The following is a 450,289-nucleotide window of genomic DNA, read 5'->3' as shown; positions in this document are numbered from 1 at the left end:
GGCTGAGGCGGACCGTTCCCCGCGCGGGGTGTCCCGGCCCGCCGGACGGCATTGGAGCGGCCCGACGGCGGGGCGATGCCGTACTCCTCCAGCTTGGCCTTGCCGGCCTCGGTCATCCAGTCCGTGGTCCACGCCGGGGAGAGGACCAGGTCCACGTCCACGCTCGGGTAGCCCTCGGCCGCGAATGCCGTCTTAAGGTCATCGCGGATTGCGTCCATCGCCGGGCAGCCGGAGTAGGTGGGCGTGATGGTGACCCGGACGGCCGGTGCCGTCCCGGCGTCGTCCGCTGCTGCTGTCCCTGCCGTGGCGGTCAGCAGTTCGACGTTGCGGAGGATCCCGAGGTCCGCGACCGTCAGGACGGGGATCTCCGGATCGCAGACCGTGGCGGCGACGTCCCAGGCCTTCTGCTCGGGCGTCTTCACGCTGGTGTTCACGTCAGCCATGGTTACCAGCTGGCCCCGGGGTACTCGCGGGCGAGCACCTGCATTTCGGCGAGGAGGTAGCCGAGGTGTTCGGAGTGGTGGCCGCTATGATCTCCGAGTGCGCGTGCTGTGAAACCTGGCGCACCAGGGTCTTCCGGTATGCCGGGGGCATCCAGTCCCGGGGCTCGATCCGGGAGTCATCCGCCATGACCTTGTCGAAGTAGGCCTGGCCCTCGGCATCACGCCGGGCCGCATCTTCGAGGCTCTGTTCGTGCCGTGCCGGCGTTGGCTCTGCGGGCACTGACTGCAGGGTCTGCGATGCCATGGTTGCTTCTATGCATTTCCGATAAATAATTACCGACCGTTCGTTCAGGATATGCGGAAGGTGTGAGATGCGTCAAGCACCGCGCCGCGTGGAGCGCACCGAAATCCACCGGCCTGATCCGCCAATGGCGGTTCACCCCGGCCGGTTGGCCCCTGCGTGTTAAGTTGAACGATTAGGGATCACCCCGATCTGCCCGCCACCCGGAAAGAGCCTCACCGTGGAATCGCCTACACCCATCCGGATCCTCACCGTCTGTACGGGCAACATCTGCCGCTCCCCCGTGGCTGAACGCCTGCTCCAGGCCGGACTGGACCAGGTGCTGCCGGGAGCCTTCCAGGTCCGGAGCGCCGGCACCCGGGCCATGGTGGGCGATCCCATCCAGCCCCTGTCCGCGGATATCGTCCATCTCTACGGTGGCACCGCCGAGGGATTTGCCGCCCGCCAGCTGACCCCAAAGATCCTGCGCGAGGCGGACGTTGTCCTGACCATGACGTCGAAGCACCGCGGTGAAGTGATGCAAATGGATGCGTCGCTGCTGAGGCGGACCTTCACCATCCGGCAGTTCGCCCGCATGTTGGAAGTCCTCGAAAAACGGGACGACAGCCCCGCACCGGCCGCCGACATGGCTGCAATGTGGCGGGAGCTGCCCGCCCGGGCGGCCTCCGTCCGGCACCTGGCAATGGCCGAGGACGCGTCCGACAACGACGTGGTGGATCCCTACGGCCGCGGCCCGGAAAGGTATCAGCAGATGGAGGATGAGCTCGCGCCGGCTATCCTCACCATCCTGCGCTTCGCCCGCCGCCGCAGCTGAGGCTGGGGCCCTTGTACCTATGTGCCGCACGGGCCGGCGGTGATAGCGTCCCCCATGGGAGAACCGCCGGATCCGGCTGAAGAAGCTGCGCAGCCAACGCCAGCGCCCGGGGACAAGCGCCGCCGTCGGACCCTGCTGACAGCGTTGGTGGCCGGCCTGCTGGTCCTGGCAATTGCAGCCGCAGCGTACGTCCTGAGCCGCCCACGGGCCGAGCCCGCAGCTCCCGCGGAGGCCTCCGCCCCCGCGCCAGCCACTACGTCGGCAGAGACGCCCGCTGCCACGCCGACCCCGACGCCGGAACCACCCGCCGTCGCCCTCAACATCCTGCTGGTGGGCAGCGACAGCCGCGTGAACGCGCGGGCCGAGGCAGCCGCCGGCCATGTCTCCGACCAGCGCGGGGACGCCCTCGTCTTCGTCCACCTCCCGGCGGACCGCCAGAGCGTGTACGGCATCTCCATCATGCGCGACCTGTGGGTGGACATCCCCGGACACGGCACGGCGAAGGTCAACGCCGGGCTCGAACTCGGCGGCCTGCCCCTCATGACGCAGACCGTTGAGGCAGTGCTCAACCAGCACATCGACCACACGGTCATGCTGGACTTCCAGGGGTTTGCCGCGATGACCGATGCCCTCGGCGGCGTCGACGTCGATGTGAAGCAGCCGTTCACCACCACGGTGGATGAAATAGAGCACTTTCCGGCGGGGGTGAACAGGCTCAACGGGGCGCGGGCGCTGGCGTTTGTCCGGGAGCGCCAGGCCTTCCCCGACGGCGACTACCAGAGGGTCCGCAACCAGCAGACTTTCCTGAAGGCTGTGCTGGCCAAAATGGCGAACGAAGGCGGCCTGGCCGACCGCGACACCGTCCGGAAGCTGGTCGCGACCGTACTTCCGCACATCACGGTGGACGCCGGGTTCACGCCGGAGACACTGGAACGCCTCGTCTTCAGCCTCCGGACGGGGACCTCTACGCCTACGCCGTGGACAACGCAGGCGACGAGCGCTTCACCCTGCGCATCAAGAACCTCCGCAGCGCGGAACTTCTCCCGGACGTGATCGAGAACGTCTTCTACGGCATTTCCTTCTCCCCCGACGGCACCCGGACCTTCTACACAGTGGTGGACGATTCCTGGCGGCCCTACCAGGTGAAGTCCCACGTGCTGGGCACGCCCGTCAGCGAGGACGAGGTCATCTACCAGGAGGACGACGTCGCCATGTGGCTGGGCTTCGAGCTCTCCGCCGACAGGCGCCACCTCGTGCTGAGCATCGTGATTTCCCGCGACGAGCACACCCTGTACGAGGCCGAGCCGTTCCTTTTCCGGCAACCCCTCTGGCGTACTCCGCCAGCAGGTCCGGGGCGGCGGCTACGTCGCGGAGCCGGATGGCGCCGTCGTCGGGCACCAGCGGGTCCCGGCTGACATCGGCGGCGAGCAGGGACACGGTCCCGAGCCCGCAGGCGTACGGCAGTTCCGGCAGGGCGGCCGCGAGCGCCAGCCCCGCGCGGATCCCCACCGACGTGTCCAGGGCCGAACTGACGACGGCGGGGAGCCCGGCCAGCGCCACGATGTCCAGGGCGCGGCGCACTCCCCCGAGCGGCGCCACCTTCACCACGATCAGGTCCGCGGCGCCGGCCCGCGCCACCTTGAGCGGGTCGTCCTCCTTGCGGACACTCTCGTCCGCGGCGATGAGCAGGAAATCCCGGCCGCCAGCAGCCGGCGCCGGACTTCGGCGAGGCCGGCGATGTCCGGCACCGGCTGTTCGGCATACTCCAGCCCGACGGCGGAGAGCCGGGTCAGCGCCTCGACGGCCGCCGGGACATCCCAGCCGCCGTTCGCGTCCACCCGGATGGCGGCCTCCGGCAGCGCTTCCCGGACCGCGGCGACCCGGGACACGTCATCCGCCAGGCTTTGGCCGGGCTCGGCGACCTTGACCTTGACGGCGTCCACCCGGCCGAACCGGGCCAGGATGTCCGGCACCGCGTCGGCCGTGACCGCGGGGACGGTGGCGTTGACCGGGATGCTGCTCCGCAGCGGCTCGGGGAATCCCTGCCAGCCGGCCTCGATGGCGGAGGCGAGCCAGCGGGAAGCTTCCGGATCGGCGTATTCGGGGAAGGGGCAGAATTCCCCCCAGCCCAGCGGCCCGCGCAGGAGCAGGGCCTCGCGCTGCAGGATGCCGCGGAATTTCACCCGCATCGGCAGGCTCACCACATGGGCACCGGCCAGGAGTTCGTCCAGCACGGGGAACTGCGCCGCTAGCGAGGGCGCGCGATTCATGGAGAGATTCGGAGACGGCGGGTCCGCGTTGCTGAGCATCTTTTCACTCTACCGGCGGCTCACTGCGGCGGCTCACGAGCGAGCCCCCGTGCCTTGAGCGGGCCGGCGTTGACTGGGGGTGAGCCACCTACTTTTCAGGAGACTCGTCTCGGCCGGCCCGCTCAAGGAGCACCATCCCGGCGGAGAATCCCTCCGGTAAGCACGATTCTAGAAACCGGCCGCCGACGCGGCACGAGTAGGGCCTACCTGTCTTATCGTGGGGCGCTACGCCTGCCCCGGGTGCCGCAGTTCCCAGACATCGGCCGACGCCCCATGCGGCAATTCGAGCTGCCACACCTCACCGGCTTCAGGGTAGGCGCGCAGGGTCGTGGGCACTGAACCGTGGCGGTAGGCCTCCATGATCGAAGCGTCGATGAAGATCCGGAGCTCATCGCCGCCGGCCACTGCCTCGGTGAACACGGTCCGCTGCCGCCGGGTCGAGCTGAGGACGAGCCTGATCCGCCCCTCACCCCCGGTCACGTGGGCCTCGGCGTGCGGGGGCAGGGTCAGGGTTCCGGCGGCGCCCGTGTGTTGTTGGGCGCCGCGGTAGGCCCGGAGTTCCGCTGCCGGTTCGACGGCGAGCGCCCCGCCGTGCGCGGAGAGCTGCCGCGGAAACGTCAGGACTCCGGCCCAGCCGGCGTCGTCGGTCTGCTCCGGACTGCGGCCCCGCCGGTCCTCGCTGCCCGTCGATTCCGGGGACCAGCCCCAGAGCAGGGTCCGCTCCGGCAGCGGCAGGATCTGCGGTGCATAGAAATCGCGGCCAAGATCGGCCTTCCCGCCCGTTTCCGGGGCGAAGACCGGCAGCCCGGCTAGCCCCGGGACGAGCGCACCGAGGAGATAGCCGACGCCGTTGGGGTGCTCGTGGTGGTCCGTGGAAAGCCACAGCGAGGCCATCAGCAGCCAGGTTTCCGCCCCGGACGAGTCCGGGACGCTGACCAGTTGCGGACACTCCCAGATCTCCGCAGGAAGGTGCCGGGCAGCCAGCGGATCATCCGAGCTGAACCAGATCCCTTCATATTTCCAGCTGCGGAGATCGTCCACGCTGTAGAGCAGGACGGCCGCCCGTCCCGATGCCAGCCCGGCACCCTGGAGCGCGAAGCGCCGGCCCTGGAAGCGGAAGATGAACGGATCACGCACAGCTGTGATCCGGGGGTCCGGGGGTATCCCCGCTGCCACGTGCCCGTCCTGTGTCCACGTGGTCAGGCCATCGGAGCCCCGCGCCAGGACGACGCGGGAGTTGCCGCCCTCAGACTCGACGCCGGAGTAGGCAGCGGTGGGGACTCCGCCGTCGTCGGTCACCACCCCCGTCCAGCAGCCGAGCGCGTCCGGCCCACCGGGCTGGGGCCGGAGCGCGACCGGTTCCTCCTGCCAGCGGACCAGATCCGCGGAGCTCAGGTGCCCCCAGCAGATGCCGTGATGCCGAGCCGAGTCCGGGTTGTATTGGAAGAACACGTGGTAGCGGCCGTCGACGTAGCTCAGGCCGTTCGGATCGTTGATCCAGCCTTTCCCCGGCCTGGCATGAAAGCGCGGGAAGGCAGGATCCGGATGATTCGGCACGGTGTCCATGGCCACACACTACCCGCGCGCGGGATGACAGGTCACGGCCGTGCCGGGCGGAATCATTGCGGTGAAATGTCCTCGGATGCCGCCTCGACACAGCCTGCCCTCAGGCGGCTCGCAGAGTTTTATGGGAACCTGATGACGATGAGTTTTCGCCAGGGACATACGAGCAAACACCCGGCTGAGGGGTACCCGCAGCCGGGTTTGACCCGTGCCTCGTCACACCCCGGCAAGGGCCTGGGTAAGGGCCTGGGGCCGATGTTTCTGCTGGCCACCCTGGCCTGCCTGGCCGCACTCGCCGTCACATATTACTTCTTCGTCCGCACCACCACGGGACAGTTCATCGACGAATCGGCGCTGGTCGAGGCCGTCGAGATCCATGGCACCGCGGGTAATGCCGCCAATAAGCTTCTTGACTGGCTGCCGGCCCTGTCCGTGCTGATCGCCACGGTCGTCATCCTGTTTGTCACCGTCCTGCGGCGGCGCTGGGCCGCGGCCGGGATCGCCATGGCAGCCTGCCTGGGCGCGAACGTGGCCACCCAGATCCTCAAGGACCTCGTGCCGGTCCGGCCGTACCGCGGAATCGAGACATTGGAACTGAACTCCCTGCCGTCGGGCCACACCACGCTGGCGGCGTCCGCCGCAGCCGCCGTGTTTCTGGTGGTCTCGCCGCGCTGGCGTCCGCTGGCAGGCTTCCTGGGCGGCAGCTTCGCCGTCGCCACCGGCCTGTCCACCCTCATCAACCAGTGGCACCGCCCCTCCGACGTCGTAGCCGCCTTCCTCGTGGTGGCGGCGTTTATGCTCCCGGCCGGCTGGCTGATCATCCGCACCGGACCGCGCTGGAATGTCTGGACCGGCTACGGGGAACACTGGGCGGCCTCGCGCCTCTGGCTCGCGCTTCCCGTGCTGGCAGTACTCGGCTCGGCCGTGCTGGCCAGCTACTCGCTGCTGCAGATCGCGCCGGGCACGGGACAGGAAAGCAACACGAGCAACTACTTCTGGGCCGGGACCTCACTGATAGTGATCGCCGGGTACCTCGCGACGGTTGCCGGTGTGTGGCTGTTCGGCCACGCCGCGCGACGGCGGGGCGCGCCGCAGCGCTGAGGGGCACCGCGGGGCGGCGCGCTCCGAACTCGCCCGCCCCGAAGCCATGATGTTCCGGGGCCGGCGGTTCGCAGCATCAGCGGGGTATAACGGATGCCCACGCGGTTGAAGCAATCGGAGTCCGAAATTACTTAGGAAATTGCCGCGCAAACATCCACTTTCGGACCGGTCGACTTCACAGCCAGGACATTGAAAGTTGCGAGCGAATCCAGCGTGAGGACCAACCTGCCGGTGTACTGCGTGATAGCGGGACCACCCACGTCGCTGGCAAAGAAGACGGCCCCGTTATGGCCCGTAAACGTTGCGGTCACGGTTCCATCCGGATTTGGGACGTACCGCGCAACCGACCCGGCAGTATTGACCGTGTAGCTCTTCTTGGTGCCGACGTTGGTGTAAGTGAGAAGAACGCCTTTACCCACCGTGAAGATGCTGCCATTCCTAAGTTCGACCTTGGTGATCTTTCCACCCGTGCCGGTGACTGTGACCGGGAAACCGCAGCCTTCCGTCGTCGTGAAGGTGAAATTCTGAAGCTCAGGCGGGCGGCTGACAGCTGCGCCCGCGGGCGCAGCGGCGAGAAGCAGGGCTGCTGTTGCGACAAGGGGCGTGAACCAGCGGGACTGATTTCCGAACATGAACATCTCCTAATTTTTTTGCGTCGAAACGCATCACCCATCCGGGCGGAGACCATGCGCTGCAAATAGTCACGGGCGAACCCTGACGGCGGCACTCGTGCCGCCCCGCGTAGGGCCGGCCTGGATGCGCCGGCGCAGGGATCGACCTTACTAAGCTCACGTGGCTTTCGCCCGAGTAGTCGATACCTGTAATCGCGGCTGTTCCTCGGTACGCAGCAGCGTCCGAGGAACTTCACGACCCTCACTTTGCCCGACCTTGCCGCTGAATTGGGTGCCTTCACCCCGCTCTTCGCGCAGCTACGTGCCCGGTCCCTCACGCCCTGCCGCAAACAAGTCCGGAGATCTGCCCTCAGTAGTTCCGCCGGTGCCTGAGGCGGGGGATGGTGACGGCGAAAACGGCCGCGGCAGCGAAGCCGAGCACGCCGGTGGCGCCCTCTCCCGCCCCGAGCGAGGCCACGGCCGTCACTCCCGAGAGCAGCACGGGCCCGCCGGTGGCGCCGGCGTCGGCCATGAACCGCCAGATGCCGAGGAACTGGCCGCGGCCGTTGTCGGGCGAGAAATCGGCGCCCAGGGTCATGTTCAGGCCGGAGCTGATGCCGTTGCCGAAGCCGATCAGGAGCGCCGCGAGCAGCAGTCCCACAAAGCCGGTGCTGAGCGGGATCAGCAGCATCGCCGTCCCCATGATCAGCGTGGAGGGGACCGCGACCCACTGCCTGCCCTTGCGGTCCATCAGCTTACCGGCAGGGTAGAAGACCAGCATGTCGATGGCACCGGAGAGCCCGTAGATGAGCGACGCCTGGGTTGCATCCATCCCCAGGTGTTCGGCCCAGAGCGGCCATCGCCACGACGCCGGCCCAGTAGGCGCCGGTGATGCCGGCGAACTGCATCACCGCGGCGCCGATGAACGGGCCGATGAAGATGCCGATCCGGTTGACGCCGCCGAGGGTGGACAGGGCCTGGGCCCTGAGGATCACCGGCACCGCCTCGGTCAGGTACTTCTGCCGCGCCAGGCTGAAGACGCTGGCGGCCATCCCGACGACGAGCATCGCCACGGCGAGCAGCCAGAGCCCCTCGGGCACCTGTGCGGAGAGGGCCGCCCCGGCCAGCGCGATGGCACTGGCGGCGGCCGCACCGACGATCGCCCAGCGTTCGCCGAACTTCAGTGTGATGAGCGAGGCCGGGAGGTTGAAGAACCAGGATCCGAGCCCGATCAGCGTGACGACCAGCGCGGCTACGGCCACCGAGGCGCCCAGGTCCCGGGCGGACAGCGCCACGACCGGAAGGATTGCGCCTTCACCGATGCTGAAAAGCAGGGCCGGGCCGAACGCGGGAACGGCGATGCTGCGGAGGCTGAACGGTGCGGGGCGTGTAGTGGTCATCCCCTTCATCCTAGGGGCCGAACAAAACGCGGCTGCCCCGGGCACCCGCCCGACTAAGGCACGGCCTAGACGTACCCGTCCACGATGGCGGCGGCGATTTCCCGGTAGGCGCGCCGTGTTTCCGGGCGGAGCACATCCAGGGTGACCAGGTCACCATCGGCCACACCGCGGTCGTGCGGGACGGCAATCAGCTGGCGGCAGATCCCGGACAGGTGGTCTTCGATCGCGTCCTTGTCCACCCGGGAGGAAACCTCGTCCTTGTCCGTGATGACGACGACGGCGTTGCGGGCCAGTTCCTCGTAGCCGTGGCTGGCCAGCCAGTGCAGGGTGCTGCGGGCCCGCTTGGCGCCGCTGACCGCGTAGCCGGCCGCGATGATCAGGTTGTCCGCGGACTGCAGGATGCCGCTCATGGCGTTGTGTGTGACGCCGGTGCCACAGTCGGTGAGGGCCACCGAGTAGTAGCCGGAGATGAGTTTGCGGATCCGCAGGTACTCTTCGGCCGTCAGGGAGTCCGAGACCTCGGGATCCTGCTCTCCGGCGATCAGGTGCAGCCGGCCGGCATGGTGCATATACCGGGCCAGGGCGGTAAGGGAATCGACGGACTCGATGTTCTGCAGCAGGTCCGTGATGGTGCGGGGACTCTGCTGCTGGTAAATGCCCTCGCCGAGGGCGCGCTCCACAAGGTCGCCGGAGTCCGGGTTGGCGTCGATCGCGCACGGCGGGTCCCCGCGGAATTCCGCCAAGGTCAGGCCGACGCCGACGGTGGTGGAGGTCTTGCCGATGCCGCCCTTGAGGCTCAGGACGCCGGTGTTGTAGCTGCCCTGGAGCTGGCGGGAGATGCGCCGCGCGAGCTCGTCTTCTTCGCGCTGCCGTGCGCTCGGGCCGAGATTGAGGCCGCCCCCGGTCATCTTGTAGAGGGCGCCGCGGAAGCCGCCTACAGGCTTCGGCTTCTGCTCGCGGACGAAGAGGCCGGGCGAGCTGATGAAGTCCGGAACCGGAGCCGAGGCCAGGGCCGCTGCCCGGCTGGCCGTGCGGGTGGAACGGGGCGGCTGGGCCGGGACGCTGGGCGCCGTCTCCGGGGCAGCCGGCAAGGCCGACCGCCGGGAGGGTGCTGCGCCGGCGTCGGAGTCCGGAACCTCGGTGGCGTCCGGGGACAGCGGATCTCCGGCGGGAACCACCGGTGCCGTGGGGACCTGGCGGATCACCGGTGTCGATCCGGTGGCGGGCTCCGAATTGCGTTCGTCGGCTGCTTCGGCGGCCTCGGCCCATGAACTGCGGCGCTTCGGTTCGGCACGGTCGGCGGCTTCGGCGGGGCTGGTGCGAGGATTGATGACCGGCATGGTTCCTGTCCAGGCAGCTTCGTCACCGTCGGCACGACGCAGGTCGCGCCGACGGCGGGTTTCAGGCTGCCCTGAGTTGTCAGTAGTGGCAGCTGAATTGTCTTCCACCGAATCGGGCATCGTTGATTTCTCCCAGGACTCACAGCGGGGCATGCTGCGGCGCTTGTTTGACGTCGTTCAAAGGGCAAGTCTAGGCGCAGTCGTGAGCACCCTTATCATTCGGGGAAAATGAGGGCTTCAGTGGTGCGCCCGGGTCTCCTGCAGGCGCCTGATGAACCATCGTGACTGCTCAGGGCCGTAGGGAAGGACCGGGATGGCCTTGGTGGCGTCGTCGGGGGTTTCCCGCGTGGCCTGGATGGCCTGGCGCACCGCGGTGCCCATGGTGTTGGCCATGGTCTTGACGAACTGGTCGCTGCAGGGTTCCCCATGGCCGGGAACCAGGAAGTCATAGCGGTGACGCAGCGCGGACACGTGCCGGAGGGCGTCCGCCCATTCCTCGGGGTACGAGTCTTCAAAAGAGGGGTGCGAGCCCTGTTCCACGAGGTCACCGGCGTAGAGCGTGGTGGCTGTTCCGACGAGGAGGTCCCCGTCGGTGTGGCCGCGGCCCAGGTAGAACAGCGTGACGGTCTGGCCGCCAAGGTCCACCAGGACCGGCTGGTCCTTCACGATCGCGTTCGGAACCACGAGTTCGACGTTGCTGCCTTCGCCGGCAGCCATTTCCGGCTCCTCGGCTGCGACGGCGCGGCGCTGGCTGTCCCCGTTCTCTTCGATCTCCGCAGCGCAGCTCTCGTGCGCCCAGAACTCCGTCACGCCGTCGTCAGCGAAGACAGCGTTGCCGAAGAAGTGGTCATAGTGCGCGTGCGTGTTGACGACGACCAGCGGCAGCCCGGTCTTGGTCCGCACTGCCTCCAGGATCTCGCGTCCCTGCCGGGGCCCGCCGCCGGTGTCGATCACCATGGCGCGTTCGGTGCCGACCACCAGGCCGGTGTTGAGCAGGGAACCTTGGGTTGTCAGGACGTAGTTGTCCGGACCTACCTCGAGCCATCGTGACATTGAATCTCCGTATTCCGGCACTGTTCCGGCGCCGCTGGTGCGATGTTCTGCCCTCGATTGTACCCATGCCCGGCTGACAATTCCCGGAGGGCATACCCGCCTTTGGGAACCCAACGGGAAGCCATCGCCTGGGGCAGCGCCGCCGTGTAGCCTGTGGCTACTTCAGTTGTTCCGCCACTTGCTCCATCGAACGATCGGAGGTTGCTCCCGATGGAATCCGGCACGTCACTGGAGCGGATGGTGTTCTTCAGCGACGCCGTCTTTGCGATCGCGCTGACGCTACTGGCACTGGACCTGAAGCTGCCTGCCGGCATTCCGGCGGAGCAGCTGGACGATGCCCTGGTCGCTGCGCTGCCGCAACTGCTCGCGTATGCGCTGTCATTCCTCATCATCGCCAGGACCTGGATGTCACACCATTCCGACTTCGCACGGATCCGCCGTTTCAATGTGAACCTGGGCCGGCTGAATCTGGCCCTCTTGTTCTTCATCGCCATGCTGCCCGGTCCGACGTCTGTGCTCAGCCAATACGGGGATGACCCCACGCCCTGGCCGAGTGTTCTGTACGCCGCCAACATCGCCGCGGTCTACCTGACCATGGCGGCCATCTGGGGGTACGCCAAACATGCAGACCTGATGGAGCGGGAAATGGCACCCGACGGCCACCGGAAGGTATTCAGCATTCGGCTGGCCGGGGCGCTGGTCTTCCTGCTCTCGATTCCGGCGGCGTTTGTCCTCAACGCCTACACACCGTTCCTGTGGCTACTGCTCGTGCCGGCGTCATGGGCGGCCCGCCGGTTTTCGGCACCCGCTGAACGCCGGGCCGACCGAAACTGACCCCGGCCGTCTCCGTCGGTTCCCGTGGCCGGCAGAACAACCGTGTATACACCCCGGCGACCGTTGGGATGCTCGCGGTCGCTCGTTCGCAGGTGCTGGCGGGCGTACCGTGACGGCTACTTCCAGCCAGTGATGTCACTACGAATCTCCGCCGGGTTACCGGATACCACCACGTTCGCGGGGACATCGCGGCTTACAACAGACCCGGCACCGATCACCGCGTTATCGCCAATCGTGACGCCTTTGAGGATGATCGCTCCTGTACCGATCAGGACGTGGTTGCCAATCTTGATCGGCTTTGTCGGATTGCTGGTGCGGCCGTCCGCATAGGTGAGCGTGTGGAAGTCGGTGTCGAGGATCTGGACGAGCCAAGAGAACTCACAGTAGTCGCCTATGGTCAGCCCGGACCTGACGTTGATCCGGGACCGTGCGCCGATCTTGGTTCGGGACCCGACAGACATCAAAGCCGGCGCTTCGGGGGTTCCAATAACTGCGACGTGTGTCCCCTTGCCAATCACAAAACCGGAGCCCGCATGAATACTGCCATCCTTGACGGTGATCTTCGTCCCTCTGTCCACTCGGGCTCTTGGCATCCCAAGTGAGGCTGCGCGGGCACGGTTTTCAGCGGAACGAAGCTTCCCCCAGATATTCATGGCCCCATCATAGGGCCATCTCCGACCACCGCAGGCCTCCTCCGGCAGCCGCGCCGGACCCGTCACATATCCGCCAGGACAGACCCCGGATTTTCGATCGCATCGGCGACGTAGCGCAGGAAGCCGCCGGCCGTTCCACCGTCGCAGACACGGTGGTCGAAGGTGAGGGTCAGTTCGGTGACCTTGCGGACCGCGAGTTCGCCGCTGACAACCCAGGGCTTGTCGATGATCCGTCCGACGCCGAGAATTCCCACCTCGGGGTGGTTGATGATCGCGGCGGAACCGTCCACGCCAAACACGCCGTAGTTGTTCAGTGTGAACGTGCCGCTGCCCAGCTCCGCCGGGGTCGCCTTGCCTTCGCGGACGACGGCGGTAAGCCGGCGGATCTCGGCGTCGAGTTCGCGGGCGCTGAGCTTGTCCGCGTTGCGCACGGAGGGCACCATGAGGCCGCGGTCGGTCTGCGCCGCGAAGCCGAGGTTGACGCCGTCGAAGGCCACAATCTCCTGCATCGCGCCGCCCGTGGTGTCCTCGGTGGTGACGATGCGGGTGTTGAGTTCAGGGAACTTCTTCAGCCCTGCGGTGACGAATCGCGCGATGAAAGCAAGCAAACCGGGGGTGTTGTGCGGGTCCGCATTCTTCAGGGCGGCCCGCATCTCCACGAGCGCCGTGGCGTCCACATCGACCCACACCGTGGCTTCCGGGATCTCGGAACGGCTGCGCGCCATGTTCGCCGCAACGGCCTTCCGCACACCGCGCACGGCAGTGCGCCCGGAAATGCCCAGGCCAGTGCGTGCGTCTGTGTCGGACGCCGCGACAGCCTCAACCACGGGGCGCTCAGCCACTGTGGACGGCCTGATGACAGCCTCGACATCGCGCCGCATAATGAGCCCGCTGGCCCCCGACCCGTGGAGTCCCCCCAAATCAACCCCATGATCGCGTGCCATCCGGCGAACCAGCGGAGATATAACAGCCCCCAACTTCCCGGGCACCCGGGTCCGCATCAGCAGCAGGTCATCGGCAGCCTTCTCCGCCACAGAAATCTGGCTCGCGGCACCCGAAGTCTCGACGGGCTCGACCGCCGAAGACTTCCGTGGCCGCGTCCGCCGGGCAACCCCATGCCCGCCCGGAGTCCCGTACCCAATCAGGACATTCCCGGACCCGGCCTTCTCCTCCTCGCGGTAAGTTTCTGCGGCAACCACGGCAGGTGACTCAACCGCGGACTCAGTCGCTGCAGGCAATGCCGCCCCGGGAGTGGCATCGGGCCTGTCGGAGCCGGCAGCATCGTCCGCAGGACGAATGCTGTCCGGCGAAGGGGCGGGGGCGGCATTGCCTGTGGCGGCGCCACCGGCGGCAGCAGTCACACCTGGACCAGCCACACCGATAGGAGTCACCGAGATCAGCGGCTTGCCGACGTCGAGCGTCTGGCCGGGTTCGCCGTGCAGCACGGCGACAGTGCCGGCGTACGGGGAGGGCACCTCCACCAGGGACTTGGCCGTCTCCACCTCGGCGATCGGCTGGTCCACGCGGATCTCGTCGCCCACAGCCACGAGCCAGTGCACGAGTTCGGCTTCGGTGAGTCCTTCGCCGAGGTCCGGGAGGAGGAATACTTTCGTTTCGCTCATGGTCAGTCTTCCCACTGGAGGTCGTCAACGGCGTCGAGGATGCGGTCCACGCCGGGCAGGTAGTAGTGCTCAAGTTTCGGCGCCGGGTACGGCACATCGAAGCCGGTGACCCGGCGGATCGGCGCGGCGAGGTGATGGAAACAGCGTTCCTGGACCCGGGCCACGATCTCGGAGGCCACGGAGGCAAAGCCGTGCGCCTCGGCGATAACCACGGCGCGGCCGGTCTTGCGGACCGAGGCGCAGACCGTCTCGTCATCGAAGGGCACGATCGAGCGGACGTCGATCACTTCGAGCGAGCGGCCTTCCTCGGCGGCCGCAGCGGCGGCGGCGAGCGCCGTCGGGACGGAGGGGCCGTAGGCGATCAGCGTCGCGTCGGTTCCCGGGCGGGCGACGGCGGCACGGCCCTCGGAGGAGGTTCCGCGCTCGGTGTTCGCCGTGTGCTCGGCACGCAGCGCCTCCAGGTCCACCTGGTCCTTGGACCAGTAGAGCTTCTTGGGCTCCATGAACATCACTGGGTCGTCGGAGTCGATGGCTTCGCGGAGCATCCGGTAGCCGTCCGCCACAGTGGCCGGGGTGAAGACCTTCAACCCGGCGGTGTGCGCGTAGTACGCCTCGGAGGAGTCGCAGTGGTGCTCCACTCCCCCGATGCCGCCGGCGTACGGGACGCGGATGACCATGGGCAGCTTCACGGCACCCTTGGTGCGGTTGTGCATCTTGGCGACGTGGCTGACGATCTGCTCGAACGCCGGGTAGGCGAAGGCGTCGAACTGCATCTCGATGACCGGGCGCATGCCGTTCATCGCCATGCCCACGGCCATGCCCACGATCCCGGATTCGGCCAGCGGCGTGTCGAAGCAGCGGCTCGTGCCGAAGGTCTTGGTGAGCCCGTCCGTGATGCGGAAGACGCCGCCGAGCATGCCGACATCCTCGCCGAAGACCAGGACCGAGGGGTCCGCGTGCATCGCGTCGGCCATCGCGGTGTTCAGTGCCTTGGCGAGGGTGATGGTCTGCGGGCCGGTCTGCTCTGTTTTCTGCTCGGACGCAGCCGCGGCCTTGGCGGCCGCTCGCGCGGTGGCGGAGCTGACGTTGCCGTTCGCCTCGGACGAGGTGGTGACTGTGGGGCTCATTTCGCGGCCTCTTCCCGGGCGAGCTCGTCGGCGAGCAGGGCGGATTGTTCCGTCAGCTGCGGGGTGGGGGTGGAGAAGACGTACTTGAAGAGGTCCAGCGGCTCCACCGGGACGTCCTCACCAAGGCCTTCGCGCAGCTGCGCGGCAACCGCTTCGGCCTTTTCGGCGATCCGGGCAGTGCCGCCGTCGTCGAGCAGTCCGCGCTCCGTCAGGTAGCTCTTCATCCGGCTCAGCGGGTCCTTGGCCACCCACTGCGCGACCTCGCTGTCCTGGCGGTAGCGGGTGGCGTCGTCGGCGTTGGTGTGGGCCTGCATCCGGTACGTGTGGGCCTCGACGAGCAACGGCCCGGAACCATCGCGGGCCAGTTTGACGGCGCGGCCCAGCACGGCGAGCAGGGCCACGATGTCATTGCCGTCCACGCGTTCCCCGGCCATGCCATAGCCTACGGCCTTGTGGGCCAGCGACGGTGCGACCGACTGGTGCGCCAGCGGGACCGAGATCGCGTACTGGTTGTTCTGGACAAAGAAGACGACCGGCAGGTGGAAGACCGCGGCGAAGTTCAGCGCCTCGTGGAAGTCACCCTCGCTCGTGGCGCCGTCGCCACACATGGCCAGGACAACGGTGTCCTCCCCGCGCAGCTTGGCGGCATGGGCCACCCCGACGCCGTGGAGCAGCTGCGTGGTCAGCGGCGTGCACTGGATCCCGACCTTATGCCTGGCGGGATCGTAGCCGCCGTGCCAGTCGCCGCGGAACAGCGTCATGGTCTGGACGGGGTCTACGCCGCGGGCCATCACGGCCACCGAGTCGCGGTAGGTGGGGAACATCCAGTCGCCGTCGGAGAGGCAGAGGGCAGCGGCAACCTGGCAGGCCTCCTGGCCGTGGCTGGAGGGGTAGACGGCCATCCGGCCCTGGCGGACGAGGGCGGAGTTCTGGTCATTGACGCGGCGCCCGACGACGAGCTGCTCGTAGGCGGTCATCAGTTCGTCATCGCCGGGGAGGCTGTACTCGTGGCCGGCCTGGGCGCCCTGCTCGGTGTGGAGGTTCAGGGTGCCGTCAGGGCCGACCATCTGGATCTGGTGGCGGGCGGGCAGCATGTAGTCCTCGGCTGTGATGCCGAACTTGCGCACGGCCTCGCTGGCGGCGTCTTCAGCTGGCGGGTGCTGTGCAGTGTGGTCTGCGGAGATCGTCATTGGTCCGTCCTTCTGTAGCCACTATTCACTCCCAGTATGCTGGCGGACACTGTTTCGTATCCACCTCTACGGAAAATCGTGGAGAAGTCCCAAAATTTGGCCTAATCTGGAAGACGAATCGTAAGTGTGAGCTGGATTACCGGCAGGGGTTGTAGACGAATGGCAGAGGCCGAGGCGGACCAGGCAGCGGTGCCGCTGGATGACGTGGACCGGAATATCATTGCCGAGCTGACCCGGGACGGCAGGATGTCCGTGACCCAGGTGGCGGAGAACGTCCACATCTCGCGCGCCCACGCCTACACGAGGATTGCCCGGCTGACCGGCGAAGGGGTCCTGACCAAGTTCACGGCACTCGTGGACCCCATCAAGGCCGGCCTGAAGTCATCGGCCTACGTGACCCTCAAGGTCCGCCAGCATTCCTGGCGGGAGCTGCGGGAACTGCTGCGCGCCATCCCTGAGGTGCACCACATCGCATTGGTGGGCGGGGACTTCGATGTGATCCTGCTGGTGCGCGCCGTGGACAATGTCGATCTGCGGCGCGTCATCTTCGACCAGCTCCAGTCGATGCCCGGGGTGCTCGACACCCAGACCTTCCTGGTGTTTGAAGACGTGGATACGCGGTAGCCCTTGTACGGGCACCGGCAGCTGCCTCAGCCGGCGGGTGCTTCAGCTGACGAAGGCCTTCATCCACGACCGCAGCTCCTCGCCGAACTCCACCCGTTCCGCGGCGATCGAAAGGACCGCCTTGAGGTAGCTCAGTTTGTCGCCCGTGTCGTAGCGGCGGCCCGTGAAGACCACACCGTAGACGCCGCCGCCCTCGGAGCCGGAGACGGCGAGGGTCTGCAGCGCGTCGGTGAGCTGGATTTCGCCGCCGCGGCCGGGCTGCGTTTCCGCCAGGACATCGAAGACCGCGGGGTGGAGAACGTACCGGCCGATCACGGCCAGGTTCGAGGGCGCATCCGCGATGTCCGGCTTCTCGACCAGGCCGTTGACCCTCACGTGGTCCTCGCCCGGAACGGCTGACACGTCGGCGCAGCCGTAGGCGCTGATTTCGCCCGGGCACACTTCGATCAGTGCGACCACGGAACCGCCGGTCCTGGCCTGCACCGCAATCAGGGTGCTCAGGAGTTCATCGCGCTCGTCAATCAGGTCGTCGCCCAGCAGGACTGCGAAGGGCTCGTCGCCCACATGCTGGCGGGCGCACAGCACCGCATGGCCCAGGCCTTTCGGGTCCCCCTGGCGGACGTAGTGGAGCGGGCCCAGGCTGGAGGCGTGCTGGACCGCGGCAAGCCGGTCAAGATCGCCCTTGAGCTCCAGAGCGCGTTCCAGGCTGGGTTCCCGGTCGAAGTGGTCCTCGAGGGCACGTTTCTGGCGCCCCGTGATCAACAGCAGATCGGTCAACCCCGCCCGGACGGCTTCCTCCACGACGTACTGGATGGCCGGCCGGTCCACGACGGGCAGCATTTCCTTGGGCATCGCCTTGGTGGCGGGGAGGAAGCGTGTCCCGCGTCCGGCGGCAGGAATGACAGCCTTTGTTACCGGTTTCCCCGAAGTCATAACCGAACCCTATAAGCGGCTTTTCAAATTGAGAATGGCTTTGACAAAAGACAGGTACAGAGACAACTCGGTCTCCAGCAGCGCGGTCGTCTCGGTATTCAGCCCTTGAAAACCGGCGGCCGCTTCTCCTGGAAGGCGCGGAAACCCTCGGCGTAATCCTCGCTCCTGCACAGGCGCGCCTGCTCGGCGTTCTCCTGTTCCATGGCCTCCCACAGGCCCAGGCGCTGGTCCCGGATATGAGCCACGAGGTCCTTGCTGGCGTTGAACGCCCCGGTTGCGCCGGCGGCCACGGTGGCCACGATGGCACGGGTGTTCTCCAGCAGAGCGGCCGCCGGCATGGCCCGGCTGAACATCCCCTGCGCGACGGCATCCGCGCCGCTCATGAGCTCGGCGGTGTAGATCAGGTCCAGGGTCCGGTGCATGCCGAGGCGTTCGGTGAAGTACCAGTGGCCGCCGGAATCCAGCGTGGCGCCGAGTTTTGCGAACGGCGAACCGAACTTTGCGTTCTCCGCCACATAGACCACATCGGTGGCCAGCAGCAGCCCGAGCCCCACGCCGAGGCAGGCGCCGTGCGCCGCCGCGAAGGTTGGGGCGGGGAAGGCGCTCATCTTCTTCAGCAGCGGCTGGACGAGGCCGCCAAGGTACGCCTGCGCGTCGTCGCTTTCCGGGGTGACCCCGGCGATATCCCGGCCCGCGCAGAAGGCGCGCCCCTCGCCGCGGAGCAGCAGCGCCCGCACCTCGCCGCGCGCGGCGGCGGCAGCGGCGTCGTCGTATGCCTGTGACAAATCCCTGAGGGCCTGCTCGTCCAGCGAGTTGAGCTTGTGGGGGGCGTCAAGGACGATCTCGGCGATGCCGTCGGCGATGGAGAGGGAAATCATGGGGCTCCTCGTTGGAGTGGGTCTCGTTGGAGTGGGTACAGGGTGGTGAGACAGCTCAGACGTCGAAGTCGACGGTGACTTCCGGCGTCGTCGGGTGGGACTGGCAGGTCAGCACGTAGCCCTTGTCCAGTTCATCCTGTTCCAGCGCGTAGTTCTCGTCCATCGTGACGGAACCGGTGACCAGCTTCGCACGGCACGTTCCGCAGACGCCGCCGGCACAGGCGAAGGGCACATCCGGCCGGACCCGCAGGGCCGCGTTGAGGATCGATTCGCGCGCGTGCGTGGGGCTGGCAACCTCGCCCTGCAGCCCGTCCAGCTTGAACGTGATCTTGTAGGTCTCCTTGGATTCGTCCGCGATCACGGGACGGCCGATGTTGCCCTCCGGGCGGTCCGGCTTGCCCGAGGTGAACAGCTCGAAGCGGACATGTTCGGGCTTGACGCCGCGCGCCGCCAGCGTGTCGCGGCACAGCTGCACGAGCTCGAAGGGCCCGCACAGGAACCATTCGTCGACGTCGTCAGCGTGGATGGCGGTGCCCAGCAGGGCCTGCAGCTTCTCGGCGTCGATCCGGCCGCTGAGCAGCGGCGCGATCCGCTGCTCGCGGGAGAGCACGTGGTGCAGCGCGAGCCGGGACGGGTACTTGTCCTTGAGGTCCGCGAGTTCCTCGAGGAACATGACGTCCATGGCGGCCTTGTTGGCGTAGACCAGGTCGAAGCGGGTTTCAGGGTGCGCGGCGAGCAGGGTGCGGGCGATGGCGATCACGGGGGTGATGCCGGAACCGGCGGCGATGGCCACGAAGGAGCCGGGCTCCCCCGCCATATCCTGCGGGTGGTTCATCGAGTTCATCACATTCTGCTCGACCGGCTTGCCGTCGCGGCCGTGCTTGGAGACGAAGGCGCCCATCGGGCTCATGACGTCCAGCGCGTCGCCGGCCTTGAGTTCGGCGTTGGCCCAGGTGGAGAACAGGCCGCCCAGGTCCTTCTTGATGGCGACACGGATCTCGCTGCTGCCGTCCGCGAAGCTGCGCGGTTCGGCGCAGATGGAGTAGCTGCGGCGGATCTCGTGCGGCTCACCGCCCTCGTCCGGCAGGGTGGCGCGCAGGGCCACGTACTGGCCCGGGAGGTAGTCGAACTGCCCGGCCAGCTCCGCCGGAACCCCGAAGGTGACCTCGATGGCGTCCTCGGTGAGCCGGCGGACTTCCGCCACCGTCAGGGTGTGGAAGGACGCACGACGGCGGCCGGTGGCGGCGGCCGATTCGGCTGCGGTCTGGCGGACAACAGTCATGGGAGCACCTGTTCCTTACAAAACTTTGAAGTAGTCGAACGGTTCCTTGCAGTCCTGGCAGACATACAGCGCCTTGCAGGACGTGGAACCGAAGCGGGTGAGTTCCTTGGTGTTCAACGATGAACACTGCGGACATTTGACGGCCAGGGACAGCCGGACCGGACCGGCGTGCCGGACTGCTTTTCCATCAACAGCTGTCTGGCCGGAGGGCGGGGCGATGCCGTACTCCTGCAGCTTGGCCTTGCCGGCCTCGCTCATCCAGTCCGTGGTCCACGCCGGCGAGAGCACCAACTCGACATGGACGATCGGGTAGCCTTCGCGGGCGAACTCCGTCTGGAGGTCATCGCGGATGGCGTCCATGGCGGGGCAGCCGGAGTAGGTCGGCGTGATGGTGACCTGGACGGCTGGGACCACTCCGCCGTCGTCGAACAATTTGACGTCGCGCAGGATCCCCAGGTCCGCGATGGTGAGGACCGGGATTTCCGGATCGCAGACGGTGGCGGCGAGGTCCCAGGCTTTTTGCTCCGGGGATCTCTGACCGGCGGTGCGTTCGCTGGCGGCAGCAGCGGTGGGGTGGCTGACGTACATGGTTACCAGCTGGCTCCGGGGTACTCGCGGGCGAGCACCTGCATTTCGGCGAGAAGATAGCCCAGGTGCTCGGAGTGCAGTCCACGGCGGCCGCCGCCGGGCGCGGGCTGGACCTGCGGGATCTCCAGTTCCGCTTCGGCGAGGATCTCCCCGGTCAGGCGGTCGAAGTCGGCCCGCAGGCTGGAGGGCTCGACGGCGGCACCGGACCCGCTGAGGCGGCCGGTGAGCTCGTCATCGCGGAACAGTTCGTCCACATACGGCCAGATGACCTTGAAGGCGCGGATCATCTTCTGCCGGGATTCGTCCGTTCCGAGGGCCAGGCGCAGGACCCACTGGGCGCTGTGGTCGCGGTGGTAGTCAACTTCCTTGACGGCCTTGGCGGCAATGCCGGCCAGGGTGGGGTCGGTGGACTCTGCCAGCCGGCGGTACAGCTCGAACTGGTAGTAGCTGACCACGAACTGCCGGGCGATGGTGACAGCGAAGTCGCCGTTGGGGAGCTCGAAGATCTGGACCGAACGGAATTCGGGTTCACGGCGGAAGTAGGCGAGGTCGTCCTCGCTCCTGCCGGAAAAGCCGCCGGCGTAGCTGAGGAAGGAGCGGGCGTGGCCCAGCTGGTCCAGGGCGATGTTGCCCAGGGCGACGTCTTCCTCGAGCTCCGGTGCGCGGGAGATCCAGTGGCCCAGGCGCTGAGCCAGGATCAGGGCGTCATCGCCCAGGCGCAGGGCAAACTCGGCGACGTCTTCGCTCGGCTTCGCGGTGCCGCGGCTGGCGGCCAGCGCGATGTCTTCGGGACGGAGGGCATTGCCCGGCGTGATACGGGTGGCGCTGGCTGCGCCGTCCCCGCCGGCGCCGGCCACGCCGACGGAAATGTCCCCGTGCCCGCCTTCGTGTGCCTCGGTTTCAGGTGTTGTGCTCACAGGTGCTTCACGCCCTCACTCTTGGTGTAGTACGTGGCGTGGCGGTAGTCCTTGCCCTGGGGCGACTCGAAAAACGAGCCCTTGGCATCGGGATCGCTTGCGGCGATGGCGTCCGCCGGGACCACCCAGATGGACACGCCTTCGTTGCGCCGGGTGTAGAGGTCACGGGCGTTACGAAGGGCCATGGCGGCATCCGGGGCGTGCAGGGATCCGGCGTGGACGTGGGAGAGACCGCGGCTGGAGCGGACGAAAACCTCCCAGATCGGCCAGACGTTTCCTGCCGGAGATTCAGGGGTGTCGTTGCTTGTCATGCTGCGGATTCCTTCTCGGCTTGCTTGCGGCTCTGTTTTGCGGCGTAGGCCGCCGCGGCTTCGCGCACCCAGGCGCCGTTCTCGTGTGCTTCGCGGCGCCGTTCCAGGCGCTGGGTGTTGCAGGGGCCGCGGCCGGCCAGGACTTCGTGGAATTCGTCCCAGTCCAGGGGACCGTGCTCCCATTTCCGGGTTTCCTCGTTGAAGCGGATGTCCTTGTCCGGCAGCGTGAGTTCCAGGACCTTGACCTGCTCCATCATCATGCCGACGAACCGGTTGCGCAGTTCGTCGTTGCCGAAGCGTTTGATGTTCCAGGCCATCGACTGCTTGGAGTTGGGTGAGTCATCGTCCGGCGGGCCGAACATCATCAGGGCCGGCGCGTACCAGCGGTTCACCGCGTCCTGGGCCATCTGCTTCTGTTCGGGGGTGCCGTGGGAAAGTTCCAGCAGGATCTCGAAGCCCTGCCGCTGGTGGAAGGATTCCTCCTTGCAGACCCGGACCATGGCCCGGCCGTAGGGGCCGAAGGAGGCCCGGCAGAGCGGCACCTGGTTGGCGATCGCGGCGCCGTCGACCATCCAGCCGATGGCACCCATGTCCGCCCAGGTCCGTGCGGGGTAATTGAAGATTGAGGAGTACTTGGCCTTGCCGTCCATCAGGTCCTGCATCATCGCATCGCGCGGCTGGCCGAGGGTCTCGGCCGCGGAATACAGGTACAGGCCGTGGCCGGCCTCGTCCTGGACCTTGGCCATGAGGATGGCCTTGCGCTTGAGGCTCGGGGCGCGCGAGATCCAGTTGGCCTCCGGCTGCATGCCGATGATCTCCGAATGGGCGTGCTGCGAGATCTGCCGCAGCAGGGTCTTGCGGTAAGCCGGCGGCATCCAGTCGCGGGGTTCGATGCGGGAATCCTCCGCCATGACTTTGTCGAAGTAGGCCTGGCCGTCAGCGTCACGCCGGGCCGCATCTTCGGGGCTCTGTTCGTGCCGTGCCGGCGATGGCTCGGCGGGCACTGACTGCAGGGTCTGCGATGCCATGGTTGCTCCTATACGTTTTCCGATAAATAATTACCGACCGTTCGTTCAGAATATGCGGAAGTCGTCAGATGCGTCAAGCACCCGTGCGCCGGCGGTGGCGGGTCACCGGGGCGTGCTACCCGCCGCCACGGCCAGTCCGGACACCCGCCGCCACAGCCAATCCGGACAGCTTTAGCGCTGCCTGTCCCCGTTTGGGCCGCCCCGGTGGTAACGTCCGCGCATGGGTACGTCGCCGGAACCAGCAGGAGCAGCCGCGGGATCAGCCGCAGCACCGGGCGGAAAGAACCGCCGTCGGACAATCGTCGTCGCGATCGTGGCCGCCCTGCTGCTGCTCGCCCTGGCAGCCGCGGCGTATGTCCTGAGCCGGCCGCGGAGCGAGACGTCCGCTCCCGCGGACACCGCAGGCCCGGCACCGGCCGCCGCGCCGGCGTCGTCACCGGCGCCCAGCCCAGCTCCCACTCCCACTCCGGAACCTCCCGCCGTCGCCCTGAACATTCTGCTCGTGGGCAGCGACAGCCGGGTGAACGCCCGCGCGGAGGCCGCCGCCGGGGCCGCCTCCGACCAGCGCGGCGACGCCCTCGTGTTCATCCACCTCCCGGCGGACCGGCAGAGCATCTATGGCATCTCCATCATGCGCGACCTATGGGTGGACATCCCCGGGCGCGGCGCTGCGAAGGTCAACGCCGGACTTGAACTGGGCGGCCTGCCACTGATGACGCAGACGGTGGAGTCCTTGCTCGGCCAGCACATCGATCACACGGTGATGCTGGACTTCCAGGGGTTCGCTGCGCTGACCGATGCCCTCGGCGGGGTCGATGTGGACGTGAAGCAGTCCTTCACGTCCACGGTGGACGATGTGGTGTATTTTCCGGCGGGGGTGAACAAGCTCAGCGGCACCCAGGCGCTGTCGTTTGTCCGGGAGCGCCATGCCTTCCCCGATGGCGACTACCAACGGGTCCGGAACCAGCAGACCTTCCTGAAGGCCGTACTGGCCAAAATGGCGGGCGAAGGCGGCCTCGCGGACCGCGATACCGTCCGGCAGCTCGTCAAAACGGTGCTGCCGCATGTCACGCTGGACCCAAGCTTCACCCTGGAGTCGTTGGAGAACCTCGCCTACAGCCTCCGAAGCACGGCCCCCGGGCGCGGGGTGTTCTTCACGCTTCCGACGGCAGGCACCGGCACCAGCCGGGACGGCCAGTCGATCGTCCTGCAGGACCCCGCCGCGACCGCCGCGGTCTCCGCCGCGCTGACCGGTCAGAGCCTGGCTGACTACGTGGCGGCCAACAATCTGCAGAACGGAAACTGAACCACGCGAGCGGTAGATTGGGTCAATGACCCAGATTCCTGCGCAGCCCTCCCTGCAGCCACCCGTTGCCAAGAAGGTTCCGGCCCTCCGCACCCACCACGGCGACTCCTTCGAGGACAGCTACGAGTGGCTGCGCGACAAGGAATCGGCCGACGTCGTGGAACTCCTCAAGGCCGAAAACGCCTACCAGGAAGCGGTGACGGCCCACCAGGAGCCGCTGCGCGAGGCCATCTTCCAGGAGATCAAGGGCCGCACCCAGGAGACGGACCTCTCCGTACCCAACCGCAAGGACGGCTGGTGGTACTACACCCGCTCGATGGAGGGGAAGGAATACGGCATCCACTGCCGCGTCAAGGCCGTGGATACCGGGGACCCCGTGGCGGACTGGACTCCCCCGGCGGTGGAGGCCGGCGTCGAACTTCCCGGCGAGGAGATCCTGCTGGACGGCAACATCGAGGCCGAAGGCAAGCCGTTCTTCGCCGTGGGCGGCGCCGCCGTGACCGTGGACGGGAACCTGTACGCCTATGCCGTGGACAACGCCGGCGACGAACGATTCACCCTGCGCATCAAGGACCTCCGGACCGGCGAACTCCTGCCTGACGTGATCGAAAACGTCTTCTACGGGATCGGCTTCTCCCCCGACGGCACCCGGATCTTCTACACCGTGGTGGACGATGCCTGGCGGCCCTACCAGGTGAAGTCCCATCTGCTGGGCGCCCCCGTCACCGGGGATGAGGTGATCTACCAGGAGGACGACGTCGCCATGTGGCTGGGCTTCGAGCTCTCCGCCGACCGGCGCCACCTCGTGCTGAGCATCGGCTGCTCGGAGTTCAGCGAGACCCGGCTGCTGCGTTTCGACGCGCCCGACGCCGGCCTGCGCACCGTGATCTCCCGGGACGAGCGGATCCTCTACGAGGCCGAGCCGTTCCTGCTGGCCGGCCCCGAGGGTGACAAGACCGAGCGGATCCTGCTGAGCCACAACAAGGACGCCATCAACTCCATGGTCTCGATCGTGGACCCGGCGGAGCTCGCCAAGCCGCCCGCCGAGCAGCACTGGACCACCGTCGTCGCGCATTCCGACGAGGTGCGCGTCAACGGCGCCGGCGTCACCTCGACGCACCTGGTAGTCTCCGTCCGCAAGGACACGATCGAGCGCGTGCACGTCCTGCCCCTGGCCGGCCTCGGCACCCCGGAGCAGGGCGCCCCCGTGGAACCCGCCTTCGACGAGGAGCTGTACACGGCCGGCGTCGCCGGCTCCGACTACGAGGCCCCCGTGATCCGGATGGGCTACACCTCCTACTTCACCCCGTCGCGGGTCTACGACTTCGTGCTGCCCACAGCGGAGAGGCCTGCCGGTGAACTGCTGCTGCGCAAGGAAAGCCCGGTCCTGGGTGGCTACTCGCCGTCCGACTATGTGGCCACCAGGGAATGGGCCGTGGCCGCGGACGGGACCCGGATCCCGCTCTCCGTGCTGCGCCACGCCTCCGTTGCGCGTGACGCGACGGCGGCCGGGCTCGTGTACGGCTACGGGTCCTATGAGCTGAGCATGGATCCGGGTTTCGGCATCCCCCGGCTCTCCCTGCTGGACCGGGGCATAGTGTTCGTGATCGCCCACATCCGCGGCGGCGGGGAACTCGGCCGGCACTGGTACGACAACGGCAAGAAGCTGCAGAAGAAGAACACCTTCACCGATTTCATCGCCGCCACTGACTGGCTTGCCGGCTCCGGCTGGGTTGATCCGGCGCGGATCGCCGCCATGGGTGGCTCCGCCGGTGGCCTGCTGGTGGGCGCCGTCGCCAACATCGCACCGGAAAAGTATGCCGCGATCGTGGCCGCCGTCCCGTTCGTGGACGCCCTGACCACCATCCTGGACCCGGAGCTGCCCCTCTCCGCGCTGGAATGGGAGGAATGGGGTAACCCCATCACGGACCCGGATGTGTACGCCTACATGAAGTCCTACACGCCGTATGAAAACGTCCGCGAGGTGGCCTACCCCAGGATCGCCGCCGTGACGAGCTTCAACGACACCCGGGTGCTCTACGTGGAGCCCGCGAAATGGGTGCAGCGCCTGCGCGAACTGAACACCGGCAGCGAGCCGATCGTGATGAAGATCGAGATGGAAGGCGGCCATGGCGGCGCCTCCGGACGCTACGTGCAGTGGAAGGAACGCGCCTGGGACTACGCCTTCGTAGCCGATTCCCTGGGCGCCACCGAGCTGCTGCCGGGAGCCGGGCTGAAGTAGCAGGGCGGGGCTGCGGGGCGCGCCGTTTGCCAGAGATGGCCGGAATGATGACTTTCATTCCGGCCATCTCCGTCATTTCGTTGAGTCCTTTGCCGGCTGCCGGGACTTCCATTCGTCATTGAGGATGGCGTAGACGACCTCCGTCGCCCACTGGTCCTTGTAGTGCCATTTGTCCACCTGCCGCGATTCCAGCCGCATGCCCAGCCGTTCACACAGCGCTGCCGAGTCGGTGTTGAGCGCATCGAGCTTGGCGTCGATCCGGTGGAAGCCCAGGTCCTCGAAGCCGAGCCGCAGCAGCGCGCCGGCCGCTTCCGTGGCGATGCCCCTTCCCCGCGCCTCCGGCGCCAGGCTCCAGCCGATCTCGGCCTGCCCGCGGCCGGGCAGCCATTTGAGCACCACCTCACCGAGCAGCAGTCCGGGGGCGTCCACGGTCTCGATGGCCAGGCAGATCCAGTCGCCCTCCTGCTCGAAGACGAAGTTGGCGTACTTGCCCACGGACTCCATGGACTTGGTGTAGCTCTTCGCCTCCCCAGGCAGGAACCGGGCGGTTTCGGGCAGCGAGTGGCAGGCGTGGTACGCGTCCAGGTCGGTGGCCTCAAAGCGGCGCAGCACGAGCCGTCCGGTGCGGATGGGCAGGTTCAGTTCCGTCATGGCCTAACCCGACACCCCGACGACGGCGGCGGTCGCCTCCGCGATGGCGCGTTCCTCGTCTGTAGGCACCACAAGCACCGGAAGGGCCGAGGCGGCGTCATGGCCGTGGACCACGGGTTTGACGAAGCCGATGCGGCCGGCATGCCGGTGCAGGGTGTCCGCCAGGCCCAGCGAGATCAGCGATTTGCCGGAACCCGGAGTGGTCGCGCTGACGTAGATTCCTTTGGCCATGGCCCGCCCTTTGCTGTGAAGTGGTGCTGCTCCGCTCCCAGCCTACTTTCTCTTGCCGACAAGCCTGCGTCCGGCCTCGATTGCGGTATCCGGCAGCAGCCTAATCCCGCGGCCGCTCTTGACAGCGGCCCCCCAAATGGGATTACCTAATGAACATTCGGTAAATAAAGCTGGAGGCAATGACGCATGGCTGAACTGACGATTTCCGGTGGCACCCACCCCATCCTGAAAGGCGACTACGCCTCGGAATGGATGGGCATCGAAGTAGTGGCGCTGGACGATGGACACGCCACGGTCCGGATGACGCTCCGGCAGGAAATGCTCAACGGCTTCGGCATGGCCCACGGCGGAATGATCTTCGCCTTCGGCGACACCGCCTTCGCACTGGCCTGCAACCCGGCCAACCCGAAGCCTGGCGCAGCCGGGATCGACACAGACACCATCACCGTTGCAGCCGGCGTCGACATCAACTTCCTGAAGCCGGCCTTCCGCGGACAGGTACTGACCGCCGTAGCCAACCGCCGCGCCAGCACCGGGCGCAGCGGCCTGTACGACATCCAGATCTACGCCGCAGACCCCGGCGCCACCCCGGTTTCGGCGGCATCCCCTGCCGGCACGGCCCTCCCGGCCACGCGACCGGGCGAACTCCCCACCGACACCGCCACCGATGCCCCTTCGTGGGAACTCATCGCCGAGTTCCGCGGCCGCAGCCGCACCATCTCCAAGAAATAGAAACAGGGAAACCCAGATGACCCAAGAAACCGTCGCCGCCACCAGTGATGCCGTCCTGGACCGCGAAGAAACCATCTCCCGCGACGAGCTCGAGGCGCTCCAGCTCAGCCGCCTGCAGCACACCGTGGCCTACGCCTACGACCGCGTTCCGCTGTACAAGCGCAAGTTCGACGAGGCCGGCATCCACCCCACGGATCTCCGCGAGCTCGCCGACCTCGGCAAATTCCCCTTCACCACCAAGGAAGACCTCCGCCTGGAGTACCCCTTCGGCATGTTCGCCGTGCCGCAGCACGAGGTGGCCCGGATCCACGCCAGCTCCGGCACCACCGGCCGCGCCACCGTAGTGGGCTACACCAAGAAGGACCTCGCCGACTGGGCCAAACTCGTGGCACGCTCGCTGCGCGCCTCCGGCGTCCGTCCGGGGATGAAGGTCCACAACGCCTACGGCTACGGCCTGTTCACCGGCGGCCTGGGCGCCCACGCCGGCGCCGAGGCGCTGGGCTGCACGGTGATCCCCATCTCCGGCGGCCAGACCGAACGCCAGATCACGCTCATCCAGGATTTCAAGCCCGACGCCATCCTGGCCACCCCCACCTACCTGCTGACCATCGCCGACGCCATGGTGAAGCAGGGGATTGACCCGGCCTCCACCTCGCTCAAGTACGCCGTGCTGGGTGCCGAGCCGTGGACCGAGGAAATGCGGCACGAGCTCGAAGTGACCATGAACCTCAAGGCCTGCGACATCTACGGGCTTTCCGAGGTCATGGGCCCGGGTGTGGCCGGCGAGGCCGTCGAGACCCAGGACGGCAGCCACATCTGGGAGGACCACTTCCGCCCCGAAATCGTCGACGCATTCGACCCGTCCAAGGTTCTGGGCGACGGTGAACACGGCGAGCTGGTCTTCACCTCGCTGACCAAGGAAGCGCTGCCGATCATCCGGTACCGCACCAAGGACCTCACGCGCCTGCTGCCCGGCACGGCCCGCCCCGCGCACCGTCGCATGGGCAGGATCACCGGCCGCAGCGACGACATGATCATCCTGCGCGGCGTTAACCTGTTCCCTTCGCAGATCGAGGAAATCGCGCTGCGCATCCCGGAGTTGAGCCCGCACTTCCAGCTCGAACTCACCCGCCCCGAGGGCACGCGCATGGATCAGCTGACCGTCAAGATCGAGCGGCGCGACGCCGTCACGGTCGAGGGCGCGGCCGCCGCCGCCAAGGTCCTGCAGCAGCAGATCAAGATCCACGTCGGCTCCTCCTGCACCGTCGACGTCGTCGAACCCGGCTCCCTCGAGAGGTCCAACGGCAAACTCCGCCGGATCTACGACCTGCGCCCCAAGGCCTGAGCTACTACCGATCGTGAGAAACTAGCGAGTATGCCCAGCACAGTAACCACCACCAAGCGCGGCCGCCCCGGATATGACCAGCAGTCGGTGCTGGTGATCGCCGTCGAGGTCTTCAACCGACACGGCTACGACGCCACCTCCATGGGAATCCTCGCCGAGAATCTGGGCATCTCCAAGTCCGCGATCTACCACCACGTGCCGTCCAAGGGCGAGCTGCTGAAGCTGGCGCTGGACCATGCCCTGGGCGGCCTTGAATCAATCCTCGACCAGCCCGCGGCCACGTCCGGTTCCGCCGATGCCCGGCTGGAGTTTGTGGTCCGCCAGACCGTCTCCGTGCTGGTGGAGCGGCTGCCCTTCGTGACGCTGCTGCTGCGCCTGCGCGGAAACACGGAGATCGAGCGCAACGCGCTGGAACGGCGCCGTACCTTCGACCACAAGGTCGCAGCGCTGATTTCCGAGGCCCGGGACGAGGGCTTGCTCCGCCAGGACATCGATCCCCGCACCGTCACGCGCCTGCTGTTCGGCACCATCAACTCGATCGTCGAATGGTACAAGCCCGGCGGCACGCTGTCCCCGGAAAAGCTGGCCGACGACGTCATCACCATGGCGTTCCACGGCCTCCACGTCCCGCAGTAGCCTCCGGCGCTCCCCACTTCCCTCAGAATCCCATTGACGGGACCTGGCGCCGGGGCCACGCTGTGAGGATGGCCACCAGACTATCCACGGTGCTCTTGGGCACCTTCCCCCAGCTGCGGTACGAACCCACAGCCAAAAGGATCCGTGCGAGCCTCGGCGGGATCCCAGTTGTCGATACCCTGCGGGCCTATCTGATCTGGGAACCGCGACGGATCACCCCGATCTTTGCGGTGCCGGAGGAAGAGCTGCTGGCGGACCTCGCCGCGCCGGGGCAGCCGCAAGCCGACGTCCCCGAGTTCGGGCATAAGTTCATGCTGGACGCACCTCCCGTCCTGGATCCGCGCACGGGCTTCGGCAGGCACACCTCTGAAGGTGAGGAGCTCGACGTCGTCACGGCCACCAGGACCGCGCCCCGGGCCGCGTTCCGCCCCGAGGACCCGGACCTGGCCGGCTATGTGGTGCTGGATTTCGGCGCTTTCGCGTGGCTCGAGGACGACGAGGAGATCATCGGCCACCCACGTGATCCGTTCCACCGCGTGGACATCCGCGCGTCGTCCGTGGATGTGGAAGTAGCGCTCGACGGCGTGACGCTGGCCAGCACAAACGGCGCGCAGTTGCTCTACGAGACGATGCTCCCGGTGCGGTACTACATTCCGCCGGCGGACGTGCGGCTGGAGCTGCTGGAGGAGAGCCCGAAGCGGACCGTGTGCCCTTACAAGGGTCAGGCCAGTTACTGGAGCTACCCGGATTCCGGGCAGGGCAGGAACCTCGCGTGGAGCTATGACCGGCGGTATCGCGATGCCGCCCAGATCCACGGCCTGATTAGTTTCTTCAATGAGCGGGTGGACTTGACTGTCGACGGTGTGCTCCAGCCCCGGCCCGTGACGCCCTGGTCCCGCCCGGACGGTCCGGGGGCACTTTGACGGCCGCGGCAGGCGTTTCGCTGACGAATACCGGCGTGTCCGCGTCAATGTGCCCCCGCCCGGCCGGACACAGAAGAGCGCCCCGGCTCGAGCCGGGACGCTTTGTCCGCCGGTGCTGAGCGTTCAGATCTCCGTGTCAGAGCTGGTAGTCAGCCTGCGAGGTGATGTTCTCGTGAACGCAGAGGATGTTGTGCTCCGAGTCCATGAACCAGGCGCACTTCTCCGAATCCGTTGTACAAATGTGGTTCTCGGTCTTGAGATCCGGGAGGTCGTAGTCCTGGAACTGGACTCCCTTCGATTCCATCTCCTGGACCGTCTTCTCGATCCCGTCGACCTCGAAACTCAGGGTCGTGTGCTCGGAATGCTTTCCGTCCCTGACAGGCATGAGCTGCAGCATCGGGCCGCCCTCGCTGCCGAATAGTTCACTTCCGTCGTCCGCCACTCCACGGTGCGGGAGACCCAGCGTGTCGGCATAGAAATGCCGGGCGCGCTCTGCATCATCGACTGGCAGGACTGTTGTGGCTTTGTTCAGTACTAGGGTCATTTCGCCACCTCCTACGTTGAAAATTTTACGCCGGAGCAGGGTAGAAAGAGCCTGTCAATATACGCGCTGAGGTGAGACTTCGCGCCCATGCTCGCGGGGCAAAGTCAAAGGGCGCGAAGTCTCACCTCGGCGGCAGCGCACGGAGTGGTTATTTCTCTACGAGGGTGAGGACGTCGTAGCTCGCCACGATCTCGTCGTCCTGGTTCGTCAGGACGGCGTCCCAGGCTACCTCGCCATACTCGTCGGTCTCGCGCGGGGTGATCTTCTTGGCCGTCAGCGTGACCCGGATGGAGTCACCGGCGGCGACGGGGGTGATGAAGCGCAGGTTCTCCAGGCCGTAGTTGGCCAGGACGGGGCCCGGTGCGGGCTCCACGAAGAGTCCGGCACCCCAGGCCAGCAGCAGGTAGCCGTGCGCCACGATGCCCGGGAAGAACGGGTTGGCCGCGGCGGCCTCCTGGTTGGTGTGGGCGTAGAAAGTGTCGCCGGTGGAATTGGCGAACTTCGTGATCTCGTCCAAGGACACCTCGCGCAGCCCGGAGCGGATGGCGTCGCCGATGTGCAGGGTGCCCAGGGACTTCCGGAACGGGTGCTGGCCTTCGGTGTCCAGGGTGAAGTTCCGGTCCGCGCCGGTGTGCCAGACTCCGGTGACGGCGGTCAGCATGTTGGGCGAGCCCTGGATGGCGGTGCGCTGCATGTGGTGCATGACCGAGCGGATGCCGCCGAGCTCCTCGCCGCCGCCGGCACGGCCGGGACCGCCGTGGACCAGGTGCGGGACCGGGGAGCCGTGCCCGGTGGAGCTGCGGGCGTCCTCGCGGTTGAGCATCAGCACGCGGCCGTGGTGGGCGGCAATGCCGGTGACGAGTTCGCGGGCAACCTCGGGGTCGTTGGTGCAGACCGAGGCGACCAGCGAGCCGCCGCCGCGGGCGGCGAGGCGGACGGCGTCGGCCAGGTCCGCGTAGCCGATCACCGAGGACACCGGGCCGAAGGCCTCAAGCGAGTGGACCTCCTCGGCTTCCGGATCGGCCCAACTCAGCAGCACGGGGGACATGAAGGCGCCGCCGTCGACGACGCCAATGCTTCCGTCGGCGCTGGTGACCTTCGGCGAATCGAGCGTGCCGTACGCCAGCTCGCCGCCGGCGTCGAGCATGGCCTGGACGGCCGCGCGGACATCGGCGAGCTGCTCACGGGAGGCCAGGGCACCCATGGTGACGCCCTCGGCGCGGGGGTCGCCCAGCACCACGCGTTCCCGGATCCGCTCCCCCACGGCGGCAACGACGTCGGACACCAGTTCCTGCGGCACGATCGCGCGGCGGATGGAGGTGCACTTCTGGCCGGCCTTGGCGGTCATCTCGGTGACGAGGGACTTGATGAAGGCGTCGAATTCCGGCGTGCCCTTGACTGCGTCCGGGCCCAGGATCGCGGCGTTCAGGGAATCGGTTTCCGAGGTGAAGCGGACCCCGCCCTTGACCACATTGACGTGGGACTTGAGCGTGTTCGCCGTGGAGGCGGAGCCGGTGAAGGCCACGAGGTCGCGGTAGTCGAGGTGGTCCAGCAGGGTGCGGACGGAGCCGGAAATCAGCTGCAGCGAGCCCTTGGGCAGGATGCCGGATTCGTCGATCGCCTTGACCACGGCCGCGGCCACATAGCCGGTGGGCGTGGCAGGCTTGACGATGGTCGGCACGCCGGCGATGAAGGCCGGGGCGAGCTTCTCGAGCATTCCCCAGACCGGGAAGTTGAAGGCGTTGATCTGTACGGCGACGCCCGGAATGCGCGTGTAGATGTGTTCACCGGCGAACGAGCCGTCTTTGGACAGCACCTCCATGGGACCGTCCACCACCACCTGGGAGTTCGGCAGTTCGCGGCGGCCCTTGGAGCCGAAGGTGAAGAGCACGCCGATGCCGCCGTCGATGTCGATCATCGAGTCGGTCTTGGTGGCGCCGGTCTGGGCCGAGAGCGCGTAGAACTCGTCGCGGCGGCCGTTGAGGTACTGCGCCAGCTCCTTGAGCTTGAGCGCGCGCTGGTGGAAGGTCAGTTTGCCCAGTTCCGCCTGCCCGGTGGTGCGTCCGTAGTCGACGACGGCGGCGAGGTCCAGCCCTTCGGTGCTGACCCTGGCCAGGAGTTCGCCCGTGCTGGCGTCCAGGACGGGCGCCGCCCCGGCTGCGGAGCCGGCGTCGGGGGTCCACCAGGAGTCCCTGATGAAGCTGGGAACGATCCCCACAGTGTCTACTGTGGATTCCGGGGCAGTTGCAGTGATGGTCATCGTTGACGGGTCCTTCCAACGCGGGGCAAGATCAACACGGCCAGAGCATTACTGACCGTCCGTTCGGTAATATGTCTACAGTACATGAATGAGGCCTGCCGCACACTAGCTGCGGCGGCACAGACCGGCCTGAACCATCCGGCCACAGAGGAGAAGCCATGACGCCCGAGCCGCGGAATGCCGAGCTTTGGAAAATCACGCTCGGCGAACTGGACGAGAAGATGGGCGTGAAAATCGTCGAGGAATCCGTCGAGCGGGTTGTCGCGACGATGCCGGTGGAAGGAAACCGGCAGTCCTTCGGCCTCTTGCACGGCGGGGCGTCGCTGGCCGTCGGCGAGGCGGTGGGCTCCTGGGCAGCCGTCATTCACGCCAGCACGCTCGGGAAGACGGCGGTGGGCGTGGACGTCTCGGCGACGCACCACAAGTCGGCCCGCGAGGGGCTCATCACCATCACGGCCACGCCCATCCATCTCGGCGGGACGGTGACCACACACGAGGTCCTGATCACCAACGAGGCCGGCCAGCGGCTATGCACCCTGCGGATTACCAACCTTCTGCTGGACCGCAAGGCCTGACAGCGTTTACCCGCCGGGGTTGACCCGCCGGGGTTTACCCGCCGGGGTTGACCCGCCGGGCAAGCGCCGTTTGCCCTTACCCCTGCAGCGCCGCGATTGTCCGCCGGCGCCGGCCGAGCAGGAGGAGCACCCCGCCCAGCAGGAGCGAACCGGCCGCCAAGCCGGCCGTCGGCAGGATCGAACCCGCGCCAGTGTTGGCCAGCTGACCGGAGGTGCCCGGAGTTCCGGCCGGAAGAACCGCGGCCGGACCCGGAGCGACAGAAGCTCCCCCAGCGGGAGCCGCGGGTGCCTCTGGAGCACTGATGATGAAGGTCCTCACGAGCGGGTCAGACGCCACGCCGTCGACCGCCTGGCTGGCGGAAAGGGTGTGGGCGCCGGGAGCCAGGTCCGCCGGGAACGGCACGCTCCAGCGTCCGCCGCCGGCAGTGGCGGCGCCCGCCGGTGCTCCGTCGATCGTGACGCTTACCTCGGAGCCGTCCAGGCCCGTCCCGGAGATGGTCGCGGGAAGCGACTCCTGTTCGAACTGCGCGCCCTCACGGACCGTGGAGACCGCTGGTGCCGGCGGGGCGACGGTGAAGCTTCGCGTGGCGGAGGGGCTGTCCACGTGCCGGGGGGACGTCTGCACCGCCGTCACCATGAGCCGGCCGTAGACCGGTTTCCCGGTCAGCCTGATGCTCCACCGGCCGTCCGGCAACACTGTGCCCATGCCGGTGGCGTCACCGGAAAGCTGGACTGTCAGCCCGGGCGTACCGGTCCCGTCAACGCGGTCCACACCGTTCAGGGCAGCCGCTTCTGCGGGACTGGTGATAGCGGGCGCGTCCAGGTCCGAGACGCTGATCGAGAGGGATGCCGCGCCTGACCGGCTGAACCCGTTCACTGTCTCCGCAGAAAACCGCAGCGCCCCGGTGGACGATGGCGCCGGGAACGACCAGTTCCCGGCGGCGTCTACCGGGACCTCAATCGGCGGACCAGCGGCCTTGCCTGCGATCGTGATGCGGACTTTCGAATTGGCGGCCACGGCAGAGGCGGGTGCCGCCGGAACGTGACCGGTGACGGGCTGCCCTGCCGTGACCGTCTGGTCCGACGGCGCCACCAGCTCAGGCTTGTTGAGGAAGACCTGGAGCTGCACGCCGCCGGGAATGTGGGAGAGGGAGTCCTCCAGCGTCGTGGCAATGGCAAAGTTTTCGGTGGCTCCGGCACCGTCGCCCGCGGAGTGGGTCCCGACCGCAAAGTTGCCGCTGATCCAGGGTCCGCCCGAGTCTCCGCCGCTGGACTGGACGTCTTTGGACAGGAAGCCCCGGAAGGCCCGCAGGTCGGCGGGATCAGGGGTGGTGCCCCCGACGACGTAGATGCCAAGCTCCTGCACCGTGCCACAGGACCAACCGGTGGTCCGTCCGGAGCGGCACACCTGCTGGCCCTGGAAAGGCGAGACCGTTCCGATGATCTTGACAGCCGTGGGGCCCGGGTCGACGGCGGCGCCGGGAGCCCAGACCGTCGCGGCCGGCTGGACATGGACGCCCTTCCGGAGGGACTCAACTACGGCAATGTCGGTCCCGACATTGCCCGGCTTGTTCTCATCCCCGGTGATCCACGAGCTCTGGGCGCCGCCGAACTGGCTGAAACCGAAAGTGCCGAGCGCCGCGTAGGGAGGAGCCGGCGCCGTCGTTCCGGACGCCGGTGCCGAGCTCCGGGGCTCGATGCCCGCGGTCTTGGCCCTGCCGTCTTCAGCGCAGTGACCCGCCGTCAGCACCACCGGGTCGCCGGCAGGACTGAACGCCCCGAAGCCCGCAGAACAGATGGCGTTCCGCTCGGTGACGTACCCCTGCCCGCCGAACACGTCCTCCTCCGTGGCAATGGGTGAGCCTTGTTCCAGGGCAACGTTCGCGTAGCGGGCAACGAAGGCGGCCGGAGAGACCTTGCCGGGTGCCGTGGCGGTCGGTGCCATCTGGCTGCCGGGTACGCCGGCCAGGATGGCTCCGGCCGACAGGCCGGTTTCGGCCGCGTTGGCCCCCCCGGTGCGGATGACGAAGCGGCCGTCGGTGTAGGCAACGGCCTGCAACCCGGTGGTCCCGACTTCGCGGACAAAAGCCTGGAAGAGCTGCTCTGTGCTCGACGCCACCAGCTCAGCGGCTGTGGCAGCCACGGGCACCACCGCTCCGGCCGCGGGCGTTTCCGAAGGTGCCGGGGTAGGTGCCGGGGTAGATGCCGGGACGGCCGCGGGGGCCACCAGGACGAAGTTTGCCGGACCGGCATGGTTCAGCTCGTCCACCCGGGACTGCAGCTCGGCGCCGGCGCCTTCAACCACGATGCTGCCCTTGCTCAGCCTGGTCGACACGTAGCCGGGGAGCGTCCGCAAGGTGGGCAAGGCGTCGGCAGCGCGCCTGGCCTGTTCGCCTGCGGCATTGAATTCGCCAAGCGTCATGCCTAGATCCCGCCGGACGGCCTGCGCGAGGCCGGCATCGCTGGGGGCCGGCGCGCTGGGGGCGGACGCCGTCGTCGCGGGTTCCGCTTCGGCGTCGGCGAGCGCCGGTACGGCGTAGAACGAGCCGGCGAGGGCGAGGGCGGCAGCTGACACTGCCCGCAGTACCAGCTGAATCTTCGGAGTCTTCACCCGGCTACCTTATCTGTCTACATCTGCGCATTTTCGCCAGGATGGCCGCGACCTCCCGGCGCGTCACACCGTTGCCGCGCAGGAACTCCTCCGTTTTCAGGGCGCGGACGAACTGCAACAGGCTTTCACCACGCACTCCGAGCAGCGGTCCCAGCACCTCTTCGGGCAGGTACCGCTCGTGCGGATGAGGCGTTGCCGACCGCCGGTGGTGCTCATTGATCCCCCGCATCGAGCGCTGATAGCCCCGCACAATTGCTTCCTCGCTGTCTCCGGCGAGGTCCTGGAGCATGGCGGCGATCATCCCGCTGCGGTCCCGCCCGGCCGAGCAGTGGATCACGACGCCGCCGTGCGCCGCCGCAACTTCCTGGAACACCCGCACCAGTTTGGCGGGGAAAATCCGGGCATTGTCGGCGTACGAGGCGGGATTGTTCAGGTACGGACCGCAGAGCTGCCGGAATTCGCTGTTGTCAGGGTCTTCCGTGGGAGCCAGCACGACGTCGAACGCCGCGAGCGCCGCGGCACCCACCAGGGGATCTGTTTCCCGGCGCATCCTCTCGTCCTCGTTCCGGAGGTCAATGACCGTACGGATGCCGGATTCGTAGGCCTGCTGCCAGCCCGCTTCGGTGAGCCATTCCCGGCGCCCCATCCGGAAGACGACGCCGCCAATGTGCCAGGCGTTGACCGCTCCGTCCCAGTGCACTGCCCCGCCCGTCCCAACTGCTGCGGGCATCCGCGCCGCTCGAGGCTGCATGATGTCGCCGGCTTGGCCGCCGGGCCCGGCAGGAATCGTCACTTCGAAAGCTAACCACAAGACCAAAAGGCGCACCACCATGGGGTGAGCCCACGGTCACGAAACCTGCGAAAGTAGGGACCATTGACCCGGGGACGGCTGGACCCCCACGGGTAGGGTGACACCGAGCCCGGCCTTCGCCGGGCTCATTTTTCAAGCGGAGCCCGCCGCCGGCACTAACGCGGCGTCTCCGGCACGGCCATTGAACCTGCTCTCTACGCGCCACTAAGGGGAACACCATGGGAACTCTGAAACTCCGACGCCGTCGCGCAGCACTGGCTGCCGGCCTCGCCACTCTGGCTATCGGTGCGGGCCTCGCTGCGGCGCCGGCCCACGCTGCGCCCCGCCGAAGCGCGATCGCGTACGTTGCGCTCGGCGACTCTTATGCCGCGGGCCAGGGAGCTGAGCACTACACGGATACAACCGCTCCTGCGTGCTTCGTGAGCAAGAAGGGATACCCGGTCCTGGGCGACCGAACTCCGGACGTGGAGCTCGTTGCCAACCTGGCTTGCAGCGGGAAGACGACCCAGGACGTCATCGACTTGCAATTGCCCCGTCTGACGCCGACGGCCAAACTTCTGACGATTACGGCCGGTGGCAACGATCTCAATGTCGGCGCCGTGGTGGTCGCGTGCGGGGGCGGTCTCCAAAGCCCGGGCTGTGGTCCCGCGCTTCAGACGGCTCAGGCGAACCTCGCCCTGATCCCGGAACGGGTCGGCACCCTCATCCTGGCCGCCCACGCCGTTGCTCCTGAGGCAAAGATTGTTGTGACGGGCTATCCGCACCTGTTCGAACCCAGCATCGACGCCCTACCGGCCACGGCCAACACCTTCGTGGACGCCCTCAACGCGTCGATAGCCGGCGCGGCAGCAGCGACATCGAGGCTAGGAGTCAACACTCAGTATGTGGATGTGACTCCGGCCTTCGCCGGACACGGTCTCGGCTCAAAAGAGCCGTGGATCAATTTGGACCTGAGCGATGGGCTGACCCCCGACGACTACCACCCCAACGCCAAAGGTTACCGCTCCGGCTACTTCGAATCGCTGGAAGCTGCGGGCGTCTACACCGCGCCCTAGCGTCGCTTGGCGAGCCGGAACTCCAGCGCGTTGCGGACCATCGGCCATTCGTGTTCCAGGATGGAAAACACCACGGTGTCCCGGAGTGCTCCGTCGGCCGAGCGGCTGTGGCTGCGCAGCACACCGTCCTGTTTGGCGCCGAGCCGTGCGATGGCCTCGCGGGACTGGTGGTTGAGCCAGTGCGTCCGGAACTCGACGGCCGGGCAGCCGAGCGTCTCGAAGGCGTGCGCCAGCAGCAGCAGTTTGGAGTCCGGGTTGCTGCCGCTGCCGTGCGAGGACGCGGCGTTCCAGGTGGAGCCGATCTCCACCCGGGGCGTTTCGGCGTCGATGTTCATGTAGGTGGTCATGCCGATCACCTTGCCCGGTCCGCCCGTGGCGGGTTCAATCAGCCTCGTCGTGAACGGCAGCATGGAGCCGCGTTCCTGGAGAGCCAGGCGCCGGCTGATCTCCGCCGCCATCCCGTCCGGGGAGGGCACTCCGGTGTACCAGAGTTTCCACAGCTGACCGTCCCGGATCGCGTCCACCAGTCCATCGTGGTGGTCCTGGCTCAGCGGTTCGAGGACGACGTACCGGCCGGTGAGGGTGATCGGTTCAAGGGCGGGTCCGTGGAGGGAAGTCACCGGATCATCCTAAAGGCGGCTGTGATGAACAGGTCAGTCGGCCCAGTCGAAGAAGCCTTTGCCGGTCTTGCGGCCCAGCTCGCCGCGCGCCACTTTGTCGCGCAGGATCTGCGGCGGCGCAAACCGCTCGCCGAGGGTGGAGGCAAGGTATTCGGCGATGCCCAGGCGGACGTCCAGGCCCACGATGTCGGTGGTCCGCAGCGGGCCGGTGGGGTGCTTGTAACCGAGCACCATGGCGTTGTCGATGTCCTCTGCCGAGGCCACCCCCTCTTCCACCATGCGCATCGCCTCCAGGGCGATCGCGACGCCAAGCCGTGAGGACGCGAAGCCCGGCGCGTCATTGACGACGACGGCGGTCTTGCCGAGCGCCTCGACCCAGCCGCGCGCGGCCCGGGCCAGCGGCCCGGAGGTGTGCTCGCCGAGCACCACCTCGATCAGCGATGACGCGGGCACCGGGTTGAAGAAATGCAGGCCCAGGAAGTTCTGCGGCCGCTTCAGCTCGCGGGCCAGGCCGTTGACCGAGAGAGACGAAGTGTTGGAGGCGAGGTACGCATCGGCGGCCAGGCGCTCCTCGATCCCGCGAAGCGAGGAAACCTTGAGGTCCCAGTCTTCGGGCACGGCCTCGATGACCAGCTGGCGGTCCTTGAAGTCGTCGTAGTCCACCGTCACGGAGAGACGGGAGACCATCTCGTCCAGGTTGCCGTCCGTGGCGCCGCGCTCGATGCTCTTGGCTGCTGCCGATTCCACCCGCTCGCGGGCAGCCTCGGCCGATTCCTCGTCGCGCTCGACCACGAGGACGTTGGCCCCGTTGATCAGGAAAGCGTGGGCGATGCCGGCCCCCATGCGGCCGCCGCCGAGGACGCCGACGGTGGCGGGAAGGTTATCGGCGGGAAGGTTCGCGGGAACGTTCGCGGGGAGTGCGGGGCTGCTCATGTCTACTTCTTCCGGTCTGACGTCGTGGCTGGCGTCGTGGAGGGCTTCGTGTCCGACGTCATATCGGACTTCTTGGCTGACTTTTTATCCAGGAAAGCCTGCATCCGGTCGAACTTGGCCTGGGATTCGAAGAGGATGCCCTGGGCCAGCTGGTCGATCAGGGGGTGCGACTCGGCCGGGGCGTGGAACACGGACTTGGTGATCCGTACCGCGAGGGGATCCTGCCGGGCGATCCTGTCGGCGAGGGCGTGGGCTGCGTCCATCAACGCGGGCGCTTCATGGATCTCGGTGATGAGGTTGACGGCGAGGGCCCGCTCGGCGCGCAGCACAACGCCGGCGAGCAGGATCTCCTTGGCCACGGCCTCCCCCACGAGCTCCTTCAAGCGCCAGCTGGCGCCGGCCGCGGCGAGGATGCCGAGTCCAGTCTCCGGGTTCCCGATCCGCACGCCGGGCGTGCCGATCCGGAAGTCCGCGGCATAGGCCAGTTCGGCGCCGCCGCCCAGGCAGAAGCCGTCCAGGGCCGCGATGACAGGCAGCGGGAGCTTGGCGATCCGCACGAAGATGGTGGAGTTGATGCCCTGCAGCGCGTCGTCCCGCCGGCGCTCGCGCAGCTGTCCGATGTCCGCCCCGGACGCAAAGACGCCCTCCGTGCCGGCGATGATGAGCACCTTGGGAGTCTGCTCCAGGGCTGCGCAAACCTGGTGGAGTTCGTCGACCATCTGCTGGTCGATGGCGTTGCGGACCTCGGGGCGGTTGAGCAGCACCACCAGCCGGTCCTCGCGCTCCTCGATCTTCAACGTGCTGAAGTCGTCCGGGTCGAGCCCCGTGCGGGCGGCCGCCACTAGACGCGCTCCAGCAGCATCGCGGTGCCCTGGCCGACGCCGATGCACATGGTGGCGAGGCCGATCCTGGCGTCTTCGCGTTCCATCCGGCCGAGCAGGGTGATGGCGAGCCGCGAGCCGGACGAACCCAGCGGGTGTCCCAGGGAGATTGCGCCGCCGTCGCGGTTCACAGTCTCCGGGTCCAGGCCGAGCCGGCGCATGCTGGCGAGTGACTGGGTGGCGAATGCCTCATTGAGTTCGACGGCGCCGAGGTCACCGACACTGAGCCCGGTCCGGGCCAGCACCTTCTGCGTGGCGGGGACGGGGCCGATGCCCATGATCTCGGGCTCGCAGCCGGCGGAGGCGCCGTCGACGATGCGGGCCCGCGGCGTCAGGCCGAGCTTCCTGATCGCCGCTTCGGAGGCCACGATGATGGCGGAGGCGCCGTCATTGAGGGTGGAGGAGTTGCCTGCGGTGACGATCGAGCCGCCGGCGACGACGGGGCGGAGACCGGCGAGCACGTCCATGGTGGTGCCGGCGCGGGGGCCTTCGTCGGTGTCCACGACGGTCTCGCCCTTGCGGGACTTGACGGTCACGGGGACGATTTCCGCGGCGAAGCGGCCCGCGGCGATGGCGGCGAGGGAGCGTTCGTGGGAGCGGACGGCGAACGCGTCTGCGTCCTCGCGGGAGATGCCGTCCACGCGGCCGACTTCCTCGGCCGTTTCCGGCATGGAGAACGTCATTTTGCCGTCCCGGGAAAGCCCGCCCTTCTTGAACAGCGGGTTGACGAAGCGCCAGCCGATGGAGGTGTCGAAGATTTCGCCCGGCTTCGCGAAGGCGGTCCGGGGCTTCTCCTGCACCCAGGGGGCGCGGCTCATGGACTCGACGCCGCCGGCGATCACGATGTCCGCGGCGCCGGACTTGATCATCTGGCTGGCCATGATGATGGCGCTCAGGCCGGAGGCACAGAGCCGGTTTACCGTGATGCCGGGAATGTGCAGGGGCAGTCCGGCCAGGATGGTGGCCATCCGGGCCACGTTGCGGTTTTCCTCGCCGGCGCCGTTGGCGTTGCCGAGGATCACCTCGTCGATGCTGTCCGGGTCGACGCCGGCACGGACCACCGCTTCGCGGACCACCAGGGCGGCCAGGTCATCGGGGCGGACGGCGGAAAGGGCGCCGCCGTAACGGCCGACGGGAGTCCGGGCACCGCCTACGAGAAATGCCTGCGGTCCTGCAACTGCTGATGCCATGGGTACACCCTTCACGCGATAAACGTCTCTGTCATCGAAAATCTGCCATCGAAATCTGTCATCAAAACGAACTGTCTGCGGCGGCAATCAGCGTCGACCGGCTCAGCGCCAATTTACCGACCGTTCGTTCTATAAAGATTACACGGCACGGCAAGGGGGTCAACCAGACCCCCGCAGGGTTACACGACGACGACGCCGAGGTGGCTGGCCAGCAGCGGGGCCAGCAGGGTGAGCTGGTAGTCGTCGATCACGAGGCCGGCGAGACTGCCCAGCCCGCTGAGGATGCGGAAGTCCGTGCCGCGGAGGTCGAAGTCCCTAAGCTTTGCGCCGCTCACGTCGAGAGTGCCGATGGTGCAGTTCTTGAGCACCACCCGGGTTGCTGTGGCGGATCCGAGGTCCAGTTCGCCGATGATGCAGTCGCTGATCTGCACGTCGGTCAGTTTGGAGCCGCGCAGGTTCAGGTAGTCGAGCTTGCCGCCGTCGATCCGCACCGACTGCCAGCCGCTTTCATAGAGTTCGGCGGAACCCCAGCGGGGGTTGCCGATCTCGACGTCGCGCAGGCTGCTCCTGGCCGCCGTGAACACGGGGGCGTACAGCTCCGAGAGGATGCAGTCGCGGAACGTGGCACCGCGCAGCTGTGTCTCATTGAAGGAGACGCCGGCAAACTCGCATTCGGCAAAGTCCGTTCCGCTGAGTTCCAGCCCGTCGGCGACCGCGCGGCTGTACCGGACGCCGTCGTACCGCTCCCCGCGCTGGAAGTCCGGGGACGGGTCGTCCCGCAGCTCTTCCAGCCGGACCGGCGTGAGCCGCGGGGCCGTGACCTTGGGCGCCTTGGCGGCGGTGCCGGATGCCCTGGAAGCAGCCGCCATCAGAGCGACTCGGCTTTGGCCGCGATTTCCGCCAGGTCCTTGGCGAGGGCTTTGCGGGTGATGCGCATTCCGATCGCGCCGAAGACGGCCATCATGACCTTGCTGAGCCGCGTCGGCTGGACCACCTCGGCGCCGAACGTCAGGGTGAGGTCCGTTCCGCCGTCACGATCGGCCAGCACGAAACGGGTGGTGTAGTCGGCACCGCCCTGCAGCGCCTTGACCGTGGTGCTGCCGGCAGCACCCCCGGCAGTGCTGGGCGAGGGAGGCTCGCTTTGGGACACCCACATTTCCACTGTTTCCGCGCGCCGCATCATGGTGCGGGTTTCCTTCCAGCGGGTGCCTTCGGCGTAGGGCCCCTCGGTGAGCATCTGGATCGAATCAATGCTGGACAGCGTTGCGGCCGATCCAGGGATGTCCGAAATGACCGCCCACACCTTGTCCGCCGGGGCATTGATGTGCTGGGTAAGGCTGGTTTTGTGGTCCATGGCTTTGAGCCTAGCCGGAAGCTCGGACCTTGAAACCCCCTGAAACCCCTTGAATTAGTAAGCATGCTTTGTGTTATGGTGAAACAACGTTGAATTTCAACCGGAAACGAAAGGTGGTTCGCACCATGGGTATCGGAGACAAGATTCAGAACGAAGCAGAGCACCTCGGCGGCAAGGCCAAGGAAGCTACTGGAAACGCCACTGACAACGACCAGTTGCGCGCCGAGGGCCAGAAGGACCAGGTCGTCGCCGACGCGAAGAAGGTCGGCGAAAACGTCAAGGACGCCTTCAAGAAGGATTGATTTTCGAGAACCGCGGCGTCGGACTTTCCTTTGGGGGAGGTCCGACGCCGCTTTTTTGTGCCCGGGGGTTGCGATTCGCCACAGATGGCCACTATCCCACCCGGATAGCGGCCATCTTCGTCACTTCGGGGTGAACCCGGCACATCCATGGCCTCCCCAGTGACCCGCAATGGCTCCAAGGCAATGATTCGCCACAGATGGCCGCTATCCCGACCGGTTAGCGACCATCTTCGTCACTTGGATGCGGCGTTGGCGCGACCACGGCCCTTGAGGCATGACGCGGCGGCGACTCCGGCCCATGGGTGCTCACCGCGGCGACGGCTTAAGCGAGCGGCGGCGGCCACCTTGCGAAGGTGACCGCCGCCGTCGTCGTGTCTGCTTAGTTTTTTGGAACTAGCTGAAGAGCTCGCTCTTGGGCTCGTTGTTCTTGACCTTCTGCCAGCCAAACCACAGCAGCAGGGCGAAGAACGGGATGGTGGCCAGCGTCCACAGTCCAAGGTGGAACACCTCGCCGGTCTTGCTGGTCATCGTGTCGAAGCCGATCAGTACGGTGATGGCCAGCAGTGCGATCAGGCCGGCCCAGCTGGTCCACGGCGAACCCGGCATCGGCAGGCTGGAGACCTGGCCCTTCTGGTGGCGCAGCGCGATCTGGCTGGCGAAGATGGCGCCCCAGGTGAAGATGACGCCGATGGAGGCCGTGTTGAGCGCGAGGTCGAAGGCGTGCGAGCCGCCCAGCCAGATGTTGAGCATGATGCCCACGAGGTAGAACGCGGCGATGGCGAGGATCGCCATGTACGGCACGTGGCGTGAGGACATCTTCGTGAGCCACTGCGGGGCGTGGCCGTTGTTGGCCATGGTGCGGAAGACGCGGCCGATCGAATAGAGGCCGGAGTTGCAAGAGGAGAGCGCGGCGGTGATGAACGATCATGTTCATCACGTCGCCCACCCAGCCAAGACCCATCTGGCCGAACACGGTGACGAACGGCGACACGCCGGCCTTGTACTGGTCCGACGGCAGCAGCATGGCCAGCAGCAGGACGGAACCGACGTAGAACACCACGATGCGGAGGACGACGGCGCGGATCGCCTTGGGCACTTCACGCTTGGGATTCTGCATCTCGCCAGCGGTGATGCCGACCAGTTCGATGCCGTTGTAGGCGAAGATGACGGCGTTCAGGACGAGGACCATCACGAGGGCACCCTTGGGGAACATGCCGCCCTCGTCGTGGAACAGGTTCGCCACGGAGGCGTGGCCGTTGCCCACCTGGGCGTTCGTGACCACCATGAAGGTGCCGACGGTGAGGAAGATCAAGATGGCGCCGACCTTGAGGCAGGACGCCCAGAATTCAAACTCGCCGAACGCCTTGACGCTGAGCAGGTTCACGGCGACCAGCAGCGCGAGCGCGGCAATGGCGGACGCTTCGACCGGCACGTTGGGGAAGAAGAACTGGAAGTACAGGCCGATTGCGATCAGTTCCGCGATCCCGGTCATGCCCCAGTTGATGAAGTACATCCAGCCGGAAATGAAGGCGCCCTTCTTGCCGAACATTTCGCCCGCGTAGCTGACGAAGGAGCCCGAGGTCTGGCGGTACATGATGAGCTCGCCCAGCGCCCGCATCAGCAGGTACGCGATGACGCCGGCGATGGCGTAGGAGAAGATCAGCGCCGGGCCGGTCGAGGCCAGACGTCCGCCGGCTCCCATGAAGAGGCCGACGCCGATGGCGCCGCCCATGGAAATCATGGTGACGTGGCGGCCGCTCAGGGTCTTCTTGTAGCCCTCGGCGCTGAGGGTCGAGTCGACGGCGGTGGATTGCTCCGGCGCGCTCTTGAGTTCTGTGGGGGTAAGTGATGGCACAGCGGTTCCTTGTAGGTCGGGGTGTTGCCGGGACAGGACCGTGGATTCGGGTACATTCGGGTTTTGCCCCGGTGGGGCAGGAATGTGTACCGAACCTCACAAGGTCAAAGCTTCGCGCGGCTCATCCATCGTACTAGAATTCAGGGCTTGACCGTGACGCGGGCAACACCAGACGGGTGCCATCCCTAATTAATGACGCCCAATCGGCAGAATGGCCGAATAATATTCAACTATGACCCCGAATATCCCGGCGTTTCCGTCAGCTACGCCAGGGCTCCGTCCCGCATGGCATACCGGAGCCAGGTGCCGGCGCCGTGCCCGGTGCGGTTCCCGCTGCTGTTTACACTGGCGCAAGTGCTGAACCACTCCCCCAGCGCGCGGTCGTGGCTGACCATGACCAGTGTCCCTGCGAAGTCCGAAAGTGCCGCTTCAAGCTGTTCCACCAGCACGGGCGCCAGGTGGTTGGTGGGCTCATCCACGAGCATTGTCCCGAACCCGCCCAACAGGAGCCGGGCGAGCGCAAGCCTGCGTTGTTGTCCTGCGGAAAGGCTTCCCACCGGGACGTGGAATTCGGTGGTCCGGAAGAGCCCCAGGCGCAGCAGCGCCTCCGCGTGCTCATCGATGTTGCCGCCCAGGCCCGAGGCAAAAGCGGGCAAAAGACGCAACCCCGGGCGCTGCGGAAGCTCCAACTCCTGCTGCAGGTAACCGATCCGGCCGTGCGTCACCACGGTGCCCTTGGCGGGTTCCAGCGTGCCCGCGAGGACAGAGAGCAGCGTGGACTTGCCTGCGCCATTGGGACCCGTGATGAGGACCTTCTGGCCCGCCTCCACCCGGAAGTCCGTTGGTTCCAGGCGGCCGGGCACCGTCACTCCCTTCGCTTCAAGAGCGGGTCCCGCCGCAACGTCCGCCCGCAGATCCGTCGCCAGCCGCAGGGGCACCGGCGGACGGTCAATGGGGTTTTCCTCCAGCCTGCGCAGACGCTCCTGGGCATTGCGAACCTTGCTGGTGGCCGCCTTTTGCCACGTGCCGGCCTTGAAGTCGAACCCCATTTTGTCGCCGTCGCGTTTGCGGGCGTAGCCCATCTTCCCCGCGACCGTGTCCGCCTGGAGCCGTTCGGCAGCCATCGCGTCCTGCCACCCGTGGTACTGCTGCGCCCAGCGCTGGCGTTCAGCAGCCTTCTCCCTCAGGTACCCTTCGTAGCCGTTGCCATACCGGTTGACCGTCCGGCGTTCGGCGTCCACTTCAATCACGGTTGAGGCCACTTTGCGCAACAGCACGCGGTCGTGGGAGACCACCACCACGGTTCCGCGGTGCGCCGCCAGCCGCGCCTCCAGCCAGGCCGTGCCGCTGGCGTCAAGGTGGTTGGTGGGTTCGTCCAGGAGGAGGATGTCCGCGGGATCGGCGAGTACGCAGGCCAGTGCCACGCGTTCCTGTTCCCCGCCGGAAAGCGAACCCAGTGTCCGCATCCGGTCCAGCCCGCCCAGGCCAAGCCGGTCCAGCGCCGCCTCCACCCTGGATTCCGCGGCGTAGCCTTCCCTGAGCTGGTACTGCGTCTGCAGGTTTCCGTAGCGCTCCAGTTCGTCCGCTTCCGCGCCGGCAAGCCCGTCCTCCAGACGGTCCAGCTCGGCCTCCAGTGCGCGGAGCGATTCCAGTGCGGCGTCGATCGCGTTGCTGACGGTGAACTGATCAGGCAGGCCGTGGGTCTGGGCAAGGTAGCCCACGCGGCCGTGGCTGACGGCGGTGCCCTCGTCCGGGGCCTCGAGCCCGGCCAAAATCCGGAGCAGCGTGGATTTGCCCGCCCCGTTTTCGCCGACGATCGCCACATGTTCGCCGGCTGTGATGGCAATTTCGACGCCGGCAAACAGCTGGCGGTCCCCGTAACCATGGGATACGCCCGAAAGGCGGAGATGTTCGCTCAAGGAGTCCTCGCAAGTAGGTGCCCAGCCTGCCCGGCGGCGGCTTGCGTCGTCAAGTTCACCGCCGCCGGCCAATACTGACGTGCGTGCCGCCGTCGGCACGTGCCGCCGTCAGTTGGCGGCTCAGGCGGCGAGCACAACCGCCTTCTTGCGCCACGGGTTCGGACCGTGATTTCGGCGCACTGAAAAGAAAATTTAGGCGTCCCGAATATTGTACTTGACCGTGCCACACTTCCTCGGCGCTAGGCTGGTGGCATGGGCAATGCTCTCCGCACACCACCGGCTCCACGGCCGGATCTTTATCGCGCCTCCCGGCTCGATCTCAGCACCGCCGGACTCTACGTGGCCGCGGTCGCATTCTTCACCGCGGCCGGCGATGTGTTGGCGCCGCTGCTGCTGCAGATCTCGCCGAACCCGGCCGTTGCGTCCTTTTCGGTGAACCTGATCTTCTACGGGACCACCGGCGTCCTGGCCCTGGCTGCGGTGCGCCGCGTCGCCGCGCGCGATCTCCGCGTCCTGGCCACGAGGCCGTGGTTCACGCTCCTCATGGTCCCGCTGGCGGTGGTGGTCATGATGATCCTGACCGCGTTCCTGGTCGTTATGAGCGGGCCGGTGCAGACATCGGCGAACCAGGCCGGACTGCAGGCGCTCATGCAGCAGGTCCCGGTCTGGCTGATGGTGCCTCTGCTGGTGGTCGTAGGCCCCTTCGTGGAGGAGTACATCTTCCGCCACCTGCTGATCGGCAAGCTGAGCCGTCGGGTCAACATCTGGCTCTGCTGCGCCCTGTCCGTGGTGCTGTTTGCGGCCCTGCACATCGTCGGCCAGGAAGACCTGACCCTGCCCGTGCTGATGCCCTACCTCGCGATGGGCGCCGTCCTGGTGTTCGTCTACGTCTGGACCGGCAAGAACGTGATGTTCTCCTATTTCGTGCATGCCGCGAAGAACCTGCTGGCCGTCTTCTTCATCTATGCCATCCCGCCCGAGGTCCTTGAGCAGCTGCAGCAGATGCAGGGCTGATAGCCAGGGAGGAGGCCGGGAATTCCACCGGGACCTACCGGCGGGGGCGCCGACGTCGTAGGTTCTTTCCATGACACTGAACATCCAGATCGCCGTCGACTGCGCGAATCCGCATGAGCTTGCCGATTGGTGGGCCAAGACCCTCGACTGGGCCGTGGAGCCGCAGGACGAGGGTTTCATCCGCTCCATGGTCGAGCAGGGCTTCGCGACGGAGGCGGACACCATGACCCACCACGGCAGGCTCGTGTGGGGTGCCGGGGCAGCCATCCGCCCGCCCGAAGAACTCGACGCCAAGTCGCCCGCCCGCCGCATTCTGTTCCAGACGGTCCCGGAAGAAAAAACCGTCAAGAACCGGATCCATTGGGACGTGAGGCTCGCGGGCGCGGACAAGGACGAGGTGCGCAGGGCCCTCGAAGCGCGCGGCGCCACGTTCCTCTGGACCGCCAGCCAGGGACCGCATTCCTGGCACACCATGGCCGACCCGGAAGGCAACGAGTTCTGCATCAGCTGAGCCGATTACTAGACTCGGACTGTGAGCAACGAAATCCCCGCCAAGGTATCCGACGTCTTTGACCCCACCCGGTGGCGCACCGTGTCCGGTTTCGACGACTTCCAGGACATGACCTACCACCGGCAGGTGGAGCGATCCGCGGACGGCACCGTGGTCCGGGACCTGCCCACCGTCCGCATTGCCTTCAACCGGCCCGAGGTCCGCAACGCGTTCCGCCCCGGCACCGTGGATGAGCTCTACCGCGCCATGGACCACGCCCGGATGACCCCGGATGTGGCCACGGTGCTGCTCACCGGCAACGGCCCTTCCGAAAAGGACGGCGGCCACTCCTTCTGCTCCGGCGGGGACCAGCGGATCCGCGGCCGCGACGGGTACCGGTATGCAGGGGGCGAGACGCAGGAAACCATCGACCCGGCCCGCGCCGGCCGGCTCCACATCCTCGAAGTCCAGCGGCTCATGCGAACGATGCCCAAGGTGGTGATCGCCGTCGTCAACGGCTGGGCGGCCGGCGGCGGGCACTCGCTGCACGTCGTTTCGGACCTCACCATCGCGTCCCGCCAGCACGGCAAGTTCAAGCAGACCGACGCCACCGTGGGCAGCTTCGACGCCGGCTACGGCTCCGCGCTGCTGGCCCGCCAGGTCGGCCAGAAAGCCGCCCGGGAGATCTTCTTCCTGGCCCGCGAATACTCGGCCGAGGACATGGTCCGGCTGGGAGCGGTCAACGAGGCCGTGGACCATGAACGCCTTGAGGAGGTTGCCCTGGAGTACGCCGCAGACATCGCCCGGCAGTCCCCGCAGGCCATCCGGATGCTCAAGTTCGCCTTCAACCTCGCCGACGACGGACTGGCCGGCCAGCAGGTCTTTGCCGGCGAGGCCACCCGGCTGGCCTACATGACCGACGAGGCCGTGGAGGGCAAGGAGGCCTTCCTGGAGAAGCGCGACCCGGACTGGTCCAAATTCCCGTACTACTTCTAAGGCGCCCCGTGACTTCCGCAGTTGTGAAGATCGAACCTGCCCTCGCGGCGCTGGCCGCTGCCCTCCGCGGCGAGGGACCCGCCGTCGAACTGTCCGTCGGCCCCGACGGTGCCCCGGCAGTTGAGCGGGTCGAAACGCCCGGGATCGAGGACGCCGCAGTCGTGGTGCGCACCTCCGGCTCCACCGGCACGCCCAAGGCGACGGTGCTGACGGTGGACGCGCTGGCCGCGTCCTCGATGGCCACGGCCGTGGCGCTCCAGGGCGAAGGCCAGTGGCTGCTGGCGCTTCCGGTGCAGTACGTGGCCGGCCTCCAGGTGCTGGTCCGCTCGCTCTTCGCCGGGACCCGGCCATGGGTGATGGACCTCGGCGGCCGGTTCACGCCCGAGGCCTTCACCGCCGCCGCGCTCGAACTGACGGACAAGATGCGGTTCACCTCGCTCGTCCCCACCCAGCTGCAGCGGCTGCTGGACTCCCCCTCGGCCGAGACCCTCGCGGTGCTCCGGCGCTTCAACGGGATCCTGCTGGGGGGCGCGCCGGCGTCGCCGGAGCTGCTCGCAGCGGCGCGCCAGGCCGGCGTCCGCGTGGTGACGACCTACGGCTCTGCCGAAACCAGCGGCGGCTGCGTGTACGACGGGGTGCCGCTCGACGGCGTCGAGGTCAGGCTGGCCGACGACGGCCGTATCCTGCTCGGCGGCGCCACCATCGCCGCGGGCTATTTGGATGCCCCGGAACTCACCGCGGAAACCTTCGTGGAGCACGACGGCGTCCGCTGGTACCGCACCAACGACCTCGGCGAGCTGGACGAGGCCGGGAGGCTCACCGTCCTGGGCCGGGCCGACGACGTCATCATCACCGGCGGCGTAAAGGTATCCGCCGCGCATGTGCAGGCGGAGCTGGAGCAGCTCGACGGCGTGCTGGCCGCTTTCGTCGCCGGCGTTCCCTCCGCCGAGTGGGGACAGGCCCTTGCCGCCTACGTGGCAGTGGCCGACAGCTCCCCGGAAGCCATCGCGGCCTTCACCGCAAGTGCCGCCTGGGCGCCGGTCCTGGGCCAGCTGGCCCCGAAGACCGTGCTGGCCGCCGGCGAACTGCTGATGCTGCCGAACGGGAAACCGGACCGGCTGGGCATGACTGTTCGGCTCAACGAGCTGCATCAGGGAAAATAGATGAGCCGGGCACTCCCGGCTTCGCCAAACCAACTCGAGGTACTGAACGTGGCAACAGCCGCTCAATGGATCCAAGGCGCCCGTCTGCGCACCCTGCCGGCCGCGATCGCGCCCGTGCTGATCGGCACCGCGGCCGCGTACGAGATGGACGGTTTCCGCCCGCTCAACGCCGTCCTGGCCACGCTGGTGGCCCTGCTGCTGCAGATCGGCGTGAACTACGCCAACGATTATTCGGACGGCATCCGCGGCACCGACGAGGACCGCGTCGGCCCGCTGCGGCTGGTCGGCTCCGGCGCCGCAAAGCCCGAGCAGGTCAAGTACACTGCCTTCGCCGCGTTCGGGCTGGCCATGGTGTTCGGGCTGACGCTGGTCATCATCACACAGAGCTGGTGGCTGATCCTGGTGGGTCTCGGCTGCGTCCTCGCGGCGTGGGGCTACACGGGAGGCAAGAACCCCTACGGCTACCTCGGCCTCGGCGACGTGTTCGTCTTTGTGTTCTTCGGGCTCGTGGCCACGCTCGGCACCGCCTATACGCAGGCCGGCCAGCTGAGCCTCGCCGCCATCATCGGCGCGATCGGCACGGGACTCATTGCCTGCGCCCTGCTCATGGCCAACAATGTCCGCGATATCCCGACGGACCGGAAAGCCGGGAAGAAGACCCTGGCGGTCCGGCTCGGGGACAAGCACGCCCGGGAAAGCTACGTACTGATGCTCGCCGTCGCGATCCTGCTCGTGATTGTGCTGGCGCCGACCCGGCCCTGGATGCTCACTGTGCTGCTGCTGATCCCGGCCTGCCTGATGCCGTCCTGGCTGATGATCGCCGGCCGCAGGCGCAAGAGCCTGATTCCGGTGCTCAAGCAGACCGGGCTGATCAACCTCGGCTACGCCGTGCTGTTCTCGCTGGGGCTGGTGCTGAGCCGCGGATTCTAGCGGCCCTCAGGCAGCTCGGGGCAGACAGCGGCCGGCAGTGCCTGCTTGAGGGACTCCTTGGTCTAAGAGTCCTTAGGCCGGCTGGCTTTGTGGACGGTGATGTCCGGGTGCTCATCGACGAGGCGGTCCTCGGCGTCGGCGTCGGCGACTTCACCTGCGCTGCGCAGCGGCTTCGCCTTGCCCGAGAACCGCTGGTGGAGCGTTGCTGCCGCCGCGTCGCGCTGCTTCTGGAAGAACAGGTAGCTGATGGCGAAAGCCATCATGCCGGCGCAGAGGACGGCCAGCAGCCATCCGAGCTGCAGGTAGACAAACAACGCGAACAATGGCGCGAACAACGCGAGCCGGATCAGGGAGTATTTCAGGAAAGCCACACTTCAAGTTTAGCCGTCCGGCCGTGGGCGCATCCCATCGGCGTACCCGGCGTCGCCGCTGCCTCCCGGCGGAGGCAGCGGCGACGCCGGAGACTCCCCCGGAGGCTAGACTGATTACATGCTCCGTGTAGTGGTCGCCGTCGCCGTTCTCGTCGTGTTTGTCTACGGACTCGTCGACGTGATCCGCACTGATGCCCGCCAGACCAGGGGCATTTCCAAGCCGGCGTGGATCGTCGTGCAGATTGTCCTGCCCGTGATCGGTGCCATCCTGTGGTTCCTGATCGGCCGCCCGCGCGGCACCGGCCCGGCTCCCGTTACGTACAGCCACCCCATCGCCCCGGACGACGATCCGGACTTCCTGCGCAACCTTGAGATCCGCCGCCGCAACCAGGCCGAGTCGGACCGGCTCAAGAAGCTCAAGGACGAGCTGGATGCCAAGGGGCGCAAGCTCGACGGCGGCGACAGTAGCCCCGGTGAGGGCCAAGGCTCCGAATCCGGCGAGACGCACGGCTCCGGCGACGCCGGCACACAGGGCACCGACGAGGTCAAATAGCACCTTCTGGCCCTCCCGGCAGGCATTCCCTTCCCCGGCACCCACGCCCGGCTGCGTCCGATCTGGGGCCGGGCCCTTCCCATTCGCCACCGACGGCCGCAATACCAGCCTCATAGCGGCCATCTCCGTCACATGGCCACCACTCAACCACGCCGGTGCATTGCTGCTCACTAGTCCGACTCCTCCCCCACACCCTGCCTGTCCTGTGGATAACCCCCGGCACCTCTACGAGTGGGCGCAGAATGCTCGTATGCGCCACCCCAGCGAGCTTCCCCCGCATCTTCGAAACCATCCCTTCACCGTGGCCGAGGCCCGCAATGCCGGGCTGGGCCGCCGACGGACCCGGGCTCGGGATCTCGTCAGCCCCTGTTACGGAGTGCGTGCCACGGCCGCCACCCCGTACAGTTTGCTGGAACGCGTGCATGCCCTCACTGCTGTGACCAGCGCAGTCGTGAGCCATCTGTCTGCGGCAGTGCTGTGGGGCTTCCCCCTGCCGCAGGCCTTGGAGAACCTGACTGTCGTCCATCTGACGAGTCGGCCGGGCCAGCGGGCTGTGCGGCGTAGGAACGTCGTGGGCCACGAGCACTCACTTGAACCGGAGGAGATCGTGGCTGGCGTCAGGGTGAGCTGCACCTCTCCACTGCGGACGTGGTTCGACCTGGCCGGCATGATGAGCCTCGATGACTTGGTGATTGCAGGGGACTTCCTGCTGCGGCGGAGGAACCCACTGACCACTATCGATGCACTGGACGCATTCCTCGCCGGGAAGCAGGGCAGGACGGGCTACCGGCGCGCTTTGCGGGCCAGGACCCTGATTCGCGCTGACACGGACTCCCCCAAAGAGACCGAACTCCGGCTGCTTCTGGTCCGCTATGGTTTGCCCGAACCTGGGATTAACGTCCCGATGTTCGACGAGACCGGCAGTTGGATCCAGGACCCGGACCTTTCCTATGAGCAAGAAAAGATAGCGATCCAGTACGACGGCGGTCATCACGCCAGTCCGGCCCAGCGTCGCAGCGATATCTTCCGGGATGAGAACGCCAGGGATGCAGGGTGGCGCGTCGTCGTACTGACCCAGTGGGATTTGACCCCGATTGCCCCTGGGATGGACCCGACTGCAGTGACCCGGGTGCGGGCGGCGCTGACCGAGCGCGGCTGGACCCCTGCCTCTGGCCTGAGGCCGAGGCGAAATCGCGGTGCTCGCGACGCCCGGCACTCATCTGACACGCCAAGCAGGGTTCCTTAGCGGCCTTCTGTGGCGAATCGCGAGGCTTCAGGGTGCAAGCGAACCAGGGTGCGGGCGAACCCGGCCGCCGGCGCTGACCGATGTTACCGAGCCCGGCTGGACCCCTGCCCCTGGCCTGAGGCCGAGGCGAAATCGCGGTGCTCGCGACGCCCGGCACCCATCTGACACGAATGGCCGCTAAGCGGGGTTCCTTAGCGGCCTTCTGCGGCGAATCGATGGAGTGCATGCTGGCGGGATGTAACCAAAGCATCCTTGGCCGAACCCCACCACACCCGACCAAAGAACACGTCCCGCCCGGCACCCATCTGACACGAATGGCCGCCAAGCAGGGTTCCTTAGCGGCCTTCTGTGGCGAATCGCGGAGCTGCGGCCCGGGACAGCCGCCTGCGCAACGGAGGTCTACAGCCCCGAGTAGGAGTGCAGGCCGTTGAAGAACTGGTTCACAATCGTGAAGTTGAAGACCACGCAGAGGTAGCCGACAATCGACAGCCAGGCGGCACGGGTTCCGGTCCAGCCGCGCGTGGCGCGGGCGTGCAGGTAGCCGGCGTAGACCACCCAGATCACGAACGTCCAGACTTCCTTGGTGTCCCAGCCCCAGAAGCGGCCCCAGGCCTTCTCGGCCCAGATGGCACCGAACATGAGCGTGAAGGTCCAGCCGACGAAAGCGATGGCGTTGATCCGATAGGACAGGTTCTCCAGGCTGAGCGCGGACGGAACCAGACGCATGAAGCCCAGCTTGTCCGCGCCGCCGGCTGCGACAGTCTTCTGCCGGTGTGCCTGGACCAGCTGCAGCGCGGACATCGCGAAGGTCAGGGTGAAGAGCGCTGAGGAGATCACCGCGATGGAAACATGGATGATCAGCCAGTAGCTCTGCAATGCGGGAACAAGGTGGCCGACGGGCGTCCAGAAGGCCACGGCGGCCGCAACCAGCATGATGATTGCCAGGCCGATCACGAACGTGCCCAGGAAGCGGAGGTCGCGCCGGATCAGTACCAGCAGGAAGACCGCCACGGCCACGAATGCGCCGGTGGTCAGGAATTCGTACATATTCCCCCACGGCACCCGGCCTGCACCAAGTGCCCGCGTGATGACGCCGGCCGCGTGGATCGCCGCGCCAAGCACGGTCACGGCGACGGCGACCCGGGCCGGGACGCGGCGCTCGGTCGCGTAGCGCATACCGCCGTCGGCCGTGTGGCCGATCCCGGCGCTGTTCCCGGGCACGGCCCGCGAGAGGGACGACGACGGGCGCTCGGAACGGCCGACAGGCCCGGCCACGTCCGAATCGGCGCGGTCAACAGCGCCCGAAGCCGCCCCTACGCCGGCACCTACCGGAACACGGGCTGCCTCAGGGCTGGTGGCACCCGAGAGCTCGGCAGCCTTGAGGTCCACGGCGCGCAATACCTTGCTGCTCTTGGCCAGGTCCCAGGCGAAGGCGATGAACGCCACCGTGTAGGTGCCCGCCGCGAGGAGCATGAACAGCTCGCTGTACTGGCCCATGGTTTCGTTGATGGGGAACATTACTGATCCTTCTTTGACTCAGGCGAGCCGGCCGATGACGGGATGAAGTCTGTTGCGAGATGGTCCGGGGAGGCCTGCTCTCGGCTGGCACCGGGCACGTCCGCATCCGCCCGGTCATTATCCGTCTTTCCGCTGGGAGCTGACTGGGAACCCGTTGCCGAACCGGCGCCGGACGCCCCGGTGCCCGGATCGAGCAACTCCCATTCGTCCGCCAGCAGCGCCCGGATCCTGGCGGCTTCGCCGGCGAGCCGGTGGTCCTCGCCGCGGGCCAGGAGTCCGTATTCGACCATCGTGCGGCCGTCCGCGTGAGTTCCGGTCCGCACCCAGACGCGGCGGCGGTTCACGTAGAGCGAGGTGACCAGGCCGGCGACCGCCAAAAGCGCGAAGATCAGGGCGTAGAGCTGGCCCGGGTTGTGGTGGATGTCCACGCCGACGTAGCGCTTCACGCCATCGAAGCTGATGGATCCCTTGCCATCCGGCAGGGTTTGGGTGGTTCCCGGCGTCAGGACGATGCCCTTGGTGTCCAGATTCCGGGCGTTGAGCGGCGTCAGTTTCTTGACGTCGAGCTCGAAGACGTTCTGCGGGGCGCCGTCGTTCAGGCCGAGGTCGCCGAAGTACGAGTTCAGGGTCAGCTGCGGGTTGATCAGCTCCGGATCGCCGCTGAAGGACACGCCCTGGTCGGTGACGAAGGCCGTGGGGAGGAAGAAGCCGGCAAAGGCAAGCTGTTCCGGCTTGGCGTCGGGGACCTTGATGACCACCGAAGAGTAGTAGTTGTCGCCCTGGAGCTTGGCGACCACCGGGCCCTGCATGGCGACGTTGCCGGCGGCGTCGCGGATGGTGACGATTGGGGCGTAGCCGTTGCCGGTGAGATACATGCTGGTGCCGCCAAGGGTGAGGGGATCATTGACCTTGAGCACCTCCTTCTTGGCGGGCGCGTCCGGGGATTCCTTCGTGGTCACGTCGGCCTTGAAGTCGATGGGCTGGCCAAACTTACCCTTCGATTCGCGGTCGAAGGTGATCTGGAACTTGTCCAGCTGGACCGAATACGGCTCCAGCCGGCTGCTCTGGAAGTTGGTGCCCGGGGTGAACTGGTCGTAGCCGACCAGCGTGTTCACGAAAGTGTCCCCTTCCACCAGGATCCGCTGCCCGCTGTACCCGAAGAGGCCGCCGATCGCGACGGAGACCAGCACGCCGATCAGCGAGGTGTGGAAGAGGAGGTTGCCGACTTCACGCAGGAAGCCCCGCTCCGCCCCCAGCGACGGCCGCGCGCCGTCGCGGTCCCGGACATCGACGCGGTAGCCGCGCTTCTTCAGCAGTTCGGCCGCCTCGGTGATGGCGCGCGACGCCGGGATCCCGGCGTCGGCGGGGATCACGAGAGTGCCGTACTCCGGCAGCCGGGAGAGCCGGGCAGGCGTGCGCGGCGGCTGGGAGCGCATGGCCTTGTAATGCGCAATGGCCCGGGGAACGACGCAGCCGATCAGGGAGATGAACAGCAGGATGTAGATCGCGGAGAACCAGGCCGAGGAGTACACGTCATACAGCTGCAGCGTGTCCAGGAGCTTGCCGTAGTCCGGGTGGTCCTTGATGTACTGCGTGACGATTGACGGGTTGGCGGGCCGCTGCGGGAACAGCGAGCCGGGCACCGCCGCGACCGCGAGCATCAACAGGAGGAACAAGGCCGTGCGCATGCTGGTCAGCTGGGTCCAGGCCCAGCGGAGCATGCCCAGCGGGCCGAGCACCGGAAGAACAGCTTCCGCCTTTGCGGTGGATACAGCATCCGCGGTGGGCTTGGCAGCCGGAACGGGCTTGCCGTCCGGCATGGTGCCGGGGGCCGGGGACTTCTTGTCTACGTTCACTCGCTCGCTCATCAGATCGGCAATTTCACATCGGTTTGGAACCAGTACTGCAACCCGGAGACCCAGGTCCCCCACACTCCGCTGGCCATCAGCAGCCCCAGCACAATCAGGATGCCGCCGCCGGTGCGCTGGATCGCGAGCCGGTGTTTGCGGAAGAAGGACATCACGCCGATGCCGCGGCGCACGGCCAGGGCGATCAGCAGGAACGGAATGCCCAGGCCAAGGCTATACACGAAGGCCAGGAAGGCGCCCTTGGCCGCGGAGGATCCGCCGGAGAGGCTCAGGAGCTGGACCGCGGAATAGGTGGGCCCAATGCACGGCGCCCAGCCAAGGCCGAAGGTGATACCCAGCAACGGCGCACCCCACAGACCGGCCGGCGGCCTGGCATGGATTTTGGCATCGCGCTGGAGCCAGCCGAAGCCGCCCATGAACACGACGCCCATGATGATCACCAGCACGCCGAGCAGCTGAGTGATCCATTTGTTCTCCGAACCGGTGATCAGTGTCCCCAGCTGCCCGAATGCCCCGCCGAGCAGCACGAATATCACCGAGAAGCCCAGGACGAAGAGCCCGATGCCGGCCAGCATGCGGCCGCGCTTCTGCTTCTGGAGGTCGACGCCGGTCAGCCCGGTGACGTAGCCCAGATAGCCCGGGACGAGCGGCAGCACGCAGGGCGAGAGGAACGAGACGAATCCGGCCAGCAGCGCCACCGGGATGGCCAGCAGGAGCGAACCATTCAGGATGGCTTCGGCGAAGGGGCTGTTCACGGTGGGGCCGTCCGCTACTCGGCCACGGCAGCGGCAATGAGGGACTTGAGGGTCCCCCTCTGGATTTCGCCGAGGACACGGGAAGCTACCCGGCCCTGCTTGTCCAGCACCAGCGTGGTGGGGACGGCTCCCGGCGGCACGAGTCCGGACACGGCCAAAAGCACGGCGCCGTCCTTGTCGTTGAAGCTCGGGTAGGTGAGGTTGAACGTCTTGTCGAACGCATCCGCGGTGGCCTTCTCGTCACGGAGGTTTACACCATAGAACTGCACACCCTGGTCCTTGAACTCCTGGTGCAGGGCCTCCAGCGAGGGCGCTTCCACCCGGCACGGGGCGCAGGCGGCGAACCAGAAGTTGAGCACGGTGACTTTGCCCTGGAAGTCCTCCGGCGCGACGGCCGTGCCGTCAAAGAGCGTCCCCTTGAAACCGACCGGGGTCTTCCGGTCCGCGACGGCGAACTCCGTCACCGAACCGTCACCGGCCACGTAGTTCTTGTTGTCGCCGGCCTTGGCCTGCTTCGCCAAGGCATCTTCCTGGGCGCAGCCGGAGAGCCCCAGCACGACGGCGAGCGCCGCACCGCCTGCTGTCAGGACGCTGCGGCGAGAGAGTGGTCCGTTCCGGTCGCTCATGCTCAGGCTCCCGGGGTGCTGGACGCACCGGGCAGGAGGGCGGCTGCGGGCTCGCTGTACTCAACGCGCACAAGGCTGCCGGCGTCGTCGAACACCAGCGACGTGACCGAGGTAAGGGTGCATTCCCGCTTGCGTGGGTCGTGCCAGAGGGGCCTGTCTTCGGCGCTGAGCCGGGTGGCCCAGATGGGCAGCTGATGGCTGACAAGGATGGCTTCGGCGCCGTCGCCGCCGAGTTCGATGGCCCGCAACCGTGCGTCCTGGACGGCGGCGATGACCCGGGCGGCCTGGTCCTTGTACGGCTCGCCCCAGGAGGGCCGGAACGGGTTGCGCAGCATCGGCCAGTGCTTCGGCTTCAGGATTTCCGCCTTGCTGACGTGGAGCCCCTCGAAGTAGTTGGCGGCCTCGATGATCCGCGCATCGGTGGTGATCTCGAGGCTGAGCGCCTCGGAGATGGGCTGTGCCGTCTCCTGCGCGCGGATCAGCGGAGAGGCTGCCAGATGGACTATGTTCGCCCCCTGCGCGGACCGCTCCCTGAAGTGCTCCGCCAGCGTCCGGGCCATCTCCCGGCCGAGCTCGGAGAGGTGGAACTCCGGCAGCCTGCCGTACAGGATGCCGTCGGGATTGTTGACCTCGCCGTGGCGGAGCAAATGAACAGTGGCTTGGGGCATGTGTACCAGTTTCTCAAAGGGCAGGGGCAATGACGAAATCTTCTACAAGAAGTAGAACTCAAGTGTTGTGAAAAATGTTCCCCAGGGTTGGAATAAAAGATGCAAATGCATGTTTATACTGGGTGAAGCAGTTAGTTGAGACTTCAACAAATGAGGTTCAAGTGACGATCAGACTTAGTGCACCACCCACCCGACTCAAGGAGAACACCATGGCACTTCCCGCCAACATCACCACCGGCACCTGGACCCTCGACAACTCGCACAGCGAGATTGCCTTCACCGTCCGCCACGCGGGCATCAGCAAGGTCCGCGGCCAGTTCAAGGACGCCGAAGCCACCCTGGACCTCGCCGAGAACGTCGCCGACTCCAAGGTGAATGCCACCATCAAGACGGCGAGCTTCGACTCCGGCGACGTCAACCGCGACGGCCACGTCCGCGGCGAAGACTTCTTCGACGTCGAGAAGTTCCCGGAAATCTCCTTCGTCTCCAACAACATCGTCCCCAAGGGTGACGCCTACGAACTCCAGGGCGAACTCACCATCAAGGGTGTTACCCGCCCGGTGGCCCTTGAGACCGAGTTCAACGGCGTAGCTGTCGACCCGTTCGGCCTGACCCGCGCCGGCCTGTCCGCCGAGACCACCATCAGCCGCAAGGACTTCGGTCTGACCTGGAACGCAGTGCTGGACGCCGGCGGCGTGCTGGTCAGCGACAAGGTTGCCGTCAACCTCGAACTGGCTTTCATCGCCCCCGCAGCATAGTCAACGCCTGCAGCAGCACCCCGCTTCATCCCTGGGATGGGGCGGGGTGCTGTGCTTAAGCCGGGCGATGCCCCGGCGCCGGCTTCCGCCAGCGCTTTGGCGGACCCGCCCAGCCGAGTTCCGGCATGGTCCGCAACGGGCTGAAATTCCCTAGATTACGGCTGATTCGCGGTCTACAGTGAGAGCCATGAGCAACCCCGATGAGGTACCCCCGCCGCAGCAGCCGGGTGCCCAGCCTCCGCCGCCCAGCAATGTTCCGCCGACCGGTTCCGAACCACCCCTGGCCAGCCCGCCGGCCGCGCAGGGCTACCAGCCGCCGCAGGCGTACCAGCCGCCGGGTCAGCAGGGCTACCAGCCGCCGCAGGCGTACCAGCCACCGCAGGCGTACCCGCCGCCGGGGCTGCAGCCCTACCAGCCGCCGCAGCAGCCTGCGTCCCCTGGAGGTTTCCGCTTCGAGATGCCCACCGACAGGCCCCGGAACTTCAACGATGTCATGCCCCGGGGCGGCTTCTCCAGCATGTTCAGCGTCACGGGAATGCCGACCGAGTTGAAGGTGTCCTACTGGGTCTGGCTGATCGGAGGCCTCCTTGGCCTGCTGGGAGGCGTTGTCGGCCTGTTCGGGTCCTTCGTCCTTCTGGCCGTCGTTCCAGGCATTGGCATTGTGGTGCTTCTACTGGTGCTGGTGGCACTCGCGCTGGCCGCCGCCCAGATCATCCTGGCCATGAAGATGAAGGAAGGCCGGGAATGGGCCCGCTTCGCCCTCACCATCGTTGCCGGAGTGTCCCTGCTGCTGGCCATCATCAGCGCCAGCGCCGCGGACGGCCGGAACGGCAGCAGTTGGCCGGGCTTCATCATCAGCCTCGCGGCCACCGTATTGATGTGGCTGCCCAATTCACAGGCCTGGTTCGAGTCACTGCGAGGCCGCGTCTGACCCGCCGTCCGGCAAGAGCACGCAGCGGGAGGCCGCGGCGGCGTGCCCGCCCCGCCGCGGCCTCCCAGCGGCCGGAGTCCGCCGTCGAAACGGGGCTGAGAATACCTCTCCGGAATGATCCGCACGGCGGCCCGCCCGCTGTACGGTTGAACTAGACCATGCTGGGGGCAGGGCAGGATTACTGGTCCCGGTAGCCGATCCAGTTCGACACACAAAGGACCGACCATGAGTATTCCTCCAGTCCCGCCGTCAAACCCGGACGGCCCCGCCCCGGGCGATCAGCCGGCCCCCGGCTACGGCCAGAACGAGCCGCAGTACGGCCAGCAGGCACCCCCGGCGCCGCAGTACGGCCAGCAGGCACCCCCGGCCCCGCAGTACGGCCAGAACGAGCCGGAATACGGCCAGCAGGCCCCCGCGGCGCCGCAGTACGGCCAGCAGGCCCCCGGCTACGGGGCCCCGCAATACGGCCAGCAGGCCCCCGGCTACGGGGCACCGCAGTACGGCCAGTCCCCCTATGCCCAGTACCCCGCCGGCCAGCAGCAGGCGCCCGGCGGTGTGCCCAAGCTCGTCAACACCGCCTTCTGGCTGATCGTCGCCTCCGGAGCGGTGTGGCTGCTCTCGCTCCTGCTGGCCATCTTCACGCTGGACACCCCGGCGGTGCGGAACATGTTCGAAGAGCAGATGGCGGCAGGCGGCGCCCAGGTCAACTTCAGCGAGATCAAGCCCATCCTCGTCGGCACCATTGTGGTCTTCGCCGTGATCAGTGCCGGCCTCTATGCCCTCGTTGCCTTCAACGTCCGCAAGGGTAAGAACTGGGCGCGCATCCTGGGCACGGTCCTCGCCGCACTCTCGATTGTCAGCCTCTTCCCGCTGAGCATCGGCACCCTGGCAGTGCTTGCCGGCATTGCGGCAATCGTGATGCTGTATCTGCCGGCGACGTCCCCTTACTTCCGAAAGCACCAGCCTTTCGCAAATCCCTACGGGCAGCCTGGCAACCCGTTCGGTAAATAGTCCGCAAGGCACCAGCGCCCAGGGCACGGGAACCGGAAAGATTGGCTGAAACTAGACAGCATCTTCCGGATCCTGCGCCCTTTGTGCATGGTAGGCGAGGATCTGGAGCTCGGTTGCCATGTCCACCTTGCGGAGGTTGACTCCGGGCGGAACCTGCAGCATCACCGGGGCAAAACTGAGGATGCTCCGCACGCCGGCGGCAATGACACGGTCGCACACGCTCTGCGCCACCGCGGCCGGAAGAGCCAGGACCACCATATTGGCGCCCGTCCGCTGCAGGACCGGCTCGAGGTCTGCCGCGTCGCTGACCCGCAGCCAACCCACCTCGCTGCCCACCACCATCTGGTCGGCATCGAAAATCGCCACAATGTCGAATCCGCGGGATTCAAAGCCGCCGTACCGGGCAAGGGCCTTGCCCAGGTTGCCGGCCCCGACGATCGCGACCTTCCAGTCGTGCGTCAGTCCCAGGGCGGCGGCAATATTCCGGTTCAGGTATTGAACCTCGTAGCCCACGCCGCGCGTCCCGTAGGACCCCACGTAGGACAGGTCCTTGCGGAGGGTCGACGGACTGACGCCGGACGCCTCGGCCAGGGACTCGGAGGAGACGCGGTCCACTCCATCGGCCAGCAACGTCGTGAGGGCGCGCAGATAGATCGTCAGCCGTGCCACGGCCGCGGGCGGAATCTGCTTGGCGGCAGTCCCGGCTCCCCCGGGCACAGCCTCGGGGGATGAATCCAGCGAAGTCACTATCTGCTCCATTGCGTCGCGTTGTGGTTCCCACTCTAAAGCCCCCGCAGTTCAGCCAACAAAGCAGTCGCGTCTCAGGGCTGCGTGTCCAGCACCCGCCGCAGGGTCCGGGCCAGGCGGACTTCATCGATCTTCCAGAAGTCGCGCTGGACGCCGTCGACCAGCACCACGGGGATCTCCTCCGCGAAGCGCTCACGCAACGCCGCATCGTCATCCACCGATTGCTCCGTCCAGCCGATCCCCAGGGCGGCGGTGACGCGCCCGACGGCGGCGCGCGCCTCGGCGCAGAGGTGGCAGTCAGCTTTGGTGATCAGAACGACATCGGGGAGGGGCGCAGGCTTGGGCATGGTTCCACGGTAGCCCGGCCGGCCGGCCTGCGTCGAAGCGCGGCCCTTACTGCCCCGTCCTCGATCCGCGCGACGGGAGCCCGCCGCGGCATTGACTAGACTCGATGCATGCCTGAGGAGAAGTACGTCGCTGTGGCCACGCAGCCTGTTGCATCATCGCAGCACGGCGAAGCCGCCTTTTTCGACGTCGACAACACCCTCATGAAGGGCGCCAGCCTGTTCCATGTGGCCCGCAAGATGCACCAGCGCGGGGCCTTCACCATCCCGCAGGCGGCCGGGTTCGCCTGGAAGCAGCTCATGTTCGTGCTGCGCGGCGAAAACATGGACGACGTGCACGCCGTCCGCGACTCTGCCCTAACGCTGGCGTCCGGTTTCACGGTCGAAGACGTCGAGGCGCTCGGCGAAGAAGTCTACGACGAAATGATCGAATCCCGGATCTGGCCGGGAGCCAAGGCCCTGGCCGAACAGCACCTCAGGGTGGGCCGCCGGGTCTGGCTCGTGACAGCGACACCGATCGAGGTCGCCACAGTGATCGCCTCCCGGCTGGGACTCACGGGAGCCCTTGGCACTGTCGGCGAGATTCTGGATGGCTCGTACACCGGCCGGCTGGTGGGCGATATCCTGCATGGCCCGGCCAAGGCCGTGGCCGTCCTCGAGATCGCCCGGGCCGAAGGCCTGGACCTCAACCGGTGCTGGGCTTACAGCGATTCGCACAATGACATTCCGCTGCTGAGCATGGTGGGGCACCCCGTGGCCATCAACCCTGACTCCCGGCTGCGCCGCCATGCCCGCGAGCACAACTGGCCGGTCTACGATTTCCGCTCCGGACGACGGGCCGCCACACTGGGCCTCAAGGCTGCCACGGTCGGAGGGGCGATCTACGGCCTCTGGCGGGGCTTCTCCCGCTTCCGCGGCCCCACGCGCTGACCACGCTCTTTCCCAACTGCGCCCTCAACTGCGCCGCTCTGGCGCTGCCTATCCCATCCGGCGCTACGGATCCGGTCGGCGGCGGTGTGGATCCCGGCCGCCTGCGCCCGGATCTGGCCGCGTGCGCCCGGATCTGGCCGCGTGCGCCCGGATTCGCAGCGAAAAACGCAAAAGAAAATGCCCGCCGCCTGGAAGGCAACGGGCATCTCACGCAGTCGAAGTATTGCTACTTCTTATTGCGGCGCTGGTGGCGCGTCTTGCGAAGCAGTTTGCGGTGCTTCTTCTTGGCCATACGCTTGCGACGCTTCTTAATAACTGAACCCACGAAAGTTCCTTACCGGCTAGATGTAGTACCTGCCTGTTGGGAAGGGTCCGCGGGCTAAGCAGCAGACTGTACAACTGACAGGTTCTTACAATGACGTAAAACGTTCCTTAACAGGGTACCGCCTATCCGGGGCACACCACGACCGCAGCCCCGGTACAGCGCCCGCGGCCGGGTATTCGATTCAATAAGACTCAGGCGGTTTCCGTATGTCCGTCGACCACGGCACCCTTGAGGTACTTTTCGACGGCGTTTTCCGGCACCCGATACGAGCGGCCGAAACGGACAGCGGGCATCTCGCCGGAGTGAACGAGACGATACACGGTCATTTTCGACACTCGCATTAGTTCCGCGACTTCGGCCACGGTCAAGAAGCGTGCGTTGGAGAAGTTTGCCTCCGGAGACATCTCTATTCCTTTTACTCAAGCGAACGGCAGCCCATCTGAATGACATGGCGGTGTGCCGATGCTGAGCCATCTAACAACCATGTGTTAGTAACTCTAGGTGCTCGTGGTGCCAATGTGAAAGGTTTCGCAGGAAACCCTACGGACTTTCCGCAGGATAACGGCAAAGATTGCAGGGCCCTACCCCTTCGTGCGACGTATCCGGGCCGACGCAGCCAGCTGCCCGAGGACCGATACCGTCACGTCCCAGTCCATGCAGGCATCCGTGACACTCTGGCCGTAGACCAGTCCGTCACTCCCTGCCGCATGCGCCGCGACGTCGAGGTTCTGCGCCCCTCCGACGAGGAAGCTCTCCAGCATGACGCCGGCAATGGCCCCTGCCGACGGTCCCGCGTTCTCCAGCTGGGAACCGATCTCCAGAGCCACCTCGGCCTGGCGGTGGTGGTTCTTGCCGCTGTTGGCGTGGCTCGCGTCCACGATCAGTCGCGGATTCAACAGCCGCGCGGCAAGCGTGGCGGAGGCGGCCTCGACGTCGGCGGCGGAGTAGTTGGGGCCCTTGCGTCCACCACGAAGGATGATGTGGGCGTCGGGATTGCCGGCGGTGGAGACGAGCGCGGCCCGGCCCTCGCCGTCGATCCCGAGGAATGCCTGGGCCGCACCGGCGGCGCTGCACGCGTCCAGGGCGACCTGGAGGTCGCCGTCGGTCCCGTTCTTGAAGCCGATCGGCATGGACAGCCCGGAGGCGAGCTGCCGGTGGATCTGGCTTTCCGTGGTGCGCGCCCCGATGGCTCCCCAGGAGACGAGGTCCGCCATGTACTGGGGGCTGATCGGCTCGAGGAATTCGGTGGCGGTGGGCAGGCCGAGGGCCGTGACCTGCTGCAGGAACCGGCGGGCCGCACGCAGCCCGGCGGCGATGTCGTGGCTGCCGTCGAGCCGGGGATCGTTGATCAGGCCCTTCCAGCCCACCGTGGTGCGGGGCTTCTCGAAGTACGTGCGCATCACGATCAGCAGGTCTTCCCGGTGCTTCTCGGCCTGGCTGACCAGCCGGCGGGCGTACTCCAGCCCGGCCCTGGGGTCGTGGATGGAGCAGGGTCCGACGATCACCAGCAGGCGGTCATCGACGCCGTCCATGATGGCCCGGACCTCGTCCCGGCCGCGGCCGACGACGTCGGCGGTGCGGGTGTCCAGCGGCAGTTCAGCCATCACGGCCTGCGGGGAGGGCAGCGGGGTGAACTCGCTGACGCGGAGATTGGAGGTGGACTGCTGGGATTCGTGGGCTGCTTCGATGCTCATGTTCGGGTCCTGTTCCGGGGTGCGGAGCGGGCCCTGATCAGAACCCGCCGAGAAATGGCGAAGGGCAGAGAATGATCTCTGCCCTGTTGGCTCTGAAGGAAGGTTGGACGTGTCAGTTAGACGCGGGCCCCTCCAGAGCCAACGAAAAATACGCATACCAACGGTTTGTCATAACCCCGACCATAGCCGTGGAGTTGCCTCCGCGGCAAAATCCGGCACGTAACATTCAATCGCAGCCTGCGGGATCAGCCGGCGGAGCCCAGCCCGGCCTCCGCGTAGTAGCCCTCGATGTGGTCCGCCACCAGCTGCGCGGCGCGGCCGCCGTCGTGGTTGGTGATGGCCGAAAGAATGTCCCGATGTTCCGCACGGAGCCGGGCCGCGGTGGCGTTCCAGTCCGGAAGGTTGCCGGTGAGCCGGCCGGCATAGTCCTGGATGGCTTCGCGGAGGGAACCCATCATGGCGCTGACCACAGCGTTTCCCGCGGCATCCGCCAACGCCAGATGGAAACGGACGTCCAGGGAGAGGAACGCCTCGGTGTCGGCGCAGGTGTCCATCTGTTCCAGCAGCCGTGCCGCCTCGACGAGCGCGGGCGACTCCGGCCGGGCCCGGGAAGCGGCCCAGGATTCCAGCAGCACCCGCGTCTCCACGATGTCGTTTACGGGCAGGTGCGAGGTGGCCACGTGCAGGCGGAGCGCGGAGCCGAGGGCCGCGGTCGGGTCGGCGATGACCACGGTCCCCGCGTCCGGTCCGGAACCTACGCCGGCGCGGAGCACGCCCATGGCCTCAAGGACCCGGATGGCCTCGCGGACGGAGGTGCGGGAGACCTTGAGCTGCTCTGCAAGCGAGCGCTCGGCCGGAAGCCGTCCACCCAGGGCAAGCTGACCATTGGAGAGCTGCCCCTCGATCCATTGCACGACAAGCTGGTGGGTGCGCATGGGCCAATCGTACTTGATGTGGTTGGACCACACGCCTAGACTGTGGTTGGACCACACCCCGGTGACGTTTCGCCGGGGAACCGAACCATCCAGGAACACGAGACCTGCCCGGAGGCAGCAATGACGCAGACGATCGAGCCCGGCAACCCCGAGGCGCCCCGCACGCCGGCAGGCACCAGGCCGTCCAGCCGCACCGCCGGTGGGGCCGGGACCATTCCGGCGGCACTGAAGCGACGCGTTCCGAAGTACTCGGACCTCGCTCCGCTGATGCAGTTCAAGAAGCCCGAATTCAGCCGCGCTGCGAAGCTCCGTCGCGCCAGCACCATCTGGGATCTGCGTGACATGGCCAAGCGCCGCACGCCGCAGGCCCCGTTCGACTACACCGACGGTGCCGCCGAAGCCGAAATCACGCTGCGCCGGGCGCGCCAGGCGTTCCTGGACATCGAGTTCCGGCCCGGCATCCTGCGGGATGTCTCGAGCGTCGACCTCGGCACCGAGATCCTGGGCCGGCCGTCCAGGCTGCCGGTGGGGATCGCGCCCACGGGCTTTACCCGGATGATGCAGTCCGAGGGCGAGTACGCCGGTTCCCGGGCCGCCGCGGCGGCCGGCATCCCGTACACGCTCTCCACGATGGGTACGGCGTCCATCGAGGACGTCGCCGCCGCCGCACCCGACGGCCGGAACTGGTTCCAGCTCTACCTGTGGACGGACCGGGACCGTTCCCTTGAACTTATCGAACGCGCCGCCAAGGCCGGCAACGACACACTCATGGTCACCGTGGACACCGCCGTCGCCGGCGCCCGCCTCCGCGATGTCCGCAACGGCATGACCATCCCGCCCGCGCTCACCATCAAGACCGTGCTGGATGCGTCCTACCGCCCGGCGTGGTGGTTCAACTTCCTTACCCACGAGCCGCTGACGTTCGCGTCGCTCTCGCGCTACACCGGGACCGTGGCGGACCTCATCAACTCCATGTTCGATCCGACGCTCACCTTCGACGACCTCGACTGGCTGCGTGAAACGTGGAAGGGCAAGCTGGTGGTCAAGGGTATCCAGACCGTGGACGACGCCCGCAAGGTGGTGGACCACGGTGCGGACGGCATCATCCTGTCCAACCACGGCGGACGCCAGCTGGACCGCGCCCCGATCCCGTTCCACCTGCTGCCCGAGGTTTCCGCCGCGTTCAAGGCGGACAACAGCGACGCCGCCATCATCCTGGACACCGGCATCATGAGCGGCGCGGACATCATCGCCGCCCTGGCCCTCGGCGCGGACTTCACGCTGATCGGCCGGGCCTACCTGTACGGGCTCATGGCCGGCGGCCGGGCCGGCGTGGACCGGGCGATCCAGATCCTGGAGACGGACATGCTCCGCACCATGGCCCTGCTGGGCGTCAGCCGGATCTCAGAGCTGAACCCGGACCACGTCCGGCTGCTCGGCAAGTAGCCCGCTGACCCCGTTCCGAAAAGCCCACCCGAGGGTTACTTCTTCCGGCCGAATTTTGGCAGGTTGGCCAGCAGGTCGGCGGCCTTCGTCGCTGCGCGGCCGACGGTGCGACCGATCTGTTGCGGCATTCTGTCCTCGCCAGCCGGGCCGACGGGGAGAACAACGGCCGGACTCAGCGGGCTGTCGGCGGTGCGGCCGGCCAGGGCGGCGGCGACCGGCTGCGGCGCAGCAGTGACAGCAACTGTCGCGGCCGCGGCAGCAGCCAGGCTGTCCGGGCCGGGCTGGGGCCGGACCTCGGGGACCCTCACCGGTGCCGCCTCAGGCGTTGCCGTGGTGCCGACGTCGAACGTCTCCAGCCAACTGGCGATGCCGGCCAGGGGTTTGGAGTTCAGGGCGTAGTACCGCTTCTGGCCCTGGGCGCGCATGCTTACGAGATCCGCTTCGCGGAGAACTTTGAGATGTTTGGAAATGGTGGGCTGGCTTGCCGCAAGCTCCTGGACCAGTTCCCCCACTGCCTTGTCCCCCTTGCGGAGGGCCATCAGAATGTCACGCCGGGTTGCCTCGGCAATGACGGCAAATACGTCGTCTGTCACCATGCCCTCCACACTAGCGACATATACGCCGGATGGCATCCACTATTTCCGCGGCCCGCTGCCGGGAGCGTGCCGGACCCGTCAGTCGAACCAGGGGTCCAGCCCGTAGAGCGGAAACACTTCCTTGCGGGTCGCCATCACGGTGCGGTCCACTTCGTCGTTAGGGTCGAAGCCGACCTCCCAGGAGCGCCACCACAGGTCGACGTCGTCCCCCATGGACTCGGGCGGTTCCACGCCGTACTTCGCCCCGTATTTCTCCCGCACGTAGCGGCGCCAGTCCTCCGGGACCGGGGTGCGGAGCGGGATGGGCCTGCCGGCCGCGATCGCGATCAGGTGGCTCCAGGACCGCGGGACCACGCTGATGACGTTGTAGCCGCCGCCGCCGGTGGAGATCCATCGGTTGTCGCAGTACCGTGCCGCGAGATTACCGACGGCGGTGGCCGCCTCGCGCTGGCCGTCCACGCTGATGTTCAGGTGGGTCAGCGGATCCAGCCGGTGCGAGTCGCAGCCGTGCTGGCTGACGATCACCTCCGGCTCAAAGGCGCCGACCAGTTGGGGCACCACCGCATGGAAGGCGCGGAGCCAGCCGGCGTCGCCGGTGCCGGCCGGGAGCGCAACGTTCACGGCGCTGCCCTGGGCGTTCGGTCCGCCGATCTCGTTGGCGAAGCCGGTGCCCGGGAAGAGTGTCAGTCCGGTCTCGTGCAGGGAAATGGTCAGGACCCGGGGATCGTCCCAGAAGATGCTTTGCGTGCCGTCGCCGTGGTGGGCGTCGACGTCGATGTATGCGACCCGCTGTACGCCGCCGTCGAGCAGCCGCTGGATGGCGAGGGCGGCGTCGTTGTAGATGCAGAAGCCGCTCGCCCGCTCGCGCGAGGCGTGGTGCATGCCCCCGCCGAAGTTCACCGCGCGGACCGCACTGCCGTCCAGGATCGCGGCGGCGGCCAGGAGGGAGCCACCGGCCAGCCGGGCGCTGGCCTCGTGCATGCCGGCAAACGCAGGGTCGTCCTCGGTGCCGAGTCCGCGCTGCACGTCTTGAGTTTCGGGATCCGCGCTGACGCGCCTGACGGCGGCGACGAAGCCGGGGCTGTGGACTGTGGTGAGCTCCTCGTCGGACGCCACCTCCGGTGCAGCGACGGTGACGTGGCCCAGCTCCAGCAGCCCGAGGCTGCCGGCCAGCCGCGCCGTGAGCTCCATCCGCTCCGGCGCCATCGGGTGGCTGTGGCCGAAATTGTAGGCGGTCATGTCCGGGTCCCACACCACGGTCGTCGGCAATGCGGTCGGGGCGAGTCCGGGCAGGTATGTCATCAATCACAGGCTACCGGAGCGTGGTGGCCCCACTCCCCGTCATTGCGCGGGGTTTAGTGGTTTACTACTGAGGGAAGCAGTTTCAACCGAGGAAAAGCCACACATGACGCAAAGCCAGTCGAGGTCCACGAGCCCGGCCAGCTGGCACCCCGGAACTCCGGAGCGGGACGGCCTGTGGATCTTCACCCGCGTGCGCGACTTCATCGACAACATCGCGAACACGTCGCCGGCCCGCCTCGCGCTGACAACGTTCGCCGTGGTGATCCTGATTTTCACCGCGCTGCTCTCACTCCCGGTGTCCTCCGCCACGGGCGAGCCCACGCCGCTGCACCAGGCCCTGTTCACCGCGGCGTCCGCCGTCTGCGTCACCGGGCTGACCGTGGTCTCCACGGCCGCGCACTGGTCCTTCTTCGGCCAGCTCGTCATTCTCATCGGCATTTTCGTGGGCGGCCTGGGAATCCTTACCCTGGCGTCGCTGCTCTCGCTCATGGTCAGCAAGAGACTCGGAGTCCGCGGCAAGCTGATCGCCCAGGAGGCCATGAACGCCGGTCGGCTCGGCGAGGTGGGTACCCTGCTCCGGATCGTCATCACCACCTCCGTCGTCATCGAGGGAGCCCTCGCGGTACTCCTGGTCCCCCGGTTCCTGACCCTGGGTGACCCGTTTTGGCAGTCCGTCTGGCACGGCATTTTCTACGCGATTTCGGCGTTCAACAATGCCGGCTTCACCCCTCACTCTGACGGTATCGTCCCCTATGAGACCGACCTGTGGATCCTCATCCCGCTCATGACCGGCGTCTTCCTCGGCAGCCTTGGCTTCCCCGTGGTCATGGTCCTCCAGCAGAACGGCCTGAACTGGAAGAAGTGGAACCTGCACACCAAGCTCACCATCCAGGTCTCCTTCATCCTCCTCGCCGCAGGCACCGTGCTCTGGGGGCTGATGGAGTGGGAAAACATGCGGACCATCGGCGGCATGAGCCTCGGAGACAAGATCACGCACTCGCTCTTTGCCTCCGTGATGACCCGCTCGGGAGGCTTCAACCTGGTGGACCAGAACCACATGGATTCCACCACAATGCTGCTGACCGATGCCCTGATGTTTGCCGGCGGCGGTTCGGCATCTACGGCCGGCGGTATCAAGGTGACCACGATCGCCGTAATGTTCCTGGCGATCGTTGCGGAGGCACGCGGCGATTCGGACGTGAAGATCTACGGACGCACCATCCCGGAGGGGACCATGCGGGTGGCCATCTCGGTCATCGTCGCCGGCGCCACCCTGGTCTCCGTCTCGGCGTTCCTGCTCCTGCAGATCAGCGGCGCGTCCTTGGACCGTGTGCTGTTTGAAACCATTTCCGCTTTCGCCACCGTCGGGCTGAGCACCAACCTCAGTGCCGAGCTGCCGCCCTCGGGCGTTTACGTCCTCGCCGCCCTGATGTTCGCCGGACGCGTCGGGACCGTCACCCTTGCCGCGGCGCTGGCCCTGCGCCAGCGCAGCCAGCTGTACCACTACCCGGAAGAGAGACCGATCATTGGCTAATTCCTCAGGCGCCGTCAACCGGCCCGCCCACAACGCACCCGTGCTGGTGATCGGGCTGGGCCGCTTCGGCGCATCCACCGCCGAGCAGCTGGTCAAGCAGGGCCGCGAAGTGCTCGCCATTGAACGCGACCGGAACCTGGTGCAGAAGTGGGCCAGCGTCCTGACCCACGTCGTCGAGGCCGATGCCACCAACATCGACGCGCTCCGCCAGCTCGGCGCCCAGGAGTTCAGTTCCGCCGTCTGTGGCGTGGGCACTTCGATCGAGTCCTCCGTGCTGATCACGGTCAACCTCGTGGACCTCGGGATCGAGCACCTCTGGGTCAAGGCGATCACCCCTTCGCACGGCAAGATCCTGACCCGGATCGGCGCCAACCACGTCATCTACCCGGAGGCTGACGCCGGTGTCCGCGCCGCACACCTGGTCTCCGGGCGCATGCTGGACTTCATCGAGTTCGACGACGACTTCGCGATCGTGAAAATGTACCCGCCGCGCGAAACCGTGGGCTTCACCCTGGACGAATCCAAGGTCCGCTCCAAGTACGGCGTCACCATTGTGGGCGTGAAGTCCCCGGGCGAGGACTTCACCTACGCGCGGCCGGAGACGAAGGTCTCCTCCCGGGACATGCTCATTGTTTCGGGCCACGTGGACCTGCTGGAGCGGTTCGCGGCGAGGCCGTAAGGCTGCGGCCCGGGGCTAGGCGAGCTGCTTCGTGATCTCCGCTGCGCGGGCGGCAGCGGCCCGGGCGCCGTCGGCAATAATCGCGGGAAGGCCGCGTTCGTCAAAGGTGGCAATGGCGCGTTCGGTGGTGCCGTTGGGGCTCGAGACTGCCTTGCGGAGCGCCGTCGGATCCGCGCCCGGCTCGGCCAGCATGGCGCCGGCCCCTGCGACGGTTTCACGAGCGATCAGCAGCGACAGTTCAGGGTCAAGTCCCAGTTCCACGCCGGCGGCGGCCATGGCCTCGGCCAGGTAGAACGCGTAGGCCGGGCCTGAGCCGCTGATCGCCGACAGCGCATCGACCTGGTCTTCGGGGATTTCGACGACGGTGCCGGCGGCGGCCAGGAGGTCCTTGGCCAGCTGGAGCTGCGCGGCGGAGCAGTTGGTGCCCGGCGACACGGAGACGACGCCGCGGCCCAGCTTCGCCGGGGTGTTGGGCATGGACCGGATCACGGGCTGGCCGGCCGGCAGGGCCGCTTCCAGCTGCTCGAGCGACACGGCGGCGGCGACGCTGATGACGATCGTGTCCGGTCCCAGCGAATCGCCGATCTCGCGGGCCAGATCAGCGATGCCCACGGGCTTAACACCCAGGATCACGACGTCGGAGCCGGTGGCCGCCTGTTTGTTGTTCTCCGGCTCTTCCTCGCCGGCGATGGCCGTGATGCCGTGGTGCCGTTCGGCAAGTTCGGCGGCCCGCACGGCGCGGCGGACCGTGGCGACGATGTCCGCCGGGTCGGTGCCGCCGGCGATCAGGCCGCCCATGATTGCCTCGTTCATTGACCCACAGCCCAGGAATGCGATTCGGTTGCTCATGCCCCCATCATTGCAGTCCGGCCCGATTCACAGCCAGCTCACATCCGCGGCGCAGCGTTCTCACAAACTGCGGGACTACCTTGGTAAGTACCTCATTGAGGGTGCGAGTGATACGGCAACCATGCGGATGGTTGCCCGGCACCGGTGGTTTGCAGCGGGTTTCCCCCATTTTCCCGCAGCGAACAGCCGGTGCCTTTGCCGTTAAACCGCACTTCGGCCGCGGCCCCCGGCTGGCGCCTCTCCCGGCGCCTCTCCGGGACGGACGCCAGCGAAATCAGCCTGCCAGCCAATGCACAGGTAAATCTGCTGAAACACCCAAGCTCGGCGTATAGCTTGGACAGTACCTCCTCAACCAAGGTGCGAGTGATGATAGTAGCGCCGGGCGGCCGCAGAAGAGATCCCCTAATTCCTTCTGCGGAGCCGCCCGGCGCTTACTCGTTTAACCCCGGAGGTTCCGCTCCGAGGCCCCGCAGCCGGCCCTCCAGAAATATCCGGTCCGTGACGTTCCCGGCCAGCTCCAGCGCAGAGCTGTAGGCCGCGGCGGCTTCGCCGAACTGGCGCAGCCGTACCAGGAAGTCGGCGCGGACGGCGTGGAAAAGGTAGTAGTTCTCCAGCCCAAGCCCGTCGACCAGCCGCAGCGCCTGTTCCGGCCCGTCCAGTTCGCCTACTGCGACGGCCCGGTTGAGAGCCACGACAGGTCCGGGCGCGACGTCGAGCAGCTGATCGTAGAGCCGCAGGATCTGCCCCCAGTCCGTCGCGGCGGCGTCGGCGGCGTCGCTGTGGACCGCGTTGATCGCCGCCTGCAGCTGGTACGCCCCGGGCTGGTTACGCCGCAGGCATTGCCGCACCAGCTCCTGGCCCTCGGCGATAAGCCTGCCGTCCCACAGCCGCCGGTCCTGGTCCGCCAACAGCACCAGGCCGCCCTCGGCGTCCCGACGCGAGGGGTCCAGCCTGGCCGCGCGCCGTGATTCGGTCAGCAGCATCAGGGCCAGCAGGCCCTTCACTTCGGCTTCGTCCGGCATCAGTGCGGCCAGCAGACGGCACAGCCTGATTGCCTCCCGGCACAGCTCCGATCGGATCGGACCGGCGCCGGAGCTGGGGCTGTAGCCTTCGTTGAAGATGAGGTAGATGACGGCGAGCACCGATTGCAGCCGCCCCGGCAGCTCAGCTCCTTGCGGCACCCGGTAGGGGATCCTCGCGTCCCGGATTTTCGCTTTGGCCCGGACCAGTCGCTGGGCCATGGTGGCCTCCGGAACCATGAAGGCGCTGGCGATCTCCGCCGTCGTCAGTCCGCCCAGAAGCCGCAGCGTCAGTGCCACCCGGACTGCCGAGTTGAGTGCCGGGTGGCAGCAGGTGAAAATCAGCCGCAGCCTGTCATCGGGCACCGCACCCTCCCCTGCCAATCCGTCCAGCAGCTGGTCTTCGGGCGAAGCTACCTCGGCGTCGCCCGTCCGGGCCGCCTGCAGCAGCGCAGCCCGGGCCTGCCGGCTGTCCCGGCTGGCTTCCCGCCGCAGCCGGTCGATGGCCCGGTTCCGGGCCGTCGCGATGATCCAGCCGGCCGGGCTTGGCGGCATACCCCCGGAGGGCCACCGCTGGACCGCGGCCGTGAAGGCGTCCTGGACAGCATCCTCAGCAATGTCGAGACTCCCGAAGATGCCGGTCAGGACCGCCACTGCCCGTCCGTACTCCTGCCGGAAGACCCGGGCGATGTCCACCCCCGGGGAGCGGATGTCCTCTCCGGCCGTTTCCGCGGGCTGACTGGCATCAACCATCTTGTGGGCCGCCTAATGTTGGATGGGCCGCACTTCGATGGGCAGGGTGGTGGCCCGGGCGAGCTTTCCAGCCCAGCCGAGCGCCGCGTCGAGGTCCGGTGCGTCGATGACGGTGAACCCGCCTAGGTGCTCTTTCCCCTCGGCGAACGGGCCGTCCGTGATCAGCACCTCGGTGCCCTGCCGCCGTACGACCGTGGCTGTGTCGGTGGGATGGAGCCCGGCCGCGAACACCCACACTCCCGCGGCCTTCATCTCGCGGTTCAGGACCTCAAGATCCGCCATGATAGGCGCCAGGATTTCCGGGTCCGGGGCCGGGCCGACGGGCTGATAAATGCTGAGCAGGTACTGTGCCATTGTGGTGTCCTCCTTGACGATCCGGCCGGCTCCGTACCGGCCCCTCACCTACTAAACGAATGGCGTGCGTCCGGATCGACACCGTCCCGTATCAGGATTCGACGTCGTCGCTCACCGGACGTCCGCGGCGCGAGAGTCCAGAGTCCGGACGTCCGCGGACGGGGTTTCCGGGGACTGCCGCTCGGCGGACAGTGCCAGGCCCACATGCGGCGCGGGCTCCAGCGGCCGGTCGAAGACCAGCTGGTCCAGGCGCCGGAGAATGAGTCCTTCACGCAGTGCCCAGGGGCAGATTTCCATGCTCGGGAACTCGAACAACTCGAGGGCGGCTTCCGCCACGAGTGCCCCTGCCAGCAGCTGGGGTGCCCGGGCTTCAGAGACACCGGGGAGGTGCAGCCGGTCCTCCACCTCCATGGCCGAGATGCGCTGCGCCCAGAGTCCCAGGTCCGTGGCGAACAGTTCCCGCTTGACGTACGGGCCGGCGGCGCTGGGCGCGGCCCCGGCGATGCGGGCCAGCGAGCGGAAGGTCTTGGAGGTACCAGCCACGAGGTTGGCCTTGCCCAGCCTCTCGAAGTTCCGTACCACCGGCTTGAGCGTGGCCCGGATATAACGGCGAAGTTCCTTGACGCTCTTGGCCGAGGGCGGGTCCTCGTGCAGCCAGTCCCGGGTCAGCCGGCTTGCTCCGAGCGGGACGGACATCGCGAGTTCGGGGAGTTCATCCTGCCCATACGCCATCTCGAACGAGCCGCCGCCGATATCAAGGTCCAGGATGGGTCCGGCGCCCCAGCCGTACCAGCGGCGGACCGCGAAGAACGTCATCGACGCTTCCTCGCTGCCGGTCAGTTCCTGGAGCGTCACGGTGGTCTCATGCTTAACGCGGGCCAGTACGGCCGGCCCGTTGGTGGCCTCGCGGATCGCCGAGGTGCAGAAGGCCAGGAGGTCGTCGGCTTTGTGCTTGGCCGCGAATTCCCACGCTTCGAGGACAAACTCGATCAGCTCATGCTGGCCGGCGTCGTTGATGTTGCCTTCGCCGTCGAGGAACTGGACGAGGGACAGCGGGCGCTTATGCGAGGCGAACGGCACCGGGCGTGCGCCCGGATGCGCGTCGACCAGCAGGAGGTGGACGGTATTTGAGCCGATATCGAGGACGCCTAGACGCATGCTGCCATTATTCCCCCGGTGAGGCGGCTGGCCTAACCGCCATCAGGCCCGCTCGCCGTCCTGTCCGGGAGCATCTCCCGCGTCTTCGGCGGGCTTGAAGTCGCGGCGGATGTTAGCCACGCCTTCCTTATCGATTTCGAAACCGAAGGCGGCACCGGGGTTGATGACCATGCCGAGTTCGTCCCCAAGGTTGCCGAGGACCGCGGCGCCCTGCGTACCGAGCACGTTGGGAGCTGCCGCGAGGTACTGCTCGGCGACCCTGCTCGGGTGCGAAAACACAGCCAGGACGGGCTGTCCGGCGGAGTTCGCGAGCACGAGCGGTTCGACCTGGGCATCGGGGTTTTCGAGCGCGTCGGAGCTGACGACGTAGACCTCGTTGTTGAGGAAGGCGAGGATGACGTCCACCGGGTTCGCGTCAGGCTGCTCACCCCGGGCGAGCTCCTCCTCGAGTTCGTTCAGCGGCTGGAGGTCCAGGTGATCGGGCTGTTCAGTCATGTTCCTACTCGATCACGTTGGGCCCGGCACCGCAAACGCGAATTCGCCGGTCCGCTGCGGGTTCGCCGGAAACTCCCTTCCGGCGAACCCGCGCGCTTCCGGCGAATTCGGTGTGGCGCTGGCCTACTTCTTGGCCGTGGCCTTGCGGGCGGGGGCCTTGCGGGCCGTCGTCGTGCGCTTAACCGGCCCCTTGGCGCGCTTCTCGGCGAGGAGTTCGACGGCGCGTTCCCTCGTCAGTTCCTCCAGCGAAGTGGTGCGCGGCACGGTGATGTTGGTGACGCCGTCGGTGATGTACGGGCCGAAGCGGCCTTCCTTCACCACGATGTTCTTCTCCGAGACCGGGTCCGGGCCGAACTCCGCCAGCGGAGGGACGGCGGCGCGGGCCCCGCGCTGCTTCGGCTGCGAGTAGATCTCCAGTGCCTGTTCCAGCGTGATCGTGAAGATTTCCTCTTCCGAACCGATGGACCGGGAGTCCGTGCCCTTCTTCAGGTACGGGCCGAAGCGGCCGTTCTGGACCGTGATCGGGTTGCCGTCGGCGTCCTGGCCGAGCACCCGGGGCAGGCTCATGAGCTGCAGTGCCTCGTCCAGGGTGACTGTGTCGACACCCATCGAAGCAAACAAGGACCCGGTGCGCGGTTTGGCCTTGACGGGCTTCTTCGGCGGCTTCGGCTTGCCGTTCTTGTAGTACTCCACCGGCTGGTTGGCGAGCTGGTCCTCGGTCATCTCGGGGATGACCTCGGTGACGTAGGCGCCGTAGCGGCCGTTCTTGGCGACGACGGTGTGCCCGGTGTGCGGGTCCGTTCCGAGTACCCGCTCCTCGGGGGCAGCGGTCTCCATCAGCTCGATCGCCTTGGCAGCCGTGAGTTCGTCCGGGGCCAGGTCCTCGGGGACGTTGGCGCGGGCAGCTTCAACGAGCTCACCTGTCTCGGGATCCACGGTGGCGATGGAGCTCTCCAGGTACGGCCCGAACTTGCCTACGCGCAGGGTGATGCTGTCCGTGATGGGAATGGAGTTGATGTCCCGGGCATCGATTTCGCCGAGGTTGTTCACGATGCTCAGCAGGCCGGGTTCGGAGTCTTCACCGAAGTAGAAGTGCTTGAGCCAGGCGGGCCCCCCTGCCTGGCCGTTGGCGATCTTGTCCAGATCGGCTTCCATGTCCGCTGTGAACTCGTAGTCCACGTAGTCCTTGAAGTGCTGCTCGAGGAGCCGTACCACGGAGAACGCGATCCAGCTGGGGACCAGGGCGGAGCCCTGCTTCCGGACGTAGCCGCGGTCCTGGATCGTGGAGATGGTGGAGGCGTAGGTCGACGGGCGTCCGATGCCCTTCTTCTCCAGCTCAGCGGTCAGCGAGGCTTCCGTGTAGCGCGGCGGCGGGGAGGTCTCGTGTCCGACGGCGACAATCTCCGAGGCGGTGAGCGCATCATCCTTGGCCACGTTCGGCAGCCGGCGCGCTTCCTCGGACTCGTCGTCGACGCGGCTTTCGTCCTTGCCTTCTTCGTAGGCGGCGAGGAAGCCGGGGAAGGTGATGACGGTGCCCGACGCCGAGAATTCTGCGTCGCGGCCGCTGGCCGCGCCGCCTACAGTCACCGCGCCGAGGCGGATCGTGGCGGTGGAGCCCTTGGCGTCGGCCATCTGCGAGGCGACGGTGCGCTTCCAGATCAGCTCGTAGAGCCGGAATTCGTCGCCGGAGAGCTGCTTGGCGACCTGGGCCGGGGTGCGGAAGGAGTCGCCGGCGGGGCGGATGGCCTCGTGGGCTTCCTGCGCGTTGGCCGCCTTGCCGCTGTAGACCCGCGGCGACTGCGGAATGTACTCGGGGCCGTACAGCTCGGAGGCCTGGCGCCGTGCGGCCGTGACGGCCTCGTTGCTCAGCGCGGACGAGTCCGTACGCATATAGGTGATGTAGCCGTTTTCGTAGAGGCGCTGGGCCACCTGCATGGTGCTCTTCGAGGAGAAGCGCAGCTTGCGGCCGGCCTCCTGCTGCAGCGTGGAGGTGGTGAACGGCGCGGCCGGACGGCGGGTGTACGGCTTGGTGTCGACGGAGCGGACGCGGAAGTCGGCGGACTGCAGGCCTTCCGCCAGCGAGGTGGCGAGCTCCTCGTTGAGGTGCACGGCGTTGCGCGAGGTGAGCTCGCCGTCGTCGTTGAAATCGCGGCCGCTGGCCACCTTGGCGCCGTCGACGGCGGCGAGTTTGGCCTTGAACGAGGAAGCAGCACCGGAACCGGCGCCGAACTGGCCCGTCAGGTCCCAGTAGGAGGCGGACTTGAAGGCCATCCGCTCACGCTCGCGGTCCACCACCATGCGGGTCACCACCGACTGCACCCGGCCGGCGGAGAGTCCGCGGGCCACCTTGCGCCACAGCACCGGGGAAATCTCGTAGCCGTAGAGGCGGTCCAGCACCCGGCGGGTTTCCTGAGCGTCCACGAGGTCCTGGTCCACGTCGCGCAGGTTGTCCATGGCGCGGTGGATGGCTTCCTTGGTGATTTCACCGAAGGTCATCCGGTAGACCGGGACCTTGGGCTTGAGCACTTCCAGCAGGTGCCACGCGATGGCCTCGCCCTCGCGGTCCCCATCGGTTGCGAGATAGAGAGCGTCAGCGTCTTTGAGCTGCGCCTTGAGCTCGGCGACCTTTTTCTTCTTGTCCGGGGACACCACGTAATAGGGTTTGAAGTCGTTTTCAATGTCGACGGCGAACTTGCCCAGCGGGGTCTTCTTCAGGTCCGCGGGGAGCTCCGAGGGCTGCGGGAGGTCGCGGATGTGACCGATGGAGGCCTCAACGATGAAGCCCTCGCCGAGGTACTTGGCGATGGTCTTGCTCTTGGCGGGAGACTCCACAATCACGAGTTTCTTGCCGGTTTTGGCCTTGCTTGGCACGGTGCTCCTACAGAAAAAGGTTGCTCGGGCAGATGCGCCCATACCCGCCTAGTTCACCATATTTTGCGGATTCCCGCGCATTCAGGTGGAAAACTCAGGTCTCCCGCCACGACTTCCGGGCGTAATGCAGCAACGGTCCGTGGCCGCCGGGCGGCCGGCTCAAGGGGCCTGGATCAGGGCCCTGCGCCGGGCTTTGTCAGGTGCGGGCCCAGTCAGGTGCCGGCCACCGGGGCCGGCGCGGCCGGCGCCCTGCCGCGGTCATCCGGAATCATGGACCACATAGTGGCCATTCGTTCCGCCTCCTCCGGCACATGGTCGGGGTCCTCGAGCTCATAGCCGTGCAGGAGGTCGAAGAGTTTCTCCGTCAGCTCGGTCCGCTGGGCCGGCGTCAAGTACAGCAGGTTGCTGGCCAGCACCACGGAGGAATCCGCGGGTTCGCCGCGCTGGCGCCGCTCCTCCCGGGTCTTGGCAAAGGCATTGACGCGGCGGCGGAAGGCGTCCAGCTCAAGGTCCAGCACGGCGAATTCCGGGCTCGCCACTCCCCCGCCGGAGTTGATGGTGAAATCGGTCCCCGCGGCTTTCCAGCGGCGTTCCCGGGCATCGCCGGCGGTGGCTGCCGGAACCACTATTCCCCACTTCTGCAAGGCGCGCAGGTGGTAGCTCATGGCGCTCGGCGTGAGGCCGGTCTGCGCGGCGAGTTCGGTGGCAGTCCGGCTCACCTGGGTGGAGTACAGCTCGGAAATGACCTCCAGCCGGGCGGCGTGGGCCAGTGCCCGGATCGCCTTAGGATCAGTGATTTCCACCTTTTTTTCCGGACGCTGCCGGCGTTTGGCGGCTGGCGGATCCGGCGACTCCGCCATTGGGGTTTTTGCATTCACGGAACCAGTCTATCGAGCACCGCTACACTATGAAAGAAATGCTTGACACATTATGCCGCTAAGGGGCTGCCGCAGCAGCCCCTGCGGCACCGGCGGCCGCCGCCGCGGTCGTTGCGGCGCCGGCCGCCGCCGAAGAGTCAGGCGGGCAGCAGGAAGCCGTCGCGGACCAGGTTCCCCGCGTCGCTGAGCAGCCCGCCGCGGAAGGCCTCTGCGTCGAAGCCGTCGTGTCCACCCAGCAGCGACTCGAGGGCACCGACAATCTGCCCGACGGACAGGTCGCCGTCACACGCTGAGACAAGGCCGGCCAGCTCGGTGCTCAGCAGGTTGGTGCGGCGCAGGCCGGCACCCTGGCGCAGCAGGATGACGCCGGGGTGTTCGGCGCCGGGGCGCTGGTGCCGTTCCTCGGTGACGTCTTCGGCGACCAGGAGGTGCGCGTCTGCCAGCTCGTGGGCGGCCAGCCAGTCGGCGCGTTCGACGGCTGCGCCCAGATATGGTCCGACGGGCTGTTCGATCGGGTACGTGATCTCCTCGAAGCGGGAGATCACCGGTTTGGAGCCTTCCGCCGGACGGCGCAGCCAGATCATCCCGAACCCGATGGCCTTGACGCTCCGGGAGGCAAAGTCATCCAGGTACGCCGCATAGGAGTCCTGGTAGAGCCGCCGCTCGCGGGCCTCGGAGGCGTCCTGCAGCCAGGTCTCGGCGTACTGTTCGGGCCCCACCTGTTCGCGCTGGATGAACCACACATCGGCGTCCGGGCTGGCCCAACTCTGCGGCCGGCCGGCCCAGGGCGTCCCCGCGGGGATCTCCCAGTTGCCCAGGAGCTGGGCTGTTCCGCCGGGTGCGAGAACCGAGGGCAGCGCCCGGACGAGCGAGGCGACGATGTCGTCGCCGGGGAGGCCGCCGTCGCGGTAGGTGAACTGGTCCGCGGCGGCCTCCCCGGTGCTGCGGGGCGTGATGACGAACGGCGGGTTGGAGACCACGAGCTCGAATTTGTCGCCGGCGACCGGTTCGAGCAGCGAACCCAGCCGCAGGCTCACCCGGCTGTGAAGCTCCGCCGGGACCAGGTGCAGAGCCTCGGCGTTAAGCAGCAGATTAAAGCGGGTGAAGGCCAGGGCGCGTTCGGAAATGTCGGTGGCGGTCACGTGATCCGCGTGGTGCAGCAGGTGGAAGGTCTGGATGCCGCAGCCCGTGCCGAGATCCAGGGCCCGGGCCACATGCCGGCGGGCCGTGACCTGCACCAGCGTGGTGGAGGCTTGGCCGATCCCCAGCACGTGGTCGTGGCGGAGCACGCCGGGGCGCTGGTGGGCTGCGAGGTCGCTGGCGACCCAGAGGTCCGCCCCGCCGCCGCTGCCATCGGTGTCAGTCGCGGCTGCGCCGCCCCACCCATAGGGCCTAAGATCCGCCTTCGCCTGGACCAGGCCCCCTGCGGACGGCTCCACGAGGCCCAGCTCCAGCAGGCCTTCCGCGCGGGTGCCGGGCAGGGCGGCGTCGAGCGTCTCCGCCCGCTGCGGCTCGGCCAGCAGCCACAGGCGTACGACGGCGGCAAGCGCCGCCGTCGTCGGCTCCCCGCGAGCGGCACGCTCGGTGACGATGAGCGCGGGGATGAGCTGGTCCCGGCTCAGGGCGGAATGCGCGGCCTCGCCGAGCAGATCCGCTACTCCGTCGACGGTGTAGCCGATGGTCCGCAAGTCAGAGGCAAGCGCCCCGAGCAGTCCGGGAAGGTCGCTGCGGGGAGCGTCGGGGGTGTTGCCGGCAGTGAAATGCGTTGAGTCAGTCACCGGACAAGTTTAGTCGCGCCGCGCACGCCTTCCGGCTAGAGGTGCTTCCCCGCGTAGATCCGCAGGGCGTCGCGGACGAAGGCCGCCCCGGCCTCGCCGCCGTAGTTCGCTGCGAAGCGGGGATCCGCCACGTACATCTCGCCGAGGCCGGCCACGTAGCCCTTGAGGTCGCTGTTACTGCCTGTGGCGGGAGCCGCCGCGGGTGTCCCCGGAATGCCGGCGAGCCACTCCACCTGGCGCCGGGCCAGGTCCTGGGCCTCCGGGCTGTCCGCCGCGACGCCCGTCTCCGCCGCCGAGGTCCAGTCGCTCCCCAACTGGTTCGAACGCCGCTTCCACGCGTCCTTCTCGGCCGTGCCCATGCCGCGCCACCAGGCGTCGGACGTGGCATACGCTTCCTGGCCCCAGCGCTCCTCCACCTCCCCCTTGTACTGGGTGTGGTCAAAGCCGTCGAACATCTGTTCTGCCATGATCTCTCCTCCTTCTTTCACTGCTTCAATGGTTTGCTGGACCGAGGCGATCTGCCGGGCCAGCCTGTCCTGTTCCTGCCGGAGCCACTCCAGGTGGCGGCCCAGGGCCCTTTCCGCATCCGCCTCGTGGCCGATAACCTCGGCGACCGCAGCCAGCCCGAGTCCGAGCTCGCGCAGGAGCAGGATGCGCTGCAGCCGCACGAGGGCGCCGCGATCGTAGTACCGGTAGCCGTTGCCGCCGGTGCGGCTGGGCTTGAGCAGCCCGACGTCGTCGTAGTGGCGCAGCGTCCGGCTCGTGGTGCCAGCGAGCTTCGCGATCTGTTGCACGGACCAGTCCATGTGGCGGCCCTCCTCCCGGATCTTTTCAACCTGTGACCCGACTCTAAAGCTTGACGTTACGTCAAGGTCAAGGGGGTACGGCCGGCGGCCGGAACGGCGGCCCTACGGCGACGGTGCTCCCGGGGGACGTCGTTCCTCCCCGTGCAGAAACGGCCCCGGGAGGAACCGGCCCCCGGCAGCGGCCCGTCGTACCATGGAGACATGCAAATACAGTAGCGATTTATCAGCCCTCGGCCGCTTTCCGGCCGCACGGGCTACGTGACGCGCGCATAACAGCAGCCGCCGGGGTCCGTCCGGCGCAGTGGCTGAGGGTGAGTTCCCGCTTCCAGCCCTGACCCTAAGGACCCCATCATGAAGAAATACCTGACCACTGCCGAGTTGCATTCCGCCCTGGAACTCCGCGACCTCAGCGATCCCGCCGCCGGCCCCCACGCCCTGCAGCTGCTGCTGGACGAGGTGACGGGAGGCCTCGAGCGGCTCTGGCATGTTGAGACCTCGACGCACCGGCTCAGCCCCTCGTCGCGACGGCCGACAACTACGACCGGCTGGGCTACTCCCCCGACGACGTGACGAGGGACTCGCGCTACTCGCGGCACGTGAGCCCCACGGTGATGCTGCGCAGCCATACTTCCGCCGGCATGCCGGCACTGCTGGACTCGCTTCGCGGCGAACTCGGCCACTACGACCGGCTGCACGTCCTGCCCGGGCTGGTGTACCGGCGGGACTCGATCGACCGCACCCATGTGGGCGCCCCGCACCAGGTGGACCTCTGGCGGCTCAAGGCGCGCGGCCTCCTCGGTCCGGCCGAACTGCACAGGATGATGGCCGCCCTGGTGGAGGCCGTGCTGCCGCCCTCCCGGTACCCGGACGTGCAGTGGCGGGCCACCCCGGCGAACCACAGCTACACGGACGGCGGCCAGCAGCTGGATGTGCTCCTCACCCAGCCTGACGGCAGCCGGGAGTGGCTGGAGCTGGCCGAGTGCGGACTCGTGGGGTCGCGGATCCTGCGCGGCTCCGGGCTGAACCCCGGACGCTGGGCCGGGCTCGCCCTTGGCCTGGGGCTGGACCGCGCGGTGATGTTGCGCAAGGGCATCACCGACATCCGGCTCCTGCGCTCGGCTAACCCCGACGTCCGGGCGCAGATGCTGGATCTGCACCCTTACCGCCCGGTCTCTGCCCTGCCCGAGGTCCGGCGCGATCTTTCCCTCGTCCTCGGAACAGCGCAAGACGCCGACATCGAGCTGCTGGGCGACCTGGCCCGCACCGCCCTCGGAACGGAGGCCGAGGTGCTCGCCGCCCTGGAGATCAAGGCGGTGACACCGGCGGACAAGCTGCCGGCCGCGGCGGTCGAACGCCTTCGGATGGCGCCGGAGCAGGTGAACGTGCTCCTCCGCCTGGTGCTGCAGCCGCTGGACCGGACGCTGACGGATGAGGAGGCGAACCGCCTGCGCGACAGGGTGTACCTCGCATTGCACCGGGGGGAAGTGCTCGAACTGATTGCGGGCTAGGGCAGGCAGCGGCGTCCCCGGAGAAACGGCGGACGCCCCTGCGCCGGGCCCGAGCCAGCGTCCGCACGCGGTAAGTTGGAGGAATGCCTTTCCGTACCGTCCGGCTCCCCGGCTACCCGATGCTGCGGCGGCGATTCGCCGGCGCGGCCGCCGGCGCCGCCGTCGTACTCGCCGCCTCAGCATGCTCACCCGCAGGTTCCATCGAATCCGCCGATGTACCGGCGTGGAAAGCCACCGCCCTGCCCTCGGCCAGCGGGATAGTTCTGGAGGACGCGGGCAAGATCCTCGACCGGAATCCGATCGTCAAGACCGCCACAGGAGTCCCGGCCGGCAGCTACACCCTGACCGTCAGCTGCGACGGCGGAGGCAAGGCCTTCTTCGATGTCTCCCTGGACGGACACCACCTCACCGAGGCGGGTGCGGCGTGCAACGGCAGCAGGGAGACGGCGCGGATCAAGGTGCAGGCGGCAGGTACTGTGCAGATCAGGACGGCCAGCGTGGACGCCCCGCTGATCTATGCCTACCAGCTGACGCGCGCCGCGTAGCAGCCTTGCGCTCCCGGCCCCAGCCGCAGGCTCAGGGGCCTGCCTGCAACCGGGAACCCACGCGGCGTTTCTCTTGACTAGGCCGTTCGACTCTGGCCAATTCGTTCCGCCGCCCCTAGAGTCAGGGCATGCCTGTGCCGGGAACTGTGCGGGGAAAAAGGATGCCGCGGTCGCGTACCACGGCATCCGCCGTCGTGGTCTCCCTTGCGCTGCTTGGGGGGGTGCTGAGCGGCTGTGCCTACGAGTATGACGACGGCCTGTCAAATGATGACGCGGCTTTGCCCTCCGCGCCGGCCTTCACGGATGCTGCGCTGCCTCAGGATCCCGGCCTGAACCAGCCCGTGTCCGGGGCGGAACTTGATGCCTGGGTCAGGCAAGTGCTGCCCGATGCCGAGGGCCAGGTCTTCCATTCGGGCTACGGAACGCTGGAAACCGACGAAGAGCGGAAAGAGACCACCACCCAGCTGCCGAAGGGCACCTACGCGCTGACCCTCGCCTGCCGGAGTACCCGCCGCGTGTCCTTTTCCATCGACAATGGAGAGAACGAACTGGTGGACCTGAGCCTCCGGTGCGGGACCTCGAGGGTAAACGTGGTGTATCTGGCCGCGGACGCGGTGCTAGACGTGAAGGTGGACGCGAATGCGCCGGCGAACTTTGCGTACCGCGTCAGCCGCATCTGAGCACAGCCTGAACCGACGATGACCCCGGGGGCGACGCCTCAGGCGGCGCAGCCTTCGGGGCAGCGAAGCGTCTCCGGGCTGGCGGCGCAGCCAGCGCAGTACAGGGTGAGGGTGCGGCACGCCGGGTTCGAGCAGTTCTCGAATTTGCTGGTCGGGGCCGAGCAGCGTACGCACTCGCCGATCGTTTTTGCGTCCTCGCTGAATTCGACGTGCATGCGCTTGTCGAACACGTAGAGCGAACCTTCCCAGAGGCCCTGGTCCCGGAATGTCTCGCCGTAGCGGACGATCCCGCCGTCGAGCTGGTAGACCTCTTTGAAGCCGCGGTTCACCATCAGGCTGGAGAGCACTTCGCACCGGACGCCGCCGGTGCAGTAGGTGACGACCGGCTTGTCCTTGAGCGCGTCGTATTTTCCGGAGTCGAGTTCCTTGATGAAGTCGTGGGTGGTGGCGACGTCGGGGACGATCGCGTCCTTGAACTTGCCGATCTGGGCCTCGAAGCCGTTGCGGCCGTCGAAGAACACGACCTCGTCGCCTGCGGCTTTCTTGGCCTCCACAAGCTCGTGGAGTTCGGCGGGCTGGAGGTGCGTGCCGCCGCCTACGACGCCGCTGGCGTCCACCTTGAGCTCGCCGGGCGCACCGAAGGACACGATCTCGTCCCGCACCCTGACGCTCAGCCGCGGGAAGTCTGCGGCGCCGCCGTCGGACCATTTCACGTCGATGCCGTGGAAGCCCTGGTATTCGCGGGTGGTCTTCACATACTGCTTGACCGCCGGCAGCTCGCCGCCGACCGTCGCATTGATGCCGTCCTTGGAGATGATGATGCGGCCCGTCAGCCCGAGTTTCTCGCACAGGGCGCGCTGCCAGAGCCGGACGGCGTCCGGGTCCGGCAGAGGGGTAAAGCCGTAAAAGAGCACAATTCGGTTCAAAGCCACGTGTTAAAGCGTACTGGAGGGGCCGAACGGCGGGGACACGCGGTGCCTTCCGGTGGCGGGCGGGGCTGGCCGGCGGGCCCGGCGTCGCGGCGGGGCTGGCCCGCGGTCCGGTCACAATTTCGTACGCAAGGAGGGTTCCCGGGCCCGGCCACTGTTGCTTGTGGCGGGGCTGGAATACGCTCATCTCATGAGTCTGGACGCCATGGTTGAAGACACCACCCACCTGCTGGAAATCTGGGTGGCCGGCTGGGCCGGTTGTCGCGAGTATGAGACGCGCAGGGAGGGCCGGTTCCCGGCGGCCTTGCGTGCGGACACAACCCGCGAGTGGGAGTATTTCGCCCACGATCCCTCGGACTCGGAGTTCGCGCAGCTGGCCGCCAGGACGGCCGAAGTCCCGGCCCGGATCCTCACCATCTTCACCAATGACGTGGCTCGCTACACCGCGTTGGCGCCGACCCGCGGGCTCAACGTCACGTCGGCTTCCCAGACGATGATGATCGTGGACATGGAGACCCAGGACTCCGAGGACCCCTGGCTTTCCGACGACGACCTCAAGCTTGCGACCTCCCAGACCGGCCGGGTCCACCATGCCGTGGTCCGTGCCGGAGACGAAATTGCCGCCAGCGGGCGCGTCTTCGTCGTGGACCGCACGGCGATCTTCGACAAGATCGTCACCGAGCCGGGCTATCAGCGGCGCGGGCTGGGCAGCTTCATCATGAAAGCCCTGGCCGCCCAGGCATTCGAGCACGACGTCGAAACCGGGCTGCTGCTGGCCTCGCTGGACGGCCAGAAACTGTACTCCCACCTCGGCTGGAGCACCGTCTGCAATGTGCTGATGCTCTCGGCCTCGGACGAGGGCACGGACCTGTCGGTGGGCTGAATCCACCCCTGAGGCCGGGCCCGGGTGATTTGAGCCCGGGTGAAAGAATGGACGAGTGAACCCACATGAGTCCCTGATTCCGTTGCTGGGCCGAGGTCCGGACCCGGAGCAGCTCCGCCATGTGCGCACCATCCCCGCCCGCCAGGCTGTCAGCGCACCGTGGCCGGAGTGGGCCCACCCCGAGCTCGTGACCGCCTACGGCTCCCTCGGCATCCACGAGCCGTACCGCCACCAGGTCCAGGCCGCCGAGCTGGCCCACGCCGGCGAGCACGTCGTGATCGCCACGGGAACTGCCTCCGGCAAGTCGCTGGCCTATCAGCTGCCGGCGCTCGACGCCATCCACCGGTCCGAGCTGCGCGTCCTCGCCGATCCGGGCAAGATCCACGACGACGGCGCCGTCACGCTCTACCTCTCCCCTACCAAGGCCCTGGCGGCCGACCAGCTGGCCGCCATCCGGGCACTGAAACTCCCCACCGTGCGGGCCGAAACCTACGACGGTGATACCGATCCGGCGTCGCGGCGCTGGATCCGGGACCACGCGAACTTCATCCTGGCCAATCCGGACATGCTGCACTTCGGGATCCTGCCCAACCACGCCTGGTGGGCCCGGTTCTTCCGCCGGCTGCGCTACGTGATCGTGGACGAGGCCCACAGCTACCGCGGTGTTTTCGGATCCCATGTGGCCAACCTGATGCGCCGGCTGCGCCGCATCTGCGCCTACTACAGCCCGGGCGGCTCACATCCGGGCCCCGTGTTCATCGCCGCTTCCGCCACCGCGTCGGAGCCGGGGACATCCTTCGGCCGGCTCATCGGTGCACCGGTCCGCGCGGTGTCCGAGGACTCCTCGCCGCATGGCTCCACCACCGTCGCGTTCTGGGAGCCGGCCCTGACCGAGCTCCGCGGCGAGAATGGCGCCAAGGAGCGCCGGACGGCGGTGGCGGAAACCGCGGACCTGCTGGCCAACCTGGTGTCCTCCCGGATCCGGACCATTGCGTTCATCAAGTCACGGCGCGGCGCCGAGACGATTGCGTCCATCACCAAGCGGCTCCTGGACGAGGTGGATCCCAGCCTGCCGCAGCGGGTCGCCGCCTACCGCTCGGGCTACCTCCCGGAGGAGCGGCGGGCCCTGGAGAAATCCCTGCGGTCCGGCGAACTTTTGGGAGTCTCCAGCACCTCTGCGCTGGAACTCGGCATCGACATCTCCGGGCTCGACGCGGTGCTCGTCGCCGGCTGGCCAGGCACCCGCGCGTCGTTGTTCCAGCAGATCGGCCGGGCCGGGCGCGCCGGTCAGGATGCCATCGCCGCCTTCGTGGCGAGCGACGACCCGCTGGATACCTACCTCGTGAATCATCCCGAGGCGATCTTCGACGTGTCGGTCGAAGCGACGGTCTTCGACCCCTCCAATCCCTATGTGTTGGGCCCGCACCTGTGCGCCGCCGCCGCCGAACTGCCGCTGGGCTATGCCGAAGTGGAGCTGTTTGGCGGCACCGCGGAAAAGCTGCTGGACCGGCTCGTGTCCCAGGGCTACCTGCGCAAACGTCCCGCCGGCTGGTTCTGGACCCACCCGCAGAGTGCGGCGGCAATGGTGAACCTGCGGGCCGACGGCGGCGGTCCGGTGAGCATCGTGGACGCCGACACCGGCTCCCTGCTGGGGACCATGGATTCGCCGCAGACGCACTACCAGGCCCACACCGGAGCCGTGTACGTCCACCAGGGCGACAGCTACGTGGTCGAGGACTTGAACGAGGACGATCACTGCGTGGTGGTGCGCCGGGCGAACCCGGACTACTACACCACCGCCCGGGACGTGACCCAGATCGAGGTGCTGGAGACGCAGCGCACCACCCAATGGGGCGACGTCGCGGTGCATTTCGGCGACGTGAAAGTGACAACGCAGGTGGTCTCCTTCCAGCGCAAGGCACTGATTTCGAATGAAATCCTCGGTGAAGAACCGCTTCAGCTGGGCGCCCGGGACCTGTTCACCAAAGCTGTCTGGTTTGTCATGGACAATCTGTCACTGACCGGTGCGGGACTGATCGAGGCGCAGTTCCCCGGGGCCCTGCATGCCGCCGAACACGCCGCGATCGGCCTGCTGCCACTGGTTGCCTCCAGCGACCGCTGGGACATCGGCGGGGTGTCGACTGCCATCCATGCAGACACCGGAGTGCCCACGATCTTCGTGTACGACGGGCACCCGGGCGGCGCGGGCTTCGCCGAACGTGGCTACGACAAGGCCAGGGTGTGGCTGTCCGCCACCCGCGACGCCATCAAGGCCTGCGAATGCGAGTCCGGCTGCCCGTCCTGCGTACAGTCGCCCAAATGCGGCAACAAGAACAACCCCCTGGAGAAGGACGCCGCCGTCACGCTCATCGATGTGCTGTTGAAGGACGCCACCGAGCGGATGGACGCCGGTCCGGTTGGTGGCCTGCACCCTGGCGACGGGCCGGCAGGCGACGGACGAGTGCCTAACGGCCGGCTGGGCGTCTCGGACCGGTCAGCGGCTCCGCTCCAGGCCTGACTCCGGCCCGTGGCAGGCCCTCCCCAAGGCGGCCCTGCCCGGCGGCGGCACGGTGGCCACCCGGCGGCCACACGGCGGCGGCACGGTGGCCACCCGGCCAAAGCGTGGACATGTCCGGTGCTGGCGCTGGCAGGTCAGCTGGTCTCGGCTACGGCCCGGTTCCTGGCGGTGGTGGACCGGCGCGGGCCAGCCCGGTGGCCGCCCCGAACACCGTGCCGGCGTTGAGCTCCGTCCGGACTTGAACCGTTTCGCCGGTCCCCTCCGAACAGCTGAGGACCCTTGCGTTGTTGCGCCGTGCGACCTCCGAAGCCACGGTGCACGGTTCGCCGGCAGTGATTCCCCGGACCGCATCCGCGGCTGCCAGCGCCGCGAGGTCGGCGGCAGCAGCGGCCCGGGACGCCATCACGGCCGACTGTGCAAGGAACAGGATCAAGACGATTGCCGTGATGAGGACCATCCCCAGTCCCAGGGCCAGGACCGTTCCTGAGCCGCGTTCCGGCTCATGCACCGGCACGGGGGCCGCGGGGCCAGTCCGGGGCGGCCTCACGCGTTCAGCCTCAGGGGCTGGTGACGATGGGCCGCGCCGACCCTGGCGAGGGCCGAGGCCGGGGACGACTCGCTCCGCGCCCAGGAGCGTGCGGAGAGAGTCCACGGGACAAGTGAACCGACGGAGCCGGGCACCCGGCCGGAAACCGTAACGCTGAGCCACCCGCCGTCGGACGTCACGGCTGACCCTGCTGACTCGCCGGCGAGCCGGCGGACGATTCCGTCGACGGCGGCAGCTCCTTCGCCCCGTGCCAAGGCCCGCGCACCTGCCCGGGCGGCTTCCTCGAAGCGGAGCTGTGTCACTCCTGCAGCTGATCCCGCCAGCAGCAGGGCCAGCAAGAGCATCACAGCGGGCAAGGCAACAGCAAATTCGGCCGTCACGGCGCCGTGACAGGAGCCTGCGCGCTGATCTCGCCGTTCCTGGAAGCGGCCGTTTGCCGGTGGCGAAGCAGCTCCCCGGGATCCCCGCGACTTCGCCCGGACGACTCGCTCGTGTGCCCCGTCGGCGACGGTACTTCCGGACTTCATGGCAACGCCAGGGCGGTGCGGATGAGGTTGAGCAAGAACCCCCGGACCTCGTCACTGCGCATGATGAAGACGAGTACCCCCGCAAATCCCACGGCGGCCAGCGTGGCGATGGCGTACTCGGCCGTGGCCATCCCGGCCTCGGAGCCGCGAAGCCTCGTGCGGACCGGGATGGCGGTACGGGCACCGGGATAGATCTCCAGCACCTGCGCAGTGCCAGCCTCTGCCGGGACTCGGCGGTTTTCGGCGGGCGCGTCTCGATGGATCGACATGTGTTTTCCTTTCACGGGTTCCGGCGGAATTGCCGGCTGCTTCGACTCTCCCGGCTCAGTGACATGCCGGTAAGTAGCGAGGCAGCCCAAGTGGAAAACGACGCAATCCGGCCGGATGTCGAGGAGCACTCAGGAATAGTCAGCCGCGGCGGCGCTCGAAGGCCGGTGGCCGGTGGCCGGGCTCCCTTCATGACAGACATGATGAAGGCCTCTTAGCCGTTGGTGGTGCGCAACAGGCTAAGAGACCTTCAATCATCCAGAGGGTTACGTATGTCCCGGCTCAAGGCACTACTGGAGGAAGTACCCTGCGATGTCCGCGATGAGCTGGGAGCTGCCCGAGGAGCGGTTGAACAGCGACACCCGGCCGTCGGAGCCTACCGGGACAGCGACCAGGTTCGGAATGGTCTGGCCGGTGTTGAAGTTCAGGTTGGACGCATTGGGACGCGCCGTACCGGAAGCAAACGCGGTGACGAAACCGAAGGACTTGGGCGAGGTGACGGTCAGGTTGAAGACGACGGCGGACACGTTGGCGGGGATGCCGTTGGCTCCGGAGACCCGGAAGGAAACGGCGGAGTCCGCGCCGACGGCGGAGCCGGTCCTGGTGTCCAGTGCCCGGGTGGGTCCGATGGCTTTGAAGGCACCCGATGCGGTCGGTGTGCCGGGGAGGTAGTAGCCGGCGACGTCGGCGATGAGCTGGGTTGTCCCGGCGGAGCGGTTGAACACGGTGACCTTCCCGTCGGCCCCGACCGGGACCGTGACCAGGTTAGGCACGTTTTGGCCGGTGTTGAAGTTCAGGTTGGACGCGTTGGGCCGCGCCGTGCCTGAGGCGTAGGCGGTGACGAATCCGAAGGACTTCGGCTCGGTCACTGTGAGGTTGAAGACCACCGCTGCCACCGAGGCGGGGATCCCGTTGACGCCCGCGACCTGGAAGGACAACGGCGTGTCGGCGGCCACGGCTGAGGCATTCCTGGTGTCCAGGATCCGGGAGGGCGCGAGCGACTTGAAGGCGCCCGGGGTGGCCGGGGTGCCCGGGGCGTAGTAGCCGGTGACGTCCGCTATCAGGTGGGAACTGCCGGAGGAGCGGTTGAAGAGCGTGACCTTCCCGTCGGCCCCCACCGGGACCGTGACCAGGTTCGGCAGGGTCTGGCCGGCGTTGAAGTTCAGGTTGGACGCGTTCGGGCGGGGGGAACCGGAGGCATAGGCGGTGGCGAAGCCTGCGGCCTTGGGCGAGGTGACCGTCAGGTTGAACACGACGGATGCCACCTTGGCCGGGATTCCGTTGACTCCCGCGACCTGGAAGGACACGGCGGAATCCGCACCGACCGGGGACCCGGTCCGGGTGTCAAGCAGCCGGGTGGGCGTGATCGGAGCAAACGTACCGGGAAGGCCGGCTCCGTTTGCCGAAGCCTTGATGATCACGTCGTCGATGTAGACGTCCCCCGCTTGCCTCCGGTGTTCGGCGCCCAACTGCACTGCGGACAGCGTGTCGACGTCGATCTTGACCTGGTTGCTGGACAAGACCGACTTGTTATCAAACGAGATCTCCACCGTTGTGGACGCGCCGTTGGCTATGGCATGCATTGTCAGGTGATGCCAGCTGTTCAGTGCGACGCTGGGCACCAGCCGGGTATAGGTGAGTTTCCCGGTCGGCGATGCGACGCGCAGCCACAGTGCGCCGAGGCCGTTGTTGGCGCGAAAGACGTCGAGGACCCTCGTACCGTTGTTGAAAAACCGGAAGTAGGGAACGTTGTTGGTGTCGACGCCCTTGGCGGTGACGTTAAACCAGCCGTCGGCGTAGACGTCCTTGCTGCCGGCGGGCAGGGGGGCGGAAAAGTTGGCCAGGGAGCCCGGCGTGTTGGTCACGTGCAGGAGGGCGGCGCACCGTCCGGAATGTTTGTTTTTCTCGGAGATCGTGGCCGTGCCTGTCCCGGCGATATTGGGGGCGTTGAAGCCTGACGCTGAGATTGTTTTTTCCTCGAAACTGGTCGCAACGACTGTTGTGCCGGGAAAGTTGTTGGTGGGTGCCGGTGTGGCCGGGGCGCACGTGACGGCGGCTTGGGCCGGCGCCGCCCCGACGGCCACTCCGGCCAACACCAACAGATTTAGTGCCGCAATAATGCCAGCCCTTCGCAGTCGAATCATTGATCTGCCCCCCTGCCTCGAATTCAAACTCCCGAATATTTTTTTCCAGACGTACCGAGATAGCGGACGCCCTTGGCGGGTAAATATCGGTGGGCCACACACGAGGGCGCTCGTACTGCGATGCCTACCGCACGATATCGGCGGCGACTTGAGAAAACCTTGGAAAGGGATCGCCGTGGGCCGTTGCCGCCGGGCTACTCCATTCACCCCGTCGACTCACGCCGTCGACGGACCGGTTTGGATCAGCCGGGGAGCAGCGCCAGCAGCACCGGGACGACGCCGAGACACACAAAGGCCGGCAGGGAACAAAGGCCCAGCGGGACCACAAGCTTCACGCCAAGGGCGGCCGCGGCTTTCTCTGCGGTCCTGAAGCGGTCGCGGCGGATCCGGGCCGCCTGGGCATAGAGGATGGCAGAAGATGGCGCCCCGGTGAGGGCGGCGAACCCCAAGGCGTCGCGCAGGGCCAACAGCTGGGGCGACCGGTTGCGTGAACTGCGCCAGGCTGTGTCCCAGTCGGCGCCGATAGCCAGCGCGGACACAACCGGGCGAAGCGGGACGCTGAAATCCTGGGCGGCCAGGGCCGCCACGAGCTCCAAGGAGCGGCCAAGACCGGCGCCCGCGTCCAGCATCGCGCCGATCAGTTCGAGCATCATGGCCGTGTCACCAAGGCCCGCGGCGCCGGACGTTCCTTCGTCGCCGTGGGCCTTCCCGGCAAGTCCGGTATGGCCGGCTACCAGCCGTCCGGGCTCGAGCCGACTGAGTCTTCGCCTGGCCTGTGAGCGGTGGGCAAACGACACCCACGCAGCGCCCGCCAGAAGGGCCGTAACCGCCATGCCGGCGAGCCCTGCACTCACCGTGTTTCCCCCGCCGCCGACCTGACGAGCCTGGCCGACCAGATCCGTCCCGCGGCTGTGAGGGCAACACCCACCGCCAGGGCCGCCAGACCTAGCGGCGCCCCCAGCAGGATGTCTATCGGGTCCACGCCCAGCAGCATGCCAAGACCCAGACCCAGGACCGGCAACCAGCTGAGCAATCGAACTGTTGCCCGGGGACCAGCCAGCGCAGTCTGCCGGGCGGCTTCCGCATCCTCCTCGGCTTCAAGCTGGGCGGCGAAGCGGGTCAGAATGTCGGCCAACGGGCAGCCGCTGACCTCGGCCACGTCGAAGCACGCGGCCAATTCGATCCAGTTGGCGCGCTCCCGGCCGGCGTCATCCTTTCCGAATCCCGGACCGGCACGGGCGCGTCTGCCAGTGGCGGCGCTTCGGATGGCCTCGCCCACGGGGGCCCCGCACCTCGCTGCGGCGCGGGCTGCAGCCAGACTGGCCAGCGAGTCCGGGGCAAGCGCTGCGTCCCGGGGTGGGCCATCGGACATGGACCGGCCCGGCAGAGCGTCCCCGCCGTAGAGGTGCCACAGCTCATCCCACAGCCGCGAGGGGGTACGGCCCCCTCTGAGCAGGGCAGCCAGCTGCTGGACAAGGACGGTCATCGGCACTGAAGCCGCACCGCGGGGATTCCGTCCTGCCCGGCGCAGGCCACGGCGTGCCTGGCCGCGGTGCGCGCGGGAATCGGCCGGCTCCGGCGCAGTTTGCCGTGGCGGCGCGGCGAGCTGCCGGCGGAACCGCCGGCCGGGGCCACCAGGGGGCGCAAGGGCCAACCAAACGGCGAGAGCCAGCACGCCGATCAGGGCGGAAGTCACACCGGAACCCTGCCCAGGCCGGGATCCAGGCCGAGCCGGTCCGCCAGCCGCGGCCAGGCCGGGCCGTACCGTACGCCGCCGTCAACGACGTCGAGTGCAACGGTGACCGCCAGGGCTCTTTCGTGCTCCTCCAGAAGGCCGACGCACGCCACGAACCGCCTGTTCCCCGCCCGTCCCACATGGACGACGGCGTCGAGCGCGCTTGCCACCTGCAGGCGCACGGCATCCTGGCCCATACCGGCCAGGGCCCCCAGTGCCGTCAGCCGTGCAGGAACGGCGGCCGCGGTGTTCGCGTGGATGGTTCCGCCGCCTCCTGTGTGGCCGGTATTCATGGCTGTGAGCAGTTCCCGGACCTCGGCACCCCGGCACTCACCCACGACCAGCCGGTCCGGCCGCATCCTCAACGCCTGGCGGACCAGCTCACCGAGATCCACGACACCGCTTCCCTCGAGGTTTCCATGCCGGGATTCCAGCGACACCACGTGCGGGTGGACAGGGTTGAGCTCCGAGGCGTCTTCAATGAGGACGAGCCGCTCAGCCGGATGGCACAGGCCGAGCAGCGTCGCGAGCAGCGTGGTCTTTCCTGAGCCTGTTGCGCCGCTGATCAGAAAGCCCAACCGCCGGTCGATGATGCGTTCCAGCACCGTCTGGACGAGGGGTCCGAACATGCCGTTCCGCCGCAACTCCAGCATGGTGAAGACCTTGTCCCGCCGGATTCTCACGCTGAGGAGTGTTCCCGTCGTGGAGATCGGCGGCAGGACTGCGTGGACCCGGTAGCCGCCGTCGAGCCTGACGTCCACGCACGGAGACCCGTCATCAAGTCGCCGGCCGCCCGCCGCCACGAGCCGTGCGGCAAGTGCGCGGATTTGCGGCTCGCCGGAAAAGACGACCGGCGCCTTCTCCAGGCCGTTGCCTCGGTCCAGCCAGACCGCATCCGGGCCGTTGACGAAGACGTCCGTCACGGCGGGATCCCTCACCAGCGCCTGCAACGGGCCCAGCCCGCTCAGCTCCGCGCTGATGCTTTCCACGGCGGCCAGGGCACCCGCGGTGCCAAGCAGCCGCCCGGTCGCCTGCACAGCGGCGGCCACCCGGGAAGGAGTCACCGGGCCGGTCTCGGACATGACGGACTCCCGGACGGACTCCAACAGTCGTGCGTCGACGGCGCTGTGTGCCTGCTGACGTTGTCCGTGTGAGCGCAGGGCGCTGTTCGTGTCCGGCGGCCCGGGAGCCGCATGCGCACTCATCCGGGGTCTCCGCCGCTGAGGTCAAGAAGTGTCGCGGCGAACCGGCGGACGCTGCGTTGCTGGCCGACTTCCAGCAGACGCCCTCGTTCCGTGGCGGAGGCGACCCCCCTGACCTCGGGCAGAATCCCGTGCAGCGGAAGCCCCACGGATTCGGCGATATGGAACTCGTCCAGCGCGGCCCCGGGCGTACCCCGGACCACGAGGGAGGTTTCCACCGGGGGCAGTTCCTGCAGCAGCCGCGCGGTTGCGACGGCCGCACGCAGCTGGGCGGGGGCGAGGACCACAAGCCGGTCACACTCCCAGGCGAAAGCCCGAAGCACCTCGCGACCGCGGCCAATGTCCAGAACCACCAGCTCATAGCCGCGCCGGGCCGCGTCCAGGACCCCGGACACCGAGCCGGCATCGACCCCGACAGCCCGCTCCCGGCGGCCGGGCCAAGACAAAAACGAGAAGCCGCCAGCCACCGGCAAGGCCTCAGCGAGCTGGTAAGGATCGATGCTGCCGCTGGCCCCCGCGAGGTCCGGCCAGCGAAGCCCGTCGGAGTCCTCGGCGGCGAGCGCCAGTTCCATGCCGCCACCCCAGGGGTCCCCGTCCACCAAGAGGACGCGGGCCCCGTGCCGGGCAGCGGCCTGGGCAAGCCAGATTGCCGCCGTCGTTGCTCCGGCCCCGCCGCAGCCGCCGACGACGCCGAGGACCAGCCCTCCGGCCTCGGGCGAGCGGGAGCGGCTGAGGTATTCGGCCAGCCAGGATGAGGCGTCTGGGAGGACGGCAACCCGTTCGGCCCCGATGACAGCGGCGAGCTGCCACAGGCTGTCCCCGTCCCCGCTCAGGCCAACGAGCACGGCCGGTGCCCGCCTCCGTAGCGGCAGGTCCAGGATGTCGCTGCCGACCAGCACCGCTGCCGCAGTGTCCCAGAACGGAGCTGCTTCCTGCACGTCCCGCACCGTCCGCAACCGGCCCCCGGCTGCTGCCACTATGCGTTCCACCTCACTGCGCAGCACCTCGATTCCGGTGACCAGCAGCGTCTCCGCGGACTCGTCCGGCAGCCACTGCTCTGGCCCCTCTGCGGGATCCGGGAAGGAATCGGGTAACTGGTGCCTGCTCATACCGTCACTCTGCCCTCCTGTCGGAGGGCCCGTAGCCGGTGCCCCGCGCTATGTGGACAAGCAGCCCCGCACCACAGGGCAGAATTGATCCTATGTATCTGCTGCTCGCCGCCCACGCTGACGGCGCAGCCCTCCAGGAACTCACCGCCGCCGGCGCCCCGCACCCGGCCACCCCCGAACCGAGGGTGATCAGCGCCGCCGAACTGGCCGGCGTCGTGCTCCGGCTTGAGAAGCAGCGACCGCGCTGGATCTGGCACCGCACACAGGACTGGTACCCCTCCCTGCTGGCCGCCGGGGTGGAGCTGGAACGCTGCTACGACCTCACGCTCTGCGGCGCGATCCTGGCCCACTCGGAATTCACCGCACATACTTCCTATGCCAGGAACGCGGAGAAGCTGACCCAGGACGATGACCTGCAGCAGCCGCCGCGAGCCCTCCAGCCGCCTCCTCCGCCGGCCGACCAGGGCGCACTGTTTGACGATCCAGGACTTCACCGGACGCCGCGGCACACCCCCGGGGACCTCCGCGTAGAGTATGCCGCGCAGCAGGATGCGCTCAGCCAGGCCGGGGCGGCAAACCAGCCCGACAACCGCAGGCAGCGCCTCCAGCTCCTTCTGGCGGCTGAGTCCGCGGGGGCCATGATCGCCGCGGAAATGCAGCACACCGGCGTCCCCTGGCGGGAGGAGCTGCATGAGCAGATCCTCGCGGGCCACCTCGGGCCGCGTCCTCCGCATGGCCACCGCCCAGCCAAACTCGAGGCCCTCACCACGGCGCTGCGCCAGCTGCTGCATTCGCCTGCGCTCAACCCGGATTCACCGCAGGAGCTCATGCGGGCCCTGCACCGGAACGGGATCGAGGTGAAGACGACCCGCCAGTGGGAGCTGAAGGAATCCACGCACCCGGCGATCGAGCCGCTCCTGGAGTACAAGAAACTGTCCCGGCTCCATGCAGCCAACGGCTGGGCCTGGCTCGATGCCTGGGTCAAGGACGGCCGTTTCCAGCCGGAGTACGTTGTCGGCGGGGTGGTCTCGGGACGCTGGGCCTCCCGCGGCGGCGGCGCGCTGCAGATCCCGCGGCAGATCCGAGGCGCCGTGCATGCCGATCCGGGCCACAAGCTGATCGTCGCAGACGCCTCCCAGCTCGAACCGCGGGTGCTCGTGGCACTCGCCCAGGACTCAAAGATGGCCGAGGCCGCGCGGGACAAGGACCTCTACGCCGGCATCGCGGCGCAGGGGTTCGGCGGCGACCGGGCCCAGGCCAAGGTGGCGCTCCTGGGCGCCATCTACGGAGCCACGACGGGCGAGTCAGGCCGCCTCATGCCGCAGCTTGCCCGCACCTACCCCCGCGCGGTCGGCTTCGTGGAACAAGCGGCCCGTGAGGGCGAAGCCGGGAAGACCGTCACCTCCCGGCTGGGCCGCAGCAGCCCGCCGCCGTCGGAGGGATGGCTGCGGAGCCAGCAGTCCGCCACTGCCGAAGAACAGCGCCGGGCCGATTCGGCGGCCCGTTCGCGCGGGCGGTTCACCCGGAACTTCGTCGTGCAGGGCTCCGCCGCGGACTGGGCGGCCTGCTGGCTGGCCGAATTACGACGGCGGCTCCGGGCTATGCGCGCGGTCGGCGGCCCGGCCGGGGAACTGGTGTTCTTCCTGCATGACGAAGTCATGGTCCACTGCCCGGAGGAAGCCGTAGGGGATTGCATCCTGGCGATCGAAGAAGCCGCGACTGCCGCCAAGGAGTTGCTCTTCGGCCGGATCCCGGTGGAATTCCCGGTGAGCGTGGCCGTCGTGGACTCGTATGACAAGGCCAAATAGCAGAGCCTCTGACTCCCCGGGTAACGTACCCGCCGGTAGCTTTGTGCATGGTCCGGACCCCGGCTACGCTCGAAAATGGCGGCATCCATTTTGAGTGTTCCGCCGGCTGGTGCAACGAGGCATGGATTTGGGGAGGCAGCAGATTGGCTGGCATTTTTGAGATCGCCGAAGCTGGAGAGAAAGAGTACTTCTTCAAATTGACCGCACCGGATGGAACGGTTGTCGCCGTTTCGCCAATGTTCAACTCCATCAAGGGCGCGGCGGCAGGCATCACAGCCGTGCGCGAGAACGCCGCCACCGGACTGGTGGTCGACAAGTCCCGGAAGTCGCCGTCATGCGGGAAGGCCGCAGCCAGGCCGGCAACGCGCTCACAGCGCTAAAAAAGGCACCACGCTAGAGGGACAGTTCCGGCCTTCTCAGGCGTCGATCCCGTAGAGCCGTGAGCGGTCCCAGGGAACCGCCCACCCCAGCTGCTCGAACAGCTGGTTGAGGATCATCCCGGTGAAGCCCCACACCACCACGCCATTGACGGTGAACGCGGGGCTTTGGAAGGTCTGGCCGGCACGGCTGACGGTCGCCATCACCCGGTTGTCCGGGTCAAGCAGGTCCCGGACGGGCACCCGGAAGACCTGGGAGGACTCGCCGTAGTCCACCACCCGCACGGGTGATTGACGGGCCCACCAGCCCAGGACGGGTGTCACCAGGAAGTTACCGCGGGGCAGTGACAGCTCCGGCATGACGCCGAGTACCTCGACACCGTCGGGATCCAGCCCCGTTTCCTCCTCCGCCTCGCGCAGGGCGGCGTCGATCACGGATTCGCCGGGGTCGATGCCGCCGCCGGGAAAGGCGACTTGTCCGGGATGGTCGTCCAGAGTCTGGGCACGCTGCAGCAGCAGGACGTCCAGATCTGCCGGAGCCAGCAGCTTGACGGAGGCTGCGGGGACATGATCGAGGGCACCGAACAGCATGAGCACGGCGGCCCTGCGGATGCGCTCCCCCGGTGCCACGGTGAGTTCGCGCCAGCGCGGGTCCGGTGCAGGCGCCGTGCCCGCCTCAACCGCCGCCACCAGATCGATGAGGTCCTGGCGTGCGGTCACCGGGGCTTCCTCTGGGATTCCATCCTGATTTCCGCAGCCCGGTGCGTCTCGGCAAGGAGCTTCGCCAGCAGCTCTTCCTGCCCCGGCGCCAGCTCGTACTTCAGCAGCTTCTTCGCCTTCTCCGGGTCGGTCTCGCCCATCCCGTAGCTGGGGCACCAGTTGGCCACCGGGCAGGCCCCGCAGGCCGGCTTGCGCGAATGGCAGACCCTCCGCCCGTGGAACACCACCCGGTGCGAGAGCATGGTCCAATCCTTGGGCTCGAACAGTTCGGCGACGTCGGACTCGATCAGCACCGGATCATCGGACTCCGTCCAGCCGAAGCGCCGGGCCAGCCGGCCGAAATGAGTGTCCACTGTGATCCCTGGAATGCCGAACGCGTTCCCCAGGACAACGTTGGCGGTCTTGCGGCCGACGCCGGGCAGCGTCACCAGATCCTCCAGCCGTCCCGGCACCTCGCCGTCGTACTCGTCCACCAGCCGGTGGCACAGGGCCAGCAGGTTCCGGGCCTTCGCGCGGAAGAACCCGGTGGGTCTGATGATGGCTTCCAGTTCGGCGGGATCCGCCTCGGACATGCTCCGCGCGTCGGGGTAGCGGGCGAACAGCAGCTGCGTGATCTGGTTGACCAGCACGTCCGTCGTCTGCGCCGAAAGCACGGTGGCCACTACGAGCTCGAACGGATTGCGGAAATCCAGTTCAGCGTGCGCGTACGGGTACTGTTCAGCCAGCGCACGGTTGATCCGTCGCGCACGCCGCTTGAGTCCCAGCAAGGATTCGCCGGCCGCCGTCGGGCGTGCCGCCTTCGGGCTGGCAGGGGCGGGGCTGGCAGGCCTGGCACTGCCGGGCTGTGAAGCCTCGGAATCGTTGGCCACCGGCGTCGGGCTAGCCGCGCTCGATATTGCTGAGGTCGCGCAGCACGCCCACCCGGCCATCGGTGTGCTGGACCAGGAACTCGTGGCCCCGGTCCTCGAGGGCAAGGACCCAGCCGCCGGGTTCAATCACGAACGACGGTGCACCGGTGTGTTCATCGACGGCGGTGCGCGGCTGGGCGACGGCGAACCAGAATGCCTCGTGGACGGGCTGGGCCTGTCGCTGCTCGGGCCGGCTCGCCGGATCGACAGTGGCCCCGATCGGTTCCTGCGAGCGCACCTGCGGATTGACAGTGGTGGGAGCGCCGGTACCGGCACTCACCGGCACGTCCGCTGCGCGTGTTTCTTCGGCCTCCGCGGCCGCTGCTGAATTCGCGGCAGGCGGCACGACGCCGGAAGCCTGCGTCTGCTCAGCAGCGGACGGGGCGGACGGTACCACGCCGGAGACCTGGGTTGCCGGGGCACTGTAAGCCGGGGCGGGGGCCGAACCGGGGGCAGCAGCTGCCTGGCCGGCAGCGGCCTGGGCGACGGCAGCCGGGGGCGCGGCCGGGCCGGCCGACGGCGTGGCGGCGGCCGGGGAGGCGGCGGCCGGGGAGGCGGCGGCCGAGCCTGGAACGGCGTCGTTTGAAGCGGGGCCGCGGGCCTCGTAGCCGCGCGCGGCGGCGTCCGGGGCTGCTGCCTGGCCGCGAGGTTTCATGCGCTTGGCCCAGCCTGCGACCGCGCCCGTCGCGCTTTCCTTGGGCTCCTTGTGCTCCTTGGCTTCCTTGGGCTCCTTTGCTTCCTTGGGTGTCTTCGGGGCGCGGGGTTGGCGGACCGGGACCGCGGCTTGGCGTGCCACCACGTGCGCCGGGGCCTCGTCGCGGTCCAGGAAGTCACCGGCGAAATACGGGACCAGGCGGGCGAGGACGGTGGCGGCAAAGAGTCCCAGTGCACCGACGAGGGCCAGCAGCATGCTCGGGACGTAGGCGCCCGCTACGGCAAGGAAGAAGAAGGCGACGGCGAAGGACGCCACCACGGAGGCGAACTGGTCCACGGACAAGGACCCGATCCAGATCCGGGTTCCGGGGCTGACACGGCGCGCCACAAACAGTGCACTCACGATCAGCGGCAGCAGGATCCCGAGGCCCAGGAAGAAAAGACTCCCCAGGTTCCACAGGTTGTAGCTGACGGCGAACATCGGAATCAGCGAGGCGATGAAGAGAACCAACGTGGAGCCGAAAACAGTGAGATCCCGGATGGTGAAAGGTCCGAGAACGGCCGCGTTCTTCTTGCCGGTTTTGCCGTTCGCCTTGTCCACCGTGAAGCGGGGCGCATCTTCGAAGCCGGCCGTACGGGCCGGACCGCCGTTGGCCCTGTCCTGGGAAGGCGCGTGGAGCTGCCCGTTAGCTTGCTCGTTCATTCTGTTCTCCTTAGCATGGCGTCACCCTGGACGGTGCCGCCGAACGGCAGGCTGACACCAGACCGCGCGCGGTCCTGTCGCCTCCATCGGATGTCACAACTCCATCTCAGCCTAGCCAAGTGCTTGTCCGATCACTAGCTGACAAGCCGTGGGTGGGAGCGGCAAAATCAGCGTCGTTCTTCGGGTCTGCCGGCGCCCGCGGCTGTGCCCAGCACCCCGCTGTAGCTGACCGGGTCGTTCCAAGTCCCGGCCGGCACGGCGAGACGGCGGGTTCCTGCCGTCTGGGCTTTGCTGGTGCAGCGCCGCCTACGCCCCCGTGTTGGGGCAGAAACAGCCGCTCGGCGCTTAACAAACACCGCTCGCGGCTCACATTGTGACGGGGCGCACCATCTGCCGTACCCAAGTATTAGTGTTTACTGCGGAACAGCTCTTTGCGGTAGGCCCGTGATCGGCCGCTGCCCGGCGTCGCGTTTGCGGCCCCGGAGCGGGGGAGGTCCGGACGCCCCGCGCAGCACGGATCGATGAATGATGAGGTTCACCATGTCCCAGCAGATACCCGGCGCCACGACCACCCACGTCCCCGGCACCACGTCTTCCGCCACCGCGAACCACCAGGGCGACGCGTTCGAAAACCTGTCGCATGAGGACCGCAGGTTCGCCCCCTCGGAAGACTTCGTGGCGAACGCCGTGGTCACCGCCGCCGACTACGCGGAAGCCGACGCCGACCGCCCGGCCTTCTGGGCAAAGCAGGCCCGCGAGCTGTTGAGCTGGAGCAAGGACTTCACGCAGACGCTGGACTGGTCCACGCCGCCGTTCGCCAAATGGTTCGTCGGCGGCGAGATCAACGCCGCGTACAACGCCCTGGACCGCCATGTGGAGAACGGCCTCGGAGAGAGGGTCGCGATCTATTTCGAGGGCGAACCGGGCGACACCCGCACGTATACCTATGCCCAGCTCACGGAAGAAGTCAAGAAGGCCGCCAACGCCTTCGAGTCCCTCGGAGTCGCCAAGGGTGACCGGGTCGCGGTCTACCTCCCCATGATTCCCGAGGCCGTCATCACGCTGCTGGCCTGCGCCCGGATCGGCGCCATCCACTCGGTCGTCTTTGGCGGCTTCTCCGCCGAAGCGCTCCGCTCCCGGATCGACGACGCCGAGGCCAAGCTCGTGGTCACCGCCGACGGCACCTACCGCCGCGGCAAGCCCAGCGCGCTGAAGCCCGCCGTCGATGAGGCCTTGTCCCACGAGGGAAATGCTGCCGGCCACACCGTCCAGAACGTCGTGGTGGTCAAGCGCAACGGCCAGCACGTGGACTGGCATGAGGGCCGTGACCACTGGTGGGCGGACACGGTGGAGGTGGCCTCCCCCGAGCACACCGCCGTCGGGCACGACTCCGAGCACCCGCTGTTCATTCTCTACACGTCCGGCACCACCGGTAAGCCCAAGGGCATCCTGCACACCACCGGCGGTTACCTCACCCAGGGCGCCTACACGCACAAGGCGGTCTTCGACCTGCACCCGGAGACGGACGTCTACTGGTGCACCGCCGACGTCGGCTGGATCACCGGGCACTCCTATGTCGCCTATGCCCCGCTCATCAACGGAGCCACCCAGGTCATGTACGAGGGCACCCCGGACTTCCCACATCAGGGCCGCTGGTGGGAGATTGTCGAGAAGTACAAGGTGTCCATCCTGTACACCGCTCCGACCGCCATCCGCACCTTCATGAAGTGGGGCAAGGAGATCCCGGCCAGGTCCGACCTCTCCTCGATCCGCGTCCTGGGCTCGGTCGGCGAACCCATCAACCCGGAAGCCTGGATGTGGTACCGCGAGGTCATCGGAGCCAACGCGGGCAAGAACGGCGAACGGAAAGAAACCCCGGCCCCGATCGTGGACACCTGGTGGCAGACCGAAACCGGGGCGCAGATGATCGCACCGCTTCCCGGTGTGACGGCCACGAAGCCCGGCTCGGCCCAGGTCCCGCTCCCCGGCATCGCCGTGGACGTCGTGGACGAGGCCGGCGAGTCCGTGCCCAACGGCTCCGGCGGCTACCTCGTGATCCGCGAACCGTGGCCGGCCATGCTGCGCGGCATCTGGGGCGACCCGGAGCGGTTCAAGGAGACCTACTGGTCCCGCTTCGAGAGCATCTACTTCGCCGGCGACGGCGCCAAGAAGGACGAGGACGGCGACATCTGGCTGCTCGGCCGGGTGGATGATGTGATGAACATTTCCGGCCACCGGCTCTCCACCGCTGAGATCGAGTCCGCGCTCGTCAGCCACCCCGCGGTGGCGGAGGCCGCCGTCGTGGGCGCTGCGGATGAGACCACCGGCCAGGCCGTCGTCGCGTTCGTGATCCTGCGCGGGGATGCCGTGGACACCGGCGATGCGATCGTCCAGGAGCTCCGCAACCACGTGGGCAAGGAAATCGGCCCGATTGCCAAGCCCAAGACCATCCTCGTGGTGCCGGAACTGCCCAAGACCCGCTCCGGCAAGATCATGCGCCGCCTGCTCAAGGACGTCGCGGAAGGCCGCGAGGTCGGCGATGCGAGCACCCTGGCGGACAACACGGTCATGACCCAGATCGCAAGCTCGCTGCGGAAGTAAGTACGCGGTTCGGCGGCGCCGCCCACTTCAGGTGGTCGGCGCCGCTGTCCCTACCGGTTAGCGGGCATCGACCAGAACGGCTTCGAAGCTCGAGGCGTCAGGGGTGCTGAACTTCGCGTTGACCAGGGCCAGGGTGTCACCGAAGAGGGCCGCCGTCGTCGGGACGTCGAAATGCTTGCTGGTGATGACCTGCCGCACCGCACCGGAGTCGAGACCGTGGTTGAGGCGGATGCGGCTGACCTGGTTGCTGAAGTTCTGCACCGCCCACAGCGTGTTGTCCCGGACGATAATGCCGTCCACGTTGGGAACGCTCACGCCCGTGATGGATGCGCTCGCCCCGGTTTCCGGATCCACCGTGTACAGGACGCCGCGGGCGGAGTGGGCGACGATCAGCGCGTGTCCGTCCCGGACCGAGGCGATGCCGTTGAGGTTGAACCCCTTTTCAAGTTCCCCAGCCGGTCCCTTCAGAGCCAGGGTCTGCGAAGCGCCCGGGTCGCCATGGCGGTTGACCGGCACGAAGTACAGCTCGCCGGCCTGTGAATTAGTGAACCAGGCTCCGTCCTCGGTGAGGGTGACGTCGTTGATGAAGCTCGCGCCGGCTGCGGCCAGCTGGTAGGTGGCTTCGGTCTTCTTCGTCTCAATGTTGTAGACGTAGGCCTGGCCGGTGGCGCCTCCGGCGACGAAGAGGAGGTCGTTGTGCTCATCGACCTTCATGCCGAGGGCCGCCCGGCCTGCGGGGGCGGTGAGGAAAAGTTTCGCTTTCCCTCTGCCGATGTCGCCGCGGTAGATGTTCCCGTTGAGCCGGTCACCGGCGAAGAACGTGGTGCCCTCCCCGGCGGCGATGCCTTCGGCTCCGGTGGCACCGGGAAGGGTGATCACGGCGCGGCGGTCCCCGGCGTCGGCCCGGGAGGCCGCGGCCGTGGGCGCTGGGACGAAGACGGCCGCCAAGGCAAGCAGCCCCGCCGCTGCGCGGCGGATGGAAATTCGTGGATGAATCTTGCGCATGATGACGCTCCCAGATCGGGCTTTCCGCGCGAGCTGGCCGGTACGGGAGCTCCGCACGATGGTCCTCTTAGTCTAGGCAGGGCCGCCCGTGCGAGCCAGAGCCGGGAGGAATCCGGGGCGCTCTGCGATACATTGGCAGGCATGAGTGAAGCCACCCCCGCCGGTGCCGGCCGCGGCACTGTCCTGGTCCTCAACGGACCCAATCTGAACCTGCTCGGCACTCGGGAACCCGAGAAATACGGCACGGCCACGCTGGCCGACGTCGAACAGCTCGCCAAGGACGCCGGGGAGGCGCACGGCCTGGACGTCGAGTGCTTCCAGTCCAACCACGAGGGTGCCCTCGTGGATGCCATCCACGCTGCCCGTGGCAGGGCGATCGGCATCGTCATCAACGCCGGCGCCTACACGCACACCTCGGTTGCAATCCGGGACGCCATCTCGGCGGTGCAGCTGCCCGCCGTCGAAGTCCACATCACAAACGTCCACGCCCGGGAGGAGTTCCGGCACCATTCGTACCTCTCGGATGTCAGCAAGGCCGTGATTGCCGGGGCCGGGATCCTTGGCTACCGCTTCGCTGTGGAATACCTCGCCGGGCTGCACGCCGGCCAGGACTGAGCATGTCCCCCGAGGAACCCGCGCCGGCGCCGGGGGCATCTGCGTTCGGGGAGTCAGCAACCGCGGAGTGGTACCGCCACTTCGGCACCGTCGACGCTCCCGGCAACTCCGACTGCTACGCCGAGTGGGCCGTGGGCATCGCGGACGATGCCGAGCTGATCCGGCGCATCGATCTGTGGCCGCACACCAAGCGCCAGCCGCTGCTCCTGCTTGCGGCGGCCCGGTTTGTCGGCGCGCGGATCAGCCCGTACCGGGAGTTCCGGAGTTTCCTCGACACGCACTGGCACGAGATCTCCCGGATGGTGCTCGCCCGTGCCACCCAGACCAATGAGGCAGGGCGCTGCGCCACACTGCTGCCCTCGCTGGCCGGGATCGCCGCCGCCGAGGGGCGCCCGCTGGCCCTCATCGAGGTGGGCGCCTCTGCCGGGCTCGCACTGTTCCCGGACCGCTACGGCTATGAGTTCCGGGCCGCCGGCAGCGGCACGCACGAGGGCACCGGCGCGGTGACCCGGCTTTCCCCGGCAGGGGCGCAGGGGGCTTTCCCGGTCCTGCATTGCGCAACCACCGGCCCGGTGCCGCTGCCGCAGGAGCTCCCCCGGGTCGTGTGGCGCGCCGGCATCGACCTCAATCCGCTCGACGTCCGCAACCCCGACGACGTCGCCTGGCTGGAGGCGCTCGTCTGGCCGGAGCAGGACTTCCGCCGCGAACGGCTGCGGCAGGCGATCACCGTCGCACGGGCGGACCCGCCGCTGCTGGTGGCGGGGGACCTCAACGAACAGCTCCTGTCGCTCGCCGGGCAGGCGCCGTCGGACGCCGCCCTCGTGGTGTTCCACAGCGCGGTCATGGCCTATCTGGACGCCGCGGGCCGGGACCGGTTCCGCCGCACCGTGGCCGGCCTGGCCAGGGAGCGGTGCTGCCATTGGCTGTCCAACGAGGGCCACACGGTGATCATCCAGGCGGACGGCTCCAGCGTGGTGCCGGAAATGGACGACGGCCGGCTTCAGGGCCGGTTCCTGCTGCTGCACAACGGAGTTCCCGTGGCCATCGCCGGCCCGCACGGCCAGAGCCTGGAATGGCTGCAGCCGGCGGCTACTTCCTGATGCACTGCCCCGCTGAGACGGGGCTGTCGAGCCCGGGCGCCTGAGCGGCGACCGGGCCCAGATCGGTCATCGTGATCGCGAACCCGAGCGAGGATTCCGTCGTGGCCTTGGCGAAGACCACGCCGGCGACCTGCCCGTCAGTGCTCAGCAAGGGACCACCGGAATTGCCCGGCTGCACGTCTCCGGCCAGGCGGTAAACGTCTTCAGGGGCCGGATTGTTGCCGTAGATGTCGGGGACGAGCACGGTGGCGATGTCCTGCACCGTCGCCGGCTTGGACTGGAACGGTCCGCCGTGCGGATAGCCGGCAAATGCCGCCGGGCTGCCGGCGGGAAGGCCGGAACTGAGCGGCAGCGGCGCGGTGCGCAACCCGTCCACGGCCAGGACGGCGAGGTCGTGCTGGCTGTCAAAGTACACGACGCGTCCGGGCAAGGCGCCCCCGCCCGGGATTTCGACCACCGGCTCCGGAACACCAGCCACCACGTGGGCGTTCGTGACTACCCGGCCCGGTGAGACCACAAAGCCGGTTCCCGTCTGGTTCTGTCCGCACTGGTAGGCGGTTCCGGCGATCTTCAGAACGGAGGCCGCGGCCCGGTTCAGCGCGGGCGTGTCCGTACTGGCGTCGGGGACGGCCACGGGCTGGCCCTGGCCGATGCCCTCGAACAGGGTCGGGATTCCCTCGCCGATCACGGCGGACCGCAACTGGGCCATCGACGTCTTGAGCGGCGTGGGCGTCATGCCGTCGATGAACCGGATCACCTTGGACTCGGCGAGCTGCTGGGACACGAAAGGGACACCGAGCGCGCCGATACTGAAGGCGAGCATGGACAGGACCAGGGCGGACACCACCACATTCACGCCGCCGCCGGCCACCCGGTCAACGGTCCGGAGCGGGCTGATCCTCACGACGCTGCGGATTCTCCGCCCGATTGCGGTGCCGAGCCCGTGGCCAAGAACGATCAGCAGTACGGCAGTGGCGATGATCGCCGTCAGCCGCCAGCCGCTGTCTTCCACCAGACCGCTGACAATCGGGACGGACACGAACGCGGCCACCGCCCCCGCGGCAAACCCTGCGATGCCGCCGACTGTCACCAGGAAGCCGTTGCGCAGGCCATGGATCAGGTAGGACAGCAGCATCAGAATCAACACAAGGTCCAAGATGGTCAAGCCGAACACCGATGCTCCTTAGGCAGGTAAGCCCCAATTCTACCGACGGTGGCTGACAGTTTGCCGTGCGCCCCGGCACACCCGATGCGCACCTCGGCTCCGTTTGGCGCGTTTCGGTGCCAACTACGTCACAGAGACGCCAAAATTCTGAAACAATGGCTGAAGCGCCCCAGCCGACACAGTTAGTCAGGAGATTTCATGGACATCGAGGTATTGCGCCGTGCACCCCTTTTCGCCACGCTCGACGACGAGGCGTTCCGTCTGTTGACGGACGAGCTCACCGAGGTGGATCTCTCACGCGGAGCCTCGGTATTCCGGGAGGGCGACCAGGGTGACCAGCTGTACTTCATCGTGTCCGGCAAGGTGAAGCTCGGCCGTACATCCCCTGACGGCCGCGAGTCGCTGCTCGCCATCCTCGGCCCGGGCGAGCTGTTCGGCGAAATGGCGCTGTTCGATCCGAGCCCCCGCACCGCCACGGCTACGGCTGTTTCGGAAACGCGGCTGGCCGGGCTGAAGAACGAGAGCCTCAACGCCCTGCTGCGTACGCGCCCGGAAGTTTCCGCACAGCTGCTGCAGGCGCTGGCCCGCCGCCTGCGCCGCACCAACGATTCGCTGTCCGACCTCGTGTTCTCCGACGTCCCCGGCCGTGTGGCCAAGGCCCTGCTGGACCTCGCCGACCGCTTCGGCCGCCCCGCGACCGACGGCGTCCTGGTGGCCCACGAGCTGACCCAGGAAGAACTGGCCCAGCTGGTCGGCGCATCGCGCGAGACAGTCAACAAGGCACTCGCCGAGTTCGTCCAGCGCGGCTGGCTGCGCCTCGAAGCCCGCGCCGTCGTCATCCTCGACATGCAGCGCCTCCGCCAGCGCTCCCGCTGACAGTATTCAGCGCAAAACGAAGGCCGGCCCGTCAGAACGGAGCCGGCCTTCGGCGTTTAAGCCCACCCCGTGGGACATGCCCAGTCCCGGCGACCGGGTCGGCGGGACGCGCCCAGTCCTGGCGGCGAGGAGTGGACATAATGCCATTATGTCCACCGGGCTGGGGAAGGGCAGCGCATGTCCCTCGGACGGCTGGATGAGCGGAGGGCATGTCCAGTGGTGCGGTCGAAGATGGGGCATGCCCGCGGGCCCGGTCCCGGCTGAGGGCACAGAGCCGGTCACCGTGTGGCAAGGAGCCTGGTCAGCGTTCCCGTTGCGGCTCGCCGGCGACGGTCTTCGCGGCCTCCACCTCGAGCATGAGCCGGCCGTCTTCTTCCTCGACGAGCTTGGGCTGGTATACGTGGGCCTTGCGCTTGTAGCTCAGGTACGCGATGCAGCCGTTGGCGGCGGCCATTTTCTCGAGCATGATCTCGGAGCCGGGCACCAGGAGCTGACCCAGGGGCAGCCCGACGGTGTTCTCCTGGCCCACCTCGTCGCCGAGCACCGTCGTGTCCCGCTCGTTGATGGCTTTGCGGACGCAGACCCACCGGCCCCACACGCCCTTGCTGGCCAGCAGTGAGGGCCGCTGGTTCACGGGCACGGTGGCGGCGAAGTAGCGGGTGTTGAACCGGCGGTGGGCGAAATCGGGGCTGAGCCAGTTGACCAGCGGCTTCAGCAGGTCGGTCCGCACCGAGAGCCCGCGCTTGGCGAGCACGTCGGTAAAGGACTTCTCCTGATCGGCCACGGCTTCGCGCGCGCGCATCCAGTCGGCGGTGGAGGTCGCCTCCACCGTGCTGGACAGGTCCGGCCCGGCCAGCAGGATGCCGGCCTCCTCGAACAGCTCACGGATGGCACCCACCACGTGGCGGCGCGCCAGCCCGACGTCGGCCGTCCCCATCTGCTCGGCCCAATGCTGGGGCGAGGGGCCCAGCCAGCCGACGGCGTCGTCGTCGGACGCGTCCAGTGAGCCTCCCGGGAAGGCCAGCACGCCCAGCGGCGAAGATCCCGGCCGGTAACCCAGCCAGGTCTCCAGGCCGGTCGGCGAATCCCGCAGGAGGACCACGGAGGACGCGAAGCGGGCGGCGCGGGGCGTCCTTTCGCCGTGTTCAATCCAGCTGCGGGCCGCCCCCTCAAGATCCGGGGGAAGAACGAACAGGCGTCGGGCTAACTGAGGCAAGGGAAGTGACCGGCCCTCTAGGCGAATTCGGCGATCAGTTCGACTTCAACGGGAGAGTCGAGCGGCAGGACAGAAACGCCGACGGCCGAACGTGCGTGCTGGCCGGCGTCCCCGAGGACCTTGCCCAGCAGCTCGGAGGCACCGTTGATGACGCCGGGCTGGCCGGTGAAGGACGGATCGGACGAGACGAAGCCGACGACCTTGACGATCCGCGTGATGCGGTCGAGGTCTCCGATGACGCTCTTCACCGCAGCCAGCGCGTTCACGGCACACACGGCCGCGTAGTCCTTCGCCGCTTCCGGGGAAACGGTGGGCTCGTCCGAGGTACCCTCCGTGCCGGCGGAGACCTTGCCGGTGGCCTCGAGCTTGCCGTTGATGAACGGCAGCTGGCCGGAGGTATAGACGTGGTTGCCGGAAATGACGGCCGGGACATAGGCGGCCACCGGGGCGGCGACCTCCGGCAGGGTCAGGCCGAGCTCGGCCAGCCGTTGCTCGACGGCGGACGACGCGCCCGTGTTTGCGGTGTTGCTGTCCGTGTTTTCGGGGCGTTCCGGGGTCGCCGGAGTGGCCGCTGCTGGCGTGCTCATGGCTACTGCTTCTCCCTCTTCAGGTAGGCAACCAGGCCGTTTCCGTCAGGTCCCGGAACAACCTGGACAAGCTCCCAGCCGTCCTCGCCCCACTGGTCCAGGATCTGCTTTGTAGCGTGGATAATGAGCGGAATCGTGGCGTACTCCCATTTGGTCATGAGCTAAAGCCTAGTCCTTGCGGCTAAAGTGGAAAACATGGCGACTGGTAAGAACCCTTTATTCGACTCGGCCACCACCCTCGGAAAGATCCTTCTTTTCCTGGGCGTGAGCGCCCTTTGTGGCGTCCTGGTGGCGGGGCTGCTGGTCCCGGCGGCTGCTGTTTCCGGCAGTGCCGCCAGCGGGTCGATCAAATTCTTTGACACTCTTCCGGCCGAGCTCAAGGTGGACCCGCCCAGCCAGGCGACCACCATCCTGGCCTCGGACGGCAGCGTGATCGCCAACCTCTACGCCGAAAACCGCACCCGCGTGTCGCTGGACCAGATGTCCCCGTACATCAAGGACGCGGTCATCGCGATCGAGGACAGCCGCTTCTACGAGCACGGCGGCGTGGACACCACCGGCATTTTGCGCGCTCTCGTCAGCACCGCCCGCGGCAACAAACAGGGCGCCTCGACCATCACGCAGCAGTACGTCAACAACGTCATCAACTCCTCCCTCGAGGCCGAGGGCAAGAGCGACGAGGTCCTCCTCAACGGCGTGAACAAGGGCGTCGGGGACAAGCTCCGGGAGATGAAGCTCGCCATCGCATTGGAGAAGAAGTTCACCAAGGAACAGATCCTTGAGGGCTACCTGAATATCGTGTTCTTCAACCGGGACGCCTACGGCATCGAAGCCGCGTCCAAATTCTTTTTCAGCACCACGGCCAAGGACCTCACCCTTCCGCAGGCCGCGCTGCTGGCCGGCGTCGTGAACAGCCCGTCCTTCTATGACCCCATCACCAACCCGGACAATGCCAAGGTCCGGCGAGACCTCGTGCTGCATTCCATGCTGAGCCAGGGCAAGATCCAGCAGGCCGACTATGACGCCGCCGTGGCGACGCCGGTGGAAACCAAGGTCACTCAGCCGCGCCAGGGCTGCGCCTACTCGACGACGGCACCGTACTTCTGCGACTACGCGCTGCACCTGCTGTTGAACAACCCGGCCTACGGCGCCGACCCCAAAGAGCGCGAGCGGAAGATCTTCCGCGGCGGCCTGACCATCAAGACCACGCTCGATCCCAATGCCCAGGCGGTGGCCCAGACCCAGGTCGACGCTTCCGCCGGCGCCAACCCGGACAAGTGGGGGGCCTCGCTGGTGTCCGTGCAGCCGGGCTCGGGCAAGATCGTCTCCATGGCCCAGAACACGCAATGGCTGGAAGCCGAAGGAAAGTTCAACAACGTCATCAACTTCAACGTTGATTCCAAGGACGCCCAGGGCGGAGACCTCAACGGCCTGGGCGGTTTCCAGCCGGGCTCCACGATGAAGCCCTTCACCTTCGCGGAGTGGCTCAATGAGGGCAAGTCCATGAACACCGTCCTCAATGGTGCCGCGCGGCGTTACCCCTTGAACTTCCCGTGGAGGAACACCTGCCCCGCCCCCAAGGACGGTGCCTATAACACCGCTGAGAAGGGCCTGGGTGCGGCCGATGACCTGCAGAACGCCGAGGAGGGCTACTACAAGAACATGTCCATCCTCGACGGCCTGGCGAACTCCATCAACACCATGACGTTCGCCACCGCGGCCCAGGTGGACCTCTGCGGAATCCAGAAGATCGTGGACGCCGTGGGCATCCATGCGGGGCAGACCAACGAACCGGTCCCCATGACCAGGCTCTCCAACCTGATCGGCGCCACCCAGACCTCGCCGCTGACCATGGCCAGCGCGTTCGCCACCTTCGCCAATGACGGCAAGTACTGCGAGCCGATCGCCATCGAGTCGGTGACGGACCAGAGCGGCGCCCAGCTTCCTGCCCAGGCCACGAACTGCCGGGACGCGATCAAGCCGGAAGTTGCGCGCGGCGTGAGCTACGCCCTCCAGGAAGTCCTCAACCGGGGCTCCGGCTCCCTGATCCAGCCGCGGATTTCCACCCGGACCACGTTCCCCATCGCGGCCAAGACCGGTACCAACGACCCCAACAACTCCACCTGGGTGGTCGGATTCACCACCGGCCTGGCGACGGCGTCCTGGTTCGGCGATGCCCTCGGCGCCCAGGACCGGTTCGGACGTAACATCACGATCAACGGCAAGTTCTACAAGGGCATCGACGGTTACATGATCGCGGGGCCGCAGTTCTCGAACTACATGGCCCAGGTGGCGCCGGCGTACGGTACCAACCCGTTCCCTGCCCCACCGTCCAACCTGGTCACCGGTCCGGCTCCGATCGTGCGCCCGACGACGCCGCCGGCCAAAGAAGACGAGGCGTCGCCCACCGACAAACCGAAGCCGTCACCGAGCCCCAGCGACAAGAAGAAGTAGCCGGTGGCCGGGGAAACCACGCTGGCAGGCCGCGTCCGAGGTATCGGGCGCGGCTTTGCCGTAACCGCGGCGGTCGGCGCAGCGACCGGGGCGGCCGCCGTCGGCTACGGGCTGTGGGAGAAGAACCAGTTTGTCCTGCGCGAAGAATCCCTGGCCATCCTGCCGCCGGGCCACGGTCCGATCCGGGTGCTGCACCTCAGCGACATCCACTTCGTGCCCCGCCAGCACCGGAAGGCCGGGTGGCTCGCCTCGCTGGCGGAGCTGAAGCCCGATCTCGTCGTGAACACCGGGGACAACCTCAGCCATGTCAAGGCGGTGGAACCCCTGCTGCAGGCGTTGCAGCCCCTGATGGAGTTCCCGGGCGTCTTTGTGCCCGGTTCCAACGACTACTTCGGCCCGGAGCTCAGGAATCCCGCCTCCTACCTACGCGGTCCGTCCGGGGAGCGCCAGAACCCGGTCGAGCTGGACTGGCCGCGGCTGCGCTCCGGTTTCGGGATGGGCGGCTGGGTGGACCTCACCAACCGGTCCCAGTCGCTCGTGGTCAAGGGCCTGCGCGTTGATTTCTCCGGTGTGGACGATCCGCACCTGGGCCTCGAGCGCTACGCGGGCTGGCCGCGCGGCACCAAGGGCCAGGACGCGTCAGCGCACCTGCGCATCGCCGTCGCCCATGCCCCGTACCAGCGCGTCCTGGACCATTTCACCGACGACGGGGCGGACCTGCTGTTCGCCGGACACACCCACGGCGGCCAGATCTGCCTCCCGGGCTACGGCGCCCTCGTCGCCAACTGCGACCTCCCCACGTGGCGCGCCAAGGGACTCAACGATTGGGAAAGCAACGGACGCACGACGCCGGTGAACGTCTCCGGCGGGATAGGCACCTCACGCTTCGCCCCGGTCCGCATCGCCTGCAGACCCGAGGCAGTGCTGCTCACCCTGACCTCCCGCCCCTGACCTCCCGCACCTGACACCACCGCTGGACATGCCCTCCCCAAGTGCCCACGGATGGACATAGCGGGCTTATGCCCACTCCCCGCAGCCAGGGCTGGCCATGTCCCACGGGCGGGCGGCCTCTGTCCACTCCACGCAGCCAGGGCTGGGCATGTCCCACGGGCGGGCGGCCTCTGTCCACTCCACGCAGCCAGGGCTGGGCATGTCCCACGGACGGGCACGCCGGGCGGCCATTGCGGAATGTAATTACTAGGCGAGATCCTGATGCTGTCCGATTTCGTGTGAACCCGGTCACCCGATGGCCTAGGGTAGTTGCTAAAGGAAACTACATCCAGTTGCGTTAGATATTTTGCGGGCGCGTTTTAAGAAGCAGGCATGGCCAAGCAGACTCCCTTTTTCTCCTCCATCAGCCGTCTCTATCCCCACGTCAGGCCGATTTTGCCGCGGCTCGTCATGGGCCTGCTCTGTGCGCTGCTGGCCAGCGTGGTGGCGCTCACCATACCGCAGGTGCTTCGGGTCCTGGTCAATGAATCCCTCCGCCCGGGAGGAAATGCGGACGCGGTCTGGATCGCCTCACTCGTGATCCTGGGCCTGGGTGTGGCCGAAGCGGGCTTCGTGGCCCTGCGGCGGCAGTTCGTCATCAACCCCGCCACCACCGTCGAGACCCGGATGAGGGTGTCGCTGTACGGCCACCTGCAGGACCTCACGGTGTCCTTCCATGACCGCTGGGGTTCCGGGCAGCTGCTCTCCCGCGCCATGACCGATCTGAACTTCCTGCGGCGCTGGATGGCCTTCGGCGCGATCATGCTCGTGGTCACCACCCTGACCGTGGCGATCGGCGTCGTCGTGATGTTCTCAATGAGCTGGCAGCTGGCCCTGATCTTCCTCGCCGCCGCGGTGCCGATCATGATCTACGGCTTCCGCTTCCGCACCCGTTTCAGCGAGGTCGCCCGCCGCAGCCAGGACCAGGCCGGCGACCTCGCCACCACGGTGGAGGAGTCCGTCCACGGCATCCGCGTGCTCAAGGCGTTCGGCCGCAGCCGGGAGGCGCTGGAGAACTTCAACGAACAGGCCGAGGAACTCCGCCAGACCGAGATCGCCAAGGCCAGGCATCTGGCCGCCTTCAGCCTCGTCGTGACGTTGCTGCCCGAGCTGGCCCTCGGCGCCGGTCTCGTCGCCGGCGTCCTGCTGGCCTCCTCCGGCGAACTGAGCATCGGAGCGCTGGTCGCGTTCTTCGCCACCGCGGCCGTGATCGCGGCCCCGGTCGAGTTCTGCGGCATGCTGCTCGCCATGGCGCTCACCGCCAAGACGGCAGTGGACCGCCACTTCGAGGTCATGGACTCGGTCAACGCCATCACCAGCCCGGAGCGCCCGCGCCGCCCCGCCGAACTCAGGGGCGCCCTCAGTTTCCGCAGCGCCACGTTCGCCTTCGAGGACGCCCCGGACCAACCGATCCTGAAGGACATCAGCCTGGAGATCAAACCGGGGGAAACCATGGCCCTGGTGGGCATCACGGGCAGCGGCAAAAGCGCCCTGCTCCAGCTGGTGCCGCGGCTCTACGACGTCACGGACGGCTCGATCACGATCGACGGCGTGGACCTGCGCGAGTTCAGCGTCGAGGAACTGCGGACCGTCGTCGCCGTGGCCTTCGAAGACACCACCCTGTTCTCCAGCTCCGTGCGGGACAACGTCCTGCTCGGCGCCGCCGGCACCGGCTCGGCGGAACGCCGCGAGGAAGCCCTGGAGGAGGCGCTCGACGTCGCCCAGGCCCACTTCGCATACTCCCTGCCGGACGGGCTCGACACCCTGATCGGCGAGGAAGGGCTCAGCCTCTCCGGCGGCCAGCGGCAGCGCATCGCCCTGGCCCGGGCCATCGCCGCGAGGCCCAGCGTGCTGGTCCTCGACGATCCCCTCTCGGCCCTGGACGTGAATACGGAGGAACTCGTCGAGCACCGGCTGCGGGAGGTCCTCGCGGACACCACCACGCTGGTCGTCGCCCACCGCCCGTCCACCGTGGCCCTGGCTGACCGGGTGGCGCTGCTGCAGGACGGCCGAATCACCGCCGTCGGCACCCACGCCGAACTGCTGGCGCAGAACAGCCACTACCGCTACGTGATCGCCAGCCTGGACCCGGAACCGCGGGACCTCGACTCCGAACTGCAGGACTCCGAATTGTCAGCCCTCGAGGCCGAGGAGATTTCCCGATGAGCAGCGCAACCTTCGGCACCGCCAACGAGGACAACGCGCACCTGTCCAGGAGCGAGAGCAAGACCGTCCAGCGCCGGTCCCTGGCCCTGCTGCGCTCCCTGATCCGCCCGGTCCGGCGCCGGTTCTGGCTGACCATCGCCGCGGTGGTGCTCTCCCAGGCCGCGCGCGTGGCCGGACCGGCACTGATCGCCTTCGGCATCGACCGCGCCCTGCCGGCCCTGCGCGGCGGCGACAACCTCCCGCTGGTGCTCACGGGCGCCGCCTACCTCGCCGCCGCCGTCGCGACGGCGGGCCTCACCGCACTGTACGTGACCTCGACGGCGAAACTCAGCCAGGCGATGCTGCTGGACCTGCGGGTCCGGGTCTTCCGGCACACCCAGCGGCTGAGCCTGGAATTCCACGAAAAATACACCTCCGGACGGATCATCGCCCGGCAGACCTCGGATCTGGAGGCGCTGCGCGAGCTCCTGGACTCCGGCGTCAGCTCGCTCGCGTCCGGGATGCTGTTCATGGTGTTCACGGCCGCCACCATCTTCGCGCTCGACTGGCGCAGCGGGCTGCTGGTGCTGGCCGCCGGCGTGCCGATGTACTTCCTGGCCCGCTGGTACCAGAAGCATTCGCAGATCGCCTTCCGCGAATCGCGCGTGGTCTCGGCCCGGCTGATCGTGCACTTCGTCGAGACCATGACGGGGATCCGCGCGGTCAAGGCCTTCCGCAAGGAACACGAAAACTCCGCACGCTACACCGAGCTCTCCGAGGACTACCGCAAGGCCACCGTCCGGTCGATCAACCTCAACGGCATCTTCCAGCCCGGCCTGGTGCTGATCGGGAACGTCTGCGCCGCCGTTGTGCTGCTCTTCGGCGGCTTCCGGGTGCTCGGCGGCGAGCTCGCCGTCGGCGTGCTGCTGGCCCTGATCCTGTCCACCAAGCGCTTCTTCCAGCCGGTGGACCAGATGGCGATGTTCTACAACTCCTTCCAGAGCGCCCAGGCGGCCCTTGAAAAGGTCTCCGGGCTGCTCGAGGAGGTCCCCACCATCCGCCCGCCCAAGGACCCGGTCGCCCTGCACGACGCGAAGGGCGCGATCGACTTCAGCGGGGTCGAATTCCGCTACGGGGACGGCCCGGTGATCATCCCGACGATGGACCTGCACATCCCCGCCGGACAGACCGTTGCCCTGGTGGGCCAGACCGGCGCCGGGAAATCCACGCTGGCCAAGCTGATCGCCCGCTTCTACGACGTCTCCTCCGGCTCCCTCACCCTCGACGGCGTGGACCTGCGCCGGCTCACGACGGCGGATCTGCGGCGGAACGTTGTTATGGTCACCCAGGAGGCGTTCCTGTTCAGCGGCTCGGTGGCGGACAACATCGCCCTGGGCCGGCCCGTGGCCTCCCGGCAGGAGATCGAGGACGCGGCCCGGGCCGTGGGCGCCCACGGGTTCATCCAGGCCCTCCCGGAGGGCTATGACACCCATGTCAACAAGCGCGGCGGCCGCGTCTCGGCCGGGCAGCGGCAGCTGATCAGCTTCGCCCGGGCCTTCCTGGCGCGCCCCGCGGTGCTGATCCTTGACGAGGCGACGTCTTCGCTCGACATCCCGTCCGAGCGCCTCGTGCAGACCGGCCTCGCGGGCCTGCTGCAGGGCAACGGCGGCGACGCCGGCCGGACGGCGCTCATCATTGCGCACCGCCTGTCCACGGTGGAGACCGCGGACCGGGTCCTGGTGGTCCACGACGGGCGGGTCGTCGAGGACGGCACCCCCGAGGAACTGATCGGCGGCGGCGGGCGCTTCGCGCAGCTGCACGGGGCGTGGAAGGACTCGCTGGTCTGAGCCGCCAGCTGTGCCGCGGCCGTGCCTGCACCGGGACGTTCCGGGGGCCGGGACGCCAGCCGATTTCGCATCCGGGGCTCCAATCGGATACTCTTGTGAAGTTGCTTTTGTAGCAGCGGATCGGGATGTGGCGCAGCTTGGTAGCGCGCGTCGTTCGGGACGACGAGGTCGCAGGTTCAAATCCTGTCATCCCGACCAATCAAGAAGAGGGTCTTCCATTCGGAGGGCCCTCTTCTTTGCGTGCCGCGCCGTCGGGACGGGGCGGGCGGTCCTTGACCAAAGAAACAGCCCCGGGACATGGTTCACGGATGTCCCGGGGCTGTTACGCCTAGCTGTGGAAGTTACATATCGTGGAAGTTACATGGGGTCAGGCCAGTTGCCGACGTTGGTGGGGTAGGACATGGGGTCGGGCCAGTTGCCTACCGCCTGGGGGGCTCGCATCGGATCCGGCCAGTTACCGACGGCCGTGATACCGGCGTTGTCGGCGATGGAACCAGCGGACAGAACGGCCGGAGCCGCAGCGGAGAAAGCCAGGGCGCCGGCCAGGACGGCGCCGGCTGCAATCTTCTTCAACATAGAGTTCCTCAATATGGTCGGGGTCCTTTACCAAGTAAGCACTACCCTTGTTGACATACATTGTAAAATGATTTCCACAGGGACTGTCAAGCATTTAGTACAAAGAATGTCCGGAATTAGGAGGTGTCCGTGGGGAACGGATTTGGGGAGAAGCTCCGCGCGGAACGGCTGGAACGCGGCCTAACCCAGGCGGAACTGGGCAGGGACCTGTACTCGCCCAGCTACATCTCGCTGCTGGAAACCGGACGCCGCGAACCCACCGCAGAGGTCATCGAGGAGCTGGCCCGCCGGCTCGAACTCGCGCCCAAGGCGCTGGAGGCCTGGAGCCATCCCGTGTCCGTCAGCGACGCCGAGTACGTGCTCGCCGGCCTGTACGCCCGGCAGGCCTGGGACCTCCGGGACTACCCGCTGGCGGCCACGCACGCGGCGAACGCCGCTCAGATCGCCCAGGAAGCCAAAAACACCAGCGCGTGGTGGAACATGACCTACATGCAGGCCGAATGCCTGATCAAGCAGGGGCTGTGGCAGGAGTGCAAGAACGTCGTCCAGCACCTCCTGGACCACCCCCTGGCCGCGGAATCGGCGGGCCTGGGCGTCAGGGCGCAGCAGATGCTCGCCGCCGCCTCGCAGGGGCAAGGTCAGCTGACGGCCGCCGTCGGGCATGCGCAGGAAGCGGTGCGGCTCTGCTCCCAGCTGCCCAAGGGCTCGACCATGGTCATCGGTGCCCTGCGTGCGCTCATCGGCGCCCTGGCCGAGAGCGGACGGCTGGATGAGGCGTGGGGGTACTGCCAGGCCATGAACGAGCAGATGGACGACCAGTCGATGACGCAGCTCGCCGGCGAAGTGGCCTGGGTCATCGGGAACGTCGCCTTCATGCGCCACGACTATCCCGAGGGCATCAAGCACCACGAGCGTGCCGCGAAGCTGCTCTCCCCCGCCAATGACATTGATCTCTGGGCTCGGTTCAACAAGGCCTCCGCCGCCGTCCGGCTGTCCTCGGGGATCGTGGAGCCGGAGACCCTGTCCTCGATCGAACGCGCCGAACTGGCGCTCTCGATCGTGGGCGGCAACAAGACGGACCAGCTCGAGGTCGCATTCATCCGCGCCCGCTGGCTCTACCTGACCGGCGACATCGTGGCAGCCGTGCAGAGACTGCGGGAGATCCATGCGGAGCGCGAGGCACTGGCCCGGCACACCGCCGGCGAGGTGTCCCTGCTGCTCGGGAAGGCGCTCAAGGCCGCCGGGGAAGCCGCCGAGGCCCTCGTCTACCTCGAGGAGGCACAGAACGAGTTCAGCGCCGCCGGAGCCTCCGACCGGGTCCAGCAGGCCATGGACGCCGTGCTGGAAATCCGGCTGGCGCAGCGCCGCGCGGCGGCCGCCGCCTCGGCGGAAGCCTAGCCGGGCCTCCGCCGGCGCCGGGGTTGCGTCCCGGCGGGCCGGGCCTCCGCCGGCCCCGGCTAGGCGAAGGTCCGGCCGGTGAGCTTTTCGTACGCCTCCACGTAGCGGCTGCGGGTACGGGCGACGACGTCGGCCGGCAGCGCGGGCGGAGGAGTGTCGGAGGACTTGTCCCAGCCCGATTCGGGCGAGGTCAGCCAGTCCCGGACGTACTGCTTGTCATAGGAGGGCTGCGCCCTGCCGGGTTCATACGTGCCGGCATCCCAGAACCGGGAGGAGTCCGGGGTGAGCACCTCATCGCCCAGGGTGATCACCCCGTTGGCGACGTCGAAGCCGAACTCCACTTTGGTGTCGGCCAGGATGATGCCGCGGCCGCGGGCGATTTCCTCGGCCTTCGTGTAGATCTCCAGGGTGAGTTCGCGCAGGCGGGCGGCGATGTCCTCGCCGACCATGCCGACGACGGCGTCATAGGTGATGTTCTCGTCGTGCTCGCCCACCTCGGCCTTCGCCGAGGGGGTGAAGATCGCCTCGGCGAGCCGGGACCCGTCCACCAGGCCTTCCGGCAGCGGGATCCTGCACACGGTGCCGGACTCCCGGTATTCGGCCAGGCCGGAACCGGTGAGGTAGCCGCGGGCGATGCATTCGACCGGGAACATGTCCAGCTTCTTGCAGATCATCGCGCGGCCTTCCACCGCGGCGGGAACCCCGCCGTCGACCGTGGACGCGAGCACATGGTGCTCCACGCCCAGCTGCTCGAACCACCACAGGCTCAGCTGGGTGAGGATGCGGCCCTTGTCCGGGATTTCGCTGGCCAGGACGTGGTCATAGGCGCTGATCCGGTCGCTGGCCACCACCAGGACACACTCGTGGCCCATCCGCTCGGTAATAGTCTCATCCACCGGAACGTACAGGTCACGAACCTTGCCGGAGTACACGTGCGTCCAGCCCGGCAGGTCCAGGGTCGCGGTGTCCAGGCCGCCCCTAGGCGCAGACGAGGTGGGTCCTGTGGCTTCCGGGCGGGAGGAATCGGGCGTGGTCATGCTCATGCCTTCGCTTTCGTGGCCGCCGGGGCGCCGGGCGTCGTGACCTTGATCTCGCCGCGGGCGGCCTTGCCGCCGATGTCGGTGCGGAACTGGCTGCCCTCCAGCTGGACCAGCTCGACGCCGTCGTACGCCCGTTCCCGGGCCTCGACGAGATCGGTTCCCAGCGCCACCACGGCGAGCACGCGCCCGCCGGCGGACACCACCTTGCCCTCGGCGTCGAGCTTGGTGCCGGCATGGATGACGTGGACGCCCTCGATCTGCTCGACTTTCTTGAGCCCGCGGATCCGGTCCCCTGTGCGCGGCGTTCCTGGGTAGTTTTCGGCGGCGACGACGACGGCGACGGCAGACTCCTTGGACCAGCGCAGCGGCTGGACCTTGTCCAGTTCGCCCTTGGCGGCCGCCATCAACAGGCCGCCGAGAGGCGTCTTGAGCCGGGCCAGGACGGCCTGGGTTTCCGGGTCGCCGAAGCGGACGTTGAATTCGATGACGCGGGTTCCGCGCGAGGTCAGTGCCAGGCCGACGAAGAGCACGCCGACGAACGGCGTGCCGCGGTGGGCCATCTGGTTGACCGTGGGCTGGGCGACGCGGTCGAGGACCTCCTGGACGAGGCCTTCGGGGGCCCAGTCCAGCGGGGTGTAGGCACCCATGCCGCCGGTGTTCGGGCCTTCATCGTTGTCGAAGATGCGCTTGAAGTCCTGGGCCGGGGACAGCGCCACCGTGTCGCGGCCGTCGCAGAGCACGAACACGGAGACCTCGGGGCCGTCGAGGAATTCCTCGATCACCACGGTGCCGCCGGCGTCAAAGCAGCTCTGCGCGTGCGCCAGGGCCTCGTCGCGGCTGTTCGTGACGACCACGCCCTTGCCCGCGGCCAGGCCGTCGTCCTTCACCACGTAGGGGGCGCCGAAGATGTCGAGCGCGTCGGCGGCTTCCTCGGCATTTCCGGCCACGCGGGCCATGGCGGTGGGAACACCGGCCTCGGCCATGACTTCCTTGGCGAAGGCCTTGGAGGCTTCCAGCTGGGCGGCGGCCTTGCCGGGACCGAACACCGGGATCCCGGCGGCGCGGACGGCGTCGGACACTCCGGAGGCGAGGGGCGCCTCGGGACCCACCACCACGAGATCGACCGTCAGCTTCGTGGCCAGGGCCGCGACGGCGTCGGGGTCGTTCGCGTCGATGGCGTGTGTGGGGACCAGCTTGCTGATGCCGGCGTTGCCCGGGGCCGCGTGGACCTCGGAAACGTTGGGGTCTGCGAGCAGGGATCGGACAATGGCGTGTTCGCGGCCGCCGGGGCCGATGACAAGTACCTTCACAGTTCCCAAGGGTACTTTGTGGACCGGGCAGGCTCCTAAGCTGTGTCTGCCGCTGGACATGCCCACTCTTCAGCGCCCGCGAACGCGGGGCATGCCCAGTCCTGGCCGCAGGCACGCGACATGCCCACTCTTCAGCGCCCGCGGACGCGGGACATGCCCAGTCCTGGCCGCAGGCACTGGACATAATGCCACCATGTCCATCCCTGCGCGCGAGGGGAGGGCATGTCCCGCGGGGCGGGGACAATCCGCGGGGCGTCCGGCTACGAACACCCTGTATGAAGAAGCCCACGCAGAAGCACTCCAGGCAGCAGACCCCACAGCGGCTCGCCGGTCCCACCGCCCTGGCCGCACTGGCCGGCGTGGCCGCGGCCGCCGTCGTCCTGTCCGTTGCCGAGTTGATCGGCGCCTTCTTCACGGCGCGGGCGATGCCGCTGATCGCCCTTGGCTCGACCTTCATCGACTTCACGCCGCCGTGGATGAAGGACTTCGCGATCGCCACCTTCGGCACCAACGACAAGGCCGCCCTCTTCGCCGGCATGGCGGTGACCATCCTGCTGCTCGCCTGTGTACTGGGCGTGGTGGCCTACCGCAAGTGGGCCCTCGGGGTGGCCGGAGTGCTGCTGATGGGCGCGGTGATCGTCGCCAGTGTGGTGACCCGGGCCAGCGTCAAGCCGGTGGACGCGATTCCGTCGCTGCTCGGCACCGCCGCCGGGCTGATCGTGCTGCGGCTCCTGATCACGCGTCTGTGGCGGATGAGCGCATGGCCGGACACGGCCTCGGATGTCGCCGCCAAGGAACCCGAACGGCCCGCCACGAGCCGGCGCGCCTTCTTCGCCGCGACCGGCCTGACGGCGGCCGCCTCCGCGATTGCCGCGACCGGCGGCCGGCTGCTCAGCGCGGCCCGCAGCAACGTGGCCCAGGCCCGCGGGTCCCTGCAGCTGCCCGCCCCGGCGAAGGCCGCGCCGGCCGTGCCCGCCGGCGTGCAGTCCAAGGCCCCCGGCGTCACACCATGGCTGACGCCGAACAAGGACTTCTATCGGATCGACACCGCCCTGAGCGTGCCGGAGATCGACGCCCAGGACTGGGAACTGCGCGTCCACGGCCTGGTGGAGCGGGAGGTCCGGCTATCCTTCCAGGACCTGCTCGACGCAAAGCTGATCGAATCCCACGTCAGCCTGACCTGCGTCTCCAACCCGGTCGGCGGATACCTTGCCGGCAACGCCAAGTGGCTGGGCATGCCCCTCCGTGAAGTGCTCAAGATGGCCCGCCCCAAGGACGGCGCGGACATGGTGCTCTCCACCTCCATCGACGGCTTCAGCGCCTCCACCCCGCTGGAGGTGCTGACGGATGACCGCGACGCCATGCTCGCCATCGGCATGAACGGCGAGGCCCTCCCCCTCGAACACGGCTACCCGGTGCGCATGGTGGTTCCCGGGCTGTACGGCTTCGTCTCCGCCACCAAATGGGTGGTGGACCTCGAAGTCACCCGCTTTGCCGACAGCAGAGCGTACTGGACCCAGCGCGGCTGGTCCGAACGCGGCCCGATTAAGACCATGGCCCGCGTCGAGGTCCCCAAGTCCTTCGCCAAGGTCCCAGCCGGGCGCGTGGCGATCGGCGGTACGGCCTGGGCCCAGACCCGCGGAATCACCAAGGTCGAGGTGCAGATCGACAACGGCCCCTGGACCGCGGCCACCCTCTCCGACGAGGCTTCCCTCATCACGTGGCGGCAGTGGTCCTTCGACTGGGACGCCACCCCGGGCCCGCACTACATCAAGGCCCGCGCCACGGACGGTACCGGCGAACTCCAGACGGACAAGCGCGCGGATCCGGTACCCGACGGCGCCTCCGGCTGGCAGTCGGTGATGGTGACCGTGGAATAACCGGGGTATCCCCCTGAGGCACCTTAGACTGGCCATATGCCCCTGAATCCGCATGCCACCTTCACAGTCGATTCCGCCGTTGAACTGGCAGTCGTTGAACGCAGTGGCTTCGTCGAGTCCCGCCACATCGGCTCCGCCGTGGTGATGGCTGCGGACGGCACTGTCGTCACCGAACTGGGCGACATCACCACTCCCATCTTCGCCCGGTCCACTCTGAAGCCGTTGCAGGCCCTCGCCGCCATGCAGTCCGGCGTGCCCCTGCGCGGCGCCCAGGTGGCGATCGCCTGCGGCAGCCACTTCGGCTCGCTGGACCACATGGATGTCGTCGAGGGCATGCTGAAGGCCGCCGGGGTCAAGGAAGAGCAGCTGCAGTGCCCCGCCGACTGGCCGCAGGACGAGACCGCACGGAACTGGCTGGTCCACTCCGAGCGCGGCAAGTCGCGGCTGGCTTTCAACTGCTCCGGCAAGCATGCCGCGTTCCTCTGGGCCTGCACGGAGAACGGCTGGGACACCCACAGCTACCTTGAGCCGAACCACCCCCTGCAGCAGCGGATCCGTTCCGTGATCGAGGAGTACTGCGGCGAAAGCATCGCCCATCTCGGCATTGACGGTTGCGGCGCCCCGGTGGCCGCCGTCTCGCTGACCGGACTGGCCCGGGCGTTCTCGAGACTGGCCAAGGCCCCCGGGGACAAGAACTCCAACGCCCGCGCCGCCACCATCGCCACCTCCATGCTGGACTACCCGTGGGCGGTGCAGGGCCGCGGCGGGTGCAACACCATCGTCATGGACGAGCTCGGCATCCTCGCGAAGATCGGCGCCGAGGGCGTACTGGTGATGGCCACCCGCCAGGGCGTCTCCGTCGCCATCAAGGTCCTCGACGGCAACATCCGGGCCACGACGCTCGTGGGCCTGACCCTGCTTGCGGCCTCCGGCGCCGTCGAGATCCCCGAGGTCTCCAGTGTGCTGGACAAGGTGGTCGAGCCCGTGCTCGGCGGGGGCCGGCCGGTGGGCAAGATCCGCCTGGGCCGCGCCGTCTCGGCCCTCCTGGACTAGGCGCGGCATGGCTGTTGCGCGACGCCGGATCCCGGTAGAGGACGGCCGCTCGGCGCTGGCCGCCTGGCTGCAAGCCAACACCGGCCCTGCCTCTCCGGACCCAGCCTCTCCGGACCCTGTCTCTGCGAGCGCCGCCGTCTCCCGCAGCACGCTCGCGACGGCGGTGCGCTACTCCCTGGAGGAAGTCACGGCCCGGGCACCCGGCAACTCCGTGGAAGTCCGCGTCCCGCCGTTCGGCGTGACGCAGTGTGTGGAGGGCCCGCGCCATACCCGCGGCACGCCCCCGAACGTCATCGAGTGCGACGCCGGCACCTGGCTGGCCATGGTCAGCGGACAGCTGAGCTGGGCGGACGCCGTCGCCGCCGGCCGCGTCGCCGCTTCCGGGCTCCGGGCCGACCTGTCCGGGCTGCTGCCGCTTTAGTCCGGGCTGCTGCCGCTTTAGTCCGGGCTGCTGCCGCTTTAGAGGGACAGGTCCGGAGGCACCGCAGCCTCCCGCCTCAGCCGCGCCCGATGAACGGCATTCCCGCTGCGGTGATCACCACGGACCCTACACTGGCCGACGCCGGCATCCCGGCCATCAGCAGCACGGCACGGGCGGCGTCGTCCACCGGGAACGTCGGCTCCGCGCGGCGGCTGCCGTCGGCCTGCATCGCACCGGACCCGACGCCGATCTCCTCCATGAGTTCCGTGGCAGCATTGCCGATGTCGATCTGCCCGCAGCTGATGCCGAAGCCGCGGCCGTCCAGTTCAATGCTCTTCGTCAGCCCGGTCATGGCGTGCTTGGTGACCGTGTACGCCACGGTCCGCGGCCGGGGTGAATGGGCAGCGATCGAGCCGTTGTTGATGATCCGCCCGCCTTGCGGGGACTGCGCCTTCATGGCCCGGAACGCCGCAGCCGCGCACAGCATGGAACCGGTGAGGTTCACGGCCACGGTCGCGTCCCAGTCCGCGAGGCTGATCTCGTCCACCGAGGCGGCGGGGCCAAACACCCCCGCGTTGTTGAACAGCACGTCCACCCGTTCCCAGCGTTGCAGGGCCGCGGCGAACAGCCGCTGGACGTCGTCGGCCACCGTGACGTCGCACGGAACGGCGAGGGCCTGGGCATGGCCCGCTGCGGTCTCCAGCAGCTGCGCCTCCCGGCGGCCGGCGAGGACCACCCGGTAGCCCTCGGCCAGCATCAGCCGGGCCACCGCCCTGCCGATCCCTGAGCCTGCGCCGGTGACGACCGCTACCCGGCCGAGCTGGTGTTGTCGTGTCATGCGGGACTCCTGGGTAACGGCGGGACGGTTCCCGGCAAGCGTATGCCGAGATGGCACGTCACGGCAGTATTCGGCACAAAACAATGCCGTGGGCTGTCATCTCACGGCGGGAGGCGGCGATAGGGTGTGGCCATGAGCGAGTTCGCGGACCCCGGCACCACCACCGCTGTGCTCCTCGCCGCCGGGGCGGGGACACGGCTGGGACTCGGGCCGAAGGCACTGTTGCCATTCCGCGGGCGCACCTTGGTGGAAGTGCTCGCCGACGTCCTGCTCGACGGCGGCTGCCGCGAGGTGGTTGTGGTGCTCGGCGCGGAGGCTGAGCGGGTGCTGGGCCGGACAGCTCTCGGCCGACACACCGTGGTGGTGAACCCGGCGTGGCAGGACGGGATGGGCGGCTCGTTCCGGCTGGGCGTGGACGCAGCCCGGCCGGGGGACCACGTGCTGGTGGCGCTGGTGGACCAGCCCGGCCTCACCCCCGCAACAGTGCGGGCCCTGCTTGCCGCGCACCGCCCAGGCCGGGTCACCGCCGCGGCCTACCCTGACGTATCGGGCACCCCCCGGCGCGGACACCCACTGCTGCTGGATGCCACCCTGCGCGCCCCGGCGGCGCAGGCAGCCACGGGCGACGCCGGTGCCCGCCATTTCCTGCACGCCCACCCCGCGCTGATCGACCTGGTGGAAATCCAATCCGGCGGCGCGGACCTGGACACCCCGGACCAGCTGGGGCTGCTGGGCTGACCGCGGCTACCCCTTCCAGCGTTGCCCGCTGGACCTGCCGACGCGGTATCCGGTCCAGAACGCGAGGATCAGGAGCCCCAGGCTGATCATCACGATTCCCGCCCACGTCTCCATCCCGATCAGCATCAGGCCCTGGACCTGGAAGGTCTGCTGGGAAAGCGGCGCATAGGCGAACCAGCCGAAGTTTTCCGCGCGCACCGGCAGAGTGATCAAAATCCGTCCCGCCAGGAGCAGCGCCACGGCAAGCAATGGCACCGCCAGCCGGGCAAAGAGCTTCCTCCGGGCAGGCCGCACGCCGTCATCCCCCACTGGATTCATGGACCCACTGTAGTGGCGGCCGGGGACAGCCGGGGCCTTGCATCCAAGAAGTAAAGTGAAGCATGGCAACCACCGCCGGTGAGGCTCTGCTGAGCTACCTCGGACAACAGCTCGCTGAACTGCGGCGGTATGCCCCCGGAGTACGGGAAAACCAGGCCGAATCCATCCACGAGATGCGCGTCGCGGCCCGCCGGATCCGCTCCCTGCTGGCCACCACCCGTAAACTTTTCGCTGCCGGCGACGCAGAGGACGTCCGGTCCGAGCTGCGCTGGCTCTCCGGAGCGCTGGGCGCTGCCCGTGACCCCGGCGTCGTCCAAGCCCGTCTCCGCGAACTGCTCGCCTCCGAGCCCGACGAGCTGACCTCGGGCCAGGCCGCCCAGCGCATCGACGAGGAACTGGATGCGGCAGCGGCGGCCGGGCATCAGGGCGCCCTCGAGGCACTCGGCAGCGAGCGCTATGACCGGCTGCTCCTCAGTCTCGGGACGCTGCTCGCCGCGGACCGGCTGTCGCAGAAGGCGTCCCGTCCCCCGCAGAGGACCTTCCGGAAGTTCGTTGCCAGGGAAACCGCCCGCCTGGCCCGTGCCGTGGCGGACCTTCCCCCGGCATCCCAGGGCCGCGCCCGGGACGCAGAGCTGCACGAGGTCCGCAAGGCGGCGAAGCGGCTTCGCTATTCCGCCGAACTGGCGGTCACCGTCGGCGGACGCCGGGCGGGAAAGCGGATCCGGAAGGCGGCCAAGGCGGCGCGCAGGATCCAAACCACCCTCGGGCTCCACCACGACAGCGTGGTGGCCCGGACCCTGCTGGCCGAGCTGGGCCTGCGCTCCCTGCCCAGCGGCGAGAACGGCTTCAGCTACGGCCGGCTGCACGCCAGGGAAGAGAGCCTGGCGGCCAGTTCGGAGGCGGAGTTCCTCAAGATCTGGAAGGACTTCCGTGGTTGAAGGCCGCTGACTATGACTTCCGGAAGCCGTTCAGTGTCCCTGGAGCGGGGTGTCGCTGCGGTGCACACCATCTTCATGCAGTTCCAGCGCGCTCATCACGAGGGCAAAGTGGCTGAACGCCTGGGGGGTATTGCCGAGCTGCCGCCCGTCCTCAACGCTCCACTCCTCGCTGAGGAGTCCCACGTCGTTGCGCAGCGCCAGCAGCCGCTCGAACAGTTCCTCGGCCTCGTGGTGCCGGCCCGCCCCCAGCAGCGCTTCCACCAGCCAGAAGGAGCAGGCGAGAAACACTCCTTCCCCGCCGGGCAGACCGTCATCGCTTTCTTCCGGCTTGTAACGGCGCAGGAAGCCGTCGTGCGTGAGTTCGTGCTGGACCGCCTCGATCGTTCCGACCACGCGCGGGTCATCCGGCGCCAGGAATCCCACCCGCGGGATCAGCAGCAGGCTGGCGTCGAGCTCGGGGCGCCCGTAGGACTGCACGAAAGTGTTGCGTTCGGCGTCGAAGCCCTTGTCCATCACCTCGGCGTGGATGGTGTCGCGCAGTTCCTCCCAGCGGTCCGCCGGGCCGGTCAGGCCGAAATCCCGGATGCCCTTGACCATGCGGTCCGCCGCCACCCACGCCATGACCTTTGAGTGGGTGAAGTGCCGCCGCGGTCCGCGCATCTCCCAGAGTCCGTTGTCCGGCTGGTCCCAGTTCTTCTCGAGATGCTCCATCAGTGCCACCTGGACGTCCCAGGATTCGTCCGTGTGTTTCAGGAGCGAGTTCCGGGTCAGCGACAGGCAGTCCAATACCTCACCCCAGACGTCCAGCTGCAGCTGGTCGGCCGCGCCGTTTCCTGTCCGCACCGGAGTTGAGTCCTCGTAGCCCCGCAGCCAGGGAAGCTCTGCCTCCGGCAGCCTGCGCTCGCCGTGGATTCCGTACATGATCTGCAGGTCAGCAGGGTCTCCGGCCACGGCCCGCAGCAGCCAGTCCCGCCAGGAGGCGGCCTCCTCCGTATAGCCGGCGGCCAGCAACGCCTGGAGTGTCAGGGTGGCGTCGCGGAGCCAGCAGAAACGGTAGTCCCAGTTGCGCGTGCCGCCCAGCTCTTCCGGTAGGGACGTTGTCACGGCCGCCACGATCCCGCCGGTCGGTGCGAAAGTCAGTGCCTTCAGGGTGATCAGCGAGCGCTGGACGGCCTCGCGGTAAATGCCGGTGACCGTGCACTTGGCGGACCAGCGCTGCCAGAAGGAATCAGTGGATGCGAGGACTGCCTCGGGGTTCACGGCGCGCGGGCGGTACAGGTGGCTCGGCGTCCAAGTCAGCACGAACGGCACCCGCTCCCCGGCCTTGACGGTGAAGTCGCTGATGGTGTGCAGCCGTTCGCCCCGCAGCGGCGCCTTCGTCACGAGGTACGCGGCATCGGGTCCGGCCACCGCGTGGATCCCGTGCTCGTCATGGCGGACCCAGGGAACGATGTGCCCGTAGTCGAAGCGCAGCGCCAGCTCGCCGCGCATCCGGACTGTACCGCTGACCCCCACCACGATCCGCACGATGTCCGCCACCTCGTCGCGCGGCGGCATGAAGTCGATGACCTTGACCGTGCCGGTGGGCGTCTCCCACTCGCTTTCCAGGATCAGCGTGCCCTCGCGGTAGTGCCGCCGCGTGCATTCACCGCCGCCCTCCGGAGCCAGCAGCCAGCGACCCGCCTCCGGTGTGTCCAGCAGGGCGTTGAAGCAGGCCGGAGAGTCGAAGCGCGGCAGGCACAGCCAATCGATGGAGCCTTCGGTGCTGATCAGGGCCGCGGTGTGGAGATCGCCGACCATTGCATAATCCTCGATGCGTGCCATGGGTCTTACATTGCCACACCCGGGGCAGACCAGGCCGAGCCTGCCGGGACTAGGATCCGAACATGCCGAACTCAGGAACCGGGCGGGATGAGGGAGCGGGAGGTCAGGAACGAGTGGCAATCGGGCCGGGGGCTCTTCACGTCGGAACCAGCGGCTGGAGCTATGACCACTGGGAGGGTGTGCTTTACCCGCCCGGACTGCCGGCCCGGGACCGGCTGGCACACTACACTGACCGGTTCAGCACGGTGGAACTGAACGCAAGCTTCTACCGCTGGCCGCGAGAGGCTTCCTTCGCCAGCTGGCGCCGCCGGCTGCCGGAGGGATTTCTCCTGTCTGTGAAGGCCCCGCGCGGCCTGACCCACGGCAGGAAGCTCTACTCCCCCGAGGTCTGGGTGGAGCGGATCATCCGCTGCTGGCATGAGCTGGCGGACAAGCGGGCCGTGCTGCTGGTCCAGCTGCCGCCGGATTTCGCCCGTGACGACGCCCGGCTGGACTACTTCCTGACCGCGATGCCGGAGTGGATCCGGATCGCAGTGGAGCTCCGCCATCCCAGCTGGGACCATGCCGAGGTCTATGCCCTGCTGGAACGACACCGGGCCGCCTACTGCGTGATGAGCGGCGCCGGACTCCCCTGCATCCTCCGTGCCACCGCACCGTTCGTCTATGTACGGCTGCACGGGCCGGATCAGGAGCATCTCTACGGCGGATCGTATTCTGACGATGACCTGCGCTGGTGGGCGGACCGGGTCAGCGAATGGCGGGCCGCCGGGAAGGACGTCTTCATGTATTTCAACAACGACGGCGCCGGCAACGCCGTGCGCAACGCCGCCACGTTGCGTGTGATGCTGGGCGACGCCTGAACCGGTGTCGCTGACGCAGGCCGTTCGCCGGCGGTCCGCTGTGGGAGAGTGGAGGCATGGAATTGGCGTCGCAGCACACACCCCAGCAGCCACCTGTCACCGGCAACAAAGCCTTCCGGCTGGCCCATCGGGTCTCGGACACCGTCACCGGACTGCGGCTGAAGGCGGCCAGACGCTGGCACTTCATTCCGCAGACCATCGCCTACCAAGGCTACGGCTCCACAAGCTGGGTCCGGGTACTCGGCCGGGTGGTGCTCACGAGCAAGCCGACGCCCGGCAGCCGGACGGAGCAGGCGGCCCAGAACGGCAACCAGAACATCCGCGGCTGGCGAGCGTTCACGAGCGTCCCGATCCAGTTCACCGAGGTGGAAATCGAGATCGGCGGGGTGACTGCGCGGGTGCACGCGGACCGCGGCGGGCTCGTGGACACGGTCGTACAGGTGTCCCTCGAGCCGGGCTGGCACACGGCGGAGCTCCGCTCTGAAGGAACCGAGCCCGTGCACATTAAAGTCTTCGTCATCTCCCCCGACACCGCGCTGGGGATTGTCTCGGATATCGACGACACGATCATGGTCACGGCGCTCCCCCGGCCCTTCCTGGCACTGTGGAACACCTTCGTCCTGAACGAGCGTGCCCGGATGGCGACGCCCGGCATGGCGGTGCTGATGGACCGGCTCCTGGTGGAGCACCCGAACGCGCCGGTGATCTATCTGTCCACCGGTCCGTGGAACGCCGCTCCGACCCTGGCCCGCTTTATCTCCCGGAACATGTACCCGCCGGGCGCCCTGCTGCTCACCGACTGGGGACTGACCAACGACCGCTGGTTCCGCAGCGGCCAGGAGCACAAGCGACGGAACCTGGAACTGCTGGCGGAGGAGTTCCCGAACATGCGCTGGCTGCTCTTCGGCGACAACGGCCAGCACGACGAGGCCATCTACTCACACTTCGCACGGCAGCACGGAGACCGTGTGGCCGCGATCGGCATCCGGCAACTGTCAACCGGCGAAGCCGTGCTGGCCGGCGGCCACTCGGAAACCGGGGACCACACCGACTCGTCCGTCCCGTGGATCTACTCTCCCGACGGCGCCGGCATGGCAAAGGGACTGCACGACCTGAAGCTGCTCTAGCCCACTGGGTGCGGGCGCTCGACGTCGGGAGCCTGCGCCGGAAGTCCGGCGCCGAAAGCCTCGGGAACCTCGGGGGCGGCGTCCCTGTTCCGGGCCGCGAGCAGCTCCTGGAGCCAGTAGAACGAGGCCTTGGGGGTGCGGACCTGAGTGTCAATGTCGACGCGCACGAGACCGAACTGCTGTTTGTAGCCACCGGACCACTCAAAATTGTCCACGAATGACCACACGTAGTAGCCGCGCAGATCGATCGACTCCGCAGCACCACCCGGCGAGGTGGCTTCGACGGCAGTCCCGATGTGGTCTGCCAAGTACCGCAGCCGCCGCTCGTCGGGGATGATCGTGCGGTTTGCGGCCGCGTCGCGGACCACCACATCCTCGAAACTTGCCCCACCCTCGGTGATATAGACCGGCGGCAGGGTCGGGTAGCGTTCTGCCATCTCGGCCAGCGCCACGGACATGTATTCCGGTTTGATCGGCCAGCCATACGCGGTGGTCTCGGTGTCGTGGAACGGGGCGATGTGGAATGGGGCGCCCGGGGTCCCGCTGAGATCGTCGCCCATCGCCTCGGCCATGCCCGCAGGCACAGTGCCGTCGCCGGGTCCGGACCCCACGCGCGTCGGCATGTAGTAGTTCAGTCCGTAGAAATCCAAGGGCTGGGAGATGAGCTCCATGTCCTCGCTGGACGGGCTGAAGTCCGGGGAGAAAAAGGTGGCCGCACGGATGACCTCCGGGTACTTCCCGAGCAGCACCGGGTCTGCGTACAGCCGGTTCTGGGCAATATCCATGAGTCCGGTGCTGACCTTGTCCAGCGGGTTGGCAGAAGCCGGGACCATCGGGGAATAGACGTTCGCAATGCCGATTTCGCCGGTCACGTTTGCCGCGCGGAGCGCCTGCATGGACAGTCCGTGGCCCAGCAACTGGTGGTGCACGCTCGGCAGGGCCTTGAGCATGAGCGATTGCCCGGGCGCATGCACGCCCAGGGCATAGCCGTTCGTGGTGAGGGTGGCCGGTTCGTTGACGGTGACCCAACGGACCACCCGGTCGCCGTAGGCGGCGGCGGCGATAGCGGCGAACTCGCCCAGCCGGTAGGCCGTGTCGCGGTTCATCCAGCCGCCCGTCTCATCCAGCGGCAGCGGGGTGTCCCAGTGGTACAGCGTGGCCATGGGACTGATCCCGTTGGCCAGCAGCAGGTCGATCAGCCGGTCATAGAAGTCCAGGCCCGCGGGATTAACCGGTCCGCTGCCGCCGGGCTGGATGCGGGACCAAGACAGCGAGAAACGGTAGGAGTCGATCCCGAGTTCCTTCATCAGTGCCACGTCCTCCGGCATCCGGTGATAGTGGTCGCAGGAGACGGCGGGGCTTTGGTCCTCCACGATCGCACCGGGTTTCGCCGCGAAGACGTCCCAGCCCGAGGGACCCCGCCCGTCCTCGTCCAGTGCGCCCTCGATCTGGAACGCGGAGGTTGCAACCCCCAGGGTGAAACGGGGCGGAAGGAGCGTGGCCAGGTCCCTGGCGGAAGCGTTCATCGGCGGAGTCCCTTGTGTAGTTTCAGACAGTTGATTGATTTTAGTCCTGGCCGCCCAGTTCCCCGAGGTCGATCCTGTCCAACCGGACAACGACAAGTTGCGGCGAACGGTCATGGTGCGGGGTCCAGAAAAAGGTTTCCGGGTCCGTTCCGGCGAGAGCCTCACGCTCCTCCGTCCTGACCGTGAGCACCCCGTGTTCCCAGATTCGGGCCATGAGGGTGGCGGCGAACCAGGCGGGCCTGCCCCAGCTCAGCCGCTCCACCGCGCCTGGCAGGGCCAGGGCCTCAGCGCGGACGTCATCTTCGGTGGCCATGGCCCACTGTGGCACCGCCTACGCCGCCCGGGCAAGGGCCGCTAGTCCCGGCTGGTGTCGGCCTTCGAGAGGGTTCCGGTGACGCGCTCGCCGGTGATCCGGGCGGTACGCCAGGTGTCCAGGGCAATGACTGCCCCCAGCACCACGAAAGACATGGACAGCGAGGCCAGCGCGTCGGTAGTCCAGTGGTAGCCCAGATAGAGCCGGCTGACCGACGCGAAAAAGATCCCGATTCCGGCGACCACAAAACCAGCGACGGCGGCCTTGGGGTTCTGCCGCCGGGAGAAGATGAGAAATGTGGTGACGAGCAGGAAGTCGCAGGCCCCGAGGACATGCCCGGACGGGAAGGAGAAGGTGGAGTCGGCACCGAAGAGCATCAGGTCCACCGGAGGACGCTGCCGGCCTACCCTCTGGCCTATGAGTTGCGCCAGGAGCACACCGGTCAGCATCGCACCTGCGAGCAGCAGCGGCCGCCAGGCGTGCCTGGCCAGCAGTCCCCAGGCCACGGTCACCACCAGAATGATGATCGGCAGGCCAATCGGACCGAAGATGACCGCAAGGATGATCATGATGGTGGTCAGCGGCCCGGAGCGCAGGGTCAGCAGCCAGGACCGCACGGGTTCGTCCAGGGAGCTGAGGCCGCCGTTCTGGAGCACGCCGGCCAGGAGGACGACGAACAGCACGGAACCGACGATCATGAGGCCGACGGCGGTCCGGTAGAGATTCCTCCGTGCAGGCTCGCTCATGAAGCGTTCCTCCACGATGAACTTGTCGTGGAAAACCCGCCACCGGCCCGGCGACTTCCCCGTTTGTTCCTCGGTCATGTTCCGTATTCCGCCTCCGCGATGTGTTAAGACGTTCCCTGCTGAGATTATCGCGGTTCCGCCGATTGTGCGGCGCCGGTCCGCAGGACATCCTCCCAGAAGCCTGAAGCCATGGGTGTCATGAATGAACTGATCAATCCGGCTGTCGTCGGCTCGCTCCGGCGCGTACTCACCGCGGCGTCACCGGTAGACGGCTGGCCACAACTGGCCGAGGCCGCCGGGCGGCTGGACGGGCTGAGCCTGAGGGAACGGACCGACGTCGTCAGCCTCGCCCTCCTGGCGGATCTTCCGCTGGACTATGCGACAGCGGCCGCCACCTTCCGCCGCGCCGCGGAACACACGGAGTTCACCGGCTGGATGATCTGGCCCGTCACCGAGGCGGCGGTCACGCGCGCCCTGTGTTCCGGGACGCCGGGCGACTTCGAGGACTGCCTCCGGCTGCTCGCCGAACTGACGCCGCGGCTCACCGCGGAATTCGCGATCCGTCGGCTCCTCGCCGCCGACCTGGACCGGGCGCTGGCCGTGGTCCAGGGCTGGACGACCCATCCGGACTGGCACGTCCGCCGTCTCGCCAGCGAAGGAACCCGGCCCTACCTGCCGTGGGCGGTCCGCGTTCCTGAAATCTCCGCCCGGGCCGCCGCCACCCTGCCCATTCTTGACGCCCTGTACCGGGACCCGCAGGAGTACGTCCGGCGCTCGGTCTCCAACCACCTCAACGATCTGGCCCGCCACGCTCCGGATCGCGTGGTGGCCACCTCGGCCGCCTGGCTGGGCGCGCCGGACGCCAACACGCCGCGGGTGGTCCGGCACGGCCTGCGCACCCTGCTCAAGAATGCCCATCCCGGCGCTCTTGCCCTGCTGGGATTCGCGCCGGCGTCGCTCGCGGTGACCCCGGCCCGGCTGGACCGCACCGCCGTCGAACTGCCCGGCGAGCTGGGTTTTGAGTTTGAGATCACGAACACCGGCCCCGCGGAGACCCGGCTGGCGCTGGATTACGTCGTGCATTTCAGAAAGGCGAACGGCACCCTCGCGGAGAAGGTGTTCAAGCGTGCAACACCGGTCCTCGGACCCGGCGAGTGCAGGAAATTCTCGAAGCGCCACGCGTTCCGCCAGATGACCACCCGGGTCCACCACGCCGGGAACCATGTACTGGAACTGCAGATCAACGGGGTCCGCTACCCGGCGGGAAGCTTCACAATCCTGACCTAAATCCTGCCCCTGCCGTGTCTTACCGAATGATGAGCTAGATGGGGAACAACGTCGTCGAGGCACAGCATCGTTTGTGTCCACGAGCATCTCTCGCCCTGCCCCGAGTGACCCCGGGTGAGCAGCCTCACGATCGGGACCCGGGCCGCAATGGAGCTGCAGGTCAACCGGATTTTTGGTCCGCACAGGCTCTGTTCTGACACCGCGTGGTGATTTGACGCGTCAATAAATATGACGTTAGTGTTCCTGGAACCATGGGGGCCGACTAGAAGTACTCCACGAAAGACAGTGCGATGACCACCATTACCGAGTCCATTGAGATCCAAGTCGACAACCGGCATGTCCTGGACGAACGGCTCAACGAGGCTGAGCAGGGACTGCAGCAGCTCGCCATAATCACGGGCACGCACGGCATCCTGCTCACGCGGCACAGGCCCGGCCACTACACCGCCGCGCTCTCCGAAGAGGTCCCCTTCGGCATGACCCAGGAACTCGTTCGCTGAGCCACCTGAAAACGGGGCGCTGAGAACGGCCTCAAGAGAGCCAGGTCCCGGGCGGCAGAGCATCGACTCGCCGCCCGGGACCTTTTTGGCGTTTCAGGGGACGGTTACCAGTCGTGGACCGTTCCGTCGACGAGGCGGTTGTAGGGCAGGTAGGCCTGCTGGTAGGGGTAGGCCGCGGCGGCTTGCTCGTTGAACTCGACGCCGATGCCGGGCGCCTCCCCCGGGTGCAGGTAGCCGTCGACGAAGGTCATGGACTGCTCGAAGACCTCGTTGGTGGCGTCCGAGTGCTGCATGTATTCCTGGATCCCGTAGTTGTGGATCGCCAGGCCCACGTGCAGCTGCGCGGCGAAGCCCACCGGGGAGATGTCCGTGGGCCCGTGGAAGCCGGACTTGATCTGGTACTGCGCGGCGAAGTCCATCACCTTCTTCAGCGGCGAGATCCCGCCGAAGTGCGTCGACGCGGCCCGGACGTAGTCGATCAGCTGTTCCTTGATCAGGGTCTGGTAGTCGAACACGGTGTTGAAGATCTCCCCGATCGCCAGCGGCGTGGTGGTGTGCTGGCGGACCAGGCGCAGCGCCTCCTGGTTCTCCGCCGGGGTGCAGTCCTCCAGCCAGAACAGGTCATAGGGCTCCAGGGCCTTGCCCAGCTTCGCGGCCTGGATCGGGGTCATCCGGTGGTGCCCGTCGTGCAGCAAAGGCAGCTCCGGGCCGAACTCGTTCCGGACCGCCTCAAACACGGTGGGCAGGTGCCGCAGGTAGGCCCGGGTGTCCCAGTCCTCCTCCGCCGGGAACGCGCCCCGGCCGGCCGGCTCGTAGTCGTAGCGCTCCCCCGAGGCCTGCGCCTGCGCCGCGACCCCGTAGACGGCCTTGATCCCCGGCACCGCGGTCTGGATCCGGACCGACTTGTAGCCCAGCTCCAGGTGCTCGCGCACGGAATCGAACAGCGAGGGCAGATCCGCCCCCGAGGCGTGGCCGTACGCGCGCAGCCCGTTCCGGGACGCCCCGCCCAGCAGCTGGTAGACCGGCATCCCCGCGACCTTCCCCTTGATGTCCCACAGCGCCATGTCGACCGCCGCGATCGCGGCCATCGTGACCGGACCCCGCCGCCAGTAGGAGCTGCGGTAGAGGAACTGCCAGGTGTCCTCGATCCGGTGCGGGTCCTTCCCGATCAGCAGCTGCGCGACGTGCTCCTTCAGGTACGCGGCGACGGCCAGCTCCCGGCCGTTCAGGGTCGCATCCCCGATCCCGGTGACGCCGTCCTCGGTGGTGATGCGCAGGGTGACGAAGTTACGGGACGGGCTGGTCACGAAGACTTCCGCGGCAGTAATTTTCACAGCTGGTCCAGGCTTTCTGTGTTGGTCTTAATTAGGGTGGATGGCGGATGGTTGGGTGCAGTGGTGGTCTCTAGCGCTGGGTGCTTCCACCCGGCGTCGTTCCGAGCAGGGCCAGCTCGTCCCTCCGGGGCAGGCCCTCCCAATCCCCGGCGGTGCTGACAGCGAAGGCTCCCGCAAGGGCGCCGCGCTGCAGGCGCCCGGCAACATCCGCGCCGTCGAGCAGTGCGGAAAGGTAGCCGGCGGTGAAGGCATCCCCGGCCCCCACGGTATCGATGCTGGTCACGGGTACGGCGGGCGCTTCCCAGCGCCCGTCGGCCGTGTGGACGCCGGCGCCAGCGGCGCCGCGCTTGACCACAACCTCGCTGACGCCGCGGTCCAGAAGTTCGGCAGCCATCGCCGTTTCGCCGGCGTCAGGGTCCCGGGAGCCGTCCGGCGCCGAGGCTACCAGCCCGAGTTCGTCGTCGGAGGCGACCAGGATGCTGGCGTGCCGCGCCAGCGGAGTGAGAACGGCGCGGGCCTCCTCCCGGGACCAGAGCTTGCTGCGGTAGTTGACGTCGAGCGAGACCACCATGCCTTCGCCGGCGGCGCGCTCGGCCGCGTATGCCGGTCAGGTGCAGGACCCGGGGACCCGCTGTGAGGGCACGGTCCACGTCCTCCCAGCCCAGCGTGGATCCGGCGGAACCTGCGCGGTAGTAGAAGGCGCGTGTGACATCGGCCGTGCGCTGTTCAAGGAACATCACCCCGGTGCTGCGGGTGGTGTCCTCGCGGTGTTGCACTTCGATGCCTTCGGAGCGGAGCTGGCGCAGGATGAACTGGCCGTGCGGGTCGGCACCCACCACGCCGGCCCAGCTGACCCGGTGGCCGAGCCGGGCGACGCCGACGGCCACATTCGATTCCGCCCCCGCCACGTGCATGGTTAGGCCGCCGCCGGCGGACAACGGACCGGCCGAGCGCAGCGAGACCATGGATTCGCCGAGGGTTAGAAGGTCAATGGCCTGCGGGACAGACGCTGGGTCAGCAGGGTTCGTCACCGCAGGCTCGCCCCGGCCATCCGGCGGTCGTAGTCCGCGGCCAGGGCCACGAAGCCTCGGGCCCGCTCCCGCATCGCGGCCAGCTCACCGCCCGAACCTGCGTCGCCGAACAGCGGCCCGCCGAGACCGACGGCGATGGCTCCGGCTTCCCAGTAGGCCGTCGCCTCGTCCAGCCCCACGCCGCCCACCGCGATGAAGGGGATGCCGGGAAAGGGATCCCGCAGCGCCCTGAGATAACCCGGGCCGCCGATGGAGGCCGGGAAGAGCTTGACCGCGGTGGCGCCCCGGTTCATGGCCTCGTAGGCCTCGCTCGGGGTCAGCGCCCCGGCCAGCACCGGAATGCCCAGGCGCGCCGATTCGTCGATGGACTGCGCCAGTGACGGAGTCACCATGAACTGCCCGCCGGCCTCGGCGACATGGTCCACGTCCTGGGCCGTCAGGACCGTTCCCGCGCCGACGAAACAGCCGGCGGGGGCCTGCGCGCGGACCTCGCGGATCGCCGCGAGGGCGCCCGGCGTCGTCAAAGCGATCTCGACAATGCGGAAGCCCTCCTCCATCGCGGCGAGGGCGGCGCGGGCGGCGGCGGGGCCATCCGTGCCGCGGACGATCGCCACGAGCCGGGTCTCCTGGATACCGGCCAGCAGGATGCCGGGGGTCACGGTGTTCTGCATGTTGGGCTGCTCCTTCATTGTGGTGTCCGTCTCAGTGCCCGCGATCCCGGCCGTCACCATTCCGCGAAGGCCCCGTCGGGGTGGCGCCAGACCGGACCGCGCCAGGCATGCCCGCGTTTGTCCGCGGCCCGGACCACGGCCTCGTCGATCTCGATGCCCAGACCCGGGCCGGTGAGCCGTTCGATGTGCCCGTCCACGAACTTCAGCGGGGACTTGTCCACCACGTAGTCCAGGACCTCGGCGCCCTGGTTGTAGTGGATGCCGATGCTCTGTTCCTGGATCAGGAAGTTGGGCGTCGCGAAGCCCACCTGCAGGCAGGCGGCCAGCGCCAGCGGACCCAGCGGGCAGTGCGGGGCGAGCTGAACCTCGTAAATTTCGGCCAGCGAGGCGATCTTGCGTACCTCGGTGATGCCGCCGGCGTGGGAGAGATCCGGCTGGGCGACGGCGATGCCGGCCTGCAGCGCGGGCAGGAATTCCTGCCGGCTGTAGAGCCGCTCGCCGGTGGAGACCGGCGTCGTCGTCGACGAGGTGAACTCGCGCAGCAGGTGCGTGTTCTCCGGAACCATGGGCTCTTCGAGGAAGAAGGGCCGGTACGGTTCCAGCAGCGGCGCCACGCGCCGGGCGTTGGCGAGGCTGAAGCGGCCGTGGAAGTCCACCGCAACGTCCCGGTGGTCCCCGAGGACCTCCCGGGCGGCAGCCACCCGGCGGACGACGCCGTCGAGCTCCGCCACGGAGGCGATGGGGCTCATCCGGCCGCTGGCGTTCATCTTGACGGCGGTGAGCCCGACCTCCAGCTGCGCGCTGATCTGGTCGGCCACCTCGTTGGGTTCGTCGCCGCCCACCCAGCCGTACATCCGGATCCGGTCCCGGACGTGGCCGCCCAGGAGCTGGTGCACGGGGGTGTTGAAGTGCTTGCCCGCGATGTCCCAGAGGGCCTGGTCCAGGCCGGAGACGGCGCTGGCGAGGATGGGGCCGCCGCGGTAGAAGGAGCCCTTGGTCATCACCTGCCAGTGGTCCTCGATCCGGAGCGCGTCGTTGCCGATCAGCAGCTCGGAGAGCTGGCCGACCGCGGTGCGCACCGTTTCGCTGCGGCCCTCGCAGCTCGCCTCGCCCCAGCCGACGATCCCGCTGTCCGTCTCGATGCGGACAAAGAGCCACCGCGGCGCGACGAGGAAGGTTTCGATCCTGCTGATGAGTGTCATTCGTGTGGCCTAGCCCTTGGTCGCGCCGGCGGTCATGCCGGAGACGATGTACTTCTGCGTGAAGAGCGCAATGATCATGATCGGGATGGTGACCACGGTGGCGGCCGCCATCAGTCCGCCCCAGTCGATGCTGGCGTAGGAGACGAAGTCGAAGATCGCGACCGGCAGGGTCTTGGTCTTGGAGCCGGAGAGCACCAGGGCGAACATGAAGTTGTTCCACGAGAAGATGAAGGACAGGATGCCGGCGGTGGCGATGCCGGCGACGGACAGCGGCAGAGTGATGCGGCGGAAGGCTCCGATCGGGGTGAGCCCGTCCACCTGGGCCGATTCCTCGAGCTCCAGCGGCATCGAATCGAAGTAGCTCATCATGATGTAGACGATCAGCGGCAGCGCGACGAACATGTGACTGAGGATCAGCACCTCGAAGCCGCCCACCATTCTCAGGTTGGAGAACACGTAGTACCAGGGCACCAGCAGGGAGACGCCCGGGATGACGCGGGCCATCAGGACCACGAGGGCCGAGCGGTGCATGGTGAAGCGGCTCATTGCGTAGGCCGCCGGGACGCCCAGAATCAGGGAAAGGACCGTCGAGACGAAGGCTACCCAGAAGCTGTTGAAGATGAAGATGAAGTAGTTGTTGCGCTGCAGCACGTTCGCGTAGTTCTCGGCCGTGGGCGTGAAGAGCAGCGCTTTGCCGGTGTCGTAGATGTCCACGTTGGTCTTGAAGGAGGCCAGCAGCATCCAGATCAGCGGGGCGATCAGGAACAGCACCACCGCCACCAGGGCGAGGACGCGGAACAGCTTGTAGGCGCGGGTGGCCAGCGGCTTACGGCGGCGCGAGGCCCGCTTGGTCCCGGCGGCGGAGCCGGTGTGTGTTTCGGTCAGGACGGTCATTTGCTTACCGCTTTCTTGCGCATGGTCAGCAGCCACATCGAGCCGATGATGATCATGAAGAACAGGATCAGCACCGCGGAGGACAGCCCGTACTGGTTGTAGTCGAAGCTCAGGCCGTAGGCGTAGACGTTGAGGGTCTCCACCTCGTGGAACGACCCGCCGCCCTTGCCCTTGGTGGCGTAGAGGATGTCGAAGGTCTTCAGGGCGTCGATGCCCCGGAGCAGAATGGCGACGATCACGGTCGGCATCATGAGGGGCAGCGTGATGAAGAAGAAGCGCTGGAAGGCGTTGGCGCCGTCCACCCGGGCCGCTTCGTCGGGTTCCTCGGAGAGGGAGGTCAGTCCGGCAAGCAGGATCAGCACCACCATCGGGGTCCACTGCCAGACGTCCATGAAGATCGTGGTGCCGAGGGCCGTGTCCTGGCCGGAGAGCCAGGGCTGGGCCGGGATGCCGATCATTCCGAGCAGCTGGTTGGCAAAGCCGATGTTGGGATCGAATATCAGCCGCCACATCATGCCGACGGCCACGGGGGTGGCGACCAGCGGCAGCAGGATGGCCACGCGGACCCACTTTTCGCCGCGGAAGGGGCGCCACAGCAGCAGCGCGATGCACATGCCGAGCACGACTTCGCAGACCAGCGCGACGCCGGTGAAGGACAGCGTGCGGCCGACGGCGGGCCAGAAGCGTTCCGCGTCGGAAAGGACCGTGGCGTAGTTCTGCAGGCCGACGAACTCTGAAGCGGCACGGACGGAGCCCTGCGAATCGGTGAGGCTCAGGTACAGGGTCCAGGCCAGCGGGAAGACGATCAGGACCGCGACGAAGATCATCGCGGGGGCCGCGAACAGCCACTTGCGGTGCCGGTTGGACCAGGCGGAGAAGTTCTCACGCGCTCCGGGAGGGCGGCCGGCGCTGCGGGCAGGCGCGTGGCCGGGAGGATTCAGTACAGACATGATTCACCTAAGGAGTTGGGGGTGAAGTGAAGAGCGGGCCGCGGCGGGACGGCAACAGGGCTGCCGTCCCGCCGGGCTGTTGAGTGGCGGGCTGTTGAGTGCTGGCGCGTAGCGCGCCAGGCGCGCTATTTCTTTTCGGTGTCCAGGAACGCCTGGAACGCCTCGTGGGCCGTGTCAGCAGCGGCGGACGCGTCAGCACCGGTGATGCTGGCAACGATCGGGCCGCCCACGATTTCGCGGGCCTTGCCTACGGTGACAACCTCGGGACGGTCATGCCCGACGCCGTTCTTGGCGCTGGCGGCAATGGCCTCGGCGAGGTCCTTCGGGTAAGTGGACGTTCCCTCGGCATCAGACCAGACGGAGGCGCGGGGTCCGGGGACACCGGCCTTCTGTGCTGCCAGGGTGCGTTCCTTGCTCGTGGCCCACTGGATGAACTTCCAGGCGTTGTCCTGGTTGCCCGAAGCCTGGTTCACGGCCAGGCCCCACGACGGGATGTTGTACGGCTTGGAACCTGCCGGGCCGGCGGGCAGGGCGGCGAAACCAACCGTGTCAGCGACCTTGGACTTGGCCGGGTCGGTGGCGTTCTTGTAGAGCGAGTCGGCCTCGGTGTAGAAGGCGGCCTTGCCCTGGGTGAAGATGGCCATCGCCTCGGGCCAGCTCATGTCGGTGCTGACGTTGGCGGGGCCGTAGTTGCGGATCAGGCCGCCGTAGAACGCGTAGGCCTTCTTGGCGGCGTCGGAGTTGACGGCGGACTTGCCGCTGGAGTCGGTGAAGTCGCCGCCGAAGCTGTACAGGAAGCTGGAGAACTGGGTGACCGCGGCGGACTTGCCGGTGCGGGCCACGAAGCCTGCGGTTTCCGGTGAGGAAGCCTTGATGGCCTTGGCGGCCGCTTCGAGCTCTTCCATGGTCTTGGGAACCTCAAGGCCGGCGGCCTGCAGCAGGTCCTTGCGGTAGTAGAGCACTTCGCGTTCGGTGATGATCGGGACGCCCACGACCTTGCCGTCAACGGTGGTGGCCTTGACCGGGCCCTCCTGGTAGTCCTTCCAGTCCCACGTCGAGTCCGAGGACACCTTGGACGTCAGGTCCGCGAGGTAGCCGTTCTTGGCGAATGCCTTGCCCTCCTGCAGCGGGCGGTACATCATCACGTCGATCTCGTCGCTGCCGGCGTTGAGCTTGACGTTGTACTGATCGGAGAGCTGGTCTTCGCCGAGCTGGGTCAGCTCGACCTTGAGGCCGCTGGACTTCTCGAATTCCGGGATGGCTGCCTTGATGCCTTCGGTCCAGACGTGGTTGGCCAGCGTGACCCGGACGGTGCCTGCTGCCTTGGCGTCGTTGCTGCCACTGCCGCCACTGCAGGCGGTGAGCCCCAGTGACAAGGCCGCGGCGACGGCCGCGTACTTGACGATTGAACGTCGCTTCATTACGACTCCCTTGGTTTTCAGGGCCGGCGGTCAACGCCCAGCCATCTGCAGATGCATCTTTACATCTGCTCTGAAAGCGATCATAGAGAAATAAAGCAGACTTAAACAAGACCCTTGCGCTCACCCGTATGATTTATTTATGAAAACCCCAAAGGCGGAGTCCTCAGCTGACCTGCATTCCGTGCTGGTCCAGAACCTGGGGCTCGCGATTGCCGAGGGGACCCTGGCGCCGCATTCGATCCTGCGCCTGGACGAGCTAGAGACGCAGCACAGAGTGTCCCGCTCGGTGGTCCGGGAAGCCACCCGTGTGCTGTCTTCCAAGGGCATGCTGGAATCACGACGGCGGCTGGGCACTGTGGTGCAGCCGGAAGACTCCTGGAACGCCTACGATCCGCAGGTGATCCGCTGGCGCCTCGCCTCTTCCAAACGGCTGGAACAACTGCAGGCGCTCAACGAACTCCGCGGCGCGATCGAACCGCAGGCTGCCCGGCTCGCGGCCGAGCGCGCCTCCTTGGACGCCGGCAGCGACCTCGTCTCCCAGGCCGCGCGGCTGTGGGCCGCGGGCCAGCGCGGGGACCACGACGAATTCCTCCGGCTGGACATCGAGTTCCACGCGGCGGTGCTCAAAGCCTCCGGGAACCCCATGTTTTCACAGCTGCACAACCTGGTGGCTGAAGTGCTGACCGGGCGCACCGAGCACGGCCTGATGCCGCACCTGCCGCACCACGAGGCCCTCCAGCTGCATGTGGATGTGGCCAGCGCCATCCAGCGTGGCGAGGCGAACGCGGCCCACGCCGCGATGAGCCGGATCGTGGAGCAGTCCACCGAGGAAATGGGCGATATCTGGTCCAGCTACCACCAGCAGGCAGAACGGCGGAACCGCCCGGAGCCACAACGCGGGGTCACTCCGCGCCCATCCACGGCAGTTGGATAGGCGCTAAGTGACCCCTCGTTGCTCTTTCAGCGGCCGCCGTCGAGCTTCCGGCTGCGCTGCTCCTGGGCCATCGGCCCGTAGGGATAGACCCCGACGCGCGGCCGGCTGATCTCGTTCAGCCGCAGCATCTCCCCTTCCGTGAGCCGGAGCTCCGCTGCCGCAAGGTTGTCGGCGAGCTGGGCAGTGGTGCGGGCACCGAGGATCACGGCGGTCACGGCAGGCTGGTCCACCAGCCACGCCAGTGCCACCCGTGAGGCGCTCGCGCCGTGCCGACCGGCGATCTCCTCGACTTCCTCGATGACTTCCCAGGTGCGCGGATCGGCGTTACGGGCCTTCCACGCCTCCATGCCGCGGTCCGGGTTTTCGCCCAGCCGCGTGGCCCCGGCGGGCGGCTGGTCGCGCTTGTACTTGCCGGAGAGCCAGCCTCCGCCCAGCGGCGACCAGGGCAGCAGGCCGATCCCGGCGTCGAGCGAGGCGGGCACGATCTCGGATTCAATCTCGCGGACCAGCAGGCTGTACTGCGGCTGCAGCGTCACGGGGGCGCTCCAGCCGTGCGCCTTCGCCACGTGGACCGCCTTGGTCAGCTGCCAGCCGAGGAAGTTCGAAAACCCGTAGTAGGCGATCTTCCCGCTGCTGACGGCGTCGTGCAGGAACCGGAGGGTCTCCTCCAGCGGCGTGATCGGGTCCCAGGCGTGCAGCTGGTACAGGTCGATCTGCTCGACGCCCAGCCGGCGCAGCGAGTCATCCAGGGCGCGGGCCAGGTGCCGGCGGGAGGTGCCGACGTCGTTGGGGAGCTTGCCCATCGGGAGGCGGCCGTTGGTGGCCAGCACCACCCGGTCCCGGGCGTCCGTCCGCGTGGCCAGCCAGCGTCCGATAATCTCCTCGGACGTGCCGGCGCTGTAGACATCGGCAGTGTCGATGAAGTTGCCGCCCGCCGCGAGGTAGTCATCAAGGATGGCCTGGGAGTGCTCCTCGCTTGCTTCGGCGCCGAAGGTCATGGTGCCCAGCGCGTAGCTGGAGACGACAGCGCCGCTGTGTCCCAAAGTGCGGTATTGCATGGAACTCCTCAGGTTGTGGGGGTCAGTCTTCCGTGGGGGTGGTGCGGTTCGGGTGGTAGGTCCGCCAGCTGTGTTCCGGGGCATAGCCCAGCAGCCGTTTCGCCTTGTCGATCGAGAGCATGGTCTCGTGCTCGCCCAAATCCTTAACCACCGTCACGTTGGGGAACACCTCCGCGGCGAGGCTGGCACTCGAGCGGCCCATCACGGTGTCCGCGTTGGCGATGATGAACGCCTCGAAGCCCGGCTTGGCATGCTCCAGGGCGCGGGCCACGGCCTGGGCGCCGTCGCGGCCGTCAATGTAGCCCCAGAGATTCCACTTGCGCAGATTCGCGTCGGCGTCGAAGGAAGGAAATTCCTCATAGTCTTCCGGGTCCATGACGTTGGAGAACCGCAGGCCTGTGATGCTCAGTTCCGGGTCCCAGCGGGTGAGCTGGATGGCCATCTGCTCCTCAAGATGCTTGACCAGCGAGTACGTGCTTTCCGGCCGCGCCGGGTATTCCTCGTCCACGGGGATGTAGGGAGGGTCGACGTCGAACGGCAGTCCCAGTACCGTCTCGCTGGAGGCGTACACAATCTTTTTGATCCCGGCCCGGCGGGCCCCCTGGAACACGTTGTAGGTGGCCTGCATGTTGTTCTCGAAGGTGGCGGCGTCCGGGGCAAGCCCGGGGGCAGCGATCGCGGCGAGATGCACGACGGCGTCGAAGCCGGCATGGCGGTCCTCCAGACCCAGGAACACGTCCACCACCTGGCCGTAGTTACGCAGGTCCACCTCGGTGAAGCCCTGTCCCCGCACACCGGTGCGGTCCAGGTTGGTGACCTCATGCCCGTCCTCGCTCAGCCGACGGACAACGCTCCGTCCCAGCTTTCCGCTTCCTCCGGTAACAGCAACTCTCATCAGTACTCCTCTGGGTGGCACCGGGAAGATCACAACGTCCTCCCGGCGGTCCTGGCCGGGCTCGTTCTGCTGGTCTAGATGGTGTCGGCAGAGGTCAAGAGGTACCGGACAAACCAGTCCCTCGCGAGAATGGCGGCGGCCGCCAGCGTGCCCGGCTCTTCGAAGAGATGGGTGGCGCCCTGGACGACAGCCAGCTGGTTGGGGCAGCGCATCATCGCCTTCGCCTTCCGGTTGAGCCCCAGCACGTCGTAGTCGAAGCTGCCCACGATCAGGAGGGTCGGCGCCCTCACTGCTGAAAGCCGCGGACCGGCCAGGTCCGGCCGCCCGCCGCGGGACACGACGGCTCCGATTCTCGCGGCAGGTTCGGAGGCCGCCCACAGCGCAGCCCCGGCGCCGGTGCTCGCACCGAAGTAGCCGACGGTGCAGGACGCGGCGTCTTCCCTCATGGCGAGCCAGTCCGTGGCCGACGACAGCCGGCGGGCCAGCAGTTCGATGTCGAAGACGTTGGCGCGGTGGCGTTCCTCCCCGGGGGTCAGCAGGTCCAGCAGCAAGGTGCCGAGACCTGCCTGCTGGAGCACACCCGCCACGAGCCGGTTCCGCGGGCTGTGCCGGCTGCTGCCGCTTCCATGCGCGAACAGCACCACTCCCGTCGCCGGAACGGGCAGGTGCAGCTGGCCCTGGAGCCGCACACCGCGGGACGGGATCTCCACTTCCTCGTCGAAATCCACGGCATGCCGGGCACCGGCGTTCGCCGGGTTGCGGGACGCCGGATCTGAGTCCTGCAGGCGCTTGGCGGCGGCGTCGAGCAGCTGCACCACCTCGTCGTCTTCGGTCGGTGAGAAGTCGCGGTAGTGGTAGCCGACAGCGGAGAACAGCCGGGGTGTGGCCAGGCAGACCACTTCGTCCGGCTCGGTCAGGCTCACGAGGGTGTCGTCCGGGGCGACCGGCACGGCGAGGATGACTCGGGCGGCGCCGAGCTTCCGGGCAACCCGGCAGGCGACGCGGGCGGTGGAGCCGGTGGCGATGCCGTCGTCGACTATCACCGCGATCCGGCCGGTGAGGTCCTGGCGGGTCCTGCCCTTCCGGAACCGGGCCACCCGGTTCTCCAACACGGCCCGTTCGTGCGCCTCGACGGCCTGCAGCTCCTGCTCTGACACCCGGGAATGCGCGAGTACGTGTTCTTCAAGCACCCGGGCGCCGCCCTCCCCGATTGCTCCCATGGCAAGCTCGGGCTGGTAGGGAAGTCCGAGTTTCCGCACCACGATAACGTCCAGGGGCGCGTCCAGGGCCGCTGCAACCTCGAAGGCGACGGGAACCCCGCCGCGGGGCAGGCCCAGGACAACGAGGTCCTGTCCGCGCAATTCCGCCAGCCGCCTTCCGAGCTGCCGACCGGCGTCGACCCTGTCTTCGAAAATGCTCATCTGTCTGGCTTTCCAGTCGAGGCGTCGGCCGTGGCCTCGGCCCGGCGTGCGCTCCGCGGGCAGGGCATTGACCAGGTGGCCGCTCCCTTCCACTATGGGTCAGGAGCCACCGGGACGTGAGGGCCTTTGTGCCCGGATTCGGCCCCGCGGTCGCCCCGGGCCGAAATCCGCCGGGCCCGGACCGGACGCATTTCGAGAGCTAGGTTGCCGTCGCCGCCAGGATGGTGCGGATCGTGTCCTCATTGGCCAGTATCCGGAAATGCCCGCCGGTCCCCAGCTGGACGTTCCGGGCACCCGGCAGCACGCTGCCTTCGGGGATGTGCGGATCGAAAAGCCCGTAGACGGAGGTGATGCGTTCGTTGACGAGCTCCTCCCGCGAGAGCTGGACCGTGACCGCGTTCTGCGGCGAGAAGGCGCGCAGGCTGGGCAGGAGCATGAAAGCCGCATACCGGGAACCGGAAAATGGCGAGCATATTGCCACCATGCCGCTGATCCGCGCTTCCGGGTCCAGGGACATCATCGCGTACTTCCCGATCAGCCCGCCCTTGCTGTGCGCAACGATCATCACCTCCTCGAGGCCCTGCCCGCGGATGTAGGCGGCAATCAGCTCGGCAGCTTTGGGCACGGCGAGCCGGTTCCGCTGCAGCACGGTCACCACGTGCACCGGGTGCCCGGCCTCGTGCAGCCGCCTGACCAGCGGCAGCATGAAGCGCCAGTCCTCGTAGATTCCCGGAATCACGACGACGGGACGGCCGGCACCGCTGAGGAACTCATCCGCGCGGGTCCGGGTAACGGCGCTGCGCAGCTGCCGGCCGAGGGCGTAAAGATAGTCCTGCGCCCACCAGCGTGCCGGCCGCAGTGCGCCGCTCATGCCGTGAATTCCTGGGGGGCCTGGCTGGCCGCGCCGGGAAGTCCGGCAAAGGACATGATGGCCTCGGCCACCTCGGTGGCGCGGTTGTGCTGTACGACGTGACCGGTCCCCCGGATTTCCAGCAGCGTGCCGTTGGGGGCCCGGTCCGCCAGCCGGCGGCACCAGTCCGCGGAGGCCACCGGATCACTGGCGCCGCGCAGCACGAGAACCGGAGCCGCGACCCCGGCGGCCCTCTGTTCCGTCGGGTAGTCCATCATGACGCGCAAGGTCTTGAGGTACCAGCTCGGCCCGCAACGCAGGTAGTCCGTGAAGACGAGGGCGTTCGAGGAGGGGCTTTCAAAGAACAGGCTGTCGCGGCCCAGCGCCAGGGCCTGCTGCAACACTGTGCGGCGTTTGGAGTCCACGACCGGCCCCATCAGCACCACGTAGGGAATCCGTTCCGGCTGCTGGAGTGCGGCCTCGACGGCGAACTGGGTTCCCATCGAGTGCCCGACGATCATGAACTCCAGCACACCGAGCTGCTCCATGGCGCCCAAGATGTACGAGGCGTGGACCGCGACCGTGAGGACCTGCTCCGGTCTGGGCGTGGCGCCGAATCCCGGCAGGTCGATCGAGTAGGTGTCGACGGACCCGGCGAGCACCCCGTGGAGGCGTCGCAGATAGCGGTGCGAGACGCCGATCCCATGGACGAGCAAGACGGCGGGCGCTGGCGGCGCCGCGTCCGGACCGGCGTAGGCGGTGTTGACTGGCGGCCGGCGGGAAGCGAACACGTGGCCGAGATGGCCTGCGGCCTCGACCTCGAAGCGGACGGGCCTGTTCATGGTGGGACTCGTTTCTGTTCTGTGCGCCTCAACGCAGGGCCGCTGATCATCGTCCAGCCCGCATACTGACCGAAGCTCCGGCTAGTCGTCCCGCTTGTCCCGCTCGCTGAACTCCTCGTCGAGGTCATAGTGCCTGAATTCGGTCTCCGGATTCGGTTCACCCTCGGCAACGTATTCGTAGTCCAGTTGGCGCTGGACCTGGCTGTCGAGCACCTGCAGATCCTTGTCCCTCACCTTGCTCAGATCATCGGGGAATGCGTCTTCCGGTGTGAGGTGCAGTTTCTCGGTCATTGCAGGCCTCTCTGGACCAGGAAGGATGGACGCGGTCATGCGGTGCCCTGGCCTTCTTCAGGATAACCGCAGCTCCAGCACGAGGGGAATACATCACCGGGGCGGTCGGGGCAGCGTTCAGGCTGCGATGCCCTCTTCCTCTTCGCGGACCCTCGCCAGTTCATCGGCGAGGCGCGTGCGGCGCAGGCTCCACTGGTGCGTCAGCGTGACCAGGACGGCGCCGGCAGCGGCCCACAGCCCCAGCTTGAGCCCCTCGGTCCAGAAGTCCTGCCCCGGGAAATAGCTCAGGGTCTGGGCCGCATGGAGCCAGGCCGAGCCGTTCCAGAAGGAGTTCAGCCCGGCGAAGAACGGCGGCAGCATGTCGGCGGTGAAGATGCCGCCCGAGCTCGTGAAGTTAAGCATGACGAACAGCAGGGTCAGCGCCGGCGTCGCCGGCAATGACGGCCGCGCTGGCCATGGAGCACTCACTCCTGACCTTCATCGGGACCACGCCGGGCTGCCGGGCCACCGACATTGCCGCCGACTTCCAGTTGAACCGCTCCACCATCTCGCGCCAGCTCACCTCCCTGATGGAGCTCGGTCTGGTGGAGTACGCACCCCAGGAGAACGACGCCGGCCGGGGCCGGATTCTCCTGCTCACCGAACGCGGGCGGCAGCTGCGCGCGCGCTCCGTCGAGGCGCAGCGCAGCGTCGTGACGGCCCGGCTCAAGGACTGGAGTGCGGAGGAGGTCGCGGCCTTCGCCGCCGTCCTGGGCCGGTTCAACGCCGGTCGGAGGAGTAGACCGCCGGGTCGAACGCAGTCCCCTTGCTGTACCGGGAATGCCGGCGCCTGTAACTTTGGGACGGACAGCCGCGCTCAAACAATGGCAGTTCGGACGCAACGGACGCAACGGGAGGAATCGATGAGCACCGGATCCAAGGAACCAGAGGACATCGTCAAAGACGGCGTCGAGGGAGAGGCCCAGGCCGGCGGAGGCCCGGCAGGCCGTGGGGAGGGTTCCGCCGCCCCGAAGGGGTCCGGCGCCACCGAGCAGCAGGCCGCCGTCGAGGACCGGGGCGCCAAGAAGGCGACCGGCCCGGCGGAAGAGCAGGATGAGCAGACCGCCGATGACCGCGGCCTCACCACGGATTCAAGTCCGGACTGAGCCCGCGGCCGCGGCGGCTACGGCAACGGCGGGCGCTATGTGGCAGCCGGGGTCTGACCCGGCTCGGGCCCGACGTTGACCAGCCAGTCGACGCCGAACTTGTCCTTGCACATGCCGAAGATGTCACCCCAAGGCGCCTTCTCCAACGGCATGGACACGGTGCCGCCGTCGGACAGCTTGTCAAAGTAGCCCCGCAGCTCGGCCTCCTCGGAGCCACTCAGGGACACCGAGAAGTTGCTGCCGGGGGTGAAGTCCATGCTGTTGGGCGTATCGGCGCCCATCAGCACCATGCCCTTGGGCGTGGTCAGCATGGCGTGCATGATCTTGTCCTGCTCGGCCGGGTCTTCGCTGGCGTGGTACTCGCCAAAGGTGCTCATGGCCAGGTCACCACCGAACACGGTCTGGTAGAAGGTCATGGCATCTTTCGCGTTATCGCGGAAACCAAGGTAGGGGTTGAGCGTGGTCATGTCCGGACTCCTTGCAGCTTCGGGACGCCCGCCGCGATACCGCAGGGCCGCGACGGGACGGGTGCAGTTACAGGGCATATCCTGCCCCACTTCGGACGGACTGGGTAGGGGTTCCCTGCGCCAGTGCCCGCGGCCCGGAACTGGTGCCGTCAGGGGGCCGACGGGCGGGGACCGACGCCGGCACGTGCCGGCGTCGGTCCCTGTCCTGAGCGTGCGGCCGGAAGTGTGTGGCGGTTTAGGCCGTCTGGCCGGCGTGCTCGCCCTCTGCGATCTCTTCCAGCAGTTTGTCGTTGAAGGCGGGCAGGTCGTGCGGGTTCCGGCTGGTCACGAGGCCCTGGTCCACCACCACTTCCTCGTCACTCCAGTTGGCCCCGGCGTTCCTCAGGTCCGTCTTGAGCGTGTGGTAGGAGGTGACGCTCCGTCCGCTGATGACGCCGGCGTCGATCAGCAGCCAGGGTCCGTGGCAAATCGAGGCAACCGGCTTGTGCTGTTCGAAAAAGGCGCGGGTGAACGCCTGGGCATCCTTGTTGGCGCGGAGGTGGTCGGCGTTGACGACGCCGCCGGGGATCACCAGGGCATGGAAGTCGGCGGCGTTGGCCTCGGCAACGGTGAGGTCGACGTCGAACTTCTCGCCCTTGTCAGTGCCGTGGTAGCCCTGCAGCTTGCCGCTCTTGGGCGCCACCAGGGTGGGTTCTCCGCCGGCTTCCTTCACGGCATTCCACGGGCTGGTCAGCTCCACCTGCTCCACGCCGTCCGTCAGCAGAAACGCGACCTTCTTGCCTGCAATGTTGTGCTCTGACATTTGTCCTCCTCAGGCCGGACGAGGGTCCAGAAGGCCGTTTCGCCGTTCATGTGACCCCGCGCCAACTGTGATGGCTTACACCCCAACCCTAGGGAGCACCAAAATAATAAGCAAGCTGATGATGAAACAAGGCTGGTGCTCTGGCCACCACACCTCCGCCTTACTACGCTGGCGGAAGAACGCTACGCAGAAAGAAGGCCGTCATGGACGAACAGCACATCCTGCAACGTATCTCAGCCTTGGTAGAGGAAGAGCAGGCGCTTCGCGAAAAGGCACCCTCCTCCTCCCCTGACTACGAGCACGGCCCCGATCACGCACGGCTCACGAGCCTTCAGGAGGATCTAGACCAGTGCTGGGACCTCCTCCGGCAGCGGCGGGCGAAACGTCAGTATGGCGAGAACCCCGACGAGGCGGAACCCCGCCCCGTCGATCAGGTGGAAAACTACGAATCCTGACCGTCCGCGCCCGCGTTCTTGGAGCCTGAACGGGCAAGTGGGTCATGTTGATCGCGTTGTTGGGCGACGTCATGCTGGGCCGGCTGGTGAATGACCGGCTGAAGAAGGCGCCGCCGGCCTATCCCTGGGGAGACACGCTCCCGGTGCTGGCCCGCGCTGACCTCCGGGTCGCCAACCTCGAATGCGTGCTCGCCGCCGGCGGCGAGCCGGAGGCCGGGAAGGTTTTCCATTTCCGCTCCGATCCCAAAAATGTGGCGAGCCTGCGGTCAGCCGGAATCGATCTGGTCTCCCTGGCCAACAACCATGTGCTGGACTTCGGGGCCGACGCGTTCCGGGAGATGCCGCCTGCACTCGATGCGGCCGGCATCCTGCATGCCGGCGCCGGGATGGACCGGGACGCGGCCCGCCGGCCGGCGGTGCGGCGGGCCACCGGCACCGCCGTCGGACTCATTGCCTTCACCGACAACCAGCCCGGCTGGGAGGCGGACCACGAACCAGGGGTGTACTACGTCCCGGTGGTGGACGGGGACCGCCGGGTCGGGGAGCTGCTGGATCTTGTCCGGCGGACCAAGGCCCGGACCGGGTTGCTGATTGTGTCCGCGCATTGGGGGCCGAACTGGGGTTCGGAGGTGCCGTCCGAACACCGGGACCTGGCGCACGCCCTGATAGAGGCCGGGGCCGACGTCGTCTACGGGCACTCGCCGCACATCTTCCGCGGCGTCGAGCTCTTCCGGAACCGTCCCATCATCTACAGCGCCGGGGACTTCGTGGACGACTATGCCGTGGACCCGGTGGAACGCAACGATCAGTCGTTCATCTTCCTGCTGGACACCGACGCTGCCGTGCCCCGCTCGCTGCGGCTGCACCCGACGCTCATCAGCGATTTCCAGGTCCGGCTGGCGCGTCGGGACGCCCGGGAAATCGCCCAGCGGATGCAGCGGCTGAGCAAGCACCTCGGCACACACAGCAGTTGGCGGGACGATCAGGCCTACCTGGAAATTCCGGTCGCTGCGGGCAACGGAAGCAGCCCCGGACGCGGAATCAGCACTTCTCCGTCACGAAGGGCTGGAAGGTGAGCATGCTCCGCGCCCCGAGTTCGAAGGCCGGCCGGGAAAAATCGGGCCAGCGCGGGTCCAAGCTGAGGTCAGGAACGCTCACGACCCGTTCCTCATAGGACGCGTCGAGGCACGGACCTTGCCCGGTCTCGCTCTGGAGCGTATCCACCCGCAGATATCCGCGGAACAGAGGAGACGCGTAATCTCATTTTGTGGACGTTGTCGAATTCCTGTCCCAGCGCATCGCAGAAGACGAGGCTGCGGCGCGGAATCTGCTTAATGACAGGTCCGTCTCCGAGTCGGGCAAATGGTACGAACGCCGCGTCCTGCTCGAATGCGAAGCCAAGAAACGGCTGATCGGCATTGTGGAATCCGCCCGCCAGGCCGCCCTGGCGGCGATGGTCCGCCACCCCGAGGGCGACACGCCGTGGATCCCGGAAGCCATCGAATGGACCACACTTTCCCTCAACGCCCTGGCGCTGCCCTACGTTGATCATCCGGATTTCGAGCAGCGCTGGCTGGGAACGTGAAGTGGGGCCGCATGGCGTGACGTGCGCGGGATCTAACGGCTGCGTAATCCGTACGCCCATGTGACACTTGAGCATCGGACTCAACCGAGACTGTCTAACCTCATGCAAAGCAGCAGCCACTCCAAGGAGTCACGCAGACATGAATAGTCAAGAAAAAAACGCATTCGACAGCCCCCGCACACATCGGCAGGGTGAAACCCGGCCCGACCTGAGCAGTCTCCATGTCCGCGAGGACATCGCCCTGGCTGGCCGCTGCGCCAACGTCCACCTCCCCACCGGCCGCACCTGCACGGAGCCGGAGCGTCACCGGGGCTCCTGCCGGTTCGTCGGGCCTGAAGACGCGGAGCACGCCGCCGCCCAGTAGCCGCGCCCTCGATCTGCGCCCCTCTTTTGCCGGTCCCAAAGCTGTCCAAGGTTTTTCAAAGGGCCTACCATCGTAGGGAGGGGGGCACTCGATAGCGAAGACGCTTAATGGGAGGCCACGATGCACAGCCGAGTCCGCAGTCATTTTGCCCGAACGCAAGCATCATCGGCTGCGGTGTGGCCGCGCCGGCGCTGGAGTACCGCTTATCCACCGACGCATGGCGCGTGGTACCGGCGGATGCTGGGGGCTCTTGCTGCGATGGCGTTGGCTGCCGGCGGCGGGATTGTGGCTGCAGCCCCATCGCTCGGGGCCGAGACGAAGCAAAGCTACATTGTGGTCCTCAAGGACACCGTGCCGGATGCGGCTGCGGTTGCGGCCGCACACCAGGGCAAATTCGGTTTCGCCGCCGCCAGGGTCTACAGCTACGCGGTGAATGGGTACGCGGGCACGATGACGGCGGCCGAGGCGCAGGCCGTCGCGGCTGAACCCGACGTCGAGTTCGTCTCGCTGGGCCGGCACTTTGACAAGCCTCGAGACCCGGAACCGCCCAGCACCCAGGTCGCCCCTTTCTGGTGGCTGCGCATGGGCGGCAACATGGACAAGGCCCGGGATGACGGTGACAACCGTAGCGGTTCTGTCGACGTGAATGTGGCAGTCATCGACAGCGGGATCGACGGCACCCACCCGGACCTCAACGTGCGGGGCGGCATTGACTGCTCCTCGGGGACGCCGGTCAAGGTGACCCCCGTTGATGTCATGGGCCACGGGACTTCCGTGGCGGGCATCATCGGCGCCCGGAACAACAATATCGGGATCATCGGCACGGCTCCCGGCACACCGCTGTGGTCCGTCCGGGTGGTCAACGACGCCCTCGGAATCACCGAGGAGAGCCTGATTTGCGCCATCGACTGGGTGACTTCGACGCGCAAGGACAAGAACCGCAGCAACGACATCGAGGTTGCCAACATCAGCATCGGCGGCCCGGGCAGCGACACTCCTGACTGCGGGCGCGGCACGGATCCGATGCATTACGCGATCTGCCGCTCGGTCAAGGCCGGAGTCGCATATGCCGTCGCGGCCGGAAACGATACTGCCGACCTCGCCGGAACCGTACCGGCGGCCTATCGGGAGGTGCTCACCGCGACCGCCATCGCGGACTTCGACGGACGTCCCGGCGGACTGGCCGCGCCGGTCTGCGGGACTGAAAAGTGGGCCGCCATCGGACAACTGGACGACCACCCAGCGCTCTTCTCCAACTTCGCCACACATTCCCGGGACAAGCGCCACACCGTCGCAGCACCCGGCGTCTGCATGCTGTCGACAGCTCCGCTGGCGACGACGCCCGGCTACAGCGTGAACGCCGGAACGAGCTTCGCAAGTCCCGCCGTGGCAGGCTCGGTGGCCCTGTGCATCAGCAAGAAGGTCTGCCATGGCTCAGGCAAAGAGGTGATGGAGGAATTCCTGGACCGGGCCGAGGACTCCAACAAGAAGCACCACGGCCATGGCTTCGAGGGTGACCCGCTCCGCCCTGCCGACTCGCAGTACTACGGCTACCTGACCCAGCTCACGATGTTCTGACCTCACCCCGCAGTGAGCACCTGCTAACGTCCCTGAAACATGGCCGTTACGTGATCGTCACGCCGGCACAATTCCCGTAACTTCCCTGCAACGTTCCGCCCGACTCCCGGAAACACGAATCCGGGAGCATTGAACCCGGACTGGGGGCCGGCGGCGATGCGCACCGGCATGGCGAATTGTGGAGAAGGGACACGCAGGTGGAACTCACTGCGGGAAACGTCTGGGTGATGGTATCGGCAGGGCTCGTCTTGCTGATGACCCCGGCACTCGGCCTCTTTTACGGCGGCATGACCAGGGCGAAAGCCTCGCTCAACATGATCATGATGAGCTTCGTCTCCGCGGGGATCGTCGGCGTCGTCTGGATCCTGTGGGGCTACTCCATGACGGGTGGGCACGGCGTTCTGGGCATCTTCGGTGATCCGTTCGCCAGCTTCGGCCTGCAGAGCCTCCTCGGCTCCCCGGAACTGATCAGGGCCGGCTACGGCGCCACGTTCGCCATCATCACCGTGGCCCTGATCAGCGGCGCCATCGCCGACCGCGCCAAGTTCACCTCGTGGGCTCTCTTCGTGCCCGTCTGGGTCACCCTGGTTTACTGCCCGCTCGCCTTCATGGTCTGGGGCGGCGGCCTGATGAGCCAGCACGGGGCCGTCAGTTCGGTCTTCGGGCAAGTGATCGATTTCGCCGGCGGCACGGTGGTCGAAATCAGCTCCGGCACCGCCGCGCTGGTCCTGGTCCTGATCCTGGGCAATCGCCACGGCTTCGGCAAGGACCCCGCCCACCGCCCGCACAACATTCCCTTCATCATGCTGGGAGCCGGCATCCTGTGGTTCGGCTGGTTCGGCTTCAACGCCGGCGCCGCGACGACGGCGGAGCAGGCCGGCCTGATCTGGATCAACACCCTGGCCGCCCCGGCCGCAGCCATGCTCAGCTGGCTGGTCACGGAAAAGATCCGGCACGGGCACCCCACCTCACTCGGCGCCGCGTCCGGCGTCGTCGCCGGCCTGGTCGCGATCACCCCCTCCTGCGCCAATGTCAGCCCGGTCGCCGCCATCGGTCTGGGCCTACTGGCGGGTGCCGCCTGCACCGTGTTTGTCGACTTGAAGTACAAGCTGGGTTTCGATGACTCGCTCGACGTCGTCGGCGTCCACCTCGGCGGCGGGCTGGTCGGCACGCTCGCGCTGGGCTTCATCGCCCTGCCTGTCGACGGCGCCGGCGGCGGCCTGTTCTACGGCGGCGGGATCCAGCAGCTGATCGCCCAGCTGGTCGCCGTCGTCCTCACCGTACTGCTGTCCGGGTTTGCGACGGCGGCCATCGGGCTTGCCATCCACAAGACCATCGGCTTCCGGGTGAGCCGCGAAGCCGAATTCTCCGGGGTGGACCGCTCCGAACACGCGGAGAGCGCCTACGAATTCGCCGACGTGGGCCAGAGCCGCTTCAACCCCTTCGGCCACCACGTCCAGGCCCGTCAGGTCCGGAACGTTCCGGCCCACGCCGGTGAATCGGCCCAGCATCCGAAGGAAGACAGCCTCGTTTAGGGAACCCGTGCGGGGAGCCCCTCCCCGCACCTGACAGAATGGCACAATGGACGTCGCCCTGGGACTGCTGGTTCTCGTGGCGGTGGTGTGTGCCGGCAGCGCGCTGGGCAGGAAGCTCAATGTCTCCGTCCCGCTGCTGCTGGTGCTGGCCGGCGTTGCGGGTTCCTTCCTGCCGTTCGTCCCGCGGATCGAGCTGAATCCCGAACTGGTCCTGGTGGGGCTCCTGCCGCCGCTGCTCTATGCCGCCGCGCTGCGGACCTCGCTGTTCGACTTCCGCTCCAACCGCCGCGCCATCGGCCTGCTCTCCGTCGGCTACGTCATTTTCGGCACCATCACCGTGGGCCTGGTGGTGTGGTGGCTGTTTCCGGAGATCCCGCTGGCCGCCGCCATCGCCCTCGGCGCCGTGGTCGCGCCGCCGGACGCCGTGGCCGCGACTGCGATCGCCCGCAAGGTCGGCATGCCGCGCAGGATTGTCAGCATCCTCGAAGGCGAGTCGCTGGTCAACGACGCGACGGCCCTCGTCTGCCTACGCGCTGCCATCGCCGCCATCGCCGGGTCCGTCTCGGCAGCAGGGGTTGCCGGCGGATTTCTGGTTGCGGCCGGCGGCGGGCTGGTGGTTGGACTGGCCGCGGCCTACGTCCTGACGGAGCTCCGCAAGCGGATCCGGAACGTCGCGATCAATACTTCGACGTCACTGATGGCGCCGTTTGTCGCGTACCTGCCGGCCGAAGCGATCCACGCCTCGGGGGTCCTCGCCGTCGTCGTCACCGGCCTGGTGATGGGCACGAAGGCGCCGTCCATGCCCAACGGCGCCGCCCGCCTGAGCCAGCGCAGCAACTGGAACACGGTGCAGTTCCTGCTGGAGAATTCCGTCTTTCTGCTGATCGGCCTGCAGGTCCGGACCATCATTGAAGGCGTCCAGGATGACTCGCTGGGGGCCGCCCGGATCTGGACCGGCTGCGCCGTGATCCTGCTGGCGGTGCTGGTGCTCCGGCCGGTCTGGGTGTTCCCCGCGACCTATCTCCCCCGGCTGGTCCCCGCCGTGCGCCGGAATGACCCCGCCCCGCCGTGGCAGTTCGCGGCAATCGTGTCCTGGGCCGGGATGCGCGGGGTGGTGACCCTGGCCGCGGTGCTGGTGTTGCCCGCGGACCTGGAACACCGGACGGTGCTGATCCTGGCCGCCATGGTGGTGGTCGGCGGCACCCTGGCGCTCCAGGGCTTCACCCTCCCGGCCATGGTTCGGCTGCTGCGGCTGCAGGGCCCAGACCAGCGCGAGGACGCCCTGAACCAGGCCTCCCTGATGCAACTGGCTACCGCCGCCGGGGTGGAGCGCCTGCAGGAACTCCGCACTGACAGCGATCCGCCGGAGGTCGTGGCCATGCTGCAACGGCGCACGCAGGAACGCGGCCTGGCGGCCTGGGAACGGCTCGGCCGGCCGTCGTCGGAAGCGGCCACCCCGAGCCAGCGCTACGCCCAGCTGCGCCTTGCCATGCTGGACGCGGAGCGGGCCAAGGTACTGGAGCTGCGGAGCGGGGGCGAGTACGCCCACGAGATCCTCAGCGCCGTCCTGGACCAGCTGGACATTGAGGAATCAATGCTCGACGTCGCGCTGAACGAGCTGGACACATCCGGCGAGGGAGGCGGGGAAGGCATCGCGCGGCCGGGCGGGATCTGCGGGCACCTGGAGTCCGCCACGTCCCCGGACGTGCCCCGCGACGCTTATTGCGCGGACTGCGCCCGGGAAGGCACGACGACGGTCCACCTCAGGATGTGCCTGGCCTGCGGCAACGTGGGGTGCTGTGATTCCTCGCCCGGAACGCACGCCTCCAGGCACTTCGACGCCACGGGCCACCCGGTGATGCGGAGCATTGAACCGGGCGAAAACTGGCGCTGGTGCTATGAGGACGATCTGCTCGGGTGACGGGCCTCCAGCCACGGGCGCAGCTTGCTGACCCGGAAGGGCCGGGCGGTGCCGTGAATGTGGCTACGCGTCGCCGATCCTCAAGGGGCTAGCGTTTGGGCGAGCCCGGCAAGCACCGGCTCACGGCCCAACTCGATATGTGAGTAGGCCAGCGCATAGGCCAGGTCCGGACGGCCCTTGAGGATAGCGTCGCAGAGCTCCACATGTTCGTCGCGTTGGAGTTCATTGCTGCGGTTGTGAGCCAGACCGAAGATCCAGCGCATTCGGCCGAAGAGTGGCTTGACCGATTCGACCAGCAGACGGTTGCCTGAAAGCCGGACTATCTCGGCGTGGAATTCCGCACTGAGGCTCGCGACGTCCGCCGTCCGGCCGCTGTCGATGGCGAGCCGTGTTTGGTCCACCAGTTCCTGCAGGCGCATGCCGTTTTCGCCCCCCGCAACCCGGACTGCCGCCATCCGGGCAGCGAATGTTTCAAGGCAGAGCCGGACGTCAAAGAGTTCGTTGACGTCTGTGAGCGTTAGCCGCCTGACCGCCGCACCCCTGCGGGGGAAGGTCTCAACGAAGCCGTCCTGTTCGAGGCGCTGGATGGCCTCCCGCACGGGAATCCTTGACACGTTATGCAGTTCCGATAGTTCCCGTTCGCGCAGCCGCGTTCCCTGCTCATATTTGCCGGCCACAATGCCCTCAAGGACCAACTGATACACGTTTTCAGCCCGGACCTCGTCGTCCCGACCGTTCAGCGCATCCCCCTTCGGTTCAACCACACTCACACCGCCATTCATCACTCACCCCGTGGCCCTGGCGGACGGCGCCGCCCGGCGTTCCACCTGAGCATACACGTGCCCGACTGTCGGTTCCGGGCACCTTCAATGCCTCCCGCGGTCCCGGCCCCAGTGCCTTGCCGAAGGGAAGGGCAGGCTGGCCACTTCGCAGTGGAACCCAGACCAACAACATTCTCTGGTATTCCAGATCTCACCAATTTGTGATTTACATCGCACAAATGGTGCTCTAATCTTTGCTTGGTATACAAAATGATGGAGCTTGCTCCTTGGACCCTGAATCGAGCGTTCCCGATGACCCAGCTTCAGTCCGGTGCCGAACCAACTGCTGCGAGTCCGTTCCCGGCCGACAGCGACGACGGCGCGAGCCGCCCCTTGTCCCCCGGCGCCCAAACCACCCTCAGGGCTGTCCCCGCCGACGCACGGTCGCTGCTGGCCACGGCCTGGCTAAGGATCCGCAGGAGCAAGATCGCCCTGCTCAGCCTCTGTGTCGTGGTGGCAATCATGCTATTTGCCGTCCTCGCGCCTTTCCTCAGTGCCTGGTCCGGAAATGATCCCTTCACCTCCAACACCAGCCCCGACGTGCTTGATGACTTCGAAACCCCGGGCCTGCCACTTCCCGGCTACATGTATCCCTCTGGGCAGCACTGGCTGGGGGTAGAACCCGGGCTCGGGCGGGATCTGTTCGCCCGGCTTGCCTTTGGTGGTCAGGTCTCCCTCACCATCGCCCTCCTGTCAACCGCCGTCTCGGTTGTCCTTGGCACTGTGCTCGGCGCGGCGGCCGGCTACTTCGGAGGCAAGACGGACGCGATCATCAGCCGCATCATGGATCTTTTCCTCGCCTTCCCGCACCTCTTGCTGGTGCTCTCACTGACGCCCATCCTTCAGTCCCGGCTGCGCGGCACCGCTCTGGGCCAGGGCAGCTTCCTGCCCATGGCCTCGCTGGTAATCATCCTGGGGTTCTTCGGCTGGGCGTATCTTGCCCGGATCGTCCGGGGCCAGGTCCTCAGCCTCCGGGAGCGTGAATTTGTTGAGGCGGCCCGCTCGTTCGGCGCCTCCCACCTCAGCGTGCTGTTTCGGCAGATCATCCCCAATGTGATGGGCGTCGTGCTGGTTTACGCCACCATGCTCATCCCCACCAACATCTCCGCGGAGGCCGCACTGTCCTTCCTCGGCGTCGGCGTCAAGGACCCGACGCCGTCGTGGGGCCAGATGCTCAACGCCGCCCAGTCCGGCAACTGGTACCTCAGCGATCCATGGTTCCTGGCCGTCCCCGGCGCCATGCTGATCGTCACTGTCCTGGCGTTCAACCTGCTCGGCGACGCCGTTCGTGATGCCTTGGACCCCAAAGCATCACGCCACTAGCACCCATCACCATCACCCACCCCGTATGAGGAGAACCATGAAATACCCATCCAGAGTGCTGGCACTTGCTGTGCTGATCTCCATGGCCGCCACCGGCTGTGCCGCGTCCCAGGGACAGCCGGGCACCACCAAAACCAGCGGCTCAGCGACGGAGCTGGCCGCGGCGGTAGTCAAGCCCGGCTTCACCACGAAGGGCGGCAACATCAATGTCCTGATGTCCTCCGACTTCCAGACGCTTGACCCTGGAAACAGCAACTACGTCCAGACGGCCAATGTCGGACAGTTGTACTACCGGACGCTCACCATGGCCAAAGAAACCGCGGGCCAGCCGCCCACCATCGTCCCGGACCTCGCCACGGACACTGGGAAGGTTTCCGCCGACGGCCTCACGTGGACATTCACGCTCAGGGACGGCGTCAAGTTCGAGGACGGCCGGCCGATCACATCGGCGGACGTCAAATACGGCATCGAACGCACCTTCGCCCAGGACGTCTACACGCAGGCGCCCCAGGAGCTGAATTCCGCGCTCGACGCCGGCGGCTACAAAGGACCCTACAAGGATCCGGCCGCAGTGCTCCAGGCAGTCGAGACCCCGGACCAGCGCACTGTTGTGTTCCACCTGAAGAAGCCGTTCGCTGAATTTCCGGCGCTGGCCTCACGGTCCAACACCGCTCCTGTGCCCCAGGACAAGGACACCAAGCTGGACTATACGAACCACCCGGTCTCGTCCGGCCCTTACATGGTGGAATCGTACAACCGCGGCAAGTCGCTCAAGCTCGTCCGCAACCCGCATTGGGATCCCGCGACGGATGCCAACCGCCCGGCGCTCCCGGACACCTTCAGCTTCTCGCTGTCCACATCTCAGGCCACCATCAGCCAGCAGCTGCTGGCCAACGCAGACACCAACGCCATCACCCTGGACTCGAACGGTGCCTTGCAGACCTCGGATTCGGCCAAGCTGGCCGATGCCCAGGTCAAGGACCGGGTCGCCTCGGGGCTGCTGGGCTGCAACGACGTGCTGAGCCTGAACACGCAGAAGATCCCGGACCCGGATGTCCGCAAGGCAATTGCGCTTGCCCTGGACCGCCAGTCGATCCTGGTCCAGTACGGAGGACGCCGTTTCGGCGAGCTCACCCAGACGCCGCTGAACGACAAGATGCGCGGTTACGTGGCCCAGGAGTTGGAGATCGATCCCAGCGGCAAGCCCAAGCTGGACGAAGCCAAGAAACTCCTGGAAGGCAAGACGTACCCCAAGTCCCTCACCTTCGGCTACGCCAACAACCGGGACGCCTACAAGAACACGGGCACGGTGGTCCAGGAAAACCTCAAGGCCCTGGGCATCGAGGTACAGCTGGTGCCGATTCCGGCCCCGAACTACTACTCCGTCATGGCCAGCGAGCAGCTGCCGGACATCGGACGTTCAGGCTGGTGCGGGGGCGCCGATCCGGCTTCGATCCGGACCTCGGCGGACCCCATCCTCGGCCCGAACAACGATGGCACCACTTACGGATTCTCCAACACCTCACGCTACTTCGACCCTCAGGTATCCAAGGCCATGTTTGAGCTGCGGGACACCGCGGGGACGTCTGAGGAGCTGGGCAAGAAGTGGTCCGAGGAGTTCGGAAAGGCCCTGAAGACCTACCCAATCATTCCGCTCGTCCGCAGCCACACGAACAGCGTCGTCGGTTCCAACGTCCGCAACGCCCAGGTGGGCTACTTCTTCGGCGGCATCGACCTGTCCATCGTCGGCGTCGAGCACTAACCGGTCCTCACAGAAGGAGACGCGGGCCGCCCGGCTTCAGGCGGGCGGCCCGCAACCACAATGATCAGATTCATACTTCGCCGGACAGGCTCCCTGGTCCTGCTACTCATAGCCGTCAGCTTCATCACCTTCACACTGTTCCAGCTGGGTCCGGCTGATCCGGCCTCGGCTGCCTGCGGCCAGGAATGCACGCCGGAACGCGTCGCCGAGGCGCGCGTGGCCCTCGGCATGGACCAGCCGTTCTTCATCCAATACGCCGACTACATGCGCGGCCTGGTTTCGCCGCGCATGATCGGCGCCCCCGGCGCCGAATCCGTCTGCCAGTGGCCCTGCCTCGGAAAATCGTTCCAGACGAATGAGAACGTCTCGGACATCATCAGCCGGTCCCTGCCCTACACGCTCTCGATGGCAGTCGGCGCCCTGGTCCTTTGGACGGTGTCGGGCGTGGGTCTCGGCCTGCTCGCAGCCCTCAGGAAAGGTAGCGCCACCGACAAGTTCATCGTCGGCGCCGCGTCCGTGGGCGTCTCGCTGCCGATCCCGGTCACGGGCCTGTTCCTGCTGCTGGTGTTTGTCAATCAGCTCCATCTCCTGCCGTTCACGACCAATGAGATCAACAGCCCGTTCGGCTCCCAGGGGCCGTGGGCCTGGGTGCTGAACTATCTGCTGCCGTGGATTGCCCTCGCCGTGCTGTTCAGCGCCTCCTATATCCGGGTCACCCGCACCAACATGATTGAAACGTTCGGTGAGGACTTCATCCGCACGGCCCGGGCCAAGGGACTGGCCCCGCGGACCGTGACGTTCAAGCACGGCGTCCGGGCCGGAATCACCCCGATCGTGACCATGCTCGGCATGGACATCGGTCTGCTGCTTGGCGGCGCCGTCCTCACCGAACAGATCTTCTCCGTGCCCGGTCTCGGGTTCACCGCGGTCCGGGCCGCGATTTCCGGCGACCTGCCCGTCACCATGGCCATCACCATGCTGGCCGCCTTCTTCGTGATCGTCGCCAATGTCGCCGTCGACCTCGCCTATGCCGCCATCGATCCCCGAGTGAGGCTCCAATGACCCAGACCCATCCCAGCTCGGCGGGCACTTTCCCGTCCTCCGCGCCAGCCCCTGCAGCGGACGGCGGCGCGGCCGCCGCCTTCCTGGACGTCCGGAACCTGTCAGTGGGGTTCCCCACCGACGACGGCCTGGTCTCGGCTGTCAACGGCATGGATTTCACCCTTGAGCGCGGGCAGACGCTTGGCATCGTTGGCGAATCCGGATCCGGAAAATCGGTGACGATCCAGGCACTGATGGGCCTGCTGAAAGGCACCTCGGCCCAGGTCTCCGGCCAGGCCCTGTTCCAAGGCAAGGACCTCATCACGCTGTCCGAGTCGGGGATGCGCCAGCTGCGTGGCCGGAACATCGGCATGATCTTCCAGGACCCGCTGTCGGCACTGCACCCGTTCTACAGGGTCGGCCACCAAATTGCCGAGGCCTACCTCGTCCACCACCATGCGAGCAAGAAGCAGGCCCGGGCTGCGGCCATCAATATGCTCGGCCGGGTGGGGATTCCCAGCCCCGAGCAGCGCTACGACGAGTACCCGCACCATTTCTCCGGCGGCATGCGGCAGCGGGCCATGATCGCCATGGCCCTCATCTGCGAACCGGAACTGCTCATCGCGGACGAGCCCACCACGGCCCTGGACGTGACCGTCCAGGCGCAGATCCTGGACCTCATGGCCGAACTCCAGGCGGAAACCAACTCTGCGCTGATCCTCATCACCCACGATCTGGGCGTCGTGGCCGAGGTCTGCGATTCCGTGCTTGTCATGTACGGCGGCCAATGTGTCGAGTCCGGACCGGTGGACGAGATCTTCTACGACACCCGGCATCCGTACACCCTTGGCCTCCTCAATTCCATGCCGACGCTCGCCGGCACCTCCGGCCGCCTCAACCCGATCCCCGGCCAGCCGCCGTCGCTGCTTGACCTGCCGTCAGGGTGCATCTTCAGCTCCCGGTGCGACTACGCCGCGCTGGCCGGCGCCGACGTCTGCCGGGAGCAGCGGCCCGAGCTCCTGGTGGAGGCTGGCCACGGCAAGCGCTGCCATCTCAGCAGCCCCCAGCTCATCACTATCCGGACTTCGCGTTAGGACCCGCCATGGACAGGCAGCCAATTCTCCAGGTGGAGAACCTTCAAAAGCATTTCCCCGTCAAGGGCGGGCTCTTCTCCTCCGGCGGGCATCGTTCGGTCAAGGCCGTCGACGGCGTCTCGTTCAGTCTCGAACGAGGCCAGACACTCGGGCTTGTGGGTGAGTCCGGGTGCGGAAAATCCACGACGGGCCGCATGGTCGCCCGCCTGCTGGACCCCAGCTCCGGACGGGTCGTCGTCGGCGGCGTCGATATCAGCAAGCTGCGCGGGCGGGATCTGTACAGCTTCCGCCGCGAAGTACAGATGATCTTCCAGGACCCGTTCGCGTCACTCAACCCGAGGCAGACAGTCGGTACCGCGATCGCCGCGCCGATGGTGGCGCAGAAGATCAATCCGCCCGCAGGGCTGAAGAACCGCGTCAAGGAACTCATGGAGCAGGTGGGCCTTAAACCCGAACATTACAACCGCTTTCCGCATGAGTTCTCTGGCGGCCAGCGCCAGCGGGTGGGCATCGCCAGGGCCATTTCGCTGCAACCCTCTGTGATCGTGTGCGACGAACCGGTGTCCGCCCTGGACGTCTCCGTCCAGGCGCAGGTGATCAACCTGCTCCAGGAGATCCAGCGTGACACCGGTGTCGCGTACATCTTCATCGCCCACGACCTCTCCGTCGTCCGGCACATCTCCCACCAGGTAGCCGTCATGTACCTCGGCAAGATTGTCGAACAGGGCCCCCGTGAGGAACTGTTCCGCCTTCCCCGGCACCCGTACACGCAGGCGCTCCTGTCCGCGGTGCCGCTGCCCGATCCGCGCGAGGCCCGGCAACAGGTGAAGATCCGGCTCCGCGGAGATCTCCCGTCACCGGCCAACCCACCCAGCGGTTGCGTCTTCCGCACCCGCTGCCCGCTGTTCGGCACGCTGTCCGAGAGCCAGCAGCAGCTCTGTATCAGCGACATTCCCCCGTCGGCCGGCCCAGCCGCCCCGGCCTGCCACCACGCGGGGCTGGCAGCTGCCGCCCCCGCCGGTGTGAAATAGACCCAACACAAAGGAGCATTACATTGACTACCCTGATCCGCGCCGTCCGTCCCTGGGGACAGGCCCTGAGCGACGTCCTGCTAAAGGACGGCAAGATCGCCGGCATCGAGCCGCATGACCCGGTTCGAACGCCGGCGGACTCGTCCGGCCCCCTGGGCGGGTCGGTAACCGTCGTCGAAGGCCGCGGCCGGCTGCTGGTCCCGTCCTTCTCCGACGTCCATGTTCATCTGGACTCGACCCGCATCGGCCTGCCGTTCCGCGAGCACACCGGCGGCCCCGGCGTCTGGACCATGATGATGAATGACCGGCAGAACTGGCGCCAAGCCGAGGTCCCCCTCCAGGAACGCGTCAACCGCACACTCGGCCGGATGATCGCGCGCGGCACCACCCGGGTCCGCTCCTACGCCCAGGTTGACGTGGACTGCCGGCTGGAGCGTTTCGACGCGGTCCTGGCGGCCAAGGAACAGTTCAAGGACCAGGCCGACGTCGAAATCATCGCGTTCCCGCAGGCCGGCCTCCTGCTTGAGGACGGCACCGTGCCGCTGATGGAGGAGGCCCTCAGGGCCGGGGCCAATGTCATGGGCGGCATCGATCCGTGCAGCCTGGACCGCGACCCCGCCCGGCATCTGGACATCGTTTTCGGCCTCGCGGAGAAGTATCAGGTCCCCATCGACATCCACCTCCACGAGCCCGGCGAGCTCGGCGTCTTCAGCACGGACCTCGTCCTTGAGCGCACCCGCGCCCTGGGGATGCAGGGCAAAGTCACCATGTCCCACGCCTACCAGCTGGGCAGCGTCTCCGAGGCCACCACGCACCGGCTGATCGAGAAATTCGCGGAGTTGGACGTTTCGATGGCCTCCGTGGCGCCCGCCCAGTCAGGGCAACTGCCGCTCCCGCTGCTGGCCGAGGCCGGCGTCCGGGTTGGCCTTGGGGAAGACGGCCAGCGCGACTACTGGTCCCCGTACGGCAATACGGACATGCTGGACCGCACCTGGCAGCTCGCCTTCACACACGGTTTCCGCAGGGATGAGCTGATCGAGCACTGCCTGGCGATCGCCACCGTGGGCGGCGCCAGCGTGCTGGACCCGGCTGCCACCCGGTTGAAGGGGACCGCGCACCGGCCGGGCCTTGAGGCCGGGGATCCCGCCGAGCTGCTGCTGGTGGACGGCGAGACGGTCGCCTCCGCAGTCATGGACCGGGGCACGGACCGCACCGTGATCCACCGAGGCCGCGTCGTGGCGGACCAACTGCAGTTGCTTCCCTAAGCCCGCAACACAAGTGGCAGGTCCCTCGCTTGAGGGACCTGCCACTTTTCCTTTGCGTGTCTTCTACCCGGCTCAGCTTCCGACGCCGGCCGGCTGGGCGTCCGCGGCCGGTACGTCCCTTGCGTCGACGGACACCATCGGCCCCTTCGCTGCGAAGTATCCTGCCAGCGCCAGCAGCCCGGCTTCGCCGGCCAGGGCCCAGAACGTTGCCTCCCAACCGCCCGTCAGATCATGCAGCAGCGCAGCGCCCAAGGGCCCCAGCGAGGCGAGGGCAAACCCCAGGCCCTGGCTCATCGCCGAAAGCCTCCCGGCGGCCTGGGGTCCTGACGATCGGAGCACGACGAGCGCAATGGCAAGGCCGAATCCAGCACTCTGGGCGACGCCCAGAACACCCACCAGAAGGAACTGCAGCTCAGCCGGGCCCGTCAGGACACCGAGCAACGCGGCCGCCACCAGCAGCCCCAAGCCGGGCGCCATGACCTTGAGGATCGCCGGCCGGCTCGCCAGAACCGGTGCCAGCAGGCTGGAGGGGAGGCCTGCCACGCTGTACCAGGCAAGGAGTGCGGCGGCGTCGCCGGTTGTCAGGCCTCTCGAGACGAGGTAGACCGTGAGCCACGAGGTCACGGCGAAGTACAGCATCGCCTGCAGGCCGAAGAACGCTGTCACTGCCCAGGCGGTTGCCTGCTGCCGCAGCGGCCGTGAGGCACGGGTGCGACCCGGGGTGCCCGCGGGCAGGCCGTCAGCGGAGGAGCACGACGCGTGACCGGAGACGGCAGGCTCCACCGGTGCCGGCGGACGGCCCCCCTGACGCAGGATGAGTACCGCGCCCAGCAGCGCCGGGACAGCCCACACCGCAAGCGCCCCCGCCAGGTTTCCTCCCAGGACGAGTTGCAGCGGCTGAATCAGCCCGGCTCCCAATGCCGCCCCGAGACCGAAGCCCATGCTGCACAGACCAGTCCACCAGCCCGAGCCCCGATTGGCTTTGACGATCTGGGGCAACAGCACGCTTGCTGTCATGATGGCCATCCCCGCAAGGAAAGTCCCGGGGAGCATGAGGGCAGGTACCAGCACACGGGCGGTCAGTGCCACGGCAAGCAGCAGCATCGCAAGAGCGACGGCCCTCCCTGCGCCCAGCCGCCGGGCGACCCACGGCCCGCATGGTGCGGAAATCCCGAAGGCAAGCACCGGAAGCGCCGCCAGGAGCGGGAGCGTCTGAGCAGCCACCCCGAGCCCTTCTTCCAGCTGGCCCATGGATCCGGCAATGGTCGTAATCGCCGGCCGAAGGTTGATGGAAACGAGGGTCAAAGCGATAAGGGTCAATGCGGTCTTGGCTCCCGCCCGGGTTCCGGACCGCCCCGTGGGCGCTTGGCGGTTTTTTCCACGGTCGTCTCCTGACTTATTTGGTATACCAAGAATACTCATCCTGGGGTTGGGAGTGGACTTGAGCGGAAGAAGACGGGGGACGACGCGCGTCTCAGACTCATTTTGGGATACCAAAGCAGTCTGAGTGTCAGGCGCGCAGAGGGGCGACGGCGGTTTTCCGCGGCAGCCTCGCTAGCCGCCGAGCGCAAACTGGCCCAGTGCGGCCGCCGCAACAAAGGAGGCACTGTAGGTCAGGAGGGCGACGACGACGATCTTCCAGCTCAGGGACTTCAGCGCCTTGATGTCCCTGCCAACGGTGAGCCCGATCAGTGTCAGTGCCGGCAGCCCTATGAGGATGACGTCCAGGTGCTGGGTGAGACCCGCGATGAGCCCCGCAGTGGGCAGGAACGGCGCCGAAAGCACGGTGGTTAAGGTCAGTACCCACACGCTGGATGGCACCGAAGGCAGCAACCGGGCGAGGCGGAATGACAGGCCGGTCAGCAGCACCAGCACGGCCACGCCCAGGGCGTCATTCCACGTGACGCTCTTTGTCCCGACGAAGTTCATCAAAAGAGCCGATGCTCCGGTGACCGCATAGGCGAGAATCGCGGTCACCCGGGTCACCCTGAGGGGCGGATCGACGTCCACTGCCACCGGAGGGGCAAGCCGCGTTTGGGCGGGCGCCGCCGCCGTGTTGCGGACCCGGCGGGTGGACGCGCCGTCGTCATCCCTTCCGAAGAGACGGCTCCAGAACGCGTAGAGGCGGCGGCACAGCGGCAGGGACAGGAATACTCCCGCATAGAAGCCCACGATGTTGGTGACAAGGTTGGACAACGCGGCCAGCGCCATGATTTCGCCGGCCTGGTCCGGGTACAGCAGGGACAGTGCCCCGACGCCTCCAAGCATCATCGATGCTGAGCCGAGGCCAAGCCCCAGGGCGAGCGCGCGCGGATCGAAGATATTCAGTCCGCCAAGGAAACCTGCCAGGAGGGAGATGAACACGGCGCCGAACAGGCTGCCGAGAAGCCACACCGAGAAGACGCCCCTGTACTCCCCGGACCGGACGCCGAACCGCTGTATGGCATAGGCGAGGAACGACTCGCGGTCGATGGACCACGTGGCTCCGACCGCCACGCGGCCCAGCCCCAGGGCCACGGCAACCGGCAGCGCCAGGATGACGGTGCCGAAGATATGACCCACTTCCTGAAGGAGGATCGCCGGGCCCAGCTCGGTGAGTTTCGCCAGGGAAGGCCCGATCTGGGTGCCGAGCCTGGCGAGGAAGAGGATGATGCCAATCTCCAGGAGCAGCGTGGCAACGGCGCGGCTTGCACCGGAAACACGCCGGACTCGCTGGGTTCCGAGGATTCCACCGAGGACCACGGCCCAGATGATGGGGAAGAGCACCACGGGGGCCGGCCCAAGCTGGAACTTATGGGTGCCGATCAAGACCGCCGCCACTGAGACAAGCAAGGAAACGGCCACGACCGTCCACCAGTGACGGCGGGTGATCTGTTGTTCCTGGACCGGGCCAGGGGTTTGATCGATGAGCTGGGTTTCTGACGCCATGGGGTAACTGTCCTTGTGGGGAAGGTCTTCCGCCGGTACGAGGCGGTAGCTGGGGCGGGGTGGTGGAGGTGCATCCTGCTAGGAGCCGTTTTGTATACCAAAATAGAATAGGTGAGCCGTGTCGAGATGTAAATCACTTTTTATTTTGGCTCTTCGGAGGGTTTTTAGCCGGGCACTCTCGACGTCCGTCAAAGTCCCGCTCTAGCGTCGGTATACCAAAACCGCTATGGTTTTGTTTGTGCGGTCCGACTGAGGTCCGCCCGGATCATCGAATCGGAGGTTGGTTTGCGCACCAGATTCAGCGCGGAATTCGTGCTCGGGCATGAAGCCGGTCAGCACGTTCTCATCCGCAACGGTGACGTTGTCTATGAGGACAGTCGCATTGTGTACGTCGGGCCGGACTACGAGGGTCCGACGGACGAGTCGTTTGATCTGGGCCGCTCCCTCATCACCCCGGGATTGATCGATCTTGACGCACTCACCGACATTGATCACCTGCTGATCGATTCGTGGGCGTCCGCGGACCGGGCCAATGACCTGCAATGGTCCGAAGACTATTTCCGCAACCGCCGCGCGGACGTCTTCACCGCGCAGGAGCGGCAAACCATCCGGAAATACGCCTTGGTGCAGCTGGCCCTGCACGGCGTCACGACGTATATGCCCATAGCCTCGGAGATCCATTCCGCCTGGGCAGAAAGTTTCGAAGAGCTCGCGGAGATGGCTGAAACATCCCGGCAGATCGGGCTGCGCGGCTACTTGGGCCCTGCCTACCGTTCCGGAGTGAACGTCGTCAGGCCCGACGGGAAACGGGACGTCGCCTTCGATGAGGAGCAGGGGCGCACCGGGCTTGCCGACGCCGTGCGGTTCCTGGACCACGCCGAGGAACTGGCGGATCCGCTGGTCAACGGGGTGCTCTTGCCGTGCAGGATTGAAACCCTCACCGCCGATCTCCTGCGCGCTACGGCTGCAATCGCCCATGAACGGCACGCGCTGGTCCGGCTGCACTGCCTTCAGGGCGCAACGGAGCGGGAGCTGCTGCAGCGCTGGTACGGGCTGACGCCTCTCCAGCTCCTGCAGCAGACGGGACTGATCCGTGAGCGCCTGCTCATCCCGCACGGGATCTTCGTGGACCGGAACCCTCTCGTGGACGGTGACGATCGAGGCGATCTGCAGACCTTGGCGGACGCCCGTGTCACCATCATCCACTGCCCGCTCACATCCCTCAGATATGGCATGGCCCTGGACTCGTTCGCCGCTTTCCGGGACGCCGGAATCAACCTGTGCCTCGGAACGGATTCCTTCCCGCCGGACCTCATTCGAGGCATGGACACGGGCGTGCAGCTGGCCAAGCTGATCGATGGCAAGCTGGACGCGGCCCCGGCGGAGCACTACTTTGAAGCGGCAACGCTAGGCGGTGCCCGAGCTCTGGACCGGCCGGACCTTGGGAAGCTGGAAGTCGGCGCTCAGGCTGATCTCGTCGCCTTCGCTCTGGATGACATCAGGGACGGCGTCATCGACGATCCGATTCGAACCCTGCTGCTGAGCGGAACGGCCCGGCAGGCGACGCATTCCGTCGTCGCCGGCCGCCTCGTGATGCGAGACGGCCGGATCCCCGGTATTGATGTCCAGGCCTTGAAAGACGAGGCCCAGAGACTTTTCACCACGATGCGCGATGCCTATTCCGACCGTGACACCGAACGCCGGACGCCTGGGCAGCTGTTTCCGCCGGCTTTTCCCTACGCGCCCGACCGGGCTCCGGCTGGTCCGCGGGATCGTGAAAGGGCAGGGAGCCACTGATAGCTGCGGCGAGGAATCGCCTCGATGAAATATCTCCGCCCCGGCTGCTGCTGGCCCGGACATGAGAAGGCACCCCGCACCATCTGACGGTCACAGCCTAGTAATATGGCCGTCATGACCAGGCCCGACGTTGAGGTTGAGGTCCACGCCGTGAGTGGCGAGACTCCTTACTCGATGCTGGACAAAGTGTTCTTCCTGGTCGGTGGCGTCTCGGCAGTGTGGCTGACGTCCCTGCTGTTGCAGGAGAGCTTCCAGTGGGGCTGGGCCCAGCTCTGGTCCATGTTCGTCTTCTGGGCGCTCCTCGCCTATCTGGTACTCCCCCGGCTGCACCGGATCCTGACGCGCATCTACGTTCCGGACTACTTCATCGGGCGGGCGCGCACCAGCGACGGGCTGCTCGGCGATCCGGTCAATGTGGCCCTGCTGGGATCAGAGCCGCAGGTGCACGGCGTGATGCGGGCCGGCGGATGGACGCTGGCTGATGACCTGACGCTGGCCAGCAGCCGCAGAATAGTCTCCGCAACCGTCCTTCGCCGCAGCTATCTCCAGGCCCCGGTGAGTCCGTTGTACCTGTTCGGCCGCTAGCAGGATTTCGCCTACCAGCAGGAAGTCGACGGGACCCCGGGAAAGCGCCACCACGTGCGCTTCTGGCGCTGCCCGCCAGGCTGGTTGCTCCCCGGCGGGCTGGCGGCGGACTGGCTGGCCGCCGGAACCTACGACCGCAGCGTCGGCTTTTCGCTCTTCACCCTGCAGATCACCCACAAGATCGACGAGCGGACTGACGCCGAACGCGACCACATTGTTGCGAGCGTCGTCCGGGCCGATCCGGCGGCTGCAGTCAGGGTGATCCGCGACTTCTCGACCGGTTACCATTCCCGCAATGGCGGCGGCGACACAATCACCACCGACGGCGACCTTCCCATCGTCGATCTCCGGAAGGCCACCGCGCCCGGGACATCCGCTGCCGGGCCGCCGAGCGACAGCCGCAGCAAGCGGCCCGCCCCCACGATCATCGGCGCGGCCCTCGTCGGTGCGCGGGCGGTGGCCGCCGGCCTCCTGGCGCTCTGGATCTTCCTGTTCCAGGAGGAGCATCAGGAACCGCTGCTTCAATCAGAAAACGGTTCCGGAATCACCGTCGGCCAGTCGGAAGGCATGCTCCTCACGTCACTCGTGGTGGTGCTCGTATTTGCGGTGGCGGAGCTGCTGCTCGCCTGGTTCGTGTTCCGGGGGCGGAACTGGGCGCGGACCTCGGCAATGGCGTTGAGTGCGTCGGCCATCTTCCTCCAGGCCCTCGACGTGCTCGACGGCGGCCCGGGAATCACATTGCAGTCCAACCTCCCCGGGCTGACGCTCGACATCCTGCTGATCCTTGCCCTCTCGAGCGAACGGGCGCGTGTCTACGCGCTGCGCGCCCGGAAGGAGCCCAAGCGGGACTCCGCCCGGCCCGGCGGCCGGGCTGCCTACTGAACGCTCCGGGCTTTGCCAACGTGGCAAAGAGGGCGGCGGCGGCGGACAATCCGCCGCCGCCGCATTGCGTCATTCCTTGCCGCTAAGTCGTCTTCCGCCGGCGCCACCAGGAGCGTTGGGGCTCCGGCTCCGGCGGGGCCGCAGCGGCGGCCGCCGCCCGGCGCGCGCGCCAGCGTTCCACTTCGGCGTCGACGTCCCGGGTCTTCGTGACCACGGGCGGCCCGCCCTGGAGCTGCCGCCTCGCATCGACGACGCGTGCGTTGAAGTCCTTCAGAATGTCCCGCACCTGCTTTTCGCTGAACTGGGCCTCGAGCCGGGCGTCCAGACCGGCGTCCTCGGTCCGGAGCAGAATGGCCTTCGGGCCAAGCCCGGTGATGTTCTCGCGCTGCAGCAGGCCCTTGACCCACCAGTCGGGGTCATACGCCTCCCCCAGCCCGGGGATGGGCTTGCCGGCGTACTTCAGGTTGTCGAATTTTCCCTGCGCCATGGCGTCGCGGATCAGGTATTCGGCCTTGGCGGCGTCGTCCACCTTCGCACGCTTCCGCCGGAGTTCCTCCTCGGCCGCGGTCAGCTCGTCATGCTCCTGGGCCGTGCTGCCGGCGGACCGGACGGCGCGGAGCTCAGCCGCCCGCTCCACCCGGCGCCGGAACGCGCTGCCGCCGCTGCTCATGAGCCGTCACCGCCTTCACCGGCCAGGACCCCATCAGCGGCATTGTCACTCATATGACCACGGTAGGCCTGCCCGGATTCCGTGTCGACAACCCGTCTTCGACGGCCCGGACGCCAGCCACCGGTTCCGTGGTGCCGCCGGTGACAATGCGGGTCATGGTTGCTGTGCCCATGAGGTGATCGTTCCGTTGCGCTCGGGCGGGGCGGGTCTGACGTACCGGAGCATGTTTTGCCTGCCGGCGGACCATCGCGCAGCTGCGCCCGACGGGGCCGGGGCGACCCGCAGGGCAAGGAACGGATGGGTTGTGTGCGGCCATGAGCGCAGCGCCGAACGCAACCCATCCGCGAGACAAGGACATTCCGCGCCTTTCAGAACCTGAACGTGAGAGCACGTCCAGAGGCTGTGCCGAAGCAAGAGCTGGCGGTATGGTTGCGGCAACTCGGTAGACGGTGTTTTGGTTCAATTACTTGGGGGCAAACATGCACAGACTTCTACTGACTGTTCTGGGAATCGGCCTGACTATCGTTTTCTGGTACCTGCTGAGTTGGGGTATTTCCCAACTAGGTCGGCTCGAGAGCTGGCATCTCGGCCTCCTGCTCGTCTTGGCCATCGTGCCCGCTGTGTTGATCTGCAAGAGGATTGCCGTCGGCTGAAAAAGGGCCGGCAAGTGGCCAGCGGAGCCAATAAGGGCGGACGCGGTCAGCCGTCAGTTGGGGTGCCTGAAGCCAGCCGCCAGCCCGCATCCTTACGCGCGGGAGTCCAGTGACGGCATGTCCCCGATCGCCACGATCCGCTTCGGGACTTTGTAGCCGGCGAGGTGCTCGCGGCAGTGTGCCTGGAAGGCATCCTCGTCCAGCTCGGTGTCCGGTTCAAGTTCGACGGCGGCCGCCACCATCTCGCCGCCGCGTTCGAGCGACTTGCCGATCACCGCGGCGTCCCGGACATCGGGGTGCAGGCGGAGCACGCTCTCCACTTCGGTGGGCGAGACGTTGAAGCCGCCAGTGATGATCAGTTCCTTGGCCCGGTCCACGATGGTGGTGAAGCCGTCCCGTCCACGGTCACGACGTCGCCGGTGCGCAGCCAGCCATCAGAGGTGAGGGTCTTCGCGGTTTCCTCCGGGTTGTTCCAGTAGCCCTGGAAGACCTGCGGGCCTTTGAGCAGCAGCTCCCCCGGCTGGCCCGGAGCCACGTCGACGGCGTAGCTGGTGCGGCGGCCGAAGAACCCCAGCGCCGGGGCGACATGCTCACATCTTGCCGTGAAGTTCTACGCGGCGGCGAATTGCAGGACTGAAGGGACGGGAGGTCCTGATGCGGCTCGCAACGTGCTTGCCGCCCAGCGCGTCATTCGTCGCCGTTGTCCTGCGCTTCAAGGTGCTTCGCCATCGCCTCGCAGGCCTGGTTCCACCGTGCGGTGAGGGCATGCCGGCTCAGGGGCTCGAACATGCTGTTGAGGACCTTCTCGACTGCATCGTATGCGGCGTCCCGAACCCGTTCCTGCGCCGCCGGGCTGTAGTAGTTCATGACAGGAATTCGACGCCGGCAGCGTAAAGGATGGCGTTATTGTCAGCTGCCGGAGTCCTTAGCAACTCCGGCCTCGTCGCCCGGCATCCCGGCGCGGGTCTGTGTCCCGGAGCGACGGGAGGGACTCGCCCGCCTACAATTCAAGTATGTGAACAGGTCCGTCACATCACTCAAGGCTAAGCCTCGAGCTGGACGCCCAGACCCCGGGAGCAGACATGAGTGAAGATCGGGGCAACCCGACCGTAAAATCCGCAGACCGCGCGCTCACCGTGGTCGAATTCGTCGCGGGCAAGGGCTCGGCCAGTTTCACCGAAATCCTCGAAGGGCTTCACCTGCCGCGCTCAAGCGCGCATGGGCTGCTGAGCACCTTGTGCGCCGCCGGCTGGCTGGACCACAGCACCTCAAATAAACAGTATTCGCTGGGGCTTCGGGCCTGGCAGGTAGGCCAGCTGTATACCGGCCACCAGACGCTGGCCAACGTCGCAAAGCCCGTGATGGACCGGCTCTCCGCTTCGCTGGGAGAGACAGTTCAGCTCGCGCTTCTCGACGGTGTCGAGAACGTGTACATCGCCATCAGCCAGACGTCCGGCGGCATGCGGCTTGGTTCCTCGGTTGGCATGCGCCTTCTGGCCCATGCAACGGGGATCGGCAAGGCCTTGCTCAGCATGCTTGAACCCGGCGAGTCCAGGCGCCGCCTCGATTCGGTGGCGCTGCCCCGGCTGACCGATAAAACGGTCACCGACGTCACGGCACTGGCGGAACTGGTGGCCGCTGCCAAAGCAACCGGGTTCGCGGTCGACGACGAGGAATATCTTGATGGATGCCGCTGTGTCGCCGTCCCGCTGACCAGTGAGGCGGGAGGCGGCATGCACGCCGCTCTCTCGGTCACAATGCCTACCGCCCGGACTGACGCGGACTGGCCGGGGAGCGTCCTGCGACCGCTCGTGGCGGCAGCCCAGGAAATCCGCGCTCTGCTCGGAGTGCGGGAACCGGACATTGTGGTCCCAGCGGCGGGATCATTCCCGGAGCCGGCCCCCGCTCCCGCACGCTCCGCGTAACCCGAAATTGAATGCTTGCCACCACCTTGTGGCCTGTGCCATACTCGTGCTGTTCACATTTGTGAACAACAATTCATAATCGTGAACTCAACGAGGAGTTACAGTGTCCAACCAAGTGACGGCTCCCACCAGCGAAGCGCTGGCGCCGATTGTCCGCCGCGTTACGCGCCGGCTCATTCCAGTTCTTCTGCTGATGTACATCCTGGCCTTCCTTGATCGTGCCAATCTTGGCTTCGCCAAGGCCGCCTTCCAGGCTGACACCGGCCTCTCGGACGCCGCCTATGCACTTGGAGCCGGCATCTTCTTCCTCGGCTACGCTGCCCTGGAAGTCCCCAGCAACATCCTCATGCGCAAACTAGGAGCCAAGATCTGGCTGGCGCGGATCATGATCAGCTGGGGTATCGTCTCGGCGCTGATGATGTTCGCCCAGACCGAAGGGGCCTTCTACATCCTCCGCGTGCTACTGGGCATCACCGAGGCCGGCTTCTTCCCCGGCGTCATTCTTTACCTGACCTACTGGATCCCCACGCAGTTCCGCGGCCGCGTCAACGGCCTGTTCTACTTCGGCGCGCCCCTCGCCTTCATCTTCGGCGGCCCCCTCTCCGGCATGCTCCTGGACCTTGACGGACTGGGCGGGCTGCAGGGCTGGCAGCTGATGTTCGTCGTCACCGGCGCCCTGACCGTCGCAGTCGGAATCTGGGCCTTCTCCTACCTCGACAACGGCCCGACGGACGCCAAATGGCTCAACGACAGTGAGCGGACCACCCTTGTGGCGGCGCTCAACGCTGAAGACCAGGTCAAGGCCGACCACTCCCCGAAGAGCGCCCTGCGCGCACTGGCCAACCCGAAGGTCCTCTACTTCTGCCTCATCTACTTCACCATCCAGATGAGCGTCTACGGTGTCACTTTCTACTTGCCCACCCAGATCGCCAAGCTGGTGGGCGCGAAAGTGGGCCTCGGCGTCGGACTGATGACCGCTGTGCCGTGGGGGATCGCAATAATCGCCACGTTCCTGCTCAGCCGCTTGGCAGACAAGACCGGGAAGCGCCGCCTCGTGGCCACCGCATCACTCGCCGCAGCATCAGTCGGCATCTTTGCATCGGCCCTCACTGACAACCCGGCCATCGGACTGGCCGCGCTCTCCCTGGGTGCCGCCGGGTTTATCTCGGTACAGCCTGTGTTCTGGACACTGCCCACCGGGATGCTCGTGGGTGCCGCCGCTGCCGGCGGAATCGCACTTATCAATTCGATTGGAAGCCTGGGTGGCTTCGTGGCACCCATAGCCAAGACCTGGGCGGAGGCGTCCTTCGGTCCGAATGCCGGTTTGTTCCTGCTTGCCATTACGGCCTTCCTCGGCGCCGTCCTGCTCTTCAACAGCCATCGGGTCAGCAAGATCGCTGACAGCACTCCGCTGGCCCAGCCCATCGCCGAAAAGGTGCACTAATGCGAGTACTCGAACTGAAAGACTTCCGCCAGCTCGTGGTGTCGGATCGTGAAGAACCCGCCGCTGGCCCCGGCGAGGTCCTCATCGACGTGGTTGCCACCGGCATCTGCGGATCCGACATTCACGGCTACACCGGAGAGAACGGACGCCGCGTGCCGGGCCAGGTCATGGGTCATGAGACCGCGGGACGCATCGCTGCCCTCGGTACAGGGACAGACCGATTCGGCTTCGCAGTCGGCCAGCCTGTCACCTTCAACCCGCTCATCAGCTGCAACGCCTGTGAGGCATGCAAGGCCGGGCAGCAGCAGCATTGTCCGGAACGGACCGTGATCGGAGTGAACCCGGCAATCGTGTCGGCCTTCGCCGAGCAAGTGGCGGTCCCCGCGGACAACGTCGTGGTGCTGTCCGCCGGAACACCCATTGTGTACGGGGCCCTTATCGAGCCCCTTGCCGTCGCCTTCCACGCCGTCCGCCGCGCACGGATCGCCGCCGGCCAGAAGGTCCTGGTGATCGGCGGCGGCCCAATCGGGCAATCCGTCATCCTGGCAGCACTTCAGGAGGGCGCCGCCCACGTCCTCGTCTCCGAAATGGATCCCGCCCGGCGCGCCCTGTGCGAACGGCTCGGCGCCACCGCGCTCGATCCCACCGCCGCTCCGCTGGACCAGCAGGTCCGGACAGCTTTTGGCACGCTCGCAGATACCACCGTGGACGCCGTCGGCATTAAGCCCACCATTGCCAGTGCCCTCGACGCCACGAAGTTCGGCGGCGTCGTCTCGCTGGTCGGCATGGGTTCGCCGGAGTTGACGTTCAGCGCCTACCGTGTTTCCACGGAGGAAAGGGAGATCGTGGGCAGCTTCTGCTACAACAACCAGGACTTCCGCGATGCAGCAGCCTGGGTGGATCAGGGATCCCCGGCCCTGGCAGAACTCATCAGCCGTGAAGTTTCCATGGAGGACGCCGACGCGGCCTTCACCGGGCTCGCCGCCGCGGACGGTACGGCCGGCAAAGTATTGGTCCGCATCGATTCAGCAAGGAACAGCCAGTGAGCATCGAAAACCGCATCCGTCAGGTCCGCGCCTATACGCTGCGCGGCGGCGGGGCCGACTACCACGACCAGGACGCAGGCCACTGGATCGATGACCACATCGCGACGCCGATGTCCGTCTACCCCGAATACCGTCAGTCCCGCCAAAGCTTCGGGATCAACGTCCTCGGCACCTTGGTGGTGGAGATCGAGGCCGACGACGGCACCGTCGGTTTCGCCGTCACAACCGCCGGCGAGCTGGGCGCCTTCATCGTGGAGAAGCATCTGGCCCGGTTCGTCGAAGGCGCGCGCGTCACGGACATCGAGAAGATCTGGGACCAGATGTACCGGTCCACGCTTTTCTACGGCCGCAAGGGCGTGGTCCTCAACGCCATCAGCGCGGTGGACCTCGCACTCTACGACCTGCTGGGCAAGATCCGGCAGGAACCGGTCTACGCGCTCCTCGGCGGACCGGTCCGCGACGAACTGACCATGTACGCCACCGGTGCCCGTCCCGACGTCGCCAAGGACCTTGGCTTTATTGGCGGCAAGATGCCGCTGCACCACGGCCCGGCCGAGGGTGAAGAAGGTCTCCGGAAGAATCTGGAGATGATCCGGGACATGCGCGAGAAAGTCGGCGACGACTTCTGGCTGATGCTGGATTGCTGGATGTCCCTGGACCTCGACTACGCCACCCGGCTCGCCCATGGCGCGGCGGAATACGGCCTGAAGTGGATCGAAGAGGCGCTGCCCCCGGATGACTACTGGGGCTACGCCAAGCTCAAGAAGCAGGTCCCGCCGAAAATGCTGGTGACCACCGGCGAACACGAGGCCACCCGGTGGGGCTTCAAGCTGCTCCTGGACATGGAATGCGCCGACATCATCCAGCCCGACGTCGGATGGTGCGGTGGCATCACCGAGCTGAGCAAGATCTCGGCCATGGCCGATGCCGCCGGCGCACTGGTCATTCCGCACGGATCTTCCGTGTACTCGTACCATTTTGTCGTCACCCGGACCAACAGCCCGTTCGCCGAGTTCCTCATGATGCATCCCACCGCCGAGGAAGTCGTGCCCATGTTCTCCCCGATGCTGCTCGGTGAGCCGGTCCCCGTAAACGGCAAACTCAAGGTGCCGGAAACTCCGGGCTTCGGGGTCGAGCTGAACCCGGCCCTGGAAAAGCTGCGGCCTTACACGCACTGACCGCCCCGCCAACTGAAAAAACTGCGAACAAGGAACCTATAAATGGAACTCATGCGCTTGGGTGAACCCGGCTTGGAAATCCCGGTAGCCACCGAGGACGGAAAGTACTTTGACCTGCGGTCGATCACCGCGGACATCGACGGCGATTTCCTGGGCGGCGACGGCATCGCCAAAGCCCGCGCCGCCCTTAAAGCCGGGTTGCCGGAACTCGAAGGAGCCGGATCCCTGCGGATCGGCGCGCCCGTCGCCAAGCCGGGAGCCGTACTGTGCATCGGCCAGAACTACGCCGCCCACGCTGCGGAATCCGGTGACGCCCCGCCGTCGGTTCCCATTCTCTTCTTCAAGCACCCCAACACCGTGGTGGGGGCTTTCGACCACGTCGTGATCCCGCCCGGAGCAGAGAAGGTGGACTGGGAGGTGGAACTCGCCGTCGTCATCGGCAAGCGCGCCTCGTACCTCGCGTCCCCCGAGGAGGCCCTGGACTACGTGGCCGGCTATGCGGTCAGCAACGATGTCTCCGAGCGGGCGTACCAGGTGGAACATTCGGCCGGGCAGTGGTCCAAGGGCAAGTGCTGCGCCACGTTCAATCCTCTCGGCCCGGCCTTGGTTCCCGCCGAGGAAATTGGCGACCCGCAGCAGCTCCGCTTGCGATCCGCCGTCAACGGCGAGACCAGGCAGGACTCCAGCACCTCGGACATGATCTTCTCGGTGGCCCACATCATCTGGAACCTTTCCCAGTACCTGGTGCTGGACCCGGGCGACATCATCAACACCGGAACGCCGAAGGGCGTCGCGCTCTCCGGCAAGTTCCCGTACTTGCGCGAAGGGGACAGCATGGAAATCTCCATCGAAAAGCTGGGCCGGCAGGAGCAGAAGCTGGTCGCATTCCGGCAGGAAGTTCCGGGTCCCAGCTGACTCGCTGGTGTCGTTTTGAGGCCCGATAACGATAACTACTGCGATTCAGTCGGGCGGACGAGAAGAGGACGACGGCGGGAAACTCTCCCGCCGTCGTCCTCTTGCGTTGCTGAGGTGCTACAGGCTGCGGACCAGACCGCCGTCGCACCGGAGCGCCGTCCCGGTGACGTACGGCATCCACCGCCACTTCCGCCGCCAGCGTTTTCAGGTACCCGGCCAGGGCGGTCCGGCCGGTGTTGGACAAGGCCAGGTTGGGCAGCGGAGCAACCACCCCGCTGGATCCGATGGCCAGAATCCGGCCCCACTTCTGCTCCTGCATGCCCGGCAGGAAACTGCTTACCAGTGCATGCTGGGGCCGGACCAGAAGATCGAACGCGGACGCCAGCTCCACGCTGCTGAGCCCACCCGCGGTTCCGGGCTCCGGTCCGGGACCGCTGAGCACGAGAATGTCCACGGAACCGAACCGGTCGGTGGCGGCGTCATCCGAATCCGCCGCATAGAGCACCGCGACGGGCCCGAAGATTTCTGCACAGGCGATGGCCGATCCTGGTGCCACGCCGTCGATGACGGTCGGCTCTATGAAGAAGCCTTCTCCGTCGAGCGCATGCCCACCGGCGAGAACGTTGGCCCCCTCGACCTTGGCCGCTTCGAGGAGTTTCAACACTCCGCGCTGCTTAGCGTCGATGAGCGGACCCACGGTGGTGCCCGCGGCAGTGCCGGCGCCAACGCGGAGTTCGGCCACCCGCTTCAGGAAGCTCTCCCGGAAGGCAGGCAGCACGTCCTTGTGAACGATGATCCGGTTCGCCGTGACGCAGGCCTGGCCCGCATTACGGAACTTCGCGATGACCGCCCCCTCCGCGGCCGCCTCGACGTCGGCGTCCGACAGGACCGCAAACGGGCCGTTGCCGCCTAGCTCCATGGAAGATGCCATGAGGTTGTCCGCCGCTTGCTTCAGCAGTGCCGTTCCGACCCGGTGGAGCCGGTGAAGCTGACCTTGCGCGGGCGCCGGTCGCTCATCAGGGCCGCGGACTGGGCCCCGGACCTGCTGGTGGTGACGAGGTTGACCACGCCCTCGGGGATCCCGACCGAACGTAGGACCTCCACGAGGAGGTGCATGGTCAGCGGGGTCTGCGAGGCCGGCTCGATGATCACTGTGCAGCCAGCGGCCAGGGCCGCTCCGATTTTCCGGGATCCCATGGCGAGGGGGAGATTCCAGGGCTTGATCAGCAAGGACGGACCCACCGGCTGGTAGGTGGTGATGATCCTGTAGTCACCATCGGGCGCCGTTCCGTAATTGCCGCTCTGGGACGGCACCTGCTCGGAGAACCAGCCCAGGAACTCGGCCGCGTAAGCCACTTCACCCCGGGCCTCGGCGAGGGCCGCGAAATATGGCCTCGCGGTTGACTTGCATGTTACATGCAGGCATTCTATATGAGGCGATTAGCTTTCCAGTACCGAAAGGCAATGGAGCCCCTATGAGCACCCAGACCGGTTCAGTCAGCACTATTTTCCCCGGAGAGTCGCAGCGGTCTCGATGATCGGCACCACGATTGAGTGGTACGACTGCTACATCTTCGGCAGCGGACCCAGCCGCGCGCCTGGAGAGGCTCCGGCAGATGACCGCCCAGGAACGGGGTGCTCGCCGGCGGCTCAGGAGAAGTCGTTGGGCCACCGCAGGGCCGCGGCGAGGGCGCCGGCGTCGAACTCCTCGTTGTCCCCAGCCTCCTGCGTAATCAGCAGCTGGGCGGTATTGAGGATGTGGCGGCGCATGGCGGCAGCCGCGGCCGGTCCGTCGTGCGCTGAGATCGCATCGACAATGTCGAGGTGGTCATCAACGACCTCCTGGCAGGAACGGGCGGCCGGGGCCGTCCCCACTCCCCTGGTCAGGACCAGGTTGCGGAGGTTTTCCAGGACATCGACCAATTTCGCGTTCCCCGCATTCTCCATGATCTGCAGGTGGAAATCACGGTCGGCCCGCAGGGTTGCCTCCGCATCGTCCTCATCGGCAGCGGCCTGCATATGGGCAAAGCACGCGAGGATTTTACTCATTCCGGCCTCGGAGACCGTCCGGGCAACCTTGGCCGCGGCCGGTACTTCAAGCATCAGCCGGATCTGGAAGACCTCCACCAGATCGGTGAGCGTGGTCGCGAGGATGGTGGCGCCCTTGTTCTTGTCGATCCGGATCATCCCGGCACGGGCCAGCTGGAGCAGTGCCTCCCGGGCCGGGGTCCTGGAGACGCCGATGCGCTCACCCAGGCTGCTGGCTGAATACGTTTCACCTGCGACCAGCTCGCCGGAAGTAATCGCCTCACGAAAAAGCTCCACGGCTTGATCGGTCAGGGACGAACTGCGGCTCAGTTTTTTCACTTCACCATCATTTCAGCAACGGAAGAAAAGCAATGACAACGAATCGAATAGCAGTGATCGGCGGCGGAATCATTGGAACCGCCGTCGCCCGGCAGCTGTCCCGCATGGTCGACGGCGCCGAGGTCACCCTTTTTGAGAAGGAGTCCGGTCTGGCCGGACACCAGACGGGCCACAACTCCGGCGTGGTCCACGCGGGCCTTTACTATGAGCCCGGCTCCCTCAAAGCCCGGCTGTGCCGGCGCGGGGTGGACCTGCTGGCCGAATACGCCGCCGAGAACACCATTGCCTATGACGAATGCGGGAAGGTCGTCGTAGCCCACAACAACAACGAACTCGACCGGCTGCACAGCATCTTCGAACGGGCCAAGGCCAACGGGGTTCCGGATGTCGCCATCGTCGGCCGGGACAGGCTCCGTGAACTGGAACCCGGCTGCACCGGAGGCATCGCCGCCCTGCACTCGCCGCACACGGCCATCATCGACTACCCCGGGCTGACCCGGTCGCTGGGCAGGGACGTCGAGGCGGCCGGCGGCCAGATCCGGCTCGGCACCGCCGTCACCGGACTGGACGTGACCGGGTCCGAGGTCCGGATCTCGGGCTCCGGCTTCGATGCAGAGGCCTTCGACCTGGTCATCACCTGTGCGGGCCTGCAGTCCGACAGGCTCGCCAACGCGGTCACCGACCGGACGGGTACCTCCGGGAAGAAGAACGAGGGACCCCAGATCGTGCCGTTCTACGGCGACTACTTCCTCCTGAGGCCGGAGCGGTCCGCTCTCGTCAACGGGCTCATCTACCCCGTACCGGACCCGCGCTACCCCTTCCTGGGTGTGCACCTGACCAAACGCGTCGACGGCGCCGTCATGCTCGGACCCAACGCGTTCCTTTCCCTCTCCCGGGAGAACTACCGGAACAACGCCCCCAACCTCCGCGATCTCGCGGATACGCTGGGCTACCCCGGCTTCTGGAAATTCGCGGCCGATAACATCCCGGCGACCCTCCAGCAGGTCCGCACGGCAGTCAGCAAGAAGGCTTTCGTGGAGGAAGCCCGGAAGTTCGTGCCGGCCATCGAGGCAGCGGACGTCGTCAAGGGAGTCCGCGGCATCCGGGCGCAGGCCCTGAACGCGGACGGCGGCCTGGTTGATGACTTTGTGATCCGCCGTACCGGGCGGCTTGTCCAGGTCCGCAACGCCCCCTCCCCCGGGGCAACGGCTTCCCTCGCCATCGCCGAACACATCGTCGAGGAAGCCCTTGCCAAGGTCGCCTAGGACGTGGTCTGTCGCCCAGCCATTGGGGGGGTGGGCGACGTGCAAAAAATGTATGAGGACGACGGCGGGAGCGGCGATTTCTAGGGGTCGTTGAAACACCTCTGGCGGCTAGGTAGTTTTCAGTAGATCACGCAGGAGGACCGCCTTTCCCAACTGCTTTCCGGACAGCCCCGACGGCCTCGATGGCCTGCCGGATATCCGCCATTCCGTTGTAGAGGTGGGGCGAAATTCGCACCCGTTTGTCTCCGGTCCAGGCGAGCACACCGTGGGCCTCAAGTCCGCGGCGCCAAACGCCCTCGTCGTCGACCTCGAACGCGACGATTCCTGCCCGTTTGGCGGAGTCAGCCGGGGTGAGCATGCGCATCCCCAGGGCATCGAGCTCAGTCCACAAAACGTCGGTCAGTGCCCGCACATGGGCCTCGATTCTGGCCAGCCCGCTGGCGTGCAGGTAGTCGATGCCGGCTCCCAGGATCTGTACGCACAGGGCGGCCGGGTTGCCGAGTTCGAAGCGCCGCCCGTCCCGGACCGGAGTAATCGAGGTGTCCCGAACGTCCGCATCGACCCACACCGCAGAGGTCCAGCCGGATTCCCGCGGCTGCCAGCCGGGCTGACGGGCGGCGTTGCAGTACGCGACCCCGGCGCCGTGGGTGCCCAGGGCCCACTTGTAACCGCACGTGACGGCGAAATCAGCCAGCGAAATGTCGAAACTAGCAACACCCAAGGCCTGGGATACGTCCACGATCAGCACCGCGCCGCAGGAATCAGCAATCGCGCGGTATTCATTCAGGTCGATCAGCTCGCCGGTGTAATACGAGACCAGGCTGGTCACGATCGCCCGGGTCGCAGGGTCCACAGCGTCGCCGAAACGGTGGTGATCCATCAGATGGTCCGGGCTCCGGACCAGGCGGATTTCCATACTCGTGCCAGTCCGCCACGGATACATATCGGACGGGTATTCCCACTGCGGCATGACTACGTTGCCACCTGGAACGTCGATGCTGCGCGCCACCATGTTCACGGCCTGCGCGACGTTTTGGGGGAATCCAAGCTCGGCCGGCCGGCAGCCAAGCAGGGTGGCCAGCGAGTCCGCAGTCCGCGAGACCTTGGCGTAGATGCGTTCCCGCCCGCCCATCCCCAGGGCCTTGTCGTGCATGAATTCGCTGAAGAGCGCCGTCCGGGAGGCGAGCATGGGCGTCTCCCCCGCGGCCGCCAGGTGGCACAGCCCCGGAAGGCCTGCGAAATCGGCCTGGCTGACTAGCGGCGGCAACCCTGGATCGGGATAACCGCGGAACTGTTGGGACATGCTGCCGCACCTCCACCGGAGCGCCGGCGTCACTGGCCGCCGGTCCCCCCAACGGTTTAATGCTGGCCCGGGCCCGCGCCGGATACAAGTGCTGACGGGCACTTGGCGACACGCAAGAGGACGACGGCGGGAAGCTCCCGCCGTCGTCCGCCTTGCGTTGCGCCACTTGGGCGGCCGCCGCTCCAGCTGGCTGGTCAGGCGTGGGAGTGCTCGGCCAGGATGGCGTCGATCTGGCCGGCGGCTTCCTTCATGCCCTCTTCCATGCCCATCTCGACCATCTGGTTCATCTGCTCTTCGGACTCGAACGTGGACAGCACGGTCATCCGGGTGCGGTCGCCGATCTCCTCGAGCGTGACGGTCGCGTGAGTGGTGCCCATGGCCTCGACCGGGGCACCGTTCTCGTCGGCAAAACCGTCGTCGAACTCCAGCCGGGTGGGGGCCTGGATGGAGGTGATGCGCCACCAGCCGCGGGCCTTCTCCCCGTCGGGGCCGGTCATGTAGTACGCCGCTTTCCCTCCGGACTCGAAGTCGAGCTGCTCAAAGGTAGCCGGCCAGGTTGGCGGACCCCACCAGCGTTCAAGCTGCCGCGGGTCTTCCCAGATCTGCCAGACGCGTTTAACGTCCGCGGCAAACTCGGCCACGAGGGTGAAGCTGAGTGCCTCAAGATTCTTGGTGGAACTGATAACCGTCATTGCAGAACCCGTCCTATCCTTCAGCGAGAATGTCTGCGATCCGCTCGGCGCGCTACCGCCAGATCGCCTCGTACTCATCGAGCAGCCGCCGGGCTTTCTGCAGGCCTTCATGATTGCCCCGCACGATCTGCTCCCTTCCGCGCTTCTCCTTCGTAACCAGGGAGGCGCGCTCCAACACCGCCACATGCTTCTGGACGGCGGCAAAACTCATGGCATAGAGGGCAGCCAGGCCGGAGACCGAATACTCCCCCACCGTCACCCGCCGCACGATGTCCCGGCGGGTGACATCTGCGAACGCCCGGAACAGGCGATCGACTTCGGCATCACTCAGCTGATCTACAACCATTTGGTTGTAGACTATGACGGCGGCGGAGAACTGTCAAGGGTTCCGGGACACAGTCACAGCGCGGACCAGCCGCCGTCGGAGGCGAGGATGGCGCCGTTGACGTTGGTGCCGTCGTCGCTGAGCAGGAAGGTGATGGAGGCGGCCAGCTGCGCGGCGGCGGCCGGTGCCGGAACGGTGGCCTGCATCAGCGGGCCGAGGCGTTCGGCGGCCAGCTGGGATCCCCAGTTGGCCACGATGTTGGTGATGGTGGGGCCGGGCGCGACGGCATTGAAGCGCAGGCCCCGGGGCCCATACATCACGGCCGAGTTTTTGGTCAGGCCGACGACGGCGTGCTTGGACGCGGTGTAGGCGGCGCCGGCGGCGGACCCGCGCAGGCCGGCCTCGGAGGCGATGTTGACCACGGAGCCGGTGCCGGCGTCCAGCATCAACGGCACTACGGCGCGGGTGAGGCGCATGAGGGCGGTGACGTTGATCCGGAAGACGCGGTCCCAGAGGTCGTCGTCCACTTCGTGGATCGGGGCGAAGTTGTCCATGATGCCGGCGACGTTCGCGAGGGCGTCGACCCGCCCGCCGGCGGCAGCGACGACGGCGGCCACGGTCTCTTCGGTGGAGATGTCGCCGGGCACCGGAACCAGGTCCAGGCCGCCGTTTTCGGCCACGAGGTCGTCCAGGCGTTCCTTGCTGATGTCCGCGGCGATGACCCTGCCGCCCTCCTTGGCGATGCGCAGGGCGGTGGCCTGGCCAATGCCCGAGCCGGCGCCCGTGACGATGACGGTCCTGCCGGCGAAGCGGCCCGCGGTGGTGGTTTCCTGCCATGAAGCTTCGCTGCCCATGATGTCCTTCCAGACGTTGCTGACGGTGATGCGGTACACCTTATGACACGCCGTGTCATAATGTAAGGGTGGATACTGGTGGGATGCCTGAGGAAGACCGGACGCCCGCCGTCACACGTGTCGCCGGGCGCCCGGTGACGATCGACCCGGACGCCGTGGCCGGCATCGCGTTGCGTCTGTTCGCCGCGCGCGGCTACGAGCAGACCTCGATGGAAGACATCGCACGCGAGTCGGGCATCGGCCGGAAGAGCCTCTACCGATATTTCGCCAGCAAGGCCGATCTCATCTGGGGCGGGATCGAACCGGTGGTTGAGGCCTCCGGGCTGGTCCTTGAGCACGCCCGGGTCAACGCTGCGGCTGACGGGGACATCCTGTCCGGGCTGCGGATGGCGGCCCTGGCCGGGGCGGCAGTGCTTCCCGACCTCGCCGTGACGCGCGGACGCCTGCGCCTGATCGCCGAACATCCCGAGCTGGCAAGCCGGAGCTACGCTTCGCTGGCGCCCCAGCGCGAGCGCGCCCGGCTTTACCTCGCTGCGGCCGGCGTCGACGAAGACACCGCCGGCTATTTGTGCGCCGCCTATATCGGGGCGACTTTTGAGGCGTGGACAAGGTGGGCCGCCGGGGCGGACCCGGATCCCGTGCCCTATCTGCTGGCGGCCATGGACGTGCTGCGGCTGCCGCAGGGCTGAACATTTACGCGGCCACCAGCCCGGGCCGAGGCTAGCTGCCGACGGTGGTGACTTTCAGCAGCAGCGCGTGCTCCGGGTTGAGAATGGGCATTGGCAGGCCCACCTCGGCCAGGAAGCGGCCGTTGGCCTGGGCCCCGGATGCCAGCCAGGCCGGAGGTTGGACCTGGGTGAACGTGTGGTTGTAGTGAGTGTCGCCCGGGGCCGGGAAGATGGCCCCCACCCGGTAATTGGTGTCGGCGGCAAGGCCCGGGATGGCGACCCGTCCGGGCTTCTCCGAGAACGAGGTCCGCGTGCTGACCAGCGCGAACAGCGCCGCCGTCGAACCCGGCACCGCACCGTCACCGGCCGCGCCGTCTGAACCCGCTGAGCCGTCCGCCGAGCCGGCCACCACGCCATGCAGCATCAGGGCGTCGTCGGGCACGTCCGCGCGGACCATCCGGCCGCTGTGGATCAGCCCGCGATGCTCCTTGTAGAGCGTGATGAAGCGCTTGAGCTCCTCGCGCTCGGCACCCTGCACCTGCCGGACGTCCCATTCCATCCCGAAGTGGCCGAACAGGGCCGTGATGGCGCGGAAGGAGAGGTCGTGGGTGCGGGCGGTCGTGTGTGAGGTGGTGGGGCCGATGTGCCCGCCGACGAGCTCCGGCGGAACCACCATTCCGGTCCAGCGCTGGATGGTCTGCCGCTCCAGGGCGTCGTTGCAGTCCGAGCCCCAGATCCGGTCGGTGCGCTCCAGGATCCCGAGATCCACCCGGGCGCCTCCGGACGAGCAGCTTTCAATCTCGACGCCGGGGTGGGCCTTGCGGAGCTCGTCGAACAACCGGTAGGCGGCGAGGGTCTGTTCATGGACGGAGGCGCGGCCGGCGTGGCCGTGCTCCAGCAGGTCCCGGTTCTGGTCCCACTTGAGGTAGCTGATGTTGTTCTCGCGCAGCAGCGCGTCCACGCGGTCGTAGATGTACTGCCAGGCGTCGGGATTGACGAGGTCGAGGATGTGCTGGTGGCGCCACTCCAGCGGCAGGCGGCCGCCGTCCTTAAAGCTCTGGACGGAGGGCCCCGCGATCCACTCCGGGTGGGCACGGACCACATCGGAGTCCAGGTTGACCATTTCCGGTTCCACCCACAGGCCGAACTCCATCCCGCGGGACGTGACGGCCTCGATCAGCGGCGTGAGTCCTGCCGGCCAGAGGGCCTCGTCCACGTACCAGTCGCCCAGGCCGGCGTGATCGTCACGGCGTCCGCGGAACCAGCCGTCGTCGAGCACGAAGCGCTCCACGCCCAGCTCCGCCGCAGAGTCCGCGAGTTCGATCAGGGTTGTGAGGTTGTGGTCGAAGTACACGGCCTCCCAGGTGTTCAGCACCACCGGGCGCGGCTTTCCGGCCCCGGCGCCCGTCGCGGTGGCGGCGGCCGGCAGCACGTGGTGCGGACGGTTCCGGAACCACGCGTAGAACGCTTCGCTGACGCCGTCGAGGCCGCGGTCCGAGTACGCCGCGAACAGGGCCGGGGTGGAGTAGCTTCCGCCGGGCGCCAGGATGACCTCGGCCGGGCCGAGGAGTTCCGAGCCGCCGATCATGGTGCGCCCGTCCGCGACGCTGTCCGCGAACTGTTCGTGGTTGCCGCTCCACGCCAGGTGCGTCGCCCAGACCCTGCCGTGGCGGTTCCCGAAACCGGCGGTGCCCGCGGCGAAGAGCAGCGAGGAGTCGTGCCCGGTGCGGCCGTGCCGGCCGGTGCGGACCCAGGTGCCCTGCTGGATGGCGCGGCGCTGCGGGTGGCGTTCCCGGCACCAGCGGCCGGTCAGGTCCAGGAGCTCGACGGCGTCCGGCGCCACCGGGAGCACTGTGGCCAGCTCGTCCAGCTGGAAGGGCGAGCTGCCGGTGTTGGTGACGGTGTGGCTGAGTTCCAGCAGCCCGCCGTCGTGCAGCTTCAGGGAGGACGCAACGCTGATGCCGGCGTCGGCGTCTGCCTGGACAATCACCACGGAATGAGGCACCACGGAATGAGGCACCGCGGCTTTCCCGACGACGGCGCCCGCACCGTCCGCCGTCACGTCCGCCACGCGGAGGCGGACGGAGAAGTCATAGCCCGGGACGCCGTCGGCGATCCGGTGGCCGCGCAGGGCCGGGCGGCCTTGCCAGCTCGAGGAAGCCTGCGGAAGCAGCCCGGCGGGGACCGCCGCGTCGACGGCGGAGTGCGGGACGGGCTCGCCGAGGATAGCCAGGTCGGGAAGTGCGACGCCCAGATCGGAGCCCCAGTGAATAATCTCGGCCTCCCCGCTGTCGAAGCTGATCACCAGGCTGGTGCTGGCGGAGCGGAGGTACAGGGGATCCATGGCGGGTCTCTTTCGGTGGTTCGGCATGCGTCCGGGAACGCGGGAGTCTTGGCGTGCGGAGTGCGGGATGCGGGGTGCGGGTTGGTGCGGCTGGGAAGTCCCCGGGTGCCGCCGCCGCGAGGAGGCGGCGGCACCCGGGCGGGTGGCTGCGGGCGGCGCCGCAGTCAGGCATGGGCCTACTTGAAGAGGGCGTTGACCTGGTTGTTGGCTTCTGTGAGCGAGCTGGCCGGCTTCTTGCCGGAGAGGACGGCGTCCATGGCCGGCTTCATGATGCCGTCCACCTTGGCCGCCTTGTCCGCGATCGGGAACAGGAACGTGGTGCTGTCCTTGACGTGGGTGGTGAAGGCGGAAACGTCGGTGCCCTTGTCCGCGAAGGCCTTGGCGGCGATCTCGGAGGAGCTGCTGACGGCCGGGAACACTACGGCCTTCTTGGCCACGGCGTCCTGGCAGGCGGTGGAACCGAGGTATTCGACCCACTTGACCGAGGCGGCCGGGTTCTTGGTGCCGGCCCAGACGGAGTCGGCCAGGCCGTTGAACATGCTGGCGCGCTTGCCTTCGGGGCCCTTCGGGGTCGGGGCGAACGCGGTCGCCACACCCTTGTAGCTCTGGTACTGGCCGATCAGCCAGTCGCCGGTGGTGTTGATGGCGGCCTTGCCGGCACCGAAGTTGTCCGCCAGGCTGGCGCCGACGGTGGTCTCGAGCTTGGGCATGTAGCCCTTCTCGGTGAGGCCGGCCCACCAGGTGATGGTGTCCTGGAACCGGGGGTCGTCGTAGTTGAACTTGGTGCCCCACGGGTTCTTGTCCGTGGCGGTCCAGCCGGTGGTGCCGGTCAGGAAGCTCCACTCGGTCTGTCCCTGGCCGGAGCCGCCGCCGGCCAGTCCGAGGCCGTAAACCGCGACGTTGTTCTTGTCGAAGCCGGCCTCGTCGCCGCGGGCGCCGTTCTTGTCCACGGTCAGGTGCGCGATTGCCTTCTCGTAGCTGCCGCCGTCCTGCGGGTTCCAGTCCAGGTTCGCCATCTGCTCGGCGGTCAGGCCGGCGGAGTCCGTCATGGCCTTGTTGTAGAAGAGGCCCACCGTGTCCCAGTCCTTGGGCAGGCCGTAGCGCTTCCCGTCCTGGCCGACCCACAGCTCGGGGAGGCCCTTGGTGTAGCTGTCCAGCTTGATGCCGTCCTTGGCCACGGCGTCATCGAGGGAGAGCAGCTGTTTCTTCGCGGCGTACTCGGGGTACTTGGAGAGGTGGTTGGTGAAGACGTCCGGGGCCGTGCCGGAAACAAAGCCGTTGGTCAGCGTGGTCCAGTAGTCGTCCCAGCCGCGCTGGGTGATCTTGACCTTGATGTCAGGGTTGGCCTTGGTGAAATCGTCCGCGCACTGCTGGTAGGCCGGGAGCTGGTTGGCATCCCAGAGCCAGTAGTTGATTTCGCCCTTGGCTTCGGCGGATGGGCCGGAACCGCCGCAGGCGGAGAGGGAGAGGGCGATGGCTGCGGCGGCAGCGACGACGCCGATGGTCTTCTTCATGGTGGACCTTTCGTGGAAGTGCGTGTTGAGGGGGCGTGTGTTGGGGGGCAGTGCGTGTTCGGTGGTCGTTACTTGATGCCGGAGAAGCCGATGGAGTTGACCACCCGTTTGCCGAAGGCGATGAAGAGCAGGAGGACGGGCAGGGCGGCGACCAGGGTTGCGGCCATCAGGCCGGACCAATCGGGGGCTCCCTGCGGGGACTGGGACCTGAAGACGCCCAGGCCGACGGTGAGGACGCGGACGCTTTCGTCCTGGCCCACGAGCAGCGGCCAGAAGTACTCGTTCCACTGGCCGATGAATGTCAGGAGGGCCAGCGTGGCCAGCGGCGCGGCGGCGTTGGGCAGCACGATCTGGAAGAAGATCCGGAGGTGCTTGGCGCCGTCGAGCATGGCCGCTTCCTCCACTTCCCGTGACATGCTCAGGAAGAACTGCCGCAGGAAGAAGATGGCGAACGGGGTCATGAAGAGGAACGGCAACGCCATGCCGGCGAAGGTGTTGAGCAGGCCCAGGTTCTTGATCATGACGAAGTTCGGCAGCGCGGTGAAGATCGGCGGGACCATCATCGTGGCGAGGAACAGGGAGAACACCACGTTCCGGCCGGGCCACCGGAGCCGGGAGAAGGCATACGCGGCCATCGCGCTGAAGAACACCTGACCGGCGGTGGTGACGCTCGCGAAGATGATGGAGTTGCGCAGGTAGAGCCAGAAGTTGATCGCCGCGCCGGAGCCGCCGTCGGCGATGGCCTCCTCGGGGCTCTGCAGGCCGAGGACCCGTTTGAAGGCGCCCAGGCTGAAATCGGCGGGAAGCAGGTTGCCGGCGTTGGCGGCGAGTGAGTGGTTGCTCGACAGCGCGGTGCGGAGCATCCAGAGGAACGGTGCCACCGTCACGGCGACGGCGACGGCGACGAGGGTCCAGGCGCCGACGCGGCGCCAGTTGACGGGCTTCCGGTTGACGGGCTTCCTGTTGACGGCCTTGCTGGGGACGGACTCATCGCGGACGGACTCACCAGGGACGGCGGTGGTGCCGACGGGCTTTTTGCGGGAAAGGGCGGAGGTAGTCATGGCTGGGTTTCCTTAGTCCAGATCCGATTCGTTGCCCTTGAGGAACTTCATCTGGACGAAGGCCACAAGAGCGAGAATGACGAAGAGAATGACGGACAGTGCCGAGGCGTAGCCGAAGTCGGATTCACCGAAGGCCTTCTGGTAGATGTACATCTGGATGACGCGGGAGGCATTGATGGGGCCGCCGCCCGTGGTCACGGCCACGGTGTCGAAGACCTGGAAAGAGCCGATCACGGTGACCACCAGGACCAGCACCAGCACGGGGCGCAGGAGCGGCATCGTGATGCTCCAGAAGGTCCGGGTGGGGGACGCGCCGTCGAGCGATGCGACTTCGTAGACGTGGTTGGGGATGGACTGCAGGCCGGCGAAGATCAGCAGCGCTGTGTATCCCATGTGCCGCCACACGTTGACGCCGGCGATGGTGGGGATGGCCCATTGCTCGCTGCCGAAGAAGGCGATGCGGGGCAGGCCGAGCCAGCTGATCAGCTCGTTGACGATGCCCATCTGGTAGTCCAGCATCCAAAACCACAGCAGGGCGACGATGACGTTGGCCACGAGGAACGGCAGCAGCAGTGCGCCGCGAATAAGCGTGGACTTGGCGACCCGGTGCATCAGGAGGGCCAAACCGAGAGCGATGATGGTCTGGAAGCCGATGTTGAGTCCGACGTACTGCACGGTCACTCCCATGGCGTTCCAGAACAGCTCGTCGCCGAAAATGGCGGTGTAGTTCTTGGTGCCGATCCAGGTGGGGTCGCCCAGGATGCTGTATTCCGTGAAGCTGAGGTAGATGCCGCGCACCGTGGGGACCAGATAGAACGCGACGAAACCGATCATTGCCGGGAGGATGAACAGCAGGGCGATCCGGAGATCGCCGAGGCGGCGTCCCCTGCCGGTTTTTCCGGCCCTGCCTGCCTTTCCGCGATGCGAGGGCTTGGATCCGCCGGCCACAGGATCCGGAAGCTTGGTGATGGTAGTCATCGTTGACTCTTCCTGGTGGTGTGATGTGGATAACAACTGGAACATGAATCTACACGAGTAGATTCAGACCAGCAAGTAGTTTTCCGCTATTTAACAAGACATTCTCCGGCGGATGCGAAATTGATTGACTCGAGTAGATTCCGGTGGGAAACTGTCCGGAAGCCCCCGGGCGGGCATCCGGCCCGGTTGCCCGGGCGGATCAGGAAAGGTAAACAATGACGTTTTCAATCGGAGTAGTCGGTCTTGGCCAGTTCGGCGGCCATTTCGCCCACCTCTTCAAGCTCCACCCCGGAGTCAGCGAGGTATACGCCGTCGACGAGCGGCCGGAACGCGCCGCGGCCGGCCGGGAGCAGTGGGGGCTGGATGGCACCAAGGGCAGTTTTGAGGAACTGCTGGCGTCCGACGTCGACGCCGTCGCCATCTTCACCCAGCGCTGGACGCACGGTCCGCTGGTGGTGCAGGCCCTGCGGGCCGGCAAGCACGTCTACTCCGCGGTCCCTATGGCGGTCTCCGAGGAGGAGATCGCACTGATCATCGAGGCTGTCCGCGAGACGGGGCTGGTCTACGCCATGGGCGAGACCAGCTACTACGCCGGGTGGGCTACCCCTCGCACCTCCGCGAATCGCGCTTCCGGTTCTTCGGCACCGAGGGGAGCTTCGAACAGCTCGCCAATGTGACCGTGTGGCAGGACAAGAAGGACGTCCAGGACATCTCAGGCCAGATGGAAACCCGGCCCAGCATCCCCCTGGACGATCCGTCCCTGGCCGGCGTCGCCCCGGAACTGCGGGACGCCTTCACTTCCGGGCTTGCGCGGGTGCATGACAGCAGCCGCCTGCCGGAGGAGTTCCGCGGTGCGCCCAACGGGCACGAGGGCAGCCACCAGTTCCTGGTGGACGACTTCGTCACCGCGGTCAACACGGGCACCCTGCCTCCCGTCAACGCGTGGGTCGCGGCACGGTTCACCCTGCCCGGCGTCGTGGCGCATGCTTCGGCCCTGCGTAACGGTGAACGCCTGCCGATCCGTGATTTCGGCGATGCACCGTCCGCCCTGTAGCTAGCATGTATTCCATGACGACTTCGGCAGTGCACACCCCCCGCAGCCCGGTGACCCGCAAGGATGTCGCCCGCTATGCCGGGGTGAGCACCGCCGTCGTCAGCTATGTGGTCAACGGCGGGCCCAAGAAGGTGGCCCCGGCCACCGAGGCCAAGGTCCAGGATGCCATCCGGGTCCTCGGCTACCGCCCCAACGCCGCCGCCCGGGCGCTGAAGCTGGGTTCGAGCGAGACCATCGGGCTGGTCATCCCGGACAACTCCAACCCGTTCTTCTCCCTGCTGGCCCACGCCGTGGAGGACGCCGCCGCCGAGCTCGGCTACGCCCTGCTGCTGACCAACTCGGACGGCAACCTGGCCAAGGAACGGCGGAACATCCGCAACCTCGCCTCACGCCAGGTGGACGGGGTTGTCCTCGCCAGCGTGCTGTTTGAACCGGACCTGGAGGCGCTCGAATCGGCCGAAATCCCCGCGGTGCTCCTGAACCATGGGGGCAACGCCCCAGGCTTCAACAGCGTCGGCGTAGACCTGGCCGCCGGGGCCAAAATGGCGGTGGACCACCTCATCGGCCACGGGCACACCAATATCGCCCTGGCCATGGGCACCAACGTCGCCAACGACTTTGACCGCCGCGAACATGGCTGGCTGCAGGCGCTCACCGCGGCCGGGCTGCCGGAGGGCCCCATTGTCCGCGGCGACTTCACCCGCTCCGGCGGGTACGCGGCGGGGCAGCGGCTGCTCGCCTCGCCCAACCGGCCGACGGCGATCTTTGCCAGCTCGGATATGCAGGCCATCGGCATCCTGCGGGCCATCCACGAGGCCGGACTCAACGTCCCCGGCGACATCGCCCTGACCTCCTTCGACGGCTCCGCCGAGGCCGAATACAGCTGGCCCGCCCTGACCACGGTGGAACAGCCGGTCCGGATCATGGCCGAGGCGGCGGTGAGCGCCCTGGTGGGGACGTCCCGCGGCCAGGAGCCGGAACAGCGGATCTTCCCCACGGAACTGCGGATCCGGCAGTCCTGCGGCTGCGGGGTCCGGGGCCCCGGGGCCTAACCGGGGCCCCACGACTTAGCCACGAGTGAAACCAACGCAGGGAAGTGCTAGGAGTTATAGCCCTGGGGGTTGTTTTTTTGCCAGCGCCAGTGGTCTTCGCACATTTCGTCGACGGTGCGGGTGGCGGACCAGCTGAGGTCCGCCAGGGCCGAGGAGGCGTCGGCCCAGAAGGCGGGCAGGTCCCCGGGGCGGCGGGCGGTGATCTCGTACGGGATGGTCTTGCCGGCGGCTTTTTCGAAGGCGCGGAGCACTTCCAGCACGGAGGAGCCCGTGCCGGAGCCGAGGTTCCAGCGGTACACCCCGGCCCGGCCGGCGATGTGCCCCAGCGCGGCGACGTGGCCTTCGGCGAGGTCGACGACGTGGATGTAGTCGCGCTGGCAGGTCCCGTCCGGGGTGTCGTAGTCGCCGCCGAAGACCATCAGCTTCTCGCGCCGGCCCACGGCGACCTGGGCGATGAACGGGACGAGGTTGTTCGGGATGCCCTGCGGGTCCTCGCCGATCCGGCCCGAGGGGTGCGCGCCGACCGGGTTGAAGTAGCGCAGCAGCGCGATGTGCCAGCGGGGGTCGGCGGCGCCGAGGTCCGCGAGGATGTCCTCGATCTGTTCCTTGGTCCGGCCGTAGGGGTTGTTCGCGCCGATCTCCATCTTCTCCAGGTACGGGCTGGGGTTGTGCTCGCCGTAGACCGTGGCGGAGGAGCTGAAGACGATCGAGCGGACCTCGTGCCGGTCCATCACGCGGAGCAGGTTCAGCGTGCCGGTGAGGTTGTTGTGGTAGTAGCGCAGGGGTTCGCGGACGGATTCGCCGACGGCCTTCAGCCCGGCGAAGTGGATGACGGCGTCGATCGCGTGCCCGGTGAAGACGGCGTCGACGGCGGCCTCGTCCACCAGGTCCACGTGGTGGAAGACCGCGGCGGTGCCGCTGAGTTCCGCGACCCGGCGCAGGGCTTCCTCGCTGGAGTTCACCAGGTTGTCGATCACCACCACCTCGTGGCCGGCTTCCTGCAGGGACAGCACAGTGTGCGAACCGATGTAACCGGTGCCGCCAGTAACCAGAATTCTCATCGGATGCGCTCCGCTCCGGCGGCCGGCGTGACGGTGAAGATGTCCGGCGCGGTGAACCCGGCTTCCGCGAAGGCGCGGACGACGGCGTCACGGACCTGCCGCTCGTCCTGCTCCGGGGTGAGGGCGATGGCCGAGCCGCCGAAGCCGCCGCCGGTCATGCGGGCGCCGATGGCGCCGTGGGCGCGGGCCGTGTCCACGGCGAGGTCGAGTTCCGGGCAGGAGATCTCGAAGTCGTCCCGCATGGAGGCGTGGCTGGCATCGAGGAGGCCGCCGATGTGGGCCGGGCCCTGGGACCGGAGGGTGTCCACGGCCTGCAGCACGCGGTCGTTTTCGGTGACGATGTGGCGGACCCGCCGGAAGGTGACCGGGTCGAGCAGGCCGCTGGCCTCCTCGAGGTCCGCGACGACGACATCCCTCAGGGCCGTGACGCCCAGGACCTCGGCGCCGAGCTCACAGGACGCGCGGCGGGAGGCGTACCCGCCGTCGGCGTGGGAATGCGAGACCTTCGTGTCGATGACCAGCAGCACGAGTCCGGCCTGCTGCGCCTCGAACGGCACGAGTTCCACGGCCTGGTCCCGGCAGTCGAGGAAGACGGCGTGGCCGCTGGCGCCGCGCAGGGACGCCGACTGGTCCATGATGCCGGTCGGTGCGCCGACGAAGGCGTTTTCCGCATGCTGGGTCAGCCGGACCATCTCCTGGGCGGACAGCCCTGCCCCGGTGAGCTCGTTGAGGGCCGTGATGACGGCGCATTCAATCGCGTGGGAGGAGGACAATCCCGCGCCGAGCGGGACGTCGGAGTCGAGCAGGAGGTCGAAGCCGGGAACCTCGATGCCGTGCTGCTGCAAAGCCCAGACCACACCGAGGGGGTATTTGGCCCAGCCTTTGACGGCGCCCGGTGTCAGTGCGGCGGCGTCGGCCTCGACAAGGCCCTGGTCGCCGAAGGTGGAGAGCAGCCGGATTGTACTGTCGCTGCGGAGGCGGACCGCCGTCGTCGCCCGCTTGTCAATGGCGAAGGGCAGCACGAAGCCCTCGTTGTAATCGGTGTGCTCGCCGATCAGGTTCACCCGGCCGGGGGCGGCCCAGACGCCGTGCGGGGCCGCGCCGAAGGTGGCCTCGAAGCGGTTCTCCAGGCTGTCCGGCTGGGCGTCGGTGCGTGGTGTCGTGTTCATGCGGGGGCGCCTTCCGGGGTCAGGGTGGCCGGGGTCCCGACGCCGGCGGCTTCGCGTAGCCGGGCCGCGACGGATTCGGGGGTCGTGTCGTTGATGAAGGCGCCCATGGCAGCTTCGGAGCCGGCCAGGTACTTGAGTTTGTCCGCGGCGCGGCGGGGTGAGGTCAGCTGGAGGTGCAACTGGCCTGCGCGGCGCATGCCCGGGTCCAGCGGAGCCTGGTGCCAGGCCGCGATGTAGGGCGTCGGCGTCGGGTAGAGGGCGTCGAAGCGCCGGAGGAGCTCGGGGTAAAGCTGCGCCAGTTCGTCGCGTTCCCCCCCGTTCAGGGCGGCGAGGTCCGGGACCTGGCGGTGCGGGACGAGGTGGACTTCCAGCGGCCAGCGGGCGGCGAAGGGGACATAGGCGCTGAATTGTTCGCCTTCGAGGACCATCCGGCTGCCGTCGCTGCGTTCGGCCTGCAGCAGGGAGGAGGTAAGGGTCGCCGCGCCGTCCGAGTTGTCGAAGTATTCGCCGGCCGCGGCGGCCAGCACCGCGGCACGGGGCGTCACGTAGGGGTAGGCGTAGATCTGCCCGTGCGGGTGGTGCAGGGTGACGCCGATTTCCGGGCCCCGGTTTTCGAACGGAAAGACCTGCTTGATGCCCGGCAGGGCGCTGAGTGCCTCGGTCCGGTGGGCCCAGGCATCGACCACCGTCCGGGTGCGGCGCCAGCCGAGTTCGGCGAAGGACCCGGTGTGCTCCGGGGTGAACGCCACCACTTCGCAACGGCCCACGGCGGGTGCGGTGGTGCCCCAGACCGGCGCCGAGGGGATTTGGCTCGCGTCCGGACCGAGCGAGGGGAAGCGGTTTTCGAAGACGGCCACGTCGTAGTCCGGCGCGGGGATCTCTGTCTGGTTGGCCGGCGTCGTGGGGCAGATCGGGCACTGGTCCGCCGGCGGCAGGTGCGTGCGCGCTTGCCGGTGCGCGGCCACGGCCACCCATTCCCGGCTGAGCGCATCGAAGCGCAGCTCGCCTGGCTCGGGGCGGGCGGGCAGGTCCCGGTGGTCCACCAGGGATTCCGCGGGGCGCGCGGCTGATCCGGCGTCGTCAAAGTAGAGGATCTCGCGGCCGTCGGCCAGCCGGGTCATCGTGGTTCGCGTCATGGTCTATTTGTACACGATAAAACATTTTCAAACAATAGAACACATAATGAATCAGGAAGCGGGCAGTCTCCCTGTGTGCGCAGGGAAGAATAGGATGTGCAGGAGTAAGCCGGAGCAGTCGCCGTCGTCCGTTCCCGCAGCACTCATTCCCCACGCCAGTAATTCAAGACGCCAGTAAGGACAAGAAATGCTTGCCGCAGCCCGCCACTCAGCCATCGTCGCGGAGGTCCAGCGCGAGCGGATCGTCCGCGTCGCGGACCTCGCCCGGCTGCTGGGCGTGTCCCTCATGACCGTCCGGCGGGACATCGAGATACTCGACGCGGCCGGCGCCGTGGAAAGGATCCACGGCGGGGCCAAGCTCCCCGGCGGCGTGAGCACCCACGAGCCCGGCTTCGAGCTGAAGGTGACCCAGCTGCAGGAGGAAAAAACCGCGATCGCGCACGAGGCCGCCGGCCAGGTCCGCGAAGGAATGGCGGTGGGGCTCAGCGCCGGCACCACCACCTGGGCGCTGGCCCGGCTGCTGGCCGCCGGGCCCCGGATCACCGTGGTCACCAACTCCGTACGGATCGCCGACGTCTTCCACCAGGGCCCCTCCCCGTCCACCGTGATCCTCACCGGCGGCGAACGCACCCCCTCCGACGCCCTGGTGGGGCCGCTGGCCACGGCCGCCCTCAAACAACTGCACCTCGACGTGCTGTTCCTCGGCGTCCACGGCGTCGACGCCGACGCCGGGTTCACCACCCCGAACGTGCTCGAAGCCGAAACGGACCGCGCCTTCGTCGCGGCGGCCCGCCGGGTGGTGGTGCTGGCAGACCACACGAAGTGGGGCATCCTGGGCATCAGCACCATCGCCGGCCTGGACGACGCCGACGAGCTCATCAGCGACGACGGGCTGCCCGGCGAAGCCCGCCGGATCCTCAGCGAACGCGTCGGCCGGCTGCGGCTGGCCGCCACCGGCGGTACTGCCGAGACGGCCGTCGCCGCCGCCGTCGCCGGGTAGACGCCGGCGCCACAGATGCGTGACGAAGGGCCCTATGAAGGCGTGATTCAAGAGCTTGACCACCATCGGGTGCGCAGACGCATTTCTTGTGTCACGGCGAAGCAAGATCAACGAGTCGGTGGGTAACCGAAGCCGTGGACTCGTAAAGCTCCCGGTACAGCCCGTAGAGAGTTCCATATCTCGCCGACGATTCCTCGCGCGGCCGGGTCACTGAGACGATGGGGTTCCAGTCATCGATAGCAACTGAGCCCAGCGCGTCCGCGGCCAGATAGGCGGCTCCGAAACTGGCCCCGATGGTCACAGAAGGTGTCTGCTGTTCCAAGCCGGTAACGTCAGAAACGATCTGGGTCCACAGGCCACCCTGTGTGCCGCCGCCAACGGAGATCGTGCGTCGCACGACTCCGCCCATGCCTGCCAAGGCCTCAACGTTGTGTCGGACTCCAAACGCGGTTGCCTCCAGAGTGGCCCTATACAGGTCGCCACGGGTGTGGTCCAAAGTGAGTCCAGCGACAAGTCCACGGGCATTCGGATCCGCTACGGGTGTGCGCTCCCCCGCAAAATACGGGAGCATGAGCAACCCCTTCGCCCCGGGGCCTGAGTTATCTGCCTCGGAGAGCAGAGTTGAAAAGTCAGGGGAACCAACCATCTTCCGAAGCCAGGCTGTGATGGCACCGGACGTTGCCATGCCGCCGGCCAGGTTGTAAGTACCCGGCACCACGCCGACCGTGCCCCACAATGAGGACGATGTCGCTCTTGCCTGCAGAGTATTTATCAGGAACATGGTTGTGCCGTACATCAACATCAAATCGCCTGGCCGCTGGGCGCCCACACTCACTGCTTCCGACCAGGCATCAATTGTTCCGCCGATGACCGGCACACCCTTCGGGATGCCTGTCCTGTCCGAAGCCACCGCATTCACGTGGCCGACAATGTCTCCGGGCCAGACAAGCCGGGGCAGATCGATGGACTGAATCAGCGGATCCGCAAACGGCGGATACCACTCGTGCGCGGACGTGTCATACATGGGCGTACACTGGCTCGCCGAGTGATGGTCGAGAATGTATTCGCCCGTCAGCTGATAAGCCAGCCAGGAGCTCGGCATGAAGAGCATGCGGGCGCGTGAAGCGATGCCCGGTTCGTGATCGGACAGCCACGCCAGCTTGGGCCCGACAGCCTGGGTGGACAGCGCTGATCCGCACCGATCAACGATCGATTGCTCACCGAATTGCCTGTTAATGTTGGCAATCTGCTCCACGGCCCGGGCGTCGATGCCGTAGAGGATCGCGGGACGAAGTGCCCTGGCATACTCATCCGCAACAAGGACGCAAGGTCCCATGCCGCTGACCCCGACTCCTACTACGCGGACGTTTTCCGTAGCTGTCAGCTCACGGGAAATGTCAATGAACTCCTGCCACCAGATGGCAGCGTCCATTTCCACATGCCCTGGAGCTGGTCTGGACACCTCGTGATCGCGCACTGCTGTTGCATGAATCGTGCCGCCGAAATCGACCAGTACGCCCTTGCTGCTGGACGTGCCGATATCGATGCCCAGGACAACGTCCCGCATCACTTGCCCACCGCCCGAGGTCCGTGGCCCGCCCTCGACGAAAGGGCGGCTCGAACATTGATCACATTGTGGCGGAAGTCCGCCCCGCGAGCCTTGAAAATGACGATCATCCTTCCACAGGCCGAAGCCCGGCCGGTCAATGCGACAACGTTTTCGGTGGCAACCCCATCACTGGTGTTGTGGCGTGACCTGCGCATACTCCCCCAGCCAGCGGCGGGGAAGATTCACGAAGGGCTATCGCTCGATGGCGTGGCCTTCGGTGTCCAGGTGATCACGCCACGACCGCTTGGCTTTCCAGCCGAGCATCCGTTCTGCCTTTGCACATGAGATACCGGAGGCATCAACCCGGTCCAGCTCTCGCAGCTCAATCTGATCCCCGTAATACTCTTTGAGCACGGCGGCGAAGTCGCGCCCGCCGACGTTGTCGGGGTTGGCGATGTAAAAGACTTCGTGACCAGGAATGTTTGATTCAACGGCCAGCACGATTGCGTCGGCGAGGTCTTCCGAGTCAACGTAGCTCCACAGGTTTGGGCTCAGCTGCCCGGCGTCACGGACTTGACCGCCAAGGTTCCGTTCGTAGTTGCCCGGGTGCTGAACGTGACTCGGCCGGATGGAAATGCAGCGCATATCGCTACGGCGCACCGCGGCGTCGCACAGCTCTTCGCCGAACACCTTGGACAGGGCGTACGGATCCTGTGGCCGGATCGGGTGGCTCTCGTCGACCGGTGCGTAGTCGGGGAGGACAGGGCGCTCGGGGAAGAAGAACCCCGGAACGGTTTCGCTGGAGATGTTGACGAAGACTTTGACGCCCGCCCGAATGGAGGCCTCAATCATGTTGAAGGTGCCCATGATGTTGTTCTGGAACACAATGTGCGGCGGGTTGTGGGTTGGTTCGGGAATGGCCCCGGCGTGGACCACCGCGTCGAAGCCACGAACGGTCCCGTATGCTTGGCCGGCATCCGTGAGGTCCGCCTGCTGATAGTCCGGTTCCCCGGGCAGGATTCGGTCAAAAGCGTGGCGGCTGAGGTCCGAGCCAGTGACATCATGTCCGGCCGAGATCAAGGCACGGACAACAGCTGTGCCCACCTTGCCACGGGATCCTGTTACGAGAACTTTCATTTTTTCCTACTCCCTTGGAGACGCTCGCTATTAGGACCTGGCGGGCACGGAGGCCGTGCGCCAGGATTCAAGGAAGCGCCACATTGCGGTTGCCCCCGGGTCCTGGAGGCCGATGCTGCGCTCCTGAAGCCAGGCGGCACGTCCTCGCCGAGAGCGCAGCGAACGTGTGTCGATCACTGCCTTTTCGGCCGCAGCGATGGCCGCATCGAGGCCGCCCGCTCCATCCTCCCCAGCGTCGAGAGCATCTGCGGCAGGCATGATGGCATCAACGATGGTCTTGTCACCGATCTGAGTCTTGCCACGCTGCGCGATATTGTCGCCCGCGGCCCGCACGAATCGTGCGGCCGCCGCGAGGTCCACGTTGTCGAGGTCTTTCCACGTCTTTGATCCTGCGAGCAATCCGCCGGCCACCAAGGCCGCCATCGTCGAAGGATTGGCGTTGGCGAAAGCCTTTGCACAGGCGCGCGAAATCTCGGCCGGCGTGGCCCCATCCGGAAGCTCCGCCAGGGCTTCGATGACTGCCCCTGCTCCGAGCGTGATGGTGATACCAAGGTCACCATCCCCCAGCGCCTGGTCGAGGTCACGCAGCTCGTCCGCGTACTTGACGACCTCTGTCAGGCTGCGCTGGATCTGTTCAATCAGCTCTGTAGAGTGCATGGTTCAAACCTCCTGGAAGAACGGTGAGGACGCGGGCGCCTCCAGCAGCGCAAGCCGGGCGTCGTTGAGCTTGAGAAGTGAGATGGAGGCGCCTGCCATCTCCAGGCTGGTCGCGTATTCGCCGATGTAGTTCTTGGCGATCGAAACGCCACGTCCGGAGAGGATCTGGTGCACGCGGCGGTACATGACATAGAGCTCTTCCAGGGGCGTTGCACCCATGCCGTTCACAAGCACGGCGACTGTGTCGCCGTCGTACAGGTCGAGATCTTCGACGAGCGCGTCAACCAGCCGGTCCGTAATGGCGTCCGCCGTCTCCAGGGGACCACGATGGATGCCCGGCTCTCCGTGGATTCCGATTCCGATTTCCATTTCGCCGTCAGGCAGGTCGAAGCTCAAGGCACCCGTGGTGGGAAGGATGGTCGGCGACAATCCGATTCCCATCGTCGCCGTGTTGTCGACTATGTCCTCGGCGACCGCTGCCACCGCGTCGAGGCTGTCCCCGCGCTCGGCTGCCGCGCCGGCCGCCTTGTACGCGAAGATCAAGCCGGCGACGCCGCGTCGTTCAAGACGGTTGTCCTTCGGCTGGCTGGCAACGTCGTCCCGTCCCACAACGGTCCGCGTCTCAATGTCTTCAAGCTCCGCCAGATCGGCTGCCAGATCGAAATTGAAGACGTCCCCGCCATAGTTTCCGTAGAGGTAAAGCACACCGGCGCCGCCGCTGACGGCTTTTGTTGCCTCGAAACACTGCTGCGAACTGGGCGAACTGAAGACATTGCCGATCGCCACACCCGAGCAAAGCCCCTGGCCGACGTAGCCCTTGAACAGCGGGAGATGGCCGGAACCGCCACCGGTGACGATGCCTACCTTTCCTGCGACGGGAGCATCGGCGCGGACGAGGATCCGTGGGTCTTCGCCGGGGGTCTTCAGCTTTTCGGGGTGTGCGAGGAGGATTCCCTCGATCATCTCGTTGACGAAGTCCTCTGGCTTGTTAATGATCTTCTTCACGATCTTCTTTCTGTTGATGCCGGGGGAGGTTATTGGGGCTAGGGCGGTGCTGGAAGCTGGTCTGCTGCCCTGAGCCGGAGCAGATCTAGCTGGGCTGGACCGCGGGTTTTATCTGCCGACGGCGGCGGCGCCACCGGACTTGTTCGAAGGCCATGGCCGCCACGAGTACCAGGCCCTGGGCGATCGCGTACTGATAGGACGAGAGCCTCAGTGCGGTGAAGCCGCTGGAGACGATCTGCAGGGTGAGGGTGGCCAACACGACGCCCAGAACGGTGGCAAATCCGCCGTTTGGATTGGTGCCACCAAGGACAGCGATGACGATGACCAGGAGAACGTAGGACGCACCGTAGTCGGCAGAGGCCGTGGGGTTGCGGGCGATGAAGAATACGCCTGCGATGCCGCTCAGCAGACCCGTAAGTACGTACGTGCTCATGAGTGTCTGCTGGCTCGCGATGCCCGAATAACGTGCCGCCGTCGGGTTCGCGCCCTGCAGCTGAATCTTTAGTCCAAGAGGGGTGCGATTGATGATGACGCCGATGGCAATGGCGAGGAGGACAAACACGAAGAAGAGAGTCGGTATCCCGCCGAGGGTGGATGCCCCGATAGCGGTCAGGGCGGCGGGCGTCCCGTTCAGGGTCTTGCCGCCCGTCCAGGCAACAGCAATCCCATTGAAAATCTGCATGGTTCCGAGGGTCGCGAGAATCGGGGTGATGCCTACCACGGAGATCAGCAGTCCGTTGATGCACCCGCCTACAACGCCTACGGCGATGCCGGCCATGAGAATGAGCGGGAAGGCTTGCTCGGCCAGGGCCGGATCGCTGGCGGAAACGGCCGTAAAGATCGTCGACATTGTGATGGCCGCGAGGTTGGCCGTGGCCACCAGCGACAGATCGATGCCGCCGGTGAGCATTGCCAGCATCATGGCAATCGCGATCACCCCGATTTCGGGCGAGTTCAGGGCGATGTTGCTCAGATTCGTGCCGCTGAGGAAGACCGAGGGCTTGAGGGCTGCGAAGACGGCGAACGCAATGACGAGCAGAACCAGCATCCGCTTGACGCCGCCTTGCAGGCTCACACCGCCCAGTACGCGGGTCCAGGCCGAGTCGACCGAGTCGTTGAAGCGGCTCAGGGAGTTCGTTTCTGTAGCGGCGCGTTTCATGCTGCAACCTCCTGCTTCTGGGGGGCCTCATCGAGGATGCGGGCCTGGGTGGTCCGGCGGGAGGCTACGGCCTGAATGCCAACACCGACGAGCAGGAGGACACCGACCGCGGTCCGCTGCCACGCGCTGGGCACGCCTGCCAGAATGAGGCTGTTGTAGATCACCTGGACCAGTAGGACGCCCAGCGTCGTCCCCAGGACCGAGCCCCGGCCGCCGAAGATCGATGCTCCGCCGAGGACGACGGCGGCAATTATGTCGAGTTCGCTTCCGACGAGGATCTGGGGGCTGGCGCTGCGTCCCATGATCACGTAGATCATCCCGCCCACCGCTGCCATGGTTCCGGCTATGACATAGACGAACAGTTGAGTGCGGACCACCCGGATGCCGGCCCGGCGCGCGGCTTCCACATCCCCGCCGATGGCGTAGATGCTTCGTCCGAACATCGTGCTCCGCAGAACCCAGGCGAGTCCTAGCGCCAGAAGAACTGCCGGGACCACCAGGACGTGCAGGTAGGCGCTCCCACTGGAGGTCTCGAGTTCGAACAGGTTCGTCGTGGAGATCTGGGCCATCGACTCCGGCAAGTCGGCGATGTAGCGGGAACCGACGTAGGTCAGCAGTGCGCCCTTGAAGATGCCCTGGGTACCAAGAGTGACAATGAGGGTCGGCAGCCTGAACTTCGCTATGAGGAAGCCGTTGATGACGCCCAGCGACGCTCCGATCAGCAGCGCCAGTACGAAGGCCCCGACAAGCCCAAAGTCAGGCATTCCCGATTCGAGCGCTCGCACCGTGCTGTACGCCGCAAACACTGCGATCGCAGCAAATGACACGTCAATGCCGCCGGAGATGATCACCATGAGGACGCCGAGCGCAAAAATCAGCGGCACAATCGAGCTGCGAAGGATACTGAAGGCCGTCGGCAGCGTGAAGAACACGGGATTTGCGATGGACATGGCCACAATAAGGGCCACGAGGACGACGGCGAGGACGCCCTCGTTGTTCGGCCCCCGGAGCAGTCCGAGTCGTGCCGGAGTATCCAGCCTGGTGCCGCTCATGCAGCCACCTTCTCTCGGATAATGTCCACAGCGACATCGGCGTCTTCGAGGACTTCAACAACCCTGCCGTGCCGCACGACAAGCACCCGGTGGCAGCAGGCCACCAGCTCGGGCGCGTCGTCGGAAATGACGATGATGCCCATCCCCTCGGCTGCTTCGGCGCGGAGGATACTCAGAATCTCTGCCTTCGATCCGATGTCGACACCGACGGTCGGACCGTTCAGCATCAGGATGTGCGGACGGCGAGCCAGCCACTTGGCGAGCACCACGCGTTGCGCATTTCCGCCTGAAAGGGTTCGGACCGGGGACTGAACGTTAGGGGCCTTGACACGCAGCCGGGCAAAGAGGTCCTGGATTGTCTGGCGTACGGCGCGCAGGTCCAGGGTTCCGAGGCGCGTCATGTGCTCGTTCGGGGAGCCGGCGATGATGTTGTCCGCAATCGACTTATCCATGAACAGCCCCTGGGTCAGTCGGTCTTCCGGGACGTAGCCGATGCCCGCCTCGATCGCGTCCTTGATGGAGCGGATGCGGACCTCTTTACCGTTGACTTTCACGGTGCCGGAGTCGTGCGGTACGGCGCCGAAGAGTGATTCCGCAATTTCGGTGCGTCCCGAGCCGAGGAGGCCGGTCACGCCGAGGATCTCGCCACGGCGGAGGCAGAAGGAGACGTCCTCGTATGCCCCCCGCAGCCCGAGCCCCTCGAGTTCCAGGACGACCTCCGACGCAGGGTCCAGCTGGCTTACGTGTCGCGTTTCATCCAGTTCGCGCCCTGTCATGTGGAGAGCGATGGCTCTGGGATCCAGGGTTGAGGCAGGGCTCGTGACAACGTTCTTACCGGAACGCAGGATCGCAACGCGCTGCGAAATCTTGAGAACCTCATCCAGCTTATGGGAAACAAAAATGAGCCCCACCCCCTTGGCGCGCAAACGCTCTACGATCACGAACAACCTGTCCACCTCGGTGTGCGTCAGTGCCGTGGTCGGCTCGTCCATGATCAGCACGCGGGCATCGCTGACGAGGGCACGGCAGATCGCGGTCAGCTGCTTGTCCGCGACTGAGAGCTGCTCCACGTCGGCGTCCAGGTCAAGATTTAAACCGAGATCGTCGACGATGGCCTGCGCTGCGGGACGTGCCTTCCGCGCACTGTGAAGTCGACGGCGGCCAGCGACCGCCGCGGTCAGGACGATGTTCTCGGCCACTGTGAGGTTGGGGAACAAGGAGAAGTCTTGGTAAATGACCTGGATCCCGCTCTTGATGGCGACGGTGGGATCCATCGAAGAATACGTATTGCCGTCGACGACGATCTCGCCGGAGTCCGGCCTCTCGGCGCCCGAGATGATCTTGATCAGCGTCGACTTTCCGCAGCCGTTCTCGCCGGCGAGGCAGAGCACCTCACCGGGGAGCAGGTCGAGCGAGACGTCGCTCAGTGCGGTGACACCACCAAATGTTTTGACAATGTTGCGCACCTTGAGCACAGGCGAGAGCGGCCCTTTGAGGGCAGTGCTTGTCATATCGGAAACCTTTCAGGAGGGCGTGGGGCCAGCACCATGGTGCCGTCCCACGCCCCGGACTATCAGAAGTTGTACTGCTTGGCGGATTCGGCATCCGCCTCGATGGATGCATCGCCCAGGAACACGTTGTCGTAGCCGTCCAGCTTCTTCAGGCTGTTGTAGCCCTTGATGCCCAGATCGGTACCGGCTTCGATCTTGCCCCCGGTGGCAAGAACGCGGGCGATCTCAAGCTGAGCCTCTCCGGCCAGCGCCGGATCCCAGAAGAAGATCTTGTCGATTCCGCCGGTTGCGAGGTATTTGCTCGCAGCGGAGGGAATCGACGTACCCATGACGCAGATTTCCTTCGCCTTGCCGGCTTCTTCCACAGCACGTGCGATGCCGGGAACGTCGTTACCGGCAGAGCCTTGAAATCCCTTGATGTTCGGGTGCTTCGCGAGGATTTCCTTGGCCTTCTGGTACGCCGCGGCCTCGTTGTCCGTGCTTTCGATCGGATCCTCGACGCGCTTCATGTCGGGGAAGTTCGACTTCTGGAAGTCGTAGGCGGCGCCGACCCACTCCATGTGGGTCTTGGCTGTGAGGCCACCGACAAACTGGACGTAGTCGCCCTTGCCTCCCATGCAGGTGCCCAAGCTCTTCATGATCTTCTGGCCGTAAACGGCGTTGTCGAAGGCTTCGATGTCGATGTCGACATTCTTGATTCCCGTGGCCTCGTGCGCGACCGTGATGATGCCCTTCGCTTTGGCCTGGGCCAGCACGTTGGCAACGGCTTCCGGGGAATTCGGGACCACGGTGATGGCTGTCGGCTTCTGTGCGACCAGGTCCTGGATGATCTTGATCTGCTTCTCGGGGCTGACGTCGTCGCCGCCTTCGGTGCGGGTGTCGATGCCGGTGCGCTTGCCGTAGGACTGCACACCTTCGTCCATGCGGTCGAACCATGCGATGCCCTTGAGCTTCACTACGGTCACCATGGTCATGTCTGATGCTTTGGTGTCACCGCCGGCGCCCGGTGCGGCCGTAGCGGCGGCTCCGTCGTTGACAGAACCGCAGCCCGTCATGAGGACGGCTGAGAGCCCCGCGGCCAAAAACGCTGATGTACGCAAAAGCTTCATCAATTCACTCCTTTGTGATCACGCAATGCGGATGCATGAATCCGCGCATCGGTTTCTCCGATCTGTGCATACGCTAGGTCATATTCGCGCAGGTGTCGAGGGATTCGCGCAATTTTGCCGAAATGCGTGCAAATATTGCGCGAATTCGTGCATCCGTCTACCCTTTAGCTCATACCTAGGAAAGGGGCCCGATGTCGCGCCGCCAGGAGATTGTCGAGCTCATCGAGGAGCACGGCTTTCAGAGCGTCACCACGCTTGCCCGAAAGTACGGAGTGGATGCGTCCACGATTCGTCGAGACCTGGAGCGTCTCGCAGAGGAGAAGAGTATCCGGCGCACACACGGCGGCGCCGCACCTGCAGAGCCTTCCGTCCCCGCTCGCGCGACCGAACTGCAGGCACGGGAGAAGGAGGCGATCGGCGCTGCCACGGCTGACAGGATTCTTGAGAACCAGACGGTCCTCCTCGACAGCGGGACGACATGCCTGGAAGTGGCACGGCATCTCGACCATTCGCGTCTGACCGTGGTTACCCACGATCTGTTGGTTGGGATCGAGATTTCACGCAAACCGCGCATCAACCTGGTGTTTATCGGCGGCGAGCTCCTGCCGGGCACCACTTCCATGTGGGGCCCGGCTTCGCTGCAGCAACTCGAAAACATGCGGGTGAACGTGGCCGTTTTCGGAGCGGGTGCCGTGATGGATGACGGGATCTACGCAAGCTCAAGCTATTCGATCGAACTCAAACGCAAAATGCGTTCCGTGGCTGCCGAGGCGTTTTTCGTCGCAGACAGCTCCAAGTTCGGACGCGAGGCGCTTTTCAAGGTCTTCGGGTTCGAGGACTTTACTGCGGGGATCACCGACGACGCAATCGATCCGATCCGGGCGGCACGTTGGCCGATTCCGCTTATTCGTGCCAGCACCACGAACTAGCTGGCAGTGAGCGGCGAAGCTAGCGGGCATGCCCCAATGTCTTTCGCCCAAGAGACCACGCTGTCGACTATCGACAGTCGGCCGAGCCTCATGATCGTGCGTGACGTAGAGGCAGGTTGTGCCGGCGGCCTTCTGGGTGGACCGGATCTCGGTTAGTGCTTCCCCGCGCAGCATCGCGTCCAGATTGGAAAGCGGCTCGTCCAGCAGCAGCGCCGCCGGGCGGATGACAAGGGCTCGGGTTCTAGCAGGCTTCGCGTCTCGCCCACGGCGAGAGCGCCGGAGCAATCGGCTGGTGCCTTGAGAGCGGCTCCGCGCAAAGCGCCGGTTCTAGAATTGACGTATCAAAAACCTTCTGGAAAGGGTGTGAGACCGATGGCAGAGCATTACGCCTCCGGGGTCTGGCATGTGAAGCAGGGGAACGACGAGGAGTTCGTGGGGCGGTGGACCGAGTTCCTCCAGTGGTCCCGCGCGAACTATCCGTCCATGGTGGTTGCCAATCTCCTTCGTGACGGCGGTGTCCCGGGACGCTATATGTCGTTTTCGGAGTGGACCGACGAGGCGTCCCGCGACGCATGGAAGCAGGACCCGGAGTTCAAGAACCGCTTCGGTGCCTGCGTGGCGCTCTGCGAGGACATGCACGGGGCAGACTACGATCTGGCGGTGAGCGTCTAGCGCTACTGGCCGGGGGTCCCCGAAAATGTGACGCCTCGCTGCGGAAAGACTCCGCGCGGCGGAGTGCCCCAACGGTCGACGGCGGGGGCTCCCAAGGCCGCGCAAACGGATGCCGCCGGCGCCTCCAGCCTGCTGCGACCGTCGCGTCTGCCGTAACACTGATCGGGGGCGGCGCTACCGCGGGGCCCCGTTTTCCGCGGTGGCAGCCGGGACCGCCGGTGACTCGCCGACGTCGGACGCGGCACCGCTGACCTCCTCAGCCGGTCCGGGTGGCTCCGGCTTGTAGACCCATGCCACCAGCACCACCGAGATGATCATCAGGAGGAACCATGAGACCAGCTTGTCGGACGAGACCATGTGCCAGCCGTTCAACTGGCTTGGGTAGAGCCACGCCCCGGACCACGTCGCGATGTTCTCGGCAATCCAGATGAACAGTGCCACGAGCAGGAACGCCAGAACCAACGGCATCCGGAACTGCCTGCGGAACACCCGGAAGTGCATGACACACCGGCCGTAGATGATGCCGACGGCGGCCAGCAGAACCCATCGTGCGTCGATGGTGTAGTGGTGGGAGAAGAAGTTCACGTAGATGGCTGCGGCCAGGATCGCCGTGACCCACCGCCGCGGGTACCTGGCGAAGCGCAGATCGAAGAGCCGGTAGACGCGCACCATGTATGAACCGACTGCCGCATACATGAAGCCGCTGAAGAGCGGGACGGCCCCGATGCGCAGGAAGCCCTCGGCCTCATACGACCACGAGCCGACGTCGGTCTTGAACAGTTCCATCGCCGTTCCGACCACATGGAAGAGAACAACCACCCTGAGCTCCCGCAGGGTTTCCAGTCGTGCTGCAACCATCAGAATCTGGATAGTGACTGCGGCGAGGGTCAGGAAATCGTTCCTGGGCAGTGCGGCGCCGTCCGGATACCAAAGGCGTGCCGCCAAGATCACGGCGAGGAGCGCAACGCCAAAGATGCATGCCCAGGCTTGCTTGAGACCGAAGACGGCAAACTCGGTAAGTCTCGAACGGACGCCGCCAGCAGGGGCGCGGTCTAGAAACCGATGCGCACGCTCATCGATACGGTTCTCTACGGAAGTGAAGCTGCGCATTGGTACCCAGTTCCCCCGCCAACCAAGGCGCCATACCCATAGGTCATCGCGGCGCGAAGCCGGTCCCGCATCGGCCAGTCCACGCACCATTCCCACACCCTATCGGAGGGGAAAGGTGACGTCCGTGGGGGCAGAGCGGACGCGGAGTGGAGTGGCACGCCAGGGGCGCTAGACAACTCCGGTGCGACGTGGCACGATCGGGCAGGTGACCAGCAGCCCCGCCGCAGCGCAGCACCTGTGCCACCCCGCGCGGCTGCACCGCGTCCGCGACCGGATCGACGCGAAACAGCTGACCAGACCGATCCGGAATCGAGAAGCGCGGACCCCCGAGCCGCAGCTAGCGTGACCGTCATGGATATCACCATGCACGCTAGCTTCCTCCCGCACAACGACCCGGACGCCTCCCTGGCCTTTCTACCGCGACCGCCCGGAGATGGTCCCGATGGGCCAGACAATCCCGACCAGACCCACGACTTCAGGAGTGACTATGACCGGCTCTTCCACCCAGGGAATCAAGACCGTACTGCATCCCGTTTCCGACCTGGCGACGGCCAAGGCGGTGTACGCCGCCCTACTCGGCGTACCGCCGCAGACCGACGGGCCCTACTATGTCGGCTTCGAGGCCGCGGGCCAGCACATCGGGCTGGTGCCGGGCGGTGGACCGCAGGGGATGACCTCACCGGTGGCCTACTGGCACGTGCCGGACCTCGAGGCGAAGCTGGCCGAGGTGACCGCCGCGGGTGCCGTCGTGAAGGAGCCTGTGCACGACGTCGGCGGCGGCCGCCTAGTGGCCACCGTCACCGACCCCGATGGCAACGTGCTCGGGCTGCTCCAGGACCCGTGAGGTAGACAGCGGGCTGCTCCAGTGAGGTAGACAGCGGACCGCGCCGACGAAGGAGAACCGGACGTACTGCTCGAAGCAGTACGATCAAGCCGGGCGACGCCTACGGAGTCCGCGCAGGCGGCCCCGCAAACAGATGGAGACACGATGAGCATGGCCACGAGGACGGACACAGAATCGCCTGCGCTGCACGTAGCGGACAGCCACGATCTGATCCGCGTGCAGGGCGCGCGCGAGAACAACCTCAAAAACATCAGCATCGAAATCCCGAAGCGCCGGCTGACGGTGTTCACGGGCGTCTCCGGCTCGGGCAAGAGCTCTCTCGTGTTCGCCACCATCGCGGCCGAGTCGCAGCGGATGATCAACGAGACCTACAGCGCCTTCGTACAGGGCTTCATGCCCAACCTGTCGCGGCCCGATGTGGACCACCTCGAGGGGCTGACGACGGCGATCATCGTCGACCAGGAGCGGATGGGGGCCAACCCGCGCTCCACGGTGGGCACCGCCACCGACGCCAACGCCATGCTGCGCATCCTCTTCAGCCGGCTGGGATCGCCGCACGTGGGGCCACCTACCGCGTTCTCCTTCAACGTCCCGACGCGGAAGGCGAGCGGGGTGATGAGCACCGAGAAGGCCGGCAGGGTCGAGAGGAACGTGGTGCGCGAGGTGGTCTACCTGGGCGGCATGTGTTCGCGCTGCGAGGGCATGGGCTCGGTCTCCGACTTCGACCTCACGGCGCTGTATGACGACACGAAGTCACTCAGCGGAGGTGCGTTGACGATTCCCGGCTACAGCATGGACGGCTGGTATGGCCGTATCTTCAGCGGCGCCGGTTTTGACATGGACAAGCCGATCGCGAAGTTCACTAAAAAGGAAATGCACGACCTCCTGTACAAGGAACCGACCAAGATCAAGGTCGAGGGCATCAATCTCACCTACGAGGGGCTGATCCCGAAGATCCAGAAATCGATCCTTTCCAAGGACGTCGACGCGATGCAGCCTCACATCCGGGCTTTCGTGGAGCGTGCCATCACGTTTCAGGCCTGCCCCGAGTGCAACGGAACGCGGCTCAGCCCGGAGGCCAGGTCCTCGAAGATCCAGGGCAAGAGCATCGCCGACGTGTGCGAGATGCAGATCAGCGACCTTGCCGCTTGGGTCCGCGAGCTCAACGAGCCTTCGGTTGCCCCGCTCCTCAAGGGCTTGCAGCACCTGCTCGACTCGTTCGCCGAAATCGGGCTGGGTTACCTCTCGTTGGACCGACCTGCGGGCACGCTGTCCGGAGGGGAGGCCCAGCGCACCAAGATGATCCGGCACCTGGGCTCGTCCCTCACGGACATCACCTACGTCTTTGACGAGCCGACTATCGGCCTGCACCCGCATGACATCGAGCGGATGAACCAGCTGCTGCTGCAGCTGCGCGACAAGGGCAACACCGTGCTCGTCGTCGAGCACAAGCCGGAGACCATCGCGATTGCCGACCACGTCGTTGACCTCGGTCCCGGCGCAGGCACCGAGGGCGGCAGCGTCTGTTTCGAGGGAAGCGTGGAGGGGCTGCGGGGGAGTGCCACCATCACGGGCCGCCACCTCGACGACCGGGCCGCGGTTAAGGAATCGGTACGCCCGTCGTCGGGCGCACTGGAGGTCCGTGGAGCGTCCACGAACAATCTCCAGGGCGTGGATGTCGACATCCCGCTCGGCGTGCTCTGCGTGGTCACTGGCGTAGCCGGCTCAGGGAAGAGTTCGCTGATCCACGGTTCGGTGGACGGCCGCGACGGCGTGGTGGTGATCGACCAGGGTGCCATCAAGGGGTCGCGGCGCAGCAACCCTGCGACGTACACGGGCCTTCTCGAGCCGATCCGCAAGGCGTTCGCGAAGGCCAACGGCGTGAAGCCGGCGCTGTTCAGCTCCAACTCAGAAGGCGCCTGTCCCACATGCAACGGCGCGGGCGTCATCTTCACCGAACTGGGCGTTATGGCCACCGTCGAGTCCACCTGCGAGGACTGCGAGGGCAAGCGGTTCCAGGCCGCGGTGCTGGCCTACAAGCTGGGCGGCCGCAACATCGCCGAAGTGCTGGCAATGTCGATGACCGAGGCCGAGGTGTTCTTTGGCGAAGGGGAGGCCCGTACGCCGGCGGCCCACAAGATCCTCGACCGGCTCGTGGACGTCGGGCTCGGCTACCTCACCCTCGGCCAGCCGCTCACCACGCTGTCCGGCGGTGAGCGGCAGCGCGTCAAGCTCGCCACCCAGATGGCAGAGAAGGGTGACGTCTACGTCCTCGACGAGCCCACCACCGGCCTGCACCTCGCCGACGTCCAGAACCTGCTGGGCCTCCTCGACCGGCTCGTCGACTCCGGCAAGTCGGTCATCGTCATTGAGCATCACCAGGCGGTCATGGCGCACGCCGACTGGATCATCGACCTCGGCCCCGGCGCCGGCCACGACGGCGGCAGGCTCGTCTTCCAAGGTACACCCGCCAGCCTGATAGCCGCCCGCTCCACCCTCACCGGCGAGCACCTCGCGGCCTACGTCGGCACCGGACCGAGGCCCTCGCGGGCACCGTGAGACGAGCTCTCTCATCTGTTTCGACTCGTTGGCTGCCGATAACAGCGCATACATGCGGCAGTGACTCACACCGCCGTCGGTAAGCCGCGACAGGTCGGGCCGTCACTCATGAACACGCGACACTAGCTGCGGGCCGTCGCGACCCATTGTCCTCGACGAGCTGCCCGCCGGGAGGTAAGCTGGCTTACTACCGAAAAGCGGCAGACACCAATCGCAAAGGTATGCCGATGTCCGAGAATCCGCACGGCGGCCAGGACGCCGCATCCCAGGCCCGGCATCCCGCGCCGAGTGCCGACATCCCGGCCGATCAAGCCCGCAGCGGTGCAGATGTGGGCGAAGCGGTCGACATCGCCGAGTCGGGCACCAAGGCGCAGGGTGACCACTCGCGTCCGGAACATGCCAAATCAGGCGAGGCGCCCGTAGAGCAGGTGTTCAACGACCCCGCCATGACCGAGGGACAGCGGACCGTGACCCGCTCTGCGACAGCCGGGGCCGTACCGCCTGGACCGTCACCTGCCGAAGCCGGATCCGGTGGAGCCCAGTCCCCTATTGGGGCTCGGGAGTCGGACCGTCTCGCGGCCGGCGAGCCGCCGACCGCAGGCAAGCCCTTCGACACCGGCACAGAGGACACCGAAACCGACAGCGACGGATAGCACGTTTGCCGGAACGGTCCGTGTATGCCCGGGCTGTCTTCGCTGGCTCAGACCGGGCCTGTATCAGCGCGGTCTCAGGTGGCAAAATGGGTGTGTTACCCGCCCCGCATTCGCATCGCGCCTGCACCAAGGAACGAAGAATGAAGAAAGAGCTGAACGAGGCCGCGAACGCGGTCGAGGAGGCATCGAACTCCAGGGCTCTTGTGATCGCTGCCAGGGCAGGTTTTGCCGTCAGCGGCCTGTTGCACGTTCTGACCGGCTCCGTCGCCATCCAGTTGGCCTTCGGCAAGGCGGGACAGGCCGACCAGGGCGGTGCCGTCGCCCAACTCGCCGGCCAGCCCCAGGGGCTGCTGCTGCTGTGGACCGGATTCGGCGCCTGTGTGGCCTTGGCCCTGTGGCAAACCGGAAACGCCGTGTTCGGCTACGGTCAGCAGGAAACCAAGAAGAAGGTGGGGAACAGACTTTCCGCAGGCGGCAAGGCAGTGGTGTTCGCCGCCATGGCGCTGACGTTCGCTGCCTCCGCGAGCGGAAACAGCAAGAACAGCGGACAAACCACCAGCGATTTCACGGTCTCAATCATGAAAGCTCCCGGGGGTCCATTCCTGCTGATCATTATCGGGGCCGCGGTCGCCGTCGTCGGCATTGTCTTCGTGGTCCGCGGATTCAAGGCATCGTTCAAGAAGGATCTGCGGCTGCCTCCCTCGGGCACCGGTCGGTCCGTTGTGACGGGGTTGGGCGTGGCCGGCTACATAGCCGAGGGCATCGCACTGTTTCTGGTGGGATTGCTGTTCATCATTGCCACCGTAAACGCCCGCCCTCAGGAGTCCACTGGCCTGGATGGCGGATTGAAGGCGCTGCGCGAGCAGCCGTACGGGGTATATCTGCTGACCGCCGTCGGTGCCGGCCTGATCTGTTACGGCCTTTACCTGATGGTGAAGACCAAATTCGCGCGGATGTAAACTGCCCCACGTTTCATGTCGGTGGACCTGTCTGCGCCTCTGTCGGTTTCTTTGACGAACCCGCGAGGCTCAGGAGAATACGGCGATGCCGTAGACCGCGAAGACCACGAGATGGGCTGCGCCGTGCATCGCCGTCACCTTCTTGGAAGCAAGCGTTGTCACCGACAGCATCAACGTGACGCCAAGGAGTAACAGGTTGGCCGAGGACTCGCCCAGAACGACGGCCTGGCCGGTGACGAGGCCGATAACGAGGACTGCGGGAATGGTCAGGCCAACCGTGGAGACCAGTGCACCATGACATAGATTGCTGACACGCTGAATCTCGCCCTGCAGCGCGGCGCGCACTGACGTGATCGACTCGGGCAAGAAAACAATCATGGCGATCAGAATGCCGGAAAGCGCCACGGGCGCACCGACGCGCCCGAGCCCGTCGTCCAGAAGAGTGGCCATGCCGTGCGAGAGCAGCACGATGGGCAAGACCGTCACGACAAGCAACGCAATCCGCAGCAATAACTCGGAACGATGCTCGGCGATGACGCGGATGACGCTCCGGCGGCCCTGCTCGGAGGCGTCGCTGCCACGTAAGCCCGGACCGGCGGAGAATCGTGGATCGACTTCCCGGAAGTCGTCGGCTTGCCTGCCCATCTGCCGGTAGAGGAAGAAGGCATATAAGGCGAGGGTCAGCACGATGATGGGGATCTCCTGCCGCGGCGTGTAGGAGCCGTCACGACCAATCAGGGCCGGCAGGGCAAAGGCCAACGAGACGAGAACGACGAGCAAGGCGAGATAGGAGGAGGTGCCAGTGCGGTTGTGGCCCAGATTGCCGTGCTTGATCGCCCCGACGAGAAGAGAGAGCCCGATCACCGCATTGAGAATAATCATCGATACGGCCATCACCGAGTCTCGTGCGATGGTGGTGTGCTCCCCGGGCCCCAGCATGACGGCAGAAATGAGCACCACCTCGATCAACACGATCGAGAGTGTGAGGACCAGGGAGCCGTAGGGATCACCAAGGCGGTGGGCGAGATGTTCGGCCTCATGGACCACCCCGAAGGCGCAGACCAGAACGACACCGACGATGACCACGAGCGCAGCAACCAGCAGCGGCGTGGGAACGGGTGGCTCAAGCAGGGGCCCGGCAAACACCAATCCGACGACGGCGCCCCCGCCGACCACGAGGCGCACAATAGCGACGGGCGTGAAAATGGATCGCCCAGTAGAGGAAAACACGGGTTGAACCCCATTCCACGAGGCCGTCCCCGTGTCGACCGACCGAACGGGCCGTCCCGTCCGCAGCGCTGCTGTCACACTCTGCCGCTCATGCTACTGCAGGGCAGTCACGATCCCGGCAGGCTCAAATACGATTGACATACGATCGATATCGAAAGGCTTGAGATGTCTATGAAGGTCACTACCACGACGCTCCATATGCGCCTCCCGCCCGATTGGGCGGCGCGCCCTTTGCCCGATGAGACACGTCTGGACCGAGCTGTTGGGGTCACACCGGAGTACGCCCGCTTCCTCTATGGCCTGGTCGGCGGGCCGTGGCACTGGACGGATCGGCTTGAGTGGACACGGCAGCAGTGGGCCGAGGAGCTCGCGGTGCCGGGTACAGAGTTCTGGGTCCTCTATGGCGAGGGCGTGCCGTGGGGCTATGTCCACCTTCAACCTGTCGTCGCCGAGGATGGCACGCACGTCGAGGTCAGGTACTTCGGCCTCGCAGAGCAGGCGATCGGCCGAGGCCTCGGGGGTCGGCTTCTGGAACACGGCATCACGGCGGCATGGTCGCTGACACAGCGCTTCGACCTCCCGCAGGTGGCCCGTGTCTGGGTCCACACCTGTGCCCTCGACGGTCCCGCAGCCCTGGCGAACTACCAGGCGCGCGGCTTCGTGATTTGCCAGACCGAGGAAGCGGACGACGATGTGCCGGACGAGCCGCTCGGTTCCTGGGTGTCCACCGGCGGGTCGACAAGGGGTCGCCTAACTGAGGCGGGCCACTAACGGTCGATTTCGGGATTTAAGGGACCGGCAACCCGGGGGTCACCCAGTAACAGGGGTGGAACAAAAATGGCGGTGGCCGTCCTGGCTGGAGGCTATGCCCAGAATGCGTCACCCTGTGCCGTGTCTGCGAAGAACTCCCGGCCCTCGGTAATCTGTCCGTCCCGAAGCTGGAACGCGAGTGCGCCGTCCCTGTCCAAAGTTTTGCCGTTGCTCTCAGCATGCTCGTGCTGCAGCGCCACCGAGTGGTCTTCCCCTCCGATGATCTCCTGGACGGTGACCTTGAAGCTGCCGCCGGAGCGTGTCCCCAGCTCGCCGAAGTACGCCAGGATAGCGTCGCGTCCCTGCTTTTTGCCCGATAGGACGCCGTTTCCGGCAGCATGCCAGACAGCGTTCTCCGCGAATAATTCGCCGAGTGTCGCCACATCCCCTGCAATGAAGGCCTCGTATCCGCGCCGGACCAGTTCAGCATTCTCTTCGGTTCCCATGTCGGGCACCTCTCCGTCATCGTCGTCGGGTCACTCTCGAACGGCTTAAGGCTATTCCTGGGCAATGTTCTTGTCGATGGGTCATCGGCATCGGCCAGACCGCCAAACGAACCTGCGAAAAACCGCCAAATGTAGGTAACAGTCACACATATGTTGTTCCAAAAAGCTCGTCTCCGACGAGCGTCCGGAACAACTTTCGGTACGGTGCGGTACGGTGCGGGTCTTAGCCTTGATCCACCGATCGGCAGCCGGTCCCGGGCGTAATTCCGGGCTGGCTGCGGTGAGGTGTTTGGGCATGGTGGATCATCCGGCCTCGCTGTCGGGGTGTTCCACTGGTGGTCCTGGTTGCGCCGTGTGGCTGGTTGGTGTGGGTTCAGGCCGGTTGTGGCGGCGGGTAGAGGTGCTCGAAGAGGCCCTGCCATGCTGTTTGCCAGGGCCAGGCTTCGGGGAGATGAAGCCGGATTTTCCGGGCGCTGGTGGCGATGCGGGCCGGGACGTGGATGAGTTTGCGGCGGATCGTGCCGGTCCGGGCCTTGCCGAAGGGGCCTGCGGCGAGGAGCCCGGCGGCGCGGGTGAGGTTATAGGCCATGACCGCGGCAACCAGCCAGGCGGAGTTCGCCGCGAAAACACCTGAGGGCATATGAGCCAGCGCACTGTCCTTCAGATCGGCGTTCACCTGCTCGATCTGAGCGTGTTTGCGGTGGGTTTGGTCCGCGGCGACAGTGTCCAGAACCTTGGCGTCCACGGTGGTGAAGAACGCGTGGTGCCGATGGGTTTCAAACAAGGTGGGTTGTCCGTCGCTGGCTTTCTTGTTCAGTTCCGGGATGCGGCGCACCACCAGCCGGCCGGTGACCTGCTCGGCCTTTTTCCGGGAGGAGAACGCGGTGAACACGGTTTCGGCGACCTCAGCCTTCGAGACCCAGGTGTTGGTGGTCTCGTCGAAGACCGCGTCGGTGTATTCGATCATTTCCCATGCCGTCTCCGGGATCCCGGCGATAGCCCGTTTGACGGCCGGGTCCATGCGCACGGTCACCGAGACCTCGGCCCCGCCGGCCAGCGCGGCGGAAACCGCTGCATGGCCATAGAAGGCCGAATCGAACCGGCAGAGCACCCGCCCGCGACTCTGCCCTCCGGTCTGGAGGCCTTTGAGCGTGGACAGGGCATCGGTGATCAGGCGTTTGGCTCCGCGGGCCGAGTTCGCCGCGCCCTTGCGCAGCCGCTGGGCCGCGATTACCGGGGCGGTGTCTTTGGTGGAGACCGTGGCCAGCAGGGCGTTCAGGCCGCGGACCCCGGAGTACCCGTAGCCGGAACCCTGCTTGGCGTAGCCGTGGACCTCGATGATCGTGTCGTCAACATCGACGAACACGAAGTCCTCCGCCCCGGGGCTCCCGAGCAGCGGGGCCCGGGTCCCCAGGCCGGCCAGGAAACGGGAGGCGACAGCGTCCAGTTGGCGCACGTGCCCGAACGTGAAGGACCGCAGGAACGAGCCCAGGGTCGAGGGCGCGTAGCAGGCGGTGAAGAGCCGCTTCATCCCGCCGTGGCGCAACAGGGTCATGTCATCAATCGAGTCTGCCCCGGCGACCATCCCGGCGACCAGGGAAGCGACTTTCAGCCCGGCGTTCGCGCCCTTATCCGTCGGCACCGTCAGCCAGTCCTGGGCGAGCTCGTGCAGCCCGGCGTCCCGGGCCAGCGTCATGACCGGCAGCAGCCCGGCAGCCGACACGAGATTGGGCTCGTCAAAGGAAACCGACACCGCGGATGGTTTGTGGGAAACTTGCATCTACGAGATGGCCTCTTTTCGGTGAAAAATGAGTTCTAGACAAACTTCATTTTCCTTGAAAAGGCGGCCATTCTCGGTTTAAAACGCCGACGTAGCCCCAATCAACATCGGTGGATCAAGGCTTAGCATTGGGCGTATGAAGGTTGGTAACGTCCACGCTCAGCGCGGAAACTGCAATGACCGGTGACAGGGATCGGGATGCATCAAGCCGCCCGCGGCAGGCCCGGCCACGTGACGCTCTCGGGCGGCCGCTGCCGTACGGAAGCGCTGGCGTCGAGCCGGTCTCGGAGGAGCCGCTGCCGCCGGCGGAGACGTTGGTCTCGGCCCGGAGCCTGGTGGACGCTGGCCGGCCGTTCGCAGCCCATGAGGTGCTCGAGGCCCGCTGGAAAGCTGGGCCGGCCGAAGAACGCAACCTGTGGCAAGGTCTCGCCCAGATCTGCGTCGGGCTCACCCACGCCGCCCGGGGTAACAGCGTTGGCGCGCTCCGGCTCTTCGAGCGCGGGGCGGCCCGGCTCGAGGAGTACGGTTCCGGCGAAGGGCCGACCTACGGGCTCGACTTGTCCGCCGTGGTGAGTTGCGCACGTGATCGGATGCGCACCGGCCGCTGAGCTTGCGACCAGCATCCTCGCGGCCCGTGAGGATCTCACGAATGCCCAATGCGGACCACAGACATCGGATGTATGGCTTGTCGATATCATTCCTTCGAGTACACTTGCATAAAATGCCCGCTTCGCTGCGGGTCAAGCTGCGGGCGTCAACGGGCTCTACCGTCACCACCGCCGCAGATATCAGCCGGTCCCGGCACGACGCGGACCTCGTCCTGCTGATGCTCGCCTCCGGGCGGAGCGCCGGTGACTATGCCAACGCCCAGGAAGTGCGCAGCCGCCTGACCCTGCTGGAACTCGGTGCACTGTTCCGGAACACGCCCCGTCTTATGTCCCCGGCCGCGGCCAGCATGCTGAAGTACGACGCCGAATCAGGAACCGAATACGCGAAAACCTTGCGCACCTACCTCGATTTCTCCCGCGATTCCGCCAAAACCTCAGCGGCGCTTTCGGTGCACCAGAATACGCTCCGCTATCGCTTGCGGCGTCTTCGGGAACTTTTTGGAATTGATGTGGACCAGCCCGAAGACACAGTGGTTTTGTGGCTCAGCCTGCACGTTCAGGAGCTGTTGTAAGGAAATCGCCCCTACCGCGATGCGTCTCTCGGACGCGTCCGTTGGGTAGAAGTACCTAGCCGGATAGCTCCTGACGCCGGTGCCGCAGCTCCCGGACCGTGTGATTGAGCGGTGAGCCGGTGAACGGCAGAGCTTCCAGGTCGATCCCGGCTTCTGCACGCAGGGCGAGCGCATTCGCCGATGCGGCTGCCCGCTGGGGAAGGCCGATAGAGTCCGCGAACTCCTGCCAGTGCCTGGCCCTCAAATTCTTTGCCCGGCTGGCCACCGGCAGCGCCATGGTGTCGTCCCCGTAGAGGAGGGTGCAGGGGATGTCGTAGACCGGCGCCACGACGAAGCCTCCGCGCCGGTTTCCCAGGATGGCGACGTTCTTGGCGTGCAGGTCGCCGTTGCCGGTCAGCCAGGCGAATACGAACTGGAGGTACAGGTTCCTGACGGCGACGACGGGTGCCTTGCTGGCGCCGGCGAGGGCGGCAACAACCTCCTCAGAGGTCACGTTGTACTTGGACGACGGCGGCAGACCCAGGACCTGGGCGCCGTCTTCCATCGCCAGGTGCCGCCACTCGTCGCCGTCGCTCGTCCGGTCGAAACGGGTGACCAGGAGGCCCGGCAGGCCGTTCCGGTCCTGGACGACGGAAGCGGTCGAGACGGGGATTTTCAGCGCTTTTGCCGCCGCAAGGTGCATGGCCTCGTTGTGGACCAGGTGCGGGTGGTTCGGCGGATCCAGCTTGAGGACGTACCGGCCGCCGCGGGCTGCCAGCGGTGCCGAGAGCCTGGAGGCGCTGGCCTTTGGCTGGACGCCGGGCAGGGCATGGACGTCTACCACTACCGCCAGAGCACCAAAGTCCAGGTGAGACGGGTCAGTAATATCGGCCAGCGGGTCCGGTTCGGCGGGTGTTTCACCGGCCGGGACGATCTGCACGTCACCGGGAGCGTCGGCGCCGACTGCCAGGAGCAGCGTCAGTTCGTCGCTGAGGCTTGTCTTGGCCGCATCCTTCAGGACTGTGAGGCGGTGACCTTCGGGTAGGAGCCCTGTGAAGAACGCGGGCAGTCCGCCGCCCGGAGTCTCGATGACCACGTCCCGCGCCGGCAGGGTCGTGGCCACGCCGGGGAGTCCTGCTTCCAGGTAGTCCGGATCGTAGGCGAAGGAGGTGCCGGCAATATGTTGCCGCTTTTCGGTCCAAGGGACTCCTGCTGTGTGATTAGAAGCCCAACCGGCAAGATGCTGCCGGTGGCAGATGGCGAACTCGAATACTCGGGCCGCCTTCAGGACCTGGGTGCGGAGCACGCAACCGTCACGGCCCGCCCGGCTCCACCACCATAGCCACCAGCTGTGATGAGACTCACCCACAAAAATCGCCATCTAGCTTGAGTCGTTTGCGCCGCGCCATGCACTATGGAAAGGCACGGCAGGGAACCCAAATTCCCGCCACAGCAGCCCTGACCACTCCGGAGCTATGCGCAGGCAGTGGATCAGCGGCACAGTTTTACCCATCCTGGTGGACGCAATGAGGCCAAACCGGTGAGCTCGCAGAGCTGCCCAGAGGTCTCAGGCGTTCCTGGCCCCACGGCGGCTCCGCATCGGTGCGGCAGCCGGACATCCGGATTCATGAATGGAAGCACTGAACAATGACGTTTGAAACTGCCAACTCCGTAACCCACAAGCTTTGGGACCGCTCCACGATGCACCACGAGCTGGACGCCCTGGTCCACGACCTCTCGGTCCGGCACAACACCGCCAAGAGCAACATCGCGGTCCACGCCAGCGGCCCGAACACCTTCACGCTCAGCCTCAACCAAAGCGAAGCCAACCTCGAGGCAGTTTCGGCCTAGTAAACCCAACGACGTCGGCGGGAGTCTCCCGCCGACGTCGTTGCGTGGCGTGGCGTGGGGACATCAGCAAGTATTCGACTGTCCCCACGCGTGCAACCGAGAGAGAACGACGGCGTGACTTCCCGCCGTCGTTCTCTGGCGTTGGAGGCCCACTGACCTACAGCGCCGACAAGCAGCCGACGACGGTTGGCTAGGTTGCGGCTTCTGCCTCCGCCAGTTTGACCATGCGAAGTTCTTTTGCCACGGCGCGGGAAGGCCAATGGCCCTTCGCTAGTTCCCTTGCCCTGCCTTGATCCGCCGCCGGGAAGAACTTCTCGAGCAGCCCTGCCGCGTGGAGCAGTGCGATCAGGGCCGTGGTCCTTGGATCAGACGTTCCGGAATCGGACGGCGCGGAATCGGGCGGCGCCCCGCTGAGTGCGGCGTGGATCTTTTGCAAGAGCGCAGCTTCCGGAGCGTGGTCCTTCTCCGGGTACCGCGTGGTCCTGAACAGGCCGAGGTGTCTCTCGCCGACATGATCCACGATGCCCAGCGAAACCATGCCCTCGTAGACACGGTGCAGTTCGGCGCGGCTCTCCAGCATCGAGACCCAGCGCTTGGGAGTGTGCTGCCGTGATTTGTCACGGATGAGTTCCAGCTGGTGCTGGAAGTCCGTTTGCGGGGCGGTGCCGGTAGCCCTCACGTGCTTGCCCTGCAGCTTGATTGCACCGAGCAGGTCCAGCTCGGCCAGTATTGCCCCTGCCACGGCGGCCCTGAGCACGGACTGCGGCACGTCAGGTTCGCCGTCCTTGTCGTTCGTTGCCAGAAGGAGCAAAGCCTGGGGAAGGTTCAGCTCCTCGGCGTTCGGTATTTCAGCATCCATAGGATCATGGTGGCGCAGTCACGCGGCCACCACAACGGCCATCTGAAATAGCCCGGAACCTCTCGCTCCTGTTGAACAGGTTGAGGATTTACAAGCCTGAAACGCAAACCACTAGTCGCAAACGAAATTGCATAGTACATTTGATGCAATCAGCCTTGCAGAGTGATCCACGTTACAGAAGAGGTCCGGACTTGAACACCAATGCGGCCGATCTGGAAGCCAACGCGGCCGGCGGCACTGGCGCCGGGAACGTTTCCCATGCCTGGCTCGGTGACGTGTTTCCGGACGTTCCGCTGTCCAAGGCCCAGAGCCGGGTGGTCGATGTCATCGGCCGCAATCCGCAGCTCTCCTCCTACGCCGACATCGCCGAGATTGCCCAGCGCGCCGACGTCAACAACTCCACGGTGGTCCGCGCAGCCCAGCATCTGGGCTACCGGGGCTGGCCTGATCTCCAGCGGGAACTGCGCTCCCGGTACCTCGTGATGATCTCCACCGAGGACACCCTGACCGAGCACGGCGAACACCGCAGCCCCCTGCATGACGCGCTCAACCACGACATCGAGAATCTGCGCCTGACCCTGGACTCCAATACGGCCGACGACGCCGAGGCCGCCATCGCGGCCATGGCCGCCGCCAAGTCCATCACCGTCGTCGGGCTGGGCTCCTTCGCCGGCCCCGCCAGCGTGATGGCGCACCTGGGCTCCACCATGGGATACCCCATCACGCTGGAGAACCGCGGCGGCGTCCACCTCGCTTCCAGCACCAACACCCTTGGAGAAGGGGACGTCCTGGTGGTCATCAACATGTGGCGCTCGATACGGCAGATCATCGTCACCGCCGAGGCCGCCAAGCAGGCAGGCGCCACGGTGATTGCCATCAGCGACATGCGCCGCGGCCGCCTGGCAGCTGCGGCTGACCACCTCCTGGTGGTGGCCTCGGAAGGAATCTCCTTCTTCCAGTCCGTCACCGCCGCAAACTCGTTGGTCTACGGCCTGCTCGCGGGAATGGAGGCAGCGCACCCCGAACGCAGCCGCGCCGCCATCCGCCGCACCCAGCAGCTGTGGAAAGACCTGGACATCTACCTCGACTGACCCCCGGCACCCCTTGCCTCTCCCTCACCCGCGTGCCTTTTCCAGGAGTAGTTCATGAACACCAGCACCGACCGCCGCATAGCCGTCATAGGCCTCGGCTCCATGGGCGGGGCGATGGCCGCCACGCTCCACCAGGCCGGCTGGGATGTCACCGGTTTCGACCCCTCCGAGGCAGCCAGGGCCGCCGCCTCCGACACGGGAATTCGTACCACTGCCAACCTTGCCGATATCGCCGGAACCCCTTACGCGGTTCTCTCCCTGCCCGCCGCCAGCATCGTCGAAACCACCGTGCCCCAGCTCCTGGCGGCACCGGGAACCGTCGCGATCATTGACACCACCACCTCCGAACCGGCCACCAGCAAACTCATGGCCGCCCTTGCCGAAGCACAAGGGGCGGCCTTCGTGGACGCGCCGGTCTCCGGCGGCCGCGACGGGGCAGCAACGGGATCACTGAGCGCCTTCGTCGGAGCAACCGATGCGGCTCTGGCCGCCGCCGAGCCAGTCCTGCAGGCCCTCACCGGCGGCAAGTACAACCACATCGGTGGCCCCGGCAGCGGCAACGTGGTCAAGCTCCTCAACAACGTCCTGGCAGCCGCGAACCTGGTCTCCGTGGGCGAGGCCTTGGGCGTCGCCAAGGCCTACGGCATCGATCCTGCCAAGGCGGCAGCGAGTATCAGCGAAGCCTCCGGCGGCAGCAAAGTCTCCGCGAACATGTATCCCACCTGGGTGCTCACCGGCACCCACGATTCAGGGTTCTCCCTGGGCCTCATGGCACGGGACGCCGCCCTCGCTGTGGAGGTCGCCGCGCAAATCGGCGAAAGCCCGGCCCTGCTGGCGGCCGTGGCGGGCCAGTGGCAGGACGCCCTGGCCGTCCTCGGACCGCGTGCGGACTTCACCGAAATCGCGAGGACCGTCGCCCCGGCCATCACACCCGCCGGCGCACCTGGCACCACAAACAGCACCACCGCCCTCGCCTGAGCCTCCAGCCCCCAGCCGTAAAGGAAGACCACATTGAGCCTCACCACAGCACCCACCTCCTCCTCGGCAGCGACCGCCCGGGCGGCCCTGGACGCAGCCTTCCCGGCCGGCCTCGGCGCCTTCCTTGACGGCAGGACCGTTCCGGGCAGCGGCGAGAGCATCACGCTCACTGCCGCGGCCACCGGGGAACCTTTTGCCACCTATGCCGACCCCGGCGCCGGGGGCGCCAACGCCATCCTGGAAAGCTCAACGACCGGTGCAGCGGCCTGGGGCGCGATGAACGGATTCGAACGGGCAGCCATCCTGCGCAACGTCAGCCGCGTGGTGGAAGCACACACGGAGGAACTTGCCATCCTCGAGTCAGCCACCACTGGAAAGCCCATCCGTGACGCCCGCGTCGAAGCCGCCAAAGTGGCTGAAATGTTCGGCTACTACGCGGGGTGGGCGGACAAGCTGACGGGGCAGACCATTCCCGTTCCCGGGCCGTGGCACACCTACACCGAACGCGTCCCGTGGGGCGTCGTCGTCGCCATCACCCCGTGGAACGCTCCGCTGTTCACGGCGGGCTGGAACTCCGCCGCCCCGCTGGCCGCCGGCAACGCCGTGATCATCAAGCCCAGCGAATTCACCCCGGCCTCGTCGGTCCGGCTCGCCCAGCTGGCTCACGAAGCGGGGCTGCCGGCAGGCGTCTTCAACGTGGCGGCGGGACTGGGCCAGACCGTGGGCGCCGCCCTCACCACCGACCGGCGCGTCGGCAAAGTCAGCTTCATCGGCTCTGTCCCCACCGGGCGCCGGGTGGCCGTCGCGGCCGCGCAGGCCGGGATCCCCGCCCTGCTGGAACTCGGCGGCAAAAGCGCGAACATCGTGTTCGCCGACGCCGATCTGGACCGTGCCGCCGACGGCGCCATCTCGGCGATCTTCTCCGGTGCGGGGCAGTCATGCGTCGCCGGATCACGGCTCCTGGTGGAGCGCAGCGTGCACGCACAGTTCGTTGAACTTGTGGCCGACCGGGCCGCGCGGCTGCGGGTCGGCGACCCGCTCAGCGCGGACACCGAGGTGGGCCCGATCATCACGGCCCAGCAGTTCGCCACCGTCAACTCCCTCATCGAGGCAGGACTGAACGACGGCGGACGCCGGGTCACCGGAGCGACGCTTCCGGATGCAATCGCAGGGTCCTCGCTGGCAGGCGGGCACTGGGTCATGCCGACCTTGCTCGACGGGGTGACGCCCCAGAACCGCCTCGAAACCACGGAGGTTTTCGGTCCCGTGGTGGGGGCGGACGCGTTCGACACGGAAGCGGAGGCCATTGCCCGCGCCAACAACACGAACTTCGGCCTGGCCGGTGCGGTGTGGACCTCCGATGTCTCCCGCGCCCATCACATTGCCCGCGAGGTGAAGGCCGGCACGTTTTGGATCAACTCCTACAAGACCATCCACGTGGCAGTCCCGTTCGGCGGCTTCGGCGATTCCGGTCACGGCCGTTCCTCCGGTCCCGGCGTCCTGGACGAGTACACCCAGACGAAGGCCATCTGGGTGCCCACGCGCGCAGCAGGCGTTCCCTTCCCGTCGCTGTCCTACTAAAGCGTCCGACTAGAGCAGGCAGATACTCATGGAACTGACAGACACAACCGCCGCAATGGAAACCCTCCGCGCCGCCCTTGCCGGCGGCGTCGAGGACTGGAAACCGCGGGTCCAGGCCCTGGCGCGGGAAATCCACGCGGCCAGGGAGGTGTCCTTCGAGGAGGTCCGCTCGGCCGAGGCGGCAGCAGCATTGCTGGCCGACGGCGGCTTCGCGGTTGAACGCGGAACCGGCGGCCTTCCCACCGCCTTCACCGCGAGCGCCGGCAGCGGCGAACTCACCGTGGCCCTGTGCGTGGAATACGATGCGCTCCCGGACGTCGGGCACGCGTGCGGGCACAACCTGATCGCAGGTGCTTCCGTCGCCGCGGCCCTTGCCCTGCAGCCCTTCGTGGACCAGCTGGGCATCACGCTGAAGGCGATCGGAACGCCCGCCGAGGAGCACGGCGGCGGCAAGGCCCTCCTGCTGGAACGGGGAGCGTTCGACGGCGTCGGCCTGGCCCTGATGGTCCATCCCGTCCAGGACGGCCTGACCTACAACCCCGCGGGCACCAGCGCCCAGGCCGTAGGCCGGTACAAGGCGACGTTCACTGGGAAGGCCGCGCACGCAGCAGCAGCCCCGCACCAGGGCGTCAACGCGGCGGACGCGGCCGTGCTGAGCCAGGTGGCCGTCGGGCTGCTGCGTCAGCAGATCCCTGGCGACCACCGCATAGCCCTGTACGTCGCCGAAGCCGGACACGTCACCAACATCATTCCGGAACGGGCGGTGGTCCAGTTCGAGTGCCGGGCCTTCACCCTTCCGGAATACGAGGCGTTGCTGGACCGCGTCCGCCGCTGCTTCGAAGGAGCCGCCCTCGCCACCGGCACCACGCTGGCCATCGAGGCAACGGAACCCCTCTACGAACCCCTGCTCCAGGACAACGCACTGGCCGCGCACTGGACCGAGGCAATGGAGGCGTTCGGCAAGGACACCTCGCCCTCGGCCGGCCTCAGCGGCGGCTCAACCGACATGGGCAACATCTCCCAGGTCATCCCGTCCCTGCATCCCTGGCTGAGCATTCCCGGTGCGGACGTGCCCATCCACTCCCACGCGTTCGCCGCGCTTGCAGACTCCCCGGAGGCGTACGGGGTGATGTTCGAGGCAGCCACCGCGCTGGCCTGGACCGTCGCCGCAGCAGCCTCAACCCCCACCGAACGAGCACGCTTCATCAAAGCGGCATACCGCCGTCGTACTTTCACCCAGGAAGGCACCTCATGAGTACCAGCACCCCAAACGCGCGGATAGACAAAGCTGGTGCCCGGATGACACTGCCGGTCGCCGCCTTGGCCTTTGTCATTGCCGTAGCCGTCCAGCTGATCGGCCAGGCCAAGATTGACCTCGGAATCGGCGCAATCGTCATCTTCCCCATGGTCTGGGGCCTCATCCTTGGGCTTTTGGTCTCCATCCAGAAGTTCAAGCCGCTGGGCCTGGACCTGCAGCGGATCGCGGCCGCCCTGGTGGGCGTGGCCGTTCTGCTCCTGGTGGCCAGGCTGGCGTTCAACATCGGCCCCAGCCTCCCCAGCCTGATCAAGGCCGGGCCCGCCCTGCTTTTGCAGGAAGTGGGCCACCTGCTGGGCACCATCGCGCTGGCCCTCCCGCTGGCTGTCCTGCTCCGGATGGGCAAGGCAACGGTAGGGGCCACGTTCTCCCTGGACCGCGAACCGTCCTTCGCCATGGTCTCCGAAAAGTACGGTCCCGATTCGGACCAGTACCGGGGCGTGCTGGCCATGTACGTTTTCGGAACCCTCTTTGGCGCCGTGTTCATCACGCTGCTCACCTCGCTTGTGGCCAACTGGAAGATCTTCGACCCCCTGGCCCTGGCCATGGGTGCCGGCGTGGGGTCCGGCTCCATGATGGCGGCGTCCTCGGCCAGCATCATCGCGGCCTACCCCGGGGACCAGGAAGCCATCCTCGGCATGGCGGCAGTGTCCAACCTGATCACCACCATCCTTGGCGTCTACGTCGGAATCTACATCGCGCTGCCGCTCGCGGACCGGTTCTACAAGGTCCTCACCCGCAAGCAGACCCGCGAAGCCGCGGCCGCCGCGGCAGGTGCCACCGCGGCAGGTGCCACCGCGGCAGGGGCCACAGCAGAGCGCGGCCGGGCCGACATTGAGCGGGAAGAGGCCCAGGCCGAAGAAAACCGGCGGTTCCGCGAACGGGTCGCCGAATCCTCGGCAGCCATCAAGCTCCCGCTGTGGCTGTCCCTGTCAGTCCTTACGGTCCTGGGCATCGGCACAGCCTCGGTGGCGGCCAAGGGATTCAGCCTGACGATCGTCGCCGGGTACGGAATCATGCTCGCCCTGGTCCTGGTCAGCATCGCGCTGGCGAAGGTCACCCGGAAGATCTCCGCGATCGTCTACGTCACCACCATCGGCGCCTACATCTCCAGCCCCTGGTTCTTCGGAGCGGAAGCGCTCACAACGGTCATCAAGTCCGTCGACTTCCTGTCCATCGCCACCGTCATGCTGACGCTCGCGGGCCTGTCCCTGGGCAAGGACATCCCGCTGCTGAAGAACATCGGCTGGAAAATCATTCCCGTGGGCCTGGTCGCCGTCACCGCATCCTTCCTGCTCTCCACCGTGATCGCCGAGTTCGCCCTGGGGCTCTGGCACTAGCACGCACCATCGGAGCCGCTTTCTTGCGGCAGCAGTGAACGGACGACGGCGGGACCTCCCCGCCGTCGTCCGCTTGCGTTGGTGTCAGGCGCCCTTGCGGGGTCCGCTACTCGCCGAGGAACCGCAGCAGGAACGGGACGGTGGCGTGCATCGTCCGGAGATCCCCGCCGCTGGCGGCCTGCTCGCCGAGGTAGTCACCATGGCGCTGTTCGGCCCGTAGCGGGATGAGTTCGCCGAAGTTGGTGCCGATGGTGGAACCGCCGCCCGGGATGAAGAGCAGCGGCGGCTGGCCGGGCACCGCGCGGCCGTGGGCCTCGTAGTACACGCGAAGACCGTGGTTGTCCGCGTAGCCGTGGTTGAAGCTCACACGGCATCCTAACCCCGGGCGCTTCCAGCGAAAGGGCCTAGATCCGGCGGCCGAAAAAGCAGACAATCAAGACGACTACCCCGTGTCCGTCCGCACAACTGACGAACTGACCACGCGGATCCAGTTCCTGCTTTTCGCAATCGAGTACCCCCAAACGCGTTCGGAAAGGAGCCAGCAATGCCCGACAACTCTACGGACATGGTCAGCGTCCGGTACATGGTGGACGACGTCGAAGCGGCCATCGACTTCTACACAAAACACCTCGGATTCACCCTCCGCATGAGCGCCGCACCGGCGTTCGCCGATGTCACAAGAGGCCGGCTACGGCTTCTGCTGAGCGGGCCGAGTAGCTCGGCAGGCCGACCAATGCCGGACGGCACGGTGCCGGCCCCGGGCGGATGGAACCGTATCCACCTCATAGTGGGCGATATCGCGGCCGAGGTGGAGCGGCTGCGTGCCGCAGGCCTCGCCTTCCGAAACGACATTGTTACCGGTCCAGGCGGTCAGCAGATATTGCTGGAAGACCCGTCCGGCAACGTCGTCGAGTTGTTCCAACCAGCTGGCGCATAGCGCCCCCAGGTTCACAGGTTGAGGTCTCGCTACTGTCGCATCAATTGACGGACGGGGGCGCCAGCCAGCCATGATTTGACGTCCTCGAGCGCTCCGCCGTAGAACTGCGCGTAGCTCTCGTGGGTGACGTAGCCCAGATGCGGTGTCAGGAGAGTGTTCGGGGTGGCCAACAGCGGATGGTCCACCGGCAAGGGTTCCTGATCGTAGACGTCGACGGCTGCGCCCCGGATCCAGCCTTCTTCGAGGGCACGAATGAGGGCGGACTGGTTCACGAGGGGTCCCCTGGCCGTGTTGACGAGCATTCCGCTTGGGCCCAGCAGCCGAAGTTCAGCTTCGCCGACCGTCCCTTCGGAGCGCTGGGACAGGCGGAGGTGAAGGGTCACGATGTCGGATTCCCGGAAGAGTTCGTCCTTACTGACTTTCCGGACCCCTTCGGCTTTAGTTGTCTCCTCCTCCAGGTTCTGACTCCATGCCAGTACGTTCATGCCGAAAGCGTGCGCGTAGGCCGCGACCTTATGCCCGATCTTGCCCAGCCCGACTATCCCCAGGGTCTTGCCCGCGAGTTCAGAACCAACAGTGTTCTGCCAACGTCCAGCCCGGAGCGCGTTCTCTTCAGCGGTCAGATTTCGGGCCAACGCCATGAGCAGCGCCCACGTCAGTTCAGGGGCCGCCGACGGCGATCCGCCCGTTCCACAGACGGTAACGCCATGCTCCTCCGCCGCCGCGAGATCGATGACGGCGTTTGCGGCGCCGGTCGTGACCAGCAATTTCAGGCGAGGCAGCTCCGCCAACACAGCCCGCGGAAACGGAGTCCTCTCCCGCATGGCGACAACGATGTCGAAGCCCAAGAGGGCGTGGACTGCGTCGGCTTCAGAGGCGAACGGCGTGCTGAAGACGGTTACGCTGACGCCGTCCGCACCAAGGGAGTCCCAGTCTGCATAGTCGCACGAAACCTGCTGGTAGTCATCCAGAATTGCCAGCCGATACTCGGTCATATTTGTTCAGTCCCCTAATTCCAGACGGGTTTCCCGGGGAAGCGCATGGACTGCTGGCTGTTGGCCAGGTTCACGTACCCGGTGCGGTCCCAGTGTAAACGGGCGCAATGCGTCGGTCACTGGGACGGTGCAACGGGTCAACCTCGCCTCGGGACCTTGCCGGGCGCGACCTATCCAGATCGTCCTGCGGGGACACTTCCACCGTCACATCGAGGCGCTTCAGCCCGTCACAGCCAATCTCGCCCGTCGCAACGGACACAGGAAGCTTGTTTGCACGTTTTTTATAGGAAGATGTTACCCACGCCACACGAGAGTCGGGGAAGTTCCATTGAAAACGAAAAATGACGGCGGTGCGGGCTGGCTCTTCGTGGGATCGATCGGGCTCGCATTGGTTGTGGCCCTGTCGGCCTGCTCAGGCAGTGCAAATTCGGCAGCTGCGGTGGCGTCGCCCAGTGGCAGCGTTGACGGGGCAGCCTCCGCGGCGCTCCCGGCCAAATACAAGGCCGCCGGCGTCATTAATGTCGCCTCGGACATACCCTTCGCGCCGATGGAGATGCTGGACGCTGACAACAAGCTGACGGGCTTTGACTACGACCTCGCGCAGGCCATCGGGCTCAAACTTGGGGTCCGAATGGATTTCCAGACGCAGGCGTTCGACACCATCATTGATTCCCTGCAGTCCGGGAAGCATGACGTCATTATGTCCGGCATGAGCGAAACCCCGGTTCGGCGGGAGACACTCGACTTCGTCGACTACCTCCATGCAGGGTTTTCCATCCTCGTCGCCAGCGGAAACCCCCAGAAGATCACCAACGTGCTTGATCTCTGCGGTAAAGACGTGGTGGTCCAAATAGCCACTGTGCAGGCAGGTATTCTGCACGGCTTTGACGCGAAATGCCTTGAGGGGGGAGCCGCACCGATGATTATCGCCGAGCTGCCGCTCGAGACGGACGTGCAAAGCGCGGTCCATTCCGGCCGGGCCGTCGCCGAGATCGTCGATTCGCCGGTCGCAGCCTACGCGGCACATACTGCCGGGAACGGCACAATGTTTGAAGTCGTGGAGGACGCACGCAACCATGCCGGCTACGCACCGGCGCACACCGGGATCGGCGTCCTGAAGAAGGATTCACAACTCCGCGATGCGCTCTTGCTCGCCCTACGGTCCGTCGTCGCGGATGGCACCTACGACAAAATACTGCACAAATACGCACTGAGCTTCTATGCCGAGGAAAATGTCGGCATCAACCTAGGGTCTGCAGACTGACGAAACCAGCCCACAGGCCGTCCGTGCCTTGTCCCGGGCCACAACACGGGACAAGGCACCGCCCGTCAGGACGTCGCAACGATCGGCAAGGGCACACCTGGGGTGGCTGACGACCGGTCTGCAGCCTGACCTGGAGCGCCGGCACGTTCCCAGAACCACCGCCAGAGGTCCTCCTCGGGCATGGGCCTGCCCAAGTGGAAGCCCTGTGCGGCATCCATGCCCAGAGATTTCAATGCCCCCATCGTCCCCTCGTCCTCGACCCCTTCGGCCACGACGGTCAGGCCAAGGTCGTGGCCCAGGTCCACGGCGCTTTTGACGATCACCGCATCGTCATGGTCGCGGGTCAGATGCTTGATGAACGACCGGTCGATCTTCAGCTCGTGGACGGGAAGGTTCTTCAGGTAGGCCATCGAGGAGTAGCCGGTGCCGAAATCATCCACGGCCAGGCGGACCCCCATGTCTCGTAGGCTCCGCAAAATGTCCACGGCAGTTTCCGGATAGGCCATGACGGCTCCCTCGGTCAGCTCAATTGTGAGCAGCCCGGCGGAGACGTCCGCGTCGGAGAGGTGTCCGGAGACCACCCCGGGGAAGCCTGTGTCGAACAGGCTGCGGGCGCTGACATTGACTGCCACCGGCAGCTGCACCCCCTGATCGAGCCAGGTGCGGCAGCAGCGGAGCGTACGGGCCATGACGAAGTCTGTGAGCCTGTGGATGAGCGTGCTCCCTTCGGCCACTTGGATAAAGTCTCCGGCCAGGAGTAGTCCGCGGGCGGGATGCTGCCAGCGAACAAGCGCCTCCACGCCCAGCAGTTCGCCGCTGTCGACCGCGAATTTGGGCTGGTAGTACACCACCAGCTCCTCGCAGTCGAGCGCTTGGCGCAGCTCGCCGATCAATGTCAGGTGATCCGACGTGCTGTCGTCGGTGCAGGCGGAATAATGGGCGTAGCCGGACCGGTCCGCCTTCGCCTTGTACATGGCGATGTCAGCTTGGCTGAGCAGCTCCTCCAACGTCGGGTCCTCATGATCCTGGGTTGCGGCCGCAATACCGATGCTCGCCTCGATGCCGACCGTCGCGTCCCCGAGGGCGAACGACGCCTCGAGTGCCCGGCCGATGCGGATGGCGATATTTTCGCCGGCCCTGGGCCCCCCATCGCTGAGCAACACTACGAACTCGTCACCTCCGAACCGCGCCACCGTGTCGCCGGGTCGCAGTACATCAGATAGCCGCAGGGCGACTTGGCGCAGCAACACGTCCCCGAATTGGTGGCCGAGGGTGTCGTTCACTTCCTTGAACCTGTCCAGATCCAGCATCAGCACGGCCGGCTGGCTGGCGTCCCGGCGGGCCGTGGCCAGCGCCTGGGCGGCCCGGTCCGCGAACAGCAGCCGGTTCGGCAGCCCGGTCAGGGCGTCGTGAGTGGCGAGCTGGGTGACTTCGCGCACGAGTGCCTCCAGCTCCCGGTTGGCCACCTCCAGCGCGTTGGTTCGCTCCTGGACTGCCGCTTCCAGCCGGCTCACCTTCTCCTCCGCCCGCCGTGTCATTTCCCACTTGGTCGTCAGTGCAACTGCCAGCTGCGCGACCTCGATGTTGTCAAAGGGTTTCTTGAGGATGAGCAGCCGATCCTCCACGCCGAGCTGGCCGAGGACCTCATCCCAGGAGTAGTCGGAGTGGGCGGTGCAGATCACGATCTGCAGCCGGGGATCGGCTCGCCAGATCTCCTGAATGGTCTCGACCCCGTCCCATCCTGGGGGCATGCGCATGTCGACAAAGGCCAAGGCGTAGGGCTTCTCCGCCACCATCGCCTCGCGGACCTTGTCCAGGCCTTCACGCCCTTGATAGGCGGATTCGAGGTCAAAGCTGTCCGCGGCAGGCTTGCTCACCTCGCCGAAGAGAGCCGCCTCTGCGGCGTCCATTTCCGTTCCGGCCCCCGCCCCGGACAGTATCCTCCGGAAGTCCTCGTGGATGGAGGAGGTGTCGTCGATCAGTAGGATGCGGCGATTCGTCGGCGTGCTCATGCCGTCACCGGCCGGTTCTCAAGGGGCAATTCCAGAGTGAAGGTGGCGCCCGCACCGGGTCCGTCGCTGTGGACGTCCAAGGTTCCGCCCATCTCTTTGGCCGCCAGCGCCGAACTATGCAATCCGAAACCGTGTCCATCAACATGGGTGGTGAACCCGTGCGCGAAGATCCGGGTCAGGTTCTCCGCAGGGATCCCTTCACCAGTGTCGGACACCATGATCCGTACCGCTTTCCCATCCGCAACCTCGGCCCTGATGCTGATCTGGCGCGGCCGTTCCGCATTCCGCTTCATTGCGTGCATCGCGTTGCCGATGATGTTGAGCAGGACGAGCAGGATTCTGTGACGGTCCAGCGGCAGCAACGAATCTGCGGGGAAATCCCTGGCGACCACGACTGTGTCGTTACCCAAGACACCGGCCATGCGCAACGCGTCCTCCACCAGTTCCCTGACGTTCACCGGCTCAACCACGCCGGATACACCAGCCAGCGACTGTTGGGCGCTGACGATTTTCTTGATGTGGTCGACGCCGTCTGTCAGGCGCAGCAGCTCTTCCGCGACGCTTGCCTGTTCGATCGCCAGTGTCTTCGCCAGCTCCTCCAGATAATGCGGGAGCGCCTTGCCGCGGGCATCGGTCGTGAGGAAATCGGCCAGGTCATCGGGATGTTCCCGCATCAGGGCAACTGCCCTGCCAAGCCCAGCAGACTTGGATCCCCTGACCTTCTGGACCGCAAGGTTGGCGGAAACGTTGACGCTGTTGAGCACGTTCCCGACATTGTGCAAAACGTTCGTGGCGATCTCAGCCATGCCGGCCTGGCGGGCGGAGTCAACCAACTGTGCCTGGGCGCCGCGGAGCTGTGCCGTCCGTTCCTGCACCAGCCTCAGAGCCCGGGCGCGGCTTGTACCCAACACGTACACCAGCACACCGAGCATGAGGCTCAGCGAGATACCGCCCAGCAGCAGCGCAAGAGCATTCCCGTCCGCTGCTACCCCACCGCCGAGGACGGGGCCGGTGGTCAGCACCGTCCATCCGTTCTTGAGATCGATCCTCGCCGACTGGGCACCCTGTGGCGCGGTGCCGCTGGAGAAGAGCACGGCCGAGGGCCCGGTCCCGTACTGGAACGTGACGGCAGTATCCGGATGGCCCTGCAGGGCCCGGTCCAGGATCAGCTTCGGCACGGTTGTCATGCCGAACCACCCCAGGAACGCGGCCCGGCGCCCCTCGAGCGTCGGCGGGATGAAGCCGCCGCGATAGTAAGGGGTCGAAACACCGAGGGCCGGATCGTCTCCGACGGTGAACGGGGCGTAAGAGCTTTCCCCGGTGTCCCTGGCCTCCAAAAGCGCCGGTCCACGCCCGCCCGCGCAAAAATCCTGCCCGACGGGGGCCCCGGTCTGGGCACTTCGCACCCGACCAACCGTGCCCAGGCAGTAGTACGCGCGGGCGCCCGGAGGATCAACCTGGAATTTGCCCGAGGAGGCGAGCGACGCCCACGGGTCCCTCTGCGCCTGCTCCGCGAACGCGGCCAGGCCCTCAGCCGGGACAAGGACGGCGTTTCCGTAGTCGTGCAGCTCGGGATAGCGTTCCAGTGCCCGGATCGAATCGGACCACTGAAGGAATTGGGCGTTGGAGCCGTCCGGGTTCCCGGCAAGGTAGGCCGCGCCGCTGAGCGACAAGTCGTCCTCGTGCTGGACCGCCAACTGCAGCGTCGAAGCGATCTCATCCGAGGAACTCTCGAATGCCGTGCGGGATTTCTGCGCATTGTTGTGGGCCTCCGTGACGGCCGCGAGGGCGGCACCGCACGAACCTCCGACAATAAGGACCGCCGCGACCAGTGCCCACACATGGCTCCGCCTCGCACTTCTCGCAGCCGCGCGCAGGAGGGGCGCCACCTTTTTCGGTTCCCGCGGGGCCGCGGCCGCAGGCATGCCGGCTCCACTCCCGTGCCCACCGGGGCCGCCGTTTCCGGAGGCTCCCAGGTTGTGTGCACTTGGTGGTTCCGCCTGCTCGTTGCCCGTCCCCGGGGCGTGTTTTTGCAGGTTTCCTAGCATCTGGTCGGTCCTATCCCCCCGGTAGGCTGGCTGACCCGAGGGCCCCGTGCCGTTCCGACGCCGCCTCACGACGGATGTGCCTTTGCTGCGACGTGGAGAGCCGGCGCGCCCGTGGCCAAACGGCCACCCGGCATGCATGAAACAGACCAGTAGTGCCAATTGAGGCCCACGGGGAGGGGATTGTCAAAAGCCGAACACGGCGCGCCGTAAGAGTGCTCCGGATGCGTCCGTATTCGATTCCCCCGGAGGCTATTCCGGGAGCCCGGCCGATGTCGACTCCGGCCAGCAAATCGTCTTAGTGAGCCGTTGCCGTTGCCGTTGGCTTCCGGCGCAGGGACGGCGTCGCGGCGATGAGTAGGGCAGCAATTGCCACGGCAGCGCTCAGGATCAGGCCGGGGCGGTACTGTTCCAGCATGGCGGCCGCATCCAGGCGGGCGCCGCCGTCGGACGCGTTGCCGTGACCGCTGACCATCGCCGTGGTGACGGCGAGAACCAGGGCGGCCCCCACCTGGGTGCTGGTCTGGATCAGTCCGGCCGCCAGGCCCTGTTCAGAATTCCGGATGCCAGCGGTGGCCTGGACGTTGATGGACGGGAAGGCCAGGGCGAAGCCGACGCCCAGCAGCAGAACCGACGGCAGAATGTCCGTCACGTAGTTGGGCGACGTGCCCACCCGCAGGAACAGCAGGTAGCCGAGCGCCAGCGACGCCAAGCCGCTCAGGACCAGCCGCGGGGCGCCAAACTTGTCGATGAGCCGGTCCGCGAACGGTGCGCTCGAGGCCACCAGCAGGCCTGTGGGAAGAAGCGCCAGAGCCATGCCGAGGGGGCTCCATCCCAGCACGGACTGCAGGTAGAGCGTGAGGATGAACTGGAAGCTCAAATATGAGCCGAACAACCCCACGGCGCTGAGGTTCGCCCGCGCCACCCAGCCTTCCTTGAGGATGCTGAACCTGATCAGGGGGTGCCTGACGCGGTTTTCGATCACCGCGAACGCTGCCAGCACTGCTGCGGAGGCCACGAATCCGGCGATAGTTGCCACAGATCCCCAACCGTTGCCGGGCGCCGAAACGAGCGTGTACACGAGCCCGAGCATGCCGGCGGCGAGTGTGACGGCGCCCCAGAAGTCATGCCCGCTGTCCTGGTCGCGGCCGGCGGCGTTGTCACGGGGGATGTACCTCAGGCCAAGAATCACGACGGCGACCGCCACCGGTACGGAGACCAGGAAGGTCCAGCGCCAGCTCATGGCGGTCATGAGGCCTCCGACGACGAGGCCGAGTGAGAAGCCGCTCGCGCCGAAGGTGGTGAAGATGGATACGGCGCGGTTACGTTCGCGCCCTTCCGCGAAGTTGGTGGTGATGATGGAGAAACCGGCGGGTGCGGTGAACGCCGCCGCCAGCCCCTTGACGAACCGGGTGGCGATCAGCAGGGCCGGGTCATCCACCAGGCCGCCGAGCAGGGAAGCGGCGGCGAAGACGCTGAGTGCGATGAGGAAGATGCGCCGCCGGCCGAGGAGGTCCGCCATCCGGCCGCCCAGCAGAAGCAGGCTTCCGTAGCCGAGCACGTAGGCGGACACGATCCATTGGAGGGATTCGGTTCCCAGGTGCAGTTCGGTGCCGATCGAGGGCAGTGCCACGCCGACCATGGAGACGTCTAGCGCATCGAGCGCCAAAACGGTGCACAGGACCATGAGCAGCATCCACTGCGCACGGGTCCAGCGGACGGGAGCAAGCCGTTCTCCGGCAGGTCTTTCCTTTCAAGAGTGGAAGTCGAAGTCATGCCATCAACTTATATGACGCGTCATTGAATGACAAGGAATATTATGACGTGGACTTTTAAAACGTCATGAACTAGAGTTTCTGCATGGCAACACCGCAGGACCGCCAGCTGGTTGAGCAATGGCGCAGCATTCAGACCACGCACTTCCACACCGCGGGAGCGATCGATCGCGCGCTGGAGTCGAAGTTCAGCATCGGCCTGACTGAGTTTGAAATCCTGGATCTCGTGGCCGAAAGCGCCGACGCGGCGTGCCGGATGAAGCAACTGGGTGAGCGCACCCCCATGACCCAGAGCGCCATGTCCAAAGTGGTGGACAGACTCGAAAAAGCCGGACTCATTTCCCGCCACTCCTGCGAAGATGACCGGCGCTCACTCTTCCTGGAGCTGACCGACGCCGGTTGTGCGCTCCACCGGCAAGCCGCCATCGAACACCGGGCCCTGCTCAGGGAATACCTCGTCAGAGACTAGTCGTCAGCTTTGCCGCGATCGTCCAGATCGAAAATTGCGCACCTCGAAAGATCCGGCACCATCGACGCCTTCAGGTTCATGGCCAGCGCTGGGCCGCGGCGGGCTTCTGGAGTCCACGCAGAACGACAACTCCCGCGCCTGGCGATTTCAGGCAGCATCATAAGGTTGCGGCTTCTTCCTCCGCCAGTCTGATCATGCGCAGTTCGTCCTCCACCGCACGGGCAGGCCAATAGTCCTTCGCCAGCTCACTTGCCCGGACTCTGTCCGCTGCCGGGAAGAGCTTGCCAAACAGTCCGGCCGCCTGAAGCAGGGCGATCAGCGCCGTGGTCCTGGCATCGGGCACCTTGGAAACAGGCTCGGAATCGGGCTTCGCGTGAGCGGGCGTCCTGACATCAGACGTGCCGGCATCGGTCGCCGTGGGATCAGGCGTCGTGGCATCAGGCGTCGTGGCATCAGACGCCGCCGTATCAGACGATTCTGCAGCGGGCGCCTTGGCGTCAGGCTTCGCGGGTTCCCACGGCGCACCGCTGAGTGCGGCCTGGATCTTTTGCAGAATCGCAGCTTCCGGAGCATGGTCCTTCTCCGGGTACCGCACGGCCCGGAACCGACCCAGGTGCTTTTCGCCGACATGTTCCACGATGCCCAGGGACGCCATCCCCTCGTAGACACGCTGCACTTCGGCGCGGCCCTCCAGCATGGAGACCCACCGCTTGGGAGTGTGGGGTCGAGATTTGCCACGGATGAGCTCAAGCTCGTGCTGGAGGTCCGTTTGCGGGGCGGTGCCGGTAGTCCTGACGCGCTTCCCCTGCAGCCCGATTGCACCGATCAGGTCCAGCTCGGCCAATATTGCCCCTGCCAAAGTGGTCCTGAGTGCGTACACCGGCACTTCAGGTTTGCCGTCTTTGTCGTTCGTTGCCAGCAGGAGGAAAGCCTGGGGAAGGTTCAGCTCCGCCGCCTTCGGTGTTTCAGCATCCATAGGATCATGGTGGCGCAGTTGGGCAGCCGCCACAATGAGGATTTACAAGCGTCGACGTCGGCGTCTACATTGCCCTGCCGCTGGCCAGCCGCTTCCAAAAGTTTGCGGCCACGGTGAGCGGACGACGGCGGGACGTCCCGCCGTCGTCCGTTTGCGTTTTGCGCGGTGCTCACAGGGCTCCGCTCCCGGAGTTATCGGGGCGGGCTGGCCTGATTCCAGAAGCGAGCCCGCCGATAATTACTTCAGGCCAAGAACGCTCTTAAGCTTGACCAGCCACCCAGGGCCATCAGAAAGTTTGTCCAATCGGTTCCGAACGGAATGGTCACCGGGGTCGCCGGCAGCACGCTTCGGTGCGGTCCTCGCAGAAGCAGCACGAGCGGTCGTCACAACCGTGGGCTTCGGTTTAGCGCCAGAAAGGGCAGACGCATCAACGGAGGGCACCGATGGCAAGACCTCCTCGTTGGCTCTCGCGCCTCCTAGTAGTACTTAGTTAGGTTGGAGCTCGCGGTTGGCAGTAGGGGCAGTAGCCGGTCCGGACGGCGACGAGGTGTTGGAGCTCGCGGAGGATGCCGTAGAGACTCAGGCTGCCCCAGGCGCTTTTGGGCGTGTCAGGCGCAGCGTGGTGATGAAGAGGTGGGCGGCGGTGACGAGGGTGGCGTGGTGGTGCCAGCCCAGCCAGGTGCGGCCTTCGAAGTGGTCGAGGCCGAGACCGGTCTTCAGTTCGCGGTAGTCGTGCTCGATGCGCCACCGGATTTTGGCGATCCGGACGAGTTCCTTCAGCGGTGTCGTCTCCGGCAAGGTGGAGAGCCAGTAGTCGGTGGGCGCGGGTGCGCCTTTGGGCCATTCGGCGAGCAGCCACTCGGCGGGGAGGGAACCGTCCTCGGCGCGGGGGATATCGCGGTTGGCTGCCCGGACCCGCAGTGCGATGAACCTGGAGGTCATCGACGCGGGTTTGTTGCTGGTGGTGGACTTGGTGCCGTGCCGCCAGGTGACCTGATGTAGCTTCCGGCGGCCGGCGTCCATGACGAGGTCTTTGAGTGACTTTGGGGCGTCCAGGTATCGGCGCTGGTTTGAGCGGGGGCCTTTGCCGGCGTACTCGGCCACGCCGATGGCTGCGTCTTGGAGGTGCGCGGTCGTCGAGTGCTTGACGGCGACCATGTAGGGGATCGTTCGTTCGCTGAGCCCGGACCGGAACGCGGTGATCTCGCCATAGCCGGCGTCCCCGACCATGATCGGGGGCCGGTACCCCCAGGCGCCGAGTTCGTCGATCATTTCCAGCGCCATCGCCCACTTCGTACGATGGCGTTGCATCTCGGGGATCTGCGCCTTGGCCCGGCGGGCGGCGATCATTTCGGCGTGGGCGTTCGTGTCTGCGGACGTGTCATCCCAGGCTTCCGGCACATAGAGCCGCCAGTCCAGCGGGCAGGACGCCTGGTCGGTGGCCGCGTGGATGCTGACGGCGATCTGGCAGTTGCCGATCTTGCCCAGGGTGCCCGAATACTGCCGGGCAACGCACGGCGAGGAGCCGCCGTCCTTCTTGAAACCGGTATCGTCAACCACCCACGCGTCGGGGCCGATCACCTCGACGGCCTTGCGCACCAGGACCCGGCGGACCGGCTCGAGCTTCCACGGCGAGGACGAGACGAACTGCTGCAGCTGCTGGTAATCGACCCCGAGCCGGCCGCCCATCGGCTGCATCGATTTCCGCCGCCCGTCCAGCATCAGACCGTGCAGATACAGGTTCCCCTTGTTCCGCTGATCCTTACGCGGAAGCGACGCGAACACATCCTGAACGAACGCTTCCAGTTCCGCTTTGGTCTCGGCAAGCTCATCCGGTTTCATGCCTCGAAAATTAACAGGATCGGTCAGGGATTAAAAGCCGCCACGCCGACCTAACTAAGTACTACTAGGTGCGTGGGTCAGTTATGAGGGCGCCGGTTTTTAAAACGCCGGCGGATTTACGAGGCCCTGGCTTTGGTGGCTGGGAGAATCGGGGGCATGGATACCGGTTCTTCCGCGCAGGATGGTTTGTTCGACGAGTCGGTCGTGGAGCGGGTCGAGCAGCCCACCGTTGTGCCGATGGATGCCAACGGCGGGATGAAGAAGCGTTTCAAGGCGTTCGAGCCCGGAGCGGTGATGCTGGTCCCGCCGTCGCTGGATGAGTGGTTGCCCAAGGGCCATCTGGCGCGGTTTATTGGCGAGCTTGTGGACGGGGAACTGGATCTGACCCGCTTCTATGCCTCCTATGCCAAGGCCAAGGGCCAGCCGCCGTATGATCCGCGGTTGATGCTGCGGATCGTGCTGTACGGGTATTGCGTCGGGGTGCGGTCCTCGCGGGAACTGGAAAAGGCCTGCACGGACGTGGTCGCGTTCCGCTGGCTGGCCGCCCAGCAGGCCCCGGATTTCCGGTCCATCGCCCGGTTCCGCGAACGCCACCTCGCGGCGTTGGCCAACGTGTTCCTGCAGGCGCTGGAGCTCTGCCGGGCCGCGGGCATGGTCTCGTTGGGCCATGTGGCACTGGACGGGACGAAGGTGCGGGCCAACGCCTCCCGGCACAAGGCCATGAGCTATTCCCGGCTGACGGAGAAGCAAAAGGTGTTGGCCGATGAGATCAGCGACCTGATGGCGGAGGCCAAGACCGTGGACGCGGCCGAGGACGCCCGCTTCGGGCCGGGCAAACGCGGCGATGAGCTGCCCGTCGAACTGGCAAACCGGGCCCGGCGCGCCGCCGCGATGGCCGCCGCCCGGGAATCCCTCGAAGCCGAAGCCGCGGAGAAGGCCCGCCGTGAGGCCCAGGCGAAGGCCCGGGACCGTGGGGACGATGACGAGGATGTCTCCGGCAAGGGCGAAGCGGCCGCGTCGGCGGCGGAACCAAAACCGACGGCGCAACGCAACTTTACCGACCCTGACGCCCGGATCATGAAGACCGCGGACGGTTCCTACCACTACTGCTACAACGGGCAGGCCGTCGTTGATAAAGATCACCAGGTCATCGTGGCCACGGAGTTGAACAACACCGCGGTGGACGTGCAGCAACTGGTCCCGATGGTTCAGAACGCCCAAGAGACCCTGAAGGCCATGCCCGGGAAGTGGAGCGCCGACGCCGGGTATTGCTCGGCGGCGAACCTCGAACACGTCAAAGACCTTGAAGCCAGTGGAACCACGGAGTTCTTCATCTCCACCAGGCGGATGAAACACGGACGCCCGGTCCCCGAATCACCCAGGGGCAGGATCCCGGCAAACGCCACCCCGGCCGAGCGAATGGCCCGGAAACTGAAAACGAAGAAGGGCCGGGCGGTCTACGCACGGCGCAAAGCCATCGTGGAACCGGTCTTCGGACAGATCCACACCCGGCAAGGCAAACACGTCCTCTTGCGCGGACTCGAGAAAGCATCCGGGGAGTGGAAGCTGATGGCCGGCTGCCACAACCTGCTCAAACTCTTCAGCCACAGGGCCCAACCCGCCTGAACACCCCCGGGGGTGCCCCGGGATCAGACCTGCAGAACCGAACCCCGGGCCGCAGGAGCCACTCCAGGTCTCCCGCCGGCAAAATGCCAGAGGCCCGCCCCCTTTTTTCCAGAAAAAGGAGACCGGCCACCGGCCGCCGTGGTGCAAGCCTGCGAAACCGTCAAACCACTACCGACTCATGCACCTAGAAGCTGAATGAATTCCTTCTCGCCCAGCACCGTGATCTTTTGGCCAAGTCCAATGTAGTCGTGGGCCTTGCGTTCCTTTCCGGAAGCGCCCAAGTCTCCGGCAGATGCCGAGTGCGTAGAGTCTGACCGCCCGATGACGACGTAAGTTGTCTTTTTGGTCACTCCCTGACGGTTGGTCGCTCCGCAGTCCGCGACCGCTGCCATGGCGTCAAGCCTTGAGAAACTCTGCAGCTCGCCCGTGAAACAGAATGTGTGACCAAAAAAGGGATGCTGCGGGTCGGCGGAGGCATTGGGTTGAGGCAGATCAGCTAGGCGAAGGTTCCGCTCGGTCGTGTAATTGATCTGCCCGCCGACCGGGGTTCGCGTCTTACTCGAATCTAACCCCAGGACTCTGGTCATGGTCGGGTGGCGGTTTTGCGGGTTTGTTGATTTTTCGGTGTTTTTGCTTGGTGAGGGCTGTTAACTTCACCCATTCTTCGATATAATAGATCATAGAATCTGTGTCGTTGAGAAGGGTGGAATGATGAGTCTTATGACTGCTCAGCCACCTCTTCCCGTGGCGATGGTTTCGGATGCCGTGCCGTTGGGGTTGGCGGGTTCGGTGGTGAAGGATGCCAGCGGTGGCGGGGCCGTGTACCTGCATGGCCAGATATCGTTTGCCTGGGATGGCGGCGACGAAACCGCACGCCGCTGGGCAGCAGTGAAGCTGGTACAGCTCAAGGCTGCCCCGCTGGGTGAGATCGCAGCAGCTTTCTCGGTCACGCCCGGCACGGTGTGGGCGTGGGGTCAGTTGCTGGCCGACGGCGGCATCGTGGCCCTGGTGCCGGAAAAGAAGGGCCCCAAGAAGGCATCCCGGCTCAGTGCCGATGTCATCAACCAGATCGTGGAACTGCGCGCCACCGGCCTGTCCCAGCAGGCCGTCGGGGATGCTGTGGGGGTCTCGGAATTCAGTGTCCGCCGGGCCCTGAAACTCGCCGCCGAACAAGCCATTGAACAGGCCACCAAAGACGCAATAGAAGCAACAGCACCCGGTGCCAGTGAGCCGGAAACGCCGGTGTCGGCTGTTGTGGTGCAGCCGGAATTGCCGATCCTGCCAGCCCCCGTGCCACGCACCAGTGAGCGCACCGCAGCCGGCCTGGCCGAATGCGCTGAACCGGTGTTTGCCCCGGCGGCACGGGTCCCGCATGCTGGGTTGTTCCTGGCCTTCCCCGCACTGGAGGCCACCGGCCTTCTGGCCTGTGCGAAAGCCACCTACGGGGCGTTGCCGAACGGGTTCTACGGTCTGGAAACGATCCTGATCGACTCGGTGTTGCGGGCCTTGGCCGGGGAGGCCCGGGCGGAGGGCGCCACCCGCTTCAACCCGGAGGACCTGGGCCGGGTCTTGGGGTTGGATCGGGCCCCGGAAGTGAAGACGATCCGCCGGCGCATCGCCCAACTCGCCGAGACAGGGAAGGCGCAGGATTTGATTGCGGCCCTGGCCGCCCACCACTTGGGCAACGTGGGCCCGGGCGGGGAGAATGGTGGAGAAAACTTGGCCGCGGTCCTCTATGTGGATGGGCATGTGCGCGCCTACCAGGGCACGAAGAAGATCGGGAAGCTCTACTCCACCCGGTTGAAGTTCCCGGTCCCGGCGACGGAGGAAACCTGGGTCTCTGACGCCAACGGATCCCCGGTGTTCCTGGTCATGGCGGCCCCCGGCGCTTCCCTGGCCGGGGAACTGCGCGCCCTGTTGCCGAAGCTGCGGGACATCATCGGCGATGAGCGGCGGGTGCTGGTCGGCTTTGACCGCGGCGGCTGGTCCCCGGCCCTCTTCCAACACATGAAGGAGCAGGGTTTTGATGTGTTGACCTGGCGGAAAGGCAAAACCGACGACGTTGACGAGGCCCTGTTTACCGAGATCACCCACGCCGACGAGCACGGGGAAACCCGCACCTTCTCCGCAGCGGACATGCTCGTTGACCTGCCCCTGACCACCACTGCGAAGACCGGGGAGGTGTTCCGGATCCGCCAGATCACCCGCATCGTGGCCGCGTCCGGTGGTGGCACCCGTCAGATTCATATCCTCACCACCGACCACACGGTCCCGGCCGGGGAGGCGATCCACCGGATGGGGAACCGGTGGCGGCAGGAAAACCAGTTCCGCTACGCCCGCATGCACTTCGACCTGGACTCCCACGACTCCTACACCAGCGCTGATGATGATCCGGAGCGGATGGTCCCCAACCCCGCCAAGGCCAAGGCCTACCAACGGGTTGTGGCAGCACGGAAACACCACGCCGAGGTCACCGCGACCGTTGATGCCGCCGAACTCGTGTTGAAGACCCCGCCGCCCGACACCGAGGAGCTCATGGTCACCAATGCGATGATCAACCAGCTGAAGGCACCCTTCTGGGACGCGGAAACAGCCCTCACCCAGGCCGAAACGGCCCACGCCGAGCTCCCTGCCAGGATCCGCCTCGGCGACCTCGCCCCCGGCCAACAGGTCCTGGACACCGAGACGAAATTCATCCACCACGGCATCCGCATGGGCGCCTACAACACGATGATGACCCTCGCCCGGGAGATCCGCACGAACACCGGCTACAAGCGCAGTGCCGATGAAGCCCACGCCCTCATCCGCCAGGCCTTCAGCCAGTCAGGAAACATTGACCCCACCGTCCCCGGCATCCTGACGATCAGCTTGGACCCGCTGCCCACGAAGGCAAAAACCACTGCGATCGCCGAACTCTGCGAACACCTCACCCAAACCGCGACGCGTTACCCCGGGACCGACCTCATCCTCAAATACGAGGTCAAATCCAAGGCGCCGGCTCCGAGGCATTAAATCGCGATATCCGGAGTCCTGAACCCCCTGGCTCCTTTCGCGCCGAGCGGGGCCGCCCACATTTCAGCAATGGACTCGAGTTGTCGCATGCGGGCTATGGCAAGCACCACGCTGGCGCAGGCGATCGCGTCCGCGCCAGCCTCGTGGTGTTCAAAGGGCGGAAGGTCCAAATGATCAGTGACATCGTTCAACCTGTGACGCGGGAGATCCAGGTGCCCTTGGGCGAGTTCCAGTGCGCAATAGAACTCGTGCTGTGGCAGGTCAATTCCAGTCACTTCAGTAGCGGCTCTCATGACGCTCGCATCGAACCTGGCGTTGTACGCCACGAAGTGCCCGCCGGCGGCGAATCGGAAGATGCTTGCGAGTGACTCTTCCCAGTCACGGGCGGTCACAACGTCCTGTGCACGGATGCCATGTATGCCGACATTCCTAGGTTCAAAATGATCGAGGCCACTGGGCGGCTTGATCAGCCACGACGCTCGTTCGACTATCTCGCCGCTTACAACCCTGGCCAGACCGACCGCGCACACCGAACCACGTTGACTGTTGGCCGTCTCAAAGTCGATTGCGGTGAAGCACATTTCACGCACTGATTTCCCCATTTTCCGATTCCACACTTAGTTTCAAGATTCTTTACCGGGCTTCGCCCATTCGTGCTGGCTAAGGGCCAGGTTGCTCGGCCGATTGACCAAGATCCCTAGGCTCCATGCCAGCACCTACCTGGCGCCGGCGAGCTGCACCGTCTCGCGCAGGTCCCTGGATGCGGCGAACTCTTCGGCCGGCGCATTCTCCTGATATTCGACGAGCTCCACGTGATGTTCAACAAGTGCGTCCTTTACCGCTGCCGGGGAGGCGTAGAAGTACTCACGGCGCAAGTTCACCAGGTTCACCCGCTGACCGGCGAAGTGCTGGTGAAGCATGGTTTCAATACCTACAGCGTCCTTGGAGAAGAAAAGTGCGTGTACGTCAAACAGGAATGGGACGGATGCATCCCCCAGTTCTCGCACACGCTCCATGGGGTTGAGCCGGCGCGTCATGCCGATCTTCACCACCCCATCACCAAATGCCCCGAGGTTGGAGATGACATACACGTACCCGGCGCGGGTATTCAGGGCGTTGTCTTCGGCGTCCGCAAGCTTCGCCTCCGCCTCGTCCAGCTGCTCCTGGACTCGCTGTACGCCTTCAAGGTCTCCGGCGGCCTGAAGCTGGATAAGCACGTTGGCGTAGTGATCCACTTCCTTCTTCTGCTTGGCCTTCAGCGCCTCCCATTCGCGCTGGGCCTTGACCGCCTCACGGGCTTCGGCCCGCGCCTCGGCCTCTAGTTGCTTCTGAATGGCGACGGCTTCCAGGTGCCGGGCAGCGAGTTCGAGCTCCTTCTCGCGCAATCCGTGGAAGGCGCTGGTGATTTGGAGACCGATCATGGTTCCGCGTTTGGCGATCTGCTCTCGTGCCTTCTCGAGCCGGGCAGCGGCCGTGTGGAGGTTCCCAGCCTTCACCGTCTTCACACAGTTCTCGGCTTCCGCGTTGTAGGCACGCAGCAGGAGCGCAGAGAGGTCGCGGACGAACTTGGAACCTTCCTTCGCGGAACCGTTGAATGTGAACCCGGAGACGGTAGTAACCGCGGTCTTCTCACGCAGTTTGTCCTTGATTCTGGCGCGGACGGCGGCCAGTTCGTCGGCAAGCTTTACCGACGTTTCTGCAGGATGCTCGTAGTCGTAGAACCCGATGTTGTGCCGGTCGGCAACCTGCCGGACGTCTAGGACCTCACCTCGGATCGCGGCGAGCTCGGCGTTGGCCGCCGCCAGCTGCTGTTCAGCTGAAGAGATATGGCGTGCCAAATCGGCATCATGGCGCTCCTTGGACAAAGTGTCCATGGCCCCGAGCCTCTGCAGGTCGGCGAGCATTTGAACGTTCGCCAGGTACACCTCATCCGCGTATTGCTTCAGCCCCTTCGCCGGCAGGGGCGGGGCGCCGAGACTCGTCCGGTAAGTGTTCTCAGCACTGACCTCGAACCCTTCAGCAGGAGCACCAAAGGCCTTCTTGTACTGCTTCAGGACGTCAAGCAAGACCCACAGCACACCCCCTGCCAGCAGGAGGCTAACTAGCAATGCGTTCGACGGAAGGAAGGCAATAAGTGTCAGGCCGGTGCACGCCAACGCGATATGCCTAGCAAAGCCAACCGGCTTCTTCTTCGGTTTCTCCGGTTCTTGCGCAGGGCCGGATGACAAGTCAGACATGGTCCCCCAATAGTCGAGTAATGATGCTCGAACCGTAGCAGCACCGACCGACCTTGATGCGGCGGGGAACCGCGAGGTCGGAGCCACGACCGGAATTTTTCAAGCTGAACGGTACCAACGGGAGTTAGGCGGCTGACTGTTCGGTGATTTCCTTGGGCTGGTTGATCCACGCTGGTCCTGGGAGCGCGAGGATTTTGGGATCAGTGGTTGTCGTGAAGCGCTCGGGGTGTCTCGCGCGGGCTGCAGCGAGCGTTGCCGAGCGTTCTTTGGCGACGCCGGACGCGTGGCCGAAGTGGACGTTCGCTGGCGTGTGGAAGCCGATGCCGGAGTGCTGGTGGTTCTCTGGGGGTCGTTCATTTTTTGGGCGCTCGTTTTCAATATCGTCGCAGGTCAGCGTCTTATTTGGTGGCATAACGTGCACCGTTGGTGTGGTGCACGTTTGTCCACGCATCCTATTTTTTGGTGTTGAGGCGGGTCATGAGTTCCCGGTTCGCGGCTCGCGCGGCGGTAAGATCCTGATCCCGTTCCTCGAGTTGCAGTTTCAGATCGAGGTTCTGCTGCTCGAGCCCGGTGATGCGCTGGTTCAGTTCGTCGAGGTCCAGTGGCGCGCCGAGTCCGGATTCGCGCCAGACTTGTTCGCCGAGCGTCTCGGATAGCCGCCGTTCCAGTGTCTGTATGTGGGTTGCGAGGCGGTTGCCGCGCTCGTGGGCGGCGAGCAGGTCCGCATGCAGCGAGGCCAGGCTGACCGCTGCCCCCTGTGTGGAGTCGTGGTTAGGCTGCGCCTGGATTGTGTGCAGCTGTGCCAGCAGGTCGCGGTGTCGGTAGAGGAATGTGCGGTCAACGCCCGCGGCGCGGGCGATGGTGGCGACGCTGATCTCGTTGCCGGAGGAATGGGCCTTGGTGAGGGCTGCAACGACGCGTTCGCGGCGCCGCGTGGTGTCGGCGCGGCGGCCTTCGATGGCGGCTGCGGTTTTCACAAGCGCGGGAGCCTTGGGATGCTCACGACACTGGCCTCGGGCGGACATCGGGTACCGGCTGCCGGATCTGGGGCATGCCCAGAGCCGTGGTGCGGTGGCGTCGCACGATGGTTACGGCCTGCTCGATCTCTGTCCGGTCGGCGGGCGCCAGTTGGTCCAGCCCGGCTTCGACTTTAGAGATCAGCCGGCGGATGCGGGTGATCTCGTTCTCCGATGGCAGGGCTTCGGTGCGGGCCCATTCCTCCAGGTCCTGGGTGGCCAGGAGTTTCTCCCGGTTGCGGAGCAGATCATCGAGGTGGGCCTGCAGATCGGGCAGGTAAGAGACGTCGGTGCGGAAGTGATCACAGCCGACGCAACGGAACCGGTAGGGGCAGGCGTTTCCGCCGGCCTGGACGTTGGACGGTTCGGTGCAGAGGCCGAACGGAACAACGACCTCTCCGACAGACCGGCGGGCGTGGTCAGAGTCCAGCAGCTCCTGGGCCTGACGCCAGATGCGTTCGCCGTGCCGGTTGAACTGCATGGCGGTGACCCGGTCCACGGCCTCGCGGCGGCGGCCCTGGCCGACCTGGTAGTAGCCGCTGGTGGTGTCGAGTTTCCGGTGGTCCATGAGCTCACGCAGCACATCGATCGGCACTCCCGCGTCGGCGTGCCGCTGGGCGTAGGTGTGCCGGTAGGCGTAAAGAACGATGAGGGCCTTGTCGAATTCGGTGTCGTCAACGGTCCTCAGGACCGGCATGTTCGTGATCCAGACGCGGTGGTGGAACGCGAGGCTGAACGCGCTGAGGGACCTGTCACCGCCGGGATTGCGCCGGTCTGTGGGGAGCAGTTTCAGCTCACCGACCGGTGTGTGGGGGTAGCGGGCCCGCACCCACTGCTGCTGGGCGGTGATCACCTCTGCGGTGTTCGCGTTGATGGGGAGCCGACGGCCGAGGCGGCCGGCCTTGTGATTATCAAAGACCAGCACCGCAGATCCATCGGCATCGCGGGCCAGGCAGTCGAACGCCAGTGCCGCAATTTCCTCGGGTCTTCTGCCGGTGTCGATGGCCAACTCGATCCCGGCCCTCATCGGCGGGGATGTCAGCCGGTCGAGGTGGGCGCAGATCTGCCGCATGATTTCCGGCGGCAGATCCCGTCCGGATTCGGCGGCTTCGGGTTCAGCGGGGATGTCGGCGGCGCCGATGGTGAAGTCCTCCCCGAGGCCGGCGGCCAGGGTGCCGGGGCGGGTCAGACCCAGGGCCCGTATCGTGGAGAGCACGTGCCGGACCTCGCGGATGGTGCGGAGCCGGGCATCGGTGCTGATCTGACCCGTCGAGGCCAGATAGGCAAGCCGGTTCAGGAATGTCTCGATGTCGGCGCGGCCAAGACCGGCGGGAATCCGGCCTTGGTCCGGGCGCATCCGCAAGGCCTCCGACAGCCGGACCAGGGCGTTCACGTGGTGACGCACCGACAGGCCCGTGGTGCTCCGCCGGCCGGGGCGGATCCGTCTTCTGGGCAGGTCATCGATGGCCCAGCGTTTGGCGGCTTCCCGCAACCACGGCTGGCTCAGGCCGGTGAATGACACGGTGCCGGAGTTGCCGAAGACCGCCAGGTCCCATTGGTCTAGCAGGATCTCGGCTGCAGGGGTGCTTAAAGCGCGGCGGGCGTGTCTGGCCAGGGCATGGACCAGCCCGGCGAACTCCAGTGAGCGGGTGGGTGCCAGGCGGTAATCGGCGATCGTGTCGACCTGCTGGCGGCGCAGGTCATCCCCGACCGCGCGCAGCTCCGCCTCTTTGGTCCGCACCTGGTCCAGACGGCACCGTTGCTGCAGCCCGAGCAGCACCTCGATCACCACCAGCGGTTCCAAGCCGCGCAGGCTCACCTGCCCGCCGGTCCCGATCGGCGGCTCGATCCGCCGCCATAGCGCCTCGTCGGCTCCGGGGTTCTTGGCTTTGAAGACGCGCAGGCGGATTTGGTGGGCGTCACAGTAGCGGCCCTCGAGGTGGCGGCGCTGTCGCGGGCAGGCAGCCACCGCGCACGGCGGACAGGCCTCCAGCGCCCGGGTCCGCGGACCGGTGAGGAACTCTGCCAGCCCCAGGCCCAGGCTCTGCTGCTGATCGAGGTGCCGACGACATAACCGGGCCGTTCCCGAGGCCCATTCCCGGGCGCACCCGGCCACCCCACACATGCCAACGCCGCGGTCGGGGCGGTCCTTGGCCGGAAGCAAAGCGATTTCCTCAAGGACCAGCCCCTGCCGGGCGAGCCGGTGCCGGCAGCCTGTGCAGATCCCACCCCGGTGCGGGGCTGTCACCGCGCAGCCGACCGCCGCGCAGACCGGGCGGCCCAGCAGCAGGTGCGCCGGCGGCAGGAACATGACCAGGGAAACCGGATCCCAGCCGATCTCAGCCAGGAATTCCGGTGCGATCAGATCCGCGAGTTCAACGGCGGACTGTCCCAACCGGTACGGGCCGCTGAACACATGCCCGGTACCGCCGGAAATGTACTGCGGCGGGGGCGTCTTTGCCACGCTGATTGCAGCCGTCACCGGTTTTCTCCTGCCTGTGTCCCGCGGGGGCCGGGCACCCGTTCGACTGCATCGCGCAGTCTGGCCGGATCCGGATGCAGGTAGACCTGGGAGGAGCTCATCGAAGCATGCCCGAGCAGCGCCGCGATCTCATCCAGGGTGCCGCCGGCATCGGCCAGATTGCTGCCGAAGGCGTGCCGCAGCTGGTGCGGGGTAACCTGCCGGCGCAGGCCTGCGCGCCTTCCGGCTGCAGTAATCAGCGCATTGACCGCGTCCGGCGGCATCGGAGCACCGATCGGGGCACGGAACAGGTTGACCAGCAGGAAATCGCTGCCGCCCGCCTCAGCGACGGCCAGCCGCTCAAATACATAGGCATCCACGGCCTGCACGGCCAGTGAATCCAGCGGCACGACACGTGTCCGGCGGGACTTCGCCCAGGCCCCGTTCATGTTTTCGCGGCGCAGCACATGCAGGTGTGCCCTCGGCACCGGGCAGCCCAGAAGCTTTGAATCGGCGAGCATATGCGCGTCTGAACGGCGCAGCCCGCAGAGCTCGCCGCGGCGCAGTCCGGCTCGCGCCATCAGCAGCACGATCAGCCGGTCACGGGCCGACAGGCAGGCGGCGATCAGTGCCACGATCTCCGCGTCACTGGCACGGTCCACGCCGGCATCAACCTCGTGGAGCCGGTGACGGGCGCGCATCCGCCAGGCCATGGCCCGGTCCTCGCCCCGTGCCTGTCCGGGCAGGTCACGATCATCGGCAAGTTCGTAGATCAGCGGCAGCAAACGGCCGGGCGCGTCACCACTGGTCACCGCATGCACCACGAAGCCGCGGACGGCGGTCAGCACCGTGTTGATCCGGCGTGCCCCGCGTGCCGGGCGGTGGCCCGGACCGGCCAGCACCACCGCTGTCCGCTCACCGTCCCCGGCCTGCGCCCCGGTATGACGCAGCCAGATGATGAATAATCCGAGCTCTCCGACGCCGGCATGCCAGTGCTGCCCTTTGGCCAGGCACCAACGCAGGAAAAGTACGATCCCGCCGGCATACGAACGGGTCGTCAGCTCCGAGCCGTCACGGCCCAGGCGCAGATGCCGCAGGAAAGCGTCCGCCTCCGGCACGACAACCAGATCTTCATCGAGGACAGTCCAATATCGAATGCCCGAAGGCAGAAGCACCGCGAAGACCCGCACGATTGTCCTTCCAGAGAACTGGAAAACCTAAACGCGACTATGCGCCACGTGCACCGCACCCCCGGGGATGTGTGGCGCCACGGCGAGGCGTGTCGCTCTATGCAACGTCCCGCAACACCTCTGAGACCCCCAGAGAGTGGTGGTGATGGTTGTACCAGTCCACGAAGCCGCCGATAAATGCTCCGGCGTCGTGGACTGAGGCGAAGCGTTCGGGGAATTCCGGACCGTATTTCAGGGTTTTGAAAAGCGACTCACTGTACGGATTATCATTCGATTAACCGGCTAATCCGGGTCTGGAATTGTCCGCTGTCGTCCTTTTTTGGTCGCTATTTTTTGGTCTTGGTCGTGGTGTTGACTCGTTCGAGCCGGCAGAGGCGTTCCTCGTGTTGCCGGGCGCGGTCGGCTACGGCTTCGAGGCTGGCGCGCAGCTGGGCGATCTCGATGCTCAGCCCGGAGAGCGTTGGTCCTTGAACACCACGGAGCCGGTATTCCTGGATCAGGGCCCGCAGTTCCGGGGTGCGGTAGAGGGTCGCCCGGGAAATCCCGGTCGCTGCCGCGGTGGCGGTGAACGTCACGGGTTGTCCGTTTGCCACTCTCTGCTCGAGGGCTTGTTCGACGCGGGCCACGAAGGTGTTTTGGCTCATCCGGTGTGGGCTTCGCTGATGAGGATGTCCAGCTGTTCGACGAGTTTTTGGTGCCGTTGGGCTTCGCTGCTCCAGCCGCGTGCTGCGGCGTCGCGGGCGAGTATTTCGGCGTCGTTGCGTTGGGCGGTGAGTACCGGCAGGTGGGTGTTGTCGGTGCGGTAGCTGGGGCAGTGCTCGCAGATGTTGGCGTAGGGGCACGCTTCCTGGGCGGGTGCGCGCAGGCAGTATCCGCCGGCCATGCGCGCTTTGATCATGGGGGTCTCGCGCCAGTCCCCGTTGGTGATATCGACCAGAGGCAATGTCCTGCGTCCGGTGGGCAACGGGCCGATCCGGGCCTTGGCCATGTCCAGGGCGCGTTCGTATTCGGTTCTGACCGTGCTGTCGAAAAGCCGGCCGTAGCGCAGGCTCATCTCGGCGGAGACGTGCCCCAGCAGCGCCATCAGTGCCTGGAGGGAGACCCCTGCGTTGATCAGGGCGGTGGCATAGGTGTGGCGGAGCTGGTGAGTGGTGATGTGGCCGAGTCCGGCTGCCTGGGCGGCACGGGCCAGTTCGGTCCGGAGGGCGTTTTGCCCCAGCCGGTGGCCGTGGTGGGTGAAGAGGAAATCCGCCGGCCGTCCGGTCCTTGGGTGTGGGATGGGCCTGCCCGGTGAGCGGGTGATGCTGATCCGGTCCAGCACTTCCAATGCATCATCGTCAAGGGGGACCATCCGCTCGGTGGCGAGTTTGCCCAGCGGGACCTTGAGCCAGGACCCTTGGCCGGGGACCTCGTGCACGCAGTCCATTTCAAGGTCCAGCAGTTCCCCGATCCGCAGCCCGGCGGCGCGTTGGAGCAGCAGTGCGTCCGCGGTGAGCCGGTTTGGCGAGCGGATGAGCTCGGCGGTCAGGGCGCGGTCCGCATCCGGGGGCAGATAACGCGGTAGGGGCCGCGGCAGCCGCGGGATGTCGGAGCGGAAGAGCAACCGCCGGGTTGGCGCATCGGGCCAGCCCCATTCCGTGATCTCCGTCAGGAAGTTGGCCACGGCGTTTACCCTTCGGGACTGCTCGGCGATCGAGAGCCTTCCGCCGCTTTTGGTGTTCTCTGCCAGGGACAGGGCGATCAGATATGGCTCGATATGGCGGCAGCGCTCCAGGCCGTCCGGTCCCGTCAGGGCCGGGTCCAGGTCACTGATCACACGGCCGAAATGGGCCAGCCGGGTGGCGATACCGCTGACGGTCGCGGGGACGCAGGTCACTGACTTGCGCTGCAAATAGCGGACCAACACCTCATGGAGCGGTGACGGGACAGCGGCCATACGCTTATCGAAAGGCAGCCTGGGGTTGGGCCGGGTCGCCGGTGCCGGCAGCACTCCCTGATGGAAGAGTATTTGCCGGGTGCTTTGGATCAGGCCCCGGTAGGAGCGCGCGCTGCGGCCGGTGCGGTCCTGGCGCTCGTGGCAGGCCTTTTCAAGCTCGTCGACGTCGGCATCCGTGAGGGTGTCCAGGGTCCGGCCGGTATGGATGAGCAGGCGGCCAATGACCTGTGAGGCCAGTGCCGAGGCGACCCTGTCGCTGAATCCCAGTTCGCCGGCTGCAGTCCTGAACCGGGCCAAATCGGTCTCGAGCCCGGTGCCGATGACTTCGCGCCAGAGGCTGGAGAATTTACGGGCCAACAGGTAGTCGTAGTCCGGCCGCAGGCGGCCGCTGACCATCAGGAAGGTCACGAACGGTTTCGTGGCGTTGTTCGCTGCCAGCTGCAGGTGCAGCGGCCGCAGCGCCCAGTCCTGGACGTGGGGCCAGCGGGCCACGAACGTTTTGGCCGCGGTGGTGTAAGCAGTGTTTCCCCGCCCGGTCAGGGAAAGGTGAGCGGCGTAGGAGGCCAACAGTGCAGCCGGCGGATCAGTCGCGTTGATGTTGACGGGCGCGGGCAGCATCATATTCGGCTTTCACATGGGTGGGGGCCAGATGAATATAGCGGGCGGTGGTATCAACATGGGTGTGTCCGAGCAGGGCCTGCATCACGGCAAGATCCACGCCGGCCTCTGCCAGAGCGGTGCCAAAAGTATGGCGCAGGGCATGTGGATTTCCGGCCTGAACACCGGATACCTCACGGTGGTACCGGAAGATGGTCCGCAACCCGGCAGCCGTCAGTGGCTGGCCGCGGGTCGGTCCCTTGGCCACGATGAACAGGTAACGGCTTGTGGTTTCGGGCCGTTCGGCCAGCAGATAGGTCTGGATCACCCCGGCGACGTCGACATCGAGAGGAACCCGGCGCTCCTTGGCGCCCTTGCCCTGGACCAGCAGCCAGCGGCCGCCGATATCAACATCGCCCACCTGCAAGGTAAGCACCTCGGCCGAGCGCAGCCCGCAAAAGAGCATCAGCCCGGCAATGGCACGGTCCCGCCAGCAGTGCAGGCTGGCCAGAAGGTCCGCGGATTCGCTGCGCTTCAGGGCCCGTGGGAGCCGGCGTGGTTCGCGGAGCCGCAACACGGACCTTGGCTTCGGCTTTGCCACGTGGGCGAGCAACCCGTTGCGTTCCCCGGCAGCCGGCCGGCGGGCCTCCTTGCCCCTCGGGACCGGGTTCTTCAGCTCCGGATTGCGCATGATCAGAAACGTGTAGAGGCCTGAGATGGCGGCGAGGCGTTGGTTGATTGTTGTGGGCGCGTACCTGTCCGGCCGCCGGCCCTGCAAGGTGACAACGTTAGGGCCTGGTCTGCCGGGAACCTGGGCCTGGCGGCACGCCGATAAATAGTTGAGCAGGTCATCGGTGCCAACAGACGAGAGCTCAATATCCTGTTCCCTGAGCCAACGGCAAAAAGCGAGCAGATCATAGCCGTAGGTCCGTACGGTTCGCGGCGAGTAGTTCCGGTCGCCCAGATATCCCAGATACTCGTTGACCGGACCGAAACGACCGGCGCCGGCTCCTGCCAGCCGCCACTGCCCGTCACCGGGTTCCAACCGCAAATCCCTGCCGGTCTCCATGACACAGAAGTATCCGCTCCGTCCCGACCGAAACGGGCGACATCCCCGCCGGCGTGTCGCAGCAGAACCGCTCCGAAACAACCGATTAGCCGGTTAAGAGGCACACCCGGGGCCTGGAGTGGGATCGGGTGACCTCCAGATCCGAGAGCAGCGCGGCGACGGTCTTGGACGTCATGGACGTCCCCCGGTCCGCGTGCACGACCTGGGGGATGCCGTGGATCCCGAAGATTCCCTTCATCATCTCCACGGCCAACACGCCCGATTCGGTGGCGTGGACGTGCGCGCCGACGATGAACCTGGAATGGATATCAACCATCATGTAGCAGTCGAAATACTTTCCCTTGACCGGGCCCGCGAGCTTTGTAATATCCCACGTAAACACCTGTCCAGGAGCCGTGGCCACCAGTTCAGGAACCGTACGGGGCGGGTGTTTGGCCAACCGTCGGCGTTCCTTGACCTGGCTGTTTTCCTCCAGCACCCGGTAAAAAGTCGACAGCGACCCCAGATAGATTCCCTGGTCCAGCAGCTTCGTATAGACCTGCATGGGTGCCAGGTCCACGAACTCCGGTGAGTTCAGTACCACCAGGATCCCGGCGCGCTCAGCGGCGCTGAGCTTGTTCTGCGGCACCACCGCCGCGTGGTCCTGCGGCGGGGCCGGTTTCCGGTTCGCGGTCGTCCTGGAAACACCCGTCAAGGACGCTGCACGGCGCGATGGGACCTTCAGTTCCAGCATCGACCGGTACGTGGCCATCAGCGTTTCTTGGACCGGGGCTCGTCCGGCATATCCTCTGAGGCGCTCTCTAAGAACGCCTGTAGTTTTCCCATCAGCTCCAAGGCTGCCTCGGTCTTCTTCAACCGGCTCTCACTCACCTCTAACTGGCGGCGCAAACGCGCGTTCTCGGCCTGGTCCGCCGACAGCTTTCCGATCGATTCGCCGGCCTTCTTCCCGGCCAGGACACCGGCGTCACGCAGCCGGCGCCACTCGGTCATCTGCGAGGAATACAGCCCCTCCGTGCGCAGAAACGCACCACCTTCACTGTTCTCGCACGCGTTCTCGTACGCGGTCAAAAACTCGAGCTTCTGGACCGGGGTGAACGACCGGCGAGGCCGCGGACCACCGGCCCGCGGTCCGGAAGAATTACTACTACTAGTACTACTACTCACAGGACTATCTTCGCGTACTGCACTCAAAACTGGACTGGACATGATTACTGGATTCCTGGCTCTCGCCCCACGCGATTAAACGGACTTGCTATGAGCCCCTGGTACCGTTCCAGCCTGACACGTAGGGCGACCCCCGCCGACTCGAACGTCATGGCTCTGATCCCCTCCGGCATAAGCACTGCCAAGGACGAAGACTAGATACGCAACTCGCGACACGGACCCTGTCCGGCAGGAAGGGCCCCACTTTCGTAGACTCAATGGAGATCCGACATGTCTCCTCTCTAGAGACAAGCCCGCCACAGGAAGAGCCATCGATGAAGATTATCGTCCTAGTCAAGGAGGTCCCCGACACGTACGGGGACCGAAAACTGAACCTTGAAACAGGCCTCGCCGATCGAGAAGCCAGCGAGGCAGTCATTGATGAGATCGGTGAGCGGGCCTTGGAGCTGGCACTGAAGTACGCCGGCGCGAACGAAGGCACCGAGGTCGCAGTCCTCTCCCTCGCTCCCGAGGGTGCGACGGCAACGATACGAAGGGGGCTTGCAATGGGAGCGGGGAGCGCCATCCACGTCTCTGACGAGGCGCTCCGGGGTGCGGATCTTGGACTTACCGCTGAAACCCTCGCAGCAGCGATCCGTCGCGTTGAGTTTGACCTTGTGATCACTGGCAACATCTCCACCGATGGATCCGGCGGAATGATTCCCGCGATGCTTGCAGAATTGCTTGACGTGCCGCATGCCACCGGCCTCAGCTCCGTCGAGATCAGCGCCGGCGCGGTATCTGGCTCCAGGCCGGTTGAATCCGGCGTGCAGAAGGTATCAGCGAACCTGCCCGCGGTGATTTCCATTACCGAGGCGCTTCCCGGGGCGCGCTTCCCGAACTTCAAAGGAATTATGGCCGCGAAGAAGAAGCCCCTTGAGATGCTTACCCTCGCAGACCTCGGGATCACGGCCTACAACCCGGTCGCGGCGCGTTCGATCATGCTGACCGTTGCAGAGAAGCCCCCGCGTGCGGCGGGCGTAAAGATCATTGACGAGGGTGATGCCGGCGAGAAGCTCGCTGACTTCCTTGTAGAGAACCGACTGGCGTAAGGAGTAACGACATGACTGAATTCCCTCGTGACGCGATCCTCGTCGTCGTGGAAACCCTGACTTCCGGTGAACTCGAGAAGGCTGCGGCCGGGCTCTTTGGCGCTGCTGCTGCAGTTGGCACGCCAATTGCATTGGTACTTGCCTCACCCGGCGCCGGGAGCGCCGCCGCCGCGGAGGCCGCGGTCCTTGGTGCCGCGCGCGTACTGGTCGCGGAGACTCCGGATCCGTCCGCGCTCGGAGTGCCGAGCGTTGACGCGCTTGCCGCCGCTGCGGAGCAGGTGCAGCCAGACGCGATCCTGATTTCGCATTCCCTGAATGGGCGCGACCTCGCCGGCCGCTACGCTGCCCGTTCTCGTGCAGCGATTTCTGCCGATGCGATCGGAGTGTCACGTGATGACGAGGGCGTCGTGGCACACCACTCCGTCTACGGCGGTGCCTACGATGTGACGTCCACGTCCACGTTTGGGGCGCCCGTGATTACGGTTCGCCAGGGCTCCATCGAGGCGCGTGCCACGGCCCAGCCGCAGGAGTCGGAGACCCTGGCTGTGCCGCCCTCCGGGAAGCGGGCCGCGCGGATCGACTCGTTCGATGAGGTAGTTGTCGCCACTTCGCGGCCGGAGCTGCGTGGTGCCGCGAAGGTTGTCGCGGGTGGTCGCGGCCTCGGGTCGGAGGAAAAGTTCGCCCTCGTTGGACAGCTCGCCGATACACTCGGTGCTGCCGTTGGTGCTTCGCGTGCCGCGGTGGATGCGGGCTACATCCCGCAGTCGCATCAGGTCGGCCAGACCGGAGTTTCCGTGTCATCACAGTTGTATATCGCGCTGGGCATTTCCGGCGCGATTCAGCACCGGGCTGGCATGCAGACCGCGAAGATGATCGTCGCCATCAACAAGGATGGAGACGCGCCGATCTTCGAGATCGCCGACTTCGGTGTGGTCGGCGACCTCTTCGAGGTCGTGCCTCAGCTGATTAGCGCACTTGAGGCTCGGAAGAAGTAGGGATGGCAACTCAGTCTCGGAATATTCGGCGGGGCCTGCCGCGCGTCGAAGGCGGTGACCCCTGGCCTGCAGCAGGCCAGGCGCCCGCACGCATTGTCACGGCAGTAGTGGCAGCCCGGTCGGCGTCTGTTTCCGGGGTGGGACCGGTCACCGCCGGGCCAGCGGCCGCCATGCCCCCCGCCGCTGCGCCCTCCGTCCCCGCGTCTGTCCAAGCAACGGCACCGGGTACGACGACGTCGTCCGCTCCGGTCCCTTCAGTGAACGCAGGCGCCGCGGTGGCGCGGCAGCTTCGCCGTGGCCTGCCGCGCGTGCCGGGCGGAGAGCCTTGGCCGCCAAAGGGCGAGGTTTCGGTATCAGTGGCGGCCCTGTCCGTGTCCGGGGCTCCCGCCGCAGTCGCCACGCCCGCGCCGGCCGCAGATGCTGCTGAGAAAGCAGCCATGCCGGCACCGGCGCCGCCTGTAGGTGCTCTGGCCACCACACCGGCTACAGCGGCGGCGGGAACCAGTTCGCTTCGTCGCGGGCTCCCCCGTGTCCCCGGCGGTGAACCGTGGCCGCCAGCTGGACTTGCTCCGGCGGTCGCCGCCGCCCCTGCGGTGCAGGCAGCTCCCGAACACATCGCCCCGGCCCACGCCACGGCTGCCAGCGTGGTGGAGACCGTTGCCGAGGCGGAGCCGCCGGCGACCGTGAGTGCACCAGCGGTCACCGCCGCCCCAGCATCGGCGACACCGTCCGGCGCCGCTGAAAAGCCCGTCAGGCCAAAGCCCGAGGCAAGGCTCTACGGATCGCGCACCCTGGGCCAGTGGATCAAGCTCGCCATGCTCCTCGCGCTCGGCGCCGTGGCCGCCGCAGCGATTCTGGTGCTCGCCGCGCGCGGTGTGACCACACTGCCGGGCGTGCCGGAGTTCCTCGAGAGGTACCCCGGCGAGTACCACCTGCCCGAGACGGCCGAGTCCGGCTTCCCGTGGTGGGCGCAGTGGACGCACTTCCTGAACATCTTCCTGATGGTGCTCATCATTCGCTCCGGCTATCAGGGGCGCACCCAGCAGAAGCCGCCGGCGTTCTGGACGCCGAAGCGCGGTGGCAAGAAGATCAGCATCAACCTGTGGCTGCACCAGTCGCTCGACATTCTGTGGCTGGTCAACGGACTCATCTTTGTGGTGCTGCTGGTTGCCTCCGGCCGCTGGGTGCGAATCGTCCCGACCAGCTGGGAGGCGTTCCCGAACGCGCTCTCCGCGCTCCTGCAGTACATGACACTCGACTGGCCCGTTGAGACCGGCTGGGTGAACTACAACAGCCTGCAGCAGCTCATGTACTTCCTCGTGGTGTTCATCGCGGCCCCGCTCGCGGCGATCACGGGTGCGCGCCTGAGCGAGTTCTGGCCGAAGAACGCGAAGACGCTGAACAGGATCTACCCGGTAGAGGTTGCGCGTGCGATCCACTTCCCGACGATGCTGTTTTTCGTGCTGTTCATTCTCATCCACGTGTTCCTGGTGTTCTCGACCGGTGCGCTGCGCAACCTGAACCACATGTTCAGCGGCACCGACGTGGTGAACTGGGTCGGGTTCTGGCTCTTCGCGGCCGCAATCGCAATCACGGTGGCCGGATGGTACGCCGCCTGCCCGCTCGTGCTCGCACCAATCGCGAAGCTGTTCGGTCAGGTGAGCAGCCGCTAGGCTTCACAGTTCTTCCTCGCGCGGCAGTCGAAGGTTGCCGGAGCTGAAGCGGACGACGGCGGGACCTCCCGCCGTCGTCCGCTTGCGTTCGGCCCGCTCCCCGACAGCGCAGACAAGCCGCCGCCGCTGAGCAGGCGATGGAGGCAGCGGCACATCTGTCGAACCTTTCATTGGACGGGGAGGCGCCGCATGATAGGCGCATGACCGAAATTGCATCAGTCGACGAATCCGCTGTTGCCAAGGCACAACGCGAGCTCGAAGCGGCCGGCGTCCGCACCGTGATCGGCACGGTGGTGAATGCTTCGGGCATCACGCTGGCAAAGAGCGTTCCGTTAGCCCGGCTCAAAACCTTCCACCAATCCGGGATGGGCGCTGCCCCCGTCTGGCATGTCTTCACCATCGACGGCGGGATAGCGTTCACGGACAGCATCACCCCCGTTGGCGATATGCGCCTCAAGATCGATCTCGCGGGACTCCGTGTCCTGCAGGGTGGCCGGGCATGGGCACCAGGCAGCCTTTTCGAACAAGACGGAGCCGCTTCTCCGGCCTGTGCCCGCGGCCTTCTGGCCGGTGTCGTCGGCAGCCTCGACGAGGCCGGATACCAGGCACTCGTGGGCCACGAACTTGAATTCTTCCTCGTCGCCCCAGACGGTTCAGCGCTGGAAACCGCACCCTGGGTTCCGTACGGGGCAACCGGCCTTCTGGACCGATCGGAATTCCTCGATGATCTGCTGTCAGTGCTGAACCATGCCGGCATTCCGATGGAGCAGATCCACGCCGAGTACGGCAGAAACCAGTTCGAGTTTTCCCTTCCCCCTGCTTCGCCGGTTCAGGCCGCGGACACCGTGGTCCTTTCCAAGATCATCGTTGGCATCGTCGCCAGGGCCCACAGCATGCATGCCTCGTTCTCCCCGCTGCCCTTTCCCGGCACCGTCGGAAACGGCGCCCACCAGCACTTTTCGCTCCACAAGAACGGCCTGCCGCTGTTCTCCGGCGGCAGCGGACCGCACGGCATCTGCGCCGAGGGAGGCGCGGCCATTGGCGGAATCATCGCAGGACTCCCCGACATCCAGGGTTTCCTCACGGGATCAATCTTGTCCGGAAGCCGCTTGGCACCCGGCACGTGGTCGGGCGCCTACTTGTGCTGGGGCCTGGAAAACCGGGAAGCCTCAGTGCGCTTTCTGAACGAGGGCAAGAGCAATCCGCACGGAGCCAACGTCGAGGTGAAAATCGTCGACCCGTCGGCAAACGTGTATCTGGCGTCCGCATCCATTTTTGCGCTCGCCCTTGACGGCATCCGCGGCGGGCGCAGGCTTCCGGCAGAGATCCCGGGTGATCCCGGACGGCTTTCGGAAGGCGAGCGGCACCGGGCCAACGTCCTGCTGCTCTCAGACTCCCCCACCGCCATCATCGACACGCTGGACAAGTCACGCCTTGCACGCGGGCTTCTCGGAGACGCCATCGTCGATGCCACGGTGGCCGTCCGGCGCTACGAACAGCGAATCTCCGCGGAACTCTCGCCGGACGAGCTTGCTGAACGCTTTCGACTTGCCTGGTCGATCTAATGGCGGGCGGTTCTTTCCCGGACTTCGTCGAACAAGTCAGCCTTATTGATCACCACGTGCATGGCGCGTTTCACGTCGACGGTGATGAGGCACGCTTTCAGAACTCGCTCAACGAAGGAAACACCGAACCACTGGCCAACCCCGGGGACGCCTACAGCACACAAATCGGGCTCGCCATCCGACGCTGGTGCAGCGGAATTCTTGATCTGCCACGGCACGCCTCACCGGCGGACTACTGGAGCCGGCGCTCCGAGCTTGGAGAACTCGAGGTGTGCCGGCGCATGACCCGCGCTGCTGGCGTGAGCGACTGGCTGATCGATACGGGATTGGATGCCGCTGACTACCTCGGCAAGGCCGGCATGGCCGATGTCTCCGGTGGGCGAACCCACGAGATCGTTCGGCTGGAACTGGTCGCCGAGTCGCTGATCCAGGAGATTGCCAACCCGGCAGATTACGTCGAAGAGTTCGGTCGGCGGCTTCAAGAGCTCACCCTCAGCGCCGTGGGCGTCAAAACAGTTCTCGCCTACCGCGCAGGATTCGACCAGAATCTCAGCCGACCGGCACCGGCTGCGGTTGTTGAAGCAGCCCGCCGCTGGCAGGAGAACCCGCGCGCCGGCACCAATGCGAAACTCACCGACGTGACACTCATTGCCCACGGGATCTACACGGCGGTGTCGATGAAGCTTCCGCTGCAATTCCATGTTGGATTCGGTGACCGCGACCTGGACCTACACAAGACCAATCCCCTGTACCTCTTGGATTTTCTGCGGTCCCCCGAAGTCCGAGACACACCAATCATGCTGCTCCACTGCTATCCATTCGAGCGCGAAGCCGGCTATTTGGCCCACGCCTTTGAAAACGTCTATATCGATGTGGGCCTGGCCGTGAACTTCACCGGGTCACGGAGCCGGGATCTGGTGGCCCGCTCATTCGAACTGGCTCCGTTCACGAAAATCCTTTACTCCTCCGACGCCTTCGGCCCGGCCGAACTCCACTACCTCGGAGCGAGACTGTGGCGCAACGCGATCACCAAGGTAGTCGGCGGATGGATCGCCGACGACGACTGTTCCGAGGCGGACGCCCGCGAGATCGTGCAACTCGTCGCACACGGCAACGCCCGCCGCGTGTATGCGCTCCCCTGAGCGCCGACCCGAGATCCCGAGCAAGCAGAACGGACATCACCTTCCAGGTTCATGGCATGACGAAGGCTCCCGGCGAACAGCATTGGCGACTATCGGCTGTCCGCCGGGAGCCTCCTTGGTTCAAGGCCGGGCAAGAATCACTTGTGGCTAATGTGAACCTTCTGCGGCGGGCGCAAGGTCCGAACCAGGTGAAACGGCATTGGCCCGCGCGACTTCCTCCTGCAGGGGGTCATAGCGCCCGCCGCCGGCATTTGTCCGCTTGTCGACGAAGTAGTACGCGATCAGCAGCAAGGCGAAGAACGGTACGCCCGCCATCCACGTCCAGGTGAGGCCATCGATGAAGATCGTTGAGACCAGAACGGCCGTGAGGAACAGGATCGCCAGCACGGTGGTGACGGGCGCGCCCTTCAGCCTTGCCGGTGACTGGGGGAGATTATGACGGGCGCGGACAAAGCGGAATCGCATGTGCGTGATCAGGATCAGAATCCAGACGACAAGCGCGCCGAAGACTGAGATTCCGAAGAGCGCCAGGTACGCGCTGTCGGCGGCGACCACCGAGATAACTGCTGCCAGCAGCATTCCCGTGGAGCTCAGGATCAACGCCAGGGCCGGGGCACCACCCTTGGTCAATTTACCGGTCCACTGCGGAGCGTACCTGTGCGCCGCCAGCGAATGGAGCATCCGGGACGTGAGGTAGAGGTTGGCGTTTGCGGAGGACAGCGCCGCGGTCAGGACGACAAAGTTCATGATTGTTGCGGCGGCCGGGATGCCGGCGGCCGCAAAGACCAACACAAAGGGGCTGGCGTGGATATTGCTGCCCACCTGGGCCGTTTCAGTCCACGGCACCACCGCCAGGACGATCGTGATGGCAACGACGTAGAACAGTGCCAGACGCAGCGCCATTGACCTAGTGGCCCGCACCACGTCGCGCGCCGGGTTTTCGGACTCCGCGGCAGTAACTGAAACAACTTCCGTACCGATGAAACTAAAGATCACAAATACCATGGCCAGCAACAGGCCCTGGACGCCGTTCGGCATGAAGCCACCGTTGGAGACCAAGTTGTCGACGCCGACGGGCGGCCGGGTGGGAAGGCCGAAGACGATCAGGGCAACACCCAAAAGGATGAAGGCGACAATGGCGCTGACCTTGATCATGGAGAACCAGTACTCAACTTTTCCGAACAGTTTGACGGCCGACGCGTTCACGCCCAGGATCGCGATGGAGAAGACAATCGTTGTGAGCCAGAGGGGAATTTCCGGCCACCAAAACCTGACGAAGATTCCGGCGGCAATGACTTCGCCGCCGATGGCAATGCACTGAATAGCCCAGTAGGTCCACCGCACGACGAAACCGGCCCACCGGCCAATGTAGGAGTGGGCCAGAACGCCAAATGCGCCGGCGGTGGGGTGAACCACCACCATCTCGGCAAGCGCCCATGCGATGACGAGCGCGACGAGCCCGCACACCACGTAGGCAATGATTGTTGATGGGCCGGCCTGCGAGATGGCAAGTCCGGAGCCCAGGAATAGCCCGGTGCCAATTGCTCCGCCCAACCCAATCATGCTGAGCTGGCGTCCAGTTAGCCTGCGCTGCAGGCCGTGGGTGTTCGCTTCCAGGGGAGCCGATGTTTCGCGTACCGTCATGACGTATTCCTCCTTGTTTCTAGGGAAATCTGGGGAAATGCAGTGTTTCTAGCGCTGTTCGGCGATTGCGGCGGGGCGCGGCACCATAGTTCTGCCGCTGGGCCGTAGGCCTTGGATCAATCAGGTTGGCGCGCTGGCCATCCCCCGCCGCCCCGCGGTCGGGCCATTTCTCCGTTGAAATGGCCCACCTTGCAGACGTCGGCGGCTACCCGGGCGTTGCTCCTACAGCGAGCGGTATTCCGTCAGAGCGTTGATAGCCGTGTCGATGTCGGCGTCGGAGTTGTAGTAGTGAAGGGACATGCGCAAAAGTTCGCCTCGTGGGGCCGTCATGATGCGCCGTTCATGCAACCATGCGCCCAGCGCGACCGGGTCATCATCAAAAACGGCCACCTGCGGGCCGTGGCGGTCGCTGTTCTCGGATCGGCTGACCTTGAATCCGGCGGCCACGGCACCGGCAGCCAACTTGTCGGCAAGGCGCATGACGTGGGCGAAACCGGCAACCTGGTCAACCCGCTCCAACAGCCCCAGGCCGGCGACAGCGGCGTAGGCGGCCGGAATGGCAGGAGTCCCGGCTTCGAATCGGCGCGCATCCTTGGGGTAGTCCACCAATTCCGGGTCAAATGCGAAGGGATTTACGCGTCCGAACCAGCCCGTGAGTTCCGGATCCCGTTCTGAGTCAACGCCGTCCTTGACGTACAGGAAGGCTATGCCGGCCAGGCCCAGCATGTATTTGAGCGAACCGGCCACAAGGTAGTCGCAATCCATTGCCTTGACATCGATCGGGACCACGCCAGCACCCTGATATGCGTCAACAAACATGCGGGCACCGCGCTGGTGGGCCAGCGCGGTGATTTCGGCGAGCGGCGGCCGCGCGCCGTCATGGTAGCTAATCAAGGGGGCTGAAACCAGGGCAGTTGACTCGTCGATGACGTTGTCCCAAGCTTCAACTTCCAAGGACTCAAAACGGTCGGAGACCATCTTGATTTTGGCGCCCTGGGCCTGCTGGGCCCGGAGCACGTGGCCCACGGACGGAAATTCCAGGGCGGACGTGACGATGTCCGTCCTGTTGTTCCAGGCGAAGCTCGAGGCTACCTGGTAGGCGCCCTCGGACGCCGAACTGACGATGGCAATGTCACTGGGGTCTGCGTTGATGAATCGTGCAAAGCGGCCGCGAGCCTCTTCCACCTTGTTCATCCACAGTTCCCACGGTGCTCCGGAGTTCTGTAGTGAGCCGGCGATGTCGAGCAGGCTGTAAGTTAGTTGGGCCGACAGAGCGCCCTGGCTGCAGCTGGCCAGGTGCGTCATGTTGGCCAGTGGCGGGAACTCCCGACGGAAGTCGGCGGGATCGAAGTCCACGCGATCATGTACCGTGAATTTATTCGTCGTCATGGTAAGACCATATGCACGAAGTTTAGTGTGGTCAATGGTTATTTAGTGCCACTGAATATGGCTCTGGCTTCAGCGATCCCGAAAGGAACACAATGGATGGCCTGCGCATACGCGAGTTGCGGAAGGAACAAGGGATGACGCTGGCCCAGCTGGCCAGTCAATCCGGCCTTTCCGAGGGGATGATCAGCCAGGTTGAGCGTGGCTTAACCGACCCGAGCCTCGAAACGCTGCGAAAAATCTCCCGCGTCCTGAACCTGCCGCTCTTCCAGCTTTTCAATCAGGATGACGCCGCCCCCAGCAGGCTGGCCGTGCTCAGGAAGGGCCGTCAAGTCCAAATAACGTCCCCGGCCACGAACATTACGTATCTCCGGCAGTCGGCGGGTTACGGTCAGCTCGAAGTCCTTCGCGGAACCCTCGCCCCGGGTGGCGCGTCGAGCGCGGAGCCGTGGAGCCATCCCGCAGAAGAGTGTGTGGTCGTCATCTCGGGGTTGCTGGAAATCGAGATCCAGGGCGAACGCATCTCATTGGAGCCCGGTGACAGCTGCCACTTCGATTCGACCCTTCCCCACCGGCTGGTCAACACCAGCGACGAGCCCACGGTGTTCATTACCGCCGTGACGCCGCCGAGCTACTAGCAGCCGCAAGGCGTGCTGCGTCCATTGACGGGGTAGAGACCGCTGGGTAGTGTGGGCAAAATCGTGGCGTGGCACTTTGGTGACGATCGTCAAAATTTGGTTCAACAGAAGGGCAATCCTCGTGACTACGACAGGTACGACTCGGCTGGCTGACGCTTTGCAGGCAATGGTGCGTGGAGACATTGAAATCATTGATCTCACGGCTCCGCTGAGCAGCAGCACGCCCGCATTGCGCCTTCCGGCACCGTTTGCAAACCTCATTGACTTCAGCTTCGATGAGGTCAGCGCGTACAACGAGCCCGGCCCCTATTGGCGCCACAACAACATTCATACCGGCGAGCACATCGGCACCCACTTAGACGCGCCCATTCATTGGGTGACCGGCAGGGACGGCCTTGATGTGTCTGAAATTCCGGTGCAGCGGCTCATTGGGCCCGCCGTCGTGTTGGACTTCACTGAGGAAGCTGCCAACGATCCCGATTTCCTGTTGGAAATCTCCCATGTCAAGGCCTGGGAAACCCGGCACGGCGCTCTTCCCGACCAGGCCTGGGTGCTCTTCCGGACCGGGTGGGACAAATACTCACGGACCGAAGAACAGTTCCTGAATGTCGATGAGTCCGGATCGCACACGCCCGGCGTATCCGCCGAGTGCGCACAGTGGCTCGCCGAGGAAACCAACATCACCGGGTTCGGCGTCGAAACCGTGGGAATCGACGCCGGCAACGGCGTGGCCCTGGACCCGCCCTTCCCAGCGCATCACTTCCTGCTCGGCAACGACAAGTACGGCATCACGTCGCTTCAGAACCTGGACAAGCTGCCCGCCGTCGGCGCCGTCCTGATCGTGTGCCCGTTGCCAATCGTGGGCGGGACCGGAAGCCCGACTCGAGTGCTGGCGCTCGTGGACAAGACAGCCGCGGCCTAGGTCGCCCCGTCATATGCCCGGTTCTTCTTCCTCCGCCAGTCTGATCATGCGCAGTTCGTCCTCCACCGCGTGGGAAGGCCAATAGTCCTTCGCCAGCGTACTTGCCCGGACCTTGTCTGCTGCCGGTACGAGCTTGCCTAGCAGTCCGGCCGCCTGAAGCAGGGCGATCAGCGCTGTGGTCCTGGCATCGGGCTTCGCGGCATCAGGCTTCGCGGGAGCGGGCGCCCCTGCATCGGGTGTCCCGGCATCCGACCCTCCGGCATCGGTCGCCGTGGCATCAGACGCCCCGGGATCGGCTGGCGCACCGCTGAGTGCGGCCTGGATCTTTTTCAGGAGCGCCGCCTCCGGAGCGTGGTCCTTCTCCGGGTACCGCACGCTCCGGAACAGACCCACATGTTTTTCGCCGACATGTTCCACGATGCCCAGTGCCGCCATCCCCTCGTAGACCCGCTGCACTGCGGCGCGGCCCTCCAGCATGGAGACCCACCGCTTGGGAGTGTGGGGCCGAGACTTGCCCCGGATGAGCTCCAGCTCGTGCTGGAAGTCCGTTTGCGGGGCGGTGCCGGTAGCCCTGACGCGCTTCCCCTGCAGCCCGATTGCCCCGATCAGGTCCAGCTCGGCCAATACTGCCCGTGCGTACACCGGCACTTCAGGTGTGCCGTCTTTGTCGTTCGTTGCCAGAAGGAGGAAGGCCTGGGGAAGGTTCAGCTCCGCCGCCTGCGGCGTTTCAGCGTTCATACGAACATCGTGGCGCGGTTGGGCGGCCGCCACAATGAGGATTTACCAGCGTCGACGTCGGCGTCTGCGTTGCCCTGCCGCTGGCCAACCGCTTCCAAAAGTTTGCGGCCCCGGTGAACGGACGACGGCGGGAGCTTCCCGCCGTCGTCCGTTTGCGGCTGCCGTGGGGCAGCGTGGACCCTGGTCCTATGGCTGCTGGGCTTTGAGGAAGCTTTCCAGTGCTGCGAGGTCGTCGGTGTTGATGTGGTCAACACCTGCCCGGTGAAGCTCGGTCCAAAGAGCTTCGCGTGCCTCGCCCGGCTGGTCCGGAGTCGCCCAGAAACGGACCCGGTATCCCTTGGCGTGTGCGTCCGCGACGTACGCGTGGAGTTTGGCGCGTTCCGCCTCGGGCATCGGGCCAACACCCTGCCACGTGAACAGCTTTGCCCAGTTGTCACTGATCAGCGGCATGAGCGTTGAGGGCATCCCGGAGGCAAGGTCGGATGAGCGTCCGTCGAAGAACCCGTAGCGTTTGTCTTCCGCCTGCATGGTGGTCAGCGGCCTGTTGCCGCTGATCACGGCGGTCACCGGGCCGGTGCTGACCTTGCCCTTGCTGTAATGGGTCATGAGAGCCGGGTGCTTGCTCAGTTCCTGCTCGATCGCAGCGTAAGTGCTCTCGCCGTCGCTCTTGATGTCGATCAGCAGCTGCAGGCTGCCGTCCCAGCCCGGATAGACGCTGTGGCCTTCCTGCTGGACAAGGTTGTCCAACGGATCCAGGTACAGGCTCGCCAGGGTCTCCCCAGGCTGTGCGTTCTCCCTGTCGTGAGCGACGAGAAGTTCGCCGTCAACCAGCCAAACGTCCGCCTCGAGGCTGGTGAGCCCATGCTCCAAGGCGTCAATCAGCGGACGGCCGTGCTCGTAGTCGTTGTGTGCATGGGCCTCCAGCAGCGGCTGGCCCAGCACAACATCCCGGGATGAGGTGGCGGCAGATGAAGGAACGGCGATTCCGGTCAGGGACGTGAGGGCCACCAGCGCGGCGACAGCACTTTTGATAAGCACGGGGTTCTCCTTGGTGCGGTTCAGGGGGCATAGTTCAGCTCGACCGATCAGGCGCGCCGATGCCTCAAACAGGCTCCCCGATCCGTACCAACAGGGAAGGGCCACGCGGTGGAGGGCCGGTAAACAGCAGTGAACGGCCACGCTGCAGCGGTGACCCGCAGGCGCGGCGACGTGCACAGCGTTCAGCCCGCCGTTGTCAGCCTGACCCAGGCCACCGAAACCGGCAGCGTCTACACCCTCGACGAGCTGGCCGAACTGGCGGCGATCGCGCACGACGCCGGCCTTCGCGTCCACATGGATGGTGCCAGGTTCGCCAACGCTCTGGTCGCCCTCGACGCAACCCCGGCCGAGATGAGCTGGAAGCTCGGGGTGGACGTACTCTCCTTCGGCGCGACCAAAAACGGGGCGATGACCGCCGACGCCATCGTGTCCTTCGATCCTGCCCTGGCCACCGAACTCGCCTACCGTCACAAGCACGGCGGGCAGCTCACCTCCAAGATGCGGTTCCAAACCGCACAGCTCGACGCCTACCTCAGCGACGACCTGTGGCTGAACAACGCACGCCATGCCAACCAGACGGCCGCCCGCCTGCGCGAAGGAATGACCGGCGTCCCGGGCGTCTCGGTGCTGGGAGACGCGACCGCAAACATACTCTTCTGCCGGTTCCCGCAGCCCCTTTCAGACGCACTCCACGCGGCCGGGTTCGACTTCTACGACGACCGCTGGGAACCCGGCATTGCCCGCTCCGTGACCTCCTTCGCCCACACCGAAACCGACATTGACACGCTGCTGGCCGCAATCCGGGAACGCACCAGCACGCCGTGACAAGCACAAGCGGCCGGCACCACCGATTTCCGGTGGAGCTTCAGGAGTAGGTCAAGCTCAGCAGCAGTGCCTTCCGCTGCGCGTACTGCTCCGTGGCCATCCAGGCTTTCGCGGCGCCGGAGGACTGTCTTATGGGACACCGAGTGGACGGGGAAGAAGGCATTGATGAAAGTTTCTTCATGACCGTTTCATCCGTGCCTCATTGTTGTACTTCATTCTGGACGCACGGAACGGCTTGCGCCGGAAGAGCCTGCGTGTCGGGAAGAGGGGCATGGATGGACGGAGCATGGCTGTCTACTGTTGGGGGGCGGCACGGGACGCCTGGAACGCGTCACTCCACCGCGTCCTACCACTGGCTGGCGCCTCCACCGGATCCTGGAATTGATTCCATGGACTGGCCATCCCCCGTTCCGACGTCTGCCGACGACGATACCGGCACATCCTGGCTGGTTCAGCGGGCGTGGCCAGACAAGACGCCAGGAGAATTTGTACTGGAGGTCCTTACACCGGGACGGCCCGGCGTCCGGGGAGCCCATCTGCGTCACGGGCACTTCGAGCTGATCCCGTTGGACGATCCGGGGCTGCCCGCCTTGCGGGGGGAAGCGCAGAAGGGGGAATTGATTTCGTACTGGCCCTACTGCCAGGCGGTCGTCCGGGCGGATGGCCGCTACATAAAGGTCTTCGAGCCCGGCGGCGCCGTCGTGCCGGCCGAGCGCTGCGCACAAATGGACGTCCTACTGGACGCCGGCAACTTCACAACACCCAGAATCCTCCGTAAGAGCTCCCAGGAAGACGTCATCGTTTTCAGCGCCATCGCGGGACCGACTCTGAACGAGCTGGGCAGGGAGCAGGGCGCCGTCAGCGATGAAGCGTTCGCCAGGGCGTGGGAGAAATGGTCGCGCGCCTGGGTCGCCGAACTGAACGGCTCTTATGGTCCCGCAGCACAAATCGTTCTCGACAGCCTTCCGCTCCGTCCAGCAGAGTGGGAAGCCACGAAGATGTGGCGACGGGTGAACGACTGGTTGCGGCACAATGAAAACGTCCCGGAGTTGTCGTCTCAGCGCGATGCCTTGCGCGCCGCTGCAGAGCAAGTGGCCACGAACCTGCTTCGGACGGCACCGGATCCGCTGGTATGGTCCCACGGAGACCTTTACGACAAGCAAATCATCGTTCCTGACGGCGACATCCCGCCCGGCTTGCTGGACTTCGACAGTACGGCCCGGGCCGAGGCCGCCCGGGACCTGGCCGGCGTGGACGTTCGCCTGGAGCTTCATCTACGTCATAACCGCATGACGCCCGCACGATATCTGACGGCTCACACGCAGGTGCTGGCCGCCGCCGAGGAACTGCACGTCAGTCCGGTCCGGTTCGATGCGTATTCGGACGCCTTCTGGCTCCGTCTGGCACTTTCTCCGTTACCTGGCCGCTTCTCCCTGGCCATCGCCGTCCTCACGGAACGGGCAGCGCAGGAGTTGAGACAGTGAGCCGGCTACTTCTCCAGCAAGGCCGAGCTCATCTGGGGCGGCATGGAGCCGGTGATCGAGGCCTCGGGGCGGGTCCTGGATTCAGCCCGAGTCCAGGGCGGCTCCGGCGGCGACGTCCTGGCGGGACTGCGGGAGGCGGCGGTTGCCGGGGTTGCCGTTCTGCCGGACCTGGCGGTCACGCGCGGCCGGCTGCGGCTGATCGCCTAGCACCCCGAACCGGCCAGCCGGAGCTAAGTCCCTGTCGCCGCAGCGCGAACGGGCCCGGGCGTACCTGAGCAGCCGCTAGCCCGCTCACCACCGGCACATGGAAGTATTCACTTATGACTATCGAGAATGATGCTGCCAACCTTCCGGCGTTAACTGACTCTCAGGGCATAGACGCCTCGACTGAAGTGAGCCGTAGCTGGGACCACATCGGGGCCATCATTGTCGATGCCACGCTGCAGCGCCGGCAGAACTACCACGCGACCGTCAAGCCGCGCGTTGTGGCTCTGGTTGCGGCATGGCCAGAAGCCGCCACGACTAGCGGACTCCGCCGGCGCCTCGCTACGGGCAAGCTCGCGGAAGTTATCAGCTGGCCCTCGCCTGGCCGTCTCGCCCAGGTAGAGGACATCATGTGCGTGTTCGAGCGTCAGGGCATCGAGACGGTATTGGAACTCCGAGGCGCACTCGATGACCCGGCCAGGAGAACCGTTCTCCGGGAGGCCCTGGCGGGCGTGCGGCATGTCAGTCCCAAAACGCTGGACTACATCGACACCCTGAGCGGAATCTCCACGGGTTCGGCCGCGACCTCCCTTGGGGACGACGCAAAACACCCAGTCTCTCCCCCGGGCGTGGCCGGCTGACCTCACCCGGGCCGACAAACCCGGCACCACCGGTTCGGGCATCGTCTACTTGATGCCGGTGGTGGCCACGCCCTTGAGCAAAAACTTCTGTCCGAACAAGAACACTAGGAACACGGGCAGCAGGGACACGACGGACATGGCGAACATCGGCCCCCAGTCCGAGGAACTCTGGGCATCGACAAACTGGCGCAGAGCGACGGGGACGGTGAACATGTCCGGGGAGGTCAAGTAGATCCGCTGGGTGAAGAAGTCGTTCCAGGTCCATATGAAGGTGAAGATGGCCGTGGTCGCCAGCGCCGGGACCATGAGCGGCAGGATGATTTTCAGGAAGATCCGCGGATGCCCGGCGCCGAAGCTTCCGCACCCTCGTCCCTCAGCGCGAGCCTTTCATTGGCGAGGGCCAATGACGCTCGAACCCATGCATCGTGAAATTGAACGCTTCACAAAGCCAGCACACCATCTAGATGCAGTGAGCGCATACGCATCCTTGTCGCTGCATGAATGCATCAGCAACGCTCTGTCGTGGCAGCCCACCTGGCTAAAGATCCTGTTCCTCGCGCGTGGAGGGCTTGCGCGCCTCATGCGCCTCGAGCACCCTTCAAGCCGTCCAGGCCGCCCGCTCCGGCCGGAGGAGATCAGCTTCCACCCTGGTGACAGATTCGGCTTCTTCACTGTTTCGGCCGGCAAGGAAGACGCATTCATAGTGCTCACGGCCGAGGACACGCATCTGGTCGGCCATTTAATCGTCGAAGGAGACCCGACGGATACGGGAACCGAGCACAGATTCCGGATCATCACTGCCGTCCACTACCGCCGCTGGACGGGGATGCTTTATTTCAACATCATCCGACCTTTCCACCACATCATCATGCATCGCATGATCGCCGCAGTAAGCAGGCCCGACCAACCCGTCCGGTGAGTCGAGATTGACCGGGTCTGTGATAGGCGGGGGGACAGTGGCCTGAATCGCGCTGGTCCTGGCCGATCCGGCCTTTCAGGGTCACGTCGGAGGCAGGGGCGCAGGCCAATAGCCGGCACATCCTTCGAACCTTTCATTGGACGGGGAGGGGAACATGGAGCGCCGATCCTACGCCGCGATGAACAGTGCCCAGTCAGGAAAGGGATCCACCGGTAATGGCGGCCCGGTCTCTCCGGGTCCGACGGCGCCGGCAAGTACGTCGAGCCGGTCGGGCGGTTCCAACTCCCGGCCTTCACCCGCGTGGCCGCGGTGCTGCGGCCAGTGTGATGGTTCCCAGTCTTGTTGTTCGCTGGGATAGGAGCGTCCCGCAGGTGAGATCCAGCCGGGTGGCTGGTCCCGGGTCGCGTCAACCGGCCTCCACGCTGTGGTGTGTCTGAGTCGGTGGTCCCGCCGGCATGGCTGGCCCAGGTTGGTGACGCCGGTGCCGCCTCCCTCGGACCAAGCCAACAGATGATCCGCTTCGTTATCCAGGGAATGGTTATTACAGCCCGGAAAAGGGCACCGGCCGTCCCGAAGCCGCAACCATTGGCGCATCGCCTTCGGGACCCGGTAGCTGGTCCGTCCGATCTCCAGCGGCGCTCCGCTGCGCGGATCGGTCAGCACACGCAGGAACGATCCGGCGCCATCCCCCACAAGCCGGCGGGCGATGCTCGGCGGAACGGGACCATACCCGTCCAGCGTGGCCGGTTCCGTCACGGCGCCCAAAAGAGACAGCACCGGCACGGTCACCAGGACCTGCGCCTTGGGTGACGGAGTTCCTTCCGCCACCCCCGCCAGCAGCCAGTCAGCGGCGACGTCCGCACGGAGCTGGGTCAGGGTCCGGGATTCATTCGGCTCCTGCAGGGCACGGGCCGCTTCCGTGGCACGGGACCATCCAGCCACCGCCACATCCGCAGTCACATAGGCCGAGAGCCAGGCCATGCCGTCCCGGTCCGGCACATATTCCAGCCGACGGTCCTCGACACCCTTGCGGTGGCGCGTTTCGATGCTTACGGGATGGTGCAGCTCACGCCACTGCGCGCTTTGGCCCGGAACCTGCCCGGCACGAGCTCCCCCGCCGGGCAGCCACGCGCGGCAAAGGGAGCTTCGACGTCCAGGAAATGAGCCTCCAAAGCAGCCGCCGCAGCGGGGTCCAGACCGGACGTTTCATCACACATCACCCGCGCGTGTTGCCATGAAATGCTCCCTGCCTGCAGCGCAGACAGCGTCAGGGGCAACCCAGTGGTCAGGGTGGCTGACTCCGCCAGGAGCGCCGCCGCCGATCTTTCACTCACGGTCAGAACACAGGCCACCTCTGCTGTCACCGCCATTTCCTGGGCGGTGCGCTCCTACGGGGAAACGGCTGGGCCCGCCATGGCGACGGCAGCGCGGGCATATCCGGCGGCGAAGTGCACTTTCAGCGCGGCCAGCCTGGCTTCCATGCTGCCCACCTCAGCCATACCGTCCAAGCACGCGTCCGCTTCGTCCCGAAGAGGGTCAGCGCCAGTCGAGGCCGCGTTCCCGGCTCCGCGACCGGCAAATACAGCCAACCTAGCAAGGGAGGCCTCCATGGCCTCCAACGTCTCCGCAGCTGCTCTGCCTTCCATACCCACAGCATGACAGGAGCCACTGACAATAACGCCGGCGTCAGAGTTGCAGGCGAAGTCCGTCATCCAGGATCTGCCTGATCCCGAACTTTCCTACGGCGAACATCCGCGGATTATCGTCGGAGTTGCTCAGCATGGCGGTGGACAGGATGAGGGCCCAACCGCGGGCCCTCATCCAGGTGTTCCCTTCCACTGCGGAGCCAAAGGCGCCCATGAAGCGGTGGCGAGTGCCGGCGTCGAACATCAGCCACCCCACCGCAAGATCGACAGCCGGGTCCCCTGCCCCGACGTCGCCGAAATCGATGACGCCGGCCAGGGAGCCGTCGTCCGCCAGCAGGATGTTGCCGGGGTGGAGGTCCCCGTGGAGCATCATCGCCGGACCATCCCAGGCTTTGGCGGCACAGGCCTGCGCCCACACTGCTCTCAGCGCTGCTGCCTGCGGGTAGCGTTCGTGGTCCCCGAGCCGTTCCACCAGCACAGCGTCACGGTCTGTCAGCGGCACGCCTCGGAAGGGGTTCACCGGGACGTCGGTTTCGGCGGGCATGTGAAGGGACAGTAGGAAATCGGCCAGGCCTTCAGCCGCCGGCCCGCGGCCTGCCGGGCCGACGTCGGCCGCAGCGGCTCCGGGGACCCACGGCACGATGCTCCACGGCCATGGAAAGTCCGACGTCGGCCGGCCGGCGTGGACGGGGACAGGAACAGCAACCGGGGAGCGGCGAGCTATGTCGGGAAGGTAGCGCTGCTCATGAAGTATCAGCGAAACGGCCTCCGCCCTGCGCGGCAGCCGGACGGCCAGGCCGTCACCGAGCCGGAAGGTCGCGTTGTCCCAGCCGTTCGCAACCCGCGCTATCGGACAATCGCCGAGGTCGGGCCGCTGGTCCCGGACGAGGCGCTGGACCACCGCGTTACTCACTTCCACCGTGGCTGGCGGCATTTCCGCCATTCAGAAATCCGCCTTCCTTTGTGCCCGCAATGCAGTCCGATCCTTTCCCCTGTCCGAACATAGTTCAAGACCCCAACAGCGGACGGGGCGCGGAACGACGTCAGCGTCGAAGGGTCCAAGGTGACCGCGACGCGGGGTCTGTGACTGACACGGTGTTGCGACGCAAGGAGTCCCGGCATGATCCAGCCCGCTGCAGGACATGGAAGCGGACGACGGCGGGACTCCCTGCCGTCGACCTGGGACAGCATGAAGTTGCGGCCAACTCATCCGGCGGGGACCACCGGATTCTCAGCGGTCAGCCCGCGCCTTGGCCCTCGCGGGCCACCTCTTCCAAAATCCTGGCTGTCGGCGCTGCCGTCATCAGCTGCCCAATCACCTCAGGTTTGTCCCACACCTGGCTGCGCAACTTTTCCAGAAAGCCGGTCGCGGCGTCCCTGGTGTCGAAGTCAAGGAGCACGGCCACGCTGTTCTGGTCCTCGGTATCCCGGAACAAGCGGACAGACCGGGCGCCCGAGGCGGCGCGGCCTGCGGGATCCGTGTCGAAGACCTTCTTGAAAGCCTCGTAGTCCCGGACCGGATAGCTAATCTGCAGGGTGAACATCGTCGTTCCTTTCCCTCGGGCTGTGGCAGGGACCACGATAGGCCGTCCAGCGTCTTTCCGGTAGGGCCGGAGGGCGGACTTGATCCGTCGCTGCGCTGCCCTCCTGAACGACCAGTTAACGAGGGACACCAGCGGACGACGGCGAGACCTCCCGCCGTCGTCCGGTTGGCCTTAGTGCCGCTCCCCCTACAGCGCCGACCAGCCGCCGTCGGACGCGAGGATGGCGCCGTTGACGTTGGTGCCGTCGTCGCTGAGCAGGAAGGTGATGGAGGCGGCGAGCTGGGCCGCGGTGGCGGGCGTCGGGACGGTGGCCTGCATCAGCGGGCCGAGGCGTTCGGCCGCGAGCTGGGATCCCCAGTTGGCCACGATGTTGGTGATGGTGGGGCCCGGGGCCACGGCGTTGAAGCGCAGACCTCTGGGCCCGTACATCACGGCCGAGTTCTTGGTCAGGCCGACGACGGCGTGCTTGGACGCGGTGTAGGCGGCGCCGGCGGCGGACCCGCGCAGGCCGGCCTCGGAGGCGACGTTGACCACGGAGCCGGTGCCGGCGTCCAGCATCAACGGCACCACGGCGCGGGTGAGGCGCATGAGGGCGGTGACGTTGATCCGGAAGACGCGGTCCCAGAGGTCGTCGTCCACCTCGTGGATCGGGGCGAAGTTGTCCATGATGCCGGCGACGTTCGCCAGGGCGTCGACCCGCCTGCCGGCGGCAGCGACGACGGCGGCGACGGTCTCTTCGGTGGAGATCTCGCCGGCCACGGGGACCAGGTCCAGCCCGGCGTTCTCGGCAACCAGGTCGTCCAGGCGTTCCTTGCTGATGTCGGCGGCGATGACGCGGCCGCCTTCCTTGGCGATGCGCAGGGCGGTGGCCTGGCCAATGCCCGAGGCCGCGCCGGTGACGATGACGGTCTTGCCGGCAAAGCGGCCGGTGGTGGCGGCTTCCTGCCATGTAGCTTCGTTGCCCATGATGTCCTTCCAGACGTTGCTGACGGTGATGCGGTACACCTTATGACACCCTGTGTCATTATGTAAGGGTGAATACTGGTGGGATGCCTTCGGATGCCTTTACGACCACCGTTCCGCGCTCCACCGGGCGCCCGGTGACGATTGATCCCGACGCCGTGGCCGCGATCGCGCTGCGGCTGTTCGCCGAGCGCGGCTACGAGCAGACCTCCATGGAGGACATCGCGCGCGAGGCGGGCATCGGGCGCAAGAGCCTGTATCGCTACTTCGCCAGCAAGGCCGATCTCATCTGGGGCGGCATGGAGCCGGTGATCGAGGCCTCCGGCAGGGTACTCGATTCAGCCCGCGGTCAGGGCGCTTCCGACGGCGGCGTCCTGGCGGGGCTGCGCGAGGCGGCGGTCGCGGGGGTTGCCGTCCTGCCCGATCTCGCGGTCACCCGCGGGCGGCTGCGGCTGATCGCCGACCACCCTGAGCTGGCCAGCCGGAGCTACGAGTCCCTGGCGCCGCAGCGGGAGCGGACCCGGGCGTATCTGGTTTCGGCCGGCGTCGGCGAGGATGTGGCCCGGTATCTGTGTGCCGCGTTGATCGGCGCGACGTTCGAGGCCTGGATGCAGTGGGCTGCCGGAACGGATCCGGATCCTGTGCCGTATTTGGTGGCGGCTGTGGGGGTTCTGCGGGCGCCGGAGGCTTAGATCGTCGGACCACACAAGAGAGTTACCTCTAGGTCCCAGAAGAGGGCTGCACTCTTGACGATTCAGGGAACGTGAGGCGCTTACTGGAGCCGAACGAACCACTTCTCAAGATGGATCGCAAGAGGGTCCCATACCTTCCGATCACTCCCCCGTCGCGAAAGATCCATGCACATGCTGAAATCTGGGCATTGCGTATACCCGTCCCGCAAAACCGTCGCGCTTCGGTGACTCAACCGCGACAGCTGCACATCACCGCCTGGGCCCGAATCTCGACCAACAAACGACATCTGAACGCTGAGCGGAACGGGATCGAGGGCTCGGGGTGCCCAAGGACCGGATTTAAGTCGACCACGGATTGCCTGGGAGGAACAACGAACGGCCGGGCCTGCGGGAAGCTCGCCGCTGCGCGTGCCGACGACGCCCCGGTCGTCACCAATCTAGACCGGCCGCCCTATCGGCCGGATGCGGGGAGATCCAGCCGAGATGGCCGACCTGTTCAAGGTGGCCCGGAGCGCGATGTACAAGATTGTTGGGCGCGCATCTCCTTGGGTGCCACTGATTGGGCCCCCGTTAGCAGTCCAGCGCCTATGCGATAGCTAATTGGTTCTTTCGGTCCAGTTGTCCCAGTAGCGTTTCGGCGTCATGCCGTTCAGGGATCCGTGGGGCCGTTCATGATTGTAGATAGCTTTCCATTCCTCGGCCAAATACTTGGCTTCGGCCATGGTGTCGATGATTTCTCCGGAGAGTTGCTCCCTTCTGAACTGGGCGTTGAATGATTCGATGAAGCCGTTCTGCCAAGGTGATCCCGGGTCGATGAACGCAGTATCCACCCCGGCGGTGTCGCACCAGTCGATCAGTGCCGCGGGGGTGAATTCTGGCCCGTTGTCACACCTGACGTAGGCCGGTGCGGCGCCGGTTTCTGCGATGATGTTCTCCATTACCGCGACGACGTCCGAGGCTTTAAACGACCGGCGCGGGACGACCGCCAACGCCGTGCGCGTGTATTCGTCGATGACGTTGGCCACGGCGCACAGCTGCGTGCGGAGCTCGGCTTCCTCGAAGCCCATGTCGGGTTTCTTCTTGCGGAACCCGGACCGGTTCTGCCCTATGACTTTGCACGCGAAGCGCTCGGATGCCCCGAACTTCTCCACCGCCATGCGCACGGCACGGCGGCGGGGTTCGGGGCTCAGAATTTTCCCTTCGCCACCTCGTTAAGGATGTCGATGGCCAGTTCCTTCTCCGCCAGCAGGCGCTTGAGCCGGGCGTTCTCCTTCTCCAGCTCTTTAGTTCGTTTTGACGCCTCGGCGTTCTTCTCGGACCCGTACTGGTTCAGCCACCGGTACCAGGTCGCCTCGGTGACCTGAAGCTCTTTGATGACCTCGACCATCGGGCGGCCGTCGTTGAGCATTTTCTGGCCCTGCCGGACTTTGGCGATAACCTGCTCGGGGGTGTCTCTGCGTGCCATGATTCGTGAATTTCCTCCTGCGTCCATTCTCGGACACGAAACTCACACAAACACTGGACTTCTACCTGGGGACCCAACCAAAATGGCATGATCGGTGCGGCTGAGGGTGCCGTGGTACCGTTCCCGAGTTTGTGTGGCTGAACCAGACCGGCAGCGACGAAACTCCATCGATCGTCCGTGCCAAGGCGCCATTTGGGAGGCGAACCGTGAAGAGCCTTAAACATCCTCGAACACTACAAAGGAGTCTCGGGTGTTCCATCTCGGTGCTCCCTCTTGATCACCAGTGCGGCACGCAGCGCTGCTTGGGCGGGCCCGGGAAGAAGGGGTCCATGAGGGTTCCTTAATGACCCTTTCATCGGCGCCTCATTGTTGTAGTTCATGCTGGGCGCACGAACCGGCTTGTGCCGGAAGAGACTGCGTAGGGGAGGACAGCAGGGTGAACATGTACGGACAGAGCTCGACTGCGCCACTTGGCTTGGCGGAACGGACCGCCAAGACTCCCACACTCTATGGCGTGGTACCGCTAGTTGGCATATCCGCCGGGTCCTGGAGCTGATCACATGGACTGGACCTCTCCCGTCCCCTTGTCCACCGACGACGATACCGGCACAACCTGGCAGGTCCGCCGGGCGTGGCCTGATAAGACGCCAGGATGCTACGTACTGGAGGTCCTGACACCCGGACGGGCCGGCGTCCGGGGAGCCCGCCTGCGTCAGGGGCACTTCGAACTCATCCCGCCGGACGATCCGAGGCTGCCCGCCTTGCGAGCGGAAGCGCAGCAGGGGGAAATCTTTGCGTATCGGCCCTACCGCCGGGCGGTCGTCCGGGCGGAGGGCCGCTACATAAAGATCTTCCGGCCCGGCAGCGCCGTCGTACCGGCCGAGCGCTGCGCACAAATGGACATCCTGCTGGACGCCGGCACCTTCACAACGCCCAGAATCGTTTCTCGGAAATCCCAGGACGTCCTCGTTTTCAGCGCCATCCCGGGACCTACTCTGTCGGAGCTGGGTACGAAGGGGGCCGCCGTCTCCGATGAAACGTTCGCCAACGCGTGGGAGAAGTGGTCGCGCGCCTGGGTGGCACAACTGACCGGCACACATGGGCCCGCAGCACAAAGCGTCCTCGACACCCTTCCACCCCATTTGGCAGGGCTGGAAGCAGCGGAGGTGGAGCGGTTGCTGAACCGCTGGTTGCGTCACCATGAAAACGTTCCGGAGTTGTCGTTTCAACGCGACGCTTTGCGCGCCGCTGCAGAGCAAGTGACGATGAACCTGCTTCGGACGGCACCGGATCCCTTGGTCTGGGCCCACGGAGGCCTACACGCCAAGCAAATCATCGTCACTGACAGCGATACCCCGCTGGGGTTGCTGGACTTCGACAGTACGGCCCGGGCCGAGGCCGCCCGCGACCTGGCCGACCTGGACGTCCATCTGGAGCTTCGCCTACGAGAAAACCGCATGCCGCCTGAACGTTACATCACGGCTCACTCACAGGTGTTGACCGTCGCCGAGGAACTGCACGTCAGCCCGGGTCGGTTCGCTGCGTACTCGGACGCTAGATGGCTCCGTCTGGCATTCTCTCCGTTACCGGGCCGCTTGTCTCTGGCCGTCGCCGTTATCGCGGATCGGGCGAAGCAGCATCGGAGTATGCGGTGACCACCATGGCGGCCATCGGTCACGGCCTCACCTGGCCTTACTCCTGGCTCCCGCCGAGCGGCCAAGCGTAGAACCCGCTAAACCTCCGCCACCGGCGCCGCGAACTGCGCGGCATACAGCGCCGCGTACGCCCCGCCCGCCGCCAGCAGCTCGGCATGCGTGCCCTGCTCCACGATCTGCCCGGATTCCATCACCAGGATGAGGTCGGCGTCGCGGATGGTAGAGAGCCGGTGGGCGATCACGAAGCTGGTCCGGTCGGAGCGCAGCGCGCTCATCGCCTTCTGCACCAGCACCTCGGTGCGGGTGTCCACCGAACTCGTCGCCTCGTCCAGGATCAGCACGGACGGCCGGGCCAGGAACGCCCGGGCAATCGTCAGCAACTGCTTCTCGCCGGCGGAAACGTTGGCGCCCTCGTCGTCGAGCACGGTGTCGTAGCCCTCCGGCAGGGACCGCACGAACCGGTCCACGTACGTCGCCCGGGCGGCCTCCAGAATCTCATCCTCCGATGCAGCTGGCCGGCCGTAGGCGATGTTGTCCCGGATGCTCCCGCCGAACAGCCACGTGTCCTGCAACACCATGCCCATCCGCGAGCGCAGCTCGTTGCGGGTCATCGCGGTGACGTCCACGCCGTCGAGCGTGATCCGCCCGGCGTCGAGCTCGTAGAAGCGCATCATCAGGTTCACCAGGGTGGTCTTGCCCGCGCCGGTGTGCCCCACAATGGCGACTGTCTGGCCCGGCTCGGCCACGAGATTAAGCGAAGTGATCAGCGGCTTGTCCGGGGAGTAGGAGAAGGAGACGTCCTCGAACACCAGCCGGCCCCGGCCCCCGTCAGGCGCCACTGAAGGAGAAGGATCCGGCCCCTGTCCCTCGGTGTCCAGCAGCTCAAACACCCGCTCGGCCGAGGCCACCCCGGACTGGAGCAGGTTCGCCATCGAGCCCAGCTGGGCCAGCGGCTGGGTGAACTGCCGCGAGTACTGGATGAACGCCTGCACATCGCCGAGCTGCATGGCCCCGGAGGCCACCTGCAGCCCGCCCACCACGGCGATCCCCACATAAACCAGGTTCCCAATGAACGTCATGGCCGGCATGATCAGCCCGGAAATGAACTGCGCGCCGAAACTGGCCTGGTACAGCTCCGCGTTCTTCTGCCGGAACCGCTCCTCCACCTCCCGCTGCCGGCCGAAGACCTTCACCAGCGCGTGCCCGGTGTACGTCTCCTCGATCTGCCCGTTCAGCTCGCCGGTGTGCTTCCACTGCGCCACGAACAGCTTCTGCGAGCGCTTGGCGATCATGGCCGTGGTCACGAGCGTCAGCGGAATGGTCACCAGCGCAATCAGGGCCAGCGTGGGCGAGAGGATGACCATCATCACCAGCACCCCCGCCACGGTCAGCACCGAAGTGACCGCCTGGCTGATCGACTGCTGCAGGCTCTGCGAGATATTGTCGACGTCGTTCGTCACCCGGCTGAGCAGCTCGCCACGCTGGATCGAGTCGAAGTAGCGCAGCGGCAGCTTATTGATCTTCGCCTCGATCCGCTCACGCAGCCGGAAGACTGTCCGTTGCACGACGCCGTTGAGCACGTATGCCTGCACCCAGCTGAACGCCGAGGCCAGCACGTACAGCGCCAGCGCCCACAGCAGCACGGTGGCCAGCGCGGCGAAGTCGATCCCGGTGCCGGGCGTCAGCGTCATGGCGCTGAGCATGTCCGCCTTTTGGTTCTCCCCCGCGGCACGCAGCTGCGCGATCAGCTCCGCCTGGCTCACCCCGGGCGGCAGCTGTTTGGACACGACGCCCGCGAAGATCAGGTTGGTCCCCTCGCCCAGCAGCCGCGGCCCGATCACCGAGAACGCCACACTCACGACGGCGAGCACCAGGACCAGCACCAGCCACAGCCGCTCCGGACGCAGCTGGCCCAGCAGCCGCTTCGCGGACACCCCGAAGTTCATCGCCTTCTCCGCCGGGATGTTCATCCCGGCGAAGGGTCCCCCGCGGCCGGGTCCGCCCGCGGGCCGCGGAATCCGCTCGACGGCGGGCGCCCCGCCGGGCGCCCCGGCAGGTCGCCCGGAAGCGGCCGGCGCCGGCGATGCCTTGTCCGTGGTGCTCATGCCGCCTCCTCCGCCGCGAGCTGCGAATTCACAATCTCCTGGTACGTCACCGAGGTCTCCAGCAGCTCCCCGTGCGTGCCCTGCCCGACGATCCGGCCGGCGTCGAGCACCAGGATCTGCTCGGCGTCGATGATGCTGGACACCCGCTGGGCGATGATCACCAGGGTGGCGCCGGCCGTGTGCTGCTTGAGGGCCTGCCGGAGCCGGGCATCCGTGGCGGTGTCCAGCGAGGAGAACGAATCGTCAAAAATGTAGAGCTCGGGCCGCTTGACCAGCGCCCGGGCAATCGCGATCCGCTGCCGCTGACCGCCGGAGACGTTGGTGCCGCCCTGCGAGATCGGCGCATCCAGCCCGCCCTCCATCTCCCGGACAAAGTCCTCCGCCTGCGCAATCCGCAGCGCCCGCCAGAGTTCGTCCTCGGTGGCGTCCGGTTTGCCGTAGAGCAGGTTGCTGCGGACGGTGCCGGAGAACAGGTACGGCTTCTGCGGCACCAGGCCGATGTGCCCCCAGAGCAGGTCCGGGTGCAGCTCCCGGACGTCGACGCCGTCGATCCGCACCGAGCCGGCCGTCGCGTCGAAGAGCCGCGGCATCAGGTTCACCAGGGTGGTCTTGCCGGAGCCCGTGCTGCCGATGATCGCCGTCGTCTCCCCAGCGCGGGCGGTGAAGCTGATCCCGCTCAGCACCGGCGCCTCCGCGCCCGGGTAGGCGAAGCCGACGCCGCGCATCTGAAGCTCGCCCCGGCCGGTGCGGCCGGAAAAGCCGACCGGGTGCTCCGGCGGCCGGACGCTGGATTCGGTGCCGAGCACCTCGCCGATCCGGTCCGCCGAGACGGCCGCGCGCGGGATCATGATCGCCATGAAGGTGGCCATCATGACGGACATCAGGATCTGCATAAGGTAGCTCAGGAACGCGATCAGGGTGCCCACCTGCATGGAGCCGTCCTGGATCCGGAAGGAGCCGAACCAGATCACGGCCACGCTGGAGACGTTGAGCACCAGCATCACGGTGGGGAACGCGAGCGCCATCAGCCGCCCGGCGCGCAGGGCCGTATCCGTGACGTCCTCGTTGGCCTTCCCGAAGCGGGCGGTCTCGATGTCCTCCCGGACGAAGGCGCGGACCACGCGGATGCCGGTGAGCTGTTCGCGGAGCACCCGGTTGACGGTGTCGATCCGGGTCTGCATCTTGCGGAACAGCGGGACCATCCGGGTGATGATCAGCCCGATCCCGATCAGCAGCACGGGCACGCTCACCGCGATCAGCCAGGACAGCTGCACGTCCTGCCGGACGGCCATGATCACGCCGCCGATGCTGAGCATGGGCGCCGCGACCATCATCGTGGCGGACATCAGCACCAGCTGCTGGACCTGCTGGACGTCGTTGGTGGAGCGGGTGATCAGGCTCGGGGCGCCGAAGCGGGTGACCTCCTGCTCGGAGAACTCCGCCACCCGGCTGAAGATCGAGCCGCGCAGGCCCCGGCCCAGGCCCATCGCGGCCTTCGCCCCGAAGTACACGGCGGCGATGGTGCAGGCGATCTGCAGCAGCGTCACCAGCAGCATCACGCCGCCGGTGCCGAGGATGTAGTCCGTGTTGCCCTTCGCGACGCCTTCATCGATGATGTCCGCGTTCAGGGTGGGCAGGTACAGCGAGGCGATGGACTGCGCCAGCTGGAGTACGACGACGGCGAGCAGCAGCCGCCGCTGCGGCCGCAGGTATTCGACGAGCAGTTTCCAGAGCATCCGTACTCCCAGCCACGTGTCACACGAAGTGATTCGAAGGTCAGTTTACGTCCGCTTGAGGGCGGCGGTTGGAGGCGGTTGCTGGGAGTTTGCCCATAGCTCCGGCGGACGCCCGGCTGGCAGCCGGAATGATCTCGTCAGCCGCTCACCCGCAGCGAATGTTCGGTTTTGACCATTGACGTTCTCAATTGATCGATTATGATACTTAATTATGTGAGCCGATTCACACCGTCCGTGTTTTTCAAAGGAGAAATCATGACAATGCATGAAGACGCTCTGCGCAGGGCCTCGAGCCAGGGCGGATGGGACCGCCGGACCCTGCTGAAGACGCTGGGTGTGGGTGCGGTTGCAATGGCCGGAGTTCCACTGCTTGCGGCCTGCACGGGCGGCAGCGCACCGTCCGGCAGCAGCGGCGCCAAGGTTCTCAGCTTCGGCTCCGGCTCCTCGGACGACGTGCCCAAGGCTGCCTACAAGGCGGTCACCGATGCGTTTGAGAAGAAGTCCGGCGTGAAGGTCAACACCAACGTCGTCCCCCACAACGACTTCCAGAACAAGATCAACACGTACCTGCAGGGCAGCCCGGACGACACTTTCACATGGTTCGCCGGCTACCGGATGCAGTATTACGCGGCAAAGGGCCTGCTGGCACCGATTGACGATGTCTGGGAGAAGGTCGGCGCAAACTACTCGGACGCCCTCAGGAAGGCCTCCACAGGCGCCGACGGAAAGATGTATCTGATCCCGAACTACAACTACCCGTGGGGCTTCTTCTACCGGAAGAGCCTCTGGGCCGAAAAGGGCTACGCCGTCCCCCAGACCTTTGACGAGCTGAAGACCCTCTGCGCGAAGATGAAGGGTGACGGCTTGATCCCGATCGAGTTCGCGGACAAGGACGGGTGGCCGGCCATGGGCACCTTCGACTACTTGAACATGCGGCTCAACGGATACCAGTTCCACATGGACCTCACCGCGCACAAGGAGAGCTGGGACCAGAAGAAAGTCAGCGATGTCTTCGACACCTGGAAGGCTTTGCTGCCCTTCCAGAATCCCAACGCCCTCGGCATGACCTGGCAGGACTCCGCGAAGTCGCTCGGGGACAAAAAGTCCGGCATGTACCTGCTCGGATCCTTCCTCACCCAGCAATACACCGATAAGACCGTTGCCGACGACATCGATTTCTTCCCGTTCCCGGAGATCGCGATGGAGGGCCAGGACTCGATCGAGGCCCCCATCGACGGCCTCCTGCTGTCCAAGAAGGGCGGCCAGAACCAGGCCGCGAAGGACTTCCTCGCCTACCTCGGAACGCCGGAGGGCCAGGACGTGTATGCCTCGGTGGATTCCTCGAACATCGCCACGGCGAAGGGTGCCGACACCTCGAAATTCACGCCGCTGACCAAGAAACTGGCGGATTCCATCAGCGGCGCCAAGAACATCAGCCAGTTCTTCGACCGGGATGCGCTGCCGGCCATGGCCAACAACGTGATGATCCCGGCCCTACAGTCCTTCATCAAGGACGGAAACATCGATGTGAAGAACCTGGAAGCCCAGGCCAAGTCGCTGTACGCCTCCCAGTAGCCACGACATGTTGCAGAGCAAGGAATGCCCATGAGCGTCTCGACCCATGCGCCCACCGACCGCGGGCAGGACTCACGGCCCGCCCCCGCCCGGCGGGTACGGCGGCTGTCACGCCGCGACAAGATCGTCCTCAGCATCATGGTGGGCATCCCCACCCTGATCCAGCTGGTGCTGGTCTGGATCCCCACCCTGCTGTCTGTCGGGCTGTCCTTCACCCGCTGGAACGGACTCGAGCTGACGGACATCAAACCCGCCGGCGTCGAAAACTACCAGTTCATCGCACAGGACTACCCGCCGTTCTGGCCCGCCGTCCAGCACAATGTGCTGTGGCTGGTCTTCCTGGCGCTGATCGCCACGCCCCTCGGGCTCCTACTGGCGGTCCTGCTGGATCAGCAGATCCGCGGCAGTCGGATCTATCAGAGCATCTTCTTCACACCGGTGATGCTCTCGTTGGCCCTGATCGGCGTGATCTGGCAGCTGTTCTACAACCGTGACAGCGGGCTGCTCAACTTCCTGCTGGGAACGGCGGGAACCCCCCGGGCCGTGGACTGGTTCGGGGATTCCAGCGTCAACATCTGGGCGGCCCTCATCGCCGCCACCTGGCGCCACGCCGGCTACGTCATGATCCTGTATCTGGCCGGACTCAAGGGCGTGGACCCGACGCTGCGGGAGGCGGCCCAGATCGACGGGGCCAATGCCGTCCAGACCTTCTTCCGCGTGATTTTCCCTGCCATGCGCCCGGTGAACGTCGTCATCATCGTGATCACCGTGATCGAGTCCCTGCGGGCGTTCGACATCGTCTATGTGATCAACCGCGGCACCAACGGCCTGGAACTCATCAGCGCCCTGGTCATCCAGAACCTCGTCGGCGAGGGGCAGGTGATCGGCGTCGGCTCGGCCCTGGCCGTCATCCTGCTGGTCATTTCGCTGGTTCCCATCACGTTCTACCTGTCCCGCGCCTTCGGAAAGGACAAAGAGGCATGAGCATCGCACATCCCACCGACGCAGCGCCGGCGGGCACCGAAGCAGCAGCCAACGGCCGGGGCAGGGTCCGGCTGCAGCTGCGCGGAGGGCCCAACAACAAGCAGGGCAAACGGCACTACGGAACCCACATCTTCCTCAGCGTCATGGCCGCCATCTGGCTGGTTCCGCTGGTCTGGACGATTTTCACGGCGCTCCGGCCCAAGGCGGACACGGACAAGTACGGCTACTTCAGCGTCAACGGCACGTTCAATTTCGACAACTTCGCGCAGGCCTGGAACCAGGGCGGCTTCGCCAAGTTGTTCTGGAACTCCGTGCTGATCACGGTTCCTTCCGTGATCCTGATCCTGCTGTTCGCCTCCATGATGGCGTTCGCCGTCAGCCGGGTGAACTGGAAGTTCAACATCACGCTGCTGATCATGTTCACCGCCGGCAACCTGCTCCCGCCCCAGGTCCTCGCGGCGCCGCTCTTCGAGATGTTCAAGCACTTCGAGCTTCCCTACGCGGTCAGCGACTCCGGGAACCTGCTCAACACCTACATCAGCGTGATCGCGGTGGACACTGCATTCCAGATCGGCTTTGTCACTTTCGTGCTCTCCAACTACATGAAGGCGCTCTCGTCCGAACTGACGGAAGCGGCCCTCGTGGATGGCGCCGGCATCTGGCGCCAGTACTGGGATATCATCCTGCCCCTGTGCCGCCCGGCCCTGGCCGCCATGGGCACCCTCGAGGTGATCTTCATCTACAACGATTTCTTCTTCCCCCTGCTCTTCATCCAGAGCGGCGACCGCCTCCCGGTGACGACAGCTGTCAACAACCTCCAGGGCCAGTTCCTCTCGAACTACAACCTGATCGCGGCCGGCGCCATGATCACGGCCGTTCCCGCCCTGATCATCTACCTGCTCCTCCAGCGCCACTTCGTGGCCGGCCTGACTCTCGGCTCCAGCAAAGGATAAATGTGGACAGCACCAACACCGCCGCCATGGACTACATCACCGCGCGCCTCGGCTCCGAGGGTTCCCCGATGCTGGCGTTCGGCGGAGACTACAACCCGGAGCAGTGGCCCGAGGAGACGTGGGATGAAGATGTCCGGCTGATGCGCGAAGCAGGCGTCAACCTGGTTAGCGTCGGGATCTTCAGCTGGTCGCTGCTGGAACCGTCCGAGGGCGTCTACGAATTCGGCTGGCTGGACCGGGTCCTGGACCTGCTGCACGCCAACGGCATCCGGGTGGACCTGGCCAATGCCACGGCCTCGCCGCCGCCGTGGTTCAGCCACAAATACCCGCAGTCCCTTCCGGTGACAGCCGACGGCGTGCGGCACAGCTACGGTTCCCGGCAGGCCTTTGCCGCCTCCAGCCCCGAGTACCGGCGGGCCGCGGCGGCCCTGACCGAGAAGATCGCCGCCCGGTACGCGGACCATCCCGCCGTCGTGATGTGGCATGTCCACAACGAGTACGGCTGCCACAACCAGCCGGACTACTCGGACGGAGCCGCCGCGGGCTTCCGGTCCTGGTTGGAACGACGCTACGGAACACTCGATGGCCTGAACGCCGCCTGGGGCACTGCATTTTGGTCCCAGCGGTACTCGGCGTGGGAGGAGATCCTGCCGCCGCGGACCTCCGGAACGTGGGTCAACCCCACCCAGCAGCTGGATTTCGCCCGGTATTCCTCTGATGAACTGCTGGAGTGCTACAAGGCCGAGGCGGCGGTCATCCGCTCGCATTCCCGGCATCCGGTCACCACCAATTTCATGGGCTTCAACATGGGCCTGCACCAGCCGGTGGACTACTGGCGCTGGGCAGAACAGATGGACGTGGTCTCCAACGACCACTATCTGATTGCCGAAGACCAGCGGAACTTCCAGGAGCTGGCGGCCACCGCGGACCTCACCCGCGGCTGGGCGCAGGGCAAACCGTGGCTGCTCATGGAGCACTCCACCTCTGCCGTCAATTGGCAGCCCCGCAACATCGCCAAGGCGCCCGGCGAAATGCTTCGCAACTCGCTCCAGCATGTCGCCCGCGGCGCGGACGGCGCACTCTTCTTCCAATGGCGGGCATCCCGGGCCGGCGCGGAGAAGTTCCACTCCGGGATGCTCCCGCATGCGGGGACTGACACCAAGGCGTGGCGGGAGGTCGTCCGGCTGGGGCAAGCGCTGCGCCGCCTGGCCGAGGTCACCGGTTCGGTGGTGACCGGTGCGTCCGGCAGCGTCGACGTCGCCATCATCCACGACACCGACGCCCGCTGGGCGTCGGAACTGGATTCGCACCCGAGCGTGGATGCGTCAAACATCGCGGAAACCCGGCGCTGGCACGATGCCTTCTTCCGTGCCGGAATCCCGACGGACTTCCGCCAAAGCACGGATGACCTTTCCGGCTACCGGCTCGTGGTGGCCCCGATGCAGTACCTCGTGACGGACGCCGGAGCAGCCAATCTGGATGGTTATGTGAGGTCCGGCGGCCACCTGGTGGTCACGTATTTTTCCGGTGTCGTCGACGAGAACGACCACATCAGGCTCGGCAGCTACCCCGGGGCGTTCAGTAAACTGCTGGGCGTACAGATGGAAGAGTTCTTCCCTCTGCGCGCCGGCGAATCCGTGCCGCTGAACAGTTTCGGACCGGGTTCCTGCTGGAGCGAGCTGGGCAGGGCAAGCACCGCCGAGGTGCTTGCCGCGGTGACCGAGGGGCCGGCCGCCGGATCCCCCGCCGTTACCCGAAACCACGCCGGAAACGGCCGGGCCTACTACGTCGCCACCACCTTGCCCCCGGAAGGCCTCGCGGAACTCCTGCCCGTCATGTGCGCCGACGCGGCGGTGGCGCCCCTTGTCCCGGATCTTCCGGTCAAGGTGGAAGTCGTCCGGCGCAGCAAGGACGGCACGGACTGGACGTTCTGCATCAACCATGGGACGGACGACGTGCGGCTGCCGCTGGCGGGTGTAGAAGTCATCAGCGGTGAGGAGCTCGACGGCGGTCTCTTCCTGGAAGCCGGCGCAGTCGCCGTCGTCCGTTCCCGCACCACTCATTCACAACGCCAGTAATTCAAGACGCCAGTAAGGACAAGAAATGCTTGCCGCAGCCCGCCACTCAGCCATCGTCGCGGAGGTCCAGCGCGAGCGGATCGTCCGCGTCGCGGACCTCGCCCGGCTGCTGGGCGTGTCCCTCATGACCGTCCGGCGGGACATCGAGATACTCGACGCGGCCGGCGCCGTGGAAAAGATCCACGGCGGGGCCAAGCTCCCCGGCGGCGTGAGCACCCACGAGCCCGGCTTCGAGCTGAAGGTGACCCAGCTGCAGGAGGAAAAAACCGCGATCGCGCACGAGGCCGCCGCCCAGGTCCGCGAAGGAATGGCGGTGGGGCTCAGCGCCGGCACCACCACCTGGGCGCTGGCCCGGCTCCTGGCCGCCGGGCCCCGGATCACCGTGGTCACCAACTCCGTACGGATCGCCGACGTCTTCCACCAGGGCCCCTCCCCGTCCACCGTGATCCTCACCGGCGGCGAACGCACCCCCTCCGACGCCCTGGTGGGGCCGCTGGCCACGGCCGCCCTCAAACAACTGCACCTCGACGTGCTGTTCCTCGGCGTCCACGGCGTCGACGCCGACGCCGGATTCACCACCCCGAACGTGCTCGAAGCCGAAACGGACCGCGCCTTCGTCGCGGCGGCCCGCCGGGTGGTGGTGCTGGCAGACCACACGAAGTGGGGCATCCTGGGCATCAGCACCATCGCCGGCCTGGACGACGCCGACGAGCTCATCAGCGACGACGGGCTGCCCGGCGAAGCCCGCCGGATCCTCAGCGAACGCGTCGGCCGGCTGCGGCTGGCCATAACCGGCCCCGCCCGCACAGACGCCACCGCCACGCTGGAGCTGCCGTGAACCACCTGACTTCGACCACTGCATCCGAGGAGAACCCGCCTCTGGGACGGAGGTACGGACCGCTGCACTTGCGGCGCTCCGGCACCTCACTGCTCCTCGACTTCAGCACCGGGGAGCCGGCTGTGCTGCACTTCGGCGCCGACCTTGGCCCGGGGCTCCCTGACCTTTCGCTGCTGGCCGATCCTGTTCCGCGCTCAGCCCTGGACATCCCGGTGACGCTGGGCCTGATCCCGCAGGCGTCCTCCGGCTGGCGGGGACGGCCCGGCCTCCGCGGCCACCGGAACGGACAGTCGTTCTCTGCCCGGCTCCGCGTGGTGTCCGTAACGGTGCAGAACGGCAGCGTGCAGGACGGCAGCGAGCAGAGCGGCAAGGAGGGCTGTTCCGCCGTCATCACGCAGTCGGACCCCGCCGCCGGGATCACGGTGGACACCGAGATCCGGATCAACGACGGCGGACTGCTGCAGCTCCGGCCCGGACTGCGCAACGACGGTCCGGACAGCTACTGGGTCGAGGAGCTGGCGGCGGTGCTACCCGTGGGGCGTGCCGCAACCGAAATCCTGGACCTGACCGGCCGCTGGTGCCGCGAGTCCCACCCCCAGCGCCTGCCGATGCGGCAGGGCACCTGGGTACGTTCCGGCCGTCACGGACGAACGGGTCACGATTCCTCGCTGCTGCTGGCCGCGGGAACCCCGGGGTTCGGCAACCGGCACGGTCGGGTCTGGGCCGTGCACCTGGGCTGGAGCGGCAACCACGAGAGCTTCGTCGAGACGATCGGCGACGGCCGTTCCGTCATCGGTGCCTCGGAACTGCTTGGCTCCGCCGAGGTCATCTTGGACCCGGGAAGCAGCTACGAGACGCCGTGGCTGTTTGCCGCCTACTCGGACGCCGGGCTGGACGGCATCAGCGAGGCGTTCTACGCCTGGTTCCGCGGACGGCCGCACCACCCCGGGGCACTGTCCGGGAAACCCCGCCCCGTGGTGCTGAATGTGTGGGAGGCGGTCTACTTCGACCACCGCCTCGCCACGCTGCTGGAGCTTGCCGAATCCGCCGCCGCGCTCGGCGTCGAGCGTTACGTCCTCGACGACGGCTGGTTCCGGGGCCGCCGCGACGATCAGGCCGGCCTGGGCGACTGGTACGTGGACGAACAGCTCTGGCCGGAGGGGCTTAGCCCGCTGATCGACGCGGTCACCGCGAAGGGCATGGAATTCGGCCTGTGGGTCGAGCCGGAAATGGTCAACGAGGACTCGGACCTTGCCCGCGCCCACCCGGACTGGATCTCCGGGCCGAGTCCGCACTCCCCCGGGGCCGCCACACCCGGGCGCCTCCCGGAGCGCTGGCGGCACCAGCAGGTGCTGGACCTGGCCAACCCGGAGGCGTGGCAGTACGTCTTTGACCGGCTGGACTCGCTCCTGGGCGAGTACCGGATCAGCTACCTCAAATGGGACCAGAACAGGGATCTGGCCGAAATGGGCCACGAGGGGAGCCCCTCGGTCCATGCCCAGACGCTGGCCGTGTACAGGCTGCTGGACGAACTCAGGAAAGCCCATCCGGAGGTCGAAATTGAGAGCTGCTCCTCCGGCGGCGCCCGCGTGGATCTGGGCATCCTGGAACGCACAGACCGGGTCTGGGCCTCCGACTGCAACGATGCCCTGGAACGCCAGACCATCCAGCGATGGACCGGGATGGTGGTGCCGCCGGAGCTGGTGGGATCGCACATCGGGCCCACCACCTCGCACACCACGGCACGGACCCACGAGCTGTCCTTCCGCGCCATCACCGCCATGTTCGGCCACTTCGGCCTGGAATGGGACGTGCGCCAAGTCCAGGGCGCTGAACGGAACGAGCTCGCGGCCGCCGTCGCGCTCTACAAGGAACACCGGGCGCTCCTCCACAGCGGGCGCATGGTGCGGGCCGATGAGCCGGATCCCTCGCTGATGCTGCACGGCGTCGTCTCCCACGACGGCTCCGAGGCGCTGTTTGCGCTGGTGTCGGTGGCGACGTCGTTTTCCGAAGTCCCCGGACGCGTGGACCTGCCCGGGCTGCGGCCCGACGAAAAGTACCGGGTGCGGCTTGCCTATCCGGGCGCGGGGAGCGGGCGTACTTTCAGCCAGACGCGCCCGCCGGCCTGGCTGGCCGCCGGAGTCGAGGCCAGCGGCCGCTTCCTGGCCGAGTCCGGGCTGCCGATGCCGGTCCTGAACCCGGAACACGGCCTGCTCCTGAGCGTGCGGGCCGTTGGTTACGACGGCCAGCCGCGGTAATACTCCGAAATGCTTACGGCGAGGGGTAGCGCCAGCACCGATGCAGGAGCAGGATAGGGCTACCGGGTCCCACGCAAATAACGGACTCCGGAAAAACTCGCGCACGGACACTTGCGGTGTCCGCTCAACGCCCGAAGTCAGGGCGCGTCGAGGCCGCTGGGGCCTCCGATTACCTCCCAGCTCACGTGCAGGAGACGCCGCAGTTTTGGAGTAGGCCTGAAGTCCGGGAAATAGTGCCAGAAGCGCGGACGTGCGCTCCACTGGACAGTTCCGGTCCCGGGCTTTTCCAGGGGGTCACCGTGATCCGCATACTCATTGCCGAAGACGAAGAGCGCATCTACCGATTCATCGAGAAGGGGTTGCGGGCGGCTGGCTACGCCCCCACGGTCGTCGCGGACGGCATCAAAGCCGTGGACTACGCGTCCAGCGGTGAGTTCGATCTCCTGCTCCTCGACGTCGGGCTCCCCCGCCTGGACGGCTTCACGGTCCTGTCAACGCTGCGCCGGGCGCAGATTGGCATCCCGGTCATTTTCCTGACGGCCCGGGGCTCGGCCGCGGACACCGTGGCCGCGCTGGAGGGCGGCGCGGACGACTACATGGTCAAGCCGTTCCGCTTCGAGGAACTTGTGGCCCGTATCAGGGCCCGGCTCCGCCCAGCGGAGAACGGCGATCCGTCCCCGGGCAACGTCCTGCACTACGGCGTCCTGGAACTGAACCTCCTCACGCGCACGGTGAGCGTCGGGGACAAGACCGTCGAGCTCTCGGCCCGCGAGTTCGCACTGGTCGAGATGTTCCTGCTCCACCCGGGGCAGGTCCTGAGCCGGCAACAACTCCTCAGCCACGTGTGGGGTTACGACTTTGACGGTACGTCCAACGTCGTGGATGTCTATGTGCGCCAGTTGCGGCTGAAGCTCGGCGCGGACCACATCGTCACCACCCGCGGCGCCGGATACCGCCTGGGCTAGGAAGGACAAGCCGTGACCGCCACCCTTGGCCGACTGCGCGAAAGCGCCCGGGCCGCGCGCGCTACGCCTCCGGTGCCTCCCGCCGGCTCCGATCCGGACCGGCCCGGTTGGAGCGCCAAGGCACATTCCGTGCGCTTCCGCGTGGTGGCCGCCATGCTGCTCATGATGCTCGCAGGGCTGGTGACCGCGGGAATCATCACGTTCGCGGTCCAAATCCAGGACTCCGACGCCAGAATGGACCAGGCCCTCCTGGACAAGGCCCACGCCGTGGTCAAACTGGTGCCGAGCGACAAGCGGACGGAGCGGGAGGCCCTCGAGCGTGGGCTCCATGAGGCCGCCGAGGACATCGAGCCGCGCAGCAACGAAGTGATGGCCGGCATCACCGAAGAGAAGGTCGACTGGACGGTGGACGGCAGCCCAGAGCAGAACCTCCTCGACAAGGACATGTACCCCGCGGCCGCCGCCCTGGCCGATGCTTCCGGCGCGGCCTTCGGCGACCTCGCCGCCCAGGGGCGCCCCTTCCGGGCTGTCGTCGTGCCGGTGAAGGGGCCGCCCGGACCGACGAGCTATCTCCTGGTCGGACGGGACACCGCAGACCTTGAGGAACATCTCGTGTCCTCAGTCCAGACCTTCGTCCTGGTGTCCGCCTGTACGCTGCTCGCTGCCGCCGCACTCGGTAGCATGGTGGCCGGCAGACTGCTGTATCCCCTGCGCCGGCTGCGCGAAGCCACCCAGGTGGTCAGCCCCGAGGACATGACACAGCGGGTGGAAGTTCGGAAAGGCGCGGACGACGTCACGATGCTCGCGAAGACGTTTAACACCATGCTGGAAAGACTCGATGAGGGCGCGCAGGAGCAGCAGAAGTTCCTCGACGACGCCGGCCATGAGCTGCGGACCCCGCTGACGATTCTCCGCGGACATCTGGAACTCGTGTCGGTGGACGACCCCGCCGATGTGACCACTACGAGGGACATGCTGCTCGAGGAAGTGGACCGGATGCAGCGCCTCGTGGACGACCTGCTGCTGCTGGCCAACGCAGGCCACCCTGATTTCCTCAGGAGGGAGCCCATCCGGGTCCCCGAATTCCTCCATCAGGTGATGGAAAAGGTCCATGTCCTCGCGGACCGCCGCTGGCAGCTGGACGAGACGGCCGATTCCGTGCTGGAAGCGGACCCGCAGCGGCTCACCCAGGCCCTCGTCCAACTGGCCGCCAACGCAGTCAAATATACCGGGCCGTCCTCCACGATCGCCCTCGGCAGCCGGGTGGAGAGTTCGACGGCGCCGGACGGCTCGCCGCTGCCGGGTTCGGACACGCTGCAGCTGTGGGTGCGGGACACCGGGACCGGAATCGCTTCGGAGGACCAGCACCGGATCTTCGAGCGGTTCGGCCGGGCCCACCCCGGCCGGGGACAGGAGGGCTCCGGACTCGGCCTGGCAATCGTCTCTGCCATCGCCGAAGCGCATGGCGGGACCGCCGGCGTCGAATCCGAATACGGCGCCGGGTCCCGCTTCATGATCCGGATCCCGCTGCAGTCAATCGGGGCCGGCACTGAACCCCTGCCTGGCCTGTTCATGAAGAATCATTAATCTTCCCCTCATCCATTCCTCACGCTGCGGCCGCAGGCTGGTAGCAAAGGACAGGGCGGGGAGGATGGCCGTGGAGCCACTGCGGATAGTGCTGTACTCACATGATTCAGTGGGCTTGGGGCATGTGCGCCGCAATCTGGCGCTGGCCCACGCACTCGCCAATCAGCTCCCGGGGCTGACTGGCCGCCCCGTCACCGGTATCCTCATCACCGGCACCTCGCACGCCCCCGGCTTCCCGGCCCCGAAGGGCTGGGACTGGGTACTGCTACCCGGCGTCGGTAAAGGCCCCGAGGGTTACCTGCCGCGGAACCTCAACCTGCCCATGGCCGAGCTCGTATCCCTGCGTTCCAGGCTGCTTCAGGGGGTGCTGGCTGGCTTCTGCCCGGACCTGCTGATTGTGGACCGCCACGCCACCGGGGTGCACCGGGAGCTGGAAAGCGCTCTGCGGCATGCCCGCGCGGACGGCCCCGTGCGCGTGGTGCTGGGCCTGCGTGAAGTCCTCGACGCCCCGGACGTCGCCTTCACCGAATGGGCCCGCTTCGGCGGACCACGGGTGGTCAAGACCCTGTTCGACGCGATCTGGGTCTACGGCGACCAGGCCATCCACGACCCGGTGGCGTCCGGCGAGATCCCGTTCTCGCTGCGCAAGCTCATCCGCTACACCGGCTACCTCGCCGCCGGGCGCCCTTCGGTCTCCGGCCTGAGTTGCATGGACGGCCCCTATGTGATGACCACCGTGGGCGGCGGCTCGGACGGACACGCCCTGGCGCGGCTCGCCGCAGCCACGCCGGTCCCGGCCGGGCTGGGCCACCTGGTCGTGGCCGGCCCGCAGATGCCCGCCGAGGAGTTCCAGGACCTCGAGCGCCACGCCCGCCCAGGGGTCAGGGTGGTCACGGCACTGGACGACATCGTCTTCCACCTCCGACACGCGGCGGCTGTGGTCGCGATGGGTGGGTACAACACGGTCTGCGAGATCATGAGCACCAACGTCCCCGCCCTCATTGTGCCCCGTACGCAGTCGCGGGCTGAGCAGCGCATCCGGGCCGCCTCCCTCGCCGAGGCCGGCTACCTTGAACAGCACGAGATCGGCACGCTGACCCCGGAGATCCTGGCCGACTGGCTGGCCGAACGGATCGGCACCACGGTGGACCGCCGGCGCGCTGTCCTGGACGGGCTGATCCGGGTCCCGCAGCTGGCCGCCGAGCTGCTGCAGCCCGCCGTCGCGGCCGGCGTCGCCGCGGACGACGCGGACGACGCGGAGGTTCCCGCAGCCGCGAAGGGAAGTGCCGCCCGTGTTGCCGTCTGAACCGGGGACGGCCTACGTCCTCAAGATGTATCCACGCTTCTCGGAGACGTTCATCGTCTCCGAGATCCTTGCACGCGAAGCCGCAGGGGACCGGATCGAAATATTCTCACTGCGGCCTACGACCGATCCCCGGTTCCACGCCGAACTCGCCCGCGTGCAGGCCCCTGTGACCTACATCGACCGGCCCATCAAAACTGTGGCCCTGTGGGAGTGCCTCCAAACGGCCGTGGCAGCCGGCCTCACGCCAGCCCTGGGCCGGAACCTTGGCGAACTCGCCGCGGCCACAGCAGACGACGCCGTCCAGGCCATCAACCTGGCCACCGCCCTGCAGAGCCGGAACATCCGGCACATGCACGTCCACTTCGCCTCCGGCGCCACCACCGTGGCGCGGCTGGCCTCGGCCATCACCGGCATCCCCTTCTCCTTCACCGCCCACGCCGTGGACATCTTCCACGAGTCCGTCCGCGATGACGACCTCCAGCTGAAGCTCGAACAGGCCCACCACGCCGTGACAATCAGCCGCTTCAACCTTCGCTACCTGCGCCGCCGCTTCCCGACCTCCACCTCCCGGCTGCACCTGGTCCGCAACGGACTGGAGCTGGAGCGTTTCCCGTACCGGGATCCGCGCCCGCTCGAGACCCCGCTGCGCCTCGCCGCGGTGGGACGGCTGGTGGAGAAGAAAGGGTTCCAGCATCTGCTGCCGGCCGCCGCCGAACTACTGGGCCAGGGGGTCAAGCTGGAGCTGCGCATCGCCGGCACCGGCATCCTGGCCGAGGAGCTGGAGGCCAGCATCGGGCAGCTTCAGCTGCAGGACAACGTCCGCTTGCTCGGGCCCCAGACCCAGGACCAGATCCACGAACTGCTCGACTCCGCCGATGTCTTCGTGGCCCCCTGCGTCGTGGGCGCCGACGGCAACGCTGACGGCATGCCCACCGTCCTGCTCGAAGCCATGGCCACGGGAGTCCCCTGCGTCAGCACATCAGTCACCGGGATTCCGGAAGCCATCCGCAACGGCTCCACCGGCGTCCTAATCCGGCCGGGAAATCCCCACGCGCTTGCCCGCGCCGTCCACACCCTCGCTTCGCCCGGCACCGACAGGGTGGCCTTGGCCCGCAACGCCCGCGCACTGGTCGAGGAGGACTACGACGTCCGCCGCCAGGCCGAGCTTCTGAGGGCACTTTCCCGCCCAGAGAGGCAAGTCGCATGACACGCGTGGCCTATCTCTGTGCAGACCCTGGAGTGCCCGTCTTCGGCACCAAGGGCTCCTCGGTCCATGTCCAGGAGATCGTCCGGGCGTGGCGGGGCACCGGTTCCGACGTCACGGTCTACTGCGCCCGCTGCGGCACGGACCGGCCCGCCGACCTGGTCGATCTCGACGTCGTGGAGGTCCCACCGAAGTCCGCCACGGCCGGCGCCGCCCGCGAACAGGCCAACGAGGACGCCGCGCTGGCCCTCGTGGATGAGGTACTCCACCGCGGCTGCGGCCTGGTCTACGAACGCTATTCGCTGTTCAGTCCGGCGCTCTCCGTGCTTGCCCCCGTGCTGGACATCCCGTCGGTGCTCGAGGTCAACGCCCCGCTGATCGAGGAGCAGCAACGCTACCGCCAGCTGGTGGACGTCAAGAAAGCCGAGACCGTGCTGCGGCGCAACGCCGGAACTGCCGACGTCGTCGCCTGCGTCTCCGAGCCGGTGGTCCGCTGGGTGCGGGAAAGGGTGCCGACCGCGCGGGCGGTGCTGGTGCCGAACGGCGTCAACGTCCACCGGATCACTCCCCGCCAGCCCGGCCGGCGCAACCCGAACCACCTCACCGTCGCCTTTGTCGGCACGCTCAAGCCCTGGCACGGGGTCCCGGGCCTGCTGCACGGCGTGGCCCTGGCCAACGCCCAAACTGCGGACCCCACGCGCCGCTGGCGGGTGCTGGTGATCGGTGACGGCCCCGGCCGCGAGGACCTCGAACGGCTCGCCGCCTCGCTCGGGGTCGAGGCCGAATTCACCGGCGCGGTGCCACCCGACGCCGTGCCCCGGCTCCTTGACCGCGCCGACGCCGCGGCCGCCCCCTACCCGGCCGACGTCGCGGGCGAGGACGACTACTTTTCCCCGCTCAAGGTCTACGAATACATGGCGGCCGCGCTGCCGATCATCGCGAGCGCCGTGGGCCAGATCCCGTCCATCCTCGAGCCGGGACGGACCGGGATCCTGGTGCCGCCCGGTGAACCGGCGGCGGTGGCCGAAGCCCTCACCCGGCTCGCCGAGGATCCCGCCCTGCGCGAACGGCTCGGCGCGTCCGCCCGGGCGGACGCGGTGCAGCGGTTCAGCTGGGACGGCGTGCTCACGCGCATCACCCGTTCGCTGCCACCGGTCCGGAGGGTCGCCGCCCAATGAGCACACGAACGAGGCAATCACCACGGCGGAGCTGGCGGACCTTCTGGCGGAGGCCTGCCGCCAAAGCGCCGGCGGCGCCGTCACCGTTGCGGCGGACCTTGCGGTGCGTCCGTCCGCACTTGCGCGGGCACAGGCTGCTGATCACGTGGGGCTTCATTGCCATGGCCGCAGAGGTCCTCCTCCGGCTTCTTGAACCGTGGCCGGTGAAGATCGTCCTCGACGCCGTCTCGCGCTCGCTTGGCGCCAGCCTACGCCGGTCTCCGTTCAGCGCTGAGGCGAGCGCAGAACTGCTCTTCCTCTGTGCCGGCGCGGTGGTCGCCATCAGTATCGTCCGGGCCATCGCGAGCTACTTCTCCGCGATCTCGTTCGCCCTCGTGGGGACGCGGATCTCGTCCGAGTTGCGCGCCCGGACCTTCCGGCATCTGCAGAGCCTGTCGATGCGGCACCACAGCCATGCCTCCACCGGGGACACCGTCCAGCGGCTGGTAGGAGACGTGTCGCGACTGCAGGAAGTGGCTGTCACCGCCGGCCTCCCCCTCATCGGCAACACCGTGTCTCTGATGGCCATGACCATCATCATGATCTGGCTCGATCCCCTGATCGCCCTCGTGACCTTCCTTGGCATCGGCATTTTCTTCCTGCTTTCGCGCAAGAGCTCGGGCTCAATCACCTCCGCCGCCCGCAAGTCCCGGAAAGGTGAGAGCGCACTGGCCACCACGGCCGCAGAGACCCTGGGGGCCATCCGGGAAGTCCAGGCATACGGGCTTGAAGACACCATCAGCTCCGGTTTCCGCAGCAGCAACCAGGCAGCCCTTGGGTCCGGCGTCGCCGCACTCCGGCTGTCCGCCAGCCTGCAGCGGAAAACCGACGTGCTGACGGGGATCGCGACGGCGGTGGTCCTGGCCGCCGGCGGGTGGCGGGTCATGCAGCACGCGATCACGCCAGGGGACCTCGTCGTTTTCCTCTTCTACCTGAAAACCGGAATGAGGCCGCTCAAGGATGTCGCCAGGTATACGAGCCGGGTGGCCCGCGCGACGGCCTCCGGGGAACGCGTCGCGGACCTGCTGGAGGCCCAGAGCGACCTGCCCGAAGCACCCCACGCCGTCGCACTCAAGAGCCCCCACCCGGACATCGTGTTTGACAACGTCTGGGCAGGCCACCTGGACGGGACCATGGTACTGAAGGGGATCAACCTGACCATACCGGCGGGCCAGCACTGCGCCCTGCTGGGGCCCTCGGGTGCCGGAAAGTCAACGCTGGCAAGCATGGTCCTTCGCATGGTGGACCCGTGGGAGGGGAGCGTCAGCTTGGGCGGCGAAGACCTGCGGGATGTCACGATCGCTTCGGTCCGCTCCCATGTCTCGATCCTGCTCCAGGACTCCGTGCTGTTCGGCACCACGGTCCGGGAAAACATCAGGTTCGGCCGCCTCGACGCCACGGACGAGGAGATCGAGGATGTCGCGGCCCTTGCCCAGGCCGACAGTTTCATCCGGGCACTGCCCCAAGGCTACGACACGGTCCTCGGCGAGTCGGCCAACGATCTCTCCGGGGGCCAGCGCCAGCGGCTGGCCGTCGCCCGCGCCATGCTCCGCAAGGCCCCAATCGTGATTCTGGACGAGGCCACCGCCGGCCTTGACCCTGCCTCCCGCGATTCAGTCCTCAGCGCCCTCGACCAACTCACCGAGGGCCGTACCTCCATCACGATTACCCACGACATCAACTCGGCGCGGTCGTGCGACCGGTTGATCTGGCTCGAAGACGGCGAAATCGTCGAAGAAGGGCCGCCGCTGTCGCTGCTGGCCAACCCCAGTTCCCGGTTCGCCGGGTGGGTCCGGCGGCAACAGACCAAGCAACCGGATGAGCTGTTCGAGGTGCCAACATGAGTAGCGCGCTGCAAGGGCAAGGTCAGGAGGGACAAGGGCTGCAAGCCCAGCGGCGCGAAGCGGACCGCGCCCTGGCGGCCAGGGACACCCGGATCCCGGCACTGAACTGGGTGCTCGACGACGAGCTGCTCTCGGAGCTGCTCGGCGAACAGGTCCGCATCACCAGGACCCGCTACAAGCCTGGAACTTCCGTTCTGGTCGCCTTCCGCCGTAGCGGCGGCGACGGGGCGGAAACATTCGGCTGGGCCTCAACCACAGCCGCCGAGCACGCCGGAAAACTGCACCGGAGGGCGGCAAGCACGCGGGGTCACGGCGGCGGGATCCGGCTGGTCCAGCCCGACCATCTCGACCCCGACGTCGTCGTCGCGGCCGGCCGCATCGAGGAAGACTGGCCGTTGCGCGCCAACCTGCGCTGGCTCCGGGATCACGGGCTCGGACGACTTGGAGCATTCCCCACGACACCGGGGCGATTCCTGGATCCCCCGGCCAGCGTGCTCAGATACAACCCGGAGCGCAGGCTCGTTGTCAGGCTCCCCTCCGGCACGCGTTCTGTCGTCGTCAAAACTGCCGCCCAACCCGACGACGAGGCCACCGGACTCCGGCTGCGGCAGCGGCTGCAGCGCCACGGAGTCCCGGTCCTTCCCGAACTCGCCGACGCCGAATGCACTCGGCACGGGGTCAGCGCCTCCCCCGGTTGGGGCGACGGAGACCTCAGCGGCATGAACAACGATGCGGCCGCCTTCCCCGCAGGCGAAGCCCTGGCGGTGCTCCACCGGATCCAGCCAGGACCCGACGCCGATCCCGCGGAGGAAGTGGGAAATCTGGTCCGCCAGCTCGCGGCGACCCGGTCCATGCTCGCCCAGTTGCTTCCTGACCTCGAGGTTCCGGTCAGCGAGCTCGCAAACCGGCTGCTGGCAAAAACGTGCAGCCCACGCGGCCACCAGAGCGTGCTGGTACACGGCGACTTCTCGGCGGACCAGGTCCTGGTGAATGGCGCGGCCATCCGCATCATCGATTTTGACCGTGTCAGGACGGCCGACGCGGCAATGGACCTTGGCTCCTTCGCTGCCGTGGAGGAAATCGCCGAGGCCTCCGGGGCGGGAGCACAGGCGGGTACCCCGGTAGGAGGCCGCAAGACGGCCCGGCTTATCGAGGGCTACCGCCAGGCTGGCGGTAGCGTCTCGCAGCCCGGGGTGGATACCTGGGCAGCCTTCCGGCTGTTCCTGAACAGCGTGGACCCGTTCCGGAACCGGGCTAGCGACTGGCCGGCCGACACTTCCTGGCACGTCCGCCGAGCGTTAGAGCTGATCGCATGAACTGGCACCCGCCGCTTTGGAATTACACCGACGACGCCGGCGCCGCGTGGCGCGTCCTCAAGGCGTGGCACGACAAAGAACCCGGAGAGTACCTGCTGGAGGTCGTGGCTGCGGAACGGCCCTGCGTCCGGGGAGCCCATCTCAGCCATGGCCACTTTGAGCTCCTGCCGGAGGACGATCCGGAGCTGCCAGCCCTTCGGACCGAAAGACAGCGCGGGGAAATCATCTCCCACTGGCCCTACAAGCGGGCGATCATCCGGGCGGAGGGCTGCTACATCAAGGTCTTCCGGCCAGGCAGCGCCCTCGTCCCCGCCGAGCGGTGCGCTCAGATGAACATCCTGCTGGACGCCGGCGCCTTCACGGCGCCCAAGGTGCTTCAGAGCTCCCCGGACATCCTCGTTTTCAGCACTCTCTCCGGACCAACGCTGGGCCAAATCGGCGAGGACTACGTCACGATCGGCGAAAAAGAGTTCGCCGGCGCATGGGAAAAATGGTCCCGCGCCTGGCTCGCCCAGCTGAGCGCGGCGTCTGACGCCAGCAGACGAACCGTTTTGAGCACCCTTCCGGTCCATTCCCCGGAGGTGGAAGCGAAGGCCGTGTCCCGTTGGTTGAAACGATGGCTGCGCCACGCGGAGGATGTCCCCGAGCTGGCGTCCCAACGCGAGACGTTACGCGCCAGGGCAGATTTCATCACGGCGAACCTGCTCGGCTCGGCACCGGACCCGCTTGTATGGGCCCACGGAGACCTGCACGACCGGCAGATCATCGCCGGCGACGGCCGATCCCCGTTCGGGTTGCTGGACTTCGACGATGCAGCCCAGGCCGAGGCCGCCCGCGACCTCGCCTACCTGGATTTCCATCTGGAGCGGCGCCTGTGGCGCAATAACCTGACGCCGGCGCGATACCTTAAGGCCCACACGGAGGTGCTGGCCGTCGCCGAGCAATTGCAGGTTAGCCCGGATCGACTCGATGCCTACGCGGACGCACGCTGGCTGCGCTTGGCCTGCTCTCCGCTCCCTTCGGGCTCATCGCTGGCGACCCGCGTTCTCGAGCAACGCGTGAAGCATCGTCAGTCCTTCGGATCCACCACACTGGTCGCCAGCCGGTCCCTCGGGTCCTGGAGCTGACCATGGGCTGGCACCCGCCCATCCCGGCCAGCATCCGGGACGTGGAGGACACCCGATGGCAGGTCATCAGGGCCTGGCCCGGCCTCACAGCGGAGGACTACATCCTGGAGCTTCTGGCACCGGACCGGCCAGGCGTCCGGGCAGCCCACCTCCGTTCCGGAGCGCTGGAATTGCTACCGGCGGGCCGGGACCGCCGTCTTCCCGCGCTCAGGCACATGGCGAAGCACGGTGAAGTGTTGGTGCACCGGGCGTACCGCCGTGCCGTGGTCCGCTCCGGGGACCAGTACGTCAAGATCTTCCGGCTCCGCCAGGCCGCCGACGCCACAGACAGGCATGCTTTGATGAACGGGCTTCTCGGCGCCGAGGACTTCCTCACCCCGGACATTGTGTCCTACACGCCGGGCTGCCTCACCCTCACCGGCCTGCCCGGACGTTCCCTGTTCGAACTCGGCAAGGATCCCGCGGTCAGCGACGACGTGTTCGAGAAGGCCTGGCAAAAATGGTCCGAGGGGTGGGTCCGGCAGCAATCGCTCGCCCGGGCCCTTCCACAGCGTCTCACCCTCGAGGCGCTCCCGCCCCGGCCCGCCGCCGTCGAACTGGCGAACCTTCGCCGCATCGTGAACCTGTGGATGCTGCACGCCCACGACGTTCCTGCGGCCGAAGGGCAGCGTTCCGCCGTCCGCACGGCAGCCACGCGGGTCGCCCAGGGGCTGCTGGGGACCGAGGCTGATCCCTTGGTGTGGTCGCACGGGGACCTCCACGACAAACAGATCTTCGTTCACAATCCCGACGATTCGTTGGGGCTGCTGGATTTCGACGAGTCCGGGCGGGCCGAAGCCGCGGCAGACCTGGCAAACCTTGCCGTGCACCTTCAGCTGCGGCTGCGGCAACAGCGGCTGAGCGTACAGCGGTACCAGACAGCCCGGCGGCACGTCATCGCGGCCGCCCAGGAACTGCGGGTGACGCCGGCGCGCTTCGACGCTTACGCCAACGCGACCCGCCTGCGGCTGGGGTGCCTCTATTCCTTCCGGCCCGAGTGGGCGGCCCTGGCCGAGGACTTCCTGTATCCGCCGGCCGCACCGGATACAGCCATATCCCCGGCCGGCCACTCGGCGGGCCGGGCCTGACCGGACGGCCAAGCGGGGGCGAAGCCGGGCCGACATGGCCGGGCCCAACCGGGAACACCGCCCCGGGCGGAGGCGTTGGCCCCTGTAGCGGCACCCACCGCTGGGACGCTCCTGCACGTACTGACTGCACACCGTACCGAGAGGACTGCTGACATGGCTCACATCAAGGTTGGAACAGAGAACAGCACCGACGTCGAGCTCTACTATGAGGACCGCGGGGCCGGGCAGCCGGTGGTTTTGATCCACGGCTACCCGCTGGACGGCTCCTCCTGGGAGAAGCAGACCACGGCGCTGCTGGGCGCGGGCTACCGCGTCATCACCTATGACCGGCGCGGCTTCGGAAAGTCCAGCAAGCCCACCGAGGGCTACGACTACGACACGTTTGCCGCGGATCTCAACACACTTTTGACCACGCTGGACCTGAACGGCGCCGTGCTGGTGGGCTTCTCGATGGGCACGGGCGAGGTGGGCCGCTACCTCGGCAACTACGGTTCCGAAAGGGTGGCAAAGGCCGTGTTCCTCGGCTCGCTGGAGCCGTACCTGCTGCAGGCCGAGGACAACCCTGACGGCGTCCCTCAGTCCGTCTTCGACAGCCTCACGGAAGCGGTGACCGCGGACCGCTATGCCTTTTTCACCGAGTTCTTCAAAAACTTCTACAACAGCGAGACGTTCCTCGGCACGCCGCGGCTCAGCGAGGAAGTCATGCGCGCCGGCTGGAACCTCGCGACGTCCGGCGGCGCCGCCGCGTCGGTAGCAGCCCAGCCCACCTGGCTGACCGACTTCCGCAAGGACATCCCCAGGATCGACGTCCCGGCACTGATTGTCCACGGCACGGCGGACAACATCCTGCCGATCGACAACACGGGCCGGCGCTTCGCCGAGGCCCTGCCGAGCGCCGAATACACGGAGATCGACGGCGCCCCGCACGGCATGCTGTGGACGCATGCGGCCGAGGTCAACGAGGTGCTGCTGCGGTTCCTCGCGAAGTAGGCGATTCCAGCCCCGCAAACAGGGCCGGCACATACGCCTTGACGGGGGCACGATGAAGGTACCGGATCCAGCGAATGCCCTGGCAGAATCCGGCGTCGAGCCCCCTCTAGCACGGGAGTGCCACATCCAGATCGGCTGGCTCGCGGGCCGGCCCCTACAAGGGGCACTTTGACACGAAACGCCGGGCCGACGTCGGACTTCCGGACCCCTGATGGCTCCAAAGCCGCCCCGGACCGCCTGGCGAACCCGCACCGGACGGCCGGAATACTGCAATTACCGCCGGTGTTGTGCACGTCAGACCCTATTTCCATCGCCCGAAGGATCCTCATGAGCCAGAATCTGACCGTCAAGCTCCAGCCCGGCACTCCGGCGCCGATTTTCACCCTGCCGGATGCCGCCGGCAAGCCGGTGTCCCTCGCCGACTACCGCGGCAAGAACGTCATTGTGTACTTCTACCCGCAGGCCGCAACGCCCGGCTGCACCACCGAGGCGTGCGATTTCCGCGACAGCCTCTCCTCGCTGCAGGGCTCCGGCTACGAGGTCCTCGGGATCTCCCCCGATGGCCCCGAGGCCCTGGCGCACTTCACCAGCGACTTCGCCCTCACCTTCCCGCTCCTGGCCGACGAGGACCATGCCGTGGCGCTGGCCTACGGCGCCTGGGGCGAGAAGCTGGTCAACGGCGAGATCATCGAGGGCATTATGCGCTCCACGGTGGTGCTCGATCCCGAGGGCAAGGTGAAGCTGGCCCAGTACCAGGTCAAGGCCCAGGGCCACGTGGAGGCGCTCAAGGAAGAACTGGGCGTCTGATCCCTCGCCATTGCCCGGAGCGGCTCGGTAGGCTCGGTCCAACAGCGCCGGCCTGAGGACCCCGGGCGGGACGTCCCGGCGGGACGGCTACGCCCGGGTCCCGGCGACAATCGTGGCCGTCGACCGCAGCCGGATGGCGCCGTTGTGCTCATAGCGGCCCAGCATCTGGAACACCTCCGAGCGGATGAGCGCCTGCGAGACCTTGTCCGCCTTCGCCAGCCGCATCGAAACGGTGGTGGCAATGTCAGTCATGAACTCCCAGTAAGTCTCGGGCGATTCGTGCACCAAGTCGGTGCTGACCATCCGCTCTGTCACGTCGATCAGTCCTGCATCCTTGAACATCCGGGTCATGAAACCCTGGGCAGCGCAGCGGAACAGCCCGGGCGTTCCCGTCGGCGGCACCGGCAGTTCCGTGTGCCGGGCGATCGTGCCGAGGACAAGGCTGGCCCACGGGTTTTCCGCGGCGCGCCCCCAGACTGCGGCGCTGATCCGCGCCCCCGGTCTGGCCGCCCGGACCATCTCTCGCAGGACCGCAGACATGTCCGGAAAGAACATGAAGCCGAAACGGCAGAACACGGCGTCGAAGGCGCCGCCGTCGAGGGGCAACGAGGCCGCGTCGCAGACAATGAAGCGCACGTTCTCCAGTCCCGCGATGGCCGCTTTCTCCTGCGCCACCCGCAGCATGCCTTCCGAAATGTCCGTCAGCACCACCGTGCCGCCCGGCACCCGGGCGGCCGCCGTGAGCCCCGGTTCTCCTGAACCGGCAGCGACATCAAGCACCGCGGAGTCCGGCCGCAGTTCGGATTCCTCGAGCAGGGCGTCCCCGAACGGAGTGTGCCAGCCGAGCAGTTCAGCGTCCCATTTCCGCCAGCCGGCCGAGAACTTATCCCAGATGCTCCGTTGCTGGTCGCGGATCTGCTCGGCTGAGGCTGACATGGCGGTTCCTAAGCTTTGTCCGTACCTAGCCCTCCCCCCCTTAGTGTGCTCCCGTCGCCCGGCCGGATCAATGCGTTGTTCGCCGGCACCGTGGCAGGGAGCAGGGCAGTAGGCTTTATGCCATGTCTTCCCCAGAAACTCCTGCGCCCGGCCGGCGCGAAGTCACCGTCCGGCGGGCACCGAAGTACGTGCCGTTCCTGATCCTGGGCGGGCTGCTCGGCGTCGCCGTGGCCGCCATCCTCGCCTACGGTCTCCCGGGTAATGATAGCTACGACCCCGGCGCGGTTTTCGGTTTCTTCCTGGTCCTGTTCGCCGCCGGCGGCGCCGTCCTGGGCGCCGTGGCCGCCCTGCTCCTGGACCGCCTGAGCGTCCGCCGAGCGGAGCGCGCCGTCGTCGAGGCGGTCCCGGACAGCGTCCCGGACTCCGGACCCGAAAACGACGGCCAGTCCGACGACGGCGGCACCGGCAGCCAGAACCGCCCCTGAGCCCTGTGCAGGTCATAAAGCAGCGGCCGGAAAAGTCTTAGCGCACAACGTGAGATAATCGACCAGTGGCACGCGGCGATGGAAAACTTTCTCATGATCTTCTCCCCGGCGAAAAAGGCCCTCAGGACGCATGCGGCGTCTTTGGGGTCTGGGCTCCCGGCGAAGAGGTTGCAAAACTCACCTATTACGGGCTGTATGCACTGCAGCACCGCGGTCAGGAGTCGGCTGGTATAGCCACCAGCGACGGCAAGCGGATTAACGTCTACAAGGACATGGGCCTCGTTTCCCAGGTCTTCGACGAGACCACGCTGAACACCCTGACCGGGCACCTTGCCGTCGGCCACTGCCGTTATTCCACTACGGGCGCCAGCCACTGGGCCAATGCCCAGCCCACCCTGGGCGCGACGGCGACAGGCACCGTGGCCCTGGCCCACAACGGCAACCTCACCAACACGGCCGAACTCAAAGCCATGATCGTAGACCGCAACGGCGGCCAGCTCACCGGTGAGATGAAGCAGGGAAACACCTCAGACACGGCCCTGGTCACCGCGCTCCTGGAGGGTGAAGAGGGCAAGTCCCTCGAACAGACTGCCATGGAGCTGCTGCCCGAGATCAAGGGTGGCTTCTGCTTCGTCTTCATGGATGAAGGCACCCTCTACGCCGCCCGCGACGCCTACGGCATCCGCCCGCTCTGCCTGGGCCGGCTGGAGCGCGGCTGGGTTGTCGCCTCCGAACAGTCCGCCCTGGCCACCGTCGGCGCGAGCTTCATCCGCGAGATCGAACCGGGCGAATTCATCGCGATCGACGAGGACGGCGTCCGTTCCCAGCGTTTCGCGGAGGCGACGCCGGCCGGCTGCGTATTCGAATACGTCTACCTCGCCCGCCCGGACGCCGCCATCGCGGGCCGCTCGGTCTACGAGACCCGCGTGGAAATGGGCCGCCAGCTGGCCCGCGAAAACACCCAGGAAGCGGACATCGTCATCCCGGTGCCGGAATCCGGTACCCCGGCGGCCGTGGGCTACGCCGAGGAATCCGGCATCCCCTTCGCGCACGGCTTCGTCAAGAACTCCTATGTGGGCCGCACCTTCATCCAGCCCTCGCAGACCCTGCGCCAGCTCGGCATCCGTCTCAAGCTCAACGCGCTGGAATCCGTGATCCGCGGCAAGCGCGTGGTGGTGGTGGACGACTCGATCGTCCGCGGCAACACCCAGCGGGCCATCGTCCGGATGCTGCGCGAAGCCGGCGCCAAGTCCGTCCACATCAAGATTTCCTCGCCGCCGGTCAAGTGGCCGTGCTTCTACGGCATCGACTTCGCTTCCCGTGCGGAGCTCATCGCGAACGGCGCCACCGTCGAAGAGATCACCCAGGCGATCGGCGCCGATTCGCTGGCCTACATCTCCGAAGACGGCATGATCGGTGCCACCCAGCAGCCGCGCGAACGCCTGTGCACCGCCTGCTTCACCGGCAAGTACCCGATCGAGCTTCCCGGCGCGGACAAGCTGGGCAAGAACCTGCTGGAACGCACCGACCTCGGCGGTCTGACCGCGGCTGCCCCGGCAGCTGCCGACGCCGAGCCCGGCACCTCCCTGGACGAGGATCCGGCCGAGAAGCCCGGCGCCACCGGCTGCGATCCGGGACCGGACGCCGAATTCGAAGAACTGCTCACCGATGCCGATCGCGTCAACCCCGCCGATCGTTCCATTGCTGCCGACAAGAAAGAGCCCGTATGACTTCCGCCTCCCCGGCCGCTGACATGAACGCCGCCCAGAACGCCGCAGGCATCACCTACGCCTCTGCAGGCGTGGACGTCGAAGCGGGCGACCGCGCCGTCGAACTCATGAAGGACGCTGTTAAGGCGACCCACAACGCCTCGGTGCTTGGCGGCGTCGGCGGCTTCGCTGGCCTCTACGACGTCTCGAAGCTGCTCACCTACAAGCGCCCGCTGTTGGCCACGTCCACCGACGGCGTCGGCACCAAAGTGGCTATCGCGCAGGCCATGGACATCCACGACACCATCGGCTTCGACCTCGTGGGCATGGTGGTGGACGACATCGTGGTGGTGGGCGCCGAGCCGCTCTTTATGACCGACTACATCGCCTGCGGCAAGGTGGTCCCGGAACGGATCGCGGACATCGTCCGCGGCATCGCGGCCGCCTGCTCAGTTGCCGGCACCGCCCTGGTGGGCGGCGAAACGGCCGAACACCCCGGCCTCCTTGGTGAAAACGAGTACGACGTCGCCGGTGCCGCCACCGGTGTTGTCGAGGCCGACTCCCTGCTGGGCCCGGACCGCGTCCGCGCCGGCGATGTGGTGATCGGCATGGCCTCCTCCGGCCTGCACTCCAACGGCTACTCGCTGGTCCGCCGCGTGATCAACCACGCCGGCTGGGCCCTGGACCGCCAGGTCTCCGAACTCGGCCGCACCCTGGGCGAGGAACTCCTCGAGCCCACCCGTGTCTACGCGGCCGACTGCCTGGACCTGGCCCGCACCTTCCCGGTGAACTCATCCCCTGCCACAGGCGGCAAAGCTGTGCACGGCTTCAGTCACGTCACCGGCGGCGGCCTCGCGGCCAACCTGGCCCGCGTCCTGCCGCAGGGCCTGCTGGCCACCGTGGACCGCGCCACCTGGGAACTGCCTGCCATCTTCAAGCTGGTCGCCGAGCTGGGCAACGTCCCGCTGGCCGACCTTGAGCGCACCCTGAACCTGGGCGTCGGCATGGTCGCGATTGTTTCCCCGGAAGCCGCCGACGCCGCTGTGGAGCGCCTCAACGACCGCGGCCTGCCGGCCTGGGTCATGGGCACCGTGGAGGAAAATTCGGACTCGGTCCTCAAGACCGGCCCGGATTATGTGCAGGGCGCCAAGGGCGTCGACGGCGGCGCGGTCCGCTTGGTCAACGCCTACGCCTGACTCTTTTTAGAACGAGTGCCCCAGAACCGCCGTTTTGTCAACAGTTTTGTCAACGGCGGGTGTGGGGCACTCGTTCTGTTTCCGCTGCGGCTCAGACCTCCAGCAGGCTGAACACGCCGCCCTGCGGGTCCTTGAGCGTGGCGATGGTGCCGGCGTCCTCGTCGTCCGGTACTCCCTCATCCGGTTCCACCAGCACGACGCCGCCCGCGGCCACCGCGGCTGCCACGGCATCCGCCACACTGGAGACGCCGAAGTACACCTGCCAGCCGGGCCTGAGCGCGCCCTCGGCATCCGCCGGCACCGCCGCGATGCCGGCGACTTCCGCGCCGTCCACCATGAGCGTGGTGTAGGTCCCGCCGTCGTCCTGCGGATACTCGGTGACCTCGTGACCGAACAGCTGCTGGAAGAACCCGACGGCGGCCTGCGGCTCGGGCGTGAGCAGCTCGGCCCAGGCCAGGGCTCCGGGTTCCTCGCTGCGGGCGGTGCCGAAGTGTGTTCCGGCCTGCCATGCGCCGGTGGTGCCGCCGCCGGGCGGTGCAAAGAAGACCATCACGCCGGTTTCGCCCACGGCCTCGGGGCCGAATTCGAGGGTCCCGCCCGAGTGCGCCAGCTCCGCGGAGAGGTCCTGGGCGTCGTCGGCGGCGAAGTACACGTTCCATTGGCCGGGAGCCCCGGCGGCTTCCTGCTGGGGGTTCTGCGGGGCGATGACGGTCACCAGCCCGTCGCCCACGAACGCCTGCGCGTAGCTGCGGCCGTCCGGTGTGGGCAGGTCCTCATAGCGCCAGCCGAAGACCTCCGAGTAGAAGGACTTGGCAGCCTCCACGTCCCTGGTCTGGAGGTCGGTCCAGCAGACCTCGCCTGCAGCAAACCCTGTGCGCTTGGTCATGGTGTTCCTTCCGGTATATTCGCAGAGTGAAGCCGCTCCGCCATTTCGACGATTCCCTGACGGATTCGATGCTTCCATACGTATAGCAGGCAGGGAACCGTCCATACGGCGACGGCGCGGCGGCCCTGGCCAGCACGCGGCCAGAAAAAAGGCCCGCCGGCCGCACCTCTGAAGGGCGCGGCCGACGGGCCTGAAAATCAATGGCTGGAAATCCGGTACGGATAGGATTGCCGGAAAGAGGTGTCGACTAACCTATGCGGCGGGAATCAACCTCGTCGTCGTCTTCTTCCAAATCGTCCGCGTACTTATCCACATAGGCAGAATAGTCCGGCTCGACCGGGTCATCCGCGAAGTGGCTCGTGGCACGACTTCCCGGGCCCGTGAGCTCGCGCTGAAGGGCCGAATAGTCAGTGTTCGGGGAGTAGTACTTGATATCCCGAGCCTGCTTGGTAGCTTTTGCCTTTTGACGGCCGCGCCCCATGGCGTGACCCCCTTTTGTACTTGGACCGGAGGTGGTCACCTTGGCGATCGGTGAGGCCCCGGAATGTTTGGTCAATTTGTCGTACACCTAGATTACATGCTTTCGGCAGCAACTGCTCGCCAGTGCGGCTGCAGTGGACAGAGTGGCCCCACAGGCAGCCCCGGTCGTCGGGCCGGGCTGCATGCAGCCCGGCCTGAATCTTAGATAGAGTTTCGTAGTGGACCCCCAGAAACGGACCACTACGCCGGGCCTCGCGCCGAGGCAAAGATGCACGAAAGTGGTGAATTCCCAGTGACCGAAGAGAACACAAGGCACGGCGACGCCGGCACGCCTGACGTTCCCCGTGCCGGCGTGCCCGGCGAGCGGTCCGCCCCTGCCATTCCGCCGCGCCCCTCCACACCGCCGACGTCCGCGACGCCGCATGTCCCACCGGCTGTCCCGCCGGAGGACCTGCCTTCCGCGGCGCCCTCCACCCCTCCGCGGCCAATGCGTCCTTCGGTACCGCCGGTGTCCGGCGAGAGCAGCCGCAAGGCTGGCCCGCGCTGGTCGGACGCCGGCGCCGTGCTAGCCCGGAGGGTTGCCCTTTTGGACGGCTGGGTCAGGCGGCAGGGCATGCAGCGGATCGTAGCTGCCGGGGCCGTCGTGCTGGGGCTCCTGGTCTGGTTGCTCTCCGCGACGCTTATCGGCTCGAAGCCCTCCGCAGCGGAAAGCTCCCCCGCTGCGGCTGCAGCCTCTTCCTCGCCTGCTCCTGCCAGCCGCGGGACACTGCCGCTGGAAGGCGTCAGCCCGTTGGATTTCCAGCTCGGCGACTGCTTCAAGAATTTTGACCCGGATGCGCCGCAGTCCACCGTGGTGGCCTGCGACACCGGCCACTCGGCCCAGCTCATCGCCGTCCACCACTACCAGGGCTCCGACGCCTATCCGGGCCTGAAGGCGCTGAAGGACAAAGGCCGCGAGACGTGCCGTAATGCGCGGCTGGCGGCTGCTGCCACCAACTACGAATTGTTGCAGCGTAACGCCTACCCGAGTTCCAGCAGCTGGGAAAAGGGCGACCGCCGGGTGGACTGTTACGTCGTCGCCAACACCGGAAACGTCATCATGGAGTCCCTGCGTCTCTGACCGGGGCTCCATGAGAGCCCCCGGCCGGACCCGAAGGCCCGGCAGGGGGACTTTGCGCCACAGCAGTCTTGCCGCCTACTCCTTCCGTCGGACCGAGAGCCCGCTGCCGGCGGGAGGCCCGCCGTCGGGCCCGACGAGGGCCTCAAGCCCCTCAACGGTGAGTTCCTCGACGTCGGCAGCGGTGTCCACCAGCACGGTGTCGCCGTCGGCGATCTCCCCCGCCAGGATGGCCTTGGCCAGGCGATCGCCGATTTCCTTCTGCACGAGCCGGCGCAGCGGCCGGGCCCCATAGACGGGGTCGAAGCCGGACATGGCCAGCCAGGCCCGCGCGCCGTCCGTCACTTCGAGGCTCAACCGACGGCCGTGGAGGCGGCGGGACAGCTCGGCCACCTGCAGTTCCACAATCCGGGCCAGTTCATCCACGGTCAGGGCATCGAACAGCACAATCTCGTCGAGCCTGTTCAGGAACTCGGGCTTGAAGGAGGCATTGACGGTGGCCATGACGGCTGCTCGCTTCGCCGCCGCGTCCATGGTCTGGTCGATCAGGAAATGGCTGCCCAGATTGGACGTGAGCACCAGGATCACGTTGCGGAAGTCCACGGTGCGGCCCTGCCCGTCCGTCAGCCGGCCGTCGTCGAGCACCTGCAGGAGGATATCGAAGACCTCCGGGTGGGCCTTCTCCACCTCGTCCAGCAGCAGCACGGAGTAAGGCCGGCGCCGGACGGCCTCGGTCAGCTGGCCTCCCTCCTCGTAGCCCACATACCCGGGAGGGGCGCCGACGAGCCGGGCCACGGTGTGCTTCTCCCCGTATTCGGACATGTCCAGCCGCACCATGGCGCGTTCGTCGTCGAACAGGAAGTCGGCAAGGGCCTTGGCAAGCTCGGTCTTGCCCACGCCCGTGGGGCCCAGGAAGAGGAAGGATCCGGTGGGCCGGTTGGGGTCGCTGATGCCGGCACGCGCACGGCGGACGGCATCGGATACGGCGGCCACGGCCTTCGACTGGCCGATCAGCCGCTTCCCCAGGATCTCCTCCATGTGCAGAAGCTTCTGGCTTTCGCCCTGCAGCATCCGGCCGGCCGGGATCCCGGTCCAGGCCGAAATGACCTCGGCGATGTCCTCTGCTGTGACCTCGTCGGCCACCATGAGTTCATGCTTGGGGGCGCCGCCGGCCACCCGGGCCGACTCCGCTTCCGCGGCGGCATTGAGCTCACGCTCCAGCGCGGGCAGTTCGCCGTACAGGATCCGGGAGGCCGCCTCGAGGTCGCCTTCGCGCTGGTATTTGTCCGCGGCAGAGCGGAGTTCGTCCAGCCTGGCCTTCAGCTCGCCCACCCGGTTCAGGCCGGCCTTCTCGGCTTCCCAGCGGGCGTTGAGGGCGGCCAGTTGTTCCTTCTTGTCCGCCATGTCCGCCCGGAGTGCCGCGAGCCGTTCCACTGAGGCGGCGTCGGTTTCGCCCTGCAGGGCCAGCTCCTCCATGGTCAGCCGGTCCACGGCGCGGCGCAGCTGGTCGATCTCCTCCGGCGCCGAGTCGATCTCCATGCGCAGCCGGGACGCGGCCTCGTCCACCAGGTCAATGGCCTTGTCCGGCAGCTGGCGCCCGGAGATGTAGCGGTTGGACAGTGTCGCGGCTGCCACGAGCGCCGAGTCCGCAATGGCCACCTTGTGGTGCGCCTCGTACCGTTCCTTGAGCCCGCGCAGGATGCCGATGGTGTCCTCGACGCTGGGCTCACCGACGTAGACCTGCTGGAATCGTCGCTCCAGGGCCGGATCCTTCTCGATGTGCTCGCGGTATTCGTCCAGGGTCGTTGCGCCGATCAGCCGCAGCTCACCGCGGGCCAGCATGGGCTTGAGCATGTTGCCGGCGTCCATGGAGCTCTCCCCCGTCGCGCCCGCGCCCACCACCGTGTGGAGCTCGTCGATGAAGGTGACGATCCGGCCCTCCGAATTCTTGATTTCCTCCAGGACAGCCTTGAGCCGCTCCTCGAACTCACCGCGGTATTTGGCGCCCGCGACCATGGAGGCGAGGTCCAGGGCGACGAGGGTCTTGCCGCGCAGGCTTTCGGGCACGTCGCCGGCCACGATCCGCTGGGCGAGTCCCTCGACGACGGCCGTCTTGCCCACGCCGGGCTCACCGATGATCACGGGGTTGTTCTTGGTGCGGCGGCTCAGCACCTGCATGACGCGCCTGATCTCCGTATCGCGCCCGATCACGGGGTCCAGTTTCCCCGCACGGGCCATGGCGGTCAGGTCCGATCCGAACTTCTCCAGCGCCTTGAAGGTGTTCTCCGGGTCCGGGTTGTCCGCCTTGCGGTTACCGCGGACGCCTGGCAGGGCGGCGAGCAGCGCCTCATGGGAGGCACCGGCGTCGCGCAGGAGCTTGCCGACGCCGTCGCTCCCGGCAGAAAGCCCCAGCAGCAGGTGCTCGGTGGACACGAAAGTGTCCCCGAGCCGCTCCGCCTCGTTCTGGGAGTTCTTGATGGCCTGCATGGCGCTCCGGGAGAGCTGGGCCTGCTGCACGGAACTGCCCGACGTGGCGGGGAGCGCCTTGATGGCGGTGCTCGCCTGGACGCTGACGGCATCAGGGTCCGTGCCCGTGGCGCGGAGAAGCGCGACGGCGACACCCTCCCGTTGGTCCATGAGCGCCTTGAGCAGGTGCGCTGGTTCGAGCTGCGGGTTCCCTGCCGTCGAGGCGTTCATGGCTGCTGCCGAAAGAGCCTCCTGGCTCTTGGTGGTGAATTTGGCGTCCAAAGGGAGCTCCTGCCGGAATGGTGCTGTTATCAGAGTTGAGTCTAACCCGCTCAACTCCGTCCTGACACGTTTGGGTCCATGTTTGCCCACGGCGAATCCACTGTCCAGTGCCGGACGGCCCCGGGCTTGCGGGACGGGCCGGCTGGCCGGGCCGGTTGGTCGGGCTGGTTGGCCGAGCTGGCGGGTCGGGCTGGCGGGTCGGGCTGGCGCGGACCGCGGGACATGCCCCCCGCTAGGCCTGGCCACTGGGCATAGTCCCGCCATGCCCATCGTCCGGGGCCTGGAGTGGACATGCCCCCCGGAATGAGCTCGGAAAAACGGACATGTCCCCTGCTACCCCCAATCGGTGGACACACCCCCGCGCACCACTGGACATGTCCCCCGCCACGCCCCGCCAGCGGATAAAATTACTTAACGTTGCTTAACGCTCGGGCGCTTACCTAATGTAACTGAGGTCACAGGGACAACGAGAGCGAAGGAGGACGGAGATGCGCAAGGACGCCACCAGCGTTGCCGCTGATCGCCCCGCTACGCCGGTATCCGCCGCTTCCGTTGCCCGGGCCGCAGGGGTTTCCTCAGCGGCGGTGTCCTACGTACTCAACGGCAAGGGCGGCGTTTCGCCGGAAACCCGACGCCACATCATCCATGTGGCGAACGAGCTGGGCTTCAGGCCCCGTAAGTCCTCGCAATCAACCGACCTGCAGCGGACCCGCGTGATCGGCCTGATCCTGCCGAATATCATCAACCCGATGTTTCCGCGCTGGGCCCAGGGCATCATTTCCGCCGCCGCCGAATCCGGCTACGAAGTGTTTGTCGCCACCACGCAGGACGATCCCGAAGTCCTCGCCCAGGTCACCGCGACGCTCGCTCACCGCAATGTGGACGGGATCATCCTGGCCGCGTCACTCCGGGATGACGCCACGGCCCTGCGTACCCTGCGGGCGGCCCGGATCCCGTATGTTTGCCTCTCGCGCCGCGCCGACTTCCTCGACTCGGACTTTGTCGGAATCGACGACGACGCCGCGGCAACGACACTGATGCAGCACATGCTGAGCCACGGTTTCACGGAGATCGCCACCGTGATCGGCCCTCGATTCTCCACCGCATCCCTGGCCCGCGAACAGGCCTTCGTTCGCACTGCCGCCGCGGCCGGCATCACCATCAGCGGTGACCGAAAAATCAGTACCCGGGTCAACAACGAGGGCGGCCGGCTGGCGGCCGAACGGCTATTCTCCAGCGGCAGGCCCCCGCAGGCCGTGGTGTGTGGCAGCGACGAACTGGCCATAGGCGTGATGGAATACGCACTGTCCAAGGGCTTGCGGATCCCGGAGGACGTGGCCGTCGCAGGCTGCGATGGACTGCCGCACAGCCGCTCCGGGCTGATCAACCTCACCAGCATTGTCCAGCCGCAGCAGGAAATGGCCCACGAGGCCTTCACTATGCTGCTCAAACGCATCGAAGCCCCGTCCAGCACCTACAACACCAAGGTGTGCCGGCACCGCCTGCATATCGGGCGGACCTGCGGCTGCACGCCGCCCGCCGGCTAGCCACACTCCATCACCTGCTCCCGGGCAGCCGCCCGGCCCCAATGAGGCTGCCCGGCCACCGGGCTGCCCACTGTTCCTGGCCACCAACCCTGACCCCAAATTCAAGGACGAAGACCCATGTCAGTTGTATCCGCACCAACGAAGATGCGCACACCGCAGGAAATTAACGGCGTGATTCTCCGCCGAGTCATGCCGCTCCTGATCGGCGCTTACATCATGGCTTTCCTGGACCGCACCAACATCGGCATGGCCAAGGACCGGTTGGAGATAGATCTCGGCCTCTCCGCCACCGCCTTCGGCATCGGTGCCGGGCTGTTCTTCCTGACCTACGCCCTGTCAGAGATCCCGTCCAACCTGATCATGCACAAGGTCGGCGCGCGCTTCTGGATCATGCGGATCATGATCACGTGGGGCATCATCTCCGCCTGCATGGCGTTCGTGCAGGGCGAATGGTCCTTCTACATCATGCGGATGCTGCTCGGCGTGGCCGAGGCCGGGCTCTTTCCCGGCGTCATGTACTTCCTGACGCAATGGTTTGTGGTCAAGGACCGCGCCAAGGCCAACGGCATGTTCCTGCTGGGCGTCTCCATCGCCAACATTGTCGGCGCACCGCTAGGCGGCCTGCTGCTGACCCTCGACGGCTTCGCGGGCCTGCACGGCTGGCAGTGGATGTTCATCATCGAAGGCCTGCCGGCCTGCGTCCTCGCCTACGTCGTCTGGAAGAAGCTTCCGGACCGGCCCACCAAGGCCACGTTCCTCACCGCCGAAGAAGCCACCGACCTCGAGGCCCGCATCGCTGCCGAAGAGAAGGCCGGCGCGGAAGCTTCCGGCAACCACCGCCTCCGCGATGTCCTGAAGGATAAGCAGATCCTCCTCGTGGTGGGCATCTACTTCACCCACCAGATCGCCGTCTACGCGCTGTCCTACTTCCTGCCCTCCATCATCGGCACCTACGGCAAGCTCAATCCACTGCAGATCGGCCTGCTCACGGCCATCCCGTGGATCTTCTCCGCTGCGGGTGCCCTCCTGGTCCCGCGTTTCGCCACCGACGGCCGGCGCTCCCGGATGCTCGTTACGGGAACGATGATCGGCATTATCGCCGGCTTCACCCTCGGCGCCGTCGGCGGCCCCTTGCTCGGCATGATCGGTTTCTGCCTCGCCGCCTTCAACTTCTTCGCTTTGCAGCCGATCCTCTTCACCTACCCAGCCACCCGGCTCACCGGTGCCGCCCTCGCCGGCGGCATCGCCTTCGTCAACACCATCGGCCTCTGCGGCGGCTTCCTCGGCCCGTACGTCATGGGCCTGATGCAGGACGCCACGGGCTCCAAACTCTCCGGGCTCTGGTTCATCGTCGGCATGTGCACCCTCGGCGCGCTCCTGTCGCTGTTGCTCAAGCGGGGCACGGAGAAGCCCCAGGGCATCCCGTCCGCGCACTGACGCAGCCGGTCCGCCGCTTTCCCTCAGCTACCCCAACCCAAGGATTAGTCATGGATTTCACCTCAAAAAGGGTCCTCGTCACCGCCGGTGCCAACGGCATCGGCCTGGCGATCGCCAACAAGTTCCAGGAACTCGGCGCCACCGTCTTCGTGACAGACATTGACCCCGACGCCGTCGAGAAGGCCCGCGTCAACGGCCTCGCCGCGGCCGTCAACGACGTCTCCGACGAGGAGCAGGTCCGCTGGCTCATGGCCACCGTCAAGGAAGAACTGGGCGGCCTGGACATCCTCGTGAACAACGCCGGCATCGCCGGGCCCACCGGCCCGCTGGAGACGCTGGACACGGCGTCCTGGAAAGCGACCTTCGACGTCAACATCCACGGCCAGTTCTTCTGTATCAAACACGCCCTGCCGATGCTGCGGCAGGGCCGGGACGCGTCGATCGTCAACCTCTCCTCGGCCGCCGGGCGGCTGGGAATGGCCGGGCGCAGCGCCTATTCGGCATCGAAGTGGGCCGTCGTCGGGCTGACCAAGACGCTCGCGATCGAACTCGGTCCGGACCGGATCCGCGTCAACGCCATCTGCCCCGGTGCCGTCAACGGGCCCCGGATCGACGCGGTCATCGCGGCCAAGGCCCGGATGCTGGACCTGCCGGAGGACCAGGTCTCCGGGCTCTATCTCAACCAGTCCTCGCTGGGACGGCTGATCGAGGCCGAGGACATCGCCAACATGGCGGCCTTCGCCGCCAGCGATCTGGCCCGCAACGTCAACGGCCAGGCGCTGGCCGTCGACGGCAACACCGAAAAACTCTACTGATCCAGCCCACCTAAGACCTGGCCTACCCAAGGAGACCTTCCCATGGCTGCTGCACGCAAAGTCATCATCACCAGCGCCGTTACCGGCGCCATCCACACCCCGTCCATGTCCCGGTACCTGCCGGTCTCCCCAAATGAGATCGCCGACGCCGCCATCGGCGCCGCCGAGGCAGGTGCCGCGATCGTGCACATGCACGCCCGCGATCCCAGGGACGGCCGGCCATCCCAGGACCCTGAGCACTTCGCCCCGATCCTGGACAAGCTCAAGCGCAACACCCACGCCGTCATCAACATCACCACCGGCGGCTCGCCCCACATGACGGTGGAGGAGCGTATGCAGCCGGCGGCGCTGTTCAAGCCGGAGCTCGCCTCGCTCAACATGGGGTCGATGAACTTCGGGCTCTACCCGATGCTTGAGCGCTTCAGCGAGTTCGGACACGACTGGGAGCGGGAGGGGCTCGAGAAGAGCCGCGACCTGGTTTTCAAGAACACCTTCCAGGACATCGAGACCATCCTCGGCATCGGCAATGCTAACGGTACGCGCTTCGAGTTCGAGTGCTACGACATCTCGCACCTGAACAACCTGGCCCACTTCCACGCCCGCGGCCTGGCCAAGGGGCCGCTGTTTGTGCAGTCAGTCTTCGGCCTGCTCGGCGGGATCGGCGCACACCCGGAGGACCTGATGCACATGCGCCGCACAGCCGACCGGCTGCTGGGCGGGGACTACGAATGGTCCATCCTGGGGGCCGGGAAGAACCAGATACCGCTGGCCACGATCGGCGCGGCCATGGGCTCCCACGTCCGGGTGGGCCTGGAGGATTCCCTCTGGATCGGCCCTGGCCAGCTGGCCACCTCCAACGCCGAGCAGGTCACGCGGATCCGTACCATCCTGGAAGCCCTCAACTTCGAGATCGCCACCCCGGATGAGGCGCGTCAGATGCTGCAGCTCAAGGGTCGGGACAAGGTAGGTTTCTGAACGCATGACCATCCTCGTAGCCCCGGACAGCTTCAAGGGGACCTTTACCGCGGCCGAAGTCTCGGCGCACATTGCCGCCGGGATCCGCTCGGCCGGCGGCACCGCCGTCGAACTGCCCGTGGCCGACGGCGGCGAGGGAACCTTCGAGGTGCTGGTCCGGGGCCTGGGACGCCCGGCCGCTGAGGATCAGCACTGTGGGGCCGTGGGGCGACGCCGTCGAGGCTGCGATCGGCCTGACCGACGACGGCACCGCCGTCGTCGAGCTGGCCTTTGCCAGCGGGCTTAACCTGCCTTCCGCCGGGCACCGGGATCCGATGACCGCCAGCACCTACGGCACCGGAGTTCTGATGGCGGAGGCCGCCCGGCTCGGAGCCCGCCGGCTGCTGGTCGCCGCCGGCGGGTCCGCCACGACCGACGGCGGCGCCGGCGCCATCGCCGCGATCGAGGAGCGCGGCGGCCTCAGCGGTGCGGAAGTTGTGATCCTCAGCGACGTCACCACCCGCTTTGCCGACGCCGCCCGAGTGTTCGGTCCGCAAAAGGGAGCCGGCGAGGCCGCGGTGGACGCGCTCACCCGCCGGCTCGAGCTGCTTGCCGGGCGCTTTGCCGTCCAATACGGCCGTGACCCCCGCCCGGTGGACCGGACCGGCGCGGCCGGCGGGTTCTCCGGCGGGATGTGGGCCCGCTACGGAGCCAGGCTGGTGTCCGGCGCGGACTATGTGCTGGACCTGCTGGATTTCGATGCGCAGCTCACCGCCTGCACGGCCGTGGTGGTCGGCGAGGGCCGGCTGGATTCCCAGACGGGTCAAGGGAAGATCATCGCCGCCGTCCTCGCCCGCTGTGGCACCAAGCCGGTGTACGCCGTCGTCGGCTCGGTGGACGCAGACCTGGGCGGCTACGCCGACAGCTTTGCCGGCATCATCGTCGCCGGTGACGCGGCTGCCATGGCGGCCGCGGGCGCGCAACTCGTGCGGACCACTGGACATGCCCCCCGATAACCCCTGTCAGCGGACATACCTCCCTCGCACCACTGGACATGTCCCCCGCCAGCCCCGGCCACCGGACATGATCCCCATATGCCCATTGCCTGGGGCAAGGACTGGACATGCCCCCCGGAATGGGCTCGGAAGACTGGACGGTGTCCGGTGCTGCCCCCTGGCCGCGCCCACACGCCGAACGCACCACTGGACATGTCCCCCGAGGCCCAAGGGCGGACACCGGACATGCCCCCCACTAGCTCTGGCCACTGGACATAACCCCAACATGCCCAATTCCTGCGCCAAGGACTGGACATGTCCCCACCTGGGCCCAGACGAGACCAGACCAGTGGACATGTCCCGCGCGTGGGACGTTCGCCTTCAAGAAAGCGATCCGGTGGTCGGCTCCCCCAAGGAGCCGATCACCGGATCGGGGATCTTCCGCCCGCAAAGCTTGTCACATGTTTGACAGATTTGTCACGCAACACTCGCGCGGTCGTAGGGAAGCGTGGGTAATCTGGGAACCATGGACCAACCGACGGCGCCGCGCGATACTCCAGCACGAAGTGTTTTCCTCGACAAGGAACACCCCGCGGCCTGGCGTGCGCTCAACGGGCTGGGCCTGAAAGCCAAAGAAGCCGCCGAGGAGGCAGGCCTGGACCGGACGCTGATTGAACTGTTGAACGTCCGCATCTCCCAGATCAACGGCTGCGCGTACTGCCTGGACCTGCACGTCGGCGATGCGGTGAAGAACGGCGAAACGGCCCAGCGCCTGGCCGTGCTTCCCGCCTGGCGTGACACCGCGCTGTTCACGGAGAAGGAACGCGCAGCGCTGACGCTCGCCGAAGCCGTTACGAATATCTCCGATGCCCACGCCCGGGAACGCGAAGGTTCCGCCGCCAGGAAGCACCTCACGGCCCAGGAATTCTCCGCCGTGAGCTGGCTCGTCATCACCATGAACGCGTTCAACCGGGTCTCCATCGTCAGCCAGCACCCGGTCCGCAGCACCCGCGAGTAACCCGCGAGTAGCCCGCTACGCCGGGTAGATGGCCACCGCGGCGGCCTTGACCACAAAGTAGACGTCCAGGCCGGGCGCCAGACCCAGGTCTGCCGAGGCCGCAGGCGTCACATCGGCGGACAGTTCCCCGGCCCGGACCCTGATCTGATCCCCGTGCGGCTCCAGATCCGTGATGGTCACAGGGTAGGAGTTCCGCGGGCTGCCGTGCGCCTCGTTCAGGAAAACGGACACGGCCGACGGCGGGAAGGCTGCCACTCCCGCCTGCCCTGCGGCGAGCGGGGCGTCGTGCTGGCCGGCGAACTCCAGGCCCTCCGTGGAACGAATCCCCGTTGAGGTCACGGTTCCGGATACCAGGTTGAGTCCCGCGAGTCCCGCGGCGAAGCTGCTGCGCGGCCGCCGGAGGACATCACGGGTGGGGCCTTCCTCGGTGATCCGGCCGCCCTCCATCACAACCACGCGGTCCGCCAGCATGTACGCGTCCAGCACGTCGTGGGTGACGATGATGGCCCGCCGGCCGACGAGGACCCGTTTGAGCAGCCGGCGCAGCAGCGGTGCGGCGTGGATGTCCAGGGCGGCCATCGGCTCATCCAGCAGCAGCACCTCAGGGTTGGCCGCGAGCGCACGGGCCACCGCCACGCGCTGGGCCTGCCCTCCGGAGAGCTCCGCGGGGCGTCGTGCCGCGAGGTCAGCAGCGTCGACCTCGGCGAGCCAGTGCCGGGCGGCCTCCCGCGCTTCGGCCTTGGGAACGCCCGCGCTCCGCGGCCCGAAAGCCACGTTCTCGAGCGCGCTCAGGTGCGGGAAAAGCAGGGCCTCCTGTGCCAACAGGGCCGTCCCGCGGCGGTGCGGAGCGGTCCAACGTCCTGGGCCGTTCGGCTGCAGGTCGAACAGGACCTTGCCGTCCACCTCGGCCCGGCCGGTGTCCGGGCGGAGCAGACCCGCAATCACCGAGAGCAGGGTGGATTTACCGGCCCCGTTCGGTCCGAGCACGGCCACTGTCTCCTCCGGTCCCAGGCTCACAGAGACCTCGAACCGCCGGGCGGCGACGGCGGCATCGACAGTGAATGTCATGAGCCCACCCGCTCCCCTGCGCCGGCGCTGCGGACCGCTGCATTCCTGGAACCTGGGCTGCCGGACCCGGCAGGTGCCGGGCGCCGGTAGGACAGCCCGACCACGATCACCGCCACCGCGACGAGCAGCAGGGAGAGCGCGACGGCGGCGTCGGCGTCGGTCTCCCGCTGCAGGTAGATCTCCAGCGGCAGGGTCCGGGTGACCCCCTGGAGGCTGCCGGCGAAGGTGAGGGTGGCGCCGAATTCGCCGAGGCTCCGCGCGAACGAGAGCACCGCGCCCGAGGCGAGCCCGGGAAGGACCAGCGGTACCGTGACGCGGCGCAGCACCGTGGTGGGGCGCGCGCCGAGCGTTGCGGCGACAGCCTCGTACCGGCTGCCGGCGGAGCGCAGGGCGCCCTCCAGGCTGACCACGAGGAACGGCAGGGCGACGAAGGTCTGGGCCAGCACGACCGCCGTGGTGGAGAACGCGATCTGGATTCCGGCCGCCTCGAGGCTCTTGCCCAGCAGGCCCTGCCGGCCGAAGGTGTAGAGCAAGGCGATGCCGCCCACCACCGGGGGCAGGACGAGCGGCAGCAGGACGAAGGAGCGCAGCAGCGATTGTCCGCGGAAGTGGCCGCGGGCCAGAACCAGCGCCAGCGGCACCCCGAGCAGCACGCACAGCACGGTGCTCGCGGCCGCGGTGCGGAGGCTGAGCCCCAGGGCGGTGAGGGACGCCTCCGAGGTGACCAGCGGGATGAACTGGGGCCAGTTGACCTTGGCCACCATGGCCGCGAGGGGCAGGAGCACGAACAGCGCCCCGACGGCGGCCACGGCCATGACCCAGCGCGGAATCCCGCTGTAGGCGCTGACGGTCCGGTGGTCCATTCGCAGGCTACGGGGTGCCGAAGCCGGCATCGCCGAGGACCTTCTTGCCCTCGGGACCGGTGACCGTCGCGATGAAGGCGGCCGCGAGCTCCTTGTTCCTGCTGGTCCGTACCGCGGCGATCGGGTAGGTGTTCACGGCCGTGGCCGCCTCGGGGAAGGGGACTTCCCTCACCTTGTCCCCCGCGGCCTTGACGTCCGTGACGTAGACCAGCCCGGCGTCGGCCTCTCCCGAGGTGACCTTGCCCAGGACATCGGTGACGGACGATTCCTCGCTGATCGGCTTCAGGGTGATTCCGGTTTCCTTTTCGGCCGTCTTTGTGGCCGCGCCGCAGGGCACCTGGCTCGCGCAGATGACGACCTTGACCCCCGGTCTGGCCAGGTCCGCAAAGGAGCTGACCGACGCCGGGTTGGCCGGGGGCACGGCAATGGCCAGCATATTGGTGGCGAAATCCTCGGGCGCCCCTTCCACGAGAGATGCGTCGGAGAGCTTGGCCATGTTCTTGGCATCGGCGGAGGCAAACACATCCGCCGGCGCCCCCTGGGTGAGCTGGGCGGCCAGGTCGGATGAACCTGCGAAGCTGAACGTTATTTTGGTTCCCGGATTCTTGGCCTCAAACGCGGCGGCGATCGCTGTAAAGGGTGCTTTGAGTGAGGCCGCCGCGAAGACGGTGAGGGTCTTGCCGGCGCCGCCGTCTCCGGCGGGTGCCGCGCAGCCCGCGAGCACCGCTGCCAGGGACACCGCCAGCAGCAGGGCGGCAGCTTTCATGGCGCGCCTCAAATGACTCCCTTGCCTTTCGGCGTCTCGATGATCACCGTGGTGGCCTTGACGACGGCGGTCGCGACCGATCCGAGCTCCAGTCCCAGCTCCCGCACAGCCTCGCTGCTCATCAGGGACACAACCCGGAAGGGCCCACACTGCAGCTCCACCTGGGCCATCACGGTGTCCGCGGTGATGGCCGTGACCAGCCCGACGAAGCGGTTCCGGGCGGAGCTGCCCACCCGGGCCGGATCATCCGGCAGCTGTGCCTGCTCCCGCGCAAGCTGTGCGAGCTCCAGCCCGTCCACGGCGAGCCGCCCGGCGTCGTCCTTCAGAGGCGTCAGGCTTCCGTTCTCGGTCCAGCGCCGGATGGTGTCATCGCTGACGCCCAGGAACCGGGCCGCCTCGGAAACGCGAATATTAGGCATGATCCAACTCTAACCCGCAAATGCGGATTCAGGGCATCTAATTATCCGCAGATTCGAGCCGCGGCATCGCGACTTCGGGGCTGTCGTCTTCTTGGCCGGTGACGCGCTCCACCGTGCCCGTGAGACGGTTGCTGGGTAACCACTTGACCATCCGACACGGGAGAAACAACAGCATGGGCAGTCCGGAACAGACAACCCCCTGGACCGACAGCCTCGGCCGCGCCAGCATCAGGACCGCACAGGTCCTGATGCTGCTGGTCCTGGCTACGGTGGCAGCGTATGCACTGATCCAGGTGCGGCTCGTCGTGATTCCGGCGGTGCTGGCGCTGATCCTTGCCGCCGCGATCGCACCCTTTGTGCACTGGCTGCGCCGCAAGGGGTGGCCAGGCACTGTCGCAACCACATTCTCCTTCCTCATCCTCCTGCTGGCTTTCGGCGGCCTCATCACCGGCATCGTTTTCGCCGTCATGGGCCAGGCGGGCGAACTTGCCAGCAAGGCCACCGAGGGCTTCGACAAGGTCCACGCGTTCGTGCGCAACGGGCCCATCCCGGTTGACGACCAGCAGATCCAGCAGGCGAGGGACGCCTTCGTCGACTTCGCCACGAGCAGCACCGTGGGCGCCGGCGCCATCACCGGGCTGAGCGCCGCCGGAAACTTCGTCACCGGCGCCCTGCTCATGGCCGTCATCCTGTTCTTCTTCCTCAAGGACGGCGAGCGCATCTGGGCCTTTGTGCTGCGCGCGTTCAAGGGCGAGCGTCTCGTCAAGGCACGTCGGGTGGGGCAGAAGAGCCTCACCGTGCTCGGCGGCTACGTGCGGGGCACCGCCATCGTGGCGTTGGTGGACTCATTCTTCATCGGCCTGGCCCTGCTCGTCATGGGTGTACCCCTGGCCCTCCCGCTGGCCGCGATCGTCTTCATCGGCGCCTTCATCCCGCTGATCGGCGCCACACTGGCGGGCGTCCTCGCAGCCCTCGTGGCATTGGTCGCAAACGGTCCGGTCGCTGCACTCATCGTCGTCATTGTGGTGATCGCCGTCAATCAGCTCGAGGGGAACTTCCTGCAGCCCGTCGTCATGGGCCAGGCGCTCAACGTGCACGCCCTCGTCATCCTGCTGGCCCTCACGGCCGGAACCATCCTGGCCGGGATCATAGGGGCCATCCTGTCCGTGCCCCTGGTGGCGGTCGGCTGGGCAGCGATCAAGGCCTGGAATTCCGGCGGTGCCGAGCACTTCACGCCCGAGGCCATCGAGCAGGCAGAGCACGAGACGCGGCTCAATGAAAAAGGCCAGGGCCTGCGCAGCCGGCCGCACCGTCAGCGGCCGGCAGCCGCCGCCGGCTCCGGCTCCGGTACCGGGCAGGACTAAGCCGCCCGCACTAGACTTCCCCCATGGCCGTCTACCTGGATCCCCCGCTCTGGCCTGCCCATGGAACCCACTTCTCGCACCTGATCTCGGACACCTCCCTCGAGGAACTGCACGCCTTCGCGGCGGCGGCCGGCATCCCGGAACGGGCCTTCGACGGCGACCACTACGACGTCGCCGAGGCCCGGTACGGCGCCCTCGTGGCGGCCGGGGCCGTCCCGGTGGAGGGGCGGATCCTGGTCCGCAAGCTGATCGCCAGCGGCCTGCGGATCCCGGCCCGCCGGAGGAGCGGCTCCCTGAAACTCCCGCTGCTCAACCGCTGGAACGAGGTCCTCCCGGACCACGATGCGCTCTTCCTTGACCTCCTGGACCGCTGGGGTGAGGAGCACCGCCGGTACCACGGCCGCACCCACCTCCTGGCCGTCCTGGAGGCCTTGGATCTGCTGACGGAGCCCGCCGCCCCACCCCGCACCGTGCTACTGGCCGCCTGGTTCCACGACGCCGTCTACCGCGGCATCGCCGGCCAGGACGAGGAGGAGTCCGCCCGGCTGGCCGAGGACCGGCTCCGGCAGGCGGGGCTGCCTGACGGCGAGGCGGAGGAGGTGGCCCGCCTGGTGAGGATGACGGCGGACCACTGCCCGGACCCCGGGGACGACGCCGCCGCCCTGCTCAGCGACGCGGACCTCTCCGTTCTCGGCGGGGAACCGGCAGCCTACGCCCGCTATCTGGCCGCCGTCCGGCAGGATTTTGCGCACATCGGCGACGACGACTTCGCCGCCGGGCGCGCCGCCGTCGTCCGCCAGCTTCTGCAACTCGATCCGCTCTTCCACACGAACCGGGCCCGCGAGCTCTGGCTGAAGGCGGCGCACCGGAACCTGCAGGGCGAACTCGTGTGAGCGGTCCGTAGCCGGCGCCGGCAGCTGCCGGCAGCGCTGGTGCGGCACTTGGCTCGGCAGGTCAAGCTGTCAACTTAGCAGCCGTCCCGTTCACGGATTTGAGGTCGATAGGGGTCCGGTCTACCTGGCCATCGCCAAGCTGGGTATCTTGGCGTATGTTGGCGTTACGGGGGCTCTATTCGCAGATACCTGTCGGGCGGGGCTCAAGAATTTACTGTCAGCATGGGGGATTTAGGAAGTGGGGATTAGATGTCTCACGCAATTCCCTCGGGGGCCAGTCCACGTCTCTACAACGAGGACCTCGCGCCGGCCGAACATCGTACGTGGGGTTTTTACTCCCTGTTCGCGATGTGGATGTCCGACATCCACTCACTTGGCGGTTACACCTTCGCCGCTGGCCTCTTCGCGCTGGGCCTGGGCGCCTGGCAGGTATTCCTCGCACTGGTAGTGGGGATCATCCTCGTCTTTTTCCTGATGAACCTCTCCGGCTACGCCGGCCAGAAGACAGGCGTTCCCTACCCGGTGCTCGCGCGGGTCTCGTTTGGAACGTTCGGCGCCAACCTGCCGGCACTGCTTCGTGCCCTCGTGGCAATCGCCTGGTACGGCATCCAGACCTGGCTCGCCTCCCGCGCCGTCATCATCATCGCCCTGAAGATCTGGCCCGAGCTCAAGGGTCTGACGGAGAACAACTTCCTCGGCGAATCCACCCTTGGCTGGCTGGCCTTCCTGCTGATGTGGTCGCTCCAGCTCCTGCTGCTTCGAAACGGCATGGAGACGATCAGGAGGTTCCAGGACTGGGCCGGCCCGGCCGTCTGGGTGGTGATGGCCCTGCTGGTCGTCTACATCCTGATCAACGCGGGCTGGAACATTTCCTTCGACTTGCCCGGCGGACAGGCGGAATGGGGCGTCACCCATGCCTTCTTTGCCGCCATAGCGCTGACGGTGACGTACTTCTCCACCCTGATGCTCAACTTCTGCGACTTCTCCCGCTTCGCGCCATCCCGCAAAGCGGTGCGCACGGCGAACGTGTGGGGGCTGCCGGTGAACTTCATTGCCTTCTCCGTGGTCTCCGTCGTCGTCACCGCCGGAACATTCAAGGTCTACGGGGAGCACATCTACGACCCGGTCGAGATCGTAGGGCGGATAGACAGCATCTGGGCGCTTCTGCTCGGGGCGGTCACTTTCGCTGTCGCAACGCTGGGCATCAATGTCGTGGCGAACTTCGTCTCGCCAGCCTACGACCTCGCGAACGTCTGGCCCTCGAAGATCGACTTCAAACGCGGTGGCCTGATCGCCGCAACGATCGCGCTCGTCATCACGCCCTGGAACCTGTTCAACAGTCCCGTCGTGATCAACCTTTTCCTCGGAGGGCTCGGGGCACTGCTCGGGCCGCTCTTCGGGATCATCATGACCGACTACTACGTGCTCCGCAAGCAGCGCGTGCTGGTTCGAGACCTGTTCAGGGAACAGGGGTACTACACGTATACGCGCGGCTGGAATCCCAAGGCCGTCATCTCGTTCCTCGTCTCGGCCGTCCCGGCAGTAATCTTCGCGCTCGGTCCACTATTTGCCGCCCTCTCTGCCTTCTCGTGGTTCATCGGAGCAATCCTGGCGGCCGCGGTGCATTACTTCATCTCGCGCAATGACACGACCCTGGCCGAATCGATCGCGGCCGCGGCCGCGGAAGAAGCTGAGCCGGGTGCGGCATGGACGCAGGTTCCGGCGTAAGGCGCACGCCTTCACCGAGAGGAACATTACCCACGGGTCAGCCTCGTGGCGACGGAAATAGTTCACTTTCCACGCGGAGACTGAAAAGGCCGCCGCTCGTCTAAGGACTCATTTCTTTCCCCGCGAATCCGGCCGTTCGCTCTCCGCTCGGTTTGCTCCTGTCTTGGTTTGCTCTTGTCAGGACCGTCGCCGGGCTGCCGAAGGCTGACCCGGGACTTTGGACCCCTGGCGTGCCTTAGATTCCGCCGCGGCGGAGGAGGTTGCCGGTGGGGGTGTGGTCGTTGATCAGGGTGCCGCGGAGGTAGGTTTTGCGGACCACGCCGGAGAGGGCCTTGCCGTCGTAGGGGGTGATGGGGTTTTTGTGCTTGAGTTTGGTGACGTCAACGACGTAGGCCTGGTCGGGGGCGAAGACGGAGAAATCGGCGTCGTAGCCGAGCGCGAGCTGGCCCTTGTTGGTCAGGCGGGCCAGTTCTGCAGGTTTGGCGGCCATCCAGGACAGGACCTGTTCCAGGGTGATGCCGCGGTGCCGGGCCTCGGTCCAGATCAGGGACAGGCCCAGCTGGAGCGAGGACACCCCGCCCCAGGCGACGGCGAAGTCGCCGTTTTCCAGGTCCTTCAGATCCAGGGTGGACGGGGAGTGGTCCGAGACGATGCAGTCGATGGTGCCCTCCTGCAGGCCCTTCCAGAGCAGTTCCCGGTTGGAGGCCTCGCGGATCGGCGGGCAGCACTTGTAGGCGGTGGCGCCGTTGGGGATTTCCTCGGCCATCAGGGTGAGGTAGTGCGGGCAGGTCTCCACGGTGAGGTGGACGCCGTCGCGCTTGGCCGTGGCGATCATGGGCAGGGCGTCCGAGGAGGAGAGGTGCAGGATGTGGGCGCGGGCGCCGGTCCAGCGGGCCCGTTCGATGACCTCGGCGATGGCCTTGTTCTCGGCCCCGCGCGGGCGGGAGGCCAGGAACTTCCCGTACTGGTCGCCCTCGGCGGACGGTGCGTGGTCGATCGCGTGGGAGTCCTCGGCGTGGACGATCATAAGCGAATCGAAGGACTTCAGCGCGGCCATGTCCTCCTCCATCTCGTCCGCCTCCAGGTGCGGGAACTCGTCCACGCCGGAGTGCAGCAGGAAGCACTTGAACCCGAACACGCCCTCGTCGTGCAGGGGGCGCAGGTCCGCCTGGTTTCCCGGGATGGCGCCGCCCCAGAAGCCGACGTCCACGAACGCCTGGTCCGCGGCGACTTCCCGCTTGAGTTTGAGGTTTGCCACCGTGGTGGTGGGCGGGACGCTGTTCAGCGGCATGTCGATGATGGTGGTCACCCCGCCGGCCGCGGCGGCCCGGGTCGCGGAGGCGAACCCCTCCCACTCGGTCCGGCCGGGCTCGTTGACATGGACATGGGTGTCCACCAGCCCGGGGATCAGGGTCTCGTCATCGGCCAGCTCAATGGTCTCGGCCCCGGCCAGGCCGTTGCCCAGCGGCTCGATCGCCACGATCTTCCCGCCCCGGACCCCGACCTCCCGCGCCGCGATCCCGGCAGTCGTCAGGATGTGCCGGCCCCGGATGACCAGGTCATAGTCTGGTTTGGACGATTCACTCATTGATTTTTCCTCTGCACTTCTGGTCGTTGGGTTGTCTGGGTCCAAGGGAAGATCCCCTGCGGGAGATTTTTCTACCGGCCACCGGTTCGGGCTTCAGCGCCGCCGGTCGTCGGAGCGGAAGAAAAGGGCCATCCGGTGACTACCTTGGGGCGGGGCGGGGCGAAGGTGCGGATTTTCGATGTGCTCAGCCCCAGGCGGACGAGCGACTCGGCGATCGTCACGGCGGCTGCGACGCCGTCGACGACGGGGACGCCCAGACGTGTGCGGATTTGCTCGTCGAGTCCGGACATACCGCCGCACCCCAGGACGATGACCTCTGCCTTATCGTGCTCGACGGCGCGTTGGGCCTGGTCCAGGATTGCCTCGACGGCACGCCCGGGGAACTCCTCAAGTTCCAGGACACCGAGGCCACTGGCCCGGACCGACGCGCAGCGGGCATCCAGTCCGGCGAGTTTGAGCCGGTCCTCAATGAGCGGAACCGTGCGGTCCAAGGTGGTGACTACCGAATACTTGTGACCGAGGAACATGGCGGTGCTCGCTGCCGCTTCGGTGATGTCGATGACCGGCACGTCAAGGAGTTCCTGGAGTCCTTCCCTGCCATGCTCGCCGTAGCCGGCCTGAATGACGGCATCGAACGGTTCAGGATAGGCGAGGACAACGTCCATGACGGCAATGGCCGCCAGATAGCTTTCGAAGTTACCCTCACACGAATCCGCACCGAATCGCGGCGTGAGACCTATGATCTCTGTCCCGGCTGCGGCTGCCGCGCGGGCCTGTGCAGCGATTGATTCTGTCATGGAAACAGTGGTGTTGACGTTGGCGACGAGGATGCGCATGATGCCTTTCGGGTTCTGTGGTGCTGTGGTGCGGGGGTGACGGCCGGTCCGCCGTGCCGCGGCGGACCGGCCAGGATGATACGAGGGTCAGTGCAGGCTGGGGACGGCGATGGGCTCCCCGGAGACGTCGTGGAATTCCCGGTTGCGGTCCGCGACGATGAAATACGCGAGGGCTCCGATTCCGGCGCCGATGAACCAGGAGAAGGCCGCGACCGGCTGCAGTGCCGGGATGAACGCAATGAGGAGTGAAATGAGCGCGGCCGGGATAAACGCCGCCACCGCCCTCATATTGACGCCCTTGCTGTAGAAGTAGGACCCCTGGCTGACTTCGGTGTAAAGCTCCGGGACGTTGATCCGGGTGCGCCGGATGAGCCAGTAATCGGCCATGATGACACCGAACAGCGGGCCGAGCAGTGCGCCCAGGCCCCCGAGGAAGTAGACGATGACCGCCGGGTTGTTGTAAAGGTTCCAGGGCAGGATCACCAGCCCGATGATCGCGCTGAGCAGGCTGGCGCGGCGGAAGTCGAGCCGTTTGGGCATGAGGTTGGTCAGTGCGTAGATCGGCGCGACGAAGTTCGCCATCAGGTTCACCGCGATGGTCAGAACCAGGAGAGCCAGCGCTGCCGCCACCAGGAGGAAGGTGTTCGGGATCGACTGGACGATATCCGACGGGCTGCCGATCACGACGCCGTTGATTTTGAACTGGGCCCCGGTGATAACGACGACGATCAGGCCAAAGAAGAGCATGTTGACCGGGATTCCCCAGAAATTGCCCTTGATGATGGATTTGCGGGTCGTCGAGGAGCGGGTGAAGTCGCAGAAGTTCAGGACAAACGTGGCGTAGATGGAGACCCAGAGCGCGCCACCGGCGAAGATCTCCCGCCACATCTCGCCCCCGGTCAGGGCATCCTTAGTCGAGAGCGCAATGGAACCTCCGGCCTGCAGGAACATCCACGCGGCCAGCGCGGCCATCGTGACGAGGATGATCGGCCCGGCGAAAGCCTCGTACTTGCGGATCATGTCCATCCCGTACCGGACGATGATGACCTGCACGATCCACAGGGACAGGAACGATACCCAGCCAAGGGTCGAAAGTCCGAGAATGGAATCCTTGTCGAGATCCGCGAGGCCGGGCGACAGGGCAATTAGCAAGACGCGGAGCACCAGGGATGCCAGATAGGTCTGGATTCCGAACCAGGCTATCGCGACGCCGCCACGGATGAGGGCCGGGATCTGCGCGCCATGAATTCCGAACGCGATGCGGCTCATGACGGGGAACGGGACGCCAGTCTTATGGCCCATGAATCCCGACAGTGTCAGCAAAAGGAACAGGAGGACCGCGCCGACTCCCAAGGCGAGCAGGATCTGCCACGCACCGAGGCCGAGTGCGAACATGCCGATGGCGAACCCGTAGTTACCCAAGCTGTGCACATCGTTGGCCCAGAGCGTGAAGATGCTGTAGGCCGTCCATCGGCGTCCCTTCATCAGGGTGGGCGCGAGGTCCTGATTATAAAGCCGCGTACTCGTTGGTGAGAGGACCAGGTCCTCTGCGGTGGGGGGCTCATCGAAGCTAGGCTGGGGACGTTCGTGATGCCCGTCAATGGTTGGCGCTATGGCCGGCGATGCTGACATGGAGTGACCTCTCGGGGGAACCATAAGTAAGGGGCCTGCGGAAGCGCAGGCGGGTCGAGGATGCGGCTGCTGACCGTTTCCTCCGTCCCTGGCGGCCAGGGAACGCACGCCGCGGGCCGGAGCAGCCCGACGGCGTGATGGGACGACGCAACGATGGTGACGGCGGTGTTCTCGTCAGATCAGGTCCTCGGGTGTGGCGATCTGCCCCGAGGAACAACTGGTTTCGCCGCGGGGACCGGTGGTGGCGAACCCGCACGGCGGCTCGGGACCCTTCAGAGTGGGTCGAACATTTCCGAGAACGAGAAGGGTTTGCAGCAAGATCCTGACCAATCATTTGTCTCGGGCCACTCTTCTTTGAGGGACACAACAAATGTAAGCCGGATCACAGCATTCCACAAGGGGGGAATCTATTTCCACAATGTGGAATTGTCTATACCTACGTGGGCGTAGCGGATGGCAGCGACCCCCGGATGTGGCGTCAGAGCACTGGGCATCCGGCGGTCGTGTTCGCCGTGACAGGCCGGCAGCTGGGCATGCCGCGCCGGGAGCTGATCGACGCCGGCTCGGTCTCGGTGCAGTTCACCAGCGACGAGAAGCTGGAACCGGTTGCCGGGCGACTGGCCGGTGCGGGCTTTGAGCCTTCCGTCATCATTGACGAAACATTCGGCCGCTACGTCACCGTTTCGGACCCTGACGGCTACCTCCTGCAGGTCAACGAGGCACACGAAAAACTGCGGGGCATCCCCTACGAGACGCGTGAGTCCGCGGCGCTGAAGCAGTAGCCTCGAATTGGCAGAACAGGCGCCGTGCCCCGGCTATCAGTCCCTCGGCCGGAGATGCTCGGCCAGACGGTCGAACGACTCCCGCCAGCCGACGCCGTTGCTGTCACGGTTGTCCGGGGTGTCGAACGGGCCTTGCCTGAAGGTCATCCGGGTGCCGCCGTCGATCTCCTCCAGTTCGAACGTCACCTCGGTTTCGAAGCCGCGGGTGCCGTCCTGTTTGTCCCAGGCATGGGTGAACACAAAGAGGTTCGGCGGCTCGATGTCGGTGTGGACGCCGCTCCACCAATACTCCTGCCCCGTGCTGTCCTGGATCATGCAGGCCCGGTAGAGGCCGCCGATTTCCAGATCCGCGTCGATGCTCTCGCGCGGGGTGTGGAAGCCGCGGGGCCCCCACCAGGCAGGAGCCTGGTCCGGATCCGTCAAGGCCGACCACACCCTGCCGAGCGGAACCTGGAATTCGCGGGTGACGACCAGCATCAGGTCGTCCGACAGTGCCGCCGACCCAGGTCCTTCATGGTCAGGGACTGCCGCTTCAGCGGTGACATGTTCAGACATTGCGGTCTTCCTCCTTCTCGGCCTAGCGATAGGCCTTGCTGTAAGCCGCCACGAACGGCCGGTCGCTCGGGACTATCTGCTTGCCCAGCGGCATGAGGGACACCGGGATGAGCTTGAGGTTGGCGATGGCCAGCGGGATCCCGATGATGGTGATGGCCATGGCGAAGGCCGTGACCACATGCCCGATCGCGATCCAGATGCCCGCCACGAGCAGCCAGATCACGTTGCCGAGCAGCGAGAATACGCCGGTGCCGCCAGGCCGGTCCACCACGGTGCGGCCGAAGGGCCAGAGCGCGTAGGAGGCGATCCGGAAAGAGGCGAGCCCCCAGGGAATGGTGACGACTAGCAGGCAGCATACGATCCCGGCCACGAAATAGCCGATCGCCAGCCAGAGCCCGCCGAAGAGCAGCCAGATGATGTTGAGCAATGTCTTCATGGCTCCATTCTCTCCCGCCCGGCGCAGATCAGGCCTAGGGGTTGGCCCTGAAAAATCCCTGACGTGGCTCGCCGGGACACCGGCCCGGGCCCGCGCGCTTTGAGATCACCGGGATCCGCACAATACTTGAACAATGCCTGCACTCCTGAAGCTTGCCCTGATCGTCGCCGTCGTCCTGCTGGGCGTGGGCCTGGCTGTGAAAGCCGTGCAGTTCCTGCTTTACGTGGGTCTGCTGATCCTGGTGGCCGCCGGCATTGCGTTCTTCCTGCGCCGCATGCGCAGCACACGTTGACGCTGCGGGCCCGGCCTGTCGGATGACCACGGTCGGGGGCGCTTTCGGCCCGATTCTGGAAGTCATGACGTGGGTGGGGTTCGTCCTGGGCCTGCCGTTGCTCGCCTGGGGCTGGATCGCCATACGGAGACACTGCCAGTGGACCCAAACCACAGCCCAGGTGTTCAGCGCCGGAGGCTTCAAGGGGTACCACTGGACGGACCACCAGAACGCCGATCACCGCTCCCTGCTTCCCGACGCCGAATCGCCCGGGCTGGCGGACGGGGCCGACGTCGTGCTTTATTACGATGTATGTCACCCCTCGCGGTGGGGGCTGGCACCGCCCAAACCGGACAACCCGGCATGGACCCTCGGATGGGTCCTCACCGGGGTCGGTGCCATTTCCACTGCCCTGGGTTTTGTGTTGCTCTTCCTCTGAGACCAGCTAGGGCTGCTTCACCATGGCGGCCTCGACAGTGATCTTGACCTTGTCGCTGACCAGCAGTCCGCCCGCTTCGAGGGCGGCATTCCAGGTCAACCCGAATGCCTTGCGGCTGATTTCCGCCTCGGCGCTGAACCCTGCCCGGGTAGCACCGAACGGATCCACCGCGACGCCGGTGAACTCGACCTCCAGGTCCACCGGTTTGGTGACATCGCGGATCGAGAGGTCGCCGGTCAGGACGTAGTCCTCGCCGTCGCCCCTGATGGCGGTGGCCCGGAACGTCATCTCCGGGTACTTTTCGACGTCGAAGAAGTCGGGTCCGCGGACGTGGGCGTCACGGTTGGCGTCGCCGGAGTCGAAGCTGGCGGTTTTGATGCTGGCGTGCAGGCTGGCATCCGCCAGGGAGTCCCTGACCCGGGCCTCCGCTGAGGACTCGTTGAAGCGGCCGCGGACCTTGCTGATGCCGGCATGGCGGACGCTGAATCCGACCTCGCTGTGGGACATGTCCAGCGTCCAGACGCCGGGGGTCAAACCTTCGGGCAGAGTCACAACGGTCTCCTTCGAGAGGGTGGCGGGCCGGACCCGCCGGGTCATCGGGGTACTCCCCCAAGGAGAATGCTAACGAGGTAGCCGTCCCCCGGCTAGGGAGCGACCCGACGGCGTGACGCCAGGAGCCCCGGTCCCTTCGGGGGGCCAGGCGCAATGGCATCTGGTCTTCGATCCCGCGCAGCGTTAGTCTGGCCTGTAAAATTACCTAGCTTTCATAGAAGCCTGATCCACCCAATCATGTGAGGGGCATCGTGGCCGGATCGCTGCGCAAACGCGCTGACTTCAAACTTGCGGCTGGGCTTCTGGCCTTGGGCCTGCTTTTGGCCGCGTGCCAGTCCGGACCGCCGGAGCCTCCACGGCCGTCCCCCTCGGGCTCACCGGAGCCCTCACCCCCGGTTTCGTCGGAGCCGTCCCGGTCCCAGCAGTCCCCGCAGTCCCCGGCTGGCACCGTGCATTTCACAGCCCAGGGGGATATGGGTGTGGGCTCGGGAGCCAAGAAGGTGCTCGACGTCGTCGCGGGCCTCAAGCCTCAGCTGAATCTTGCCCTCGGGGACTTCTCATATAAGGCCGGAATCGAAAAGCAATTCTGCGATATGGTCACGGGCAAACTGGGCACCGAATTTCCTTACCAGCTCGTGACCGGAAACCATGAGAGCGACGGCCACGAAGGAGACATCGAAAATTTCGTCCGCTGCCTCCCCAATAAACTGCCCGGGATGCAGGGCGAATACGGGACGCAGTGGTACGCGGACGTCCCGGAGAATGATCCCGTTGTCCGTTTCGTGATGGTCTCCCCCGGCATCGATTTCCGGGATGGGCCGCTCGACTACTCGAGGGGCAGCGAGCGGTGGCGCTGGACCACCGACGCCCTCGACGGGGCAAAGTCGCAAGGCATCCCTTGGACAGTTGTCGGCATGCACGTCCCCTGCTTCAGCGTGGGCAAATATGACTGCCAGGCCGGCGAGGAATTAACCAATATGCTGATCGAGAAGAAAGTCGACCTGGTGCTGAGCGGCCACGACCACGTCTATCAGCGGACACATCAGCTGGGTCCGGGCTCCAACTGCCCGGGCCTCAAGGCGGCTGCCTTCTCCAATGGCTGCCTGACCGACTCGGACAGCAGCATGGTGCAGGGCGCGGGGACCGTGTTCGCCACCATCGGGGTCGGCGGGGTAGGGCTCTACGACGTCAACAGCAAGGATGTGGAAGCCGGCTATTTTGCGACGTGGTCGGGCAGGAACCGGAACCCCTCCTTGGGCACACTTGACGTCGCGGCGACAACCGGAGACTTGACCGCCAGGTTCGTTCCCGCCGAGGGCTACAGCCTCACGGACTCTTTCAGGATCCAGCGAAAATAGTGCGGTGCGTGTTCGACGCCGGAAGCCCTGAGGACGCCGCCGCCGACTCAAACCGTCACAGGTGGATGCCCGTGCGGGCCTTGTGGGCCTCTAGGCCGGTACCCACATGCTGATCCAGTCCAGATAGACGTGACCCTGGGTTTCGGGAGCAGGACAGATGGGCAGGCAGGACTCGGTCTGCAGGATAAAGTGCATTGGCGTCGAGGGTGCGGCAATGGTACTCGCACCGAGGGATCGCCCGTCGAGAAAAAACTCAACCCGTCCCGGGCTCCACTCCATGGTGGCGACATGCCACGAGCTGACGGACTGGTCCGAGTCAAACTTTTCGAAGGCGTCGGCACCGGACCTTTCAAAATGCGCTGCACCGTAAATAATCTGGGCGAGATCCCCCTCAGGAAAGTCGATCTCACCATCCCTCGGCCAGATGCCGCTGTCCGGCCAAAGGAGCCACGCCGTCTTGAATCCGGGCATCGGATCAGCCCTGTAGCGCACGGAGTACCGCCCGTACAGGAGGCTGTTGGCACGTGGCGGGTTAGCGCTGGAGTTTGGAATTTTTGGCGTGGGCGCCGCCCCCATGGAGATCCCGTTTTCCGAGCGCAGGAACCAGTCCAAGGCGCCGTTTTGAACGCTGAGCACCTTCGACGGGTAGTAGCCGGATTTGCCGCCATTGGCTTGTCCTGCCGTGTCCGGCGTCCCGTCCTTGTAGCCCGCGCTCCACCGCTCCTGGTAGAGGGGGCCCGGGAAGGCGCCCAGCGGGACGTCGCCGGCGGAGAAATCCTCCACGAAAACATTTTTCCACCCGGGCAGATCGCCGCTCTGTGCCAGATCAGTTGTCCGGATCGGGGTAGGGGTCGGGGTAGGGGTGGATCTGAGGGCTGAACCGGGCTCGGCGCTGAAGGGCCGCTCGACCCTGGGGGCCGGCTCGGCCCCGCAACCCAGTAGAACAAGGACGACAGCGGGAACGAGCATTATCCGGGAGTTGCGGAGGCGCCGGGTACTGCTCCGGGCAGCGCCCCCTTGAACGGGTGTCCGCATGCGGTCAGTCTTGCATGTACGGAGCCGGGCAATCAACTGATTTTGTCAAGTATCCGGTGTCCTGCCCCGGTCCACGAGGGTCAAGAGTTCGAGAAGTAGAAACTTCAACTAAACCCAAGGTTTCCGAAAGGTGCCGGGACCAGTATTTATCAGGGGGAAATTTACTTAATTGCCTACAACCCACCGGCGAAATAGCTGGGCTCTCGGGTCCATGCGCAGGGGGAAGCAGTGGTTTGGGGCAGCAGACAACGTCATTGAGTGGTGAGGCTGATGTCCATCCCAAATCTCAAACCCAAGTTGCGCCCCCAAACGACGCCGCCCCAGTCTGGCCCATCAGTAAGCGTGGTGATTCCCACCCTCAATGAGGCCATGAATCTTCCCTGGGTGCTTCGCCGGATGCCCACGTATGTCGACGAAGTTGTGATCGTCGACGGCCGTTCCCTGGACAGTACCGTAGACGTCGCCCGGGCGCTCCGTCTGGACGTCGTCGTTGTTGCCGAGCCCCGCGCCGGCAAAGGTAACGCGGTGCGGGCCGGATTCGCCGCGGCGTCGGGCGACATCATCGTCATGCTGGACGGCGACGGCAGCATGGATCCACAGGAAATCGGCTGGCTCGTGACACCCCTCCAGCATGAATACGATTTCGTCAAGGGCTCGCGCTACGTCACGGGCGGCGGCTCGGATGACCTGACCATACTGCGGAGCTCGGGCAACCGCATGCTGACGTGGCTGGCCAACGCCGTCCTGCACAGCGACTATTCGGATCTCTGCTACGGATACATAGCACTTCGCCGGGAATGCGTTGAGATCCTGGAGCTGCAGTCCGACGGCTTTGAAATCGAGACGGAGCTGATCGTGCGGGCTTCCAGGGCCGGCCTTCGGATCGCCGAGGTCCCCAGCCACGAGCTGTGCCGGATATCCGGGAAGTCAAACCTCCATACCTTCCGGGACGGGTGGCGCGTGCTGCGAACCCTTGCCCGTGAACGTATCAGTTGGGAAGCGCCCACCGCCGGAGCCCGGCCCGAGGCCCTGCGACGGGTGAAATACAAGTATCCGAGTGTCATGTTCCCGCACATCCCCACGGACCCCCAGAGCGTTCTGGGATTGCGGCCAGGGGCCTGAGATGTCCCAGATCGCAGGGTTTCCGACGATTTCTGTAGTTATCTGCTCCTACGCGGAGGAGCGTTGGGATCTGTTAATGGGTGCTCTGGACTCGGTCCGGGCCCAGACTCATCCCCCGCAGCAGACGATCGTGGTTGTTGACTACAACATGGATCTTTACAAGCGGCTCATCTTCACGGTGTCGGACGTTGTGATCGTCGAAAACAGCGGACCCAAGGGCCTCTCCGGCGCGCGCAACACCGGAGCGGGGGTCGCGAACGCCAGAGTAGTGGCCTTCCTCGACGACGACGCCGAAGCCGCCCCGGATTGGCTCGAACGCATGGCTGCAATGTACGACGATCCGGACGTTCTGGCGGTGGGTGGCCGTGTTGAGCCGCTGTGGATGGCCGGCCGCCCAGGGTACTTCGCTGAAGAACTGGACTGGATCGTTGGCTGCACCTACCGGGGCATGCCCAAGGTCGCTGCTGAGGTCCGCAACGTCATCGGGGCGAACATGTCATTCCGGGCCGATGTCCTCGACCGCGTCGGCGGGTTCAACACGTCACTGGGCCGCCAGGACGCCGTTCCCCTCGGATGTGAAGAGACCGAACTCTGCATACGGGCGGTCATGGGCGCCCCTGGCTCCCGGGTCGTCTACGAACCCGCGGCCCTCGTGCATCACCATGTTCCCGCGGAGCGTGGCAGCTGGCGGTACATGCTAGCGCGCTCCTGGTCCGAAGGCATCTCCAAGGCACAAGTGAGCCGGATTGTCGGCCACAAGCGCGCCCTTGGCCCTGAACGGCGTTATGTCCGGCAGGTCTTGCCGCGCGCCGTTTTTGCCGGAATCCGTGACTGGAGCCGGGGCAAGGACGCCGCAGGCCTGAGCCGGGCGGGCGCAATCATCGCAGTGCTCGCATCCACGGCCTCCGGGTACATTCGCGGACGCCGCCTGCCACCGGGCTCCTTGCCTCCGGAAACAAGCGTGGTGTCACAGGACGAGCTGTGGAGAGAAGTCCAGTGATTCAGGTGCACGCACCCCGAAACATCGCCGTCCCGAAGATTGCCGTTGCGGCAGTCCTGACGTCAGGAAGATCCCGACATGAGCCAGTCTGAGAGAGACGTCATCCAGCACTCCGGCGCCGCCAGCGGGGCCGGCTTCGACATCCATGGCGTGGTGGGCATTGAAGTGGCGCCCGGAACGCCTGGTGAGTCGCAGTTGCGGGACATGCTTGCCCCGTTCCTGGGGAAATCCGTCGCGTCCCGGCGGATATCCATCAGCGAGCAAATTTCGCCGGTCTCCGGTCAGTCGCATGCCGAAGACGCCTATCGCTTCACTGAGGACTCGCTCTACCTGCCCGGCGACCGCGTCCAGATCATCGAAACGCCGGAAGGCTACCGGATCGAGGGCAGCGGTGAGTTGCTGACCGCGGTCATCCCTTTGCTGGACCGGCTATGCGTCCAGGAAGAGACCGCGATGATCCATGCCGCGGTGGTCGATTTCCGCGGTTCGGGCGTTCTGCTGCCGGCATGGGGCGGAGTCGGGAAAACAAGCACGGTGGCAAAACTGGTTGCCATGCCGGATGTCCGTTTCATGGCGGATGACTGGGCCTTCCTGGGCGCTGGCGGCATGCTCATGGGGTACGCGAAGCCCATGTTCATCAAGCCACACCACCGGGCCATCTACCCCGAACTGTTCCACGGAACACGCAAGCCCTTGGCGCCGGGCTGGCTCACCACCCCCGTGGCCCATCTGGCCACCGCCGTCCACCCCGTGATTGTGCGCTACCCCAAGACTGCCGCTTTCACAAGACGCTGGTCTCCCGAACACCGGATGGTGCACCCGGAACAGGTCTTCGGCCCGGAGCGGATCTCATCAGCGGCACCGGCCCAGCTTGCCATCTTCCTCGAGCGTTTCGACGGGGTGGAAGCACGGCTTGAAGCCCGCAGCGCCGACTGGATGACGTCCCGCATTGTCGGGAACTTCCATTCCGAGCTCCCGATGGTTTCCCGCCGGCTCGTCGAGGCTTTGGGGGCGTCCGGGCTGGTCCCCCTGGAGGAACATTTCGGCGAGAAGGCCGCCGTGGTGCGGCGGGCCCTGGAAGACGTGCCGTGCTCGCTGCTTCGTCTCCCTGTCTCGTGGTCCGCGGACCAGGCCTCAGATTTCGTCGCGAACGTGGTGCGTTCAAAGCTCGACGGTTGAGGTGAGGGACGTGGTCGATCTTGATGTGTCGGTGATCGTTCCGGCGCGAAACGCCGCCGCTTGGCTGGGCGAGTGCCTGGAGTCCATCACCGGTCAGGGTCCGCGCGAAGTGATCGTGGTCGATGGCTGTTCAACCGACGACACGGTCGAGATCGCGCGCTCCTTCGGTGCTCAGGTCATTTCCGATGAGGGCCGGGGCCTGCCTGCAGCACGAATGCTGGGTGTCCAGAGCGCCCGCTGCGACGTCGTCACCTTGATAGACGCCGACGTCGTCCTCCCGCCGGGCAGCCTGGAGCGGCTGCTGGGCGAATTCGAAACGGGCGGCTTCGACGGTCTGCAGTTCGGGCTGGCCAGCGAGGCCGACGGGCCCGGCTACTGGGGATCAGCCCTGGCCTGGCACCACAACCACAGCCGGGTGCGGTCATGGTTCGGCGTCTGCGCCACGCTCATACGCCGGGACCTATTGCTTTCGGTCGGATTCGATGACTCCTTCCGCTCCGGCGAGGATGTTGAGTTGCGGATCCGTCTGGAAAAGGCCGGTTATCGGCTTGGAGTGTCCCCCACGACAGTGGTACGGCACCGGTTTGCCGACACCTTTGACGGGGCGCGGGACCAATGGGAGCAGGACGGCGCCGGAATGGCGCGTACAATCCGCAAACATCCAGGCCGCGCGGGCTGGATGGTTGTGCTCCCCCTGCTGGCGACCGTCCGAGGGGTGGGAATCTCCCTTGTTCGCGCACCCCGATACTTGCCCTATTGGCCGGGCTTCTTCCTCTATAACTACCGGTCCATGATCGGTGAGATCCTGCGCCCGGCAGGCCAGCCGCTCTCCGTTGGCGGAAACGCGGCTTGGCTGGCCGCTGCCAGGGTGGCCCCCATGCTCACGGGTTTCCTCTTCTGGGCACTGGTGGCTCTCGTACTTCCCCCCGCCCAAACTGGTTTGGGGTCGGTGGTGATATCGGCGGCACTCCTGACGGTGCAATTGGGTATGTTCGGCGTTGGACCGGCCACATTGACCCTCCTGCCCGCGCAATCGGACGGCGGCCGCCGCCTCATCGCCACGAGCCTGCTTACCGTTGCGACCTTCTCGCTTGCGGTGGCCGCAGGACTTGCAGCAATAACACACTCCTTCGGTTCGGGGGTCGGCGAGGCCTGGAACGACCCACTGGTCACAGCCATATTCCTCGCCACGGCTGTCTTCGCCGCAGTCGCCTATCAGCTGGACCACATCGGCGTCGCCCAGGAGCGCGCCGACCGCGCACTCACCCGCAGCATCGTGCAGAGCATCGTCCAGCTCGCCGTGGTGGCACTCGCCTTCGTGCTCGGAATCCACGAACTGTCGGTAGTGGTCGGCGCAGTTGCAACCGGTGCCCTGGCCAGTGTGGTGGTGGGACTGCGCCAACTCCGCCGCGCCAGGGTCTCTCCCGACTGGCGGCACGGACTGCGGCCCCGGCACGCACTGAAACTCTTGAAACCCGGGCTGCCAAACCACGCCCTGATGCTTGCCGACCGGGCACCCGGCTACCTGTTGCCCCTGATCGTCGCAGCAACGCTCGGCCCAGCGGCGACAGCGGCCTGGTACATCGTCTGGATGATGGCCTCGGCAGTGTTCTTCGTGCCGCAGTCCGCGGGTTTTTCCCTCCAGACGGCGCTGGCCGGAACGCGTTCCAGGCCCGGCCTTGTTGTGTCCGCCATCCGGGCCAGCCTCCTGCTCACACTGGTGGCCGGCGGACTGCTTATCTTTGTCGGGCCCCTCCTGCTCCGTTTTCTTGGGCCGGATTATGCCTCGGCCTGGGTGCTGATTCCCATTCTCGTCCCGGCGCTCCTCCTGAGCTGCGTCACCCAGGTCTACTACGGGTTGTGCCGGGCCCAGGGGCGTCTTTTTGAATCCACATCGGTCGCCGCAGTGGCCGCGGCCCTGGTGCTGGGGCCGGCTCCCGCCGTCGCCCAATTACACGGCCTCACCGGCGTCTCCCTGCTCTGGTCCGTCGCGCAATCTGTGGTGGCCCTGATTGCTAGCTGGCGCCTGATAGCACTGACCCATACCAAGGCCTCTTCCGCGGCCGTCCAGATTCCTTCGTCGGCGCGCCAAGAGCCGACCGGAATGGAGACACCATGACTCACGAAACTGCAGCAGCAACTGTCCCCCTGACTACCCGGGACGCTCCAATGGACGATATCCGGCGCGCGGGTGCGAAACCGCCCGCCGGCACCGGCCCCGGATTGACTCCCATCTGGCACATCGGCGCGCTCATCGTCCTCGGCGCTCTATCCCTGATTCTCGGAATCTGGAGCCTGAGCACGGTCGATCCCCGGCAGATCGGCGGTTCCGGCCTCATTGGAGCACTGCCCCCCGCTTATTTCGTGGCTCTCGCCCTCAGCCTGGTCGGATTCGTCGCCGCCCTGAACCTTCCCCGGTTCAACGCGGTCCTCCAGACCTGGCAGATCTTGGTCACGGTGCTGATCCTGCATGGCGCCGACCCGATCATCCATGGCCTTCCGCGGCTCGAGGCAAGTTACCGGCATCTCGGGATTGCCGACACGATTGCCCAATCCGGACAGCTGGACCCGACGTTGGACGCCTACTTCAATTGGCCGGGCTTCTTCGACCTGCTGGGAATGCTCTCGGGCGCGACCGGGGTGAAGGACCTGATGGGCGTGGCCACGTGGGCACCCATCGGAGTCAACATAATCCTGCTCGCTCCACTGCTGGCACTGGCGACAAGGCTGACTGCCCATCGCCGCCAGGCCTGGGCCGCAGTGTGGCTCTTCTATTTGACCAGCTGGGTCGGCCAGGACTACCTGGCGCCGCAGGCTTACGCCTTCGTGCTGCTGATCACCCTCATCGCCTGCATCCTCAGTAGCTTCACCGGGTGGGCATGGCGGACGGACCGGAACCGCTTCACCATCGCTTTGGCGCGGATCGTCGGCAGGCTGGACGCAGCCAGTCCCCGGCAGGGCCTCGCGGTTCCATCCCGAGGAAATGCGGCCATCCTCGTCGTGGTCTGTTCGGTGATCCTCTTCGCCATGACCGCTTCACACCAACTGACTCCCTTCGCGGCAATCCCGATCCTGGCCGCCTTAATGCTGACCGGCCGCCTGCGACTCCGCTTTCTTCCTGTTCTAGCGTTGATGCTGCCGTTGGGATGGCTGGTCTTTGCGGCATCAGCGTATTTGCAGGGACACTATGAGGAGCTGTTTAGCTCGTTTGGCGACATCGGCGCAAACACGTTCGGCACGCTGAGCTCAAGAGTCTCAGGCAGCAGCTCCCACATGTTTGTGGTCTACACCCGCCTGGCCGAGGTGGCGCTGCTGTGGATACTGGCTGCGGTGGGCGCCGTGGTGGGCCGGCGGCGGAGGGCGCCCTGGCTCACGGCCGCGGTATGTGCGCTGGCGGTGCTGGTCCTCGTCCCGGTCCAGCCCTATGGAGGCGAGCTGCTACTTCGGCTCTACCTCTTCAGCCTGCCGTTCACGGTGTGCCTGGCGGTGCTTCCGCTGATGTCGGACAAGCCCAATGGCCCGGGTCTGCGTCGCGGCATCGCCCTCTTGCTGCTGGGGGCTGTTCTCGCCACGACCACCATCGTGACCAGATACGGCAACGAAATCATGGAGAGCTTCACTACCGACGAAATCGCCCTTGTTAACCGCCTCTACGAGACCGCACCCGCCGGGTCCGTGCTCATCGAGGCCGTGCGCAATACACCGTGGAAGTTCCAGCACTACTCCGGATACGACTACCGGGCGCTGGCTCCAGCCGAACCGAGGCCTGGCGCAAACGCGCTGACGTGTGAAGCCGCCAATCAAATAGCCGCCCGTTCCGGGGCCTACTTGATCGTCACGGTGAGTCAGCTTCACGCCGCGGAACTGCGCGGCTCAACGCCCTTGGGGGACCTGCAGAACTTGGTCGCCACGTGCGGCACCAGCCCCGGCTGGACGAGGGTTGCCGAGAACGACGACGGCCTGATCTTCCATATCGAAGGAGCAAGAAATGGCAATTGAACGACGTTACGTAAGCTTTGCGACGGCCGCCGTCGCGATAGCCGCCGTGCCGCTGTCATTTTTCGGCCCCGAGGGCCTCCGCCTGGCCGTCATCGGGCTGCTGATGCTCGCCGGCCCGGGAACGGCTCTGGTCCTGCTGCTACGGTTCGGTCCGCCGCCCTCCGCGCAGAGCAGTGGAGCGCTACCTCTCGCCATCGCCATCGCCATTGCCTTCAGCCTCGCGATGTCCACACTCGTATCGACGGCGATGGTCTACGCACGTCTCTGGTCACCTCCGGCAGGCGTGTGTCTCCTGTCCCTCGTCACACTTGGCTTGCTGGCACTCGAGGTCAACCGTTCCCGCGTCTCCCCGGCAGGTGCAAAATGATGGTTTTCCTGACCGGGCTAGCTGCCATCACCTCGCTGGTGACCTGCGATGTATTGCGGGTATTAAACCCCGACAAACCACTCCCGCGGGCCGCGGCCTATGCGACGGCGGCCCTTCTTTCCGTAGCAGGTGTCTCGGTAGTAGCGCAGCTGATGCGCCTCCTGTAAGCGGCACCAGTCTGCCCATGCCGCTGGGCCAGTTCGCACCCGTCGAACTACTGACAGTAATCAACAACTGATACTGAGAGTAAATCAATGAGAACACTAAAAGCACTCAGCACTGCGGGAACGTTAGGGCTGCTCGTAGCCGGTTCCCTTGTTTTCGGTTCCGCCCAAGCCGCTACCGCCGCAACCTGCAGTCCCGCGCCGAAAATCTCCTATCCCGGAAGCGTCGTATTAGCGACGAGCTTTGAGACCGGCGGCTTTTGCGGCCTTGTCCCGAAGGTGTCCGGAACCGGCACGGCGACTCTTTCGAGTACGTCGCCGCACACCGGGACCAAGACAGCCAAACTCCATGTGACCACCGATTCCGGTTCCCTCGCGAATTTTTCCACGCCTTCCTTCCCCTCGGGCACCAAGACTGCCTACGCAGACGGCTGGTTCAATATCACCGCCGCCGGAGTCTCCGGCAACGATGTACCGTACTTCCGGTTCTTCTCAGGCACCACCCGGATCGCCGATATCTACCGGTACAACAGCAACGGGCAGCTGTGGCTGCGGGTCACCGCGCCCAGCGGGTCGTTCGTCTACACGAAGCTGATCTCCGGAAGCATCTCCTTGAAGGCCTGGCATCACGTCACCATGCGTGTCACGACAAACGGCTCTAAGTCAACGGTCCAGGTGTGGTTTGACGGAGTGCAGAAATACTCCAGCAGTGCAGTCAGTATGGCCGGCACCAGCCTGAGCAAGGTTCAGCTGGGGGCCGAGCACTACCGGCAGAAGGGCGATGAGTACATCGATGACGTCGTCATCACGCGCTCGCCCTGACCGTAGGAGCCTGCCTGTCTGAGAGGTATGCCGATCCTGCACAACCATGAAGGGCGGTGGCCGGGGAAATTCCCCGGCTACCGCCCTTCGTCCGCGGTCGAACAGCCCTAGGCTGACTTGGCCGATTTCACGAACACACTGATCTTGGCCAGGTCTTTGACACCGCGGGTTGATTCGACGCCGGAGGACACGTCAACGCCCCACGCCCCGGCCTGTGCCGCCGCGTCGGCAACATTGGCGGGATCCAGCCCCCCGGCGAGCAGCCAGTTCCGGCCTTCCAGCCCCTTGGCCCGGACGGACGAGTAATCCCATGCCTCGCCGGAACCCGGCACCGCGGCGTCGATGAGCAGCAGTTCCTCACCCCAACTGGCAAACGCCTCCGCGTCTGCGTCCATGGACACTGCCCGGATGACTTTCAGGCCGGCGTCGTGCACGGACTGCACGTCCGCCGGGGTGCGGTCGCCATGCAACTGGACCCACTCCAGCCCCGCTTGGCGGGCCAGGGCGACGGTGTCCGCCGCTGTCTCGTGCCGGAAGACGCCGACCGCGGCAACCCCGCCGGGAACATGCGCCAGAAGTTCCCGGGCTTGCGCCGGGGTCACTTCGCGGGGGCTGCGCGTCAGGACGAAACCGACGGCGTCAGCCCCGGCCGCGACCGCGGTCCGGACCGACTCAGCGGTACTGAGTCCACACACTTTGACAAACATTTGGCTCCTTCTGCAACGCTCCTGACTCTGACGTTAGCAAGATGCGGCAGCCAGCGGCAGCGTTACGTGTTCCCGTCGCCTGCCGTGCGTGCTGCTGCTCCACCGGGTCAGCGGATAGGCTGGGGCAATGGAGATCATCCGCTACGCCGAGCTGAAAGCCCAACCCTGGCGCAACGGCGGCGGGGCGACCCGCGAACTGGCCCGGCGCCCGAGGCCTGCCGCAGAGGCCGCCACTGTTGATGCCGGAAGGCCGGACAGCGCATGGGACTGGCGGGTCAGCATCGCTGAGGTCTCCAAAGCCGGTGCCTTTTCCGCCTTCCCCGGCATGGACCGGGTACTCACCGTGATCGAAGGGGAACTCCTGCTCCTGAGCGTCGACGGTGCCGAGCATCCGCTAGAGAAGTACCGCCCTTTCCGGTTTTCAGGGGACGCAGACTCCGCCGGCGCACTGCCCACCGGCGACATCCGCGACCTGAATGTCATCACCCGCAACGGCAGCTTCAAGGGCTACACCTCCATCATCGAGCTCTCCAAGAAGCGGGCGCATCCCGTGTTCGAGGGCCAGTTCGGCATCCTGCTAGAGGGCCAGGCAACGGTAAGCCCCGGCACTGCGGGCTCCGAACCCGGCGTGGCGCCCGGCAGAGGGACAGCCGCCGTCACGGCGCCGGCTGCCGCCGTCGAGTCCCAGGCGCTGAACCGCTACGACGCCGTCGTCGGCTCTGACGCGGCGACGCCGGAAATCCTGGGCCGCGGCTTCCTCGCCGTCGTCTCGATCGACCGGGTGGCTGGGTAGCTCCAGCGGGCTGGCTTTCCGACGTCTTCACGCGGGCGGCGCCCACGCCCACCGAGTCCGCCGACAGCCGCTGCGCGAGCCAGCTGGGGACGATCGAGACGACGATCAGGCCCACGGCCACGCCGTTGACCACCGGCGCCTGGTTGGGCCGGAACAGGTTTTGCAGGATCCAGATCGGCTGTGTGGTGTCGCCGGCCCCGATCGTGAAGGTGGTCACGATCATTTCATCGAAGCTCAGCGCAAACGCGAGCAGCCGCCGGCGAGCAGGGCGGACCGGAGCTGGCGGAACGTCACCAGCCTGAACGTGGTGAACACGCCGACGCCCAGACCGGCGGATGCCTCCTCCAGTCCCCGCGCATCCGGCGGAGCCGGGCGATGACGTTGTTGAACACGGTGGCCATGCCGAAGGTGGCCTGCGCGATCACCACGGTCCACAGGGTTAGCGGGACTCCGAGGATGGTAGTTCGCCGCCCCGCGCGGGGGTTGCTACTCTGGGTCCCAGGCCCCCTTCTCCGGGTCTCCGGACGACGGTTCAGTACCCGGCACGCGACAAGACTGGCCACGGGAGCCGTCATGTCATGGATCATCCTCATATTCTCCGGGGCGCTCGAAGCCGTCTGGGCCGCCGCCCTGCACCGCACCTCGCAGGCCACGGGCCGCCGCCGGCTGCTTCCGGCCCTGATCTTCCTCGTCTCCGTCCTCGCCAGCACCGGCGGGTTGGCCATCGCCATGCAGTCGATTCCGACCGGCACGGCCTATGCGGTGTGGGTGGGGGTCGGCGTCGTCCTGACCTCCGGCTACGCGATGATCACCAAAATTGAACGCGCGACTGCCGTGCGGATCCTGCTGCTCGGCGGGATCGCCGCGTGTGTGGCCGGCCTGAAGCTGGTGGCGTGATCATGGCAACCAAACCGGCGCCGGGATCAGCAACCCGCTGGCTCTTCCTGCTCGCCTCTGCCGTGCTGGAGGCGGTCTGGGCCACGGCCCTGGGCCTTTCCGACGGGTTCAGCCGGCCGCTGCCCACCGTGGTCTTCGCCGTGACGGCCACGCTGAGCATGGTCGGGCTGGGCCTTGCTGTGAAGCGCATTCCGCTCGGGACGGCTTATGCCGTCTGGGTGGGGATCGGCGCGGCCCTGACGGTCGGCTGGGCAATGGCGAGCGGCGTCGAGCCCGCCAGCCCGCTGAAACTGCTCTTCATGGCAGGGATCGTGGGCTGCGCTGCGGCACTGAAACTGCTGCCGGCCGGGGCTCCGGCCAGAGACCCGGCCGCACCGCGGCCGCCGTCCCCCGCAGAAACTCCCCACGTCTGAGCCAGTACGACGGCGTGTCCCCCGCGACGCGCCGTCGTACTGGCCACGCCACATTCAAAGGTGGGGAGAATCTTCCGGCCGGTCCGGCAACCGGGGGCGGAATACTCCTGCGCCGGGCGGGGTTCTTGGCTGGGACGGCATTTCCCGCAGCACGGCCTTTCACGGCAGCACCGACAGCGAATGGAGACCCACGATGGCAGCAGCATCAGTCCAGCTCGGCGACGGACTAAGAGTCAGCCCGCTCGGATTCGGCGGCATGGCCCTGACCCCGGTGTACGGCGAGATGGACCCGGCCGAGGCCCTGCGGACCCTGTATCACGCGGTGGATACCGGCGTCAGCTTCATCGACACGGCGGACATCTACGGCGGCGGCAGCAACGAGGAGCTGATTGCCCGGCTGCTCAAGGAACGCCGCGGCGAAGTCCAGCTGGCCACCAAGTTCGGCCTCGTCGGCACACCGCCGGCGGGCTACACGGACATCCGGGGCGACGCCGCCTACGTGCGGCAGGCCGTGGACCGCAGCCTGCAACGGCTGGGCACCGACTCGATCGACCTGTACTACATGCACCGCCGTGACCTCCGCGTTCCGATAGTGGAAACCGTGGAGGCCATGGCGGGGCTGGTGCAGGCCGGCAAGGTGCGGCATCTCGGCCTGTCAGAGGTGACGGCCGAGGAGCTCCGTGTTGCCAGCAGCATCCACCCGATCGCCGCGGTCCAGAGCGAATGGTCCATCTGGAGCCGCGACGTGGCACGCAACGTTGTTCCCGCCGCGGCCGAACTCGGGGTGGGCTTTGTGCCCTATTCACCGCTGGGCCGGGGATTCCTCACCGGCACCGTGGACGCCTCAACGCTGGGCGCCAACGACTTCCGCCGCAACATCCCGCGCTTCGCCGAGGACGCTGCCGACGCCAACCAGGCCGTGGTGGCAGCCGTGCGGACTGTCGCCGCAGAGCTCACCGTCGCCGGGCGCAGTGCAACACCGGCCCAGGTGGCGCTGGCCTGGCTCCTAGCGCAGGGACGGAAGCTGGGCCTGCCCGTGGTCCCCATCCCCGGCACGCGCAAGGCGGACCGGATCGACGAGAACCTGGGCGCCCTGGCGCTCGACTTCTCCGCAGCGCAACTCGAGATGCTCGACGCCGCCGCGGACGCCGTCGTCGGCTCCCGCTCCGCGGACCCCAGCTGGGTGTCCGAGGGACGTGAATAGCGCCTCCGTAGACTGTTGCCCATGGACTCGCTCATTCGCTCTTTACGTGACATCACCATCCGCCGGATTTCGGTCGGCGAGATGGACAACAACGTGTATCTGCTCACCAGCAAGGCATCCGGCGCGCAGCTCCTGATCGATGCGGCCGATGATCTGGCCGCCATCCAGGAGCTGCTCGCGGACGCCGCCGCAGATACTTCAGCGACGCCGAAGCTGGCGCTGATTGCCACCACGCACCAGCACTGGGACCACGTCCGTGCGCTGCCGGGCCTGGTGGAAGCCACCGGTGTGAAAACGGCGGCCGGGACGGATGATGCCCCGGAGCTGCCGGTGCCGGTGGATGTCCTGCTGGAGCACGGGGACGTCGGCAACTTCGACGGCTTCGACGTGACGGCAGTGCACCTGCGCGGCCACACTCCGGGCTCGATCGCCCTCGTGTACCAGGCCCCGGAAGGCCCGGCGCACATTTTCTCCGGCGACTCGCTGTTCCCGGGAGGCGTGGGCAACACCCAGAACGATCCTGAGCGTTTCGCCCAGCTCATTACCGATGTGAGCGAGCGGCTTTTCGATGTGTACCGGGATGACACCATAGTGCATCCGGGCCACGGCAAGCCGACCACCCTGGGGGCGGAACGCCCGCATCTGTCTGAGTGGCGCGCCCGCGGCTGGTAGGCCTACGGTTGCCCTGCGCCTAGCTGCTGGCGCTGCGCTTTCGGACGGACGCTACGGGAATCCCCGTAGCGTCCGTCCGTTTCTGTAGCGAAAACCCGTGTGGCGGAAAACCGAAACCGTTAGCGGCTGCGGCGTTCGTTCGACGCCGGTGCGGACGCGCGGCGGGGGCCGCCGCTGCGTGCCGGACGGCCTTCACCAGAGCGGCCGTTGCCGCCGCCTGCGTAGGAGCCGCCGGAGGTGCCGCCGGTGTTGGATGACCAGACAGCCGCGCTTGCTCCGGTTTTGCTTCCTCCGGTTTTGCTTCCGGCGGATTGGGCGCCGGCAGCTGCACGCTGGCCCGTCGCCGGACGTCCGCCGCGCTGGCCGCCAGTCGAAGCACCCGTGCGGGGTGCGCCGCTGCGCGGTGCGCCGCTGCGGGGTGCCGAAGCGCCCCGGGCGTCGCTGCGTCCTTCTGAGGCGCGTCCGTCCGAACCGCGGCCTGCCGCGGCGCGGCCGCCCGCTGCCGGTACATCGTTGCGGTGAGTGCCATAGGAAGTTGACCGGCCGCGGGCGTTGCGGCGCTCGGCGCGCTCGGCATCCATGCGGTCCTCGTTCTTCTCGATGACACGCTCTGCAGCGTTGCGCGCAGCCGCCTGGCCTTCGTAGGCCACGGCACGGCGCTCGGCACGGGGAAGATCGGTGCGGGGAGCCTCGGTTCCGACGCGTCCGCGTCCGCCACGTCCACCACGGCCACCCGCGGTGGGTGCCGCCTGGGTGGTGCGGCGGGCGCGCTTGCGCTCGGCGTTGGCACCGGTGGAGCTGCCGCCGCCCTGATTGGACTTGGCGGCCAGCAGCGCGGCGCGGGTGCGCGGATCGATCTTGTCGGCAATTTCGCCAACCAGTTCGGCGACCAGCGGGGAGTTGGCGGTGACGCGCTCGAAGTTGACCTCGACGCCGGCAGCCTTCATCAGCTTCTTGACGTCGGACTGCTGCTCCGGCAGGGTCAGCGTGACCACGGTGCCATCGGAACCGGCGCGGGCCGTTCGGCCCGAGCGGTGCAGGTAAGCCTTGTGCTCCGTGGGCGGATCCACGTGGATGACCAGTTCGACGTCGTCGACGTGGACGCCGCGGGCTGCGACGTCGGTGGCCACCAGGACGCGGACGTCGCCGGAGGAGAACTCGGCCAGGTTGCGGTCACGGGCGTTCTGCGAGAGGTTGCCGTGCAGATCGACGGCGGGGATGCCGGCGTCGGTCAGGGTCTTGGCCAGCTTGCGGGCGTGGTGCTTGGTGCGCATGAACAGCATCCGGCGGCCGGCACCCGAGGCGAGCTCGACGATCAGCTGCTTCTTGACGGTCTGGTCGTTGACAACCAGCACATGGTGTTCCATGGTGGTCACCGCGGCCTGCGGATCGTCCACGGAGTGGGTCAGCGGGTTGGACAGGTAGCGCTGGACAATCTTGTCCACGCCGTTGTCCAGGGTGGCGGAGAACAGCAGGCGCTGGCCCTGGCTGGGGGTCATGTCCATGAGCTTCTTGACCACCGGCAGGAAGCCGAGGTCCGCCATGTGGTCGGCCTCGTCCAGCACGGTGATCTCGACGGCCTCGAGGGTCAGGATGCGCTGGCGGATCAGGTCCTCCAGGCGGCCCGGGCAGGCGATGACGATGTCGACGCCGGCGCGCAGGGCCTTTTCCTGGCGGGCCTGGGAGATGCCGCCGTAGATCACGGTGGTGGTCAGGCCCATGGCCTTGGCCATCGGCTCGATGGTCGCGTTGATCTGGGTGGCCAGTTCACGGGTGGGGGCAAGGACCAGGCCCATCGGGCGGCCGGGCTTGCGGAAGTGCTTGGCTTCCCGCTCGGCGAGTCGTGCCACAAGCGGGATGGCGAAGGCGATGGTCTTGCCGGAGCCGGTGCGGCCGCGGCCCAGGACGTCGCGTCCGGCCAGGGTGTCCGGGAGAGTCTTGACCTGGATGGGGAACGGTTCCAGGATTCCCTGTGCAGTCAGGGTGTCGGCGAGTGCCTTGGGCGTGCCGAGGGCAGCAAAAGTAGTCATATAGTCAAAGGTCTTTCAGGCGGTATCCATGCGGATATCGGCCCCCGGTGCCGGTTGGCCCAGGGGTTCGCCGAAGAAAAGTCAGGTGATCAACCGGGCTGCCACCAACCTTGCGGCAGCGGCGGCCGGGACCAAATAGAACGCGTTCATCGACGCAGGATGTGCCTCTCACATGAAAAAAACCCACTCCTTGCGATCGGATTCCGGGAGGAATCCAGCAGGGGAACCGGTTGATGAACCGGAACTGATCAATCAAGACCATAGGTGGGCATCACTGCACATCAAGTTCCACCACTCTATCATCCGGGCAGGGTTGGGCCCGCTTCCGCGGCCGGGCCCCCTCAACCAGACCGGCCCGGTCCCCTGATACGACGTGGGCGCGGCACCATCCGGCGCACGGATCTGGCCGCGAACGGCCCCGAAACGGCTCCGAAACGGCTCCGCCTGCAGCCTGCACCCGGAACACCTCGGCAGCGATTCCGCACGGTGATTCCCTGTTCCGCCAACCCGGGCCGGACTGCCATGATGTGTGAAGCGACCAGGAGGAGAACCATGACGGAGCACCAGCACGACGGCGGCACGGACGAAAGCACAGCGGCGCAGCTGTGGGACGAGAGATACAGCAGCCGCGTCAAAGTGTGGAGCGGACGGCCGAATCCGCAACTGCTCGCCGAGGCGTCCGAGCTGCCGCCGGGCCGCGCCTTGGACCTGGGCTGCGGCGAGGGCGCCGACGCCATCTGGCTCGCCAGCCGGGGCTGGACCGTTACCGCACTGGATGTCTCCGCCGTCGCGCTTGAACGGGCAGCTGCCCATGCCCGGGAGACGGGTCACACCGGAAAGATCGAGTGGGTGCAGCAGGATCTTGCCACGTGGGTGCCGGAACGGCTGTACGAGCTGGTCACCGCCCAGTTCCTGCACTCGACGCTGATGCCGTGGCAACAGGCGCTGCAGCTGGCCGCCGCTGCAGTGCGGACGGGCGGCACGCTGCTCGTGGTCGGCCATCACCCCGAGGGACTGCCGCCGTGGGGAAACCACCACTCAGGAAATCACCACCCAATCGAGAAGTACTTCACCGCCGAGGAGGCGGCACGGGAACTGGGGATCGAGGCACCCGAGTGGCACGTCGACGTCCTGGAGAGCCGGCGCCGCAGTGCGACGGGCCCGGACGGCGAGGCTGCCGGGCTCACAGATGCCGTGCTGCGCGCCACCCGGCTCGCCGCCCGCTGAGCTCCGATTCCCGGGCCCCGGCCGGCGCGGCCGGCCTTTCCCGTCGCAGGCGTGGTGGGTTTAAGTGCTCGGCCTGCCCCGGAACGCCTGACCACGTGACCGTCAGGCTCGGTCCAGCGTTTCTTGTAACGAGCCACATTTTCAAGTCAGCGGGTGGCGGGCAATCTATTTGGGAGGCATGCCCTGATCCTCAGGGGATGGAACTGGTCCGAGGATGCCGGTCGGCGTCAGGTCCACGTGTCCGGCGCCCGCGTTCGCGGGCTTGAAAATCCAGTGCTTGTAGAGGAGAAAATTCCAGGCAGTGGTTGCGACCGTCGCGGCCACCTTGCCGATGGCGTAGGACTGTCCGGAAGCCGCAATGAGATTGACGACCAGGTCTGTGGCCACGAGGTTGAAAACCACCAGGGTCCCATACTTCAGAAAGCTCAGGTGGGCCCGCGAGTTCGACTGGAAAGTGAACTTACGCTGGATGAAGAAATTGAACACGAGACTGGCCAGGAACGCGATTGGCGTGGCGATCCACAGATCAACCCCGCCCACTTCGTGCAGCAGGGCAAGCAAACCGAGGTCGATTGCGAAGGAAGCCACCCCCACCACAAGGAACTTCACCAGGTGTCCATTGCGCACAGAAGCTTGGACACGCCTCAGGAGCCTCGTGAAAGATTCCCGCATGATCTGAATACCGCCCGTGTAGTTGAATTGCCCGACGTTCCGTCATTCAGGACACCAAAAGAGTCTATGCCAGGCACCCCCTTGTCCATATCCAGCATCCAAGCGCGGCCGGACCGTGCTCGCTGTACGACAAGAAAGACCAAGTAGGGTTAGGAACTTAACCGCAGTCGAAACAGGGAGATGCCAACCCCCAGTGAAATCAGGAAAAGAGTCCCGGGGGCTCCTGCGCTTCCTCGCCCTGTTTGCCCTGGTCGGCCTGTTAACGACTCTTTGGTCCTTGGCCAGCCCGCTCATCTCCGTCCCGGACGAACAAGCCCACGTCATTAAGGCGGCAGCCGTGGTGCGCGGGCAGCTTCGAGGCGATTCCGGTGTGGCTCAAGGCGAACGAACACAGGTACTGGTTCCCCAGTACATTGCATCCACGGACAAGCTACAGACCTGTTATGCGGGCAACGCTCTGTTGACGGCCGATTGCAGCCCCAGCCTCCCGTCCGACACCACAATCGTTCGCGCCCTCACGAGCGCCGGCAGCTACAACCCCATGTACTACGCGGTCGCGGGCATCCCCAGCCTCTTCATGTCCGGCGACGAAGCCGTCTATGCGATGAGAATTGTCAGCGGCCTGTTCACTGCTGCGTTCATTGCAGTGGCTCTGTTTTCCCTGAGTGGCCTGCGCCGGTGGAGGGCTCCACTGTTCGTCGGAACATTCGCAATAACTCCAATGGTCCTGTTTCTCTCTGGGGCCGTGAATCCCAATTCCCTCGAGGTCGCAACCTCCATGGCCATGTTCTGCGCGCTCTCCCTGACCTGGGAACGAGTCGAATCCAGGGCTTCCTGGAAGGTTCCCCTGGCGCTTGCCGCAATGTCCGCTGTGGTGCTGGCTAACACCCGCGCCGCGTCACTGTTATGGCTGGCGCTGGGGGTGACGGCTTCCTTGTTGATATTCGGTTACCGGCCCATGGTGTCCGTGCTGCGGCACCGGTTTGTCTGGGCCATGGCAGCTGTAGTTGCACTCGGCTGCGCACTGTCGCTGATATGGCTGAGGTACGCCAACAGCCTTCAGAACTTAGTAGGGAATGGCTCTGAGGACCCTCCGGTGCAGATCGTGGCGGTCATGCTCGATCGGACGTTCGACTTCGCAACGGGCTATGTTTCCTATCTGGGCTGGCTCGACACCTTAGGCCCGACGGGGGTGCTCGCCGTCTGGGCTGCCCTGATCATCGGTGCGGTGTGTGCAGCCTTGTCTATTGGCAACAGACCCGGGCGGCTCGCGGTGGGCTTTCTCCTGACAGCAGTCGTCGCCCTCCCCCCGATCCTTCAGATTCCCCTGGCGAAGGACGTCGGCATCATCTGGCAAGGGCGCTACATCCTGGCACTGATTGTGGTGCTGATTGCGGCAAGCGGCATAGCCGTACGGTCCTTCACCGTTGGCCAGGCCGATTCTGCGCGCCGCGCCAGCGCCGTGCTGCTCACGGTAATGGTGTTCGGCCACTTCTACGCCTTCATCAATGGGATGCGCCGCTATGTCATCGGACTGGAAGACCGATCCAATTGGAGTGACATGGTCACCGCACCACGGTGGGAGCCACCTCTAGGATGGATTACCCTCACGATCGCTTACCTGGCCGTACTCCTGGTGGCCGCCGTGCTCCTGCATCATTGGGTCTCAAGGCCTGCCGGGATGCTCCCGGAGGAATCCGGAGTCCAGCCCACCGCGCGGAGTGTCAGCCCGATGCGGAGATTGCGGACCGAAAAGAAAAATGCAGAACGCGTCAAGGCACCTGCCGCTGACGCTCAGCGGCCGGAGGCTTAGTGCCTTCCGGCTGGGGTTGCTGAAGATCGAGGGAGACGCCACGCCCTAGGCCCCGGAGCTGCCGGCGGAAGGCGCGGCCACGCGCGGGGCGACCACAACGGCGGCGACGCCGATGGCAGCGGTCAGCGCGAAGACCCCGGCAAAGGAGGCCGCCGTCGTCGTGAATGCGGCAAAGACGACTCCCGTCGTGGCGAGTGCCAGCGCGCCGCCGAGGGAATCGGAAATCGACATGGCCGAGCTGTTGAAGCCTTCGGTGTCCTTGGTCGACAGGGCCAGGGTCATCACGCTCAACCGCGGGTACATCAGCCCCATGCCCCCGCCGGCAAACAGCCACCCCGTGATCGCGACGGCGGCCGGCCAGCCAAGCACGGTGGTCACCAGGGCCAGGAGGACGGCGCCGAGCACCAGCCCCGCACCGATTCGGACCGCGCGCCGGTGGTCCAGTCGGGGTCCGAGCCGGCCCTGGATGGCGGACGCCGCGGCCCATGCGAGGGCTCCGCCGGTGAGGGTGAGGCCGGCAAAGGCCGGTGCGAAGACGTAGCGTTCCACCAGCAGGTAGGGCAGGTACACCTCAGCGCCGAAGAAAGCCGCCGACGCCAGCCCGCGGGTGAGGATCACGCTGGGGAGCCCGCGGCGCGCCGTGAGCGTGCCGCGGGGCACGAGCGGACGGACGGCGACGAGCGCCACGGCGACGGCGGCTGCCGCGAGCACGCCGCCGGCGACCGGGACCTCGGCGGACAGGTTCAGGCCCAGCACGGCGAGCGCGGCCAAGGCTGCCCAGGCCAGCCGCCCATAGCCCCACGGCGCCCGGCCCGGCTTGGACGTCGGCTCGCTCTCCGTCAACTCGCCCGCGGGGGTGCCGTGCAGTCCGCGCAGGGCCGGAACGATCATGAGCAGCGCCGGCACCACCAGGCCCACGACGCCGAGGAAGACCCAGTGCCAGCTGGCGAGCTGGGCCACGAGTCCGGCGGCGAAGGGGCCCACGAGGGAGGGGATCACCCAGGCTGCGGCAAACGCGGCGAAGATCTTCGGGTGCAGTACCGGCGGATAGATCCGGGCCACCACGACGTAGAGGGCCACCGTCATGGCGCCGCCGCCGAGGCCCTGCACCAGCCGGCCGGCCACCAGGGCGGCCATGCTCCCGGCCGTTCCGGCGATCAGGAGGCCCAGCACGAACAGGGCCACGGAGGCGTACAGGGGTCCGACGGGACCCCGTCGGTCGGACCAGTTGCCGGCCGCCACCATACCGATGACCCCGGTGGCGAGAGGACCGGCGAACGCCAGCGCGTAGAGCCCGGCGCCGTCCAGCTCGCGGCTGACGAGCGGCATGATGGTGGTGACCGCCATGGACTCGAAGGCGGCCAGGAACACCAGGGCGCAGGCGCCCAGGGTCACCAGCAGGTAGCTGCGGTGGAAGATGCCGGCCGATTCCGGGGCCGGGGCGGGGGCGGTACGGGGCAAGGGCGTGGCCTGATCGATAGTCATGGACGCAACCGTAGGACCTCAACTAAAGTTCAGGTCAAGGCCCGTCCTCCCGCGGTTTCGCTGGGGAGTTTTCGGCGAAGCTTGGGTGAAGGCTAAAGGGGAAGCATGCCACAGCTGGCGGGCGGTGCGCACCACCTGCTGAGTATCGGCGAGGTGTCCGAGCGCAGCGGCGTGGCGCCGTCGGCCCTGCATTTCTACGAACGCAACGGGCTGATCTCCTCCACCCGCAACTCCGGCAACCAGCGGCGGTACCGGCCCCCGACGCTGGGAGAGCGCCCCCAATTAGCGCAGTTGTTGTCGTTTAGGGCGCGCGGAACGACAACTATTGCCGGCCAGTTGGGCTAACCCTGCACGTCGAGGCCTTGGGCGGGGACGACGACGGCGCCGCTCGCCGTCGAGTCCGGGTTCAGCATCCAGCCCACGCGCTTGACGGTGCTGAGCATCACGACGCTCTCGGCCAGCTCGATGCCCGGCACCCGCTGCCGCAGCGCCAGTTCGGCATTCATCACCTCCGCCAGCGAATGCAGCCACATGATGATCACGAAATTCGTCCGGCCCGTGGTGGAGGCACTCAACCGGACGTTGCGCAGGCCGCGGAGCTGCGTCGCGGCGGCCTCGTGCTGGCCCGCCGGGACGTTGGCGAACCACTGGCAGGTCACCGGGTAGCCGGAATACTTCTGCGCCACCTCGCACCGGAAGGACAGTATTCCGCTGGCCAGGACCCGGTTCAGCTGGCGCTGCACCGTGGCGGGGTGCCGGCCCAGGGCGCGGGCGATTTCGGCCGACGTCGCGCGCCCGTCCCGGGACAGGAAAGGCAGCAGGGCGAGATGGCTGGCGGGCAGCGGCGGACCGACGGGTTTCGCCGGCAGCAGCCCCGCGGTTTCCGGACCCGCCAGCGCACGAAGCGCCGCCTGCTGGGAGCGCTCCAGAACGTTGAGCCGCCAGGCGTCGCCGCCGCTGTGCAGCCGGGTGCAGAGCGCGGTCTGGTACTTCAGCAGCCCATTGATGTCCTTGAACCGGGCCACGACGTCGGCGCTGAACGCCTCCAGGGAGGGCGTGATCACGGTCAGCATCAGGTCGCGGTTGCTCGCGGCCTCCTCGACGGTCACCACCGCGGGAAGGGCGGCGAGCGCGGCCGTGACCTCGGCCCGTCGGTGCATCTCACAGTCGATATCCACGAAGGCCAGACACATCTGCTTCGGATCACCGATCAGGTGGGCCGTCACCCAGGAGGCGCCGGCTGAGCGCAGTCGCTCCCAGCGGGCCGCGAGCGTGGTGGCGTGGACGCCCAGGACGTCCGAGGCGTCCTGCCAGCTCAGGCGCGGAGCTATCTGCAGCGCATTGATGAGCGCCAAGTCTTCCTCGCTGAGCTCCATTGCACCTCCAAACCTTCGCCGCTGCGTGAAAACGCATCATTTGCCCTGTTCCTTGCATTATTCCAGCGAGTCCGTGGAATGTGAGGCGCGCCACTGCAAAATGGAACGAACGGAGTAAGAAACCAAGAGTCCGGGTATCCGGACGGACCAACCATAGACCAGGAGGACGGATGCCGATCGCCGCAGACGCCAAGGAACTGCAGAGGGACCTCGCCCGGTTCCGGCACGAACTGCACCGGGAACCGGAGATCGGCCTGGATCTCCCGCGGACCCAGGAGAAAGTGCTCAAGGCCCTCGACGGGCTCCCGTACGAGATCACCCTCGGCCAGGACACGACGTCGGTCACTGCGGTCCTCCGCGGACAGGTACCGTGGCGGGAGGCCGCCGACGGGCAGGCACACCGGCCCGCAGTGCTGCTCCGGGCGGACATGGACGGCCTGCCCGTCCAGGAGAAGACCGGCGCGGCGTTCACCTCGCGGATCGACGGCGCCATGCACGCCTGCGGGCACGACCTCCACACGGCCATGCTCACCGGAGCCGCCACCCTCCTGGCCGAGCGGCGGCACGAACTCGCCGGCGACGTCGTCCTGATGTTCCAGCCCGGCGAGGAGGGCTTCGACGGCGCCAGCTACATGATCCGCGAGGGCGTCCTGGAAGCGTCCGGACGCCGGGTGGACGCCGCCTACGGCATGCACGTGTTCTCCTCCCTTGAGCCGCACGGCACTTTCTGCACGAAGCCGGGCGTCATGCTCAGCGCCTCCGACGGGCTGGTGGTCACCGTGCTGGGCGCCGGCGGCCACGGCTCCGCGCCGCATTCGGCCAAGGATCCGGTCACGGCGGCCGCCGAAATGGTGACGGCCCTGCAAGTCATGATTACCCGTCAGTTCAACATGTTCGATCCCGTGGTCCTGACCGTGGGGGTGCTCCACGCCGGCACCAAACGCAACGTCATCCCGGAAACCGCCCGCATTGAGGCCACCATCCGGACCTTCTCCGAAGAGTCCCGGCAGAAGATGATGGAATCCGTACCCCGGCTACTCAAGGGAATCGCCGCCGCGCACGGCCTCGAGGTGGACGTGGACTACCAGCAGGAATACCCCCTCACCATTACGGACGAGGACGAAACGCACACCGCCGAAAGCGTCATCGCCGGCATGTTCGGCGATTCCAGGCTCTCCCGCTGGGCAACGCCGATAAGCGGCTCCGAGGATTTCTCGCGCGTCCTGGCCGAAGTCCCCGGCACATTCGTGGGCCTCAGTGCCGTCGCCCCCGGCGCGGACCACACGGCCACCCCGTTCAACCACTCCCCCTACGCCACGTTCGACGACGGGGTCCTCGCCGACGGCGCGGCGCTCTACGCCGAACTGGCCCTGCAGCGCCTTACGGCCCTGGCCGCCGGCTCCGGCTCGGCCGCTGCAGCCGCAGCTCCCGCCATCCGCAACTGACCCTAGAGAGATCCAATGACAACCACGCTCAACCCGCAGCGCGAAGCCCGGGCCCTCCGGAAAACCATCGTCGGAACCGGCATCGGCAACGCCGTCGAATGGTACGACTGGGCCATCTACGCCACCTTCACGCCCTTCATCGCCAGCCAGCTCTTCAGCAAGGCGGACCCCGCCTCAGCGGTGCTGTCCACCCTGGCGATCTTCGCCGTCGGCTTCGTGGCACGGCCGTTCGGCGGGTTCCTGTTTGGCTGGATCGGCGACCGGGTGGGCCGCAAGACATCGATGACGCTCGCCGTCGGGCTGGCCTCGCTTGGCAGCCTTCTGATCGGCATTGCCCCCACCTTCGCGGCCGTCGGCGTCTGGGCGTCCCTGATGCTCCTCGTGGCCCGGCTGGTCCAGGGGCTCGCGCACGGCGGTGAGCTGCCGTCGTCGCAGACCTACCTGTCCGAGATCGCGCCCAGGGAACGCCGCGGGCTCTGGTCGACCCTGATCTACACCTCCGGCACCGTGGGAATCCTGTTCGGGACGCTGCTGGGCGCGGTCCTGAACATGAGCCTCAGCACCGAAATGATGAACGCCTGGGGCTGGCGGATCCCGTTCCTGATCGGCGCCGTGATGGGCCTCTACGCCCTGGTCATGCGCGCCCGGATGCACGAAAGCAGCGTCTTCGAGGGTGAATCCCCGGCCGAGAAGCGCGAACCGATCTGGCCGCAGATCGTCCGGCACCGCAAGCAGGCGTTCCAGGTGATCGGCCTGACCGTCGGGCTCACCGTCATCTACTACATCTGGGGCGTCGTGGCGCCCAGCTACGCCACCACCGCGCTGAAGATCGACCGCGGCGAAGCGCTGTGGGCCGGTGTCATCGGCAACGTGGTCTTCATCGCCGCCCTGCCGTTCTGGGGAAAGCTCTCGGACCGGATCGGGCGCAAGAAAGTGCTGTGGGCCGGTGCCACCGGCGCGGCTGTGCTGCACTTCCCGATGACGTGGCTGCTCAAGGATTCGGCCTGGCAGCTGGCGGTCAGTATGTCCGTGATGCTGATCTTCATCGCTGCGAGCGCCGCGATCGTTCCAGCCGTGTTCGCCGAACTGTTCCCGACCAGCATCCGCACGGTCGGCGTCGGCGTCCCCTACTCGATCTGCGTGGCCGCGTTCGGCGGAACCGCGCCGTACCTGCAGCAGTGGCTCAAGGACATCAACATGGCCCAGGCCTTCAATCTCTACGCCGTGGTCCTGCTGGTCATCAGCATCCTGTTCATCTTCAGCATCCCGGAGACCAAGGGCAAAGACCTGCGCGGCTGAGGACTCCTTCCGGTCCCCAACTGACTAGCACTAGTTGTCGTGTTGAGCGCCCAGAACGACAACAACTGCTAGTCAGTTGGGCTGGGAGGGCTGGCTGAAGGCGGTCAGCCGCCGATGAATCGGTTCCGCCCGGCACGGTAGCCGAACACCGCGCCGAGGGCACCGACGGCGAGGAACAGGATCCCGGCCGCGGCAAAAGACCCGGTGGACTGGTGCAGTTGGCCGACCAAGAGCGTGCCGGTGGACCCCAGCCCGTAGCCGACGCCCTGCATCATGCCGGACAGGTGGGCGGCGGTGTGGCCGTCGCGGGTGCGCAGCATGATCATGGTGAGCGCGACGGCCGTCAGGCTGCCCTGGCCCAGGCCGAGCAGCCCGGTCCACAGCCAGATCAGCTCCAGCGGGCCGAAGATGCTCAGGGCGAACCCGCCACCGGTCATCAGCGCCACCACGGTGTTGATGGCGCGCTGGTCACGAAACCGGGCGGCCAGGGCCGGGGCGAAGAGGGAACCGAGCATCTGCAACACGATCGAGGCGGAGACGATCAGCCCGGCCGTAGCTCCATCCACCCCGCGTTCGCGCAGGATCGGCGCCAGCCAGGCAAATACGCTGAAGGACATCATCGCCTGCAGGACCATGAAGATGGTCACCTGCCAGGCGATGGCCGAGCGCCACACCTTGACGCCGTCGGCCACCCGCTGGTGCTGGCCGTGGCGCTGCCGCACGGCCAGCGGCAGGAACAGCACAAGGACGACGCCGGCGGGCAGCGCCCAGAACCACAGCGCCACCGTCCACTCCCCCGTCGCGCTGAAAACCGGGTAGGTGAAACCGGCGCCGAGGCCCGCCGAGGCGCAGATCGCTGTCGTGTAGAGGCCGCCCATCAGGCCGAGCCGGTGCGGGAAGTCCCGCTTCACGAGGCCCGGGAGCAGCACGTTGCAGAGCGAAATCGCGGCGCCGCAGGCCGCCGTTCCGGCCAGCAGCGCGGGCAGATGTCCGGCCCCCGCGGCGTCCAACGGCCGCAGCAGCAGTCCGGCGGTCAGTACCGCCATGGCACCGAGCAGCACGCGCTCCGCGCCGAAACGGCGCGCCAGTACCGGGGCGAGCGGGGCGAACACCCCGAGCAGCGTCACCGGCACCGTGGTGAGGACCACCACCGCCCAGCCCGGCAGTCCGGCGTCGGCCGTCACTTCGGGCAGGACCGCAGAGAAACTGGCGAAGACTGTGCGGAGGTTCAGTCCGATCAGGACCAGGCACAGGCCCAGGTAGACCAGCGCGCGGCGGCTGCCGACGCTGGTGGGCGCGGCCGCGGGCACGTCGTCGATCTCGGCATCCACGAGCGTGCTGGGGCGGTCCCTGAGGCCGGGCCTGCTGCCGAGCGCGGAGTCCGGGGCGTTCTTGGGTCGAGTCACGGACCCATTCTGGCAGGCCGGAGCGCACCGCCCCTGCCGAGAGCACCGTCAACCCCGCCCGCGGGAAGGAGGCCGCGACGCCGGGCGCCGGTATTCTGGATGTGATGAGTGAATCCCCAGAAACACCCCAGACGCCGGAGCCAACGCAGCCGCCCCGCCCGGTGACTCCCGGCACCCAGGCCTCCTTCGGCACCTACGGGGGACGCCCGGTCAGCTTCGTGCGCCGCGGCACCCGACTGCAGGGCCGTCGCCAGGCCGCCTGGGAAGAGCATTCTGACCGCTGGGCCGTCGAGGTCCCGCGCCACATCGCCAACACGTCCGTCCACCCGGACTACGTGTTCGAGGCCGAAGCCGAATTCGGCCGCACCGCCCCGCTGATCGTCGAGATCGGCTCGGGACTGGGCGACGCCGTCTGCCACGCCGCCGAGGAGAACCCGGATACGGACTTCCTCGCCGTCGAGGTGTACACCCCCGGCCTGGCCAACACACTAATCAAGATCAACAGCCGCGGCCTGAGCAACGTCCGCGTCGTGGAGGCAAACGCGCCCGAGGTCCTCGCCACCATGCTCCCGACAGGCTCCGTGACGGAACTGTGGGTCTTCTTCCCCGACCCGTGGCACAAGTCCCGGCACCACAAGCGCCGCCTCATCCAGCCGGCCTTCGCCGAGCTTGCCTCGCGCGCCCTCAAACCGGGCGGCATCTGGCGCATCGCGACCGACTGGTCCAACTACGCCGTCCACGTCCGCGAGGTCCTGGCGGACTCCCCCGATTTCGAGAACCTGCACGAAGGTGAGCGCAACGGTGCGGAAAGCCCCCTCACCCAGGTCTGGGAATCCGGCGTCGAGTCCCTCGTGGGCGGGGCGCCGGTCAAGGAAGGCCGTGCACCGGTCAGCACGGAACATACAGGCCCCAACGAAGGCATCGATCAGGCCGGCGGCTGGGCTCCCAGATTCGAGGGCCGGATCCCGACCAGTTTCGAGAACAAGGCCCATGAGGCCGGGCGGCTCATCTTCGACCTCAGCTACCGGCGGCGATAAGCCGCACCACAGCGTTGCCCGCAGGCGTCAACCCGCCAGGGCACGGCTCCCCAGGCCACTGTCCGGATACAGCCTAAGCCCGAAGCCCCGGATGCTTTTCCCGGACGGGCCGGCGTGGCACGATTAGCTAAGATGCATGCCCCGGGCGGAGCCCTCGTCCGGCCGAACAACCGAGTCAGTTCAGGGATCCGCCATCAAAAAGGAACTGAAGGACGTCGCCGATGCGACCGAGGACGCCACCAACTCGCGCGCGCTGGAAGTAGTGGCGCGGGCCGGGTTTGCGGTGAGCGGCATCCTTCATTTCCTGATCGGTCTCGTTGCCATCCGGCTCGCCACGGGCGGCACGGGGAAGGCGGATGTCAGCGGCGCCGTGGAGCAACTGGCCGGCCAGCCGGCGGGTCCACTGCTGCTCGCCATCGGCGCCGCGGTTGCCGTCACCGGAATCATCTATGCCATCCGGGGCTTCCGCCAGTCCTTCAAGAAGTACCTGAGGCTCCCTGCATCTCAGCAGGCGCAGTCCGCGGTGAAGGCACTGGGCGTCGCGGGCTACGCCGCCAAGGGCATCGCCCTGCTGCTGGCGGGCCTGCTGATCATCATTGCCACTGTGAGGGTCCATCCCGAAGAATCGACCGGGCTCGACGGCGGCCTGAAGGCGCTGCGTGAACAGCCCTTCGGTGTCTACATGCTGGCGGCCGTGGGCGCCGGCCTCATTTGTTACGGCGTCTTCATGATCGTGCGCGCCAAACTCGCCAAGATGTAGCTTGCCTCAGCCGCCGGCCTGCCGCTCCAGGCAGTCCGTACGGGACGGGCCTGCCGTCCCCGGCAGTCCGTACGGCGACAGGCCCCCCGCTGGCTCAGGGCTTGCAGTCGTCGTGGACCACGACCCGGGACAGTTCGATAGTGCCGTCCGGGAGCTTCCAGAAGTGCAGCCGGCGGGCCGCCGGCACATTCTGTTCGATCGCGGCACGAAAACACTTGGCGCCGTCCTCGCGGCGGAGCTGTGGTGCGTCGCCGCCGGCGTTCTCCCGTAAGGGATGGATCTCGCGTGCCGTGCTGCGCGTTGCAGTGCGCTCCGCGGTCCCTGTGAGGATCCCCACCGCCGCTTTCAGCGCCTTCGCAACGACGCCCGGTTCAGTGAAAGCGTAAAGGGAGGCTGCGAAGCCGGGCCCTGCCGCCCATTCCCGCGGCAACGGCTGCCGGGCCTTGTCGGTCGGCAGGGTGTTCCTGGCCCAGGACAGATAGACATCGTGCCGCAGGCGGTCGTCGGACGTCACGAACAGCCCGTCCGAATCTGCGGCCGCCCGCTGCAGCGCCTGTTGGGATTCGCGGTTGCGGGTACGGAGCCTCCGGAGATCTTCCCGGTGCTTGGCAACCCTGCCCCGCTCCGTCTCCAACTCGGCATGGAGCGCACCGGCGAGCTCCCGCTCCGCCTCCAGCAGCAGTTTGAGCTCGTCATGCTCCTGCTGGAGCCTGACCAGCCCGGCCCCGGCCCGGCTGGTGGCAGACACGAGTTCCTGGAGGCCGGCAATTTTCCGCCGTCCGCTCTCGAGCTGCAGGAGGGCCGACCTCAGCGCGGTCGAGGGCTTGGCCGGCAGCGGGAGGGAGTCCGCTGCGGTGCTGCCCGGATCGGGGGTACCGGCCCCGCCAGGGTGCCCGATCGAGGCGGCAGGGAAGGTCCTGCCTGCGGTGGACTGTTCGGCAAGATGCCGTCCGGCCTGAAGCCAGGGGGTTCCGCCCATGAGCAAGGCCGGCGCCGGCTGGACCTCGGCGCCGTCATCCACGTCGAGCAGGGACAGCACGACTGCCCCGCGCTCCCGGAGGAAGCGCGCCACGACCACTTCACCCTCCGTCACGAGGCTGTCGGCCGTGTCGAGTGGATTCGAGGAGATGCGGGCCGCGGCTACGGCCCAGCTGGATCCCGGATAGAGGGTGAGCTTGGCGCTGTTCGCGCTTACCTGTTCGGCAAGGGCCAGGACGAGGTCGCCGGAACGGTAGAGTTCCGCGAGCCGCGGAACGGACTTCAGTCTGTTGATGTCAAGGGTTTTGTCCTCGTCATTGAGCTCGCCCTCAACGGACTGCCCGAGCGAAAGCATCCAATCGAGCCGAACGGGAGGTACAACGCGTTCCCGCTGAATGGAACAGCACGAGCCGTCTGGCAGTTCGACGATGGCCCGGGATCCCGCGCTCGCGAAGGCCTTGATCGTTCCGCGGACCCGCCGCCCTGCGCTGCGCGCCGGCGTCGCTTTAGGGGGGACCACAGTGATGAGACTCAGGACGTCCTCGATGACATCTTCGGCCGCACGGGCTGCCGCCGGCCGGTCCCGGGCCTGGCGCAACGGGCTCTGAAACACGTCCTGCATCCACCGGAGGTCGGCCGAGTAGACTCGTGCCGCGTTACCGAAGACATGGGCCCCTGCTGGCAGGTGATCGCCGAAGGCGTAGCTTTCCGGACCGTTTTCCAGCCAGAAAACGTCCGCGAGACCCCTTACTTCCCGGACGATGCCGCTGACATCGATGCGGTTTTGCTCCTGCTCCGGATGCCAGGAGATGACCACCGCCGGCTTGGTCCTTCCCGGTGCGGTGATGCGGAGTGCCAGGTTTTTCCCTGAGCTGACAACTTCATAACCCTGTTCCATAACGAATCCCCATTCGCCGGTGCGGTTGTGCTGGTCCGCAGATGTGGGAGGAGCTCACCACCCCTCCGCCATCAGTAGAGCAGGGGGGTGCGACAGGAAAGGGAACCAGGCACTGGATTCCGGCCGGCGCCCGGGAGACGGACGGGGCCGGGCCGTATGGAGAGAGCTGCTAGGTGCGTGGCACGGCGACGACGGCCACCGTCTGCTGCTGAGCGTTGCGCATCTCGACGCTGACGATACTGGCGAGCTGTACAGGGGTGGCGCCGGTGATCTTGACCCTGCCGCTGGGGGTAGCCGTCCAGGCGCACGCGCGGTCTTCGCCGCCGTCGCGGTCCTTTACCCAGAGCGAGAAGGTGCCGTCCACCGGCAGGCTCCGGCCGTCGACCGCGAGCTCTGTTCCCCAGGTCTTCTTGACCAGGCCCACGGTGAACTGCACTCCGTCGCCGGCCTGGACGGAGTAGCTGGCGTCCGGCTTGGCCGGCTGGTTGAGCAGCGGTCCGGCCAGGACCCCTAGCGCGAGGCAGGCCGCGGCGACGGCCGCCACCGCTGCCGACCACCGGCGTCGTACCTTCCGGCGGCGGGCGGACAACTCATCGAGCAGCCGCTTGGGCACGGGAACAGCCCCGGCTGCCCGCGCCTGTCCGGGGCCTGCCGCGACAGCCACGGCGGTGAGGGCGACGGCCTCGGTCACTGGAACCGCATCCAGCAGAGCGGGGAGGCTTGCGAGTTCGTCGAGCTCCTGCCCGCACACAGCACAGGATTCCAGGTGCTGCTCGAAGGCTGCGGCGTCGGCGGGCTCGAGTCCGCCCAGCAGATAGGCGCCGAGCAGCTGGTGGAGGTCCGTTCCGTTCACCGCTGCACCCCCATTTCGTCAAGGATCGTCCGCAACGCCCGCACGGCGTAGAACGCCCTGGACTTCACTGTTCCGCTGGGGATATTCAACGTCTTCGAGGCCTCCTGAACCGTGTAGCGGCGGTAGTGGAGGGCGACCAGGACGCCCCGGTGCTCGGCGCTGAGCCGCAGCAGCGCCTCCTCCATGAGGACCCTGTTGAGGAGTTCGTCGACGCGTTCAGCAGCGTCTACAGGATCAGCCAGATCGCGCTCCGTGGCTTCGAGGGGCCTGCGCTGGGCTTTTCGGTAGTTGTCGATCATGATGTTGCGGGCCGTCCTGAACAGGTAGCTGCGCAGGCTGCCGGTGATCTCCGGCGCCTGCTGCCAGACGCGCAGTACGGTCTCCTGCACCACGTCATCCGCCAGGTGCGGATCTCTGGAGGCACCGAGGACAAAACGTTTCAAGGCCGTCCCGTGATCGCGGTAGATCGCGGCCACGACGTCTTCGTCCAGCGACATGCCATGCCTCCCCGGCCTCGTGTGGTTCTGCTCTTCTGCCCCGTACGACGTGCGGGGCGCCGGAAAAGTTCAATGCCCCCGCCGTGAACCATTTTTCACCCGGCGGCGTCATATGGGTTAACGCCGGACTCTGAGTTGGCCGGCACGAGTCAAGGAGCAGCACATGAAGAAGCACCTCAGCATTGGCCTGTCCGCTTTCGCCCTCGCAGCACTGCTTTCCGGCTGTGCTGGCGGCGGCGGCACCACAACACCGACGACGACGGCGGCTGCGCCGGCAACCAGCGCTCCCGCCGCTTCAGCTCCTGCGACCTCCGCGGCCGCCAGTTCGGCTCCCGCCTCGGCCATGGCGGCAGAGCTCAACGTGGCCGAGTCCAAGCTCGGCAAGATCGTGGTGGACGGCAAAGGCATGAGCGTCTACTACTTCACGAAGGACACAAAGGATTCGGGGACCAGCGCCTGCACCGGCGGATGCCTCACCGCGTGGCCTCCCGTCCTCACCACCTCGGACGCCCCGGCCGTCGAAGGCGTCACCGGAACCCTGGGAACCATCACAACCCCCGAGGGCAAGAAGCAGGTCACCATCAACGGCATGCCCATCTACTACTTCGAAAAGGACAAGGCCGCTGGGGACATCCTGGGCCAGGACGTCAACAAGGTCTGGTACCTCGTGGCGCCCTCCGGCGAAATGATCACAACAGCCGCCGGCTCCTAAAGACTGCCGGGTTCGCGGAGGAGAGTCTCCTGCCTAGGCGTCTTCCTCCGCGAACTCGACGGCGGCCACGATCTCTCGGGTTTCCGGGTGGATCATGAAGGCTTCGTCGTCCTCTTCGACCATGAGGAACTCGCCCTGGTCCGTGGTGAAGTGCCAGGCCAGGGCACGGTGGCCATCGTGGTCGTAGTTGGGGTCGCCCATGGTGACCTTCAGCAGCGTGTGCCCCGCAACGTCGCACAGTTCACGGATGATCAGCTCGAATCCCGGAGCGTTCATCAGCTCATCTTCCGCCGCCTCGGCCTGGCGTTCCTCCAGATTCGGGATCCGGGAAACACGTTCGGCGATGTGCCGGTCGAGTTCCTCCTCGTCCAGGATGAGGAGATCCTGCTGGGCGCGAAGCCAAGCCGCGTTAAGCGCGGTGATGTCCTCGGTCTCCACGAGCGATTCGAACTCGGCATCGAGCTCTTCCAGCCGCTGCACCGCCTGCGTGGTGCCTTGGCTCCTGTCCGTTGAACCCTCCGGGCCGTCCGCGTCCAGCTCCGTATCCCCGTCAAGATAGGCGTCGGCTTCCTCCTCTGTGAGCGATTCGAATGCCGCCACGGTGCGGTTGAAGAGCTCCAGATGCCCCACGGCCCCCATCCCTGACAGCCCGTCGCGAACGTAAGGGTCAATATCCTCGCGCTCCGGCGCGGTGAACACGTACTGGGCGAAGCCGCCGGCCAGGGACTGTGTCAGGTAGAAGTCCACGTAGTAGCTACGGAGTGCGTTCGGGGCGATTTCCTCGACGTCGAGAAGCTCCGCGTACATGGTGTTGACCACGTCCACGTTCGCGTCGACCACCTCCGCGTCGCCACCGGCGAGGCTGTGCCGGGTCAGGACCGGGGCGTAGTCAGTTGCGGACAGGCTGATGGAAGGGCTGTTGCTCATAGGAAATCCTCACCGTTGAATGCAGATGGCGCTCCGAACCCTTCCACCGTACGTGGCGCCGGTTGCCCCGCGTCCGCTTCGAAGTTGAACGCCAAGGGAAGATTTGGGGGCATCGTTCCGGCCGGCGTCCGCCGGCCACCACTTTTCCACACAGCCCCGGGACGGGACCGGTCTCGCCGCGGGGCGGGGCTAGTCTCGGGCCATGGCCGCCCTTCCGGACATCCCCCCGTCCAAGGACGAAGCCGCAAGCCACTCCACGGCTCGCTAAGATGGATCTGATGACCAACTGCCGAAAGTAGTGCGCACATGCCTTCCCATCCGGACGAGAGTGCGGCACTGGCAATACAGACACCCGCGATCAACGACCGCTCCCTTGCGGCCGGGCTTGCCTACGCCATGGGGAGCCGGGTCTCCGCAATCTCCTTCGACGCCGCCACCGGCCTGATGCTCGGCAAAGTGCGGGGCGGCCCCGACGTGCCCTATTCGACGACGGCGAAGCTGGTCCGGAAGGCGGGCGGCTGGAGCTGCACCGTGGGCGTCTGCAGCTGCCCGGTCCGGAAGGACTGCAAGCACGTGGCCGCCCTGCTGTTCGCGGCCGAGGACAACCCCGCAACGCGGGTCCTGTTGCTGACCCCCGCCGATGTCTCGCGGACCTCCCGCCAGACGCCGGCCCTCGAGGTGCCGGACTGGGAACAAGCCCTCAGCCCGCTGATCGAGCGCCCCGGCATCACACAGTCCACCAACGGGATTCCGCTGGCGCTCCAGTTCGAAATCGAGGAACCCGCTCCGCATTTCTCCTATACCGGCCGCAGGGATCCTCTCCGTAGCGTCCGGCAGCTGAAGGCCCGGCCCGTGATCATGGGCGCCAAGGGCAAGTGGATCCGCGGGGACGTTTCCTGGAACACCCTGAGCTACCTGAACTACCGGCGCGAGTGCAACGAGGCCCACGTCGAGTGGATGCAGGAATTCCTCGCCTCGCACACGGCCCTCGCCAACCGCCAGCACTCCGGCACCGCGCCCTGGCTGGGGCTTAACACCTACGCCGGCAAAAACCTGTGGAGCCTGCTGGCCCAGGCCCGGAAGATGGGCGTCGCCCTGGTCCACGGCCGCGGCCAGGAGCCGGTGCGGGTGGTGGAGCAGCCTGCCGCCGTCGGACTCAATCTCGCCCGCGACGGGCGGAACCCGGCCGGCACGGACGGCCCCGTCTCCTCCGCCGGCACCGGCGGGGATCAGAACGGCGGGCTGTCGCTCGCGCCCACCATCACGGTCGAGGGCGTCGTGGTTGATCCTGCGAGCGTCGGGACCATCGGCCGTCCCGCCCACGGGATCTTCCTGACCTCCGGCGGAGACGCCCTCCCCGGCGTCGCGCCGGATGAGTCGATCATCACCCTCGCACCGCTGGAAAGCGGGCTCAGCGAGGAGCTGCTGACCTTTGTGACTGCCGGAACCACCCTGCACATTCCCGCCCGGGACGAGAGCCGGTTCCTGACCGGCTTCTATCCAAAACTCAAGCAGTCCGCCCGGGTCACGGCGTCCGACGAGTCCGTCGAACTGCCCACACTGGCTGTCCCCACCCTGTCCCTGCTCGCGAACTACGGCGCGGACCACCGGGTGCGGCTGCACTGGGAGTGGCACTATACGTCCGGGAAGCTCGTCACCGCGCAGCCGCTGTGGCGCCACCGCGGCGATCACGGCTACCGGGATGATCCCGCGGAGGCCGGCATCCTGGAGTCCGTGGGGCAGCCGTGGGATGTGGTGCCCGCACTGGGCGAGTCAGCCACCGGCGGCTGGGGGACGCCGCGGCTGGCGGCCTCGGCCGAACTGGGCGGCCTGGACACGCTGGCCTTCACCGAGGAGGTCCTCCCCCGGCTCCGCGAGCTGCCCGGCGTCGCGGTGGACACCGCCGGGGAGATTGCCGATTACCGCGAAGCCGAAGAGGCTCCCGTGGTGGCGATTTCGACCAAGGCCACTGACCAGCGGGACTGGTTCGATCTGGGCATCGTCATCACCCTGGAGGGCCAGCCGGTGTCCTTCGCGGCCCTGTTCTCCGCGCTCGCGGCCGGCCAGACACGCATGCTGCTGCCCAGCGGAGCGTATTTCTCCCTCGATCTGCCCGAACTGCACCAGCTCCGGGCGCTGATTGATGAAGCCCGCTCGCTGCAGGACAACAAGGACGCCCCGCTGCAGATCAGCCGCTTCCAGGCCGGCCTCTGGGACGAGCTGGCCCAGCTCGGGATCGTCGATGAGCAGGCCGCAGCGTGGCGCTCGGCGGTCGGCGGCCTACTGGAGGGCGGGGTGAAGGGCCTGCCGCTGCCGTCGACGCTCAACGCCGATCTGCGCCCGTACCAGCTGGAGGGCTTTAACTGGCTCAGCTTCCTCTACCGGCATGGCTTGGGCGGGGTGCTGGCCGACGACATGGGCCTGGGTAAGACTGTCCAGGCGCTGGCGCTGATCTGTGCAGCCAAAGAGGCAGCGAAGGAGCCGGCCAAGCAGCCGCCCGCGGCGTCCGGAACAGGGCCCGACGCCGGTTCAGCGGACTCCGGTTCAGCGGACACCGCAGGGTCGGCACCGGAGGCCGCACCGGCCGCAGCCGCGGGGGGTGCGCCGTTCCTCGTCGTCGCCCCCACGAGTGTTGTGGGGAACTGGGAAGCCGAGACCGCCCGGTTCGCGCCGGGCCTGACGGTGCGCGCCATCAGCGAGACGTTCGCGAAGAGCGGCTCGATGCCGGCAGAGGCGATGGCCGGCGCGGACATCATCATCACCTCCTACGCCCTGTTCCGGATCGACTACGATGCTTATGCCTCGCTGGAATGGGCCGGCCTGGTCCTTGACGAAGCGCAGTTCGTGAAGAACCACCAGTCCAAGGCCTACCAGTGCGCCCGGAAACTTCCGGCGGCCTTCAAACTCGCCATCACCGGCACGCCCCTGGAAAACAACCTGATGGAGTTCTGGGCCCTCACGTCGATCGTCGCACCGGGTCTCTTTTCGAGCCCCAAGCGGTTCGCCGAGAACTACCAGAAGCCGGTGGAAAAGAACGGCGACAAGGCGCAGCTGGACAAGCTCCGCCGCCGGGTCCGGCCGCTGATGATGCGCCGCACGAAGGAGCAGGTCATCCACGATCTGCCGCCGAAGCAGGAGCAGATCCTCGAGGTGGTGCTGAACCCGCGGCACCAGAAGGTGTACCAGACGCACCTGCAGCGTGAGCGGCAGAAAATCCTGGGCCTGATCGACGACGTCAACAAGAACCGCTTCACGATCTTCCAGTCGCTGACTCTGCTGCGGCAGCTCAGCCTGGACCCCTCGCTGATTGACCCCTCGCTCTCGGGCGTGCGGTCCAGCAAGCTCGATGTGCTCTTCGAGCAGCTGGAGGACCTCGTCGCCGAGGGCCACCGGGCGCTGATCTTCAGCCAGTTCACCGGGTTCCTGGGCAAGGTCCGCGAGCGGCTCGTCGAGGAGAACATCGAGTTCTGCTACCTGGACGGGAGCACCCGGAACCGCACCGACGTCGTCAACGAGTTCAAGAACGGTGCCGCCCCGGTGTTCCTGATCAGCCTCAAGGCCGGCGGCTTCGGCCTGAACCTGACGGAGGCGGACTACGTGTTCCTGCTGGATCCGTGGTGGAACCCGGCCTCGGAGGCGCAGGCCGTGGACCGCACGCACCGGATCGGGCAGGCCCGGAACGTGATGGTCTACCGGCTGGTCGCCAAGGACACCATCGAGGAAAAGGTCATGGCGCTCAAGGCCAGGAAGTCCCAGCTGTTCGCGGACGTCATGGAAGGCGATGCATTGTCAGGCGGCGCGCTCACGGCGGAGGACCTGGCCGGGCTGTTCAAGGACTAGCGGCACTAACCCTTCGGGAGTTCGAACCGGGCGCCCAGGTCTGTGAGCGCACCATAGACATCGGGCACGCCCCACCATTCGGCGGCCAGGCCGTTCTCGAAGCGAAGCAGGTGCATGGCGGTGACCGTCACCGGTTTGCCGGTGGCCGGCAGGCCCAGGAAGGTCCCCGCGTGGGTCCCCCGCCACGTGACCCGGCCCGCAACTTTGGGCTCTCCTGACGTACGTGTGGGTCAGGGTTTGTGTGCTATGAGGGCATGGGTAGCCCGGTAGATTTGGGAGTTCTCACACTGTCCAAATTTCGGAGCTACCCATGCGTGCTACTACTCTACTCAACCGCGTCTTGAACCTGACGGGGGTCCGGGTTGTTGATGTTGATCCCGGCTCCGGTGGTCCCATGCTGGTGCGGGTGGCGTTGAAGGCCCGCAAGCGCCTTGACTGCCCGCACTGCAGTTACTCAACGATGGCGGGATATGACACCCGCTGGGCGGAATCCACGTGGCGGCATCTGGATTTCTCCGGCAGGGTCCTGGTGCTCACAATGCTCCGCCGGCGCCTGGTCTGCCCCGGCCACGGCGTCGTGGTGCAGGGCGTGCCGTTCGCCCGGCCCGGCTCCCGGTTCAGCACGGACTTTGAGGACATGATCGCCTGGCTGGTCATCCGGGCGGACAAGACCACCGTCTCCCAGTTCGCCCGGATAGCGTGGCGGACCGTCGGGGCGATCTGTGAACGCGTCGTGGCCGAACAGCTCGACGAGAGCCGCTTCGAAGGCCTGCTCAATATCGGGGTGGATGAGATTTCCTGGCGCAAACACCACCGCTACCTCACCCTCGTCTCCGACCACTCCACCTCGAAGATCGTCTGGGGTGCACCGGGGAAAAACGCGGCGACACTGGATGGATTCTTCAAAGAAATCGGACCGGTGAACACGACGGCCATCGAGGCCGTCAGCATGGACATGGGGCCCGCTTTTGCCAAGTCCGTGAAGACCAACGCCCCGGACGCGGTCATCTGCTACGACCCGTTCCACGTCATCCAGCTAGCCACGAACGCGCTGGAATCCTTCCGCCGTTCCATCTGGCAACGCGCCCGTGAACTGCCCGATCAGCACATCGCGAAGAAGTTCAAGGGAACCCGCTGGGTGCTGCTGAAAAACCCGCAGAACCTGACCGAAAAGCAACAAGTCACCTTGGCCGGGCTCGAACGCACCGGAGGGCTGCTCTGGGACGCCTACCAGCTCAAGGAATCCCTCCGGGAAGTCTTCGCCGGCGACCTCAACCCCAATGACGTGATGGAGATGATCACCACCTGGTGCGACCTCGCCGCCAAATCCAACATCCGCGAGTTCGCCAGGGCCGCCGCCACGATCCGATCCCACACCGAAGGGATCTACGCCGCCGTCACCAGGAAACTCTCCAACGGCCGCCACGAAGGACTGAACAACAAGATCCGCACCATGACCCGCCGCTCCTACGGATTCCACACACCCGAAGCCGCCCTCGCCCTGATAATGCTCGCCTGCGGCCCCGTCGAGATCGAACTCCCATACCAGAAATAACCGAACCCACATTCACGTCAGGAGAGCCCTTTTTTGTCTCCCTCCACCACGGTGTCCTCGACCACGCCGGTGAGGCCGGAGAGACCGGAGTGCATTCCCCGCATCCAGAACACTATGCCCTCCAGGCCCGGCGGCTGGCCCGGCACGGGGCCGTGGTCCACGATGTCCGGGCTGACGATCCCGGCCAGGGCGTCCGGATCGTTCGCTTCCACGGCCGCGATGAGGCGTCCGTAAGCCTGCCGAAGTTCGTCTCCATTGCGCATGAGTCCTCCCGGGATGGCGCTCCAGCAAGCGGAAAGTTTTAGAAGCCGGACAGGCCGGCACTTCAAGTCTGGACGCCGCCGTGTCCGCAAACAAGGGGCTCAGTCGGTCCCGCGAGGCCTCCACACCACCAGGGCCTGGGACCGGGCCCGGGGCCGCTTGCCGCGGGCGAGGCTGACGACGTCGCCGGCGGTGCCTGCCGCGAAAACGCGGGCGTCCAGTGCGCGGGGGCGCCGTTCGAGTTCTTCGCTCAGCTCACCGACCCGGCGCTGCAGGGCGGCCACCTGGTTCTCCAGCTGCAGGATCCGTTTGATGCCCTCGAGGGAGACGCCTTCCTGCGAGAGCCGCTGCACTTCGCGGAGCATCATGACATCCCGCTGGGAATACCGCCGGGATTTGCCCGGGGCGCGGCTGGGCGAGACGATGCCCAGCCGGTCGTACTGCCGCAGCGTCTGCGGGTGCATGTCGGCCAGCCCCGCGGCGACGGAGATGACGAAGATCGGCTGGTCGAACTCGATGTCCATCGCAGGACCCCGTTCCTAGAGCCGGGCCTTGGCCGCCAGGCCGGCGCGGGCATCCTCGCCGGCGGTGGCCGCGGCAAACGCCTTCACGGCGTCCTCCGCTTCCTTGCTGAGCTTCCGCGGAACGGCGACGTCGATCGTCACCAGCAGGTCGCCGGTGGCCTTGGCGTGCTTGACGCCCCGGCCCTTGACGCGGAGGGTGCGCCCGGACGGGGTGCCGGCCGGAACACGGACCTTGACCGTGTCGCCGTCCATGGTCGGGACCTCGATGTCGGCGCCCAGGGCCGCCTCCGGGAAAGTGACCGGAACATGGATGCGGAGATTGTCAGCGTCGCGGACATAGAACTCGTGCGGCTTCACCGAGACTGTGACCATGAGGTCGCCGTTTCCCGCGGGGCCGTACTGGCCCTTGCCGCGGACGCGGACCTTCTGGCCGTCCCTGATGCCGGCCGGGATACGGACGTCGATGACTTCGCCGTCCGGTTCGCGCAGTCCGATGGTGGTGCCGCGGATCGCACCGGCAAAGGAGATGCTGGTTGATGCCGTCCGGTCCGCGCCCTTCTGCGGGGCCCGCTGGTAGGACTGGCCACCGCCGAAGCCGCCGCCTCCGCCGAACAGGTCGGCGAACTCGGGCGGTATGCCGCCTGCGGTGCTGTAGCCGCCGGAATGCCGTCCCCCGGCGCCGGTGAACAGCCCGCCAAAAAGGTCCTCAAAGCCCGCACCGCCGCCGGCTGCGCCGCCTGCGCCGCCCGGGGCGAACCTGGCTCCGCCCATGGCCCGGATGGCGTCGTACTGCTGGCGCTCGTCGGGATCGGAGAGCACGGAGTAGGCCTCGGAGATGTCTTTGAACTTCTTCTCCGAGGCGGTATCCCCCGCGTTGGTGTCCGGGTGGTGCTGCCGCGCGAGCTTCCGGTAGGCCTTCTTGATGTCGGCGTCGGAAGCGTCCTTGGCGACTCCAAGGATCTTGTAAAAGTCCTTGTCCACCCAGTCCTGGCTAGCCAATGGCGTTTCCTTTCAAATCTGTGTGCCGAGGTGACAGTTCGCGCCCATGTTTGGTTGAAACACGGGCGCGAACTGTCACCTCGATGACGTACTGCTAGGCCGGTACAGCCACGATGACCTGGGCTGCGCGGAGCACCCTGTCGCCGGACTTGTAGCCCGAGCGCAGGACCTGGCTGACGGTGTCGATCTCGACGTCGGGGCCGGGCTGCTGGATGAGGGCCTCGTGGATCGTGGGATCGAACTCCACCCCGGTCTCGTCGATGCGCACGAGGCCGTACGTCTTCAGTGCGTTTTCGAGCTTGGCCGCGATCGCGGCGAACGGGCCGTCCGCGAGGTCACCGTGCTGCCGCGCGGCGTCGACGTCGTCCAGCACCGGGAGCAGGGCGTTCAGGACGCCGATGACGGCCATCTCCCCCGCCACGGCACGGTCGCGCTCGACGCGCTTGCGGTAGTTGACGTACTCGGCCTGCAGCCGGCGGAGGTCATTCCTGAGCTCCTCCGCCGCGGCCGCGTCCACGCCCTGCGCCACCGATTCCTCGGCCGGAACCTCAACACTGTTCAGGATGTCCTCCGCCTGGGACAGGGCGTCCCCGGACTCGGAGTCCCCTGCTGCGGCGCGCGCCTGGTCAGGGTGGCGGGCCTGGCCTGTCTCCGGATCAACCTTGCGGTTGTCGTGGATGATCGGCTTCTGCGGCTCGTTCTCCTGCTCGTTACCGTGGCCCCGGTTCTCGGAAGAACCGTGCTCTTCTTCGTTGCCGTGATGCGGCATGATTACTTCTTCTCGTCTTCGTCAACGATCTCGGCGTCGACGATGTCCTCGTCGGCTCCGGCGTCCTGCTCGCCGGCAGGTGCACCCTGGGCGCCGGTGGCGCCGTCGGGGGAACCGGCCTGGGCGTAGATGGCCTCGCCGAGCTTGGTCTGGGAAGCCTGCAGCTTCTCGAACGCGGTCTTCACCGCGGCGTCATCGGTGCCTTCGAGGGCCGCCTTGAGGGCGTCGACGTCGGCCTTGACCCCGGTCTTGACCTCCTCGGGCAGCTTGTCGGCGTTGTCGGCAATCAGCTTGTCGACGGAGTACGCGAGCTGCTCGGCCGTGTTGCGGGTGTCCGTCGCCTCGCGCCGGGCCTTGTCCTCGGCTGCGTGCTCCTCGGCGTCACGGACCATGCGGTCGATGTCTTCCTTGGAGAGCGCGGTGCCGCCGGTGATGGTCATGGACTGCTCCTTGCCGGTGCCCTTGTCCTTCGCGGAGACGTGCACGATGCCGTTGGCGTCGATGTCGAAGGTGACCTCGACCTGCGGGACGCCGCGCGGAGCCGGTGCGATGCCGGTCAGCTCGAAGGTTCCCAGCGGCTTGTTGTCGCGGGTGAACTCGCGCTCGCCCTGGAAGACCTGGATGGCCACGGACGGCTGGTTGTCATCAGCCGTGGTGAAGGTCTCGGACCGCTTCGTGGGGATGGCCGTGTTGCGCTCGATCAGGTGCGTCATGACGCCGCCCTTGGTCTCGATGCCGAGGGAAAGCGGAGTGACGTCGATCAGCAGCACGTCCTTGCGCTCGCCCTTGAGGACACCGGCCTGCAGCGCGGCGCCGACGGCGACGACCTCATCCGGGTTGACGCCCTTGTTCGGCTCCTTGCCGCCGGCGAGTTCCTTGACCAGGTCGTAGACGGCCGGCATCCGGGTGGAACCGCCGACGAGCACGATGTGGTCGATCTCGGAGAGCTTGATGCCGGCTTCCTTGATAACGTCCTGGAACGGCTTCTTGGTGCGGTCCAGCAGGTCCTTGGTGAGGTCCTGGAACTTGGCGCGGGTCAGCTGCTCGTCCAGGTGGACCGGGCCGTCGGGGGTGACGGAGAGGTACTGCAGGGAGACGTTGGTGCTGGTGGAGGAGGAGAGTTCCTTCTTGGCCTGTTCGGATGCCTCGCGCAGGCGCTGCAGGGCGATCTTGTCCTTAGACAGGTCGATGCCCTTGACCTTGAGCTGGTTCAGCAGGTAGTCCACGACGCGCTGGTCCCAGTCGTCGCCGCCGAGGTGGTTGTCACCGGCGGTGGAACGCACCTGGATGGTGGAGAAGTTGTCTTCGTCCTTGCCCACCTCGAGGAGGGAGACGTCGAAGGTTCCGCCGCCGAGGTCGAACACGAGGATGAGCTCGTCTTCCTTGCCCTTGTCCAGGCCATAGGCCAGGGCGGCCGCGGTGGGCTCGTTGACAATGCGCAGGACGTTCAGGCCCGCGATTTCGCCGGCCTCCTTGGTGGCCTGGCGCTGGGCGTCGTTGAAGTATGCCGGAACGGTGACGACGGCGTCGGTGACCTTTTCGCCGAGGTAGGACTCGGCGTCGTTCTTAAGCTTCATCAGGATACGGGCGGAGATTTCCTGCGCCGTGTACTTCTTGTCGTCAATGGCGACGCTCCAGTCCGTGCCCATGTGGCGCTTGACGGAAGCGATGGTGCGGTCGATGTTGTTGACGGCCTGGCGCTTGGCGATCTCGCCGACCAGCACTTCGCCGGACTTGGAGAATGCAACGACCGACGGCGTGGTGCGGCCACCCTCGGCGTTGGCAATGACGGTGGGCTCGCCGCCTTCGAGAACGGAGACGACGGAGTTGGTTGTTCCGAGGTCAATTCCTACTGCACGTGACATGTGTTGCGTCCTTCTGTTCTTGGAAACTTGCTGAGCTGGCCGCGGACCGCGGGGATCCGACCGTTATTGAGCGATCTGCACTCAACTTTACTCAGACCGGGATCAAAGTCAATCCAGAGTTGAGCCAAGTCGACTCAACTCTGGATTGGAGGCGGCGCGGACCACGGTCAGGCGCGCAGAAGTTCCGGAGTTCCGGCAGTCCAGCGCCGTCCGGGCTACGGTTTCGCTGTGCGCGAAGTCCCGCCGCTAGCGCTCCTCGCGGGGAGCGTCCCCGGCCGGTGCGCCGCCCGCGGTCTTTTCGTCGGAAGCCTGGCCGGCAGGCCGTTCGCCGGCTGTCCCCGCGGCGCCATAGTCGCCTTCCGGGTAGTCACCCTCCTCCGTGGTGACGGGCGTGCCCCCAACAGCGCCGGCCTTGCCGTAGTCGCCCTCGGAGTAATCACCCTCCTCGTCACCGACGGAGGTTGCACCGGCCGTACCCGCCGCGCCATAGTCGCCGGAGGGGTATTCGCCCTCCACTGCCGTGGGAGGGATCTCGCCGGCAGTGCCCGCGTTGCCGTAGTCGCCCTCGACATACTGGCCTTCGGCAGCCTGATCTTCCGCAGCATCGCCTTCGGCTTCCGCTGCCTCTCGGTCAAACTCACTGTTATCGGACATGTTCGGGTCCTTCCTGGAAGCATCTGGCACACCCGCGCGGGCGCAGGGGCAGTCTATCGAGCACGGCCGGGAGGCAACAGAGGAGAAGGAAACCGGCCCGGTCCGCTAGCCACTGGAGGGCTGATAGTTGGCGGGATCGAGGCCCGCGACGCCGGCCAGCACCGCAAGATGATGGGCAAAGAGCTCATCCGGGGCCGCGAAGGTGTCCGCGCCGTACTGCCCGAAAACCTCGAAGCTGACGGCCCCGAACAGCGAGGTCCACACCAGCGCACCCCGCGCGAGCAGCCCGTCCGGGACGAAGACGCCCAGCTCAGTGCGGATCCGCTCGAGGTCCGCTGCCAAGGGCGGCACGACGGCGTTCGGATCGCCTCCGGCGGCCAGCCGGCCGGCGCGGTACGCGGCGTCGAGGATCGCCATCAGCGCCTGGATGACCCGCGTGCCGGGACCGGTGGTCCGCTCCGCGGGCGCCTGGTAGCCCGGCACGGGGCTGCCGAAGAGCAGCCCGTAACTGGCGGGCTCGCTGAGCGCCCACCTCCGGACAGCCGTTCCCAGTGCCCGGAACCGGCCGGTGAAGTCCTGCTCCGGCAGAGCCCCGACGGCGGCGTCCACGGCGTCGCCGAGCTCGTTGTAGGCGTCGACCAGCAGCAGTGTGAGGAGCTCTTCGCGGTTCTCGACGTACCGGTACACGGCCGAGGACACGACGCCCAGATCCCTGGCCACGGCACGGAGCGAGAGGGCGGCTGCGCCATGAACGGCCAGATGCTCCCGGCCCAGCCGGAGGATGTCCTCGATAGTCCGGGCGCGGGCGCGCTCACGCGGCGTCGACGGCTTCCGGGCGGCGGATTCTGCTGGTGGCATGGTCCCAGCATTCCACAAGGCAGAGCGGTGTCAACAAATGTGAGCAGTGCTCTTGACGTAGGGGCCGCGCAGGTCCATTCTGGATTTGGAGAGCACTGCTCACAGGTATCCGAGAGGGAGATCAAGATGTCCGAGTTTGATAGGCCTGAACCCCGTGAAGCCCCCGCGTTGTACGTCGTGACCGGAGCCGGACCCGTCGGCTGGACGGTTGCGGAACAGCTCGCCGCGGCGGGCCACAGAGTGCGCGTCCTGACCCGGTCGGGCAGCGGACCGTCCCATCCGCTCATCGAACGGACGGCGGCCGACGTGTCCGATCCGGCCCGGCTCGAGGGCCTCTTCAGTGGCGCCTCCGCCGTCTTCCACTGCATCCACGGTTCGGACTACAGCGCCCGGATCTGGGAAGTGGAACTTCCCGGTGCCGAGCGGAACGTACTGGCCGCGGCCGGTGAGGCCGGCGCCGTCGTCGTCTTCCCGGAAAGCCTCTACTCCTACAGCGAGCCGGACCGGATCCTGGCGGAAGACAGCCCGCGCGAGGCACCGGGCGGCAAGCGCGGCATCCGCACCTCCCTGCTCAAGGCCCGGGCGGCGTCCGGAACGGACACGGTGAGCGTCGTGGCAGGTGATTTCTTCGGACCGCGGGTCCGCGGGGCCCATGCCGGCGAGCGCATGCTGCGGCCGGTACTGGCCGGCAAGCCCCTGCTGGTGATCGGGAGGGCGGACCAGCCGCACTCCTTCAGCTATGTGCCGGACCTGGCAGCGGCCATGATCCGGGCTGCGCGGGACCGCTCGCTGTGGAACAAGGTCTGGCACACGCCCACGGGCCCGGCGCTCAGCCAGCGGCAGATCGCCGGTGCGTTCGCCGCCGCGGCAGGCGTGCGCAGGCCCCGTGTGGCCGCGGTGCCGGGCTGGGCGCTGCGGGCGATGGGGCTGCTCTCCCCCGGGACCCGGGAACTGGCCGAGACCCTCTACCAGTTCGAGAAGCCGTTCGTGATGGACTCCCGCGCCAGCGAGGCGGCCCTGGGACTGCGGCCGACGCCGCTTCAGGCGGCAGCCGCCGCCACCGTGGCCTGGTGGGGGGACCAGGCACGGTGACGGAAGCTGCGGCATGGGGCGACGGCGGGCTACCGGACCCCGGCGTCCGCGGCCTCGGTCGCCTCGGCGGGCAGTCCGCTTGGGCGGCTCCCGGGGATCGGCGCAGCGAGGGCCGCCCGCCTGCCGGCCCACAACGCGGCCGCCGCAAGGACCAGCGGGACCACAAGAGCCCAGCCACTGAACAGCAGCACCGCCACCATCACTGCCGCGGCAACAATGACGCCGTACCAGGCGGCGGTGCGCGCCGGCAGCAGCCGGATCCCGGCAGCCAGCCCGAACGCCGTCACGGCCGTGAAGCAGGCGGACGCAGCCCCGATCTGGAACTGCATGTTGCTGAGCCCGGCCGCCGCCGCGCCGAAGGACAGGAACGTCATGCCGGCGAGTACGGCCAGGCTGACCGCGGGCACAGTCCCGGCGTCCCGCGCCAGCGTCCGCGGCAGCACGCCGTCGGACGCCAGGCTGGCGCCCAGGCGGCTGGCACCTGCCACAAACGTGTTGATCGGGCCGAAGGTCAGGACCGCAGCAGCGACGGCGGTGAGCGGCCCGGCAAGTCCGCCCAGTCCTTTCTCGAGCAGCTCGGCGATCGGCACTTCACTGCCGGGAAGGCGTGGCCCCAGCACGGCCACCGAGGCTGCCACCACGCCGATGTAGACCACACCCACGACGATCAGGGTCAGCCAGGTGGCGCCCTTGAGGTCGCGTTCCGGGTGGCGGAATTCCCCGGCGATATGGGTGACCGCCTCCCACCCGGCGAAGCAGAAGAAGAGCAGGCTTGCCACCCCGCCCACCGCCCAGTAGCCATGCGGGGCAAACGGTTCGAAGTTCTCTGCCTTGGCGTACGGGGCGGCCAGCGCGACGGCGAGCGCCAGCAGCCCGATCAGCAGGACCATCAGCACCAGCTGGATGCCGCTGGACATCCGGATGCCGACGGCGTTGCTCGCGAAGGCGGCAGCGAGCAGCAGGGCGGCCGCCAGCAGCGCCGTTTCCCGCCCGCCACCCACCGCGTGGGCGATGTAGTTGCCGCCGATCACCGCCGTCGCCGGGGCACCGAAGGGAATCGCGAAGTAGAAGAGGTAGCCCGCCATGGCCGAGGCGCGGCGGCCGTAGGCCCGGATGACGAAGTGGGCTATCCCGCCGGCATCGGGCTGCTGGCGGCTCATTTCGGCGAAGCTGAAGGCCACCGGCGTGCAGAACACCAACAGCAGGGCCCAGGCCAGGAGCGAGGCCGGGCTGGCCTCTTTCGCTGCGATGGCCGGCAGCACCAGGATCCCCGAGCCCAGGATCGCTCCAACATAGGTGCCGGTGGCCCGGAACAGCCCGAGCCCGGCCTTTTTGCTGTTGATGGTCACTCCTCTAATCATCCGCAGAACCGCTCCGTGCAGAAGCGGCAAAACTGACGTCCATGCGCGAAAAACCGCCGCCGTCGGCTGACTGCGTCGGCTGACTGTGTAGTGGTTCCGTCCGATTGCACCTGCGGGGCGGTAGCGTTTCATTATGAGTGCGCAGCAGCCTGACGATGTGTACAGCCACGGCCACCACGAGTCGGTGGTCCGCGCCCACGCCTCCCGGACGGCGGAGAACTCCGCAGCGTTTGTGATTCCGCACCTCCTCCGCGGGGTGTCGGTGCTCGACGTCGGCTGCGGCCCGGGCAGCATCACCTGCGACTTCGCAGTGCTGGTGGACCCCGGCAAGGTCACCGGACTGGACCGCTCCCCCGAGGTGATCGCCCAGGCCACCGCGCTGGCGGCCGAACGCGGCGTGCAGAACGCCGGGTTCGCGACCGGGAACATCTATGACCTGGACTTCGAGGATGAAACGTTCGACGTCGTCCATGCCCACCAGGTGCTGCAGCACCTGACCGATCCTGTCGCTGCCCTGCAGGAGATGCGCCGGGTGGCAAAGCCCGGCGGGATCGTCGCGGTCCGCGATGCCGACTTCCACGGCATGAGCTGGTACCCGTTCATCCCGGAGCTGGACGAATGGATGGAGCTCTACCAGCGGATCGCCCGGCGGAACGGGGCGGAGCCCGACGCCGGCCGCCGCCTGGTCTCCTGGGCACAGTCCGCCGGCTTCACCGACGTCGCGCCCTCGAGCAGCAACTGGCTCTACGCCACAGGCCAGCAGAGGCGGTGGCAGGCGCGGGTGTGGGGCGAGCGGGTACTGCACTCCGCCTTCGCGGACCAGGCCCTCGAGTACGGCTTCGCCACGCCCGCCGATCTGGCCCGGATTTCCGCCGGCTGGCACCGTTGGGGGTCCACGGACGACGGCTGGTTCCTCATTCCCAACGGCGAGGTCATTGCCCGGGCCTGAGGGGAAGCCGTTATCCACAACGCCCGCAAACGCTCTGGAGCTCCGAGGGCTGCGGTTATTAGCCTCAAGGCATGATCATTCAAGCTGGTTTTGACTTCGAGACACTCGCCCGCCCGTTCATCGTCCGGGACGGCATGCTCATGCCAAACTTGGTGCTGATATGTGTCGACGAGGAAATGCAGCTGGACGGCTTGCGCGTCGTTGCCACAGGGTTTGCGGGCTCACTGACACCGTTTCACGATGCTGTCCTGGCGGCGCTGGATGCGGAATACACCAAGTACTTTGCCATCGCGCACCCTGGCAGATTGTGAATATGCCGGCCCGGAGCCACTCATGGACGAGGCCGATGAATTGGAATCGAAGGCGGCCGAACGGGGCATGCAGCTGATCGGACACTTCGCCATCGACGAGACGGGCTATATGTCGGCCCGCGCGCGCTCGTACTTTGACCAGTATCCGGAGCACGATGACCTTCCAAGGACCATGAATCATTGGTCGCATTCAAAGCTGGGCCGGTGTGGCTGAACTTGGTCGGATGGCGGATCTCCCTGTCAGCGAACGGCCCCGGGAGCGGCTCCTCCGGCTCGGCGCTACGGCACTGAGTGATGCTGAGTTGGTAGGGATCTTGCTCGGTGCGGGAAGGCCCGGCGTCAACATGCTGATCTTGGCGCAGGCCATGCTGGTCGATTTCGGCGGTGTAGCGGGCTTGCTTCGCCTGTCGGCACCTGACCTCATGTCCGTGAACGGGGTTGGTCAGGCCATGGCCGCTCGTTTTCTCAGCGCAGCCGAACTCTGCCGACGGTCGGCCCCGGCAGATGGTCCGCCGGCCAAGATGCGCTCCTCAGCTGATCTGGCCGCCGTGGCCGTCCCGCAGCTTTCGAGTTTATCCCACGAGCGCCTGCTGATGTTTGGCGTGACGTCCGACCACACACTGAGGAATGCCGTGGTGATGGCACACGGCGGCGAGGGACAAGCAAGCTGCCCTGTTTCCAAGGTGCTGCGAGCGGTGCTCGCCGGTGGCTGCTCTCCTCCTGGAACTCATTGAAAGCTTTAGTCTTGAGCAGGATTCACTCTTAAAACTACAGTTTTTGGGACAGTTCTAGGCTCCGTAGAGCCACTCCTGCACGGTGCGGTTTCATGCCACTTTCCCAACCACCAAAGCTGCGTGCTATGTCTACCGGGCTGCCGTACCCGGACAACGGCTCCACGTGGACCACGGACGTGCTCGCTATTTCGTCGATTCCCCTGACGCCGTACGTGTCCAGTAGCGCGTCGACGACCTGTTGCGCGAGTCCCGAGAGCTTTTCAATATCGTCCGCATGCCTCTGACGCGCATTCCGGGCACCTTCGGCCCGGGTCAGCTGCGGCACCCCCCACGCGAGCCTTAGAAGGTAATCCACGGAATCCACAGGTGCGCCAGCAGCCTCGCCCATCTCCGCGGCCAGCCGCTGCATGTCAATGTGGCGATCGCGCAACAGCAACTGACCCTTGTGTCTGTCGTCCGGATCCGACCATGCCCGGAGCAGTTCCTCCGGGTGGGTAAAAGTGTCCAGTACTGTCTTCCGCGCCCAGTCGATGTACTTCACAAGTTGCGGCTGACCGGACTCGACGTCATGCACATAGAACCCTCGCTGCGGAGTTCCACTTTCTGCCCCGACAACTGAAAGACCGTCCGGGCCCGCCTGGCATCCAGTACGACTGCGTCGGAGTCGAGGTCCACATCCCCGGCGCACTGTGCCGTCTGGGTTCTTCAGCTCGTCGCTGAAACCACTGAGCAACAGCGTCTTTGCTTCCGCGTTGAGGCTGTGTGACTCGCAAAAGAGATCCCAGGCTTCTCCGAGCGTAGGCAAAGATTCAATGATGACTGCAACCCGGTCACGGAGTTGTACAGCACCCATCCGTGGCCATTCGTCGACACGGCGAAAGGCACGTCAAGTTTCGTGGCGTAGCGGGTGGCCTGCTGGAGGCCATCTCCCGGAGCCGCCCACGATCGCTTAGCTTCAATCACCATGAGGGGCTGTCCAGGAGCCAACTCCAAAACGTAGTCAGCTAGCCGCTTGGTCAACCCGTCATTCAGGCGATGGCGATTCTCGCCCTCAACGGCAAACTGCTCCTGCACCAAATCCGGCAGCCATCCAGCGGCGTGAATCGCCGGCAGTACATATTCCCGGCATGTATCGTTCTCATCCATCCCCACATGTGCCATTGGGCCAGACTCCAAGCACTCGTAGCAAAGTCGCCTGATGACCTCTACCGGTCGTGCCTGAAGCCACCCCGGACTACCCCGCACTCACAGCGCCGCCACAGCCATGCCAAAGTGCTGCCATATCTCCCCGACTGAGGTTATTTACAGGCCGAAAGCACGGCCGGCCCGGTCTCCGGGCTCCAGCAAAGGAGCAACACCATGGCAAAGATCAACAAGACCAATCATGCTCGCCGCCGTCATCGGCGGCGGCGCCATGGGCGCGTCGGCCATCCCCGCGATGGCAGCCGATTCCACCACCAGCTCATCCTCGGCCCGTCCACCGATGGTTACCGCACCGGCGGGGGCCATGGTGGCCCGGGCGACACGGCCGCGGACGGCTACACCTCCAACGGCTAAGCGATAGCAGCGCCCCAGCTTCGGGATAGAGCTGCGGGATAAGGCTGCCTGCAGGGCCGCTCCGGGCTGCGGCACCGCCGTCGTCCGGGGCACGCGTCCGCCGCCAGGCATTCCCTGCCTTCCGATCTCCCGATAGGGTGCACTGAAAGAGCCCACGGCAAGGAGGATCCATGCGCAAATTGACGGCCGGCCTTTTCTGCTCTGTGGACGGGGTGGTTGAAGACCCGTTCCTGTGGCAGTTCGACAGTTTCGACGCGGAGTTGGGTGCCGGTATGGGCGAGATGATGGGCCGGATCGACACCGCAATCCTGGGCCGCATCGGGTACGAGCAGTGGGCAGACTACTGGCCGAACGCCGAAAGCGACGCCGTCTTCGCGGGGTTTATCAATCCGCTGCCGAAATTTGTCGCGTCCCGGACGCTGGCCGGGGAGCTGGAGTGGCAGAATTCGCGCCTGATTGAGGGGCCGCTGGAGGACTTCGTGGCAGGCTTGAAGAACAGCGACGGCGGCGAAATAGGGATCTTCAGCAGTATCTCGCTGGTCCGCCAGTTGCTGTTCGCCGGGCTGCTCGACACCTTGATGCTGATCGTCCATCCCGTGATCGCGGGAAGCGGCCGGCGGCTCTTCAACGACGGCGATCCCCTGACCCGGCTGGAGCTGCAGTCGTCCCAACAGACCAGCAAAGGCAACATGATTCTCAGCTACGGCCTCCGCGGCGACTGACTCCCCACCGGACATCAGGGCGGCCAGCCCCCTCATCGAATCCGGCCGGCCAGGGCCGGGACCGTAAACTTGTCTGGTGCAACCCTCCCTTTGGCTGGCCCTCGCAGGCGCCGGCGTCCTGATCAGCTTCACTCCAGGCGCTGGCGCCATCAATACCATGAGCAACTCGCTGAACTCCGGTTTCCGCCGCTCGCTCTGGGGCATCCTCGGCCAGCAGGCCGCACTCATTGTGCATATCCTGATCGTGGCCCTGGGCGTCGGGGTCCTCGTGGCGAGCTCGCCGGTGGCGTTCAACGCCATCCGCTACGCCGGTGCTGCCTATCTGGTCTACCTGGGCATCCGGCAGTTCCTGCACAAGCCCGATCTGGACCAGGAGAGGGCTGCCGCGCTGCGCAACGAGCCGGCATTCTCCATGTTCCGCCGTGGTCTCTGGGTGAACATCCTGAACCCCAAGGCCGTCGTGTTCTTCCTGGCCTTCATGCCGCAGTTCATCCGTCCGGAGCAGCCGTTGCTCCCGCAGTACCTGGTCCTGTCCGTCACCGTCGTGGTGATCGACATCCTCGTCATGTGGTTCTTCTTCGCCGCCGCGGCCACGTCCTTCCAGCGGTTCACGCACGACGCCCGCGGCCAAAAGATTCTCAACCGGACCTTCGGCTGCCTGTTCGTGGCGGTCGGCGTCCTGCTCGCGCTGATTCACTGACACGGACCTCTGGCGCCCCGGCGGGCCGTCAAGGGCCCGCCCTGCCGAGGCCGCTGTGCCGCGACGGCCCCATGCCGCGGGATACCCAGCGTGGGCCGGGCCTGGCCTGGACACACGGCATCCGCGCCGCAGGTCCATCGTCGGCTACGTCAAGGACGCCGTGGACGCGCTGGACACGTCGCCCGACGTCCTATCGGTGCTGCGGACGCAGCGCCACTTAGCGCCGAACAGGGACTGCGGAATTCCGTTACCCTGTTACGCCGTCAGCCTGTCTCGTCACACCGGGTCCCGCAGACTTGACAGATCTTGTAACACCCGCGGAACCTCCGCTAGCCAAGAGGCGCCCGCATCATTCATGCTTAGCAATATGACCTCAACGTCGAGCCAGTACCGGATCATCACGGTCTGCACCGGAAACATCTGCCGGTCCCCGATGGCCGAGCTGATGCTGGCGGAGGCCTTTGCCGCCGAGGGTCTCGCCGGCGCCGTCGTGGACTCGGCCGGTACAACTGCCTACGAGGCCGGCCGGCCGATCGATCCCCGTGCCGCCCGCACGCTCCTGGGCCACAGCATCTCCTCAGACCACCACACGGCGCGCGAATGGCGGCCCGAATGGTTCCAGAGTCGCGAACTGATCCTGGCCCTGGATGTGGACCATTACGGCTGGCTGCGGCAGACGGCACCGGACCGCGAATCGCTGTCCAAGATCCGGATGCTGCGCAGCTTCGATCCCGCCGTGGCGGGCAAGGATCCCCTGGACCAGGGCATCGAAGATCCCTGGTACGGCGGACACGCGGACTTCGACATCACCTGGAACCTGATCCACGCCGCAATTCCAGGCATCGTGGGGCACGTCCGCACCCAACTGGCGCAACGGCAGCGGCCGGAGCAGCGGGTACGCTCTATTTCATGAGCCCCGCACCCGTCATCATCGCCATCGACGGACGATCCGGCGCAGGAAAGACCACCCTCGCGATCGAACTCGCGGCCCGGCTCCGGGAGCACCACAAGGTCTCCCTGTTCCATCTCGAGGACATCTACCCCGGCTGGAACGGACTCGCCGCAGGAATTGAACGCTACGTCTCCACGGTCCTGAAACCGCTGCACCACGGCGAACCCGCCGACTGGGTCAGCTGGGACTGGAACCGGCACTACGACGGCGAAACCCGCACCACACAGCCCGCCGAGATCGTCCTGGTGGAAGGTGTCGGCGCCGCGGCCGAAGCCGCCCGTCCGTTCCTTGACGCGGTGGTCTGGGCGGACTCCCCGGACCAGGACCGCCGCAGCCGGGCGCTCGCCCGCGACGGCGAAAGCTACGAACCCTACTGGGACCAGTGGGCCGCCCAAGAGCAGGAATGGCTGGCCGCGGACGATGTTCCGGCGCACGCCGCGGTGCGCGTGCTCAACCTCGCGGACGGCGCCGCCCCCGAGGAGGTGCTGCAGTCCCTGCAGTACCTGCCCGCTCTTGCCCCGGTGCTGTTGCCTGAGCTCGCGGCCCGCCGCGGCCTCCAGCTCCACACCGAACGGATCGACGCCGAGCCGGACGCCGTCAGGCTGTTCGAGCGTTTCTTCGGCCGCTCCGCCAACGCGGTCTGGCTGGACTCCTCCCTCAAGCCGGAAGCCCCGGGACTGCCCGGCGAGGCCCGGGACGGAGCGGCGGCAGAGCGGAGCCGCTTCAGCATCCTGGCGGACGACGGCGGCCGCTTCGGCCAGACGGTCCGGCACAGCTCGGGCAAGACCTGCGTGAGCGTCGGAAATGCGACCGTAAAAACTGAGGGACCGTTCTTCCGCTGGCTCGACGGCGTCTGGGGGCGCCGGGCTCTCCGCGTTCCCGAGGACTACCCGTGCGGGTTCACCCTGGGCTGGCTCGGCTACCTCGGCTACGAGCTCAAGCGGGAAACCGGCGGCAGCGACGTTGCCTCGGCAACCCCCGACGCCTGCCTGCTCTTCGCCGGCCGCGCCGTCGTGCTGGACCATCTGGAAGGTACGGCATGGCTGCTTGCCCTGGACACGCCCGATGCCCGGGAGTGGCTGGTGGCGGCCCGGTCAGCCGTGGCAGCCGCCGTGGCGGACACGGCAGGGGCGGACACGGTGCCGGCCGGCGGAAGCAGCGACGTCGTTCTTTCTGCCGGGCTGGACTCTGCCGCGCTGGACTTTACCGCGCGGGACTCGGAGGTCTCCTACAAGTCTAAGATCACCGAGGCACAGCACGAGATCGCCGAAGGCAACAGCTACGAGGTCTGCCTCACCACGGTGCTGACGGCAAAGGTGCCGGCCGGCGCGCTGGATCCGTGGCCGGCTTATCTCGCGTTGCGGCGCCGTAACCCGGCGCCGTTCGCCAGCTACCTGCGCTTCGGGGGACTCAGCGTGGCCAGCACCTCGCCCGAGCGCTTCCTGCGCATCATGGCCGACGGCGGGATGCGGGCCGAACCGATCAAGGGCACCCGGCGCCGGGACGCCGACCCGGTGCGGGACGGGGCACTGTGGCAGGAGCTCAAGTCTTCGCCCAAGGACCGCGCCGAGAACATCATGATCGTGGACCTGCTCCGGAATGACCTGAGCCATTTCGCCGTGCCGGGCTCCGTCTCGGTCAGCCGGCTGTGCGCGATCGAAAGCTACGCCACCGTGCACCAGATGGTGAGCACCATCGACGCCCTGCTCCGGCCCGGGATGCCGCGGGCCGAGGCCGTGGCGGCCTGCTTCCCCGCCGGGTCCATGACCGGCGCCCCGAAGGTCAGCACCATGGCCATCCTGGACCGGCTGGAAGGCGCACCCCGGGGCGTGTACTCCGGCGCGATCGGCTACTTCTCACTCAGCGGGGCCGCCGACCTCGCTGTTGCGATCCGGACCCTGGTGCTCAACGCGGACGGCGGCGACGCGGGCGCGGCGGACGGCGACGCGGAGCTGAGCCTCGGCGTCGGCGGCGCAATCACGGCGGATTCCTCGCCGCAGGAGGAGTACGAGGAGATCCGGACCAAGGCCTTCGGCGTGCTCTCGGCGCTCGGCGCAGACTTCCCGTCCGGCTGACCACCCGCCCGTTGCATTTATGCGACCAGTCCACTAAAACTATGGTGCGGCTGCGCCCCGCCAGGGTGCTCCGTTCAGGATTCCGTTCCTAGGGGAAATGATGCTGACCCGGAAGTCCTTCCGTTCCATCGTCGTCATTGTTTTGGCTGTCCTCGGCATGGCACTTGCCCCGATGCCGTCGTATGCCGCTGACGATCCGATGCCGCCACTTCCCCAGGTGTGGGGAATCACAGCCGCCGAGCAGTACAACATCCTGCATCTCTACTACAACGGACCCACGGTACGGCTCACCTTTGATGACTGCGCCACGCCAGCGAGGCTAGCGGGGATGCTGGCCTGGCTGACGGCATACAACATCCAGGCCACGTTCTTCTTTACCGGCCAGTGCATGCTGGCGCATCCCAGCTACGAGTCGCAGCTGATCAACGCCGGTCAACTTCTCGGAAACCACAGCTACGACCACGGCGACTACTCCCGCATGACTTCCGCCCAGATCAACGATGAGGTTCGCCGCTCCGGAAGTGTCGTTCCCACGACCACCCCCAAGCTGTGCCGGCCACCGTACGGCGCGGGCGCCTTCAGTCTGAACGTCTATGACGCACTGGCGGCAGCCGGCTGCAGGCCCGCTTTCTGGACGGTGGACACCCGGGACTGGGATGGATCATCGGCGGCGACGATCATCCAGCGGGTCCAGTATGGCGACGCAACAACCCCACGCGTCTACCCGGGCGGGGTCATCCTCATGCACGGCACCGGTCTACATACCCTGGAGGCGCTGCCCGGCGTCCGCTCGGCACTGATCTACCGTGGCTACGCGACCTTCCACATTCCTAGCTAGGGCTCCACGGATGGCGCGGACTACTACTGCAGGGTGGCTGTCAGCCGTGCGACGTTGTCCACGTACTTGACCAGCATGGGACGCTTCATCCAGTCCTCGAGGACGAGCTCGTGCGAGATCTCGCGGTAGGTGTCCTCCACGGCGCGGACCCTCTGCACGATGTCCTCGCCCAGGAGCATCACCGAGACCTCCAGATTCAGGGAGAAGGAGCGCATGTCCATGTTGCTGGAGCCGAGGACGGCCACCTCGTCGTCGATCGTGAAGTGCTTGGCGTGCAGCACAAACGGGGCCTTGTACAGGTATATCCTTACTCCGGCCTCCAGCAGGGCCTCGTAGTAGGACTGCTGGGCGTGGTGGACCAGGAACTGGTCGCCCTTTTCGGAGACGAACAGTTCGACGTCGACGCCGCGCTGCGCCGCCGTCGTCACCGCGTACAGCAGGGAGTCGTCCGGAACGAAATACGGGCTGCAGATCGAAACCTTGTGCTGCGCCGAGTATATGAGCGTGTTGAAGAGCCGCAGGTTGTTTTCGGTGATGAAGCCGGGGCCGCTGGGCACCACCTGCGCCGTGATCTCGCCGGCGTGCAGTTCAGGCCGGTGCGCGAGCTGGTCCTCGAGCGACTCGTCGGTCTCGCTGAGCCAGTCGGTGGCGAAGACGACGTTGAGCGTCGTGACGATCGGACCGCGCAGGCAGGCCATCAGCTCCACCCACTCACGGCCCACCTTGCGGTGCCGCGGGTTGTTGTAGGAGGGCTCGATCAGGTTCTGCGAGCCGGTGAAGGCGATCTCGCCGTCGATCACCATGATCTTGCGGTGGTTGCGCAGGTCCGGCCGGCGCCACTGCCCGTGCACGGGTCGAAGCGGCAGCATGGGCCGCCAGCGGATCTTGCTGGCCTTGAGCCGGGCGATCAGTTTGCTGTAACCCTTGATCCGCAGCGTGCCGAGGTGGTCGAAGAGCAGCCGGACTTCGACGCCGCGCTCGGCCGCCTCTTCGAGGGCCGAGAGTAGGTCATCGGTGATGTGGTCCGAACTCATGATGTAGAACTCCGCGTTGACGAAGTCCTCGGCCTCGCGGACCGCCGCCGCCATCGCCCTGATGGAATCCGGGTAGCCAGGCAGCAGCTCCACGCTGTTGCCGTCCACCATCGGCAGCGAGCCCAGGGTCTTGTTCAGCTCGGCCGCGGAGGCCACCCATTCCGGGCCGTCGTAGTGGCTTTCAAGGCTGGCCAGCTCCGAGGTGCCGGCACGTACCCGGATGTTCACCGCCTCCTGCTGGGCACGGCGTTTGCGGGAGAGCCGGAAGTTGCCGAAGAGCAGGAACAGCACCAGGCCCAGGGCCGGGACGAAGAAGATGCCCAGCAGCCACGCCATGGCGGTGGTAGGCCGGCGGTTTCCGGGGATGATCCCGAGGGCCAGCACACGGATGACGAGGTCGATCAGGGTCAGGATGAGAATCGCCCAGGACGGAAGAGTCCCCACCAGCGGAAATGGCCACAGCACAGGCGAACCCCTCAAAGCTCCAGACCCGCGGAACAGTTCCGGAACGGGCAACCTGCAAATCCTATCCGAGGCCTTCCGCACGGACACGAAAATGCCCCCGCCACGGCGGGGCACCCGCCCCTCGGGAACTAAGCTGAAACCATGACTTCTCCTGCCCCAGTTCCAGGCCTTGCCACGGTGCTGGTCTTCCTTGATCCCGAGTTCGAAAAGGGCCGCATCGCGGACGCGTCCAAGCCGCAGTTGATGGCCACGGACCAGGGCGCCACCCGCGGCGACGGCGTCTTTGAATCGCTCCTTGCCGTGGGCGGCCGGCCCAGGAAGCTGCAAGCCCATTTAAGCCGCCTGGCCGGGTCCGCCCGCTTGCTGGAGCTGGACATTCCCGCGGAGGACCAGTGGCGACGCGCCATTGAGACCGCGATCAGCGAGTACCGGAGCCAGCATGTGCCCGCCACGGCGGACACCGATGACACGGCTCCTGCTGATGAGCTGGTGGTGAAGCTCCTCGTGACGCGCGGCGTCGAGGGCGGGGGCGGGCCTACCTGCTGGGTCCAGGCCTCCGCTCCCGGCGCCGCAGGCCACCGCCAGCGCGCGACAGGGATCGACGTCATCCTCCTGGACCGCGGCTACGACAGCGAGGTCGGCGAGCGCGCCCCCTGGCTGCTCCTGGGCGCCAAGACCCTCTCCTACGCCGTCAATATGGCAGCGCTGCGCTACGCCCACCACCGGGGCGCCGACGATGTCATCTTCACCTCCGCGGACGGCAGGGTCCTCGAGGGCCCCACGTCGACAGTCCTGCTGGCCCACCTGGAAACCTCCGACGACGGCGAGGGCGGCATCCGCACGGTCCGGCGGCTCATCACACCCCAGCTGGACAGCGGCATCCTGCCCGGAACCTCGCAGGGCGCCTTGTTCGCCGCCGCCAAGGCTGCCGGCTGGGAGCTGGGCTACGGACCGCTGGAGCCGAAAGACCTGCTCGACGCCGATGCCGTGTGGCTGATTTCGAGCATCCGACTGCTGGCGCCCGTCAACCACCTTGACGGCAAGGAGATCGGCACTCCGGAATTGCGCAGGCAGCTGACGGTCGAGCTGAACGTGCTCTACGCCACCATCGAGTAGCCGAGTCCAGTCCTGCCACGGGGCTGGCGCAGGGCGCAGCTACGGGGCTGGCGCAGGAATCCGAGATGCCGGCACCCGGAAAATTCTGCCAGAAAACCGGGCCGGCGGTCTCAGTGGCGAGTGGAGGCGGGTCCGCCTAAGCCCAGGCCTCCCTGAGCGCGGCCCAGGCGTCGTCGTCAGGCCTGGCGCTGGTTTGCGCGCCGGTCCGGGCGCCGGTTTGCGCGCCGGTTGCCGCTCCGGTCCGGGCGCTGGTTGCCGTGCGGGTCCGCAGGCTACGGGGACGTGGGCTGGCAGTGCCGACGCCGGTCCGGGCGGACTTGTCCCGGTGTCCTTCCTTGCCGCTCGTGCCCCTGTGGGTTGTCATCGCCTGCAGCAGGCCGTGTGCCCGGCGGACGCGCTGCCGCCAGCGGGCCAGGACGGTCGATGGCGTTCCGGCGTAGATGTGGGCGCGCGGCGCGAACGCTACGCGGTATCCCGCCTTGCGCACGCGCCAGATCAGCTCCAGCTCCGCCCCCACCGAGTGCTGGCAGAACGGCCCGATTTCCGCCAGGACCCTGCGGGGAAACGCATCGATGTTGCCGGAAACGAATGGCGCGCAGCCGGCCACGGCCAGGGCCCGCCGGGCCATCGCCGTACCGAGGTGGCTGATGAAGGCCAGCGGCCGGGTCCGGTGCAGCTGGACCGGCCTGTCATCGCCGCAGACTGCCCCGGTGCGCTGGTCCTCGAAGCCCTGCAGCATCCTGTCGACCGTGTACGGTGCGAAGATCCTGTCCGCGTCGACAAACACCAGAACGTCACCGGTGGCATAGCGGACGCCCAGGTTCAGGGCAGCTCCCTTCCCGGCGCCTGGCTGTCCCAGGACCTTGATTCGAGGATCCCCGGCGGCGAGACCGGCCATCAGTTCGGCCGTGTTGTCCGTGGAGCCGTCGTCGACGAGGATGACCTCGTACCGGGTGTAGCGGGTGAGCTGGACGGACCGGACGCAGTTTTCGATGACGGCGGCCGCGTTGAAGGCCGGGACGACGATCGACACGCTTGGCCATTCGTCCCAGAGCGTCGGAGCCCCCCGGCGCCGCCGGCTGGCCGCCCGGACCTCGAAGCACACTGCCAACGGCACGGCGAGCAGCCGGACGAGGCCGAACAGGAGGACCGGCAGACCGGTGATGAGTACGCCGGGGAGGAGCAGGCCCGGGTGGATTCCCGGCTCAGCTGAGTCAAACCAGGGCATGGGCGTATGCTCCGGTTCCCTGCCGGAATGACGCAGGATTGAAGGACGGCAGGTTGAAGGAGGCCAGCACGGCGTCGAGCAGCTCGGGCGCCGCTTCGCTGTGGGCGCCAAACCGGGCGTTCATTTCCAGCACCACCGGAGTCCCGTCGGCCCGGCGGCGGACGGTAAGTTCGACCGGGCCGGTCAGCCCCAGCGAACGGACGGCGGCCATCGCCACATTGCCCACATCCATTGCCTCCCCGGCCGCGGCGCGGCGGACGGCTATCGCGTTGACCACGTCCTGATCTGCGCGCCCGGTCTTTTCCACCACGACCGCAAACGGGGCCGTACCGTTGTGGGCGGGGGTTCCGAAGACCACGGGCACATATTCCGTTCCGGGAATGTATTCCTGCACGATCTGCCCGTCCGGCAGTCCTGCCCAGTCGACGTCCACGCTTCCGTCCACGACAATCACCCCGCATCCGCCGCGGGAAACCCGGGGCTTGACGACCACGGGGCCGTCCAGCGCGGCCATCGCTGCGTTGGCGCCGGCAAAGTCCCCGGGGACTCCGAACCGCGGGACCGGGACCCCGGCCGACCGCAAGAGCCAGGCTGTGAAGAGCCTATCGCTGGCGACAGCCACCGGCCCGGGCTCGCCTGTGATAACACGGACGTCCCTTCCGAAACCCGCGCGGGCCGCCGAGACTTGCATCAGTTCCTCGCCGGAAGTCGGGATGACCAAATTTATTCCCTCCCGTGCGACCAGCCGGCGCAAAACCGGGATCAGTTCAGGGTCAGCGGCCGGGGGTACCCTGACAGCGGTGACGCCGGTCCCTTCCGGCAGTTCGCGGGCGTCAGCGCCCAGGAAGGGAATGCCCCGGGACCGCAGCTGGGCGGCGAGGGCCAGGCCGGCAGGGCCGCCGGCGCCGGTAATCAGGACACGGGGTTTCACAGTTTCTCCATTCAGTTCTGAGACGGCGGACAGGGCCTGGCATGACCCTGCGCGGTACCCCCTCAAGTTGCGGCGGTTGGCACTTTGAGACCTCTCGGGACCTGTTGCCTGCCTCCCAGTAAAGGCGAGCGACGTATCAGAAGACCCGAGTAGGCGCTACTCGAAACTGTCCCCGGCGGAGATAGTCGGCCGGACAGGTAGATACGTATATTCAGCCGCTGGCTACCCCGACGGACCGCTCCGGTCAAAACACTGCCTGACGTCTCCCGACCGGCTCCGCCGGCTCCGCCGGCAGCGCCGGGAGACGGTTACGGTTACGGAACATGACGAGGGCGGCGGTGCGGGCCAGCCCTGCAGATGTTACGTTTTTGGGGAGTAATGAGAACCGGCGCCAAGCCCTGACTGGCCGGTCGGCAACCCTCCCTTTCGCGGCGGGGTGCCTCAGGTGAATACTCGGCATATCGACCCATTCGAGCTGCAAGCGTGAAAGAAGGAGTACCGTCGTGCCTGACGCATCCGCCCCCGCTGTCCCCACCACAGCACCCGCCCCGTCCGCAGCCGTCCCCGGCGCAGCCGCCGAGGAAAAGCTGGCCTACCGCCTGTTCACCGGCCCCGACGACCGCTCCTTCTGCGAGCGCGTTTCGGCGGCGCTGGCCGAAGGCTACGTGCTGCACGGAAGCCCCTCCGCCGCCTTCAACGGCAGCAGCGTCATCGTCGCCCAGGCCGTGGTGCTGCCGGCCGCAATTGCCAGCGCGGACGCCGCCGTCGCCGACGCGGTCGAAGGCCTGGGAATTGACGGCGTCGGCTACGAAGAGACCATCGAGGGCCACGCGTGAGCTACGCCGGAGACCTGGACCCGCAGGAAGCCTGGGCCAAGCTGGAGGCGGGCGCCATCCTGGTGGACGTCCGCACCGAGGCGGAATGGGCCCACATCGGCATCCCGGACACGAAAGCGACGGAAAATGATCCGCTCTTCATCCAGTGGAGCCTGGCCGGCGGCATCCCCAATTCGCAGTTCGTGAAGCAACTGAAGCAGCAGGCGCCGGAGGATTCCGGTACCGAGTTGGTGTTCCTCTGCCGTTCAGGTGCCCGCTCCATCGCCGCCGCAACCGCCGCCACCGAGGCCGGCTTCACCTCCTACAACGTCCTCGAGGGCTTCGAAGGCGAGCCCGACCGCTACGGCGAACGGACCGTCAACGGCTGGAAGAACCGCGGCCTGCCCACCAACCTCGGAAAGAACTAAGTGACTTTCAATCCCGACGCCGCCGGCTGGAGCCCCGACACCCAGGCTGTCCGCGGCGGACTTGACCGCACCGGCTTCCAGGAAACCACCGAGCCGGTCTTCCTCAATTCCGGCTTCGTCTACGAATCCGCCGCCGCCGCCGAGCGCGCCTTCACCGGCGAGGACGAGCGCTTCGTCTACTCCCGCTACGGAAACCCCTCGGTGGCGACCTTCCAGGAACGGCTCCGGCTGCTCGAGGGCACCGAGGCGTGCTTTGCGACGGCGTCCGGCATGTCCGCGGTGTTCACCGCGCTCGGCGCGCTGCTGGGCGCCGGGGACCGTGTGGTCGCCGCCCGCTCGCTGTTCGGCTCCTGCTTTGTGATCCTCAACGAAATCCTGCCGCGCTGGGGTGTGGAAACGGTCTTCGTCGACGGGCCGGACCTGGAGCAGTGGCGCGAGGCGTTGTCGGAGCCGACCACCGCGGTCTTCTTCGAGTCGCCATCGAACCCGATGCAGGAGATTGTGGACATCGCCGCCGTGAGCGAACTGGCCCATGCTGCCGGGGCGACCGTCGTCGTCGACAACGTCTTCGCCACCCCCCTGCTGCAGCGCTGCGGGGACCTCGGCGCGGACGTGGTGGTCTACTCCGGCACCAAGCACATCGACGGCCAGGGCCGGGTGCTCGGCGGGGCGATCCTGGGCACGAAGGCATTCATTGACGGGCCCGTCAAGCAGCTCATGCGGCACACTGGACCCGCCCTGTCCGCCTTCAACGCGTGGGTGCTGACCAAGGGCCTGGAGACCATGGCGCTGCGCGTCAACCATTCCTCGGCGTCCGCCCTGCGGCTGGCCGAATGGCTCGAGGAGCAGCCCGCGGTCAGCGCGGTGTTGTACCCGCTGCTGAAATCCCACCCGCAGTACGAGCTCGCGGCCAGGCAGATGACGGCCGGCGGCACCGTGCTCACGCTGGAACTTTCCCCGTCCCCCGGGCGCTCGGCGAAGGAAGCCGCCTTCGCACTGCTGGACGCGCTGCGGATCATCGACATCTCCAACAACCTGGGCGATGCGAAGTCCCTCATCACGCATCCGGCCACGACGACGCACCGCGCCATGGGCCCGGAAGGACGCGCTGCGATCGGGCTGAGCGACGGCGTGGTGCGGCTCTCCGTGGGCCTGGAAGACGTCGAGGACCTGATCCGCGACCTCCGCCAGGCGCTCAAACAGGTCTGACCAGGGATTCTTCATACCGCGAACTGCGGACTCGGCAGCGTCTTTTCGGTCAGGCCCGGCGCACCCGGCCCAGGGACGACGGCTGGTGCGCGGGATCCCGGGACTCCGACCCCAGCATGGTTACCTTGACGGCCCGGTCGACGACGGCGACGAGGCCGCCTTCCCGGAACGGCCGGCGCTGCAGCTGCGAACCGGTCCCCTCGGCGAGGATCCGTGCGATGCCCTCGTGGACCAGTTCCAGCTCCCCCTGCTCCGCCAGCACCGGGGCCAGATAGTCCACGAGTGCGTGGACCACATCCGCCGCCGGCGCGGGTGTAAAGGTCCCGAAGTCCAGCAGTTGGCTGCGGAGCCCGCAATTACTGGCCTGCCAGGCGGCCATCCGCAGCAGCAGCGTCGGCACCGGGGCTGGTTCAACGCCGTCGTTCCACTCCCGGCAGGCCGATTCGACCAGGGCACGCACCAACACGGCGATCAGCGCCGCGTCGTCGGCCCGCAGGCAGACGTCGGCGACCCGGACCTCCACGGTGGGATGGTGGCTGCACAGCCGCGCGTCGAAATAGATCATCCCCTCGTCCAGCAGCACGCCGCTTTCCACCAGCCGGGTCACCACCCGCCGGTAGACCGGCACGCTGCCGAAGATCATCGTAGGACCCGAGCCCGGCCAGCGGTTCCACGCCTGGGTGCGGTAGCTTTCAAACCCTGTCTCCGCGCCGTTCCAGTACGGGGAATTTGCGCTGAGGGCAATCAGCACGGCCAGCTTGTCCCGGATCCGGTCCATCACCGCCACGCCTTCCTCGGGGGATTCCACAAACGTGTGGACGTGGAAGCCGCAGGTGAGCTGGTTCCGGACGATCAGCCCGAATCGTTCCTGCATGGTGACATACCGCGGCGAAGGCGTTGTGTGCGTCGCGGAGCCCCTCGGCGACGTGGCCAGGGCTGCGACGCGGCCGCCGTGTGCCCGTGCGGCCTGGTCCGCGAGCGCACGGCCCTGCCTGAGCTGCTGGAGCAATTGGGTGTAATCCAGACACGGCTGCGTCTGGGTTTCAATCTGTTCCAGCTTGAGCTCGAAGCTGAAACCGGCGTCTTCGTGGACCGGCCTCTGCGCCGGGACCACGCGGCCCGCGTCCTGCTTCTGGGGGACCAGGCTGGGCAGCATGACGTCGGCCAGGGCAAGCGGCATCCCCGTTTCGGGGTCCACTATCAGCAGTTCTTCCTCCACGCCGAAGGTGCGCATAAATCTATTGTGCGTCAGGACCCGCGGAAGCGCGCTACCCCAACGCGGAGTCACTCCTCGCCCATCCCAGGGGATCGGATGGGCGCGGAGTGACCCGGCGTTGCTTAAACGAGGCCGTCAGTCCTGGAAATACTCGACCTTTGCGCCGATGGTGTTGAGCCGCTCGGCAAGGTCCTCGTAGCCGCGCTCGATCACGTAGATGTTGCGCAGTTCCGAGACGCCGCGGGCCGCGAGCATCGCCAGCAGCAGGCAGGCTGCGGGACGGAGGGCCGGCGGGCAGCCCACCTCGGCCGCACGCCACTTGGTGGGTCCGTTGACGTAGATCCGGTGCGGATCGAGCAGCTGCACCTGGGCGCCGAGCCTGTTCAGTTCGGTCAGATAGATCGCACGGTTTTCATACACCCAGTCGTGGATCATGGTCTGGCCGTGGGCGTTGGCGGCAATGACCGCGAAGAAGGGCAGGTTGTCGATGTTCAGTCCGGGGAAGGGCATCGGATGGATCTTGTCCTCAGGTGCACGTAATTCCGAGGGTTTGGTGGTGACGTCCACCAGCCGGGTGCGGCCGTTGCGGGCAAGATATTCGCCGGACAGCTCGAGCCGCTGGCCCATCTGTTCGAGCGTCGCGAGTTCGATCTCCATGAACTCAATGGGGACGCGGCGGACGGTGACTTCCGAGTTGGTCACGATGCCGGCGGTGATGAGGCTCATCGCCTCGATCGGGTCCTCGGAAGGGAAGTATTCGATGTCTGCCTCCACCGACGGGCGCCCGGTGATCTTCAGGGTGGTGGTTCCCACGCCCTGGATCTCCACGCCGAGCATCTGCAAGTAGAAGCAGAGGTCCTGCACCATGTAGTTGGGGCTGGCATTGCGGATGATGGTGGTGCCGCGGCGGTGGGCGGCGGCCATGATCGCGTTCTCGGTGACGGTGTCGCCGCGTTCGCTCAGCACGAAGGAACGGTCATGTCCGTCCGACGGCGGCGCCTGCACGGCGTAGAACCCGGACTTCGCTTCGACGCTGAGGCCGAACTGGCGCAGCGCCTGCATGTGCGGCTGCACCGTGCGGGTGCCGAGGTCGCAGCCGCCGGCGTAGGGCAGGCGGTATTCGCTGGACTCGTCCAGGAGCGGTCCCAGCAGCATGATCACGCTGCGGGTCCGGCGGGCGGCCTCCACGTCCATGGAATCGAGGTCCAGCACGGCGGGGCGGCGGATCTGCAGATCGTTCGCGTTCAGCCAGGTGCATTCGACGCCGATGCTGGTCAGCACCTCGACGATACGGTTGACCTCCTCGATCCGGGCCAGCCGGCGCAGCGTGGTGGTTCCGCGGTTGATCAGGCTGGCACACAGGAGGGCGACGCCGGCGTTCTTGCTGCTGTTGACGTCCACGGAACCGGAGAGGGTGCGGCCACCCTCGACCCGGAGGTGGGTCATCTGCGGCCGGCCTACCTTGACGATGCTCCGGCCGAAGACGGACTCCAGCCGCTGGATCATCTTCAGGCTCAGGTTCTGCTTGCCTTGTTCCATCCGGGCGATCGCGCTCTGGCTGGTTCCCAGCTCGGCGGCGAGCTGTCCCTGGGTCCAGCCCTTCTGTCCGCGGGCATCGCGGAGCAGGGCACCAACGTGTTCAGCAGTCTGTTGAGTCATACCCAAAAAATATCACGGATCAGCTGTTGGTCCCGGAAAACGCCGCCGAAATGCCGATAATCTCACAGGAATATCCGCGCGGTGCGATAAACGCCGGGCGATAGGTTCCGGGGCAGGGCGCGCACCGCTGCGTTGAGGACCTCCTATTGCCGGGTGAGGAACACGAGATTCCAGGTCCCGGCGGCCAGTGCCGCGGCGACGGCGGCAGCGGCAATGCCGAGCCCGCCCAGCAGGACCCAGGCGTCGAGGATGCTGAAGGTGGAGGGCCGCGCCCAGGTGCGTTGGGCGCCACCGAAGCCGCGGGCCTCCATGGTGACGGCCAGCCGGGAGGCGCGCCGGATGGCCTGCACGAGGAGCCCGAAGCTCTGCCCCAGCGTGGACCGGAGCCGCTGGTACGGGTTGCCGCGCGAGCCCACGCCGCGGGCCCGCCGCGCCATGCCGATGGTCTGCCATTCTTCGGCCATGAGCCCCACCAGCCGCATCGCGGCCAAGGTGCCCAGGACGAAGCGGTGCGGCAGTTTCGCGTTCTGGGCCAGCGCGTCGGCCAGGTCCGTGGGGTCCGTGCAGCTCATCAGCAGCACCGCGGGCAGCGCGATGGCGAGTCCGCGGAGCAGGAAGCCCAGCCCCAGTTCAAGGGAACCGTCGCTGATGGACCAGATGCCGGCGTCGAGCAGTATGCTTCCGCTGTCCGGCGCCAGGATGGCGGTGCTCCAGCCCCCCAGCGCCGCGGCCAGGATCAGCGGCCAGCCGCGCTGCCAGAGCAGCGCGAGGCTCAGCCCGGCCAGCGGAAACAGCGCCACTTCGAAGGCCAGCGCCACCGACGCTGAAACCCAGTCGATGGACAGCGCCAGCACGAGGGTGATCAGCACGACGGCGGTGAACTTGGCCAGCGGGTTGGCGCGGGTCAACAGGGCCTGGTTGCCGCGCAGGCTCAGGACGTCCCTCACTGCGCCGCCACCGGGCCCGGTTCGCGATTGCCCGGCTCGCGATCGCCCGGTTCACGGTGCTCCGGCGCGCGGAGGCTGAGCTGGGTGCCGCCAAGGACCGCGGTGAATTCCGCGTCGTGGGTTACCGACACGACGGCGGTGCCGGCGTCGAGGAGTTCGGAGAGGAAGGAGGCGAGCTCGGCCCAGGTGTTGGCATCCTGGCCGAAGGTGGGCTCGTCCAGGACGAGCACCTGCGGATGGGCCGCGAGCACGGTGGCAACCGAGAGCCGCCGCTTTTCGCCTCCGGAGAGTGTGTAGGGGTTGGCGTCCACCAGTTCGGTCAGCCGGAGCCGCTCCAGCAACTCGTCCACCCGTTCTTCGCCCCGGCCCAGGTGCCGGGGACCGAACATTAACTCGTCGAGCACCCGGCCAGTGACAAACTGGTGCTCGGGTTCCTGGAAGACGGTACCGATCCGGGCAATCAGCTGTTGCGCCTTCCAATGGTACGGATCGGTCCCGGCGCCGGCGCCCAGCTCCGGCGTGGCGGAAACGGTACCGGACACCGGCGCCAGCAGGCCGGCCAGGGTCAGGGCAAACGTCGACTTTCCGGAGCCGTTGGGGCCGGTGATGGTCAGCGCCTCGCCGGCGCGGATCTGGGCTGTGATGCCGGACTGCACCGGTACCGGGGCGATGGCCCTGAAGCCCCTGCGCAGACCGGAACGGCGGGGGTGCTCGCGGGAGACCGCCAGGTTGTCGGCCGCCATCAGGAGGGTCCCGGCGTCGGGCTGTCCGGGCAGGGATGCTTTTGCGGAGCCTGATACCGGCGAGCCCGCGGCAGACGCTGCCCGCACCCGGGTCGGCGGCACGTAACCGGGGACCCAGACCCCGGCAGCAGTGAGCATGTCCCGTGCCTGTGCCAGGACCTGGTCCGGCGGGCCGTCGATCAGCACGGCCGGTTCCGTGGCGGAGCCCGGCTGCAGGACCACGATCCGGTCCACGAGGTCCTTCCAGACGGCGACCCGGTGCTCCACCACCACGAGGGTGGCGCCGGTCTTGTCCAGGCAGCGGCCGACGGCGTCGCGGACTTCCAGGACGCCGGCGGGGTCCAGGTTGGCAGTGGGTTCGTCGAGCAGGAGCAGCCCGGGCCGCATCGCCAGGATGCCGGCGAGCGCCAGCCGCTGCTTCTGGCCGCCGGAGAGGGCCGAGGTCGGGTGGTCCAGCGGCAGCCGGCCCAGCCCGACGTCGTCGAGCGCTTCACCGACCCGGGCCCAGATCTCCGCCGGGGGCACGGACAGGTTTTCCGCCCCGAAGGCGACGTCGTCACCGAGACGGGAGAGCACCACCTGCGTCTCCGGGTCCTGCTGCACCAGCCCGGCCCGGCCGCGCCGGGCCCGCGGCGGGGCGCCGTCGATCAGCAGGCTGCCGGTCTCGTCGGAATCCTCTGCCGTGTTGTCGCCGAGGGCGTCGGCTGCGTTGTCGCCGAGGACCCCGGCCAGTGCGTGGAGCAGCGTCGATTTGCCGGCGCCGGAAGGCCCGAGCAGCAGCACCCGCTCCCCGGGACTGATGTCCAGGTCCAGCCCGTTGACGGCGGGCCGCGGCCGGCCGGCGTGCCGCCAGCCCCAGCCGCGGGCCGTGACCGCGGCCGGGCGGACGCCGGCACCTGGTGCCGGCATCAGGAGAACACAGGCTCCGTGGCGGCCTTGCGCGAGGCGAACGAGCTCAGCACCCCGGTCTTGGCGAGACCCCGGGTGGCGAGCCAGGACAGGGCGCCGGCAATCACGGCGGCGGAGACGGACATGAAGATGATGTACGCCAACTTGTCCCCGGCGGCGTAGGCGATGTTCCAGCCCCACGGCGCGAAGGAGTCATTCAGGGCGCCGAACAGTCCGGCACCGGCACCGGCCAGCAGGGACACCGGCAGGTTGAACTTCTTGTAGACGAACGCCGCGAAGACGAGCTCGGCTCCGAGGCCCTGGAGCACGCCGGAGATCAGGACAGTGGTGCCGTATTGCGAGCCCATGATCAGCTCGCCGGTGGCAGCCACCGTTTCGCAGAACAGTGCCGCCCCGGGCTTGCGGATGATGAGCATGCCGAGCACGGCGGGAATCATCCAGCCTCCGGCGTAGAGCCCTGTCAGCGGCGGATACAGCGCGTTGACCGGGGCTGAAATCAGATTGGCGCCCTGGGACCAGGCCCAGAAAATGACGCCACCGGCAACCGCGATCAACGCGGCCACCACAATGTCCACCACACGCCAGTTGTAGCCGCGCCGGTTGAGCGTCGGCTGAGCAGAAATGTCAGTCATGTCGTCCTCCTGAGGAACAGGAGGGGAGAGTGCGCCGGCCGGCCACGGCTTCCGCCGCCCAGCCGGGCACTCTGAGAACTCGACTCCCTTTCGCCGGTACTAACCGGATCAGGTTCGAGGGTCTGCGGCTGTCCGCACTCTCAGCGCCCACCGGTGGTTTTCCCTGGATTCCTCCAGCGATGCCCGACGGCGGCGCTCCCCTGTCGTATATAGAATCGCCCTTGTGGGCACTGTCCAGTTTACACCCGGCGGGACCGGCTTCCCGTGCCCAGCTGTCACATTCCGGGCGGTGACCGCACGGCGCGGCCTGCACGGCCGGGTCCAACCGTCAGGGCCGGGACGCTAGGCTGGGGGAAGCCCTGTTCCCTCCCGCAAGGAGTCCGAAGAATGAACATCTTCATCAAACTGCTCGGCACCGGCATCAGCCTGCTCGCCGGGTACGTCGGCACCAAGCTCGTCGACACCGTCTGGGAAAAGTCCACCGGCAACAAGCCGCCCAAGGGCCACCACGACGACATCCCCACCACGCTGCGCTCGGCCCTGACCTTCGCGCTGATCTCCGCAGCGGTCAGCGCCATCATCCAGGTCCTCGCCAACCGCGGCACCCAGCGCGCCATCACCCGTTTCGCCAAGTCCCAGGACATCGTCTAGGCGCATCGTCTAGCACCGGTCACCGGCGGCCCCGGCCACCGCCTTCGGTCCAGGTCACCGGCGGTTCCGGCCGCCGCCGTCGTCGGCTGAGTCGTCGTCGAAACCGCTCTTGCCCGCGGCCTGCTGCACCACGGCCTCCAGCTCATCGGCACTGAGCAGCTCCGGATGGAGGTGCTTGGTGCGGTAACCGGCCCGGCCCACCATGTGGGCGGACACCGGCACGGTGAGCAGCTGGAAGATCCAGGCCACCACGAGCACCGGCCACACCCACCAGGTGCGCATCTGCAGGCCCACCGCGCAGAGCAGCAGGAACAGGCCGAGCACCTGCGGCTTCGTGGCCGCGTGGATCCTGCTCATCAGATCGGGGAAGCGCAGCAGGCCCACGGCCGCGCCGAGGGACATCAGCGCGCCGACCACCATGAACGCGGCAGAGACGGCGTCGATCACGGTATCGCCGGAGAACGTCTCAGGATTCACGGGCATGCCCCCGCCGGTCGGCGACGAACCGGGCCACGGTCACCGAGCCGATGAACCCGATGATGGACACGGCGACAAGCAGCATGAGGTTGTTGAGGTGCCGGTTCACCGCCATGTCGATGCACAGCGCCGCACCCAGAATGGCCAGCAGCACGTCGGCGGCGAGCACCCGGTCCAGCAGCGAAGGGCCCCTCGCGATCCGGATGATCGCCCCCGCGGCGGCCAGGGACAGCACCACGGCGGTCACGGTCAGGACAAGCGGCATCATGCGCCCACCTCCTGGTTGAGGGCGGACAGTTCGTCCTTGGTGCCCATGATCCGGATCAGCCCGGCCTCGGTGTCGCGGACTTCCTTGCGGAGCTTGGCGGCGTCCTCGGCGTTGCGGACGTTCACGCCGTGGATGTAGAGCGTGGACGTGGACCTGTCCACCTCCACCACGAGCGAGCCGGGGATCAGCGAGATCACGTGCCCGGTGGCGGTCACCAGCAGGTCCGAGTGGCTCCGCAGCGGGACGGCGACGACGGCGCTGATCACCTTGGGGCCCTTGGCCACGGCAAGGTAGAGGACCTGGAAGCTCGCTGCCACGACTTTGACCAGAAAGGTCAGGGCAAAGGGGATGGCGAGGAGCCCGTTGAAGCGCCCGCCCAGCTCCACCGGCGGCAGGTAGAACAGCCTGGCCACGACCACGGCGACGAGGGCGCCGAAAAGCAGGTTGCCCGGGCTGAAGTCCTGCCAGAGGGCGCCCCAGACAATCACGAGCCAGACCAGCAGCGGGAGTTCCTGCCGCAGTGAGATCCGCTTCCGGCTCATTTCTGCACGCCCTGCTGGGCAGGCTGCTGGGCGCCCTGCTGCTGGGCGGGCTGCTGGGCGGGCTGTGCCAGGGCCGGAACCGGCGTGTCCCCGCCGAGGACGGCCCGGATGTAGGCGGTGCGGTCCAGCATCTCCGCGGCGGACTGATCCGCCACCTTGAACAGCGGCCCGGCGAAGACGGTCAGCGCGACGCCGAAGATCACCAGGCCCAGGGTGGAGCCCACCATGGTCCGCGGCAACAGGGTGACGTTGCGTTTCCCCGCGCGGTGCCCGGTGGCCGAGTCCTCCGGGGCGGCCAGGAGCACAGGGTCAGGGTGTTCGGCGTCCTCGGGTTTGCGCCAGAACGCGCGGTTCCAGACCCGCGCGACCGCCAGCAGGGTCAGCAGGCTGGTCAGCACTCCCCCGACCACCAGGGCGTAGGCCAGCGGGGTGCCCAGCTGCACGCCGGCCTGCAGGAGCCCCAGCTTGGCCAGGAAGCCGGACAACGGGGGGATTCCCGCCAGGTTCATGGCGGGAACGAAGAACAGCACGGCCAGCACCGGGGAGAGCTTGGCCAGGCCGGCGACTCGGTCCATGGAGGAGCTCCCGCCCCGGCGCTCAATCAGGCCTGTCACCAGGAACAGGCTGGTCTGGATGGTGATGTGGTGGGCTACGTAGAAGACGGCCGCGCCCAGGCCGGCCACCGAGGACATTGCCAGCCCGAACACCATGTAGCCGATGTGGCTCACCAGGGTGAAGGACAGCAGTCTCTTGATGTCGCTCTGGGCCAGGGCGCCCAAAATTCCCACCACCATGGTCAGCAAGGCGGCGACCATCAGCGGGGAATTGAAGGTGTCCCCCGGGAAGAGCAGCGTCTCGGTGCGCACCATTGCGTATACGCCCACCTTGGTCAGCAGCCCGGCGAACACTGCCGTGACCGGGGCGGGGGCCGTCGGGTAGGAGTCCGGAAGCCAGAAGGACAGCGGGAAGACCGCGGCCTTGATCCCGAACGCGACGAGCAGCATGACGTGCAGCAGGTTCCGCGTGCCCTGGTCCACGTCGGCGAGCTTGACGGCAAGGTCGGCCATGTTGATGGTTCCGGTGGCGCCGTAGATCATGGCGATCGCGATCAGGAAGAGCACCGAGGACACCACCGAGACCACCACGTAGGTCACGCCGGCCCGGATCCGCGGCCCCGTCCCGCCCAGCGTCATCAGCACGTAGCTGGCGGTCAGGAGGATCTCGAAGCCCACATAGAGATTGAACAGATCCCCGGACAGGAAGGCGTTGGAGACCCCGGCCACCAGGATCAGGTAGGTCGGGTGGAAGATCGAGACGGGGGCGTCCTGATCGCCGTCGGCCATGCCCTGACCGGTGGCGTAGACCAGCACGGCGAGGCTCACGGCGGAGGAGACCACCAGCATCAGCGAGGAGAACTGGTCCACCACCATCACGATGCCCCAGGGCGGGAGCCAGCCGCCGAGGTTGACCGCCGCGGTGCCGCCCTCCCAGACGGACGCGAGCAGCAGGCATTCGAGCAGCAGCGTCAGGGACAGCAGCGAGATGCTGACGGCCCGCTGGGCCCGCGAGTGCCGGATCAGCAGGAAGGTCAGGGCGGCGCCCAGGATGGGAAGTACGACGGCGAGCGGGGCGAAACTGGCGATGTTCACTTATCGCCTCCTTCCGGGACTGGTGGGGTCACGTTGAGCGAGCCGGGCTGTTCTTCCGCGGCCGTGTTTTCGGCGTTGAGCTTGCGGTCGGCCACCTGGACGGTGGCGGCGCCGGTCCCGGCAGCGTTGCTTCCGGGGGTGTCGGAGATCCCGCCACCGTCCGAACCGATCATGGTGAGCGGGAATTCGGAGGTCTCGACCGGGATCACGGAGTCATCCTCGGCGTCGAAGCTGGGCGTCTCGGCGACGCGGCGGTCCTCGGCGTCGTCCTGGATTTCGTCCTGGCGGGCCAGCACCCAGGTGCGGTAGATGATGCCGAGCATGAACGCCGTGACCGCAAAGGAGATCACGATCGAGGTCAGGATCAGCGCCTGCGGCAGCGGGTCGTTGTAGTCCCGAGGCGCGGTGTCCCTGCTGAACATCGGCGCCAGCCCGGCGTAGCCGCCGGTGGCGAGGATCAACAGGTTGGTGGCGTTCGCCAGCAGCATGAGGCCCAGGAGCACCCGGGTGAGGCTGCGCTCCAGGATCAGGTAGATGCCGCAGGCGTACAGCGCACCCATGACCGTCAGCAGGGTCAGGTTGACGCTCATGCCCTCCCCCTGGCAGTGGCTTCGGCGGCCGCTTGGTCCGGGGCCCCGCCGGCTTCCTGGTCGTCGGACGGTTCTGCCGGATGCTCTTCGAAGTGCTCGTCGATTTCCGCGCCGAGGCTGCGGAGCACGTCCAGTGCCAGGCCCACGACCACCGTGTAGACGCCGATGTCGAAGAGGGTGGAGGTGACGAATTTGATGTCCCCGAAGACCGGCAGCCAGAGTTCGATGATGGCGCTCTGGAACACCTGGCCGCCGAGCAGCAGGGGTGCCACCCCGGAGGCAGCGGCCGTGGCGAGTCCGATCCCCAGCAGGGCGCCGGCGCTGACGGGGGTTGCTTCGCGCAGCTCGTACCGGCCGCCGGCGAGGTAGCGCATGGTCAGGGCCAGGCCCGCGGTGAGGCCGCCTGCGAAGCCTCCGCCGGGCAGGTTGTGGCCGGCCAGGAGCAGGTAGACCGAGAACACGATCATGGAGTGGAAGATCATCCGGGTGACAACCTCGAAGATGATCGAGCGCCGTTCCGGTGCCAGGGTCCGCCCCGCCACGAGCCACTCGTCGCGGCTTGAGGCGGCAAAGCGGCGGCTCATGGCCAGGGCGGCGTTGTCGCGGGTGTTGCCCCGCCCGGCGCCGCGGCCGGGCTTCCGGCGGCCCACGGTCCCCTCAGCGACGGTGGACGCGGGCCGGAGGCCGTCCCCGCGGCCGCGGACGAAGATGAGGCTGGCAACCCCGGTGGCCGCCAGGGCCAGCACGGAAATCTCGCCGAAAGTGTCCCAGGCCCGGATGTCCACGAGGGTCACGTTGACAATGTTGAGCCCTCCGCCGCCTTCGTAGGCCAGTCTCGGGAATTCAAGCGAGACCGGTTCGGCCACGCGGGCGCCCAGCGCGTAGATGGCGACGAAGACCATCGTGATGCCGAAGGCGGCGCCGATGATGACGCGGATGACCCGGTATTTCCCGCCGGTGCGGTCCCGCAGTTCGGCGGGCAGGCTCCGCATGGCCAGCACAAACGCGACCAGGATGATGGTCTCCACCAGCATCTGGGTCAGGGCGAGGTCCGGGGCGCCCTGCAGCGCGAACATCAGGGCGATGCCGTAGCCCGTGACGGACACCATCAGCACTGCCAGGAAGCGCTTGTTGGCGCGCACCGCGGCCAGCGCCCCGATCACGATGCCGGTGCCCACCACGAGCTGCAGCGGAGAGTTCGGATCAATGAAGTAGAGGTCGCCGGGCAGCGGCTTCCCGGCCATCAACAGCGCCGTGAGCGGGAGGACGAATGCCACGGTGAGGATGACGGACAGGTAGAAGAACAGCGAACCACGCTGGGTCCGTCCGGTGACCCAGACGGCGGCGTCGTCGAGGGCCCCGACGGCCGACTGGTAGCTGCGGTCGCCGTCGATCCAGCCGGGGACCAGACTCTGCAGACGCGACACGGCGTTGCGGCCGTAAAACATGGCCAGGCCGAGCGCGAAGGTAATGGCGGTCAGTGCCAGTGCCGGGGTGAAGCCGTGCCACAGCGAGAGATGACCGGCTGCGCCGACCGCGCCGGCTGCGGATCCGGTGTCGTCCGCTGGCCCGCCCGGGAAGAGGGCGGCGTAGGGCTGGATCCAGCCGTCCACCGGGTCCGGCCACACCCCGTAGACGATGGTCAGCAGGCTCAGGCCGGCCGGGGCGGCGAGGAACGCCGGCTTGATCGGCTTGAACGGGGTGGTCTCCACGCCGGGCTTGACGGCGAAGGCTCCCCACATGAAGCGGGCGCTGTAGGCGAAGGTGAGGATGGGGCCGAGGACCAGTCCGGTCAGCAGCACCGGTCCCCACGGGCCCGCGGCGGGGCCGCTTCCGTAGTGGACGAAGGCCTCGAAGACGGATTCCTTGGCCACGAAGCCGGCCAGCGGCGGGATGCCGGCCATCGAGGCCGCACCGATCGCGGCGACGACGGCCAGCGCCCGGGCGGAGCCGTAGACACCGGAAAGCTTGCGGATGTCGCGGGTTCCGGCCTGGTGGTCGATGATGCCCACTACGAGGAAGAGCGTCCCCTTGAAAAGCCCGTGAGCCAGGAGCAGGGCCAGGCCGGCGAGGGCGGCATCGGGCTTTCCTAGTCCCACCACCATGGTCAGGAAGCCGAGCTGGCTGACGGTGCCGTAGGCGAGGATGAGCTTGATGTCCGTCTGGCGGAGTGCGCGGTAGCCGCCGACGAGCATGGTGGCCAGGCCCAGTCCCAGCACCACGGGCAGCCAGAACGCGGTTTCCGCGAAGCCCGGGGCGAGCCGCGCCACGAGGTAGATGCCGGCTTTCACCATCGCTGCGGCGTGCAGGTAGGCGCTGACGGGCGTCGGGGCCGCCATGGCGCCGGGGAGCCAGAAATGGAAGGGGACGAGGGCCGATTTGGTGATCGCACCGATCAGGATGAGGACGACGGCGGCGCCGACGGCCGCCCCGTCCGGTCCCGTGACCAGCGCCGGGGCCTGCTCCAGGATGGCCGAAATCCGGTACGTCCCCGCGCTGACGCCCAGCATGATCAGGCCCACCAGCATCGCCAGCCCGCCGGCGGTGGTCACCATCAGGGCCTGCAGGGCCGAGCGGCGGGCCGACAGCCGGGTGCGGGCGTAACCGATCAGCAGGTAGGACAGCACGGTGGTCAGTTCCCAGAAGACAAACATCAGGAGCAGATCGTCCGCGGCGACCAGCCCGAACATGGCGCCGGCGAACGCCAGCAGCTGTGCGCCGAAGCCGCCGAGGTACTCGTCCTTGTCCTTGAAGTACCGGGCACAGTAGACGAGCACGAGCGCCCCGACGCCGAGGATCAGCAGCGACATGACCCAGGCCAGGGCGTCCATCCGGAAGGCGAGCTCAAGCTGCAGCCCCGGGATCCACGGCAGCACCTCGGCCGTACCGGCGGCGTGCAGGGTGCCGGTGTCCGGATAGACGGCGCCGTGCTGCAGGATGAGCCAGATGAACGACGCTGCCGGCACGGCCGCGAGGGCGTAGAACGAGTTCCTGCCGAACCTCCGGAAGAGCAAGGGCGCCACAGCAGCCACCGCAAAGTGCACGGCAAGGACTGTGATCACTGGTATCTCCGCAACGTCAGGAATTCGATTGTCAAAAAGTTGGAGCAGACGGTCATTCGTTAGGTTCGGTCCGGACAGTTTACCAAGCGTGCACAAATTCTTTCACCCGGAGTGCCCGTCGCCGTGTTGGCTGCGGATACTATTCACGCTATGAACTCCGCTGCTGCCCCCGAGGCCATGCGCCCTGCCTCGGAACTGGAATCCGGTAGCCAGATCCCGCACAAGGGCCGCGTGCTGGCGTGGGCGGCCTGGGACTGGGGATCGGCAGCCTTCAACGCCGTCATGACCACCTTCGTCTTCACCGTCTACCTGACCTCCAATGCCTTCGGCGGAGAGGACCAGGCCTCCGCGGTCCTCGGCGGAGCGCTGGCCATCGCCGGCGCGGCCATCGCCCTGCTGGCACCGGTCACCGGGCAGCGCTCGGATGCGGGGGGCCGGCGCAAGCTGTGGCTGGGGGTCAACACGGCCGCCGTCGCGCTCCTGACGGGCCTGTGCTTCTTCGTCTTCCCGCGGCCGGAGTTCCTGCTGCTTGGCGTGACGCTGATTGCATTGGGCAACGTGTTTTTCGAGTTCGCCGGCGTCAACTACAACGCCATGCTCGCCCAGGTTTCCACCCCCCGGAACATTGGCAAGGTGAGCGGTTTCGGCTGGGGCATGGGCTACCTCGGCGGCATTGCGGCCCTGCTGATTGTGCTCCAGTTGTTCGTCCAGCCCAGCTTTGACTGGTTCGGCGCGTCCACCGCCGACAGCCTGAACATCCGCCTGGTGGCCGTGTTCTCGGCCCTGTGGTTCTTCATCTTCGCTCTCCCGGTGCTGTTCGCCGTGCCGGAGCCGGCCAGGACCAAGCACGGAGCCGGGCTGGGGCTCCTGGCGTCATACGGCCTGCTGGTCCGGCGCATTCGGGCAATCTACAAGACCAGTCCGCACACGATCTACTTCCTGCTGGCGAGCGCCGTCTTCCGTGACGGGCTGGCGGCAGTCTTCACCTTCGGCGGGATCATTGCAGCCGGCACCTTCGGGTTCGCCCTCAAGGAGGTCATCTTCTTCGCCATCTTCGGCAACGTCGTGGCTGCCGCGGGCGCCGTCCTGGGCGGTTTCCTCGACGACAGGGTGGGGCCGAAGGCGGTCATCATCGGCTCGCTGACCGGACTGCTGATCGCCGGCTCGATGATCCTGGTGCTCGGCAACGGCAACTATTCCTTTCTCGGCATGGACTGGGCCGGGACAACCACCTTCTGGATCTTCGGGCTGTTCCTGTGCCTCTTCGTAGGGCCGGCGCAGTCCTCCTCCCGCGCCTACCTGGCCCGGCTCGCCCCGCACGGTGAGTCCGGCGAGCTGTTCGGCCTGTATGCCACCACGGGCCGTGCCGTCAGCTTCCTCGCCCCCGCCCTCTTCACCCTCTGCATCACCGTCGCCGCCCCGCTCGTGGCTCCGGGCGAAGCGCAGCGCTGGGGCATCCTCGGCATCATGGTGGTGCTGCTGGCCGGGCTGCTGGTCCTGCTGCCGGTCAAGCCGCCGGGCACGCCGGAAAGCGCCGTGGTGCCCCGCGCCTGAAGCCGCCCGAAAATCCCCGCTGCGCACTAGGCTGGGAGCATGAACGTGGATGAGACAGACCTCCCCGGCCTCGGCCGGCGCAAGGACTTCATGACCGCCTCGGGGCGCCGGATCGGCGTCGTGGAATACCGTGAAGGCCAGACCGAACTGATCGTCTCCACCTGGGACGATCCGGACACCTGCCAGGCGTCCATCCCGCTGACCGCCGACGAGGCCGCCGCGCTGGGCAACCTCCTGGGCGGACAACGCCTGGCCATGCAGCTTTCGGAAGAACACCGGGAAATCCCCGGAATCGTCACCCGGCAGTTCTCCATTGGCGGGGAGTCGCCCTTCCACAACCAGCCCATGGGCAAGGCCTGCATCCGGACCCGCAGCGGCGTCTCGATCGTGGCCATCATGCGCGAAGGCGAGGTGCTCCCTTCACCCGGGCCCGACGTCGTCCTGCACCCCGGTGACCTGCTCGTTGCGGTGGGAACGCAAGAAGGCCTGGATACAGCGGCCAGCATCCTGCGCAACGGATAAGCTGCATGGATCCGCTCGCACTGACCCTGATCGAGCTGGGGGCCCTCGTCTTCTGCCTCGGCCTGCTGGCGAGGCTGGCCGGGCGGATCGGGATGTCCCCCATCCCGCTCTATTTGGTGGGCGGGCTGTTCTTCGGGGCTGGAGGCCTCGTCAAGCTCGAAGGCATGCACGAGTTTGCACATCTCTCCAGCGAGATCGGCGTGATCCTGTTGCTGCTTATGCTCGGTCTGGAATATACGGCGGCGGAGCTTGTCACAGGGCTGCGGCGGTCCTGGCAGGCCGGCGTCCTTGACCTGGTCCTGAACTTCCTCCCCGGCGCCGGGCTGGCGGTGATGCTGGGCTGGGGGCTGGTGGGGGCCATGGTGATGGGCGGGGTCACGTATATCTCCTCCTCCGGCATCGCGGCCAAGGTAATCACCGACCTGGGCCGGATCGGCAACCGCGAGACCCCGGCAGTGCTCTCGATCCTCGTGTTTGAGGACCTCGCCATGGCCGTCTATCTGCCGGTCCTGACGGCGACCCTGGCCGGTGTCAGCTTCGTTGTGGGCCTGCAGACCGTGGGGATATCGCTTGCGGTCGTCACCGTGGTGCTGATCGTGGCCCTGCGGCACGGCCACCATGTATCCAAGGCGGTGCACAGCGAGAACTCAGAGGTTTTCCTGCTCAACCTGCTCGGGGCCGCCCTCCTCGTGGCCGGGCTCGCCGCCGCCATGCAGGTGTCCGCCGCCGTGGGCGCCTTCATGCTGGGCATTGCCATTTCCGGCGCCACCGCGCACAGCGCCACCCGGATCCTGGAGCCGCTGCGGGACCTCTTCGCGGCCATCTTCTTCGTGGTTTTCGGCCTCAACACGGACCCCGCGACCATCCCGCCGGTGCTCGGCTGGGCGCTTCTGCTGGCACTCGTCACGGCGGCCACCAAGATGATCACCGGAATCTGGGCGGCGAAGCGGGCCGGGATCGGGCTGCCTGGCCGCTTCCGCGCCGGCGCCGCGCTGATCGCCCGCGGCGAGTTCTCGATCGTCATCGCGGGCCTGGCCGTCGCCTCCGGCGTGGTCCCGCAGGAGCTCGCGGCCCTCGCCACGGCCTACGTGCTGATCATGGCCATCACGGGCCCGCTCGCGGCAAAATTCGTGGAACCAGTCGTCGCAATGTTCCGCCGTCCGGCGAAACCGCAGGCTGTGCGCACGGCCGAGGGACTCTAGCAGCAGGCACGGACCTCTAGTAGTACTTAGTTAGGTCGGCGTGGCGGCTTTTAATCCCTGACCGATCCTGTTAATTTTCGAGGCATGAAACCGGATGAGCTTGCCGAGACCAAAGCGGAACTGGAAGCGTTCGTTCAGGATGTGTTCGCGTCGCTTCCGCGTAAGGATCAGCGGAACAAGGGGAACCTGTATCTGCACGGTCTGATGCTGGACGGGCGGCGGAAATCGATGCAGCCGATGGGCGGCCGGCTCGGGGTCGATTACCAGCAGCTGCAGCAGTTCGTCTCGTCCTCGCCGTGGAAGCTCGAGCCGGTCCGCCGGGTCCTGGTGCGCAAGGCCGTCGAGGTGATCGGCCCCGACGCGTGGGTGGTTGACGATACCGGTTTCAAGAAGGACGGCGGCTCCTCGCCGTGCGTTGCCCGGCAGTATTCGGGCACCCTGGGCAAGATCGGCAACTGCCAGATCGCCGTCAGCATCCACGCGGCCACCGACCAGGCGTCCTGCCCGCTGGACTGGCGGCTCTATGTGCCGGAAGCCTGGGATGACACGTCCGCAGACACGAACGCCCACGCCGAAATGATCGCCGCCCGCCGGGCCAAGGCGCAGATCCCCGAGATGCAACGCCATCGTACGAAGTGGGCGATGGCGCTGGAAATGATCGACGAACTCGGCGCCTGGGGGTACCGGCCCCCGATCATGGTCGGGGACGCCGGCTATGGCGAGATCACCGCGTTCCGGTCCGGGCTCAGCGAACGAACGATCCCCTACATGGTCGCCGTCAAGCACTCGACGACCGCGCACCTCCAAGACGCAGCCATCGGCGTGGCCGAGTACGCCGGCAAAGGCCCCCGCTCAAACCAGCGCCGATACCTGGACGCCCCAAAGTCACTCAAAGACCTCGTCATGGACGCCGGCCGCCGGAAGCTACATCAGGTCACCTGGCGGCACGGCACCAAGTCCACCACCAGCAACAAACCCGCGTCGATGACCTCCAGGTTCATCGCACTGCGGGTCCGGGCAGCCAACCGCGATATCCCCCGCGCCGAGGACGGTTCCCTCCCCGCCGAGTGGCTGCTCGCCGAATGGCCCAAAGGCGCACCCGCGCCCACCGACTACTGGCTCTCCACCTTGCCGGAGACGACACCGCTGAAGGAACTCGTCCGGATCGCCAAAATCCGGTGGCGCATCGAGCACGACTACCGCGAACTGAAGACCGGTCTCGGCCTCGACCACTTCGAAGGCCGCACCTGGCTGGGCTGGCACCACCACGCCACCCTCGTCACCGCCGCCCACCTCTTCATCACCACGCTGCGCCTGACACGCCCAAAAGCGCCTGGGGCAGCCTGAGTCTCTACGGCATCCTCCGCGAGCTCCAACACCTCGTCGCCGTCCGGACCGGCTACTGCCCCTACTGCCAACCGCGAGCTCCAACCTAACTAAGTACTACTAGGTGCGTGGGTCAGTTATGAGGGCGCCGGTTTTTAAAACGCCGGCGGATTTACGAGGCCCTGGCTTTGGTGGCTGGGAGAATCGGGGGCATGGATACCGGTTCTTCCGCGCAGGATGGTTTGTTCGACGAGTCGGTCGTGGAGCGGGTCGAGCAGCCCACCGTTGTGCCGATGGATGCCAACGGCGGGATGAAGAAGCGTTTCAAGGCGTTCGAGCCCGGAGCGGTGATGCTGGTCCCGCCGTCGCTGGATGAGTGGTTGCCCCAGGGCCATCTGGCGCGGTTTATTGGCGAGCTTGTGGACGGGGAACTGGATCTGACCCGCTTCTATGCCTCCTATGCCAAGGCCAAGGGCCAGCCGCCGTATGATCCGCGGTTGATGCTGCGGATCGTGCTGTACGGGTATTGCGTCGGGGTGCGGTCCTCGCGGGAACTGGAAAAGGCCTGCACGGACGTGGTCGCGTTCCGCTGGCTGGCCGCCCAGCAGGCCCCGGATTTCCGGTCCATCGCCCGGTTCCGCGAACGCCACCTCGCGGCGTTGGCCAACGTGTTCCTGCAGGCGCTGGAGCTCTGCCGGGCCGCGGGCATGGTCTCGTTGGGCCATGTGGCACTGGACGGGACGAAGGTGCGGGCCAACGCCTCCCGGCACAAGGCCATGAGCTATTCCCGGCTGACGGAGAAGCAAAAGGTGTTGGCCGATGAGATCAGCGACCTGATGGCGGAGGCCAAGACCGTGGACGCGGCCGAGGACGCCCGCTTCGGGCCGGGCAAACGCGGCGATGAGCTGCCCGTCGAACTGGCAAACCGGGCCCGGCGCGCCGCCGCGATGGCCGCCGCCCGGGAATCCCTCGAAGCCGAAGCCGCGGAGAAGGCCCGCCGTGAGGCCCAGGCGAAGGCCCGGGACCGTGGGGACGATGACGAGGATGTCTCCGGCAAGGGCGAAGCGGCCGCGTCGGCGGCGGAACCAAAACCGACGGCGCAACGCAACTTTACCGACCCTGACGCCCGGATCATGAAGACCGCGGACGGTTCCTACCACTACTGCTACAACGGGCAGGCCGTCGTTGATAAAGATCACCAGGTCATCGTGGCCACGGAGTTGAACAACACCGCGGTGGACGTGCAGCAACTGGTCCCGATGGTTCAGAACGCCCAAGAGACCCTGAAGGCCATGCCCGGGAAGTGGAGCGCCGACGCCGGGTATTGCTCGGCGGCGAACCTCGAACACGTCAAAGACCTTGAAGCCAGTGGAACCACGGAGTTCTTCATCTCCACCAGGCGGATGAAACACGGACGCCCGGTCCCCGAATCACCCAGGGGCAGGATCCCGGCAAACGCCACCCCGGCCGAGCGAATGGCCCGGAAACTGAAAACGAAGAAGGGCCGGGCGGTCTACGCACGGCGCAAAGCCATCGTGGAACCGGTCTTCGGACAGATCCACACCCGGCAAGGCAAACACGTCCTCTTGCGCGGACTCGAGAAAGCATCCGGGGAGTGGAAGCTGATGGCCGGCTGCCACAACCTGCTCAAACTCTTCAGCCACAGGGCCCAACCCGCCTGAACACCCCCGGGGGTGCCCCGGGATCAGACCTGCAGAACCGAACCCCGGGCCGCAGGAGCCACTCCAGGTCTCCCGCCGGCAAAATGCCAGAGGCCCGCCCCCTTTTTTCCAGAAAAAGGAGACCGGCCACCGGCCGCCGTGGTGCAAGCCTGCGAAACCGTCAAACCACTACCGACTCATGCACCTAGTAGTACTTAGTTAGGTCGGCGTGGCGGCTTTTAATCCCTGACCGATCCTGTTAATTTTCGAGGCATGAAACCGGATGAGCTTGCCGAGACCAAAGCGGAACTGGAAGCGTTCGTTCAGGATGTGTTCGCGTCGCTTCCGCGTAAGGATCAGCGGAACAAGGGGAACCTGTATCTGCACGGTCTGATGCTGGACGGGCGGCGGAAATCGATGCAGCCGATGGGCGGCCGGCTCGGGGTCGATTACCAGCAGCTGCAGCAGTTCGTCTCGTCCTCGCCGTGGAAGCTCGAGCCGGTCCGCCGGGTCCTGGTGCGCAAGGCCGTCGAGGTGATCGGCCCCGACGCGTGGGTGGTTGACGATACCGGTTTCAAGAAGGACGGCGGCTCCTCGCCGTGCGTTGCCCGGCAGTATTCGGGCACCCTGGGCAAGATCGGCAACTGCCAGATCGCCGTCAGCATCCACGCGGCCACCGACCAGGCGTCCTGCCCGCTGGACTGGCGGCTCTATGTGCCGGAAGCCTGGGATGACACGTCCGCAGACACGAACGCCCACGCCGAAATGATCGCCGCCCGCCGGGCCAAGGCGCAGATCCCCGAGATGCAACGCCATCGTACGAAGTGGGCGATGGCGCTGGAAATGATCGACGAACTCGGCGCCTGGGGGTACCGGCCCCCGATCATGGTCGGGGACGCCGGCTATGGCGAGATCACCGCGTTCCGGTCCGGGCTCAGCGAACGAACGATCCCCTACATGGTCGCCGTCAAGCACTCGACGACCGCGCACCTCCAAGACGCAGCCATCGGCGTGGCCGAGTACGCCGGCAAAGGCCCCCGCTCAAACCAGCGCCGATACCTGGACGCCCCAAAGTCACTCAAAGACCTCGTCATGGACGCCGGCCGCCGGAAGCTACATCAGGTCACCTGGCGGCACGGCACCAAGTCCACCACCAGCAACAAACCCGCGTCGATGACCTCCAGGTTCATCGCACTGCGGGTCCGGGCAGCCAACCGCGATATCCCCCGCGCCGAGGACGGTTCCCTCCCCGCCGAGTGGCTGCTCGCCGAATGGCCCAAAGGCGCACCCGCGCCCACCGACTACTGGCTCTCCACCTTGCCGGAGACGACACCGCTGAAGGAACTCGTCCGGATCGCCAAAATCCGGTGGCGCATCGAGCACGACTACCGCGAACTGAAGACCGGTCTCGGCCTCGACCACTTCGAAGGCCGCACCTGGCTGGGCTGGCACCACCACGCCACCCTCGTCACCGCCGCCCACCTCTTCATCACCACGCTGCGCCTGACACGCCCAAAAGCGCCTGGGGCAGCCTGAGTCTCTACGGCATCCTCCGCGAGCTCCAACACCTCGTCGCCGTCCGGACCGGCTACTGCCCCTACTGCCAACCGCGAGCTCCAACCTAACTAAGTACTACTAGGGCCGGCCGGCCCTAGAGGTCCGTGCGGTGGAAATTCAGGTGGCTGCGGCTTGCCGTGGGGCCACGCTGGCCCTGGTACCGGTTGCCGTACTCGCCCGAGCCGTAAGGGTGCTCGGCTGCCGAGGAGAGCCGGAAGAAGCACAGCTGGCCGATCTTCATCCCCGGCCACAGCTTGATGGGCAGCGTCGCCATATTGGACAGCTCCAGGGTGACATGGCCGGAGAATCCGGGGTCGATGAAGCCCGCGGTGGAGTGCGTGAGCAAGCCCAGCCGGCCCAGGGACGACTTGCCTTCCAGCCGGGCGGCGACATCGTCCGGCAATGACACGGTTTCGTAGGTCGAGCCCAGGACAAACTCCCCCGGGTGCAGAATGAACGGCTCGCCGGACTCGACCTCGACGAGGCGGGTCAGCTCAGGCTGTTCCTCCGCCGGATCGATGTGGGCGTATTTGTGGTTGTCGAAGAGACGGAAGAACTTGTCGATCCGGACGTCCACCGACGATGGCTGAACCATGGCAGGGTCGAACGGCTCCAGAACAATCCGCTGGGAGTCTATTTCGGCACGAATGTCGCGGTCTGAGATCAGCACAGGATCAAAAATACCGTACTCACTGCGGGCTGACCGCAGGCCGGGTTGTGTGGGGCGACTGTTACGGCCAGTGCTACCGGCGGGTACCGGCGCCTCTATTCTGAGTGCGGCATGTCTTCCAGCACCGTCTTGAGCCGCTCCAGCTGGCAGACCTCAGCCTTCATCGCCCGTCGGGACGGGAACCCGAGCCGGGCCAGGATCCCTTTCGGCTCGCACTCCAGGGCGAAGCGTACCCGCGTGCGCGGACCTTCCGTACTCAGGTAGTAGCCGCCGCGCGGGCGGTCTGGGCCGACGATGACCTGGTACTGGATCTCTGCCCCCGGCCGGGCTTCGATGATCTCGAAATCACCGGCGACGGGCCGGCCGCCCGGTCCGGTAAGGGTCTGCCGGTAGATTGCCCCCTTGGCCCCCTGGGCCCCGGATTCCAGCTCGATGCTGCGGATTCCGGCACGCCAGCGCGGGAGATTCCGGGCGTCCACGAGGAAGTTGTAAACGCTCATTGCGTCGCTCTGGATGACGACGTCGTACTCTGCGAATGCCACGGAAATCCTTGCTCGGCGGACGGCTGAAGGCGTAGCCCGCTTCCCCGGAACTGCAGCTAACCCTTTCAGGATAGACAGCAAGGCCAGCCTCGCACGGTTACGGGGCGGGCCTTTATCGAAGAGTTACAGGGCTCCACGGGCTGTGCCTTCATCTCGGGACCAGGGCGTCCCTGCTGCCGGGGCTGGGATCACTTTCCCGGCCCAGTTGGGGCAGGATGTGGTTTATGTCAATTGATGTCGAAGCGGTGCGCCGGCAGACCCGTGGTGTCCTGAGCGTGACCCATCTGAACAATGCGGGAAGTTCGCTGGTCCCCAGTCCTGTGATGGACACGGTGGTGGGTCATTTACGCCGTGAGGAGGAGATCGGCGGCTATGAAGCGGCGGAGGAGGCTGCTGATCGGCTGGAGAACGTGTACTCCTCGGTGGCGCGGCTGATCGGGGCGGAGCCGAACGAGATAGCCCTGGCCGAGAACGGCAGCCGCGCCTGGGCGATGGCGGTGTACAGTTTCCCCTTTGTCCCCCGGACGCGGCTGCTGATCGGCCGCACCGAGTATGCCGGCAACGTCATTGCGCTGCGGCAGCTTGCATGTCGGAACGATCTGGAGATTGTGGTGCTCGACGACGATCCGCACGGGCAAGTAGACGTGGAGCACCTGCAGCGAGAGCTTGAGCGCGGAAACGTGGCCATGGTCGCCCTGACACATGTGCCCATGGCCAACGGACTGGTAAATCCGGCGGCGGACGTGGGCAGACGCTGCCGCGCTGCTGGGGTGATGTTTGTGCTCGACGCATGCCAGTCCGTGGGCCAGATGCCGTTGGACGTGCAGTCATTGGGCTGCGACGTGCTGGCTGGAACGGGACGGAAGTTTCTGCGCGGACCGCGCGGCACCGCGTTCCTCTATGTGCGCGCCTCGGTCCTGGAACGGCTTGAGCCGGCCATGCTGGACGGGCATTCCGCCGCTCCGACCGGTGCCGCGGGCTTTGAAGTTCGTGGCGATGCCCGGCGTTTCGAGAGCTGGGAGACCAGTGCCGCCGGAAGGCTGGGCCTGGGTCGGGCCGCCGAGTACGCCCTGGCACTGGGCCTGGACGCTGTGCAGGAGCGTGTTGTCGGGCTCGCGGAGCAGTTGCGGTCCGAACTGGCGGCGGTTCCCGCGGTCACTGTCCACGACCGCGGGATCACCCGATGCGGCATCGTCACCTTTTCGGTGAGGGGAAGCGAGGCCAGGAACATCAGGACCCGGCTGGCGGGCCACCGGATCAATGTCTCCGTGGCACCCCTGACCTCCTCCGCGGTCGACTCCGTCCTCACGGGGACACGACAAGGGCCGGAAATGATGGTGCGGGCCTCGGTGCACTACTACAACACCGAGACCGAGATTCAGCGACTCGTCGGCGTCCTTCGGTCAGGGGATAAGTGACGGCATCCGTCCACCGCCCGTCCTAGATGGCTTCGGCCAGGGTCATCGCGTAACGGTTCTGCCGATCGGTCCACTGCCCGGCGGCGGAGAACCCCGCTGCCTCCATCTCTTCGACCACGCCCTCAAGGCGGAACTTGGCCGAAATCTCCGTTCGCAGTTCTTCCCCCTCGCGGAACCGGACGTCCATGTCCACCCCCGGCAGGCGCACCAGCATTGGCCTGCTGGCCCGCAGCCGCATCTCGATCCACTCCTCCTGGGGCATCCACACCGCCACATGCTCAAAAGCCATCACGTCGAAATCGGCGCCCAGCTCGGTATTGAGCACGCGCAGCACGTTCCGGTTAAAGTCGGCCGTGACCCCCTCCGCGTCGGCGTAGGCCGGAACAAGGACACGCGGTGACTTCACCAGATCCGTGCCAAGAAGCAGCGAACCACCCTCGCAGCCGAGCAGCTCGCGGACGTTGGCGAGAAAACGGGCCCTGGCCGCCGGCTCAAAATTACCGATGGTGCCGCCCAGGAACGCGACCATGCGGCGTCCCGCTCGCGGCAGCAGGTGCAGCTGGGTCTCGAAATCCGCTGCCACGGCCTGCAGTTCAAGGTCGGGAAAGGCAGGAGCCAATTCGTTTCGGGCATCCAGCAGTGCGCTGTCGCTGACATCCACGGCAACGTACCGGCGAAGAGATCCCGCTTCTCTCAGGGCGTTGAGCAGCAGCGGGGTCTTCCGGGAAGATCCGGACCCGAGCTCGATCAGCGTCTCCGCAGGGCTCGCGGCCGCCATCTCTGCTGCGTAGAGCTCCAGCACCTCACGTTCGGCCCGTGTCGGGTAGTACTCCGGCAGGTCTGTGATGCGCTCAAACAGTTCGCTGCCCAGCTTGTCATAGAACCACTTGGGCGGCAGCGTTTTCGGCGACGCGGTGAGCCCTGCGCGCACATCGGCGCGCAGGCTGCGCCCCAGGTGGTCCGGAGGCAGGTGATGAATGATGTCAGGGCGATCGGCGGAGCGGTTCATGGGGCCACCTGTTCCTTCGTGAGGTTGGGAATCGGACGTATGTCGACGTGGCCGGCGGTGGCGGTCAGAAGGCAGTTGTCCGGCACCTCATGCCAGCCGGGGCCGTCGTCGAAGGGTTCACTGGCCACCACGACACTCCCGGGGCCGGCTCGCCAAAAAAGGGAATCCCCGGCGGCCGTGGCCGCGATGCCCGTGCCGTCGGTGAGTAGAAAGTTCAGTCTGCCGCCGGTGATGGCAGCGACATTGCTGACCACGTGCGTCAGCGCATCCCCGGCGGAGTCCCCCGCGGCCAGCCGTTCCAGGACGAGTGCCCAGAGCAGGGCGGAGTCGACCTGGGCTTCAAGTGCCAGCAGACGGGCGGGCGGAAGTGAGGCGGCCAGACCCTCCAATGCATCCGGCCAGCCCTCGACGCGGCCGTTGTGGCTGAAGAGCCAGGGGCCGTGCGTATAGGGGGCGGCGGCTGACTCATCCTGCGTCATCCCTGATGTCGCGGATCGGACGGCCGCGAGGACGGCGCCGCTGGTGGTAACCCTGGCGATGTCGGCGAAGGACCTGTCCGCCCAGATGGGGATGGCGCGGCGGTAACGGGCAGGTAGGGGATCCCCCGGGGCGTACCATCCGACGCCGAAACCGTCAGCGTTTACTGTCCCGTTCCGCTGACGTCTGGGTGCCCAGGACTGCGTCAAAAGCCCATGGTCGGGGGTAAGCAGCAGCTCCGCCAGCGGCATCGGGGACCCGATATAGGCGAGATGACGACACATGGAGCTAACGGACCTCGGCCAGTGTGGCGTCGCGCGCCGTGCGGAATCCGGCAAAGATTTGCCGTCGGACCGGGTAGTCCCAATTCCGGAAGGTCCCCCGGCACGCGGCTGGGTCCGCCGCCCAGGAGCCTCCGCGCAACACCTTGTAGTCGGACCCGAAAAACACTTCGCTGTATTCCTGATACGGGAACGCGTTGAATCCGGGGTAGGGGCGGAAGTCACTGGCGACCCATTCCCAGACATCACCGATGAGCTGCCGGACCCCCAGCGGTGATGCTCCGGCCGGATAGGAGCCTGCGGGCGAAGGCCGGAGGGCTGATCCGCCCAGGTTCGCGTGATGGGCTGCAGGATCTTCATCTCCCCACGGGTAGCGCCGCGAACACCCGGACCGGGGGTCATAGCGCGCTGCCTTCTCCCACTCTGCCTCGGTGGGAAGCCGGCGCCCGGCCCAGCGGGCGTACGCGTCCGCTTCAAACCAGCACACGTGCTGCACCGGCTCATCTTCCGGCACCGATTCAACGACGCCGAACCTGGTCCGGATCCAGCGGTCACCGTCGCGTTCCCAGTACTTGGGCGCCACCAACCCGGCTTCCCTCACGTGGTTCCAACCCTGGGCGGTCCACCAGCGAGGGTTTCGGTAGCCGCCGTCGTCGATGAAACACCGGTAGGCACCGTTGGTCACCGGAATGGTGTCGATCAAGTAGTCAGGCACATCCACCTTATGGGCTGGACGTTCGTTGTCCAGTGCCCACGGCTCCACCGAGGTCCCCATCATGAACGGCCCGGCCGGGACCAGCACCTCCTTCGCCGTAGAGTGCCGGTCCGTGGGCCGGTCCGTGGCCAACACAGCCTCCGCCAAGGTCCGGGCCTGCAGGACCGGCATGCCGACGCGGAGCTGGTGCGTGGCCAGCATCGTCTCGTCGTGCTGCTGCTCGTGCTGGATGATCATTCCGAAGGCGAAGCCCCGATCCACCAGCGGCGCGCCTTCCAAAGGGGTCCGGTCCAGGATATCGAGCACTTTGGCACGGACCTGGGCAATGTACTTTCGAGACTCCTCCGGCGAGAGCAACGGCAGCGAGGGCCGGCTGCTTCGCGGATGCTGGAACGCGTCGTACATCTGGTCGATGTCGCACCGCAGCGGCTCCATTTTGCCGACGTCGCGCACCAGCCAGAGTTCCTCCTGGCTGCCGACATGCGCCAAGTCCCAGACCAGCGGTGACATCAGCGGTGAGTGCTGCTTCAGCAGATCCTCGTTGTCGCACTCGGTCAGCGCGTGCGTGCGATTCCGGGCCCTTTCCAGTCCGTCGGCGATGAAGGCCCTGAGAGTGTCTGGGGCGGTATCGGCTCCGGGAAGGTTATCTGGCATTTTCGCGATCCTCCTCGTACTCTGACGGACCAAAATAACTGCCAGTACGTTGCCAGCGGTCCAGTCGCTCCTCCGCAGGGCACCGACCCCGCGCCGTATAGCGGTCAACGAAATCTTGCGCCCGTGTGCGCGTGGCGGCGTCGGCCCCCAAACGGGGCAATGCCATCAGCGCGGCCTCGGCGCAGCCGAGGGCCGCCGAGGCGAGCAAGGGATCCGCCAGCGCGTGACGGGCGGCGGTCCTGATCGGATCGGACAGGGAAGCAACCGGGGCGCAGGCCTCTGCGGCGAGGTCGGCTGCGTGTTCGTCGTCCATGAGTGCGGTTACCATGGCCGTGACCGGCTCCCAATCACTGCCTGCCTGTGCGTCGATCACCCTGATCTCCATGAACCCCCGTGGCCGGACAGGCGGGAACAGGGTTGTCAGGTGGTATTCCAGGTCACCCAGCGTGGCGGGCCTTGGTCCTTCCCCGCGCAGCCAGTTCCGCATCGTCAGCCCGCGCGGCGCTTTCCAGGAAGCCCCCTCCGAGGGGATGCACAGCACCAGCGCATCGAGCGCGTACCGTGCCCAGGCCAGGCGCGGGTCCACCGCGGCTGGGACTGTGGCGGTCCGGGTAGGGTCCATGGTCAGCCAGATACGCTGCCGGTTGCTGTACCAGCCGCTGGGGACGCCGTGAAGGAAAGGGGAATTGGCGAACATTGCAACGAGGACCGGCAGGAGATTGTTCAGCCGCGCCCAACGTTGCGCTGCGCCGCTGGACCCGGGATTGTCGAATCCGGCATCCAGTGAAATCTGCAGAGAAGCCGTGGAACACATCATCGTTCGTCCGGCGGGGCCGAAGCGGTCGAAATGTTGCTCCATGGCGGCATACCGTGGATGATCCAATGACCTCACGGGTGGCCGACCAGGGTCCAGAGCCACCTGGCCGAAGCAAAGGCCGGCGGCCGCCAGTAAGGTCTCAACGGCTGCAAGGTCTGCGCGGGTCGCCGTGACGAGAGCGGGTAGACCAGGCGCGCAGGCTGAGCTTACCTCCAGCTGACCGCCCGGCTCAAAGGTGATCACTCCCCCGCCGGGCAGCGGTCCCTCCGATGACGCCATGGCGTCGCTGACCCGTGCAACCGGAACCGGAAACTGAGGATTCGAGACGTCGTGGACCAATCGCTCGACCTCCACCCCGGCAGCACCCGGCGGGCCAGTCTTAAAGCACACGGAGGCAACATACACCTCGGCATCGGACTCGGAGAGCGGACGGATGTCACGCCCGGGCTGCAATGCAGAGTTCACGCCACACCATTCCTTCCGCGGCGGTTGTCTTCAAGCGGCAAGCTAAACAGCCCACTTTCTGCCTTGTCAACGCCCCAGCCTGATGTCATCAGTGCTAAAGCGGCGGCGGAACGGTCTCCTCGCCGGTGAACTCAGCCTTCAAAACCGCCACACAAAACCCACGGAGAGGCGATTTCACACCGGAACCACAGCGGCAGATTCAGATCCCCGGATGGATGGGTCGGCGTGAAGTTCGCTCTCAGCCCTTCGAACTCGGCGGCATTGGCGCGGCCGTCTTTTCCCGGGCGATTTGCGTGGGGCGATGACCCAGAAAGAACGAATGAATAGCAGGTAAATTCGTCCTCTTTTGTGGAAGGACGACGATGCTTAGCCCGCCGTCGCCCGATCTGTCGTCCGGCGGCGGGTGTGGTTAGTGGCTGGGGTCCGGGCCGGGGCTGATAGCGTGACCGAGGATGTGGGTGACCGGTGGTACCAGCCGGTGGACGGAGAAGCCGAACCGCTGGCGGTCCTGGACGCGGAATCCGGCGGCGGTGATGGCCTGCAGGGTGTCCCGATTGGGGTGGCAGCCGCCGGCCATGCGCTGCCAGGCGGGGGTCAGCAGGTCTTGGGCAGCGGCGAGGAAGCGGTGGCCGGAGCGGACGTGTTCGTAGAAGGCCAGCGTTCCGCCGGGCCGCAGAACCCTTTGGATTTCGGCCAGGACGGTGGCCTGGTCGGCGACGCTGCACAGGACGAGGCTGGTGACGACAGCGTCGGCGCTGGCGTCGGCGGCCGGGATCCGTTCGGCGGCTCCCGCGACGACCCGGACGGGAACGGGGGCGGACGCCACCCTGCCCTGGGCCAGGCGTCTGAGGTAGTCATCGGGTTCCACGGCCAGGACGTCCGTGACCGCATCGGGGTAGAGCTCGAACGTGGAGCCGTCACCGGCGCCGATTTCGATGACACGTCCGTGCAGGCCGGCAAGCAGGCTGCGCCGGTGATCGGTGCCGCCGCGGCGGTTCATCCCGGCGACCGCCCGGGCGTAGGTACGCGCGAATCGGGGGTGCTGCAGTTCCGCGGGGCCCTCCGGGTCCTGGCCGGTCATCGCGGGGCATCCGCGGTGTTGGAGGGCGGCGCGACGCGGAGGCCGGAGTCGTTGGCGATGCCGGCCATTTCCGGGCCGGTCAGGATCCCGGGTTCTTCCCTGGCCGGGGCAGCACGCGCCTGTGCGACCGCCTCGTGGGGTGGGGTGTGGACGGTCCGGCGGTCTCCGCAGGGCATGTCGTTCTCCTAGGCTCGGTGTGCGGGGCGCTGGCCCAGTTACTACAGTGTCGGCCCAGCCCGTGGCCGTCAATGGCGGCCCCCGTGTGTGAGGGCGGTGGCGGTGTTAGGGGACGGGTTCGCCGGCGGCGCTCCAGGCGCCCATGCCGCCCCGGGTGCTGGTGATGCCGGCGGTTCGGCAGCGATGAACGTTGTTGACGCCGGCACCGGCCTGAGGCAGGACTTATCCGCTCGCTCACCCTCGAGGCTCCGGTAGAGGCGGGATTGGTTTGCTGGTTGTGGCATGGGTCCGCCGTCTGGGTGTTCAGCTGACCCGTGCGAGGAATGAGACGCTCATGACACCGTATTTCGCGGCCGCGGCGCGGGCGCTGTCGGACAGGAATTCGTACGGGTTCCTCCGCAGTTGTTCAAGGACGAACCCGCTGTCAGTGATCGCCTGTTGGTAGGTATCGGTCTGGGCGGCGCCGCCGATGCAGGCGGCCCACAGGTCGGCATTGCAGACGATCTGTGGGGTAAGTTGCCTTTCGGTGACGATGTCGGTGATGGCCAGGCGTCCGCCGGGGCGCAGAACGCGTGCCGCTTCACGGAAGACCGCTGATTTGTCCGGGGAGAGGTTGATGACGCCGTTCGAGATGACGCAGTCGAAGCTTGCATCCGTGAAGGGGAGTTCTTCGATGTGGCCCTGGGTGAACGTGACCTGGGGGAAGTCCGCCGATTTCCGGAGGCCTTCGGCCTTCGCGTTCTGCTCCTCGGTCATGTCCAGGCCGACCACCCGCCCGCTGGGGCCCACCTTGACGGCTGCGACGAAGGCGTCCATTCCGGAGCCGGAGCCCAAGTCAAGGACTTCTTCGCCCTGGTTCAGGTCTGCCAGATCGAAGTTGTATCCGACGCCGGCGAAGGACTCGATGGCCCCGGCGGGGATCAGGTCGAACAACGCGAGAGGGTAGCCCAGCCGTTCGGCGAGGCTGCGCCCCATGGGGAAGTGGTAGTGGCCGGCGGGGTTCTGGGCGACCGCCCGGTAGATCTGCTTGACTTTGGTCTCAAGCTCGGCGCGGTCGATGGTTGCGGCCTCGGATGGTGTGCTCATGTCGTTGCCGGCGCTTCAAACGATTTCGAGGGTGGTTTCGACCGGGACCGGGTTGGCCAGGCAGTCACGCACCGGCGAGCTGTCCTGGACGTACTGGCATAGTGACTTCAGTTGCTCAACGGTGGCGTTCGGGCTCGAGACGCGCGCCAGCGCACGGATCGCCGTGAAGCCCGGCCGCGGGCCTGCGAGCCCCAGGAACTTCCCGACATCGAGGTCCCCTTCAACCTGCATCTGCAATGAGGCGATCTCGATGCCCTGGGCCGACGCATTCGCGACATAGCCGACCGCGTAGCAAAAGCCCAGAGCCTGCAGGAGAAGCTCGACAGCATTGGGGCCCGCATTGTTTCCCAGGAGCACGGGAGGCTCATCCCCCTCCAGCGTAAAGCTCTGGCTCCGGCCGGTGTCGTGAACACCGGCGTGGGTGAATCCGTGGATCTGCCCGACGTTGTGCGTGCCTTCGCTCCAGGTGCTGGTGGCACTGAAGATGAAGCTGCCCTGTACGGGATCTGATTCGATCGCCTTGATCGTCTCCAGCAGACGGTCGACGTCGATGCCGTTGCGGACGGTAGCTGTGGTACCCATTGCACTGCGCCTCTTTCCGGTAGTACCCGGGCATTCATCCCGGATAGGTCGCTCAAGCAAATGCTTGAATACTTGAATAGCACACTCGGACCCTGTATCTTGTCAAGTACCTACTTGAATTCAATCGCAGCGAGGGGAAAGCATATGGGTGACAGGGCAGCAAAGGACGCATTGTTCGACGCACTCGCCTCCGTGGCCAAGGTGCTGGGCAGCGGCCGCCGGGCCGAGATCGTGGACGTTCTCGCCCAGGGCGAACGCGCTGTGGACGAGATCGCGGAGGAGATCGGGCAAAGCGTCGCCAACACTTCGCAGCACCTCCAGCACCTGCTGCGGTCCGGGCTGGTGCTTTCGCGCCGGGACGGCACCCGGATCTACTACCGCCTCAGCGGGCCCGGGGTGGCCCAGCTCTGGGCGGCCGTCCGCCTTGTGGCTTCGGATCATGTGGCAAAGCTCAACGAGCTCGCGGCCGCGTACCTCGGAGACCGGTCGGCGCTGAGCACCCTGACCCGGACCGAGCTGAGGGACCGGATGGCCGGAGGCGACATCGTCGTGCTCGACGTCCGGCCCGAGCCTGAATTCCGGTCCGGGCATATCGCGGGCGCGGTCTCGGTCCCGGTGAAGGAGCTGGCGGAGCGGCTGCGGGAGCTTCCGGATGGCCACACCGTCGCCGCCTACTGCCGTGGCCCGTACTGCGTGTTCGCCGACGACGCCGTGAGGACGTTGCGCCGGCACGGCATCCCCGCCGTCAGGCTCGAGGACGGGTATCCCGAGTGGGAAGCGGCGGGCCTGCCGGTGGCGACACCTGCGTCAAGCACGCCTGCGGGCAAGTGATGACGTTCAGAATTCAACGGCCCGGACTGGCCTTATCCCGGAGGAGTGCCTGCACATGGCGAAGCTGGATCTGATCCCGGTTATTGATGAGGGGCTGGGCAACTCCACCTACCTTCTCGACCTAGGCGGGGGCCGGGCCTTGGCGGTGGATCCGGAGCGTGACCTGCGCGAGGTCCGTGCCGAGGCACAGCGGCTGGGCCTGCGCATCATTTATGCGGCCGAAACGCACTTGCATGCCGACTTCATTTCAGGCGTGCGGGAACTCGCCGAGACCGAAGGCGCCACGGTGCTGGCCCCCGAAGTCGGACCCCGCGGATTCGCCCTCACGGGCCTGCAGGACGGTGATGAAGTTGATCTGGGCGGGCTGTCGCTGAGGGCGCTGGCCACCCCCGGGCACTCTCCGGAGCACCTTTCCTACCTGCTCATTGACAGCGGCCAGACCGCGGGCGTTTTCACGGGCGGGTCCCTGATGGTCGGCACCGCCGGCCGCACAGACCTGCTGGGTCCGGACATGACGCTGCCGTTGGCCCGGGCCCAGTTCCACTCGCTCCAGCGCCTGATGGAACTGCCGGATGAGACGCCGGTGTGGCCCACCCACGGCGCCGGATCATTCTGCTCCGCCGCCGCCGGAGGGGAACGGACCACAACGATCGGGCGGGAACGGGCCAACAACCCGCTGCTGCAGGTGGCCGGCGAGGACGCGTTCGTTGATGCCCTCCTGGGTTCCCTGGGGACGTTTCCGGATTACTTCCTGCGGCTGGGCGAGGTCAACCGGCGCGGACCGGCGGTCATCGGAAGCACCCCGGCCCTCACAGCCCTGGACGCCGGCACTGTCCGGACGATGATGGCCCGGGGCGCCCAGGTGGTGGATGTCCGCCAGCCAGCGGACTTCGCCGCCGGACACATCCCCGGATCGCTGTCCGTCACGCTCCGGCCGGTCTTCGCGACCTGGCTGGGATGGCTGGCCGACCCGGGCCGGCCCGTCATCATCGTCCGAAGCGGTTACCAGGACACCGAAGACATAGTCTGGGCGGCCGCCAAGGTCGGCTTTGATTCCCTCGCCGGGGAGCTGGACGGCGGTATGGCGGCATGGATTGACCAGGGTGAACCCGCCGCCGCGTCCCTGATAGACGCGTCGAAGATGATTTCCGGGGCTGACATGGCGGCGTCGGTGATGGACATCCGCCAGGGCGGCGAATTCGCTGCCGGCCACGTGCCCGGCGCTCGGAACATTGAACTCGGATCCCTGGTCGCCAGGATCCCGGACCTGCCGACCGGGCCCCTGGTCGTGATGTGCGGACATGGCGAACGGGCCATGTCCGCGGCGAGCGTTCTTGAGCGTGCGGGCATCACCGACGTCAGCATCCTGGCCGGGGGTCCTGCAGACTGGTCGCGGGCAGCCCGGCGGGAACTGGAGGCAGGACAGCCGTCATCCCGGCAGGAGATCGCTGCGGCGCGGAAAACGGCCGTCGGCCGGTGAGGGCGCAGGCAACCAGCCGGAGCGACAGCAACCGCCCGCGCGAAGGCATCGAGCTGGGGCTGCGGCAAAACATCGCCCAGTTCATCCTCCTGGTCGCAGTCAACGCCCTCGTCGGCGGCACCCTCGGTCAGGAACGCACCGTGCTGCCCCTGCTGGCAGGACAGGTCTTCCATCTGGACCACTACACGTCCGCTCTGTCCTACATCCTGGCTTTCGGCCTGGCCAAGGCCGCCACCAACTACTTCGCCGGAACCCTCTCGGACCGGTACGGCCGCAAACCCGTGCTGGTCGCCGGCTGGCTTATCGCCCTGCCCGTTCCGCTGCTGCTGATCTTCGGCCCGTCCTGGGGTTGGATCGTGGCGGCCAACGTCATCCTGGGCATCAGCCAGGGGTTGACCTGGTCCACCACGGTGATCATGAAGATGGACCTCGTCGGCCCGTCCCGGCGCGGCATGGCCATGGGCTTCAACGAGGCGGCCGGTTACCTCGGCGTGGCCGGCACCGCCGTCGCCACCGGTTATATTGCCGCGAACTACGGGCTCCGGCCGGGCCCGTTTCTGCTCGGAGCCGCCTACATCGGCCTCGGACTGGGGCTGTCCGTGCTGTCCGTCAAGGAAACCCGCCACCACGCCACGCTGGAAGCCGCCAACCACACCGCCGCCCATGCCGACGCGCACGCCGAGCTCAGCAGCCGGCAGGTGTTCACCCTGACCAGCTTCCGGGACAAGTCACTCTCCTCGGTCAGCCAGGCCGGCATGGTCAACAACCTCAACGACGGCCTTGCCTGGGGCCTGTTCCCCGTACTCTTCGCCGCCGGCGGCCTGACCATCGAAAAGATCGGCGTCCTCGCCGCCGTCTACCCGGCCGTCTGGGGTGCAGGGCAGCTGGCCACCGGTGCCCTGTCTGACAGATACGGCCGCAAATGGCTGATCGTGAATGGCCTGCTCGTCCAGGCTGCGGCGCTGGGCATGGTCGCCGCAGGAACCGGCTTCGGTATTTGGCTCATTGCAGCCGTCCTGCTTGGAGCCGGGACCGCGATGGTCTACCCGGCGCTGCTGGCCGCCATCGGCGATGTCGCCCACCCCGCATGGCGCGCACGCTCAGTCGGGGTATACCGCCTGTGGCGCGACGGCGGGTTCGCCGTCGGCGCCCTACTCTCCGGACTCCTGGCTGACGCCTACGGCATCCCCGCGGCTGTCGCCGTCGTCGCCGCCCTAACAGCAGCCTCAGGAATCGTCGTCGCCGCCCGGATGCGGGGAACAGACCACTAAGCCGAGCACCAAGATTAAACCGAGCACCAAGATTTGCGAAGCTTCCTGCGGACACGCGCCGGAATGATCATGAGGAGACTGCAATGGCTGTCACGCTGCTGCAGTATCCGCTCGCATGAGCTTTTTCAGAGGTCGCTCAGGCCTACGCCTTTGTCATCAAGTCGCCGGCCGAGATCGGCATGTCTGCCGCCTGGATACTGGCGTTGCCCTGGAGGCGGTGTCCGATCCAGCGCAGCTGAAGGTCCGGGACGGCGTCAATGCCGGAGGTGGCGGCAAGGGCCGACCGGGCCCTGTCCAGAAGGTCTGGTTCGATGCCGTCCATCAGCCGCCGGCCGGCCGTCCGGACCGTTCCCCACAGCAAAATGATAATTGCTGCCGCGATCAGCAAACCCACGATCAGGTCGGCCAGCGGGAAGCAGGCCCACACCCCGAGACGGGCAAGGCGCCGCCGTTGGAGCCCCGTACAAGCCGTAGATGGTCCCAATCAGCTGCTGGTGCCGCCGGGGCCTGCCGGGGAACGGCGTTTCCGCCAGCAGGCTCCGCGTCCAGCGCCGGCGTGGAATCTTCTAGCACCGTCGGGCTTCCCTCCGAAGAACAGTCATGGATCGAGGCTATAGATTCCTGCGGGCTCCGGGAGTCAGGCCGCTCCGCTGACCGCTGCAGCGCCGCCTCGGCGGCGGCGTAGCCGCCGTTGCTGTTTTCCCATGAACAAACGTCCGGGCTGGTCGGAACTTCCCTATTCCGTTCGAGTGGGGGTCCAGGACATCACGGGCAGCCCGGTGGCCGCTGCCATTCGCCGAGCGGCGGCTTTTCGCCCGGCACCGCAGACAGGACGTGGCGTTGTTCAGAGACGGCCGCAGTCTGGGGTAATGTAAATCTCGTTGTTTCGAAGGGACCACGTCCAGCACTTTGGACAGTCCCGCTGCGGCTGTAGCTCAATGGTAGAGCGCTAGCTTCCCAAGCTTGATACGCGGGTTCGATTCCCGTCAGCCGCTCCATTTTCCCGCACCGCCGGCGCCGGACCCGGCGGCCATCGCGGCCGGGCCGTTAGGTCGCTACCTGTATCGTTCGAAGTCTGGAACCTCTTCGGTTCCGCTACAGGAGCGATCATGGCTGACAAGTCCCCCCGTCAAGCAGCATCCAAGAAATCCGGCAAATCCATCAAGGAAAAGCGGGCCGACAAGAGGACCGCCGCAGCGCCGCCCAGCTCCCTGGACAAGGCCACCAGCACCAAGCCGGCGAGCCCCAAAAAGAAGTGACCGGTTCCTCGAACCGCCTCACCCTCGGAGTCCTCGCCAGCACTCGAAAGCCTGACGAGCGGCGTCTCCCGATCCACCCCCTTCACCTTGACCGCATCGCACCGGAACTCCGGCAGCAGCTGATCCTGGAGGAGGGTTATGGCGAGCGGTTCGGCGTGTCGGACGCCCACCTGGCCCCGCTGGTGGGACGCATCGTGCCGCGCGCGCAGCTGCTGGCGGAGGCCGACGTCGTCCTCCTGCCCAAGCCGCAGCCCGAAGACCTCGCCGAACTCCGTGACGGGCAGGTCCTCTGGGGCTGGCCGCACTGCGTCCAGGACCGCGCCATCACCCAGCTGGCGATCGACAAGAAGCTCACGCTGATCGCCTTCGAGGCGATGAACCACTGGGCCAGCGACGGCGGCTTCGGACTGCACGTGTTCCACAAGAACAACGAACTGGCCGGCTACTGCTCCGTGCTGCATGCCCTGGCGTTGACCGGTTGCACCGGTGACTACGGCCGCCGGCTGAGCGCCGTCGTGATCGGCTTCGGCGCCACCGCCCGCGGCGCGGTGACGGCCCTGAACGCCCACGGCATCCACGACGTCCAGGTGCTGACCAACCGCGGCGTCGCCGCGGTCGGTTCGCCCATCCACTCGGTACGGATTGCGCAGTTCGACCACGACGACAAGGCGCCGTTCCTCAGCCAGGTCATCACCGAGCGCGGACGGGTGCCGCTGGCGCCGTTCCTGGCCGAGAGCGACATCGTGGTCAACTGCACGCTGCAGGACCCCAACGCGCCGCTGACCTATCTGCGCACCGAGGACCTGGACGCTTTCCGGCCCGGCAGCCTGATCGTGGATGTGTCCTGCGACGAGGGCATGGGGTTCAGCTGGGCGAAGACCACCACGTTCACTGAGCCCATGTTCAAGGTGGGCGAGCACATCGACTACTACGCGGTGGACCACAGCCCGTCCTACCTCTGGAACTCCTCCAGCTGGGAAATCAGCGAGGCGCTGCTGCCGTTCCTGTCCACCGTGATTTCCGGTCCCGAGGCCTGGGCCGCGAATGAGACCATCCACCGCGCGATTGAAATCCGCGACGGCGTGATCGTCAATCCGGATGTGCTGCAGTTCCAGCAGCGGGAGCCGGAGTACCCGCACTCCCCGCTGGGCGTCTAGGCACAGAGGTTATCGAGCGGTCAGCCTCGGAGCACGAGGAGATAGCAGAGCGCCTCATCAGTGGCGACGTCGAAGGATGCATTGCTGCGCTCAAGGCCAACTGGAACAACGGCACCGTCCGTCTACTGGACGACGTGGACGCCAAAACGTCGTCCGCACGCAGCTAGCTAGAGCCATTGCAGCTCGTCCGGGCGCTCCAGCGCAGTGCCCAGCAGGTCCAGGGCGATGGCGCAGGCGCCCACTGCGACCGCGTCGCTGTCGAGCTCGGAGCGCCGGATGGCGATGGGATGGCCGCTGACGGGCGGTTCCTTCTCCAGGGCATGCAGGATGGCCGGTTCCAGCAGGTCCCAGGATTGCGTCACTCCGCCGCCAACGACAACGGTGTCCGGATCGGCCAAACCTGCGACCATCAGGATGGCCCGGCCCACCGCCATTCCGGCGTCGGTGTAGACCGCGAGCGCGTGCGGATCCCCGGCCCGTGCGGCTGCGGCAATCTGCCTCGCATCCATTGCCATGCCGCAGAGTTCCTCGTACCGCCGGGCGATGGAACGCCCGGAGGCCAGTGTCTCCAAATGCCCCCGTTGGCCGCAGGTGCACAGGGCATCGCCAAAACCTGGCACGTGGCCGATCTCCCCCGCCGCCCCGTGGGCGCCGCGGACCAGCCGGCCGTTGGAGTGCACGGCTCCGCCGACGCCGGTCCCGAGGGTAATCCCCAGGACGTTCTGCCGGCGGCTGGCCGCACCCGCGGCGACTTCTCCGGCCAGAAACGCATTCACATCGTTGTCCACGGAGACGGGGACGCCCAGTTCATCGCCCAGGATGCGGGCCACCTGGGTGCCCGCCCAGTCCACGAAGGAATCGCTGGCGACAAGGATGGTTCCGTCGAGGTGGTTGATGACCCCAGCCGCGCCGACGCCGACGGCGCACAGCGCGCCGTCGGTCCCGGCCATGAGCTCCCGGGCCATGTCGGCGGCGGTGGCAACCATCGCACCGTTGCCGGATTTGGCAGGGGTTGGCCGGGTGACCCGGCCTAGAACCCGCAGGTTCCCGTCGCAGACCACGGCCCGGGTTTTGGTTCCCCCGATGTCTATTCCAATAACCAGATCTTTCACGGTGTAACGACCAGGCTCCTGTCTTCGTTCATGGCAGCCAACCGCTCCTCGCGCCGCCTGCGCTGCACAATGGGGTCCGGCACCGGGACGGCGGAGAGCAGATCCCGGGTGTACGCGTCGCGCGGGGCGATGAGCGTGCTTTCCGTGGGGCCGGATTCGACCACCTTGCCGGAGCGCATGACAGCCACCTGCGCGGCCATCTCCTGGACCACGGCCAGATCGTGGCTGATGAACAGGCAGGCAAAGCCAAGGCGCTCCTGCAGTTCTTTGAGCACGGCCAGCACGCTGGCCTGGACGGAAACGTCCAACGCGCTGGTGGCCTCGTCCGCGATCAGCAGCCGGGGCTCGAGGATCAGCGCACGGGCAATGCTGACGCGCTGGCGCTGGCCGCCGGAGAGTTCGTGCGGGTAGCGGCCAAAGACGGCGGAGGGCAGATGCACGGCGTCGAGCAGCTCCCCCACCCGATTCGTCCGCTCGGCGGCC

At 66.7% G+C, this 450,289-nt stretch carries 408 protein-coding genes, 2 tRNA genes, 22 pseudogenes and 3 riboswitches (2 of these 435 cut by a window edge); of the genes and pseudogenes, 203 read left to right on the top strand and 229 right to left on the bottom strand.

The genetic code is table 11. The annotated features are described in order from the left end of the window. The 3 pseudogenes from paaD (ACVWZ8_RS11715) to ACVWZ8_RS11705 all read right to left on the bottom strand — a co-directional run. Positions 1-443, bottom strand: a pseudogene (gene paaD, locus ACVWZ8_RS11715) (1,2-phenylacetyl-CoA epoxidase subunit PaaD) (it extends 131 nt beyond the left edge of the window). A gap of 2 nt (positions 444-445) precedes the next feature. Further along, positions 446-583 (bottom strand): annotated as a pseudogene (locus ACVWZ8_RS11710) (Phenylacetic acid catabolic protein); the annotation flags it as partial. Continuing rightward, a pseudogene (locus ACVWZ8_RS11705) lies at positions 529-747 on the bottom strand (1,2-phenylacetyl-CoA epoxidase subunit PaaA); the annotation flags it as partial. The pseudogenes ACVWZ8_RS11710 and ACVWZ8_RS11705, both read right to left, overlap by 55 nt. Before the next feature lie 217 nt (positions 748-964). Here ACVWZ8_RS11705 and ACVWZ8_RS11700 point away from each other — a divergent pair. The 3 genes and pseudogenes from ACVWZ8_RS11700 to ACVWZ8_RS11690 form a co-directional block, all read left to right on the top strand. Beyond that, positions 965-1,558 (top strand): arsenate reductase/protein-tyrosine-phosphatase family protein, encoded by a 594-nt coding sequence (locus ACVWZ8_RS11700; protein ID WP_456504729.1) that lies wholly within the window; start codon positions 965-967, stop codon positions 1,556-1,558. A 54-nt stretch (positions 1,559-1,612) separates the two neighbouring features. Then, complete coding sequence (locus tag ACVWZ8_RS11695; RefSeq protein WP_456504728.1) at positions 1,613-2,611, top strand: LCP family protein; 999 nt, start codon at positions 1,613-1,615, stop codon at positions 2,609-2,611. Then, positions 2,512-2,871: pseudogene (locus tag ACVWZ8_RS11690) on the top strand (oligopeptidase B); the annotation flags it as partial. The gene ACVWZ8_RS11695 and the pseudogene ACVWZ8_RS11690, both read left to right, overlap by 100 nt. Positions 2,872-2,887: 16 nt before the next feature. Here the strand turns inward: ACVWZ8_RS11690 and ACVWZ8_RS11685 are convergent. Beyond that, positions 2,888-3,828 (bottom strand): annotated as a pseudogene (locus ACVWZ8_RS11685) (o-succinylbenzoate synthase); the annotation flags it as partial. 264 nt (positions 3,829-4,092) lie between these two features. Continuing rightward, entirely contained in the window at positions 4,093-5,433 is a 1,341-nt protein-coding gene (locus ACVWZ8_RS11680) for a glycoside hydrolase family 32 protein (RefSeq protein ID WP_456504727.1), read from the bottom strand. A 132-nt stretch (positions 5,434-5,565) separates the two neighbouring features. On the opposite strand from ACVWZ8_RS11680, the gene ACVWZ8_RS11675 reads away from it, so the two are divergent. Next, entirely contained in the window at positions 5,566-6,531 is a 966-nt protein-coding gene (locus tag ACVWZ8_RS11675) for a phosphatase PAP2 family protein (protein WP_456504726.1), read from the top strand. A gap of 131 nt (positions 6,532-6,662) precedes the next feature. Here ACVWZ8_RS11675 and ACVWZ8_RS11670 read toward each other — a convergent pair whose 3' ends face one another. The 4 genes and pseudogenes from ACVWZ8_RS11670 to ACVWZ8_RS11655 form a co-directional block, all read right to left on the bottom strand. After that, positions 6,663-7,169, bottom strand: a complete 507-nt coding sequence (locus tag ACVWZ8_RS11670) for a hypothetical protein (RefSeq protein WP_456504725.1) — start codon at positions 7,167-7,169, stop codon at positions 6,663-6,665. Positions 7,170-7,512: 343 nt separating this feature from the next. Beyond that, a pseudogene (locus ACVWZ8_RS11665) lies at positions 7,513-8,542 on the bottom strand (MFS transporter). 65 nt (positions 8,543-8,607) lie between these two features. Continuing rightward, positions 8,608-10,002, bottom strand: a complete 1,395-nt coding sequence (locus ACVWZ8_RS11660) for a MinD/ParA family ATP-binding protein (RefSeq protein WP_426979154.1) — start codon at positions 10,000-10,002, stop codon at positions 8,608-8,610. Positions 10,003-10,119: 117 nt separating this feature from the next. Then, on the bottom strand, positions 10,120-10,935 hold the full coding sequence (locus tag ACVWZ8_RS11655) for an MBL fold metallo-hydrolase (RefSeq protein ID WP_456504724.1): 816 nt from the start codon (positions 10,933-10,935) through the stop codon (positions 10,120-10,122). A 210-nt stretch (positions 10,936-11,145) separates the two neighbouring features. Between ACVWZ8_RS11655 and ACVWZ8_RS11650 the strand changes: the two genes are divergently transcribed. Continuing rightward, the gene (locus ACVWZ8_RS11650) at positions 11,146-11,769 is read left to right on the top strand and encodes a TMEM175 family protein (protein WP_426979156.1); all 624 of its coding nucleotides are present in this window, start codon (positions 11,146-11,148) and stop codon (positions 11,767-11,769) included. A gap of 116 nt (positions 11,770-11,885) precedes the next feature. Here ACVWZ8_RS11650 and ACVWZ8_RS11645 read toward each other — a convergent pair whose 3' ends face one another. The 4 genes from ACVWZ8_RS11645 to ACVWZ8_RS11630 all read right to left on the bottom strand — a co-directional run bounded on the left by ACVWZ8_RS11645 (position 11,886) and on the right by ACVWZ8_RS11630 (position 16,361). After that, a complete protein-coding gene (locus ACVWZ8_RS11645) occupies positions 11,886-12,422 on the bottom strand; it encodes an acyltransferase (RefSeq protein ID WP_426979157.1) in 537 nt (178 codons plus the stop codon). A 62-nt stretch (positions 12,423-12,484) separates the two neighbouring features. Next, a complete protein-coding gene (locus ACVWZ8_RS11640) occupies positions 12,485-14,044 on the bottom strand; it encodes a dihydrolipoamide acetyltransferase family protein (protein WP_456504723.1) in 1,560 nt (519 codons plus the stop codon). Positions 14,045-14,046: 2 nt separating this feature from the next. Beyond that, positions 14,047-15,171 (bottom strand): alpha-ketoacid dehydrogenase subunit beta, encoded by a 1,125-nt coding sequence (locus tag ACVWZ8_RS11635; protein ID WP_456504722.1) that lies wholly within the window; start codon positions 15,169-15,171, stop codon positions 14,047-14,049. Beyond that, positions 15,168-16,361, bottom strand: coding sequence for a thiamine pyrophosphate-dependent dehydrogenase E1 component subunit alpha (locus ACVWZ8_RS11630; protein ID WP_456504721.1), 1,194 nt, complete (start codon positions 16,359-16,361; stop codon positions 15,168-15,170). The genes ACVWZ8_RS11635 and ACVWZ8_RS11630 overlap by 4 nt, the downstream gene beginning before the upstream one ends. A gap of 159 nt (positions 16,362-16,520) precedes the next feature. On the opposite strand from ACVWZ8_RS11630, the gene ACVWZ8_RS11625 reads away from it, so the two are divergent. Further along, complete coding sequence (locus ACVWZ8_RS11625) at positions 16,521-16,985, top strand: Lrp/AsnC family transcriptional regulator (protein WP_426979161.1); 465 nt, start codon at positions 16,521-16,523, stop codon at positions 16,983-16,985. Between the two features lie 42 nt (positions 16,986-17,027). On the opposite strand, the gene galU is transcribed toward ACVWZ8_RS11625, so the two are convergent. The 7 genes from galU to paaA form a co-directional block, all read right to left on the bottom strand. Beyond that, positions 17,028-17,918 carry a UTP--glucose-1-phosphate uridylyltransferase GalU gene (galU, locus tag ACVWZ8_RS11620; protein ID WP_456504720.1) on the bottom strand — a complete coding sequence of 297 codons (891 nt, stop codon included), beginning with the start codon at positions 17,916-17,918 and terminating at the stop codon, positions 17,028-17,030. A gap of 98 nt (positions 17,919-18,016) precedes the next feature. After that, on the bottom strand, positions 18,017-18,796 hold the full coding sequence (locus ACVWZ8_RS11615; protein ID WP_426979163.1) for an enoyl-CoA hydratase/isomerase family protein: 780 nt from the start codon (positions 18,794-18,796) through the stop codon (positions 18,017-18,019). Between the two features lie 55 nt (positions 18,797-18,851). Further along, positions 18,852-20,078, bottom strand: coding sequence for a 1,2-phenylacetyl-CoA epoxidase subunit PaaE (paaE, locus tag ACVWZ8_RS11610; RefSeq protein WP_426979164.1), 1,227 nt, complete (start codon positions 20,076-20,078; stop codon positions 18,852-18,854). A 15-nt stretch (positions 20,079-20,093) separates the two neighbouring features. Continuing rightward, positions 20,094-20,666, bottom strand: a complete 573-nt coding sequence (gene paaD, locus ACVWZ8_RS11605; RefSeq protein ID WP_426979165.1) for a 1,2-phenylacetyl-CoA epoxidase subunit PaaD — start codon at positions 20,664-20,666, stop codon at positions 20,094-20,096. A 2-nt stretch (positions 20,667-20,668) separates the two neighbouring features. After that, a complete protein-coding gene (paaC, locus tag ACVWZ8_RS11600) occupies positions 20,669-21,583 on the bottom strand; it encodes a 1,2-phenylacetyl-CoA epoxidase subunit PaaC (protein WP_456504719.1) in 915 nt (304 codons plus the stop codon). Beyond that, a complete protein-coding gene (gene paaB, locus ACVWZ8_RS11595; RefSeq protein WP_456504718.1) occupies positions 21,580-21,894 on the bottom strand; it encodes a 1,2-phenylacetyl-CoA epoxidase subunit PaaB in 315 nt (104 codons plus the stop codon). The genes paaC and paaB overlap by 4 nt, the downstream gene beginning before the upstream one ends. Further along, the gene (gene paaA, locus ACVWZ8_RS11590) at positions 21,891-22,922 is read right to left on the bottom strand and encodes a 1,2-phenylacetyl-CoA epoxidase subunit PaaA (RefSeq protein ID WP_456504717.1); all 1,032 of its coding nucleotides are present in this window, start codon (positions 22,920-22,922) and stop codon (positions 21,891-21,893) included. Before paaA ends, paaB begins: the two co-directional genes overlap by 4 nt. A 220-nt stretch (positions 22,923-23,142) precedes the next feature. On the opposite strand from paaA, the gene ACVWZ8_RS11585 reads away from it, so the two are divergent. Both ACVWZ8_RS11585 and ACVWZ8_RS11580 read left to right on the top strand, forming a co-directional pair. Continuing rightward, the gene (locus ACVWZ8_RS11585) at positions 23,143-24,228 is read left to right on the top strand and encodes an LCP family protein (RefSeq protein WP_456504716.1); all 1,086 of its coding nucleotides are present in this window, start codon (positions 23,143-23,145) and stop codon (positions 24,226-24,228) included. Between the two features lie 25 nt (positions 24,229-24,253). After that, positions 24,254-26,470, top strand: coding sequence for a S9 family peptidase (locus ACVWZ8_RS11580; RefSeq protein WP_456504715.1), 2,217 nt, complete (start codon positions 24,254-24,256; stop codon positions 26,468-26,470). A 72-nt stretch (positions 26,471-26,542) separates the two neighbouring features. Here ACVWZ8_RS11580 and ACVWZ8_RS11575 read toward each other — a convergent pair whose 3' ends face one another. Next, the gene (locus ACVWZ8_RS11575; protein WP_456504714.1) at positions 26,543-27,121 is read right to left on the bottom strand and encodes a GNAT family N-acetyltransferase; all 579 of its coding nucleotides are present in this window, start codon (positions 27,119-27,121) and stop codon (positions 26,543-26,545) included. Between the two features lie 87 nt (positions 27,122-27,208). Then, positions 27,209-27,352, bottom strand: a pseudogene (locus tag ACVWZ8_RS11570) (AAA family ATPase); the annotation flags it as partial. 186 nt (positions 27,353-27,538) lie between these two features. On the opposite strand from ACVWZ8_RS11570, the gene ACVWZ8_RS11565 reads away from it, so the two are divergent. The 4 genes from ACVWZ8_RS11565 to ACVWZ8_RS11550 all read left to right on the top strand — a co-directional run bounded on the left by ACVWZ8_RS11565 (position 27,539) and on the right by ACVWZ8_RS11550 (position 30,988). After that, a complete protein-coding gene (locus ACVWZ8_RS11565) occupies positions 27,539-28,084 on the top strand; it encodes a hotdog fold thioesterase (protein WP_426979172.1) in 546 nt (181 codons plus the stop codon). 16 nt (positions 28,085-28,100) lie between these two features. Further along, positions 28,101-29,429, top strand: a complete 1,329-nt coding sequence (gene paaK / locus ACVWZ8_RS11560; RefSeq protein WP_456504713.1) for a phenylacetate--CoA ligase PaaK — start codon at positions 28,101-28,103, stop codon at positions 29,427-29,429. 30 nt (positions 29,430-29,459) lie between these two features. After that, positions 29,460-30,065, top strand: a complete 606-nt coding sequence (locus ACVWZ8_RS11555) for a TetR/AcrR family transcriptional regulator (RefSeq protein WP_456504712.1) — start codon at positions 29,460-29,462, stop codon at positions 30,063-30,065. A 68-nt stretch (positions 30,066-30,133) separates the two neighbouring features. Beyond that, complete coding sequence (locus ACVWZ8_RS11550; protein WP_456504711.1) at positions 30,134-30,988, top strand: DUF427 domain-containing protein; 855 nt, start codon at positions 30,134-30,136, stop codon at positions 30,986-30,988. A gap of 136 nt (positions 30,989-31,124) precedes the next feature. Here ACVWZ8_RS11550 and ACVWZ8_RS11545 read toward each other — a convergent pair whose 3' ends face one another. Both ACVWZ8_RS11545 and paaZ read right to left on the bottom strand, forming a co-directional pair. Further along, positions 31,125-31,532 (bottom strand): VOC family protein, encoded by a 408-nt coding sequence (locus tag ACVWZ8_RS11545; RefSeq protein ID WP_426979176.1) that lies wholly within the window; start codon positions 31,530-31,532, stop codon positions 31,125-31,127. A 148-nt stretch (positions 31,533-31,680) separates the two neighbouring features. Beyond that, positions 31,681-33,792, bottom strand: a complete 2,112-nt coding sequence (gene paaZ / locus ACVWZ8_RS11540; RefSeq protein WP_456504710.1) for a phenylacetic acid degradation bifunctional protein PaaZ — start codon at positions 33,790-33,792, stop codon at positions 31,681-31,683. 158 nt (positions 33,793-33,950) lie between these two features. Between paaZ and ACVWZ8_RS11535 the strand changes: the two genes are divergently transcribed. Continuing rightward, positions 33,951-34,367, top strand: coding sequence for a PaaI family thioesterase (locus ACVWZ8_RS11535; protein ID WP_426979178.1), 417 nt, complete (start codon positions 33,951-33,953; stop codon positions 34,365-34,367). A gap of 76 nt (positions 34,368-34,443) precedes the next feature. Here ACVWZ8_RS11535 and ACVWZ8_RS11530 read toward each other — a convergent pair whose 3' ends face one another. Next, positions 34,444-36,978 (bottom strand): S1 family peptidase, encoded by a 2,535-nt coding sequence (locus ACVWZ8_RS11530; RefSeq protein WP_456504709.1) that lies wholly within the window; start codon positions 36,976-36,978, stop codon positions 34,444-34,446. A gap of 4 nt (positions 36,979-36,982) precedes the next feature. Next, positions 36,983-37,708, bottom strand: coding sequence for a tyrosine-protein phosphatase (locus ACVWZ8_RS11525; protein WP_456505942.1), 726 nt, complete (start codon positions 37,706-37,708; stop codon positions 36,983-36,985). A gap of 299 nt (positions 37,709-38,007) precedes the next feature. Between ACVWZ8_RS11525 and ACVWZ8_RS11520 the strand changes: the two genes are divergently transcribed. Beyond that, positions 38,008-38,844: an SGNH/GDSL hydrolase family protein gene (locus ACVWZ8_RS11520; RefSeq protein ID WP_456504708.1), complete on the top strand. Its 837-nt coding sequence runs from the start codon at positions 38,008-38,010 to the stop codon at positions 38,842-38,844. Here ACVWZ8_RS11520 and ACVWZ8_RS11515 read toward each other — a convergent pair. The 6 genes from ACVWZ8_RS11515 to ACVWZ8_RS11490 form a co-directional block, all read right to left on the bottom strand. Beyond that, positions 38,841-39,464: a GNAT family N-acetyltransferase gene (locus ACVWZ8_RS11515; RefSeq protein WP_456504707.1), complete on the bottom strand. Its 624-nt coding sequence runs from the start codon at positions 39,462-39,464 to the stop codon at positions 38,841-38,843. The genes ACVWZ8_RS11520 and ACVWZ8_RS11515 overlap by 4 nt on opposite strands. A gap of 33 nt (positions 39,465-39,497) precedes the next feature. Then, positions 39,498-40,397 carry a 3-hydroxyacyl-CoA dehydrogenase family protein gene (locus ACVWZ8_RS11510; RefSeq protein WP_456504706.1) on the bottom strand — a complete coding sequence of 300 codons (900 nt, stop codon included), beginning with the start codon at positions 40,395-40,397 and terminating at the stop codon, positions 39,498-39,500. Positions 40,398-40,399: 2 nt separating this feature from the next. Next, positions 40,400-41,239 (bottom strand): enoyl-CoA hydratase/isomerase family protein, encoded by an 840-nt coding sequence (locus ACVWZ8_RS11505; RefSeq protein ID WP_426979183.1) that lies wholly within the window; start codon positions 41,237-41,239, stop codon positions 40,400-40,402. Continuing rightward, positions 41,239-42,468, bottom strand: coding sequence for a thiolase family protein (locus tag ACVWZ8_RS11500; protein ID WP_456504705.1), 1,230 nt, complete (start codon positions 42,466-42,468; stop codon positions 41,239-41,241). Before ACVWZ8_RS11500 ends, ACVWZ8_RS11505 begins: the two co-directional genes overlap by 1 nt. A 179-nt stretch (positions 42,469-42,647) precedes the next feature. Further along, the gene (locus ACVWZ8_RS11495; RefSeq protein ID WP_426979185.1) at positions 42,648-43,337 is read right to left on the bottom strand and encodes a pentapeptide repeat-containing protein; all 690 of its coding nucleotides are present in this window, start codon (positions 43,335-43,337) and stop codon (positions 42,648-42,650) included. Then, positions 43,337-43,822, bottom strand: a complete 486-nt coding sequence (locus tag ACVWZ8_RS11490; RefSeq protein WP_426979186.1) for an SRPBCC family protein — start codon at positions 43,820-43,822, stop codon at positions 43,337-43,339. Before ACVWZ8_RS11490 ends, ACVWZ8_RS11495 begins: the two co-directional genes overlap by 1 nt. Positions 43,823-43,947: 125 nt before the next feature. On the opposite strand from ACVWZ8_RS11490, the gene ACVWZ8_RS11485 reads away from it, so the two are divergent. Next, positions 43,948-44,124 carry a CsbD family protein gene (locus ACVWZ8_RS11485; RefSeq protein WP_354185878.1) on the top strand — a complete coding sequence of 59 codons (177 nt, stop codon included), beginning with the start codon at positions 43,948-43,950 and terminating at the stop codon, positions 44,122-44,124. A gap of 393 nt (positions 44,125-44,517) precedes the next feature. On the opposite strand, the pseudogene ACVWZ8_RS11480 reads toward ACVWZ8_RS11485, so the two are convergent. Beyond that, a pseudogene (locus tag ACVWZ8_RS11480) lies at positions 44,518-45,979 on the bottom strand (amino acid permease). Positions 45,980-46,242: 263 nt separating this feature from the next. Continuing rightward, positions 46,243-47,898 (bottom strand): ribosomal protection-like ABC-F family protein, encoded by a 1,656-nt coding sequence (gene abc-f, locus ACVWZ8_RS11475; RefSeq protein ID WP_456504704.1) that lies wholly within the window; start codon positions 47,896-47,898, stop codon positions 46,243-46,245. A gap of 252 nt (positions 47,899-48,150) precedes the next feature. Here abc-f and ACVWZ8_RS11470 point away from each other — a divergent pair, with 252 nt between their 5' ends. The 5 genes from ACVWZ8_RS11470 (at position 48,151) to ACVWZ8_RS11450 (ending at position 52,491) form a co-directional block, all read left to right on the top strand. Further along, positions 48,151-48,912, top strand: a complete 762-nt coding sequence (locus tag ACVWZ8_RS11470; protein WP_456504703.1) for a CPBP family intramembrane glutamic endopeptidase — start codon at positions 48,151-48,153, stop codon at positions 48,910-48,912. A 70-nt stretch (positions 48,913-48,982) separates the two neighbouring features. Next, a complete protein-coding gene (locus ACVWZ8_RS11465) occupies positions 48,983-49,423 on the top strand; it encodes a VOC family protein (protein WP_456504702.1) in 441 nt (146 codons plus the stop codon). Positions 49,424-49,444: 21 nt separating this feature from the next. Further along, positions 49,445-50,398, top strand: coding sequence for a 1,4-dihydroxy-2-naphthoyl-CoA synthase (locus ACVWZ8_RS11460; protein WP_456504701.1), 954 nt, complete (start codon positions 49,445-49,447; stop codon positions 50,396-50,398). A gap of 23 nt (positions 50,399-50,421) precedes the next feature. Then, positions 50,422-51,561: an AMP-binding protein gene (locus tag ACVWZ8_RS11455; RefSeq protein WP_456505941.1), complete on the top strand. Its 1,140-nt coding sequence runs from the start codon at positions 50,422-50,424 to the stop codon at positions 51,559-51,561. Positions 51,562-51,609: 48 nt separating this feature from the next. Further along, a complete protein-coding gene (locus tag ACVWZ8_RS11450; protein ID WP_456505940.1) occupies positions 51,610-52,491 on the top strand; it encodes a 1,4-dihydroxy-2-naphthoate polyprenyltransferase in 882 nt (293 codons plus the stop codon). A 62-nt stretch (positions 52,492-52,553) separates the two neighbouring features. On the opposite strand, the gene ACVWZ8_RS11445 is transcribed toward ACVWZ8_RS11450, so the two are convergent. After that, the gene (locus ACVWZ8_RS11445) at positions 52,554-52,862 is read right to left on the bottom strand and encodes a DUF4229 domain-containing protein (protein ID WP_456504700.1); all 309 of its coding nucleotides are present in this window, start codon (positions 52,860-52,862) and stop codon (positions 52,554-52,556) included. Between the two features lie 118 nt (positions 52,863-52,980). Between ACVWZ8_RS11445 and ACVWZ8_RS11440 the strand changes: the two genes are divergently transcribed. Next, the gene (locus tag ACVWZ8_RS11440; protein ID WP_426979195.1) at positions 52,981-53,415 is read left to right on the top strand and encodes a PLD nuclease N-terminal domain-containing protein; all 435 of its coding nucleotides are present in this window, start codon (positions 52,981-52,983) and stop codon (positions 53,413-53,415) included. Between the two features lie 250 nt (positions 53,416-53,665). After that, the gene (locus ACVWZ8_RS11435) at positions 53,666-54,661 is read left to right on the top strand and encodes a hypothetical protein (RefSeq protein ID WP_456504699.1); all 996 of its coding nucleotides are present in this window, start codon (positions 53,666-53,668) and stop codon (positions 54,659-54,661) included. Between the two features lie 399 nt (positions 54,662-55,060). Here the strand turns inward: ACVWZ8_RS11435 and ccsB are convergent, their stop codons facing one another. The 5 genes from ccsB to ACVWZ8_RS11410 are packed head-to-tail and all read right to left on the bottom strand — an operon-like array spanning position 55,061 to position 60,096. Next, the gene (ccsB, locus tag ACVWZ8_RS11430; RefSeq protein ID WP_456504698.1) at positions 55,061-56,179 is read right to left on the bottom strand and encodes a c-type cytochrome biogenesis protein CcsB; all 1,119 of its coding nucleotides are present in this window, start codon (positions 56,177-56,179) and stop codon (positions 55,061-55,063) included. Then, positions 56,179-58,047, bottom strand: coding sequence for a cytochrome c biogenesis protein ResB (gene resB, locus ACVWZ8_RS11425; protein WP_456504697.1), 1,869 nt, complete (start codon positions 58,045-58,047; stop codon positions 56,179-56,181). Before resB ends, ccsB begins: the two co-directional genes overlap by 1 nt. Further along, entirely contained in the window at positions 58,047-58,802 is a 756-nt protein-coding gene (locus ACVWZ8_RS11420; protein WP_426979199.1) for a cytochrome c biogenesis CcdA family protein, read from the bottom strand. The genes resB and ACVWZ8_RS11420 overlap by 1 nt, the downstream gene beginning before the upstream one ends. 14 nt (positions 58,803-58,816) lie before the next feature. Next, complete coding sequence (locus ACVWZ8_RS11415) at positions 58,817-59,428, bottom strand: TlpA family protein disulfide reductase (protein ID WP_426979200.1); 612 nt, start codon at positions 59,426-59,428, stop codon at positions 58,817-58,819. A gap of 2 nt (positions 59,429-59,430) precedes the next feature. Then, a complete protein-coding gene (locus ACVWZ8_RS11410) occupies positions 59,431-60,096 on the bottom strand; it encodes a histidine phosphatase family protein (protein ID WP_456504696.1) in 666 nt (221 codons plus the stop codon). Between the two features lie 209 nt (positions 60,097-60,305). On the opposite strand from ACVWZ8_RS11410, the gene ACVWZ8_RS11405 reads away from it, so the two are divergent. From ACVWZ8_RS11405 to ACVWZ8_RS11395, 3 genes are all read left to right on the top strand, one after another. Further along, positions 60,306-60,854, top strand: a complete 549-nt coding sequence (locus ACVWZ8_RS11405) for a YceI family protein (RefSeq protein ID WP_456504695.1) — start codon at positions 60,306-60,308, stop codon at positions 60,852-60,854. Between the two features lie 187 nt (positions 60,855-61,041). Continuing rightward, on the top strand, positions 61,042-61,785 hold the full coding sequence (locus ACVWZ8_RS11400; protein WP_456504694.1) for a hypothetical protein: 744 nt from the start codon (positions 61,042-61,044) through the stop codon (positions 61,783-61,785). Between the two features lie 225 nt (positions 61,786-62,010). Further along, entirely contained in the window at positions 62,011-62,796 is a 786-nt protein-coding gene (locus tag ACVWZ8_RS11395) for a hypothetical protein (protein ID WP_456504693.1), read from the top strand. 51 nt (positions 62,797-62,847) lie between these two features. Here ACVWZ8_RS11395 and ACVWZ8_RS11390 read toward each other — a convergent pair whose 3' ends face one another. Together ACVWZ8_RS11390 and ACVWZ8_RS11385 are read right to left on the bottom strand one after the other, a co-directional pair. Then, positions 62,848-63,543: a redox-sensing transcriptional repressor Rex gene (locus ACVWZ8_RS11390; protein ID WP_456504692.1), complete on the bottom strand. Its 696-nt coding sequence runs from the start codon at positions 63,541-63,543 to the stop codon at positions 62,848-62,850. Between the two features lie 74 nt (positions 63,544-63,617). Further along, on the bottom strand, positions 63,618-63,890 hold the full coding sequence (locus ACVWZ8_RS11385) for a glutaredoxin family protein (RefSeq protein WP_426979206.1): 273 nt from the start codon (positions 63,888-63,890) through the stop codon (positions 63,618-63,620). Between the two features lie 108 nt (positions 63,891-63,998). Between ACVWZ8_RS11385 and ACVWZ8_RS11380 the strand changes: the two genes are divergently transcribed. Further along, positions 63,999-64,817, top strand: a complete 819-nt coding sequence (locus ACVWZ8_RS11380; RefSeq protein WP_426979207.1) for an HAD family hydrolase — start codon at positions 63,999-64,001, stop codon at positions 64,815-64,817. A gap of 226 nt (positions 64,818-65,043) precedes the next feature. On the opposite strand, the gene ACVWZ8_RS11375 is transcribed toward ACVWZ8_RS11380, so the two are convergent. From ACVWZ8_RS11375 to ACVWZ8_RS11360, 4 genes are all read right to left on the bottom strand, one after another. After that, a complete protein-coding gene (locus ACVWZ8_RS11375) occupies positions 65,044-65,142 on the bottom strand; it encodes a 30S ribosomal protein bS22 (RefSeq protein WP_003792170.1) in 99 nt (32 codons plus the stop codon). A gap of 191 nt (positions 65,143-65,333) precedes the next feature. Next, complete coding sequence (locus tag ACVWZ8_RS11370) at positions 65,334-65,546, bottom strand: helix-turn-helix domain-containing protein (protein ID WP_354244270.1); 213 nt, start codon at positions 65,544-65,546, stop codon at positions 65,334-65,336. A 177-nt stretch (positions 65,547-65,723) separates the two neighbouring features. Continuing rightward, positions 65,724-66,836, bottom strand: a complete 1,113-nt coding sequence (locus ACVWZ8_RS11365; protein WP_426979208.1) for a 3-deoxy-7-phosphoheptulonate synthase — start codon at positions 66,834-66,836, stop codon at positions 65,724-65,726. Between the two features lie 245 nt (positions 66,837-67,081). Beyond that, complete coding sequence (locus tag ACVWZ8_RS11360; RefSeq protein WP_426979209.1) at positions 67,082-67,771, bottom strand: FadR/GntR family transcriptional regulator; 690 nt, start codon at positions 67,769-67,771, stop codon at positions 67,082-67,084. 120 nt (positions 67,772-67,891) lie between these two features. On the opposite strand from ACVWZ8_RS11360, the gene ACVWZ8_RS11355 reads away from it, so the two are divergent. Next, positions 67,892-69,217 carry an alpha-hydroxy acid oxidase gene (locus tag ACVWZ8_RS11355; RefSeq protein WP_426979210.1) on the top strand — a complete coding sequence of 442 codons (1,326 nt, stop codon included), beginning with the start codon at positions 67,892-67,894 and terminating at the stop codon, positions 69,215-69,217. A gap of 35 nt (positions 69,218-69,252) precedes the next feature. Here the strand turns inward: ACVWZ8_RS11355 and ACVWZ8_RS11350 are convergent, their stop codons facing one another. Both ACVWZ8_RS11350 and ACVWZ8_RS11345 read right to left on the bottom strand, forming a co-directional pair. Further along, positions 69,253-69,813 carry an ArsR/SmtB family transcription factor gene (locus tag ACVWZ8_RS11350; RefSeq protein ID WP_426979211.1) on the bottom strand — a complete coding sequence of 187 codons (561 nt, stop codon included), beginning with the start codon at positions 69,811-69,813 and terminating at the stop codon, positions 69,253-69,255. Between the two features lie 78 nt (positions 69,814-69,891). Continuing rightward, on the bottom strand, positions 69,892-71,115 hold the full coding sequence (locus ACVWZ8_RS11345) for an acetoin utilization protein AcuC (protein WP_426979212.1): 1,224 nt from the start codon (positions 71,113-71,115) through the stop codon (positions 69,892-69,894). Between the two features lie 103 nt (positions 71,116-71,218). Between ACVWZ8_RS11345 and ACVWZ8_RS11340 the strand changes: the two genes are divergently transcribed. Further along, entirely contained in the window at positions 71,219-72,649 is a 1,431-nt protein-coding gene (locus tag ACVWZ8_RS11340) for a TrkH family potassium uptake protein (RefSeq protein ID WP_426979213.1), read from the top strand. Between the two features lie 40 nt (positions 72,650-72,689). After that, a complete protein-coding gene (locus tag ACVWZ8_RS11335) occupies positions 72,690-73,328 on the top strand; it encodes a potassium channel family protein (protein WP_426979745.1) in 639 nt (212 codons plus the stop codon). 15 nt (positions 73,329-73,343) lie between these two features. Here the strand turns inward: ACVWZ8_RS11335 and proC are convergent, their stop codons facing one another. The 9 genes from proC to ACVWZ8_RS11290 all read right to left on the bottom strand — a co-directional run bounded on the left by proC (position 73,344) and on the right by ACVWZ8_RS11290 (position 84,289). Next, positions 73,344-74,177, bottom strand: a complete 834-nt coding sequence (gene proC, locus ACVWZ8_RS11330) for a pyrroline-5-carboxylate reductase (RefSeq protein ID WP_426979214.1) — start codon at positions 74,175-74,177, stop codon at positions 73,344-73,346. Between the two features lie 431 nt (positions 74,178-74,608). Next, positions 74,609-75,949 (bottom strand): RNA polymerase sigma factor, encoded by a 1,341-nt coding sequence (locus tag ACVWZ8_RS11325; protein WP_456504691.1) that lies wholly within the window; start codon positions 75,947-75,949, stop codon positions 74,609-74,611. Positions 75,950-75,961: 12 nt separating this feature from the next. Beyond that, complete coding sequence (locus ACVWZ8_RS11320; RefSeq protein ID WP_456504690.1) at positions 75,962-76,303, bottom strand: YciI family protein; 342 nt, start codon at positions 76,301-76,303, stop codon at positions 75,962-75,964. A gap of 111 nt (positions 76,304-76,414) precedes the next feature. After that, complete coding sequence (locus ACVWZ8_RS11315; protein WP_426979217.1) at positions 76,415-77,461, bottom strand: Ppx/GppA phosphatase family protein; 1,047 nt, start codon at positions 77,459-77,461, stop codon at positions 76,415-76,417. Positions 77,462-77,503: 42 nt separating this feature from the next. Beyond that, the gene (locus ACVWZ8_RS11310) at positions 77,504-77,956 is read right to left on the bottom strand and encodes an SseB family protein (protein WP_426979218.1); all 453 of its coding nucleotides are present in this window, start codon (positions 77,954-77,956) and stop codon (positions 77,504-77,506) included. 123 nt (positions 77,957-78,079) lie between these two features. Beyond that, the gene (gene topA, locus ACVWZ8_RS11305; protein ID WP_456504689.1) at positions 78,080-80,827 is read right to left on the bottom strand and encodes a type I DNA topoisomerase; all 2,748 of its coding nucleotides are present in this window, start codon (positions 80,825-80,827) and stop codon (positions 78,080-78,082) included. Positions 80,828-81,039: 212 nt separating this feature from the next. Beyond that, a complete protein-coding gene (locus ACVWZ8_RS11300) occupies positions 81,040-81,705 on the bottom strand; it encodes an ArsR/SmtB family transcription factor (protein WP_456504688.1) in 666 nt (221 codons plus the stop codon). A 137-nt stretch (positions 81,706-81,842) separates the two neighbouring features. After that, positions 81,843-83,483, bottom strand: coding sequence for a DUF7059 domain-containing protein (locus tag ACVWZ8_RS11295; RefSeq protein ID WP_456504687.1), 1,641 nt, complete (start codon positions 83,481-83,483; stop codon positions 81,843-81,845). Positions 83,484-83,518: 35 nt separating this feature from the next. Beyond that, a complete protein-coding gene (locus ACVWZ8_RS11290) occupies positions 83,519-84,289 on the bottom strand; it encodes a MerR family transcriptional regulator (RefSeq protein WP_456504686.1) in 771 nt (256 codons plus the stop codon). Positions 84,290-84,640: 351 nt separating this feature from the next. On the opposite strand from ACVWZ8_RS11290, the gene ACVWZ8_RS11285 reads away from it, so the two are divergent. From ACVWZ8_RS11285 to ACVWZ8_RS11270, 4 genes are all read left to right on the top strand, one after another. Next, a complete protein-coding gene (locus ACVWZ8_RS11285; protein WP_456504685.1) occupies positions 84,641-84,859 on the top strand; it encodes a hypothetical protein in 219 nt (72 codons plus the stop codon). Beyond that, on the top strand, positions 84,856-85,797 hold the full coding sequence (gene srmL, locus ACVWZ8_RS11280; protein WP_456504684.1) for a PheS-related mystery ligase SrmL: 942 nt from the start codon (positions 84,856-84,858) through the stop codon (positions 85,795-85,797). The genes ACVWZ8_RS11285 and srmL overlap by 4 nt, the downstream gene beginning before the upstream one ends. Positions 85,798-85,880: 83 nt before the next feature. Continuing rightward, the gene (locus ACVWZ8_RS11275; protein ID WP_456504683.1) at positions 85,881-86,342 is read left to right on the top strand and encodes a hypothetical protein; all 462 of its coding nucleotides are present in this window, start codon (positions 85,881-85,883) and stop codon (positions 86,340-86,342) included. 161 nt (positions 86,343-86,503) lie between these two features. Next, positions 86,504-87,022, top strand: coding sequence for a DUF6023 family protein (locus ACVWZ8_RS11270; protein ID WP_426979225.1), 519 nt, complete (start codon positions 86,504-86,506; stop codon positions 87,020-87,022). Positions 87,023-87,060: 38 nt separating this feature from the next. On the opposite strand, the gene trhO is transcribed toward ACVWZ8_RS11270, so the two are convergent. Further along, the gene (gene trhO, locus ACVWZ8_RS11265) at positions 87,061-87,954 is read right to left on the bottom strand and encodes an oxygen-dependent tRNA uridine(34) hydroxylase TrhO (protein WP_426979226.1); all 894 of its coding nucleotides are present in this window, start codon (positions 87,952-87,954) and stop codon (positions 87,061-87,063) included. Positions 87,955-88,141: 187 nt separating this feature from the next. On the opposite strand from trhO, the gene ACVWZ8_RS11260 reads away from it, so the two are divergent. Then, positions 88,142-88,834, top strand: a complete 693-nt coding sequence (locus ACVWZ8_RS11260) for a GNAT family N-acetyltransferase (protein WP_426979227.1) — start codon at positions 88,142-88,144, stop codon at positions 88,832-88,834. A 55-nt stretch (positions 88,835-88,889) separates the two neighbouring features. Continuing rightward, entirely contained in the window at positions 88,890-91,352 is a 2,463-nt protein-coding gene (locus tag ACVWZ8_RS11255) for a DEAD/DEAH box helicase (RefSeq protein ID WP_456504682.1), read from the top strand. A gap of 148 nt (positions 91,353-91,500) precedes the next feature. Here the strand turns inward: ACVWZ8_RS11255 and ACVWZ8_RS11250 are convergent, their stop codons facing one another. The 8 genes and pseudogenes from ACVWZ8_RS11250 to ssd form a co-directional block, all read right to left on the bottom strand. Continuing rightward, on the bottom strand, positions 91,501-91,899 hold the full coding sequence (locus ACVWZ8_RS11250) for an Rv3654c family TadE-like protein (protein WP_426979229.1): 399 nt from the start codon (positions 91,897-91,899) through the stop codon (positions 91,501-91,503). Further along, positions 91,896-92,279 (bottom strand): TadE family type IV pilus minor pilin, encoded by a 384-nt coding sequence (locus ACVWZ8_RS11245; RefSeq protein WP_426979230.1) that lies wholly within the window; start codon positions 92,277-92,279, stop codon positions 91,896-91,898. Before ACVWZ8_RS11245 ends, ACVWZ8_RS11250 begins: the two co-directional genes overlap by 4 nt. 143 nt (positions 92,280-92,422) lie before the next feature. Next, positions 92,423-92,587, bottom strand: a pseudogene (locus tag ACVWZ8_RS11240) (DUF4244 domain-containing protein); the annotation flags it as partial. A gap of 396 nt (positions 92,588-92,983) precedes the next feature. Next, on the bottom strand, positions 92,984-94,789 hold the full coding sequence (locus ACVWZ8_RS11235) for a hypothetical protein (RefSeq protein ID WP_456504681.1): 1,806 nt from the start codon (positions 94,787-94,789) through the stop codon (positions 92,984-92,986). A gap of 290 nt (positions 94,790-95,079) precedes the next feature. After that, positions 95,080-95,670 (bottom strand): type II secretion system F family protein, encoded by a 591-nt coding sequence (locus tag ACVWZ8_RS11230; protein WP_426979746.1) that lies wholly within the window; start codon positions 95,668-95,670, stop codon positions 95,080-95,082. A 17-nt stretch (positions 95,671-95,687) separates the two neighbouring features. Further along, positions 95,688-96,533: a hypothetical protein gene (locus tag ACVWZ8_RS11225; protein ID WP_456504680.1), complete on the bottom strand. Its 846-nt coding sequence runs from the start codon at positions 96,531-96,533 to the stop codon at positions 95,688-95,690. Continuing rightward, a complete protein-coding gene (locus tag ACVWZ8_RS11220; RefSeq protein WP_456504679.1) occupies positions 96,530-97,777 on the bottom strand; it encodes a TadA family conjugal transfer-associated ATPase in 1,248 nt (415 codons plus the stop codon). The genes ACVWZ8_RS11225 and ACVWZ8_RS11220 overlap by 4 nt, the downstream gene beginning before the upstream one ends. Beyond that, a complete protein-coding gene (ssd, locus tag ACVWZ8_RS11215; protein ID WP_426979246.1) occupies positions 97,774-98,883 on the bottom strand; it encodes a septum site-determining protein Ssd in 1,110 nt (369 codons plus the stop codon). The genes ACVWZ8_RS11220 and ssd overlap by 4 nt, the downstream gene beginning before the upstream one ends. Positions 98,884-98,975: 92 nt before the next feature. On the opposite strand from ssd, the gene ACVWZ8_RS11210 reads away from it, so the two are divergent. After that, complete coding sequence (locus ACVWZ8_RS11210) at positions 98,976-100,691, top strand: bifunctional 3'-5' exonuclease/DNA polymerase (RefSeq protein ID WP_456504678.1); 1,716 nt, start codon at positions 98,976-98,978, stop codon at positions 100,689-100,691. Between the two features lie 47 nt (positions 100,692-100,738). Continuing rightward, entirely contained in the window at positions 100,739-101,071 is a 333-nt protein-coding gene (locus ACVWZ8_RS11205) for a YegP family protein (RefSeq protein ID WP_456504677.1), read from the top strand. A 36-nt stretch (positions 101,072-101,107) separates the two neighbouring features. Here ACVWZ8_RS11205 and ACVWZ8_RS11200 read toward each other — a convergent pair whose 3' ends face one another. From ACVWZ8_RS11200 to ACVWZ8_RS11190, 3 genes are read right to left on the bottom strand one after another with little or no spacing between them, the layout of a single operon-like run. Continuing rightward, complete coding sequence (locus ACVWZ8_RS11200) at positions 101,108-101,788, bottom strand: NUDIX hydrolase (protein ID WP_456504676.1); 681 nt, start codon at positions 101,786-101,788, stop codon at positions 101,108-101,110. Next, positions 101,785-102,657: an endonuclease III gene (gene nth, locus ACVWZ8_RS11195; protein WP_456504675.1), complete on the bottom strand. Its 873-nt coding sequence runs from the start codon at positions 102,655-102,657 to the stop codon at positions 101,785-101,787. Before nth ends, ACVWZ8_RS11200 begins: the two co-directional genes overlap by 4 nt. 10 nt (positions 102,658-102,667) lie before the next feature. Beyond that, a complete protein-coding gene (locus tag ACVWZ8_RS11190) occupies positions 102,668-104,053 on the bottom strand; it encodes a hypothetical protein (RefSeq protein WP_456504674.1) in 1,386 nt (461 codons plus the stop codon). Between the two features lie 540 nt (positions 104,054-104,593). On the opposite strand from ACVWZ8_RS11190, the gene acs reads away from it, so the two are divergent. Next, positions 104,594-106,654, top strand: a complete 2,061-nt coding sequence (acs, locus tag ACVWZ8_RS11185; protein ID WP_426979251.1) for an acetate--CoA ligase — start codon at positions 104,594-104,596, stop codon at positions 106,652-106,654. Between the two features lie 57 nt (positions 106,655-106,711). Here the strand turns inward: acs and ACVWZ8_RS11180 are convergent, their stop codons facing one another. Further along, on the bottom strand, positions 106,712-107,659 hold the full coding sequence (locus tag ACVWZ8_RS11180) for a hypothetical protein (protein WP_456504673.1): 948 nt from the start codon (positions 107,657-107,659) through the stop codon (positions 106,712-106,714). Between the two features lie 141 nt (positions 107,660-107,800). Between ACVWZ8_RS11180 and aroQ the strand changes: the two genes are divergently transcribed. Further along, positions 107,801-108,274, top strand: coding sequence for a type II 3-dehydroquinate dehydratase (gene aroQ / locus ACVWZ8_RS11175; RefSeq protein ID WP_426979253.1), 474 nt, complete (start codon positions 107,801-107,803; stop codon positions 108,272-108,274). Positions 108,275-108,276: 2 nt separating this feature from the next. Next, the gene (locus tag ACVWZ8_RS11170; RefSeq protein WP_426979254.1) at positions 108,277-109,374 is read left to right on the top strand and encodes a DUF2332 domain-containing protein; all 1,098 of its coding nucleotides are present in this window, start codon (positions 108,277-108,279) and stop codon (positions 109,372-109,374) included. On the opposite strand, the gene ACVWZ8_RS11165 is transcribed toward ACVWZ8_RS11170, so the two are convergent. Continuing rightward, complete coding sequence (locus tag ACVWZ8_RS11165) at positions 109,364-110,548, bottom strand: MarP family serine protease (protein WP_426979255.1); 1,185 nt, start codon at positions 110,546-110,548, stop codon at positions 109,364-109,366. The two genes, ACVWZ8_RS11170 and ACVWZ8_RS11165, sit on opposite strands and share 11 nt — an antisense overlap. A 189-nt stretch (positions 110,549-110,737) precedes the next feature. Here ACVWZ8_RS11165 and ACVWZ8_RS11160 point away from each other — a divergent pair, with 189 nt between their 5' ends. Then, the gene (locus ACVWZ8_RS11160; protein WP_011693220.1) at positions 110,738-111,415 is read left to right on the top strand and encodes a Crp/Fnr family transcriptional regulator; all 678 of its coding nucleotides are present in this window, start codon (positions 110,738-110,740) and stop codon (positions 111,413-111,415) included. 301 nt (positions 111,416-111,716) lie between these two features. Here the strand turns inward: ACVWZ8_RS11160 and ACVWZ8_RS11155 are convergent, their stop codons facing one another. From ACVWZ8_RS11155 to ACVWZ8_RS11145, 3 genes are read right to left on the bottom strand one after another with little or no spacing between them, the layout of a single operon-like run. After that, positions 111,717-112,631 carry an NUDIX hydrolase gene (locus tag ACVWZ8_RS11155; RefSeq protein ID WP_456504672.1) on the bottom strand — a complete coding sequence of 305 codons (915 nt, stop codon included), beginning with the start codon at positions 112,629-112,631 and terminating at the stop codon, positions 111,717-111,719. 17 nt (positions 112,632-112,648) lie between these two features. Further along, positions 112,649-113,218, bottom strand: coding sequence for a RidA family protein (locus ACVWZ8_RS11150; RefSeq protein ID WP_456504671.1), 570 nt, complete (start codon positions 113,216-113,218; stop codon positions 112,649-112,651). Positions 113,219-113,220: 2 nt separating this feature from the next. Beyond that, positions 113,221-113,376, bottom strand: coding sequence for a DUF4177 domain-containing protein (locus ACVWZ8_RS11145; protein ID WP_009359196.1), 156 nt, complete (start codon positions 113,374-113,376; stop codon positions 113,221-113,223). 37 nt (positions 113,377-113,413) lie between these two features. Here ACVWZ8_RS11145 and ACVWZ8_RS11140 point away from each other — a divergent pair, with 37 nt between their 5' ends. The 5 genes from ACVWZ8_RS11140 (at position 113,414) to ACVWZ8_RS11120 (ending at position 120,852) form a co-directional block, all read left to right on the top strand. After that, positions 113,414-115,672 carry a transglycosylase domain-containing protein gene (locus tag ACVWZ8_RS11140; protein WP_456504670.1) on the top strand — a complete coding sequence of 753 codons (2,259 nt, stop codon included), beginning with the start codon at positions 113,414-113,416 and terminating at the stop codon, positions 115,670-115,672. A gap of 3 nt (positions 115,673-115,675) precedes the next feature. Further along, on the top strand, positions 115,676-116,623 hold the full coding sequence (locus tag ACVWZ8_RS11135; protein WP_456504669.1) for a metallophosphoesterase: 948 nt from the start codon (positions 115,676-115,678) through the stop codon (positions 116,621-116,623). A gap of 372 nt (positions 116,624-116,995) precedes the next feature. After that, positions 116,996-118,828 carry an ABC transporter ATP-binding protein gene (locus ACVWZ8_RS11130; RefSeq protein ID WP_456504668.1) on the top strand — a complete coding sequence of 611 codons (1,833 nt, stop codon included), beginning with the start codon at positions 116,996-116,998 and terminating at the stop codon, positions 118,826-118,828. Then, positions 118,825-120,654, top strand: a complete 1,830-nt coding sequence (locus tag ACVWZ8_RS11125; protein WP_456504667.1) for an ABC transporter ATP-binding protein — start codon at positions 118,825-118,827, stop codon at positions 120,652-120,654. Before ACVWZ8_RS11130 ends, ACVWZ8_RS11125 begins: the two co-directional genes overlap by 4 nt. Before the next feature lie 121 nt (positions 120,655-120,775). Continuing rightward, positions 120,776-120,852: transfer RNA gene (locus ACVWZ8_RS11120), tRNA-Pro, on the top strand. A 159-nt stretch (positions 120,853-121,011) separates the two neighbouring features. Here ACVWZ8_RS11120 and ACVWZ8_RS11115 read toward each other — a convergent pair. After that, positions 121,012-121,230: a hypothetical protein gene (locus ACVWZ8_RS11115; protein WP_426979262.1), complete on the bottom strand. Its 219-nt coding sequence runs from the start codon at positions 121,228-121,230 to the stop codon at positions 121,012-121,014. 129 nt (positions 121,231-121,359) lie between these two features. On the opposite strand from ACVWZ8_RS11115, the gene ACVWZ8_RS11110 reads away from it, so the two are divergent. Further along, entirely contained in the window at positions 121,360-122,628 is a 1,269-nt protein-coding gene (locus tag ACVWZ8_RS11110) for a helix-turn-helix domain-containing protein (protein ID WP_456504666.1), read from the top strand. 59 nt (positions 122,629-122,687) lie between these two features. Here the strand turns inward: ACVWZ8_RS11110 and ACVWZ8_RS11105 are convergent, their stop codons facing one another. Beyond that, positions 122,688-123,671: a phosphoribosylaminoimidazolesuccinocarboxamide synthase gene (locus tag ACVWZ8_RS11105; RefSeq protein ID WP_426979264.1), complete on the bottom strand. Its 984-nt coding sequence runs from the start codon at positions 123,669-123,671 to the stop codon at positions 122,688-122,690. Beyond that, on the bottom strand, positions 123,668-124,978 hold the full coding sequence (gene purD, locus ACVWZ8_RS11100) for a phosphoribosylamine--glycine ligase (protein ID WP_426979265.1): 1,311 nt from the start codon (positions 124,976-124,978) through the stop codon (positions 123,668-123,670). The genes ACVWZ8_RS11105 and purD overlap by 4 nt, the downstream gene beginning before the upstream one ends. A gap of 275 nt (positions 124,979-125,253) precedes the next feature. Between purD and ACVWZ8_RS11095 the strand changes: the two genes are divergently transcribed. From ACVWZ8_RS11095 to ACVWZ8_RS11085, 3 genes are read left to right on the top strand one after another with little or no spacing between them, the layout of a single operon-like run. Beyond that, on the top strand, positions 125,254-126,858 hold the full coding sequence (locus tag ACVWZ8_RS11095; RefSeq protein WP_456504665.1) for a molybdopterin-dependent oxidoreductase: 1,605 nt from the start codon (positions 125,254-125,256) through the stop codon (positions 126,856-126,858). Between the two features lie 36 nt (positions 126,859-126,894). Continuing rightward, positions 126,895-127,911 carry an asparaginase gene (locus tag ACVWZ8_RS11090; protein WP_426979267.1) on the top strand — a complete coding sequence of 339 codons (1,017 nt, stop codon included), beginning with the start codon at positions 126,895-126,897 and terminating at the stop codon, positions 127,909-127,911. A 7-nt stretch (positions 127,912-127,918) separates the two neighbouring features. Next, a complete protein-coding gene (locus tag ACVWZ8_RS11085) occupies positions 127,919-128,332 on the top strand; it encodes a sterol carrier family protein (RefSeq protein ID WP_426979268.1) in 414 nt (137 codons plus the stop codon). 76 nt (positions 128,333-128,408) lie between these two features. Here ACVWZ8_RS11085 and ACVWZ8_RS11080 read toward each other — a convergent pair whose 3' ends face one another. Then, positions 128,409-129,170 (bottom strand): SDR family oxidoreductase, encoded by a 762-nt coding sequence (locus ACVWZ8_RS11080; RefSeq protein WP_456504664.1) that lies wholly within the window; start codon positions 129,168-129,170, stop codon positions 128,409-128,411. A gap of 132 nt (positions 129,171-129,302) precedes the next feature. Between ACVWZ8_RS11080 and nboR the strand changes: the two genes are divergently transcribed. After that, positions 129,303-129,908, top strand: a complete 606-nt coding sequence (nboR, locus tag ACVWZ8_RS11075) for a nicotine blue oxidoreductase (RefSeq protein ID WP_426979270.1) — start codon at positions 129,303-129,305, stop codon at positions 129,906-129,908. Between the two features lie 6 nt (positions 129,909-129,914). On the opposite strand, the gene ACVWZ8_RS11070 is transcribed toward nboR, so the two are convergent. Beyond that, positions 129,915-130,226, bottom strand: coding sequence for a hypothetical protein (locus ACVWZ8_RS11070; RefSeq protein WP_456504663.1), 312 nt, complete (start codon positions 130,224-130,226; stop codon positions 129,915-129,917). Positions 130,227-130,288: 62 nt separating this feature from the next. On the opposite strand from ACVWZ8_RS11070, the gene ACVWZ8_RS11065 reads away from it, so the two are divergent. After that, positions 130,289-131,164: a CHAD domain-containing protein gene (locus ACVWZ8_RS11065; RefSeq protein ID WP_456504662.1), complete on the top strand. Its 876-nt coding sequence runs from the start codon at positions 130,289-130,291 to the stop codon at positions 131,162-131,164. 30 nt (positions 131,165-131,194) lie between these two features. On the opposite strand, the gene ACVWZ8_RS11060 is transcribed toward ACVWZ8_RS11065, so the two are convergent. Further along, a complete protein-coding gene (locus ACVWZ8_RS11060; RefSeq protein WP_426979273.1) occupies positions 131,195-132,988 on the bottom strand; it encodes a glycoside hydrolase family 15 protein in 1,794 nt (597 codons plus the stop codon). 62 nt (positions 132,989-133,050) lie between these two features. On the opposite strand from ACVWZ8_RS11060, the gene ACVWZ8_RS11055 reads away from it, so the two are divergent. Together ACVWZ8_RS11055 and ACVWZ8_RS11050 are read left to right on the top strand one after the other, a co-directional pair. Beyond that, on the top strand, positions 133,051-133,848 hold the full coding sequence (locus tag ACVWZ8_RS11055; RefSeq protein ID WP_456504661.1) for a DUF72 domain-containing protein: 798 nt from the start codon (positions 133,051-133,053) through the stop codon (positions 133,846-133,848). A gap of 56 nt (positions 133,849-133,904) precedes the next feature. Further along, positions 133,905-134,975: an App1 family protein gene (locus ACVWZ8_RS11050; protein WP_426979275.1), complete on the top strand. Its 1,071-nt coding sequence runs from the start codon at positions 133,905-133,907 to the stop codon at positions 134,973-134,975. On the opposite strand, the gene ACVWZ8_RS11045 is transcribed toward ACVWZ8_RS11050, so the two are convergent. Genes ACVWZ8_RS11045 through ACVWZ8_RS11035 form a run of 3 tightly spaced genes read right to left on the bottom strand, consistent with a single transcriptional unit; the run spans position 134,972 to position 137,638 of the window. Further along, a complete protein-coding gene (locus ACVWZ8_RS11045) occupies positions 134,972-136,501 on the bottom strand; it encodes a glycoside hydrolase family 1 protein (RefSeq protein ID WP_456504660.1) in 1,530 nt (509 codons plus the stop codon). The genes ACVWZ8_RS11050 and ACVWZ8_RS11045 overlap by 4 nt on opposite strands. Positions 136,502-136,541: 40 nt before the next feature. Continuing rightward, positions 136,542-136,814, bottom strand: coding sequence for an MmcQ/YjbR family DNA-binding protein (locus ACVWZ8_RS11040; RefSeq protein ID WP_456504659.1), 273 nt, complete (start codon positions 136,812-136,814; stop codon positions 136,542-136,544). A 41-nt stretch (positions 136,815-136,855) separates the two neighbouring features. Then, a complete protein-coding gene (locus ACVWZ8_RS11035; protein ID WP_456504658.1) occupies positions 136,856-137,638 on the bottom strand; it encodes a phosphatase PAP2 family protein in 783 nt (260 codons plus the stop codon). A 111-nt stretch (positions 137,639-137,749) separates the two neighbouring features. On the opposite strand from ACVWZ8_RS11035, the gene ACVWZ8_RS11030 reads away from it, so the two are divergent. After that, positions 137,750-138,847: a DNA alkylation repair protein gene (locus ACVWZ8_RS11030; RefSeq protein ID WP_456504657.1), complete on the top strand. Its 1,098-nt coding sequence runs from the start codon at positions 137,750-137,752 to the stop codon at positions 138,845-138,847. A 290-nt stretch (positions 138,848-139,137) separates the two neighbouring features. Next, the gene (locus tag ACVWZ8_RS11025; RefSeq protein WP_456504656.1) at positions 139,138-139,347 is read left to right on the top strand and encodes a hypothetical protein; all 210 of its coding nucleotides are present in this window, start codon (positions 139,138-139,140) and stop codon (positions 139,345-139,347) included. A 104-nt stretch (positions 139,348-139,451) separates the two neighbouring features. On the opposite strand, the gene manD is transcribed toward ACVWZ8_RS11025, so the two are convergent. From manD to ACVWZ8_RS10985, 8 genes and pseudogenes are all read right to left on the bottom strand, one after another. Then, positions 139,452-140,681: a D-mannonate dehydratase ManD gene (gene manD, locus ACVWZ8_RS11020; protein ID WP_456504655.1), complete on the bottom strand. Its 1,230-nt coding sequence runs from the start codon at positions 140,679-140,681 to the stop codon at positions 139,452-139,454. A gap of 70 nt (positions 140,682-140,751) precedes the next feature. After that, positions 140,752-141,252 (bottom strand): carbohydrate kinase family protein, encoded by a 501-nt coding sequence (locus ACVWZ8_RS11015; protein ID WP_456504654.1) that lies wholly within the window; start codon positions 141,250-141,252, stop codon positions 140,752-140,754. A 91-nt stretch (positions 141,253-141,343) separates the two neighbouring features. Then, positions 141,344-141,595: pseudogene (locus ACVWZ8_RS11010) on the bottom strand (PfkB family carbohydrate kinase); the annotation flags it as partial. A gap of 113 nt (positions 141,596-141,708) precedes the next feature. Further along, on the bottom strand, positions 141,709-142,383 hold the full coding sequence (locus ACVWZ8_RS11005; protein WP_426979282.1) for a bifunctional 4-hydroxy-2-oxoglutarate aldolase/2-dehydro-3-deoxy-phosphogluconate aldolase: 675 nt from the start codon (positions 142,381-142,383) through the stop codon (positions 141,709-141,711). 53 nt (positions 142,384-142,436) lie between these two features. Continuing rightward, positions 142,437-143,585: a galactonate dehydratase gene (gene dgoD, locus ACVWZ8_RS11000; protein ID WP_456504653.1), complete on the bottom strand. Its 1,149-nt coding sequence runs from the start codon at positions 143,583-143,585 to the stop codon at positions 142,437-142,439. Positions 143,586-143,594: 9 nt separating this feature from the next. After that, complete coding sequence (locus tag ACVWZ8_RS10995; RefSeq protein ID WP_426979284.1) at positions 143,595-144,479, bottom strand: carbohydrate ABC transporter permease; 885 nt, start codon at positions 144,477-144,479, stop codon at positions 143,595-143,597. Beyond that, positions 144,476-145,429, bottom strand: coding sequence for a carbohydrate ABC transporter permease (locus ACVWZ8_RS10990; RefSeq protein ID WP_456504652.1), 954 nt, complete (start codon positions 145,427-145,429; stop codon positions 144,476-144,478). The genes ACVWZ8_RS10995 and ACVWZ8_RS10990 overlap by 4 nt, the downstream gene beginning before the upstream one ends. Positions 145,430-145,554: 125 nt before the next feature. Continuing rightward, complete coding sequence (locus ACVWZ8_RS10985) at positions 145,555-146,850, bottom strand: ABC transporter substrate-binding protein (protein ID WP_426979286.1); 1,296 nt, start codon at positions 146,848-146,850, stop codon at positions 145,555-145,557. 139 nt (positions 146,851-146,989) lie between these two features. Between ACVWZ8_RS10985 and ACVWZ8_RS10980 the strand changes: the two genes are divergently transcribed. Next, positions 146,990-147,784 carry a FadR/GntR family transcriptional regulator gene (locus tag ACVWZ8_RS10980; RefSeq protein WP_426979287.1) on the top strand — a complete coding sequence of 265 codons (795 nt, stop codon included), beginning with the start codon at positions 146,990-146,992 and terminating at the stop codon, positions 147,782-147,784. 26 nt (positions 147,785-147,810) lie between these two features. Here the strand turns inward: ACVWZ8_RS10980 and ACVWZ8_RS10975 are convergent, their stop codons facing one another. The 7 genes from ACVWZ8_RS10975 to ACVWZ8_RS10945 form a co-directional block, all read right to left on the bottom strand. Next, positions 147,811-148,842, bottom strand: coding sequence for an aldo/keto reductase (locus ACVWZ8_RS10975; protein ID WP_426979288.1), 1,032 nt, complete (start codon positions 148,840-148,842; stop codon positions 147,811-147,813). A 22-nt stretch (positions 148,843-148,864) separates the two neighbouring features. Beyond that, positions 148,865-149,737 (bottom strand): NAD-dependent epimerase/dehydratase family protein, encoded by an 873-nt coding sequence (locus ACVWZ8_RS10970; RefSeq protein ID WP_456504651.1) that lies wholly within the window; start codon positions 149,735-149,737, stop codon positions 148,865-148,867. A 74-nt stretch (positions 149,738-149,811) separates the two neighbouring features. Further along, positions 149,812-151,158: a phosphoribosyltransferase family protein gene (locus ACVWZ8_RS10965; protein WP_426979290.1), complete on the bottom strand. Its 1,347-nt coding sequence runs from the start codon at positions 151,156-151,158 to the stop codon at positions 149,812-149,814. A 199-nt stretch (positions 151,159-151,357) separates the two neighbouring features. After that, positions 151,358-152,029 (bottom strand): esterase/lipase family protein, encoded by a 672-nt coding sequence (locus ACVWZ8_RS10960; RefSeq protein WP_456504650.1) that lies wholly within the window; start codon positions 152,027-152,029, stop codon positions 151,358-151,360. Beyond that, entirely contained in the window at positions 152,026-152,850 is an 825-nt protein-coding gene (locus ACVWZ8_RS10955) for an alpha/beta fold hydrolase (protein ID WP_426979292.1), read from the bottom strand. Before ACVWZ8_RS10955 ends, ACVWZ8_RS10960 begins: the two co-directional genes overlap by 4 nt. Positions 152,851-152,931: 81 nt before the next feature. Next, entirely contained in the window at positions 152,932-153,141 is a 210-nt protein-coding gene (locus tag ACVWZ8_RS10950; protein ID WP_426979293.1) for a hypothetical protein, read from the bottom strand. 117 nt (positions 153,142-153,258) lie between these two features. After that, a complete protein-coding gene (locus tag ACVWZ8_RS10945) occupies positions 153,259-153,543 on the bottom strand; it encodes a hypothetical protein (RefSeq protein WP_456504649.1) in 285 nt (94 codons plus the stop codon). Between the two features lie 35 nt (positions 153,544-153,578). On the opposite strand from ACVWZ8_RS10945, the gene ACVWZ8_RS10940 reads away from it, so the two are divergent. After that, positions 153,579-154,286 (top strand): MarR family winged helix-turn-helix transcriptional regulator, encoded by a 708-nt coding sequence (locus tag ACVWZ8_RS10940; protein WP_426979295.1) that lies wholly within the window; start codon positions 153,579-153,581, stop codon positions 154,284-154,286. Positions 154,287-154,321: 35 nt separating this feature from the next. Here ACVWZ8_RS10940 and ACVWZ8_RS10935 read toward each other — a convergent pair whose 3' ends face one another. After that, positions 154,322-154,753, bottom strand: a complete 432-nt coding sequence (locus ACVWZ8_RS10935) for a VOC family protein (protein WP_426979296.1) — start codon at positions 154,751-154,753, stop codon at positions 154,322-154,324. 235 nt (positions 154,754-154,988) lie between these two features. Beyond that, entirely contained in the window at positions 154,989-155,555 is a 567-nt protein-coding gene (locus ACVWZ8_RS10930; RefSeq protein WP_426979297.1) for a type 1 glutamine amidotransferase domain-containing protein, read from the bottom strand. Between the two features lie 203 nt (positions 155,556-155,758). Here ACVWZ8_RS10930 and ACVWZ8_RS10925 point away from each other — a divergent pair, with 203 nt between their 5' ends. The 7 genes from ACVWZ8_RS10925 to ACVWZ8_RS10895 all read left to right on the top strand — a co-directional run bounded on the left by ACVWZ8_RS10925 (position 155,759) and on the right by ACVWZ8_RS10895 (position 162,993). Continuing rightward, positions 155,759-156,010 (top strand): DUF2630 family protein, encoded by a 252-nt coding sequence (locus ACVWZ8_RS10925; protein WP_426979298.1) that lies wholly within the window; start codon positions 155,759-155,761, stop codon positions 156,008-156,010. 44 nt (positions 156,011-156,054) lie between these two features. Beyond that, positions 156,055-157,086 (top strand): CapA family protein, encoded by a 1,032-nt coding sequence (locus ACVWZ8_RS10920; RefSeq protein WP_426979299.1) that lies wholly within the window; start codon positions 156,055-156,057, stop codon positions 157,084-157,086. A gap of 191 nt (positions 157,087-157,277) precedes the next feature. Then, entirely contained in the window at positions 157,278-157,595 is a 318-nt protein-coding gene (locus ACVWZ8_RS10915; protein ID WP_426979300.1) for a DUF6221 family protein, read from the top strand. A gap of 139 nt (positions 157,596-157,734) precedes the next feature. After that, a complete protein-coding gene (locus tag ACVWZ8_RS10910) occupies positions 157,735-157,959 on the top strand; it encodes a hypothetical protein (protein ID WP_426979301.1) in 225 nt (74 codons plus the stop codon). Between the two features lie 237 nt (positions 157,960-158,196). Continuing rightward, a complete protein-coding gene (locus ACVWZ8_RS10905; protein WP_456504648.1) occupies positions 158,197-159,537 on the top strand; it encodes a S8 family peptidase in 1,341 nt (446 codons plus the stop codon). Positions 159,538-159,734: 197 nt separating this feature from the next. After that, positions 159,735-161,072, top strand: a complete 1,338-nt coding sequence (locus ACVWZ8_RS10900; RefSeq protein WP_426979303.1) for an ammonium transporter — start codon at positions 159,735-159,737, stop codon at positions 161,070-161,072. Between the two features lie 46 nt (positions 161,073-161,118). After that, positions 161,119-162,993 (top strand): Na+/H+ antiporter, encoded by a 1,875-nt coding sequence (locus ACVWZ8_RS10895; protein WP_456504647.1) that lies wholly within the window; start codon positions 161,119-161,121, stop codon positions 162,991-162,993. Positions 162,994-163,073: 80 nt separating this feature from the next. Here the strand turns inward: ACVWZ8_RS10895 and ACVWZ8_RS10890 are convergent, their stop codons facing one another. Then, complete coding sequence (locus ACVWZ8_RS10890) at positions 163,074-163,757, bottom strand: GntR family transcriptional regulator (protein WP_456504646.1); 684 nt, start codon at positions 163,755-163,757, stop codon at positions 163,074-163,076. 309 nt (positions 163,758-164,066) lie between these two features. Between ACVWZ8_RS10890 and ACVWZ8_RS10885 the strand changes: the two genes are divergently transcribed. Genes ACVWZ8_RS10885 through ACVWZ8_RS10860 form a run of 6 tightly spaced genes read left to right on the top strand, consistent with a single transcriptional unit; the run spans position 164,067 to position 171,330 of the window. Next, positions 164,067-165,137, top strand: a complete 1,071-nt coding sequence (locus ACVWZ8_RS10885) for an ABC transporter permease (protein ID WP_426979306.1) — start codon at positions 164,067-164,069, stop codon at positions 165,135-165,137. 37 nt (positions 165,138-165,174) lie between these two features. Then, positions 165,175-166,899, top strand: a complete 1,725-nt coding sequence (locus ACVWZ8_RS10880) for an ABC transporter substrate-binding protein (RefSeq protein WP_456504645.1) — start codon at positions 165,175-165,177, stop codon at positions 166,897-166,899. 60 nt (positions 166,900-166,959) lie between these two features. Then, positions 166,960-167,961, top strand: coding sequence for an ABC transporter permease (locus ACVWZ8_RS10875; protein WP_426979308.1), 1,002 nt, complete (start codon positions 166,960-166,962; stop codon positions 167,959-167,961). Then, a complete protein-coding gene (locus ACVWZ8_RS10870) occupies positions 167,958-169,034 on the top strand; it encodes an ABC transporter ATP-binding protein (protein ID WP_456504644.1) in 1,077 nt (358 codons plus the stop codon). The genes ACVWZ8_RS10875 and ACVWZ8_RS10870 overlap by 4 nt, the downstream gene beginning before the upstream one ends. 8 nt (positions 169,035-169,042) lie before the next feature. Further along, positions 169,043-170,065, top strand: a complete 1,023-nt coding sequence (locus ACVWZ8_RS10865; protein ID WP_456504643.1) for an ABC transporter ATP-binding protein — start codon at positions 169,043-169,045, stop codon at positions 170,063-170,065. Positions 170,066-170,088: 23 nt separating this feature from the next. Continuing rightward, the gene (locus ACVWZ8_RS10860) at positions 170,089-171,330 is read left to right on the top strand and encodes an amidohydrolase (RefSeq protein ID WP_456504642.1); all 1,242 of its coding nucleotides are present in this window, start codon (positions 170,089-170,091) and stop codon (positions 171,328-171,330) included. A 72-nt stretch (positions 171,331-171,402) separates the two neighbouring features. Here the strand turns inward: ACVWZ8_RS10860 and ACVWZ8_RS10855 are convergent, their stop codons facing one another. Both ACVWZ8_RS10855 and ACVWZ8_RS10850 read right to left on the bottom strand, forming a co-directional pair. Continuing rightward, positions 171,403-172,635: an MFS transporter gene (locus tag ACVWZ8_RS10855; RefSeq protein WP_456504641.1), complete on the bottom strand. Its 1,233-nt coding sequence runs from the start codon at positions 172,633-172,635 to the stop codon at positions 171,403-171,405. A 249-nt stretch (positions 172,636-172,884) separates the two neighbouring features. After that, on the bottom strand, positions 172,885-174,258 hold the full coding sequence (locus tag ACVWZ8_RS10850; protein WP_426979313.1) for a DUF3100 domain-containing protein: 1,374 nt from the start codon (positions 174,256-174,258) through the stop codon (positions 172,885-172,887). Between the two features lie 285 nt (positions 174,259-174,543). On the opposite strand from ACVWZ8_RS10850, the gene ACVWZ8_RS10845 reads away from it, so the two are divergent. Next, on the top strand, positions 174,544-176,055 hold the full coding sequence (locus ACVWZ8_RS10845) for a chlorohydrolase family protein (RefSeq protein ID WP_456504640.1): 1,512 nt from the start codon (positions 174,544-174,546) through the stop codon (positions 176,053-176,055). A gap of 114 nt (positions 176,056-176,169) precedes the next feature. Continuing rightward, positions 176,170-177,522, top strand: a pseudogene (locus ACVWZ8_RS10840) (LssY C-terminal domain-containing protein). An 82-nt stretch (positions 177,523-177,604) separates the two neighbouring features. Here the strand turns inward: ACVWZ8_RS10840 and ACVWZ8_RS10835 are convergent. The 4 genes and pseudogenes from ACVWZ8_RS10835 to ACVWZ8_RS10820 form a co-directional block, all read right to left on the bottom strand. Next, entirely contained in the window at positions 177,605-178,192 is a 588-nt protein-coding gene (locus ACVWZ8_RS10835) for a DnaJ family domain-containing protein (RefSeq protein ID WP_456504639.1), read from the bottom strand. Between the two features lie 49 nt (positions 178,193-178,241). Beyond that, positions 178,242-178,364: a hypothetical protein gene (locus ACVWZ8_RS10830; RefSeq protein ID WP_426979326.1), complete on the bottom strand. Its 123-nt coding sequence runs from the start codon at positions 178,362-178,364 to the stop codon at positions 178,242-178,244. Positions 178,365-178,937: 573 nt separating this feature from the next. Beyond that, positions 178,938-179,386 (bottom strand): annotated as a pseudogene (locus ACVWZ8_RS10825) (AMP-binding enzyme); the annotation flags it as partial. A gap of 146 nt (positions 179,387-179,532) precedes the next feature. Then, positions 179,533-179,712, bottom strand: a complete 180-nt coding sequence (locus tag ACVWZ8_RS10820; protein ID WP_354241802.1) for a hypothetical protein — start codon at positions 179,710-179,712, stop codon at positions 179,533-179,535. Positions 179,713-179,927: 215 nt separating this feature from the next. Here ACVWZ8_RS10820 and ACVWZ8_RS10815 point away from each other — a divergent pair, with 215 nt between their 5' ends. From ACVWZ8_RS10815 to ACVWZ8_RS10795, 5 genes are all read left to right on the top strand, one after another. Further along, positions 179,928-180,770, top strand: a complete 843-nt coding sequence (locus ACVWZ8_RS10815) for an IclR family transcriptional regulator (protein WP_426979327.1) — start codon at positions 179,928-179,930, stop codon at positions 180,768-180,770. 103 nt (positions 180,771-180,873) lie between these two features. Further along, the gene (locus ACVWZ8_RS10810; protein ID WP_456504638.1) at positions 180,874-182,214 is read left to right on the top strand and encodes an MFS transporter; all 1,341 of its coding nucleotides are present in this window, start codon (positions 180,874-180,876) and stop codon (positions 182,212-182,214) included. After that, a complete protein-coding gene (locus ACVWZ8_RS10805; RefSeq protein WP_426979329.1) occupies positions 182,214-183,260 on the top strand; it encodes a zinc-dependent alcohol dehydrogenase in 1,047 nt (348 codons plus the stop codon). The genes ACVWZ8_RS10810 and ACVWZ8_RS10805 overlap by 1 nt, the downstream gene beginning before the upstream one ends. Further along, entirely contained in the window at positions 183,257-184,438 is a 1,182-nt protein-coding gene (gene rhmD, locus ACVWZ8_RS10800; protein ID WP_426979330.1) for an L-rhamnonate dehydratase, read from the top strand. Before ACVWZ8_RS10805 ends, rhmD begins: the two co-directional genes overlap by 4 nt. Before the next feature lie 42 nt (positions 184,439-184,480). Continuing rightward, positions 184,481-185,353 carry a fumarylacetoacetate hydrolase family protein gene (locus ACVWZ8_RS10795; RefSeq protein ID WP_426979331.1) on the top strand — a complete coding sequence of 291 codons (873 nt, stop codon included), beginning with the start codon at positions 184,481-184,483 and terminating at the stop codon, positions 185,351-185,353. Between the two features lie 226 nt (positions 185,354-185,579). On the opposite strand, the pseudogene ACVWZ8_RS10790 reads toward ACVWZ8_RS10795, so the two are convergent. Together ACVWZ8_RS10790 and ACVWZ8_RS10785 are read right to left on the bottom strand one after the other, a co-directional pair. Next, a pseudogene (locus ACVWZ8_RS10790) lies at positions 185,580-186,709 on the bottom strand (aldehyde dehydrogenase family protein); the annotation flags it as partial. 294 nt (positions 186,710-187,003) lie between these two features. Next, entirely contained in the window at positions 187,004-187,720 is a 717-nt protein-coding gene (locus ACVWZ8_RS10785) for a GntR family transcriptional regulator (RefSeq protein WP_426979332.1), read from the bottom strand. Between the two features lie 32 nt (positions 187,721-187,752). Between ACVWZ8_RS10785 and lhgO the strand changes: the two genes are divergently transcribed. Beyond that, on the top strand, positions 187,753-188,985 hold the full coding sequence (gene lhgO / locus ACVWZ8_RS10780; RefSeq protein ID WP_456504637.1) for an L-2-hydroxyglutarate oxidase: 1,233 nt from the start codon (positions 187,753-187,755) through the stop codon (positions 188,983-188,985). Between the two features lie 127 nt (positions 188,986-189,112). Here the strand turns inward: lhgO and ACVWZ8_RS10775 are convergent, their stop codons facing one another. From ACVWZ8_RS10775 to ACVWZ8_RS10760, 4 genes are all read right to left on the bottom strand, one after another. Beyond that, entirely contained in the window at positions 189,113-190,288 is a 1,176-nt protein-coding gene (locus ACVWZ8_RS10775) for an aminotransferase class V-fold PLP-dependent enzyme (protein WP_456504636.1), read from the bottom strand. 194 nt (positions 190,289-190,482) lie between these two features. Beyond that, entirely contained in the window at positions 190,483-190,980 is a 498-nt protein-coding gene (locus ACVWZ8_RS10770; protein ID WP_456504635.1) for an SRPBCC family protein, read from the bottom strand. A gap of 52 nt (positions 190,981-191,032) precedes the next feature. Further along, positions 191,033-191,326, bottom strand: coding sequence for an ArsR/SmtB family transcription factor (locus ACVWZ8_RS10765; RefSeq protein ID WP_456504634.1), 294 nt, complete (start codon positions 191,324-191,326; stop codon positions 191,033-191,035). Between the two features lie 53 nt (positions 191,327-191,379). After that, positions 191,380-192,159 (bottom strand): SDR family NAD(P)-dependent oxidoreductase, encoded by a 780-nt coding sequence (locus ACVWZ8_RS10760; protein WP_456505939.1) that lies wholly within the window; start codon positions 192,157-192,159, stop codon positions 191,380-191,382. Between the two features lie 83 nt (positions 192,160-192,242). Here ACVWZ8_RS10760 and ACVWZ8_RS10755 point away from each other — a divergent pair, with 83 nt between their 5' ends. After that, complete coding sequence (locus ACVWZ8_RS10755; RefSeq protein ID WP_456504633.1) at positions 192,243-192,848, top strand: helix-turn-helix domain-containing protein; 606 nt, start codon at positions 192,243-192,245, stop codon at positions 192,846-192,848. 31 nt (positions 192,849-192,879) lie between these two features. Here the strand turns inward: ACVWZ8_RS10755 and ACVWZ8_RS10750 are convergent, their stop codons facing one another. The 4 genes from ACVWZ8_RS10750 to ACVWZ8_RS10735 all read right to left on the bottom strand — a co-directional run bounded on the left by ACVWZ8_RS10750 (position 192,880) and on the right by ACVWZ8_RS10735 (position 198,724). Beyond that, the gene (locus tag ACVWZ8_RS10750) at positions 192,880-195,171 is read right to left on the bottom strand and encodes an alpha-galactosidase (protein ID WP_456504632.1); all 2,292 of its coding nucleotides are present in this window, start codon (positions 195,169-195,171) and stop codon (positions 192,880-192,882) included. 176 nt (positions 195,172-195,347) lie between these two features. Further along, positions 195,348-196,685, bottom strand: a complete 1,338-nt coding sequence (locus ACVWZ8_RS10745; RefSeq protein ID WP_426979340.1) for an ABC transporter substrate-binding protein — start codon at positions 196,683-196,685, stop codon at positions 195,348-195,350. Between the two features lie 68 nt (positions 196,686-196,753). Further along, positions 196,754-197,746 carry a carbohydrate ABC transporter permease gene (locus ACVWZ8_RS10740; protein WP_426979341.1) on the bottom strand — a complete coding sequence of 331 codons (993 nt, stop codon included), beginning with the start codon at positions 197,744-197,746 and terminating at the stop codon, positions 196,754-196,756. Positions 197,747-197,758: 12 nt separating this feature from the next. After that, entirely contained in the window at positions 197,759-198,724 is a 966-nt protein-coding gene (locus ACVWZ8_RS10735) for a carbohydrate ABC transporter permease (RefSeq protein ID WP_426979342.1), read from the bottom strand. Positions 198,725-198,939: 215 nt separating this feature from the next. On the opposite strand from ACVWZ8_RS10735, the pseudogene ACVWZ8_RS10730 reads away from it, so the two are divergent. After that, positions 198,940-199,778, top strand: a pseudogene (locus ACVWZ8_RS10730) (Gfo/Idh/MocA family protein). A gap of 5 nt (positions 199,779-199,783) precedes the next feature. Further along, entirely contained in the window at positions 199,784-200,830 is a 1,047-nt protein-coding gene (locus ACVWZ8_RS10725) for a LacI family DNA-binding transcriptional regulator (RefSeq protein ID WP_456504631.1), read from the top strand. 47 nt (positions 200,831-200,877) lie between these two features. On the opposite strand, the gene galE is transcribed toward ACVWZ8_RS10725, so the two are convergent. Genes galE through galT form a run of 3 tightly spaced genes read right to left on the bottom strand, consistent with a single transcriptional unit; the run spans position 200,878 to position 204,196 of the window. Further along, the gene (gene galE / locus ACVWZ8_RS10720) at positions 200,878-201,891 is read right to left on the bottom strand and encodes a UDP-glucose 4-epimerase GalE (protein WP_456504630.1); all 1,014 of its coding nucleotides are present in this window, start codon (positions 201,889-201,891) and stop codon (positions 200,878-200,880) included. Further along, positions 201,888-203,060 (bottom strand): galactokinase, encoded by a 1,173-nt coding sequence (gene galK, locus ACVWZ8_RS10715; RefSeq protein WP_456504629.1) that lies wholly within the window; start codon positions 203,058-203,060, stop codon positions 201,888-201,890. Before galK ends, galE begins: the two co-directional genes overlap by 4 nt. Next, positions 203,057-204,196 (bottom strand): galactose-1-phosphate uridylyltransferase, encoded by a 1,140-nt coding sequence (galT, locus tag ACVWZ8_RS10710; RefSeq protein WP_456504628.1) that lies wholly within the window; start codon positions 204,194-204,196, stop codon positions 203,057-203,059. Before galT ends, galK begins: the two co-directional genes overlap by 4 nt. A gap of 187 nt (positions 204,197-204,383) precedes the next feature. Between galT and ACVWZ8_RS10705 the strand changes: the two genes are divergently transcribed. Continuing rightward, positions 204,384-205,196 carry a DeoR/GlpR family DNA-binding transcription regulator gene (locus ACVWZ8_RS10705; protein ID WP_456504627.1) on the top strand — a complete coding sequence of 271 codons (813 nt, stop codon included), beginning with the start codon at positions 204,384-204,386 and terminating at the stop codon, positions 205,194-205,196. A gap of 91 nt (positions 205,197-205,287) precedes the next feature. Here the strand turns inward: ACVWZ8_RS10705 and ACVWZ8_RS10700 are convergent, their stop codons facing one another. The 8 genes from ACVWZ8_RS10700 to ACVWZ8_RS10665 form a co-directional block, all read right to left on the bottom strand. Further along, positions 205,288-206,763 (bottom strand): FGGY-family carbohydrate kinase, encoded by a 1,476-nt coding sequence (locus tag ACVWZ8_RS10700; protein WP_456505938.1) that lies wholly within the window; start codon positions 206,761-206,763, stop codon positions 205,288-205,290. Between the two features lie 234 nt (positions 206,764-206,997). Next, a complete protein-coding gene (locus tag ACVWZ8_RS10695; protein WP_426979350.1) occupies positions 206,998-207,882 on the bottom strand; it encodes an NAD-dependent epimerase/dehydratase family protein in 885 nt (294 codons plus the stop codon). A 30-nt stretch (positions 207,883-207,912) separates the two neighbouring features. Then, complete coding sequence (locus tag ACVWZ8_RS10690) at positions 207,913-208,539, bottom strand: DAK2 domain-containing protein (protein ID WP_426979351.1); 627 nt, start codon at positions 208,537-208,539, stop codon at positions 207,913-207,915. A gap of 3 nt (positions 208,540-208,542) precedes the next feature. After that, a complete protein-coding gene (locus ACVWZ8_RS10685; protein WP_456504626.1) occupies positions 208,543-209,544 on the bottom strand; it encodes a dihydroxyacetone kinase subunit DhaK in 1,002 nt (333 codons plus the stop codon). Positions 209,545-209,629: 85 nt separating this feature from the next. Further along, positions 209,630-210,703, bottom strand: a complete 1,074-nt coding sequence (locus ACVWZ8_RS10680; RefSeq protein ID WP_456504625.1) for an ABC transporter permease — start codon at positions 210,701-210,703, stop codon at positions 209,630-209,632. Further along, entirely contained in the window at positions 210,700-211,755 is a 1,056-nt protein-coding gene (locus tag ACVWZ8_RS10675; protein WP_426979354.1) for an ABC transporter permease, read from the bottom strand. Before ACVWZ8_RS10675 ends, ACVWZ8_RS10680 begins: the two co-directional genes overlap by 4 nt. After that, positions 211,752-213,266, bottom strand: a complete 1,515-nt coding sequence (locus tag ACVWZ8_RS10670) for a sugar ABC transporter ATP-binding protein (RefSeq protein ID WP_456504624.1) — start codon at positions 213,264-213,266, stop codon at positions 211,752-211,754. Before ACVWZ8_RS10670 ends, ACVWZ8_RS10675 begins: the two co-directional genes overlap by 4 nt. Before the next feature lie 62 nt (positions 213,267-213,328). Further along, positions 213,329-214,375, bottom strand: coding sequence for a substrate-binding domain-containing protein (locus tag ACVWZ8_RS10665; protein WP_456504623.1), 1,047 nt, complete (start codon positions 214,373-214,375; stop codon positions 213,329-213,331). Between the two features lie 191 nt (positions 214,376-214,566). Between ACVWZ8_RS10665 and ACVWZ8_RS10660 the strand changes: the two genes are divergently transcribed. Together ACVWZ8_RS10660 and ACVWZ8_RS10655 are read left to right on the top strand one after the other, a co-directional pair. Next, positions 214,567-215,304 (top strand): DeoR/GlpR family DNA-binding transcription regulator, encoded by a 738-nt coding sequence (locus tag ACVWZ8_RS10660; RefSeq protein ID WP_426979357.1) that lies wholly within the window; start codon positions 214,567-214,569, stop codon positions 215,302-215,304. A 372-nt stretch (positions 215,305-215,676) separates the two neighbouring features. After that, positions 215,677-215,976, top strand: a complete 300-nt coding sequence (locus ACVWZ8_RS10655; protein ID WP_426979358.1) for an antibiotic biosynthesis monooxygenase family protein — start codon at positions 215,677-215,679, stop codon at positions 215,974-215,976. Positions 215,977-216,150: 174 nt separating this feature from the next. On the opposite strand, the gene ACVWZ8_RS10650 is transcribed toward ACVWZ8_RS10655, so the two are convergent. Further along, positions 216,151-217,086 (bottom strand): DUF817 domain-containing protein, encoded by a 936-nt coding sequence (locus ACVWZ8_RS10650; RefSeq protein WP_456504622.1) that lies wholly within the window; start codon positions 217,084-217,086, stop codon positions 216,151-216,153. A gap of 487 nt (positions 217,087-217,573) precedes the next feature. Here ACVWZ8_RS10650 and ACVWZ8_RS10645 point away from each other — a divergent pair, with 487 nt between their 5' ends. The 4 genes from ACVWZ8_RS10645 (at position 217,574) to ACVWZ8_RS10630 (ending at position 222,101) form a co-directional block, all read left to right on the top strand. After that, on the top strand, positions 217,574-217,930 hold the full coding sequence (locus tag ACVWZ8_RS10645) for a VOC family protein (protein ID WP_426979360.1): 357 nt from the start codon (positions 217,574-217,576) through the stop codon (positions 217,928-217,930). 144 nt (positions 217,931-218,074) lie between these two features. Beyond that, complete coding sequence (locus tag ACVWZ8_RS10640; protein ID WP_456504621.1) at positions 218,075-220,489, top strand: ATP-binding cassette domain-containing protein; 2,415 nt, start codon at positions 218,075-218,077, stop codon at positions 220,487-220,489. 227 nt (positions 220,490-220,716) lie between these two features. After that, positions 220,717-221,142, top strand: a complete 426-nt coding sequence (locus ACVWZ8_RS10635; protein WP_456504620.1) for a hypothetical protein — start codon at positions 220,717-220,719, stop codon at positions 221,140-221,142. Positions 221,143-221,282: 140 nt separating this feature from the next. After that, on the top strand, positions 221,283-222,101 hold the full coding sequence (locus ACVWZ8_RS10630) for a DUF1206 domain-containing protein (RefSeq protein WP_426979363.1): 819 nt from the start codon (positions 221,283-221,285) through the stop codon (positions 222,099-222,101). A gap of 69 nt (positions 222,102-222,170) precedes the next feature. Here ACVWZ8_RS10630 and ACVWZ8_RS10625 read toward each other — a convergent pair whose 3' ends face one another. Beyond that, positions 222,171-223,331: a calcium:proton antiporter gene (locus ACVWZ8_RS10625; RefSeq protein ID WP_456504619.1), complete on the bottom strand. Its 1,161-nt coding sequence runs from the start codon at positions 223,329-223,331 to the stop codon at positions 222,171-222,173. 231 nt (positions 223,332-223,562) lie between these two features. Between ACVWZ8_RS10625 and ACVWZ8_RS10620 the strand changes: the two genes are divergently transcribed. Continuing rightward, positions 223,563-224,102 carry a GNAT family N-acetyltransferase gene (locus ACVWZ8_RS10620; protein WP_456504618.1) on the top strand — a complete coding sequence of 180 codons (540 nt, stop codon included), beginning with the start codon at positions 223,563-223,565 and terminating at the stop codon, positions 224,100-224,102. Between the two features lie 92 nt (positions 224,103-224,194). Here ACVWZ8_RS10620 and ACVWZ8_RS10615 read toward each other — a convergent pair whose 3' ends face one another. Continuing rightward, on the bottom strand, positions 224,195-224,587 hold the full coding sequence (locus ACVWZ8_RS10615; protein ID WP_426979365.1) for a nuclear transport factor 2 family protein: 393 nt from the start codon (positions 224,585-224,587) through the stop codon (positions 224,195-224,197). 373 nt (positions 224,588-224,960) lie between these two features. Beyond that, the gene (locus ACVWZ8_RS10610) at positions 224,961-226,367 is read right to left on the bottom strand and encodes an IS1380 family transposase (protein ID WP_456503408.1); all 1,407 of its coding nucleotides are present in this window, start codon (positions 226,365-226,367) and stop codon (positions 224,961-224,963) included. A gap of 176 nt (positions 226,368-226,543) precedes the next feature. Here ACVWZ8_RS10610 and ACVWZ8_RS10605 point away from each other — a divergent pair, with 176 nt between their 5' ends. Continuing rightward, positions 226,544-226,975, top strand: a complete 432-nt coding sequence (locus tag ACVWZ8_RS10605; protein ID WP_456504617.1) for a DUF309 domain-containing protein — start codon at positions 226,544-226,546, stop codon at positions 226,973-226,975. Between the two features lie 113 nt (positions 226,976-227,088). Beyond that, complete coding sequence (locus ACVWZ8_RS10600) at positions 227,089-227,547, top strand: PucR family transcriptional regulator (protein WP_456504616.1); 459 nt, start codon at positions 227,089-227,091, stop codon at positions 227,545-227,547. A gap of 55 nt (positions 227,548-227,602) precedes the next feature. On the opposite strand, the gene ACVWZ8_RS10595 is transcribed toward ACVWZ8_RS10600, so the two are convergent. After that, positions 227,603-228,895 (bottom strand): type II toxin-antitoxin system HipA family toxin, encoded by a 1,293-nt coding sequence (locus ACVWZ8_RS10595; protein WP_456504615.1) that lies wholly within the window; start codon positions 228,893-228,895, stop codon positions 227,603-227,605. Positions 228,896-229,173: 278 nt separating this feature from the next. Here ACVWZ8_RS10595 and ACVWZ8_RS10590 point away from each other — a divergent pair, with 278 nt between their 5' ends. Then, positions 229,174-229,377: a hypothetical protein gene (locus ACVWZ8_RS10590; RefSeq protein ID WP_426979392.1), complete on the top strand. Its 204-nt coding sequence runs from the start codon at positions 229,174-229,176 to the stop codon at positions 229,375-229,377. A gap of 190 nt (positions 229,378-229,567) precedes the next feature. Here the strand turns inward: ACVWZ8_RS10590 and ACVWZ8_RS10585 are convergent, their stop codons facing one another. Next, positions 229,568-230,236: a GOLPH3/VPS74 family protein gene (locus ACVWZ8_RS10585; RefSeq protein WP_426979393.1), complete on the bottom strand. Its 669-nt coding sequence runs from the start codon at positions 230,234-230,236 to the stop codon at positions 229,568-229,570. Between the two features lie 191 nt (positions 230,237-230,427). Between ACVWZ8_RS10585 and ACVWZ8_RS10580 the strand changes: the two genes are divergently transcribed. Genes ACVWZ8_RS10580 through ACVWZ8_RS10560 form a run of 5 tightly spaced genes read left to right on the top strand, consistent with a single transcriptional unit; the run spans position 230,428 to position 236,541 of the window. After that, a complete protein-coding gene (locus tag ACVWZ8_RS10580) occupies positions 230,428-231,327 on the top strand; it encodes a MurR/RpiR family transcriptional regulator (protein WP_426979394.1) in 900 nt (299 codons plus the stop codon). A 54-nt stretch (positions 231,328-231,381) separates the two neighbouring features. Further along, on the top strand, positions 231,382-232,305 hold the full coding sequence (locus ACVWZ8_RS10575) for an NAD(P)-dependent oxidoreductase (protein WP_456504614.1): 924 nt from the start codon (positions 231,382-231,384) through the stop codon (positions 232,303-232,305). Between the two features lie 33 nt (positions 232,306-232,338). Then, positions 232,339-233,886, top strand: coding sequence for an aldehyde dehydrogenase family protein (locus ACVWZ8_RS10570; RefSeq protein ID WP_456504613.1), 1,548 nt, complete (start codon positions 232,339-232,341; stop codon positions 233,884-233,886). 28 nt (positions 233,887-233,914) lie between these two features. Beyond that, positions 233,915-235,141: an amidohydrolase gene (locus ACVWZ8_RS10565; RefSeq protein ID WP_456504612.1), complete on the top strand. Its 1,227-nt coding sequence runs from the start codon at positions 233,915-233,917 to the stop codon at positions 235,139-235,141. Beyond that, complete coding sequence (locus tag ACVWZ8_RS10560) at positions 235,138-236,541, top strand: DUF3100 domain-containing protein (RefSeq protein WP_456504611.1); 1,404 nt, start codon at positions 235,138-235,140, stop codon at positions 236,539-236,541. The genes ACVWZ8_RS10565 and ACVWZ8_RS10560 overlap by 4 nt, the downstream gene beginning before the upstream one ends. Before the next feature lie 106 nt (positions 236,542-236,647). Here the strand turns inward: ACVWZ8_RS10560 and ACVWZ8_RS10555 are convergent, their stop codons facing one another. After that, a complete protein-coding gene (locus ACVWZ8_RS10555) occupies positions 236,648-236,908 on the bottom strand; it encodes a hypothetical protein (RefSeq protein ID WP_456504610.1) in 261 nt (86 codons plus the stop codon). A gap of 177 nt (positions 236,909-237,085) precedes the next feature. Here ACVWZ8_RS10555 and ACVWZ8_RS10550 point away from each other — a divergent pair, with 177 nt between their 5' ends. Further along, positions 237,086-237,478 (top strand): VOC family protein, encoded by a 393-nt coding sequence (locus ACVWZ8_RS10550; RefSeq protein ID WP_456504609.1) that lies wholly within the window; start codon positions 237,086-237,088, stop codon positions 237,476-237,478. 29 nt (positions 237,479-237,507) lie between these two features. Here the strand turns inward: ACVWZ8_RS10550 and ACVWZ8_RS10545 are convergent, their stop codons facing one another. After that, entirely contained in the window at positions 237,508-238,473 is a 966-nt protein-coding gene (locus tag ACVWZ8_RS10545) for a D-2-hydroxyacid dehydrogenase family protein (protein WP_456504608.1), read from the bottom strand. 328 nt (positions 238,474-238,801) lie between these two features. On the opposite strand from ACVWZ8_RS10545, the gene ACVWZ8_RS10540 reads away from it, so the two are divergent. After that, positions 238,802-239,737 carry an ABC transporter substrate-binding protein gene (locus ACVWZ8_RS10540; protein ID WP_456504607.1) on the top strand — a complete coding sequence of 312 codons (936 nt, stop codon included), beginning with the start codon at positions 238,802-238,804 and terminating at the stop codon, positions 239,735-239,737. Positions 239,738-239,802: 65 nt separating this feature from the next. On the opposite strand, the gene ACVWZ8_RS10535 is transcribed toward ACVWZ8_RS10540, so the two are convergent. The 3 genes from ACVWZ8_RS10535 to ACVWZ8_RS10525 all read right to left on the bottom strand — a co-directional run bounded on the left by ACVWZ8_RS10535 (position 239,803) and on the right by ACVWZ8_RS10525 (position 245,481). After that, on the bottom strand, positions 239,803-241,749 hold the full coding sequence (locus tag ACVWZ8_RS10535; RefSeq protein WP_456504606.1) for a putative bifunctional diguanylate cyclase/phosphodiesterase: 1,947 nt from the start codon (positions 241,747-241,749) through the stop codon (positions 239,803-239,805). Continuing rightward, on the bottom strand, positions 241,746-243,674 hold the full coding sequence (locus ACVWZ8_RS10530; protein WP_456504605.1) for an ATP-binding protein: 1,929 nt from the start codon (positions 243,672-243,674) through the stop codon (positions 241,746-241,748). Before ACVWZ8_RS10530 ends, ACVWZ8_RS10535 begins: the two co-directional genes overlap by 4 nt. Before the next feature lie 418 nt (positions 243,675-244,092). Next, positions 244,093-245,481 carry an MFS transporter gene (locus ACVWZ8_RS10525; protein ID WP_456504604.1) on the bottom strand — a complete coding sequence of 463 codons (1,389 nt, stop codon included), beginning with the start codon at positions 245,479-245,481 and terminating at the stop codon, positions 244,093-244,095. Between the two features lie 173 nt (positions 245,482-245,654). Here ACVWZ8_RS10525 and ACVWZ8_RS10520 point away from each other — a divergent pair, with 173 nt between their 5' ends. Then, on the top strand, positions 245,655-246,038 hold the full coding sequence (locus tag ACVWZ8_RS10520) for a MarR family winged helix-turn-helix transcriptional regulator (RefSeq protein ID WP_456504603.1): 384 nt from the start codon (positions 245,655-245,657) through the stop codon (positions 246,036-246,038). Positions 246,039-246,195: 157 nt separating this feature from the next. On the opposite strand, the gene ACVWZ8_RS10515 is transcribed toward ACVWZ8_RS10520, so the two are convergent. Further along, positions 246,196-247,014, bottom strand: coding sequence for a GOLPH3/VPS74 family protein (locus ACVWZ8_RS10515; RefSeq protein WP_456504602.1), 819 nt, complete (start codon positions 247,012-247,014; stop codon positions 246,196-246,198). A gap of 579 nt (positions 247,015-247,593) precedes the next feature. Further along, on the bottom strand, positions 247,594-248,856 hold the full coding sequence (locus ACVWZ8_RS10510) for an IS701 family transposase (RefSeq protein ID WP_456504078.1): 1,263 nt from the start codon (positions 248,854-248,856) through the stop codon (positions 247,594-247,596). Between the two features lie 255 nt (positions 248,857-249,111). Between ACVWZ8_RS10510 and ACVWZ8_RS10505 the strand changes: the two genes are divergently transcribed. Beyond that, positions 249,112-250,482, top strand: coding sequence for an IS1182 family transposase (locus ACVWZ8_RS10505; protein ID WP_456505937.1), 1,371 nt, complete (start codon positions 249,112-249,114; stop codon positions 250,480-250,482). A gap of 176 nt (positions 250,483-250,658) precedes the next feature. On the opposite strand, the gene ACVWZ8_RS10500 is transcribed toward ACVWZ8_RS10505, so the two are convergent. Further along, positions 250,659-251,069, bottom strand: a complete 411-nt coding sequence (locus ACVWZ8_RS10500; protein WP_456504601.1) for a BRCT domain-containing protein — start codon at positions 251,067-251,069, stop codon at positions 250,659-250,661. 133 nt (positions 251,070-251,202) lie between these two features. Between ACVWZ8_RS10500 and ACVWZ8_RS10495 the strand changes: the two genes are divergently transcribed. Then, on the top strand, positions 251,203-253,494 hold the full coding sequence (locus ACVWZ8_RS10495; protein WP_456504600.1) for a putative transposase: 2,292 nt from the start codon (positions 251,203-251,205) through the stop codon (positions 253,492-253,494). On the opposite strand, the gene ACVWZ8_RS10490 is transcribed toward ACVWZ8_RS10495, so the two are convergent. The 11 genes and pseudogenes from ACVWZ8_RS10490 to ACVWZ8_RS10440 form a co-directional block, all read right to left on the bottom strand. Further along, a complete protein-coding gene (locus tag ACVWZ8_RS10490) occupies positions 253,491-254,075 on the bottom strand; it encodes a 3'-5' exonuclease (RefSeq protein WP_456505936.1) in 585 nt (194 codons plus the stop codon). The genes ACVWZ8_RS10495 and ACVWZ8_RS10490 overlap by 4 nt on opposite strands. A 135-nt stretch (positions 254,076-254,210) precedes the next feature. After that, a complete protein-coding gene (locus ACVWZ8_RS10485; protein ID WP_456504599.1) occupies positions 254,211-255,722 on the bottom strand; it encodes a DUF4041 domain-containing protein in 1,512 nt (503 codons plus the stop codon). A gap of 133 nt (positions 255,723-255,855) precedes the next feature. Next, a pseudogene (locus ACVWZ8_RS10480) lies at positions 255,856-256,068 on the bottom strand (IS3-like element ISAar46 family transposase); the annotation flags it as partial. A gap of 115 nt (positions 256,069-256,183) precedes the next feature. Then, on the bottom strand, positions 256,184-256,708 hold the full coding sequence (locus ACVWZ8_RS10475) for a hypothetical protein (RefSeq protein WP_456504598.1): 525 nt from the start codon (positions 256,706-256,708) through the stop codon (positions 256,184-256,186). A gap of 22 nt (positions 256,709-256,730) precedes the next feature. Further along, the gene (locus tag ACVWZ8_RS10470) at positions 256,731-259,229 is read right to left on the bottom strand and encodes a hypothetical protein (protein ID WP_456504597.1); all 2,499 of its coding nucleotides are present in this window, start codon (positions 259,227-259,229) and stop codon (positions 256,731-256,733) included. Beyond that, a complete protein-coding gene (locus ACVWZ8_RS10465) occupies positions 259,226-260,398 on the bottom strand; it encodes a tyrosine-type recombinase/integrase (protein WP_456504596.1) in 1,173 nt (390 codons plus the stop codon). The genes ACVWZ8_RS10470 and ACVWZ8_RS10465 overlap by 4 nt, the downstream gene beginning before the upstream one ends. A gap of 124 nt (positions 260,399-260,522) precedes the next feature. Then, positions 260,523-260,672, bottom strand: a pseudogene (locus tag ACVWZ8_RS10460) (integrase core domain-containing protein); the annotation flags it as partial. A gap of 52 nt (positions 260,673-260,724) precedes the next feature. After that, complete coding sequence (locus ACVWZ8_RS10455; RefSeq protein ID WP_456504595.1) at positions 260,725-261,042, bottom strand: hypothetical protein; 318 nt, start codon at positions 261,040-261,042, stop codon at positions 260,725-260,727. Continuing rightward, positions 261,039-262,955 carry a tyrosine-type recombinase/integrase gene (locus ACVWZ8_RS10450; protein WP_456504428.1) on the bottom strand — a complete coding sequence of 639 codons (1,917 nt, stop codon included), beginning with the start codon at positions 262,953-262,955 and terminating at the stop codon, positions 261,039-261,041. The genes ACVWZ8_RS10455 and ACVWZ8_RS10450 overlap by 4 nt, the downstream gene beginning before the upstream one ends. Further along, positions 262,918-264,000 (bottom strand): tyrosine-type recombinase/integrase, encoded by a 1,083-nt coding sequence (locus tag ACVWZ8_RS10445; RefSeq protein ID WP_456504429.1) that lies wholly within the window; start codon positions 263,998-264,000, stop codon positions 262,918-262,920. Before ACVWZ8_RS10445 ends, ACVWZ8_RS10450 begins: the two co-directional genes overlap by 38 nt. A gap of 103 nt (positions 264,001-264,103) precedes the next feature. Beyond that, positions 264,104-265,164 (bottom strand): annotated as a pseudogene (locus ACVWZ8_RS10440) (DDE-type integrase/transposase/recombinase); the annotation flags it as partial. A 314-nt stretch (positions 265,165-265,478) separates the two neighbouring features. On the opposite strand from ACVWZ8_RS10440, the gene ACVWZ8_RS10435 reads away from it, so the two are divergent. From ACVWZ8_RS10435 to ACVWZ8_RS10415, 5 genes are all read left to right on the top strand, one after another. Further along, positions 265,479-266,255: an electron transfer flavoprotein subunit beta/FixA family protein gene (locus tag ACVWZ8_RS10435; protein WP_456504594.1), complete on the top strand. Its 777-nt coding sequence runs from the start codon at positions 265,479-265,481 to the stop codon at positions 266,253-266,255. Between the two features lie 11 nt (positions 266,256-266,266). After that, the gene (locus tag ACVWZ8_RS10430) at positions 266,267-267,250 is read left to right on the top strand and encodes an electron transfer flavoprotein subunit alpha/FixB family protein (RefSeq protein WP_456504593.1); all 984 of its coding nucleotides are present in this window, start codon (positions 266,267-266,269) and stop codon (positions 267,248-267,250) included. 644 nt (positions 267,251-267,894) lie between these two features. Continuing rightward, on the top strand, positions 267,895-268,923 hold the full coding sequence (locus ACVWZ8_RS10425) for a cytochrome b/b6 domain-containing protein (protein WP_456504592.1): 1,029 nt from the start codon (positions 267,895-267,897) through the stop codon (positions 268,921-268,923). 200 nt (positions 268,924-269,123) lie between these two features. Continuing rightward, on the top strand, positions 269,124-270,488 hold the full coding sequence (locus ACVWZ8_RS10420) for a type I glutamate--ammonia ligase (RefSeq protein ID WP_426979421.1): 1,365 nt from the start codon (positions 269,124-269,126) through the stop codon (positions 270,486-270,488). Then, positions 270,488-271,630 carry an amidohydrolase family protein gene (locus ACVWZ8_RS10415; protein ID WP_456504591.1) on the top strand — a complete coding sequence of 381 codons (1,143 nt, stop codon included), beginning with the start codon at positions 270,488-270,490 and terminating at the stop codon, positions 271,628-271,630. Before ACVWZ8_RS10420 ends, ACVWZ8_RS10415 begins: the two co-directional genes overlap by 1 nt. Positions 271,631-271,777: 147 nt before the next feature. On the opposite strand, the gene ACVWZ8_RS10410 is transcribed toward ACVWZ8_RS10415, so the two are convergent. Both ACVWZ8_RS10410 and ACVWZ8_RS10405 read right to left on the bottom strand, forming a co-directional pair. Beyond that, complete coding sequence (locus ACVWZ8_RS10410) at positions 271,778-273,274, bottom strand: amino acid permease (RefSeq protein ID WP_456504590.1); 1,497 nt, start codon at positions 273,272-273,274, stop codon at positions 271,778-271,780. Positions 273,275-273,496: 222 nt separating this feature from the next. After that, positions 273,497-274,663, bottom strand: coding sequence for an aminotransferase class V-fold PLP-dependent enzyme (locus ACVWZ8_RS10405; protein WP_456504589.1), 1,167 nt, complete (start codon positions 274,661-274,663; stop codon positions 273,497-273,499). A 92-nt stretch (positions 274,664-274,755) separates the two neighbouring features. Between ACVWZ8_RS10405 and ACVWZ8_RS10400 the strand changes: the two genes are divergently transcribed. Both ACVWZ8_RS10400 and ACVWZ8_RS10395 read left to right on the top strand, forming a co-directional pair. Then, on the top strand, positions 274,756-275,298 hold the full coding sequence (locus ACVWZ8_RS10400; protein ID WP_456504588.1) for a cupin domain-containing protein: 543 nt from the start codon (positions 274,756-274,758) through the stop codon (positions 275,296-275,298). A 166-nt stretch (positions 275,299-275,464) separates the two neighbouring features. Beyond that, positions 275,465-276,220 (top strand): cyclase family protein, encoded by a 756-nt coding sequence (locus ACVWZ8_RS10395; RefSeq protein ID WP_456505935.1) that lies wholly within the window; start codon positions 275,465-275,467, stop codon positions 276,218-276,220. 9 nt (positions 276,221-276,229) lie between these two features. Here ACVWZ8_RS10395 and ACVWZ8_RS10390 read toward each other — a convergent pair whose 3' ends face one another. Continuing rightward, a complete protein-coding gene (locus ACVWZ8_RS10390) occupies positions 276,230-276,958 on the bottom strand; it encodes a GOLPH3/VPS74 family protein (RefSeq protein ID WP_456504587.1) in 729 nt (242 codons plus the stop codon). Between the two features lie 186 nt (positions 276,959-277,144). After that, complete coding sequence (locus ACVWZ8_RS10385; protein WP_456504586.1) at positions 277,145-277,996, bottom strand: phosphatidylinositol-specific phospholipase C/glycerophosphodiester phosphodiesterase family protein; 852 nt, start codon at positions 277,994-277,996, stop codon at positions 277,145-277,147. 150 nt (positions 277,997-278,146) lie between these two features. Between ACVWZ8_RS10385 and ACVWZ8_RS10380 the strand changes: the two genes are divergently transcribed. Then, a complete protein-coding gene (locus tag ACVWZ8_RS10380) occupies positions 278,147-278,821 on the top strand; it encodes a threonine aldolase family protein (protein ID WP_456504585.1) in 675 nt (224 codons plus the stop codon). Positions 278,822-278,861: 40 nt separating this feature from the next. Here ACVWZ8_RS10380 and ACVWZ8_RS10375 read toward each other — a convergent pair whose 3' ends face one another. Continuing rightward, positions 278,862-278,984 carry a hypothetical protein gene (locus tag ACVWZ8_RS10375; RefSeq protein WP_456504584.1) on the bottom strand — a complete coding sequence of 41 codons (123 nt, stop codon included), beginning with the start codon at positions 278,982-278,984 and terminating at the stop codon, positions 278,862-278,864. 226 nt (positions 278,985-279,210) lie between these two features. On the opposite strand from ACVWZ8_RS10375, the gene ACVWZ8_RS10370 reads away from it, so the two are divergent. The 3 genes from ACVWZ8_RS10370 to ACVWZ8_RS10360 all read left to right on the top strand — a co-directional run bounded on the left by ACVWZ8_RS10370 (position 279,211) and on the right by ACVWZ8_RS10360 (position 281,150). Next, positions 279,211-280,305, top strand: a complete 1,095-nt coding sequence (locus tag ACVWZ8_RS10370; RefSeq protein ID WP_456504583.1) for a phosphotransferase — start codon at positions 279,211-279,213, stop codon at positions 280,303-280,305. Positions 280,306-280,356: 51 nt separating this feature from the next. Next, complete coding sequence (locus ACVWZ8_RS10365; RefSeq protein WP_456504582.1) at positions 280,357-280,512, top strand: hypothetical protein; 156 nt, start codon at positions 280,357-280,359, stop codon at positions 280,510-280,512. A 113-nt stretch (positions 280,513-280,625) separates the two neighbouring features. Continuing rightward, entirely contained in the window at positions 280,626-281,150 is a 525-nt protein-coding gene (locus tag ACVWZ8_RS10360) for a hypothetical protein (protein WP_456504581.1), read from the top strand. 45 nt (positions 281,151-281,195) lie between these two features. On the opposite strand, the pseudogene ACVWZ8_RS10355 reads toward ACVWZ8_RS10360, so the two are convergent. Beyond that, positions 281,196-281,501, bottom strand: a pseudogene (locus tag ACVWZ8_RS10355) (carbohydrate ABC transporter permease); the annotation flags it as partial. A 52-nt stretch (positions 281,502-281,553) separates the two neighbouring features. Here ACVWZ8_RS10355 and ACVWZ8_RS10350 point away from each other — a divergent pair. Then, complete coding sequence (locus tag ACVWZ8_RS10350; protein ID WP_426979433.1) at positions 281,554-282,069, top strand: DUF2867 domain-containing protein; 516 nt, start codon at positions 281,554-281,556, stop codon at positions 282,067-282,069. A gap of 168 nt (positions 282,070-282,237) precedes the next feature. Here the strand turns inward: ACVWZ8_RS10350 and ACVWZ8_RS10345 are convergent. The 4 genes and pseudogenes from ACVWZ8_RS10345 to ACVWZ8_RS10330 all read right to left on the bottom strand — a co-directional run bounded on the left by ACVWZ8_RS10345 (position 282,238) and on the right by ACVWZ8_RS10330 (position 286,225). Next, positions 282,238-283,679 (bottom strand): annotated as a pseudogene (locus ACVWZ8_RS10345) (DUF222 domain-containing protein). Between the two features lie 76 nt (positions 283,680-283,755). Then, positions 283,756-284,658, bottom strand: a complete 903-nt coding sequence (locus ACVWZ8_RS10340; RefSeq protein ID WP_456504580.1) for an aminoglycoside phosphotransferase family protein — start codon at positions 284,656-284,658, stop codon at positions 283,756-283,758. Between the two features lie 295 nt (positions 284,659-284,953). Further along, positions 284,954-285,259, bottom strand: coding sequence for a hypothetical protein (locus tag ACVWZ8_RS10335; RefSeq protein ID WP_090580274.1), 306 nt, complete (start codon positions 285,257-285,259; stop codon positions 284,954-284,956). A gap of 186 nt (positions 285,260-285,445) precedes the next feature. Further along, positions 285,446-286,225 (bottom strand): SDR family NAD(P)-dependent oxidoreductase, encoded by a 780-nt coding sequence (locus ACVWZ8_RS10330; protein ID WP_456505934.1) that lies wholly within the window; start codon positions 286,223-286,225, stop codon positions 285,446-285,448. Positions 286,226-286,308: 83 nt separating this feature from the next. On the opposite strand from ACVWZ8_RS10330, the gene ACVWZ8_RS10325 reads away from it, so the two are divergent. Further along, positions 286,309-286,914, top strand: coding sequence for a TetR/AcrR family transcriptional regulator (locus ACVWZ8_RS10325; RefSeq protein ID WP_456504579.1), 606 nt, complete (start codon positions 286,309-286,311; stop codon positions 286,912-286,914). A 596-nt stretch (positions 286,915-287,510) separates the two neighbouring features. Here ACVWZ8_RS10325 and ACVWZ8_RS10320 read toward each other — a convergent pair. Continuing rightward, a pseudogene (locus tag ACVWZ8_RS10320) lies at positions 287,511-288,379 on the bottom strand (integrase core domain-containing protein). A 584-nt stretch (positions 288,380-288,963) separates the two neighbouring features. Between ACVWZ8_RS10320 and ACVWZ8_RS10315 the strand changes: the two are divergent. Beyond that, on the top strand, positions 288,964-290,034 hold the full coding sequence (locus ACVWZ8_RS10315) for a phosphotransferase (protein WP_456504578.1): 1,071 nt from the start codon (positions 288,964-288,966) through the stop codon (positions 290,032-290,034). A 77-nt stretch (positions 290,035-290,111) separates the two neighbouring features. Here ACVWZ8_RS10315 and ACVWZ8_RS10310 read toward each other — a convergent pair whose 3' ends face one another. Together ACVWZ8_RS10310 and ACVWZ8_RS10305 are read right to left on the bottom strand one after the other, a co-directional pair. Next, positions 290,112-292,139: an ABC transporter ATP-binding protein gene (locus tag ACVWZ8_RS10310; protein ID WP_456504577.1), complete on the bottom strand. Its 2,028-nt coding sequence runs from the start codon at positions 292,137-292,139 to the stop codon at positions 290,112-290,114. Then, positions 292,136-293,875 (bottom strand): ABC transporter ATP-binding protein, encoded by a 1,740-nt coding sequence (locus tag ACVWZ8_RS10305; protein WP_456504576.1) that lies wholly within the window; start codon positions 293,873-293,875, stop codon positions 292,136-292,138. Before ACVWZ8_RS10305 ends, ACVWZ8_RS10310 begins: the two co-directional genes overlap by 4 nt. Positions 293,876-294,130: 255 nt before the next feature. Between ACVWZ8_RS10305 and ACVWZ8_RS10300 the strand changes: the two genes are divergently transcribed. From ACVWZ8_RS10300 to bcp, 17 genes are all read left to right on the top strand, one after another. Beyond that, a complete protein-coding gene (locus tag ACVWZ8_RS10300) occupies positions 294,131-295,450 on the top strand; it encodes an ABC transporter substrate-binding protein (protein WP_456504575.1) in 1,320 nt (439 codons plus the stop codon). Positions 295,451-295,480: 30 nt separating this feature from the next. Further along, positions 295,481-296,434, top strand: coding sequence for a carbohydrate ABC transporter permease (locus ACVWZ8_RS10295; protein WP_456504574.1), 954 nt, complete (start codon positions 295,481-295,483; stop codon positions 296,432-296,434). Further along, positions 296,431-297,387, top strand: a complete 957-nt coding sequence (locus ACVWZ8_RS10290) for a carbohydrate ABC transporter permease (protein ID WP_426979441.1) — start codon at positions 296,431-296,433, stop codon at positions 297,385-297,387. Before ACVWZ8_RS10295 ends, ACVWZ8_RS10290 begins: the two co-directional genes overlap by 4 nt. Before the next feature lie 2 nt (positions 297,388-297,389). Then, positions 297,390-299,465: a beta-galactosidase gene (locus ACVWZ8_RS10285; protein WP_456504573.1), complete on the top strand. Its 2,076-nt coding sequence runs from the start codon at positions 297,390-297,392 to the stop codon at positions 299,463-299,465. Positions 299,466-299,490: 25 nt separating this feature from the next. Beyond that, the gene (locus ACVWZ8_RS10280) at positions 299,491-300,303 is read left to right on the top strand and encodes a DeoR/GlpR family DNA-binding transcription regulator (RefSeq protein ID WP_456504572.1); all 813 of its coding nucleotides are present in this window, start codon (positions 299,491-299,493) and stop codon (positions 300,301-300,303) included. Positions 300,304-300,308: 5 nt separating this feature from the next. Beyond that, the gene (locus ACVWZ8_RS10275) at positions 300,309-302,561 is read left to right on the top strand and encodes an alpha-galactosidase (RefSeq protein WP_456505933.1); all 2,253 of its coding nucleotides are present in this window, start codon (positions 300,309-300,311) and stop codon (positions 302,559-302,561) included. A 299-nt stretch (positions 302,562-302,860) separates the two neighbouring features. Continuing rightward, a complete protein-coding gene (locus ACVWZ8_RS10270; RefSeq protein WP_456504571.1) occupies positions 302,861-303,526 on the top strand; it encodes a response regulator transcription factor in 666 nt (221 codons plus the stop codon). A 12-nt stretch (positions 303,527-303,538) separates the two neighbouring features. After that, positions 303,539-305,113 carry a sensor histidine kinase gene (locus ACVWZ8_RS10265; RefSeq protein ID WP_456504570.1) on the top strand — a complete coding sequence of 525 codons (1,575 nt, stop codon included), beginning with the start codon at positions 303,539-303,541 and terminating at the stop codon, positions 305,111-305,113. Positions 305,114-305,177: 64 nt separating this feature from the next. After that, a complete protein-coding gene (locus ACVWZ8_RS10260) occupies positions 305,178-306,419 on the top strand; it encodes a glycosyltransferase family protein (protein WP_456504569.1) in 1,242 nt (413 codons plus the stop codon). Next, positions 306,406-307,626 (top strand): glycosyltransferase, encoded by a 1,221-nt coding sequence (locus tag ACVWZ8_RS10255; RefSeq protein ID WP_456504568.1) that lies wholly within the window; start codon positions 306,406-306,408, stop codon positions 307,624-307,626. Before ACVWZ8_RS10260 ends, ACVWZ8_RS10255 begins: the two co-directional genes overlap by 14 nt. Beyond that, positions 307,623-308,801 (top strand): glycosyltransferase family 4 protein, encoded by a 1,179-nt coding sequence (locus ACVWZ8_RS10250; protein ID WP_426979448.1) that lies wholly within the window; start codon positions 307,623-307,625, stop codon positions 308,799-308,801. Before ACVWZ8_RS10255 ends, ACVWZ8_RS10250 begins: the two co-directional genes overlap by 4 nt. Before the next feature lie 119 nt (positions 308,802-308,920). Further along, positions 308,921-310,684: an ABC transporter ATP-binding protein gene (locus ACVWZ8_RS10245; RefSeq protein ID WP_456504567.1), complete on the top strand. Its 1,764-nt coding sequence runs from the start codon at positions 308,921-308,923 to the stop codon at positions 310,682-310,684. Beyond that, entirely contained in the window at positions 310,681-312,000 is a 1,320-nt protein-coding gene (locus tag ACVWZ8_RS10240) for a phosphotransferase family protein (protein WP_426979450.1), read from the top strand. The genes ACVWZ8_RS10245 and ACVWZ8_RS10240 overlap by 4 nt, the downstream gene beginning before the upstream one ends. Continuing rightward, a complete protein-coding gene (locus ACVWZ8_RS10235) occupies positions 311,997-313,127 on the top strand; it encodes a phosphotransferase (RefSeq protein WP_426979451.1) in 1,131 nt (376 codons plus the stop codon). Before ACVWZ8_RS10240 ends, ACVWZ8_RS10235 begins: the two co-directional genes overlap by 4 nt. A 2-nt stretch (positions 313,128-313,129) precedes the next feature. Then, positions 313,130-314,254: a phosphotransferase gene (locus tag ACVWZ8_RS10230; protein ID WP_426979452.1), complete on the top strand. Its 1,125-nt coding sequence runs from the start codon at positions 313,130-313,132 to the stop codon at positions 314,252-314,254. A gap of 153 nt (positions 314,255-314,407) precedes the next feature. After that, entirely contained in the window at positions 314,408-315,244 is an 837-nt protein-coding gene (locus ACVWZ8_RS10225; RefSeq protein ID WP_426979453.1) for an alpha/beta fold hydrolase, read from the top strand. Between the two features lie 327 nt (positions 315,245-315,571). Next, complete coding sequence (gene bcp / locus ACVWZ8_RS10220; protein ID WP_456504566.1) at positions 315,572-316,051, top strand: thioredoxin-dependent thiol peroxidase; 480 nt, start codon at positions 315,572-315,574, stop codon at positions 316,049-316,051. An 87-nt stretch (positions 316,052-316,138) separates the two neighbouring features. Here the strand turns inward: bcp and ACVWZ8_RS10215 are convergent, their stop codons facing one another. Next, entirely contained in the window at positions 316,139-316,987 is an 849-nt protein-coding gene (locus ACVWZ8_RS10215) for a methyltransferase domain-containing protein (RefSeq protein WP_456504565.1), read from the bottom strand. A gap of 122 nt (positions 316,988-317,109) precedes the next feature. Between ACVWZ8_RS10215 and ACVWZ8_RS10210 the strand changes: the two genes are divergently transcribed. From ACVWZ8_RS10210 to purM, 3 genes are all read left to right on the top strand, one after another. After that, positions 317,110-317,472, top strand: coding sequence for a hypothetical protein (locus tag ACVWZ8_RS10210; RefSeq protein WP_456504564.1), 363 nt, complete (start codon positions 317,110-317,112; stop codon positions 317,470-317,472). Between the two features lie 65 nt (positions 317,473-317,537). Beyond that, a complete protein-coding gene (gene purF / locus ACVWZ8_RS10205) occupies positions 317,538-319,202 on the top strand; it encodes an amidophosphoribosyltransferase (RefSeq protein ID WP_426979457.1) in 1,665 nt (554 codons plus the stop codon). Then, positions 319,199-320,377, top strand: a complete 1,179-nt coding sequence (gene purM / locus ACVWZ8_RS10200; protein WP_426979458.1) for a phosphoribosylformylglycinamidine cyclo-ligase — start codon at positions 319,199-319,201, stop codon at positions 320,375-320,377. The genes purF and purM overlap by 4 nt, the downstream gene beginning before the upstream one ends. A 91-nt stretch (positions 320,378-320,468) precedes the next feature. Here the strand turns inward: purM and ACVWZ8_RS10195 are convergent, their stop codons facing one another. Together ACVWZ8_RS10195 and ACVWZ8_RS10190 are read right to left on the bottom strand one after the other, a co-directional pair. After that, complete coding sequence (locus ACVWZ8_RS10195) at positions 320,469-321,263, bottom strand: VOC family protein (protein ID WP_456504563.1); 795 nt, start codon at positions 321,261-321,263, stop codon at positions 320,469-320,471. Positions 321,264-321,510: 247 nt separating this feature from the next. Then, the gene (locus tag ACVWZ8_RS10190) at positions 321,511-321,744 is read right to left on the bottom strand and encodes a DUF3073 domain-containing protein (protein WP_426979751.1); all 234 of its coding nucleotides are present in this window, start codon (positions 321,742-321,744) and stop codon (positions 321,511-321,513) included. Positions 321,745-322,356: 612 nt separating this feature from the next. Between ACVWZ8_RS10190 and ACVWZ8_RS10185 the strand changes: the two genes are divergently transcribed. Continuing rightward, positions 322,357-322,863, top strand: coding sequence for a septum formation family protein (locus ACVWZ8_RS10185; protein ID WP_456504562.1), 507 nt, complete (start codon positions 322,357-322,359; stop codon positions 322,861-322,863). Between the two features lie 75 nt (positions 322,864-322,938). Here ACVWZ8_RS10185 and clpB read toward each other — a convergent pair whose 3' ends face one another. Further along, entirely contained in the window at positions 322,939-325,608 is a 2,670-nt protein-coding gene (gene clpB, locus ACVWZ8_RS10180; RefSeq protein ID WP_456504561.1) for an ATP-dependent chaperone ClpB, read from the bottom strand. A 488-nt stretch (positions 325,609-326,096) separates the two neighbouring features. Between clpB and ACVWZ8_RS10175 the strand changes: the two genes are divergently transcribed. From ACVWZ8_RS10175 to ACVWZ8_RS10145, 7 genes are all read left to right on the top strand, one after another. Next, positions 326,097-327,155 (top strand): LacI family DNA-binding transcriptional regulator, encoded by a 1,059-nt coding sequence (locus ACVWZ8_RS10175; protein WP_426979462.1) that lies wholly within the window; start codon positions 326,097-326,099, stop codon positions 327,153-327,155. Between the two features lie 117 nt (positions 327,156-327,272). Next, the gene (locus ACVWZ8_RS10170; RefSeq protein ID WP_426979463.1) at positions 327,273-328,592 is read left to right on the top strand and encodes an MFS transporter; all 1,320 of its coding nucleotides are present in this window, start codon (positions 327,273-327,275) and stop codon (positions 328,590-328,592) included. Positions 328,593-328,642: 50 nt separating this feature from the next. Then, the gene (locus tag ACVWZ8_RS10165; protein ID WP_426979464.1) at positions 328,643-329,407 is read left to right on the top strand and encodes an SDR family oxidoreductase; all 765 of its coding nucleotides are present in this window, start codon (positions 328,643-328,645) and stop codon (positions 329,405-329,407) included. A gap of 42 nt (positions 329,408-329,449) precedes the next feature. Then, the gene (locus tag ACVWZ8_RS10160; protein WP_456504560.1) at positions 329,450-330,382 is read left to right on the top strand and encodes a 3-keto-5-aminohexanoate cleavage protein; all 933 of its coding nucleotides are present in this window, start codon (positions 329,450-329,452) and stop codon (positions 330,380-330,382) included. A gap of 4 nt (positions 330,383-330,386) precedes the next feature. Beyond that, positions 330,387-330,668: a glycerate kinase gene (locus ACVWZ8_RS10155; RefSeq protein ID WP_456504559.1), complete on the top strand. Its 282-nt coding sequence runs from the start codon at positions 330,387-330,389 to the stop codon at positions 330,666-330,668. After that, positions 330,577-331,377, top strand: a complete 801-nt coding sequence (locus ACVWZ8_RS10150; protein ID WP_456504558.1) for a glycerate kinase — start codon at positions 330,577-330,579, stop codon at positions 331,375-331,377. Before ACVWZ8_RS10155 ends, ACVWZ8_RS10150 begins: the two co-directional genes overlap by 92 nt. 505 nt (positions 331,378-331,882) lie before the next feature. Beyond that, on the top strand, positions 331,883-332,374 hold the full coding sequence (locus ACVWZ8_RS10145) for a carboxymuconolactone decarboxylase family protein (RefSeq protein WP_426979467.1): 492 nt from the start codon (positions 331,883-331,885) through the stop codon (positions 332,372-332,374). A 15-nt stretch (positions 332,375-332,389) separates the two neighbouring features. Here the strand turns inward: ACVWZ8_RS10145 and ACVWZ8_RS10140 are convergent, their stop codons facing one another. From ACVWZ8_RS10140 to ACVWZ8_RS10125, 4 genes are read right to left on the bottom strand one after another with little or no spacing between them, the layout of a single operon-like run. Then, positions 332,390-333,442, bottom strand: coding sequence for a sulfate/molybdate ABC transporter ATP-binding protein (locus ACVWZ8_RS10140; protein WP_426979468.1), 1,053 nt, complete (start codon positions 333,440-333,442; stop codon positions 332,390-332,392). Then, positions 333,439-334,305, bottom strand: coding sequence for an ABC transporter permease (locus ACVWZ8_RS10135; protein ID WP_426979469.1), 867 nt, complete (start codon positions 334,303-334,305; stop codon positions 333,439-333,441). The genes ACVWZ8_RS10140 and ACVWZ8_RS10135 overlap by 4 nt, the downstream gene beginning before the upstream one ends. A 7-nt stretch (positions 334,306-334,312) precedes the next feature. Beyond that, positions 334,313-335,071: a molybdate ABC transporter substrate-binding protein gene (gene modA, locus ACVWZ8_RS10130; RefSeq protein ID WP_456504557.1), complete on the bottom strand. Its 759-nt coding sequence runs from the start codon at positions 335,069-335,071 to the stop codon at positions 334,313-334,315. Between the two features lie 8 nt (positions 335,072-335,079). Then, positions 335,080-335,490 carry a TOBE domain-containing protein gene (locus ACVWZ8_RS10125; RefSeq protein WP_426979471.1) on the bottom strand — a complete coding sequence of 137 codons (411 nt, stop codon included), beginning with the start codon at positions 335,488-335,490 and terminating at the stop codon, positions 335,080-335,082. 173 nt (positions 335,491-335,663) lie between these two features. On the opposite strand from ACVWZ8_RS10125, the gene ACVWZ8_RS10120 reads away from it, so the two are divergent. From ACVWZ8_RS10120 to ACVWZ8_RS10110, 3 genes are all read left to right on the top strand, one after another. Next, positions 335,664-336,854: an AI-2E family transporter gene (locus ACVWZ8_RS10120; protein ID WP_456504556.1), complete on the top strand. Its 1,191-nt coding sequence runs from the start codon at positions 335,664-335,666 to the stop codon at positions 336,852-336,854. A gap of 23 nt (positions 336,855-336,877) precedes the next feature. Continuing rightward, positions 336,878-337,747 (top strand): DUF4031 domain-containing protein, encoded by an 870-nt coding sequence (locus ACVWZ8_RS10115; protein ID WP_456504555.1) that lies wholly within the window; start codon positions 336,878-336,880, stop codon positions 337,745-337,747. 249 nt (positions 337,748-337,996) lie between these two features. Beyond that, a complete protein-coding gene (locus ACVWZ8_RS10110) occupies positions 337,997-339,475 on the top strand; it encodes an NCS1 family nucleobase:cation symporter-1 (protein WP_456504554.1) in 1,479 nt (492 codons plus the stop codon). A 235-nt stretch (positions 339,476-339,710) separates the two neighbouring features. Here the strand turns inward: ACVWZ8_RS10110 and allB are convergent, their stop codons facing one another. The 3 genes from allB to ACVWZ8_RS10095 form a co-directional block, all read right to left on the bottom strand. After that, positions 339,711-341,063 carry an allantoinase AllB gene (gene allB, locus ACVWZ8_RS10105; RefSeq protein WP_456504553.1) on the bottom strand — a complete coding sequence of 451 codons (1,353 nt, stop codon included), beginning with the start codon at positions 341,061-341,063 and terminating at the stop codon, positions 339,711-339,713. Between the two features lie 71 nt (positions 341,064-341,134). Further along, positions 341,135-341,899, bottom strand: a complete 765-nt coding sequence (locus ACVWZ8_RS10100) for an aspartate/glutamate racemase family protein (RefSeq protein WP_456504552.1) — start codon at positions 341,897-341,899, stop codon at positions 341,135-341,137. Between the two features lie 87 nt (positions 341,900-341,986). Further along, a complete protein-coding gene (locus ACVWZ8_RS10095) occupies positions 341,987-343,531 on the bottom strand; it encodes an NCS1 family nucleobase:cation symporter-1 (RefSeq protein WP_456504551.1) in 1,545 nt (514 codons plus the stop codon). Positions 343,532-344,034: 503 nt separating this feature from the next. On the opposite strand from ACVWZ8_RS10095, the gene ACVWZ8_RS10090 reads away from it, so the two are divergent. Continuing rightward, a complete protein-coding gene (locus ACVWZ8_RS10090) occupies positions 344,035-344,313 on the top strand; it encodes a hypothetical protein (protein WP_456504550.1) in 279 nt (92 codons plus the stop codon). A 36-nt stretch (positions 344,314-344,349) separates the two neighbouring features. Here ACVWZ8_RS10090 and ACVWZ8_RS10085 read toward each other — a convergent pair whose 3' ends face one another. Both ACVWZ8_RS10085 and ACVWZ8_RS10080 read right to left on the bottom strand, forming a co-directional pair. Continuing rightward, positions 344,350-344,868, bottom strand: a complete 519-nt coding sequence (locus ACVWZ8_RS10085) for an SRPBCC family protein (RefSeq protein WP_456504549.1) — start codon at positions 344,866-344,868, stop codon at positions 344,350-344,352. A 22-nt stretch (positions 344,869-344,890) separates the two neighbouring features. Further along, positions 344,891-345,304, bottom strand: coding sequence for a YccF domain-containing protein (locus ACVWZ8_RS10080; RefSeq protein ID WP_354241405.1), 414 nt, complete (start codon positions 345,302-345,304; stop codon positions 344,891-344,893). Between the two features lie 133 nt (positions 345,305-345,437). Between ACVWZ8_RS10080 and ACVWZ8_RS10075 the strand changes: the two genes are divergently transcribed. Next, positions 345,438-345,596: a hypothetical protein gene (locus ACVWZ8_RS10075; protein ID WP_426979480.1), complete on the top strand. Its 159-nt coding sequence runs from the start codon at positions 345,438-345,440 to the stop codon at positions 345,594-345,596. Positions 345,597-345,618: 22 nt separating this feature from the next. After that, on the top strand, positions 345,619-346,014 hold the full coding sequence (locus ACVWZ8_RS10070) for a hypothetical protein (RefSeq protein WP_426979481.1): 396 nt from the start codon (positions 345,619-345,621) through the stop codon (positions 346,012-346,014). Positions 346,015-346,020: 6 nt separating this feature from the next. Here the strand turns inward: ACVWZ8_RS10070 and ACVWZ8_RS10065 are convergent, their stop codons facing one another. Continuing rightward, entirely contained in the window at positions 346,021-346,566 is a 546-nt protein-coding gene (locus tag ACVWZ8_RS10065; protein WP_426979482.1) for a YceI family protein, read from the bottom strand. Positions 346,567-347,015: 449 nt separating this feature from the next. Between ACVWZ8_RS10065 and ACVWZ8_RS10060 the strand changes: the two genes are divergently transcribed. Next, on the top strand, positions 347,016-347,924 hold the full coding sequence (locus ACVWZ8_RS10060) for a metallophosphoesterase (RefSeq protein ID WP_456504548.1): 909 nt from the start codon (positions 347,016-347,018) through the stop codon (positions 347,922-347,924). Between the two features lie 90 nt (positions 347,925-348,014). Here ACVWZ8_RS10060 and ACVWZ8_RS10055 read toward each other — a convergent pair whose 3' ends face one another. Continuing rightward, positions 348,015-348,707 (bottom strand): glycoside hydrolase family 16 protein, encoded by a 693-nt coding sequence (locus tag ACVWZ8_RS10055; RefSeq protein WP_426979484.1) that lies wholly within the window; start codon positions 348,705-348,707, stop codon positions 348,015-348,017. A 594-nt stretch (positions 348,708-349,301) separates the two neighbouring features. Here ACVWZ8_RS10055 and ACVWZ8_RS10050 point away from each other — a divergent pair. The 7 genes from ACVWZ8_RS10050 (at position 349,302) to ACVWZ8_RS10020 (ending at position 357,612) form a co-directional block, all read left to right on the top strand. Next, a complete protein-coding gene (locus ACVWZ8_RS10050; protein WP_354245773.1) occupies positions 349,302-350,081 on the top strand; it encodes a glycosyltransferase family 2 protein in 780 nt (259 codons plus the stop codon). A 1-nt stretch (position 350,082) separates the two neighbouring features. Then, positions 350,083-351,081, top strand: coding sequence for a glycosyltransferase family 2 protein (locus ACVWZ8_RS10045; protein WP_456504547.1), 999 nt, complete (start codon positions 350,083-350,085; stop codon positions 351,079-351,081). A 78-nt stretch (positions 351,082-351,159) separates the two neighbouring features. Further along, a complete protein-coding gene (locus ACVWZ8_RS10040; protein ID WP_426979486.1) occupies positions 351,160-352,260 on the top strand; it encodes a hypothetical protein in 1,101 nt (366 codons plus the stop codon). 10 nt (positions 352,261-352,270) lie between these two features. Then, positions 352,271-354,379: a glycosyltransferase gene (locus tag ACVWZ8_RS10035; RefSeq protein WP_456504546.1), complete on the top strand. Its 2,109-nt coding sequence runs from the start codon at positions 352,271-352,273 to the stop codon at positions 354,377-354,379. Further along, entirely contained in the window at positions 354,376-356,259 is a 1,884-nt protein-coding gene (locus ACVWZ8_RS10030; protein WP_456504545.1) for a hypothetical protein, read from the top strand. Before ACVWZ8_RS10035 ends, ACVWZ8_RS10030 begins: the two co-directional genes overlap by 4 nt. Next, entirely contained in the window at positions 356,249-356,626 is a 378-nt protein-coding gene (locus ACVWZ8_RS10025; protein ID WP_426979489.1) for a hypothetical protein, read from the top strand. Before ACVWZ8_RS10030 ends, ACVWZ8_RS10025 begins: the two co-directional genes overlap by 11 nt. A gap of 254 nt (positions 356,627-356,880) precedes the next feature. Beyond that, complete coding sequence (locus ACVWZ8_RS10020) at positions 356,881-357,612, top strand: hypothetical protein (RefSeq protein WP_456504544.1); 732 nt, start codon at positions 356,881-356,883, stop codon at positions 357,610-357,612. 107 nt (positions 357,613-357,719) lie between these two features. Here the strand turns inward: ACVWZ8_RS10020 and ACVWZ8_RS10015 are convergent, their stop codons facing one another. Further along, positions 357,720-358,319 carry a phosphoribosylanthranilate isomerase gene (locus ACVWZ8_RS10015; protein WP_426979491.1) on the bottom strand — a complete coding sequence of 200 codons (600 nt, stop codon included), beginning with the start codon at positions 358,317-358,319 and terminating at the stop codon, positions 357,720-357,722. 127 nt (positions 358,320-358,446) lie between these two features. Here ACVWZ8_RS10015 and ACVWZ8_RS10010 point away from each other — a divergent pair, with 127 nt between their 5' ends. The 5 genes from ACVWZ8_RS10010 (at position 358,447) to ACVWZ8_RS09990 (ending at position 362,298) form a co-directional block, all read left to right on the top strand. After that, positions 358,447-359,112 carry a HutD/Ves family protein gene (locus tag ACVWZ8_RS10010; RefSeq protein ID WP_456504543.1) on the top strand — a complete coding sequence of 222 codons (666 nt, stop codon included), beginning with the start codon at positions 358,447-358,449 and terminating at the stop codon, positions 359,110-359,112. A 496-nt stretch (positions 359,113-359,608) separates the two neighbouring features. Next, a riboswitch (guanidine-III (ykkC-III) riboswitch) is annotated at positions 359,609-359,676 on the top strand. A gap of 9 nt (positions 359,677-359,685) precedes the next feature. Further along, positions 359,686-360,009: a DMT family transporter gene (locus ACVWZ8_RS10005; protein ID WP_456504542.1), complete on the top strand. Its 324-nt coding sequence runs from the start codon at positions 359,686-359,688 to the stop codon at positions 360,007-360,009. 2 nt (positions 360,010-360,011) lie between these two features. Further along, positions 360,012-360,422, top strand: a complete 411-nt coding sequence (locus tag ACVWZ8_RS10000) for a DMT family transporter (protein ID WP_426979494.1) — start codon at positions 360,012-360,014, stop codon at positions 360,420-360,422. A 193-nt stretch (positions 360,423-360,615) separates the two neighbouring features. After that, the gene (locus ACVWZ8_RS09995) at positions 360,616-361,626 is read left to right on the top strand and encodes an aldo/keto reductase (RefSeq protein WP_456504541.1); all 1,011 of its coding nucleotides are present in this window, start codon (positions 360,616-360,618) and stop codon (positions 361,624-361,626) included. 21 nt (positions 361,627-361,647) lie between these two features. After that, positions 361,648-362,298 carry an MBL fold metallo-hydrolase gene (locus tag ACVWZ8_RS09990; protein ID WP_456504540.1) on the top strand — a complete coding sequence of 217 codons (651 nt, stop codon included), beginning with the start codon at positions 361,648-361,650 and terminating at the stop codon, positions 362,296-362,298. A 119-nt stretch (positions 362,299-362,417) separates the two neighbouring features. Here ACVWZ8_RS09990 and ACVWZ8_RS09985 read toward each other — a convergent pair whose 3' ends face one another. Next, positions 362,418-364,328: a DEAD/DEAH box helicase gene (locus tag ACVWZ8_RS09985; RefSeq protein WP_456504539.1), complete on the bottom strand. Its 1,911-nt coding sequence runs from the start codon at positions 364,326-364,328 to the stop codon at positions 362,418-362,420. Between the two features lie 552 nt (positions 364,329-364,880). Between ACVWZ8_RS09985 and ACVWZ8_RS09980 the strand changes: the two genes are divergently transcribed. Continuing rightward, positions 364,881-365,555: a class I SAM-dependent methyltransferase gene (locus tag ACVWZ8_RS09980; protein ID WP_426979498.1), complete on the top strand. Its 675-nt coding sequence runs from the start codon at positions 364,881-364,883 to the stop codon at positions 365,553-365,555. A 165-nt stretch (positions 365,556-365,720) separates the two neighbouring features. Here ACVWZ8_RS09980 and ACVWZ8_RS09975 read toward each other — a convergent pair whose 3' ends face one another. Continuing rightward, the gene (locus tag ACVWZ8_RS09975; protein ID WP_426979499.1) at positions 365,721-366,164 is read right to left on the bottom strand and encodes a GtrA family protein; all 444 of its coding nucleotides are present in this window, start codon (positions 366,162-366,164) and stop codon (positions 365,721-365,723) included. A 256-nt stretch (positions 366,165-366,420) separates the two neighbouring features. On the opposite strand from ACVWZ8_RS09975, the gene ACVWZ8_RS09970 reads away from it, so the two are divergent. Further along, a complete protein-coding gene (locus tag ACVWZ8_RS09970) occupies positions 366,421-368,040 on the top strand; it encodes a DUF2142 domain-containing protein (protein ID WP_456504538.1) in 1,620 nt (539 codons plus the stop codon). Between the two features lie 45 nt (positions 368,041-368,085). Here ACVWZ8_RS09970 and ACVWZ8_RS09965 read toward each other — a convergent pair whose 3' ends face one another. After that, positions 368,086-369,525, bottom strand: coding sequence for an MFS transporter (locus ACVWZ8_RS09965; RefSeq protein ID WP_456504537.1), 1,440 nt, complete (start codon positions 369,523-369,525; stop codon positions 368,086-368,088). A gap of 105 nt (positions 369,526-369,630) precedes the next feature. Between ACVWZ8_RS09965 and ACVWZ8_RS09960 the strand changes: the two are divergent. Further along, positions 369,631-369,792, top strand: a pseudogene (locus tag ACVWZ8_RS09960) (MerR family DNA-binding transcriptional regulator); the annotation flags it as partial. Between the two features lie 74 nt (positions 369,793-369,866). Here ACVWZ8_RS09960 and ACVWZ8_RS09955 read toward each other — a convergent pair. Continuing rightward, positions 369,867-370,901 carry an Lrp/AsnC family transcriptional regulator gene (locus ACVWZ8_RS09955; protein ID WP_426979502.1) on the bottom strand — a complete coding sequence of 345 codons (1,035 nt, stop codon included), beginning with the start codon at positions 370,899-370,901 and terminating at the stop codon, positions 369,867-369,869. A gap of 170 nt (positions 370,902-371,071) precedes the next feature. On the opposite strand from ACVWZ8_RS09955, the gene ACVWZ8_RS09950 reads away from it, so the two are divergent. Further along, positions 371,072-372,346 carry a M20 metallopeptidase family protein gene (locus ACVWZ8_RS09950; RefSeq protein ID WP_456504536.1) on the top strand — a complete coding sequence of 425 codons (1,275 nt, stop codon included), beginning with the start codon at positions 371,072-371,074 and terminating at the stop codon, positions 372,344-372,346. 15 nt (positions 372,347-372,361) lie between these two features. Beyond that, on the top strand, positions 372,362-373,645 hold the full coding sequence (locus ACVWZ8_RS09945; protein WP_426979504.1) for an MFS transporter: 1,284 nt from the start codon (positions 372,362-372,364) through the stop codon (positions 373,643-373,645). Positions 373,646-373,749: 104 nt separating this feature from the next. On the opposite strand, the gene ACVWZ8_RS09940 is transcribed toward ACVWZ8_RS09945, so the two are convergent. Beyond that, positions 373,750-374,976: an MFS transporter gene (locus ACVWZ8_RS09940; protein WP_456505932.1), complete on the bottom strand. Its 1,227-nt coding sequence runs from the start codon at positions 374,974-374,976 to the stop codon at positions 373,750-373,752. A gap of 179 nt (positions 374,977-375,155) precedes the next feature. Between ACVWZ8_RS09940 and trmB the strand changes: the two genes are divergently transcribed. Together trmB and ACVWZ8_RS09930 are read left to right on the top strand one after the other, a co-directional pair. Continuing rightward, a complete protein-coding gene (gene trmB, locus ACVWZ8_RS09935; protein WP_426979505.1) occupies positions 375,156-376,088 on the top strand; it encodes a tRNA (guanosine(46)-N7)-methyltransferase TrmB in 933 nt (310 codons plus the stop codon). Positions 376,089-376,293: 205 nt separating this feature from the next. Beyond that, a complete protein-coding gene (locus ACVWZ8_RS09930) occupies positions 376,294-376,848 on the top strand; it encodes a DUF1206 domain-containing protein (protein WP_456505931.1) in 555 nt (184 codons plus the stop codon). Between the two features lie 94 nt (positions 376,849-376,942). Here the strand turns inward: ACVWZ8_RS09930 and ACVWZ8_RS09925 are convergent, their stop codons facing one another. The 3 genes from ACVWZ8_RS09925 to ACVWZ8_RS09915 form a co-directional block, all read right to left on the bottom strand. Next, complete coding sequence (locus ACVWZ8_RS09925; protein ID WP_456504535.1) at positions 376,943-378,724, bottom strand: hypothetical protein; 1,782 nt, start codon at positions 378,722-378,724, stop codon at positions 376,943-376,945. Between the two features lie 169 nt (positions 378,725-378,893). Continuing rightward, positions 378,894-379,577, bottom strand: a complete 684-nt coding sequence (locus ACVWZ8_RS09920) for a zf-HC2 domain-containing protein (protein ID WP_426979508.1) — start codon at positions 379,575-379,577, stop codon at positions 378,894-378,896. Continuing rightward, positions 379,574-380,074: a sigma-70 family RNA polymerase sigma factor gene (locus ACVWZ8_RS09915; protein WP_426979509.1), complete on the bottom strand. Its 501-nt coding sequence runs from the start codon at positions 380,072-380,074 to the stop codon at positions 379,574-379,576. Before ACVWZ8_RS09915 ends, ACVWZ8_RS09920 begins: the two co-directional genes overlap by 4 nt. Before the next feature lie 163 nt (positions 380,075-380,237). On the opposite strand from ACVWZ8_RS09915, the gene ACVWZ8_RS09910 reads away from it, so the two are divergent. Continuing rightward, positions 380,238-380,786 (top strand): COG4315 family predicted lipoprotein, encoded by a 549-nt coding sequence (locus ACVWZ8_RS09910; protein WP_456504534.1) that lies wholly within the window; start codon positions 380,238-380,240, stop codon positions 380,784-380,786. 33 nt (positions 380,787-380,819) lie between these two features. Here ACVWZ8_RS09910 and ACVWZ8_RS09905 read toward each other — a convergent pair whose 3' ends face one another. Then, positions 380,820-381,713, bottom strand: a complete 894-nt coding sequence (locus ACVWZ8_RS09905; RefSeq protein WP_456504533.1) for a DMP19 family protein — start codon at positions 381,711-381,713, stop codon at positions 380,820-380,822. Between the two features lie 306 nt (positions 381,714-382,019). On the opposite strand from ACVWZ8_RS09905, the gene ACVWZ8_RS09900 reads away from it, so the two are divergent. After that, complete coding sequence (locus ACVWZ8_RS09900; RefSeq protein WP_456504532.1) at positions 382,020-385,553, top strand: DEAD/DEAH box helicase; 3,534 nt, start codon at positions 382,020-382,022, stop codon at positions 385,551-385,553. 5 nt (positions 385,554-385,558) lie between these two features. Here the strand turns inward: ACVWZ8_RS09900 and ACVWZ8_RS09895 are convergent. Next, positions 385,559-385,753: pseudogene (locus ACVWZ8_RS09895) on the bottom strand (ester cyclase); the annotation flags it as partial. A gap of 110 nt (positions 385,754-385,863) precedes the next feature. Here ACVWZ8_RS09895 and ACVWZ8_RS09890 point away from each other — a divergent pair. Then, positions 385,864-387,108, top strand: coding sequence for an ISL3 family transposase (locus ACVWZ8_RS09890; RefSeq protein WP_456503559.1), 1,245 nt, complete (start codon positions 385,864-385,866; stop codon positions 387,106-387,108). A 17-nt stretch (positions 387,109-387,125) separates the two neighbouring features. Here ACVWZ8_RS09890 and ACVWZ8_RS09885 read toward each other — a convergent pair whose 3' ends face one another. From ACVWZ8_RS09885 to ACVWZ8_RS09855, 7 genes are all read right to left on the bottom strand, one after another. After that, positions 387,126-387,371: a nuclear transport factor 2 family protein gene (locus ACVWZ8_RS09885; protein WP_456504531.1), complete on the bottom strand. Its 246-nt coding sequence runs from the start codon at positions 387,369-387,371 to the stop codon at positions 387,126-387,128. Between the two features lie 99 nt (positions 387,372-387,470). Beyond that, positions 387,471-387,893, bottom strand: coding sequence for a heat shock protein transcriptional repressor HspR (locus ACVWZ8_RS09880; protein WP_426979514.1), 423 nt, complete (start codon positions 387,891-387,893; stop codon positions 387,471-387,473). A 15-nt stretch (positions 387,894-387,908) separates the two neighbouring features. Beyond that, positions 387,909-388,892, bottom strand: coding sequence for a DnaJ C-terminal domain-containing protein (locus ACVWZ8_RS09875; RefSeq protein WP_456504530.1), 984 nt, complete (start codon positions 388,890-388,892; stop codon positions 387,909-387,911). A gap of 94 nt (positions 388,893-388,986) precedes the next feature. After that, positions 388,987-389,661: a nucleotide exchange factor GrpE gene (locus ACVWZ8_RS09870; RefSeq protein WP_426979516.1), complete on the bottom strand. Its 675-nt coding sequence runs from the start codon at positions 389,659-389,661 to the stop codon at positions 388,987-388,989. Between the two features lie 2 nt (positions 389,662-389,663). Next, on the bottom strand, positions 389,664-391,526 hold the full coding sequence (dnaK, locus tag ACVWZ8_RS09865) for a molecular chaperone DnaK (RefSeq protein ID WP_456504529.1): 1,863 nt from the start codon (positions 391,524-391,526) through the stop codon (positions 389,664-389,666). Positions 391,527-391,772: 246 nt separating this feature from the next. After that, on the bottom strand, positions 391,773-392,180 hold the full coding sequence (locus tag ACVWZ8_RS09860) for a hypothetical protein (RefSeq protein ID WP_426979518.1): 408 nt from the start codon (positions 392,178-392,180) through the stop codon (positions 391,773-391,775). A gap of 105 nt (positions 392,181-392,285) precedes the next feature. Continuing rightward, positions 392,286-393,038, bottom strand: a complete 753-nt coding sequence (locus ACVWZ8_RS09855) for a TetR/AcrR family transcriptional regulator (RefSeq protein ID WP_426979519.1) — start codon at positions 393,036-393,038, stop codon at positions 392,286-392,288. Positions 393,039-393,164: 126 nt separating this feature from the next. Between ACVWZ8_RS09855 and ACVWZ8_RS09850 the strand changes: the two genes are divergently transcribed. After that, positions 393,165-394,130: an NAD-dependent epimerase/dehydratase family protein gene (locus ACVWZ8_RS09850; RefSeq protein WP_456504528.1), complete on the top strand. Its 966-nt coding sequence runs from the start codon at positions 393,165-393,167 to the stop codon at positions 394,128-394,130. 29 nt (positions 394,131-394,159) lie between these two features. On the opposite strand, the gene ACVWZ8_RS09845 is transcribed toward ACVWZ8_RS09850, so the two are convergent. Further along, positions 394,160-395,479: an APC family permease gene (locus ACVWZ8_RS09845; RefSeq protein WP_456504527.1), complete on the bottom strand. Its 1,320-nt coding sequence runs from the start codon at positions 395,477-395,479 to the stop codon at positions 394,160-394,162. A 145-nt stretch (positions 395,480-395,624) separates the two neighbouring features. Here ACVWZ8_RS09845 and ACVWZ8_RS09840 point away from each other — a divergent pair, with 145 nt between their 5' ends. The 4 genes from ACVWZ8_RS09840 to ACVWZ8_RS09825 all read left to right on the top strand — a co-directional run bounded on the left by ACVWZ8_RS09840 (position 395,625) and on the right by ACVWZ8_RS09825 (position 397,485). Continuing rightward, positions 395,625-396,440: a methyltransferase domain-containing protein gene (locus ACVWZ8_RS09840; protein WP_456504526.1), complete on the top strand. Its 816-nt coding sequence runs from the start codon at positions 395,625-395,627 to the stop codon at positions 396,438-396,440. A 71-nt stretch (positions 396,441-396,511) separates the two neighbouring features. Then, positions 396,512-396,751 (top strand): hypothetical protein, encoded by a 240-nt coding sequence (locus tag ACVWZ8_RS09835; protein ID WP_456504525.1) that lies wholly within the window; start codon positions 396,512-396,514, stop codon positions 396,749-396,751. A gap of 22 nt (positions 396,752-396,773) precedes the next feature. Then, on the top strand, positions 396,774-396,965 hold the full coding sequence (locus ACVWZ8_RS09830) for a hypothetical protein (protein WP_456504524.1): 192 nt from the start codon (positions 396,774-396,776) through the stop codon (positions 396,963-396,965). Positions 396,966-396,975: 10 nt separating this feature from the next. Beyond that, positions 396,976-397,485, top strand: coding sequence for a UPF0758 domain-containing protein (locus ACVWZ8_RS09825; protein WP_456504523.1), 510 nt, complete (start codon positions 396,976-396,978; stop codon positions 397,483-397,485). A 34-nt stretch (positions 397,486-397,519) separates the two neighbouring features. On the opposite strand, the gene ACVWZ8_RS09820 is transcribed toward ACVWZ8_RS09825, so the two are convergent. Continuing rightward, positions 397,520-398,059 (bottom strand): type I restriction-modification enzyme R subunit C-terminal domain-containing protein, encoded by a 540-nt coding sequence (locus ACVWZ8_RS09820; protein ID WP_456504522.1) that lies wholly within the window; start codon positions 398,057-398,059, stop codon positions 397,520-397,522. A 131-nt stretch (positions 398,060-398,190) separates the two neighbouring features. Then, positions 398,191-398,631, bottom strand: coding sequence for a type I restriction endonuclease (locus ACVWZ8_RS09815; protein WP_456504521.1), 441 nt, complete (start codon positions 398,629-398,631; stop codon positions 398,191-398,193). A gap of 213 nt (positions 398,632-398,844) precedes the next feature. Between ACVWZ8_RS09815 and ACVWZ8_RS09810 the strand changes: the two genes are divergently transcribed. From ACVWZ8_RS09810 to ACVWZ8_RS09785, 6 genes are all read left to right on the top strand, one after another. Continuing rightward, positions 398,845-399,042, top strand: coding sequence for a hypothetical protein (locus ACVWZ8_RS09810; RefSeq protein WP_456504520.1), 198 nt, complete (start codon positions 398,845-398,847; stop codon positions 399,040-399,042). Between the two features lie 170 nt (positions 399,043-399,212). After that, entirely contained in the window at positions 399,213-399,764 is a 552-nt protein-coding gene (locus tag ACVWZ8_RS09805) for a dihydrofolate reductase family protein (RefSeq protein ID WP_426979527.1), read from the top strand. A gap of 76 nt (positions 399,765-399,840) precedes the next feature. Further along, the gene (locus tag ACVWZ8_RS09800) at positions 399,841-400,464 is read left to right on the top strand and encodes a LysE family transporter (protein WP_426979528.1); all 624 of its coding nucleotides are present in this window, start codon (positions 399,841-399,843) and stop codon (positions 400,462-400,464) included. 367 nt (positions 400,465-400,831) lie between these two features. Then, positions 400,832-401,377 carry a low molecular weight protein-tyrosine-phosphatase gene (locus ACVWZ8_RS09795; protein WP_426979529.1) on the top strand — a complete coding sequence of 182 codons (546 nt, stop codon included), beginning with the start codon at positions 400,832-400,834 and terminating at the stop codon, positions 401,375-401,377. Next, the gene (locus ACVWZ8_RS09790; protein WP_456504519.1) at positions 401,374-403,491 is read left to right on the top strand and encodes a chorismate-binding protein; all 2,118 of its coding nucleotides are present in this window, start codon (positions 401,374-401,376) and stop codon (positions 403,489-403,491) included. The genes ACVWZ8_RS09795 and ACVWZ8_RS09790 overlap by 4 nt, the downstream gene beginning before the upstream one ends. Positions 403,492-403,588: 97 nt before the next feature. Next, positions 403,589-404,329, top strand: a complete 741-nt coding sequence (locus ACVWZ8_RS09785; RefSeq protein WP_426979531.1) for a polysaccharide deacetylase family protein — start codon at positions 403,589-403,591, stop codon at positions 404,327-404,329. 23 nt (positions 404,330-404,352) lie between these two features. Here ACVWZ8_RS09785 and cls read toward each other — a convergent pair whose 3' ends face one another. Next, positions 404,353-405,828 carry a cardiolipin synthase gene (cls, locus tag ACVWZ8_RS09780; RefSeq protein ID WP_426979532.1) on the bottom strand — a complete coding sequence of 492 codons (1,476 nt, stop codon included), beginning with the start codon at positions 405,826-405,828 and terminating at the stop codon, positions 404,353-404,355. A 141-nt stretch (positions 405,829-405,969) separates the two neighbouring features. On the opposite strand from cls, the gene ACVWZ8_RS09775 reads away from it, so the two are divergent. Beyond that, on the top strand, positions 405,970-406,944 hold the full coding sequence (locus ACVWZ8_RS09775; protein ID WP_456504518.1) for an aminodeoxychorismate lyase: 975 nt from the start codon (positions 405,970-405,972) through the stop codon (positions 406,942-406,944). 136 nt (positions 406,945-407,080) lie between these two features. Here the strand turns inward: ACVWZ8_RS09775 and ACVWZ8_RS09770 are convergent, their stop codons facing one another. Further along, positions 407,081-408,172, bottom strand: a complete 1,092-nt coding sequence (locus ACVWZ8_RS09770) for a glycosyltransferase (protein WP_456504517.1) — start codon at positions 408,170-408,172, stop codon at positions 407,081-407,083. Continuing rightward, positions 408,159-409,103, bottom strand: a complete 945-nt coding sequence (locus ACVWZ8_RS09765) for an ATP-grasp domain-containing protein (protein WP_456504516.1) — start codon at positions 409,101-409,103, stop codon at positions 408,159-408,161. The genes ACVWZ8_RS09770 and ACVWZ8_RS09765 overlap by 14 nt, the downstream gene beginning before the upstream one ends. Before the next feature lie 374 nt (positions 409,104-409,477). Then, positions 409,478-409,593: riboswitch (SAM riboswitch) on the top strand. Between the two features lie 97 nt (positions 409,594-409,690). On the opposite strand from ACVWZ8_RS09765, the gene ACVWZ8_RS09760 reads away from it, so the two are divergent. From ACVWZ8_RS09760 to ACVWZ8_RS09750, 3 genes are read left to right on the top strand one after another with little or no spacing between them, the layout of a single operon-like run. Further along, positions 409,691-409,939, top strand: a complete 249-nt coding sequence (locus ACVWZ8_RS09760; protein ID WP_456505930.1) for a DUF1737 domain-containing protein — start codon at positions 409,691-409,693, stop codon at positions 409,937-409,939. Beyond that, a complete protein-coding gene (locus tag ACVWZ8_RS09755; protein WP_426979536.1) occupies positions 409,936-410,346 on the top strand; it encodes a rhodanese-like domain-containing protein in 411 nt (136 codons plus the stop codon). Before ACVWZ8_RS09760 ends, ACVWZ8_RS09755 begins: the two co-directional genes overlap by 4 nt. Then, positions 410,347-411,555 carry an O-succinylhomoserine sulfhydrylase gene (locus tag ACVWZ8_RS09750; protein ID WP_426979537.1) on the top strand — a complete coding sequence of 403 codons (1,209 nt, stop codon included), beginning with the start codon at positions 410,347-410,349 and terminating at the stop codon, positions 411,553-411,555. It begins immediately after the preceding gene. 49 nt (positions 411,556-411,604) lie between these two features. Here the strand turns inward: ACVWZ8_RS09750 and ACVWZ8_RS09745 are convergent, their stop codons facing one another. The 5 genes from ACVWZ8_RS09745 to ACVWZ8_RS09725 form a co-directional block, all read right to left on the bottom strand. Next, on the bottom strand, positions 411,605-412,789 hold the full coding sequence (locus tag ACVWZ8_RS09745; RefSeq protein ID WP_426979538.1) for a glutamate--cysteine ligase 2: 1,185 nt from the start codon (positions 412,787-412,789) through the stop codon (positions 411,605-411,607). 117 nt (positions 412,790-412,906) lie between these two features. After that, on the bottom strand, positions 412,907-414,430 hold the full coding sequence (locus ACVWZ8_RS09740) for a UDP-N-acetylglucosamine 1-carboxyvinyltransferase (protein ID WP_426979539.1): 1,524 nt from the start codon (positions 414,428-414,430) through the stop codon (positions 412,907-412,909). A 143-nt stretch (positions 414,431-414,573) separates the two neighbouring features. Continuing rightward, positions 414,574-415,377, bottom strand: coding sequence for an energy-coupling factor transporter transmembrane component T family protein (locus ACVWZ8_RS09735; RefSeq protein WP_456504515.1), 804 nt, complete (start codon positions 415,375-415,377; stop codon positions 414,574-414,576). Further along, positions 415,374-417,029, bottom strand: coding sequence for an ABC transporter ATP-binding protein (locus ACVWZ8_RS09730; RefSeq protein ID WP_456504514.1), 1,656 nt, complete (start codon positions 417,027-417,029; stop codon positions 415,374-415,376). Before ACVWZ8_RS09730 ends, ACVWZ8_RS09735 begins: the two co-directional genes overlap by 4 nt. Further along, positions 417,029-417,661 carry an ECF transporter S component gene (locus ACVWZ8_RS09725; protein ID WP_426979542.1) on the bottom strand — a complete coding sequence of 211 codons (633 nt, stop codon included), beginning with the start codon at positions 417,659-417,661 and terminating at the stop codon, positions 417,029-417,031. Before ACVWZ8_RS09725 ends, ACVWZ8_RS09730 begins: the two co-directional genes overlap by 1 nt. A 67-nt stretch (positions 417,662-417,728) precedes the next feature. Continuing rightward, a riboswitch (TPP riboswitch) is annotated at positions 417,729-417,873 on the bottom strand. 175 nt (positions 417,874-418,048) lie between these two features. Here ACVWZ8_RS09725 and ACVWZ8_RS09720 point away from each other — a divergent pair. Further along, positions 418,049-418,312, top strand: coding sequence for a DUF4235 domain-containing protein (locus tag ACVWZ8_RS09720; protein WP_426979543.1), 264 nt, complete (start codon positions 418,049-418,051; stop codon positions 418,310-418,312). A 54-nt stretch (positions 418,313-418,366) separates the two neighbouring features. On the opposite strand, the gene mnhG is transcribed toward ACVWZ8_RS09720, so the two are convergent. The 6 genes from mnhG to ACVWZ8_RS09690 are packed head-to-tail and all read right to left on the bottom strand — an operon-like array spanning position 418,367 to position 424,900. Next, positions 418,367-418,789 (bottom strand): monovalent cation/H(+) antiporter subunit G, encoded by a 423-nt coding sequence (gene mnhG, locus ACVWZ8_RS09715; protein WP_456504513.1) that lies wholly within the window; start codon positions 418,787-418,789, stop codon positions 418,367-418,369. Further along, a complete protein-coding gene (locus ACVWZ8_RS09710; protein WP_456504512.1) occupies positions 418,779-419,057 on the bottom strand; it encodes a monovalent cation/H+ antiporter complex subunit F in 279 nt (92 codons plus the stop codon). The genes mnhG and ACVWZ8_RS09710 overlap by 11 nt, the downstream gene beginning before the upstream one ends. Continuing rightward, positions 419,054-419,599 (bottom strand): Na+/H+ antiporter subunit E, encoded by a 546-nt coding sequence (locus tag ACVWZ8_RS09705; RefSeq protein WP_426979546.1) that lies wholly within the window; start codon positions 419,597-419,599, stop codon positions 419,054-419,056. Before ACVWZ8_RS09705 ends, ACVWZ8_RS09710 begins: the two co-directional genes overlap by 4 nt. Then, positions 419,596-421,248 carry a Na+/H+ antiporter subunit D gene (locus tag ACVWZ8_RS09700; RefSeq protein ID WP_456504511.1) on the bottom strand — a complete coding sequence of 551 codons (1,653 nt, stop codon included), beginning with the start codon at positions 421,246-421,248 and terminating at the stop codon, positions 419,596-419,598. Before ACVWZ8_RS09700 ends, ACVWZ8_RS09705 begins: the two co-directional genes overlap by 4 nt. Next, complete coding sequence (locus ACVWZ8_RS09695; protein ID WP_426979548.1) at positions 421,245-421,838, bottom strand: Na(+)/H(+) antiporter subunit C; 594 nt, start codon at positions 421,836-421,838, stop codon at positions 421,245-421,247. Before ACVWZ8_RS09695 ends, ACVWZ8_RS09700 begins: the two co-directional genes overlap by 4 nt. Then, entirely contained in the window at positions 421,835-424,900 is a 3,066-nt protein-coding gene (locus ACVWZ8_RS09690) for a Na+/H+ antiporter subunit A (protein WP_456504510.1), read from the bottom strand. The genes ACVWZ8_RS09695 and ACVWZ8_RS09690 overlap by 4 nt, the downstream gene beginning before the upstream one ends. Positions 424,901-425,050: 150 nt before the next feature. Between ACVWZ8_RS09690 and ACVWZ8_RS09685 the strand changes: the two genes are divergently transcribed. The 6 genes from ACVWZ8_RS09685 (at position 425,051) to ACVWZ8_RS09660 (ending at position 432,701) form a co-directional block, all read left to right on the top strand. After that, positions 425,051-426,454: an MFS transporter gene (locus tag ACVWZ8_RS09685; protein ID WP_426979550.1), complete on the top strand. Its 1,404-nt coding sequence runs from the start codon at positions 425,051-425,053 to the stop codon at positions 426,452-426,454. 39 nt (positions 426,455-426,493) lie between these two features. After that, on the top strand, positions 426,494-426,976 hold the full coding sequence (locus tag ACVWZ8_RS09680; protein WP_426979551.1) for a cation:proton antiporter regulatory subunit: 483 nt from the start codon (positions 426,494-426,496) through the stop codon (positions 426,974-426,976). A gap of 5 nt (positions 426,977-426,981) precedes the next feature. Further along, positions 426,982-428,178 carry a cation:proton antiporter gene (locus tag ACVWZ8_RS09675; protein ID WP_456504509.1) on the top strand — a complete coding sequence of 399 codons (1,197 nt, stop codon included), beginning with the start codon at positions 426,982-426,984 and terminating at the stop codon, positions 428,176-428,178. Positions 428,179-428,262: 84 nt separating this feature from the next. Beyond that, positions 428,263-429,525: an IS701 family transposase gene (locus ACVWZ8_RS09670; protein WP_456504078.1), complete on the top strand. Its 1,263-nt coding sequence runs from the start codon at positions 428,263-428,265 to the stop codon at positions 429,523-429,525. Positions 429,526-429,815: 290 nt separating this feature from the next. After that, entirely contained in the window at positions 429,816-431,186 is a 1,371-nt protein-coding gene (locus ACVWZ8_RS09665; RefSeq protein WP_456505929.1) for an IS1182 family transposase, read from the top strand. 252 nt (positions 431,187-431,438) lie between these two features. Then, a complete protein-coding gene (locus tag ACVWZ8_RS09660) occupies positions 431,439-432,701 on the top strand; it encodes an IS701 family transposase (RefSeq protein ID WP_456504078.1) in 1,263 nt (420 codons plus the stop codon). A gap of 115 nt (positions 432,702-432,816) precedes the next feature. On the opposite strand, the gene dcd is transcribed toward ACVWZ8_RS09660, so the two are convergent. Further along, a complete protein-coding gene (gene dcd, locus ACVWZ8_RS09655; RefSeq protein ID WP_426979553.1) occupies positions 432,817-433,392 on the bottom strand; it encodes a dCTP deaminase in 576 nt (191 codons plus the stop codon). Positions 433,393-433,487: 95 nt separating this feature from the next. Next, positions 433,488-433,934, bottom strand: coding sequence for an SRPBCC family protein (locus ACVWZ8_RS09650; protein WP_426979554.1), 447 nt, complete (start codon positions 433,932-433,934; stop codon positions 433,488-433,490). A gap of 224 nt (positions 433,935-434,158) precedes the next feature. Here ACVWZ8_RS09650 and ACVWZ8_RS09645 point away from each other — a divergent pair, with 224 nt between their 5' ends. Further along, positions 434,159-435,352 (top strand): aminotransferase class V-fold PLP-dependent enzyme, encoded by a 1,194-nt coding sequence (locus ACVWZ8_RS09645; RefSeq protein WP_456504508.1) that lies wholly within the window; start codon positions 434,159-434,161, stop codon positions 435,350-435,352. Between the two features lie 22 nt (positions 435,353-435,374). On the opposite strand, the gene egtD is transcribed toward ACVWZ8_RS09645, so the two are convergent. The 8 genes from egtD to ACVWZ8_RS09605 all read right to left on the bottom strand — a co-directional run bounded on the left by egtD (position 435,375) and on the right by ACVWZ8_RS09605 (position 442,696). Then, positions 435,375-436,361, bottom strand: coding sequence for an L-histidine N(alpha)-methyltransferase (egtD, locus tag ACVWZ8_RS09640; protein ID WP_456504507.1), 987 nt, complete (start codon positions 436,359-436,361; stop codon positions 435,375-435,377). Beyond that, positions 436,358-437,122: an ergothioneine biosynthesis protein EgtC gene (gene egtC, locus ACVWZ8_RS09635; RefSeq protein WP_456504506.1), complete on the bottom strand. Its 765-nt coding sequence runs from the start codon at positions 437,120-437,122 to the stop codon at positions 436,358-436,360. The genes egtD and egtC overlap by 4 nt, the downstream gene beginning before the upstream one ends. 4 nt (positions 437,123-437,126) lie before the next feature. After that, positions 437,127-438,488: an ergothioneine biosynthesis protein EgtB gene (gene egtB / locus ACVWZ8_RS09630; protein ID WP_456504505.1), complete on the bottom strand. Its 1,362-nt coding sequence runs from the start codon at positions 438,486-438,488 to the stop codon at positions 437,127-437,129. Continuing rightward, positions 438,478-439,695: an ergothioneine biosynthesis glutamate--cysteine ligase EgtA gene (gene egtA, locus ACVWZ8_RS09625; RefSeq protein WP_456505928.1), complete on the bottom strand. Its 1,218-nt coding sequence runs from the start codon at positions 439,693-439,695 to the stop codon at positions 438,478-438,480. The genes egtB and egtA overlap by 11 nt, the downstream gene beginning before the upstream one ends. 484 nt (positions 439,696-440,179) lie before the next feature. Beyond that, positions 440,180-440,851 (bottom strand): class I SAM-dependent methyltransferase, encoded by a 672-nt coding sequence (locus tag ACVWZ8_RS09620; RefSeq protein WP_426979560.1) that lies wholly within the window; start codon positions 440,849-440,851, stop codon positions 440,180-440,182. Further along, complete coding sequence (locus ACVWZ8_RS09615; protein WP_426979561.1) at positions 440,848-441,027, bottom strand: hypothetical protein; 180 nt, start codon at positions 441,025-441,027, stop codon at positions 440,848-440,850. The genes ACVWZ8_RS09620 and ACVWZ8_RS09615 overlap by 4 nt, the downstream gene beginning before the upstream one ends. Positions 441,028-441,331: 304 nt before the next feature. Beyond that, positions 441,332-442,114 carry a methyltransferase domain-containing protein gene (locus tag ACVWZ8_RS09610; RefSeq protein WP_456504504.1) on the bottom strand — a complete coding sequence of 261 codons (783 nt, stop codon included), beginning with the start codon at positions 442,112-442,114 and terminating at the stop codon, positions 441,332-441,334. Positions 442,115-442,129: 15 nt separating this feature from the next. Then, a complete protein-coding gene (locus ACVWZ8_RS09605; RefSeq protein ID WP_426979563.1) occupies positions 442,130-442,696 on the bottom strand; it encodes an OsmC family protein in 567 nt (188 codons plus the stop codon). A 144-nt stretch (positions 442,697-442,840) separates the two neighbouring features. On the opposite strand from ACVWZ8_RS09605, the gene ACVWZ8_RS09600 reads away from it, so the two are divergent. From ACVWZ8_RS09600 to ACVWZ8_RS09590, 3 genes are all read left to right on the top strand, one after another. Then, entirely contained in the window at positions 442,841-443,527 is a 687-nt protein-coding gene (locus tag ACVWZ8_RS09600; RefSeq protein ID WP_426979564.1) for an ArsR/SmtB family transcription factor, read from the top strand. Between the two features lie 55 nt (positions 443,528-443,582). Further along, positions 443,583-445,007 (top strand): MBL fold metallo-hydrolase, encoded by a 1,425-nt coding sequence (locus ACVWZ8_RS09595; protein ID WP_456504503.1) that lies wholly within the window; start codon positions 443,583-443,585, stop codon positions 445,005-445,007. 83 nt (positions 445,008-445,090) lie between these two features. Beyond that, positions 445,091-446,278 carry an MFS transporter gene (locus tag ACVWZ8_RS09590; RefSeq protein ID WP_456505927.1) on the top strand — a complete coding sequence of 396 codons (1,188 nt, stop codon included), beginning with the start codon at positions 445,091-445,093 and terminating at the stop codon, positions 446,276-446,278. Between the two features lie 142 nt (positions 446,279-446,420). On the opposite strand, the gene ACVWZ8_RS09585 is transcribed toward ACVWZ8_RS09590, so the two are convergent. Further along, a complete protein-coding gene (locus ACVWZ8_RS09585; protein ID WP_456504502.1) occupies positions 446,421-446,705 on the bottom strand; it encodes a hypothetical protein in 285 nt (94 codons plus the stop codon). Positions 446,706-447,202: 497 nt separating this feature from the next. Here ACVWZ8_RS09585 and ACVWZ8_RS09580 point away from each other — a divergent pair. From ACVWZ8_RS09580 to ACVWZ8_RS09570, 3 genes are all read left to right on the top strand, one after another. Further along, positions 447,203-447,276 (top strand) — tRNA-Gly (locus ACVWZ8_RS09580). 111 nt (positions 447,277-447,387) lie between these two features. Beyond that, entirely contained in the window at positions 447,388-447,537 is a 150-nt protein-coding gene (locus ACVWZ8_RS09575; protein ID WP_426979567.1) for a hypothetical protein, read from the top strand. Further along, positions 447,534-448,694 (top strand): N(5)-(carboxyethyl)ornithine synthase, encoded by a 1,161-nt coding sequence (locus ACVWZ8_RS09570; protein WP_456504501.1) that lies wholly within the window; start codon positions 447,534-447,536, stop codon positions 448,692-448,694. The genes ACVWZ8_RS09575 and ACVWZ8_RS09570 overlap by 4 nt, the downstream gene beginning before the upstream one ends. Before the next feature lie 167 nt (positions 448,695-448,861). Here the strand turns inward: ACVWZ8_RS09570 and ACVWZ8_RS09565 are convergent, their stop codons facing one another. Together ACVWZ8_RS09565 and ACVWZ8_RS09560 are read right to left on the bottom strand one after the other, a co-directional pair. Then, positions 448,862-449,806, bottom strand: a complete 945-nt coding sequence (locus tag ACVWZ8_RS09565; protein WP_456504500.1) for an ROK family protein — start codon at positions 449,804-449,806, stop codon at positions 448,862-448,864. Beyond that, positions 449,803-450,289, bottom strand: the 3' end of a protein-coding gene (locus tag ACVWZ8_RS09560) for an ABC transporter ATP-binding protein (protein ID WP_456504499.1). Its footprint extends 1,208 nt past the window's final position; only the last 487 of its 1,695 coding nucleotides appear in the window; its start codon lies off the right edge, out of view; it ends in the stop codon at positions 449,803-449,805. The genes ACVWZ8_RS09565 and ACVWZ8_RS09560 overlap by 4 nt, the downstream gene beginning before the upstream one ends.

The organism is Arthrobacter sp. UYCu723 (assembly GCF_054059215.1).
The sequence above is the reverse complement of the archived record's forward strand: the minus strand, read 5'-3'. Positions and strand labels throughout refer to the sequence as shown.

What these genes read in the sequence shown, in the direction of transcription:
- ACVWZ8_RS11695 (WP_456504728.1), top strand. Translation starts at nt 1,613, where the DNA reads ATGGGAGAACCGCCGGATCCGGCTGAAGAAGCTGCGCAGCCAACGCCA.
- ACVWZ8_RS11680 (WP_456504727.1), bottom strand. Translation starts at nt 5,433, where the DNA reads ATGGACACCGTGCCGAATCATCCGGATCCTGCCTTCCCGCGCTTTCAT.
- ACVWZ8_RS11675 (WP_456504726.1), top strand. Translation starts at nt 5,566, where the DNA reads ATGACGATGAGTTTTCGCCAGGGACATACGAGCAAACACCCGGCTGAG.
- ACVWZ8_RS11670 (WP_456504725.1), bottom strand. Translation starts at nt 7,169, where the DNA reads ATGTTCATGTTCGGAAATCAGTCCCGCTGGTTCACGCCCCTTGTCGCA.
- ACVWZ8_RS11660 (WP_426979154.1), bottom strand. Translation starts at nt 10,002, where the DNA reads ATGCCCGATTCGGTGGAAGACAATTCAGCTGCCACTACTGACAACTCA.
- ACVWZ8_RS11655 (WP_456504724.1), bottom strand. Translation starts at nt 10,935, where the DNA reads ATGTCACGATGGCTCGAGGTAGGTCCGGACAACTACGTCCTGACAACC.
- ACVWZ8_RS11650 (WP_426979156.1), top strand. Translation starts at nt 11,146, where the DNA reads ATGGAATCCGGCACGTCACTGGAGCGGATGGTGTTCTTCAGCGACGCC.
- ACVWZ8_RS11645 (WP_426979157.1), bottom strand. Translation starts at nt 12,422, where the DNA reads ATGAATATCTGGGGGAAGCTTCGTTCCGCTGAAAACCGTGCCCGCGCA.
- ACVWZ8_RS11640 (WP_456504723.1), bottom strand. Translation starts at nt 14,044, where the DNA reads ATGAGCGAAACGAAAGTATTCCTCCTCCCGGACCTCGGCGAAGGACTC.
- ACVWZ8_RS11635 (WP_456504722.1), bottom strand. Translation starts at nt 15,171, where the DNA reads ATGAGCCCCACAGTCACCACCTCGTCCGAGGCGAACGGCAACGTCAGC.
- ACVWZ8_RS11630 (WP_456504721.1), bottom strand. Translation starts at nt 16,361, where the DNA reads ATGACGATCTCCGCAGACCACACTGCACAGCACCCGCCAGCTGAAGAC.
- ACVWZ8_RS11625 (WP_426979161.1), top strand. Translation starts at nt 16,521, where the DNA reads ATGGCAGAGGCCGAGGCGGACCAGGCAGCGGTGCCGCTGGATGACGTG.
- galU (WP_456504720.1), bottom strand. Translation starts at nt 17,918, where the DNA reads ATGACTTCGGGGAAACCGGTAACAAAGGCTGTCATTCCTGCCGCCGGA.
- ACVWZ8_RS11615 (WP_426979163.1), bottom strand. Translation starts at nt 18,796, where the DNA reads ATGATTTCCCTCTCCATCGCCGACGGCATCGCCGAGATCGTCCTTGAC.
- paaE (WP_426979164.1), bottom strand. Translation starts at nt 20,078, where the DNA reads ATGACTGTTGTCCGCCAGACCGCAGCCGAATCGGCCGCCGCCACCGGC.
- paaD (WP_426979165.1), bottom strand. Translation starts at nt 20,666, where the DNA reads ATGTACGTCAGCCACCCCACCGCTGCTGCCGCCAGCGAACGCACCGCC.
- paaB (WP_456504718.1), bottom strand. Translation starts at nt 21,894, where the DNA reads ATGACAAGCAACGACACCCCTGAATCTCCGGCAGGAAACGTCTGGCCG.
- paaA (WP_456504717.1), bottom strand. Translation starts at nt 22,922, where the DNA reads ATGGCATCGCAGACCCTGCAGTCAGTGCCCGCCGAGCCATCGCCGGCA.
- ACVWZ8_RS11585 (WP_456504716.1), top strand. Translation starts at nt 23,143, where the DNA reads ATGGGTACGTCGCCGGAACCAGCAGGAGCAGCCGCGGGATCAGCCGCA.
- ACVWZ8_RS11580 (WP_456504715.1), top strand. Translation starts at nt 24,254, where the DNA reads ATGACCCAGATTCCTGCGCAGCCCTCCCTGCAGCCACCCGTTGCCAAG.
- ACVWZ8_RS11575 (WP_456504714.1), bottom strand. Translation starts at nt 27,121, where the DNA reads ATGACGGAACTGAACCTGCCCATCCGCACCGGACGGCTCGTGCTGCGC.
- ACVWZ8_RS11565 (WP_426979172.1), top strand. Translation starts at nt 27,539, where the DNA reads ATGGCTGAACTGACGATTTCCGGTGGCACCCACCCCATCCTGAAAGGC.
- paaK (WP_456504713.1), top strand. Translation starts at nt 28,101, where the DNA reads ATGACCCAAGAAACCGTCGCCGCCACCAGTGATGCCGTCCTGGACCGC.
- ACVWZ8_RS11555 (WP_456504712.1), top strand. Translation starts at nt 29,460, where the DNA reads ATGCCCAGCACAGTAACCACCACCAAGCGCGGCCGCCCCGGATATGAC.
- ACVWZ8_RS11550 (WP_456504711.1), top strand. Translation starts at nt 30,134, where the DNA reads ATGGCCACCAGACTATCCACGGTGCTCTTGGGCACCTTCCCCCAGCTG.
- ACVWZ8_RS11545 (WP_426979176.1), bottom strand. Translation starts at nt 31,532, where the DNA reads ATGACCCTAGTACTGAACAAAGCCACAACAGTCCTGCCAGTCGATGAT.
- paaZ (WP_456504710.1), bottom strand. Translation starts at nt 33,792, where the DNA reads ATGACCATCACTGCAACTGCCCCGGAATCCACAGTAGACACTGTGGGG.
- ACVWZ8_RS11535 (WP_426979178.1), top strand. Translation starts at nt 33,951, where the DNA reads ATGACGCCCGAGCCGCGGAATGCCGAGCTTTGGAAAATCACGCTCGGC.
- ACVWZ8_RS11525 (WP_456505942.1), bottom strand. Translation starts at nt 37,708, where the DNA reads ATGCCCGCAGCAGTTGGGACGGGCGGGGCAGTGCACTGGGACGGAGCG.
- ACVWZ8_RS11520 (WP_456504708.1), top strand. Translation starts at nt 38,008, where the DNA reads ATGGGAACTCTGAAACTCCGACGCCGTCGCGCAGCACTGGCTGCCGGC.
- ACVWZ8_RS11510 (WP_456504706.1), bottom strand. Translation starts at nt 40,397, where the DNA reads ATGAGCAGCCCCGCACTCCCCGCGAACGTTCCCGCGAACCTTCCCGCC.
- ACVWZ8_RS11500 (WP_456504705.1), bottom strand. Translation starts at nt 42,468, where the DNA reads ATGGCATCAGCAGTTGCAGGACCGCAGGCATTTCTCGTAGGCGGTGCC.
- ACVWZ8_RS11495 (WP_426979185.1), bottom strand. Translation starts at nt 43,337, where the DNA reads ATGGCGGCTGCTTCCAGGGCATCCGGCACCGCCGCCAAGGCGCCCAAG.
- ACVWZ8_RS11490 (WP_426979186.1), bottom strand. Translation starts at nt 43,822, where the DNA reads ATGGACCACAAAACCAGCCTTACCCAGCACATCAATGCCCCGGCGGAC.
- ACVWZ8_RS11485 (WP_354185878.1), top strand. Translation starts at nt 43,948, where the DNA reads ATGGGTATCGGAGACAAGATTCAGAACGAAGCAGAGCACCTCGGCGGC.
- ACVWZ8_RS11470 (WP_456504703.1), top strand. Translation starts at nt 48,151, where the DNA reads ATGGGCAATGCTCTCCGCACACCACCGGCTCCACGGCCGGATCTTTAT.
- ACVWZ8_RS11465 (WP_456504702.1), top strand. Translation starts at nt 48,983, where the DNA reads ATGACACTGAACATCCAGATCGCCGTCGACTGCGCGAATCCGCATGAG.
- ACVWZ8_RS11440 (WP_426979195.1), top strand. Translation starts at nt 52,981, where the DNA reads ATGCTCCGTGTAGTGGTCGCCGTCGCCGTTCTCGTCGTGTTTGTCTAC.
- ACVWZ8_RS11435 (WP_456504699.1), top strand. Translation starts at nt 53,666, where the DNA reads ATGCGCCACCCCAGCGAGCTTCCCCCGCATCTTCGAAACCATCCCTTC.
- ccsB (WP_456504698.1), bottom strand. Translation starts at nt 56,179, where the DNA reads ATGTTCCCCATCAACGAAACCATGGGCCAGTACAGCGAGCTGTTCATG.
- resB (WP_456504697.1), bottom strand. Translation starts at nt 58,047, where the DNA reads ATGAGCGAGCGAGTGAACGTAGACAAGAAGTCCCCGGCCCCCGGCACC.
- ACVWZ8_RS11415 (WP_426979200.1), bottom strand. Translation starts at nt 59,428, where the DNA reads ATGAGCGACCGGAACGGACCACTCTCTCGCCGCAGCGTCCTGACAGCA.
- ACVWZ8_RS11410 (WP_456504696.1), bottom strand. Translation starts at nt 60,096, where the DNA reads ATGCCCCAAGCCACTGTTCATTTGCTCCGCCACGGCGAGGTCAACAAT.
- ACVWZ8_RS11405 (WP_456504695.1), top strand. Translation starts at nt 60,306, where the DNA reads ATGGCACTTCCCGCCAACATCACCACCGGCACCTGGACCCTCGACAAC.
- ACVWZ8_RS11400 (WP_456504694.1), top strand. Translation starts at nt 61,042, where the DNA reads ATGAGCAACCCCGATGAGGTACCCCCGCCGCAGCAGCCGGGTGCCCAG.
- ACVWZ8_RS11395 (WP_456504693.1), top strand. Translation starts at nt 62,011, where the DNA reads ATGAGTATTCCTCCAGTCCCGCCGTCAAACCCGGACGGCCCCGCCCCG.
- ACVWZ8_RS11385 (WP_426979206.1), bottom strand. Translation starts at nt 63,890, where the DNA reads ATGCCCAAGCCTGCGCCCCTCCCCGATGTCGTTCTGATCACCAAAGCT.
- ACVWZ8_RS11380 (WP_426979207.1), top strand. Translation starts at nt 63,999, where the DNA reads ATGCCTGAGGAGAAGTACGTCGCTGTGGCCACGCAGCCTGTTGCATCA.
- ACVWZ8_RS11370 (WP_354244270.1), bottom strand. Translation starts at nt 65,546, where the DNA reads ATGTCTCCGGAGGCAAACTTCTCCAACGCACGCTTCTTGACCGTGGCC.
- ACVWZ8_RS11365 (WP_426979208.1), bottom strand. Translation starts at nt 66,836, where the DNA reads ATGAGCATCGAAGCAGCCCACGAATCCCAGCAGTCCACCTCCAATCTC.
- ACVWZ8_RS11360 (WP_426979209.1), bottom strand. Translation starts at nt 67,771, where the DNA reads ATGCGCACCCACCAGCTTGTCGTGCAATGGATCGAGGGGCAGCTCTCC.
- ACVWZ8_RS11355 (WP_426979210.1), top strand. Translation starts at nt 67,892, where the DNA reads ATGACGCAGACGATCGAGCCCGGCAACCCCGAGGCGCCCCGCACGCCG.
- ACVWZ8_RS11350 (WP_426979211.1), bottom strand. Translation starts at nt 69,813, where the DNA reads ATGGTGACAGACGACGTATTTGCCGTCATTGCCGAGGCAACCCGGCGT.
- ACVWZ8_RS11345 (WP_426979212.1), bottom strand. Translation starts at nt 71,115, where the DNA reads ATGACATACCTGCCCGGACTCGCCCCGACCGCATTGCCGACGACCGTG.
- ACVWZ8_RS11340 (WP_426979213.1), top strand. Translation starts at nt 71,219, where the DNA reads ATGACGCAAAGCCAGTCGAGGTCCACGAGCCCGGCCAGCTGGCACCCC.
- proC (WP_426979214.1), bottom strand. Translation starts at nt 74,177, where the DNA reads ATGAGCAACCGAATCGCATTCCTGGGCTGTGGGTCAATGAACGAGGCA.
- ACVWZ8_RS11325 (WP_456504691.1), bottom strand. Translation starts at nt 75,949, where the DNA reads ATGGTTGATGCCAGTCAGCCCGCGGAAACGGCCGGAGAGGACATCCGC.
- ACVWZ8_RS11320 (WP_456504690.1), bottom strand. Translation starts at nt 76,303, where the DNA reads ATGGCACAGTACCTGCTCAGCATTTATCAGCCCGTCGGCCCGGCCCCG.
- ACVWZ8_RS11315 (WP_426979217.1), bottom strand. Translation starts at nt 77,461, where the DNA reads ATGCGTCTAGGCGTCCTCGATATCGGCTCAAATACCGTCCACCTCCTG.
- ACVWZ8_RS11310 (WP_426979218.1), bottom strand. Translation starts at nt 77,956, where the DNA reads ATGACTGAACAGCCCGATCACCTGGACCTCCAGCCGCTGAACGAACTC.
- ACVWZ8_RS11290 (WP_456504686.1), bottom strand. Translation starts at nt 84,289, where the DNA reads ATGGACTGGTCCGTGCAACAGATCGCGAAGCTCGCTGGCACCACGAGC.
- ACVWZ8_RS11285 (WP_456504685.1), top strand. Translation starts at nt 84,641, where the DNA reads ATGAAGAAATACCTGACCACTGCCGAGTTGCATTCCGCCCTGGAACTC.
- ACVWZ8_RS11275 (WP_456504683.1), top strand. Translation starts at nt 85,881, where the DNA reads ATGCCTTTCCGTACCGTCCGGCTCCCCGGCTACCCGATGCTGCGGCGG.
- ACVWZ8_RS11270 (WP_426979225.1), top strand. Translation starts at nt 86,504, where the DNA reads ATGCCGCGGTCGCGTACCACGGCATCCGCCGTCGTGGTCTCCCTTGCG.
- ACVWZ8_RS11260 (WP_426979227.1), top strand. Translation starts at nt 88,142, where the DNA reads ATGAGTCTGGACGCCATGGTTGAAGACACCACCCACCTGCTGGAAATC.
- ACVWZ8_RS11230 (WP_426979746.1), bottom strand. Translation starts at nt 95,670, where the DNA reads ATGGCGGTTACGGCCCTTCTGGCGGGCGCTGCGTGGGTGTCGTTTGCC.
- ACVWZ8_RS11220 (WP_456504679.1), bottom strand. Translation starts at nt 97,777, where the DNA reads ATGAGTGCGCATGCGGCTCCCGGGCCGCCGGACACGAACAGCGCCCTG.
- ssd (WP_426979246.1), bottom strand. Translation starts at nt 98,883, where the DNA reads ATGAGCAGGCACCAGTTACCCGATTCCTTCCCGGATCCCGCAGAGGGG.
- ACVWZ8_RS11210 (WP_456504678.1), top strand. Translation starts at nt 98,976, where the DNA reads ATGTATCTGCTGCTCGCCGCCCACGCTGACGGCGCAGCCCTCCAGGAA.
- ACVWZ8_RS11205 (WP_456504677.1), top strand. Translation starts at nt 100,739, where the DNA reads ATGGTCCGGACCCCGGCTACGCTCGAAAATGGCGGCATCCATTTTGAG.
- ACVWZ8_RS11190 (WP_456504674.1), bottom strand. Translation starts at nt 104,053, where the DNA reads ATGAACGAGCAAGCTAACGGGCAGCTCCACGCGCCTTCCCAGGACAGG.
- acs (WP_426979251.1), top strand. Translation starts at nt 104,594, where the DNA reads ATGTCCCAGCAGATACCCGGCGCCACGACCACCCACGTCCCCGGCACC.
- ACVWZ8_RS11180 (WP_456504673.1), bottom strand. Translation starts at nt 107,659, where the DNA reads ATGCGCAAGATTCATCCACGAATTTCCATCCGCCGCGCAGCGGCGGGG.
- aroQ (WP_426979253.1), top strand. Translation starts at nt 107,801, where the DNA reads ATGAGTGAAGCCACCCCCGCCGGTGCCGGCCGCGGCACTGTCCTGGTC.
- ACVWZ8_RS11170 (WP_426979254.1), top strand. Translation starts at nt 108,277, where the DNA reads ATGTCCCCCGAGGAACCCGCGCCGGCGCCGGGGGCATCTGCGTTCGGG.
- ACVWZ8_RS11160 (WP_011693220.1), top strand. Translation starts at nt 110,738, where the DNA reads ATGGACATCGAGGTATTGCGCCGTGCACCCCTTTTCGCCACGCTCGAC.
- ACVWZ8_RS11150 (WP_456504671.1), bottom strand. Translation starts at nt 113,218, where the DNA reads ATGAGCACGCCAGCAGCGGCCACTCCGGCGACCCCGGAACGCCCCGAA.
- ACVWZ8_RS11145 (WP_009359196.1), bottom strand. Translation starts at nt 113,376, where the DNA reads ATGACCAAATGGGAGTACGCCACGATTCCGCTCATTATCCACGCTACA.
- ACVWZ8_RS11140 (WP_456504670.1), top strand. Translation starts at nt 113,414, where the DNA reads ATGGCGACTGGTAAGAACCCTTTATTCGACTCGGCCACCACCCTCGGA.
- ACVWZ8_RS11130 (WP_456504668.1), top strand. Translation starts at nt 116,996, where the DNA reads ATGGCCAAGCAGACTCCCTTTTTCTCCTCCATCAGCCGTCTCTATCCC.
- ACVWZ8_RS11125 (WP_456504667.1), top strand. Translation starts at nt 118,825, where the DNA reads ATGAGCAGCGCAACCTTCGGCACCGCCAACGAGGACAACGCGCACCTG.
- ACVWZ8_RS11115 (WP_426979262.1), bottom strand. Translation starts at nt 121,230, where the DNA reads ATGTTGAAGAAGATTGCAGCCGGCGCCGTCCTGGCCGGCGCCCTGGCT.
- ACVWZ8_RS11105 (WP_426979264.1), bottom strand. Translation starts at nt 123,671, where the DNA reads ATGAGCATGACCACGCCCGATTCCTCCCGCCCGGAAGCCACAGGACCC.
- ACVWZ8_RS11095 (WP_456504665.1), top strand. Translation starts at nt 125,254, where the DNA reads ATGAAGAAGCCCACGCAGAAGCACTCCAGGCAGCAGACCCCACAGCGG.
- ACVWZ8_RS11090 (WP_426979267.1), top strand. Translation starts at nt 126,895, where the DNA reads ATGCCCCTGAATCCGCATGCCACCTTCACAGTCGATTCCGCCGTTGAA.
- ACVWZ8_RS11085 (WP_426979268.1), top strand. Translation starts at nt 127,919, where the DNA reads ATGGCTGTTGCGCGACGCCGGATCCCGGTAGAGGACGGCCGCTCGGCG.
- ACVWZ8_RS11080 (WP_456504664.1), bottom strand. Translation starts at nt 129,170, where the DNA reads ATGACACGACAACACCAGCTCGGCCGGGTAGCGGTCGTCACCGGCGCA.
- nboR (WP_426979270.1), top strand. Translation starts at nt 129,303, where the DNA reads ATGAGCGAGTTCGCGGACCCCGGCACCACCACCGCTGTGCTCCTCGCC.
- ACVWZ8_RS11070 (WP_456504663.1), bottom strand. Translation starts at nt 130,226, where the DNA reads ATGAATCCAGTGGGGGATGACGGCGTGCGGCCTGCCCGGAGGAAGCTC.
- ACVWZ8_RS11065 (WP_456504662.1), top strand. Translation starts at nt 130,289, where the DNA reads ATGGCAACCACCGCCGGTGAGGCTCTGCTGAGCTACCTCGGACAACAG.
- ACVWZ8_RS11060 (WP_426979273.1), bottom strand. Translation starts at nt 132,988, where the DNA reads ATGGCACGCATCGAGGATTATGCAATGGTCGGCGATCTCCACACCGCG.
- ACVWZ8_RS11055 (WP_456504661.1), top strand. Translation starts at nt 133,051, where the DNA reads ATGCCGAACTCAGGAACCGGGCGGGATGAGGGAGCGGGAGGTCAGGAA.
- ACVWZ8_RS11050 (WP_426979275.1), top strand. Translation starts at nt 133,905, where the DNA reads ATGGAATTGGCGTCGCAGCACACACCCCAGCAGCCACCTGTCACCGGC.
- ACVWZ8_RS11045 (WP_456504660.1), bottom strand. Translation starts at nt 136,501, where the DNA reads ATGAACGCTTCCGCCAGGGACCTGGCCACGCTCCTTCCGCCCCGTTTC.
- ACVWZ8_RS11040 (WP_456504659.1), bottom strand. Translation starts at nt 136,814, where the DNA reads ATGGCCACCGAAGATGACGTCCGCGCTGAGGCCCTGGCCCTGCCAGGC.
- ACVWZ8_RS11035 (WP_456504658.1), bottom strand. Translation starts at nt 137,638, where the DNA reads ATGACCGAGGAACAAACGGGGAAGTCGCCGGGCCGGTGGCGGGTTTTC.
- ACVWZ8_RS11030 (WP_456504657.1), top strand. Translation starts at nt 137,750, where the DNA reads ATGGGTGTCATGAATGAACTGATCAATCCGGCTGTCGTCGGCTCGCTC.
- ACVWZ8_RS11025 (WP_456504656.1), top strand. Translation starts at nt 139,138, where the DNA reads ATGACCACCATTACCGAGTCCATTGAGATCCAAGTCGACAACCGGCAT.
- ACVWZ8_RS11015 (WP_456504654.1), bottom strand. Translation starts at nt 141,252, where the DNA reads ATGGTGGTCTCGCTCGACGTCAACTACCGCAGCAAGCTCTGGTCCCGG.
- ACVWZ8_RS11005 (WP_426979282.1), bottom strand. Translation starts at nt 142,383, where the DNA reads ATGCAGAACACCGTGACCCCCGGCATCCTGCTGGCCGGTATCCAGGAG.
- dgoD (WP_456504653.1), bottom strand. Translation starts at nt 143,585, where the DNA reads ATGACACTCATCAGCAGGATCGAAACCTTCCTCGTCGCGCCGCGGTGG.
- ACVWZ8_RS10995 (WP_426979284.1), bottom strand. Translation starts at nt 144,479, where the DNA reads ATGACCGTCCTGACCGAAACACACACCGGCTCCGCCGCCGGGACCAAG.
- ACVWZ8_RS10990 (WP_456504652.1), bottom strand. Translation starts at nt 145,429, where the DNA reads ATGTCTGTACTGAATCCTCCCGGCCACGCGCCTGCCCGCAGCGCCGGC.
- ACVWZ8_RS10985 (WP_426979286.1), bottom strand. Translation starts at nt 146,850, where the DNA reads ATGAAGCGACGTTCAATCGTCAAGTACGCGGCCGTCGCCGCGGCCTTG.
- ACVWZ8_RS10980 (WP_426979287.1), top strand. Translation starts at nt 146,990, where the DNA reads ATGAAAACCCCAAAGGCGGAGTCCTCAGCTGACCTGCATTCCGTGCTG.
- ACVWZ8_RS10975 (WP_426979288.1), bottom strand. Translation starts at nt 148,842, where the DNA reads ATGCAATACCGCACTTTGGGACACAGCGGCGCTGTCGTCTCCAGCTAC.
- ACVWZ8_RS10970 (WP_456504651.1), bottom strand. Translation starts at nt 149,737, where the DNA reads ATGAGAGTTGCTGTTACCGGAGGAAGCGGAAAGCTGGGACGGAGCGTT.
- ACVWZ8_RS10965 (WP_426979290.1), bottom strand. Translation starts at nt 151,158, where the DNA reads ATGAGCATTTTCGAAGACAGGGTCGACGCCGGTCGGCAGCTCGGAAGG.
- ACVWZ8_RS10960 (WP_456504650.1), bottom strand. Translation starts at nt 152,029, where the DNA reads ATGAGCGGCGCACTGCGGCCGGCACGCTGGTGGGCGCAGGACTATCTT.
- ACVWZ8_RS10955 (WP_426979292.1), bottom strand. Translation starts at nt 152,850, where the DNA reads ATGAACAGGCCCGTCCGCTTCGAGGTCGAGGCCGCAGGCCATCTCGGC.
- ACVWZ8_RS10950 (WP_426979293.1), bottom strand. Translation starts at nt 153,141, where the DNA reads ATGACCGAGAAACTGCACCTCACACCGGAAGACGCATTCCCCGATGAT.
- ACVWZ8_RS10945 (WP_456504649.1), bottom strand. Translation starts at nt 153,543, where the DNA reads ATGCTTAACTTCACGAGCTCGGGCGGCATCTTCACCGCCGACATGCTG.
- ACVWZ8_RS10940 (WP_426979295.1), top strand. Translation starts at nt 153,579, where the DNA reads ATGACGGCCGCGCTGGCCATGGAGCACTCACTCCTGACCTTCATCGGG.
- ACVWZ8_RS10935 (WP_426979296.1), bottom strand. Translation starts at nt 154,753, where the DNA reads ATGACCACGCTCAACCCCTACCTTGGTTTCCGCGATAACGCGAAAGAT.
- ACVWZ8_RS10930 (WP_426979297.1), bottom strand. Translation starts at nt 155,555, where the DNA reads ATGTCAGAGCACAACATTGCAGGCAAGAAGGTCGCGTTTCTGCTGACG.
- ACVWZ8_RS10925 (WP_426979298.1), top strand. Translation starts at nt 155,759, where the DNA reads ATGGACGAACAGCACATCCTGCAACGTATCTCAGCCTTGGTAGAGGAA.
- ACVWZ8_RS10920 (WP_426979299.1), top strand. Translation starts at nt 156,055, where the DNA reads ATGTTGATCGCGTTGTTGGGCGACGTCATGCTGGGCCGGCTGGTGAAT.
- ACVWZ8_RS10910 (WP_426979301.1), top strand. Translation starts at nt 157,735, where the DNA reads ATGAATAGTCAAGAAAAAAACGCATTCGACAGCCCCCGCACACATCGG.
- ACVWZ8_RS10905 (WP_456504648.1), top strand. Translation starts at nt 158,197, where the DNA reads ATGCTGGGGGCTCTTGCTGCGATGGCGTTGGCTGCCGGCGGCGGGATT.
- ACVWZ8_RS10895 (WP_456504647.1), top strand. Translation starts at nt 161,119, where the DNA reads ATGGACGTCGCCCTGGGACTGCTGGTTCTCGTGGCGGTGGTGTGTGCC.
- ACVWZ8_RS10885 (WP_426979306.1), top strand. Translation starts at nt 164,067, where the DNA reads ATGACCCAGCTTCAGTCCGGTGCCGAACCAACTGCTGCGAGTCCGTTC.
- ACVWZ8_RS10880 (WP_456504645.1), top strand. Translation starts at nt 165,175, where the DNA reads ATGAAATACCCATCCAGAGTGCTGGCACTTGCTGTGCTGATCTCCATG.
- ACVWZ8_RS10875 (WP_426979308.1), top strand. Translation starts at nt 166,960, where the DNA reads ATGATCAGATTCATACTTCGCCGGACAGGCTCCCTGGTCCTGCTACTC.
- ACVWZ8_RS10870 (WP_456504644.1), top strand. Translation starts at nt 167,958, where the DNA reads ATGACCCAGACCCATCCCAGCTCGGCGGGCACTTTCCCGTCCTCCGCG.
- ACVWZ8_RS10865 (WP_456504643.1), top strand. Translation starts at nt 169,043, where the DNA reads ATGGACAGGCAGCCAATTCTCCAGGTGGAGAACCTTCAAAAGCATTTC.
- ACVWZ8_RS10850 (WP_426979313.1), bottom strand. Translation starts at nt 174,258, where the DNA reads ATGGCGTCAGAAACCCAGCTCATCGATCAAACCCCTGGCCCGGTCCAG.
- ACVWZ8_RS10835 (WP_456504639.1), bottom strand. Translation starts at nt 178,192, where the DNA reads ATGAGCAGCGGCGGCAGCGCGTTCCGGCGCCGGGTGGAGCGGGCGGCT.
- ACVWZ8_RS10830 (WP_426979326.1), bottom strand. Translation starts at nt 178,364, where the DNA reads ATGGGCACAGCAACCATGACCCGCATTGTCACCGGCGGCACCACGGAA.
- ACVWZ8_RS10820 (WP_354241802.1), bottom strand. Translation starts at nt 179,712, where the DNA reads ATGAACTACTACAGCCCGGCGGCGCAGGAACGGGTTCGGGACGCCGCA.
- ACVWZ8_RS10815 (WP_426979327.1), top strand. Translation starts at nt 179,928, where the DNA reads ATGAGTGAAGATCGGGGCAACCCGACCGTAAAATCCGCAGACCGCGCG.
- ACVWZ8_RS10805 (WP_426979329.1), top strand. Translation starts at nt 182,214, where the DNA reads ATGCGAGTACTCGAACTGAAAGACTTCCGCCAGCTCGTGGTGTCGGAT.
- ACVWZ8_RS10795 (WP_426979331.1), top strand. Translation starts at nt 184,481, where the DNA reads ATGGAACTCATGCGCTTGGGTGAACCCGGCTTGGAAATCCCGGTAGCC.
- lhgO (WP_456504637.1), top strand. Translation starts at nt 187,753, where the DNA reads ATGACAACGAATCGAATAGCAGTGATCGGCGGCGGAATCATTGGAACC.
- ACVWZ8_RS10775 (WP_456504636.1), bottom strand. Translation starts at nt 190,288, where the DNA reads ATGTCCCAACAGTTCCGCGGTTATCCCGATCCAGGGTTGCCGCCGCTA.
- ACVWZ8_RS10770 (WP_456504635.1), bottom strand. Translation starts at nt 190,980, where the DNA reads ATGACGGTTATCAGTTCCACCAAGAATCTTGAGGCACTCAGCTTCACC.
- ACVWZ8_RS10765 (WP_456504634.1), bottom strand. Translation starts at nt 191,326, where the DNA reads ATGGTTGTAGATCAGCTGAGTGATGCCGAAGTCGATCGCCTGTTCCGG.
- ACVWZ8_RS10760 (WP_456505939.1), bottom strand. Translation starts at nt 192,159, where the DNA reads ATGGGCAGCGAAGCTTCATGGCAGGAAACCACCACCGCGGGCCGCTTC.
- ACVWZ8_RS10755 (WP_456504633.1), top strand. Translation starts at nt 192,243, where the DNA reads ATGCCTGAGGAAGACCGGACGCCCGCCGTCACACGTGTCGCCGGGCGC.
- ACVWZ8_RS10750 (WP_456504632.1), bottom strand. Translation starts at nt 195,171, where the DNA reads ATGGATCCCCTGTACCTCCGCTCCGCCAGCACCAGCCTGGTGATCAGC.
- ACVWZ8_RS10745 (WP_426979340.1), bottom strand. Translation starts at nt 196,685, where the DNA reads ATGAAGAAGACCATCGGCGTCGTCGCTGCCGCCGCAGCCATCGCCCTC.
- ACVWZ8_RS10740 (WP_426979341.1), bottom strand. Translation starts at nt 197,746, where the DNA reads ATGACTACCTCCGCCCTTTCCCGCAAAAAGCCCGTCGGCACCACCGCC.
- ACVWZ8_RS10735 (WP_426979342.1), bottom strand. Translation starts at nt 198,724, where the DNA reads ATGACTACCATCACCAAGCTTCCGGATCCTGTGGCCGGCGGATCCAAG.
- ACVWZ8_RS10725 (WP_456504631.1), top strand. Translation starts at nt 199,784, where the DNA reads ATGTATTCCATGACGACTTCGGCAGTGCACACCCCCCGCAGCCCGGTG.
- galE (WP_456504630.1), bottom strand. Translation starts at nt 201,891, where the DNA reads ATGAGAATTCTGGTTACTGGCGGCACCGGTTACATCGGTTCGCACACT.
- galK (WP_456504629.1), bottom strand. Translation starts at nt 203,060, where the DNA reads ATGAACACGACACCACGCACCGACGCCCAGCCGGACAGCCTGGAGAAC.
- galT (WP_456504628.1), bottom strand. Translation starts at nt 204,196, where the DNA reads ATGACGCGAACCACGATGACCCGGCTGGCCGACGGCCGCGAGATCCTC.
- ACVWZ8_RS10705 (WP_456504627.1), top strand. Translation starts at nt 204,384, where the DNA reads ATGCTTGCCGCAGCCCGCCACTCAGCCATCGTCGCGGAGGTCCAGCGC.
- ACVWZ8_RS10700 (WP_456505938.1), bottom strand. Translation starts at nt 206,763, where the DNA reads ATGCGGGACGTTGTCCTGGGCATCGATATCGGCACGTCCAGCAGCAAG.
- ACVWZ8_RS10695 (WP_426979350.1), bottom strand. Translation starts at nt 207,882, where the DNA reads ATGAAAGTTCTCGTAACAGGATCCCGTGGCAAGGTGGGCACAGCTGTT.
- ACVWZ8_RS10690 (WP_426979351.1), bottom strand. Translation starts at nt 208,539, where the DNA reads ATGCACTCTACAGAGCTGATTGAACAGATCCAGCGCAGCCTGACAGAG.
- ACVWZ8_RS10680 (WP_456504625.1), bottom strand. Translation starts at nt 210,703, where the DNA reads ATGAAACGCGCCGCTACAGAAACGAACTCCCTGAGCCGCTTCAACGAC.
- ACVWZ8_RS10675 (WP_426979354.1), bottom strand. Translation starts at nt 211,755, where the DNA reads ATGAGCGGCACCAGGCTGGATACTCCGGCACGACTCGGACTGCTCCGG.
- ACVWZ8_RS10670 (WP_456504624.1), bottom strand. Translation starts at nt 213,266, where the DNA reads ATGACAAGCACTGCCCTCAAAGGGCCGCTCTCGCCTGTGCTCAAGGTG.
- ACVWZ8_RS10665 (WP_456504623.1), bottom strand. Translation starts at nt 214,375, where the DNA reads ATGAAGCTTTTGCGTACATCAGCGTTTTTGGCCGCGGGGCTCTCAGCC.
- ACVWZ8_RS10660 (WP_426979357.1), top strand. Translation starts at nt 214,567, where the DNA reads ATGTCGCGCCGCCAGGAGATTGTCGAGCTCATCGAGGAGCACGGCTTT.
- ACVWZ8_RS10655 (WP_426979358.1), top strand. Translation starts at nt 215,677, where the DNA reads ATGGCAGAGCATTACGCCTCCGGGGTCTGGCATGTGAAGCAGGGGAAC.
- ACVWZ8_RS10650 (WP_456504622.1), bottom strand. Translation starts at nt 217,086, where the DNA reads ATGCGCAGCTTCACTTCCGTAGAGAACCGTATCGATGAGCGTGCGCAT.
- ACVWZ8_RS10645 (WP_426979360.1), top strand. Translation starts at nt 217,574, where the DNA reads ATGACCGGCTCTTCCACCCAGGGAATCAAGACCGTACTGCATCCCGTT.
- ACVWZ8_RS10640 (WP_456504621.1), top strand. Translation starts at nt 218,075, where the DNA reads ATGAGCATGGCCACGAGGACGGACACAGAATCGCCTGCGCTGCACGTA.
- ACVWZ8_RS10635 (WP_456504620.1), top strand. Translation starts at nt 220,717, where the DNA reads ATGTCCGAGAATCCGCACGGCGGCCAGGACGCCGCATCCCAGGCCCGG.
- ACVWZ8_RS10630 (WP_426979363.1), top strand. Translation starts at nt 221,283, where the DNA reads ATGAAGAAAGAGCTGAACGAGGCCGCGAACGCGGTCGAGGAGGCATCG.
- ACVWZ8_RS10615 (WP_426979365.1), bottom strand. Translation starts at nt 224,587, where the DNA reads ATGGGAACCGAAGAGAATGCTGAACTGGTCCGGCGCGGATACGAGGCC.
- ACVWZ8_RS10610 (WP_456503408.1), bottom strand. Translation starts at nt 226,367, where the DNA reads ATGCAAGTTTCCCACAAACCATCCGCGGTGTCGGTTTCCTTTGACGAG.
- ACVWZ8_RS10605 (WP_456504617.1), top strand. Translation starts at nt 226,544, where the DNA reads ATGACCGGTGACAGGGATCGGGATGCATCAAGCCGCCCGCGGCAGGCC.
- ACVWZ8_RS10600 (WP_456504616.1), top strand. Translation starts at nt 227,089, where the DNA reads ATGCCCGCTTCGCTGCGGGTCAAGCTGCGGGCGTCAACGGGCTCTACC.
- ACVWZ8_RS10590 (WP_426979392.1), top strand. Translation starts at nt 229,174, where the DNA reads ATGACGTTTGAAACTGCCAACTCCGTAACCCACAAGCTTTGGGACCGC.
- ACVWZ8_RS10585 (WP_426979393.1), bottom strand. Translation starts at nt 230,236, where the DNA reads ATGGATGCTGAAATACCGAACGCCGAGGAGCTGAACCTTCCCCAGGCT.
- ACVWZ8_RS10575 (WP_456504614.1), top strand. Translation starts at nt 231,382, where the DNA reads ATGAACACCAGCACCGACCGCCGCATAGCCGTCATAGGCCTCGGCTCC.
- ACVWZ8_RS10565 (WP_456504612.1), top strand. Translation starts at nt 233,915, where the DNA reads ATGGAACTGACAGACACAACCGCCGCAATGGAAACCCTCCGCGCCGCC.
- ACVWZ8_RS10560 (WP_456504611.1), top strand. Translation starts at nt 235,138, where the DNA reads ATGAGTACCAGCACCCCAAACGCGCGGATAGACAAAGCTGGTGCCCGG.
- ACVWZ8_RS10550 (WP_456504609.1), top strand. Translation starts at nt 237,086, where the DNA reads ATGCCCGACAACTCTACGGACATGGTCAGCGTCCGGTACATGGTGGAC.
- ACVWZ8_RS10545 (WP_456504608.1), bottom strand. Translation starts at nt 238,473, where the DNA reads ATGACCGAGTATCGGCTGGCAATTCTGGATGACTACCAGCAGGTTTCG.
- ACVWZ8_RS10535 (WP_456504606.1), bottom strand. Translation starts at nt 241,749, where the DNA reads ATGAGCACGCCGACGAATCGCCGCATCCTACTGATCGACGACACCTCC.
- ACVWZ8_RS10530 (WP_456504605.1), bottom strand. Translation starts at nt 243,674, where the DNA reads ATGCCTGCGGCCGCGGCCCCGCGGGAACCGAAAAAGGTGGCGCCCCTC.
- ACVWZ8_RS10525 (WP_456504604.1), bottom strand. Translation starts at nt 245,481, where the DNA reads ATGGTCCTGTGCACCGTTTTGGCGCTCGATGCGCTAGACGTCTCCATG.
- ACVWZ8_RS10520 (WP_456504603.1), top strand. Translation starts at nt 245,655, where the DNA reads ATGGCAACACCGCAGGACCGCCAGCTGGTTGAGCAATGGCGCAGCATT.
- ACVWZ8_RS10515 (WP_456504602.1), bottom strand. Translation starts at nt 247,014, where the DNA reads ATGGATGCTGAAACACCGAAGGCGGCGGAGCTGAACCTTCCCCAGGCT.
- ACVWZ8_RS10510 (WP_456504078.1), bottom strand. Translation starts at nt 248,856, where the DNA reads ATGAAACCGGATGAGCTTGCCGAGACCAAAGCGGAACTGGAAGCGTTC.
- ACVWZ8_RS10505 (WP_456505937.1), top strand. Translation starts at nt 249,112, where the DNA reads ATGAAGAAGCGTTTCAAGGCGTTCGAGCCCGGAGCGGTGATGCTGGTC.
- ACVWZ8_RS10500 (WP_456504601.1), bottom strand. Translation starts at nt 251,069, where the DNA reads ATGACCAGAGTCCTGGGGTTAGATTCGAGTAAGACGCGAACCCCGGTC.
- ACVWZ8_RS10495 (WP_456504600.1), top strand. Translation starts at nt 251,203, where the DNA reads ATGACTGCTCAGCCACCTCTTCCCGTGGCGATGGTTTCGGATGCCGTG.
- ACVWZ8_RS10490 (WP_456505936.1), bottom strand. Translation starts at nt 254,075, where the DNA reads ATGTGCTTCACCGCAATCGACTTTGAGACGGCCAACAGTCAACGTGGT.
- ACVWZ8_RS10455 (WP_456504595.1), bottom strand. Translation starts at nt 261,042, where the DNA reads ATGAGCCAAAACACCTTCGTGGCCCGCGTCGAACAAGCCCTCGAGCAG.
- ACVWZ8_RS10450 (WP_456504428.1), bottom strand. Translation starts at nt 262,955, where the DNA reads ATGATGCTGCCCGCGCCCGTCAACATCAACGCGACTGATCCGCCGGCT.
- ACVWZ8_RS10445 (WP_456504429.1), bottom strand. Translation starts at nt 264,000, where the DNA reads ATGGAGACCGGCAGGGATTTGCGGTTGGAACCCGGTGACGGGCAGTGG.
- ACVWZ8_RS10435 (WP_456504594.1), top strand. Translation starts at nt 265,479, where the DNA reads ATGAAGATTATCGTCCTAGTCAAGGAGGTCCCCGACACGTACGGGGAC.
- ACVWZ8_RS10430 (WP_456504593.1), top strand. Translation starts at nt 266,267, where the DNA reads ATGACTGAATTCCCTCGTGACGCGATCCTCGTCGTCGTGGAAACCCTG.
- ACVWZ8_RS10420 (WP_426979421.1), top strand. Translation starts at nt 269,124, where the DNA reads ATGACCGAAATTGCATCAGTCGACGAATCCGCTGTTGCCAAGGCACAA.
- ACVWZ8_RS10415 (WP_456504591.1), top strand. Translation starts at nt 270,488, where the DNA reads ATGGCGGGCGGTTCTTTCCCGGACTTCGTCGAACAAGTCAGCCTTATT.
- ACVWZ8_RS10410 (WP_456504590.1), bottom strand. Translation starts at nt 273,274, where the DNA reads ATGACGGTACGCGAAACATCGGCTCCCCTGGAAGCGAACACCCACGGC.
- ACVWZ8_RS10405 (WP_456504589.1), bottom strand. Translation starts at nt 274,663, where the DNA reads ATGACGACGAATAAATTCACGGTACATGATCGCGTGGACTTCGATCCC.
- ACVWZ8_RS10400 (WP_456504588.1), top strand. Translation starts at nt 274,756, where the DNA reads ATGGATGGCCTGCGCATACGCGAGTTGCGGAAGGAACAAGGGATGACG.
- ACVWZ8_RS10395 (WP_456505935.1), top strand. Translation starts at nt 275,465, where the DNA reads ATGGTGCGTGGAGACATTGAAATCATTGATCTCACGGCTCCGCTGAGC.
- ACVWZ8_RS10390 (WP_456504587.1), bottom strand. Translation starts at nt 276,958, where the DNA reads ATGAACGCTGAAACGCCGCAGGCGGCGGAGCTGAACCTTCCCCAGGCC.
- ACVWZ8_RS10375 (WP_456504584.1), bottom strand. Translation starts at nt 278,984, where the DNA reads ATGCCTTCTTCCCCGTCCACTCGGTGTCCCATAAGACAGTCCTCCGGC.
- ACVWZ8_RS10370 (WP_456504583.1), top strand. Translation starts at nt 279,211, where the DNA reads ATGGACTGGCCATCCCCCGTTCCGACGTCTGCCGACGACGATACCGGC.
- ACVWZ8_RS10360 (WP_456504581.1), top strand. Translation starts at nt 280,626, where the DNA reads ATGACTATCGAGAATGATGCTGCCAACCTTCCGGCGTTAACTGACTCT.
- ACVWZ8_RS10350 (WP_426979433.1), top strand. Translation starts at nt 281,554, where the DNA reads ATGACGCTCGAACCCATGCATCGTGAAATTGAACGCTTCACAAAGCCA.
- ACVWZ8_RS10340 (WP_456504580.1), bottom strand. Translation starts at nt 284,658, where the DNA reads ATGGCGGAAATGCCGCCAGCCACGGTGGAAGTGAGTAACGCGGTGGTC.
- ACVWZ8_RS10335 (WP_090580274.1), bottom strand. Translation starts at nt 285,259, where the DNA reads ATGTTCACCCTGCAGATTAGCTATCCGGTCCGGGACTACGAGGCTTTC.
- ACVWZ8_RS10330 (WP_456505934.1), bottom strand. Translation starts at nt 286,225, where the DNA reads ATGGGCAACGAAGCTACATGGCAGGAAGCCGCCACCACCGGCCGCTTT.
- ACVWZ8_RS10325 (WP_456504579.1), top strand. Translation starts at nt 286,309, where the DNA reads ATGCCTTCGGATGCCTTTACGACCACCGTTCCGCGCTCCACCGGGCGC.
- ACVWZ8_RS10310 (WP_456504577.1), bottom strand. Translation starts at nt 292,139, where the DNA reads ATGAGCACCACGGACAAGGCATCGCCGGCGCCGGCCGCTTCCGGGCGA.
- ACVWZ8_RS10305 (WP_456504576.1), bottom strand. Translation starts at nt 293,875, where the DNA reads ATGCTCTGGAAACTGCTCGTCGAATACCTGCGGCCGCAGCGGCGGCTG.
- ACVWZ8_RS10300 (WP_456504575.1), top strand. Translation starts at nt 294,131, where the DNA reads ATGACAATGCATGAAGACGCTCTGCGCAGGGCCTCGAGCCAGGGCGGA.
- ACVWZ8_RS10295 (WP_456504574.1), top strand. Translation starts at nt 295,481, where the DNA reads ATGAGCGTCTCGACCCATGCGCCCACCGACCGCGGGCAGGACTCACGG.
- ACVWZ8_RS10290 (WP_426979441.1), top strand. Translation starts at nt 296,431, where the DNA reads ATGAGCATCGCACATCCCACCGACGCAGCGCCGGCGGGCACCGAAGCA.
- ACVWZ8_RS10280 (WP_456504572.1), top strand. Translation starts at nt 299,491, where the DNA reads ATGCTTGCCGCAGCCCGCCACTCAGCCATCGTCGCGGAGGTCCAGCGC.
- ACVWZ8_RS10260 (WP_456504569.1), top strand. Translation starts at nt 305,178, where the DNA reads ATGGCCGTGGAGCCACTGCGGATAGTGCTGTACTCACATGATTCAGTG.
- ACVWZ8_RS10250 (WP_426979448.1), top strand. Translation starts at nt 307,623, where the DNA reads ATGACACGCGTGGCCTATCTCTGTGCAGACCCTGGAGTGCCCGTCTTC.
- ACVWZ8_RS10240 (WP_426979450.1), top strand. Translation starts at nt 310,681, where the DNA reads ATGAGTAGCGCGCTGCAAGGGCAAGGTCAGGAGGGACAAGGGCTGCAA.
- ACVWZ8_RS10235 (WP_426979451.1), top strand. Translation starts at nt 311,997, where the DNA reads ATGAACTGGCACCCGCCGCTTTGGAATTACACCGACGACGCCGGCGCC.
- ACVWZ8_RS10230 (WP_426979452.1), top strand. Translation starts at nt 313,130, where the DNA reads ATGGGCTGGCACCCGCCCATCCCGGCCAGCATCCGGGACGTGGAGGAC.
- ACVWZ8_RS10225 (WP_426979453.1), top strand. Translation starts at nt 314,408, where the DNA reads ATGGCTCACATCAAGGTTGGAACAGAGAACAGCACCGACGTCGAGCTC.
- bcp (WP_456504566.1), top strand. Translation starts at nt 315,572, where the DNA reads ATGAGCCAGAATCTGACCGTCAAGCTCCAGCCCGGCACTCCGGCGCCG.
- ACVWZ8_RS10215 (WP_456504565.1), bottom strand. Translation starts at nt 316,987, where the DNA reads ATGTCAGCCTCAGCCGAGCAGATCCGCGACCAGCAACGGAGCATCTGG.
- ACVWZ8_RS10210 (WP_456504564.1), top strand. Translation starts at nt 317,110, where the DNA reads ATGTCTTCCCCAGAAACTCCTGCGCCCGGCCGGCGCGAAGTCACCGTC.
- purM (WP_426979458.1), top strand. Translation starts at nt 319,199, where the DNA reads ATGACTTCCGCCTCCCCGGCCGCTGACATGAACGCCGCCCAGAACGCC.
- ACVWZ8_RS10195 (WP_456504563.1), bottom strand. Translation starts at nt 321,263, where the DNA reads ATGACCAAGCGCACAGGGTTTGCTGCAGGCGAGGTCTGCTGGACCGAC.
- ACVWZ8_RS10190 (WP_426979751.1), bottom strand. Translation starts at nt 321,744, where the DNA reads ATGGGGCGCGGCCGTCAAAAGGCAAAAGCTACCAAGCAGGCTCGGGAT.
- ACVWZ8_RS10185 (WP_456504562.1), top strand. Translation starts at nt 322,357, where the DNA reads ATGCAGCGGATCGTAGCTGCCGGGGCCGTCGTGCTGGGGCTCCTGGTC.
- ACVWZ8_RS10175 (WP_426979462.1), top strand. Translation starts at nt 326,097, where the DNA reads ATGCGCAAGGACGCCACCAGCGTTGCCGCTGATCGCCCCGCTACGCCG.
- ACVWZ8_RS10170 (WP_426979463.1), top strand. Translation starts at nt 327,273, where the DNA reads ATGTCAGTTGTATCCGCACCAACGAAGATGCGCACACCGCAGGAAATT.
- ACVWZ8_RS10165 (WP_426979464.1), top strand. Translation starts at nt 328,643, where the DNA reads ATGGATTTCACCTCAAAAAGGGTCCTCGTCACCGCCGGTGCCAACGGC.
- ACVWZ8_RS10160 (WP_456504560.1), top strand. Translation starts at nt 329,450, where the DNA reads ATGGCTGCTGCACGCAAAGTCATCATCACCAGCGCCGTTACCGGCGCC.
- ACVWZ8_RS10155 (WP_456504559.1), top strand. Translation starts at nt 330,387, where the DNA reads ATGACCATCCTCGTAGCCCCGGACAGCTTCAAGGGGACCTTTACCGCG.
- ACVWZ8_RS10145 (WP_426979467.1), top strand. Translation starts at nt 331,883, where the DNA reads ATGGACCAACCGACGGCGCCGCGCGATACTCCAGCACGAAGTGTTTTC.
- ACVWZ8_RS10140 (WP_426979468.1), bottom strand. Translation starts at nt 333,442, where the DNA reads ATGACATTCACTGTCGATGCCGCCGTCGCCGCCCGGCGGTTCGAGGTC.
- ACVWZ8_RS10135 (WP_426979469.1), bottom strand. Translation starts at nt 334,305, where the DNA reads ATGGACCACCGGACCGTCAGCGCCTACAGCGGGATTCCGCGCTGGGTC.
- modA (WP_456504557.1), bottom strand. Translation starts at nt 335,071, where the DNA reads ATGAAAGCTGCCGCCCTGCTGCTGGCGGTGTCCCTGGCAGCGGTGCTC.
- ACVWZ8_RS10125 (WP_426979471.1), bottom strand. Translation starts at nt 335,490, where the DNA reads ATGCCTAATATTCGCGTTTCCGAGGCGGCCCGGTTCCTGGGCGTCAGC.
- ACVWZ8_RS10120 (WP_456504556.1), top strand. Translation starts at nt 335,664, where the DNA reads ATGGGCAGTCCGGAACAGACAACCCCCTGGACCGACAGCCTCGGCCGC.
- ACVWZ8_RS10115 (WP_456504555.1), top strand. Translation starts at nt 336,878, where the DNA reads ATGGCCGTCTACCTGGATCCCCCGCTCTGGCCTGCCCATGGAACCCAC.
- ACVWZ8_RS10110 (WP_456504554.1), top strand. Translation starts at nt 337,997, where the DNA reads ATGTCTCACGCAATTCCCTCGGGGGCCAGTCCACGTCTCTACAACGAG.
- allB (WP_456504553.1), bottom strand. Translation starts at nt 341,063, where the DNA reads ATGAGTGAATCGTCCAAACCAGACTATGACCTGGTCATCCGGGGCCGG.
- ACVWZ8_RS10100 (WP_456504552.1), bottom strand. Translation starts at nt 341,899, where the DNA reads ATGCGCATCCTCGTCGCCAACGTCAACACCACTGTTTCCATGACAGAA.
- ACVWZ8_RS10095 (WP_456504551.1), bottom strand. Translation starts at nt 343,531, where the DNA reads ATGTCAGCATCGCCGGCCATAGCGCCAACCATTGACGGGCATCACGAA.
- ACVWZ8_RS10085 (WP_456504549.1), bottom strand. Translation starts at nt 344,868, where the DNA reads ATGTCTGAACATGTCACCGCTGAAGCGGCAGTCCCTGACCATGAAGGA.
- ACVWZ8_RS10080 (WP_354241405.1), bottom strand. Translation starts at nt 345,304, where the DNA reads ATGAAGACATTGCTCAACATCATCTGGCTGCTCTTCGGCGGGCTCTGG.
- ACVWZ8_RS10075 (WP_426979480.1), top strand. Translation starts at nt 345,438, where the DNA reads ATGCCTGCACTCCTGAAGCTTGCCCTGATCGTCGCCGTCGTCCTGCTG.
- ACVWZ8_RS10070 (WP_426979481.1), top strand. Translation starts at nt 345,619, where the DNA reads ATGACCACGGTCGGGGGCGCTTTCGGCCCGATTCTGGAAGTCATGACG.
- ACVWZ8_RS10045 (WP_456504547.1), top strand. Translation starts at nt 350,083, where the DNA reads ATGTCCCAGATCGCAGGGTTTCCGACGATTTCTGTAGTTATCTGCTCC.
- ACVWZ8_RS10040 (WP_426979486.1), top strand. Translation starts at nt 351,160, where the DNA reads ATGAGCCAGTCTGAGAGAGACGTCATCCAGCACTCCGGCGCCGCCAGC.
- ACVWZ8_RS10030 (WP_456504545.1), top strand. Translation starts at nt 354,376, where the DNA reads ATGACTCACGAAACTGCAGCAGCAACTGTCCCCCTGACTACCCGGGAC.
- ACVWZ8_RS10025 (WP_426979489.1), top strand. Translation starts at nt 356,249, where the DNA reads ATGGCAATTGAACGACGTTACGTAAGCTTTGCGACGGCCGCCGTCGCG.
- ACVWZ8_RS10020 (WP_456504544.1), top strand. Translation starts at nt 356,881, where the DNA reads ATGAGAACACTAAAAGCACTCAGCACTGCGGGAACGTTAGGGCTGCTC.
- ACVWZ8_RS10015 (WP_426979491.1), bottom strand. Translation starts at nt 358,319, where the DNA reads ATGTTTGTCAAAGTGTGTGGACTCAGTACCGCTGAGTCGGTCCGGACC.
- ACVWZ8_RS10010 (WP_456504543.1), top strand. Translation starts at nt 358,447, where the DNA reads ATGGAGATCATCCGCTACGCCGAGCTGAAAGCCCAACCCTGGCGCAAC.
- ACVWZ8_RS10005 (WP_456504542.1), top strand. Translation starts at nt 359,686, where the DNA reads ATGTCATGGATCATCCTCATATTCTCCGGGGCGCTCGAAGCCGTCTGG.
- ACVWZ8_RS10000 (WP_426979494.1), top strand. Translation starts at nt 360,012, where the DNA reads ATGGCAACCAAACCGGCGCCGGGATCAGCAACCCGCTGGCTCTTCCTG.
- ACVWZ8_RS09995 (WP_456504541.1), top strand. Translation starts at nt 360,616, where the DNA reads ATGGCAGCAGCATCAGTCCAGCTCGGCGACGGACTAAGAGTCAGCCCG.
- ACVWZ8_RS09990 (WP_456504540.1), top strand. Translation starts at nt 361,648, where the DNA reads ATGGACTCGCTCATTCGCTCTTTACGTGACATCACCATCCGCCGGATT.
- ACVWZ8_RS09985 (WP_456504539.1), bottom strand. Translation starts at nt 364,328, where the DNA reads ATGACTACTTTTGCTGCCCTCGGCACGCCCAAGGCACTCGCCGACACC.
- ACVWZ8_RS09980 (WP_426979498.1), top strand. Translation starts at nt 364,881, where the DNA reads ATGACGGAGCACCAGCACGACGGCGGCACGGACGAAAGCACAGCGGCG.
- ACVWZ8_RS09965 (WP_456504537.1), bottom strand. Translation starts at nt 369,525, where the DNA reads ATGACTATCGATCAGGCCACGCCCTTGCCCCGTACCGCCCCCGCCCCG.
- ACVWZ8_RS09955 (WP_426979502.1), bottom strand. Translation starts at nt 370,901, where the DNA reads ATGGAGCTCAGCGAGGAAGACTTGGCGCTCATCAATGCGCTGCAGATA.
- ACVWZ8_RS09950 (WP_456504536.1), top strand. Translation starts at nt 371,072, where the DNA reads ATGCCGATCGCCGCAGACGCCAAGGAACTGCAGAGGGACCTCGCCCGG.
- ACVWZ8_RS09945 (WP_426979504.1), top strand. Translation starts at nt 372,362, where the DNA reads ATGACAACCACGCTCAACCCGCAGCGCGAAGCCCGGGCCCTCCGGAAA.
- trmB (WP_426979505.1), top strand. Translation starts at nt 375,156, where the DNA reads ATGAGTGAATCCCCAGAAACACCCCAGACGCCGGAGCCAACGCAGCCG.
- ACVWZ8_RS09925 (WP_456504535.1), bottom strand. Translation starts at nt 378,724, where the DNA reads ATGGAACAGGGTTATGAAGTTGTCAGCTCAGGGAAAAACCTGGCACTC.
- ACVWZ8_RS09915 (WP_426979509.1), bottom strand. Translation starts at nt 380,074, where the DNA reads ATGTCGCTGGACGAAGACGTCGTGGCCGCGATCTACCGCGATCACGGG.
- ACVWZ8_RS09910 (WP_456504534.1), top strand. Translation starts at nt 380,238, where the DNA reads ATGAAGAAGCACCTCAGCATTGGCCTGTCCGCTTTCGCCCTCGCAGCA.
- ACVWZ8_RS09905 (WP_456504533.1), bottom strand. Translation starts at nt 381,713, where the DNA reads ATGAGCAACAGCCCTTCCATCAGCCTGTCCGCAACTGACTACGCCCCG.
- ACVWZ8_RS09900 (WP_456504532.1), top strand. Translation starts at nt 382,020, where the DNA reads ATGCCTTCCCATCCGGACGAGAGTGCGGCACTGGCAATACAGACACCC.
- ACVWZ8_RS09890 (WP_456503559.1), top strand. Translation starts at nt 385,864, where the DNA reads ATGCGTGCTACTACTCTACTCAACCGCGTCTTGAACCTGACGGGGGTC.
- ACVWZ8_RS09885 (WP_456504531.1), bottom strand. Translation starts at nt 387,371, where the DNA reads ATGCGCAATGGAGACGAACTTCGGCAGGCTTACGGACGCCTCATCGCG.
- ACVWZ8_RS09880 (WP_426979514.1), bottom strand. Translation starts at nt 387,893, where the DNA reads ATGGACATCGAGTTCGACCAGCCGATCTTCGTCATCTCCGTCGCCGCG.
- ACVWZ8_RS09870 (WP_426979516.1), bottom strand. Translation starts at nt 389,661, where the DNA reads ATGCCGCATCACGGCAACGAAGAAGAGCACGGTTCTTCCGAGAACCGG.
- dnaK (WP_456504529.1), bottom strand. Translation starts at nt 391,526, where the DNA reads ATGTCACGTGCAGTAGGAATTGACCTCGGAACAACCAACTCCGTCGTC.
- ACVWZ8_RS09860 (WP_426979518.1), bottom strand. Translation starts at nt 392,180, where the DNA reads ATGTCCGATAACAGTGAGTTTGACCGAGAGGCAGCGGAAGCCGAAGGC.
- ACVWZ8_RS09855 (WP_426979519.1), bottom strand. Translation starts at nt 393,038, where the DNA reads ATGCCACCAGCAGAATCCGCCGCCCGGAAGCCGTCGACGCCGCGTGAG.
- ACVWZ8_RS09850 (WP_456504528.1), top strand. Translation starts at nt 393,165, where the DNA reads ATGTCCGAGTTTGATAGGCCTGAACCCCGTGAAGCCCCCGCGTTGTAC.
- ACVWZ8_RS09840 (WP_456504526.1), top strand. Translation starts at nt 395,625, where the DNA reads ATGAGTGCGCAGCAGCCTGACGATGTGTACAGCCACGGCCACCACGAG.
- ACVWZ8_RS09835 (WP_456504525.1), top strand. Translation starts at nt 396,512, where the DNA reads ATGATCATTCAAGCTGGTTTTGACTTCGAGACACTCGCCCGCCCGTTC.
- ACVWZ8_RS09830 (WP_456504524.1), top strand. Translation starts at nt 396,774, where the DNA reads ATGGACGAGGCCGATGAATTGGAATCGAAGGCGGCCGAACGGGGCATG.
- ACVWZ8_RS09825 (WP_456504523.1), top strand. Translation starts at nt 396,976, where the DNA reads ATGGCGGATCTCCCTGTCAGCGAACGGCCCCGGGAGCGGCTCCTCCGG.
- ACVWZ8_RS09815 (WP_456504521.1), bottom strand. Translation starts at nt 398,631, where the DNA reads ATGGATGAGAACGATACATGCCGGGAATATGTACTGCCGGCGATTCAC.
- ACVWZ8_RS09810 (WP_456504520.1), top strand. Translation starts at nt 398,845, where the DNA reads ATGGCAAAGATCAACAAGACCAATCATGCTCGCCGCCGTCATCGGCGG.
- ACVWZ8_RS09805 (WP_426979527.1), top strand. Translation starts at nt 399,213, where the DNA reads ATGCGCAAATTGACGGCCGGCCTTTTCTGCTCTGTGGACGGGGTGGTT.
- ACVWZ8_RS09795 (WP_426979529.1), top strand. Translation starts at nt 400,832, where the DNA reads ATGACCTCAACGTCGAGCCAGTACCGGATCATCACGGTCTGCACCGGA.
- ACVWZ8_RS09790 (WP_456504519.1), top strand. Translation starts at nt 401,374, where the DNA reads ATGAGCCCCGCACCCGTCATCATCGCCATCGACGGACGATCCGGCGCA.
- ACVWZ8_RS09785 (WP_426979531.1), top strand. Translation starts at nt 403,589, where the DNA reads ATGATGCTGACCCGGAAGTCCTTCCGTTCCATCGTCGTCATTGTTTTG.
- ACVWZ8_RS09775 (WP_456504518.1), top strand. Translation starts at nt 405,970, where the DNA reads ATGACTTCTCCTGCCCCAGTTCCAGGCCTTGCCACGGTGCTGGTCTTC.
- ACVWZ8_RS09770 (WP_456504517.1), bottom strand. Translation starts at nt 408,172, where the DNA reads ATGCCCTGGTTTGACTCAGCTGAGCCGGGAATCCACCCGGGCCTGCTC.
- ACVWZ8_RS09745 (WP_426979538.1), bottom strand. Translation starts at nt 412,789, where the DNA reads ATGCGCACCTTCGGCGTGGAGGAAGAACTGCTGATAGTGGACCCCGAA.
- ACVWZ8_RS09740 (WP_426979539.1), bottom strand. Translation starts at nt 414,430, where the DNA reads ATGACTCAACAGACTGCTGAACACGTTGGTGCCCTGCTCCGCGATGCC.
- ACVWZ8_RS09730 (WP_456504514.1), bottom strand. Translation starts at nt 417,029, where the DNA reads ATGCCGGCACCAGGTGCCGGCGTCCGCCCGGCCGCGGTCACGGCCCGC.
- ACVWZ8_RS09725 (WP_426979542.1), bottom strand. Translation starts at nt 417,661, where the DNA reads ATGACTGACATTTCTGCTCAGCCGACGCTCAACCGGCGCGGCTACAAC.
- ACVWZ8_RS09720 (WP_426979543.1), top strand. Translation starts at nt 418,049, where the DNA reads ATGAACATCTTCATCAAACTGCTCGGCACCGGCATCAGCCTGCTCGCC.
- ACVWZ8_RS09710 (WP_456504512.1), bottom strand. Translation starts at nt 419,057, where the DNA reads ATGATGCCGCTTGTCCTGACCGTGACCGCCGTGGTGCTGTCCCTGGCC.
- ACVWZ8_RS09705 (WP_426979546.1), bottom strand. Translation starts at nt 419,599, where the DNA reads ATGAGCCGGAAGCGGATCTCACTGCGGCAGGAACTCCCGCTGCTGGTC.
- ACVWZ8_RS09695 (WP_426979548.1), bottom strand. Translation starts at nt 421,838, where the DNA reads ATGAGCGTCAACCTGACCCTGCTGACGGTCATGGGTGCGCTGTACGCC.
- ACVWZ8_RS09685 (WP_426979550.1), top strand. Translation starts at nt 425,051, where the DNA reads ATGAACTCCGCTGCTGCCCCCGAGGCCATGCGCCCTGCCTCGGAACTG.
- ACVWZ8_RS09680 (WP_426979551.1), top strand. Translation starts at nt 426,494, where the DNA reads ATGAACGTGGATGAGACAGACCTCCCCGGCCTCGGCCGGCGCAAGGAC.
- ACVWZ8_RS09675 (WP_456504509.1), top strand. Translation starts at nt 426,982, where the DNA reads ATGGATCCGCTCGCACTGACCCTGATCGAGCTGGGGGCCCTCGTCTTC.
- ACVWZ8_RS09670 (WP_456504078.1), top strand. Translation starts at nt 428,263, where the DNA reads ATGAAACCGGATGAGCTTGCCGAGACCAAAGCGGAACTGGAAGCGTTC.
- ACVWZ8_RS09665 (WP_456505929.1), top strand. Translation starts at nt 429,816, where the DNA reads ATGAAGAAGCGTTTCAAGGCGTTCGAGCCCGGAGCGGTGATGCTGGTC.
- ACVWZ8_RS09660 (WP_456504078.1), top strand. Translation starts at nt 431,439, where the DNA reads ATGAAACCGGATGAGCTTGCCGAGACCAAAGCGGAACTGGAAGCGTTC.
- ACVWZ8_RS09645 (WP_456504508.1), top strand. Translation starts at nt 434,159, where the DNA reads ATGTCAATTGATGTCGAAGCGGTGCGCCGGCAGACCCGTGGTGTCCTG.
- egtD (WP_456504507.1), bottom strand. Translation starts at nt 436,361, where the DNA reads ATGAACCGCTCCGCCGATCGCCCTGACATCATTCATCACCTGCCTCCG.
- egtC (WP_456504506.1), bottom strand. Translation starts at nt 437,122, where the DNA reads ATGTGTCGTCATCTCGCCTATATCGGGTCCCCGATGCCGCTGGCGGAG.
- egtB (WP_456504505.1), bottom strand. Translation starts at nt 438,488, where the DNA reads ATGCCAGATAACCTTCCCGGAGCCGATACCGCCCCAGACACTCTCAGG.
- ACVWZ8_RS09620 (WP_426979560.1), bottom strand. Translation starts at nt 440,851, where the DNA reads ATGACCGGCCAGGACCCGGAGGGCCCCGCGGAACTGCAGCACCCCCGA.
- ACVWZ8_RS09615 (WP_426979561.1), bottom strand. Translation starts at nt 441,027, where the DNA reads ATGCCCTGCGGAGACCGCCGGACCGTCCACACCCCACCCCACGAGGCG.
- ACVWZ8_RS09610 (WP_456504504.1), bottom strand. Translation starts at nt 442,114, where the DNA reads ATGAGCACACCATCCGAGGCCGCAACCATCGACCGCGCCGAGCTTGAG.
- ACVWZ8_RS09605 (WP_426979563.1), bottom strand. Translation starts at nt 442,696, where the DNA reads ATGGGTACCACAGCTACCGTCCGCAACGGCATCGACGTCGACCGTCTG.
- ACVWZ8_RS09600 (WP_426979564.1), top strand. Translation starts at nt 442,841, where the DNA reads ATGGGTGACAGGGCAGCAAAGGACGCATTGTTCGACGCACTCGCCTCC.
- ACVWZ8_RS09595 (WP_456504503.1), top strand. Translation starts at nt 443,583, where the DNA reads ATGGCGAAGCTGGATCTGATCCCGGTTATTGATGAGGGGCTGGGCAAC.
- ACVWZ8_RS09575 (WP_426979567.1), top strand. Translation starts at nt 447,388, where the DNA reads ATGGCTGACAAGTCCCCCCGTCAAGCAGCATCCAAGAAATCCGGCAAA.